Source organism: Microbacterium meiriae (genome assembly GCF_040685015.1).
In the GTDB taxonomy this organism is placed as follows: Bacteria; Actinomycetota; Actinomycetes; order Actinomycetales; family Microbacteriaceae; genus Microbacterium; species Microbacterium meiriae.
The window spans coordinates 388,608-837,049 of the sequence record NZ_JBFBHD010000001.1 but is presented as its reverse complement, the minus strand read 5'-3'; the positions used below and the strand labels follow the sequence as shown (position 1 = coordinate 837,049).

The following is a 448,442-nucleotide window of genomic DNA, read 5'->3' as shown; positions in this document are numbered from 1 at the left end:
GTGCGCGGGTGGCGGAGCGAGTCGCTGTCGGCGCTGACGAACGTGTTCCTCGTCATCCCCGGCATCCCGCTCATCATCATCATCGCCTCCCAGTTCGAGAACCCGCCGCTCATCGTGATCGCCGCGGTGCTCGGGCTGACCGGGTGGGCGTGGGGAGCCCGCGTGCTGCGCGCCCAGACCATGTCGCTGCGCAACCGCGACTTCATCCAGGCGGCGCGCGCCAACGGCGAGCCGCTGCGTCGCATCATCACGGTGGAGATGCTGCCGAACCTCCTCGCGCTCATCGCCTCGAGCTTCGTCGGTACCGTGACCGCCGCGATCCTCGGGCTCACGACCCTGGCGTTCATCGGCGTGATCCCGGTGAGCAACCTGAACTGGGGGACGATCCTGTTCTGGGCCCAGCAGAACGGCGCGTTCCCGCGGCTGTGGTGGTGGTATGTGCCGGCCGGGCTCTGCATCGCGATCATCGGCGTCGCGCTCTCGCTCATCAACTTCGGCATCGACGAGTACGTCAACCCGCGCCTGCGCTCGGCGGGAGAGCGGGCCAGGGCGATGAAGAAGAAGGGGCTCAACGTGAACGACGCCGTCACGGCCGTCCGCAGCGTGCCCCTGCCGGAGAAGAGCCCCGATCCCGTATCGTCGGCGACTTCGCCGGGCGCTTCCGGCACCACCGACTCCTCGAACACCGCGACACCGCACACGAACCAGAACACGAAGTGATGACCTCTCAGACTCTGACCACGCAGCTCCCGTACCAGGACCCCGCTCTCTCCATCCCCGAGCGCGCGGCCGACCTCCTCAGTCGCATGACGCTCGAGGAGAAGGTCGGGCAGATGCTCCAGCTCGACGCTCGCGACGACATCGACGACCACGTGCTCCGGCGGCACGCGGGCTCGATCCTGCACGCCTCGGACGAGCGTCTGCGGCGGGCTGCCGTCCTGGTCGCGCAGACCCGACTCGGCATCCCGCTGCTCGTGGGCGAGGACTGCATCCACGGTCACTCCTTCTTCCCTGGGGGCACGATCTACCCGACGCAGCTCGGCATGGCGGCCTCGTGGGACCCGGCGCTTGTCGAGCGCGTGGCGCGGGCGACGGCCGAGGAGGTCGCCGTCACCGGCATCCACTGGACGTTCTCGCCGGTGCTCTGCATCGCCCGCGACCTGCGCTGGGGGCGGGTGGGGGAGACCTTCGGGGAGGACCCGTTCCTCATCGGGGAGCTGGCTTCGGCCATGGTGCGCGGCTATCAGGGTGACGGGCTCGACGACCCCACCGCGATCCTCGCCACGGCCAAGCACTTCGCCGGCTACTCGGAGACGCAGGGTGGACGCGACGCGAGCGAGGCGGACATCTCCCCGCGCAAGCTGCGCTCCTGGTTCCTGCCGCCGTTCGAGCGGGTCGCCCGCGAGGGCTGCCGGACGTTCATGCTCGGCTACCAGACGACGGACGGGGTGCCCATCACGCTGAACGAGTGGCTGCTCAGCGACGTGCTCCGTGGCGAGTGGGGCTACACCGGCACGCTCATCACCGACTGGGACAACGTGGGCCGGATGGTGTGGGAGCAGCGGGTGCAGCCCGACCTCACGCATGCGGCGGCCGCCGCGGTGCGCGCAGGGAACGACATGGTGATGACCACGCCCGGGTTCTTCGAGGGGGCGCTGGACGCGGTCGCCAGGGGGCTGCTGCCGGAGGACGCGTTCGACGACGCGGTCTCCCGCATCCTCACGCTGAAGTTCGAGCTCGGACTCTTCGAAGACCCCCGGCTGCCCCGCGACGACGTGTCCGCCGTGATCGGCAGCGCCGCGCATGCGGAGCTCAACCTCGAGATCGCGCGCCGCTCGCTCGTGCTCCTCGAGAACGACGGCCTGCTGCCGCTGGACTCCGCGGAGCCGCTGCGGGTGGCGGTGACCGGGCCGCTCGCGGACGACGCGCAGACGCAGCTCGGCGACTGGGCGGGCGGCTCGGGCCAGGCGGGCTGGCTCGACGGACAGCCCCGCGAGATGATCACGACCGTGCTCGACGGCCTCCGCGCGGTGGACGCGTGGACGGTCACGCACACGCGCGGCGCCGACATCCTCACGCTCGCCGACGACCCCCGCGGCACGCACTTCCCGGACAACCAGCCGCGTCCTCCGGTGGTGCAGCCGTGCCCGCCGGATCCCGCGCTGATCGCGGAGGCGGTGGCCGCCGCCGAGGCCGCGGACGTCGTGGTCGCGGTGGTGGGCGATCGCATCGAGCTCGTGGGCGAGGGACGGTCCACGGCCACGCTGGAGCTCATCGGCGGCCAGAACGCCCTGCTCGATGCGCTCATCGAGACCGGGACGCCCGTCGTCGTGGTGCTGCTGGCGTCCAAGCCTCTCGTGCTCCCATCTTCGGTGCAGCGCGCGGCGGCCGTCGTGTGGGCGGCCAACCCGGGCATGCAGGGCGGACGGGCGTTCGCCGACATCGTCACGGGTGCCGTGGAGCCCTCGGGCCGGCTGCCGATCTCGTTCGCGCGGCACGTCGGACAGCAGCCGACCTACTACAACCAGATCCGCGGCCAGCACGGCGACCGCTACGCCGACCTCACCCAGGCGCCCGCGTGGGCCTTCGGCGAGGGCCGGTCGTACACGACCGTGGCGTACGCGGACCTGGAGCTGGAGCAGACGGAGCTGCGCCTCGGCGACACCGTGGTGGGGCACGTGACCGTGACGAACACGGGGGACCGGCCCGTCCGCGAGACCGTGCAGGCCTACGTGCGGGACGAGGTGACGAGCGTGAGCTGGACCGACCGTGAACTGAAGTCCTTCCGGCAGGTCGAGCTCGCGCCGGGGGAGAGCGCCCGCGTGCGGATCGAGGTCCCCGTCGCGGACTGCACGATCGTGACCGCCGCCGGCGTCCGCACCGTGGAGCCCGGTGCCTTCACGCTCCTCGTCGGCCCCAGCTCCCGCGAGGAGCACCTCCTCCCCGCCCCCTTCGAGATCTCCCCGTCCTGATTCCCCGAGACCCCGCTTCCCCGCCGAGACCCCGTCGTATCCGCGCGGCGGCGGCGGGGTCTCGGCGCGAGGCCGGGGTCTCGGCGCCTCGATTTGACCTCAAGTGCACTTGAGGTTTTACGGTGGAGGGCGTGAGTGGGACAGAGAAGAAGTCGCGATGACGTACGTGATCGCGCTGCCGTGCGTCGACCTCAAGGACAAGGCCTGCATCGACGAATGCCCCGTCGACTGCATCTACGAGGGCGAACGGTCGCTCTACATCCACCCGGATGAGTGCGTGGATTGCGGGGCGTGCGAGCCGGTGTGCCCCGTCGAGGCGATCTACTACGAGGACGACCTCCCCGACGAGTGGCAGGACTACTACAAGGCCAACGTCGAGTTCTTCGACGAGATCGGCTCGCCCGGCGGCGCCGCCCGCACCGGACTCATCCGGCACGACCACCCCCTCATCGCCGCGCTCCCACCGCAGGAGGTGCACGAGTGACCCCGCGCATCGCCATCGTCGGCGCGGGCCCCGCGGGCATCTACGCCGCCGACCTCCTCCGGGCGCAGGTGCCGGAGGCGGCCATCGACCTGTACGAGAAGCTTCCCGCCCCGTACGGCCTCGTCCGCTACGGCGTCGCCCCCGACCACCCGCGCATCCGCAAGATCATCGATGCGCTGCACGACGTACTCCTCCAGCCCGGCATCCGGCTGCGCGGCAACGTCGAGGTCGGCGTCGATGTGACGGTCGACGAGCTCTGCCGGGCGTACGACGGCGTCGTCATCGCGACCGGAGCCGACCGCGACGTGGCGTTCGACGTGCCGGGAGCCGACCTTCCCGGATCGTACGGCGCCGCGGAGTTCGTGGCCTGGTACGACGCGCACCCCGACGTCGCCCAGGGCTGGGGTCTGGAGGCGGAGTCCGTGGCCGTGCTCGGCGCAGGCAACGTCGCGCTCGACGTCACGCGCATCCTTGCGAAGCACGCCGCGGCGCTGGAGTCGACCGACACCCCCGACCACATCCTCGACGCGCTCGCCGCGAGTCGGATCCGCGACGTGCACCTCTTCGCCCGCCGTGGCCCGGCCGATGTGCGCTTCTCGGCCCTGGAGCTGCGCGAGCTGGGCGAGCAGCACGACGTGGAGGTGATCGTCGATCCCGCCGATCTCGAGCTCGACGACCACGCCGCCCGCATGCTGGAGCAGTTCTCCCAGCGCCGCATCATCGTGCGCACCCTCACGGAGTGGGCGCAGCGTCCGTCCGCCGGGGCCTCCCGGCGCATCCACCTGCACTTCCGGCATCGACCCGTCCGCGTCCTCGGCACGGACCGCGTGGAGGGCATCGAGTTCGAGCGCACCGCGTCCGATCCGCTCGGACGCATGGTCGGCACCGGCGAGCTCGTGCGCTACGAGGTCGGCGCCGTCTACCGGGCGATCGGCTACCTCTCCTCGCCCGTGCCCGGTGTGCCGTTCGACGCGGCACGGGGCATCGTGCCGAATGCGGAGGGGCGGGTGCTCGATGCCGACGGCACGCCCGTCCCCGGCCTCTACGCCACCGGCTGGATCAAGCGCGGGCCGATCGGACTCATCGGCTCGACCAAGTCCGACGCCGCGCAGACCGTGCAGCATCTCGTCGAGGACCTCGCTGCCACTCCGTCCGCCCGCATCGACCGGGACCCGCCCCTGGACCTCCCCGGCGTGGTGGACTGGGAGGGTTGGTTGCGCATCGACGAGGCCGAGCGCCGCGCCGGAGCCGTCCGCGGCCGGGAGCGCACGAAGCTCGTCGACCGCGCGGCCATGCGCGCCCACGCGACCCCCACCCCCATCCCTCTCGAGGAGAGCACCCGATGACCCGCGACCCGCACACCACCCCGCACCCCGCCGCTCCGGTGCCCACGCCGGTCGGAGAGGGGCTCAAGGCGGCGTTCCGCACCCACCCCGCCGGTGTCGCCATCATCACGGCGCAGGGTCCGGACGGCCCCGTCGGCCTCACGGCGTCGAGCGTGTCGTCGGTCGCGGTCGATCCGGCGGCCATCGTGTTCTCGGTGACCAGGGCGACCGGAAGCGCCGGGGCCATCCTCGGCGCGGAGACCTTCGTCGTGCATCTCATCGACGACGAGCACTCCGCGCTCGCCCAGAGCTTCGCGGTGAGCGGTTCCGAGCGCTTCACGCCCGAGCAGGGCTGGACGACGCTGCCGACCGGGGAGCCGCACCTGGCGGAGGCCAGGGTCGCGTTGCGCTGCCGAGCGATCCAGACCGTGCCCGTCGGCTCGTCGACCGTGGTGATCGCCGAGGTGCTCGAGGTGCTCGCGGGCCGCCCCGCCCGCCCGCTCGTCTACATCGACCGCCGATTCCACGCCCTGTCCCACGACACCGCCCTCTGACCCCGTCACGAAAGGAACAACCATGTCCACTCCGTACACGCTCCCCGAGCTGCCCTACGACTACTCCGCGCTGGAGCCGCACATCTCCGGCAAGATCATGGAGCTGCACCACTCCAAGCACCACCAGGCCTACGTGACCGGCGCGAACACGGCGCTGGAGCAGCTCGCGGCGGCCCGGGACAGCGGCGACCTCGGAGCGGTGAACAAGCTCGAGAAGGACCTCGCGTTCAACCTCGGCGGCCACATCAACCACTCCGTGTTCTGGCAGAACCTCTCGCCGGAGGGCGGCGGGGCTCCGGAGGGCGAGCTCTCGGCGGCCCTGGCGGACTCCTTCGGGTCGATCGACGGCTTCCGCGCGCACTTCACCGCGACGGCCCTCGGCGTGCAGGGCTCCGGGTGGGCCGTGCTCGCCTGGGACTCGGTGGGGGCCCGCCCCGTGATCTTCCAGCTCTTCGACCAGCAGGGCAACGCGCCGCTCGGCGTCATCCCGCTGCTGCAGCTCGACGTGTGGGAGCACGCCTACTACCTCGACTACCTCAACGTGCGGGCGGACTACGTCAAGGCATTCTGGAACCTCGTGAACTGGCCCGACGTGCAGCGCCGCTTCGAGACGGCGCGCACCGCGACCGCGGGTCTCCTCGTCCCCTGACCCCCTCTTCGCCGACCCGGCCCCTTGCGTGCGCCCCGGCCCGTTGCGATCGTCCGCAACGGGCCGGGGTGGCCGCAAGGGGCCGGGTCGCGTTCAGGCGAGGGTGAGGAAGAGCTTCTCCAGGTCGGGGAGCGGGACGGCGTCGTCCTGCGCGGGGTCCTCGAGGCAGGTCTTCATGGCGGAGGCGATGATCTGGAACCCCGCCTTGTCCAGGGCGGAGGTCACGGCGGCGAGCTGCGTGACGACGGCCCGGCAGTCGCCGCCGCTCTCGACCGCGGCGATCACGGCGCCGAGCTGTCCCTGTGCGCGCTTGAGGCGGTTGGCGATCTTGCGCTGCGTGTCGATGTCGACGGTGGTCATGGTCTCTCCCTGAAGGCCGGCTGTGCGCTCCACTATACCCCCGGGGGTATAGTGTCTGCATACCCACCGGGGTATCGAGTGAGGAGAGAACACATGTGTCGAGCAGTCCGTTGCCGTACCTGCGGGAAGACCACCTGGGCGGGGTGCGGTCAGCACGTCGACGCCGTCCGCCGCACCGTGCCGGCGTCGGACTGGTGCACGGGCCATCCGAAGGACGAGGCCAAGGGCGGTCTCCTGGCCCGGCTGTTCGGCCGATGAGCGCGCCACTCCGCGTCGTCATCGTCGGTGGCGTCGCCGGCGGCATGTCGGCGGCGACCCGGCTCCGACGGCTCGACGAGTCCGCGGACATCGTCGTCTTCGAGCGCGGGCCCGAGGTCTCCTACGCCAACTGCGGTCTGCCCTACTATGTGGGCGGCGTGATCGAGGAGCGCGGCGCCCTCCTGCTGCAGACCCCGGAGTCGCTGCACCGCCGCTTCCGGCTGGACGTCCGCGTCCGTCACGACGTCGTCGGCATCGACACCGCGCGCAAGACGGTCGAGGTCGTCGATCTCGACAGCGGCCACCGGAGCACCCACCCGTACGACCGCCTCGTGCTCGCCACCGGTGCCCGGCCCCGCGGCGACGAGCCGACCGGAGCCCTCCCCGCGCGGAGCCTGCGGACCGTGGCCGATGCCGATGCGATCGACGCAGCCCTCCGCCCCGGGCTGCCGGTGGTCGTGGTGGGCGGCGGATACACGGGGCTCGAAGCGGTGGAGAACCTCGTCGCCCGGGGCGCCGCGGTCACCCTGGTGCAACGCGGTGCCCAGCTGCTCGCCCCGCTGGATCCGGAGATGGCCGCCCCCCTCGCGGCCGAGGTCCGGCGCCGCGGGGTTGAGGTGCGACTCGGCGTCGAGGTCGTGGCCACGGCCGCGGATTCCGTGACCCTGAGCGACGGTGCCACCCTCCCTGCGGAGTTCCTCGTCGACGCCTCCGGGGTCGTGCCCGAGGTCGGACTCGCCCGCACCGCCGGGATCCGTCTTGGCGAGACCGGCGGAATCGCCGTCGACGAGGCCTGCCGCACCAGTGCGCCCGACGTCTTCGCGGTCGGCGACGGCGTCGAGAAGGCCGACCTCATCGGCGGTGGTGCGGCACTCGTGACCATGGCCGGTCTCGCCAACCGCCACGGCCGGATGGTCGCTGACGTCATCGCGGGGCGGGAGGAGTCAGCGCGCCCCGCGCTCGGCACCGGCATCGTGCAGGTGTTCGGCCTGGCCGCCGCGAAGACCGGATGGAGCGAGAAGCAGCTCCGTGCGGCGGGCCGCGAGTTCTACGCCGTGCACGTGCATCCGGTGTCGCACGCCGGCTACTACCCGGGCGCGGAGACCCTCTCGATGAAGATGCTCGCCGACCCTGCCACCGACCGCATCCTCGGGGCGCAGATCGTGGGTCGTGACGGTGTGGACAAGCGGATCGACGTCATCGCCACGGCGCTGCAGGCGGGCGTCACGGCCGCCGGTCTCGCGCACCTCGAGCTCGCGTATGCCCCGCAGTTCGGCTCGGCGAAGGACGCCGTGAACATCCTCGGCTACGTCGCCGAGAACACCCGCAGCGGCACCACGCCGACCCTCCAGTGGCACGAGCTCGACGACGCCGTGCAGGCGGGCGCAGCCCTCATCGACGTCCGCTCCGCGGGCGAGCATGCGAACGGCGGCATCCCCGGCGCGCGGAACATCCCGCTCGACGAGCTGCGCGACCGCCTCGACGAGCTGCCGGACGGGCCCCTCGTGGTGCACTGCCAGGTCGGTCTCCGGGGGCACATCGCCACCCGGCTGCTGCGGCAGCACGGGCGCGAGGTGCGCAATCTCGACGGCGGCTACCGCACCTGGCGGGACGCGACCGCAGAGTGCTGAGCTCGACGCGTTCACTACTCAGGAGAACCGGCGCACCTGCGCCCGTCAGGGCCGGAACCGCGGTCTCCGCGTGCCGTACTCCTGAGTTGTGAACGCCGCCCGGCTCAGACGAGCCGGGCGGTCGTGCCGCGGACGTTGAGCTCGTACGGAAGGGCGGCGGGCGGGCGCACGGCTTCCGGGTCGGTGAGCTTCGCGAGGACCGCGTCGGCCGCCCGTTCGCCCTGTCCGAGCGGGAACTGGTCGACCGTGGTGAGGCGGAAGAACTCGCCGAGCTCATGGCCGTCGATGCCCACGATGGACAGGTCCCCCGGCACCGCGAAGCCGAGGTCGCGCGCGGCGAGGAGCGCCCCGATCGCCATCTCGTCCGACGCGGCGAACACCGCGGTGGGACGCGGCCCCGGACGCCCGAGGAGCTGCTTCGCGGCGCGGTAGCCGCCCTCCACCGTGAAGTCCGCGGGCTCCAGGAACGCGGGGTTCAGGGGGATGCCGGCCGTGGCCAGTGCCCGCTCGAACCCGAGTCGTCGGTTCGTGGGGATGTGGAAGTCGATGTCGAACTCGGGGTTCGCGCCGATGTGGGCGATCTCGGTGTGGCCGAGGCCGAGCAGGTGCTCCGTCGCGAGCTGCGCCACGGCGACGTCGTCGACCGTGAGCGTGTCGAGCTTCGGATTGGGGCCGCCGATCGCGATGACGGGCAGACCGAGGTCGAGGAGCTGCTGGGTCTCGTCCTCGTCCAGCTCGATGGACACGGCGATCACGGCGTCGACCCGCTGGCGGCGCAGGAACGTGTCGAACACGTGGCGGCGCACGTCCTTGTCGGCGGTGATGTTGTAGAGCGTGATGTCGTAGCCGGCCCGCATCAGGGCCGCGGAGACCCCGGACAGCACGGTGCTGAAGAACCAGCGGTCGAGGAACGGCACCACGACTCCGATGTTGCGGGTGCGCCCCGACGCGAGGCTCGAGGCGCGGGAGGAGACCACGTATCCGAGCGAGGCGGCGGCGGCCTGCACGCGCTCGCGCGCGGACTCCGACACGTGCCCGCGGCCGCTCAGCGCGCGCGAGACCGTCGCGGTGGAGACGCCGGCGAGCCGGGCGACCTCGTCGATGCTCGCCATCGTCGTTCCTTCGGATCGGAGACGCCCGTGCCGCGCCCCGGGTGGAGCGCGCCACGGGCGCCGCGGTGTCAGGCCGTGGTGTACCAGACGGCGGTGTCGACCGGGACCTGGGCGCCGTCGAAAGGCTGGCTGCGGAGCAGGACGACCGCGCCTTCCGGAAGGTCGAGCGGAGCCGTGCCGAGGTTCGCCAGCACGTGGACCTCACCGCGACGGAAGGCCACGGCGTCGGGGCCGGCGTCCTCCCACACCAGCGACCCGGTGCCGAATCCGAACTCGCGACGACCGGCGAGCAGGCGCTTGTACAGGGCCAGGGTCGACGCCGGGTCGACCTCCTCGACGTCCCGGGCGTAGGCCGCCCAGTCCGCGGGCTGCGGGAGCCACGAGAGTCCGGTGTCGTTGAAGCCGAACGCCGGGGCCTCCGCCTCCCACGGCAGCGGCACACGGCAGCCGTCGCGGCCGTAGCGCTCGCCGTTCGTGCGGAACCAGGTCGGGTCCTGACGGTACTCGTCCGGGATCTCCATGGCCTCGGGCAGTCCGAGCTCTTCACCCTGGTAGAGGTAGGCGGAGCCGGGGAGCGCGAGCATCAGCGTGGTGGCCGCGCGGGCGCGGGCGAGGCCGATGGCCGTGTCCGGCTTGTCCGGGGTGTTCGGGCCGATCCCCTCGCCCTGCGGGTTGTCGATCGTGAGCGCCAGGCGCGTGGCGTGCCGCACGACGTCGTGGTTCGACAGCACCCAGGTGCTCGGTGCACCGACCGCGCCGAAGGCGTCCAGCGACTCCCGGATCACGTCGCCGAGCGCCTTCGCGTCCCACGCCGTCATCAGGTACGGGAAGTTGAAGGTCTGGTGCATCTCGTCCGGACGCACCCAGAGCGCGGTCTCCTTCAGCGTCGGCATCCAGGCCTCGCCGCAGAGCGCGCGGTCGCCGTCGTACTCCGCGAGCACCTTGTGCCAGTCGCGGTAGATCTCGTGCACGCCGTCCTGGCCCCAGTACGGCACGTTCGACTCGCCGCCGCCCATGGAGTCCGCGTCGGTGGGCGGTGTGTAGTCGGGGAGGCCCTCGGTCTTGATCATGCCGTGGGCCACATCGACCCGGAAGCCGTCGACACCGCGGTCGAGCCAGAAGCGCAGGATCGAGCGGAACTCCTCCTGCACCTCCTCGTTGTTCCAGTCGAAGTCGGGCTGCGTGGCGTCGAAGATGTGCAGGTACCACTGACCCGGCGTGCCGTCGGCCTCGGTGACGCGCTGCCACATGCCGCCGCCGAACACCGACTCCCAGTTGTTCGGGGGCAGTTCGCCGTTCTCACCGCGGCCGTCGCGGAAGATGTAGCGTGCGCGCTCCGGGCTGCCCGGCGCGGCCTTGAGCGCCTCCTGGAACCAGGGGTGCTGGTCGGACGAGTGGTTCGGGACGAGATCGACGATCACGCGGATGTCGCGGGCGTGGGCCTCGGCGAGCATGAGGTCGAAGTCGGCGAGCGTGCCGAACAGCGGGTCGACGTCGCGGTAGTCGGCCACGTCGTAGCCGGCGTCGCGCTGCGGGCTCGTCATGAACGGGCTGAGCCAGATCGCGTCGACGCCGAGCTCCTGCAGCGAGTCGAGGCGACTCGTGATGCCGGGGAGATCGCCGATGCCGTCGCCCGACGCGTCCGCGAAGGAGCGGGGGTAGATCTGGTAGATGACGGCGCTGCGCCACCACTCGGAACCGGGGGCTGCGATCTGTTCGAGCTGTGCCATGCGATCAGGCTACTGCAAACGCTTACAGTCCCGCCACCACAGGTATCGAAACGGTTCGGTGATCCCTTTCGCCCTCTCCGCCGACCCACCCCTTTCCGTCCGACCCACCCCCTTGCGGACGGCCGGAAGGGGCCGGGAGGAACGGAAGGGGGTGGGTCGACAGGGGATGAGCGTCAGGGGGTCGGCATGCCGCCGTTGACGTTCAGGGTCTCGCCGAGCACGTAGCTCGACTCCGGGGAGGCGAGGAAGACGTACGCGGGGGCGAGCTCGGCGGGCTGACCCATCCGGCCGAGCGGAGTGTCCTGGCCGAACTGCGCGATCTTCTCCTGCGGCTGCCCGTCACTCGGCTGCAGCGGGGTCCAGATCGGTCCGGGAGCCACGGCGTTCACGCGGATGCCCTTGGGTGCGAGCTGCTGGGCGAGGCCCTTCGTGAACGCGTTGATGGTCGACTTGGTCGACGCGTAGTCGACGAGGATGTCCGACGGCGAGTAGGCCTGGATCGAGGTCGTGTTGATGATCGTCGACCCCGCGGGGAGGTGCGGCAGGGCGGCCTTCGTGATCCAGAACATCGCGTACACGTTGGTCTTGAACGTGTCGTCGAACTGCTCGTCCGTCACGTCGGTGAGGGACTCCTGGAAGACCTGCTTGCCGCCGTTGTTGACGAGGATGTCGAGTCCGCCGAGCGCCGCGACGGCCTCGGCCACCAGGGTCCGGCAGTACTCCGGGTCGCGCAGGTCGCCGGGGATGGTGGCCACGGTGGCACCCGCCTCGCGGAGGATCCCGGCGATGCGGCTGGCGTCCTCCTCCTCTTCGGGGAGGTAGGAGATCGCGACGTCGGCCCCCTCGCGAGCGAACGCGATGGCGGTGGCCGCGCCGATGCCGGAGTCGCCGCCTGTGATGAGCGCCTTGCGTCCGGTCAGTCGTCCGGTGCCGCGGTACGACTCCTCGCCGAGGTCGGCCTTCGGGGTGAGGTCCGCGTCGAGACCGGGCTCGCGCATGTGCTGCTTCTGCGGCTGGATGTCGGCGTAGAGCTCGACCGGGTTGGTGAAGGTGTACTGGTCGCGGGACATGGGGTGTCCTTTCCGGGAGGTCGGGGACGGGAGGACCATCGTGCGCCTCGCGCTCCGGGTCCGGCAAACACCTTGCACGCGTCCGGTCGCTTTGGTACACGCGCATGTGGCCGAAAGACACTTCCCCTCGAGCCTCCTGTCATGACAGGGTGGCGAACATCCCCCCGTGTCGCTCGCGGCATGTCCCCGGGGGTCCTGCCGTCGAGAGGTCGTGATGTCCGCTTCCGCCCGCCGATCCGCGCCCTGGGCGGTCGTCGCCGCCCTCGTCGTCGGCGCCGTGCTCGTCGGTGCCGCCCCCGCCGTGTCCGATGCGTTCGGCACGCGCGTGCAGCCCCCGGCCGACCCGGTGAACGACCCCGCCGCTTCGGTCGCGCTCGCCTACGAGTTCCTCGACGCCCGGGTCGACGAGTTCTGCGATGGCGAGGGCCGGTGCCTGCCGCGCAGCTACGAGGGCGGATTCTTCACCACGCCGTCCTGGGACTTCACGCCCTCTTTCGTCTACGACGACGCCCTTGTCGTCATCGCCTACACCGCCCGCGGTCTGCCGGACGACCTGCGCCGCGCGCAAGCTGTCGCGGACACCCTCCTCTTCGTGCAGGAGAACGACCCGGTCGCCGACGGCCGCGTCCGCACCTCGTACGAGCCGCACGGCATCCGTCAGGGCCGGATGGAGATCACCGGACCCGGCACCTTCACCGGCAACCAGGCCTGGGTGGGTATGGCGCTCGCCCGCCTCTTCCACGCCACCGGCGAGACGCGGTATCTCGACGGCGCGGTGCGCATCGCGGAGTGGATCCAGGACAACACCGCCGACATGACCCGCGCGCCCTACGGCTACACCGGTGGGCAGACCGATGCCGGGGTGCCGCTGGAGTGGAAGTCCACCGAGCACAACAGCGACATCGCCGGGTTCTTCACGCAGCTCGCCCAGCTCACGGGCGACGCGGTGTGGGCGGAGCGGGCGGCGGTGGCCGCAGGCTTCGTCGCGGCGATGCAGAGCGCCGACGGGCACGTGGACACCGGGACACTGCTGGACGGCAGCACGATCAACACCCGCCCGATCCCGCTCGACGCGCAGACGTGGAGCCTCCTCGGCACCGGGGACGCCCGGTACGGAGCGGCCGTCGACTGGACGCTCGCGCACCTCGTGGCCCAGGACGGTCCCTACCGAGGCCCGTCGATCAGTGACGTGGACGTGTCCAAGGTCTGGTTCGAGGGGAGCGGACACCTCGCCCTCGCGCTGCAAGAACGCGGGGCCCCTGGTGACCAGGCGCGCGCGGAGGAGCTGCTGGCCGACATCCGACTGGTGCAGCGCGACGCGGCGAACGGCGACGGCAAGGGCATCGTGGCGACTTCGACCGACGGACTCGACTCCGGCTTCGGCGACCTCTACTACGCGAGCCTGCACACCGGCACGACGGCCTGGTACCTGCTCGCGGCCGTGGGCGACAACCCCTTCCGTCTCCCCTGACCTCGTCCGTCGACCCGGCCCCTTGCGGTCGACCCGGCCTCGTCAGTGCGCCCGCAAAGGGGTGGGACGCACGCAGAGGGGAGGGTCGACGGAGGGGTCAGGCGGCGACGCGGGCGACGGCGGCGATCGCGCTCGTGAAGAAGTCGAGACCGTCCACCCCGCTGCGCATCGCGACGGCGGTGTCCGGACCGAAACCGGGCTCCGTGGCGTGCTCGGGGTGCGGCATCAGTCCCACGACGTTGCCGGCCTCGTTCGTCAGCCCCGCGATGTCGCGCAGGGAGCCGTTCGGGTTCACGCCGGCATAGCGGAACGCCACGAGACCCTCGCCCTCGATGCGGTCGAGCGTCTGCTCGTCGGCGATGTAGCCGCCGTCCGCGTTCTTCAGCGGGATGATGATCTCCTGGCCGGTGCGGAAGGCGTTGGTCCACGCGGTGTCGGCGTTCTCGACCGTGAGCTTCTGGTCGCGGCGGACGAAGTGCTGGTGCCCGTTGCGGATCAGGCCGCCGGGGAGCAGGTGCGCCTCGACGAGCATCTGGAAGCCGTTGCAGATGCCGAGGACGGGCATGCCCTTCGCGGCAGCGTCCTTGACCTCGCTCATGATGGGCGAGAGCGCGGCGATGGCGCCGGCGCGCAGGTAGTCGCCGTAGCTGAAACCGCCGGGGAGGACGAGGGCGTCGACGCCCTCGAGGTCGTGCGAGCCGTGCCACAGGGCGACCGGCTCGGCTCCCGCGATGCGGACGGCGCGCTGCGCGTCGACGTCGTCCAGCGAGCCGGGGAAGGTGACGACGCCGATGCGGACGGTCACTCCGCCACCTCGACGCCCACGACGTCTTCGATCACGGAGTTCGACAGGACCTCGTCGGCGAGGCGACGGGCCTCGGCGAGGACCTCGTCGGTGACCTCGCCCTCGACCGTGAGCTCGAAGCGCTTGCCGATGCGGACGTCGGTGAAGCCCTCGACGCCGAGGCGGGCGAAGGCGCCGGAGACGGCCTTGCCCTGCGGGTCGAGCAGTTCGGGCTTGGGCATGACGTCGACGACGATGGTGGGCATGACGGCTCCAAGAGTCGCGGGCGGACGGGCGGTTTCAGTCTACCGGCTCGCCGATGCTCCGCCGAGACCCCGGGCTCCCGTCCAGACCCCGCCCTGCGCCCGCCGCTACATCGGGGTGTCGGCGGGAAACCGGGGTCTCGGCGTCAGAGGGGGTCAGGAGTGGAAGACGGTGTGGAGGTCGCCGATCGCCTCGCGGCCGCCGAGGCCGTCGATCTCGAAGAGCACCGAGATGCCGGCGACGTGGCTGCCGAGGCGCTCGACGAGCTCGCGACCGGCGGCCAGGGTGCCCCCGGTCGCGAGCACGTCGTCGATGAGGAGGACGCGGGAGCCCGCGGGCAGATCGTCGTGCATCTCGATGGTCGCGGTGCCGTATTCGAGGGCGTAGTCGACGGACGCCGCGGGCCGGGGGAGTTTGCCGGCCTTGCGGATCGGGATCAGTCCGACGCCTGCGGCGATGGCGGCCGCCCCGGCGAGGATGAAGCCGCGAGCCTCGATGCCGGCCACCACGTCGAACCGCCCCGCGAAGGGCTCGATGATCGCCTCGGTCGTCACGCGGAGGGCCTCGGCGTCGGCGAGGAGCGGCGTGATGTCGCGGAAGATGATGCCGGGCTCCGGGTAGTCCGGGATGCTGCGGATCAGGGATTCGGCGCGGGTGAGGGCGGGGGAGAGGGTGGCTTCGGGCACCGGACAAGGGTACGCCGCGTTCACAACTCCGGAGAATCCGTGGGCTCCGGGCCGATAGCGCTCGAACGGCGGCATCGGATCCGGATTCTCCTGAGTTGTGAACGGGGACCGGCGGGCACCCGGCACCCTTGACATCGTGGGAGCGCTCCCATAGAGTTCACGGAAGTTCGTGGGAGCGCTCCCACGACTCACCCACGCACCACCACCCGCACGAACCCACAAAGGAGTGAACCGTGAACTCACGTGCCCGCACCCGGATCCTGGCGACAGCCGCCGTGGCATCCGTCTCCGCTCTCGCCCTGGCCGGCTGCTCCGGCAGCACCGGCGGCGACGGCGACACCGGCGGCAGCGCCGACGAGAAGGTCACACTGACCGTCACCACCTTCGGCACCTTCGGCTACGACGACCTCTACGAGGAGTACGAGAAGGCGCACCCGAACGTGACGATCGAGGCCACCAACATCGACACCGGCGGCAACGCCCGCACCGACGCCTTCACCAAGATCGCCGCCGGCTCCGGCCTCAGCGACATCGTCGCGATCGAGGAGGGCTGGCTCGGCGCCATCATGGACGTCTCCGACACCTTCGTTGACCTGCGCGACTACGGCATCGAGGACCGCAAGGACGACTGGGTCGACTGGAAGTACGGTCAGGCCACCGACGCCGAGGGCCGCGTCATCGGCTACGGCACCGACATCGGCCCGAGCGGCATCTGCTACAACGGCGCCGCCTTCGAGGCCGCCGGCCTGCCCAGCGACCGCGAGTCCGTCGCCGAACTGCTCAACGGCGACTGGGAGAACTACTTCCAGGTCGGTGCCGACTACACCGAGAAGACCGGCAAGGCCTGGTACGACCACTCCGGCTTCGTCTGGAACGCCATGGTCAACCAGCTCGACGAGGGCTACTACACCGCCGACGGTGAGCTGAACGTCGAGGGCAACGACGAGCTCCAGGAGCGCTTCGAGCTCCTCGGCGCCGCGACCGAGGGCGGTCAGTCCGCAGCGCAGACCGCGTGGGACTGGAACGGCGGCAAGTCGTTCGTCGACGGCACCTTCGCCACCTTCGTCTGCCCCGGCTGGATGCTCGGCGTCGTGCAGGGTCAGGTCGAGGCCGGCGGCGGCGACGCGTCGACCGGCTGGGACTTCGCGGACGTGTTCCCCGGCGGCGCGGCCAACTGGGGCGGCGCGTTCCTGTCGATCCCGGAGTCCTCGGAGCACAAGGAGGCCGCGGCCGAGCTCGCCGACTGGCTGACGCAGCCCGAGCAGCAGGTGAAGCAGTCCGCCGCCGCGGGCAACTTCCCCTCGACCATCAAGGCGCAGGAGTCCCTCGCCGACGAAGCCACGCCCAACGCGTTCTTCAACGACGCGCCGACCGGCGCCATCCTCGCCGAGCGTGCCAAGGGCGTCGTCGCGCAGTTCAAGGGCGCCGACGACTCGGTGATCCAGGAGAACGTCTTCGGCCCGGCGCTGAGCGCACTCGACCGCGGTGAGACCGACACGCAGGGCGCCTGGGACCAGGCGATCGGCCTGCTGAACGACCTCGTCGGCTGATCATCTCGCTTCGACAGGCTCAGCGACCCAGAGTGGACGCCCAGCGCCCCGAGTGGACGCCCAGCGCCCCCGAGTGGACGCCCAGCGCCCCGAGTGGACGCCCAGCGCCCCGAGTGGGTGGCTGAGCCTGTCGAAGCCCGGCAAAGGACACGCCCATGACCCTCACCGCCCCGCCGGCGGAGCCGCAGGCCGCCGCCCCCGTGGCGGCGGACGCTCCGCCGCGACGCTCCTGGCGCACCCGCGTCTCCCGTTTCGACCACCGCGCCTCTCCGTACTTCTACATCTCCCCGTTCTTCCTCCTCTTCGGGCTCATCGGCCTCTTCCCGCTGCTGTACACGGTGTGGGTCGCGGTGCACGAGTGGGATCTGTTGAAGGGGGAGGGGCCGTTCGTCGGCTTCGGCAACTTCGCGGCGATCCTCGGCGACGGCATGTTCTGGAACTCCATCCGGAACACGCTGAGCATCTTCCTGCTCTCCGCCATCCCGCAGCTCGCCGTCGCCCTGGTGATCGCGTACCTGCTGGACCGCGGACTGCGGACGCCGACGTTCTGGCGGATGAGCGTCCTCATCCCCTTCGTGGTGACGCCGGTCGCCGTGGCGATCATCTTCTCGAGCATCTTCAACGAGGCGGACGGGCTGGCCAACAACCTCCTCAACCTCGTCGGCATCGCCGATCAGCAGTGGAAGCACGACACATTCCTGTCGCACATCGCGATCGCCGTCATGGTGAACTTCCGCTGGACCGGCTACAACGCCCTCATCCTCCTCGCCGCGATGCAGGCCGTGCCGCGCGACCTCTACGAATCGGCCGCACTGGACGGTGCCGGGGCTGTGCGGCGGTTCTTCGCCATCACGATCCCCACCATCCGTCCGACGCTGATCTTCGTCATCATCACGGCGACCATCGGCGGCCTGCAGATCTTCGCCGAACCGCGTCTGTTCGACGTCTCCACCGCGGGCGGCATCGGCGGCAGCGATCGGCAGTTCCAGACCACGGTGCTGTTCCTCTGGGAGCTGGCGTTCTTCCGCCGGAACCTCGGCGAGGCCTCGGCCGTCGCGATCCTGCTGTTCCTCCTCATCGTCGCGATCGGCCTCATCAACTTCCTGATCTCCCGGCGCATCGCCACCGGAGACGCCCCGAAGAACCGCGCGGCCCGACGCCGCATCCGCCCGACCGGAAAGGAGGAGGCGCGATGACCGCCACCCAGGCCCTCAGCGTGCCGGAGCGGATCCGCCGCCGGCGCGGCGCCGCGAGCGGGAGCGCCGGCCTCGGCAGCCGCCCCGGCTTCCTCACCTACGGGCTCCTCGCGGCCTTCGTCATCGGCGGCGCCTACCCGCTGTGGTGGTCGTTCGTCGTGGCGAGCGGGACCAACGCGACCCGCGGTGAGACCCTGCCCCTCATCCCCGGCGGCAACTTCCTCGCGAACGCGGCGAAGGTGTTCGATGCGATCCCGTTCTGGCTCGCGCTCGGCAACTCGTTCCTCATCTCGACGATCATCACGATCTCCGTCGTCACGTTCTCGACCCTCGCCGGCTATGCGTTCGCGAAGCTGCGCTTCCGCGGGCGGGACGGCCTCATGGTGTTCGTGATCGCGACCATGGCCATCCCCACGCAGCTCGGCATCATCCCGCTGTTCATGCTCATGCGCGAGCTCGGCTGGACGGGGACGATCGGCGCGGTGATTGTCCCGACCCTCGTGACGGCGTTCGGGGTGTTCTTCATGCGGCAGTACCTCGTGGACGTCATCCCGGACGAGCTCATCGAGGCCGCCAGGGTCGACGGCGCGAACCAGTTCCGCACGTTCCTCACCGTCGGGGTGCCCGCGGCGCGGCCGGCCATGGCGATCCTCGGACTGTTCACGTTCATGACCGCCTGGACCGACTACCTCTGGCCCCTGATCGTGCTCTCCCCCCAGAACCCGACGCTGCAGACGGCGCTCAGCCAGCTGCAGTCCGGCTATTACATCGACTACTCGATCGTGCTCACCGGCGCGGTGCTCGCGACCCTTCCGCTCCTCGTGCTCTTCGTGATCGCGGGGCGGCAGCTGGTCAGTGGCATCATGGCGGGCGCGGTGAAAGGATGACCCCTATGACGCGTGCCTTCCCCTCGGACTTCCTCTTCGGCGCGGCGACCGCGGCCTACCAGATCGAGGGCGCCGCCTTCGAGGACGGACGGACGGCATCCATCTGGGACGCCTTCTGCCGGGTGCCCGGGGCCGTGGTCGGCGGCGACGACGGGGATGTGGCGTGCGACCACTACCATCGGTATCCGCAGGACGTCGCGCTGATGAAGCAGCTCGGGCTGCAGACCTACCGCTTCTCCACCTCGTGGTCGCGGGTGCGCCCGGACGGCGGCGCGGTCAACCAGGCGGGGGTCGACTTCTACAGCCGTCTGGTCGATGAGCTCCTCGCGGCCGATATCCTGCCCTGGCTCACGCTCTACCACTGGGACATGCCGCAGGCCCTCCAGGAGGTCGGCGGCTGGACGAACCGTGACGCCGTCGACCGCTTCCTGGAGTACGCGGGCACCATGCACGACGCCCTCGGCGACCGCGTGAACGTGTGGACGACCCTCAACGAGCCGTGGTGCTCGTCCTTCCTCTCCTACACCGGGGGCGAGCACGCCCCGGGGCACACGAGCATCGCCGAGGGACTGCTGGCCTCGCACCACCTGCTCCTCGCGCACGGTGCGACGGTGCGCGAGCTCCGCGGTCGCGATGCCTCCCTCAACCTCGGCATCACGCTGAACCACACGGTCGCCGATCCCGCCGACCCGCAGAACCCCGCGGACGTGGACGCCGCCCGGCGGCTGGACGGCCAGTTCAACCGCTGGTTCCTCGACCCCATCTACCGCGGCGCGTATCCCGTCGACACCGTGGAGGACATCCGCGCGGTGGACCCCGACGCGGTCGCGCGGTTCGAGGCGGCGGTGCACGAGGGCGACCTCGACACGATCGCGCAGCCCATCGACACGCAGGGCGTGAACTACTACCACGGCGACCTCGTGTCCGGCACGGGGCCCGACGACGCCCCGGTCTCCAGCGGCCCGGAGACGGCACACGTGACCCGGAGCCCGTACCCCTCGCACGAGGGCATCCACGCGGTCGAGCGCGGGCTGCCCCGCACCGCCCAGGGCTGGGAGGTCCAGCCGGAGGGACTCACGCGACTGCTGCAGCGGTTGTGGACCGAGTACGCCGAGCCCGCGGGAGTCGTGCTCTCGGTGACGGAGAACGGCGCGGCCTATGACGACACGGTCGTGGTGGCGGACGGGGAGACCCGGGTGCCCGATGCCGACCGCACCGCGTTCCTGCGCGCGCACCTCGACGCCGTGCTGGACGCCAGGGACAGCGGTGTGGACGTGCGCGGCTACTTCTACTGGTCCCTGTTCGACAACTTCGAGTGGGCGTGGGGGTACGACAAGCGCTTCGGGATCGTCCGCGTGGACTACGACACCCAGGAGCGGACGGTCAAGGATTCCGGCCGCGAGTACGCCCGGATCATCGCCGCGCGCTCCCTCTGACCCGTTCGAATCGCCCGATTGGCTCCATCCGCGGCCGAGATGGGACCAATCGGGCGATTCGAAGCGGGGATTTTCACGGGCGAGGGTCCGGGTGGATGAGAATGGGGCGATGGAAGAGAGCAAGCGATGATGTCGCCCCGGGCGACCATCGAGGAGGTCGCGACGGCCGCCGGCGTGTCCCGGTCGACCGTGTCGCGGGTCGTCAACGGGTCGACGGCGGTCAGCCCGGAAGCGCTCGCCGCCGTGCGCGCCGCGATCGACGAGCTCAACTACGTGCCGAACCGGGCCGCGCGCTCCCTCGCCTCCCGGCAGACGCACGCGATCGCCCTCATCGTCCCCGAGGACACGTCGCGCTTCTTCGGCGACCCGTTCTTCGCAGCGATCGTGGCCGGCATCACCGGCGCCCTCCGCAGCTCCGACTACCTCCTGAACCTGCTGATCGCGAGCGACGACCCCGGCGACAAGATGACCAGCTTCGTGCGCAACGGCGGCGTCGACGGTGCTCTCATCGTGTCGCACCACACGAGTGACGCCTTCGTCGACCGGATCGCCGACGCGGTCCCCGTCGTCTACGGCGGCCGCCCGGTGCGCCGCGCCGAGGGGGACTACGTGGTCGACGTCGACAACGTCGCGGGAGCGCGCGAAGCCACGCAGCGCCTCGTCGACATCGGACGCACCCGCATCGCCACGATCTCCGGCCCGCTCACGATGCCCTCGTCGACCGACCGCGTGCAGGGGTTCCGCGCCGCGCTCGCCGCCGCCGGTCTCACCCCCTTCGCGGAGGAGGAGGGCGACTACAGCGAGGCGAGCGGAGCCGACGCCGCCCGCCGGCTGCTCGCGGAAGGGCGGCCGGACGCGATCTTCGTCGCCAGCGACCTCATGGCCCGAGGGGCGCTGACGGCGCTGCGGGGCGCCGGGGTGCGGGTGCCCGAGGACATCGCGCTCGTCGGCTTCGACGACTCGTCGGTGGCGCTGACCACCGATCCGCCGCTGACGACCATGCGCCAGCCCATGTACGCCCAGGGCGAGGCGATGACGCAGGTGCTGCTCTCCCGGCTCGCGGGAGAGGATCCGCCGCGAACCACGATCCTGCCGACGGAGCTCGTCGTCCGCGGTTCCGCCTGAGCCGCGTCGACCCCGGACACGGGTGAGGCCCGATCGCGGACGACCGGGCCTCGGTGGTGCCGGAGCGAGTCCGACGAGAGGGTCAGTTCCCGTAGAGGGAGACGACCCCGGTGCGGTCGGCGGTGGTCATCGAGAGGTCGTCCGAGCTGCCGTTGCACTGCGGGTAGTGCATGATCGACGACGAGTCGTACGGGGTGAGCGGACGCCAGTTGTTGTCCTCGAAGCAGGTGCCGGCCTCCGGACGGGTGTGCTCGTGGCGGAAGCCGAGCACGTGGCCGAGCTCATGGCCGAGCACGTTCGTCGGCGTCCACGCTCCGGCGCTCCAGATCGAGTCGTCGATGAGCACGTTCTGCTGCCGGGCCGGCGTGCTGGGGAAGAACGCACGGGCGATGTACTGCGTCGTGGCCACCGGCTCGACGGAGAACACGACGGCGTTGTTCCGCGTGGTGCAGTTGGCGTCCGCGCTGCTCACGTACCGGAAGTCGATCTTCGAGGACGCGGACTCCCAGAGCGCGGCGCCGCCCTCCATCGCCCGGACGACGTCGGCGTGACGGCTGCCGAACTTCGTGCTCACGCAGTAGGTGAGGTTGGCCACCTGCGACGCCGACCACTTGTCGTCGATGTTGTTGACCGTGTTGACGATGAGGCCGTCGTTGCGGGTCTCGGGGCCGATCAGCCGGTCGTAGAAGGCGCGCAGCTCCTTCTTTCCGGAGATCACCTCGTCGCCGTTGACGACGTAGGCGCCGTCCACGTCCCGATAGGTGGACGACGCGAACTCCTGGTACGAGGGCGCGGAGTCGTCGGGCGACGCGGCCGTGGCGGGGATGACCGCGCTGAGGCTGAGCGCGGCCGCCGCGGTGGCGGCGAGCGCGAGTTTCTTGGTGAATCGCATGGAAGATCCTCTTCGATCTGAGCGGTGCCGCGCGTCCGGTGGGCGAGCGGTCTCCGGTCCGGACGGTGAGCATCGCTGCCACCGAGGGGCCGAAGCCCGCTCACGCTAACCGCGCCGTTTCGACGGGGTCAAGGCGCGACACGGCCCGTCGTGCGCTTTCTGCACTCAGGTCAGGAATCTGCCCGATGGGCCACCGTCGAAGGTCCCGTCGGCGCTCGGCCGGACGTCGGCACCGGTGGTCGACGCCCGGGCCTGGTCCTCGGTCCGTCGTCGTATGCCGGAGGTCGAGGAGGGCCACGGACGCATCTCCGCCTCCCCCTCCATCGGCTGGAGACGCGTCCGTGGCTGCTGCGGCGAACCCCCGCGCCGCGAGTGCTCGCACCCTCCATAGGTTGAACGAGCATTCAGTGATTAATCTATCCCGAGACGGCCCGTGAGGGAATTCCGCCGGACCCGAAAGGTGGATGCCGTATGGCGCGATCGGATGAGCAGAATCGTCTGGCCCGCGAACGCGCCAGGGAGAACATCCTCCAGGCGGCGATCGAGGTCTTCAGCGAGCGTGGCGTCGCCGGGGCGGGCATCGCGGAGATCACCCGTCGCGCCGGAGTGGCGCAGGGGCTGGTGAACTATCACTTCGGCGGCAAGGACCAGCTCGTCGCCGCGGTGATCGACCGCTGGTTCGAGACGGTCCTGGCCTTCGCGCAGGTCGAGGGCACGCCCGACGAGATGCTCGCCGCCATCATCGACGGGGCGATCGGTGCGACGGCCTTCGCGATGCCCTTGCAGCGTGCGGTGCTCGCCATGCAGCAGCAGCCGCTGACGCATCGCCTGTTCGCGGAATCGGAGCAGCGCTATGCCGAAGGCGCGACGGCCGCGGAGGACGCCGTGCGCGCCGTCTTCCGCGCCCGAGGTGCCGAGGACCCGGCCCTGGAGGAGGTCATGCTCCGCAGCACCCTGGAGGGGGTGTTCGTGAAGTACTGCGTCTTCGGCGACACCTATCCGCTCGAGGATGCGCGGCGCTGGCTGCACCGGCGGTACGGGCTCCCGGAGCCGGACGCTGCGCTGCCGGGCGTGCCGGCGTCATACCGGGGCGAGGAGCCCCGCCCCCGCGCGACAGCGGCGCTGCGGACCGACGCGACCTGAGCCGCGGCGCCGCTCAGCCGAGCTGCATCCGCGCGAACGCGCCGAGCACGACCCGCTCCGACTGCACGAGGTACCGCTCCAGCTCCGCCGCTCCGGCCTCGGCACCGCGGGTCAGGAAGGTGTCGAGCACGGCGCGGTTCTTCCGGACGAACGGCTCGTGCAGGGCGCGGGGGTCGTCGATCTTGAGGAACGCGAGGCGCAGCTCCGCCGCGACGTTCCGGTAGGTGCGGGCGAGGCGCGGGCTGTCGGCGAGGTCGACCAGCGCGACGTGGAACGCCATGTTGGCACTGCCGACCGCGCGCCAGGCGGACGTGTCGTCGGGGGAGACCCCGGCCACGGCGGCCTCGGCCGCGGCGACCGCGTCGGTCATGCGCTGGACGGCGGGATGCTCCGGTTCGGACTGCCGGAGAGCCGTGCACTCGATGACCCGGCGAGCCCGGTAGATGTCGATGACGTCGGCGATCGAGGGTGAGGCCACGGAGACGCCGCGGTGCGGGATGTGCTCGACGAGTCCCTGTTCCGCGAGCACCCGGAACGCCTCGCGCAGGGTGTTGCGGGACACGTCGAAGCTCTCCGACAGCGCCGACTCGGACAGCCGGGAGCCCGGGGCGACGTCGCCGTCGATGATGCGCTGACGGAGCACGTCGGCGAGCGGGCCCTGCTGGTTCATGCCTTCATCGTAGGGGCCGTCTCCGAGCGATGATCACACGAAAGCAACCGCGCTGTAGCACGACGGAAACATGATTGTTGAACAATCTGGTTCTGTCCGTTCTACACTGGGGGTCACCCGACACCCACCAACGACGATGGGACCCCCCTATGTCCGAGCAGTCCGCCCCCGCCCTCACCCCCGAGGACGAAGCCCGCGCCGCCCACGCGAAGAAGCGCGCCGGCCGCAGTGCCGTCATCGGCGCCATCTTCCTCATGGCCACGAGCGCCATCGGTCCGGGGTTCATCACCCAGACCGCGACGTTCACCGCCCAGATGGGAGCCGCCTTCGCGTTCGCCATCCTCGTGTCGATCCTCGTCGACATCGCGGTGCAGCTGAACATCTGGCGCATGATCACCTCGTCCGGCAAGCGCGCCGGCGAGCTCGCCAACAGCGCCATCCCCTTCTCCGGCCATGTGATCGCCGTGCTCGTCGTCATCGGCGGGCTCGCGTTCAACATCGGCAACATCGCCGGTGGCGGCCTCGGCCTCAACGCGCTGCTCGGGATCGACCCGAAGATCGGCGGCGCGCTCACCGCGGCCCTCGCCATCATCATCTTCCTCGTGAAGAAGGCCGGGAAGGTGATGGACATCGTGCTCATCGTCCTGGGCATCGCGATGATCGTGATGACGCTCGTCGTCGCGTTCATCGCCCAGCCGCCGGTCGGCGACGCCCTGCGCCAGACCTTCGTGCCCGACCAGCTCAACTTCGCCACCATCACCACGATCGTCGGCGGCACGGTCGGCGGCTACATCACCTACTCCGGTGCGCACCGCTACCTCGACTCCGGCCACGTGGGCCCGCAGTACGCGAAGCCCGTCATGCGGGCCGCCGCCAACGGCATCATCGTGACCGGCATCATGCGCTACGTGCTGTTCCTCGCGATCCTCGGCGTGGTCGCCTCCGGCGTGGCGCTCGACCTCTCCTCGCAGGCCGCCAACCCGGCCGGCCAGGCGTTCGGCGCGGTGCTCGGCGACGCGGGTCTGCGGATCTTCGGCGCGATCTTCTGGGCCGCCGCGATCAGCTCGGTCATCGGTGCCGCCTACACCTCGGCGACCTTCCTCTCGACGTTCACCGCCAAGCTCCGCGGCGGCTGGCCGCTGCAGCTCGCCACGGTCGCGTTCATCGTCGTCTCCCTCGGCGTCTACCTCGCGATCGGCACGGCCCCGGCCGCGATCCTCGTGTTCGTCGGCGGCTTCAACGGCCTGATCCTGCCCATCGGCCTGACGGTGTTCATGTACATCGGCTGGTTCCGCCGCGACCTCCTCGGCGACCGGAAGTACCCGATGTGGCTGCTCATCGCGGGCACCGTCGTGACCGCGCTCACCTGGTACATGGGCGCCGTCTCGATCGGCCCCATCTTCGCCTTCCTCGGAATCGGAGCATGACATGGCGACCATCGACCTGAACTCGGACCTCGGCGAGAACGTCCCCGACCGGATCGTCAGCGACGACGCGAGCATGCTCGAGATCGTCACGAGTGCGAACGTGTCGTGCGGATTCCACGCCGGGAGCCCGGAGGGCATCCGCGAGACCCTCGCGGCGGCGGTCGCCGGCGGCGTCGTGATCGGTGCGCACCCCGGGTACCGCGACTACGAGAACTTCGGGCGCACGAAGGTCGACATCGACTCGGCCACGCTGCAGGCACATGTCGAGTACCAGCTCGGTGCCCTCCTCGGGCTCACCGCGGCGGTCGGCGGGCGGGTCTCCTACGTCAAGCCGCACGGGGCGCTCTACAACACCATCGCCCGCGACGAGCGGCAGTCGAAGGACGTGGTGGCGGCCATCACGGCGATCGACCCCTCGCTCGTGCTGCTCGGTCTCGCCGGCGGCGTCGTGCTCGACGTCGCCGAACGGGCGGGGCTCGCAGTCGCGGCGGAGGCCTTCGCCGATCGCGCCTATCAGCCGGACGGTCAGCTCGTCTCGCGCACCGAGGAGGGGGCCGTGCTGCACGACCCCACCGCGGTGGCGGAGCGGATGGTGCGCCTGGCCGCGGAGGGCGTGATCCGGGCGATCGACGGCACCGACGTCGCCGTGTCCGCGCAGTCGATCTGCGTGCACGGCGACAGCCCGGGATCCGTCGCGATGGCCGCGGAGACGAAGCGGCTGCTGCAGGCGGAGGGCATCACCATCGCCCCGTTCGCCGGAGTCTGACATGGCGGTGCTCGCGACTCCCGCCCAGCTCGCCGACGCCCGGGCCGCCCGTGCGGCGCACCGCGCCGGTCACGCCGCGCCTACCAGCGGCGTCGCCCCGGGGCTGACCCAGGCGAACCTCATCGCCGTGCCCGCGGACTGGGCCTTCGAGACCCTCCTCTATGCGCAGCGCAACCCGAAGCCCTGCCCCGTCCTCGAGGTGATCGAGCAAGGCGAGGTGGAGTCGCGGCTCGCGCCGGGCAGCGACATCCGCACCGACATCGGGCGCTACCGCATCTGGCGGGACGGCGAGCTCGTCGAGGAGGTGTCCGACGCGACGGCGGCGTGGGCCGAGCATCCCGACCTCGTCGCGTTCCTCATCGGCTGCAGCTTCACGTTCGAGACGGGGCTCGTCGAGGCCGGGATCCCGATCCGTCATCAGGAGCTCGGACGCAACGTGCCGATGTACCGCACGGCGGTGGACTGCACGCCGGCCGGGCGCCTCCGCGGCGAGATGGTGGTCTCGATGCGTCCGATCCCCGCGGACCGCGTGGCCGACGCCGTGCAGATCTCCGGGCGCACCCCTGCTGTGCACGGCGCGCCGGTGCACATCGGCGATCCGGCGTCGCTCGGCATCGCCGATGTGATGGAGCCCGACTTCGGCGACGCCCCCGAGATCCGCCCCGGCGAGATCCCCGTGTTCTGGGCGTGCGGTGTGACCCCGCAGGCGGCGATCATGGCGTCGAAGCCGCCGTTCGCCGTCACCCACGCTCCCGGATACATGTTCGTCACCGATGTTCCGGATGCGGAGTACCGGGTCTGATGCGCATCCTCACGGCCTCCGACAGCGCGCTGCTCGTCGAGGCGGACGACCTCGAGCAGGCCATGCGGCTGAATCTGGCGTGGAGCGACATGCCCGGTGTGCTCGAGCGCATCCCCGGCGCCCGCACCGTGCTCGTGCGGTTCGATCCGCACCGCACCTCGGCCGCCGCGCTCGCGGAGGCGCTCGCCGCGACCGAGGTCGACGCGGCGGCCCTGCCCGATGCGGGGGAGGTCAGCATCCCGGTCCGCTACGACGGGGAGGATCTCGACGAGGCCGCCGCGCTCCTCGACGTCTCGGCGGAGGAGCTGGTGGCTCGTCACCTCGCCGCGGACTGGAGAGTGGCCTTCTCGGGTTTCGCTCCCGGCTTCGGCTACGCCGTGAGCGGCGACCCCCTCTTCGACGTGCCGCGGCGGTCGTCGCCGCGCACCCGGGTGCCCGCCGGCTCCGTCGCGCTCGCCGGGGCGTTCAGTGGCGTGTATCCGCGGGAGAGCCCGGGCGGCTGGCAGCTCATCGGCCGGACCGCCCTGGAGATGTGGGACATCGACCGCGACCCGCCGGCCCTGCTCGCGCCGGGTCGACGCGTGCGCTTCGTGCGTGCGGAGCGGGAGACCGTGGCGGCGTCGCCTATGGGGGTGGCCGACGCGACGCGTGTCGACCGCCGTGCGGGCGGTCCGGCGGTCGAGGTCGTGCGATCCTCGCTGCAGCTCCTCGTGCAGGACGCGGGTCGCCCCGGCTTCGCGGCCCTGGGCGTCTCGGCCTCCGGCGTCGCCGATCGTGTCGCGATGCACGCGGCGAACCGGGCGGTGGGCAACACGCCCGCCGCGGCCGTGCTGGAGAGCGTCGGCGGAGCCGTGCTGCGCTTCCACGGTGCGGGAGTGGCCGCGGTCACCGGCGCCACGGGCCCGCTCACGCTCACCGACGCTGATGGCGCCGAGCGCACGCTCCTCCCCGGGGTGCCCTTCGCGACCGTCGACGGCGATGAGCTCACGCTGGGCCACCCCGACCGCGGACTCCGGTCCGTGATCGCGGTCCGCGGAGGGCTCGCTCCGGCCGCGGCGCTCGACAGTCGCGCGACCGACACGCTCGCCGGGCTGGGCCCCGCGCCGCTGTCCGTCGGCGACCTCCTCCCGATCGGAGATGCCGCCGTGGCCGCCGTCGAGCCGGATCCGGTGCCGCGCGCGCTTCCCGCGGCCGGGGAGCTGGTCGCGCTCGAGATCACCCTCGGGCCGCGCGACGACTGGTTCACCGCCGCCGGCGTCGACGCGCTCACCGGGCAGGAGTGGACGGTCACGCCGCGCTCGGACCGCGTGGGCATCCGACTGCAGGGCGACGTGCCCCTGGAACGGGCGGTCGGCGGCGAGCTGCCGAGCGAAGGCGCCGTGACCGGGGCCATCCAGGTGCCGCCGGACGGGCAGCCCGTGCTCTTCCTCCCCGATCATCCGCTCACCGGCGGCTACCCCATCATCGGTGCCCTCACCGATCGCAGCCTCGACCTCGCCGCCCAGCTCCCGCCGGGTGTGCGGGTGCGCTTCACCGTCAAGGAGACCTCATGACCTCTGTGCTGATCGCCAACCGCGGCGAGATCGCGGTCCGCGTGATCCGCGCGTGCGCCGAGGCCGGCTACACGTCGGTCGCCGTCTACGCCGACCAGGACGCCGACGCCCTGCACGTGCGGCTCGCAGACGAGGCGATCGGCCTGGGCGGCGACACCGCGGCGACGACGTACCTGTCGGTCGAGGCGCTGATCGACGCGGCCCGCCGCAGCGGTGCCGATGCCGTGCACCCCGGCTACGGCTTCCTCTCCGAGAGTGCCGCGTTCGCGCGAGCCGTCGAGGACGCCGGACTCGTCTGGATCGGACCCTCGCCGGAGAGCATCGACGCACTCGGTGACAAGATGACCGCGCGTCGGATCGCCCAGCGTGTGGGCGCCCCGCTCGCCGCCGGCACGGATCAGCCGTTGTCCGGACCGCAGGAGGCGGTGGCGTTCGCCGAGGAGCACGGCCTCCCGATCGCGATCAAGGCCGCGTTCGGTGGCGGCGGCCGAGGGCTCAAGGTCGTCCGCGAGCTGTCCGAGGTCGCCGACGCGTTCGACGCGGCCACCCGTGAGGCGACCGCGGCATTCGGCCGCGGGGAGTGCTTCGTGGAGCGCTTCCTGGAGAGCCCGCGACACATCGAGGTGCAGGTGCTCGGCGACGGGCGCGGCGGCGTCGTCGTCGTGGGCGACCGCGACTGCTCCATGCAGCGGCGCAACCAGAAGCTCATCGAAGAGGCTCCCGCGCCCGGCCTGACGGAGGCGCAGCGGGCGGCGTTCCATGACGCGGCGCGGGCGATCTGCGCCGAGGTGCAGTACCGCGGCGCGGGCACGGTCGAGTTCCTCCTCGCCGCGGACGGCACGATCTCGTTCCTCGAGGTGAACACCCGGCTGCAGGTCGAGCACCCCGTGACCGAGGAGGTCACCGGGACCGACCTCGTCCGCGAGCAGTTCCGGATCGCGTTCGGCGAGGGGCCGTCCTTCACCGACACCCCGGCTCCGACCGGGCATGCGTTCGAGTTCCGCATCAACGCCGAAGACCCCGGCCGCGGATTCCTGCCCAGCCCCGGACGGGTGGACGCCCTGCGCATCCCCGGCGGACCCGGCGTGCGGTGGGACGGCGGCATCGAGGTCGGCGACACCGTGCAGCCCGCGTTCGACTCGATGATCGCGAAGCTCATCGTGCACGCGGAGACCCGGGACGCGGCGCTCGTGCGGGCGCGTCGAGCGCTGCGGGAGCTCGCCGTCGAGGGTCCGGCGACCGTGATCCCGTTCGACCTCTGCGCCATCGACGACCCCGCGTTCGCGACCGCGACCTTCGCCGTGCACACCCAGTGGATCGAGACCGTGCTGCTCCCGGCGCTGGAGTCGCAGCCGCGCCCCGCGGTCGCCCCGGTCTCCGGACTGCAGCGCTTCCCGGTGGAGATCGACGGCCGCCGCGTGATGCTCGGTCTGCCCGCGGAGCTGCTGGCCGGCATCGGCCGTCCGGCGGGAGAGGCCGCTGCACCCGTGTCTGCGGCGGACCCCTCCGAGCTCCGGGCTCCCGCGCCGGGCACGCTCGTGCGGTGGCTCGTCGACGACGGGGCCGAGGTGGCCGAGGGAGACCCGGTGGCCGTGCTCGACGCGATGAAGATGGAGACGACGGTCACCGCGCACCGCGCCGGCACCCTCACCCCTCGCGCGGACACCGGCGCGACCCTCTCCGCCGACGGCCTCCTCGCCACGATCGCCTGACCCCGGTACCGTCCCGTCCGGGCATGCGGAGTGCGAATACGTCCCTCCCGCGTCCCTCCGACGCCCGTTTTCGATCCCGCTGGCATGGCCCGTCGGGAGTGCGAAAACGCCCCCTCCTCGCGAGAGGAAGGGGCGTTTTCCGTCCGGGCTCCACCCCGCAAACCGGTGCGAGTGCGAAAACGGGCTTTCGAGGGGTGCGGGAGGAGCGAAACCCGTCCCGCACGCACCCCGGAGCGGGCGGGGCGTTACGCGGGGTCGCCGCCGAGGGGGCCGACGGGCTCGAGGGGCTTCGGGTCGTCGGCGCCGGTCTTGCGCGCCCGGGCGATGAGGTTGCCCAGGTGGTAGATGAGCAGCGCCGCGACCGTACCCAGCACGATCCCGCCGAAGGCGAAGTCACCGAGCTGCATCGTGAACCCGGCGATGCCGATCACGAGGGACACCGCGGCGGTGTACTGGTTGACCGGCCGGGAGAAGTCGACGCGGCTGTCCACCCAGATCTTGATGCCGATGATGCCGATGAGGCCGTAGAGCGCGGTCGTCGCCCCGCCGAGCACGCCCGCGGGGATCGAGTTGAACACCTCGCCGACCTTCGGGGAGAAGGCGAGGAGGATCGCGAACAGACCCGCCACCCAGTACACGGCGGTGGAGTACACGCGGGTCGCGGCCATGACGCCGATGTTCTCGCCATAGGTCGTGGTGCCCGAGCCGCCGAAGCCACCCGCGATGGTCGTGGCGACGCCGTCGGCGATGAGCGCGCGGCCGGTGTGACGGTTGATGGCGGGGTCCTCGGTCATGGTCGCGACACCGCGCACGTGGCCGACGTTCTCCGCGATGAGCACGAGCACGACGGGCAGGAACATCGCGATGGTCGACCAGGTGCCCGGCTCGACGAAGTCCGGGAACTGGAAGTGCGGGAGGCCGATCCAGGGGGCGTCCGCGATGAGCTCGGCGGGGGTCTTGTCGCCGCGGAGCGGGTTGGGCACCTCGAACGAGCCGTTGAACGCGGCCCAGATGAAGCCGACGGCGACGCCGAGGAAGATCGAGATCCGTCCGAGGAAGCCCCGGAAGAGCACGGCGAAGAGGATGATCGCGACGAGGGTGATCGTGGCGGTCACCGGGTCGAGCGCGAAGTTGCTCCAGGCGGTGGGGGCGAGGTTGAAGCCGATGAGCGCGACGATGGCGCCGGCGACGACCGGGGGCATCAGGGCGTCGACCCAGCGCAGGCCGACGAACTGCACGACGAGGCCCACGACCGCGAGGAGCACGCCCACCGCGACCACGCCCGCGAGGGCCGAGCCGGTGCCGCCCGCCGCGACGGCCGCGGTGATGGGGGCGATGAAGGCGAACGAGGAGCCGAGGTAGCTGGGCAGCTGGTTCTTCGTGATGAGGAGGAAGAGCAGCGTGCCGATGCCGCTGAAGAGCAGGGTCGTCGACACCGGGAAGCCGGTGAGCGTCGGCACGAGGAACGTGGCGCCGAACATCGCGACGACGTGCTGCGCGCCGATGGCGATGGTCGCGGGCCAGGACAGACGTTCCTCGGGGGTGACGACGGCGCCGGGCTCGACGGTGCGGCCGTTTCCGTGCAGCTTCCACAAAGCCATGCGGGCTCCTCAGGGTTCGGGATCGGGGGCGGAGTGCTGGAGCAACACTACCGATTCCTGAGTTTTCCCTGTGCGCCTCGCGGTCGCGGGGAGCGCGGTGTCAGGCGCCGAGGCGGTCGATGAGCTCGCGGTACCGGGCGGCCGTCCGGGCGACGACCTCGTCGGGCAGCACGGGGGGCTCGCCCTGCCTGTCCCAGTTCGCCGCGAGCCAGTCGCGCACGATCTGCTTGTCGAAGCTCGCCATCCGCTCGGCAGGCGTCGACCCCGTGCGCCAGGCCTCAGCGTCCCAGTACCGGGAGGAGTCGCTCGTGAGGACCTCGTCCGCGAGGCGGAGGGTGCCGTCGGCGTCGGTCCCGAACTCGAACTTCGTGTCGGCGAGGATGAGGCCCTTCTCCTCGGCGATGGCCGCGGCCCGACGGTAGATCGCGAGCGAGGCGTCGCGGAGCTCGGCCGCCCGGTCCGCCCCGACGAGCTCGACGACGCGGTCGAACGTGATGTTCTCGTCGTGCTCACCCATCGGCGCCTTGTAGGCCGGGGTGAACAGCGGCTCGGGCAGACGGTCGCCGTTCTGCAGCCCTGCCGGCAGGGCGATGCCGCACACGGTGCCGTGCTCCTGGTACTCGGCCCAGCCGGAGCCGGTGATGTACCCGCGCACCACGCACTCGATCGGCAGCATCTCGAGCGACTGGGCGAGCATGGCGCGATCGGCCACCTCCTCCGGCAGGTCGCCGTCCGTGAGGTGATTCGGCACGTCCAGCTGGGCGAACCACCAGCGGCTGAGGCGCGTCAGCAGGGCGCCCTTGTCGGTGATGCCCGGGGAGAGCACGACGTCGAACGCGCTGACGCGGTCGGACGCGACGACGAGGATGCGGGTGTCTCCCGGGTCTTCGGACGCGTAGAGGTCGCGGACCTTCCCGGAGTAGAGGTGTCGCCACCCGGGGATGGCCTGCGCGTTTCCTGCGGACGGTGTGCTCACCCGCCCATTATCCCGGTGATGCGTGCTCTTCCGCGCCGAGACCCCGCGTTCGCGTCGAGACCCCGGGGTGAGCGCGCCGGGACCCCGGGGTCTCGCCGGAAAGACGGGGTCTCGGCGGAGGAGGGGCGGGTGTATAGTCCATGTGGACTATTCGTGCGGGGCAGGGGACAGGGCATGAGGGGGAGTGGCGTGGGGAAGAGCAGGGATGTGGTGGCGGCGCTCACGCCGCTCGGCGTCATGGTGCTGGCACTGCTCCGCGAGAGCGACATGCACCCGTACGAGATGGTGCGCCTGCTCCGCGCGCGACACGACGACCGGCTCATCACCGTCACCAACGGCACGCTCTATCACACCGTCGCCCGACTCCAGCGGGCGGGGCTGCTCGACGAGGTCGGCACGGACCGCGAGGGCAACCGGCCGGAACGCACGACCTACACCCTCACCGACGCCGGACGGGAGGCGGTGGTCGCCTGGGTGCGGCGCTCCCTTCCCCGCATCGACCGCGAGACCGACGCCCGCGTCGCGCTCGCCGAGTCGCACAACCTCGACCGGGACGACGCCGTCGCGCTGCTGCAGGAACGGCGTGAGGCCCTCGTCGCCTCGTACGCTCTCCACCACGACGGCCTCGCCGCCGCCCGCGCCAAGGGCGTCCCGCCGCAGGTCCTCGTCGAGATCGAACGGCAGGAGGCGCTGCTCGACGCCGAGCTCCGCTGGCTCGACTCCCTCCTCACCCGCCTCGACGGCGACGAGCTCCGCTGGGGCCCCGACGCCTTCGACGACACCGACCGCTACCGCGCCCAGCGAAAGGCTGCACAGCAATGACCGATTCCCGTCAGACCTCGGGACCCGAGACCGGGCCCTTCGCCGCCGGTCACGCACCGAAGAGTCCGTGGCCGGCGCTCTGGGCGCTCGTCATCGGGTTCTTCATGATCCTCGTCGACACCACGATCGTCTCCGTCGCGAACCCGGCGATCAAGGCCGCCCTCGACCCCGACACGAACAACCTCGACAACGTCGTGTGGGTCACCAGCGCCTACCTGCTCGCCTACGCCGTCCCGCTGCTGATCACCGGACGACTCGGCGACCGCTTCGGGCCGAAGAACATCTACCTCATCGGGCTCGCGGTCTTCACCCTCGCCTCGCTCTGGTGCGGACTGTCCACCACGCTCGAGGGCCTGATCGCTGCCCGCGCGGTCCAGGGGCTCGGCGCCGCATTCATGACGCCGCAGACCATGGCCGTGATCACCCGCACGTTCCCGCCCAACCGCCGCGGCGCGGCGATGGGCCTCTGGGGCGCCACGGCCGGCGTCGCCACTCTGGTCGGCCCCCTCGCCGGCGGTCTGCTCGTCGACGGCTTCGGGTGGGAGTGGATCTTCTTCGTCAACCTCCCCGTCGGCGTCATCGCCTTCGTGCTCGCCTGGATCCTCGTGCCGAAGCTGAAGACGCACCCGCACCGGTTCGACCTCGTCGGCGTCGTGCTCAGCGCCGTCGCGCTCTTCCTCATCGTCTTCGGGCTGCAGGAGGGCGAGAAGTACGACTGGGGGACCATCGTGGGGCCGATCTCGGTCTGGGGGCTCATCATCGCGGGCGTCGTGGTGCTCGCGCTCTTCATCGTGCAGCAGGCGCGCACCCGCAGCGAACCCCTCGTGCCGCTCGCGCTCTTCCGCGACCGGAACTTCTCCGGCGCGAACGTGGCGATCGCCGCGGTCGGCTTCACCGTCACGAGCATGTCGCTGCCGATGATGTTCTTCCTGCAGACGGCGCGCGGCCTCACCCCGACCGAGGCGGCGATGCTGCTGATCCCGATGGCCGTGCTGTCGGGCGTGCTCGCCCCGGTCGCCGGGAAGATCCTGGACCGTGTCGACCCGCGTATCATCCTCGTCCCCGGCCTGATCTGCGTCGCGGCTGCCCTGGTCTGGTACTCCGCCCTGACCACGATGGACACCCCCATCCTGATGTTCCTGCTGCCGTCCGCCCTGATGGGCATCGGCAACGCGGGCATGTGGGGGCCGCTGGCGACCACGGCCACGCGCAAGCTGCCGCCGCGGCAGGCCGGTGCCGGCGCGGGCATCTACAACACCACGCGCACCATCGGGTCGGTCATCGGCTCCGCGTCGATCGCCGCGTTCATGCAGTCGCGGCTGGAGGCGAACCTCCCCGGTCTGGCCGACGCCCCGGCCGGCACGGGCAGCGGCGCACTGCCGCCGCAGGTCGCCGAGGGCTTCGCTGCGGGCATGTCCCAGACCCTCCTGCTGCCCGCCGGCGTGATCCTCATCGCCCTCGTCGCCTCGCTGTTCCTCCGCGGACACGACCGCAAGGACGAGCCCGTCGCCACAACCCCTCCGGCGTGACCGCGATGACCCCGACACGCCGGTATCCACGCGGCTTCCGGCAGTGTCGGGCGTCTCTCCGAGATTCCGGTGCGCGGGAGGTGCAGGGTTAGGGTGGATGGTCGGCGGCCGCCGGGCCGCCCTTCCGAACCCCCGAGGAGCACTCGACGTGAGCCGCCATCCATCCTCTCCGCCGAGCCGTCTGCGGCGGTTCGGCCGCACCGCCGGCGCGACCGCTCTCGCCGCGCTCGTCGCCGCCGGGGCGCTGCTCGCCGGAGCCGCGCCCGCCACCGCGGCCGACGACGGCGAGACCTACGTCATCGGCACCGACACGACCTTCGCGCCGTTCGAGTTCACGAACGAGTCCGGCGACCTTGTCGGCATCGACATGGATCTCCTGCGCGCGATCGCGGAGGACCAGGGCTTCGACGTGGAGATCCGCCAGCTCGGTTTCGACGCCGCGGTGCAGGCGCTGCAGTCGAACCAGGTCGATGCCGTCATGGCCGGGATGTCGATCACCGAGGAGCGCCAGCAGACCTTCGACTTCAGCGACCCGTACTTCACGAGCGGCGTGCAGCTGGGCGTGCTCGAGTCCAGCGACATCGAGTCCCTCGACGACCTCGACGGCAAGACCGTCGCGGTGAAGACCGGCACCCAGGGGCAGACCTTCGCCGAGGAGAACGCCGACGAGTACGGCTTCCGCATCACGCCCTATCAGGACACGACCGACATGGTCGACGCGGTCAAGGCGGGTCAGGCCGTCGGCTACTTCGAGGACTTCCCCGTGCTCGCCTACGGCATCCAGCAGGGGTCCGGCTTCCGCCTCGTCGGCGAGCCGGCGCTCGGCGGCGAGTACGGCTTCGCGGTGAACAAGGGCGAGAACGCCGAGCTCCTGGAGATGTTCAACGCCGGCCTCGCCAACCTGCAGGACTCCGGCGCGTACGACGAGATCGTGGACACCTACCTCGCGACGGGTGACGACGCGCAGGAGGCGCAGCCCACCGACATCATCTCGGTCGCGGTGAAGTACTGGCCGGCCCTGATGCAGGGTCTGTGGCTCACGATCCTCGCCACGATCGTCGCGGTGATCGCAGCCTTCATCCTCGGGATCATCTTCGGCTTCGGGCGCCTGTCGAAGTTCGCGCCGTTCCGCTGGATCGCGACCGCCTACGTCTACGTCTTCCGCGGGACCCCGATCCTGATCCAGGCGTTCTTCGTGTTCTTCGCCATTCCGCAGCTCATTCCGGACCTCAAGTTCGACCCGTTCGTGGCCGGTGCGATCACCCTGTCGCTGAACACCGGTGCGTACATGACCGAGATCATCCGCGGCGGGATCCAGGCGGTCGACCCCGGTCAGGCGGAGGCGTCGCGCTCGCTCGGTCTCAGCCACTGGAAGACGATGCGGAAGGTCGTGCTGCCGCAGGCGTTCCGGATCATGATCCCGTCGTTCGTGAACCAGGGCATCATCACGCTGAAGGACACCTCGCTCATCAGCGTCATCGGTCTCGCCGAGCTGACCTTCGTCTCGCGTCAGATCATCGCCTCGACGTATCTCTCGGCGCAGGTGCTGACGATCGTCGCCATCATCTACTTCGTCGTGATCACGCTGCTGACGCTGCTCGCGAACCGCCTGGAGAGGAAGGCCAACGCATGAGCAAGATCGAGGTCAGGGACCTGCACAAGTCCTTCGGCGACAACGAGGTGCTCAAAGGCATCGATCTCACGGTCGAGGACGGCGAGGTCATCGCGGTGATCGGCCCGTCCGGCTCGGGCAAGTCGACGCTGCTGCGCTGCCTCAACAAGCTCGAGGAGCCGACGTCGGGGCGCGTGATCATCGACGGTGTCGACCTCACCGACAAGAGCGTGAAGCTGGACGAGGTGCGGCAGCGTATCGGCATGGTGTTCCAGCACTTCAACCTGTTCCCGCACATGACCGTGCTGGAGAACATCACGCTCGCCCCGGTCGAGCTGGGCCGCATGACGAAGGCCGAGGCCCGCGACCGCGCCCGCTCGCTGCTCGAGCGCGTCGGCCTGTCGGAGAAGGCGGACGCGAAGCCCGCGTCGCTCTCCGGCGGTCAGAAGCAGCGCGTGGCCATCGCCCGTGCGCTCGCGATGGACCCGGAGATCATGCTGTTCGACGAGGCCACCAGTGCCCTCGACCCGGAAATGGTCGGCGAGGTGCTGCAGGTCATCCGCGATCTGGCCGAGGGCGGCATGACCATGGTGCTCGTGACCCACGAGATGGGCTTCGCGCGCGAGGTGTCCGACCGCACGGTCTTCATGGACGGCGGCGTCGTGGTCGAGGAGGGCACCCCCGCCGACCTGTTCGGCGCCCCCAAGAACGAACGCCTCCAGGACTTCCTGTCCAAGGTTCTCTGACCCCGGCTTTCGAGTCGCGTGAATGGCTGCATTCCCGGTCGGGATGCAGCCATTCGCTACGTGAAGCGGGTCAGCGGGCGACGCGGGCAGCGATGTCGGTGCGGTGGTGGGAGCCCTCGAGGCGGATGCGGCCGATGGCGTCGTAGGCGCGGGCGCGGGCGGTGCCGAAGTCCGGGGCCACAGCGACGACGTTCAGCACACGGCCGCCCGTCGCGATGAGCGAGCCCCCGGGTGCGTCGGGGCTGGCGGTCGCGGCGTGCACCAGACGGACGCCCTCGACCGCGGCGGCGTCGGTCAGGCCCTCGATCGGACGCCCGGTCTGCGGCGCCTCGGGATATCCCTCGCTCGCCAGGACCACGGTGATCGCGACCTCATCGCGGAACACGGGCTCCGGCTGGTCCTCGAGCGTGCCGGACGCGGCGGCGAAGAGGAGCTGGGACAGCGGGGTCTCCAGCCGCGGCAGCACGACCTGGGTCTCCGGGTCGCCGAAGCGCGCGTTGAACTCGATCACGCGCACGCCCTGCGGGGTGAGGATGAGGCCGGCGTAGAGGAGCCCGATGAACGGGGTCCCCTCGGCATCGAGCTGTCGGACGACCGGGAGCGCGACGTCGCGGGTGACCTCCTCGACGAACGCCTGCTCGCTGCCGAACTGCTCCGCGAGCCAGGGCAGCGGGGAGTACGCTCCCATGCCTCCGGTGTTGGGGCCGGCGTCGCCGTCGAGGGCACGCTTGAAGTCCTGTGCCGGGCTGAGGGCGCGTACCGTGTCGCCGTCGCTGAGGAAGAACAGCGAGACCTCGGGGCCGGACAGGAACTCCTCGACCAGGACGGGGCCGGCCGGGAGGTACTGCTCCGCGTGGGCCAGGGCCTCGGCGCGGTCGGAGGTGACGATGACACCCTTGCCCGCGGCGAGTCCATCGGCCTTGACCACGTGCGGGGCGCCGAGCTCCTCGAACGCGGCTTCGACGTCGGCGACCGTGGCAGCGCGGACCGCGCGGCCGGTCGGCACACCGGCGGCGTCCATGACGCGCTTGGCGAAGGCCTTGGAGCCCTCGAGCTGCGCGGCGGCCTTGCCGGGTCCGAAGACGGGGATGCCGCGGCCGCGGAGCTCGTCCGCGACGCCTGCCACGAGCGGAGCCTCCGGGCCGATGACGACGAGGTCGATCGCGTGCTCGTTCGCGAAGGCCGTGACCGCGGCGCCGTCCAGCGGGTCGAGGGCGACGGGGGTCGCGTCCTGCGCGATGCCGGCGTTGCCGGGGGCGACGAGGATCTCGTGCGCGGTGGACTCGGCGCGCAGCGCCAGGATGATCGCGTGCTCACGGGCACCGGAACCGAGGACGAGGATCTTCACGCGTCCAGCCTATCGAGGCACGTGCGCGGGGTTTCGGCCGGTCCCGCGTTCACAACTCAGGACTATCGGCGCGGCAGCCGGGATCCGACGGCATATCCGGACCGATCCGCCGCGGTTCTCCTGAGCTGTGCACGGAGGTCGGGAGGGTCAGAGCGCGATCGGGCGCTCGTCCGCGGTGTCCCAGGGCACGGTCCAGCCGGTCGCGTCGAACAGCGCGTCGAGAACCATGGCGGTGAAGCCCCACACGATCGTGCCGTCCACGTCGAAGGCGGGTCCGCGGAACGTGCGGCCGGCACGGGACAGGGTCGAGGTGAAACGGGTCGCCGGGTCGAGGAGCTGGGCGACGGGGACGCGGAACACGTCGACGGTCTCCGCGTGGTCGACGGCGACGACGCGGGACGGCGACTGCCACCAGGCGAGCACGGGGGTGACGAGGTGGTTGCTGGCAGCGAGGGGGATGACGGGGAGCGTGGCGAGCACCTCCACGCCGTCGGGGTCGAGGCCGGTCTCCTCCTCGGCCTCCCGCAGCGCCGTGGCGACCGCGTCGGCGTCGGCCGCTTCGGCGCGTCCGCCGGGGAAGGAGACCTGGCCCGGATGCGAGGAGAGCGTCGGAGCGCGACGCTGCAGCAGGACGTCGAGATCGCGTGCGACCGCCGCGTCCACGGTCGGTGCGGGGATGTGGTCGAGGACGCCGAAGAGGATGAGCACGGAGGCGTCGTGGGCGCCGCCCGGGTCCGCGAGCGGAGGGATCGGCACGCTCCAGGAGTGGTCGGCCGCGGCGGCGAGCAGCTCGGCCCGGGCGCCCTGCGGATGCATGCTCATGTCCTCGAGCTTATGACCCGGTCCGGGGCGGCGGATCTAGGGTGGGGGGATGGCCAGGAAGATCGACATCGTCGACGGGCGCGCGGCGCTCGGTGCCGTGCGCGACGCGGAAGCCGCGGGGACGAAGCCGGCGCGTGCGGAACTCGCGACCGCGGTGCGCTACCTGCTGCAGCTGCTCGACGAGAAGGCCCCTGGCAACAGCGTCGAGGTGCGGGTCCCGCCGTTCGGAGCCGTGCAGGTGATCCAGGGGCCGCGGCACACACGCGGCACGCCGCCGAACGTCGTGGAGATGGACGCGGCCACCTGGATCGCGGTCGCCACCGGCGCCGAACCGTGGGCGGACGCCGCGACGGCCGGGCGCATCCACGCCTCGGGCACGCGCGCTGACCTCACCGGCGTGCTCCCATTGCGTCCCTAGCGGCGGGCGACGACGAGCGGCACCCCGGTGCGCGGGTGCGGGAAGACGTCGACGGGCTGCCCGTAGACCTCCTCGATCCGCGCGGCCGTGAGGACCTCGTCCGGCGTGCCGGTGGCGGCGACCCGCCCGTCGGCGAGCAGGGTGACGCGGTCGGCATGCGCGAGCGCGGCGTTCAGATCGTGCAGCACGATCGCGACCGCGACCCCGGCCTCCGCCTGGGTGCGGACCACGCGCATCACGTCTTCGTGATGCTTGAGGTCCAGCGCCGCCGTGGGCTCGTCGAGCAGCAGGATCCCGGTGCTCTGGGCGAGCACGCGGGCGAGCGCCACCCGCGCGCGCTCACCGCCGGAGAGCGAGGGGACGGACCGCTCCCGCAGCGCCGCGACCTCGGTCGTCGCCATCGCCGTGGCCACGGCGCTGTCGTCCTCGGCGGCGGCCGGGGTCCGCGCCCACGGGGTGCGTCCCATCCGCACGACCTGCTCGACCGTGAAGGGGAAGGTGACGGTGTTCTCCTGCAGCAGCACGGCCCGGTGCCGGGCGAGGTCGCGGGGGCGGGTCGCCGCCACCGGACGGCCGTCGAGGAGGACGGTGCCCGAGACCGGAGCGATGTCGCCGGAGAGCACGCCGAACAGGGTGGACTTGCCCGCGCCGTTCGGCCCGACGAGGGCATGCACCTCCCAGGCGTGGATGTCGATGGCCGCGTCGGCGAGGATGGCGCGTCCGTCCCCGACGCGCACCGTGAGCCCGCGGCCCTGCAGCCGGAGGCTCACGCCCACCCTCCCGACCGCCGCCGCGTCCGCACGAGGAGCCAGAGGAAGAACGGGCCGCCCACGAGCGAGGTGATCATGCCGATCGGGAGGTCCGCGAGCGGCACCGCGGTGCGGGCCACGAGGTCGGCGACCGCGATGAGGAGGGCGCCGCCGAGGGCGGAGGCGATCACGAGCGGCAGGTGCGCCGGGCCGATCAGCATGCGCATGAGGTGGGGGACGACGAGTCCGGCGAAGCCGATGATCCCCGCGAAGGCCACCGCCGCGCAGACGAGCAGCGCCACGGTGACGATGACGACCATCCGCAGCAGCTCGACCGGGACGCCGAGATGCCGGGCGGTGCGCTCGCCGAGGGCGAAGAGGTCCAGGCCCGGCGCCACGATCAGGGCGACGACGATCCCGATCGCCACGAGCGGCGCGACGAGCTGGATGTTCGACCAGAGCGCGCCGTTCAGCGAGCCGAGCTGCCAGAACACGATCTGCTCGCGCGTCGAGGTCGTGCCGAGGAAGGTGAGGAAGGCCATGCCGGCGCCGGCGATGGCGTTGATCGCGATGCCGGTGAGCAGCAGGGTGACCACTTCGGTGCGGCCGCCGGAGCGGCTCAGCAGGTACACCGAGAAGACGGCCACGAGGCCGCCGAGGAAGGCGAAGGCGGGCGTGGTCCACATGCCGAAGGTGGCCAGGCCGAACGTGATGCTCGCCGCCGCGCCGAGCGCCGCGCCGGACGAGACGCCGACGACGCCCGCGTCGGCGAGGGGGTTGCCGAAGATGGCCTGCATGAGCACGCCGGAGACCGCGAGCGCGGCGCCGACGAGGAGGCCGAGGACCAGCCGCGGGAGGCGGAGGTTGAAGATCACGCCGTCGTCGGTCGCCGCAGCCGCAGCCCCCGGGGTGTCGATGCCGAGACCGCGCAGGAGGACGCCGACGAGCGCGGTCGGCGACAGGTCGTACTGCCCGCTCGTGATCGACGCGACGCAGGTGACGAGGAGGGCCACGACGAGGGCCACGACGACCGCCGCGAAGCGCAGTCCCCGATGCCGGGTCGGCGTCGGGGTGACGACCTCGCCGGTCACGAGGCGGGTTCCGGCGCGTACAGGGCGCGCGCGAGGGCGCTGATCACGTCGGCCGACCGGGGGCCGAAGCTGAGGATCTCGGCGTCCGCCATGTCGATCACCCGGCGATGTGCGCCCGCCGGGGTCTCGGCGATGGCGGGGATGCGTTCGATGAGTCCGTCGACGCCGCCGACCGATTCCAACCCGTCCGTCATCATCACGAGCACGTCGGGCTGCGCGGCGACGAGCGCTTCCGCCGTCATCGGCTTCATGCCCTCCCAGCCGATCTCCTCGGCGACGTCGACCCCGCCGACCGCGTCGATGAGGGAGTCCGCCCCCGAGTCCTCGCCGAAGATGTAGTACACGTTGGCGCTCCCGCGCACGTACAGGAACAGCATGCGGGCCCTGTCCGCCTCGGCGGGCGGGGTGACGGCGGCGATCTCCGCGATGGCGGCGTCGAGCTCGGCGTCGAGGCGGGCGATGAGCGCCGCACCGCGCGTCGGGACGCCGAGGGCCGTGGCGATCTCCGTCACGAGCGCGTCGGTGGTGTCGATCCGTCGGTCGCTGGAGATGACGACGACCGCGATTCCGGCGTCCCGCAGCTGCTGGCGGACCTCCTTCGGACCGATCGTGGTGTCGGTGAGCACGACGGTCGGGGCCAGTTCGAGGATCGCCTCCGGGTTGAGCGTGTGCCCGGTCTTGGTGACGACCGGAAGGTCCTCGGTGCCGGGGAACTGCGTGGACGCGTCGCGCCCGACGACCTGATCGCCGAGCCCGAGCGCGAACACGGTGGCGGCGATCGTGCCGGAGATGTCGATCGGGAGGATGCGATCGACGTCCGTGATCTCGACCTCGCGGCCTTCGCTGTCGGTCACGGCCACCGGGAGCGCCGGGGCGGTGTCGTCATCGACGGGGACGACCGCGTGACTCGCGAGGCACGCGGTCGAGGGACCCGTGGCCGCGCGCACATCGGCGACCAGGTCGAGATCGGCGAGAGGAGTCGACGCCTGCGGGCACGCCGCGTCGACGGGAGGTGTCGACGCGGGGTCGGAATCCGGTCCGGCACAGGCGGCCAGTCCGAGAGCCAGCGCGGCGGCGAGGAGCAGGGCAGAGGCGCGTCGCATTAGGCAAGGCTATCCTAAAACTTGACGTCCTCGCCGACGCCCCTCTACGCTCGGGATCGGCGGCTTGCTTAGCCAAGCCTAACCAAAGTCCACTTCGCCCGACTGCCGTGCGGTACCGCCGGGAGCGCACGATCGATCGCGCCCCGCGGGCCGCGGAGAACCGTGAACGCCACAGCACATACCCCCTCAGCGAGCACACGCCTGCGTGTCGTGCTCGCCGCCCTCGTCTCCTTCGTCCTCGTCGCCGCCGGGGGGATGGCCAGCCCGCCGGCGCACGCTGCCGCGGCGACCGTCGCCGCGACGGTGTCGTCCGCCGACACCACCGGCCTCACCGTGCAGGTGCGGGCCGAGGGTCTGCCGGACGTGACGGGCGTCTATGCCGCACTGATCGTGTCGGGCACCGAGAGCGGCGTCTCCGCCGGTGGTGGCTACGCCGCGTTCGCGCTGCCCTTCCCGAGAGTGCAGCAGGGGGCCGCCTCCTTCACGCTGCAGGCGCCCGTCGCGTCCCTGGACCGCACGAAGACGTACGAGGTGCTCGTCTGGCAGCAGCACTCCGCGCCGACAGCCGCCACGATCTACGGCCGCGGCGACGTCACGGTGACGCCTGCGCAGTGGGACACGGTCTTCGGAACGACGCCCGTCGAGCCGGGCGAGACGGAGCCGGGGGAGACGACTCCGGGCGAGACGGAGCCCGGGGAGACGGAGCCCGGGGAGACGGAGCCGGGCGAGACGGAGCCGGGGGAGACGGCTCCGGGCGAGACCGAGCCGGTGCCCGCCGAAGCCGCCATCGACGTGTTCCTCGCCGACGGCACCACGCCCGCTGCGGGTGCTCGCCTCCAGGCGGGTGACGAGATCGTCGTCAAGGGCACCGGATACGACCCGACCGCGAACGTCGGCGGGCGCGGCGTCCCGATCCCGTCGAACCTGCCCCAGGGCACCTATGTGGTCTTCGGCAACTTCGCCGCGACGTGGCAGCCCTCGCAGGGGGCGCCGTCCTCGGCGCGTTCGGTCGGTGCACAGGCCTGGGCGCTCGCCGAAGGCGTGCTGACCCAGGTCCCGGCGCAGTACCAGGGCGCGATCCGCGCACAGTGGGTGGACATCACCCCCGAGGGCTCGTTCCAGGTCACGCTCACGCTGAAGGACACTCCGGCGACGCCCGGCTCCTACGGCGTGTACACCTACCCGGCAGGCGGCGTCGTCAACGCCGACCAGGAGCGCCGCGTCGCTCTGGACTACCGCGTCGCCTCGGGGCTCACGACCACCGTGAAGGCGGCGACGGCCGATGACGGCCTCACGGTCACGGCAGCGGCGACGAAGCTCGGCGCCGTCTCGGGCGCCTACGCGGCACTGATCGAGAAGGGCACGGAGGCCGACGTCACGGCCGGAGGCGGCTTCCTCGCGATGCAGTACGTGCGCGGCATCACCGGTGGCGGCTTCAGCGTCGACCTGACCGCTGCGGCGACAGCGCTGGACCGGTCGAAGGCCTATGAAGTGATCGTCTGGCAGCAGCACACCATGCCGAATGCGAACACGATCTACGCGCGCTCCACCGTCACCGTCACCGACGCGCAGTGGAACGCCCTGCTGCCGTCCCCCGGGCCGTCGGTCACCGCCGCCGTCACGGGAGCCTCGGCCGCGGACGGGCTCACGGTGAAGGTCACCGCCGCCGACCTCGGCGCGGTCACCGGCGCCTACGTGGCGCTCATCGAGACGGGGACCGAGGCTGACGTGACGGCCGGCGGCGGCTTCCTCGCCATGCAGTACGTCCGGAACATCGGCTTCGGAGCCTTCGCGGTCGACCTGAACGCGGCGGCGAAGGACCTCGACCGGTCGAAGACGTACGAGGTGATCGTGTGGCGGCAGCACACGATGCCGACCGCCGACACCATCCACGCGCGAGGCGCGATCACGATCACCGATGCGCAGTGGCGCGCACTGCTCGGCGAGAAGCCGACCGAGCCGAAGCCCCCGGTCACGCCGAAACCCCCGGTGACGCCGACGAAGCCGGCTGCGACCGTCCCCGGCGGGTCGCTGCGCTGGGCCATCTCGTCCTCGTTCACGAACTACATCACCGGCCCGATCGCCCAGGGTGCGATCGCCGTATCCGGTGGCGCCACCCGATCCGGCGGTCAGTTCCAGTTCGGGCAGACCGTCGGCGGCGATTTCGACGCGACGTCCGGGCGAGGCAGCGTGGTCTACCGCGGCGCGGTGCGCTTCACCGGCCACCACGGGGTGCTCGACGTCACCGTCGCCGATCCGATGATCCGGATCACCTCGGCGTCCTCCGCCACGCTGTTCGTGACGAGCGGGGGTGCGCAGGTGCCGTTCGCGACTCTCGACCTCTCCCGCGCGGTCCGCACGGCGGCCGGCGGCGCCGTCACCTACACGGCGGCACCCGCCGCCCTCACGGACGCCGGGCGCGACCGCGTCCTCTCGGGATACGGCACCACGCTCAACCCCGTCTCGTTCACGATCGGCTCCGTCGCCGCCGCGCCCTCGGGCACGACGGGAACGGTCGCGGCGGCCGCGGTCGCGCCGAAGGCCACGCTCCCGGCGACCGCGCCGACGTCCACCGGCATCGAGGTCGACGAGGAGAACCTCGCCGCGCTCGCCGCCGGGAAGCCGGCCACGGTCTCCGCCTCCGGGTTCCGTGCGAACGAAAAGGGCATCACGGTGGTCGTGTACTCGACTCCGGTGCTGCTCGGCACCGTGACGGCGGATGCGTCGGGTGTCGCGACGTGGTCGGGTTCCCTCCCGGCGACGCTCGCGGACGGCGACCACACGCTCACCTTCCAGGGCTCCGTCGATCGCGGCCTCTCGTTCACCCTCGCCAGAGCGACCACGGAGCTCGGGGTGTGCACGGTGGAGGGAGCGACCCTGCACTGGGGCTACAAGGAGTCGTTCCGGACCTACATCGAGGGCATCGCGCGGGGTGGCTGGACGCTGACCGACGTGACGTACGTGTATCCCGCCTTCGTGTGGTCGAGCGGCACCGGTTCGCTGGACGACGAGGCGCGCGCGGGGCTGGTCACGTACGGCGGCAGCATCGCCTTCACGGGCCACGACGGGGCGCTGAACACGACGCTGGCGAACGCGCGGGTCGAGCTCGCGGGCGACACCGGGTACCTCATCTTCGATGTCACCGGGACCACCCAGGACGGAGAGGCCGTGGCGCAGCAGGGGGTGCGTCTCGCGGAGTTCGCCCTCACGGACGCCGCCGTCACCGACGGTGCGCTGACCCTCGACGACGTACCCACGACACTGACCGCGGCCGGTGCCTCCGCGTTCGGCACGTATCAGGCGGGCGAGGGGCTCGACCCGGTCTCCGCCGTGATCCCGGTCGACGATGCGTGCGGCGCTCCTGCGGAGGAGGAGTCCGAGCCGGAGGCCGAAGCCGATGCGGCGGTGACCGCGATCAGCGCGCCGGTCGCCTCGGACGAGGCCCCGGTGTGGCCCTGGATCGTGGGCGGTCTGGTCGTCGTCGCGCTCGCCGCGACGGGCGGGGTGCTGATCGTGCGTCGCACCCGGAGGGGGGAGCCGGCCGAGACGACGACCGAGGTCTGAGACCGGCGGCTAGCGGAACCGCCCTCCCCGGTCATCCGGGGAGGGCGGTCTCGCATGCGGCTGCGCACGGCTGCGGAGGGTGGGACAATGGAGGCATGCCCTCCCACGACACCCATCAGACCGTCGAAGCGACCGTGCGCCGCGTGCCGCGGTACGGCGTGCTCATGGGCATCGGGGTCGTGCTGGGCGTCATCGCCGCCGGCATCCTCACGATGGTCGGCAGCTTCGAGCAGTCGCAGGCGCTCGACGTCGTCTATCCGCCCGGTCAGGTCTTCGGCTTCCTCCTGCTCTGGACCGTGCCGATCGGTCTCGCGCTCGGCGGCGTGGCCGGTCTGGTGCTCGAGCGTCTCGCCCGCCGCCACGACCGCGTCGTGACCGTCGACCGGGAGACCGTCGTCGACGACGGCACCACGGACCGCGACTAGGCGAGCTCGGCGATCACGGGGCGGATCGCGGAGTCGAACGCCACGACGTCCCGGCGGAGCCCGTCCGTCACCGCGACCGTGAGGTCGCCGATCCACCAGATCCCGCGCTGCGACAGAGGCAGCACCTGCACGTTGAGCTCGAAGGAGTGCGCACGGCGCCCGATGTCGCGCTCGAACTCGGCGATCGCGCTCGCGTACGCCCGGTAGGCGTCCCCGCCGGTGTGGCTCTTCATCGACCCCACGTACCGGTCGTGTGCGGCGGTGGCATAGCGGAGCGCGGTGCCGGCATGCGGTCGGATCGCCGACGAGAGCGCCTCGGCGCCGGTCGCCGGGAGGGCCACCAGCGTGTCGAAACCGTCGATCAACTCCAGCGGGACGCCCGAGTGATGAGCCCGCGGCTCCACGGTCATGTCCCAGTAGCCCTGCCACTGCGCCTCGACCTCGGGCGGGGCGTCCACCGCGTCGGGTGCGCGGACCGACAGGTCGCGGAGGGACGGCAGATCCAGGGGTGCCCGGATGCCCAGCAGCTGGCGCAGGGCGAGCGCGACGAGCACGGGGACGCTCGCGTCTTCGCGGATGAGCCACTGCGGCTTGTCGGCCATGGCCCCATCGTAGGCGGGTGCAGCAGCCGTGCGGAGCCCCGGCACGGTAATGCCCGCGGAGAGCCGCGTCAACCCTCGCTGTGATCGCCGGATCCAGGGGTAGACCTGCTGACACGTCGGCGGCCGTCGGCGGGAGTCGAGAGGAAGAACGATGTCGCAGAGCAATGCAGAAGGTGCCGCGGGCAGCGGTACGACCGAGTCTCCGGGCACCGTCCGGACCGCCGCGCACGAGGCCGCAGGCGTCGCCGACGAGGCGAAGAGTCAGGCGGCGGGCGTCGTCGAGACCGCGAAGGCCGAGGCCGGTGCCGTCGCCCATGAGGCCAAGGACCAGGTTCGCGACCTGTACCACCAGACGAAGACCGAGCTGTCGGAGCAGGCGGCGGTGCAGCAGCGCCGTGTCGCGGACGGGCTCCGGTCCGTGGGCGGGGAGCTCGGCACGATGGCCGAGCGCTCGGACGGCGGTGTCGCCGCCGACCTCGTGCGCCAGGCGTCCACCCGGATCCAGGGCATCGCGGGCTGGATCGGCGACCGCGACCCCGGTTCGCTGCTCACGGAGGTGAAGTCGTACGCACGGGCGAAGCCCGGCACGTTCATCGCCGTGGCGGCACTCGCCGGTCTCGTCGCCGGGCGGCTGACCAGAGCGCTCTCCGAGGGCGCTGCCGAGTCGGCCTCCTCGGGGTCGGGTCCCGCCGGGTCCGGCTCTTCGTCGGCCGCAGGGGCGACGGCAGCCGCCGTTCCGCCGCGTCCCGTCGTCCCCGCGGCGACCACGCCCGGGGCGGTTCCCGGTGGTGCGGGCGCGGCCGGTGTCGCCGGAGGCGCGGGAGTCGCCGAGAACACCACCCTCGGTCAGCCGCCGTTGCCGACCGATGGCACGGTCCCCGGAGCGCCGGACGGGATGAGCGGTATCGACGCCGGCACCGCGCCGTGGGGCGTCACACCGCACGGCGAGACGGTGGATGACGGGGACACTCCGCTCTACGACCGGACGGATGCCGCCACCCGCGGCTCCGATGAAGAGGGACGACCATGACCGACCCCATCCCCACACCTTCGGAGCAGAAGGCCGAGACCACATCTCTCGGCGATCTGCTCAGCGAGGTCACCACTGATCTGTCGACCCTGATGCGGCAGGAGCTGGAGTTGGCGAAGGCCGAGCTCAAGCAATCGGCCACACGCGCCGGCCGGGGGGCGGGCATGCTCGGCGGGGCCGGATACGGCGCGCTCATGGCCGTGTTCTTCCTGTCGGTGGCCCTCTGGTGGGCCCTCGGCGCCTATGTCACCGGTCTCGGCTGGTCGGCCGTGATCGTCGCCGTCATCTGGGCGGTGATCGCCCTCGTCCTGTTCGTGATGGGACGCAAGCAGTTGAAGAGCATCGAAGGGGCTCCGCGCACCGTGGACACCCTCAAGCGCATCCCTGATGCGGTGAAGAGGAATGAGGAGAACAAATGAGCGATTCACCCGACGCGATCCGCGCAGACATCGAGCGGACCCGAGCGGAGTTCGGCAGGGACGTCGACGCTCTCGCCGACAAGGTCACCCCCTCGAAGGTCGTGCACCGGCAGACGCAGAAGATGAAGGGCGCGGTGCGCTCGGCCGTCGACCGGGTCATGGGCGCCGCCGATGACGCCGGGGACCGGCTGGGGGACGCCTCCTCCTCGGTCGCCGATGCCGGGCGGCACACCGTCGCCAAGGCGCAGGGGAATCCGCTGGCGGTGGGCCTCATGGCCTTCGCCGCCGGCCTCGTCGTGGCCGCCGTCATCCCCGCCTCCTCGAAGGAGAAGGAACTGGCCGAGGACATCAAGGAGAAGGCCCAGCCTCTCGTCGATGAGGCGACCGACGTCGCCAAGACGATCGGACAGGACCTCAAGGAGCCGGCGCAGGAGGCCTTCGCCGCCGTCAAGGATGAGGCCGCCGGCGCCGCAGCCCACGTCCGTGACGACGCGACCCACGCCGTCGACGAGGTGAAGGGCAGCGCTCAGGACGCTCGCGACAACGTCGCAGGCCAGAGCTGACCGCACGGAACCCCGTTGCACGAGGGCCCGGTCCGATCCGTCGGACCGGGCCCTTCGCGTCGCGGGCGAGCGTCAGTTCTCGATGCCGATGCTTCCGGGTGCGGAGTCCGCGTGGCTGGCGGACCGACGGCTGATCAGGATCCCCGCTGCGAGAGCCAGCACCGCCCCGGTGGCGAGTCCGATCAGACCGCCGGGGTCGCCGCCGGTGGCCGCGAGGCCCGTGGTCGGCGGCGAGGGCGGTGCCGGCGGCGTCGAGGGTGACGGCGGTTCCGTCGTGGTCGGCGGCGTGCTCGGGGACGGCGGGGAGAGCGTGGCCGGGTTGGTCAGCTCGACAGCCACGACCGACCCTGCGCCGATCGTGAGCTGTGCTCCTTCGTCCGTCGCGGTCACGCCGTCGCCGCGGAACTGCGGAGTTCCCCACACGACGCCGGGGACGGCATCCGCGGTGTGCTCTGACAGCGTCACGACCGTGCCGACGGGAATCCGCCCGATGCTTCGGTCGGTGCCGTCCACGGGCAGCGTGAGGGTACCGGTGACGGGGCCGTCCGCTCCGGGGTACGAGTAGTCGACGGCGAACGTCGCGCCGGCCGGGACGAGGGGTGCGGCCGCGCCCGTGATCCGCTTCGCGACCGAGAAGCCGCCGAGACCGTCGCCTTCGCCGTCGCCTCCGGCCAGGCTCGCGGTGACGGACGCCGTGGTGGTCGTGAAACTCGACCCGGAGACGGTGTTGCTGAACACCTGTCCGGTGTGCGCGTCTGCGGGCAGGCGCGTCTGGTACGAGACGCGATAGAGGCGGTCAGGCTCCGCCGGCGCGGCGAAGACCACTGTGAACGAGGAGCTGTCGGTGTCCGGGGTGAAGACATAGTCCGACCCGGCTGTGAGGGTGCGGAAGTCTGCGGCATCGAACAGGCCGCCGTTCCAGGCGTCCACGGCGACCGAACCGATCGCCACGGTGCTCGGCAGCAGGCTCAGCCCCGGGGTCGCGATGTCGGTGAGGGTCGGGCGCTCGCCGCTGAGCAGGCGTCCCGGCACCCAGATGTACCACTCGATCGTCCCGTCGGCGGTCTGCACGCCCGACTTGGTCGCGTCCGTCGGGGCCGGCTCGGAGCGCTGCGGACCGACGCCGCCACCGGGGATCTCCACGGTGATCGGGCCTCCGTCCCCGGTGGTGAAGGTCACGGTGTCGTCTTCCGTGGTCTCCTCCGCCTTCATCTGGAAGAACAGGGTGCCGCGGACGTTGTCGTGCGTGAGGACGTAGTCGCTCAGCGTGCACGTGATGGCGGTCGCCGCGACGGTGCACGTGCCGACGGTGGCGCCGTCCGGGGCTCGCAGCGGGAAGGACGAGGTGACACCGACGAAGCGGGGCGTCGTCGGAAAGCTGAGCGAGAAAGTGTCTCCGGGCTGCGCGCTGTCGGGGACGGCCCACGTGGCCTCGAGGCGGAGGGTGTCGTACAGGTGCACCTCACCTGTCGGCTCCACCACCGTCGCCGAGGTGATGGCGTCCCACTCCGCGGCGTGCGCCGCCGGCGGCACGGCGAGCCCGACCAGCGCAAGGAGGGCGATGGCACTGCTCACGCCGACAACGCTCCTCCCCTGTCGTCGCTGCGTTCTCCTCTTCTGCGCGCGCACTGTCCACCTCTCCTGTTCTTTCCGGGAACCCCGGACACCGGACCCGCCTGCTTCGGCGATAGACTCTCACATGCGCAGATGATTACGCCACATATGAGGACTGATATGTGCAGATCGCGGCGGGTGAACCGGGAAGGAGGCGGCGAGCCGAGTGGTCGGCCGCGGGCGGTAGGCTGTTCGAGTGGCTGCCTCCCCCACCAACCCCTATTCCGAAGCCGGCGTCGACACCGCGGCGGGTGACCTCGCCGTCGAACTGATGAAGTCCTCCGTCCGTGCCACGCACGGCCCCGAGGTGCTCGGCGGTGTCGGCGGATTCGCCGGCCTGTTCGACGCCAGCGCGCTGCGGGACTTCCGTCGTCCGCTGCTCGCGACCAGCACCGACGGCGTCGGCACGAAGGTCGCCATCGCGCAGGCCATCGACAAGCACGACACGATCGGCCAGGACCTCGTCGGCATGGTCGTCGACGACATCGTGGTGGTGGGCGCGAAGCCGCTCTTCATGACCGACTACATCGCCTGTGGCAAGGTCGTCCCCGAGCGGATCGCGGACATCGTGCGCGGCATCGCGGAGGCGTGCGCGGCGACGGGCACCGCCCTCGTCGGAGGTGAGACGGCGGAGCATCCCGGCCTCCTCGGTCCGCGCGACTACGACGTCGCCGGGGCGGCGACGGGCGTGGTCGAGGCCGACGCCATCCTCGGCGCCGAGCGCGTGCAGGACGGCGATGCGGTCATCGCGGTCGCCTCCAGCGGCCTGCACTCCAACGGCTACTCTCTCGTGCGTCACATCATCACCCGCGCCGGGATCTCCTACGGTGACAACGCCGCGGACTTCGGCTCGACCTGGGGCGAGGCCCTCCTCGAGCCGACCCGGCTCTACACGCTTCCGCTGCTGCGCCTGATCGAGGCCTCCGGCGGAGTCCACGCCCTGAGCCACGTCACCGGCGGGGGTATCGCCGCCAACCTCGCCCGCGTGCTGCCGCAGGGAAGCTGGGTCGAGGTCGACCGCAGCACGTGGTCGCCGAGCCCGGTCTTCCGTGTGCTGAGCGACATCGCCGGTTCCACGCTCGAGTCCGCCGAGGGCACCTGGAACCTCGGCATCGGATTCCTCGCCGTGGTGGCGGCGGACAAGAAGGACGCTGCAATCGCGGCGCTGAACGCCGAGGGCATGCCCTCCTGGCAGGTCGGCACGGTGGGCTTCGGCCCGCGCCCTGCCGGCGAATTCGAACAGGGCGCCAAGGGCGTCGATGGTGGAGCGGTGCGCCTCGTCGGCGCCTACGCGGACGGAGCGAAGTAAGAGCCCATGTGCGGCATCGTCGGAATGGTGGGCTCTGCCCCGGTCAATCAGGACATCTACGACGCCCTCCTGCTGCTGCAGCATCGCGGGCAGGACGCGACGGGCATCGCGACCGCCGAGGCGAACGGCGTCATGCACAACGCCAAGGCTCAGGGGATGGTGCGCGAGGCGTTCCGCACCCGTGACATGCGCGGGCTGCTGGGCAACGTCGGCCTCGGCCACGTCCGCTACGCCACCAAGGGCACCGCGTCCAGCGAAGAGGAGATGCAGCCGTTCTACGTGAACGCGCCCTACGGCATCATCCTCATCCACAACGGCAACCTCACGAACACGCGCGAACTCGCCGCCGACATGGCACAGCGCGACCGTCGGCACCTGAACTCGTCCAGCGACACCGAGCTGCTGCTCAACGTGCTCGCCGGTGAGCTGCAGGCCACGACCTCCACGGTCGACCTCGACCCCGACCGGATCTTCGAGGCCGTCGCCCGCACGCATGACCGCATCGAGGGCGCGTACGCCGTGATCGCCGTGATCGCCAACTACGGCCTGCTCGCGTTCCGGGATCCGTTCGGCATCCGTCCGCTGATCCTGGGGCGTCGTCCTTCGACCGTCGTCGGCGCGGAGGGCAAGGACGAGTGGGTCGTGGCGAGCGAGTCGCTCGTGCTCGAGAACGGCGACTACGAGGTCGTGCGCGAGGTCGAGCCCGGAGAGGCCGTCTTCATCACGAACGACGGCGAGCTGTTCTCCCAGCAGTGCGCCACCGCCGCGACGCTCGCACCCTGTGCGTTCGAGTACGTCTACCTCGCCCGTCCGGACTCGGTCATGAACGGCATCTCGGTGTACGAGTCGCGCCTGCGGATGGGCGACAAGCTCGCCGACACGATCGCGAAGCACGTGCCGATGGACAAGATCGACGTGGTCATGCCGATCCCCGACTCGTCCCGTCCCGCGGCCATGGAGGTCGCCCGCAAGCTCGGCATCGAGTACCGCGAGGGCTTCTACAAGAACCGCTACGTCGGCCGCACCTTCATCATGCCGGGGCAGGCGGTGCGCAAGAAGAGCGTCCGCCAGAAGCTCAACGCCATGTCGACGGAGTTCCAGGGCAAGAACGTGCTCCTGATCGACGACTCCATCGTGCGCGGCACCACCTCGAAGGAGATCATCCAGATGGCCCGGGATGCCGGAGCCGCCTCGGTGACGTTCGCCTCCGCCGCCCCGCCGGTCCGGCACCCGCACGTGTACGGCATCAACATGCCGTCGCGGCACGAGCTCATCGCCCATGGCCGCACGATCCCGGAGATCGCGGAGGAGCTGGGCTGCGACCACCTCGTGTACCAGGAGGTCGACGACCTGAAGGCCGCGATCACCGAGGGCTCCGCGCTGGAGGACCTCGACATGAGCTGCTTCGACGGCCGCTACGTCACCGGCACCGTCACCGACGAGTACCTCGCCTGGGTGGAGGGGTCGCAGACCTCTTGATGTCCGGGTCCCTGAGCTCGCCGCAGGGCCGACCCCTCTGGCAGGGGCGCGCCCTCGCGTTGATCGGGATCGTGCTGGTCGCGTTCTCGCTGCGGTCGGCCGTCGCCTCGCTCTCTCCGGTCCTGGACCACGTCGCCGAGGACTTCCCGGTGGCCCCCGTGATCGTGGGGTTGATCGGCGCCGCTCCGCCCGTGTGCTTCGCGCTGTTCGGGCTGCTGACCCCGCTGTTCGAGCGCCGGTTCGGGCTGGAGCGGATGGCGGTCGCGGCGATCGTGCTGATGGCGGCGGGCATGCTGCTGCGCGGCCTCGCCCCCGACTCCTGGAGTCTGCTCGCGGCGACCGCGGTCGTGTTCGCCGGCGTGGGGTCGGGCAACGTCCTGCTGCCGCCGCTGGTCAAGAAGTACTTCGCCGACCGGCTCGGCGTCATGATGACGGCGTACTCCACGACGCTCGCGGTCTCGACCTTCCTGCCGCCGCTGGTCGCCGTCCCCGTCGCCGACTCGCTCGGGTGGCGGATCTCGCTGGGTATGTGGGGCGTGGTGGCCGCACTCGCCCTCGTGCCGTGGGTCACGCTGCTGGTGCGCTCCCGCGGTGACGATCGCCCGGTGCCGACGGAGCTCCTGGTCCCTGACCCCACCGACGGCGTGGACGATGTGCGCGACGCGGTCGCCGCCTCGACGGGGCCGATCACGACACAGTCGGCGAGTCCCCGTGTCTTCGGCCGGCTCTGGCGGCTGCCGCTGGCGTGGGCGCTCGCCCTCGTGTTCGGCACGTCGTCGACCATGGCCTACGTCGCCTTCGCCTGGCTGCCGACCATCCTCGTGGACCTCGGCGGCGTGACCCCGGCGACCGCCGGCTTCCTGCTCTCGCTGTTCGCGCTCGTCGGGCTGCCCTGCTCCATGCTCGTGCCGGTGCTCGTCGTGCGGTTCCAGGCGACCCGCCCGCTGTTCTTCGTTGCCGTGGTCGCCGGCCTCGTCGGGCTCGCCGGCCTGCTGCTCTTCCCGACCGTCGCGCTGCCGCTGTGGGTCGCGATCTTCGGGCTCACCGCGATCATGTTCCCGCTGAGCCTCGTGCTCCTGAGCATCCGTGCCCGTACGCCGGAGAGCGCCGTCGCCCTCAGCGGCTTCGTGCAGAGCATCGGCTATGCCATCGCGGCCGTGTTCCCGCTCCTCGTCGGCCTTCTCCACGACACCAGCGGCGGGTGGCAGGTGCCGCTTCTCGTGGTGGCGGGGGTGCTGGTCGTCTCGGTGCCTGCGGGGATCATCGCGGGTCGCCGCCGCACGATCGAGGACGAGTGGGAGCGCCGCCACGGTCGCTGGTGACGATCGCGGTCAGAGCGCTCGTCGGTGCGGCGCGGCTGCGCCAGTACGATCGGATGCGCTGTCCTCCGAAAAGCGGGCAGCCTGGCGTTCCTCTGCGCTGTATGGTGACATGTGAAATGTCAGTCGTTAGTGACGACGGAGGACTCATGACGCAATCGGTTCTCTCAACGCGTGAAGATGTGGGAGTCGCGCCAGCGAGGGTGCGGAGATGGGCGATGCTCGTGCTCGCACTGGCTTACATCGCGTTCGCAACGTACTACTATCTCGGACCGGCAAAACCGACAAACGAGGTCGTCGTCGTCGTGGGTCTCTCTGTCTTGTGGAGTGCATGGCTCGGCGTGCTGTTGGTGACGCTGATCGCTCGGCCGCGGACACGTGCCGACCGACTCGCAGGTACTCTGGCACCGATGCTCATCGTTGCCGCAGGGGCTATGAGCTTTCTCGCGTCGTGACGCGAGGCGGCGCGGTCGAGGAGCGCACGATGAGCTGCGGGTCGGTGGAGGGCATCTCGCCGACCGGGTCGTGGCCCTCGATCTGGGTGATGAGCCGCAGCGCGGCGGCGCGGCCCATGGCCTCGAACGGCTGACGGACGGTGGTCAGGGCGGGGGAGGCGTAGGCGGCGAGGGCGATGTCGTCGACGCTCACGACGGAGATGTCCTCCGGCACGCTGCGCCCGGCCTCGTGCAGGGCGCGGATGAGGCCGAACGCCATCTCGTCGCTGCTGACGAAGACCGCGGTCGCCTCAGGGATCGCGGCGATGGTGCGCCCGGCCCGGTACCCGGACTCCGGGGTCCAGTCCGCCGGGATCACCGGCGGCGGGACGATGCCGCGCTCGCGGAGCGTCTGCTCCCAGGCCTCGCTGCGCTGCTGCGTCTCCGTCCAGTAGTCGTCGCCCGAGACGTGCCACACGGTCTCGTGGCCGAGGTCGAGGAGGTGCTCCACGGCGAGCCGGGCGATCGCGCGCTGGTCGACCGCGAGCGGGGCGTCCTCCTCCAGGGAGGTGCGCTCGCTGCGGGTGGCGGGCGTCCGTTCGGTGCGCGCCCGCATCGCCGGGGTGTCCAGGGCGATGGGCACGCCGAGGATGATGCCCTCCGCACCCTGCCGCTCCAGGCGGTCGAAGGCCTCGAGGAAGGCGTCGTCCGAGGCGTGGTCTGCCACCGCGGCGGTGGTCACGGTGTAGCCGTTCGCCGCCGCGGCCTGTTGGATGCCGACGCCGAGCGCGGCGGAGGAGTAGCGGTCCGTCGAGACGACGATCACGCCGAGCACGCGCGTGCGTCCCGATGCGAGCGACGCGGCTGCGGCGTGCACCCGGTAACCGAGTTCCTCGACGGCGGCCAGCACCCGTCGCGCGGTGTCGGGGCGGACGTTGTCCTGCCCGGACATGACGCGCGAGACGGTCTGCGTGGAGACGCCGGCGAGGCGGGCGACGTCGACCTGGCTGGGCGCGCGGTCGTCTTTCGGGCGGCGAGGGGACATGCCCCAATGGTAGCGATCCATCGGCGGAAAACCAGGGAGCACGGACCTCGGCGATGCGATAATGTGAACGCAAACAATTCAGCTGGGAGTGCAATGTCCGACCTTCTCGCCGCGGCTTCCGACGGCTCGACCACCGCCGTCGCCGCGCCGGCAGACGCCGCTGCCTCCGGCGCTCCCGCCCTGTCCTGGCGCGAGGGGGAGATCCTCCGCGACGGTGTGCCCCACCGCATCCTGTCGGGCTCGATCCACTACTTCCGCGTCCACCCCGACCAGTGGGAGGACCGCCTGCGTCGGCTCGCCGCGATGGGCGCGAACACGGTCGACACCTACGTCGCCTGGAACTTCCACGAGCGGGTCGAGGGGGACATCCGCTTCGACGGCTGGCGCGACGTCGAGCGCTTCGTGCGGCTGGCCGGCGAGGTCGGCCTCGACGTCTTCCTCCGACCGAGCCCCTACATCTGCGCGGAGTGGTCCAACGGTGGGCTGCCCTTCTGGCTCACCGGCAGGGTCTCGGCGCTGCGGACGAGCGATCCCGCGTTCCTCGCCGCCGTCGACGCCTGGTACGACGCGCTGCTCCCGCGGCTCGTGCCCCTGCAGGCGGCCTACGGCGGGCCGATCGTGGCGATCCAGATCGAGAACGAGTATGGATCGTTCGGCAGCGACGCCGCCTACCTCGCCCACCTGCGTGACGGGCTCCGGCGACGGGGCATGGTGGAGATGCTGACGACCGCGGACGGGATCACTCCGGACATGATCGCGCACGGGAGCGTGCCGGGTGCGATGACGACGTTCACGTTCGGCACCGGGGTGCCGGTGGCGGCCTCCCTGCGTCGGCACGGGGAGGCGCTCATGTGCAGCGAGCTCTGGGGCGGCTGGTTCGACCACTGGGGCGAGCGGCACCACGTGCGTTCGGCGGAGAGCATGGGCGGGACGATCCGGGAGCTCCTCGACGAGGGTGGCTCGGTCAGCCTCTACATGGCGCACGGGGGCACCAACTTCGGCCTGTGGAACGGTGCGAACCACGACCTCGTGCTGCAGCCCACGGTGACCAGCTACGACTCCGATGCCCCGATCGGCGAGGACGGCACGCTCGGGGAGAAGTTCCATGCGCTTCGCGCGCTCTTCGCCCCCTTCCACGCCGACGGACTGCCGCCCGTGCCCGACCAGCCGCGGCGGCAGTCCGCGACCTCCGCGCCTCTGGAGCGGCGAGCGAGCCTGCTCGACGTGGTCCGGGCGACCCCTGCCGCGGGCGGGCTCTCGCCGCGCCCGCTGACCTTCGAGCAGCTCGGAGCGGAGGACGGCCTCGTGGCCTACGAGGCCGACGTGTCGTTCCCGGACGAGGCGACACTGACCGTCGACGGCCTGCACGATCGTGCGGTCGTCTTCCTCGACGACCGCCGCCTCGGTGTGCTCGAGCGGGACGGCGAGACGTCCCTCGCTCTCCCGGTGGACGGCGGTTCCGGTCGGCTGGCGCTCGTCGTCGAGAGCCTCGGGCGCATCAACTACGGGCCGTACACCGGCGAGGGCAAGGGCATCATGCGCGGCGTGATGATCGGCCGCCGTCTCGTGAACGGCTGGACGCATCGCCTCCTGCCGCAGACGGCACCGGCGGTGGACGCCGCTGCCGTGGGCGGGGTGGACGGCCTCGCCGTCGCCGCGCTGGACGTCGCCGAACCCCTGGACGCGTGGCTCGCCTTCCCCGGTGGCGGCAAGGGCCTGGTGTGGCTGAACGGATTCCTGCTCGGACGCTACTGGAGCGTGGGCCCGCAGGAGACGCTCTACGCCCCCGCGCCGTTGTGGCGTACCGGGCGCAACGAGATCGTGGTGCTCGACACCGACGGCCTCGGTGCGACGGTGGAGATCCGGGAGGCGTCGTCCTTCGGGGAGACCGAGGAGTTCATCGGCTCCTGAGCCGCACTCGGGCCTCGGGTGGTGACCTTCGGCCAATGTTTGCGCATACTTGACGTTTGACTCTTGTCTTAAGCCACAAGCTCGCTCTACGGTGATAGCGCAAACATCGGTTTCGATCGATGATCCATCTGCGACGCACCGGGGCGTCCCTTCCTCCGGCCGTCGCACCGTTCGAGAGGCAAGACGTGTCGACACCTTCCCGACCGCCGCGCACCGCCGTCGCCGTCAGTTCCCTGCTGGCGACGGCTCTCGCGCTCGGCGGAGCGCTCCTCCCTGCGACCGCGGCGCAGGCCGCCGATCTCGTCCCCGTCCCGCACGCGGACTACCGGCTGCACGCGGTGTCCAGCGAAGCCGATCCGTATCCGGCGCCGCCTTCGCTCGACGGCACGGCTCTCGGCGCCTTCGACGGCGACTACTCGACCCAGTGGACGTCGCGGTACTCGGCCAATGCCCCCTTCCCGCACTGGATCGCCCTCGATCTGCAGCGGCCCCTCTCGGTGAAGGCGCTGGACTATTCGGTCAAGCGCGGGCAGAGCGTCGCGGCGAAGACCGTCGAGGTGTACGTCACGGATGACGCCGACGCCGCGCGCACCTCGCCCGCCGACGGGGGATGGGGCGCCGCCGCCGCGGCCGCGACGCTGCACGCGCCCACCGCGAACGACGAGAAGCAGCGCATCACGCTGGAGACCGCGAAGGACGGCCGGTACGTCGCCCTCCTCATCATCGACGCGCAGGGCACCACAGGCGGCGGCGCCGGCGAGATCCAGGTGCTCTCCGACGAGGAGCTCCCACCGATCGTGACCGAGCCGGAGACGCCGGAGCAGCCGGAGCCCGGGGACACCGTCGAGATCGCCGCGGGCGGCACCACGGCCACCGTCTCCTCCGCGTTCCCGCAGATCCTCGGCTACCGCGTGGGCGATGAGCGCCTCGGCGGCCAGAAGGGCTCCCCGCGCACCTGGGCGGTCAACGGCACCGCCTATGCGTCGACCACCACGTCCACGGCGACGGCGACCGGCGTCGACTACGTCTCGGCCCTGACCGGCATCGACGTCACGGTGCGCAGCAGCATCCGCGTCGCGGCGAATGGCACGGTCGAGTTCGCCGTGACCGGAGTCGACGGCTCCGCTGCGGTGAACACCCTGGCGCTCCCCGACAACGCCTTCCTCTCCGCGACGGCCGCGGACGGCGCCGTCCTCGACCGCACCGTGATCAGCCCGAACAGCACGACGAACGCCGATGAGCACATCGCTGTGGGGCCCGCGACCGCCACCGGGACGAAGGGCGCGGCCTTCGCCTTCCTCGGCGACGGGACCCTCGCCGGCAGCGTGATCACGAACGCGACGACGCAGGCCTCCGGGGGCACCGCCTCGTGGAACACCCGGCTCACGACGCGGGTGACCGCGGCCGACGGCCGGACTGCCGAGATCGGCTCGAACACCTGGCTCATCCATCCGACCACCGCCGTCGACAGCCGGGTGACGACCTATGCCTTGCCGAAGGTCACGGTGCTCCTCACCGCCGACCGCAACGGCGACGAGACCGTGGACTGGCAGGACGCCGCGATCCGCTACCGGGAGGTCGACGCCCCGCGCCTCGGTGCCGACCGGGTCGCCGACCGCGTGATCAGCCGCATCCCGTTCAACTTCGCCTCGAGCGCCACGAACTACTTCGACCTCGTGCTCGACAACACCAAGCGCATCGCGAACCAGACCGACGGCCTCGGACAGTGGGTGCTCAACAAGGGCTTCGGCAGCGAAGGACACGACTCCGCGAACACCGACTACGGCGGGAACTACAACGAGCGCGCGGGCGGCCTCGCCGACCTCAACCGTCTCGTCGACGAGGGGGCGAAGCTCAACGCCGACATGAGCGTGCACGTCAACGCCACCGAGATCTATCCGCAGGCGGACGCGTTCGACGCGGCGATCCTCGACGGCACACCGCCGTACAAGCCCGGCTGGAACTGGCTCGACCAGTCGTACTACATCGATCAGCAGACCGATCTCGGCACCGGACGCGTGCTCGACCGCTTCCAGCAGCTGCGGGACGAGGTGCCGGGGCTCAGCGGCGTCTACATCGACGTGTACTACTCCAACGGCTGGGTGGCCGAGGAGCTCGCGGACGAGCTGAACGCCATGGACCTCGAGGTCGCGACCGAGTGGGGCGACAAGTTCGTCGACAGCACGGTCTGGTCGCACTGGCCGAACGACCTCGCCTACGGCGGCAAGGACAACAAGGGCATCAACTCCACCATGGTGCGGTTCATCCAGAACGCGCAGGCGGACGTCTGGAACGACGACGCCCTGCTGGGCCAGCAGCGTCTCGTCGATGCCGAGGGCTGGGTGGGCAACCGCAACTGGGACGGCTTCATCGGCAACATCTGGTCGCAGAGCCTGCCGACGAAGTTCCTGCAGCACTTCGACCTGCAGACGTACGCGGCGGGGGCCGAGGCGACCTTCACCGACGACGTGACGGTCCGGATCGACGGTGGTACCCGCGTCATCACGATGGACGGCGCGACCGTCCTGCGGGGCGACTCCTACCTGCTGCCGTGGCAGTCACTGGAGTCGAGCGCCGAGTCGGGTTCGCCCGTCGACGCGGACAAGATGTACTTCTTCACGGCCTCCGGCGGTGAGAAGACATTCGGGCTCACGGATGCCTTCCGCGGCAACACGACCTTCGACGTGTTCGCACTCGGCGACCAGGGGCGCGAGAAGGTGGACACCGTCACCGCGGTCGACGGGAAGCTGACGCTCTCCGGCGAGAAGGGGGCGGCTTACGTCGTCGTGCCCCAGGGTGGGGCGCAGCGGGCGGCGATCGAGTACCGCGACGCGGGCCTGGCCGATCCCGGGTTCAACTCGGGGTCGCTGGACGGCTGGAACCCGCGGGGCGACGTGACCATCGAGCGCACGGACCTCGGCGCGGCGAAGAACGCCTCACGGGGCGACAACATCGCGGTGTTCGGCTCATCCGCGTCCGCGATCTCGCAGACCGTCACCGGCCTCACCCCCGGGAAGCGCTACGCGTTCTCCGCGCAGGTGCAGATCGATCCGACGGCCACGCGCGACGTGAGCGTCGCGGTCGACACCGGCGCCGGCGTCGTCAGCCGCACCTGGAACCTCTCGCCGACATACAACTACATGCGCGCCGACTCCAAGGCCGGGCAGTACTACCAGCGCGGATCGGTGTCGTTCCTCGCCCCGGCCTCCGGCGAAGTGATCGTCTCGGTCTCGGCGGTCGCCGGTGACGCGGCGGTGCGAGTCGACAACGCCAGGGTGATGGCGGACACGACGGCGCCGACCGCCGCGGGCACCGTGTACTCGAACGACTTCGAGGGCAACCAGCCCGGGTGGGGCCCGTTCGTGAAGGGTGACGCCAACGGCATCGACGACCCGCGTACGAGCATCTCGCGTCGGCACGACCCGTACACGAGCAGCGACTGGCGCAACACGGCCAAGCCGTTCGACACCGGAGCCACCGCGGGCCTCGCGGTGGACTCCACCCTCACCGGTGAGCACTCGCTGATGTCGCACTCCGAGAACTCCGGCGTCGTCTACCGGACCGACCCCACGCTCGTCCCGCTGCAGGCCGGGCACACCTATCGCATCGGGTTCGACTACCAGGCCGGAGCGAGCGGAGCGTACCGCTGGCTGACCGGTACGGACGCCGTGATCGACGGGGAGATCTCCTCGACGACCCTGCGTCGCACCCCTGTCGTGCAGGCGCTGGAGACCACCGCGTTCCGCGAGGACGTGATCGTGGGCTGCGGCGACTACACCTGGGTCGGTCTGGAGCGCGTCGGCGGGCCCGACGTCGACTTCGTCCTCGACGACTTCACGGTGACGGACCTCGGCCCGACGGACGGAGGCACCCCGTGCGCCACCGTCGCCGGCGAGGCCGTGACCCTGAGCCCCGGGGCGCAGACACCCTTCACCACGACCTTCACCAACAGCGAGGACATCCTGGCGGAGAACGTCGGCGTGCAGCTCGACCTCCCGGAGGGCTACACCGTCGAGGTCGCGGACGGCTCCTCGAACCTGTTCACGAAGGTCGCCCCCGGCGAGAGCGTGACGACGGACTGGCTGCTGACGGCACCGGCGTCGGCCGCGGGCTCGCCGGTGAGCATCGGCATCGCCGCCACCTACCTCGTCGACTGCGACGTGCGGACCGTGCAGACCGCGCAGGAGGCCGCTGTCGCGTCCCGCGCCCGCATCCCGAACGCGCAGATCACCGCGACCGCGAGCTCCGAGGAGACCGCGGGTGAGGACGGCACGGCGGCGAACATGCTCGACGGCAACGCCGGGACGTTCTGGCACAGCCGCTGGAGCACTGACGCCGCCGCGTATCCGCACGTGCTGACGTTCGACCTCGGTTCCGCGGAGACGGTCGACGGCATCTCCTATCTGCGTCGCGGCGCGAACCAGAACGGCCCCATCAAGGGCTTCCAGGTCGCGGTCTCCACCGACGGGCAGACCTTCACCGACGTGGCCGCGGGGGAGTGGAAGAACGTCGCGGAGTGGCAGGACGTCGACTTCGCGGCGACGACCGCGCGATACGTTCGGGTGACGGCGACCTCGTCGATCTCGGGCACGCCGTTCGCGGCCGTGGCGGAGATGGCGGTGTACGGCACCACCGCCCCGCAGGCCGGGCACGCACCGGAGGCGCGACCCGAGGACGACCTCGGGGCCTGCGCTCCGGAGACCGATCCTGCGTTGACGCTCGGCGCGGATTCCGTGCGGGCAGGGGAGACGGTCGAGGCCGTGCTCTCGGGCTTCGCGCCCGACGCCGCCGTCTCGTTCTGGCTGGACGGCGTGCGGCTCGCGGACGCGACGGTCGATGCGCACGGTGCGCTGACCACCCGGGTCCTCATCCCCGCGGATGCGACGGTCGGGAAGCACCGCTTCCTCGTCAAGGACGCCTCCGGCGCGGAGGTGGCCGGTGCGGCGCTCAAGGTCAAGAAGGCGAAGCCGGCGAAGGTGCCGGTCCTCACCCCGTCGGTCGGCACCGCGGCGGCCGGAGACTCCCTCCGCGTGCAGCTCCGCGGCTTCGACCCCGAGTCCGTCGTGCAGCTCTGGCTCCACTCGGAACCGGTCAGGGTGGGCGAGGTGACGATCGCCGCCGACGGCAGTGCGGTCGCGACCGTCACCATCCCGGCGGCCACACCCGCGGGCGCCCATGCGCTCGTGGCGACGGACGCCGAGGGCGCCGAGCTCGCTCGTGCGGATCTCGCGGTCACCGCCGCGGCGACGGCCGGTGGCGGGGCGCTGGCCACGACGGGTGCGGAGGGGATGACGTGGCTGGCGGTCGCCGTCGGTGCGCTCGCCCTGAGCGCCCTCGGCGCGGGGCTCTGGCGACGGCGACGCGGCTGAGTCCCTCTGCTGCACACGAGAGGCCCGGGGTTCGCCCCGGGCCTCTTCTGCACGCGGCGGGGAGTTTGCCGGTTCTCCACGGGTTGCGGTTCCGAGGCCGGAGAGCGTGCCTCCGGTCCCCGATACTCGAGGGGTAGCCACGAAAGGAGCCGCACATGCCGAACGTACTCATCCGCGATCTCGACCCCGGCGTGCATTCCGTGCTCACCGCGCGAGCGCAGGAGCGAGGACAGTCGCTGCAGCAGTACCTCTCGGCGGAGCTCGCCCGCATCGCCGCCCGCCCGACGCTGTCGGAGTTCCTGAGTGGACGAGCGTAGGAGTCGGAGGTGGCCGCGCTCACCCCGAAGAGCATCGTCGCCGCGGTGCACGAGGGGTGCGCCGGGCGGTGATCGTCGTCGACACCGCGATCGTCGTCGACCTGGTCTGCACCGGAATGTCGACCCGAGTCTTGCAGGCGCGGTTGGAGGACGAGTTCCTGCTGCCCCCTCCTCACGCACGACCGGAGGCTCGCGCGGGCGGCCTCCGGTCTGTGCGCGGTCGAGGTGCCTAGCCCTTGACGGCGCCGGCGGCGAGACCGGAGCGCCAGTACTTCTGCAGCGTGAAGAACAGGGCGATGAGCGGGATCACGCCGAGCAGCGCCCCGAGCATGACGGCGCCCTTGTCGGGGGAGAAGTAGCTCATCATGCCGTAGAGGCCGAGCGTGACCGGCTTGAGGTCGGGGCTGGAGATCATCATGAGCGGGAGGAGGAAGTTGTTCCACGTGGCCACGAAGATGAACAGGAAGATCGTCACCATCGCGGGGCCGAGCAGCCGCAGCACGATCGTGAAGAAGATCCGGGCCTCACCGGCGCCGTCGATGCGGGCGGCCTCCAGCAGCTCCGTCGGCACCGACGACTGCGCGTAGACCATGCCGAGGAAGACGCCGAACGGCGAGACCGCCGAGGGGATGATGATCGCCCACACGGTGTTCGTGAGGCCGAGCGCCTGGAACTCGATGTACAGCGGCACCGTGAGCAGGGCGACGGGCAGCAGAAGTCCCGCCATGATGATGCCGACCGCGAGCTTCTTCCCGGGGAAGGCGAACTTGGCGATCGCGTAGCCGGCCATCACGGCGAACAGCGTGCCGATGATCCCGGCGCTGAGCGAGTAGAACAGGGAGTTGCCGACCCAGCGCCAGAACAGCCCCTGGGTCCAGCCCATGAGGCTGTCGTAGTTGGCGGCGAGGTTCGGCTCGGCGAACCAGAATCCGAACGTCGAGGTGAGGTCGGTGTTGTTCTTCGTCGAGGCCACCACGAGCCAGAACACCGGCACGAGGAAGTACAGCGTCGCGACGACGAGGGCGATGATGCCGAACGTGCGGGCCGCGGGTCCCGGGGCGATGGACGGAGGAGGGGCGTCCGCCGCCTGCGGCCTACGAGAGCGCCGCTTCGTCGGCGGGGTCACGGTGACGAGTCGTGTGGTGGTCATGCGTCGCCCTTCCGCCGCTGGAGCAGTGCGTACACGATCGCGAGCACGCCCGCGATCCCGGCCATGAGCAGCGAGTACGCCGACGCCGGACCGCTGCCCGACGGCGACAGCTCGCCCATCATCGTGTTGTAGGTGAGCATCATCGGCGTGAAGTCCTTGCCCATCCAGGAATTCGCGGCCTCCAGGATGACCGGCTCGTTGAACAGCTGGATCGTGCCGATGATCGACAGCAGCACCGCCAGCAGCGCGGCACCGCGCACGAGCGGCACCTTGATGCGGGTCGCGATCTGGAAGCCCGTCGCACCGTCCAGACGGGCGGCCTCATAGAGGTCGCGGGGGATGGCCTGCAGGGCGCTGAGGAAGATGAGCATGTTGTAGCCCGTGTAGGTCCACGTCGTCATGTTCGCCATCGAGAAGAGGATCGTCTGCGGCGACATGAGGTCGGTCCCCTCCGGCAGATACGGCAGGAAGGGCGACACCTCGGGCGTGTAGAGGTAGAGCCACATCATCGCCGCGATGATGCCGGGGACCGCGTACGGGAGGAAGAAGGCGAGGCGGAACAGGGCGGGGCGGCGCACGATGAACGAGTCCAGCAGCAGGGCCAGGGCGAGGGCCGCGATGATCATCACCGGGATCTGGAACGCCGCGTAGAGCACGACCCGTCCCATGCCGGCCCAGAAGGCGCCGTCGGTCGCCGCCGCCGCGAAGTTGTCGAGGCCGACGAAGGTGTCGACGAGCTCGCCCCCGCCGTACAGGCCGCCGCCGGCGGGCACCTGCGCGAAGAACGCCGACCGGACCGACACGATGATGGGGATGAGGAAGACGACGGCGAACAGCAGCGCGAACGGCGCCATGAACAGCCACCCGGTCAGCCCCTCTCTTCGGATCCGCGATCGACGGGTCGACGGGGCGACGGGACGGCGCGCGGGAGGGAGCGGCGCCGCTGCCCTCGTCTCGGTCACTGTGGCCATGATGTGCCTCTCGCTCTCACGACGACGGCGGAGTGCACGATCGCCCGTGCACTCCGCCGTCGTTCATCCGATGATGCCGTCCGGTCCGGTCATTCCGCGACCGGGAGGCCGAGGTCCTTCAGCGACGCCACGGCCGTGTCCTGCGCCGTCGTGAAGATGTCCGCGACCGTGGCGGTGCCGGCGGCAGCCGCGGCGGCCGTCTCGTTCATGTTCGCCAGGGTGGAGAATCCGGGGGCGTACGGGAAGTCGGGGTTGAGGTTCTCGGTGGCCGTGCCGAGTTCGGCCAGCACGTCCTGGCCGCCGAACTGACGCAGCATCTTCTCCGGGGTCTCCACCTCGCCCTTCGCGGCGACGACGAGGCCCTGGGAAGCGAGGTCGTCGACCTGCGTGTTGAACCAGTCATTGAACTCCATGGCGGCCGCGGGGTTCTCGCAGCCCTTCATGACCGAGACGCCGGACCCGCCGTCGGGGCCGCTCATCGCCCCGGCGCCGAAGTCGGGGAGCTGGGCGACGCGCCACTGCCCCTCGGCCGGAGTGCCGTCCAGGGAGTCGAGGAGGAAGCCGGCCTCCCAGGCCGCGCCGACGTGGCCGATGAGGCTGCCGTTGTTCAGCGCCGCCGTGAACCCTTCACTCCAGCGCTCGGTCGCGAGTGTCTGCTTGCCGTCGAGCAGGCCCTGCCAGAAGGCGGCGACCCGCTCGGAGCCCGCACCCTCGGCATCCACCTTCCACTCCTCGCCCTCCGTGGAGAACCAGGTGTCACCGGCGGCGGCAGCCTGTCCGGAGAGCCAGTTCTGCGCCTCGTCCGGTGTGAACGCCGTGACGAACTTGCCGGCGGCGGCGGCCGTGGCGGAGGCGGCGGTCAGGTCGTCGAGCGTCGCCGGGGCGTCGAGGCCGAGCGCCTCGAACTCGGCGGTGTTGTAGAAGTAGACGAGGGGTCCGGTGTCCTGCGGGAGGCCCACGATGGCGTCGCCGACCCGCATGCCGCTGAACGCTCCGGCCGAGTAGTGGTCCTCGTACTTCTCGGCCTCCGCGGCGACGTCCTCCAGCAGACCCTTCACGTAGAGCTGCGGCACCTCGGAGTATCCGGTCTGCGCGAGGCACGGACCGTTCCCGGCCTTGATGTCGGTCTCGAGCTTGAGGATCATGTCGCTGGCCTTGCCGTCGAACTTCGTGGCCTTGACCTGGATGTCGGGGTGCTCCTCGTTCCAACGGTCGACGATCTCGGCGACCGTGGTCATGCCCTCGCCGTCGGGGAGGCGGTGCATGTACTCGATGGTGACGGGCTCTCCGCCGGCGTCCCCGCCCCCGGAGGCGGCCGGGGCGCAGGCCGCGAGTCCGAACGCCGACACCGCGCCGAGGGCGACGACCGCGGCGACGCGGGGGGTGCGTGAGGTGGGTGCCATGCTGTTCTCCTCTTTGAGGTCATGTTCCTGCGGATCGCCCGAAGCCGGGACGCGGCGAGGGTGCGCCGTCGATCACATGCACATCAAATCAGAAAATGTTTGCGCTCACAAGACGCGGATCGGCGGAATTGCGTCGGATTATCCTGCCCTTGAGGGAGCGCTGACATCGCGAGGGCCTCCTCGTTCCGGCGGCAGGCCGCTCGGTCGGGACGAGCGACCGGGGCGTCGCATCGCCGCCCGGGAACGACGAAACACCCGCACGAGCCGTGCGGGTGTTTCGAACCGAGGGGCTAGGCCTTCTCTAGTTCGTCTTCGTCTTCGTCCGCGTACTCGTCGGCCCACTTGTCGACGTAGGCGTCTTCGTCGGAGTCGCTCGAGTGCGCGAGCTCGCGCTCCAGCGCCGAGTAGTTCACCGACGGACTGTACGCCTTGAGTTCGCGGGCGATCTTTGTGTGCTTCGCCTTCTGACGGCCACGGCCCATGCCTGAGACCCCCTCACGAGTTAAGCTGCGGGCAGACAGGCGCCCGAGTCATTCACGACACCGGCTCGAGGCCGGTAAGAGTAGCATTCAGGATAGCACGCGGGGAACAGACCCTGGCCGCGGCCAGGCCGGCGAAGGGAGCGATCTCCATGACCGACAGCACCTCCACTCCGTCCGACGAGGCCACGCAGAACGCCGCTCTGCAGAAGGCTGTCATCGTCGGGATGCAGCTCGACCAGGACCCGCACGTTCTCGATGAGGCCGTGCGGTTCGCCCGGCTGCTGAACGCTCCGCTCGTGGTCGCCCACGTCGACATCACGCGCTTCGTCACCTACGAGGATCCGGACGGCTACGTGCACTCCGCCCCCATCGACATCAACTTCGACGCGGGCGCCGCCGAGTTCGAGGCCGTCGAGGCCGCGGCCGCCACGATCCTCGCCGGGAAGGGGGTCACCTGGACGGCGCGACAGCTCGTCGGCGACCCGGCTCTGGCCATCAAGCAGCTCGCCAACAAGCTCGACGCCCAGCTCATCGTGGTCGGCACCCGCAAGCGCGGCATCGGCGAGTCGATCCGGGAGTTCTTCACCGGCTCCGTGGCCGCCCGGCTGGCTCATCGCCAGCACCGTCCGGTGCTCGTCGTGCCCTTGGGGGAGTCGGTACCGGACGAGCAGAAGGAGATCTGGCCGGAGTGACCCGGACGCGACGAGGCCCCGCCGACGGATGTCGGCGGGGCCTCGTGCTGAGTGATGGAGGCTCAGGAGTCCGGCTGGCTCAGCGCGACCGTCACGGTGCGGGCGGCCTGATCCAGCGCGTTCTCGAGGTCGGTGACCACCGACGCCGGGAGGACGCCGCCCTTCGCGACATGGGTGCGCAGGTCGGTGCGGACCCGTGCGCGGAAGGCGTTCACGACGGCGTCGGCGCGGTGCAGCTCCTCACGGCTGGTCAGCCGCGCATCCTCGCTCGCGGTGCGGGGCCGCGACTTCGCCGCCGCCCGGTCATCCTTGGTGGCCGTCGCCAGATCGGCGCGGAGGCTCTTCATCGCCTCCTGTACGCTCTGGCGCACCTCGTTGGCGATGAGTCGGACGGTGTCGGTGATGCCCGCCTCGATGTCGGCGAGGTCGTTCTCGCGGGAGGCGAGCTCGGCGCGCCCGGCCTCGGTGATCGCGTAGATCGTGGTGCGTCCATCGACCGTCTTGGTGACCAGCCCCTCCTCCTCGAGCTTCGCGAGGCGCGGGTAGATCGTGCCGGCACTCGGGGTGTACGTGCCGCCGGTCCGATCCGTGAGGGACTGGATGATGCCGTAGCCGTGCTGCGGGGACTCCGCGAGCAGCGACAGCAGGTACAGGCGCAGATCGCCGTGGGAGAAGACCGCGGGACTCATGCTTCCCACTCCGGGTCGTTCTCGATCGTCTGCGGAGCGCGGCGGAGGACCGTCACCCCTCCGGAGACGGAGTTGGCGCGGAGGTCCACGAAGCGCCCGGCGAGCTCGCCGGATGTGCCGTTGTAGGTGCTCGGGCCGGAGGTGCTGCGCTCCACGCCGTCGATGAGGAGACGACCGCTGAGCGAGCGGATCACGTAGTTCGCCGCGAGGGACTCGTCGAGCCGGACGGTCGTGCCGCCGGAGACCGAGTTCACGGTGATCGTGTTGACATCGCCTGCGGCGTCCACCAGCGTCGACCCGGAGACGATGTCGACCGTCGCCTTGCGGATCGCTCCGGTGACGGCCACGTCGCCGGAGACGCTGTTGGCGTTGATCGAGCCGGTGAGGTTGCGCACCTGTACGTCGCCGGAGACGGAGTTCACGCTGAGGTCGCCGATGAGGGTGTCGACGATGATGTCGCCGGACACGGTGTTGAGCCGGGTGTCGTTGCGGATCCCCGACACGAGGGCGCCGGCGCTCACGACGCCCAGGGTCAGGGCGATGGAACGCGGGACGGCCACGCTCACCTCGGCGCGCGGGCCGCCGGAGCCGAAGTTCCGGAACACCTCGAGGAAGTTGTCCCAGCCCAGCTGCGGGTGGTCGATCTCGACCTCCCCGTCACGGGATTCGATCCGGAGGTCCTTGGTGGTGACGCCGTGCACCTCGATCCGGATGCCGGGTTCGTCATGGGCGATGACGTCGACCTGGCCGCCGACGAGGCCCACCTTGAGCCGGGTCGCGGAGGCGATGTCGATGACGCGTTCCTCGCCGGGGGCGATGAGCCACTTCTCGGTCATGTCTGCTTCTCCTGTGTCGAGGGATTCACGATATATCGTGTTGCCGTCACGATAACACGATATATCTCGATTCCAACACCCCCTCTCTCCTTCGAATCGCCTGATTGGCCCCATCTCCGCCGGAAATAGAGCCAATCACGCGATTCGGAGGCGGGGTTGACCTTGACGTAGCGGCAACTTCTACGGTGGGAGGAGACCGGACACGGAAGGGGAGGGCGGATGGAATCGCGGGACTGGTCGATCCAGGAGATCGCGCGGCTGGCGGGCACGACGAGCCGGACGCTGCGGCACTACGACGACATCGGGCTGCTGCCGCCGTCGCGCATCGCGGCCAACGGCTACCGGCACTATGACGCGGCGGCGCTCGTGCGACTGCAGCGGATCCTCCTGCTGCGGGAGCTCGGACTCGGGTTGCCGCAGATCGCGGAGGTGCTGGGCCCTTCGACAGGCTCAGGGACCCAGGGCTCAGGGACGCGGGACGCGGGCTCGGGGACGCGGGACAGTGGCTCGGCGGCCGAGGCGTCGGCCCTGGAGACCCACCTCGCGCTGCTGCGCGAGGAGCAGACCCGGCTGGCGCGGCAGATCGCGTCGGTCGAATCCACCATCACGGCATTGAGAGGAGGTGAGAACCTCATGGCAGAGAACATGTTCGACGGCTTCGACCACACGCAGTACAAGCAGGAGGTCGAGGACCGCTGGGGGACGAAGGCCTACGCCGACAGCGACCGGTGGTGGCGCGGGATGAGCGACGCCGAGCGCGCCGACTGGCAGCAGCGCGTGTCCGACCTCGGACGCGACTGGATCGCCGCGGCGGAGAGCGGCATCGATCCCGCGTCCGCCGAGGCACAGGAGCTCGCGCGTCGTCACGTCGCCTGGCTCACGGGCATCCCCGGCGCTCCGGCCGCCGCCCTCCGGAAGGGGCCGGATGCCGCAGCCAAGGCGTACGTCATCGGACTCGGCGAGATGTATGTCGCGGACCCGCGCTTCGGTGCGAACTACGCGACGTCCGCGGGCGGCACGCAGGGTGCGGAGTTCGTCCGCGACGCGCTCCGCATCTACGCGGACGCCGCCCTCTGATCCGTCGAGCGGCCCCTTTGCGTGCGACCCACCCCGGTGCGGTCGTACTCAAGGGGGCCGCTCGTACGCAAGGGGGTGGATCGGGGGAGGAGGGGAGGGCGTAGGGTCGTGCCATGACGGGGCGACGGAAGCGCGAGCGCGACGACCGCCCCGCGTCCGGAGTCTTCGCGGCGGCGGCGACGGCCTATGCGGCGAACTGCGCCCTCGGGGCTGCGGTGGCGGGACGGCTCATCGACACGCGTCGTTTCCGCTGGGTGCACCACGCGCTCTACATCCTGACCTGCGCGACGACCGGACTCGCCGTCGTCGTCGGTCTGGCCACTCGCACGCCGCGCAGCCGCCGCGCCGCCCTGGCCCTCCTCCCCGCTGCCGTCCCGCTGGCCGCGATCCCCTACGCCGGGACGCACACCCGGCGGCACCCGCTCGTCGCCCTCACGGCAGCGCCCTTCGTCCTCGCGGGCCTCGTGGTCTCGCGCCTCCCCTCCGACCGGAAGTGACCGTATGGAACTCCTCGACGCCATCCGCCGCCGCAAGACCACGAACGGAGCGTTCCTCCCCGACCCGGTCTCCGAGGAGCACCAGCGCATCCTCCTGGAAGCCGCAGGTCGCGCACCGTCGCAGCTCAACAGTCAGCCGTGGCGCTTCGTCGTGATCGAGAACCGGGACACGATCGACGAGATCGCGCGCATCTCCGGCGAGAGCATGACCGAGGCGATGTCGAACGGCACGTTCTTCGAGCGGTACAAGCCCTACTTCCGCTTCAGCCAGGAGGAGATGGAGGAGAAGCGCAGCGGCATGCTGTTCGACAAGCTCCCCGCGCCGCTGCGCCCCTTCACGTCGCAGGTGTTCACGAAGCGCGGCCAGACGCTGATGAACACGTTCGGGGTGCCGAAGACGCTGGGCGCGGAGAACCGCAAGCTCGTGGCCGGGTCGCCCCTCCTGCTCGGCGTCATGCTCGACCGCAGCGAGTACCGGCCGGGGCAGCTGTCGTCGTTCTACTCCGTGTTCAGCATGGGCGCGGCCATGGAGAACGTCTGGCTGACCACGGTCGAGCTGGGCATGGGCATCCAATTCATCTCGTTCCCGATGGAGGTGCCGGGGCGCTGGGACGAGATCGTGCGGCTGCTGCGGGTGCCCGACGACCTGGAGCTCATGGCCGTCTACCGGCTGGGCTACCTGCCGCCGGAGCAGCGCCGCCCGGCGATCGACTGGTCCAGCAGCCAGCGCAAGCTCGTGTCGCAGTACGTGTTCCGTGAGGACTGCGACACCCCGCAGCAGGGTTGGGACGCCCCGCCGACCCGGTCCTGAGTCACGAGCCGCCGACCGTCCGCGGCATCTGCTCGAGGTCCTTCAGAGCAGGCCCCTCGATGCGGGTGCCGTCCGCGGCGAACCGCGACGCGTGCAGCGGGCAGTCCCATGTGCACTCGGCGTCGTTCCAGTCGAGGACGCCGCCGAGGTGCGGGCACACCGCGCTGACCGCACGGGTCACGCCGTCGACGGTGGAGATGGCGACCGGGCGGCCGCCACGGTTCGCCACCACGCCCTCGCCCTCCGCTGGTTGCGGCACCGGGACCGGCGTGGTCTCGGCCGCGACCCAGCCCTTCGTGGCCGCGGCGGCCACCTTCGCTCCCTCGACGGCGCCGCGCGCGAGGTCGGCGGGGACGGTCAGACGGGTGCCGAGGCGCAGCATCCAGGACGGACGCTCGCTGCGCTTCGTCCCGATGATCTCCTCGGTGAGCCGCAGGGCCGCGGCGGGCGCGTTCGACAGCCCCCACTTCGCGTACCCGGTGGCGATGCGGATGCGACCGAGGCCGCGCGGCAGAGCGCCGACGAAGGGGATGAGGTTGTGCGACTGGTAGTCCTGCGCGGACCAGCGGTGCGTCTCCTCCGCGTCCGGGAAGTGCAGCCGCGTCCAGGCGACGAGATCGTCGATCGCCGCGGTCTCACCGTCCGAGCGGCCGACCGGATGCCCGTTGCCGCCGACGACGAGCTGTGCCGTGTCCGCCGGACCGTCGGCAGCCGAAACCGGGCGGATCGACCGCGTGGGGCTGTCGGCGGAGATGAACGTCCCCTCCGGCACCCCGCTGGAGACCCGGAACGAGACGCAGTACGACCGCATCCCGGCGACCTTGGAGAAGTACAGGCCCCGGTCGAGGATCGGGGTCCCCGTCGCGAGGACGATGTGCTCGGCGAACATCGGGCCGGCCGTGGTCTCCACCCGAGGCTCCGGGAGGGCGTGGGCGCCCGTCACACGGACGCCGGTGTGCAGGGTGCCGCCGCCCGCGAGGAACTCCTTCGCGAGCGCGTCGGCGACGGCGACCGGGTCGATCGTCACCTGGGAATCCAGCGCGACCGCGCCCGCGACGGGGAACGGCGTCGACAGCTCGCCCGCGGTGAGCAGACGCGTCGGCAGTCCCGCCTCCCGCGCGGCGGCATGCTGGGACCGCACCGATTCGAGCCCCTCAGGACCCTGGGCGTAGGTGTGGTCGGTCCGCTCCGTGTAGCTCAGGCCGGCGCTGTCCGCGAAGCCCGTGAGCCACTCCATGCCGGCGCGGTTGGCGTCGACGTACGCCTGGACGAGCGCGGCCGGATGGTGCGTGCGGATCGTGGCGAGCTGCTGCCCCTGGAGGAGGGAGAGCTTGCCCGTGTTGCCGCCCGTCGACAGCTCCGCCACATCGCCTGCATCGACGACGACGACGTCGAGTCCGGCGCGGGTCAGGAGCACCGCGGTCGAGAGTCCCGTGAGGCCTGCCCCCACGATGAGCACGTCGTGCTGCGCGCCGGGATCGAAGGGAGTGCCGTGGGGTGCGTCCTGGTCGACCTTCCAGAGTGGCTTCATGCCGACAGTCAACGCCTGTCCCCGTCCCCGCCCCAACGCCTTGACATCCGACGGTCGCGCTGTCATGCGCGACTACAGTGGCCAGCGTGAGTCTCCGTCGTGTCCTGCTCGTCGCGCTCGGCGGCACGCTGGGGACGGCGGCGCGCCTGGGCCTCGGGCTCCTCGTCCCCGACCTCGGCGGGTTCCCCCTCGCGGTGCTGCCGGCCAACGTGCTGGGCGCCCTGCTCATCGGCGTCGTGGCGGCGCGGCTCCCGGCCTCGGCGGAGCTGCGGCTGCTGCTGGGCACCGGGGTCCTCGGGGGGTTCACGACCTACAGCGCCTTCATGACCGGGACGCTAGCCCTGTGGGCGTCGGCACCGCTCCTCGCCGCCGCGTATGCCGCGGTCAGCCTCGCCCTCGGCCTCCTCGCGGCGTCCGCGGGGCTCCGGCTGGGGCGCCCGCGCCGGGGAGGGGCGACGTGAGTCCGCTGCTGTTCCTCGCCGCGGCGCTCGCCGGGGGCGTCGGCGCCGTCCTGCGCTATCTCGTCGACCTCGGTGTCGCCCGGCTCGTCGGCCGGCGGTTCCCGTGGGGGATCCTGGCCGTCAACCTCAGCGGCTCCTTCGCGCTGGGGCTGGTGGCGACGGCGCTTCCGGACGCGGCGTTCGTGCTCGGCGCTGGTCTGCTCGGGGGCTACACGACCTTCAGCACCGCGATGCTCGATGCGGTCGCCCTGTGGCGGGACGGCGAACGCGGGGCTGCGGCGTTCGACGCGCTCGGCATGCTCCTGCTCGGTCTCCTCGCCGCGGGGCTGGGGCTGGCGCTGGGATCCGCGCTCTAGATCGGTGCTTGCGAAGAACGGACGCGGCGCGCTACTCTCGCTGCTAATCGTTTAACGCTAAACGGTTAACATCGCGCACCGCCTTCTCGTGCACCCGTCAAAGGAGACCTCGATGCCCCGCACCTCCCGCCGCGCCCTGGGCGCTCTCGCCGCCTCCGCGGCCGCCGTCCTGGCGCTCTCCGCCTGCTCCTCCTCCGCGACCGGGGAGTCCTCGGGCGGCGACATCACCCTCAGCTACGCGATCTGGGACGAGAACCAGAAGCCCGCGATGGAGGACATCGCCGCCGCCTATACCGAGGAGCACCCGAACGTCACGATCGAGATCCAGGTCACGCCCTACAAGGAGTACTTCACCAAGCTCCAGACCGCGGTGACGGGAGGGTCGGCCGCCGACGTGTTCTGGATGAACGGGCCGAACTTCCAGCTCTACGCCTCGAACGGCCAGCTCGCGCCGCTCGACGACGTGGACGCCTCCGACTACCCCCAGGGCCTCGTCGACCTCTACACCTACGACGACGCGCTCTACGGCGCCCCCAAGGACTTCGACACCGTCGCGCTCTGGTACAACAAGACGCTGTTCGACGCCGCCGGAGTGGAGTACCCCAGCGCCGGCTGGACCTGGGACGACTTCACCACCGCGGCCGCGAAGCTGACCGACCCCGCGAACGGCCGGTTCGGCGTCGCCGCGAGCCAGTACGGCCAGGAGAACTTCTACAACTCGATCGCACAGGCCGGCGGCGAGGTCATCTCCGCGGACGGCACTGAGAGCGGCTACGGCTCGCCCGAGGCTCTCGAGGGCGTCGAGCTGTGGACCGACCTCATCGCTGACGGCTCCTCGCCCACGGCGCAGCAGATGACGGACACGAACCCGGAGGACTTCTTCCTGTCGGGCAAGGTCGCCATGTTCCAGAACGGCTCCTGGGCCGCCATCGCCTACGCGGACAACGCCGACATCGGCGACAGCGTCGACGTGGCTCCTCTGCCCGCAGGCCCGGAGGGCAACCAGAGCGTGATCCACGGCGTCGGGAACGTCGCGAACGCCAAGAGCGCGCACGTGGAGGAGGCGAAGGACTTCGCCGCCTTCGCGAGCGGCGAGCAGGCGGCGAAGATCCAGGCCGAGACCGGCACCGTGATCCCGGCGTTCAACGGCACGCAGCAGGCCTGGGTGGATGCGCTCCCGCAGTACGACCTGCAGGTCTACATCGACGCGCTGGAGACGGCCGTCCCGTACCCGGTGTCGAAGAACACCTCCGCGTGGACGAGCATCGAGAGCGAGGTGCTGTCCCAGGTCTGGTCCGGAGCGGTCTCCCCGAAGGAAGGCCTGCAGGATCTCGCCGCGCAGATGCAGACCGCGCTGGACGCCGAGCAGGAGTGACCGGATGACCGTCCTCGCGCCTCGCGCGGTCGCCCCCGCCGCCGGGCGGGCACCGGAGGCCCCGTCCTCCGGTGTCCGCCGGCGGCGCCGGACGCCCGGTGCCTCGCCGTGGTGGGCCCTCGTCTTCCTCGGGCCCACCGCCCTGGGGCTGGCCGTGTTCTACCTGTGGCCCACCGTGCGCACGCTCATCATCTCCTTCACGAAGTCCGGCCCGTTCGGCGGCTCCGAGTGGATCGGGTTCGAGAACTACGTGCGGCTGTTCCAGGACCCGGAGCTCCTCGGCGCTCTGCGCAACACCGCGGTCTACACGGTGATCGCGCTGATCGGCATCCCCCTCGCGGTCGGGATCGCCGCGCTGCTGAACACCACCGGCCTCACGGGCCGCAGCGCCTACCGCACCCTCTACTTCATCCCCGTCGTCACCATGCCCGCGGCGATCGCCCTCGTCTGGCGCATGATCTACAACGGCGATTACGGCGTCCTGAACGCCGCCCTCGGCGCGGTCGGCATCGACGGGCGGAGCTGGCTGACCGACCCGAACACCGCGTTGATCGCGATCGCCGTCGTCGGCATCTGGGCGGGACTCGGGACCAACATCGTCATCTTCCTCGCCGGACTCCAGGGCATCCCGGACACGATCATGGAGGCGGCCGACCTCGACGGGGCGGGCCCCGTGCGTAAGTTCTTCTCCATCACGATCCCGCTGCTGTCGCCGTCGATCTTCTTCGTCAGCGTCATCAGCGTCATCGGGGCTCTGCAGGTGTTCGACCTCATCTACATGATGCTCGGCCGCAGCAACCCCGCGATGCCGAACACCCGCACGGTCGTCTACCTGTTCTACGAAGCGGGTTTCCTCGACAACGACCGCGGGTACGCCGCCGCCGTCGCCTTCCTCCTGCTGCTGATCATCCTCGTGCTGACGATCGTGCAGTTCCGGCTGCAGAAGAAGTGGGTGCACTATGAGTGACGTCTCCCTCGACACCCGCGCGGTCGTCGGCGCCGCCCCCGCACGATCGCGGACGGCCGGCACGCCCCGGAACCGCGGACTGTGGATCGTGCACGTCGTGCTCATCGCCGGCGCCGCACTCATGGTGTTCCCGTTCGTCTGGCAGCTGCTGACCTCGTTCAAGACGCTGTCCGACTCGGTGCAGGTGCCGCCGTCGTTCCTCCCGCGCGAATGGGTGTTCACGAACTTCGCCGAGGTCTTCGACTCGATGCCGTTCGGCCAGATGTTCCTGAACTCCGTGCTCCTCACCGTCGGCCGCACGGTCGGGCAGGTCGCCCTGTGCACCATGGCGGGCTACGCGTTCGCGCGCATCGCCTTCCCCGGCCGGAACGCCCTGTTCGTCGTGTTCCTCTCGGTGCTCATGGTGCCCTCGCAGCTCTACCTGCTGCCGCAGTACGAGATCATCCAGGCGCTCGGCTGGCTGAACACGTTGCAGGCGCTCATCGTGCCCGGCATCTTCAGCGCCTTCGGGACCTTCCTGATGCGCCAGTTCTTCCTCTCGATGCCGGCCGAGCTGGAGGAGGCGGCGCGGATCGACGGGGCGAATCCGTGGCAGACCTTCTGGCGGATCATGGTTCCACTGGCGAAGCCTGGCATCATCGCACTTGTGGTGTTCACCGTGCTGTGGTCCTGGAACGATCTGCTGTGGCCGCTGATCGTGACGACCGACCCGGCGAAGATGCCGCTGTCTGTCGGACTCTCGCAGCTCGTCGGCATCCACGGCACCGATTACCCGGTGCTCATGGCCGGCGCCCTGCTGGCGACCCTGCCCATGCTGGTGACGTTCATGATCCTGCAGCGGCAGTTCATCCAGGGCATCGCGTTCAGCGGGACGAAGGGATGAGACATGGCACAGCGTGAGCACGCCCCCAGCCGCCGACCGACGCTGCGGATGGTGGCCGAACGTGCCGGGGTGTCGACCGCGACCGTGTCGTACGTCTTCTCCGGCCGCGCCGGTGCCAGCGGGGCCGGCGTGGCCGAAGCGACCGCGGCCAGGGTGCTCGCGGCCGCGGACGAGCTCAACTACCGTCCGAACACGGCGGCCAGGGCGATCCGCACCGGTCGCAGCGGCATGGTGCAGCTCTCCCTCCACATGCTGAGCGATCCGTGGTCGCTGGCGGTGGCCGACGCCGTGAACGCCGAGGCGAACAAGCACGGGCTCACGACGCTGATCCTCGCCGACGGCGACTGGCACGCGGCGCTCGACCGCGTCGAGAGCGACGTGGCATACCTCGACGGCGTCGGGCTGGACGAGGAGGACGCCCGACGGCTGGGCGACCTCGTCAAGCGCGGCCAGCGGCTCGTGGTGTTCTCGGAGCATCTGGAGCCGGACGGGTTCGACGTCATCCGCTCGGACGCGATCCCGGGGTGCGAGCTCGCGATGGACCACCTGCTGGAGCGGCACGCGGCCATCGGCTGCATCGCCGCGGAGGGCGCCGTCCGCCTCGCGGCCACGCAGGTCACGCGGTACACGCCGTATGTCGAGAAGCTCGCGGCTGCCGGCATCTCCCCGGACCCGGCATGGACCGTGACCTATGCCGAGACGCAGGCCAGCGCGTTCACCGCCGCGATCGAGCTGCTGTCGCAGGAGAACCGCCCGGACGCCGTGTACGCGACGACCGACTTCGCCGCGATCGCCGCGATCAACGCCGCCCACATGCTCGGGCTCCGCGTGCCTCACGACGTCGCGGTGGTCGGCGTCGGGAACACCCCGGACGCCCGGCTCATCGCCCCCACCCTCACCACCGTCGGCCCGACGGACTTCTACGAGCGGCAGGCGCGGATCATCGTCGAGAAGGCGCTCGAGAGCGACCCCTCACCCGGTGCGCTGCACGAGTTCCCCTGGGCCCTCGTCCCCGGCGGCTCGACCGATCTCGACGCCCCGGCTGCCCGCGGTCGCTGAGCCGCCCCCTCTTCTTCCCCCCCCCCTTTCACGAAGGACTTCTGTTGGACCTCCACATCGGCATCATCGGCTTCGGCGCGCGCTCCACCCTTCAGGAGGAGGTGCATCGGCCGGACCACGGCTCCCGTATCACCGCCGTCTGCGACCTCGCCCCGCGTGCCCGCGAGGACGCCAGGGCGCTCGTCCCCGACGCCCTCATCACCGACTCCCTCGACGAGCTGCTCGCGTCCGGGGTCGACGCGGTCATGGTGCTGACCCCGGACGACACGCACGCCGCGCTGACCATCCGGGCGCTGGAGGCCGGGGTGCCCGTCTTCTGCGAGAAGCCCCTCGCGATCAACCTCGCCGACGCCGACCGCATGCTGGAGACGGCGCGACGGACCGGGACCCGCCTCTACATCGGCCACAACATGCGGCACATGCCCGTGATCACGCTCATGCGCGGGCTCATCCAGGCCGGGCGCATCGGGCAGGTGAAGGCCGTGTGGGTGCGGCACTTCGTGGGGCACGGCGGCGACTTCTACTTCAAAGACTGGCACGCCGACCGGAGCCGCACCACCGGACTCCTCCTGCAGAAGGGAGCACACGACCTCGACATCATCCACTGGCTGGCGGGGGCGTACACCGAGCAGGTGGCGGCGATGGGCGGCCTCAGCGTCTACGGCGACATCACCGACCGGCGGGACCGCACGGGTGAGCGGATGCCCGACTGGTTCAGCATGGACAACTGGCCGCCGACCGCGCTCACCGGACTCCACCCTGTGGTCGACGTCGAGGACATCTCGATGGTGAACCTGCGGCTCGAGGGCGGGATCTTCGCCTCGTACCAGCAGTGCCACTTCACCCCGGACTACTGGCGGAACTACACCGTGATCGGCACCGAGGGGCGCATCGAGAACTTCGGCGACGTGGCCGGCAGCGAGGTGAAGCTGTGGAACCGTCGGCATGCCGGGGCGGCCGACGCGGACGAGGTGTTCGTCGTGCCCGAGGTGCCCGACGCCGGACACGACGGTGCCGACGCGCTGCTCGTGGCCGAGTTCCTCCGGTTCGTGCGGCACGGGGGTCTCACGGCGACCTCTCCCGTCGCGGCGCGCGAGGCCGTGGCCGCCGGCATCCTCGCCACCGCGTCCCTCCGGGGTGACGGCTCCGCGATCGCCGTCCCCCCGCTCGACCCCGATCTCGTCGCCTACTTCGAGCGCGGCCAGACCCCCTCCTCCGCCCCGTCTTCCTCCGCCGCCTGACCCCCTCCTCCGCCCCCCACCCCGGAACGTTTTCGATCACGGGAGGAGATTCCCACCCGTGAGAGCGCGAAAAGGGACCGGGAACGGGGGTGCGGGGTGCGGAAGTGATCCGGCACGGCGGGGAGACAGGAAAGAAGCGGGCGGCCGTTCTCAGGGAGTTCACACCGGAGCGAATGTACAAACGTACATGTACGGGTGTCCAGGGGGTGAGCGATGGTGGAGAGCGCGCGTCGGCGGCGTGACCCCGAAGCGCGTCGTCGGGAGATCGTCACCGCCACGGCCGAGCTGATCGTCGAGGTCGGGGCCGACGCCATCACGCATCGGATGGTGGCCGCCAGAGCCGGAGTGCCGCTCGGGGCGACCACCCAGTACTTCGACACCCTCGACGACCTGCGCACCGCCGCCTTCCGAGCGCTCGCGGACGAGATCGAATGCCGACTCGACGGAGTGCGGCAGACCCTCGCCGAACGGGGAGCCGGGGCCGACGTCATCGCGGCGCTCGTGTACGACAGCATCCACGACGGCCACGCGGTGCAGGCGGATCGAGCCGTGGTCACGGCAGCCGTGCACGATCCGCGTCTGCGCCAGCTCGCGCGCCACCTGTCCGACCGCCTCGTCGACCTCCTGGAGCCGACCTATGGCGCCGACCGGGCCCGAGCGGCGATGATCTTCATCGACGGCGTCATGTGGAGCACGCAGATCCGCGACGTCGAACTCGAACAGTCCTTCCTCGAATCCGCACTGGCGCGGATCCTCGGAGTACCCCTCTCCCTCCCATCCGCAGCGACCGCCACCCCCTGACACCGAGGACCCCGCCTTGTCGAAACTCGCCATCCTCAGCCTGAAGAACCGCGCCCTCATCGCGCTCGTGACGATCGTCGCCGCGGTGTTCGGCGGGCTCGCGCTGACCAACCTCAAGCAGGAGCTCATCCCGTCGCTCGAGCTGCCGGCGCTCGTGGTCATGACCACCTACCCCGGCGCCTCGCCCGAGGTGGTCGAGAACGACGTCTCGACGCCGATCGAGTCCGCCATCCAGGGCGTGCCCGACCTGGAGTCGACGACCGCGACGAGCACGACCAACGCCTCGATCGTGCAGGCGATGTTCTCGTACGGCACCAACCTCGCGACCGCGGAGCAGAAGATCCAGCAGGCGATCAACCGCATCTCCTCGCAGCTCCCGGAGGACGTCACGCCGCAGGTGCTCTCGGTGTCGATCGACGACTTCCCGGTGATCCAGGTCGCGGTCACGGGCTTCGAGGACGCGGACAACGCCCAGGCGCAGCTGGAGAGCGTCGCGATCCCCGATCTGGAGGACGTCGACGGGGTGAACGCGGCGGAGATCGTCGGCGGCGTCGGACAGCGCATCACCATCACCCCCGACCTCGCGAAGCTCGCCGCGGCCGGGCAGAGCAGCGAGGCGATCAGCACCGCGCTGCAGCAGAACGGCACCCTCTTCCCCGGCGGTGAGATCACCGAGGACGGCGAGACCCTCACGGTGCAGACCGGCGCCAAGATCACCTCGGTCGACGAGATCGCCGCCTTGCCTCTCGTCGGTACCGCGGTGACCATCGGCGACGTCGCGACGGTGGCCCAGGTGTCGGACCCGGTGACCTCGATCTCCCGGGTCGACGGCGAGGATGCCCTGTCGATCTCCATCACCAAGCTCCCCGCCGCCAACACGGTCGAGGTGTCGCAGGGGGTGCTGGCCGCGCTCGACGAGATCGGGGAAGCGCTCCCGGACGCCGAGTTCACGGTCGTGTTCGACCAGGCACCGTTCATCGTGCAGTCGATCGACACCCTCGCCACGGAGGGTCTGCTCGGCCTCGTGATGGCCGTGCTCGTGATCCTCGTGTTCCTGATGTCGGTGCGCTCGACGCTCGTCACCGCGATCTCGATCCCGACGTCCGTTCTCATCACCTTCATCGGGCTGCAGGCATTCGGCTACTCGCTGAACGTGCTGACCCTCGGGGCGCTCACGATCGCGATCGGCCGCGTGGTCGACGACTCCATCGTGGTGATCGAGAACATCAAGCGCCACTACGTCGGCGGCGCGGACAAGGGCGATGCGATCCGTCTCGCGGTGCGCGAGGTCGCCGCGGCCATCACCGCGTCGACCATCACGACCGTGGCGGTGTTCCTGCCGATCGTGTTCGTCGGCGACATGGTGGGCGAGCTGTTCCGTCCGTTCGCGATGACGGTCACCATCGCCATGGTCGCCTCGCTCTTCGTGGCTCTGACGATCGTGCCGGTGCTGGCGTACTGGTTCCTCAAGCCCGGCAAGCCGCTCCTCGACGAGAGCGGGAACGCGATCGACCCGGAGGACCCGGCGGCCCCGCCGACGCGGCTGCAGCGCGGCTACCGCCCCATCCTCGGCTGGACGCTGAAGCACTCGGGCATCACGGTGGCACTCGCGGTAGTGGTCCTCGCCGGGACGCTCGCCGCCGCCCCGCTGATGAAGGTGAACTTCCTCAGCGACTCCGGTCAGAACACCATGACCGTGACGCAGGACCTCGGGCCGACCGCGAGCCTGCAGGCGAAGTCCGATGCCGCTGCCCCCGTCGAGGAGGCCCTTCTCGACATAGACGGCATCGAGCACGTGCAGGCCTCCATCGGGTCGAGCGGCTCCGCGCTGCGCGACGCGTTCTCCGGCGGCGCGGGGATCACCTACTCGGTCCTCACCGACGGCGACGCCGACCAGGAGAAGCTGCGTGCCGAGGTGCAGGATGCCATCGACGGCCTCGGCGACGAGGTCGGCGAGGTCAACGTCGCGGCGTCCGCCGGTTTCGGCTCCAGCGACATCGAGATCACCGTGACGGCGGCGAACGGCGACGACCTCGCCACCGCGACCTCCGCCGTGGTGGAGGAGCTCGACGGCCGCGAGGGCATCGGGCAGGTCACGGACAACCTCGCCGAGGCCCTGCCGTACATCGCCGTGGTCGTGGACCGCGAGGCCGCCGCGCGGGTCGGACTGTCCGAGGTCGCCGTCGGGTCGATCGTGTCCAACACGATGCGTCCGCAGCAGATCGGATCGGTCGAGATCGACGACACCGCGCTGACGGTGTACCTCGTCAACCCGGAGCCGCCGACGACCGTCGCCGCGCTCCAGCAGCTCGCGATCCCCACCGCGGCGGGCATCGTGCCGCTGCAGGACATCGCGACCGTCGAGCAGCGCAACGGCCCCACCTCGATCACCACCGAGCAGGGACGCCGCACCGCGACCGTCACCGTGCCGCCCGCATCGGACAACCTCGCGGTCGCCACCCAGTCGGTCACCGAGGCGCTCGCCGCGGCGGACCTCCCCGACGGCGCCTCGGCCGAGGTCGGCGGCGTCGCCTCGCAGCAGGCCGATTCGTTCGCGCAGCTCGGCCTCGCGATGCTCGCCGCGATCCTCATCGTGTACGTCGTGATGGTGGCGACGTTCAAGTCGCTGCGGCAGCCGCTCCTGCTGCTGATCTCGGTGCCGTTCGCGGCGACCGGAGCCATCCTGCTGCAGATCGTCACGGGCGTGCCGCTGGGCGTGGCCTCGCTGATCGGTGTGCTGATGCTCATCGGCATCGTGGTGACGAACGCGATCGTGCTCGTCGACCTCGTGAACCAGTATCGGGAGAAGGGGCTGTCGACCGCGGATGCCGTGATGGCAGGTGGGGAGAAGCGTCTGCGCCCGATCCTCATGACAGCGCTCGCCACGATCCTCGCCCTCACCCCGATGGCGCTGGGGATCACGGGGCACGGCGGGTTCATCTCCCAGCCGCTGGCCATCGTGGTGATCGGCGGACTCGTCTCCTCCACGGTGCTGACGCTCATCGTGCTGCCGACGCTGTACAACCTGGTCGAGGGGGCGCGGGAGCGCCGCCGGGCCCGCAAGGGCGAGCACCACGAGGATGCCGCCCCGGTTCCGGTCCATGCGGACGGCACACCGGTCAGCCGCCGAGAGCTGCGCGAGAACCACGGCGAGTAGCCGAGCGTTCACAACTCAGGAGAAAGGCCCCGATTCCGTCGGTGAGACGAGGATCGGGGCCTTTCCGCGTGGGTTCTCCTGAGTTGTGAACCGCGGTCAAGCGAAGGAGAGGCCCCACTCCAGCGTCCAGGTCTCGCCAGAAGCCAGACGGCGCACCCCGAGGCCGCTGTTGAACGCGTCCGCCGGAGCGGTCATCGGCTCGATCGCGACGGCGAGCGGGGTTCCGGGGTAGTTCGTCGCGGTGTACACCTGCACGAAGTCGAAGCCCTCGCCCTGCCAGAGCGTGACGGTCCGGCCGTCGGGCGCGGTGAGGGTGTGCCGCACGCGGCCGTCGGGGTCGCGCACGAGGTCCGTGAACCCGGTGTCGAGCGAGACGTCGCCGACCCGGACGCCCTCGCGCAGGTCGGGGTCGGCGGGACGGGTGCCGGTCGGGAGCATGCGGTCGTCCGTCTCGAACACGGTGTGGGCCGGGACGCGGAGGACGAGGTCGTGCGGGTCGACGTCGCCGATCGTCGGGAACGGGTGCGTGCCGAGCGCGACCGGAGCCGCCGAGTCGGACCAGTTGGTGAGCGTGTGCGTGACCTCGATGCCGGCCGCGGTGAGGACGTAGGCGACGGACGTCTCGATCAGGTACGGGTAGCCGGTCTGCGGGAAGACGGTCGCGCGCAGGGTCGCGGCTCCCTCCGTCTGCTCGACCGCGTAGGCGGTGTAGCGCAGGAGCCCGTGGCTGGCGGTGGTGGTCTTCGGCTCGCTGATCGCGAGCTGACGGACGGTGCCCTCGTCGTCCCAGCGGCCATCTCGCACCCGATTGGGCCACGGTGTCAGCACGACTCCTGAGCACGACGGCGTCGGGACGTCGAGCGGGTAGGGCGAGACGAGGTCGACCTCGCCGATGCGCAGGCCACGGAGGGAGGCGCCGACCTGGGCGATCTGCGCGGTCACGTCGCCGAGGCGGAGGTGGACCTGGGTGCCGGTGGGAGAGACGGAGTTCACCTCGACATCGTAGTGCCGCAGGCCGCCGGAGTGCGGGGGTCTCCCAGGGTCGCCGGGTAGACTGGGGCGGTCGGCTTCGGACACCCGCGCAGGGCGCGGACGTTTTTCAGTGTGTGAAGTGTGAGTCCAGGGGCCGATGGTGCGCGTCGATCGACGCGAATCAACCATCACAGGAATGGCCCCGGCCGCAGATCGTCCGGACTCCGCTGGATCGGAGTGCTCGCGCGTGCGCGCAGCGCTGTTCTCGTGCGAGAACGCAAGAAGGACACCCGAATGCCCAAGAACAAGAAGCCCCGTGGCGGTCGCGCCGCCGCGAACTTCGAGCCGCGCTACGGCGCTAAGAAGACCTCGTTCCACGACCGCCACCGACCGACCGGTGGTCGGGACACGGCCCGCGACGAGCGTCCCGCTCGCGAGGACCGCGACTCCCGCGTGACCGGCGGGTACGACCGCCGCCCCGGCAGCCGCAGCCCCGGCCACCGCGGCTATCGCCCGGAGGAGACCGAGTCCGGTGCGCCGAAGCGTCGGTGGAGCTCTCAGGAGCGCGCCGGCCGCGACGAGGCCCGCGGCATCCGCAACCGTGCGGAGTCCGGACGCCGCGAGGCCCCGCACCGCCGCGACGACCGCGCAGGCGCCGGCCGGTTCGACGACCGCTCCGAGCGTCCGCGGTACAACGACCGCGCAGGGGCCGGCCGCTTCGACGACCGTCCGCGGCGCGACGACCGCGGCGGCTCGCAGCGACAGGGCTTCCGCGACGGCGACCACCGCGACGGGGGCCGCCCGCGCTTCGACGATCGCCGGAACGAGCGTCCGCGCTTCGACCGCGACGACCGTCCGCGGCGCGATGACCGCGGGGGCGACCGCGCCCGCGGCAACGACCAGGGGGCCGACCGCTCCTACGACGCCGCCCGTGCCCGCCGCGCCTTCGACCGCGACCGCACGCAGCGCTCCTTCGAGGGCGGGCGCGAGCGGCCGTCGACCGGCGGGGCCTATCGTACCGAGCGTCCGCGTCGGGACGAGCGCCCCCGCCGCGACGAGCGTCCGACCCGCAACGACTGGAACGCGAAGCCGAAGGCGGCGTTCGAGCAGGCCGACGACGTCGTCCACGAGCGCCTCGAGGCGCAGGCCGTGCAGGCCGTCGAGGTCGAGGGCATCACGTTCGCCGATCTCGGCCTCGGCTCGAACATCACCGAGACCCTGAACGGCATGGGGGCCGCGACGCCGTTCCCGATCCAGGCGGCGAGCATCCCCGCCGTCCTCGAGGGGCGCGACGTGCTCGCCCGCGGCCGCACGGGCTCCGGCAAGACCATCGCCTTCGGCGCGCCGCTCGTCGAGCGGGTGCTGAAGTCGCAGGCGGGCAAGCGTCGCGAGTTCGGCCGCTCGCCGCGCGCGATCATCCTCGCCCCGACGCGCGAGCTCGCGCTGCAGATCGACCGGACCATCCAGCCGATCGCCCGGAGCGTGGGCCTGTTCACGACGCAGATCTACGGCGGTGTGCCGCAGGGTCGTCAGGTGGGCGCGCTGAAGAAGGGCGTCGACATCGTCATCGGCACCCCCGGCCGCGTCGAGGACCTGATGAACCAGGGCAAGCTCGACCTGTCGGACTGCCGGATCGCGGTGCTCGACGAAGCCGACCACATGTGCGAGCTCGGGTTCGTCGAGCCCGTCCAGCGCATCCTCCGCCGCACGGCCGAGGGCAGCCAGAAGCTCCTGTTCTCCGCGACGCTCGACCGCGAGGTCGCGGCGCTCGTGGACGAGTTCCTCGTCGACCCCGCCGTGTTCGAGGTCGCGGGCGAAGACCAGGGCTCCAGCACGATCGAGCACCGGGTGCTCGTCATCGAGCACCGCGACAAGGCCGACATCCTCACCTCGCTCGTCGACCGCGAGGGCAAGACCCTGGTCTTCGCCCGCACCCGTGCCTACGCCGACATGCTGGCCGACCAGTTCGACGACGCGGGCATCCCCGCGGTCTCGCTGCACGGCGACCTCAACCAGGCCAAGCGCACGCGGAACCTGGAGAAGCTGACCTCGGGCCGGGTGAACGTCCTCGTGGCCACCGATGTGGCCGCGCGCGGCATCCACGTCGACGACATCGACCTCGTGGTCCAGGCCGACGCGCCGGACGAGTACAAGACGTACCTGCACCGCTCGGGTCGCACCGGTCGCGCGGGGCGCTCGGGCCGGGTCGTCACGCTCATCACGCGGCAGCGCCAGCGTCGGATGACCGAGCTGCTCGGTCGCGCCGAGATCGAGGCGCCGTTCGAGCAGGCGCGCGTGGACGACGACGTGATCGAGGAGATCGCGGGGCGCGTGCCGTCCGCCGCGGAACTCACCTCCTGACGCGTTCGGGATCAGAAAGGCCCCGGAGACTTCGGTCTCCGGGGCCTTTTCGCACTCCGCACCGGGAAGGTGCGCGGGCAGCCGGGGTGTCAGGGGAGGGTGTGCTCGTGGAGGGTGGTCGTCAGGGACGTGCCGTTGAGGTCGAGGTAGAGAACGCGCTCGGTGACCGTGAGGGTCAGGGTGTTCCGGCGGGCGAGGTGGGGCGTAGCGCTGTCGATGAAGCCGGGGTCGAAGCTGTACACCCGGATGTCCTCGGAACGATGGATGCGCTTGTCGGCCCACGGCGCCATGACCTTGGCCGGGTCGCGGTGCGTGTAGACCACTGTCCGGTCCGCGAGGCGGGAGGCGTGATGCAGCCGCGCGGCATCCGGAGCGCCCACCTCGATCCAGACCGTGACTCGGCCCGTGAGGTCGCGCACGAGCACCGCGGGCTCCTCCGTGTCGGAGACGCTGCCGCCGAACGCGACGCCCTCCGCGAACTCGAGCCCGTAGGCGAGGACCCGGGTGAGCATGTACGCGTCGGTCTCGGACGGATGCCGGGCGGCCCGGAGCGAGACGTCTTCGTAGACCCCGCGATCGGTGTCGGCGAGCTGCATCTCGAACGTGTGGACTGTCGAACCGATCGCCATGATCCTCGAGCCTACGCGGAGCCGCGCCCTCCGGCCGACCGGGTCAGAACAGCATCGGCTGCGGCGGGGCGGCGGCCGCGCGGCCGCTCGGCGTGAACATGACCGGCCCGGCCGGCGGCGTCTCCGTCTGGACATGCCCTTGGCCCGGGCGGGACCCGCGCCGCGGATAGTCGTCTTCGTGCCGGGCGTCGAGCCCGTGCATCCGGATGAGGGGGCGAGCGCGCTTGGCGAGCCACTGCCGGTACGGCTTCGGTGCCTCGACGGACGCCCCGGGATACAGCCCGCGATACGACGACACGAGATCGGGACGGTTCTCACCAAGCCACTGGAAGAACCACGGCTTGACTCCCGGACGCAGATGCAGGGCCCCGTAGATCACGCTCCGCGCTCCGGCGGCCTTGATACGGCGGAGGGCGTCGTCGATCGCGGGAAGGGAGTCGGTCAGATGCGGCATGATCGGCATGAGGAACACCGTGACGGGGAAGCCGGCGTCGGCGAGCGCGCGCACCGTGTCGAGGCGGGCCTGCGTGGTCGGGGCGCCCGGCTCGATCGCCTTCTGCAGCGCGTCGTCGTACATCGCGATCGACATCTGCACGTCGACCGGCACACGCTGCGCCGCCTTCTTCAGCAGCGGGATGTCCCGACGGATCAGCGTGCCCTTCGTCAGGATCGACATCGGGGTGCCCGACGCCGCCAGCGCCTCGATGATGCCGGGCATGAGGGCATAGCGCCCCTCGGCCCGCTGGTACGGGTCGGTGTTCGTACCGAGGGCGACTGTCTCGTGCTGCCAGCTCCCGCGGCGCAGCTCCCGCTCGAGCACCTCGACGACATTGACCTTGACGACGATCTGGGTGTCGAAGTCCGCGCCGCCGTCGAGGTCGAGGTACTCGTGCGTGCCCCGGGCGAAGCAGTAGGTGCACGCATGGGAGCAGCCGCGATAGGGGTTGATGGTCCAGGCGAAGGGCATGCGCGACGCCCCGGGGACGTGGTTGAGCGCTGACTTCGACAGCACCTCGTGGAACGTCATGCCGGCGAACTCCGGTGTGGTCACCGTGCGGAGGACGCTCGAACGGTTCTCGAGGCCCGGCAATGCCGCCTCGTCGCTGTCCGCGAGTTTCTGTCCCTGCCACCGCATCCTCCCAGTCGAACAAAGAATCGAATCGAAGTCAAGTGAGTGTGGCACTGATGTTCGAATGGAAGAATGGGGGCATGCCCTCCTCGCCGTACGCTCAGCATGCGGCGCCGCGCTCCCCGATCTTCGGACCCGCCCTGCCGGTCGGGCTGGCGGTGACCGCGATCGGCGTGGTGCTCTCGCTCACCGGGGCGGCCGCGACCCCCGTGGCATCCCCACCGCTCCCGCGCCCCGTCGCGGTGATGCAGGTACCGACCGTGCAGAACACGGCGACCCCTGCGGCGGACCCCTGCGCCGACCCCGTGGTGCAGGCTGCGATCGCGGCCGGGGACGACGCCGCCACCGTCGCGGGGTTCGGCGGTGGAGCGCGCTTCCGTGAGGCGGTGATCGCCGGTAATGCACCCTGTGTCTCGCTCAGCGATCCCGCCCGGATCTGGGTCGTGGTCAACAAGGGGCGTCCGCTCGAACCCGCCGCCTACGAACCCGAAGGACTGAGCCAGGTGCCGCTGCAGATGACGACCCCGTCGGGCCGGGTGCGCGCGGAGGTCGCCGACGCCGCCGGGCGCATGGCGGACGCCGCCGGGGCGGCCGGGGTCGGACGCATTGGCGCGAACAACGGCTACCGTTCCTACGGCCTCCAGGTCGCGACATACGGTGCGCACGTGCGGGACCAGGGGCAGGCGGACGCGGATGCCGGCTCGGCGCGACCGGGTCACAGCGAGCATCAGACCGGTCTCGCCCTCGACGTCGTGGCCTGTGATGACGGCTGCGGCGGTCTGGACGGCTTCGGCGCGACGCGTCAGAGCGAGTGGGTGGCGGCGCACGCCTGGGAGTACGGGTTCATCGTGCGCTACGAACAGGTCGGCACGCCCGTCACCGGGTACGCCCCGGAGCCCTGGCACCTGCGCTACGTCGGCAGGGAGCTCGCGGCGGCGTATCACGAAGGCGGCTATCACACGCTGGAGGAGTTCTTCGGGCTCCCGGCGGCGCCCGATTACGACCACTGAGCCGGCGCGGCAGGGGTGTGATCCGCTCGCACTGAGGCATTCCACAAAGGCGATACCCAGTCCCACCCACGATGGGATGCATTCTCACAATCGCCTGTCCTGCCCCGTGTTCCCGCCGTAGACTCGCCGGAGCAACGACGCACGACACGTTCGGGAGGACGGCATGGAACGCGACATCTACGAAGAGGATCACGAGGCATTCCGCGACCTCGTCAAGGATTTCGTCAAGCGCCACGTCACGCACGAGGCGATCGAGAAGTGGGACGCCGCCGGCGAGGTGGACCGCGCCACGATGCGCGCCGCGGGTGAGGCCGGCATCATCGGGCTCTCCGTGCCGGAGGAGTTCGGCGGCGCCGGAATGCTGCAGGACTACCGCTTCCGCGCGATCGTGAACGAAGAGGTCATCGCGGCCGGAGCGGGATCGCTCGCCGGGGCCTTCGGCATCCAGGACGACCTGGCCGTGCCGTACCTCGTGCACATGGGCACGCAGGAGCAGAAGGAGAAGTGGCTGCCCCGCATGGCCACCGGTGAGGTCGTCGGCGCGCTCGCCATGACCGAGCCCGGCGCCGGCTCCGACCTCCGCGGCATCAAGACCACGGCGAAGAAGACGGACGGCGGCTACATCGTCAACGGCGCGAAGACGTTCATCTCATCGGGCGCGACCGCCGACCTCGTCGTCACGTTCGTGAAGACCGGCGAGGGCAACCGTCCCGACGCGTTCAGCCTCGTGCTCATCGAGAAGGGCATGGAGGGATTCGACAACGGCAAGAAGCTGTCCAAGATGGGCTTCCACGGCCATGACACCGCCGAGCTGTCGTTCAGCGACGTGTTCGTGCCGGAGGAGAACCTCATCGGCGGCGTCGAGGGCAAGGGCTTCATCCAGCTCATGATGAACCTGCCGCTCGAGCGCCTCTCGATCGGCGTGGCCGGAGCCGCTGCCGCGCAGGCCGCGTTCGACTGGACCGTCGCGTACACCAAGGACCGCGAGGCCTTCGGGGAGCGCATCATCGACTTCCAGAACAGCCGCTTCACCATCGCCGACATGTCCGCCACGGTCGACGCGCTGTGGGCCTTCATCGACCGCGCGCTGCTGGCCTACAAGGACGGCAGGCTCTCGGCGGAAGAGGCCGCGAAGGTCAAGTTCTGGGCGACCGAGCGTGAGTGGGAGGTGCTCGACGCCGGCGTCCAGCTCCACGGCGGCTACGGCTACATCACCGAGTACCCCATCGCCCGGGCCTTCCTCGACGCCCGTGTGCACCGCATCTACGGCGGCACGAACGAGATCATGCGCGAGATCGTCGGGCGTCAGATCGCCGGCAAGCGCTGACGCAGGGCCCGCGCGGCGGGCCGCAGGAGAAACGCACCCTCGGAACATCCCGAGGGTGCGTTTTCCGTCTGGGGGCGGATGAGTGCGGCCCCACTTGTATCGACGAGTGGCGTCGGCGGGGACGGCCGGCCGTGCGGTGCGCCGGTTCCGGGATCGACGCCCTGTGAAGAAAAGCCTGATGGTGAGCGGATAATCGGGATCCCGGCCAAGGGGCCGACTTTCTTCTGACTTGTCTCTTCAGGGGATACATGTGCTGGTCCATGATCGATACATGTCCGGACAGGCAACGTCCGGCTCGAGGACGCCGATGTCCTCGCACCCGCTCACCGAAGAGGCCGGAATGTCCACGCTCACCCTGCCGCAGCTCGACCGTACGTCGACGGCTCCGATCTGGTTCCAGATCATGCGCGCCGTTGAGGGGCAGATCGCCCAGGGCGCCTGGGCGCCCGGGGACCGCCTGCCGAGCGAGAGCGAACTGCGCGCGCACTTCGCCGCCTCCCGGACCTCGGTCCGCGATGCGCTGTCTCGTCTCGAGAGCGCCGGGATCATCTCCCGGCAGCAGGGCAAGGGCGCGTTCGTCGAGCGTGCCCAGGGGCCGTCCGCCTGGACGCTGCCCTCCGCGCCGAGCCTGCTCGGCGAGTACAGCGAGGACGGACGCAGCGCCCTGAGTTCCGAGATCCTCCGCGGAGGGATCGAACCGCTGCCGTCCTGGGCCGCCGCGGTGGTCGGTCGCGACTCGCCCGACGGCATGGGCTTCGTGCTGGAGCGCGTGCGCGCCGTCGGCGCCCGCACGGCCGTCCACGTGATCAACTACCTGCCCACGCGCTTCGTCGGTGTCCTTCCCGACCTCCGCGACCCCCGGGCCAGCCTTTACGCCGCGATCTCCCGCGTCACCGGCGTGCGGATCGCGCGCATGCACCGCACGATCGAGGCCGTCTCGGCCGACCGGATGCTCGCGGGACTGCTCGAGGTCGAGCCGGGGCATCCGATCGTCGTGGTCGAGGCCGTCGCCTACGACCAGAGCGGGCAGCCCATCGACATCTCCCGCGCCTCCGTGCGGACCGACCGTCTGCGCGTGAGCGTCGACACCGGCTTCGACGCGGCGGGCATCTCGAACGAGACCGCTTCCGGCCGATACCCGGCCGCGCTCCGCTGACCCCTTCCCCGTCCCTCGATCCCCCGGGAGCCCTGCATGACCGACCACCGCATCCTCGTCATCGGCGATAGCTACATGACCGCCGAGGTCTTCACCCGCGCCTTCCGGGAGCGGGGGATCGAGACCGACGCGGTCACGATGGCGATCGCGGAGCCCACCTGGGACACCGCCGCGATCCGCGAGTTCGAGGGCGATCCGGCCGAGGTCGCCCGGCTCGCCGCGGGGTACGACGTCGTCGCCTTCCACGCCGCCCCCGTCACCGCCGAGGTCATCGCGGCCCTGCCCGACCTCCGTCTCCTCGGCTGCGCGCGGGGCGGCCCCGTGAACGTCGACCTCGACGCGGCCCGCGGAGCCGGCGTCCGCGTGACGACCACGCCGGGCAAGAACGCCGACGCCGTCGCGGATCTCACCATCGGCTTTCTCATCTCTCTGGTGCGCAACGTGCCGGCCTCCCTTCAGGACGTGGACGACCGGGTGGCGGACGGGCGTCCGCTCGCCGAATCGACGTTCGAGGGCGCCCGGTGGTTCGGACGCGAGGTCAAGGGGCTGCGCCTCGGGCTCATCGGCTACGGCAACGTCGCCCGGCTGGTCGCGGCGCGAGCTCGCGCCCTCGGGGCCGTCATCACGGCGTACGACCCCTTCGTCGATCCCGAGACGGTGACCGATGCGACGATCGTGGGCGACCTCGACGCGCTGCTCTCCGCCAGCGACGTGGTCAGCGTGCACGCCAGGGCGACCGCCGAGAACCGGCACCTGATCGGCCGGGCGCAGATCGAGCGGATGCCGCGCGGCGCGTTCCTCATCAACACCGCCCGCGAGTCGCTCGTCGACGAGCACGCACTGCTGGACGGGCTGCGCTCCGGACAGCTCGCGGGCGTCGCCCTCGACGTCAACGAGCCCGACGGACCGTGGCGAGAGCTCGTCGCGGAGCCGAACCTGGTCCTCACCCCGCACCTGGCCGGAGCGACACACGAGACGCTCGCCCGCGGTGCGGACATGCTCGCCGCGGAAGTCGAGCGGTTCCTGGCAGGAGGTGATCTGCGATGGGAGCGCTGACCGACGTCTTCCTGGCGATCGACGCCGGGACCGGCTCCGCACGCGCCCTGGCCTTCGACATCGAGGGCCGGCTCGTGACCCACGCCGCCCGGGAGTGGACCCACCGCGCGATCCCGGGCCACCCCGGCGGCACGGCCTTCGACACCGCGAACGGCTGGGCGGCCATCGCCGGCGCAGTCGCCGAGGTCGTCGCGCGGCTGAACGGCCGCCGCGTCGCCGCCGTCGCCGCCTCCAGCATGCGTGAGGGCTTTGTGCTGTTCGACGAGGCCGGCACGGAGATCTGGGCCTGCCCGAACACGGACGGGCGGGCCCGCGCCGAGGCCGACGAGCTCGTGGCGGAGGGCGTCGCGGACGAGATCTACCGCACCGCCGGGGACTGGGTGTCGATCACGGCACCGGCTCGGCTGCGCTGGATCGCGCGCCACCAGCCGGAGGTCCTCTCCCGTGCGCGCCACCTCGGCATGCTGAGCGACTGGGTCACCACCCGGCTCACCGGCGTCTTCGTCACCGAGCCGACCTGCGGGTCGAGTTCCGCCCTCTTCGACCTCCACGCGCGGGGATGGTCCGCCGACCTTGCGGATCTCGTCGGCATCGACCGGCGCATCCTGCCCCCGGTCGTCGCGGCCGGCGAGGTCGTCGGCGCTGTGACGCCCGCGGCGGCGGCCGCGACGGGGCTGCCCGTCGGCACCCCGGTCGTCGCCGGCGGGGCGGACACACAGCTCGCCCTCCACGGCATCGCGGCGCGAGAGGGGACTCCGACGATCGTCGCCGGGACGTTCTGGCAGACGACGGCCGTCGTCGCGGAGCCCCTCGTCGACCCGGATCGCCGTCTGCGCACCCTCTGCCACGTCGACCCCGGCACCTGGATGATCGAGGGCATCGGCTTCCTGTCGGGACTCGCCATGCGCTGGTTCCGGGACGCGATGTGCCCCGACGCGGCGGCGCTCGGACGCGCGGAGGGCCGCTCCGCCTTCCGCATCATGGAGGAGTGGGCCGCCGACGTCCCGGTCGGTGCGAACGGCGTGGTCGCCACGATGGCGAACGTCATGCAGGCCGACGCGTGGCACCACGCCGCGCCCGCGTTCGTCGGGTTCGACATCAACGACGCCGCCGGGTCGTCCCGCGGGGCGTTCATCCGGGCGATCGAGGAATCCGCGGCCATCGTCGCCGGCGCGCACCTCGAGATCCTCTCCGCCCTCACCGCGGGCCGCGCGGTCGCGGACGGCACCGTGACGTTCACCGGTGGGTCGAGTGCGGGAGCGCTGTGGCCGCGGATCATCGCCGGCGTCACCGGCCTGGACACGCGCGTCACCCCCGCCCCCGAGGCCACGTCATACGGTGCCGCCCGCCTGGCCGCTACCGGTGTCGGCGCCACGCTCCCGCCCATGGGCGACGCCGAGCGGGTCGAACGGGTCGATCCCGCCGAGCACGAGCAGTACCGCGCGGTCACCGAGCGCTGGCACCGCGTCTACCGCGACGTCCTGGCGATCTCGAGCCCCGACCTCCCTCCGCTCTTCACCCCGCCGGGGGCGGCCCGCGGCCCCCTCGACCCCTCCACCCCCCGCCTCTCGCCCGTCGGTCACGCCGGCTGACGACAACACGAAGGAGACCTCCATGGCAGACCTCGACGGCAACGCCGACGCCAAGCAGTTCCACGTCGGGACGCCCGGCGTCCGGTTCACGCAGAACATCCGTGGCGCCGCCAACCTCGACTGGGGCATGCAGAACCGCCTGTCACGAATCCTCGATCCGGAGACCGGGCGCACGGTCATGCTCGCCTTCGACCACGGCTACTTCCAGGGGCCGACATCGGGACTCGAGCGCATCGACCTGAACATCGCGCCGCTCGCCGCGCAGGCGGACGCGCTGATGGGCACCAGGGGCGCGCTGCGCACCTCTCTTCCGCCGGCGACGCGTGCCGGGCTCGTGCTCCGTGCCTCCGGGGGGCCGTCGATCCTCAAGGACCTCTCGGACGAGTACACGGCGATGGCGATGGAGGACGCCGTCCGTCTCAACGCCGATGCCGTGGCCGTGCAGGTCTTCGTCGGCGGGGAGCACGAGAGCCGCAGCATCCGCAACCTCACCACCCTCGTCGATCAGGGGTACGCGGCCGGTATCCCCGTGCTCGGCGTCACCGCGGTGGGCAAGGAACTGGTCCGCGACGCTCGCTACCTCGGACTCGCGACCCGCATCATCGCCGAGCTCGGCGCGCAGCTGGTCAAGACCTACTACTGCGAGAAGGGCTTCGAGGACGTGGTGGCCGGATGCCCGGTCCCGGTCATCATGGCGGGCGGCAAGAAGCTCCCGGAGCTCGACGCGCTCACCATGGCCTCCCGTGCCGTGCGGGCCGGGGCGGCCGGCGTCGACATGGGCCGCAACATCTTCCAGAGCGCCGCCCCCGCCGCGATGATGACCGCCGTCCGCGCCGTCGTGCATGACGACCTCGACCCCGCCGACGCCTACGAGCTGTTCCGCGCGGCGACCGAGGCCCCGGTGCCCGCATGAGCGCCGACGTGCTGCGGACCGCCGATGCCGCGCTGCGGTTCGGCGACTGGGGTCCGGGATACCTCGCCCAGGGGGAGGACGCGGCGTTCGGCGTCGTCGTGCTCCGCCCGGGGGACGAGTTCGCGAATCACCTCCACGAGCACCACACGGAGTCCTTCGTCGTGATCGAGGGCCGCGCGGAGATCTGGCTCGACCGCGACACGTGTCGGGTCGTCTCCGCCGGCGACGTGCTGCGGGCCGAGCCCCACGAGGAGCACTTCGTCCGCAACCCCTTCGACGAGACCTTCCGTGCGGTCTTCGTCAAGACCCCCTGGGTGGACGGCGACAAGGTCGACCGCCCCTGGACGCCGGGCCCCCGCTCCGGCGACTGATGTTCCCCCCTCACCCGAGAAGAACCACCGAAAGGACACCACCATGAGCAGGCAACGACGCCCCTCTCCGACCGCGCGCCTCGTGCGCCGTGCCCTTCCCGTCATCGCCCTGGCATCCACGGCGGGCCTCGTGCTCGCCGGCTGCGGCGGGGACGCGGGAGGCGCCTCCGGCGACGGAGGCGACAAGACCCTGAAGGTCCTCATCGCCGCACCCCAGGAGGGCGCGGGGGCCATCCTCGAGAAAGACTTCGAGGCCGCGACCGGCGTCGAGGTCGAGGTCGAGGTCGTCCCCTACGACCAGATCCAGACCAAGGCGATCCTCGACGCGCAGTCCGGCACCAACAACTACGACGTCATCCAGTACTGGTACACGTCGGTCGGCGCCCTTGCCGACGCCGGGGCGCTCGCCGACATCACCGACTGGGTCGAGTCCGACGAGGACATCGACTCCGGCGACTTCATCGAGGCGATCTTCGGACCGTACTCGCAGTACGAGGACGCCACCTACGGTCTGCCCATCGACGGCGACACGCACGTGCTCTTCTACAACAAGGCGATCTTCGAGCGGAACGGCGTCGAGGTCCCCACCACGTGGGATGAGTACGTCGAGGTCTCGAAGAAGATCACCGACGCCGAGAAGGCGAACGGCGTCTACGGCAACGCGCTGCTCGGCTCGAAGAGCGCGTTCAACATCGGGTCGACGTTCTTCAACCGGCTCGCGACGATGTCGCCCGACCCGATCGACCCGCAGATGCCGCAGCTCGACACCGAGTACGCGGTGGCCGCCGCGCAGTCGATGCTCGATGCTTCGCCGTCGGCCCTCCCCAGTCCGCTGGAGATCGGATTCGAGCAGGCGCTGCCACAGTTCCTGTCCGGGTCGGTCGGGATGATCGAGTTCTGGACCGACCTGGGCGTGTTCGCGCAGGACCCGGAGCAGTCGAAGATCGTCGACGGCTGGGGCGTCGCCCCGCTGCCGGTGGGCCCCGAGGGCAAGGTCTCCGGAGCGCTCAACGCGGGATGGGCGATGGGTATCAGCCCCAACGCGAGCGACGAGGACCTCGCGAAGCAGTTCGTCGCGTTCGCCTCGTCGAAGGAGACGAACGAGAAGCTCATCACGACGACCGGCTCCGGTGTCGACCCCACCCGCACCTCCACGCTGGAGAGTCCGGAGTACGTCGAGTTCGCCCCCGAGGTCTCGGCGGTCGCCGCCGAGGTGCTGCCCAACGCGCAGTCCTGGCCGACCTCGCCGCAGGCGCCGGAGATGATCCAGTCGCTCAGCGACAACCTGGCGCTGATGCTGCAGGGCGGTCTCACCGCCGAACAGGCGATGCAGAACACCTGGGACACCTGGCAGTCCCTGGCCGACTGACCCCGTCGTCGAACCCGAAAGGACCGCTCATGTCGCACCCCGTCGCCTCCCGGCGCCGCGCCCGACGCGCGTCGTGGACGGGACGCGCCCTGCTCGCGCCCGCCGTCATCGCGATCGCGATCATCGCGATCTATCCGCTCGGCTACATCATCGCCGCCTCCTTCTCGGAGTCGTCGCTGGGCCGGCCGTTCACCGAATGGGTCGGGTTCGACAACTTCGCGGCGCTGCTGGGGGACGGGGTCACCCTCCCGTCCCTCGGCAGGTCGCTGCTCTTCGCCATCCCCTCCGCCCTGATCGCGCTCGTGGCGGGGCTGGTCGTCGCCCTGTCGCTGGACGCCGCGGTCAAGGGCGGCCGTGTCATCCGGGTGCTGCTCCTGCTGCCGCTGATGACACCGCCGGTGATGGCCGGCGTCATCTGGAAGCTCATGCTGGCTCCCACCGGCGGACTGCTCAACAACATCGGGCAGTCGTTCGCGCCCGGGTCCGAGCCGTTCCTGTTCCTCGGCTCCAGCCCCGCGGCGATGATCTCCGTGATCATGGTGGATGCCTGGCAGTGGACGCCGTTCTGCGTGCTGCTCGTGTTCGCCGCTCTGCAGACCCTGCCGACCGAGGTGTACGAGGCCTCCCAGGTCGACGGTGCCGGGGTGTGGCAGACGTTCTGGCGCATCACGTTCCCGCTCGTGCTCCCGAGCCTCATCACCGTGCTGCTGCTCAAGCTCGTCGTCTCGTTCAAGGTCTTCGACCTCGTGTTCATCATGACCAGCGGCGGACCGGGCTTCGACACCACCGTCAGCAGCTTCCAGATCTATCGGACCGGGCTGCAGACGTTCGACGTCGGCGCCGCCGCCGCGCAGACCATCGCCTTCCTGGTGCTGGTCACCATCGTCATCCTGCCGCTCAACGCCGTGCGGCAGCGGCTGCACAGAGAGGGCTGACCATGTCGCTCACACTCCGCTCCACGGATCGGGTCGACGAGAGCGCGACCGTCACGCTCGTGGTTCCCGACGCCCGCCGTCGCCAGCGGCGCCGTCGGACCGCGAGCATCTCCCGGCCCGGCCGGCCGTCCGCCACCGTCACGGCGGCGAAGGCCGTCGTGATCGTCGTCGCGATCGCCCTCGCGCTGCTGCCCGTGCTGTACATGGTGAGCATGTCGTTCAAGAGTCCGGACGACATCCTGTCCACGCGCATCCTCCCGTCCCGCCTCGCGTTCGAGAACTGGGTGGCCGCATTCGAGAACTGGCCGATCCTCACCTACCTCCGCAATTCGATCGGTGCGGCGGTCGGTGCCGTGATCGTCTCGCTGCTGGTGGCGATCCCGGCGAACTACGCGATGGCCCGGCTGCGGGCCGGCGGGAAGCAGACCCTCGGGCTCATCGTCTCCGCGTACGTCGCCCCGCCGATCGTGGCGATCATCCCGCTCTTCGTCCTGGTGCGCACCGCGGGGCTCATGGACTCGGTGATCGGGCTGGGCATCGTCGAGGGTCTGCTGCTCACGCCGGTGGCGGTGTGGCTGCTCGACGGGTTCTTCCGCTCGATCCCGTTCGAGGTCGACGAGGCGGCGCAGATCGACGGATGCGGTCCGCTGCGCACCCTCTGGGCGGTGATCCTGCCGCTCACGGCCCCTGGCATCGTGGCGGTGTCGATCATCGTCTTCATCCTCGCGTACAACGACTTCCTCATCCCGCTGCTGCTCACGCAGAGCGTGGACTCCCAGACGCTCCCCGTGGGTATCGCGCTCATGCAGGGCGGTCGAGAGGTGATGTTCGGGCAGATGGCCGCCGCGAGCCTCTCCGGGCTGATCCCGATCTACCTGCTGGCGCTGTTCCTACAGAAGTGGCTCGTCGGCGGGCTCACGCAGGGCAGTGTGAAGTGAGCGGGTGCGGGGCGGTGTTCCCGCATCCCGTGTCCGGTCTCCGAGCACGACTTCGGAGATTCCCGACGACGCGCCGGGGCGGCATCGTCCGCCCCGGCGTGTCGTGTCTTAGCTCCGAAGCTGTGCCCCGGGATTACGTGCGGGGCTCCGTGGCGGCCTCGCGGGCGGCCTTCGAGGCGGGGGAGGCGGCACCGATCTTCCAGTAGCCGCAGAAGCTGACGGCGTTCCTGTCGACGCCGCGCTCGCCGACGAGCTGCTTGCGGACGCCGGAGGCCAGCGCCTGCTCTCCCGCCGCGTAGGCATGGAACGGCGCGGCGGGCAGAGTGGTACGAGCGAGGGCGTCCAGAGCGAGGGCCCCGGGCGGAATCTCCTGAGGCCGCACGACCCACACCACCTCGAGCCCCGACGGGTGCGCGAACTCCAGGGCGTCCTCCGCGGACGGGACTTCGATGATCGCCGTGCCCGAGGAGTCGGTCGGCAGGGAGGCGCTGATCGACGCGATCGCGGGGAGGGCGGTCTCGTCACCGACGAGCACCACCCGATCGGTGCCCCGCGCGGGGTTGAATGTCAGGCCCTCGTCGATGATGAGGACGTGCTCGCCGGGGGCGCACGTCTCCGCCCATCGGGACGCCGGACCGGCGGTGCCGTCGGCCGCCGAGCCGTGCAGGACGAAGTCGACGTCGAGCTCGGCGCCGATCTCGGCCGTGGCCGGGCGGTAGGCGCGCACGGTGTAGTTGCGCATCACGGGGCGCTCGCCGTCGGGGATGCGGAGGAACTTCAGGTACCCGAACATCCGGTTCGCCTTCGCGGGCACCCGCTCCAGCCCCGCCTCGCCGCCGATCGGCAGGAACAGCCGGAACCACTGGTCGTAACCCATCGGGCGGAAGCGGTCGATCTCGCCGCCGCCGAGGGTCACCCGCACCCAGTGCGGCGCGAGTCGTTCGGTGCGGAGCACGGTGAGGTGCAGGAGCTCGGCCGTCTCCGGCTTGACCATCTTGCTGAATGCCATGCGGGCACCTTTCAGGGGAGCTGCCAGGGGAAGAAGACGACGAAGATCGCGGCCGACACGGCGAGCATGACCACGGTGAAGACGGTGTCCCTCGTGCGGAACGGCACGAGGTGCCGCTCGGTCCGCGTCGGATGCGCGCCGAACGCCCGGGAGTCCATCGCGAGGGCGACGCGCTCCGCGTGCCGGATGGCGCCCGCGAGCAGCGGGACGATGTACCCCCAGCCGCGGGCGATCCGCGCGAAGGGACCGCGGCCGCCGTGGTAACCGCGCACCCGGTGCGCGGCGCGGATGACGGCGAGCTCGTGCCCGAACCGGGGCACGAAGCGGAAGGCGGCCAGGGCCGTGTACCCGATGCGGTACGGCACGCGCAGCTGCTGCACGCTCGCACGCACGAGATCGGAGCCGCTGGTGGTGAGGCCGCCGACCAGCGCGAGCGCGACGATCGATCCGAGCCGGAGCGCCGTGGCGAAGCCGATGAGGAGGGCGCCTCCGTAGAGGGTCCAGTCGCCGATCGTCACGACGGGGGCTGTGTCGGCGACCAGGGCCGCGTCGACCCACAGCGAGAAGCCGACGCCGATCGCGAGCATGCCCGCGGGCAGACCGAGCAGGAGCAGCGCGAGGAGGCGGCCCGTCACCCGCGCCCCGACGAGGATGAGGACGTACGCGAGCACGAGGAAGGCGGCCGGGGTGGCCAGGTCGCGCACGAAGACGAGGAGCAGCATCGCGGGGGCGAAGCCGGCGACCTTCGCCAACGGATTGAGGCCGTAGAGGAACTGCCGCCGCGAGGTGGCCGCGAGCGGCGCATACGGATCGAGCGTGGACATCGTCACGGTGTCACCTCCCACCCGGCCTCGGCGAGCACCCGCTGCAGGGCGGGGACGCGCAACCCGGCGGAGGGGAGGATCGCGGGATCGGAGAACAGTGCCGCCGTGGGGCCCGCGGCCCGGACCCGCCCGTCGGCGAGGACGACCGTGTCGGTGGCGTGCTCCGCGACGAGCTGCAGATCGTGGGTGACGATGACGACGGTCGTGCCGTCCGCCCGGAGACTCTCCAGCAGGTCCAGGAGCTCGGCGGCCCTGGCGCGGTCCTGCCCGAAGGTGGGCTCGTCGAGGGCGAGGACGGGAGGACGGGTGATGAGGGCCGTGCCCACCGAGAGTCGTCGCTTCTCGCCGCCGGAGAGGAGGAACGGGTGCACGTCAGCCTTGTGCGTGAGCCCGAACCGCTCGAGCATCTCCGTCACGCGAGCGCTGACCTCGTCGTCCGGCACATGGCGCAGCCGGAGCCCGTGGGCGAGCTCGTCGAACACGGTGGCGGCGATGAACTGGTGCTCCGGGTTCTGGAACACGAAGCCGATCCGGGCCGCGAGATCCCGGGGGGAGGCGGTGCCCGGGTCGATGCCGTCGACGGAGACCCGGCCCTTCGGCGGGGGCACGATCCCCGCGAGGGCCTGGATCAGCGTGGTCTTGCCCGCGCCGTTCGCCCCGACGATCGCGGTGAGACTCCCCGCGGCGATGTCGAGGTCGACCCCGTGCAGGATCTCGGTGCGGCGCCGCGAGACGGTGAGGCCGCGCGCCCGGATGATCGGCTCCCGGTCGACGGCGGGAGGAGCGTCGGCGAGGATCGAGGACGCGCGGGCCGGACCGGCAGGCAGGGCCGCGGCCAGTGCCTCGGGCGTCAGCGGCAGCGGGTCGAGGACGATCCCCCGGTCGCGGAGGCGGAGCGCAGCGAGCGTCGCGGCGGGCAGCCAGACCCCCATCGCCACGAGCTCGTCGGCATGCGCCCGGATGGTCTCGGCGGCCGGACCGTCGAAGACCACCCGGCCCTCGCGGTCGAGCACGACGGTGCGCGTGACGAAGCGCATCGCCGCATCGAGGTTGTGCTCGACGAGGAGGATCGCCCGGTCCCCGGCGGCCACGACCTCGGTCAGCGCCGCATACACGTCGTCGATCCCCTGCGGGTCGAGGTTCGCGGTCGGCTCGTCCAGCACGATGAGAGGGGAGTCCATCGCGAGGGCGCAGGCGATGGCGAGACGCTGTCGGCCGCCGCCGGACAGGTGGTCCGGGTTGTCGTCCCGGCGCTCCCACAGGCCCACCCGCCGCAGCGCATCCTCGACGCGGGCCCGCACGGTGCCGAGCGGGAGCAGGAGGTTCTCGGGGCCGAAAGCCACCTCGTCGTACACCGTCCCCGTGACGATCTGGGCGTCAGGGTCCTGGAAGACCATGGCGACGTGCGTGCTGAGCGTCGCGGTGTGCGCGGTGGTCGTGTCGACACCGCCGGCCTCGACGGAGCCGGACATGGTCCCGGGGAGCGCGTGCGGGATGAGGCCGTTGAGGGCGAGCGTGAGCGTCGACTTCCCGGAGCCGGACGGGCCGAGCAGCAGCACGACCTCACCGGGGTCGATGTCGAAGGTCACGTCACGGGGCGACGGATGCGCGGCATCCGCGTGGGTGAGGGTGAGCTCGCGCACGCGGAGGAGAGGCGCGGATGGGCGCACGGCAGGTCCCGGGTTCGACGGAGGGTGTGCCTCTAACTTAGCTGAGCCTTACCTGTGTTGCCAGCAGGGCACGTGCGCGATCAGCGGCGTGCGACGCCGGCGGTGCGCAGCGCCGAACCGATGGCGAGGCCGATCGCCGTCCAGGCCACCGGGCCGAGCACGGAGATCGTCAGGTACAGCAGCTGGGCCCAGAGCGGCAGGACCGCGAGGTTCGCCGCGAAGAACACCGCCACCGCCACGACGACGCCGATCACGACCGCCGAGACGAAGAACCGCCAGGCGCCCCAGGAGCGATAGCGGGTGAGGGCGGCGACACCTTCCTGGATGAGGCCGAACAGCAGCGCCGTGCCGATGAACCGCAACGACCACGCCGGGTTGAAGGCGCTCGCGATGAGCGCGGCGAACACGTGCGTGATGAGTGCCACGAGCGGCAGCCGCAGCACCTCCTGCGCGATGATGCCCGGCAGCACGTGCGAGCCCAGCACGAGGCCGTAGAGGAACAGCAGCGGGCTGGCCAGGAGGAGGGGAGTGACCCATCCGGCGATGCCGCCGAGGATGCCCGTGGCCACACCGATCGCTGCGCAGATCAGCAGCACTCTGGTCGACAGGACGGAGGTACGGGCCACGTCTCCAGCCTACTGGCGACATTCGGAGAGCCGGCCGTCGTCCACCCTGACCGATCGGCGCGATCGGGATTCGACCATCGTTCAGTTCTCGATCCGGCGCCGAGGAGCGGGTCTATCGTGAGCCGCGGTGCGGCAACGAGGCGGCATCGGGATCATCGGATCATCAGGAGCGAGATATGGGTCGAACACCCCTTCGGATCGCAGCAGCCACCACCCTGGCGACGCTGTTCATCGCATCGACGGCAACCGCAGGCTACGCAGCGACCGGGGAGGTGACGCACCCCGTTCCGGTCGCGGGGACCCCCGGGCACTACATCGTGATCATGAAGGCCGATCCCCTCGCCAGCTACGAAGGCGACGTCAAGGGACTCAAGGCGACGAAGCCCGACGAGGGCGAGCAGCTCGAGACGCAGTCGCAGGACGCGCGGCGGTACGTCAAGCACCTCGAGTCCGAGCAGAAGAGCCTCATCAACGACGTCGGCGTCACGCCGGACACGACCTACCAGGTCGTGCTCAACGGGTTCAGCGCCGACCTCTCGGGTGAGCAGGTGGACCAGCTCCGTGCCTCGAAGGACGTCCTGGGGGTGTATCCCGACGAGATCCGTCACCCCGATGCGCAGACCTCCACGGACTACCTCGGCCTCGGCGACGACCGCAAGGGCCGTGGCGGGGTGTGGCAGCAGACCGGAGGCGTGAAGAAGGCGGGCGAGGGTGTCGTGGTCGGCGTGATCGACACCGGCATCGCTCCCGAGCACCCCTCGTTCGAGGGCAAGAAGCTCAAGCAGCAGAAGAAGCAGAACAGCCGCCACAAGGGCACGGATCCCTATACCGACGGCACCTACGTGTACTTCGACAAGTCCGACGGCGGACAGTTCCGCGGCGCGATGGTCGACGGCCAGGACTGGGACGAGCGCGACTACTCCACGAAGCTCATCGGCGGGCAGTACTTCTTCGCGGGAGCGCAGGCCGCCGGGTTCGACTTCCAGTACGACTACCTCTCCCCACGCGACGGCGATGGCCACGGCTCGCACACCGCGAGCACCGCCGCGGGCGACTTCGGAGTGGAGGCCGCGGTCGAGGGCGTCGACTTCGGGACCATCTCGGGCGTCGCGCCCGCAGCGAAGGTCGCCGCGTACAAGGCCTGCTACGTCGGTCCGGACACGACCGTGACCACCGATGACATCTGCGCGCTGAGCGACCTCGTCGCCGCGATCGATCAGGCCGTCGCCGACGGTGTCGACGTGATCAACTACTCGATCGGCGGCGGCGCCGCGAGCACCGTGATGGCCCCGGAGGACCTCGCGTTCCTCAACGCCGCGGCCGCCGGCGTCTTCGTCGCGACCAGCGCCGGCAACGACGGTCCCGATCCGGTCACCGCCGACCACGCCTCGCCGTGGTACACGACGGTCGCCGCCTCCACCATCCCGACGTGGGAAGGCACGGTGCAGTTCGACGGCTTCGAGGAGGCCGGGGCATCGGTGAGCGTGCCGTTCGGGGAGAGCGTCTCCGGGCCCTCCATCGCCGCCGTGGATGCCGCGGCGCCCGGTGCGGTGGATGCGCAGCTGTGCCTGCCGGGCACCCTCGACCCGACGAAGGTCGCGGGGCACATCGTGGTCTGCGACCGCGGCGGCAACGCGCGCGCGGAGAAGTCCCAGGTCGTGAAGGACGCCGGAGGCATCGGCATGGTGCTGGTGAACGTGCCCGGTGGCGCGGACTCGCTGGACAACGACTTCCACGCGGTGCCGACGGTGCACCTGAACGCCGTGCACCGCGCAGCCGTGCTCGCCTACGTGCAGGGCGGTGTCGATCGGCCGATCACCCTCGTCGGTGAGAACACCACCGGGGTGACCACCCCGACCCCGCAGATCGCCGGCTTCTCGAGCCGTGGGCCGGTCCTGGCCGACGGCACGGACGTCCTCAAGCCGGACATCGCCGCTCCCGGCGTCGCGATCCTCGCCGCCACGCACAATGCCCCGGGTGAGGACCCGACCTTCGGCATCCTCTCCGGGACCTCGATGGCCTCCCCGCACATCGCGGGCCTCGGGGCGCTGTACCTCGGGGAGCACCCGAGAGCGACTCCGGCGGAGATCCGTTCGGCCATGATGACCACCGCGTACGACACGGTGCTGCCCGACGGCTCGAAGAACACGGACCCCTTCGAGCAGGGTGCGGGGCAGATCGACGCGAAGCGCTACCTGAACCCGGGCCTGCTGTACCTCAACGGCTTCAAGGACTGGGCGGCCTTCCTCGACGGGAAGGGGCTGTCGGACTTCCCCGGCATCGACCCCATCGACGGCAGCGACCTGAACCAGGCATCGATCTCCATCGGCTCCCTGGCCAGCGCGCAGACTGTCACCCGCTCGGTCACCTCGACCGAGAAGGGCGTGTTCACCGCGAAGGCCTCGGTCCCGGGCGTGAAGGTCACCGTCACTCCCTCTCAGCTCGCCTTCGACAAGCCGGGACAGACGAAGACGTTCACGGTCACGTTCGACAGCACCACCGCTCCGGTCGAGCAGTGGGCCACCGGCTCCCTCACCTGGACGAGCAAGAAGAACACGGTGCGCTCGCCGATCGCGGTGTTCCCGGTCACGGCGGATGCCCCGGCCGAGGTCACCGGCAGCGGCGTCGACGGCACCACGACGGTGGACATCATCCCCGGTCTCGACGGCGACCTGGCGCTGGGCGTCTCGGGTCTCACCCCGTTCCAGCTGCTCAGCGACCCGGACAACCCCGTCGAGGGGCACTCGGGGAACGAGAACTCGGGGGACGCGAACAAGGACGTGTCCTGGATCGTCGACGTGCCGGAGGGCGCCACGCTCTCCCGGTTCGACCTCGACTCGTCCGACGACGAGGGCAGTGACCTGGACCTCACCGTCTACCGGGTGGTGAGCCCCGACGACCTGCGCTACTACGAGCGCTGGCAGTCGGCCACGGGCTCGGCCGACGAGCAGGTCACGATCCCCACGCCGACTGCGGGCACCTACCTGGTCGTGGCGAACGTGTACTCCACCACCGGGCCGATGACGTGGGACATGACCTACGCCAACGCGCTCCCGGACGGGGAGGGCTCGTTCACCGCGACGCCGAACCCGATCGCCGCGGTCCGCGGGCAGGAGACGAGCTACGAGCTGAGCTGGACCGGTCTGACCGCCGGGACCCGCTACCTCGGACTCGTCCAGTACGGGGACTCGGCCGTGCGCACCGTGGTGACGGTCACGACGCCCGCGGAGGTCGCGCCGACGCCGACCCCCGCGCCGAAGCCGTCGCCGACTCCCGAGCCGTCGCCGACCCCGGATCCGACTCCCGCGCCGGAGCCGACCCCGGAGCCGACCCCGCCCCCGGAGACCGACGCCCCCGGGTGATCCGGGATCGTCTGCACGACTCAGGCACGGCCGCACGACGGAATCCGTCGGGCGGCCGTGCCGTCGTCTCCGGGTCGTGCATCCGGTCGGGGCGGGGACTGCCGGGCATCCGTTCGTCGCATGGCCGCCGCCGCTCGTCGCAGCGTGCCCGGATCCGGGTGCGACGGCGGGACGCACTCCCTACCGTGGGGAGACGCAATGATGCGCCCCCAGAGGAGAACCCCATGACCGCACCTTCGTCGCGCCGCCGCGACGGCGCCGGGCTCGTCGACGACGACCCCGTCATCGAGACCGACCCGAACCTCCCACCCGTCGCCCTCTCCGCGGAGCACGAGGCCAGGAGCCGCCGCTGGACCCTGCCGAAGATCCTGCTGTGGACGGCCATCGCCCTCCTCGGCGGCGTCGCCTGGGTGATGCTCGCCATCGTGCGCGGCGAGACCGTGAACGCGATCTGGTTCGTGTTCGCCGCCGTCTGCACCTACCTGATCGGCTACCGCTTCTACTCGAAGGTCATCGAGCGGTACATCACCCGCCCCGACGACCGCCGGGCCACGCCCGCCGAGGTGAAGCAGGACGGCAAGGACTACGTCCCCACCGACCGCCGGGTGCTCTACGGCCACCACTTCGCCGCCATCGCCGGCGCCGGCCCGCTCGTCGGCCCCGTGCTCGCGGCGCAGATGGGCTACCTCCCCGGCACCATCTGGATCATCGTGGGCGTCGTGCTCGCGGGAGCCGTGCAGGACTACACGGTGCTCTTCTTCTCGATGCGTCGCGGCGGCCGGACCATCGGCCAGATGGCGCGGCAGGAGCTCGGCAAGATCGGCGGCACTGCGGCGATCATCGCCTCGCTGCTCATCATGCTCATCATCGTGGCGATCCTCGCGCTCGTCGTCGTCAACGCGCTCGGCGAGAGCCCGTGGGGCGTCTTCTCCGTCGCGATGACCATCCCGATCGCCCTCTTCATGGGCGTGTACCTGCGCTACCTGCGTCCCGGCAAGGTGACCGAAGTCTCGATCATCGGCTTCGTGCTGCTGATGGCCGCGATCATCGGCGGCGGCTGGGTCGCCGGCACCGAGTGGGGCCAGGCGATCTTCCACCTCGACCGCACCACGATCGCGTGGGGCATCATCATCTACGGGTTCATCGCCGCGGTGCTGCCGGTCTGGCTGCTGCTCGCGCCCCGCGATTACCTCTCCACGTTCATGAAGATCGGCGTCATCTTCATGCTCGCCGGCGCGATCATCCTCGTGCGGCCGGAGATCTCGGTCCCCGCGGTCAGCATCTTCGGCGAGAACGGCATGGGACCGGTGTTCGCGGGTCCGCTCTTCCCCTTCCTGTTCGTGACGATCGCGTGCGGCGCGTTGTCCGGATTCCACGCGCTGATCGCGTCGGGCACCACACCGAAGCTCGTGGAGAAGGAGCGGCAGACCCGGTTCATCGGCTACGGCGGCATGCTCATGGAGTCGTTCGTCGCGATCATGGCCCTCGTCGCCGCGATCTCGATCGACCAGGGCATCTACTTCGCGATGAATGCCCCCGCCGCCGCGACCGGGGGCACCGTGGAGGGAGCGGTCGCCTTCGTGAACTCGCTCGGGTTGACCGGGGTGAACCTCACTCCCGACATGCTCACGGGCACGGCTGCGGCGGTCGGCGAGGAATCGATCGTCTCGCGCACCGGTGGCGCTCCGACGCTCGCGCTCGGCCTCGCCCACATCATGCAGCAGGCCCTCGGCGGGCAGGCGCTCATGGCGTTCTGGTACCACTTCGCGATCATGTTCGAGGCGCTGTTCATCCTCACAGCGGTGGACGCCGGAACCCGAGTCGCGCGCTTCATGCTGCAGGACTCGATCGGCGCCTGGTTCCCGAAGTTCCGCGACGTCTCCTGGCGTCCCGGGGTGTGGATCTGCACCGCGATCATGGTCGCCGGCTGGGGAGCGATCCTCATCCTCGGCGTCACCGACCCGCTCGGCGGCATCAACACCTTCTTCCCGCTGTTCGGCATCGCGAACCAGCTGCTCGCGGCGATCGCGCTCGCCGTGGTGCTGGCCATCGTCGCCAAGCGCGGACGCAGCTACTTCCGGTGGCTGTGGATCATCGCGCTGCCGCTCGCTTTCACCGCGGTCGTCACCATCACGGCCTCGCTCTACAAGATCTTCTCGCCGGTGCCGGCGATCGGGTACTGGGCGAACCACTTCCGCTACCTGGAGGCGCTGAACTCCGGTGACACCACGCTCGGCGCACCGGAGGTGCTGCAGGCCGTCATCCGCAACACCGCGGTGCAGGGCACGCTGTCGATCATCTTCGTGGTGCTCGCGATCATCGTCATCGTCATGGCCGTCATCGCGACTGCGAAGGCGATCCGCAACGGCGGCGGCGAGAACACCGAGGACCCGCCCGTGCCGTCGCGCCGCTTCGCCCCGGCCGGGTTCCTCCCCGACGCGGAGGAGCGCGAGCTGGAGAAGCAGTGGGAGCCGATCCTCGCCGAAGAGCGCGCGGCGGCACGGCACTGAGATGACTCACGCGATGGATCGGACGGATGCCGCGACCTCCCCGCTGCGGGCGCTGTGGAGCGCCCTCGGCCGGGTCGGCCGCGGCATCCGCTGGTACATGACGACGCTGATGGGCGACACCGCGTACGCCACGTACGTCGCCCATCACCGTCGGCATCATCCGGGCGAGGAGCCGCTGACGGAGCGGCAGTTCTGGCGTCAGCGCATGGACGACCAGGACCGCAATCCCGGTGCCCGCTGCTGCTGACCCTTCGACAGGCTCAGGGCCCTTCGACAGGCTCAGGGACCCAAGGTGGGTCGCTGAGCCTGTCGAAGCGCGGGTCGCTGAGCCCGCGCGCGCGTCCGTAGGCTGAGCGCATGAACGACGTCGTCCTCGCCGCGGTCCTCGGCGCGCTCGGCGGGATCGCCCTCACGGCGCTGCTGCTGCTCGCCCGCCGGTTCGCGCGCGGGTCCGCCGACCTCGGCAGCGAGGCGGAGCAGGGGGCTTTGCGTGCGCTGCATCAGGCGAGCCTCGCCGCCCCGCACCTCCGCGGCGGACTGACCGGGCCGGATGCGGTCAAGGCCGCCCGGCACCTGCGGGCCCTGCTGGGCAGCGCTGCGGTCGCCATCGTCGGCGACGACGACACGGTCACGCTCGACGGCGCCGCGGACGGGCTCGAATCCGCCGCCGTGCGCATCGCCGCCCAGGTGCGCGCGTCCGGGCGACGGCAGGTGTTCCCCGCCCCGTCGCGGACGGACGACCTGGAGGCGGTCGGCGCGCCCATCCTCGTCGACGGGGTGCCGGTCGGGGTGGTCGTCGCCTTCGCATCCCCGGTGCGCGCTGCGCTCGTGCGGGCGGCGGAGGAGGTCGCCGACTGGTGCGCGGCGCAGGTCGCGCTCGGCGGACTCGAGGCCTCGCGCACCCAGCTCGCCGAGGCGGAGCTCCGGGCTCTGCGCGCGCAGATCTCCCCGCACTTCATCTACAACGCCCTCACTGCGATCGCGTCGTTCATCACGACCGACCCGGACCGGGCCCGCGACCTCGTGCTCGAGTTCGCCGATTTCACCCGATACTCCTTCCGTCGCCAGGGGGAGTTCACCACGCTCGCGGAGGAGCTGGGCAGCATCCACTCGTACCTCGAACTGGAGCGCGCGCGATTCGGCGACCGCCTGCGGGTGACGCTGCAGATCGCACCGGAGACGCTCGCGACGGTCATCCCGTTCCTCTCGGTGCAGCCGCTCGTCGAGAACGCCGTGCGGCATGGCCTGGAGCCGGGGGAGGGCGGCGGCGAGATCCGCATCACCTCCCGCGACGACGGCACGCACACCGAGATCCTCGTCGAGGACGACGGCGTGGGCATGGACCCTGACGGCCTGCGCGCGCTGCTGACCGCGCGGGAGGAGGGCGGTCACGTGGGTCTGCGGAACGTCGACACCCGGCTCCGTCAGGTCTATGGAAGCGGGGGCGGACTGGTCGTCGAGACCAACGCCGGCGCGGGTACCCTGGTGCGCATGCGAGTCCCGAAATCGCAGCCCCTCCACGACCCGGACGACGACTGAGGAGCGGCATGATCGACGTCCTCGTCGCCGACGACGAGCAGCCGGCCCTCGACGAGCTCGTGCACCTGCTGCGTGCCGACCCGCGCATCGGCGAGATCCTCACCGCGGCAAACGGCGCCGACGCGCTGCGTCAGCTCTCCGCGCGTGCGGTGCGGATCGCCTTCCTCGACATCCACATGCCCGGCCTGCTCGGCACCGAGCTCGCCCGCGCGCTCCTCGGTCTCGCGGAACCGCCCGCCGTCGTGTTCGTCACCGCGGACGAGGCCCGCGCGGTCGAGGCGTTCGAGCTGCGCGCCGCGGACTACCTCCTCAAGCCGGTCCGGCGGGAACGGCTGCGGAGCGCCGTGGACAGGGTGGTCGCGCAGGAGGCCACCCCGCGTAGCGAGGACGAGGTGCTGCCGGTGACGGTGGGCGCCGCGGTGCGGTTCGTCCGCCGCAGCGACGTGCGCTGGGTGCAGGCGCAGGGCGACTACGCGCGACTGCACACCGAGGACGACGGCCCCGGCCACCTCGTGCGCGTCCCCCTCTCCGAGCTCGAGACCCGATGGGCGCCCGTGGGGTTCCTCCGCATCCACCGTTCCACGCTCGTCCGGATCGCCGCGGTGACCGAGGCGCGGCTGTCGGGCGGGGAGCCCACGGTCGTCGTCGGCGCGGCCGTGTTGCCGGTGAGCAGGAGGCTCGTCCCCGCGGTGCGGGAGGCCCTCGTGCGGGGCGAGGGGACGGCATGACCGAGGCGCCGAAGCGGGTGCGCGTCACGGCGGACGCCCCGCCCCGTCGCTCCTCCGCCGCCACGCGGGGGATCGCGCTGCCCGGCGCCCCGGTCGCGGAGGCCGATGCCGTCTACGCGCGCGCTCTGATGCGCAGCCAGCTCCGGCTCGCCCTGGGCACCGTCGCCGGCTTCGTGGTGGTCGTCGTCGCTCTGGCGCTCGGGATCGCGCTCATCCCGGAGATCGACGCCGTCGTCCTCGGCGGGCTGCCGCTGTCGTGGCTTCTCCAGGCCTTCGCGTTCTACCCGGTGATCCTCGTCTTCGCGGTGCTGTACGTGCGCACGGCGGTCCGCAACGAGCGGCGGTACCGCGCCCTGCGGGACCGCGAATGAACGCCGTGCTCGACCTCGTCGGCGTCGCCCTGGTCGTCATCGCCACCCTCCTCATCGGCGTGTACGGGCTGCGGGTGTCGCGCACGACGAGCGACTTCTTCGTGGCGTCGCGTACGGTGCGTCCGGTCTGGAACGCCTCGGCCATCAGCGGTGAGTACCTGTCGGCCGGCACCTTCCTCGGCCTCTCCGGGCTGGTGCTGCTGGACGGCGCCCGCGGGTTCTGGTTCCCCATCGGGTACGCCGCGGGGTATCTGCTCGTGCTCGTCTTCGTCGCCGCGCCCCTGCGCCGCAGCGGGGCGTACACGATCCCGGACTTCGTCGAGGCCCGGCTCGACTCGACGGCCGCGCGCCGGGTCACCAGCCTCGCGGTGCTCATCATCGGCTGGCTCTACATCGTGCCGCAGCTGCACGGCGCGGGCATCACGCTCGTCGTGGTCGCCGGGTTGCCGGAGTGGGTCGGAGCCGTGACGATCGCGGTGCTCGTGGCGGCGGCGGTCGCCGCGGGCGGGATGCGCGCGATCACCTTCGTGCAGGCATTCCAATACTGGCTCAAGCTCACGGCGCTCCTCGTGCCGGTGGTGTGCATCGCGTTCGCGCTGAGCGGCGGCCCGCACGATTTCGATCCCGCGCTCGTCTTCCCCGCGGAGGCCGGGCCGTCGGGCTTCGACGCCTACGAGACAGCGTCGCTGCTGCTCGCCCTGCTCCTCGGCACGATGGGTCTGCCGCATGTCCTGGTGCGGTTCTACACGAGCCCGACGGGGGCCTCCGCGCGGCGGACGACCGTGATCGTCATCGCCATGGTGAGCGCGTTCTACGCCGTGTCGAGCGCGATGGGGCTCCTGGCGCGGATCGCCGCCCCGGACCTCGCGCGGCCCGGGATCGCCGACACCGTGGTGCTGCAGCTCCCGTCGCGGGTGTTCCCCGGGCCGGCCGGCGAGCTGCTGACGGCCCTCATCGTCGCCGGGGCCTTCGCCGCGTTCCTGGCGACCTCGGCCGGACTCGTGGTCTCGCTCGCGGGGGTCATCAGCCAGGACGTCTTCTCCGGCTCCGTGCGCTCCTTCCGGCTGTCCGCGGTGGTGTGCGCGCTCGTGCCGCTGGGGGTCGCGCTGCTCACGGTCCCCGCGGGGCTCGTGTCGAGCGTGGGGGTGGTGTTCGTCGTGGCGGCGTCGACGCTCTCGCCCGTGGTGCTGCTGGGCGTGTGGTGGCGGGGCCTCACCGCGCGTGGGGCGGTCGCGGGCATGGTGTGCGGCGGTCTCGCGACCGGGCTCGCCCTGCTCGTGCACGCCGCCGTGGACGGGGTCGGCGTCGCGGCGCCCTACCTCGCGCAGCCCGCCGCCTGGACGATCCCGCTGGCGACCGGGGTCACGGTCGCCGTGTCGCTGCTCGACCCCCGCGGACCCTCACCCCGCACGGACCGCTTCCTCGCGCGCGTGCACACCCCCGACCGCGCCTGAGTCTGCTTCTGCGTCCCGGAACAGGCGATCACGCGGGTTCAGGCAGGTGAAAGCCAATCGAGCCTGAGCCCGCGCGAGTGCCTGAATCAGCGGGAGGGGCTGTGCGGGAGAGGGTCAGAGGGTGCGGCTGCGCGGCATCAGGCGCACCGGAGGGAGCGGCGGCGCGGGGATGCGCTGGTCATGCCCCTCGACGACGCCGAACCGGGGGGACGCGGCCTCCCAGTCCTCGCGGGCGGCGACGATCTCGTCGTGGGAGCGCCCGGCGAAGTTCCACCACATGACGATCTCGTCCTCGAACGGCTCACCCCCGAGGAGGAACAGCAAGCCGCCCTCACTGCTGGTCACCTCGACGCCGTCGCGGGAATCACCGAGATAGAGCATGTCGTTGCGGGTCATCGCGTGCTCCGGGACGGCGGCGTCGCCCTCGACGAGGAGCAGCGCGTGTTCCCACTCGGGCCGCAGCGGCAGGCGCACGGCGGTTCCAGCCGGCACGACGATCTCCGCCCCGACGATCGGTGTGTGCACGGTCGCCGGCGAGTGCACGCCCGCGAACTCGCCGAGCACGACCGTGGCCGTGGCGTCCGATCCGGTCGCGGACGGCAGCGTCGTCGTCGGCAGATCGGTGTGCCGCTCGAAGCCGCCGTCGCCGTGGCGCGCGTACTCCGGGAGAACGACCCAGAACTGCAGCGCGTCGAGCGGGACGGGGCCGTCACCGACGGAGTACTCCGAATGCGAGATGCCGTTGCCGGCGGTCATGAGGTTGAGCTGTCCGCGCCGGAGGTCGGCGTCGCTGCCCAGCGAATCGCGGTGCCGGATCTCGCCGACGAGCGGCCAGGTCACCGTCTGCAGACCGATGTGCGGGTGCGGCTCGACACGCATCCGGGTCTCGGCCGGGCCGAACCGGTCGAGGAAGCACCACGCGCCGATGGTGGGGAGGTTGCGATGCGGCAGCACCCGCAGCACCTCCATGCCGCGCACGCCGCCGAGCGGGACCGCCCGCGGCTCGAGGACGAGGCGGCGCTGCCCGATCATTCCGCCCTGCCCGTGGGGTCCTCGTCCGCGCCGGTCGGCTCCTCCTGCACCGGGGCGTCCGCCGTCGAGCCCGGGCGCTGCGGCCAGCGGATCTCGGCGCCGGGCACCTCGTGCGTCTGGAGGTACTTCGCGATGTACGGGCAGAGCGGCACGATCGCGTCGCCCGTCGACGCCACGTCGGTCAGCGCCGCCGCGGCGAGCTTCCCCGCGAGGCCCTGGCCCTGGAACGCCGGGTCGATCTCGGTGTGCAGGAACCGGATCGCGCCGGGGCGGGTGTCGAACTCGGCGAACCCGGCCAGCACGTCATCGGAACGGATCTCGTAGCGGGAGGCCTCGTCGTTGCGGGTCACGGTGATGTCGGTCATCGGATGCTCCTTCCGGCGTCTGGAACCAACCTACGCCCGGGATCGGGGGTGCGGGCCTGTGGACGTCGCCGTGCCGCTGTCCGTCGGGGTGATTACGCTGGAGGGATGCCGCAGACTCCCCGTGATCCGTACGACGGATGGATCCCCGAGCCGGACGCGGCATCCGACCAGCCCTGGGACGACGGGTGGGAGCCGACCGAGCCGCCGGAGCCGATGGACTGGGAGCCGCAGGGCGCGGGCTTCGAGCCGCCCCTCGACTGGGGTCCGGGCCCGACGACCGCGGTGACCACCGCGCCGGCCGTCCGCCGCGCCACGCCCAGCCGGTATGCGACGGCCCGCGAGGCATTGCACACCGTGTTCGGCTACGACGACTTCCGCGGCGACCAGGCGGCCATCGTCGAGCAGGTCATCGGCGGCGGCGACGCCGTCGTCCTGATGCCCACCGGCGGCGGCAAGAGCATCACGTACCAGGTGCCGGCACTCGTCCGCGAGGGCACCGGACTGGTCATCAGCCCGCTCATCGCGCTCATGCACGACCAGGTCGACGCGCTGCGCGCCAACGGCGTGAAGGCCGCGTACCTCAACTCCACCCAGTCGATCGAGGAGCGCCGCGAGGTCGAGCGCGCCTACGTCGCCGGAGAGCTCGACCTCCTCTACGTCGCCCCGGAGCGGCTGTCGGGCGCGCAGACGACCTCCCTCTTGCAGCGAGGCACGCTCAGTGTCATCGCCATCGACGAGGCCCACTGCGTGTCGCAGTGGGGTCACGACTTCCGGCCCGACTACCTCGCGCTCGGCGACCTGGGCGAGCGGTTCCCCGGCGTGCCCCGCATGGCCCTGACCGCGACCGCGACGCGGGCCACGCACAAGGAGCTCACCGAGCGTCTGCACCTCGACGCGGCGAAGCACTTCGTCGCGAGCTTCGACCGCCCCAACATCCAGTACCGGATCGTCCCGAAGGTCGACCCGCGCAAGCAGCTCGTGCAGTTCATCCGGTCGCAGCCGGAGGGCGCGGCGGGCATCGTCTACGCCCTCAGCCGGAAGTCCGTCGAGCAGACGGCGACCTATCTCGCCGCGCAGGGTCTCGACGCGTTGCCGTACCACGCGGGCCTGCCCGCCGAGGTGCGGGCGGCGAACCAGTCGCGCTTCCTCCGCGAAGACGGCGTGGTGATGGTGGCGACGATCGCGTTCGGCATGGGCATCGACAAGCCCGACGTGCGCTTCGTCGCCCACATCGATCTGCCGAAATCGGTCGAGGGGTACTACCAGGAGACCGGCCGCGCCGGCCGCGACGGCGAGCCGTCCGTGGCGTGGATGGCGTACGGGCTCGGCGACGTCGTTCAGCAGCGCCGTCTGATCGATCAGAGTCCCGGAGACCGCACGTTCAAGATGCGCATGGGGCAGCACCTCGACGCGATGCTGGCCCTGTGCGAGACGGTGGAGTGCCGCCGACAGAACCTCCTCGGGTACTTCGGTCAGGACTCGCAGCCCTGCGGCAACTGCGACACGTGCCTCGACGACACGGCGACCTTCGACGGGCTCGTCCCCGCGCAGAAGCTGCTGTCCACGATCGTGCGCCTCAAGCGCGAGCGGAATCAGGCCTTCGGCGCGGGCCACCTCATCGACATCCTCCGCGGTGCCTCGACCGAGCGCATCCGCCAGCAGCGGCACGACGCCCTCGCGACCTACGGCATCGGCGCCGACCTCTCCGACCAGGACTGGCGGAGCGTGGTGCGCCAGCTCCTCGCCCGGGGCATCCTCGTCGCGCAGGGCGACTACGGCACGCTCGCGCCGGGGGAGGCGGCGGCCGGGGTGCTGCGCGGCGAGACCGCGGTGCCCCTCCGGAAAGACACGATCGGACGCCCGTCCTCACCGTCCCGCGCCCGGAAGGCGAGTGCCGCCGACGCCCTCGACGCCGGAGACCGGGAGCTGTTCGAGGCGCTGCGGGCCTGGCGGGCCGAGACCGCCAGGGAACAGGGCGTCCCGGCGTACATCGTCTTCGGTGATGCCACGCTCCGTGCTCTCGCGGAGCATCGTCCCACGTCGCACGCCGACCTCAACGGCATCACCGGCATCGGTGCGAAGAAGCGCGAGGCCTACGGCGACGGCGTGCTCGCCGTCATCGCCGGCTCCTGACGTCGACCCACCCCCTTCCGTTCGAGCCACCCCTTCGCGGACGCCCGCAGGGGGCCGGGGCGCACGGAAGGGGGTGGGTCGACGAGCCGAACCTGTCGCGAGCCGACAACGACGGGCGCGGACGGGGCGGCGGGGGGTTGGAGGATGCGGACAGGGGACTTCGTGTCGTTTTGTCGCACACCTACCATGAGAGGCATCCACCTTCGTCTCTCCGAGAGGAACGCTCATGGTCGACGCCGCCGTCCGCCCTTCGACGACACCTGACCCGCGCGAGAGCGCGACCGCCCCGCGGATCGATGTCGCCCGCCTGAACGACGCCCTGATGGGCACCTGGGGCGACGTGCGCCGCCAGGCCCGCGAGATGATCAAGGATTCCGCATTCTGGCGGAAGGACGAGCTCGGCAAGGACGACCACCGCGAGCGGGTGCTCAGCCAGCTCCACCTCCTCGTCGACAACAAGGCCGTGCACCGCGCGTTCCCGAAGCGCTTCGGCGGCGAGGAGAACAACGGCGGCAACATCGCCGGATTCGAGGAGCTCGTCGCCGCCGACCCGAGCCTGCAGATCAAGTCGGGCGTGCAGTGGGGCCTCTTCGGCTCCGCGATCCTGCAGCTCGGCACGAAGGAGCACCACGACACCTGGCTCCCCGGCGTCATGGACCTGTCGATCCCCGGTGCGTTCGCGATGACCGAGATCGGGCACGGCTCCGACGTCGCCGCCGTCGGCACGACCGCGACGTACGACCCGGAGACGGAGGAGTTCGTCATCCACACGCCGTTCCGCGGCGCGACGAAGGAGTACCTCGGCAACGCCGCCCTGCACGGCATCGCCGCGACGGTCTTCGCCCAGCTCATCACGAACGGCGTCAACCACGGCGTGCACTGCTTCTACGTGCCGCTGCGCGGCGAGGACGGCGTCGACCTCCCCGGCATCGGCCGCGAGGACGACGGCCTCAAGGGCGGACTCAACGGCATCGACAACGGCCGTCTCTCCTTCGACCAGGTGCGCATCCCGCGCACGAACCTGCTCAACCGCTACGGCGACGTCGCCGCGGACGGCACCTACTCGAGCGCGATCGACAGTCCCGGCCGCCGCTTCTTCACGATGCTCGGCACCCTCGTGCAGGGACGCGTCTCGCTCGACGGCGCCGCCTCCTGGGCCTCCGCGCTCGGTCTGCACATCGCGATCACCTACGCCACGCAGCGTCGCCAGTTCGACGGTGCGGACGGGCAGGAGGTCGTGCTGATGGACTACGGCAAGCACCAGCGCCGTCTGCTCCCGCGCCTGGCCACCACGTACGCGCAGATCTTCGCGCACGACGAGTTCCTGCAGAAGTTCGACGGCGTGTTCTCCGGTCGCACCGACACCCCGGACGACCGGGAGGACCTGGAGACGCTCGCGGCGGCGCTCAAGCCGCTGTCGACCTGGCACGCGCTCGACACCCTGCAGGAGGCCCGCGAGGCGTGCGGCGGCGCCGGCTTCATGTTCGAGAACCGGCTCGTCGGGCTCCGTGCCGACCTCGACATCTACGTCACGTTCGAAGGCGACAACAACGTCCTGCTCCAGCTCGTGGGCAAGCGGCTGCTGACCGACTACGCGAAGCAGTTCCAGGGCAAGGACGCCGCGGCGCTCGCGCGCTACGCCGTGGGGATGACCGCCGGCAAGGTGTTCCACGGCGCCGGCCTCCGTCAGCTCGGTCAGGCGGTGACCGACTTCGGTCAGGTCGCCCGGTCGGTGGAGCGCGGCCTGCGCGAGGAGCAGCAGCACGACCTCCTCGCGGGCCGCGTGCAGCAGATGGTCGCCGACATCGCGACCCGGCTGCGCGCCGCCGGCAAGGACAAGGTGCTCGGGGCGCGGCTGTTCAACGAGAACCAGGCCGAGCTCATCGAGGCGGCCAGGGCGCACGCCGAGCTCCTGCAGTGGGAGGCCTTCACCGACGCCGTCCACGCGATGGACGACGCCGAGACGAAGAAGGTCATGACCTGGCTGCGCGACCTCTTCGGACTGCAGCTCATCGAGAAGCACCTCGCCTGGCACCTCATCCACGGACGGCTGTCCACCCAGCGGGCCGCGGCGGTGTCGAGCTACATCGATCGGCTGTGCGCGCGGCTGCGTCCGTACGCGCTCGACCTCGTCGACGCGTTCGGGTACGAGCCCGAGCATGTGCGGGCTCCCATCGCGAGCGGTGCGGAGAAGCAGCGGCAGGACGAGGCCCGTGCGTACTACGCCGACCTCGAGGCCGCCGGTCAGGCGCCCGTCCTGGAGAAGACCCTCAAGCGGCAGAAGCGCTGAGTGATCGGCCCGGGCCCTCCCCACACGGCCCGGGCCCTCCGGACAGCGGATTCATCGACGGAGGCGGATAGTCTCGGCGAGTACCGACCCGAGGAGCATCATGACGACCGTCACCGCCTACGCCGCCCCCGCCGAAGCCGCCCCGCTGGAGAAGACCGTCATCGAGCGTCGGGAGCTGGGCCCGCACGACATCCTCATCGACATCGCCTTCGCCGGCATCTGCCACTCCGACATCCACACCGTCCGCGGCGACTGGGGTCCGCAGCAGTACCCGCTCGCCCCGGGGCATGAGATCACCGGAACGGTCGCCGCGGTGGGCGCCGAGGTCACGAAGCACGCGCTCGGCGACCGCGTCGGCGTCGGCTGCCTCGTGAACTCGTGCCGGGAGTGCGTGTACTGCCTCCGCGGCGACGAGCAGTTCTGCACGCAGGGCGCCGTCGGCACCTACGGGGCGGTCGACCGCGACGGGACGATCACCCAGGGCGGCTACTCGCAGCAGGTCGTCGTCACCGAGGACTTCGTGCTGCGCATCCCGGATGCCCTGCCCCTGGACGCGGCGGCTCCGCTGCTGTGCGCGGGCATCACCACGTACTCGCCGCTGCGGCATTGGAAGGTCGGCCCCGGCACGCGCGTCGCGGTGGTCGGACTCGGCGGCCTCGGTCACATGGGCGTTCAGATCGCACACGCCCTCGGCGCGGAGGTGACCGTGCTGTCGCAGACGCTCTCGAAGCAGGACGACGGCCTCCGCCTCGGCGCCGACCGCTACTTCGCGACGAGCGACCGGGAGACCTTCCGTGACCTGCGCGGCTCCTTCGACGTGATCCTCAACACCGTGAGCGCCGTCATCGACCTCCGCTCCTACCTCGGGCTGCTCGACGTGGACGGCACCATCGTGTGCGTGGGTGCTCCGGCGGAGGCCCTCGCCCTGAACGCGGGGTCGCTGATCGCCGGACGACGCTCCATCGCCGGCTCGAACATCGGCGGCATCAGGGAGACCCAGGAGATGCTCGACTTCTGCGCGGAGCACGGCATCACCGCGCAGATCGAGGTCATTCCCGCGTCGGCGATCAATGAGGCGTACGAGCGGGTCCTCGCGTCCGACGTCCGCTACCGCTTCGTCATCGACGCCGCCACCTTCGCCGACTGACCCCGCCCGGTCCCGGGTCCGTCCGCTGACGGTCGCCGTCCGCTCCAGTACGGGATCAAAAGCGGGCCTCCGGCCCCTGCCTGAGGAGCGATTTCCGTCCCGGCCCCGGTCCCGGTCCGGTCCGACGCGGGATCAAAAGCACGCCTCCGCGGCCTGCATAAGGAGCGACTTCCGTCCCGCGACCGTCGAGTCCCTGGGCCGGGACGGAAAAGTCTCCGAATGAGGACCGCGCAGGTACAGTTCTGATCCCGCGCTGCTCTCGTGAGGGCCCCGCGCGTCCCCTGCGGAGAACTGCCTACGCGCTCGGTGCGGGATGGGAAAGGGGCCGCGGGGTTGTTCCGGGAGGGCCTTTTCGATCCCGCGTTGGAGGAGGGCGTCGTGGCGGGATGGGGAACGGGCCTGGGGAGGCGAGGGGAGGGGCGGAATTGAACTCGCACGAGGGGACGCGGGGCCGGGAGGGCGTCGGTGGGGGCGGATACGGTGAGGGGATGACCTCCCTCCTCCTGGGGCCGGACTCCCGTGCGCGCTGCGCGTGGGTCGGCGACGACGCAGAATACCGCCGGTACCACGACGAGGAGTGGGGAACGCCGCTGCACGGGGACCGGGCGCTGTTCGAGAAGATGGCGCTGGAGGGTTTCCAGGCGGGACTGTCGTGGATCACGATCCTCCGCAAGCGTCCGCGGTTCCGGGAGGTGTTCGCGGGCTTCGTGCCGGAGGCGGTGGCGGCGTTCGACGACGCCGACGTGGAACGGCTGATGGCCGACACCGGCATCATCCGCAATCGTGCCAAGATCCTCGCGACGATCGGCAACGCCCGGATCGTGCAGTCGATGGCCGACGGCGAGCTCGATGCGCTGATGTGGTCGTTCGCCCCGCCGGCGACCGGAACGCGGCCCCGGTCGTTCTCCGAGGTCCCCGCGGTCACACCGGAGTCGACCGCACTGAGCACGGAGCTGCGCCGGCGCGGGTTCCGCTTCGTCGGCCCGACGACGATGTACGCGCTCATGCAGTCGGCGGGCATGGTGGACGACCACATCGAGGGGTGCTGGAAGGCCTGACGTCCCGTCGGGAAAGAGAGCAGGGCCACGGTCCCTCGCCCGATATACTCGGCACATCGGGGGATCTCCCGGCGCACGACGCCGGGTGGCTGCAGGCGCGCGGTCTCCCATCAGACCGTGAGGAGCAGGAGTGGCAACGCGCATGGCCGCGACACCGCCGACGCTGGCGGGGTACAGCTACGTGCGTCCACTCGGGTCCGGCGGGTTCGCCGACGTGTTCCTCTACGAACAGGACATGCCGCGTCGCGTCGTCGCCGTCAAGGTCCTGCTCGCGGATGCCGTGAACCCCGAGGTGCTGCAGACCTTCAACGTGGAAGCCGACATCTCGGCGCGACTGAGCGCCCACCCGTCGATCGTCACGATCTACCAGGCGTCCATCTCGGCGGACGGGCGGCCGTACTTCGCGATGGAGTACTGCCCCGACACGATGAGCGCGCGGTACAAGAAGGCCCCGCTCCCGCTCGCCGAGGTGCTCGACATCGGCGTCCGCATGGCCGGTGCGCTGGAGACCGTGCACAGGGCCGGGCTGCTGCACCGCGACATCAAGCCGTCGAACGTGCTCATCAACTCACTCGGCGCGCCCGTGCTGGCCGACTTCGGCATCGCGGCCGCCGTCATCGAGGAGGGTGAGGGCGAGACCGTCGCGATGTCCGTGCCCTGGAGCTCCCCCGAGGTCCTCCAGGAGCGCGTGTCCGGGTCCATCCCCAGCGAGGTCTGGAGCCTCGGCGCGACGCTCTACACGCTGCTCGCCGGCCGCAGCCCGTTCGAGCGCGCCGATCGCGGCTCGAACTCCCGCGATCAGCTCACGGACCGCATCATCAAGGCGCGGTACACGGCGGTGCCCGTCGCGGGCATCCCCCCGATCATCGACGAGCTCTTCGCGAGCGCCATGCACCGTGACCCGGCGAAGCGGCCGGCGAGCATGGCCGAGTTCGCGGAGAAGCTGCGCTGGGCGCAGTACGAGCTCGGCATCTCGCCGACCGCCTTCGAGGCGGCGTCGGCGGAGTGGGCCGCGGCCGCGCCGGTGAACTTCTCGGACGCGACCGTCCGCGGTCCCGTCATCACCACGGTCGCGCCCGACTCCCGGAGGGCCGCGCGTGCGGCCCGTCCGCAGGTGGCACCCCGCGAGCGGGACGACGTCCCGGCGAGCACGCGCGGCCGGACCCGGTCGCCCCTGGTCGTCGGCATCGTCGGCGCGGTGATCGGCGCGGCCGCCATCGCGGGGATCGGCACCGCGGCCCTGTTCCTCACGGGGATCCTCTGATGGCGGCAGGCAACCGCACCGGCGCCGATGCCACGACCCCACCCCGGGGCAGGCTGATCGCGCTGATCTCGGGGATCCTCGCGCTCGCGGTCGTCGTGGCACTCGCGGTGACGGCGCAGGGGTATCAGTCCCAGGAGGTGCCGCGCCTCGAGCCGGCCGTCTGGGTCATGCGCGACAGCGGACAGTACGCCCGCGTCAACACCGAGCTCGCCGAGATCGACACGGTCCGCGACGTCGACGACCCCGAGGCGGTGTGGCAGAGCGGCTCCAGTACGGTGCTCTTCGCCCAGGGGAACCGGCAGCGGTGGGACGTCGATGCGGCCAGCCCCTCCGATCTGCTCGCCGACAGCTCGGAGGAGGGCACGCCGCTCACCTCGCAGCCGACGCCCGCCGGGACGCGCGACGTGCTCTCCGCCGGGGTCTACGTGGCCTACCGGACCGACACCGGGCAGGTGTCCGTGTCGACCCTGGCCGCCGGGGCGGGGACAGCCCTCGTCGACCCGTTCGCGGAGGTCGAGGTCGAGGAGGGGGAGGACCCGCCGACCTACACCGCCGACGCGATCGGGCTCTCCCCGGACGGCCTGCTCGTCCTCTACTCCGCGGACGAGGGAGCTGTCCGCCGTTTCGACATCGACGAGCACCGCTTCCTCGGGGATGAGTCTCCGGTGGCCGATGCGCCCGAGGCGGGTGAGGGTCTGGCGATCGCGGTCGTCGGCGAGCGCTGGGCGATGCTGCAGCCGGGGTCGGGGGAGCTGTGGCTCTCCGGACGTGATGAGGTCGTCGCCCTGGACGTCGCCGAGGACGCACGCCTGCAGCGCGGGGCCGCCGAGGGCGATGCGGTGCTCGTCGCCGATTCCGACGGCCTCGTGTCCGTTGACCTCTCGTCCGGCGAGTCCGATCGCGTGGCGGAGGCGTCCGGCGTCCCCGCCGCACCGGTCTCCGTCCGCGGGGAGACCTACGCGGCCTGGCTCGACAGCGGCGGCGGGACGCTCTGGAGCGCGGGGGAGACCACCCCGCTGCAGGTCCCTGACGAGACGCTCGACGCGGCCGCCATCGAGCCGGTCTTCCAGGGGAACGGCGACCGCGCGGTGCTCGTCGAGACCGGGACGGGGCTCATCTGGACCGCTCCGGACGGCGTGCTGATCCCGCTCGAGCAGTGGAAGATCGAGGACGACACGGAGCAGCAGGAGGGCACCATCGTCGTCGAGGACGTGGCGGAGCAGCTGCCGCCGGTCGCGGTCGACGACGCGTTCGGCGTGCGCGCGGGGGAGCAGGTCATCCTGCCCGTCCTGCTGAACGATCACGATCCGAACAAGAAGGACGTCCTGACGATCGACCCCGAGTCGGTCTCGGCAGGACTCAGCGACCCTGCGTTCGGGGACCTCGCGCTCGTGGCGAACGGGCAGTCCCTGGTCGTCGATGTGAAGGCGGGCTCCGGCCAGGCGAGCTTCACCTACGCCGTGACGGACGGCGCGGCCGTCTCGCCGCCGGCGACCGTGACGCTGACGGTCGTCGATCCCGGCGTCAACTCGGCCCCGGTCTGGTGCGGCGTCGAGGCCTGCACGCAGGACTGGCCCGCGCCGCAGATCCTGGCCGGCGGCAGCACGATCGTCTCGGCGCTCTCCGGCTGGGTGGACCCCGAGGGCGATGCGTTCATCCTGAGCGACGCCTACGAGACGGACTCCTCGGCGCCGGTGATGGTGGCGCCGACGGACGACGGCCGGGTCGCGATCCGGCACACCGATCCGAACGCCGCGGACGCCGTGATCCCGATCACGGTCGTGGTGCAGGACGTGCACGGCGCGACCGCGGAGAAGACCCTCGAGGTCCAGGTCAGCGGCAGTCCCGCGCTCCAGGCATCGGCTGTCGCGGTGACCGCGCGCGTCGGCGAGCGGCAGTCCATCCGGATCTCCGATCACCTGTCCGGAGGCTCCGGGTCGTATCGCCTCCTGGACGCCGTCCAGACCGCCGCGACCGCGCAGGGCTTCGAGGTCACCCCGAACGCGGCCGCGGGCACCGTGGAGCTGACCGCGGCGAAGCCGGGCCAGTACGTGGTGACCTACACCGTGCAGGACGTCACGACCCAAGCCGAGCAGTCCGCCGTCATCCGCATCACGGCGGTCGACGGCTCCGCGGCGCTCGCCATGGCACCCCTGACCGCGTTCGTGCGCGAGGGTGAGGACACGACCGTCGATGTGCTCCGCGCCGTGCAGAACACCAGCGGACGCGTGTTGCTGCTGTCCGACGCCGTGAGCTCCACACCGCAGCTCAACGTGCGCGTGGTCGGCAACGAGAGCCTGCGGGTGAACGGCACGACCGAGGACGGAGAGCCCGGTCTGATCGGCACGGCCACCGTCACGGTCGCGGATGGCGCGGGCGGGGCGGTGCAGGGCACGGTGAGCGTGTTCCTCACCCCGCCGTCCACCGTCACCCGCCCGATCGTCTTCCCGGACGCGGTGACGGTGCGCGCCGGTTCGCTCACGCGCATCGAGGTCGCCGCGAACGACGTCGCGCCACGCGGGGAGCCGCTCCTCGTGCTCCCGGAGGTGACGGGATCCGGCGAGCCGGACGAGCTCGTGTTCGCCGACCGCAACGCTCTGCGGTACCTGGCACCGAAGACGCCCGGCACCTATCGGCTGACGTATTCGGTCTCGCTCGAACGGAACCCGTCGCTGTCCGACGACGGCGTCGTGACGGTCACGGTCGTCCCGCCCGGAACCAACCGCGCTCCCACACCGATCACCCTCACCGGTCGCGTCCTCAGCGGCCAGACGGTCACCGTCCCCGTGCCCACGACCGGGATGGACGGCGACGGGGACCGCGTGGTCCTCTCCGGCGTCGATCAGCCGAAGAAGGGCGGCGGCACGGCGACCATCTCGGCGAACGGCGAGGCGATCGTGTACCGGGCGCCGGCCGGCGGAGTGGACGGCGGACAGGTGTCGTTCCGCTACACCGTGCGCGATCCGCAGGGCGAGGAGGGCAGCGGCGCTGTCCGCATCGGCGTCCTCGACGCGGATGTCGACGACGCCGCTCCGGTGACGTTCAGCGATTACGTCCGCGTCGAGGCAGGATCCCGCACACCGGTCGTGCTGGACCCGCGCTCGAACGACCTCGACCCGGCGCAGAGCGAGCTCGAGATCACCGCGCTCGTGCCGAACGCGCCCCCGGTCAAGGGCAATCCGCTGTACGACCGGCTGAATGCGCTGATCGATTCGGACACCTCCCTGAAGGACGGCCGCGTCGTGCTGCGCGCCGGGGAGACGGCGGGGACGAACTCGTACTTCTACACCGTGAGATCGACGCGGACCGGGAGCACGGCGCAGGGCCTCATCGTGTTGACCGTCACCGAGGGCACGGTCGCCGATCAGCCGGTCATCGCGGACACCGTGCTCACGGCGCGCGACCGTGACGATCTCGCGGACGGCGGTGTCGATGTCGTGACGGACCGGGTGCGGTGGCCGTCCGGCGACGTCTCGTCCCTGCGCCTGAGCCTGTGGGGTGAACAGTCCGGATACACGGTGCGGGGCAACCGGATCATCGGGGAGGCGCCGAAGGAGGGCGCGCTGGTCCCCTTCCAGCTCACCGGCACCGCCGCGGGCGGACGGGACGTGGCCGCCTACGGCTTCCTGCGGATCCCGGCGTTCGACGATATGCAGGTCCAGCTCGTCCCCGGCGCGACACCGGTCGTCGTCGACGAGGACGCGTCCGTGTCGTTCGTGGTGCAGGACTACCTCGATCTGCCGTCGTCGGATGCCGTGGAGATCGGCTCCGGCGCCTTCACTGCTCAGCGGGCCGCAGCGTCGTGCGCGGCCGACGGTCCGCGCAAGGCGGAGTACCGCGCCGGTCGCGAGGCGCCATGGTCGGACACCTGCCTGATCCCGGTGCGCCTGGAAGGTCAGAAGCGCTGGTCCTTCGTCGACGTGCCGGTCAGCATCCGTCCCTCGGAGCCCCAGCTGCTGCTCTCCTCGATCTCGCACACGATCGCCCCAGGGGCCACCGAGAGCGTCGACCTCTACGCCAACATGGCCGCCTGGGAAGGCGGACGCGAGGGCAACGCGGGCTCCCTCGAGTACCGGATCGTGTACTCGGGGTCGGCGTTCGTCGTCACGCAGAGCGGGGCGAAGCTGACGATCGAGGCGCGCGCCGATGCACGACCCGGCAACACCGAGAACGTCAGCGTGACGGTGCCGCAGTACGGTCAGCCGTCGGCCTCCGTGCGCCTGGTCGTCGGCGCGGCCCCGCCCGACGCTCCACGGGGGGCCACCTTCACGAAGCAGTGCGTCGTCACCAGCGCCAACTGCTCGATCGACGTCGTCGACGTGGCCGGCGAGTACGACCCCTTCGACGGCAAGCCGGGCTCCGGCTTGCGGCTCATGTCGCTCGGGGCAGGCGCGCGCTGCGACGTCGCCTCCATCTCGACGACCGGCACCAAGACGATCACGGCGAGCTGGCCCCGCGGCGGCCAGGCTCCGGGAGGACAGTGCGTGATCCCGTTCGTCGTGGCCGACGCCCAGGGGCGGACCGGCACGGGAACCCTCACGCTCGACCTGCAGGGCTTCCCGCAGGCGCCGGCGAGCGTGACCACCGTGGGCTTCACCCGCTCGACCGTCGTGCTGGAGGTGTCGCTCGGGGAGGCGCGGCGCGCCCACCCCGGGGTGTCCGGCGTGACCATCCTTCAGGACGGGGCCGCAGCCAACGCCTCCTGCAGTCCGGCCGGTGCCGTGTACCGCTGCACGGTCAGCGGTCTGACCAACGGCGCCCCGCACACCTTCACGGCGGCCGCGGTCAACGCCGTCGGCACATCGGCGTCCACCTCGCCGCACACGAGCTGGGCCTACGCGGCTCCGGTGGTCGCGAACGCGACGGCCACGCCGGAGTATCGGCCTGGCGTCTCGGACCGTGGGCGCGGGGCGGTCAGGGTCTCGATCGACGCCGGCGACGACGCCGTCTCGTTCCGGATCGAGGAGACGGGCGAGGTGATCAACCGCACGGGGGCGACCACCACCGCCGACATCGCGCTCTCGCCGGGAGCGCAGACCCTCACGATCGTCCCGATCAGCCAGTTCCAGCCGCCGACCGGCGGCGGGAACGAGGGCGGCGGGTTCCGCACGTCCGTGACCGTCGCCGGCTCCGTGTACTTCGACCCGGCGGCGACACAGGCGACCGCGGTCTCCAACACGGCGGTGAACGTCTCCGGCATCGCCGCGCAGGCCAACGGCAGCGCCAAGGGCGTCCAGGTCACCTACGTGGCGTGGCGGTCCGGCAACGTCAGCTGCACCGCGAACGGGGACGGCTCGCTGTCGGTCTCCGGCGGAGAGGTGCGCTCCGAGTCCCCCTCTCTGCAGGGGTTGCGGCCGTACCAGCTGTACTACGTCAAGGCGTGCGCGTCGAACGGCTACGGTGTGGCGGAGTCGTCCCCCACGAGCGTCTTCACGTTCACGTTCGTCGACGGCCCCGGTGGCGACACCACCTACACGGTCGCGAAGGACCCGCGGCGCGACGGGAACCGCTACGACTACGGCCTGGCCTCGGCGCCGCGCATCGACGTGGAGAACGGCTTCGTGCCGCAGTACTACCTCTACGGGCAGTGGGTCGGCGACTTCGCGCTCACCCCGGATTCGTCCCCGGGTCAGGTCCGCGCACGCGCCTGCCATGCCACCCAGACCGGCTCCTGCTCCGGAGAGGTGAACATCACCGCGACGACCGCACCGACCGTCGTCAACGCCGTGTTCCAGCCCTGCATGCCCGTCGTCGAGGGTGATGTCGTGACGGTGTCCGGCGCGGCACGCGGCTCGTACATCCTCGAAGTGACGCCCCTGGTCGACACCCCCGGCACCTTCGACGTGAAGCTCACGTGGACCGGCGCCTTCGCCACCCTGACCCCCATCACGCATCGCGTCACGGGCCTGTGCCCCTGATCGCCGAGCGTCCCGACACGAATACTCTTTCCCTATGCCAGCCACCGCAGCCGCCCCCGTCACCCTTGCCCCCGAACAGGCCTCCTGGTTCGCCGAGACGTTCTCGATCCTGACCGGCAACGTCGAGCAGGCGATCCTCGGCAAGCGCCACGTGGTCGAGCTCGTGCTCGCGACCGCCGTCAGCGGAGGCCACGTCCTCCTGGAGGACTATCCAGGGACGGGCAAGACGGCGCTCGCCCGCGCCGTCGCCCAGACGGTCAACGGAACGAGCAGCCGCATCCAGTTCACGCCCGACCTGCTTCCGGGTGACGTGACCGGCATCACGGTCTACGACCAGAAGGAGGGCACGTTCGAGTTCCACGCGGGGCCCGTCTTCGCGAACATCGTGCTCGCCGATGAGATCAACCGGGCGAGCCCGAAGACCCAGTCCGCGCTGCTGGAGGTCATGGAGGAGGGCACGGTCACGGTCGACGGCGTCACCCGTGCGGTCGGCTCCCCGTTCCTCGTGATGGCGACGCAGAACCCCATCGAGCAGGGCGGCACCTACCGGCTCCCCGAGGCGCAGCTCGACCGCTTCATGATCAAGACCTCCATCGGATACCCGGACGAGGCGGCGACCATGCGCATCCTGCAGGGCGCCGGTCGCCCGAAGACGGTGCTCGACGGCATCGTGGACACCGACACGATCCTCACGATGGCGGAGATGTCGCGCGGCGTGTACGTGAACCCGCTGGTGTCGGACTACATCATGCGCATCGTCGATGCCACGCGCCGGGCGTCCGAGGTCCGTCTCGGTGCCAGTGTGCGCGGCGCCCTCGCGCTGTCCCGCCTGGTGATGACGTGGGCGGCCAAGAACGGACGCACGTTCGTCACCCCCGACGACGTGCGCGAACTCGCCGTCGTCGCCCTCGCGCACCGCCTGGTCCTCGAGCCGGAGGCCGAGTTCGACGGGGTGACGGCCGTGGCCGTCGTCGGGCAGATCCTCCTCGACGTCGAACCCCCGCGCGAGAACGGCACTGCGTGACCTTCAGCACCGAATCCCGCCTGACGCGGACGACCGCGGGCACGAGCACGTCGACGCGGACGTCCACCGTCACGCGTTACGACCGCACGCGCCGCGGTCCCGTGCGCGGCGCGGTCTTCGGCGCGCGTCGCGTCGCCCGCTCCGTGGGCCGCGCGACCAGGGCCACCGTCGGCTGGGTCCGCGAGACGGTGACCACGGCGGGCATGCTCGTGGCCGTCGCGGTGGTGCTCGGTGTGCTCGCCGGGCTGCTGTTCGGCTGGGTGGAGGCCTGGGCGGTGGCCACGATCGCGCTCGTGCTGCTGGTGGCCTGCGTCCCGTTCATCCTCGGTGCCCATGACTACCGGATCGATCTCGTGCTCGATCGCGACCGCGTCGTCGCGGGCGCCGAGATCGGCGCGACGCTGGACGTCCGCAACAACGGCGAGCGCCTCTCGCTCCCCGGTGTCGTGGACGTGCCGGTGGGCGAGGGCCTCGTCGAGGCGCACGTCCCGCTGCTGCGGCCGGGGGCGCATCATCGGGAAGAGCTGACCATCGCCGCGCACCGCCGCGGCGTCATCGACGTGGGCCCCATGACCATCACCCGCGGCGACCCGATCGGCATCCTCCGCCGCGAACTCCGGTGGCCGGACGTGCAGCGCATCCACGTGCACCCGGTGACCGTGCGGCTCCCCAGCACCAGCGCGGGACTGATCCGCGACCTCGAGGGCACGCCGAGCACCACTCTGGTGGACGCGGACCTCTCCTTCCACGCGGTGCGCGAGTACGTCGTCGGCGACTCGCCGCGCCACATCCACTGGAAGTCCACGGCGAAGACGGGCACCCTCATGGTGCGGCAGTACGAGGAGTCCCGGCACGCGCGCATCGCCGTCATCCTGGATCTCGACCCGGAGTCGTACGCCGACGACGACGAGTTCGAGAACACCGTCAGCGCGGCCGCCTCGCTGGCGCTGCAGGGTGTGCGGGACGGCAGGGACGTGCTGTTCTCGGTGAGCAACGAGATCCCGGAGCACGGCCGCGCCGAGGTGCTGTCGATCCGTACGCTGCCCACGGTCACCCCCAAGGCTCTCCTCGACGCGACCTCCACGATCGATCAGACGGCGCGGGTGATGAGGCTCGAGGCCGTCACCGCTCTCACGGCGCAGTCGTACCCCGACCTCTCGATCGGGTTCCTGCTCACCGGGTCCGTCCTGCCGATCGAGCGTCTGCGTCACGCGGCGGTGAAGCTCCCGGCAGCCGTGGAGGCCGTCGCGGTGCGCAGTGAGCTCGGCGCGCAGCCGACGATGCGGACGGCCAGGGAGCTCGCGGTGATGACTCTCGGTGCGCTGGGCGACCTCCCCCAGATGCTCGCCCGCGGAGCGCTGCGGTGAGCGCCGGCGGGCCGAAGCGCGGACGCGCGCGATCCGGACGGGGGTTCGTGCCGTCGGCGCTCCTGCTCTGGTCTCTGGGATACGTGCTGGCCGGTGTGCTCCTCGCCACGGCGGCCGCCTGGCCCGTCTACGAGTCGTCCCGAGCCCTCGCCGTCGGGATCATCGGCGGCCTCCTCGGTATCGCCGTCGCCGTCGTCGCGCGCGTCCTGCGCTGGGGAACGCTGCTCGCCGCGGTCACCGCGGCCGGCGTGTACCTGCTCGTCGCGGTGCCCCTCGCGATCCCCTCCGCCCTGACCTCCGTGCCCGCGTTCCTCGGCGGTGTGCGGGATGCGGTGCTCGGGGTCGTGCTGGGCTGGAAGCAGATGCTCACGCTGAATCCGCCGCTGGGGGAGTACCAGGCAGTCCTCATCCCCTTCCTCGTGGTGATGCTGTTCGGCTCATTCGTCGCCACGCTGCTCGTCTGGGGCGGGGGCAAGCGGGCGGCGGCGGCCGTCCCGGTGGTGGTGGCGATGAGCGTCTTCGGCATCGCCTTCGGTGTGAGCGGGACGTCCTCTCCCGTGACGGTGGCGGGAATCGAGCTCCCCGCGCCGCGCGAATGGCTGGTCGGGGTGGCGGTCTTCGTGGCGTCGCTGGTCTGGCTCGTCGGGCGCACGCGCCTGCAGCGCGCCGCCGCGCTGCGCAGCGTGGCGGCGGCGAACATCTCCCGTCGCGCGACCCCCGCCTGGCTCACCGTGCGCCGCCACCTCCTCTCGGCGGGGCTGGCCGTGGTCGCCCTGGCCGCGGGCTTCGCGATCGCCCCCGCCGCGGCCGGCTGGTCCGACCGCTCCGTGCTCCGCGACGAGATCGAACCCATGGTCGTGGTGCAGGAACAGCCGAGTCCGCTCAGCTCCTACCGGTCCTGGTTCTCCGGCGACACGCTGGACACGCCCGTGGTGCAGCTGGAGGGCGACCCCGGCGCCGTGGACCGCCTCCGCCTGGTGACCCTCGACGCGTACGACGGCGAGGACTTCCACATCGACGCCGACGACCGCTTCAGTCGTCTGCCGCGCTCCGCCCTCCCGGGCGCCGGCCGGGTGACGCTGGAGGTGACGATCGGCGACGCCTACCGCGGGATCTGGGTGCCGGCACCCGCCGGACTCGCGGAGGCGCCCGGATTCTCCGGGGAGCGTGCCGATGCGCTCGCCGACGGCTTCCATGTGAACGCCGACGGCGACACCGCGATCACCGTCGCCGATGCGTCCGGTGGCGGGGAGGGCCTCGTGCCCGGTGACCGCTACTCCGTGCTGATCGATGCGCCGGAGAAGCCCGGCGACATCACGGCCCTCCAGGGCGGCCGGTCGACCCTCGACGCCGATCGATACCCCGCGCTCGTCGAGTGGGCGGAGATGCAGGAGCAGCCGCGCACCGGCGCCGGCTACCTCGAGCTGATCGATCGCCTCCGGTCGCGGGGCTACCTGAGCCACGCGCTGCTCGAGGACGCCTCCGCTGCGGGGTGGATCGCGGCGCTCCAGGCGTCTGAGGGGTACGCGTTCGCGCCCAGCTACGCCGGACACTCGGCCGCGCGCATCGAGGAGCTGTTCACCGAGCTGACGGAGCAGGAGCGGCGGGCCGGTCCCGACGCCGACCCCGAGCTGCTCGTGTCGGCGGTCGGTGACGACGAGCAGTTCTCCGTGGCCGCGGCGCTCCTCGCGCAGCACTGGGGTCTCGAATCCCGTGTGGTGCTGGGCGCACGACTCGCGACGGCGGAGGAGGTCCCGGGGATCCCGGCCTGCACCGAGGTCTGCACCGGCGCGAACATGAGCGCCTGGGTCGAGGTGCGTGCGTCGGGCGACGAGTGGATCCCGGTCGATGCGACGCCGCAGTACGCGATGCTGCCGAGCGCCATCACCGAGGGAGAGCAGCTGCCGGAGCACCCGACCGTTCCGGAGCAGCCGCGGTCCGAGGCACTGGACCCGCCGCAGGCGCAGAGCGACGCGAACAACGACGCGCCCCCGCTGGAGGAGCCGGGCTCGGAGGTCCTCGCCTTCCTGCTGCCGATCCTCACCGGGGCCGGACTGGGTCTGCTCGCCCTGCTCCTGCTGGCCCTGCCGTTCCTCGTGCTCCTGGTCGCGAAGAGCCGACGTGCCCACGCGCGCCGCACGGCCCCGGACCCCGAGGTCCGGCTCGCCGGCGCCTGGGAGGAGCTCGCCGACGTGTACGCCGACCACGACGTCCCCATGGTCGCGCAGGGCACCCGGACGCAGCGCGCACAGTCGAGCGGTCGTGCGGCCGCGCAGCGGCTGGCCGCTCTCGTGGACCGCGCCGTCTTCGCCGAGCACCCGCCGACTCCCGACGACGCGACGGCCGCGTGGGCGATCGTGGATGCGGAGCGAGCGGAGCTGGCGAAGACGGGGACGCGGTGGCAGCGTCTGCGCACGCGTGTGCGGCCGACGTCTTTCGTCGCGAGGACGCGCTCCCTGCGTCTCCCCGGCTTCGGCGCGCGACCCACGCTCGGTACGCTCGGAGGGACCGGTTCACTGGATGACCGGAAGAAGGGGGACTCATGACCGCGCCCGCGGACTCCGGTCCGGCCACGATGCTCGCCATCATCGTCGGACTCGGCCTGCTCGTCGGCCTGGCCGTCTACGTCTGGTACGCCCTGGCGCTCTCGCGCCTGTTCCCCCGCATCGACGGGGAAGGGTGGAAGGGATGGGTGCCCGTCCTCAACGAGGCCGAGATCCTCGCCCGCGGGGGAGTGCCCGCCTGGTCGGTGGTCTTCTACTTCATCCCGCTCGTGCAGCTCTACGGCATCTACCTCAAGGTCGTCGCCACGCATCGCATCAACCGGCGGTTCGGACGGGGCGCGGGGATGACGGTCCTCGCCATCCTCCTGCCGCCCGTGTGGGCGACCATCCTCGCGTGGGGCCCGGCGCCCTATCCGGAGGGGGACCGACTCGCGGCGCTCCAGCCGGGTCCGCGCCGCAGCGCTCCGCCTTCTGCGGCTCCGGCGCGTGATGCGTCGGGCTACACGATCCCCTCCCTCGCTCCGGCGGGGAACGGATCGCCGGAGGCGCCCTCGCTGATCTTCCCGGACTACGCCGCGCCGCCCGCGGTAGCTCCGACCCCACCCCCGGGTGCCCCGCCGACCGCGGGTGCGCCGCAGGGCGAGCCCGCGGCACCGAGGTCGTTCGCGCCGCCGGTGTTCGCTCCGCCTGCCGCGCCGCCGGCTCCGTCGTCCTCGACGCCGTCTCCGTCGTTCGCACCACCGGCGCCGCCCGCGCCGTCGCCCGCGGCTGCTCCCGTTCCGCCGGCTGCGCCCGTTCCGCCGACTGCCTCGATTCCGCCTGCTGCCCCGGTTCCGCCGGCGGCGCCCGTGCTTCCGCCCGCGGTGGCTCCGACACCACCCTCCCCGGCCGCACAGCCGACGCCCTCCGCTCCCGCGCAGCCGACGACCGGCATCATGGCCGCGATGGGCGACGTACCGCCGGCCGCCCCGCAGCCCGCGCCGGCCCCTGCTCCCTCCGTGGACTCGTCGCCGAGCGAGGAGCCCGCTGCCCCCGCGCCGGCTCCGGAGGCGAACCGTGTCGTCCGACCCGTGCCGCCCTCGTTCCGCGACGGCGGTCAGCCCGAGGCCCCGCAGATGCCCACGATCCGCCCTGTTCCGTCGATGACGGCTGTGGCACCCGCGGCGGAGCAGAGCGCGCCGGCGCCTGCCCCCGCGACAGAGGCGCTCGCGGTCCCGGGCGGTCTGGTCCCCGACGTCGACAAGACCGTGGTGACACCGCGCCCGACCGACGACGACCTCGATGCCACGGTGGTGGTCGCCCGCAAGCGCGGCGTGCGGCGGGTCCTTGTGCTGGACGACGGTCGCCGGTTCTCGCTGTCCGGTGCGAGCGTCGTGATCGGCCGAAACCCCACAGGCGAGCCGGGCGAGCAGCGGCTGGCCATCCCGGACACCACGCGCACGCTGTCGAAGACTCACGCCCGCCTGGTGGTGCAGGAGGACGAGTGGCGACTGACCGACCTGCACGCCACCAACGGCGTCGTGGTGGTCGCGGACGACGGGTCGGAGACCCTCCTGGACGCCGGGGAGAGCGTGGTCGGCACCGGCCGGTTCATCCTGGGCGAAGTGGGCATGCACGTCGTCGCGGAGCGCGATTCGTGACCGTGGAATCCGTCGTCCTCCGGGTCGCAGCGCTGACCGACACCGGGCTCACGCGGACGGCCAACGAGGATGCGGTGCTCGACGCACGCCCGGTCTTCCTGGTCGCCGACGGCATGGGCGGTCACGACGCCGGTGACCGCGCCAGTGCAGCCGTCGTCGCCGCCTTCGAGCCGTTGCGGGGGCGAGCGGTCGACGTCGGCGACATCAGCGACGCTCTGAGCCGTGCCACGGCCGTGGTCGAGGCGATCGCCGCCGCGCACAAGCGCGGCGCAGGCAGCACCGTGACGGGTGTGGCCCTCGTGGAGCACGAGGGCGCGCCGCACTGGCTCGTCTTCAACGTCGGGGACTCCCGGGTCTACCGGCACCACGGCACCGAGCTGGCGCAGCTCACGATCGACCACTCCCTCGGGCAGGAGCTCGTCGATGCCGGGGAGCTCCGCCCCGAAGACCTCGCCTCGTTCTCGCGCCGCAACGTCATCACGCGGGCGGTCGGCGCTCCGGACAGCACCGCGGACAGCTGGCTCCTCCCCGTCGTCGACGGTGAGCGGCTCCTGCTGTGCTCCGACGGGCTCACCGGCGAGGTCAGCGACGAAGCCATCCGTGCGACGCTGACCATGAACGGCCGTCCCGAGACAGCGGCGGCGGCTCTGGTGCGCCGCGCGCTGCAGGGCGGCGGACGCGACAACGTCTCGGTCCTCGTGATCGACGTCGTCTCCGGCGGCGCGCGGACCCGTGCCGACGACGCGACGGGCGGACGGGCCGCGGTGTCCGCGCTCACCGACTCGATGCTCGACGGCACGACCGTCCCGGTACGGGCGCGATGAGCGACGATGAGGTCGAGGAGACCGTCATACTGACGCGGCGGGACCGCCGGCGGGCCGAAGCGGCCGCCGACCCGGTGCCCCCGGCGGCCGATGACACATCGTCCGCCGTCGACGAGGCGACCATCGTGGTGGATCGCGCGAAGACGGCTCCGGCTCCCGACCGGACCGACGATGCCGCAGTGGACGCGCCAGAAGGCACCGTCGCCGATGAGCCGGACGATGCCGGGCCCGAGGACGCCGCGGGTGAGGCCATCGACGACGCGACCGTGGTCGTCGATCGGTCCGCACCTCCGGCGGCCGACGCCCCCGAGGACGCCACCGTGGCGGTCGCGCGTCCGGCTCGACGCCTGCGGCGGAAGAAGGGTGCCGCCGCAGCGGGCGACGGCATCGCACCCGAGACCGCCGGGCCGCGGTTCACGGTCGATTCCTTCGCCGCCCCGGACGGTGCACCGGCCCCCGCGATCTACAAGCCCCGACCGGCACCCCGCACCCCCGTCGCCCCGCCCGTCGTCGTCGGGGCGGCCGCACCCACGCGGGTGGTGGAGCCCGGGCTGCCCTCCGTCGCCAAGCAGGCGCAGCGGTGGAGCGTCTTCACCCTCGCTGCGACCGTCGGCGCGAGCGTCGTGTCGGTGGCCGGTCTCGTGGTGCTGGGCTTCGTCGTCTTCGGCTGAGGAAGCAGGCGCCGTGCGGTCCTCGCTAGGGTGGGACGTCGGTGGAGGGGACGGACGGATGGATCAGGGTGTGAAGCGGTCGGCGACGACGAGCAGCACGTCGCGCAGGCCACGTGTCGCCGGCGTGTTCGCCCTTGTGTTCGGTGCTCTGACGACGATCGTCGCGATTCCCTCGCTCGTCGCGGCGGGGACCGACCCGGGATTCCTCTTCGCGGGTCTGGTGGCTCTGGTCGTCGCAGCGGTGTCGTTCCTCTTCGCCGGCTTAGCCTTCCGGTTCGTCCGGGAGCCGTCGACGACGCTCACCGCGATGACCCCACTGCTCTGGCTCGTCGCGGCGGCGCTCTTCGTCGGTGTGCTGGGCAGCATGGGGGCCTTCGTCTACGGTCAGGTCGTTCAGAACCAGCAGAGCGCGGCCGTCGGGCTGCTCCTGCTCCCGTTGGCGGGAGGTGTCATGATCACCGGTGCGGTGCTCGTGGGGGCGGTCGTCAGGGCGCGACGGGCGGCAGCCGCCGGCCGGTGAGTCGGCCTCTGACTCTCAGACCTCGGGCTCGGGGCGGTCGAGGAGGCCGCCCTGTCGTTCGACGTCGCCCGCCGCGTCGGGCGGGGACTCCCGGCGTCGCCGGAGCACGATGAGGATGCCGAGGACCCCGAGCAGGGTCGCTCCGGCGATCGCGGCGATCAGCGCCACCTCGCGGGTGAGGATGAAGGGCGGCACGCCGTGGTCGGGGTCGACGCTCACGACCGGGGGTCGCACCGCGCTCTCCGCGGTGTCGAAGAAGGGGCTGACGGGCCCGCGCGTGGTGGGGTCGGGGAGGAGCTGGATGGCGGCCGACGGCCGGATGAAGCCCCAGCCGTTCACGTCGTCGCGGTTGTCGGCATCGGCGCGGAGTGCCGTGGCCGTCAGTCGATACGCCCACCCCGCCGGAGGATCGTCCGGGTGTGCCTGGGCGACCAGCGCGGCCGCCGCGCTCACGTAGCCGGTGGCGAAGCTCGATGCCGGGGCGTCGGAGGCGAACAGGCAGTCGCCGCCGCCCGTCGCCGCGGTGAGGACATTCGCGCCGGGGGCCGTGACGCCGACCTGCGGCCCGTGGATCGAGCTGTCGGTCGCGAGGCCGTTGGCGTCGGCCGCGCTGACGCCGAGGGCCTGTTCGTAGGCCGCGGGATACCGGGCTCCGTCTTCCGCCTCGGGGTCGGAGGCCCTGTTGCCGCCGCTGGCGACGACGAGCGCTCCGACCGCAGCAGCGTGCTCTACCGCCCCGCGCAGCGCAGGCGAGTCCGTCTCCTGTGACGACGAGACGTTGATGATGTCCGCGCCGTTGTCGGCCGCCCAGTTGATGCCGTCGGCGAGGCGCTGGGCGCTCGGGCCCCACCCCTTGTCGACGTCCTGCGGCGAATCGCTGCGGAACGCGCGCACGGACAGCAGGCGCGCGTCGGGGGCGAGGCCCACGACACCGGAGCCGGAGACGGGCTGCGCCGCGATCTGCCCGGCGATGGCGGTGCCGTGCCCGGTCAGATCGCTCAAGCCGTCAGCGCGTTCCCCGTCGCCGACGAGGTTCACACCGCCGACGACGACACCGGCGAGGTGCGGGTTGCCGGCGTCGATTCCGGAGTCGACGACCGCCACCACGATGCCCTTCCCGGTGGCGAGACGGTTCGCATCCTCCGCCCCGAGGGCCGTGAGTGCCGACGGCGCCTCCGCAGCGAACACCACGGTGCCGGGCTCGCAGGCACCGGTCGCCATCGACACGATCGTCGTGGGGGCAGCCGGCGCGGCCACCGCGGCGGCCGGCGTCCCCAGCACGGCAGCACCCACCACGAGGGTGGCGAGAGCGGCACGGCGGCGCATCACTCGTCCCCGGAGCCGGGCGACTCTCTCGCGGCCTCGGTGGTCAGCGCCGGCCCGGCGGCGAAGAAGTCGATCCACGCGCTCGGCACCCGTCCGACGTCGCCCGGGGTGTAGCCGAGCTGGGCGAGCGGGCCGCTCGCCGCGTCTTCGGCCGACTCGTCCAGGACGGCGCCCGGAATGGCGTAGGCGGTGCCGGACTCGTCGACGAGAACGGCCATGCCCACCGCTTCATCGGACGGGCCGCTCGTCTGCACGAGGGCTCCGCCGCCGACGGTGACGCCGACGCGGTCGCGACCTTCCGGCAGCTCGGTGCTGGTGGACCCGAGGACGGTGCGGGCGTCGTCACCCAGGACCGCGCACGGCGTCTCGTCGGATGCGAGCGGCGTCAGCGGAAGCGTGGGCCAGTCGTCGCCACCGGCGTTCGGCACGGTGGGCACGTCGGCCACTTCCGCCGGCGACACCTCTTCCTCGTCCGTGCCGGCCTCCTGCGCACTGCCGAGCAGGTAGAGCTGGTACGCGAGCGGGCTGAGGCGCGCGAGCTCTCCGGTCGCGAGCGCGACGTAGCGCTCGTCCGCGGGGCTGCCCTGCACGTGCACGATCGTGCCCGCCGTCAGGTCGGTCCCCGGCACCTGGGCGCCGACGGCGTTCAGCCGGATCGGCTCCAGATCGGCGCCGCTCTCGAAGAGGTTGAGCCAGCGCCCGTCGACCTCGATGACGTCGCTGGTGCCGAGGCCGACCGCGCGCAACACCGCGTTGGCGTCGTCGGCGGGGACGGCGTATCGCAGGCCGCCGGCGATCACGAAGAGCTCGTCGCCACGCTGCACCACAGCGCCCGTGCCCGTCGACGGTGCCGCGATCGGCGTCCCCGACAGCGAGACGGCGGTGCCGGCGGCGTCGTCGACGCACGCCGTCCATGCCGTGTTGATCAGGGCACGCGGGGTGGGCAGGTCGTCGGGCGCGCCGAGGATGCCGATCGAGCCGCCGACCGGGATGCCGTCGAGGGCGGCCTGATCCGTGCGCACGACCTTGAACTCGCCGGCGGGGATGAGCAGGCGGGCGCTGGCGGTGTTGATGACGGGGTACAGCGTCCCCTCGACCGAGACGTAGCGGGCGCCCGTGTCGGTGGCGACGATGAGGCGGTTGTTCTGCCAGTCGCCCGGGAGGCCCGGCTGCATGATGCCCCAGAACACGCCGACGAGGATCACGCCGACGGTGAGGGCGATGCCCGCGATCACGGCGCGCAGCGGCTTGGCGGGTTCGAGCTCCTTGCCGCCGGGGGCGCCGCCGGTGAAAGCGGAGAGGAGTCGTCGTCGGCTGAAGCCCTGGGCCTCGATCAGGTCCTTCTTGGTCGCCATCGGTCAGACGAGCCCCGCCGTGATGACCCCCAGCGGGAGCAGGAGGGCGAGCGCGACGACCTCGACCGTGTCGCCGAGCCGCGTGAGGCGGAGGCGGGCCTTGGGTGTGAGCAGCGTGAGGCCGATGAGGACCACGGTCGCGACCACGAGGATGAGCAGCATCCAGGTGCGCACGTCGGGGAGGGCGAGAGCGACGGTCACACCGGTCGCGGCGAGGCCGATGGCCCCGATCGCCATCAGCACGAGCACCCCGAGACGGGCGTGCATCTGCCGCGACTGGAACATCATGCCGACGAAGGCGAGCACGCACAGCACGGCGCCCGTGACACCGCTGGCGGCGACGAGCGGGGTCGCGATCAGGGCGGCGAGGCCGAGCGCGGCACGGAGCGCGATCAGCGTGCGGGTACCGGCCGCGGCGCGACGCTTCACCTCCTCGGCATCGATGGGCTGCGGTGCGGAGAACATGTCGGCATCACTCTGCGGCGATATCACCCGGATGCGGGTGGAGCTCAGGGCCAGCCACGGGATGCCGTTCGCGAGCAGCGCCGTGGTCGCGAGCATCAGGGCGTACGAGGCGAGCGGATCGCCGAAGACCGCGGCCGCCGTGGCCGTGATCCCGACCGAGGCGCCGAGGGCGATGGGCACGAGGTGGATCTCGGGCTTGTCCTGGGTGACGGCCAGGCTGAGGCCTCCGACGACGACGAGTCCGAGCCCGAGAGCGGCGAGCGGCCAGCCCCAGATGCTCTGCGCGGGGACCGCGAGGTAGCCCGCGAGCCCGCCGTACGCCGCGGCGGTGAGGCCGAGCGCATGACCGGCCTCGGGCTGCCGCAGCCGCATCAGCACCGCGGCCGCGACGCTGAGCACGACCGCGCCCGATCCCGCGATGATCGCCGGGAGCAGAGACGTCGGCGGCGTCGCGACGAGGAGCACGGCGCAGAGGGCGAGGAAGGTGAGGCTGACGAAGAGGGCGGTGCGGGAGCTGTCCGCGGGCGTCCAGGAGTTGTGCTGCTCCGCCGTCGCGTCGATCACGGCTTCCACGACGTCGTCGTAGATGCGCGGCTCGCGCATGAGCCCGCCGCGCACCAGGGTCAGCAGCTCGCCGTCGTGCACGCCCTGGGCCGCGGCGCCGCGAGCGGGGTCGAGGGGCGTGCCGTCCGCCCGCTGCAGCGCGTATCCGCCGTGCGTGAGGGTCGGATCCAGCACGCCCAGACTCCGAGCGAAGCCGGGGATGATCTCGACCAGGGGGACCTGCGATGGCACCCCCACGTCGAGCCTGCGGTCGTCGCTGACCACGGAGATCCGCAGCACGGTTCCTGCCACGGTGCCGCTCTGGCTCATATCGGTGGTGTCCCCCCACGTGTGCGATGCTCTCCCGCCGCAGGCGTTGCGGGGGTCCGGCCCGGACTCACTCTAGTTGACAGGCCAGATACTATCTGTTGCGAACGCGTGGACGAGCGATGGCGGCGTCGCGCGACCGGAGGAAGGCGGGGGAGATGTCGGAAGAGATGAAGATCGGCGGCTCGCAGATCGAGGCGCTGGTCGGTGAGCTCCGTGGGGCGCGCGACGAGATCGCGCGACTGCTCGGCGACCTGCAGGCGAGCCTGGACCGGCTCGCAGGTGAGTGGAGCGGCGAGGCCCATCGCGCATATGCGCACGCCCAGGGGCGCTGGAATGCACTGATGCAGGAGATGCAGGACGAGCTCGACCGCGTGCAGCGACGGACCGGGGACTCGAACGACGTCTTCGCGAACGCACAGCGGTCCACCAAGAGCTTGTGGAGTGAGGCATGACGAATCACGATTCGACGCATGAGCGTCTGGGAGCCCTGCGCGCGGCGGACCCCGAGATCTGGACAGTGTCCGACGATGATGGGCTCGTACAGGTGTCGGTCGGGGCCGACGGTGCGTTCGACCTGCTGCGCCTGTCGCCGCAGTGGTGGCGATCGGTGCGCGCGGAGGATGTCGGTCCGCTGATCCTGCGGCTGTTCCGTGCGAGCGCGGCGTCCAGGAATCAGACGAAGGTGGAACTGGAAGAGGAGCTGGGGCACCGCGCCTCAGCGGGCGAGACCGCCCCCACCGTGGAGACGCCGAGAACGCAGGGCCGCGCCGCCCTCAGCGCTCGGCTCGGCAACCTTCTCGCCGCGTTCTCCGAACTCGATGACTATCGGCGATCCGTCGAAGCAGCGACGCGCGAGTCGATTCAGCTGCGCAGCCCGTCGGGAAACGTGACGCTCGAGCTGGTCGGCGGGACTCCTCGCGCCCTGGACGTCGACCCCTACAACGTCCAGTTCACGCCCGAACAGACTCTCACGTCCGAGATCGTCGGACTGTTCCAGGAAGCGGACCATTGGCTGCGTGATCAGCGTGACCGCGTGCTCGGTGACCTGCCGGAGCTCAAGGCGGTCGTGTCATCCGTCCGCGCCCGCACCCACCCCTCGCACTGACCACCCCTGCACCCGCATAGCGACGACGGAGGACCATGAGTTACGAAGACTATGAGGCGGCGCTCGAAGATCTCGAGGCGGACTCGAAGGTGTGGAGCGACCTGTCCACGACGTACGGCGAAGTGGCCGGGATCGTCGAGGAGTGCGCACTGGCCCGATTCGAGATGGACGGAATCGGACACATGATCGGTGCCGAAGAGAACTACAACACGGCGCAGGACACGATCTCGACGCTCGTCGACGATGCCAAGATCGCGCTCCAGGCCGTGTCGGACAAGCTTGTCCAGACGAAGCGGAACTACGAGGCGGCCGACGGCTACTCGCAGTGGTTGCTGGATCAGGGCTGAGCCGGAGCCTCGGAGAGGAACAACATGGAGTTCATCACACCCACCGACCAGGGTTCGTTCGACGACCTGGTGCGCAACGTCACCGACGGCATCGCCGAGACCGGCCAGAAGCTCACGGAATGCAACGAGGCGTACGACGCCAAGAAGGGCGACATCAGCCTCTGGGATAAGTTCCTCGACTGGTTCAAGAACACCATGAACGAGGTCAGGGAACGTCTCAACGACGCCATCGAGAAGTACAACGAGTTCGTCGCCACGATCGCCGACTATCTGAGTCCCGGCAATCCGTTCGCGATGTACGCGAAGCACGACAAATGGATCACGGTCAAACAGAAGATCACCGGCTCCAAGACGACGATCGAAGGTTCCTACCTGCGCGCGGACAGCACGTGGAAGGGCGACCCCGGCGATGGCTACGGTGACCTCGCGGAACGGCAGAAGGCCGCGATGGACACCCTGGCGGGGTACACGGACTCGATGATGGACTTTCTCAACGAGTACGCGGAGAAGATCCTCAACGCGTGGATCGACTTCGGTGAGCGGATGATCACCTACATGCTCGACCAGGTCGATGCGGCGTCCGAGTTCATCTCGGCAGACCCGCTGAAGTGGCTCGACATCGTGCCGAAGATCGTGAATGTCTGCACGAACCTTGCGCAACTCGCGGTGGACATGACGGCGCAGCTGGCCCGGAACTTCACCGCATCGAAGAGCACCGCCGACTCGCTCAAGCAGGGGATGGCCAATCTCTACGGCTTCCCGAACGGCACCTGGCCGGCTGCCGTCATCTACTGAGGTGATCATGCACGAAACCCGCATCCGCCGTGCGCGGAAACTGCTCGCGTGGACGGGGGCCCTCTGCCTGGCCGCCTCCATGAGCGCGTGTGCTCCGGCGTCGCCGGTGCAGCCGATCGCGACAAGCATCGACGACCTGCAGGCAGAAGCCACGGTCGAGAACTTCTTCGAACTCCTCGAGGACGGAGATGCGCGATCGGCGGCGTTGATGACCGACCTCGACGTCGACATCGACGCCGACGAGGCGCTGCTGCTCGCCGACGAGGTGTACTCGTCTGTCGATTCGAGGCCTGAACTCGTCGAGGTCACCCGGGCGGAGACGGTCGCGGACGGCGCGCAGGTACAGGTGCGGTACCAGGTCGGAGACGACACCAGGGACGAGACCATGCACCTCGTCCGCATCCCGAAGGAGGGCACGGTCCCGGAGCATCGCCTCGTCCATCTGTCGTCCGAGACGGTCGGGGTGGACATGTCGGGTGCGGAACGGCTGCCCGACGGCACGGAGTACCGCATCAACGGCGTGGACGTGACCGCGGCGATCGTCGCGGCAGTGCAGAATGCGTCCGCCACGGGAGGGACACCGCGCGTGCTGGCGTTCGGTGGCAGCTACCCGATCGACGTCGTGGTTCCGGGTGGCGACGGATTCACCGACACGTTCCTGCTCGAGGTCCCGACCTTCGTCGGTGGCGATTCAGCCGGCGAAGGATTCGCGGACTTCGTCCGTCAGCACGGGTTCTGAGTGGTGAGGGCACTCATTCATCGATCCAACATAGAAATTTCGATACGGATCTGTCCAGGCCGTTGGAAATGGGCACCGACCTGCCTTAGCCTATGTGCGGAAACAGATTGGTCGGGGGTTGTTCCGAAGTCGTCCCGTATCGGGAAGGCGCTCCCCCGCGTGTGTCCTCATGGGGACCGGAGGGAGTGAGTAATGGCTGATGTCATCTCCGCAGAAGAGGGGGCTCTGCGTCGCGGAGCCCAGGCCGTGCGGGAGACGAAGTCCGGGATCGATCAGCAGACCAAGAAGGTCCGCGGTGAGATCGAGCAGCTGCGCGGGTTCTGGACGGGTGCGGCTGCCGCATCGTTCACCACGCTGATGTCGCGGTGGGACGAGCAGGCTCGTCAGCTCAACGAGGTCCTCGTGACGCTCGAGGATGCCCTCGCCGGCACCGAGCGCGACCAGGCCGCGACCGAAGAAGCTCACCAGCAGACCATCTCGGGCCTCGGCTCGATGATGGGCGCCTGAGCGCAGACCGCAGAGATTTCAAGGAGAACATGATGCAGTCGATGTCCGTTCGCCCGGAGCAGGTCAACGCTCTCGCGGCGCAGATCCGCAGCGGGTCGCAGGGTATTCGTTCCGAGCTGGACCGCCTCGAGTCCGAGGTCGGCAAGCTGCGTGCGGCGTGGGATGGTGCCGCGCAGCAGGCCTACGACCAGGCGCAGGCCAAGTGGAACCGCTCGCTGAGCGAGATGCAGCAGCTGCTCACGCAGATCGCCGGGAAGACCGAGGAGATCTCGGGTCAGTACGTGCAGACCGACAAGTCGGCTGCGGGGCGCTTCGGCGCGTGAACCCGAGGCGCGGGTCTGGCGCAGAGATGCGTCGGGCCCGCGCCGTCTGCTGTGCTTTTCGGTGACCCACCGGACGGTACAGCAGGCGTGACGGGATCGCCGGAGGAAAGAAGAGGGGGCGTCGATGAGCATCGCAGTCGACTTCGATGGAGTGTTCGCCGAGCTGAAGCGGCTTCTGCGCGAACTGCAGGAGTTTCCGAGTCCTGCAGAGGTGGCTGTCGTCGAAGGCGAGGCGTCGAGCACGACTCGCGAGTTCCATCAGGCTGTCGCCAATGCCGCGCGCGAAATGGGCGATGCGACAGAGCGTGCCATCGAGAAGCTGCAGAATACGCACGACACCATCCGTGCGGCGGTCCTCCAGCTCGCGGAGCAGGACGCCGCCCTGGCAGATGAGACGAAACTGATCGTTTCTCTGCTGGACTCGGCTGTCGAGCAGACCGAGTCGATGACTCCGGTCGGGGGTGGTCTGAGCGATGGCGTGAAGGCGGATGCCGCCGACAAGTCCACCGAGCCCGAGGACGCCGACTTCTGATGCAGCGTGCGTTTCGTGGGGTTGCCGCGATCGTCGGTCTCACCGGCCTGGCGTTCGCGGCCCTCGTGCCGGCGGCTGCGGTTGCGGACACCGCAGAGTCCGGTCTGTGGTGGTTCGATCGTGGCCGGATCCAGGAAGCTCACGATGCGGGCTTCGATGGTTCCGGTGTCAAGGTGGCCGTGATCGACAGTCAGATCAATCCGGATGCGGTCGGTCTCCGCGGGGCGGACGTGACGGTCCGGGAGCCGTCGTACTGTCTGGATGCGTCTGGGACGCCGTATCCGTCGGTCGCGACAGATTATGTGGCCTCCCGTCATGCGACGAACGTCGCATCGATGATCGTGGGAACGGGGGAGGCACCCACTGGCGGCGCCCCGGTGAAGGGCGTCGCGCCCGGGGTGGAGATGCTGTTCTACACTGCGCCGGTGGTCGACGGTGTCCTCGACGACGAGGGCGAGGATGCTGAGTGTCTGCAGGAGGGTGGCAGCAAGTTGGCGGCGGACAACCGGACAGGGCTGGACCATGCCGTCTCGGACGCAGTGGCTGACGGGGCGGACATCATCTCCATCTCCTCCGGTGGCATGGACGCATCGAAGGGCATCGCGGAGGCTTACGCCAACGACGTGGTGGTGGTCGCCAGTATGCCGAACGAGGATGGGATCGCCTCCCCGCCGGCCAGTCTGAACGGTGTCGTGGCCGTGCAGGCGTTCGGTGAGGACGGCAAGATCCAGAACGGGCAGTACGGGAAGCCGAACGTGAGTGACGACGTCATCGCCGCCGCCCCGGGAATCGGTCTGTTGCTGCAGGGCGCGTCGGACTCGTGGGAGGCGCAGTCGCTCGGATCGGGGACGTCGTACGCGACGCCGATCGTGGCGGGGATGCTGGCGGTCGTGAAGCAGAAGTATCCGGAAGCTACAGCGGGGCAGCTGATTCAGAGTCTCATCCACAACACGGGCACGAAGGGCGAGCACGAGCCGAAATGGAACTCCGGCACGGGATACGGCGCGGCGTCTCTTGCCGGGATGCTGGCGGTGGATCCAACGAAGTACCCGGATGAGAATCCGATCTTCGATGCCGATGATCCGAACGCCTCCCCGTCACTTGCGATGGTGAACGAGGTCAAGGCGGCACAGGATCGGGAAAATGGGACAGCGAGTCCACGACCCTCTTCCGCGCCCGGCGGGGCTGAGCAACCATCGGATGTGTCGGCGATGCCGTGGGTGATCGGCGGTGTCATCGTTGCTGTGCTGGTCGTGGGCGGCATCACTCTCGCGATCGTCTTGACACGATCATCACGTCGACAGACAACGGAACAAGGGGGCAACCATGGCCGGTAAGCAGAGCGGCGGGTACGAGGCGGAACTGAATCGCATTCGAGCCCTGTCGGATTCAATCATCCCGAAGACGTCGGCGCTGATCCACGCGCTGGAGTCGCTGGACGGTGCGCTCGCGAACGCCCGAAAGTCGGAGTACTGGACGGGGAGCTCGGCGGAAGCTGCTACGGCCGCTGTCGACGAGATCCGAGACAAGTTCACCCGAATCCGGAACATCGTGACCGTGATCGATTCGGCCGTCGGCGAGGGCAACGAAGCACGGCGCACGGCGGCCTCAGCGGAACTTCCCTCGGCCGCAGTCGATCCGTTCTGGGCCAACGCAGCGAAGGGTGCTTCCTTCGTGGTCCACCCCGTGCTGGGACCGCTCGCCGCCGACAAGGCCTTGGACGTGATCGGGGACTTCCTCGGGAACCAGCGCGAGGAGGCGGCACGGGCCATCGTCGAGAAGGTCGAGAAGGCGCTGCTGGAGCCGACGAGGAAACTGAGCGCGGCATCCGCGGAACTCAATCAGGTCCGGATCGACTCCTCGAACAGCGAGAAGATCGACGACGGACCCACGGGTGGCCCTGAGATCGATGCCCCGAGGATCGGATCCCCGGGAATCGGCGGCGTGCCCTCCGGCTCTGCTCCCGGTGTCGGCGGTACCCCGGCGCCCAGCGGCGGGGTCGGCACGTATCAGCCGCCCGTTCCGACCTCTCCTGCGCACCCCGGCTTCCCCACGCCCCCGACGAATCCGGGGGGACCCGGGATCGGGTGGGACCCGGTGGTACCGGGGGGCGAAGGTCCCGGGCTTCCCGGCGGAAAGGACCCGTCGATCGACTCTCCCGGCGGAGGCGTGCTTCCCGGTGGCCCTGGCGGCGCGGGCAGCGGCGGAACGGGTGGCGGATACCCGACCGGCCCCGGGGGATATGTCCCGGGCGGTGGTGCGGGTGGTGGCGGCCTCGGCGGCATCGTGGGCGGTGGCGCCGGTGCGGCGGCGATTGCGGCGAGCTCGAAGATCGCCGGCTTCGGCAGCATGGGCGGACTCGGCGGTGCCGGCTTGGGGCCGGGCGCAGGCGCTGGGCTCAAGGCCGGTGGCGGTCTGCTCGGTAACTCCGCCGTCGGTGGTCTCGGCGGCGTCGGTGGAGCAGGAGGCCCCGGCGGTATGGCCGGTGCCGGCGGCGTCGGCGGGGCGGGTGCCTCGGGCACCGGGTCCTCCGGCGCGGCAGGAGCCGGTGGCCGTCCGGGCATGGGCATGATGGGCGGCGCCGGTGGCGCCGACGAGGAGGAGAAGGCGAAGCGTTCGGGCCTCGGTGGTCCTATCGCGCCGAAGCTGGAGGACGAAGAGGAAGCCGGCCCCCGCGCCAAGGGTGCTCGCGCCGGATCCCGCGACGAGCCTGCCAACTGAATGACGCCGCTGTGGTTCGGACTGGCGAGTATGGGGATGAGTGGACGCAGTGAGCTGACCCGTCGGCGCGCCGTGTCCGGGATGCGGCGGGCGGCGGCAGCGTCCCTTGCTACGGCGTTGACCGCGCTTTCGCTTGCGGGCTGCGCGTCGAGCGGCGCGACGGTGCTCACGGTGACCTCCGTGACCGGCGGCGGAGAGCAGACTCTGACGTTGCAGCCGGACCAGATCACCTGCGACTCGACCAGTGCGCACGGGCTTGCGATCTCGAAACCCGGTGACGATGTGAGTGTCACGGCCGATGATGCCCAGCGGTACCCCGCGAAGCTGACCGGATCGATCGCCTGCGACGGCCCTGTCCCCCAGCCGCATACCGAGCCTCGGGCCTCCGGTGAGGCGGCGGCATCGGATGAGTCCGAGGGCGGGCTGTGGTACTTCAACCGGGGCGAGGTGCAGGCCGCACAGGACGCCGGCCTCGACGGTTCCGGAGTGACGATCGCCGTGATCGACACCCAGGTGAATCCGGATGCTCCCGGTCTGCGGGGCGCTGACCTCCAGGTGCGGGAGGAGTCGTTCTGTTTCGACGAGTCGGGAAAGCGGTATGACGCGATCTCCTCGGACTATGTCGCGGCGAATCACGGCACGAACGTCGCCTCGATGATCCTGGGCACGGGAGAGGCGGTCGGCGGCACCCCCATCAAGGGTGTGGCGCCGGGCGCGACGGTGCTCTATTACAACTCGATGATCACCACCAGCGCGCCGGAGGGGAACGACGTCGAGTCCACCTGCCTGCAGGAGAACGGCGAGCTGATCAATGACGATCTGAGCGATGAAGGAATGCGCCGCCCCTCCGGCCTGGCAAAGGCGATCTCGGCGGCGGTGGACGACGGTGCGGATATCATCTCGGTTTCGCTGGGCGGGCTGGTCGACGCCGCGGATTCGGTGGCGAAGGCTCATGCGGCCGGAGTCGTGGTGTTGGGTTCGCTGCCGAATGTGGGCGGGGTCGGTGACTGGCCTTCGAGCTACAACGGTGTCGTCGCCGTGCAGGCGTTCGGCCCCGATGGCAAGATCCAGTACTCGACGTACGATCCGGTGCTCGCCGAGCCCTCGCCGAATCTGAGTGAGGACGTGAAGGTGGCGTCTCCGGGGCTGGAGATCATCGCGCAGGGCACCGCGGACTCGTGGGACGCGCAGCAACTGCGTTCGGGGACCTCATTGGCGACGCCGATCGCGGCCGGCTTCCTGGCGGTCGTGAAGCAGAAGTACCCGGAGGCGACGTCCAATCAGCTCATCCAGAGCATGATCCACAACACCGGGACGAAGGGCGAGCACGAACCGAAGTGGAACAACAGCGGCGGGTACGGGGCGATATCGCTCTCCGGCATGCTGGCTGTCGATCCGACGAAGTACCCGGATGTGAACCCGCTCTGGGACGCCGACGATGAGAACGCTGTTCCCCAGCAGGCCAACGTGGACGAGGAAGCCGCACTGCTCGCCGCGAGCGCTTCTCCGCAGCCGACGAGTGAGGCGGGATCCGGCTCGGGTACCGCCGGGACAGATCTCGCGCCGCTGCTGATCGGCGGTGGGGCGGTGCTCGCCATGCTCGTCATCGGCGGGGTGGTCCTCGCCGTGGTGCTGACCAGCTCGTCACGACGACAGACCGCCGCGCAAGGGGGAAAGCATGAGCAGTGAGCGCAATCGGTCACTCGACTCGTTGTGACCGAACGGAGGGGGAAGAAGATGCCGGAGGGAAATGACGTTCTCGCGTCTATGGAGGCGTTGAACGCGAAGATCGATGCGCAGATCGCGCGTTCGCGTGTGCTCGCGGAAGAAGCGGCGCGGGTGTCTGCCGAGGCGACGCAGACCACGGCGACGGTCACGTCGTCGGACGGTCGGGTCACGGTGGTGGCGCAGCCGACCGGGGCGATCGCCGAGGTACGGCTGTCGAGCGCCGTCGACGATGCGATCGCGCTCGGCGCGACGATCACCGACACGATCGCTGCGGCTCAGCGCGCGGCGGCCGACGCCGTGGTCGAGTCCCTGGCGCAGACGCTCGGTGCGGATTCCGGGCTGGTCGACGCTGTCCGGCGGGACGTCCAGGTCGCGTTTCCGGCTCCGGGCGACGACACCCTCGGGTACCGCTGATGGCGACGATCGAGGTCAACCCGTCCCGCCTGGCCGCGGCTGCGCGCTCCATCGGCGATGCGTCCGCGAACATCGACGCGGCCCTGGAGCAGCTCGTCGGGATCGCCGGCGTGCTGCGGGATTCGTGGTCGGGGGAGGCCCAGTCCGCGTTCGACTCCGCGCACGGGCGCTTCGACCTGTCGATGCGGGAGCGCAGCGCCCTCGTCGAGGCCATCGCGACCACCCTGGACGATCTCGCGACGTCGTACTCCGAGACGGACCTGGCCGGCCAGCGCGCACTCGGGGGGTAACTGAACATGACGATGTCGGGAGGATGGAAATGACCACGGGAGCGGCGAACCAGCAGATCGTCGTCGACGCGGATCTGCTGCAGGCTCATGTGCGGGCGCTCTCGGATGCCGCGGACATCCTGCGCGGCGCCGCGGCGAACGCGGCCGGCGGCGTGGGCGGAGAGGCGTTCGGGGCCCTGTGCACCCCCCTGCTCGGCCCGGCGGTGTCGGCACTCGCAGAGGCATCCCGGTCGACGCTCGCGACGGCGAGCGCGCTCTCGGCACTGACGTCTGCGGCTCTCGCAGCCACTGTCGGACAGTTCCGCGAGGTGGAGGAGACCGCCGTGACGACGTTCCGCGCGATCGAAGGACAGGCCCTGTGACCGCGGTCGCCGCGATCAGCGGCCAGGTGCGATCCGGGTCCTGGGCAGCGGGCGCTGCGGGCTACACGTCGGCGCAGGCCGATTGTGCGAGCATCCCCGGCATCGCCGGTCTGCTGATCCAGTACATCCAGCCCCTCCGCGAGTGGTTCGACGATCTGCTCGGCGACCCGGGCACCGTCGGCGCCTTCGCGGCGCGCTGGGAGGACGCGGAGCGCGCGCTCGGGAGGACGCACGCGATGCTCAGCGACGCTGATCGTCGGCTGGTCGACCTGGACGGCCGCACGGTCAGGGCGTTGCGCGAGCGCTTCTCCGATGTGCTCTCCGTGAGCGAGGACGGCGTGCAGTGGACGGGCGCGACTGCGAGCGCCGTGCGTGCGGTCTCGCACATCATCGAGTCCACCCGCGTGCTGATCTGCGACTTCCTCGGCCGTCTCAGCCGATTCGCCGAGGACCTCTTCGGATGGTCGGTGAACCCGCTGTCGAAGCTCAAGGACCTCGAGCGGTTCGCGAACTCCGCCGCGGAGTTCGTCACGGTCGGTGGCGCGCTCGTGAAGAACCTCATCAGCGCCGTCGTCTCACTCGCGGAGCTGCTGTACAAGCTCGTCCCGCTGGTCGGCGACGCGCTGCAGCGGCTCCGCGGAGTGATCGCCGACATGATGCCCGTGCTCGGGGGGCTGTTCGGCGGCCCGCTCGGAGTGCTCGGCGGCAATGTGCTGGACGACTTCCTCGACACGGATGTGAACGTGCGGGAGATCGACCCGGATGACCTGAGCGGGAGGGCGCTCCTCGCGTGGATCGAGGCGCACGAAGTCACCAACCTGCGCTCCCTCTCGGATCTCGTCGCGGTGAACACGACGACGGACGCCATGGGCGGTCAGGACGCGACGGTCATCGACATCAAGCAGGTGCGGGCGGCGGACGGTTCGACCCACTGGGTGGTGTCGCTGCCCTCGACGCAGCCGTGGGAGTTCGACGGGCCGCACGGTGCGATGAACGACCGCGACAGCAACCTGGCTCTCATGATGGACAACCCGGTCTTCCGTGGACAGTATGAGCGCGCGGTCCTGCAGGCGATGAAGGAAGCGGGGATTCCCGCCGGCGCTGATGTCGTCCTGACCGGTTTCAGCCAGGGAGGCATCATGGCGGCCAACCTCGCTGCCGACCCGACCTTCCCTTACAAGCCGCTCGCGGTGGTGACGAACGGTTCACCCGTCGACAACTTCGCGGTGCCGCCGCACGTCCCCGTCTATGCGTTCCAACACGCATCGGACGTCGTGCCGATGACCGATGGAAGCGCGGTGGCGGTGCCCGGACTACCCGGGCTGGCCCCCATCGACGTCCCGCACACGCCGATCACGGTTCTGCCGCCTAACATGCATCAGATCACGCTCCCCGACCCGCCAGGAAAGCACCTTTTCGGCGCGCACGACAATGATGCGTACGCGGAATCCGTCGCCGCGTGGGAACGACACTATCGGTCTGAGAACGATCGCGAAGACCCCTGGGATCTCGCCGGACTCGGGGGGCAGGTCATCGACCACCAGGTGTATTCGGGGGTGGAGCATTGAGGCGTCATCGCGCTCTTGCTGCCGCCGCGCTTCTCGCAGGGGCGGTCTCTTCCCTTACCGGTTGCTCGCTCGTAGCTGGCGATCTGGCGGACGACGAGGTCGAGGAGATCCCCGCGGCGCTGTTGGCCTCCGATGTCGGAGTCACCGAGGCGTTTGCAGAGAAGGCGACGAGCGGTCTCTCCTTCGAGCTGTCGGTCGGCGTCTATCTCGATGATGCGGAGTTCACCGAGTCGGACCTCGCGTCGGTTCTTCAGATCATCATCGATGAGAACGATCTGCCGACCGATGACATCGAGCTTGCGGTCCGTGACGTCGACGGTGCGGCCATCGACCTCGAATCGATGATGGAGCGGCTGGTCCCGGGAGTCGTCGACACGTCTGTGTATGGGCACGTCACGCTCACGACCGACGGCGCACGCGAGATCATCGACGCCGTCGGAGCGGGGGCATCGTGATCCCCCGAAGTGCCTGCGGCGGCGCCGCGCGGCGAGAGCCTCGCGCAGTGGATAGGGTGCAGGTGTGTCAGTCGAGATCGTAGAGCGGCGTCGGATCGTCCTCCAGAGCGAAGATCGTCGCATCGACCTCTCCCTGCCGCTCGACGAGACGCTGGAGGACGCCCTCATCCTGAGCGGGATCCCCGACGCGGACCGGTTCGTCACGATCGGCCCCGGGGGATACGAGATCCCCGGCGACACCGAGTGCGAAGACCTCGTCGACGGTGGCCTCTATGCGTTGATCGACCGCACGGCTCTGGCTCCGCAGGCGCGCCCGGCGGAGAAGGCGACGGGCCAGACGCGCGCCGACCACGGCGCACGGTGGTGGCTGCTGGCCGTGAGCGGGATGCTGCTCGTCGCGGTCTTCGCCCAGGGCGCCGTCGATCCGCTGATCCGGCTTCTCGTCGCCCTCCTCGTCGCGGCCGGTGCGATCGGTGGCGCTGTCGCGTGGGCGCGACGAGACTCCGCGGCGGGAGTGCGCGGCATCCTCGGGGTGCTCGCGCCGGTGCTGCTGTCGTTCGCGGCCGGCGTTCTCCTCATCCCGGCCGGGCTGGAGGACGCGTCGCACCTGTCGACCGCCACCGGGTTCCTCGCGGCGGGTGTCACCACCGCGATCATCGCCGTCACGGCTAGGGCTCGCCCGATGCGCGCCGCGGTCGGGACGGCGACGGTGCTGCTCGTGGGCCTCGCCGCCGTCTGGGGCCTGGCACTGCTCCTGCGGTGGGGGGAGGCGGAGGCCGCCGCCGTCTCGCTCGGCCTCGTTCCGCTGGGCCTGCGTGCCCTCCCGAGCAGCCTCGTCAACCTGCCCGAAGGCTACTTCATCGACTACAAGCACTTCATGACCAGCCGGTGGACCGTGCGCGGAGCCATCCCCGAGTCGGTCGGGCTGCTGCGTCCGGAGCGCATCACCGCCGTGGTCGACGATTCCTCCGCGCGCCTCATCGCGGGCACCGCCGTGCTGAGCATCGTGGCCGCAGCGATGGCTCCGGTCGCGTTCCTGCGGCCCTGGCCCGATGACGCGTTCGTGGTATCCGGCGGGATCGCTCTCCTCTGCTGCCTCGCGCTCGCCCTGCTGCTCACGCCGCGGCACACCACCTCGCGCCTCCTCCGGTGGTTCCCCCGTGCCGCGGCCGCCGTGGTCTGCCTCGTCGCCGGCATCCAGGTCGCGGCGGCCCTCGGGAGCGGCTTCCACCTGCTCGGAGCGGCCCTGCTGTTCCTCGTCGGGTTGGCGGCGGTGGCCGTCGTCATCCCGGTGTCCAAGGGCGCGAAGTCGCTGGTGTGGTCGCGGGTCGGAGACGCGTTCGAGTGGCTCGCCGTCGCGCTCGCCCTACCGTCAGCCCTGCTCTACGCGAATGCGCTCTCCCTGGTTCGTGGAATGATGGCCGGATGAGCGGGAACGGCCCATCACAGTCCTGGCCGAGCGGGGGTCCGATCCCGCCGATGGCGCCCGGCGGAGACCGTCCAGGGGAGATCCCCGCGCTGCCGCCCGCCCTGATCGCGGCGCCGCCGGGCGTCGACGGCACGCCGCTCCGCCAGACGCCCGCGCCGCCCACGCCGATCGCCTCGTCGCGACGCACCGTCCCTCGGCCGGCCGAGGGACTCGGCCCCGCCTTCCGTGGAGCGCCCGCGGGCACCATCCAGCGGATCGCGGCCTTCACGCTCGACGCGGCCGCCGTGTTCCTCGCGTCCGCCGTCGTCCTCGTGCTGACCCAGAGCGTGCTGCTCGCGGGCCTCACCGTCTTCGAGCTCGCCCTGTTCCTCTGGGTGCTGGAGGCGCGGACCGGCCTCACCCTCGGCAACGCCGTGCTGCGCCTGCGCAGCGCCCGCGCCGACCGGCCGTGGTCCCCGGGGATCGGGCGCCAGTTCGTCCGCGGCATCATCACCGGTGCCGGCTTCCTCGTGGCTGTCGGCAGCTGGGTGGTCGTCGCCTCCAGCACGTGGGATCGCGGCGGCAGACGGCAGTCCTGGGCCGACCGCGTCGCCGGCACCGTCGTGGTCGCCGTGCCCCCCAAGGCCGTCGAGGCTCCGCCGGCTCCCGCCGCGGTGGAGGCCGCTCCGCTCGCTCCGCCGCAGGTCGTGCCGCTGGTGGCGTCGCCGTCTGTCGTGGACGAGGACTCCCAGCCCACCGACGCCCGCGCGGCCTCCCGCCGCACCGAGACCCCGGAACCGGCGGCACCCGGATCGGATCGGCCGCTCTTCACCGTCGCCCCGGCGCCCGGGTCGCAGGCGGGTGCCGAGGCCCCGGCCCCTGCCCCCGAGACCGGGGCGCTGCTGCTCATCTTCGACACGGGTCAGCGCGTGCAGCTCGCCCTCCCCGTGGCCGCGAACCTCGGGCGCGGCCCCGTCGCCAGCGCCCACGACGACCGCCTCATCGTCGTCACCGACCCCGACGCGTCGGTCTCGAAGACCCATCTGCGCATCGAGCACTCCCGCGGCCGCACCTGGGTCACCGACTTCGGTTCCACGAACGGCTCCGACGTCCGCAGCGACGACGGCCAGACGACCGAGCTGGTCGCGGGCGAGCGCGTGCTCCTCGACGACGCCGACCGTGTCCGCATGGGCAACCGCAGCTTCACCATCAGCCTTCTGCTGGGCACCGACAGCAGCGCCGGAGAGAGAGCATGACAGGACCCCGTCTCGCCCCGCCCCGTGTCCCCTCCGGGAGGCTCCCGGTCCAGGCCCCGCCGGAGCTGCAGCCGAACGACGGCGGCATCGGGATCCTCGGGTCGCTGCTGCCCATGCTCGGCAGCGTCGGCGCGATCGTCATGGTCACCATGTCGAACCAGTCCGTCACGGGTCTGCTCACCGGCGGCATGTTCCTGCTGTCCTCGCTCGGCTTCGTCGCCGTCAACGGCTGGCGGCAGCGCTCCCAACGGCAGGCGGCCACGCTCGGTGCCCGCCGCGAGTATCTGGCGTACCTGACCGAGTTGCGGCAGACCGTCCGCGTCGCCGCCCGACAGCAGCGCCGCTCCGCGAACTGGCACCTGCCCGCCCCGTCGACCCTGCCGTACCTCGCGGAGGAGCGCACCCGCGTCTGGGAGCGCGGCGTCAACGACCCCGACTTCCTGTCGGTCCGCGTGGGCGTCACCGATCAGCCGCTGTGCGTCACGCTCGAAGCCCCGGAGCTCCCGCCACTGGCGCAGCTCGACCCCGTCGCCGCCTCGGCCGCGCACCGCTTCATGCTGACGCACGAGGTCCAGAAGAACCTCCCGCTCGGCGTCACCCTCCGCGACTACGCCCGCATCGAGATCACCGGCGACGAGGACGAGACCCGCGCGCTGGCGAGAGCCATGCTGCTGCATGCGGCCACCATGCACGACCCCGACGTGCTGCAGATCGTCATCGCCGCGGATACCGGCGTGCTCCCGCAGTGGGAGTGGGCGAAGTGGCTGCCGCACACGCATTCGCGCACCGTGCGGGACGGCCTCGGCGCCGCCCGCATGATCGGCTCGCAGCTGTCCGAGCTCGAGGACATGCTGCCGCCCGAGGTGCGGGAGCGCTCGCGCTTCGCCCGCGACGGCTCCGGACCGAAGACGCCGCACATCGTCATCGTCACGGACGGCGCCACGACATCGTTCAACGACGCCCTCGTCACCGGCGACGGCGTGCAGGGCGTGACCGTGATCGACCTCCCCGCCCGCTGGGGCGACCTCGACGACCCCAACGCCCTGCGCATCGCTTTCGAGACCGGCGGTGCCAGCACACGCGCCGAGCTCGTCAGCCTGCAGGTGCCCGCACGGCCGTTCGAGGCCGATGCGATCACCATCGTCGAGGCGGAGGCGACCGCCCGTCGGCTCATCGCCCTGTACTCGGGCGGCACCGCGATCGCCAGCAAGAAGAGCGCGACCGGCCAGGCCGAGCTCGTCGAGCTCCTCGGCCTGCCCGACGTGCGCGACCTCGACCTCGACGCCGCGTGGGCACCGCGCCTGGAGCGCGACCGCCTCCGCGTGCCGATCGGCCAGACCGAGGACGGCAGCCCGCTCATCCTCGACATCAAGGAATCGGCGCAGCAGGGTATGGGCCCGCACGGCCTCATCATCGGCGCCACCGGCTCCGGGAAGTCGGAGGTGCTCCGCACGCTGGTGCTGGCCCTCGCGATGACCCATTCGCCGGAGCAGCTCAACTTCGTGCTCGTCGACTTCAAGGGTGGGGCGACGTTCGCCGGCATGGCCGACATGCCGCACGTCTCGGCGATCATCACGAACCTCGGTGAGGAGATCTCCCTCGTCGACCGCATGCAGGACGCGCTCCAGGGCGAGATGGTGCGCCGACAGGAGCTGCTGCGCGCCACCGGCCCGTTCGCCAACGTGGCCGACTACGAGAAGGCGCGTCGCGGCGGACGCACCGATCTGGCGCCGCTGCCTGCCCTGCTCATCGTCGCCGACGAGTTCTCCGAGCTCCTGTCGGCGAAGCCGGAGTTCGTCGACACGTTCGTCAACATCGGCCGCCTCGGCCGCTCGCTGCAGGTCCACCTGCTGCTGTCCTCCCAGCGGCTCGAGGAGGGAAAGCTGCGCGGCCTCGACACGCACCTCTCGTACCGCATCGGTCTTCGGACGTTCTCGGCGGCCGAGTCCCGCACGGTCCTCGGCGTGCCGGACGCCTATCACCTGCCCACCCAGCCGGGCGCCGGCATCCTGAAGTCCGACACCGAGACGATGACGCAGTTCCGTGCCGCGTACGTATCGGGCCCGCCGCCGCGTCGTCGCCGGAGGGCGTCGTCCGGCGGCTCCGGCCAGAGCACCGGCTCGACGGCGGTCGAGCTGTTCACCGCCGCGCCGGTGTGGCGGGCGGAGGCACCCGTGGACGAGCCGGAGGTCATGGTCGACGCCGAACCGGAGGAGAAGCGCAACACTTTCGAGATCGCGGTCGAGTCCATGAAGGGACGCGGCCCCGCGGCCCACCAGGTGTGGCTGCCGCCGCTGGTGACGCCGGCCACCCTCGACCAGCTCTTCGGCGACCTCGTCGAGGACCCGTCGCTCGGGCTCGTCTCCCCGCGCTGGCGGGGTGCGGGGGCGCTCACGGTCCCGCTCGGCATCGTCGACGTGCCGCTGGAGCAGCGCCGCGAGAACCTCGCGGTCTCCCTCGGCGGCGCGGCCGGCCACATGGCGATCGTCGGCGCGCCGCTGAGCGGCAAGAGCACGCTCGCGCGGACGACGGTCGCCGCGCTGGCGCTCACCCACACGCCCCAGGAGGTGCAGTTCTTCGTCATCGACTTCGGCGGCGGCAGCTTCACCGGCCTGCAGGACTTCACGCACATCAGCGGCGTCGCGACCCGCTCCGAGCCGGACGTGGTCCGCCGTACGGTCGCCGAGGTCACCAGCCTGCTGAACGCCCGCGAGGTGTACTTCCGGCAGAACGGCATCGACTCGATCGACGCGTACCGCCAGCGCCGTGCGCAGGGTCTCACCGACGACGGCTATGGCGACATCTTCCTCATCGTCGACGGCTGGGGCACGCTGCGCGCCGAGTTCGAGATGCTGGAGCCGCAGATCCAGGCGATCGCCGCGCGGGGTCTCACCTACGGCGTCCACGTCGTGATCACGGCGGCGCGTTGGATGGAGATCCGGGCGAACATCAAGGACCTCATCGGCACCCGCATCGAGCTGCGCCTGGGCGACCCGACCGACTCCGAGGTCAACCGCAAGGCGGCGGAGAACGTCACGGCCATCCCCGGCCGCGGCCTCAACGACCGCGGCCTGCAGATGCTCACGGCGCTGCCCCGCGTCGACGGGGTGGACGACGCGTCGAGCCTCGCCGACGGGATCGACGACCTCGTGGCACGGGTCGCGGCGGCGTGGCACGGACCGGCAGGGCCCAAGCTGCGGCTGCTGCCCTCGCGCATCAGCCATGCCGATCTGCGCGCCGTGGCGGCCGCGCAGTCGCCGGACGGCACGGAGCCCCGCGAACTCCTGCTGGGCATCGATGAGGCGAACCTCGCCCCGTTCTCGATCGATCCGGTCGCCGAGCCGCTGCTGTACCTGTACGGCGACGCGGACTCCGGCAAGTCGTCGATGCTCCGCGGCGTCGTGCACGAGATCACGCGCCTGTACGGGCCGACCGAGGCGAAGATCTTCGTCGTCGACTACCGTCGTGCCCTCCTGGGCGAGATCCCGCAGGAGTACCTCGGCGCCTACCTCACGTCGCACGAGATGACGGAGGGCGGGATGAACGAGCTCGCCCAGTTCTTCCGCAGCCGCATCCCGGGACCCGACGTCACGCCCGACCAGCTCCGCAGCCGATCGTGGTGGAAGGGCGCGGAAGGGTTCGTCCTCATCGACGACTACGACCTCGTGGCGACCTCGCAGGGCAACCCGGTCGCGGTGCTCGCACCGCTGCTCGCGCAGGCGGCCGATCTCGGCCTTCACGTGATCCTCACCCGCCGCACCGGCGGGGCGAGCCGCGCCGCGTACGATCCCATCATCCAGCGCATGACCGACCTGGGTGCGACCGGCATCCTGCTCTCCGGCAGCCCCGAGGAGGGCCAGCTCATCGGCAAGGTGAAGGCGGTTCCCGCGATTCCCGGCCGTGCGCAGATCGTCAGCCGCGATCGGGGCCTCGTCTCCGCGCAGCTGCTGTGGGTGCCGCCGAGCTACGAGTGACAACCGAGGAGAGACCGAGATGACCTTCGAACCGACGCCGGCCGCAGCGCCGATGGTCCCACCCGTGCTGTACCTGCCCCTGAGCGTGACGTCGACGCCGGAGGAGCAGCTCGTCGAGATCCGGGAGCTGAAGGACGGGCGGCGTGCGCTGCTCGCCTACACCGCCCTGGACCGGCTGCTGGAGCTCGCCGGCGAGCGGCAGCCCTGGGTCCTGGTGCGCACCGAGGACCTCGGTCAGATCAAGGAGGCGCAGCCCTACGACGTCGTCATCTTCGACCTCGACGTGCCCGCGTCCTACCGCCGGAACGGAGCCATCGCATGAGCCGCATCGCGATGGACCCGGAGGTGATGGCCGTCCATGCGGACATGCACGAGGAGGCGGTCGAGCTCATCGAGACGAAGCTCTCCGGCATTCCGACGGCCGTCGACGGCGGACTCGCCTCCGACACGGTCGCCGCCATCATGCAGCGGGTGGGGGAGGGCGTCGACGCCCTGTACCGGATCAACGGCACCCTGGGAGAGATCGTCCGCGCCATCGCCGACGACGCGGAGACGAACGAACAGGACGTGATCGACCAGCTCGACCCGGTCGCGGCCATCGTCGAGGACCTCTGATGACGATCGACACGACCACATACGGCGACGCCGACCAGGTACAGGCGGCCGCGGACTGGCTCGACCCCGACCTGAAGGACGCCGCAGACGTGTCCTCCAACGTCACGACCTTCATCCCGACCGGCGTGCGCGGGCACTGGTTCGGCGAGTCGGCGGACGACTACGTCACGATCCTCTCGCGCACGACGGACGCCGCGAAGGAGATCAAGGACCTCGCCCGTGACGCCGCCGAGAAGCTCCGGTCGTACGCCGGGCAGCTGCGGCGCATGAAGGAGGACTTCGCGACGCACCGCGACAATGCGCGGGCGGCGGGGCTTCCGGTGAACGGCATGATCATCGGCCGGCCGGTGTCCCTGATCCCGGTGTGCCCCACGTCGAGGGACGACCCCTACTGGGACGAGTGGCAGGAGCACCTCGACCGCATCGAGCTGTACAACGAGATCGCGGCCGACGTCGGCTCCTGGTGGGGCGAGCTCGAGGTCTGGATCAGCGAGAACCTCGACGGCTTCCTCGGGACCATGCCGAGCCAGTCCACGGCGGACAGGATCCTGTCCGGTCTGCGAGAGGCGAGCGGCGAGGTCCCGAAGATCTACCTCGAGGGCCAGGGCCTGGCGTGGGCGGAGACGGCGGCCGAGCTCACCTCCCACGCGGAGGATCTGCGTCTCGGAGCATCGGACTTCGTTCGCGAGCTGCGCTCCGGCAATCCCGCCGTCAAGGCCGCTGCCGAGGCCGCCAACCCCACCGGCATGCGGTGGGCTGCGGATGAGGCCGAGGATCTGGCCCGCGGACTCTCTCGCGCGAGTCGGGCGGTGCCGTTCATCGGCTGGGGCGTCGACGCCTGGAATCTGGGCTCGGCGATGTCGTCGGGCGACGACCCCTCGTCCACCGCGGTGGAGATCATCGGCGGTGCGGCGGGAGGCGCGGCTGCGGCTGCCGGTGTCGCCGCGCTCGCGGCGGCCGGTGTCGTCACGCTCCCGGTCTGGGGCACGGCGGTGGTTGTCGGCGGGGCCGCGGTGGCGGTCGGCGCCGGTGCGGTGTGGGCTTACGAGAACTGGGTCCCGCAGGACGTCCGGGAGTCGATCGACGCCGGCATGGCGGATGCGTGGGACGCCACGACGGACTTCGCGGAGGACGCCTGGGAGAACACGACCGACTTCGTGGGCGACGCCGGGCACAACATCGGCAAGGCGTGGAAGGGACTGTTCGGGTGACAGGTCAGCAGCAGTCGACCTCTCCGGAGACGATCTGGGTACCCGGTCATCCGGGGTGGGACGGGCAGCAACGCGCGACCACGGCGCTCACGGTGTTCGGCGTCGTGTTCGCCATCGTGGTCCTGCTGTTCAGCCTGATCCTGTTCGCCGATCCGGCTCCGGCGATGAAGGCACTGGGGATCGGTGTGCTCGCGGCCGTCGCCGTCGGCGTCTGGCTGATGGTGGCCCACGCCCGCGTCTCACGGGTCCGAGTCGTCCGGCCGGTCGTCGACGGTCCGGCGATCGCGTTCGGCGGGGCCGCGGGGATCGTCTGGCCGCTGCGCGCCCTCGCGCCGGTGGGGGCCCTGCTCCTCGCGGCGTGGGCATGGAGCATCTTCACGGTGCCCGCGGACCGACTGCCGCTCCTCACCCTGCTCCTCCTCCCGGTGGTCGCGCTGATCATGACGATCGCCGGCATCCGGTCGTGGTTCCGGGCTCCCTCCGCCCATCGCCTGACGCTGCGCCCCGACGGGCTGCAGCTCCGGATCCCGCGCAACAACGTGGCCGTGGCATGGGAGGAGGTCGTCAGCGCCGGCGTGGAAGGCAACCGCGTGGTACTGCGGACGTCGACCGCTCAGCAGTCCTCGTGGGCGGCGGCCGATCTCGCCAGCGACCCGGTGCTCCTGGCCGAACTCGTCACCTTCTACGCGAACCGTCCCGACGTCCGTGCCGAGATCGGCGCGGGCACGCTCGCCCGTCTGCGGTCCGGGGACTTCTAGCGGCGCCTCTCAGCGCGCGCCGGCGGCGTCGGCGAGATGACGCGCCTCGTGGCCGAGGACCTTCACGATGATCCCGTGTCGCCGGAGCTCGGCGACCGTGCGGGCGCCCTCCTCGGCGTCGAGCCCCAGGGCCCGGATGTTCGCCACCACGACCACGTCTCCGGTCCGGAGCGTCGAGATGAGCCGCGCGAGGCGGTCGTTCCAGCTCTCCAGGATGTCCGGCGCCGGGTGACGGAAGCCCTCGATGGGCACGCCGAAACGGGTGAGGTCGGCGCGCTGCTCGACGACCGACGGCATGCCCTCACGAGCGACGACGAGGCCGACCAGGCGGGAGCCCGCGGGACGCGCGGTCCAGAAGTTGCGGTTCTGCTGCAGCTCCGTGAAGCACTTCGGGCACTTTGCTGCGTCGTGCGGGAGGTGGAGCGGGCTCGTCAGCGCATCGTCGAGAGACGGCGTCGTGCCCGCCGGGTCCATCGTGTCGCTCATCCCGCACCTCCGCCCTCTATTCTGCCCTGCCGGGGCGTCCCGCGGCGACCGGATCAGAGCAGTCCGAGGGCACGGACCGCCTCCCGCTCCTCCACGAGCTCCGCGACCGAGGCGTCGATGCGCGTGCGGGCCCAGTCGTCAATCTCCAGGCCCTCCACGATGCGCCACTCGCCGTCGACGGACTGCACGGGGAACGAGGAGACGAGACCCTCCGGAACGCCGTACTCTCCGCGCGAGACGACGGCGGCGGAGGTCCAGTCCTCGGTCCCGCGGACCCAGTCGCGCACATGGTCGATCGTCGCGCTCGCGGCGGAGGCGACGGAGGACGACCCGCGGACCTCGATGATCTCGGCGCCGCGCTTGGCGACCCGGGGGATGAACGTCTGCTCCAGCCACGCCGGGACGTCGCCGACGATCCGCTCCAGGGCGTCCTGCACGGGCTTCCCGCCGACGGTCGCGTGCGACACGTCGGGGAACTGCGTGGCCGAGTGGTTGCCCCAGATCGGTACCCGCCGCACCGTGTGCACGGGGGCGCCGAGCGTCTGGGCGAGCTGGGCCCGTGCCCGGTTCTCGTCCAGCCGCGTGAGTGCGGTGAATCGGTCGGCGGGCACGCCGTCGGCCGCCGCCGAGGCGATCAGGGCGTTCGTGTTCGCGGGGTTGCCCACCACGGTCACGCGGACCCCGGGATCGGCGTTCGCGGCGATGGCGGCGCCCTGGGGCCCGAAGATGCCGCCGTTCGCGGCCAGCAGGTCACCGCGTTCCATGCCCGGACCGCGGGGGCGCGCGCCCACGAGCAGCGCGAGGTCGCAGCCGTCGAAGCCGACCGCGGGGTCGTCGGTCACCTCCACGTGCTCGAGCAGATCGAAAGCGCCGTCCTGCAGCTCCAGAGCGGCGCCCTCCGCAGCGCCGAGTCCCTGCGGGATCTCCAGCAGCCGCAGCCGCACCTTCTCATCCGGACCGAGCATGTCGCCGGCGGCGATGCGGAAGAGGAGCGCGTAGCCGATCTGTCCGCCCGCGCCGGTGATGGTGATCGTGGTGGCCATGCCACGAGCCTACGTCCGTCAGGGTGTCGGCGCGCGGAGTACCCTCGACGCATGACGTTCAATCCCGACGCCGACCTCTCCCGCAACACCACGCGCCGCCGCGGACGCACGGCGGCGATCGCGGGCGGCACCGGCATCGGCGTGCTCGGTCTCCTCGCCCTCATCGCCGGCCCCCTGCTGGGTATCGACCTCAGCGGACTGGTCGGTGGCGCGCCCGGGGGCGGGAGCGAGCCCGCCGGCGGTTCGGCCATCGAGAACTGCGACACCGGTGCCGACGCGAACGCGAACGCCGAGTGCCGGCTCGCAGGCGCTCAGCTCGCACTGGACGCGTTCTGGGGGGACAACGTCGAGGGCTACCGGGCTCCGCAGAACATCGTCGTCGACGGCGCGACATCCACGCAGTGCGGAACGGCCTCCAATGCCGTGGGGCCCTTCTACTGCCCGCCGGAGGAGACCGTCTACATCGATCCCACCTTCTTCCAGCTCATGCAGGAGCAGTTCGGGGCCTCGGCCGGAAACCTCGCGCAGCTCTACATCATCGGGCACGAGTGGGGGCACCACATCCAGAACATCACCGGGACGATGGACCAGTACCCGAACAACGGCACCGGTCCCGGCAGCAACGGCGTGCGCATGGAGCTGCAGGCCGACTGCTACGCCGGCGGCTGGCTCGGCCGCATGACCGAGCAGACCGACGCCGACGGCGATCCCTACCTGGAGAAGCCGACGGAGACGCAGATCGAGGACGCCCTGAACGCGGCGGCCGCAGTCGGAGACGACCACATCCAGGAGCAGTCCGGGCAGGTGAACCCGGAGACCTGGACCCACGGCTCCAGCGAGCAGCGTCAGCGCTGGTTCGCGGAGGGATACCAGAACGGGCTCGATGCGTGCGGGCAGGTGTTCACCCTCCCCGCCGATCAGCTCGACCCGTAGGCCCGGTGATCCCGCCGTTGTCAGATAACGTGGACTCGGCAGGACCGCACGACCGGTTGGGGGACCGAACATGACGAACACCGAAGGGCTCTATCCGCCCATCGAGCCGTACGAGACCGGAGTGCTGCTCGTCGGCGACGGGCACCGCGTGGCCTGGGAGATCAGCGGCAACCCCGAGGGCAAGCCCGTCGTGTTCCTCCACGGAGGTCCGGGCAGCGGGACGTCGCCGTGGCAGCGGCAGTTCTTCGACCCCGAGGCCTACCGGATCGTCCTGCTCGATCAGCGCGGATGCGGTCGGAGCACGCCGTCCGCCGCGGAGCCTGATGCCGATCTCCGGCACATCACCACCGCGCACCTCATCGCCGACCTCGAGCTCCTGCGCAAGAACCTCGGCATCGAGAGCTGGCAGGTGTTCGGCGGGTCCTGGGGGAGCGCCCTCGCGCTGGCCTACGCTCAGGCCCACCCGGATGTCGTTTCCGAGCTGATCCTGCGCGGCATCTTCACCCTGCGCCGCGCCGAGCTCGAGTGGTTCTACGAGGGCGGGGCGGCGGCGCTCTTCCCCGACCTGTGGGAGGACTTCATCGCGCCGATCCCGGTCCTGGAGCGCTCGCGGATGATCGAGGCGTACCACCGGCGGCTGTTCGACCCGGACCCGGCGGTCCATGAACCGGCGGCCCTCGCGTGGGCGGCGTGGGAGGCGGCGACCGTCACCCTGCGCCCCGACCCGGAGCAGATCGCGGCGATGGCCGATCCCCGCCGGGCCGTCGCCTTCGCGCGCATCGAGAACCACTTCTTCGTGCACCGCGGCTGGTGGGCCGAGGGACAGCTGCTCGCCGGGATCGACGCCATCCGGCACATCCCGACCGTGATCGTGCAGGGCCGCCACGACGTGGTCACGCCGATGATGACGGCGTGGGACCTGCACCGGGCTTGGCCGGAAGCCGACTTCCAGGTGGTCGACGACGCGGGCCATTCCGCCGCCGAACCCGGCATCCGCGCGGCTCTCCGCGCCGCGACCGATCGGTTCCGGCCCGAGGCCTGACGCGTCCCCTCAGGCGCGGAGCGCGCGCATCAGGGTCTTCACGAGGCCGACGGCGCCGCCGTCCGCGCGATGGCGGGTGAGACCCTCGCTCACGGCCGCGCCGGTGCGGGAGGAGACGAACCACGGCGGCTTCGGGAGGATGGTCAGGCGTCCGCCGCCGTTGGCCACGGGCAGCGAGCGCGGGAACGGTCGGAAGGGGCCGCGCAGCACGGAGCGCTCCACCCGATCCAGCAGCAGGGCATTGTGGACGACGCCGATGCCGCTGCCGACGTCGTCGATCGTGCCGCCGGGGAAAGCGCCCCAGGTGAGGGTCGGGGTGATGAACCCGAAGGCGGTCCACCCGTTGATCGCGATCGAGCCGTAGTGCAGGGCGGTGAGCGCCCGCTCGAACCCGCTGCCGAGCGCCTTCTCGGTGGCCGGGTCGATGAGCAGGTTCGCGCCGAGCGTGCCCTGCAGCTTCTCGTTCGCGTGGGCGACCGCGGCGTCGAGGAACTCCTGGCCGGTGCCCGGCAGGCTCACCACGCCGAGAACCGGGGCGAAGTACTCCGTGCTCTCCAGGGCGGCGGGGTCCTCATCGCCGTCGATCTCGACGAGGAGCCGGTCCCCGAGCACGAGCGCGTCCGGGTAGTCGTCCGTGGCGGCCTGCATGCGGGAGGGGGCGCCGGGGTACCAGATCGGGCGCTCCGGAGCGGTGGCGTAGGCGTGGCGCAGCGCGGCGCGGAAGTCGTCGGCCTGGTCCCAGTCGGCGGAGAGGATGACGACCTGCCCCGCGATGCAGTTGTGGCCGCTGTTCTGCAGCCGCATGGTCGCGATGTGCTCGGCCTGATACGCGAGGTCGGCGGCCGTCCACTTCCCGGGCACGACGATGATGGGGGAGACCCCGCCGAGCTCGGCGGTGATGGGCTTCTTCAGCAGCGGGCGGTTCTCGCGGCGGCGGCGCTTCGTCGCCGCCGCGCCCTCACCGGAGGACGGCCCCCAGACGATGGTGTCGAACGTTGCCGCCGAGCCGGTGATGTGCACGTGCGCGAGGCCCGGGTGCTGGGTGAGATACGCGCCGGCCGCCGGGCCCCCGCGCACGATCCGCAGCAGTCCGGGCTCGATGAGCGGGGCGAGCGCGCGCTTGTAGACGGGGACCAGGGCGTCCTGCGTGGGGTTCACCTTCAGCAGGGCGGTGCGGTTGTGGGCGAGCAGTTCGTACAGCACGTCCAGCACGGGGATGGAGGTCACGTTCCCGGCGCCGAGCACGAGGCCCACGCCGCCGGACACCGTCGGCGTGCGCTGGGCCAGACCCGCACCCGCCCTGGCGGCGTTCGGCGTGGTCCCCGGCTCGAGCCAGACCTCGCCGGTGAATCCGGACAGCAGGAACCGGTCGATGCCGGTGAGAGGGAAGGCATGCACGCGTGCCCGGCCACCGGGCGCCCGGTCGACCCGGATGCCGTCCAGTGGATTGGCCCCGTTCGCGATCCGGGTCAGCGTGGCGATCGAGGCGTCGAGCGCCCCGAGGACGCTGTACGGACCGCTCAGCCACTCCTCGCCGCGGAGCGGATGCCGCGCGTCCAGGCCCTTGGAGGCGGCGGCGGTCGTCGCCCAGTCGTCGGCCGTCGCGGCGACGCTCGTGCGGACCTGCCGGAGCAGCGTCGCGCGCTGCGCCACGGTGAGCGCGGTCCACACCGACGTCCCGGTCTGCAGGTCGGCGACGGCGGCGTCGAGCCGCTCCGCCTCGCCTTCCCCGAGAGCGGGAACGGCAGGCGCTGTCGTGGGCGCAGAAGTCATCGGCGTCTCCTTCGAACGGGCTTTCAGCTTAGGCGTCCGCGCGGAGATCCGCCGAGTGGCGAGACGATCAGATGAGCGAGAGCTCGCGCAGCTTCGACTCCACGTCGGCGTTCGACGGCTCGACGTGGTGCGAGGCGTCGGGGTAGACGACGACGGGGATGTTCGTGCGGCCGGAGATGTCCTTCGCGATGTCGGCGGCGTCGGGGTCGGCGACCAGGTCGACGTAGGTGTACGCGACGCCGAGCTCGTCGAGCTGCTTCTTCGTGCGGATGCAGTCGCGGCACCAGTCGGCGCCGAACATCGTGATGGTGTCGGAGGCGGGGTTGGTCATGCCTCCAGCCTACGTCCGTGGGGGAGGGGCGGCTCCGAAGAAGCCCGCCAGTGCGGCGGCGAGAGGTTCTGGCGCCTCCTCCGCCATGTGGTGCCCGCTGTCGATGCCGTGGCCGCGGACATCGTCGGCCCAGTCCCGCCAGATGCGGAGAGGGTCGCCGTAGAGCTCTTCGAGATCGTCGCGTTCCGACCAGAGCACGAGCGCGGGCATCGCGAGTCGGCGCCCGGCGGCGCGATCCGCCTCCTCGTGTGCGCGGTCGATCGTGAGACCGGCGCGGTAGTCCTCGAGCATCGCCCGGATGACCGACGGCTGCCGCACCGCGTGCAGGAACTCTGCATGGTTCGCCGCGCCCATCGTCGCCGGGTCGGCCTTGGGGGCGTACCAGGCCTCCGGGTCCGCGCCGATGACGCGCTCCGGGATGTCCGGCTGGGCGAAGAAGAACCAGTGCCACCAATGCACGGCGAAGGTCGCGTCGCAGCGGCGAAGGTGCTCCGAGATCGGTAGGCAGTCCAGCAGCGCGACCTGTTCCACGGTCTCCGGGTGATCGAGGGCGAGCCGGAGCGCGACGTAGCTGCCTCGGTCGTGCCCGACAAGGCGGAAGCGCTCGTGACCGAGTCTCTCGGCGACGGCGCGGATGTCTCGGGCGACGGCACGCTTGGAATGGGCCGAGTGATCGGAGGTGGGCGCCGGGCCGCGGGAGCGTCCATAGCCGCGCAGGTCGGGGCAGATCACGGTGAAGCCGCGCTCGACGAGCAGGGGAGCCACCCGATGCCACGTCGCCGAGGTGCGGGGGTGACCGTGCAGGAGCACCACGGGCGGTCCCGAGCCACCGTGACGGACGAGGATGTCCGCCTCGGAGGTCGGGATCCGAGTGGTCGTGAAGCCGGGGAACAGCGCCTCGTCGGCGGCGCTCATCGCCCGGGGTCCGCTTCGGCCGGCAGCTCCTCGACCGGGATGATCACGACGTCCTGCACCTTCCAGTCCAAGTCGGCGATGCCCTCGGACGCGGCGGTCAGGTCGGCCGTGCGGACGGTCCGGTGATGCGGCACCACGAACGCCTCGATGTGGAACACCTGGCCCTGATCCCGCATGCGCACGGCAGCCTGATCCACCCAGGGGCGGCTGCGCAGGTAGGAGACGACATCGCGGGCCAGCGGATGCGGCTCCGCGCTGTCGAACGTGCGGGCCCGCTGATCCATGAGATCGACGATCGCCGTCTTCGTGTTGCGGAAGCCGTCCCAGATGATGCCGAGCGAGATGAAGAGCGCCGCGGCGCCGTCGAGCCACCAGATTCCCGCGCCCACACCGAGCACGCCGACGATCGAGGCGACCGTCGTCTGCCAGTCCGCCTTCGCCATGTCGGCGTCGGCGTAGAGCAGCTTGTTGTGCAGGACGGGAGCGAGCTTGGCCTTGGCCGGACCGTAGAAGAACACCGGTCCGACGATCACGACGGCCATGACGGCGACCATGAGCCAACCGAGCCAGATCGTCTGCCCGAACAGCTGCACCGTGCCGATGGTCGGGTGCTCCCCCCGGAGGAGTCCGGCGACGGCCTCGACGGCGAGGTTGAGGCCGACCGCGAGGAGCGCGACACCGGCGACGAGGTGCCCGACGCCCATCACGCGGTGCAGGCCGTAGGGGTGCTTCCGGGTGGGGCGGCGCCGCACGAACACCAGGGCGAGAAGGAACGCGAACTGCGGGATCAGGGACAGCATGTCCTCGATCCACGCGGTGCGCATCGCCTGGGACTCGCCCACGACGAGCGCGATCACGGTGATCGTGATCGAGGTGTAGACGATCGTGAAGATCTCCCAGCGCACGGCTTTCCGGGTCGCCTGCTGCTGTTCGTCGGGGAGCTCGGTACGCCCGAACCGCTTCGTCTCGGTCATCGGTCGACCTCACCGTCGAGGTACGTCTCGAGGGCCGAGAGGAATGCGTTCTCGCCCAGGGGGACGAGCATCACGAGCTCCCGACCGCCCGCGCCCTCGATCCCGGGATAGCCGCGGGTCACGCCCGCCTTGTCGATCCACGGGGTGTCCGGGGTCAGGCCGCCGGCGACGAGATCGAGGTCGCCGGTCTCCAGCATGCCCACCAGGCTCTCCTCGGTCGCGACCGTCCAGGTGACGTGGGCGTCCAGGCTCGCGGCGAAGCCGTCGACGAGGGCGACGACCGGCCCGTGGGGCCGGCCGCCGTCTGTCTCGACCAGGCCGGGGTCGGGCGAGGTGCCGACCCGCAGCTCTCCGCCCGTGACTCGGTCCAGGGTGCCGTCCGGGTCTGCGGGGACCGTCGCTCCGCACCCGCTCAGGGCTGCGGCCACGATCAGGCCGACCAGGGCGCCGACCAGGCGGCGTCCGGCGGGCGTGCGTCGAATCCTCTCACTGCTCACGGACTCAGGATGACGCGTGGCGCCGTCCGGGTAAAGGTGTTGACGAGCGCCGTCGCGGAGGACTAACGGCTCTTGATGGTAAGGGTAGCCTTACCTATAGTGGAGGCATGAGCATCGCGTGCGAGCACCTCGAGGATCCGGACTGGGAAGCGATGGAGGGAGCCGTCCTCATCGCCGGGGACGCCGCCGATGTCGGAGCCATCGCCCGCGTCGCGTCCCGGCTCCCGTGGGATGCGCACGGCGTCATCCTCATCGAGGCGGCGGCCCGTATCCAGTTCCGGCACATCGACGTCCCCCAGGGGGTCTCGGTCCGCTGGCTCCTGCGCGCCGAGGGGCCGCGCGCCCATGCCCGCGGCGAGCGTCTCGCGAACGCCGTCTACGCGTGGTGCCTGGAGTGGACGTGCAGTGAGCCCCCGGAGCACTGGACGGTGTGGCTCGGCCCGCACACCCCGCCGCACGTGGCGCGGATGGCGCGCAGCCTCCTCGGCGTCGCGAACTGACCGACGCCGGCTTCAGCGGGTCGCGCCGACCACCGACGCCGTGGCGTTCGCGGTGATCGCGTCGAGCGCGCGGCGGAGCGCCGAGCTCGACGTGTGCGCGGTGTACGGGAAGTAGACGACCTCGACGCCCACCTCCGCGAACTCGCTCTCCAGCCGCAGGCCCTTCTCGGTGCCGCGCCAGTCGTCGCCCTTGAAGAAGTGCGTGAAGCGCACGTCGCGCCAGGAGTCCATCTTCGACGGCGTCGTCTCGACGTAGACGTCGTCGACGAAGGAGATGTGCCGCACGATCTCGGCACGCTCGGCGGTCGGGATGACCGGCTCGATCCCCTTGACCTGACGCAGCATCTCGTCGCTCACCACCCCGGCGATCAGGATGTCGCAGTGCTGTTTGGCGTGCCGCAGCAGATTGAGGTGCCCGACGTGAAACAGGTCGAAAGCTCCGACGGCATAGCCGATACGCGTCCCCATGATCTCCCCAGATCGATCATTCCCCAGTCGAACGGATCCCCACCCGTTCGTCGCGACTCCCACAGCCGCAGACGACACTTTAGCAGGAACATGTCCTGCGGCCCATAGGAACCCATGGAACGATGGATGCCGGAGCCGATGGGGCTGCGGAACGAAGGGGACCACGTTGGGGGCAGGGGTCACGGTCATCGTGCCGACGTACAACGAGCGCGACAACGTCGCCGAACTCGTGGAGCGGACGGCGGCGGCATTGGCGGGACGGGACGCCGAGATCCTCTTCATCGACGACAGCACCGATGACACAGCGGCCGAGGTGGAGCGCCTCGCGGCCGACGCCCCGATCGCGGTCCGGGTGCTCCATCGCGCGGACAACGTCGGGGGCCTCGGCGGGGCGGTCGTCGTCGGCCTGGGGGCCGCGAACGGCGACGTCTGCATCGTGATGGACGGCGACCTCCAGCATCCGCCGGAGCTCCTGCCGACCCTGCTGGACCGGTACGCGGACGGCGACGCGGACGTCGTCGCCGCCTCCCGCTACATCGGCGGCGGAGACACCAGCGGCCTCGGGACGGCCGTGCGCTTCGGCGTCTCCCGCGCCGCCACCTGGCTGACCCGCGCGATGTTCCCGCGGCGGCTCGCCCGGAGCACCGATCCGATGACCGGGTTCTTCCTCGTCGACCGGCGGCGACTCGATCTCGCTGCCCTGCGGCCGCAGGGCTTCAAGATCCTCCTGGAGATCCTCGCCCGCACCGATCTGCGGATCGCGGAGGTCCCGATGGAGTTCGGCGAACGCCGCCACGGCACCTCGAAGGCGAGCCTCCGGCAGGGGGCCACGTTCATCGCCCACCTGGCACGGCTGCGCTTCGGAAAGATGTCCCTGTTCGCCGCGATCGGCGTCCTCGGCGCCATCGCGAACCTCGCGATCATGTGGGCGCTGACCGCCGCGGGCGTGCCCTACGTGTGGGCGGCGATCATCGGCGCCGAGGTCACGATCGTGGGCAACTTCCTGCTGCAGGAGCGGTTCGTCTTCGCGGACATGCGCACCGACGCCCGCAGCGCCGCGGCACGCTTCGCGGCCTCGTTCACGTTCAACAACGTCGAGGCGGCCCTGCGCATCCCGGTGATGGCGCTCATGGTCGAGACGTGGCACATCTCCAGCGTGCTCGCCACGGCGCTCTCGCTCGTCGTGGCGTTCTTCGCCCGCTTCCTCTTCCACTCGCTCGTCGTGTACGCGCCCCGTCGGCGACGGGAGGAGCGGGAGGCGGCGGGTGAGCCGGAGCCGGACACCGCGACCCTGCGCATCATCCGCGCCATCGACGCGGAGGCGATGAAGCCGGGCGAGCTCTAGGCGTCGTCGGCGGACAGGTAGTCCGCGAGGGACGCATCCGCATCCCTCGGCGTCCAGCCGGTGGCCGTGATCCGGGCGAGGTCCAGGACGCTGTTGCGCGGACGCGGCGCGATCGGTCCGGCCTGGTCGGCGAAGTACTCCTCCGTCGTCACCGGGGTGACCGCGGCCGGGTCGTGCCCGGTCAGCCGGTAGACCGCGCGCGCGATGTCGGCCCAGGAGCGCGGTTCGCCGCCCCCGGTCACGTTGTAGAGCCCGAACGGCGCCGAGACGTCGAGCAGGTGCCGGATGGCCGCGGCGAGGTCCGCCGTGAAGGTGAGCCGCCCGATCTGGTCGCCGACGACCCGCGGCGCGATGCCCCGCTCCGCCAGCGAGGCCATCGTCCGCACGAAGTTGCGGCCGTCGCCGATCACCCAGGAGGTCCGCAGGATGTAGTGACGGGGCACGGTCGCGACGATCGCGTCCCCCGCCGCTTTCGTCTGCCCGTAGACACCGAGCGGCCGGACCTCGTCCGTCTCGGTGTAGGGGCCGTCCTTCGTGCCGTCGAACACGTAGTCGCTGGACACGTGCACGAGCGTGAGGCCGTTCTCGGTCGCGATGCGGGCGAGCGCGGACACGCCCGTGACGTTCGCCGCCCAGGCCTCGGCCCGCCCCTCCGCGGTCTCGGCGTGGTCGACGGCCGTGTAGGCGGCCGCGTTGATGATCGTCCCGTAGTCGCGCCAGCGCCGTGCGACGGCCAGCTCGGGGTCGCGGAGGTCGAGCGTCTCCCTGGTCGTGTACTCGACGTGCTCCGCGTCCCCGAGAGCCGCCCGCAACGCCAGGCCGAGCTGACCGGACGCCCCGACGACGAGGGTCTTCCGCGGGCCGATCGGGGTCACGTCGGCCAGTCGAGGATGCGCCCGGTCCTTCGGGGAGATCTCGACCTGGTCGAGCGGGATCGGCCACGCGATGGCCGCCGTCTCGTCGGCGAGATTGAGGAAGGAGTACGCCGCGTCCGGCGACCAGTGGTCGTTCACCAGGTAGGTGTAGGCGGTGTCCGCTTCGAGCGTCTGGTACGAATTGCCGACGCCGCGAGGCACGAGGATGGCGCGCGACGGGTCGATCTCCGCCGTGAAGACGCGCCCGAAGGTCTCGCCCGCCCGCAGATCGACCCAGGCGCCGAAGATCCGGCCGGTGGCGACGGAGACCCACTTGTCCCACGGTTCGGCATGGATGCCGCGGGTGGTGCCGATCGCGTCGTTGAACGAGATGTTGTTCTGCACGGGACCGAAGTCCGGAAGGCCGGCGGCGACCATCTTCTCGCGCTGCCAGTTCTCCTTGAACCAGCCGCGGGCATCACCGTGCACCGGGAGGTCGACGAGGAGCAGGCCGGGGATCGGCGTCTCGGTGATCGTGAGCGCCTTGCCGAACGCGGTCATCACTGCCCCCGGGCGGCGTAGAACGACTCCGTGGCGTCCTTGGCCGGCGCCCACCAGTCCTCGTTCGCGCGGTACCAGTCGATGGTGGAGGCGAGGCCCGACTCGAAGTCGGAGAACCGCGGCGCCCAGCCGAGCTCGGTGCGCAGCTTCGTGGAGTCGATGGCATAGCGCAGATCGTGACCGGCGCGGTCCGTGACGTGGTCGTAGGCGTCGGCGGGCTGGCCCATCTGCGTGAGGATCAGCTCGACGACGGACTTGTTGTCCTTCTCGCCGTCGGCGCCGATCAGGTACGTCTGGCCGATCTCGCCCTTCTCCAGGATCGTGAGGACGGCCGAGGAGTGGTCGTCGGCATGGATCCAGTCGCGCACGTTCTGTCCGGCGCCGTACAGCTTGGGTCGGATCCCGCGCAGCACGTTCGTGATCTGGCGCGGAATGAACTTCTCCACGTGCTGGTACGGGCCGTAGTTGTTCGAGCAGTTGGAGATCGTCGCCTGCACGCCGAACGAGCGCACCCAGGCGCGCACGAGCAGGTCGCTGCCGGCCTTCGTGGACGAGTACGGCGACGAGGGGTTGTACGGCGTCTGCTCCGTGAACCGTGCCGGGTCGTCGAGCTCGAGGTCTCCGTACACCTCGTCGGTGGAGATGTGGTGGAACCGGCGATCATGCCGACGGGCGGCCTCCAGCAGCGTGTACGTGCCGATGATGTTGGTGTCGAGGAACGGCCGCGGGTCGTGCAGCGAGTTGTCGTTGTGGGACTCGGCGGCATAGTGGACGACCGCGTCGGTCCGGGCGAACAGGCTGTCGACGAGCGCGGCGTCGGCGATGTCCCCCTCGACGAGTTCGACCCGGTCGGCGGGGAGACCAGCGAGCGAGGCGCGGTTGCCGGCGTAGGTGAGCTTGTCCAGCACGGTCACGTGCGCGTCCGTGTGCGCGACCACGTGGTGCACGAAGTTCGATCCGATGAAGCCGGCGCCGCCGGTCACGAGCAGGCGGGTCATCGAGCGCCCCTTTCGAGCAGTCCGAGCAGGTAGGTTCCGTAGCCCGACTTCACGAGGGCTTCCGCGCGCGTCCGAAGCGCCTCGTCGTCGAGGAAGCCCTGACGCCAGGCGACCTCCTCCGGCACGCCGATCTTCATCCCCGTGCGGCGCTCCATCGTGCGCACGTAGTCGGCGGCGTCGGTCATCTGGTCGAAGGTCCCGGTGTCCAGCCACGCTGTCCCGCGGGGGAGGACCTCGACCTGCAGCTTGCCCCGTTCGAGGTAGGCCCGGTTCACGTCCGTGATCTCGTACTCCCCGCGAGCGCTGGGCGCCAGGTTGCGAGCGATCTCGATGACGTCGTTGTCGTAGAAGTACAGGCCGGGCACCGCGTAATTGCTCTGCGGGGCGGCGGGCTTCTCCTCCAGGGAGACGGCCTGGCCGTCGGCGTCGAACGCCACGACTCCGTAGGCTTCCGGCTCCGCCACCCAGTACGCGAAGACCGCGCCACCGTCGATGTCCGCGAAGCGCTTGAGCTGCGTGCCGAGGCCCGGCCCGTAGAGCAGATTGTCGCCGAGGACCAGCGCGACGCTGTCGTCGCCGATGAAGTCCGCGCCGATGGTGAACGCCTGGGCGAGGCCGTCCGGCGACTCCTGCTGCGCGAAGGACAGGGAGACGCCGAACTGGGAGCCGTCTCCCAGCAGCCGCTCGAAGTGCGCGGCGTCGTGCGGCGTCGTGATGATGAGGATCTCCCGGATCCCGGCGAGCATCAGGGTCGACAGCGGGTAGTACACCATCGGCTTGTCGTAGACCGGGATCAGCTGCTTCGAGACCCCCAGCGTGATGGGGTGCAGCCGCGTGCCCGAGCCGCCCGCCAGAATGATGCCCTTCATATATGTCCCCCTCGTGAAACATCGATGCTCGTGGCGGCGTCACTGAGAGGACGGCCATCCCCTGCCGTCCGACGACCCCCACAGTCGTACGCTCGACTCTAGCGGAGAACTCCCCCTTTACACCGCCCGGGCCGAGGTCCATAGTGGGCCTCGTGGGATCCGAGGACAGCCCGGCGCTGTCCGTCACCTGGGCGCACCGTGCCGAGCAGTCGGCATCCGCCTGGGCGCGCGCACACGCCAGGGGAGAGGTTCCGAGCGTCTGGCCCTACGGGCTGGACGCTCTTCGCGACCACGCCGTCGTGGAGGTCGATGAGCTCCCCGACCCCGGCCGGATCGCACGGCTCCGCGCACGCGCCGGCGTCGGCCCGCGGCCCCGTGCCGGGTTCGCCATCGCGTGGGACGAGAACACCGCCTATCGTCTGCAGATCCTGCGGCCGCGGACGCGGTACGCCGCCGGCGTCATCTGGCTCACCGACATGGCGGCGGCCGGCGCTGCACCCGGTCGACTGGTGGCGATGCTGCGGGCGGCCACGGCGCTCTGGGTGCTGAGCGAGGCACAGGTCGTGCCCCTGCAACGGCTCCTCGGGGCCGACGCGCCCCGCATCTTCGTCGTGCCGTTCGGGATCGACCACGAGTTCTTCGGCGCGCGGCCACCCGCCGCCCGACCCCGGATCGTCAGCGCCGGCAACGATCGCGACCGGGATCCCGCGACGCTGTACGCCGCGCTCGCCCTGGTCCTCGCTGCGCGCCCGGGAGTCGACGTCGTCGTGCAGTCGCCCTCCGCGCTGCCGCCTCCGGAGGGCGTCCGGCTCGTGCGTCGGCTGCCGCACACGGAGCTCCGCGATCTGTACGCGACCGCGAGCGTCGTGGTGACCGCGACCCGCCCCAACCTCCACGCGTCAGGGATGACCGTGGCGCTGGAGGCTCTGGCCACGGCCCGCCCCGTGGTGGTCTCGGACACCCCTGGCATGCGCGATTACGTCAGCGCCCGCACCGGTGTCCTCGTCCCGCCGGAGGAGCCGGAGGTGCTGGCGGAAGCATTGCTCGGAATGCTGGACGATCCCGACCGCGCCGCCGAGCTGGGTCGGCAGGGCCGGATCGAGGTCGAGCGCCGCTTCACGACCGCGACGATGGTCGACGCCCTCGTCCGCGGTCTCCGAGCGGACGGCTGACGTCGACGCTCAGACCGAAGGGGGCACGTCGCTGATGATGTACTTCGTCTTGCCGCCCGTGTAGGGCAGGGAGTCGACGAAGTCGGTGCGCACCGGCACCTCGTTCGCGATCCGCTCCTGCAGTGCGGCGACCGCGCTCTCGATCTGACTCCGCGCCTCCGCGCCGTCACCCTCCACGACGCGGATGGTGATCGAGTGATCGGCGAGCTGGTGGATCTGGAAGAGACGCACGGCTTCCGGGTGTGCGGCGAACATCCCCATGAGGCGGTGCGCGAGCACGGTACCGCTGGGGAGACGGATCATGTCCGTCGTCCGCCCCTGAGGCTGCTCCATGAGCGGGAGGGCACTGCCGCAGCGGCAGGGTTCCGATCGCAGGATGCCCTTGTCGCCGGTGCGATACCGGATCAGCGGGAAGACCCTGTTGCGCAGATCCGTGATGACGAGGTCACCCAGCTGGCCGGGGGCTGCGGGGGCCCCGTCCTCGTCCACCACCTCCACCCGGCGGACGTCGGCGAAGACGTGGAGACCGTCGCGATGAGCGCATTCCCCGGCGATCCATCCGAATTCGGAACCGCGATACTCGTCGTGGACGGGAGCGCCGAAGACCGACTCGAGCCGTGCGCGGGCGGAGGCCGTGAGCGGCGCCGCCGTCGTCGCGATCGCCTTCGGGATGGGGACGCTCAGCTTCCGGCGCTCCAGGAAATCGGCGAACTCCAGCATCGCTCCGACGTACCCCTCGATCAGGCGCGGTCGCGTCGCGGTGAGTCGTCGATGGAACGCTTCCATCGTCTGCTCCGAGATCAGACCGGCGTCGAGGTAAACCTGAGTGGTGGGCCACCAGGCGAGGTCGTTCTTGATGGTCGCCAGCCGCCCGAAGTTCCAGCGACCGACCCGGGCGAGGTCGTCGTACGGCTCGATCCCCCACCAGGAGTACATCCTCCAGCTCAGGGCCAGAGCCGGCACCCTGGCGTCGTGGAGGGTGGCGAGGGGCTCTCCCGTGCTGCCGCCCGTCAGAGCAGGTCGCGCACTGGCTTCCGTCGCCTCGGGCGTGCGCATCTCCGCCGCGTGCTGCTTGACGGTCGCCCGGTCGAGGATCGGCAACGACGCCCAGGCTTCCGGATCGGTCAGGGAATCCGGGCGGACGCCGAGCTCCCGGTAGCGGGCGCCGTAGAACGCGGAGGAGTCCATGGCGAACGCCGCGATGTCCCGAGCGAGCCTGTTCTGCATACCGGCGAACTCGGCCGGGGCCAAGCGCTCGTTCGAGAGGAGTTCACGGTGGAAGGCTCCCGCTCTCGCCCGTACGGTCGCGGCCTTGGCGCGGAAGAACGCGCCCTTCAGTGATGCGGACATGGATGGAGCCTCTCGTCATTGAGCGGGCGGGTGGGAGGGTGGGTCAGACGCGGTGGCGGCGCCGACGCTTGTGTGCGACGCCCTCGCGGAAGGCGTCCCGGTGGGCACGGCCGGCGTCCGCCCATTCGCGGCGGGAGAGGTCGGGTGCCCCGGTCAGCGTCGATGCCGCCCGCCAGGCCTCGACCACCGCTGCGGCGTCGAGGTCGCCGTCGTACAGGAGCACCCACTCGGCGCCCACTTCGCGCGCCAGCGCCTCATTCGCCTCGTTCCGCGGCACCAGTACGGGCCGTGCCATGGACAGGGCGGCGAGGACGCTGCCCGAGTTGTGCATGAAGCGGTAGGCCAGAACGATCAGCTCGGAGGAGGTGGCGAGCTGGACGAGCTCGGCATCGCTCAGGAAGTCGAGGTGCAGTTCGACGGCGGGGAGACCGGACGTCCGTTCACGGAGGTCGTCGCCGAGCTCGGGGGTGGAGGGGCGACCGCCGATCTTCAGGCTCAACGTCGGCTCGATCGTCACCGCCTCCGCATAGGCGTCGATGAACCCTTCGAGCCCTTTGTAACGACGCACCCCGCCGAACGATCCCAGCCGACCGGGCACACGCTCGGCGGAGGGGAACGCGGCGTACCAGTCGCGGTAGTGACCGTGCAGGATGAGGCTGTGCGGCGTGCCCGGAGGGAGCGGCGTCGTCTCGTTGATGACGATCCGATAGTCGGTGTGCCGATCGATGGACCGCAGCAGCCACAAGCGTGGCGCGTTGTCATCGGGAAGCTCGATGTTGTGGACCGTCCGCACCACGGCGATACGTCGAGACAGGCGGTGCCTGGCGACGAGGGCCGCCGTGAGGAGGAACTTGCCGGTGGACTTCCACCAGGTCGATCCGTGGAGCTTGGCCTCGGGCCAGTGCCAGTGGAAGGCGTCGTAGCGGCCGAAGAGGGCGGTCTTCCACGAGAACCGGAGATGCTCCAGGCCCTCCGTCGTCCCCAGGGCCTCGTCGAGCATCTTGTTGTACGGATTCGTCGTGGGGCGCGGGGCGCCGAGGGACTGCATCACGCGGATGCTCGACGCGGATTCGGTCATCGTGTTGTCCTCCGAGGGGCGACGGTATTCGTCGTAGCGGCGGCCGAGAGCGGCGGCGATGGTGCCGCGGCCGCGGTGGATCAGGCGGGTGCCGCGGGCGTGATGGGCGATGTTCGAGGTCGCGGCGCCGAAGGCTCGACGTGCTGCACCGACGACGATCCGGGCGATCCCACCGATCAGGGAGCGCACCCGGAGCAGACCGCGGCGCAGCCTCCCGCGGGTGAGCTGCAGGTCGATGCGGGTACCGGCATTGGCCGAGCTGAACGCCCGCTGCGCCGCCCACGCGCGGCTGAGGCGCGCGGCGACGACGAGGTCCTCGGTCTCGGACTCGTTGCACCAGACGATGCGGCCGCCTCGGCCGACGAGTTCGCGGGTGAAGAGCGTGTCCTCGCCGCCGCCGAGCCCGAGGGACGGGTCGAAGCGCACGCCGAAGCGGCGCACCGCTCGGAGGTCGAGCAGCAGGTTCCCCGCCGCGGCGACCGAGAGTACGGTCCCGGTCGGGCGGGGCGGACGACGGAACGTGCCGGAGGCGAGCAGCCAGGGATCGACGTCGTCATCGAACACGGAGATGACGCGGCCCATGACGGCATCCGCGTCGAACGCGCGCCAGGTGGTGATCAGCGCCGAGAGCCAGCCGGCACGGGGGACCTCGTCGTCGTCGATGAAGGCGAGCAGGTCGCGGTCGGCGCACTCGTCCAGCAGCCGGTTCCGCGCGGCCACGATGCCCGGCGTCGGCTCGACGACGTACCGGACGGGCAGGGCGGCGTTCGCGGCCACCTCGCGCGCGGAGCCCGCGGCGTCGTTGTCGACGACCAGCACCTCCACGTCCACGCCGAGGTCTGCACACTCCGCGATCCGGTCAGGGAGTGCGCGCAGCAGCGCCGCCAGCAGCTCCGGCCGTCGGTAGGTGGGTACGCCGATCGTCACGGCGATCGCGTCGCCCGTCCCCGGTCCCCTCGTCATCCGCCTCATCCCCATGGCAGTCGTGCGCCTGTCTCCCCGCGCCGGCTCATCGTACCGTGAACGACGGGTGCGCCGAGCCGCCTCTGGCGTATAGTCGGTGTCCTGGGAGTCGACGCCGGTCGCGACTCTGGGGAATTCGACCGGCGACCCGAGCGGACCGTGTGGGCGGATCCGGGGGGAGGATCGCGTGTCAATCGTGCACGGACGGCTGGCCGTCGTCGTCGTGAACTACGCCTCGGCGCGGCTGCTCGAGCGCAACCTGGTGCTCGTGGAGCGCGAGGCTCGTGCCGTCGATGAGGAGGCCCTGGTGGTCGTCGTCGACAACTGGGCCGGTGCCGCGGAGCGCGAGGCCGCCGTCGCGGTCGCGGAGGCGCACGGATGGACCCTCATCACCCCCGAGACGAACAGCGGATTCGGCGGCGGCGTCAACATCGGGGTCACGCGGGCGCTCGCCGACGGCGCGACCGACGTCCTCGTGATCAACCCGGACGCGCACATCGACCGTGCGTCTCTGGCGCGCCTGGCCGCGGTCACCGCGGCCTCGCGCACGACCCTCGCCTCGCCGGTGATCACCGACTCCGAGGGACGCACCTGGTTCGCCGGCATCGACCTCCTGCTCGACGACGGCACGATGCGCGCGCGTCGCAAACGCCGGGCGGACGACGCGCGCCCCTACGAGCCGTGGCTGAGCGGTGCCTGCCTGTGGATCACCCGCGAGGTGTGGGCGCTCTCGGGCGGCTTCGACGACGAATACTTCCTCTACTGGGAGGACGTCGACTTCTCGCGCCGGGTGGTCTCGGCCGGCGGGACGCTCGTGCTCGTCGAGGAGGCGACGGCCGTGCACGACGAGGGCGGCACGCAGCGCGCCGAACCCCAGCTCGCGAGGGCGAAGTCGGAGGGCTACTACTTCTACAACATCCGCAACCGGATGCTGTACGCGGTCCGGCACCTCGACGACGAGGCCGTGCACCGCTGGCGCCGGTCGATACCCCGTACCGCCCGCGAGGTGATCCTCCGCGGCGGCCGCCGACAGCTGCTGCATTCCGCTGCTCCGCTGCGCGCCTACGTCCGCGGGGTGCGCGAGGCCAGACGGATCGCGCGCCTGTCCGGCACGGAATCGAAGGGAACGTCATGGTCGTAGACGCCTACCGTCAGCTCGCCAGGGCGCAGAAGGGCCATGCCCGCGGCGCCCCCGCCTACTCGGTCTACGTGAACCGCAGGCTCGGACGCGTGCTCGCCGCGCTGGCGTTCCGGCTCGGCCTCACGCCGAACCAGGTGTCGATCATCAGCGCCGTCCATTCGTTCGCCGCCATCGGCCTCATCGCCTTCGCCCCGGTCACGGTGCCGTTCGGGCTGCTCATCGCGCTCTTCCTCGTCCTCGGCTACGCGTGGGACTCCGCGGACGGTCAGGTCGCGCGGCTCCGCGGCGGCGGGAGCCCGCAGGGCGAGTGGCTGGACCACTTCATCGACACGCTCAAGATCGCGTCGCTGCACCTCGCGGTGCTGATCGGCCTGTACCGGGTCCTTCCGGAGTCGCCGGCGCTGCTGCTGATCCCGATCGTGTTCAGCATCGTCGCCTCGACCACGTTCTCGGGCATGCTCCTGAACGACCTCCTCAAGGGCAAGCACGCCGTCGCGTCCACCCATGAACGCGGCGGAGGCACCCTGCGACGCTCGCTCATGCTGCTGCCGACCGACTTCGGGCTGGTCTGCCTCGTCTTCGTCCTCTGGGGCTGGACGCCGGGATTCCTCGTCGCGTACAGCGCGCTCTGCGCCGCCGCGGTCCTGTTCCTCGCGCTCGCCGCGGTGAAGTGGTTCCGCGAGATCGGAAGGCTCGGTGACCCGGCATGACCGGCGGCTCGATCCTCATCGTGTGCGCGGCCAACGTCTGCCGGTCGCCGCTGGCCGAGCTGGAGCTGCGGCGCCGGCTCGGGGAGGGCTCCTCGCTCTCGGTGCGCAGCGCCGGCGTGCGCGCCAACGACGGAGACCCGATCTGCGCCGACGTCGCGTCGCGGCATGCCGACGAGGACTGGCGGGCACGGGCGCAGGCGCATCGAGCCCGCGAGGTCACCCCGGAGATGCTGGCCGCAGCCGACCTCGTGCTGACCGCCTCGCGCGATCTCCGGGGGGAGCTGGTGCGGGCGGCGCCGGAGCACCGCGAGCGGATGTTCACGCTGCGTGAGGCCGCGCACCTCGGCGTCGGGTTCGCGCCCGGCGGCTCCGATGTCATCGCCGACTACGTCGCTCACCTCGACCGGGCACGGACGCGTGCGGTGCCCCTCAGCGGCTCGCCGGGTCGCGGCGGCGGGCTCCGGCGTCTCCTCGGTCGTCCCTCCGTCGAGGACCCTGCCTCCATCGCGGATCGGCACGGGAGTCGGGGTCATGCCGGCACCCTCTCCGAGGTCGAGCAGGCCGTCGACGCGATCGGCGGGCAGCTCGGGAGACAGCGCCGACACTCCTCCTGACCGGAGGGTTGTGGTTTTCCACGGTCCGCACTACCATTAGCCGACGCCGTGTTCTGCATGGCTGGGGGGAAACCGGAGCCGAGGGGGCTCCGGCTGGGGATCTGGGTTCTGGGGAGCTGCAGTGTTCACTGTTTCAGCATGCCGTTGTGGGGACGGCTCATCACGCGCACGCCGTGCGCTTTTCATCGCGCCCGTCGTGGCGCTCGCGCTCGTGTTCGCCGGATGCACGGCGGCACCGGACACCGCGGCGTCGCCGGAGCCCGAGGGCACCAGCACGACCGACTGGACGCCGCCGGCCGATCCCGACGCCCAGGGGCCCACCGAGGCCCCCGCGCTGACCGAGGAGAGCGGTGCGCTGGACGCGGAGATCGCGCTGTCCACCGACATGGTCGTGACCGTCGACGACATCTCGACCACCGAGGTCACCCCCGAGACGCCGGGCGAGTATGCCGGCTCCGCCGTCGTGGTGACCGTGAAGGTCGCCAACGACTCGAAGCGGGCGCAGAGCATCGACTCCGCCGTCGTCAGCCTCGTCACGGACGACGGCGACGTCGGGGTGGCCACCACCGCGGGTCCGAACGAACCTCTCCATGGAGAGCTGGCCGCCGGCGACGAGGCCACGGGAACCTACGTCTTCATGCTCGACCCCACGAAGGGTCGCGCCGTGAAGATCAGCGTGAACTACGCCGCCGGCGAGCCGGTGGCGACCTTCGCGGGCGAGCTCTCCTGAGCCGTGGGCGCGACGACTTTCACCGCGTCTCGTACGTGACATTTTCGAAGAAGAAATCTGGGGCTGGGGAGCAACATGGGTAAGACATCCACTTCGAGGCGGGCGCTGAGCGCACTCGCGTCGGTCGTGACGGCGGCGCTGCTGATCACGGGCATGACCACGCTGGGGGCGACCGGGGCCGCGGCGGCGGATTCGCCGTCGACGCCGCCGCCGCTGCTGCAGCGGAACGACGACGTCGTGACGTCGGACCCGATTCCGACCGTGCAGATCGACAACGGCTACGTGTGGTCGCAGACCACGATCGGGTCGACCGTCTACGCGGTGGGCAAGTTCGACAACGCCAGGGCGCCGCTCGCCGTACCGGGGACCAGCCTCACCGCCCGGTCCAACGTCCTCGCATACGACATCAACACCGGTCAGCTGCTCTCGTTCGCACCGCAGGTGAACGGCGTGATCAAGGCCGTCGCCGCCTCGCCGGACGGCAGCCGCATCTACATCGGCGGCTCCTTCAACTCGGTCAACGGCCAGACGCGCTGGAACTTCGCCGCGCTGGACGCCGTGACCGGGCAGCTGGTGCCCGGGTTCTCGCCCTCGATCGGCGGCAGCGGCGTGTACGCCCTCGCCACCTCGGGCTCGAGCGTCTACGTCGGCGGTCTCTTCACGCAGGGCAACGCGACCCCGCGGAAGAACCTCGCGGCCTTCTCGGCGACGAACGGCGCGCTGCTCAGCTGGGCGCCGCAGACCGACCTCCAGGTCGACGCCATGGTGATGGACCCGGCGGGTCAGAACGTCATCGCGGCCGGCCGCTTCTCCCAGGTCAACGGCGACCTGACGATGCGCGGCACCGTCGCGCTCGACAAGACGACCGGCGCGGTGGACAGCGGATGGGCGCTGCCGCAGACGGTGAAGAACGGCTCGAACACGGGCGCGAACTCGGGCAAGGCGGGGATCTTCGGCCTCGCGGCCGACGCCAACGCCGTGTACGGCACCGGCTGGGTCTACGCGGATGCGGCCACCGGCAACCTCGAGGGCACCTTCGCGGCCGAGGCCGGAAGCGGTCAGGTCCGCTGGATCGCGGACTGCCTGGGCGACCACTACGGCGTCTACTCGACCGGCAAGACGGTCTACACCACCAGCCACACCCATGCCTGCAGCACCATGGGCATGCACCCCGAGCAGAATCCGCGCACGCACCGTTACTCGGAGGCGTACACCGCCGACGCCCGCGGTCTGCTGGGCAACCAGCCCGCCGCCGGAGGCACGTACAAGAACTGGGCCGGGACACCGGCGCCCTCGGCCTACGCCTGGACGCCGGACTGGGCCGTGGGCGTGACCACGGGCATGGGTCAGGCCGGACTCTCGATCACCGGTGCGGGGAACATGATCTCGATCGGCGGCGAGTTCCGCTCCGTGAACAACGGCCGCTTCGAGGGACTCGTGCGGTTCTCCACCAACCCGCCAGGCGGCGCGAAGGACGGCCCTCGGCTGTCGGGGGCGAACTGGACCGGCACGGCGCAGTCGTTCATCCCTGGACGCGCGCGGATCTCGATCCCCGCGAACTGGGACCGTGACGACCTCACGCTGACCTACGAACTGCGTCGGACCGGCACCACCGCCCCGGTGGCCACCGCCACCGCCCGCGGCACCTGGTGGGACCGCCCCTCGGTGAACCTCGAGGACAAGACCGCAGCTCCCGGATCGACGCAGGAGTACACCGTCGTCGCGAAGGACAGCGCGGGCAACTCCGTCTCCAGCCAGGCGATGAGCGTGACCATCGCGGCCGGTGCCGTGTCGAACTACGTCAACGCCGTCACGGCGGACGGCCCGCAGCTCTACTACCCGCTCGGCACCGCCGCGCAGGACTGGGCCGGGTCCAACACCCCCGTGTTCGGCACGGGCGTCACCGCCTCGACCTCCGGGGTGGAGAACACGGCGACGGGCGCCTCGACCTTCACCGGGACGAGCGCGGGACGCGTGGCCTCCGGGAGCAAGATCGCCGCGCCGTCCGAGTTCTCGACCGAGCTCTGGTTCAAGACCAACACCACCAGCGGCGGCAAGCTGATGGGCTACGGCGCCGCGGCGTCGGGTGAGTCGACCAGCTACGACCGTCATCTCTATATGACGAACAACGGGCGTCTCGTCTTCGGCACGTACAACGGCAGCACGCAGACCGTCCAGAACGACGCCGCGCTCAACGACAACGAGTGGCACCACGCCGTCGCGTCGCAGAGCGCGGAGGGGATGAAGCTCTACGTCGACGGCAAGCTCGTGTCGTCGCTCGCGGGGGCCACCACGGCGGAGAACTACACGGGATATTGGCGTATCGGCGGAGACAACCTCGCCGGATGGCCGTCCGAGCCGAGCTCCAAGTACTTCAAGGGGGCGCTGGATGAGGTCGCGGTCTACCCGTTCGCCCTCACGGCGACCCAGGTGAAGACGCACTACGGAATCGGCAAGGGCTTCCAGGCCCCGACCGCTGCCTTCACCGCCACGCCGACCGACCTCGCCGTCGCGTTCGACGCGGAGGCTTCGGCGTCCGCGGGCTCGGCGACGATCGCCGGCTATCGGTGGGACTTCGGCGATGACTCGGCGACGGCCACCGGCAAGACGACGAGCCACACGTACGAGGCGTCCGGCACCTACACGGTGGCGCTGACCGTCACGGACAGCAACGGACTCGCCACCACGGCGGAGAAGCAGGTCGTGGTGAAGGCACCGAACGTCCTGCCGACGGCGGCCTTCGAGACGACGGCGAACGGGCTGTCGGTCTCGGCCGATGCGTCCGCCTCGACGGACTCCGACGGCTCCCTCGCCTCCTACGCATGGAACTGGGGGGACGGCACCACTTCGACCGGTCAGGTCGCGACGCACGTCTACGCCACGCCGGGCACCCGCACGGTGACCCTGACGGTGACCGACGACCGCGGCGGGAGCGCGTCGACCACACGACAGGTCGAGGCGACGCATGCCGACCCGGTCGCCGCCTTCACCGCGACCGCGTCGGGGCTGAGCGTCAACGTCTCGGCAGCCGGATCGAGTGCGTCCGACGGCGCGACGCTGTCCTACTCGTGGAACTGGGGCGACGGGTCTCCCGCCGGTTCCGGGGCCACGGCAGGCCACACGTACGCCGCGGCCGGCGCGCATGACATCACCCTCACCGTGACCGACAGCCTCGGCGCGTCCAAGGCCGTCACGAAGACCGTGACCGTGACCGCGCAGGTCTTCGCCGCGTCCGACGCGTTCGGTCGTGTCGTGTCCAGCGGCTGGGGCGCCGCCGACAAGGGCGGCACCTGGGCGCCGATGAGCGGCTCCGCCGCGGCGCTCTCCGTCGGCGACGGCGTGGGCAAGGTCAACCTGGCACCCGGTGACACCAGGGAGATGCTGCTGCAGGGCACGTCCCTTCTCGACACGTCCGCGCGGATCACCTACACGCTCGCCTCCGGGCCCTCCTCCGGGGCGGCGTACGAAGGTCTGGGCGCACGGCGTTCCGGGTCCTCGGGCTACCGGGCTCTCGCCTGGCACCGTCCTGACGGCACCACCTGGCTCGTGATCCACCGCAACGGCACGGCGATCGCCAGCACCGCCGTCTCCGGTCTCTCCTGGAGCGCGGGCAGCTCGTTCTCGCTCCTGATGGAGACGACCGGGTCGTCCACCACGACCATCCGCGCCAAGCTGTGGGCGGCGGGGTCGGCGGAGCCCGCCAACTGGCAGCTCACCACGACGGACGCGACGCCGGCTCTGCAGGTCGCCGGTGCCCCGACGGTGTTCTCCTACCGGTCGGGCAGTGGCACCGGCACCAACCTCGCCAGCTTCGACGACTTCACGCTGAAGAACCTCGGCACGCCGGCGCCGGAGCCCGAGCCGCAGCCCGAACCGGAGCCCGCGAACGTCGCTCCCACCGCCGCGTTCACCGCGACCGCGACGAACCTCACGGTCGCCGTGGACGGCAGCGCCTCGACCGACTCCGACGGCACGATCGCCTCGTACGCGTGGGACTTCGGCGACGGGACGACCGGCACCGGTGCGACCACCAGCCGCACCTACACCGCGGCGGGGACCTACACCGTCACCCTCACGGTGAAGGACGACAAGGGCGCCACGCACACCACCAGCAAGCCGGTGACCGTGACGGCGCCTCCCGTCGACCCGCAGCCCGAACCCGAACCCGAACCCGAGCCGCAGCCGGCTCCGGTGGCGGACGACGGCTTCGACCGCACCGCGGGGCCCGGCTGGGGCACCGCCACGGTCGGCGGGGCGTGGACGATCGCCGGCGGCTCGCAGGCGGCGGCGACCGTCGCCGACGGCCAGGCGAAGCTGAACCTCATCGCCGGCGACACCCGGCATGCGACGCTCAACACCACGTCCGTCGCCGATGCGGTGCTCGAGACGCAGTTCCGGGTCGATCAGGCCCCGGCCGCGGGTGGCGCCTACGTCGGCGTGATCGCGCGGCAGTCGGCGGCCGGGAAGTACTTCGTCCGCGCCTGGCTGCGTCCTGACGGCACGGTCTGGCTCGTCGTGCACCGCGAAGGGACCGTCCTGCGCACGCAGGCCGTGCCCGGACTGGTGTGGGCCGCGAACACCTCGTACAACCTCGAGGTGTCCGTGACGGGGACGACGTCGGCGACCCTCTCCGCCAAGTTCTGGCCGACGGAGACGACGAAGCCGGCAGCCTGGCAGATCACCACGACCGACGCGGCACCCCTGGGTGCGGGTGCGGTGGGACTGAGCGGCAACCGCTCCGGCAGCGCGACCGCGCCGCTCGGCGTGTCGTTCGATTCGTTCCGCGTCACCGCACCGCAGTAAGATCCTGACGCATGGCCACTGCTGTCCCGATCGCGCTCCTCGCCTTCGGTGGAATCGCGGCAGTGGCCATCGTCGTGTTCGCACTCCGGCTGCTCCCGCGTACCGCCTTCGTCGTGTGGGCGGTCGTGCTGTTCTTCGTGCCTCTCTGGGTAGGGGTGAACATCAGCTTCTACTGGGCGGCGATCACCCTGCTCACCGTCCTGCTGATCATCGTGAACTGGTCGGTGGTGCCGTTGCGGGCGGCCGATGCCTGGGTCGCCGCGTTCGTCCTCGTCGTCGTCGGGTTGTACGGGTTCGGCGCGGTCGACCTGGCCTCCCTCGTGGCATCGCTTCTCGAGTGGGTGATCCCCTACATCTGGGGGCGCGTGGTGCTCGCTCGCGTGACGACCGAGTGGATCACCTCGACGATCGCGGTCGTGGCGATCGTGGCCGCCGCTCTCGCGGTCGTCGAGTTCCTCACCTCCTTCAACCCCTTCGTCCTCATTCCCGGGTCCGGCGTGGTGTACGACACATGGAGCCCGCTGCAGGAGCGCGGCGGGGTGCTGCGTGCGGAGGGGGCGTGGGGGCACTCGATCGCGCTCGGCGCCGCGCTGGCGATGTCCTCCGCGTTCGTCGTGGCGACACGATGGCGACTGTTCCCGAAGATCGCCGGCATCGTGCTCATCGCCACCGCCACGGTCTTCACATTCAGTCGGGCGGGCCTGCTCACACTGGTGTTGACACTCGTCCTGTCCACCTTCCTCATCGTCGGGGTCTCGACGCGATTCCGGGTGACGGTGGCCGTCGCCGGGGTGATCGGCACCGCGATCGTCATCCCCGTCATCGATTCCGTCTTCGGTGCCGCGGGGGACGAGGCCGGAGGCAGCGCCGACTACCGCACGGACCTGCTGGTCCTCCTGGAACAGGTGCAGCTGTTCGGGAACCCCGGCGACTGGCATTCCCTCGTCTCCGGCGACTACTACCTCGGATACTTCGCCCGGTCGGTGGACAACGCCCTCGTGCTCACGCTCCTCCGGTACGGGTACGTGCCGACCCTGCTCATCATGGCGGCCGTCGTCTGCGCGGCGCTGATGGCCGTGCGGCGCTCGACGCGGAGTCCCGCCGCCCTCGCCGTCGTCGGACAGCTCCCGAGTCTGGTCGTCGTCGCCCTCATCACGCAGTACAGCATGTTCCTGTGGTTCTGCGTCGGGCTCGCGGTGACCTGGGCGCGCGACGCCGGAACGCGATCCACCACCGCGGAAGAGGCCTTCCTGCGGGATCTCGGGACGGCGTCACCGCCGGCGACGACCGGACCCGCTCCACAGGTGCGGCAGACGTGAACGGGCCGTGCAGATGGCTCCTCTAGAATCGAGACCTCAGGGGGAATGGGGAGTCATGGCCGAGAGCCGGGTCAGCCTGCGTGTCATCGCGGGCTCGCTGCGCAAGTTCTGGTGGTTGATCGTGCTGTGCGGCGTCGTGGGCGCCGCGGGGTCGTACGGATACGCGTCGCTGCAGACGCCGTTGTTCCAGGCGACGACCTCGCTGTACTTCGCGCTGAACCAGGGCACGAGCGCCTCGGACCTCAACCAGGGCTCGGTGTACACCCAGAGCCAGATGCTGTCGTTCGCCCAGCTGGCGACGAGCTCGCGCGTGCTCGATCCGGTGATCGAGGAGCTCGAGCTCGACACGACGCCCCGCGCGCTCGCGAGGGACATCGAGGTGACCATCCCGCAGAGCACCGTCACCCTGCGGATCACCGGCATCACGGACGACCCGGAAGCTGCGGCCGAGCTCGCGAACGCCGTCGCCGAGCAGCTCATCACGGTCGTCAAGGACGTCGCTCCGAAGGATCCGCAGGGCGAGTCCACCATCACCGCCGAGGTCATCGACGACGCCGTCGTCCCCGAGTTCCAGTTCACTCCGAGCAAGCCCAGGGACGCGGCCCTCGGCGGTTTCCTCGGAGGCGTGCTCGGCCTTGCGGCCGCCGTGCTCATCGGTGTGCTGGACACCCGTGTCCGCAACGAGGAGGCGCTGACGCAGGCCGGCGGGGATCCCGTGCTCGGCGTCGTCTCCAAGTCGCCGCTGCTGGAGGCGCGGGGAATCGCCGTCGCCCAGGAGCCGCTCGGCCACACCTCGGAGGAGTTCCGCCGTATCCGGTCGGCGCTCGCGTACGCGAACGTGTCGTCCCGGGTGAAGGTGCTGCTGGTGACCTCCGGTATGCCCGCCGAGGGCAAGTCGACCGTGTCGGTGAATCTCGCGATGACCCTCGCCGCGCTCCGTAATTCCGTCCTGCTCATCGACGCCGACATGCGCCGCCCGCGTGCCCACGAGCACGCCGGCATCGACGGTTCGGTCGGACTCACGAGCGTCCTGCTCGACGAGGTGGAGTTCGAGGTGGCCAAGCACCGCGTCGCGGACACCACGCTGGACATCCTCCCTGCCGGGACGATCCCGCCGAACCCCGCCGAGCTGCTCACGTCGGCGCGCATGGCACAGCTTCTCGACTTCGCCGCCGCGGACTACGACTACGTCGTGATCGACTCGCCCCCGACGCTGAGCGTCGCGGACGCCAACCTCCTGGCCACCCAGACGGACGGTGTCATCCTCGTCGTCGACGCCACCAAGACGCGGCGGGCGGCACTGGCGAAGAGCATCAAATCGCTGGAATCGGGCGGCGCCCGCATCCTCGGCACGGTCCTCAACCGTGCGCGTCCGGACCGGCATCGCAGCGAGTACTACAGCGAGTGAGCGACCCGCCGTCCTCCCGGGGGAGGCGTGCAGCATATCGGCGGAAGGGCTCGAATCGTTTGCCATCGTCCAGACGGGCGGTTATTCTTCATGGGTTGCGAGGGGGGCTCGCACTTTGTCGCCGGGGTTGAAACTGCGGCGAAGCGTGGGTGATCGTGTATTCCACCCCAGAAACGGTGACATCGTGTCCTTTCCGTTCCCTGTTCGTCTCTCATCGCCAGCGGCGCCACGGCGTCGCCATCGCCTGCTCGCGGGTGCCCTGGGCGTCGCCGTCGCGCTCTCCGGAGTGCTGATCGCCGCACCGGCCTCCGCGGCGGTCGCCGCCGCCTCGCCGTCGGCCCGACCGGCGGCAGCGTCTGCGGGTCCCCTCCTCTCCGACCCGATGAACCGCACCGTCGCCTCCGGCTGGGGCGCCTCTCCCGTCGGGGCCTGGCGTGTCATCGAGGGTGCGTCGAGCGTCGGGAACGGGCAGGCGATGCTCGCCAGCCGGAAGCCCGGGATCACGGCGCGGGCGACCGTGGCCGGGGTGACCGCGGCGGATGTGTCGAGCCGCTACACGGTGACGGTCCCTGCCCTCCCCGTCGGCGGTCCGCTCTACCTGGCCCAGGCCGTCCGCATCGTCGGCAAGGACTCCTACGGTGTGCGCCTCCGCGTGCACCCCGACGGCTCCGCCTACGTGTCCGTGGTCCGGATGACCGACCTCACCACTGTGCAGAACCTGAGCGAGCGACGACTCCCCTTCCCGGTGACGACGGGCATGTCGCTGCGCGTCGCCCTCGACGTGACCGGGACCAGCCCGGTGACGCTCGCGGCCAAGGCCTGGGCGGCAGATGGGGACGAGCCGTCCGCGTGGCAGGTGACGCACGCCGATTCCTCGGCCACGCGGATCACGGCCGCGGGTGGTTACGGCTTCGCGCTGTACACGTCCTCCGGAGCGAAGGCCGCCGTCCCGCTCGCGATCGACGACGTGCTCGCAGCCGCGCCCGCGCCGGTGGCGACTCCCACTCCGACGCCGACGCCGACGCCCGCCCCCGCGCCGAACCCGGCTCCTGCGCCGAACCCGGTTCCGGTTCCCCCGGTGACGCCGACCACCCCGGTGACACCCGCTCCACCTGCCACCCCGGCCGGTGTCCGCGGGAAGCCGGGCGCCGCCGCCCCGGGGTCGCTGTCGTACCCGGCACCCGCCACCGCGATCTACGCGGCGCCGGGCGGATCGGACGGCGCTGCCGGTACGAAGAACTCGCCGGTGCGCACGATCGCGGCCGCGCTGCGGCTGGTGCCGAACGGCGGCACCATCGTGCTCCGCGGTGGCACCTACCACGAGGAGATCGTCGTGCCGCCGCAGAAGCGCGTCACGATCCAGCCCGCTCCGAACGAGGCGGTCTGGATGGACGGCGCGAAGACCGTCACCGGCTGGAAGCCCGCAGGCAAGACCTGGACGGTCGACGGCTGGGGGACCGCGCTCGACTCGAGCCCCACATACACGAAGGGAGCGCCCGACAACACCCAGCCGGAGTGGCGCTTCGTCGATCCCGCGCACCCGATGGCCGCGCATCCGGACCAGGTGTGGGTCGCGGGCGTGCAGCTGCGGGAGGTCGCCTCCGCCGCGCAGGTCGTCGCCGGGACCTTCTTCGTCGACGATCGGGCGAAGCGGCTCGTGATCGGCACCGACCCGACGGGCAAGCCCGTGGAGGCGAGCGTGCTCACCCAGGCGCTCTCGATCCGGTCCGCCGGATCCGAGGTGCGCGGCATCGGCATCCGCCGGTACGCCACCAGCGTGCCCCAGATGGGGACCGTCATCGCCGCAGCGAGCGACATCACGCTCGCCGACGTGACGATCCGCGACAACTCGACGACCGGCTTCTACTCCTGGGCGCCGAGGACGACGTTGACGCGCGTCTCGTTGATCGGCAACGGTCTCCTCGGTGGCGGCGCCTCCCAGGCCGACGGCTTGAAGGTGAAGCAGATGCTCTCCGTCGGGAACAACGCCGAGCGCTTCAACCACTCCCCGGTGTCCGGCGCGTTCAAGGTCACCCGGACGCGCGGAGTGACCGTCACCGACAGCGCGTTCACGGGTAACGCCGGTCGTGGTCCGTGGTTCGACGAATCGGTCATCGACATCGTCTTCACGGGTAACGACGTGATCGGCAACACCGGTCACGGTGTCATGGTCGAGCTCTCGGAGCGGGCGGTCGTCGCCGACAACATCATCGCCCGCAACGGCGACTTCGGGCTGTTCGTCCTGAACTCCGGCAACGTGAAGATCTGGAACAACACCTTCGTCGGCAACGCCAACCGGAACGTCAGCATCGGTCAGGACGGTCGCCGAGCCTCCGACCCGAACGCGGCGGGCCACGATCCGCGCACGCGCTTCGCACCGCTGGCGCCGTGGATCGTGCGCAACACCGTGATGTCCAACAACGTCATGGCGGAGAGCGCGGGCAACTGCCTGGTCTGCGTACAGGACTACTCGACCACCTTCACCGGTGCGCAGATGATGTCGAGCGTGAACGGCAACCTCTACCACCGCACCGCCCCCGGCACGCCCCGATGGTTCTCGGCCTGGTCGAAGGGATCCGTCTCGCGGGATCCGGCGGTGGCAGACACCCTCGCGGCGTTCACCGCGGCGACGGGTCAGGACCGCCGCTCGCAGTTCGTGCAGGGAGCCTCCGTGGTGTCCGCCACGTACGTGCTGGCGCCCGCGCAGGCGCAGCGTCAGGCCGCAGTGGCGGTCCCGGTGCCGGCGGATATCGCCTCGGTATCGCGACTCCCCGGCAACAGCGCGACGCTGGGAGCCCTGCCGCGGTGACGATCTAGGTATGGGTTCTCTTCTCGCTGTCGGCGCCCGCGCGCTGACGATGGTCATCGCGCTGGTCTGCGGCGTTCTCACGACGCGGATGATCATCGGAGACGCGGGCGTCGGCAGCTTCGCCCTCTACACGCTGCTCACGACGATCCCGTCGCTGCTGACCTTCACCGATCTCGGCAGCGGCGCCGTGCTCGTGAACGCCGTGGCCACGAGCGACGACGTGAGGACGGACGAGAAGCTCCGCTATCAGCTCACGTCGGTCGGCCGGGTGCTGCTGATGTTCGCGGCCTCCGCCATGGCGATCAACACCGTGCTCCTGGCCACCGGTGCCTGGGAGATCGTGTTCGGCGATGCCGGAGGAGAGCCGGGGGCGTCGCTGGCCGCCTTCTTCTGCGTGACGATCTTCTGTCTCGGTATCCCGCTGGGCATCTGGGCGCGGATCATGCTCGGGCAGCGCAAGAACCACATCGTGATCCTGCTGCAGGGCCTCATCTCGCCGCTCACGCTGGCCGGGGTGTGGCTGCTGCTGACGTTCGGTGGCGAGAATCTGCATTCCTACGCGGCGATCGCGTCGTTCGCGGCCTCGCTGATCGTCTCGATCCTCGGCGTCCTCATCACCGCTCGGACCACGTCTCCGTTGATCCCCGAGGCTGCGCGCATGGTCCTGCGCCCGCGACGGTTCCCTGGCGTACGGGTGATGGACGTGGGATGGCCGATGCTGGCTCAGATGGTGACGTATCCGATCGCGGTGGGGTCGCAGCGGTACGTGATCGCCCAGCTCGGCGGTCCGACCGACGTCGCCGAGTACGGTGTGGCCGGGCAGGTCTTCTTCGCGCTCAACGGTCTGGTGATGGCCGGTGGGCTCGCGCTCTGGCCGCATTTCGCTCGCATGCGACACCAGGGCGATCTCCGCCGCGGACCATTCCTGCTCTCCGGACTGTTCGCCGTGGCCGTCGCCCTCGCGACGGTGGTGGTGTGGCTCGTCGGGCCGTGGCTGTTCGGGTTCATCACGCAGGGAGAGCTGGAGGTCCGGCCGACCACGATCTTCGCGTTCGGCCTCATGATCATGCTCACGGCGGCTGTCTACCCGCTCGGGATGTTCATCATGGACAAGCCCGGGATCCGATTCCAGGTGATCCCCACCCTCAGCATGGCCGCGGTCGGGGTCACCCTGGCGTTCGTCCTCACACCGATCCTCGGTATCGCCGGTCCGCTCCTCGGTGTCGCCTTCGCGCTCCTGGTCTGTCAGCTGATCCCGTTCTCGATCTACATCGTTCGTCATCGGGCGCGGCTCACGGCCGAGGCCGCCGTCTCGGCGTGAGCCCAGGTCGCGCGCGCCCGGCGCCGTGCGGATACCCGCGGGTCGTCAGTCGAGGACGCCGGCGGTGACGCCGGCGCGGTAGACCGCAGGTGCGTGCCGACGCAGGGCTTCGTCGCGGCTCTCGGCCACACTGCCCACGAGGTCGTCCCACCGTGCGCACACGTCGTCGAGTGCGGCGGCGATCGCCGGAGCATCGTCCGGTGCGACCAGCTGCGCCGTGGCGTAGCCGCCCGCGGCCTCGCGCAGACCGCTGCTGTCGCTCGCGATGACGGGGCGGAGCCCCAGAACGCCCTCGACGGCGGTGTTCCCGAACGGCTCGTCCACCCGGGAGGGCACGACCAGCACGTCGGCTTCCGCGAGGAACGGCCAGATGTCGGCGTGGAATCCCGCGAAGGTGACGGGGACCCCGGTCTCTGCGGCACGGGCGCGCAGTTCGCGCTCGTACCATTCGTATCCCTCGAAGACCGCCCCGAGGAGCGTGACCTCGACGGGCCGCCCCTCCGCCTGCACTGCCGCCGCGGCGTCGATGACGAGGTCGGGACCCTTCCGAGGCGAGAGCCGCCCGACGTACAGCACGCGGAGGGCGCCGTCGATCCGGGGCCGCGGCGGCGCGGGGTGCGGGGGCGACGCGACGCCGTTGGCGACGATCCGGGTGCGGTCGGCGAGAGCGGGCAGCGCGCGCCGGATGGTGTCGAGGCTGAAGCGGCTGTTCACGAGGGTGCGGACGGAGGCGAGGTGCGGCATGTAGAGCAGGCGGTTCACCAGCGTGCTCCCGGAGGCCTCCGCCTCGTGCACGTGACTGACCGCGCGAGTGCCGCGGAGTCGGGCCACGAGGGGCCATTGCGGAATGATGATGGTCGACACGTAGACGGCGTCGGGGCGCACGCGTCCGATCAGACGCCATGCGGCGCCGAGGCCCCGGAACATGTCGCGGAACAGGCGGGGCAGACCGCGCGGGGTGAGCAGCACCTTGCGCAGGACGAGCATCGGCAGGATGACGACCTCTGCTCCGGCGGCGCGCAGCGGCGGGACGAGCAGACCCGAGCTCGGAAGGGCGACCACCACACGGGCGCCCGCCTCCACGAGACCGGTCGCGCTCTCGAGGAGCATGCGGTCCGACCCGAACATCTCGGCACCGGGATGCACGAGAAGGGCGGTCTTCCGCTTCACGCCGGTGGTCATCGTGTCGCGTCCGCGGGGGCGGGGGCCCAGTCGGCGCTCCGTCGGCGCGCACGCCGGGCGGACGCGTGGACGCTGGAGCCTTCGGACAGACGGCGGGCGAGGTCTTCGTACTCGTCCGCGACGTCGTCCCAGCGGAAGCGCGTGCGGGCGATCTCCTGCACCGCGGCTGCATGCGCGTCGCGGGTCGTGGGGTCGGCTTCGGCGGCCGCGACGTGGGTCGCGACGTCATCCGCGTCGGCGAAGAACCAGCCGTTGCCGCCGAGGACCTCCCGGTTGAAGGGCACCTCGTAGCCGATCACCGCGGTGCCCGCACCCATGGCGCGCAGGAGCGACGGGTTGGTGCCACCGACGGAGTGGCCGTGCAGGTAGGTGGCGGCGTGGGCGTAGAGCCCGTCGAGGAGCTCCTGGTCGTAGACGCCGCCCACGAGGCGGATCCGCTCGTCGCCCTCGGCGGCGTTCCGGATCTCCTGGATGTATCCGGCGGCGTACGGCGCGGAGCCGACGACCACGAGCGGCAGTCGCGCGGCGCTGGCGCGGTATCCGCGGACGATCTCGAGCACGTGGTTCTCCGGCTCGAACCGAGCGACGACGAGGTGGTAGCCGTTCGGAGTGAGGTCCATCTCGGCCAGGCGGTGCGTCGGCGGCTGATCGAGGATCGGCGCGCCGTATCGGATGAGCTCCGTGGGCACGTCGAACTGGTGGCGGTAGTAGTCGGAGATGCCGGGGGCGTCGGCGATGAGCGCGTCCGCGGTGCGGACGCCGAACTGCTCGGCCCAGCGATAGTACGCCTTGCCGCGGGGACCCCACTTCGACCGGCGCCACTCCAGACCGTCCATGTGCAGGGCGACGGGCGCCCGGCGCAGCCGGAGCAGCGGGAGGAACGGCGAGTTCGCGGCGTTGAAGACGAAGGTCGCGTCGGGGCGGCGGTGGAAGAGCAGATGCAGGGCCGACAGCCCGGTGTGGCTGAGGGTCTCGATCTGCTTCACCGGGACCGCGGGGAGGTGCACCACGCGCATGCCGAGGTACTCCTTCTCGCGGTGCTCGGAGCCGCGGGTGTACACGACGACGTCGTGGCCACGGTCGGCGAGCCGTCGCCCCACCTCTTCGATGGCCGTCTCGAATCCGCCGTAGGCCGCAGGCACGCCGCGGGTCCCCACCATCGCGATCGTGAGGGGTGTCGTAGTGCTCATCCGCTCAGTATGCCCCGCTCGGCTGCGCCATGACCTTCGCGGTGCGCCACATGATCTGCAGATCGTTCATGACGGACCAGTTCTCCACGTAGCGCAGGTCGAGCCGCACGCTCTCGTCCCACGACAGGTCGCTGCGTCCGGAGACCTGCCACAGACCCGTGATCCCGGGCTTGATGTACAGGCGGCGGAACACGGTGCCGTCGTAAGCGGTGACCTCGCTGGGCAGCGGCGGCCGCGGACCGACGACGCTCATGTCGCCGACCAGCACGTTCCAGAACTGCGGGAGCTCATCCAGCGACAGCTTGCGCAGCACCTTCCCGACGCGGGTCACGCGGGGGTCGTCCTTCATCTTGAAGAGGAGGCCGGCGCCCTCGTTGTGGTCCTTCAGCGCCGCGAGCTGCTTCTCGGCGTCGGTGCGCATGGAACGGAACTTGACCATCTTGAACGTACGGCCGTCCCGGCCGACACGCTCCTGGAAGAAGAACACGGGCCCCGGAGAGTCGAGCTTGATGAGAGCGCTGAGCACAGGTGTGAGCAGCGCGATCGGAATCAGCGCGATGGCGGCCACCAGTACGTCGAGGGCGCGCTTCAGCAGGTGGACGCCGCCCTCGTAGGTCGGGATCTTCACCTGGATCAGCGGCAGGCCGTCGACCTGGCGGAGCGAGATGCGAGGACCCGCGACGTCCGTCAGGCGGCTCGAGAGGACGAGCTCGGCGGCCGTGCCTTCGAGCTGCCAGCTGAGCTGCTTGACGAAGTCGGGGGACCCCTCGGGGCGGCTCGCCACGATGATGGTGTCCGCCCCGAGCTGTGCCGCCGCGGGGGCGACGGTGTCCAGATCGCCCACGACCGGGTAGATGCTCTCCCCGATCCTGAGCGCGCCGGCATTGCGATCCAGCAACGTCGTCCCCACGACGTGGTAGCCGTTCTCCCCGCCCTTCTGCAGGGAGTCGATCACATACTCGACGTCCTCGGTGGCGCCGACCACCAGTGTCCTCGACGCGAACCGTCCGGACAGGCGCTGCCGCTGCAGCCAGCGACGCCAGGCCCAGCGGGCGAAGAGGAGACCGAGCATGCCGACCGGGAGCGCGATGAAGAACAGCGGCTGCAGCCCTTCCCACTCCAGGAGCACGCCCGCAATGGCGGTGATGCCGAAGGCGAGACCCGCCGCGTGCGCGACGCGACGGTACTCCGTGGCCCCAGACCCGAAGATGGCGGCGGCTCGGCTGTTGAGCGCCGACAGCATCAGGTACCAGGCGAGACCCAGCAATGCGGCGTTGCGCACGGCCTCGATCACCGTGACGCCGGTGAGCAGCTGGACCGCCGCCGTCAGTGCGACGGCGATCAGGATGACAGCCGCATCCGTGATCCGCAGCCGCATCCGATAGCGACGCTCCCACTGCAGGCGTCGTTCGAGCGTCGCCGAGACACGCGGCGTGCTCGCCGCATGCGTCACCGACGCGGTCGCCCGCGGAGCCGTGATCGGCGTGAAACCCGTACGAGCGATGCTCAGAGCATCCTCGACGGAAGTCATGCCGAGGCCCCTTGAGCCGTGAATGTACGCAGATAACCCCAGTGCGCCATCGTTTCCCCAGTTTTCCCCAGACCATGAACCCCACGTTCACGGACACGTCTGCGTCCCGACCCCTCGGGTCCTGCTGAAGCTTCGCGATCCCACATCGAGAAGGTGTCCTCGTCGTCCCAAACCGACGAGGCGTGCAGCAGGCACTGCAGACGGTCATCACTGTAGCGGATTCGGCCGCCCGACGGAAGCGCTTCCCGGGGGTGAGCGAAAACCCGTTCCGGAATACCGCATGCGAGGGTGCACCCGGAGCTAGTCTGTCGCGGTGACCGCGCACCCGACATCGAGTCCTCGCTTCCGTCTGCAGCCCATGCGGCCGCGCGACCCCGGTCAGCCGCATCGGGCCGCGAGTCCGCTGGAGCTCTTCTTCGACCTCGTCTTCGTGGTGGCGGTGAGCATCGCCTCGGCGCAGCTGCATCACGCGCTGAGCCACGGCGACTTCCTCCACGGGATCACCTCCTACGCGATGCTCTTCTTCGCGATCTGGTGGGCGTGGATGAACTTCACCTGGTTCGCGACCTCGTTCGACACGGACGACTGGCCGTACCGGATCGCCACGTTCGTCCAGATGGCGGGCGTCCTCATCCTCGCCGCCGGGATCCCCGGGGCCTTCGAGGAGGGCGACTTCACGCTCCCCGTGGTGGGCTACGTCGTCATGCGGATCGCGATGGTGGCGCAGTGGCTGCGCGCCTCGCGGAACGAGGGCCCGCTCCGGCGCGTCGCTCTGCGGTACGCCCTCGGCGTCGCCGTCGTGCAGGTGCTGTGGCTTCTGTTCCTGCTGATCCCATCCGGCCCCGTGCAACTCGCAGCCTTCGTCGTCTTCGCGCTCATCGAGATCGCGGTCCCGGTGTTCGCCGAGCGCCGGCACCAGACACCCTGGCATCCGCACCACATCACGGAGCGCTACGGTCTGTTCACTCTCATCGTGCTCGGCGAGAGCCTCCTCGCCTCCGCCAACGCGATCATCGACGCGCTGGACGAGGTGGAGGCCCTGGGTCCGCTCCTGGCCATCTCGGCCCTCGCCTTCGTCGTGACGGCGGCGTTGTGGTGGATCTACTTCTGGCCGCCCCACCACCGGGCCATCACCACTCTCGGCCGTTCGCTGCGCTACGGCTACACGCACTACTTCGTCTTCGCGGCGGCCGCGGCCTTCTCCGCCGGCATCGAGGTGGAGCTGGACGTGATGACGGGGGAGAGCCATCTCGCTCCCGTGGCGGCCACCTTCACGGTGTCCATCCCGATCGCGGTGTTCCTCATCGGGATCTGGTGGGTCGCCATCCGCGACAATGCCGACCGCGTCGTCAACACGGTCATCCCCGTGGGGGCGCTGCTCGTCCTGCTCGACCCGTTCGTGCCCGTGCCGGTGGCGCTGACGGCAGCGGTCATGGTGTGGATCGTGGCGGTGCTGGTGATGCGGCCGCCGATTCCCCGCGGCGCCGCGGCGACGGACGCCTGAGCGCCGCGGTCAGACGCTGGCGGCGAACAGGTCCAGGCATTCGACGCGCAGGCGCGCGATCGCCTCGGTGTCACCGCGGAGGTGACGGATGAGGGCGTGCTGCATCATGCCGTCCGTCAGCGCATACGCGAAGAGCGGCGTGAAGCGGCAGGGCCGACCGCGCAGCTCGGAGTAGCGCTCGACCACGCGCCAGATGGCCTCCTGCAGGTCCGCCTCGACCTCCGCGATCGTGTCGCCGAAGCCGGACTCGAACAGCGATTGATTGCGGAGGTCGTACCAGAGCCGGTGCAGGCGGGCGTCGTCGTGCACGCTCCTGGCGAGCTCCTCCGCGGCGCCGGCCGCCAGGTCCTCCGCGGTCTCCGCCTCCTCCATGACGGCGAGGTAGCGGTCACCGAGCCCGCCCTTGGAGATCCGCACGGCCTCCGCGATGAGGTCGTTCTTGTCGGTGAAGTAGTAGTGCAGGGCTCCGTGCGAGAGCTCCGAATGCTGGGCGATCTCGCGGAGTCCCGTCCTGGCGAACCCGCGCTCGGCGATCGCCTCCAGCGCCGCTTCGGCCAGCGCTCGCCGGCGGATCGCGAACTTGTCCACCCCTGCGCGTTCCGCCCGCTTGGTCGCCGTCGTCATGCTGTGCCCCCGGTCTCGTCCCCTTCGGGATCGGTGCGGGCAATGCTATGGCATTCTCGCGGATCTGGACAGACGTCCAGGAAAAACTTGACAGGTGCCAAGCTGCGTGTTGCACTGGATGCGCCACGGCCGCGCATGTCCCCTGCATGCCGGCCGTCTTCGTGGCCGCGCGAGCGATTCCCCCATCGCCCCGGCCCTGCGTTGTCCGCCGAGTTCTTCGAGCGCCAGCGCTGCAGAGCGGAGCGATGTCCCCGCATCCTCCGCTCTGCTCCCGCTTCTAGGCTCCTCATCGGTCGCGCATAGCTCCCTGATTGTTCACTCGTCGAGCATCGGGGGCAACGCCGCCCACGCTCGAGAGGAGCACATCATGAGCCGGATCCCCGAACCGACGTCGACGCCGCAGGGGCCCATGTACGAAGGACGACCGCTGGATCGCGCGGACGAAGAGGTGGTCGACCAGGGCGTCGCCTTCGATCTCCGGACGCTGATGAGCCGCCGCGGGCTCCTGATCGGCGGCGGCCTCGGCCTCGGCGCCGTCGTCCTCGCCGCCTGCGCTCCGACAGCCACCGGCTCGTCGTCGACGACCGCCACGCCCACGCCCAGCGCCGGCGCCACCGCATCGGACTCCGCGATCACGGAGATCCCGGATGAGACCGCCGGCCCCTACCCGGGCGACGGCTCGAACGGTCCCGACGTCCTCGACGAGGCGGGGATCATCCGCCAGGACATCCGCTCGTCCATCGACGGCGGTGCCACCGCGGACGGGGTCCCGCTCTCGTTCGAGTTGCAGATCCTCGACCTCGCGAACGGAGGGGTGCCGTTCGCGGGCGTCGCCGTGTACGCCTGGCACTGCAACGCCCAGGGGGAGTACTCGCTCTACTCGTCGGGGCTCGAGGACGTCTCCTATCTCCGAGGGGTGCAGGTCGCTGACGGCGACGGCAGGGTCTCCTTCACGTCCGTGTTCCCCGGGTGCTATTCGGGGCGGTGGCCCCACATCCACTTCGAGGTCTACCCGGACGCGGCATCGATCACCGAAGCATCGAACGCGATCGCGACATCCCAGCTCGCGCTGCCCGAAGACGCCTGCGGAGCGGTCTACGCGGAGACGGCATACGCCGGATCGGCGGACAACCTGGCACGGATCACGCTGACCTCCGACAACGTCTTCAGCGACGACGGCGGGGCATCGCAACTCGCGACGACGACGGGGAGCGTCGCCGGCGGCTACACGGCGACGCTCGTGATCGGCGTCGACACCACGACCGCCCCGAGCGCCGGTTCCGCACCGGGCGGGAGCGGGAGCGGACGCCCGCCGGGAAGTTGAGGTCGTCGGAGCGTGGTTCCGTGGATCTGCTAGACTGATCGTGCAACGTGTGCGTTTCGCCCCCTCTCGGCCGCCTCGTCGCCACTGATCAGGGCCATCCACGGACCACGCACATCGACGCGCGCGGAATCCGCCCTCGGTCTCTTCACGTGCGGAGCGCGACAGCGCGCCCGCCCCACAGCAATGAGCATGAGCATGAGCACCACCACCATCCCTCCGTCCACCCCTCTCACCTGGAAGCAGGCCGACGTCGACGTGCACGTCGCCACCCGGAACGGCGAATTCGCCGGATTCGTCGAGTTCGACGGATCCGCGCACCGACTGCGCGACGAGCGTGGCACCGATCTCGGATCCTTCCCCTCCCTCGACGACGCCTTCCGTGCGCTCGCCGAGGCGAACGAGCCGAAGCGCGCCGCGGCGTCGCCGACTCGCCCGCGCCCCCGCCGTCGGCGCATGCGGCGGGCGCGAGCCTGACTCGTATGCCGGCTCGCGTATGCGGGCGCGGTTAGTGTGGCCACAGCGATCGGCATCCGCCCTTGGCTACCTCAGCTCAAGGGCTCCCGATCGGCAGGAGAGCATCATCTCCCTTTCACCCTCCCCGTCCGTCACCGCCACTCTGGGGCCCGTCCGTCAGACCTATGCCGGCAACGCGGACTTCCCGCCGCTCGCCCGGGCCTACCGGGACGTGCAGCAGGTCGTGAAGGAGACCGGGCTCCTGCAGCGGACGCCCGTGTTCTACTCGCTCGTCGGCGCCGCGCTGGTCGTCGCCTTCGCCGGTTGCGTCGCCGGATTCCTGCTCCTCGGTGACAGCTGGTTCCAGCTGCTCATCGCCGCCGCCCTGGGCATCGTCTTCACGCAGGTCGCGTTCCTCGCCCATGAGGCCGCGCACCGCCAGATCCTCTCCACAGGACCGGCGAACTTCCGCCTGGCCCGCGTGCTCGCCGGCATCATCGGCATGAGCTACCACTGGTGGGATTCCAAGCACACCCGCCACCACGGCAACCCGAACCAGGTCGGCAAGGACCCTGACATCCAGGTCGACACCATCTCCTTCCTGGAGGAGGATGCGGCACAGTCGCGTGGCATCGTCCGGCTCATCACGCGGAAGCAGGGCTGGCTCTTCTTCCCCCTTCTGACGCTGGAGGGGCTCAACCTGCACTTCCTGGGTCTGAAGCACCTGATGACGCGCAAGAACGTGAAGGGTCGCTGGATCGAGCTCGGACTCATCGTGCTGCGGTTCGCCGTCCTCCTCGTGCCGCTGTTCCTCCTGCTGCCCGTCGGCATGGCCTTCGCGTTCCTGGGTGTGCAGCTCGGGGTCTTCGGCGTCTACATGGGCGCATCCTTCGCCCCCAACCACAAGGGCATGCCGGTCATCGCGCCCGACGCCAAGCTCGACTTTTTCTCGAAGCAGGTGCGCACGTCGCGCAACATCCGCGGCGGGTGGTGGGTCACCGGGCTCATGGGAGGCCTCAATCACCAGGTGGAGCACCACCTCTTCCCGAACATGTCGCGGCTGCACCTGTCGAAGGCGCGCGGCATCGTGCGCGACTACTGCGCCGCCAACGGCATCCCGTACACGGAGACGAGTCTCGGGCGCTCGTACGCGATCGTCATCGCCTACCTGAACCGGGTGGGCCTGGCGGCGCGCGACCCGTTCGACTGCCCCGCGGCGGCACAGCTCCGTCGCGCCTGACGCACACGGAGACGACGAAGGGGCGAGCAGACAGCTGCTCGCCCCTTCGTCGTATCCGCGCGGATCAGCGCTTCGAGTCGTCCGTCTCGACGACGTCGATCGTGATCTTCTCCAGCGGACGGTCGTCGTCGAGCTCGTCGTCGAGGACCTCGTCTCCGCGGAAGCTCTCGACGGACGCCTCGACGACGTCGTCCTCGTTCTCGTCGTCGTCCTCGTCGATCGTGGCCTCGGTCACCGCGATCTCCGTGGGGAGGCTGTCGTCGCTGAAGATGCCGTCGGGCCGGATGAGCTCGCGCACCTCGGCCATGAAGCTGGTGAGCTGCTGCTGCTGCCACCGCAGCTGACGGGCTCGGTCCTCGGCGTCGCGGAGGACGGTGGAGGTGTGGCCGGTCACCGCATCGACGATCTTCTGCGACTTCACGCGGGCACGCTCGAGGATGTCCCGCGCACGGACCTGTGCGTCGGCCTCGATCGCCTGCGCCTGCGAGCGCATGAGCTTCTCGTAGCCGTCGGCCTTCGCGGAGATGCGCTGGGCGTGCTCCAGCGAGGCCGTCACCTGCTCGTTGGCGTCGGTCGTGATGCGCTCGGCGTGGGCGACGGCCTGGTTGTGGAGGACCAGGAACTCCTGCTGCGCGTCGTCCTGCCGGCGGGTGAGGGTCTCCTCGAACTCCAGCACGCGGGCGTTCATCTCGCGTACCTCGCGCTCGGCGTCGGCCCGCAGCTGGGTGGTCTCGCGCGTGACGAGGGAACGCAGCGCGGCGGCCCCCTTCTCGGCCTCGGTGCGGATCGCCGTGGCCTCCTGCGACGCCTGGCTGACCTTCTCCGCGGCGTGTGCGGCCTCGCGCTCGATGCGCGCCTCATGGGCCGTGTACTCGGTCTCCATCTTCAGTCGCACCTGGTCGGCGTCGCGCTGAGCCTGGGAGATGATGCGCTCGGCATCCGCCTCGGCCTCGGCGCGCTGCGCGGCGACTTCTTCGCGGGCAGAGGTCATCAGGCGGTCGGCCTGCACGGCGGCGTTCTGGATGAGGACGTTCGCCTGCTCCTCGGCCACCCGCAGGATCGCCTCGAACTGCTGGCGAGACGGCGCTTCCTCACCGTCGGCCTGCGGCATGTCGACGAGCTCGGAGGTGAGCGTCGCCACCTGCTGCTCCGCGTCCGAGGCCTTGGCGTTCGCCGCGGCGAGCTCGGCCTCGAGGGCCTCCCGTGCCTCTCGCTCCTCCGCCTTGACCGCGTCGACGGACTCGGCCTCGCGGGCCTTCGCCTCGGCCACCTCGTCGGCCGCCTGCTGGAGCTGGGCCCGCATCGATGCGAGCGCGGCGTCGACCTCGCCCTTGTCGTAGCCGCGGAATCCGATGGTGAATGCGGCCGAGGATGAGGGCGACGTGTCGCGGGGATTCGTCTCGATCAGCTGATCGAAGAAGTCCGGCGACCGCTCGTCGTCGCGGGGAGTGCCCGAGGATTCGCTCATGGGTTCAAGCCTTTCTGGCGTGTCCGCGACACGAAGCGGACTTCGTTTCCGTGGACGGGATCGCAAGCACGGAGGAGGAGGCCTCCGGCATGCGCCACGACCGGGTCGTCATCCGAGTCCCCGCGGGGCGCGGCGCGCGTCTAGCCTAATTGCGTCGCCTGAGAATCGTGACCCCCATCTGCGGGGGCCGGTGAACGCTGATCAGGCCTGGCGGAACCAGCGCGCGTTGCGGTCGTCGAGCACCGAGCCCCGCTCGAACACGGAGACGGGTCCGTCGGCCACCTTGATCTGACGGGTAGCGGCCTCCGCGGCCACCAGGGCCCGCAGCTCCCGCCACAGCGGCGCGGTCTGCGGGAAGCCGAGGTACTCGCGGAAGGTCTCGACGCGCAACAGCGTTCCCTCGGGACTCGGAACCAGTCGCGCGACCGTGTCGTCCGGTTCCACGAAGCGGATGCCCAATACGTCGTCGGGGAGCAGAGAGAAGGTCGTGCCGCGGTCCGCGATGACCGTGCGCACGATCTCGGCCGCGGCTGCGGGGGAGTCGCGGACGACCAGCGTGGCGCCGAGATCGGCGAGGATCTCCTCCGTGCGGGCGGCGGTGTACCGATCGCCCGCACGCTGTCCCGCGGACGACGCGCTGCGCCGCACCCACCCCCGCAGGAACGCCGCTCCGACGATGAGGCCGAGGATGATCACGAAGAGAGCCGGGATCACTGCGGTGTCCACGGGCAGCGCCCCTTCCGTACCGGACGTCGGAGCGCGTCAGCGCGGGTCGGTGAGGTGGTCCAGGTGAAGATCGCCGGAGGCGTTGAGAGCCTGCACGATCTGCTGGATGCGGTGCGGGTCCACCGTCGGCGGCTCCGCGTCGTCGAAGCCGAACTGCAGGGGGATGGCGGGGTGGATCCACACGCTCGCCCGCCGGTCGATGCCGCCCTCGAGAGGCCGCCACGTCATCATGAAGCTCTCCTGTCGGCGCAGCTTCGTGGCGATGACGATCTTCAGATGCGCGAGCGTCTCATCGTCGATGAGGATCGGATCCGAGTGCCCGTCGTACCGGAGTCTTCCCATGATGCTGACGGTACACCCCTCCGGGGTCTCACCCCGTCCGGGGCGCGAGAGCAGCGGAACGGGAGCGAAGGGGGTGGCGTTCGCGTCGCCGGACGCCCGCCCTTGGTACGGTGACCGCGGAGGACACCACGTCCCCTGGGGCCGCCGAGCAAGAGAGAACTTCGAGATGAAGCGCACGTCCCGCTTGCGTCTTGGTCGCATCGGGATCGTCGCCGTGCTCGCGATCGTGCTGGGATCCCTGGTGCCGGCCCTCACCACGACCGGCTCCGCGGTCGCCGCTTCCGACGGCTACATGGTCTATCCGGCCTCGGGCAACATCCAGTCGAAGGTCGGAGACGGCTGCCTCGGCAACTATCGCGCGCACGACGGCATCGACATCTCCCGGAACGGCGGGACACCGATCCTGGCGGCGTACGACGGTGTGATCAAGAGCCGCACGTCGAACGGCGGCTACGGCAACTACGTCGATGTGCAGCACCCGGGCGGCTACGTCACCCGGTACGCCCACATGGCGGCATCCGGCTGGTACGCACCGGGCACGAAGGTCCTGCGCGGGCAGCAGATCGGCGTCGTCGGGAACACCGGCAACTCCGCCGCCTACCACCTGCACTTCGAGGTGTGGCTGAACGGCAAGGTCTACTCCCAGATCAACCAGGGTTTCACCTGCCTGTCGAACGTCACGCGAGGTGGGACGATCCCGCTGTTCTTCCCCGGTCTCGGAGCCAGCGATTCGGCGGGGATCGACACCGCTGACTTCACCGGTAACGGAAAGGCCGATCTTCTCGTCGTCGCAGGCAACGGGGACCTCCGGCTGCGGACGGGGAACGGGCGCAGCGGCCTCGCCGGCCCGACCACGCTGTTCGGAGGCGGGTGGGGGAACTCCCGACGGCACATCACCCACTCGGACTTCAACGGAGACGGCCATGCGGACATCCTCGTGGCGCGCTCCGACGGCGCCCTGGAGTTCTACGCCGGGAACGGTGCCGGCGGCTTCCGCGCAGCGACCACCCCGGGAGCCGGGTGGTACGGAATGCGTCACGTCACATCCGGTGCGGATTTCACCGGGGATGGACGGCAGGACGTCATCGGGGTGTCCCCGACCGGGACCCTCGTGATCTTCCCCGGCAACGGGACGGGCGGCTTCCGCACTCCGAACGTCACCGTGGGCAACGGCTGGGAGGGTTTCCACTACCTCGTCGCCGGAGACTTCGACGGCGACGGACGGGGTGACCTCATCGGGGTCGCCGGTGATGGCGTGCTGAGGCTCTACACCGGCGCGTCCGGCCTGCGTACCTGGCGTCAGGCCGGGACTGGGTGGCAGGAGATCACCGAGGTCACCGGCGGCGCGGACTACAACGGGGACGGCCGTGCAGACCTCGTCGCGCGCACGGCCGCAGGACAGCTCTATCTCTATCCGGGAAACGGCGCCGGAGGGTTCGGTACCAGGATCCTCATGGCCTCGGATGCGGCGGACTACCTCGCGATCGAATAGCCCCGTCGCGTGAACGTCCCCCGCCGACGCGTATCGTGGGCGCATGGCCGCTCCGACCCTCGATGACATCGCGGCGGCGCTCTACGCCGGGCCGCCCGAGGAGTTCACCGCCGCCCGGAATGCGCGGGCGAAAGACCTCGACGATCGTGCGCTCGCCGCGGAGGTGAAGGCGCTGCGCAAGCCGGCAGTGGCTGCTTGGGTCGTCAACGTCTTCGCGCAGGAGCGTGCCGCGCAGCTCGGGGAGGCCCTGGCGCTGGCGGCGGAGCTGCGCGAGGCGCAGGCGGATCTGGACGCTGCGGCGTTGGCGAAGCTCGGCCGGGAGCGGCGCGCGCTGACCCGGCGGCTCGCCGAGACCGCCGCGGACCTCGCGGGCTCCCGCGGAGAACGAGTGACGGCGGCGACGCGGGATGCGGTCGAGCAGACGATCTCCGCGGCGTTCTTCGCCCCGGACGCGGCGGCCGCCGTGGCGTCCGGACGTCTCGTGCGGACGTTGGAACCTTCGGGCACGGCGGACGACATCCGCGACGCGGTGGCCGGAACGCTCCCCGCACTGCAGCCCCAACCCCCGCGTCCACCGGACGAACTGCAGGAGCGCCGGAAACGTAGGGACGCGGAACGTCGGGTGGCTGCTGCGGAGAAGGACCTCGCGGCGGCGGAGCGCGCCCTCGCGAAGGAGGACGAGGCGGTGCAGGCGCTGCACGACCGCGCCGAGGAGCTGGCCGACGGAATCGCCGAGCTGGAAGCGCAGCTGGAGCAGCTGCGTCAGGAGGCCGACCGCGTCGACCGCGACCGTCCCGCCGCGGAGAAGAGGCGCACCGTGGCCGTGGAGAAGAAGGACACCGCTGCCAAGGCCGTGCAGGCAGCGCGCGAGGCCCTCGACGGCCTCTGAGCGTCAGCTTCGGGCGGCGGTCTTCTCCTCGTCGGAGTTCGGCGTCCATCCGAACCAGCCGTCGTCGGACGGGATGACGCTCCAGTCGCCGCAGACGAAGACGGTGCTCGCCTCGTACGCGGAGGGGGCATCGTCCAGAGTCCAGGTCGGGGCAGAGGTGCGCTCCGTCTCCACGCAGTCCTCCGGCAGTTTGGCCGTGCTCGCCAACAGGAGGACGGCGTCGTCGGCGTCCTCGATCGTCGACGTCCGGAGCGTGAGCGTGGTCGCGTCTTCCGGAACCCAGTCCGCATCGACCGGCGCGTCCGCGCGGAAGGCGTCGACGTCATCGAACGTCCTGGTCGACTGCTTGTGCACGAGACCCTCCACGGCGGCGCATCCGCCGAGCAGCAGGGTGCCACCGAGGAGCAGGGCGGCAGCGGGGAGGAGGGTGCGTCGTGTCATGATTCCACTCTGCTCACGGGCGCGGCGAACGGCGTCCGTCGGGGGAGGTATCCCTCGTCATCATCGGGAGTGATCTCGCCCGGAGGCGCCTCCAGTACCCTCGGAGGATGCGGGAGGAAGTCCTCGAGGGCGGCAACGCGAGCGGACCCGTCGTGCGGGCGGGGAACACCGTCCGGAAGGCGTGGACGGCCGCGACCCCGCACGTGATCGCCTACGTGCAGGCGATGCGGGACCGCGGAGTGGATGCGCCCGAGCCGCTCGGTCGAGACGCGCAGGGGCGGCAGATCATCGAGTTCGTCCCCGGCACGCTCGCGATGGACTCCGCACCGCTCTCCGCCGCCGAGCTGGGCCGCGTGGGCGGGATGGTCCGGCGGATCCATGACGTGTCGGCGCGCCATGTCCCCGCCACCGATGCGGTCTGGGAACCTCCCCTGTCAGCGCCGGCGCAGGATCTCATCTGCCACAACGACCTGGCGCCGTGGAACCTGATGCTCGGCGACCGCTGGGTCTTCATCGACTGGGACGGCGCCGCCCCGAGCACCCGGTCCTGGGACCTCGCCTTCTCCGCGCAGACGTTCGCGCTTCCGGATCCGGCCCGCGACCCGCAGCGCTCCGCCGACGACCTGGCGGCCTTCGTCAACGGATACGGTGCCGACGAGGAGCTGCGCGCGGAGCTTCCGGACATGATGCGCCAGCGCACGCAGGCGATGCTCGATCTGCTGCGCTCGTCCGCGGAGGCGGGACGCGAGCCGTGGGGGACGATGTACCGCACGGGTCACGGGGCGCACTGGAAGGCGGTGCTCGACTACGTCACCGCGCATCGGGATGTGTGGCAGCGCGCGCTCGGGTGACGTTCCGCCGGTGTGATTCTCCTATGGTGATCGACATGAGTGACGACCTCGGCCGCGCAGTGATCGCGGATCTCTGCCGGATCCCGAACCCGGAGTCGATCGACAGGACGGCGTACGTCGACCTCGGCGGTGTCTCCCAGTTCGTCTCGATCCGCGGCCGCAGCATACGGAACCCCGTGCTCATCGTCTGTCACGGCGGTCCGGCCCTCCCGTCGCTGCCTTCGTCGTGGGTCTGGCAACGAAGCGTGGAGGAGTACTTCACGGTCGTCAACTACGACCAGCGCGCGAGCGGCAAGTCCGCGAGCGCAGTATCCGAAGGCATGGACCTCAGCGTCGACCGGTACGTCGACGATCTCGCGGAGCTGATCGCGTGGGTTCAGAGGGAGCTCGGCGTGCAGAAGGTCGGAGTCCTCGGGCACAGCTGGGGGACGGTCCTCGGTCTCACCCTCGCCCGGCGGCGTCCCGACCTGCTCTGGGCGTACGTCGGCGTCGGCCAGGTCATCTCCGGTCCCGAGAACGAGGAAGAGAGCTTCCGCCACGCGATGCGGAGTGCCGTCGCGGATCGGAACGAGCAGGCGGTCTCCGAGCTGCGGGCACTCGGGGAGTACCCCGGTGACGAGCCGTTGACCGTCGAACGCATCGTGACCTGCCGGAGATGGGCGCAGTACTACGGCGGCCTCTCGGCGTATCGCTCCGACTTCGCGTACTTCACCGAGTCGCAGGAGCTGTCCCCGTATTACACGGACGCCGACCTGGGCCTCATCGGCGTCGGGCAGCGGGCGACCATGCCCGAGGTGCTGCCCGCCCTGCTCGGCTTCGACGCCCGCGATCAGACGGCGTTCGAGGTGCCGATGCTCCAGTTCCTCGGACGACACGACTGGACGACCCCCACCGGACCGGTGGCCCGCTGGCTGGAGACCGTGACGGCGCCCGCGACGCACGTCGTCTGGTTCGAGAACTCCGCACACCTGTGCATGTTCGAGGAGCCGGGGAAGTTCCTCGTGAGCCTCGTGACCCACGCGCTGCCGCACGCGGTCGCCGCGGGGAACGCGAGGGGGGACGGCTCGACGGACTCACCCGTGCCGACGTAGGTCTGCGGGCCACCCGTCCCGTTCTCCCCTCTCTCCGAACCCAGATTCTGCATCGTCGATGCAACACTTCGGCCAGGACCGGACATGAGTGGTAGTGAACGGATCATCGGAGGAACCATGGACGACACACAGCTCAACCGGCTGCTCACTCCGCACGACAAGTGGGCGGAGTCGCAGGGACTCCTTGACGCGACGTTGGAACGAGTCGTGAGGAACGTGGCAGAGCAGCATGCGCGTCCGCCGCGTCGTCGCCGCGGTGTACGCATCGCCGTCGTGGTCGGCGCCCTCCTGGGCGTGGGGATTCTCGCGACAGCAGCCGCCGTCTACGTTGCCCCGAACTTCACTCCGGACGCCGTCATCCCGATCACGTACGTCACCGACGAGGGCAACGCCGTCGAATGCACGTACTCGCTCGCCGTCACCTCCTGGGACGGCACGAACGTCACCGAGGCCAAACAGTGGATCGCATCCCACGACTGGACGGGCGTCGGCCAGCGGGGATACGACCTCGGCGAGGAGCACCCCCTCTCCGTGGGCGACCCCGACGTGGATCCGACACTCAGCCGAGAGGACCTGGACCAGGCGACTGTTTCCACCGGCATCGTGACCGCGGTTATCGAGGAGATCCCGGCGGAGCTGCTCGACGGCGTCGGGGTCGGTACAGCAGGAACGTCGACGTGCACCTGGGTGCGGCACTGATGTCGGGCCGTCCCGACGAGTCCGTCGAAGCTCTGGCCTCGATGCTCAGCGACGAGACGCTGGACCTGCCGCGTCTGATCGAGGAGAGCAAGCGAGCGCTCTTCGCGTACTTCGCACGAAGGGTCGTCTTCACTGACGACGCTGCCGATCTCACCGGTGAGGTGCTGCTCACGATGTGGCGCAAGGTCGACGCGATGCCACGAGCGCCCGTCGAAGCGCGGATGTGGGCGTTCGGGATAGCCCGCAACGTGCTCGCCAACCACCGACGTGCCGTATCTCGCCGGATGAAACTCAGCGACAGGCTCAGAGGCGAAGCGCTCGTCAGCGGCGATACTCGTCCCGTGCGCGACGACGTGTGGGACGCGCTCCAAGCACTTCCAGCGGGGGACCGGGAGATCATCCAACTCGTCCACTGGGACGGTTTCTCCCTGAGGGAAGCCGCGACGATCCTCGGGAAGAAGTCGGCGACGGTCCGCAGCAGATACGCGCGTGCGCGAGCAAGGCTTCGGGCCGACCTCACCGTGGAGTCCGACCTCTAGAGGATGCGCCGTACCCCACGACGTGCGGCGATGGGGACCGCAGGGGCGATCCTCCTCAGGGGTCAGAGATGGATGGGGCCGGGGGAGGGGACGGCTGTCGGCAGGCCGCCATCGAGGATCCGCTCGACCATGCCGATAGCGCGATCGCTGAGACCGTCGCCCGGGTAGAAGTCCTCGTAGTGAGCCTCCGCCGCCTCCAACGTGGTGATGCCGCAGAGGGTGAGCAACTGACGAATGTCGTCCACGTCGCGTCCTGGTCGGTTGGCGCGGAGCTTCATGGCGAGAAGCGCGCCCTTCGAGGCGACCTGGATGATGACGCCATCTCGGTCGTAGATCGTCTCCCACTCGACAGTTCGACGCCCGAACGTCGGCACGGAATCCGCGTGCTCCACAGCGAAGTTGAACCAGCCGTCGCTCCACCCTCGTCGGTCTCCGACGCGCGAGGCCGCGGCGAGAACGGCTTCGTCACTTCCAGGGTTGATGTGAAGGGAATCGAGGTCTCCGGTGGCACGGCGGTCGAAGTACCTGATAACGAGCGCAGCGCCACCGACAAGTCGGATGCCTGCGACTTCGCCAGCGGCATGAAGCTCGCCGACCAGGTCGCGGAGGCCGGCGATGATGTCGTCGCGGTTCAGGGCGTCAGCCATCAGACGCTCGTCAGCGTGTCTCGCCAGACAAGGACACCACGCTCGAAGAACTCCGCGGGCACGTCGTCGGGTGCCGGGATCGGATCCGCCGGATCGACGTCCAGGGTACGGGGCACGTGGACCCGCCTGTTCGGGGCGTCGACCCACGCCGGAGTGGGGAGCCCCTCCTCGCGGAGGCGAAAATCCACGAGCGCTGCCAGGGCGGCGTCCCAGACGCGGTCGCCGGTCGGCTCGGGCTCCGCGAGACCGAGGACCCCGCGTACGAGGCCGTGCTCGGCGTTGAGGTTGTCGCTCAGCTGGATGAACTCGCGAAGCGCGCTGTGCTTGTCACCCGCTCGCAGGTACCCGCGGATCGCCGCCGCGATGGTCGCCGCGTCGTCCCGTCGCGTTGGTGCGGAGTACAGGCGATAGCCGGCGCCACGGAGGAAGCGTTCGACTGTGCTGAACTCAGCCTCGCGGCCACCTTCCACTCGAGATACTCGGCCTTGGTCGACGTTGGTTCGCTCGGCGAGGTCCTTCTGCGTGAGCCCGCTGCTCTTCCGCGCAGCGCGCACGAGCACTGATGCGTTGGTCACGTCGCCTCCCCGTAAAAATGTCCTCTGAGCCATATTCTACGTCGGCTGGGATTAGGATGCGACGCCTCAGATCCGGTAAGCCACGCCCTGTTCGTTCCAGGGCAAAGCAAAACCCCCGCCATGTAGAAGCTAGGCGAGGGTTTCTGGGCTGATTGTAATGATCAGCCGTGTGGCTCCGACCGGCATCGATCCGGTGACCTTTCGATTTTCAGTCGAACGCTCTACCAACTGAGCTACAGAGCCGCGCGGCGATTATGCTGCCGCGTCCTAGACGAAGAGCCCTCTCCGAAGAAAGAGCTCGTCGCACGGAGCGACCCTGACGGGACTTGAACCCGCGACCTCCGCCGTGACAGGGCGGCACGCTAACCAACTGCGCTACAGGGCCATACTGGTGTTTTCAATTGTATCGGATGGAGTGACCCCAACGGGATTCGAACCCGTGCTACCGCCGTGAAAGGGCGGCGTCCTAGGCCGCTAAACGATGGGGCCGAGTCAGTCCCGGGGGACTTCCTTGCCGACGCTCAAGCATAAGGGATCATCCGGGCAAATCGCGAATCGAGGCCCGAACCCGCTTCCCCCGGGCGTGTTCGAGCGGGACGATGGAGGGGCCGGGGATGCCGTTCGCGCCGTTCCAGGAGTCTGGTGCTGGTGTGAAAGTTGTTGTTACTGTGGCATCTGTGAAACCGGCGGAAGGGGCCGTGTGAACGAGAAGACCACGCAGGATGCGGCACTCGCGGCATCCGCGGACTGCGGGTGTGCGCCCACCCCGGCGGAGCGCCGTACCCTCTTCCGCGACGGGATCAGCCGCCGCGGCGCTCTCGGACTCGGCGCGCTCAGCGTCGTCGCCCTCAGCGCGTTCGGCATCTCGTCCGGTGTCACGGCCGCGCACGCCGCGTCGTATCCGAGCTGGGACGACGTGCAGAAGGCCAAGCAGAACGAGGCCTCCAAAGCCGCAGAGGTGAAGCGCATCGAGGGGCTGATCCAGTCGCTCACGCAGAAGGTCTCCGAGACGCAGGCCGCCGCCGAGGTCGCCTCGACCCAGTTCTACAACGCGCAGCAGGCCTACTTCGCCGCGATCGCCGAGGCCGACTCCCTGCAGGAGAAGGCGGACGCGCAGGCCGCCGTCGCCGACGAGTCCGCGCGCAAGGCCGGCCAGGTCGCCGCCCAGCTCTACCGCAACGGCGGTGACGACACCTCGCTGGAGCTGTTCTTCGCGGATTCCGCCGCCAACGCTGACGAACTCCTCGCCCGCCTCGGCTCCATGGACAAGCTCCTCGAATACAACAAGACCGTCTACAACGACGCGGTCGCCGCGCGGAACTCCGCGCAATCCCTCAGCGATCAGGCCGTCGTCGCGCGTGACGAGCGCGACCGCCTGCAGAAGATCGCCGAAGAGAAGATGGTCGCGGCGCAGCAGGCCGCCGACGCCGCGCAGGCCGCGCTCGACGAGCAGTCCTCGAACCTCGCCACCATGCAGGCGCAGCTCGCCGCGCTGAAGGACACCACCGCGACCACCGTCGCCGGGTACCAGAAAGGCGTCGAGGAGCGCGAGAAGGAGCGCAAGCGCCGAGAAGCCGCCGAGGCCGCCGCGAACGCCGGCGGCAACAGCGGCGGCGGCGGGACGCCGGGGAGCGGCGGCTGGGTGCGTCCGCACGGCGGCTACCGCAGCTCCGGCTACGGCCCCCGCTCGCAGCAGTGCAACGCCAACGGCTGCTCGTCGAGCTGGCACTACGGCGTCGACCTCGCCAACGGCTGCGGCGCGGCGATCTACGCGGCGCACTCCGGGACCGTCGACGCGGCCTTCTACAACGGCGGGTACGGCAACTACGTCCGCATCCAGCATGGCGGCGGCATCGCGACGGGCTACGCGCACATCAAGCCCGGCGGGTTCGCCGTCCGGAACGGCCAGTGGGTGCGGGCCGGCCAGGTCATCGCCTATGCGGGCAACACCGGCGGTTCCTTCGGCTGCCACCTGCACTTCGAGGTCTACATCAACGGCCGCTACACGAACCCCATCGACTTCATGGCGAGCAAGGGCATCTCCGTCTGACGGACGGCTGGACAGCGGAAGACCCCCGGATGCATGGCGTCCGGGGGTCTTCGCTTCGACAGGCTCAGCGACCCATATGAGGTCAGCGACCCAGTGAAGGTCAGTGACCCATGAGGTCAGGGACCCAGGTGAGGTCGGCGATCTGGGGTCAGTGACCCTGCTCGCCGAAGCGGACGATGGCCTCGTCGAGGATGCGCTGCGCCTCGGCGGCGTTGCCCCACTCGTCGACCTTGACCCACTTGTTGGGCTCGAGGTCCTTGTAGTGCTCGAAGAAGTGTGCGATCTCCTTCTTCGTGTACTCGGCGATGTCGTCGATGTCCTGGATGTGGGCCCAGCGCGGGTCCTTGGAGAGCACGGCGACGAGCTTGTCGTCTCCGCCGGCCTCGTCGCTCATCTTCAGCACCGCGACGGGGCGGACCTCGACGACGACGCCCGGGTAGATGGCGTGGTCGAGGAGCACCAGCACGTCGAGCGGGTCGCCGTCCTCGCCGAGCGTGTTGTCGAAGTAGCCGTAGTCGGCCGGGTAGCCGAAGGTCGTGTAGAGCACGCGGTCGAGGTGCACTCGCCCGGTCTCGTGGTCGACCTCATACTTCACGCGGCTGCCGCGCGGGATCTCGATGACGGCGTCGTGTGCGCCCATGCGTGTGCTCCTCAGGAAGATCGGTTGGATGCCGCCGACCAGCCTACTCGGGGGCCGCGGATCCGACCGTGACGGCCGAGGCCGTGCCCTAGCGTGGAGGGATGCCCTCCCTCGCTCCTGCCGTCGCCGAGATCCGCCTCGCCGTGCGCACCGCGCTCGCCGATCTGCCCGAGGGCTCGACCGTCGTCGTCGCGCTGTCCGGCGGTGCCGACTCGCTCGCACTGGCGGCGGCCACCGCGTTCGAGGCTGCGAAGCGGGGGGTGCGTGCGACCACGGTGACAGTCGACCACGGTCTGCAGGAAGGGTCTGCCGAGGTCGCCGCCGAGACGGGACGCATCGCCGGACGACTCGGGCTCGAGGCGCTCGTCGTCCGTGTCGAGGTCGACGGCGACGGCGGTCCGGAGGCGGCCGCGCGGGACGCGCGGTACCGCGTGCTCCGGGACGCGGCGGGTGACATCGGCGCCAGGGCGGTCCTGCTCGGCCACACCCTCGACGATCAGGCGGAGACCGTCCTCCTCGGGCTCGCCCGCGGCTCCGGGGCGACGAGCCTGCAGGGCATGGCACCGGATCGGGAGGACGACGACGGCCTCCGCTGGCTGCGTCCTCTGCTCGGGGTGCGACGCGAGACCACCCGCGCCTTCTGTGCCGCGACGGAGCTGCAGCCGTGGGAAGACCCCCACAACACCGACGACCGCTATACGCGGGTGCGGGTGCGTCACCACGTGCTGCCGGTGCTGGAGACGCAGCTCGGCCCGGGCATCGCCGAGGCGCTGGCTCGCACCGCCGAGCAGCTCCGGGAGGACGCGGAGGCGTTCGACGAGATGATCCACGAGACGATCGAGGACATCGTCGAGCATGCCGAGGCCGGGATCTCCGTGAGCGTCGCCGCGCTCGCCGCCAACCCCGCCGCGTTGCGCAACCGCATCATCCGTCTCGTGGTCGACAGCGAGTTCGGGGCGAGCCTGAGCCGTGCGCAGACGATCGAGGTCGCCCGACTCGTGACCGACTGGTCGGGTCAAGGGCCGATCGACCTGCCGGGGTGCGCCGCCGTGCGCCAGGGCGGCCGAATCGTGTTCACCGCCGCGACCCGCTGAATCCCTGGCCGCGGCGGCGTCACGTCCTACTTCTTGCCGCCGAAGAGGCCGCCGAGGATCCCGCCGAGGTCGATGCCGCCGCCGGAGCCGCTCTTGCCGCCGCCGAGGAGGCCACCCAGCACGTCACCCAACCCGCCGCCGGAGCCCGAGTCGCCGCCGCCGAGGATGCCGCCGATGACGTCGCCGATCCCGCCGGAGCCCTCCGTGCCCGCATCCGCCTTCGCCGTCTTGTCCTTGGTCGCGTTGGCGATGAGACCCATCACGATCGGCGCGAGGATGGGGAGGAGCTTCCCGAAGTCGATGCCCGGGGTCGCCTTCGACTCCGTCAGCTCCTTCGTGACCTCCTTCTCCTTCCCGCCGAGGATGTGGGAGACGATCTTCTCGCCGTCCTCCTGGTCGATGTCGTCGACCGTCGCCGGGCTCGACGCGCCGCGGTGCTTGCCGAGGGCCTTCTCGATGGCCGCCGATCCTTCCGAGCTCTCCGCGTTCTTCGCGAGTCCGCCGAGGAGCACGGCGCCCCCCTGCTCGACCGCGACCTTGGCCTCGTCACGCGACACTCCGAGCTTCTGCGCGATGTCGTCGAGGGGCACCTGGCTGAGGATGTCGTGAGTCGCCATGGGGATCTCCTTCCGTCGGGGCGTGCGCCCGCGTCACCGTCAGAGTAGTGCGGTGTCGTCGCGCAGGGGAGGGTACGCGCCTGCGACCGGAGCACACCGCCGCGTCGCCTAAAATCGATCCATGCGCGCCGCGGAGATCCAGGACGACCTTGCACAGATCCTCGTCACCGAGGAGGAGATCAACGCCAAGCTCGAAGAGCTCGCGGCGCAGGTCGCGAAGGACTACGAGGGCAAGGACCTCCTCCTCGTCGGCGTGCTGAAGGGCGCGGTCATGGTCATGGCCGACTTCGCACGCGCACTGCCGTTCCACGCGCCGATGGACTGGATGGCGGTGTCGAGCTACGGCGCCAGTACGAAGTCGAGCGGTGTCGTGCAGATCCGGAAGGACCTCGACACCGACCTGCACGGCAAGCACGTGCTCATCGTCGAGGACATCATCGACTCCGGCCTCACGCTGAGCTGGCTGCTGGAGAACTTCGGGTCCCGCGGTGCGGAGTCGATCGAGGTGCTCGCGCTGCTGCGCAAACCGGAGGCCGCGAAGGTCGAGATCGACTGCAAGTACGTCGGCTTCGACATCCCCGTGGAATTCGTCGTCGGCTACGGGCTCGACTACGCCGAGCGCTACCGCAACCTCCGCGACGTCGCGGTGCTGGCGCCCCACGTGTACAGCTGACGCTTCGACAGGCTCAGCGACCCACGCTTCGACAGGCTCAGCGACCCACGTTTCGGCAAGCTCAGCGACCCACGTTTCGGCAAGCTCAGCGACCCAGAGGCGGGAGCGTTGCGCCGTGGGTGAACGCACAGCGGCCCCCTAGCACGGAGGCGATACGCTGATCCGACCATGGATGTGAAGAAGCTCACCCGCAATCCGCTGATCTACGTCGCTCTGATCGGCGTGCTGCTCTTCGGCGGATTCCTGCTGATCTCCAACCTCGGCGCGCCGAAGCAGATCACGACGCAGGAGGGGCTCGAGCTGCTCTCCGGCAAGACCGTGACCGAGGTCGTCACCACCGATGGCGATCAGCGCGTGGACATGACGCTGTCGAAGCCGTTCGAGGGCTCCGAGAACGTCCAGTTCTACTACGTCGAGGCCCGCGCCGACGAGGTGGTCTCCGCGATCGACGCGGCCGCTCCGAAGGACGGCTTCAACGACGCCGTGCCGCGCGCGACCTGGTTCGACGGCTTCCTCTCGCTGCTGCTTCCCCTCGTGCTGCTCGGCCTGCTGTTCTGGTGGCTCCTGTCGTCCATGCAGGGCGGCGGCGGCAAGGTCATGCAGTTCGGCAAGTCCAAGGCCAAGCTCGTCAACAAGGAGACCCCGACGGTCACCTTCGCGGACGTCGCCGGAGCAGACGAGGCGATCGAGGAACTCCACGAGATCAAGGAGTTCCTGCAGGACCCGGCGAAGTTCCAGGCCATCGGCGCCCGCATTCCGAAGGGCGTGCTGCTGTACGGCCCTCCCGGAACCGGAAAGACCCTCCTCGCCCGCGCCGTCGCCGGTGAGGCCGGCGCCCCGTTCTACTCGATCTCCGGTTCCGACTTCGTCGAGATGTTCGTCGGCGTCGGTGCCTCCCGCGTGCGCGACCTCTTCAGCCAGGCCAAGGAGAACGCTCCGGCCATCATCTTCATCGACGAGATCGACGCCGTCGGTCGCCACCGCGGCGCCGGCATGGGCGGCGGAAACGACGAGCGCGAGCAGACGCTGAACCAGATGCTCGTCGAGATGGACGGCTTCGACCCGAACGCGAACGTCATCGTGATCGCGGCCACCAACCGTCCCGACATCCTCGACCCCGCGCTCCTGCGCCCCGGACGTTTCGACCGCCAGATCGGCGTCGACGCCCCCGACCTCAAGGGTCGCCAGAAGATCCTCGAGGTGCACAGCAAGGGCAAGCCGCTGTCGAAGAACGTCGACCTCGAGGTCGTCGCCCGCAAGACCCCCGGCTTCACCGGCGCCGACCTGGCGAACGTGCTGAACGAGGCCGCGCTGCTCACGGCCCGCTCGAACGCGCAGCTCATCGACAACCGCGCCCTCGACGAGGCCATCGACCGTGTGATCGCGGGTCCGCAGCGCCGCACGCGCGTGATGAAGGACAAGGAGAAGCTCATCACGGCGTACCACGAGGGCGGACACGCACTCGCGGCGGCGGCGATGAACTACACGGATCCCGTGACGAAGATCACGATCCTGCCCCGCGGCAAGGCGCTCGGCTACACGATGGTGTTGCCGCTGGACGACAAGTACTCCGTGACCCGGAACGAGCTGCAGGATCAGCTCACCTACGCCATGGGCGGCCGCGTCGCCGAGGAGATCGTCTTCCACGACCCCACCACCGGTGCCTCGAACGACATCGAGAAGGCGACCTCGATCGCCCGCAAGATGGTCATCGAGTACGGCATGACGACGCAGGTCGGTCCGGTCAAGCTCGGCACCGAGGGCGGCGACATGTTCGTCGCACGCGACATGGGCCGCGGCCGCGAGTACTCGGAGAAGGTCGCCGAGCGCGTCGACGCCGAGGTGCGGGCGCTCATCGAGCAGGCGCACAACGAGGCGTACGCGGTGCTCAGCGAGAACCGCGACATCCTCGACCGTCTCGCTCTGGCCCTCCTCGAGGAGGAGACCCTGGACCACAACCGCATCGCCGAGATCTTCACCGAGGTGAAGAAGCTCCCGGAGCGTCCGCTGTGGCTGTCGAGTGAGGACCGCCCGGTCTCGGAGCGGCCGCCGATCGAGGTCCCGAAGAAGGACGTCTCGCTCGCCGCCTCCGTCGAGGCGCCGACGACCCCGCCGCGCCCGCAGCAGGGCTCCGCCGGAGCGGGCAGCCCTCGTCCCGCGACGGCGTGACGTGACCGTCGACAAGGGACGCGTCGAACGGCTCACCAGGGAACTCCTGGAGGCGATCGGCGAGGACCCCGATCGCCCGGGGATCAAGCAGACTCCCTCCCGGATGGCCGAGCTGTACGCGGAGTTCTTCGCCGGGGTGGGGGAGGATCCCGCCGAGCCGCTCGCGCACACGATCAGCGTGACCCGCGGGCCGGCGCCGGACACCCTGCCCTCCGGCGCGGTGCTCCTGCGCGACATCCGCTTCCGCTCGGTGTGCGAACACCACCTGCTGCCCTTCGCGGGGCATGCGCACATCGCCTACCTTCCGGGCGAGCAGGTCGTCGGTCTCGGTGCGCTCGTGCGCGTCGTCGAGATCCTCGCCGCGCGGCCGCAGGTGCAGGAGCGGCTGGGCGAGCAGATCGCCGACACGATCGCCGAGAACCTCGATGCCCGTGGCGTGCTCGTCGTGCTCGATGCCAGCCACGGCTGCGTGACGATGCGAGGTGGACGGCAGACCGAGGCCTCGACGCTGACCATCGCGGCGCGCGGGGTCTACACGGACCCCGTGGCACGTGCGGAACTGGTGACCCTGATCGGCATGACCGTGCCGGGGGGCGGGACGTCGCGCGCATGACCGGGATCTGGGGCATCGTCAACGTCACGCCCGACTCGTTCAGCGACGGCGGGCGCTACCTCGACGAGGACCGGGCGGTCGCCCACGGCCTTCGCCTGCGAGCCGAAGGGGCGTCCGTCCTCGATGTCGGGGGCGAGTCGACCCGGCCGGGGGCGGAGCGCGTCGGGGTGGAGGAGGAGCAGCGCCGCGTCCTTCCCGTCGTCGAGCAGCTCGCGGCGGCCGGCGTCGTCGTCAGCATCGACACCCTCAACGCGTCGACCGCGGCGGCGGCCGTCCGTGCGGGGGCGCGCATCGTCAACGACGTCTCCGGCGGGCTCGCCGACCCCGACATGCGCGCCGCGGTGGCGGAGTCGGGGGCCGACTTCGCGATCGGGCACTGGCGGGGCTTCTCCGCCGACATGTACGCGAACGCCGACTATCGCCGTGTCGCCCGGGAGGTGGCCGGCGAGCTGCGCGAGCGAATCGGGGAGGCGGCGGCCGCCGGCATCGCGCCGTCCCGCGTGATCGTCGACCCGGGTATTGGGTTCGCCAAGGCGGGCGGCCAGAACTGGGATGTGCTGCGGGGCCTCGACGAGATCGTGGGCCTCGGCTTCCGCGTGCTGGTCGGGACGTCGCGCAAGCGCTTCCTCGCCGACGTGCTGCAGTCGGCGGCGCCGGGCAGTGACGGCGTCTCCGAGGAGCGCCGGGACCTCGCCACCGCGGTGACGAGTGCGCTCGCGATGCGCGCCGGCGCCTGGGCGGTGCGCGTGCACGACGTCGCGGCGACCCGCGACGCCCTTGCGATCACCCGCGCCTGGGAAGGCTGAGTGCGGAGTCGGAGCGTCACCGTACCCTAGAGGCATGGACTTCCTCGACGAGATCGTGCTGACAGGGCTGACCGTGTTCGGCCACCACGGCGTCTACCCGCACGAGCGGGAGAACGGGCAGGAGTTCACGGTCGACCTCCGGCTGCGGCTCTCCCTCGAACAGGCCGCCGCCTCCGACGACGTGGCCGACACGGTCCACTACGGCGAGCTCGCGGAGCGCGTGGCCGCGGTCGTGTCGGGTGAGCCGGTGAACCTCATCGAGACCCTGGCCGAGCGGATCGCGGACGTCGCCCTCGGCGACCGCCGCGTGCAGCAGGTGACCGTGACGGTGCACAAGCCGCAGGCGCCGATCGCGCTGACCTTCGGTGATGTGGCCGTGACGGTGCACCGGACGCGGGCGCCGGAGTCGCTGGAGGACATCACCACATGAGCCGCAACCTCACGCGCCCGCCGGAGGTGCCGGGCCCCCGGCCGCCACGCCCGGAGACGGTGGCGGTCGTGGCGCTCGGCGCCAACCTCGGCGACCGCGAGGACACGATCCGCGCTGCGGCGGCACGAATCGGGCGTCTTCCGCTCGTCTCCGACGTGCGCCTGTCGCGCCTGTTCGAGACGGTGGCGCTCCGCGTGGACGGCCCCGATCCCGACGCCCCCGGCTATGTGAACGCAGTGGCTCTGGTGACCACGCGCCTCGCTCCGGAGATCCTCCTCGGCATGCTGCACGCCATCGAGGACGAGAACGGTCGCGTCCGCGGCGAGCGGTGGGGTGACCGCACTCTGGACCTCGACCTCATCGCCTACGGCGACGTCGTCTCGGACGACCCCCGGATCCAGTTGCCCCATCCGCGGGCGGTGGAGCGGCTGTTCGTCCTGGAGCCCTGGCTCGACGTCGCCCCCGACGCCGAGCTCGCGGGGCGCCGCGTCGCTGATCTGGCGGCGGACCTCCGCGCGCGAGGCGAGGGATGAAGCGCACCTCTGCCGGGCTGCTCGCCGTCCTCGCGCTCGTCGGCGCCGGTCCGGGGTTCATCCTCGACCAGATGCTCACGGCGACCGGTCGAGCCACGTTCACGCCGTCCCTGTTCCTCCCGGTGCTGCTCGTCCTCATCGCCGGCGCATCGCTCGGGGTGGCCTGGCCGGTGCGGCGCAGCGTCCGGTCCGGGGTGCGCATCGACCCGTTCCGCGCCCTGCGTGCCGCGACCCTCGCGAGGGCGTCCAGCCTGCTGGGCGCGATCCTGGCCGGCTTCGGCGCGGGGCTGCTGGCCTTCCTCCTCACGCGCCCCATCGATCCCCCGATAGGGTCGACTGTGGCCATGGTGGCGCTGATCGCGAGTGCGGTCGTGCTCGTCGTCGCCGCTCTCGTCGCCGAACAGTTCTGCACCCTGCCGAAGGATCCTGATGACTCAGAACCCAGAGACCGCGCCCCTGAACCCGGCGGAGGGCACTGACCTCGACGCCCTCGACCAGGGCACGTACACGCGGCTGCGCACGGCACGCAACGAGGCCCGCCTCGAGCTCGACGGCACCTGGCACCAGATCTCGCCGCGCTACGTCGTGTCGCAGATCGTGCAGAACGTCATCTTCCTGGCCATCGTCGTGGCCGCCGCGATCGTGCTGAACATCGTGCTCGAGCAGGACTGGGTGTGGATCCCGGCCGGGGTCATCATCCTCATCACGCTCGTGACGCTGATCATCCTCCCGCGACAGGCGCGGGCGATCGGCTATATGCTGCGGGCGGACGACATCGTGTTCCGCAAGGGCATCCTGTGGCAGCGCATGATCGCGGTGCCGTACGGGCGCATGCAGCTCGTCGACATCACCCAGGGGCCGCTCGACCGGGCGTTCGGCATCTCCCAGCTCAAGATGGTCACCGCGGCGGCGACCACCGGTGTGCAGATCCCCGGCCTCACCCAGGCGGCGGCCGAGGCGCTGCGCGACACGCTGATCCAGGTCGCCGAGACCCGCCGGACCGGCCTGTGAGCGAGTCGCAGCTTCCCACCGCCGCGCCGGGGCAGACCTCCGCGGGCACGCCGTCGACGCACCTCGCGGACGGCGAATGGCATCGGATGCATCCGCTGACGCCGCTGTTCAAGGGCGGCCTGGCGCTCATCATCGTGGGCGGCATCGTGATCGCGAACATGCGCGACCGGGTCATCGCCTGGCTCGTCGGGCAGTTCGCGCCGGAGGAGGCGCACTACGACGACTACACCGGGGGCGACCCGGTGGACTGGGTGCTCGCGAACAACTTCGCGCTGATCGCGCTGCTGGGTGTCCTGGCGCTCGTCGTGGTGCTCGTGGCGGTCTTCTGGTTCGTCTGGCGCTTCCAGCAGTTCCGCATCACCGGCGACCACGTCGAGGTGCGCAAGGGCATCATCTTCCGCTCCCATCGCCGCGCGCCCCTCGACCGCGTGCAGGGCGTGAACCTCACGCGGCCGTTCCCCGCACGCATCATCGGCCTCGCGAAGCTCGAGGTCGTGGGCGCGGGCACGGATGCGAACGTCGCGCTGGAGTACCTGGCGACGCCGCGGGCCGAGGGGGTGCGCGCCGAGATCCTCCGACTCGCCTCGGGCGCGCGCGCCGCACGGCACGCCGCCCTCGACCCTCAGGGCGCAGCGACGCCCGACGGGTCCGCTCCGACCTCCGCGCGCGCACAACTCGTCGGCTCGATGAACGAGGGCGTCAACGGCTTGCTCGCCGGAGTGGACCTGCAGGACGTCGTGCCCGAGAGCGTCCTCAAGATCCCCGCCGGCCGACTGATCGGCTCGCAGCTCATCTCCGGGCTGCTGTGGCTGGTGTTCTTCGGCGTGATCTTCGCCATCGCGATCGGCAGCACCCTGATCGGCGTCCTCATCGACGGGGATCCCGACGGCGGGATCGTCCTCCTCGGCATCGGTCTCGGCATGGGCGTCCCGATGCTCATCGCGGTCGTCGGTATCACCTGGGCGCAGATCTCGAAGTCGCTGCGGTACTCCATCGCGCCCACCCCCGACGGCGTGCGCATCACCTACGGACTGCTCACCACCGTCACCGAGACCCTCCCGCCCGGCCGTATCTTCGCGGTCGAGGTGTCGCAGTCCCTGCTCTGGCGGCCGTTCGGCTGGTGGACCATCAAGATCAACCGGATGAGCGGCAAGAGCGCCGCCCAGCAGTCGTCGAGCAGCGGTCAGCAGTTCAACGTCGTGCTGCCCGTCGGCAAGCGCGCGGACGTCGAGCGCGTGCTGTCGCTCGTGCTGCCCGACGTCCCGGCGGAGAGCATCCCCGCGCTGTGGGATCAGGGCGTCGTCGGTCCGGCCGAGAACGACCCCTACCGGACGATGCCGCGCCGGGCGTGGTGGCGGCGGCCGGTCTCCTGGAAGCGCCACGGATACGCGCTGACGACGGACGGACTGCTGCTGCGCCGCGGCATCGTGTGGCGCAAGCTCGCGGTCTTCCCGCTGGCGCGTCTCCAGGGTGTGTCGCTCAGTCAGGGGCCGATCGACCGGGCTCAGGCGGTCTCCGGAGCCCAGGTGCACACCGTGCCCGGACCGATCACCGGCCTCCTGTCGGGTCTCGAGCGGGCAGATGCCCTCGCACTGCTCGACGAGGTCAGCATCGCCGCCGCCGAAGCGGCATCCCGCGACCACACCCACCGGTGGAGCGAGCACGCCGCGGCTCCCGTCGCGCCGCCCGCTCCGCCGCAGTTCGGCGGTCCTGCCGCTCCGATGCCTCCCGCGCCTCCCGTGTTCGGCGGCCCGGCATCAGTCCCGTCCGTGGCACCCGCGCCCCCGGTCGCGCCGCCCTCCGCATCCCCGGGCTCGGCGGCCCCACCTGCTCCGCCGGTGCGGACTCCTGCGGTGACGCCGCCGCCGGCGCCTCCGGTGACCGCGCCCCCGGTCGCACCGCCTCCGGCCCCTCCCGTCACGGCGCCCCCGGTCGCACCCCCACCTGCTCCGCCGGCGCCGCAGACGACCGCGCCTTCGGCCCCGCCGGCGCCGACCGCGCCGCCCGCGCCGCCGGCGCGAACCGACGCGCCGCGCGAGGAGTGAGCGTGGTGCGCGACGGCCGTCTCGGCGTCGGCATCATCGGCGCGGGGCGGGTCGGACCGGTCATCGGCGCGGCGCTGGCCGGGGCCGGGCACGCGATCGTCGGGATCACCAGCGGGTCGGACGACGAGCGTGCGTCGGCGGTGCTCCCCGGCGTCCCGGTGCTGGAGACGCAGGAGGTGGTGCGGCGGTCCGAACTGGTGATCCTCGCGGTCCCTTCCGCTGAGCTGTCGGCCCTGGTCTCGGGCATCGCCGAGCTCGGCGGGTGGCAGATCGGCCAGCTCGTCCTCCACACCGATCCGGCACAGGGCATCGAGGTCCTGCGCCCGGCGGCGGAGCGCGGCGCCATCCCGTTGGCGGTGCATCCGGCGATCACGTTCACCGGGACCTCGATCGATCTCCGGCAGTTGCAGGCAGGATTCGCGGCGGTCACCGCTCCCGCCGCCGTGCTTCCGATCGCCCAGGCGCTGGCCGTCGAGATGGGGTGCGAACCGGTCGTCATCGCGGAGGCCGACCGTGCCGCCTATGCCGACGCGATCGCCACGGCCACGGAGTTCTCCCGTTCGATCATCGGACAGTCCACCTCGCGGCTCCGGGAGATCGGGGTCGAGAATCCGGGCGGCTTCCTGTCGGCCTTGGTGCAGTCGACCGTCGAGCGGGCGTTGCGCGACGCCTCGGACCCGCCACCTCTCGTCTGATCACGCGCCCGCGCCGTGACCCCGGCTCAGCGTCCGCCGGAGAAGCCGCCGCCACCGCCGCCCCCGGAGAAGCCTCCGCCGAACGAGCCGCCGGTGCTGGACGACGTACCGGTGGACGGGGCCGAGTAGGTCGCGGCCGCCGTGGAGGAGCTCATGAACGCCACGAGCGACGTGCGGAGAGCGAAGGACGTGGGGTCGCCGATCCACGTCGGGCCGTACGCCTCCCGGCTGTACGCCGTCTCGAGCACCCGGCCCCACTCGTCCTCCATGCCGAACAGCATCGCGTAGGGGAGGAGGCGCTCGTACACATGGATGACGTCCGCGCCCTCCTCCGTGCGCCGTTCCGCGCCGGTGTAGGACTGCAGCATCCGCAACCGATCCTCCTCCGCGACGCGGATGAACTCGCGCACCCCCTGCAGGTGCTCGTACGCCTGCGCTCCCTCCGGAGTCAGGACCGTGTGCCGAGAGAATGTGAAGAAGCTCGAAGCCGCGACGAGCAGCGTCCCGACGGAGGTGGCCAGAAGCGCGGGTCCCGCCGACAGGCGACCGGATGCCACGGCGACGATGGCGACGACGAGACCCACCACGGCGACGGCGATGGCCACGGACTGCAGGATGACGGCAGCGCGGCTCCGCGCCCTGGTCGTCAAGCCCCGGCGGGAGGCCTCCTCCTGGCCCTTCGTCGTCAGCGCGGTCATCCGCGTCGCGAAGGCCTCGCTCTCGGCCGGCAGGTCCACGACGCCGTCCGCATCCGCGTGGAGGAAGAGCGCGTCGAGCGCAGCCTGATCGAGGGGACTCGGCGCGCTGCCCTGGGGCTGTCGTCGCAGCCGGGGCTCTTCGTCCGACGCCCCTTCCTCGATGCGCAGCGTGCCGCGGACGGCGAGGTGGACGATCTCCGCCGGGACGACGTTCTTCGCGCCGGGGATGAGCGCCGCGGCGAGCAGGGGCGGCTGGTCATCGGGGACGTCGTACTGCGCGACGATGATCCCGGTGGCGCGGCGTCGACGTCGGTCGGCGGCCACGGTCGCCACCCAGCCGGTCGCCGCGAGACCGACGGCGCCGACGGCGGCGACCACCGGCCCGACATCGGCGACGGGGTCGGGGGTCCGCGCGGATGGCTGGACCACCGTGCCGGGGTCGAAGCCGACGGCCACCGTCACCCCGTCCGCCGCCGGCAGCGGTCGGGCCTCGACGCGGAAAGTCGTGGCCTCTCCGTCTGCGACCGGTCCCTCGAGGTCGCAGGGCTCCGTGGAACCGGAAGGACCGATGTAGCACTTCGTCGCCCCGGTGAGATGGGTGCTCAGGGCGGCATCGAATCGGATGTCGGCCCGGAACGCCTCGATCGGCTGCGTGCTGTCGAGGGGGAGGAGGTCCCAGTAGAACTCGTCCGCGGCGCGGGAACCGGACGCGTCGGGTGCGCTCCCGACGATGACGTCGCGCATCTCGTATTCGATGACATAGGTGGTGAGGCCATGGACGAAGTCGTCGTCCCCGGTGAGGACGAAGAGGGTCCCGTCGTCCTCCTCGGTCTCGTACGGGACCGCGGTCCCGTCCTCGTCGGTGACCGCGATGACCCGGGTGTCGATGCCGGCGCCCTTGTACGTCGTCGCCAGGCCCCGCACGATGCCGCGGTTCTGGTCGGCGTCGGGGAAGCGGGCGACCACCGTCTCCGTCACCTGCATGCGCGCCCGGCCATCGTCGTCGAGTCCGACGTCGTAGACCGCATCCCAGGATGCGTACGAGAAGTCGTCGACATCGGCGGCCGCAGCGACCGTCGTCGCCGGGCGTTCCACGGCCATGGCGACCGAGGGGGCGAGGACCGGGATGACGGCGAGGGCGAGGACGGCGCTGGCGCGGAGGATCCGGGTGGGGGCCATGGTTCGAGGCTACCGAGCCCCGCGCCGCGGGAAGAACGCCCGCCGTCGGTCTCCGCCCGACCGGCCGGAGTCCGCCGCGCCATCTCGGTAAACTGGGTACGACTTCCAAGGAGCCCCGCACATGACTGACGCGCCCGCCGCGCCCGAAACGGCCTCGGCCGCCTCTTCCGCCGAAGAGGACATCCACGAGCAGAAGGCCGTCCGCCTCGCCAAGCGCGAGCGCCTGATCGAGAAGCGCGCGGACGCGGGCGGCGGGGCGTTCCCGGTCGCCGTGCCGGTGACGCACAGCATCCCCGCCCTGCGGGCGGAGTACGGCGACCTCGAGCCCGGAGCCGAGACCGGTGTGATCGTCGGCGTCGCCGGCCGCGTGGTCTTCAGCCGCAACACCGGCAAGCTCTGCTTCGCCACCCTCCAGGCCGGGGACGGCACCCGGATCCAGGCGATGGTCTCGCTGGCCAACGTCGGCGAGGAGTCGCTCGCCGAGTGGAAGGAGTTCGTCGACCTCGGGGACCACGTCTTCGTGCACGGCGAGGTCATCTCCAGCCGCCGCGGTGAGCTGTCGATCATGGCGGATGATTGGGCCATCGCCTCGAAGGCGATCCTGCCGCTCCCCAACGCCTACGCCGAGCTCAGCGAAGAGGGCCGGGTGCGGAGCCGCTACCTCGACCTCATCGTGCGGGAACAGGCGCGGACGACCGTGCGCGCACGCGCCGCGGTGAACGCCAGCCTGCGGTCCACGTTCGCCGCGCACGGCTACCTCGAGGTGGAGACTCCCATGTTGCAGGTGCAGCATGGCGGCGCATCCGCCCGACCCTTCATCACCCACTCCAACGCCTTCGACACCGAGCTCTACCTCCGCATCGCGCCGGAGCTGTACCTGAAGCGCGCGGTCGTGGGCGGTATCGAGCGCGTGTTCGAGATCAACCGGAACTTCCGCAACGAGGGCGCCGACTCGACCCACAGCCCGGAATTCGCGATGCTCGAGGCCTACCAGGCCTACGGCGACTACAACCAGATGGCCGCGCTCACCCAGGAGCTCGTCCAGCAGGCGGCGGTCGCCGTCGCCGGGTCGACCACGGTGACCTGGGCGGACGGCACCGAGTACGACCTGGGCGGTGAGTGGGACCGCATCTCGATGTACGAGTCGCTGTCGGCCGCCTCCGGCCGCACCGTCACGCCGACGGACGCCGTCGAAGACCTGATCGCCTTCGCCGAGGCCAACGGCGTCGACGTGCCGCCCCAGGCCACGCACGGGAAGCTCGTCGAGGAGCTCTGGGAGCACTTCGTGAAGGGTGACCTCGTGCGGCCGACCTTCGTCATGGACTTCCCCGTCGACACGTCGCCTCTCGTGCGCGAGCACCGGTCCATCGAGGGCGTCGTGGAGAAGTGGGACCTCTACATCCGTGGCTTCGAGCTGGCGACCGGCTACTCCGAGCTCGTGGACCCGGTCATCCAGCGGGAACGGTTCGAGGAGCAGGCGAAGCTCGCCGCGCGCGGCGATGTCGAGGCCATGCCGATCGACCAGGAGTTCCTGCGGGCGCTGGAGCACGGCATGCCGCCGTCCGGGGGTATGGGCATGGGTATCGATCGCCTGCTGATGGCGATCACCGGCCTCGGCATCCGCGAGACGATCCTCTTCCCGCTGGTCAAGTAGCCGCGAGCCGCTCACTCTCCACGCCGCCCGCGGAAGGCCCACTCGGGCAGCACGGCACCGCACATCATGGTGTCCAGGAGCAGGGCGAGGCTGTAGTCCGGATCGATCTCCCTGGCCATGTCGAGGTAGCGTCCCGCGTGCGTGGCGCGGCCGAGCGCCCACGAGAGCCAGGCGGCGACCGTGAGCGGTCCGGGACGCGCTTCTCGTGGCGCCAGGGCGGTGGCGTGTCGGACGGCGTGCAGCGCGGTGCGAAGGCGCTCGCCGTCCGGCGCCGGGCCGCGACCGAGGAACACCCGTCCGATGTCGTCGGGTACCGGAGCGCCGGAGGCTGCGAAAGCCAGCTGCGCCTCCATGGTGCGGATCCCGCGGCGGTGATCGGTGGCCCACTGGGCGATGGCCGCGTCGCGCACCGGCGGGCGCCCGAGGCACCACACGAGCGCTGCGGCGGCCAGAGGCTGCAGGGGTTCACGGGCGAGGGCGACGGCTTCGAGGAAGGCGGGGATGTCGTCGAGGAGGGCGTACGCCGCGATCACCTCCGCGTCCGCCGGATCGGGGGCCTCGGCAGGCCCGGACGAAAGCGCGCCGTCGAGTCCGCGCAGCACGCGCACGACCTGCTGCTCCTCTGCGGCGGGAACCGGCGGGAGTCCCGCGCCGGAGAACTGGTCGCCGGAGACGTCGCCGAGCGCGGAGGCGTCCGGCGGGGGAACGATGTCCGACAGCGGATGGAGCGCCGGCTCGGCGTCGTCGTAGCGGGCCCATCCCTCGGGCGTGACGCACAGGGCCTCGACGGCGCGCAGGCCCGCTCCCTCGGCGCAGCCCAGCAGTGTGTCGACCATCACGGCGTGCGGCAGGACCAGGCCGTCAGGCGTGCGCTGCGGGGGCTCGTCGGTGTACACCACGACGGCCACCGCGTCGGTGCCAGGGACACGGACGACGAGCTCGACCGCCGCTGCGGCGTAGTGCAGGACCGGGACGGCGGCGTCAGGGAGGTCGAGGCGCATCGCCCCGTCGCTGCGGGTGCCGTGGAACGGGAGGAGGGCGATGCTCTCGCGCGGCGTGAAGCCGGCGAGTGCGGGCACGATACTGAGGAACTGGGCGGAGTCGGAGGCGCGGAGCACGGTTGTCATGAGGAGAGGTTCGCGTGCCTTCGCGCCCGTCGGACCGGTGATGGACCCATGTGGATGAGAATCCTGAGAAGCGCCGCCTGTGCACGATCAGTCGCTCGCGTACGATGGAGGCATGGACAACTTCTGGCTCGCCGCGGCATGGTCGCTCCTGCCGACGGTCGGCGTCAGCATCGTCTTCTTCGTCGTGCTCCGCGGCATCCTGCGGTTCGACCGCACGGAACGGAAGGTCCATGCGCAGATCGAGGCCGAGGAACGCGCCGCGCGCGGGCTGCCTCCGCGGGCCTGAGTCCGACCCATCCGCTACTGTGAAGCGAGCGCGCCGGGTCCGGTGCGCCCCGGGGTGACGATCCCCGGTGTGGGTGAGGGAGCGTGATGACCGCGGAGTCCTGGGGCTGGTGGGTCGCCGCCGTGGTCCTGGTGCTCGACATCATCATCCGCGTCACCGCCGTCATCGTCATCCCGCGCAACCGCCGCCCCACCGCGGCGATGGCCTGGCTCCTCGCCGTGTTCTTCATCCCGGTGGTCGGCGTCTTCCTGTTCCTGCTGATCGGGAACCCCCGCCTGCCGCGCGCGCGGCGCCGGAAGCAGGAGCAGATCAACGAGTACATCGCCGAGACGAGCGAGCACCTGCACTTCGGGACGCTGCGGCCCAACGCCCCCGCATGGTTCGGTCCCATCGTGCAGATGAACCAGCGCCTCGGTGCCCTGCCGCTCTCCGGGGACAACGGCGCGCACCTCATCTCGGACTACCAGGAGTCGCTCGACGAGATGGCCGAGGCCATCCGCACCGCGCAGGATTACGTGCACGTGGAGTTCTACATCCTGCAGTCCGACGACTCGACGGACAACTTCTTCCGCGCCCTCGAGGAGGTCGCCGCGCGGGGCGTGGCGGTGCGCGTGCTCCTGGACCACTGGGCGAACCGCGGCAAGCCCCGCTACCGCCAGACCATCGCGCGTCTGAACGAGATGGGCGCCGAGTGGCACCTGATGCTGCCCGTGCAGCCGCTCAAGGGCAAGATGCAGCGGCCGGACCTGCGCAACCACCGCAAGCTCCTCGTCGTGGACGGCAACATCGCCTTCCTGGGCTCGCAGAACATCACGGACTCCACCTACAACCTGCCGAAGAACATCCGGCGCGGTCTGCACTGGGTCGACCTGATGGTCAGGCTCGACGGACCCGTCGTGCTGAGCGTCAACGCGATCTTCCTCAGCGACTGGTACAGCGAGACCGATGTCGTGCTCGAAGAGATCGACATCTCCCACGCCAACATCGGCTCCGGGGACCTGGACTGCCAGGTCGTGCCGTCCGGTCCCGGCTTCGAGGTCGAGAACAACCTGCGGCTGTTCCTCGCGCTCCTCTACGCGGCGAAGAAACAGATCATGATCGTCAGCCCGTACTTCGTGCCCGACGAGGCCCTGCTGCTGGCGGTCACCGCGGCCGTGGACCGCGGGGTCGAGGTGCAGCTGTTCGTCTCGGAGGAGGGCGATCAAGCGATGGTCTACCACGCGCAGCGCAGCTACTACGAAGCGCTGCTGCGCGCCGGCGTGCGGATCTGGATGTACCGGAAGCCGTACATCCTCCACACGAAGAGCCTCACCATCGACGACGAGGTCGCCGTCATCGGCTCGAGCAACATGGACATGCGCTCCTTCGGCCTGAACCTCGAGGTCTCGATGCTCGTGCGCGGCGAGGAGTTCGTCGCCGAGATGCGCGAGGTGGAGGACAAGTACCGGTCGCTGAGCAGGGAGCTGACCCTCGAGGAATGGATGCAGCAGCCCCTGCGCTCCACCGTGCTCGACAACCTCGCGCGGCTCACCTCCGCACTGCAGTGAGCGGGCATTCCGTCAACCCCCGTTTCGGGTGGAGGAACCCGCCGCTACCCTGAGGGCATGACTCCCCGCAGGCTCGTGATCGCCGTGTCCTCCGCGCTCGCCGCGGCCCTCGTCCTCGCCGGCTGCACGGTCGGCCCGGGCGGCACCGCACCGCACACCACGTCGGATCCCTCCAGCGGCCCCGGGAACGCCGGGAGCAGCGACGAGCAGGACGACATGGACGCGACGCTCCTCGACGACGGGCGGATGTTCGCCGTCGTGAGCTGGGGATCCTCGACGTGCCTGCCTCAGGTCGACGAGATCACCGCCGAGGGGCAGCGGGTCTCGGTCACCCTCGTCGAACCGGAAGGCGATGGCGCGACGGAGCAGGCGTGCACGGCGGACCTCGCGCCGCGGGCGAGCGTCGGCGCTCTGCCCGAGGGCGTGGACCCGACGAAGGACATCACCCTCGTGGTGACCTACGGCGACCTGCTCGACGAGATCGATGTCGATGCCGACCCCGAGGCCACCGCGACGCCGGGCTCGGCGACCGAGTACCAGCCGTCGGCCGGCTGGTTCGACGACGGCGGGCTCGTCCTGTTGACCTGGGGGTCCTCCAGCTGTGCTCCGGTCGTCGAATCCGCCGAGGCCGACGGATCCACGGGGACCGTGACCTTCGTCACCGACGAGAACCAGGTCTGCACCATGGACATGGCGCCCCGGGCCACGGTGGTCGAATTCCCCGAGGATGACGTCGACGACGACGGTCCGTTCCAGCTGACGCTCGTCGGCGGCGGCCTCGACGGCACGGTCGAGGTGCGCTGAGTCCGCAGCCCCTGGTCAGAGGATGTGCACCGGGTGCCCGGTGGGCAGCGCCAGCAGGAGCGCACCGGGGTCCGCCCGGCAGGTGACGTGCACGGCCTCCCCGAACTCGTCGCCGTCGAGCTCGATCGGCGTGGGGCCGGGTGCGGCGGCCTCGGCGCGGGCGCCGCGGAAGTAGTGGACGGACGCGTCCGTGCCGCGGCGATCGAGCACGAAGCGTCCGGCGCGGAAGCGGCGCAGCACGGAGTTGTCCCACCAGATCTTCCGCCAGACGCCCAGCCAGCCGAGCACGCCGGTGGGCTGGATGACCGCGACGTCGAGGGTGGCATCCGTGATGGAGGCGTCCGGGATGAGGGAGATGCCCGCGGGGAGGGTGCCGCAGTTCGCGAACAGGATGCTGTGCACCTTCGTGGAGTGCAGGCGTCCCGTGCCGATCTGGTACACGGCGCGGAAGGGCTTCGCGCGCGGAAGGGACCGGGCCGCGCCGTCGACGTACGCGATCCAGCCGACGGACTTCTTCAGGTCGGCTCGGGTGTTGGCGATCATGTCGGCGTCGAGACCGATGCCGGCGAGCACGACGAAGGCGTGCTCCTCCTCGCTGCCGTCCTCCCTGGTCATCCGTGCCCACCCGATGTCGATCGGATGGTGGAAGTCGCCCAGCGCGGCGCGGATCATCTCCGCAGGGTCGGTCAGCGGGAGGCCGAGGTTCCGCGCGAGGAGATTCCCGGTGCCGCTCGGGAGGATCGCGAGTGGGACACCCGTGCGGGCGATGGCTTCGGCGACCGCCCGCACCGTGCCGTCGCCGCCGGCCACGAGCACGACGTCCACCCCGCGTGCGAGCGCTTCCGCCGTCGCCCCCTGCCCCGCGTCCTCGATGGTCGTCGGATAGAAAGCGGGGTGATCCCACCCCGCTTCGCGGGAGAGGTCGCGGACCTGAGCGCGCAGGCGCTTCCCGTCCACTTTCACCGGGTTGTACACGAGCGCCGCCTGCTTCAGGACGGGGGGACTCGTGGTCATGGCGCTACTCTAGACCGCCCGCCCGGGCCCTCCCCTCGCACCTCGTAGACTTGCGGGATGATCGACCTCGCACTCCTCCGCGACAACCCGGAGATCGTCCGCCGTTCGCAGGCTGCCCGTGGCAACGACCAGAGCACCGTCGACGTCGCACTCGAGGCCGACCGATCGCGCCGCGCCGCGCTCGCCGCATTCGAGGAGCTGCGCGCCGAGCAGAACGCGTTCGGCAAGCAGGTCGCGAAGGCACCCAAGGAGGAGAAGGCCGCCCTGGTCGCGCAGGCCAAGGACCTCGCCGACCGGGTCAAGCAGGCGCAGCACGCGGCGAACGAGGCGGCCGAGGCCGCGGCCACGGCACTGGCGCGGATCGAGAACGTCGTCATCGACGGTGTCCCCGCCGGCGGTGAGGAGGACTTCGTCGAATTGCGCCGCGTGGGCGAGGTCCCCGCGTTCGACTTCGAGCCGCGCGACCACCTCGAGCTCGGTGAGATGCTCGGCGCCATCGACATGGAGCGCGGGGCCAAGGTCTCCGGAGCGCGCTTCTACTTCCTCCGCGGGATCGGCGCCCGGCTCGAGATCGCGCTCATGAACCTCGCTCTCGACAAGGCGCTGCAGAACGGCTTCGTCCCGCTCATCACGCCCACCCTCGTGCGCCCCGAGATCATGCAGGGCACCGGCTTCCTCGGCGAGCACGCCGATGAGGTCTACCACCTCGACAAGGACGACGACCTCTACCTGGTCGGCACGAGCGAGGTCGCCCTCGCCGGCTACCACAAGGACGAGATCGTCGATCTGGCACCTGGTGCGCTCCGTTACGCCGGATGGTCGACCTGCTACCGCCGTGAGGCCGGCTCGCACGGCAAGGACACCCGCGGAATCATCCGCGTGCACCAGTTCAACAAGCTGGAGATGTTCGTCTACACCACGGCCGAGGACGCGGAGGCCGAGCACCTGCGCCTCGTCGCTCTCCAGGAGGAGATGCTGACCTCGCTCGGTCTCGCGTACCGGGTGATCGATGTGGCGGCAGGTGACCTCGGGTCCAGTGCAGCCCGCAAGTACGACATCGAGGCATGGGTCCCCACCCAGGGAGCGTTCCGCGAGCTGACCTCCACGTCGAACTGCACGACCTTCCAGGCGCGTCGTCTCGACGTGCGATACCGCCCGGCGGCGGAGGAGGGCGGCACGGCGCCGAAGACCCAGCATGTCGCGACCCTCAACGGCACGCTCGCGACCACGCGCTGGATCGTCGCCCTGCTCGAGACGCATCAGCAGGCGGACGGCTCGGTACGGGTCCCCGAGGTCCTGCGCCCCTACCTCGGCGGACTCGAGGTGATCCGCCCGCTCGCCGACGAGCAGGGCACCCGGTGACGGCGCCCTGGCTGGTCGGCCTCGACGTCGACGGGACCATCCTCCTCCAGGACGAGACGATGAGCCCCGGGGTGCCCGAGGCCATCACCCGAGTCCGCGAAGCGGGGCACGTGGTCACCATCGCCACCGGCCGCAGCTGGATGGCGACCCGCCGCTATGTGGAGGAGCTCGGCCTCACCGCCGACTACGTGGTGTGTTCCAACGGTGCCGTGACGATGCGCCGAGACGGGGATGACTGGGAGCGCTGGCACGTCGAGACCTTCGACCCGACACCCGTGCTGACCCTGTTGCGGGATCGGCTTCCGGACGCCCGGTACATGGTCGAGCTCGGCTCCGGCCAGCGCCTGTTCACCGAGCAGCTCGACGACTGGACTCTCGACGGCGGACGCCAGGTCGACTTCGAGGAGCTCGGAGCCCTTCCCGTCTCCCGGATCGTCGTCGTCTCGCCCGGACACGACGAGGACGACTTCCATCGGCTCGTCGCCGACGCCGGCCTCAACGAGGTCTCCTATGCGATCGGGTGGACGGCCTGGCTGGACATCGCTCCGCAGGGCGTCGACAAGGGCACGGCCCTGGAGCGTGTGCGGGACGAACTCGGTCTCGACGCTGCGCGGGTGCTCGTCGCCGGGGACGGACGCAACGACATCGGCATGTTCGGCTGGGCCCGCAGCGGCGGCGGACGCGCGGTGGCCATGGGACAGGCGCCGGTCGAGGTGAAGGACGCCGCGGGGGAGATCACCGCCGACGTCGAGCGGGGAGGGCTCGCCGCCGCCCTGAACACGCTTCCAGCGCCCGCCCAGGTCGACGCCGGAGAATAGAACTCGGCTAGACTCGCGCCTGGTCGACAGAAGTTTCTGTCGGGAGGGTTGTCCGAGCGGCCGATGGAGCTGGTCTTGAAAACCAGTGGGCAGAGATGTCTCGTGGGTTCGAATCCCACACCCTCCGCTTCCTGAGCGCGGTACCCCCGCCGTCGCTGAATCCGAAAGGGCCCGAGTGAGCGAGAACACCCGACGCCGCCGCACCGTCGCGCGACATGGTCAGCTGCGCTCGCCCGGTCCCGTCAGCCAGCTCCTCCGGCTTCTCGCGATCAGCATGGCGGTGGTGCTCGTCAGCGGCATCGGCGTCGCGGCCTACTTCTACCTCGACTTCTCCAGCACCGTCTCCGCGAACGCCGTCGATCTCGACGGGCAGGAAGACCTGCCGCCGGACATCGGGGCCTACAAGGGTGGGTTCAACCTCGTCCTCGCCGGAGTCGACACCTGCGAGGACGACTACAAGCAGTACTTCGGCGACCGGTGCACCGGCGGCGACGCCGAGGGCACGCTCAACGACGTGAACCTGCTCGTGCACGTGTCCGAGGAGCCGCGGCGGATCACCGTCGTCAGCTTCCCGCGTGACCTCATGATCCCGATCCCGTCGTGCGAGGACGAGGACGGCAACGCCACGGCCGCGATGAGCAAGCAGCCGCTCAACGTCGCGTACACCGACGGCGGGCTGAACTGCGTCGTCCGTACGATCTCGGCGCTCACGGACCAGGAGGTGCAGTTCGCCGCCTCCGTGACGTTCGGTGGTGTCATCGAGATCACCAACGCGATCGGCGGGGTCGACGTCTGCCTCGCGAACCCGATCCGGGACCGCTACACAGGTCTGGACATGGCGGCCGGCACGCACACCGTGCAGGGCCTCGAGGCTCTGCAGTTCCTCCGCACCCGGCACGGCGTCGGCGACGGCAGCGACCTGGGCCGCATCGGCAACCAGCAGCAGTACATGTCCAGTCTCGCCCGCAAGCTCATCAGCGGCGAGGTGCTGGGCAACGTGCCGGTCATGCTGAAGCTCGCCAACACCGGCATCCAGAACCTGGAGACGAGCACGTCGCTCGCCGACCCGATGATGATCGTGCAGATCGCGCTGGCCGTGAAGTCGGTGCCGTTCGAGGACATCGTGTTCGTGCAGTATCCGACCCTGGAGGACTGGGACGACCCGAACAAGGTCGTGCCGAACGAGGAGGCCGCCGCCGCCCTCTGGGACGCGATCGAGGCCAACGCCCAGTTGCAGATCACGCACGAGAACACCAGCAACGATGGCGTCGTCGTGGAGGAACCGACGACTCCGACCGAGCCCGCGGAGCCCACCACGCCGACACAGGGGGCGACGCCGACCCCCACGACGGCTCCGGACGTCGTGGCGCTTCCCGATTCCATCAAGGGCAACTCCGCCGCGCAGCAGACGTGCTCGAACGGCAACGTGCGCTGAGCGGGGCTCAGGAGCTCCGCGGGCGATAGGCCGCCGGCGGATGCGTCGCGGCGACGAGGGCGCGAAGCTCCGAGAGCTCGGCCGGCGCCGCGCCCAGAGCCCGCGCCTGGACGAGGACGTTGCCGAGGGCGGTCGCCTCGACAGGCCCTGCCAGGACGGGAAGCCCGGTGCGGTCCGCCGTCGCCTGACACAGCAGCCGGTTGAGAGACCCGCCGCCGACGAGGTGGACGACGTCGAGAGGCTGTCCGGAGAGCCGGCCCGCCGTGCGGACCGCGTCGGCGAACGCGGCGGCGATGCTCTCCACGACGAGCCGCACGAACGCCGGACGATCGGTGGGCGCGACGGCACCGTGTGCGTGCAGGAGGCCAGCGATACGCGTCGGCATGTCCCGGGGGGCCGACAGCGAGGGGTCGTTCGCGTCGAACACGGCGGAGGGCGGTGCCGTGGCGGCCGCCTGGTCGAGAAGCCCGGACAGGTCGATGGCCTTGCCGTCTTCGCTCTCCCACGCGCGCACGGTCTCGCTGAGGAGCCAGAGACCGGTCACGTTGTGGAGGACGCGGAACCGATCGTCCACACCGCGTTCGTTGGTGAAGTTCGCTTCCCTGGCCGCGTCCGTGAGGATCGGCTGAGCCTGTTCCACACCGACCAGCCCCCAGGTGCCGCAGGAGATGTACGCGGCGCGGGGCGACGTCATCGGAACGGCGGCCACCGCCGACGCGGTGTCGTGCGAACCGACCGCGATCACCGGCAGATCGGCGCCGATGCGCTCCGCCACCTCCGGGCGCAGCCGGCCGATGACCGTGCCGGGATCGACGAGGTCCGCGAGGAGGGAGGCGTCGATCCCGAGACGGGTCGCGAGGGCCACATCCCAGGTGCCGGACTCCACGTCCAGCAGGCCTGTCGTCGAGGCGTTGGTCCGTTCGGCGACGCGGGCACCGGTGAGGAGGAAGGCGAGGAGGTCCGGGATGAGGAGCGCGGTGTCGGCGTCGTGCCGGAGCTCGTCCGCCCGGAGCTGGTAGAGCGTGTTGAACGGGAGGAACTGCAGGCCGTTGCGGGCGTGGAGCTCCTCGAACGGGACCAGGGCGTGGACCTCGTCCACGCCGCCGGCGGTGCGGTCGTCGCGGTAGTGGAACGGCTCGGCGAGCAGCTCACCGGCACGCAGGAGGCCGTAGTCGACCGCCCACGAGTCGATCCCGATGGACTCGATGTTCGGTTCTCGGCGCACCGCTTCCGCGAGGCCGTCGAGGACATGGGCGACGAGGGCGTCGAAGTCCCAGTGCAGACCGTCGGCGCGGGTCACCGGTCCGTTCGGGAACCGCGACACGGGCTCGAGCTCCAGGACACCCGGTCCCACTCGGCCGATCATCACCCGACCGCTCGTGGCGCCGAGATCCACCGCCGCGACCGCACGGACGTGCCGTACGGTCGCGGGCGAGCGGTCGTCGGTCATCGCAGGAACGCCGCGGCGACGCCGGAGTCGACGGGGATGTGCAGACCGGTGGTGCGGCTCAGCTCCGGGCCGGTCAGCACATAGACGGCGTCCGCGACGTTCTCCGGCACGACTTCGCGCTTGAGGATCGTGCGGTCGGCGTAGAACTGGCCGAGGTCCTCTTCCTTGACGCCGTACGTGGCCGCCCGGTTCGCTCCCCAGCCGGAGGCGAAGATCCCGGACCCGCGGACCACGCCGTCGGGGTTGATGCCGTTGACCCGGATGCCGTGCGCGCCGAGCTCCACGGCGAGCAGCCGCACCTGGTGCGCCTGGTCGGCCTTCGTCGCCGAGTACGCGATGTTGTTCGGGCCGGCGAAGACGGAGTTCTTGGAGGAGATGTAGATGATGTCGCCGCCGAGTCCCTGGTCGATGAGCACGCGCGCGGCGGTCTTCGAGACGAGGAACGAGCCCTTCGCCATCACGTCGTGCTGGAGATCCCAGTCCTTCTCGGTCGTCTCCAGCAGAGGCTTCGACAGCGACAGGCCGGCGTTGTTCACCACGAGGTCGATGCCGCCGAACGCGAGCACCGCCTGGTCGATCGCGGCCTGCACCGCATCGGCGTCGGCGACGTTCGCGGCCACGCCGATCGCCACGTCGTCGTTCCCGAGCTCGGCGGCCGCGGCCCTGGCCTTGTCCAGGTCCAGGTCGGCGACGACCACGCAGGCGCCCTCCGCGGCGAGGCGGGTCGCGATGGCCTTGCCGATCCCGCTCGCGGCACCGGTGACGAGGGCGATGCGGCCCTGGTGGGACTTCGGCTTCGGCATGCGCTGCAGCTTCGCCTCCTCCAGTGCCCAGTACTCGATGCGGAACTTCTCGGCGTCGGAGATGGGGGAGTACGTGGACAGCGCCTCGGCACCGCGCATCACGTTGATGGCGTTCACGTAGAACTCGCCGGCGACCCGCGCGGTCTGCTTGTTCGCTCCGTACGAGAACATACCGACGCCGGGCACGAGGACGATCAGCGGATCCGCGCCGCGGATCGCCGGCGACTCGGCCGTGGCGTGGGCGTCGTAGTAGGCCTGGTAGTCGGCGCGGTAGGCGGCGTGGAGCTCCCGTAGCCGTGCGGTCTGCTCCTCCACGGTCGCCGTGACAGGGAGGTCGAGGAGGAGCGGCTTGACCTTGGTGCGCAGGAAGTGATCGGGGCAGCTCGTGCCGAGGGCGGCGAGGGCCGGGGCCTTCTCGGAGGCGAGGAAGTCGAGGACCACGTCGCTGTCGGTGAAGTGACCGACCATCGGCTTGTCCGTCGACGCGAGCCCGCGGATGGTTCCGGCGAGGGCGGCCGCCCGCGCGCGGCGCTCCGGCTCCGGCAGGGCCCCGAAGCCCGAGCGCGTGCCGCCGAACGGTTCGGGGGACCCGTGCTCCGCGATGTAGGCGGCGGCGGTGTCGATGATCCAGAGGGAGTTCGCCTCCGCCTCCTCGGAGGAATCGCCCCAGGCGGTGATGCCGTGTCCGCCGAGGATCGTGCCGATGGCCTGCGGGTTCGCCGCCTTGATCTCCGCGATGTCCAGCCCCAGCTGGAAGCCCGGGCGGCGCCACGGCACCCAGACGACCCGGTCGCCGAAGATCGCTCTCGTGAGCTCCTCGCCGTCGGCGGCGGTGGCGATCGCGATGCCCGAGTCGGGATGGAGGTGGTCCACGTGCGGGGCGTCGACCAGGCCGTGCATCGCGGTGTCGATCGAGGGGGCGGCGCCGCCCTTGCCGTGGAGGCAGTAGTCGAAGGCGGCGACCATCTCGTCCTCCCGCTCGACGCCCGGATAGACGTCGACGAGCGCGCGCATGCGATCGAGGCGGAGGACGGCCAGGCCGTTCTCGGTCAGCGTGCCGAGGTCCCCGCCCGACCCCTTGACCCAGAGGAGCTCGACCGGCTGCCCGGTCACGGGGTCGATCTCGGTGCCCTTGGCGGACGTGTTGCCGCCGGCGTAGTTCGTGTTCTTGGGGTCGGCGCCCAGGCGGTTGCTCCGCGCGAGTAGTTCGGCGGCGGTGGGGTTCGTCATTGATTCTCCTGGGCGAGCCATGTCGAGCGCGGGCTGCGCTGTTCGATCATGTGAAAGATAACATGATGTGAACGTCGCGCCAAGGGGTCACCGGAGCTCGACCTCGTTGCGGAAGGGGCGGAGACGCTCATCCGCCGGGTCGAGTTCGGTGATCAGCACGCTGATGTCCTCTCGGGTCAGGGCGCGGGCCACCGAGCGGCGATCGAGCTTGCTCGAGTCGATGCACAGCACCGTCGTCGTCGCGTTCGCGGCGAGGACCCGCTTCACTTCCGCTTCCTCCAGCGACACCTCGGACGAGCCGTCCTCGGGGTCCAGGGCGTCGGCGGAAGCGAAGAACGTGTCGTAGTACACCGACCCCAGACTGCGGACGGCGATCGGGCCGGTGAGGCTCCCCGTCGTCGGCTCGGCCGTGCCGCCGGACAGCACGGCGGTCACCCCCTCGAGCGGCTGCAGGATCTGGAACGTCTCGACCGCATTCGTGTGGACGGTGAGGTCGTTCCGCGGACCGATGAGTGAGGCGAGGGTGCTGATCGTGGTCGAGGCATCCAGCGCGAGGGTCCCCGACGGCGGGATCAGCGGAAGGGCCTTGTCGGCGATGATGCGCTTGGCGCGCGCCCGCTGCGCTCGACGGGCATCGAACGGTCGGGCCCGCGACGCCGCCGTCGCGCCGCCGCGCACCCGGCGCACGCGCCCTTCGGTCTCCAGCTCCAGCAGGTCCCGCCGGATCGTCATGGACGAGACCTCGAACAGGGTGGCCGCTGCGTCGATCGACACCCCTCCCGGCTCGTTGGCGAGCGCGACGAGGCTGTCGCGACGTCGTTGGGCGTCGAGGTTTCCGGAAAGGGTCATGGGAGGAATCTATCCGGTGACCGGTATGACCCCGGCGCTACCGGGGCGGGAGGATGCGGGATGTGAAACGGGCGATCGTCGCGGCGAAAGTGGCCTCTGCGGGCCGGTTGAGGTGGCCGTGGGTGGTGCCCGGTTCGGTGTGCACGGCGACCTCTATGCCCACCGTGGCCAGCGTCCGACCGAACGCCTCGCCGGACATCCGCAGCTCGTCGGTCTCGCTGTTCACGATGATCGTGGCGGGGAAGTCCCTCAGATCGTCGGCTGTCGCGGCGCCGGGGATCGCATGAACGTCCGCCGCGCTCACCGGGCCACCGATGTAGTTCTCGTACATGTCGAGGACGAAATCCGGACGGAACACGTCTGCCGCCGGATCGGCGTCCAGCAGCGCGCGCAGCTCGGGGCCGGGGGCATCCTGAACGGCATGCAGTGTCGGGTACGCCAGCACGGCGAGGGTTGGCCGAGGGCCAGTCCCGCGACTGAGGCGCAGGGCGGCGCCGGCGGCGAGGTTCGCTCCGGCACTGGCGCCGCCGATCGCCCACCCGCCGGTGGCGAGGCCCGACGCGACGGCCCACCGGAACGCGGCCGTCACCTCATCGTGGGGCACCGGGAAGTGGACACCGCGTCGTGGCGCCGCATCGAGTCGCACGGCCCAGGCCTCCGTCATCGGGGCGAGGCGGTAGTCGACGCTCACCACCGCGATGCCGGCTGCGGCGAGAGCGGAGGCGACGGCGTGCGCCTCCGGCATGTCCAGGTCGCCACCGGCGAAGCCGCCCCCGTGCGCCCACACCAGCCCTGGTCCGCGCGGCTCGGCGGGACGGTAGCCGCGCACGCGGAGGGGACCGTGCGGGCCGGTGAGGACATGGTCGGTCACGGTCGGCGCTGCGCGGAGGGTCATGAGGGGAATCTATCGATCCGGCACGCCCTGCCGACGCAGGACGAGCCCCGCCGCGGAGGCGCCGTAGGCATTAGACGCTCATCTGAGCGGGCAGTGTTCCGAAGTGAGCGGGCCGGGATATGCTCTGCTCCATGTCTGCATTCACCCCCGAACCCCTGCTCGCCCGGACCGCCGTCGTCACCGGGGGAGCCCGGGGCCTCGGATACGCGATGGCCGAGGCCTTGGCGGACGCCGGCGCCCGCGTCGCCCTGTTCGATCGCCTCGACACCGTGCAGGAGGCTGCCCACGACCTCGCGGCCCGCGCAGGGCGCCCGTGCCTCGGCGTCGAGGTCGACGTGACGTCGGAGGACTCCGTGAGAAGCGGACTGGACACCGTGGCTCGGGAGATCGGGGTGCCGGACATCCTCGTCAACAGCGCCGGGATCACGCTCGGGACGCCGCTGCTGGAGACCTCGACGGAGGACTGGCGGCGGCTCTTCGACGTGAACGTAACGGGCATGTTCGTCGTCAGCCGGGAGTTCGCCCGACGGCACGTCGATGCCGGGCGGGGAAACCCGGCGAGCATCGTCAACGTCTCGTCCATGTCGGCCTTCGCCGTGAACATCCCGCAGACCCAGGCCGCCTACAACGCCTCCAAGGCGGCGGTCTCGATGCTCACCAAGAGCGCGGCCATCGAATGGCATCCCCACGGGATCCGTGTCAATGCCATCGCCCCCGGCTACTTCGCGAGCGACATGACGCGGGACTTCGTCGCGGAGTATCCGGAGATGGCCGAGGACTGGGTGCGCCGCATCCCCGCGGGCCGCATGGGGGAGCCGGAGGAACTCGGCGATCTCCTCGTCTACCTCGCCAGCGAGCGCTCCCGCTACGTTCTGGGCCAGAGCATCCTCATCGACGGCGGATACACCAGCGTGTGACGACGAGGGAACCCTAGGCTGAGGGGCATGCCCGTCCCGCCCCCCGGCTCGGAGACCTTCCGTGCTGCCGCCATCGACCTCGGTGGCTCCAGCGGCCGTGTGGTCGGTGCGGTGCTCGACCGGGGTCGTCTGCACATCGAGGGGGTGCACCGCTTCCGGAACCGGGCGTTCAGTGATGAGCTGGGCCTACGGTGGGACGCCGAGAAGCTGTACCGCGATGCGGTCTCCGGCCTGAGGATCCTCCGCCGTCGAGGCGAGGCGTTCTCCAGCGTCGCGGTCGACACCTGGTCCGGCGATTACGGGCTGGTCGCCTACGGGGGCCTCGTCGAAGCACCGTTCCACCAGCGGGACTCCCGGACCGACCGCACCTTCCCGCTCGTCGACGCCGTCCTTCCCGCCGCCGACGCGTTCCGGGCGACGGGAGTCACGGCGCTCCCGATCATGACCGTCTACCAGCTCATGGCCGACAGGGAGGCCGGCCGCCTCGACGGCGTCGACCGCCTGCTGCTGATGCCCGATCTGCTGTCGCACTGGCTCGGTGGTGCGCAGGTGGCGGAGGCGACCAACGTCTCCACGACCGGACTCGCGCGTCCTCGGGGGCAGGGCTGGGACCACGATCGGATCGCGGCCCTCGGGGTGCCGACGCGGATCTTCCCGGAGGTGGTCTCTCCCGGCACGATCATCGGTCGGGTCGAGCGGGGGATCCTCGGCGACGGCGACCGCACGGCCGTCACCGCTGTCGCCTCCCACGACACGGCGAGCGCGGTGGTCGCCGTTCCCGCCGTCGACGAGCACTTCGCCTTCGTCTCCTGCGGCACCTGGATCCTGACCGGCGTCGAGGTGGATCACCTCATCACCTCGGAGCGCGCGCGGCTCGCCGGTTTCACCAATGAGCTCGGCGTCGACGGCACCGTTCGGTTCCTCCGCATCGCCGCCGGCTTCTGGATCGTGAACGAGTGCATGCGCGAATGGGGTCTGGACGACTGGGGTCCTCGCAGCACGACGGTGCGCGACGAGCTCTTCGATCGGGCGGCCGCACGGGACGAGCCCTCCGTGGTCATCGACACCGGTGATCCGCGCCTGCTCCGGCCGGGGCAGATGACCGCGCGCATCGCCGAGCTCGTCGCGGAGGCCGGAGGCGCCATGCCGTCCGATCGCGCCGACGTGGTCCGCCTCGTGCTCGAGAGTCTCGGAGCCTTCGTCGCCCGGCAGGTCGACGAGGCGGCTGCCCTCTCCGGGGTCGACGTGCGGGTGGTCCACCTGGTCGGGGGTGGTTCGGCGTCGGCGATCCTCGCACAGGCGGTGGCGAACAGGTCGGGCCGCGCCGTGGAGACGGGGCCGTCGGAGGCGACCTCCATGGGCAGCATCCTCGTCCAGGCGCGCGCTCACGGCGCCGTCCGCGGGAGTCTCGGTGACCTGCGACGGATCGTCAGGGCATCGACGGCGGTGCGGCGCTACGAACCTGTCGTGAGCTGAGCGCCAGGGTGTCGTCCGTCACGCGGGCGCGTCGAGCAGGCGCCGGGCGAGCGCCGCATCCGTGACCAGCGAATCGACGATCCCGGAACGCAGTGCCGCCGCGACCGCGCCGGTCTTCGACGGGCCACCCGCCACGGCGATGACCTCCGGGATCCGGCGCAGCTGCTCGGTCGACACGGCGAGCGCGCGCTCGGCCACGGATCCCACCGGCGCCCCGTCCTCGTCGATCAGCGTCGCGCAGATCTCGGCCTTCACCCCCAGGGCGAGCAGCTCGTCGAGGACCCCGGCGCGACCGGCGTTGTCGTAGAGCTGGGAGTCCGGCGGATTCCAGGAGCCGATCGCCACGACGGCCTTGGTGACGGAGTCGAACCGCCGGAAGGTCTCCAGGATCCCGGGCTCGCGCCGGAGTGCGGACGCGGTGGCGGCCGACTCCACGAGCAGCGGGGCGAAGATCGCGCGGGAACGGCCCCCGGAGACCCTGCTGACCTGGCGGATCACCTCCACGCCGTTCTCGGGAGTGGGGGCGGCGACACCGGCGAGCTGCACCACCTCGCACGTCGCCAGCGTGCGGAGATGGCCGGCCATCGCGGTCAGCGTACGACCCGCCGTGAGCCCGAGGACGTCGCCATCCGTCACGATCTCGCTCAGCAGCTCGGCCGCGGCGCGACCGAGCCGGTCCTGGATGAGGTCGGGAGTCGCGCCGGGGGTGATCACGGCGAGGGCTCGGGTCAGGCCGAAGCGGGCCCGCAGCTGCATCGACAGGTCCAGGTCGAGGGACGCCGGAGCTTCGATGGTGATCTTCACCAGCCCCTGCGCGAGGGCGTCTTCGAGCATCCGGGCGATCTTGAAGCGCGAGACCCCGAGCTCGTCGGCGATCTCGATCTTGGTCTTGCCGTCCAGGTAGTGCCTGCGTGCGACGTGCGAGATCCGCACCAACTCGTCGGGACCCATCGCGCCTCTTCGTCTCGTGTCGGACCGTGTGCTCCCCACCCTAGCGCGCCGTCTTTCCGAACGCTCATATGAGCGCCTGGTTGTCTCATCCGTCACGGGTGGCTAATGTCGGTCGGGCACGAACGACAGCCCCTCGGAGGAGCCCGATGAAGCGCACTGCCCTGCCGTCCACCATGCGCGCGAACGTCCTGGTGCGCGCCGGCGAACTCGCGAACGAGACCCGGCCCGTTCCCGCCGCGGCACCCGACGAGGTGATCGTCCAGGTACACGCGGTCGGGGTGTGCGGTTCCGACGTGCATTACTTCCACGAAGGTCGGATCGGCGACTTCGTGGTCGACGCGCCTCTGGTCCTGGGCCATGAGGCCGGCGGCGTCATCGTCGCCGTCGGTGCGGACGTCGATCCGGCTCGGGTGGGGGAGCGCGTGTCGGTCGAGCCGCAGCGGCCGTGTCGCCGATGCGAGTACTGCCGCAGCGGGCGCTACAACCTCTGCCCGGACATCGCGTTCTTCGCCACGCCCCCGATCGACGGGGCCTTCGCCGAGTTCGTCGCGGTCCCCCAGGACTTCGCCTACGCCGTTCCCGACGCCATCAGCGACGAAGCGGCCGCCCTCATGGAGCCGCTGTCCGTCGCCATCGCGGCCGTGCAGAAGGCCGGCGTGCGTCCAGGGAGTCGGCTGCTCATCACGGGAGCAGGGCCGATCGGCATCGTCACGGCGCAGGCCGCCCGTGCCTTCGGGGCCACGACGATCGTGGTGAGCGACCTGATGCCGGAGCGTCGCGACGTGGCCCTGCGATTCGGCGCGACGCAGGCGGTGGACCCGGCGGTCGGCCCCTTGGGGTCCGGCTTCGACGCGTTCGTCGACGCCTCGGGCTCGCCCGTGGCGGTGAAGCAGGGCATCGCCGCCCTGAAGCCCGGGGGCGTGGCCGTTCTCGTCGGGATGGGCGCGGACGAGATCGCGCTCCCCGTCTCCGTGATCCAGAACCGTGAACTCGTCGTCACGGGCGTCTTCCGCTACGCCAACACCTGGCCGCTCGCGATCGAGCTGGTCGCCTCCGGGGCGGTCGATCTCGACGCCCTGGTCACGGGCTCCTTCGGCCTCGACGAGGTGCGGGAGGCGCTGGAGTCCGCCGCGCGTCCGTCCACCTTGAAGAGCATCGTCCGCCCGGACCACGCGATCGCGAGGGAGTCATGACGTCGCTCTCCCCGGCCGTGGACTCCGCGCTGCCGGAAGAGCCGGAGATGCTGGCGTGCGTCGACATCCGCAAGGCGTTCGGCGGTGTGCCGGTGCTGAAGGGCGTGGGCCTGCGCCTCGTGCCCGGCACGATCACCGCGCTCGCCGGCGAGAACGGCGCGGGCAAGTCGACGCTGATGAAGATCGCGTCCGGCCAGATGAAGGCCGACTCCGGAGAGGTGCTGGTGCGGGGCGAGGTGCTCGCCTCCGGGTCGGCGCGGGACGCTCACCAGCGGGGAGTGGCGATCGTCCCGCAGGAGCTCGCATCGATCCTCGACACGACCGTGTACGAGAACATCTTCGTCGGACGGGAGCGGCGTCATCGTTCCGGCTTCCTGGACCGCCGGCGCATGGCGCGGGAAGCCAAGGAGATGCTCGCCGAGTTCGGCGTGGACATCGACCCCACCGTGCGTATGGGATCGCTTCCGGTCGGTCTGCGGCAGATCGTCGAGATCGTGAAGGCGACCAGCACCGGAGCGCGGGTGCTGCTCCTGGACGAGCCGACGAGCGCGATCGCCGAGCGTGAGGTCGCCCGCCTCCTCGAGAACATGCGGATGCTCCGGGATCGCGGGGTCGCGATCCTCTTCACGACCCACAAGATGGAGGAGATCCGGGCGATCGCCGATCGGGTGGTCGTGCTCCGCGACGGCGGCCTCGTCGCGGACGAGCCGCTGAGCGCGCTGAGCGACGACGACATCGTGACCGCGATGATCGGCCGCGAGCTGGAGGACCTCTTCCCTGATCCTGCACCGGCGGCGGACGATGTGGCGCTGTCCGTCCGCGGCCTCTCGTATGCTCCTGCGCCGCGACCCGTCGACCTGCAGGTCCGTCGGGGCGAGATCGTCGGGCTCGCCGGTCTCGTCGGGGCCGGGCGCACCGAGCTCATCGAGGCCCTCTTCGGTGTGCGGCCGTCCACGGGCGGCGAGGCCGCGGTCGGTGGGCGTCCCGTGCGCCGCGGGCGGCCGGCCGACGCGATCACGGCGGGCATGGCCCTCGTCCCCGAGGACCGCAAGGGGGCAGGAGCCGTCCTCAGCATGGACATCCTCGCCAATGCGACGCTGCCGCGGTTGAGCATGTTCTCCGTCGCGGGGTGGGATCCGCACCCGAGGCGGGGGCCGTTCGATCATGAGAAGAGTCCGATTCGGCGTTCTGGGCGTGCTGCTGGCCGCCGTGGTCGGTTTCGGCGGCGCACTCCCCGCCGTCGCGGCCGAGCCCACTGCCCGGCTCTCGCTCTTCAAGGCGATCGAGAACCTCGACACGGGGGCCAGTCTGGGGGATCGGACCCTGTGGACGATGCACGCCGTCAACGTGGCCACGGGGGAGACCTTCACCGGCGACGGCCTCAACGGCATGCAGTCGCGCCTCGTCCCGCCGGGCACCTACCGCATCTTCGAGACCGGCGGCGTGGCCGGTTACGCCTTCTTCGCCTGGAACTGCGACGGCGACATGACGACGGAGCCGGAACGCACGATCACGATCACCGCGAACCAGTCGATGACGTGCACGGTGCAGAACAACGCCATCCAGGGCAGACTCACGCTCGTCAAGAACGTGCAGGGCGGCGGCGCGGCCCCGTCGGAGTGGACGCTGCGGGCCCAGGGACCGTCGACCATCGAGGGGGTGGGAGGCTCGGCCGAAGTGCAGAACCAGCCCGCCCGGATCGGCGTCTACACGTTGAGCGAGTTCGGCGGACCGGGGAGCTACGTGCCGGGGCCGTGGACGTGCGAGCGGCGGGATCTGACGACCGGAGAGGTCGCCGAGGTCCCCGTGACCGGAGACCAGTTCGAGATGACGCTCGGCGGTGCGGTGACCTGTCAGATCACGAACACCGGGGATCTGCCCCACCTGACGCTCGTCAAGGAGGTCGTCGACCCGGCGGCCACCGGATACCCGTTGGCCGCCCCGTCGGACTTCGTGCTGAGCGCGAGCGGACCCGAGCGGATCTCCGGTCCCTCCGGCTCGGACGCCGTCGACCACGCCTCCATCGACCCCGGCGCCTACACGCTCGCCGAGAGCGGCCCTGCCGGATACAGCGGAGGCGCGTGGACCTGCGTCGACGCCACGAGCGACGGCGGCATCGACGGCGGCCTCCTCTTCGTGCGCGAAAGCTCCGACATCACCTGCCGCATCACCAACACCTTCGCGGGCGGCTGGCTCACCCTCGTCAAGAACGTGGTGGGCAGCGACCAACCGCCGTCCGACTGGACCCTGACGGCTGCAGGACCGGAAACGGTCACCGGTGCCTCCGGATCCGCTGCCGTCTCCCGCGTCCCGGTGCCGGTCGGCGACTACGCGCTCGCCGAGGCGGATGGCCCCGCCGGGTATGCGGCCGGCCCGTGGTCGTGCACGGGCGGCGCCCTGGCGACCGACACCGTGACCGTCGGCGCCGGAGCGGACGTGACATGCACGGTCACGAACACCCTCGAGGTCGGCCAGCTCACCCTGGTGAAGAACGTCGTGAACGCGGGCGGCGGCCCGCTCACCGCGCAGGGCTGGGAGCTCACCGCGAGATCGGCCGACACCGTCATCAGCGGCGCCTCCGGCTCGGGCAAGGTCAGCTTCGCGGCGGTGGCACCGGGGACCTTCACCCTGTCGGAGGCCAGTACCGCTCCGGAGGCGGGCTCCTATACGAGCGAGGGCTGGTCGTGCGTCGATGACGAGGGCACTCCGGTCGGCACGGGCGACACCGTGGAGGTCGTGCCGTTGGAGAGTGTGATCTGCACCGTCACGAATCGATGGACCGAGTCGACCCTGACGCTGCGCAAGCAGGTCGCCTCCGCCTTCGGCACTCCGGCCCTGCCCTCGGCCTGGACGCTGACCGCGACCGACGGCGCCGCCACGGTGTCGGGACCCGCCAACTCCCCGGCTGTCACGCAGGCGGCGGTCGCCCCCGGCGCGTGGACCCTCGGCGAGACGGGAGGCCCATCCGGCTACGACCCTCTCGGGTGGAACTGCTCGGGCGGGTCCGTGTCCGGGGACGTCGTCCAGGTTCCTCCGTCCAAGGACGTGGTGTGCATCCTCACCAACGCATCGATCACGCCCAGCCTCACGCTGGTCAAGCAGGTGGTGAACGGCGAGCGCGGCCGAGCCGTGCCTGCGGACTTCGAGCTGAAGGCCCGCGGTCCGGGCAATGCGGCTCTCTCCGGTCCCAGCGGCTCGGAGTTCGTCACCGACATGCGGCTTCCGCCGGGCGACTACATCTTCTCCGAGGACGGCCCGAGCGGCTACGAGGCCGAGTGGTCCTGCACGGGCACCGCCTGGGACGGGACCACGGCGAGGCTGGGGTTCGGGGAGGACGCGATCTGCACCGCGACCAACACGTTCGTCGGCGGAACCCTGACGCTTCGGAAGGCCATCGTCGGGGTCGGCCCCGGGGCGCCGACCGGGCCCGCCGACGCCACGGACTGGACCCTGCGCGCCATCGGCGGCGGGCAGTTCCCGCGTCCGCGCATCGAGGGGGCGTCCGGAGAGACCGCGGTGACCCTCGCTCCGCTCGGCGCCGGTGCGTTCCGGCTCTCGGAGCGGGCGGTCGCGGGGGCGCCCACAGCGGACTACCGCAGCGACGGCTGGGCGTGCACCGGGGGAGCGCTGGAGGGCGATGTCGTCGAGGTCACGGCCGGGGTGGACACCGTGTGCACGGTCACGAACGTCTACGACCCGGGGCCCGAGCCCGAACCGGAACCGGAGAACCCGGATCCCGGAACGGACGGAGGCCCCGGCCCGGCGACCGGGTCGGAAGGCGGGGCGGCCTCCGACCTGGCCACGACAGGGCTCGCGCCGGCGACGGCCGTGACGGCAGGCGCCGGTGGTCTGCTCGTGCTCCTCGGGGCCGTGCTGATCGCGACCCGCCGTCGCCGACGGCGAGGAACGGATCAGGGAACCGGTGTCCGCACGTCCGCGCGTCCGTAGTCGCCGAGCTTCTCCACCGCGAAGTCGAGGAGGGCATCGGCACGCGACGTCAGGGTCATGTCCGCCGGCCAGATCCCCACGACGTGGGAGACCGTCACCGGGGGGTCCAGGGGGCGGATCACGACCGGGCGTCCCTCGCTGCTCACGGGCAGGGTGTTGGGGCGGGACATGAGGAGGCCGTAGCCCAGGCCTCGGCCCACGAGGGCTTCGACGAGGGCGAGCTGGCTGACGCGGGCCTCGATCCGGGGCTCGAGTCCGCGCGCGGTGAAGGCATCGATGACGTTGCGCGTCCCCGGGCTGGCGTCGTACTGGATGTAGGGCTCGTCGGCGAGGTCCGGCAGGTCCAGGGTCGCCGCATCGGCCAGCGGGTGCGCGGGCGGCAGGTGGACCTCGAGCTCGGTGGCATAGATCCGCCGACGACGGTATCCGGCGGGCAGGGACACGTTGTACACGAGCGCCACATCGAGGTCTCCCGCGTCGAGTGCCGCGAGGAGTTCCTCGTTCGTGCCGATCATGATCTCGAGCTGCACGCCCGGATGGCGCTTCGGGAAGCCTTCGAGCAGCTCCGGAACCACGCTGGTCGCGAAGCTGGCGTAGCACCCGAGCGTGACCGGGCCTCGTAGCTCGGTGCCGCGGCGCGCGTCGAGGACGAGCTCCTGAGCATCCGCGACGATCCGACGGGCCTGCTTGGCGAACTGCTGACCGGTCGGCGTCAGAGTGAGGCCGCGTGCCTTCCGTCGCACGCAGAGCTGGGCGCCGACCGCCCGCTCCAGGCTCGTCACCGCCTGGGACAGCGCCGATTCCGAGATGTGCAGATGAGCTGCCGCGGCGCTGAGGGTCGGGAAGTTGGGCAGGGCGGCGAACAGCTCGAGCTGCCTCATGCTCACGTCGGACATGACGGCCCCCCTCGATTCTTCTTCCGCTCACCTGAACTATAACCACGAAGAAGTGCGATTTACGTACAGAGTCCCCCGCCCTCACGATGAGAGCGACACATCCCGGTCCCCTCGCTCGCGAGGGGGACAACGACGTTAGGGACGACCATGACCTCCTCTTCCGCATCAGGCAACGCCAGCTCGCAGCGCCGCATCGCCTTCGCGACGATCATCGGCACGACCATCGAGTGGTACGACTTCTTCATCTACGCGACGAGCGCCGGGCTCGTCTTCGCACAGCTCTTCTTCCAACCCGCCGGCAAGGAGATCGGCCTGCTGCTCTCCTTCGCCACGGTCGGCATCTCCTTCCTCTTCCGTCCGCTCGGCGCCTTCCTGGCCGGGCACTTCGGCGACGTCCTGGGGCGGCGCACGATGCTCGTCCTCACCCTCGTGCTGATGGGAGCGGCCACCACCCTCATCGGTCTGTTGCCGACGTACGCCCAGATCGGGATCGCCGCGCCGATCCTCCTCCTGCTGCTCCGGATCCTCCAGGGTCTCTCGGCCGGCGGTGAGTGGGGAGGCGCGGTGCTGATGGCCGTCGAGCATGCCCCGGCCGACCGTCGAGGGCGCGCGGGGTCGTGGCCCCAGCTCGGGGTGCCCCTCGGCTTCCTCCTCGCCTCCGGAGTGACGGCCCTCATGACCGGCGTCATCACCCCGGGTGCCGCGTACCTGGAGTGGGGCTGGCGCGTGCCGTTCCTGGTGAGCGTCGTGCTCATCGCCGTCGGGTTCGTCATCCGGCGCTCCGTGTCGGAGAGCCCCGTCTTCGCGGAGATCGCACGCCGCGGACGGCAGTCCCAGGCGCCGATCGTGACCCTGTTCCGGCGCCACTGGTATCTGGTGCTCCTGGCCGCCCTCGTGTTCGCGGGCAACGGCACGCTCGGGTACATGACGACGGGTGGCTTCCTCAACAGCTATGCGATCAACGTGCAGAGCCTCGACACCACGGCGGTGCTCGTCGCCGCGTCGGTGGCCGCCGTCGTCTGGTTCTTCTCGACGCTCCTCGCCGGGTACCTCTCCGACGTGATCGGGCGGCGGAGCACCTTCCTGATCGGTTTCGCCCTGCAGGCTCTCGTCGTCTTCCCCGTGTTCTGGCTCGTCGACCACGGAGGTCTCCCGGGGCTGTACACCGCGCTCGTCCTCATCTCGACCGGACTGGGCCTCACCTACGGACCGCTGGCCGCCTGGTACTCCGAGATCTTCCCCGCCTCGATCCGCTTCTCGGGCGTCTCGATCACCTACGCGATCGGCGCGGTGCTGGGTGGTGCGTTCGCACCGATGATCGCCCAGTTGCTGCTCGACAGGACCGGTACGACCGTGGCCGTGTCGGCCTACCTCCTGGTGGCCTCGCTCCTCGGCGGCATCGCGACGCTGTGTCTGCGGGATCGATCGGGGATTCCGCTGGGACCGGACCACGAGGCCGAGCAGGCCACGGGAGCCACGATGTTCCGGTCGCGCCCGGCTGCGCCCGCGCTGGCCGCGAAGTGAGAGGACGCCTGTTCGTGCGTCATTCGATGAAGGAGAGGCAATGGTAGACAGCAGGACGAGGATCGCCGTGATCGGCGGGGGGATGGGCGGGCTCACGGCCGCGATCGCCCTCACCCGGATCGCCGGTGTCCAGGTCACCGTGTTCGAGCAGGCGACGGCGCTCGGCGAGGTGGGAGCAGGCGTGACCGTCGCCCCGAACGCGCAGCGCGTGCTGGACGCCCTCGGTGTGCTCGACCAGGTGCGACGGGCCGGGGCGACCCCCGACGGGCACGGCGTCTACCTGGATGCGAGTGGGGCGCTCGTCACCGACGCGGCGTGGGAGGACTCCGCGAAGCAGTACCGGAACATCGGGATGTACCGCCCGGATCTCATCGAGGTCCTGGCGCGCGAGGTCGACGGGGAGAGCATCCGCCTCGGGCACCGCCTGGCCTCCCTGCGCACGGAGGAGTCCGGCGTCCGCGTCACCTTCGAGAACGGGGTGACCGACCTCTTCGACGCGGTCATCGGGGCGGACGGCATCCACTCCGTGGTGCGCCGCAGCATCGTGCCCGATCCGGAGCCCGTGTACTCCGGCTACATCGTCTACCGGGGCGTCGTCGACGCCTCCCACCTGCCCGCGGACTGGCCGCGGATCAGCCAGGTGTGGATGGGGGATCAGCGGCACTTCATGTGCTACCCGCTGCAACAGCGCACCCTGTTCAACTTCGTCGCCGGGGTGCCCAGCGACCGCCCGCTCCACGGCCCCTGGTCGGGCCCCGCCGACGTGAGCGAGCTCCGCGCCGAGTTCGCCGGCGAGATGTGGGACACCCGGCTCCAGCGCTTCCTGGGAGCGATCGAGAAGACGTTCTGGTGGGGTCTCTTCGACCACGAGCCGCTCCGCAACTGGTCCCACGGAGCGGTGACCCTGCTCGGCGACGCCGCACACACGATGCTGCCGCACCAGGGCCAGGGCGTGAACCAGGCGATCGAGGACAGCATGGCGCTCGCCGTGTTCCTGAAGGCCGCCGACACGGTCGCCGACATCCCGGAGGCGTTCCGGCGCTACACCTCGGTCCGCATGCAGCGGACCGCGATCCTGCAGCACGGCTCACGGCGGGCGGGGTGGATGTTCGACGCGCAGCACGAGTTCGCGGACCGGCGGAAGCGCGACACCGACCTGCGCGTCGGGCGCGACTTTCGCCGGAGCGCGGTCTTCGACTACGACGCGAGGAAGGTCGCCGAGAGGGCGCTGGCCCGCTTCCGGAAGGAGCAGTACGCATGACCTCGATCAGCATCATCGGCAGCGGGAGGATGAGCGCTGCGATCGCGGACGTCGCCGCGCGCGCCGGCGCGGGTATCCAGATCGTCCGTCGGAGCACCGCCAGTTCCTCCGGCGACCGCCCCGACGTCACGTATGCCGCGCTCGGCGACGACCTCACGGGCGACCTGGTGGTGCTCGCAGTCCCCTCTGCGGCGTACCCGAGCATCCTCGACCACTATCGCGAGCGCCTGCGCGACAAGGTCGTGATCGATATCAGCAACCCCATCGACTTCACGACCTACGACGAACTGACCGTCCCGTCCGATTCGTCGAGCGCCGCGGAACTCGCGCGGATGCTCCCCGAGGGGGCAGCGGTCGTCAAGGCGTTCAACGTCAACCTCGGCGACACCCTGGTCACCGGCACCAACGGCACCACGCGGACGACGGTCCTCTTCGCCGGTGACTACGCGGAGGCGAAGATCGCCGTCGCGTCGCTGATCGAGGATGCGGGGCTCCGCGCCGTCGACGTCGGTCCGTTGTCCCGTGCTCGGGAGCTCGAGGCGATGGGGTTCCTCCAGATCGTCCTCGCCGCGCTCGGCGCCACGAGCTACGAGTCGGGATTCACCCTGCTGCCCTGAGGGTTCCGCGTCTGGTCGTGCCGGGAACGTGCACGGGACACGATGCTGCGGGTCCGCCCCGGAACGGGACGGACCCGCAGCGCCGAGGCTCAGCCGGCCGCCGGCGCGATCTCGTTCGGGGTGACCTCCAGCTCGGTGCTCGCGAGCACCTCGCCCGTGGTGAGGTTCACCGCGTGCACGCTGTCCGCGGCGGGCTCGGTCACGTAGGCGATGTCACCGGCGACGACGATGGCGGGGTGCGGGTCCTGCCACTCGGCCGGCCCTTCCCACGCCTCGATGACGGGGTAGGAGTCGGTGATCTCCCCGGTCTCGGGGTCGAGCACATGGATGGCACCGTCGGCGCCGAGGATGTAGGCCAGGTCGTCCGGCCCCCGCACGACGTCGCGGAAGGTGTACTCCGCTCCCTCCGGCAGGGACACGACCTCGGACGTCATCGCCGCGGTGTCGATGAGCGTGACGGCGTCGAGCAGGTACCCCTCGGCGTCAGGATCGTTCTTGTAGTCGCCCACCACGATCGGGCTCGTCTCGCTCACGTAGGCGTTGCCCATGCGGCCGTACGGCTGGTCCGGGGCGGCGAGCTTGGTGATCTCGCCGTCCTTGTAGACGAGCGCGCCGTCCTCGCAGCCGAAGACGACGACCTCGTCGGACGCCGTGCCTTCGCCGTGGACGCCGGGGCACTGATCGGACGCCGCGATCTCCGTGCCCTCCGCATCGCGCACCACGATGCCGCTGCGACCGTCCGCATCGCCCACCGTGGTGAGGAACGTGCCGTCCTCCAGCAGCACCGAGACGCCGTGGTGCGCCTCGACGCCGTCGATGGTCTCCACTTCCGGGAGGCCGTCGTCGCCGAGGGCGGCGGGGTCGAAGATCGTGGTGTCGCTCGTGCCGTCGGCGTAGAGGATGGTCTTGCCACCGTGACGGACCACGTGGCCGGGGGTGTCGGCCGCGAACACCGTGTCGGTCAGCGCCGCGTCATCGGTCGACCCGGCTCCGGTGTCGAGTACCTGGAAGCCCTCGCTCATCGTCACCATGACGTGGCGACCGTCGCCCGCCGGGTTCAGGCGGGTGAACGGCTCCGAATCGAAGTCGGCGACGGTGTCGAGGGTCTCCCCGTCGAGGACGAGGATGCCGCCCTCGTACGAGATGGCCACCCGGGGGCCGGGGTCCGACTCCGGGGCATCGCTTCCGGCGGAGCCGGACCCGGGGCTGGTCGAGCAGGCGGCGAGCGTCACGGCGGCGCCGAGGGCGACCGCCCCGGCCAGCGCCCGGCGCAGGGGGAGTGTCTTCATGCGGTGCTTCTTTCTTGTGAGGGTGGTCTCAACGGGTGAGACCGGAGGCGATGCGCTCGGTGTTGACGCGCATCATGGTCAGGTAGTCCGGGGCGCCGCCGTCTTCCGCGGTGAGCGACTCGGTGAACAGCTCGATCACCTCGACGTGGACGTCGGCCTCCTCGGCGAGCGCCTGGACGAGGCGGTCGGGGGAGGAGGACTCCGCGAAGACGGCGGGCACGCCCGTGTCCTCCACGGCGCCCACGAGGTCGGCGAGGTCGGAGGCCGAGGGTGCCGCGAGCGTGGTTCCGCCCGGGATCACGGCGCCGACGACCTCGAAATCGAAGCGGTCGGCGAGGTAGCCGAAGACGTGATGGTTGGTCACGAGCGCCCGGCGTTCGTCCGGGATCCGGGCGAATGCGACGGTCATCTCGGCGTCGAGCGTCGTGAGCTCCTCGCGGTAGTCGGCGACGTCCGCGGCGAGGGTGTCGGCGTCGATCCCGTCGAGCGCGGCCAGGGCGGGCTCCAGGGCATCGACGACGTCGATCATGCGCGCGGGGTCGGTCCAGAAGTGCGCATCGGGCATTCCCGCGGCGTCGCCGTCGCGGTAGTCCAGCACCTCGATCGCGTCGCCGGCGACGAAGGACGGCACCTCCGCGGCGACGGCCGCGTCGAGATGCTGCTGCAGGCCCTCCTCGAGCCCGAGCCCGTTGGAGACGAGGAGGTCGGCGTCCCGGAGCGTGGCGGCCTCCTGCGCCGAGATCTCGAACGAGTGCGGGTCCGCGTTCGGCTTCATGAGGGTGACGACGCGAGCCTGACCCCCGACGAGCTCGCCGACCACGTCGCCCAGGATGTTCGTCGAGACGACGACCACCGGTCGCGTGTCGGCAGGGGTGGCGCAGGAGGTCAGGTTGGCAGCGGCGCACGCGGCGAGCGCCGTGGCGGTGAGAACGCGGAGGAAGCGCATGTCAGCGCCCCGTCTCGGCGACGAAGGCCGGGGCGTCGGTCGTGTCGAAGGTCCTCGCGACGCGGGCGCCGTCGGCGTAGTCGATCTCGAACAGCCGGTGCTCCGCCGGGCCGCTGAGGTAGGCACGGTGCTGGTCGGCGATGAGGACCGGGGTGGCTCCCCCCGCCACCGACTCCGCCACCAGCGGCGCCGTCTCCGCTCGCACCGCCCCGTCGAGCGCGCTGAGCACGAGCACACGGCCGTCCTCCGCGAGGGCGAGCAGGGTGTCGTCCTCATCGCCGACGGCTGTCACCTGCACGAGTGGGGCCGGAGCGGTGAGGAGGGTCCAGGCCCGGGCCCGGGTGTCGAGGATGCGGATGTCGGTGGGCCCGGCGAGGCCGGCGACCGTGGGGCGCCCCTCACGGTTGTGGAAGGACGTCACGGCTCCGGCCGGCGCGTCCTCCGGGTACGGGATGCGGTCGACGACGACGGCGCCGTCCTCGACCTGAGCCAGCAGGGCGCCGTCGGCGCAGCCGATCACCGCTCCGACCCTGGTCGTGATCGTGCCGCTCGGCGCGACGCAGCTCTCCCGGAGCCCGGTGCGCTCGCCGTGTGCCGTGTGGCCGACGACGGATCCGCCCGCCTCACCATCGTCCTCGGTCACGAGGGCGAACGACCCGACCGGTACCACCAGACCCTCGTGGGGAGTGCGCTCGATGCGGAACAGCTCACGGATCTCCCCCTTCGACAGGGCCTCCGTATCGAGGAGGACCGCGTCACCGGATCCGGAGAAGGAGACCCCCGTGCCGCCGGTGGTCGAGCTGTTCGTCGTCGCGACCGTTGCCGTGCCGTCGCCCTCGACCGTGCCGAGCAGCGCGGGCTCCGCCCGGTAGTAGTGGAAATGGTCGACGTGGTCCCACGTCCAGACGCCGCTGTCGACGACCTCGACGCCGTCGCCGGTGTCCGCGAAGAGGTACCGGCCATCGGTGGCCATGCCCTCGGGGGCGGCGACCGCACCGATGTCGGTGACGCTCTCATCCAGGAGGTCGAGGTGGGTCACCCGACCCGCGTCGTCGACGGTCGTGAGGCCGAGCTGCGGTTCGGCGACCTCTTCCGCTCCGGCGATCGCGCCGTGCCCGTCCGCGGGAGTCGAGGGCGCGGCCGGGCTCTGCGTCGCGGGACCGGCGCAGGAGGTGAGGGCGAGGGAGAGGGCGGCGAGAGTGATGAGGGGCAGGAGGCGGGAGCGCACGAGAACCTTTCGGAGACGGGTCAGGAGGCGGGAGCAGGGTCGGGATGGGCGGCCCGGTCGGCGAACGGATGCCGTGTGCGCACGGCGGCCCGCACCGCCCAGGAGAGGCCGGCGAGCCCGATCGCGGCGGCGGCGACGGACGCTCCGGCCGCGGTGGCCGCGTACCAGGACGCGAGGAGCCCGACGAGGACCGCGGCGACCCCGAACGCGGAGGCCAGGACCATGCGCGTGGGCAGCCGCGACGTCCACTGTGCGGCGGCGACCGCCGGAGCGAGGAGCAGACCGACGACGAGCAGCGAGCCGACCGCCTGGTACGACGCCACGACCGCGAGGGTCACCAGCCCGACCAGGGCCGCCTGGGCCCACCGCGGACGGAGCCCGAGCACCGTCGCGATCCGGGTGTCGAGGGCCAGCGCGACGAACGGTCGGTGGCAGAGGGTGGCGGCGATCACTCCCAGTGCCGCGGCTGCGGCGAGCAGGAGGAGATCGGCGCGGGTGATGGCGAGGATGTCGCCGAACAGGATGGCCGTCGCGTCCGTGGCGAAGCTCCCCGAGTGGGAGATGATGATGACGCCCAGAGCCAGCATCGCGACGAACAGCAGACCGATGCTCGTGTCGTAGGAGAGCCGGGCGCGTCGTTGCAGGGCGCCGATGCCGATGCTCATCGCGACGGCGCTGAGCGCTCCGCCCACGATGACCGGAGCCCCGAGCACTGTCGCCAGCGCGACACCGGGCAGCATCCCGTGGGCCAGTGCCTCACCGAGGAACGCCATCCCTCGGACGACGACCCAGGTGCCGACGACCCCGCAGAGGACCGCGACGAGCGCGCCGCCGAGGAGCCCGCGCTGGAAGAACTCGAGCGTGAACGGGGTGAGGAGGGCGGAGAACGAGGAGGTCACGGAACGCGAGCCTATGCGTAGTTGAGAATGATTATCAAATTCATAAACTGGAGATATGACGACGCTCTCATCGACCACCGACCCCTCCGTGTGCCTGGACGGTGTCTCCGTGCGGTTCGGGGAGCGCGATGCGCTGCGCGACCTCACCCTGTCGATCGGAGTCGGAGAGGTCGTCGCCGTCTCCGGCCCGAACGGCGCCGGGAAGTCGACCCTTCTCGAGGTCGTCGCCGGCGTGCGTTCACCGACGCGAGGGCAGCGGAGCGTGACGGGCCGGATCGCCTTCGTGCCGCAGCGCGCCGTGGTGCCTCCCGGCCTGCCGCTCACGGCGCGAGATGTCGTGGAGGTGGGTACGTGGGGGCGCCTCGGCGCCTTCCGGCGGCGGGATCAGCGTGCGCGCCACGCGGTCGAGGCGGCGATGGAACGCACGGCCGTGCAGGCTCTCAGGCGTCGTCCGTTCGCGGAGCTCTCCGGTGGCCAGCAGCAGCGGGTGCTGCTGGCTCAGGGGCTGGCGGCAGGCGGGGCGGTCCTCCTGCTGGACGAGCCGACGACCGCTCTGGATGCGGAATCGGTCCAGCGGATCCGGGCCGTGCTGCGCGAGGAGGCCGAGTGCGGAACGACCGTGATCTGCGTCACGCACGACGCCGGGCTGATCGCGGCGGCCGACCACGGGATCGCCCTCCTCGACGGGGTGCGGCAGGCAGATCCGCGTCGCCGGGACGCGCGCACGGCGGTGCGGTCAGAGACCGTGCCCCATGTCGAAGTCGGAGAGTGCGGGGATGTCGATGTCTCCGCGCGATGACGAATCGCCCGTGGTCTTCGGGAAGTGGCGATGCGCGCGCAGCTCGTCGACCTCCGTCGCGAAGTCGGGTTCGGGGTCCGCGGTGTGGTGGGGGCTCACGAGCACATCGTTGCCGACACCCACGAGCAGATCGGCCCAGTCCTTCTCCCCGTCCAGGAGGATCGGGATCTCCACCGCTTCGGACTCGCCCTCGCTGGCGATCGCGGCCGCGAGGGTGAGGAGCGTCTCGGCGACGTCGTCAGAGGTGAGGAGCTGCTGGCCGGCGTAGGAGACGAGTTTCATGAGGACATCTTGTCGTCGTCGGCACCCTCCGGCACGGGGGTTGCGTCGATCCTCGAGCAGGGGATAAGCGGTTCAGCGCAGATAGGCGTCGACCATCAGGGCGCCGCGGATGTCGCGGAGCCGGTCGATGAGCCGGGTGATCCCGGCTGTGCCCACGGAGGCGAGGGGAAGGTCGAACGGGCCCAGGGGCTCCAGCTTCCCCATGCGCAGCCGGACGACCTCCCATCCGGCGCTGCGGACCGCGCGGTCCTTCCGGCGGTCCGTCTCCTCCCGCTTGCCGACGTGCTCCAGCCCGTGCCGGCCGACCGTGTCGTACTCGACCGCGATGCGCAGCTCGGGGAGCAGGATGTCGGGCCACACCTCCGTATGCCGGAAGAAGGGCCGCCCGACCTTGATCGCGTTGAGCTCGTCGGGGAACACCAGCCGTTCGGCCAGTGCCTGCCGGAGCTTCCCCTCCGCCGCCGAGGCCGGCTTCGGAGCGCATGCGCTCAGGAACGCGGTTCCCGTCGGCAGCGCAGGAGTCTTGGTGCAGAGCGCCGGTGCCGGCTTCTTCGGACGGGCGGGGAGCGCACGTGCCTCTCCGAGGATCACCGGCTGCGGCCGCGCCAGCGCCGCGCACTCCGGACACCAGGACGAGCGCCGTCGGACCCGCCCCGGACGCTCGCGCTGCTCGGTCGGCGTCGCCGCGAACAGGTGCCCGACGGCGCACTCCCAGCAGAGCAGGACATCGGCGGCCAGCGGGATCTGCGAGAGCACGATGCCGTGGTTGAGCTCCGGGTGGTACTGCCGGATGAGCTCGGGGTAAGCCGCCCACGCCGCCCGGTACGTCCCGACCGCGTAAGGCACGTCGAGTCCGCGCGAGAACTGCCGTCTCGCCCACCACTGCTGCACGGACTCGGGCACGACAGCGACCGTAGGCCAGGCCACGGACATCGCCGCGCGGAGTCACCAGGGTGAACCTCGCTCGCCGCTCTGTCGTGTCCCCAGGGGCGCGCCTAGGGTCGGTGGCGAAGACCGGTGCCTCTGCGCGCGTGGAGAGCATCTCCGACCGCAACCGAAAGCAGGAAACCATGGCTGAACTGATCGTCATCTCCTATGACACCGAGAGCGACGCGGAGGGCGCCTACAACCGCGTCCAGGCCCTGCAGGACGACCTCGTCGTCGAGCTCGCGGGCCTCGCGCTCGTGAAGGTCGACGGGGAAGGCAAGACGAAGGTGGAGTACCCGGGCGCCGGGAGCAGGATCGGCCTGGGCGTCGCGTCTGGTGCCCTGTTCGGCGCGCTGATCGGCATCCTGTTCTTCATCCCGGTCGCCGGCCTGGTGTTCGGCGGCCTGCTCGGGGCCCTGTTCTCCGGTCTCGACAAGACCGGCATCGACGCCGAGTTCCGCGACCGGGTCAAGGCCACCGTGACGGCCGGCAAGTCGGCCGTCGTCATCTACGCCCTCAAGCTCACGGAGGACAAGTTCGCCGAGGCGCTCGCCCCGTACAACGGCACCGTCGTGCAGACCTCGCTGTCCAAGGAGGACGAGGCCGAGCTGGTCAGGGACCTCGGCGGCCACTGACCGCCCACTGATGCGCCCGCCGTGGATCCGCCCGCGGCGGGCGCATCGTCGTCTCCGGTGTCGGTGGGGCGTGCAAGGCTGCGCGCGTGGACACACTGAGCCTCCGGCCCTGGTCGGCCGACGATCTCCCTCTCCTGCGGGCGGCGAACACCCCGGAGATGACGGTGCACCTCAACGGGCCGGAGAGCGCGGCGGAGGTGCAGGCGCGTCACGAGAGGTACCTGCGTCTCGTCGCAGACGGCGAGGCCCTGATGTTCGCGATCATCGACGACGAGGGGCAGCCTCTCGGCTCGATCGGCGCGTGGCGGATCACATGGCAGGACGAGCCCGCGTGGGAGACCGGCTGGTTCGTGCTGCCTGCCGCGCAGGGCCGGCGGGTGGCCGCCCGCGCTCTCGCTCTGCTCGTCGACGTGCTCCGTGGTCGAGTGGGGGACGGGCGGCTCCTGCTCGCGTTCCCCGCGGTCGACAACCCCGCGTCGAACGCCGTGTGTCGTCGCGGCGGGTTCACTCGCCGGGGAACGATCACGGAGGACTTCCGCGGGGCCGAGCTCACGGTCAACGAGTGGGTGCTCGACCTCGCCGCCGACTCCTCGACGGGATGACGCCGTCGGGTCAGCGGCGCACGCGCGCCCTGGTCTTCGCCACCCCGGCGAGAGTCGCCCGCACCGGCGTTCCGAGGTAGAGCCCGAGGGAGGCGCCGGAGGCGAGGGCGATGCCGATCACGGCGGCGTCGATGAGCGATCCGCCCACGGTCAGCATCCCGGTGGAGGTGCCCGCCGCGTGCACGACCTCGAGCAGGCCCTGGAAGACCGCGACGCCGGGGACGAGCGGGACGATCGCCGCCGTCGTCACCGCGACCGAGGGCACGTGCAGGTTGTGTGCGATGAGCATGCCGATGAAGCTCGCCAGCAATGCTCCGACCGCGCTCGCCGCGGCCGGGTGCAGCTGGAGCGCGACGGTGCCCGCGTACCCGGCGAGGGTGACGGCGCTGAGCAGGGCGCTGACGAGGATGATGCGGATCCCGGCGCCGTTGAACACGGCCACCGCGACCGCGATGATGATGGCCCCCGCGAACTGGTTGAGCAGGGGTCCGAACGGCGCCGGGTCGTCCGGGAGCTCCATCGTGAAGCCCAGCACGCCACCGAGCTCCAGCCCGACGAGGATGCCGATCACCACGCCGAGCGTCTGCATCGTCAGGTCGAGGATGCGCCCGCCGGCGGTGAGTGCGAAGCCGTCGATGGCGTCCTGCGCCGCGCCCACCACGGTGAGCCCGGCGAGCATGAGCACGATGCCCGAGGCGACGATGATCGACGGACGGATGCCGACGAACGGTTCGATCCCCGCGCTGCCGAGCGCCGAGACCGCCACCGCGACGACCGTGGTGACGAGGCCCCCGGCGATCTGGCTGAAGAACAGCGGCACCCGCAGTCGGGCGAGGCCCGCCTGGGTGAGCGCCGCCCCCAGGGCCGCGACGAACGTGAGACCCACGATGAGCGGAGAGGCCCCGAGCATGATGCTCACCCCGACCGCGAGGAGCGTCCGTGCGACGATCACCACGGGCTGCTGATAGCGGAAGGGCACGCGGCGGATGACGCGGAAGGCGGTGCGCGCGGATTCCAGGTCCAGGCCGCCGTCGATGTCGGCCACGAGCGCCTGCACGCGCTGCAGCTTGGCGTGGTCCGGGGCGGCGACGCGGACCACGCGGACGAGGGTCTCCGGCCACACCTCCCCGCTGAGGTGGAAGGAGACCGTGATCGAGTTGTAGGTCACGTCGACCTGCACGCCCTTGAGTCCATAGGCCTCGCACACGCGGGTGATCGCGAGCGTGACCTCGTGGGCGGAGGCGCCGACCGCGAACATCGACTCCCCGATGCGCGTCGCGAGATCGAGGACCCGCGGGACGGTGTGCTCGTCGATCACGGGCATCGCCTCGGTGTGGGCGACGGTGGACGGATCGGTGTGCAGCAGCCGGCGGACGGAGTGGAGCAGTCGCTGAGGGGAACGCGCGGGCATATGTCCCATTCTCCCGCGGGCGAGGACCTCCCGATCGACCGCCCCGCTGTCAAGGCCCGAGACGACCTCCGGCCACGCTCTTAGAGTGGCCTCGCCGTGGCGCTCCCGACGCCGTGGCAGGAGGACTCGACGATGACGGATGACTCGCTTCCCACGGAGGCGCTGCTCGATGGTCGCTACCACCTCCGGGAGTGCGTCGGGCAGGGCGGGATGGCGCGGGTGTACCGCGCCGAGGACTCGCTGCTCGGGCGCACAGTGGCCATCAAGATGCTGCGTGCGGAGACGGAGGAGGGGGCCGCGTCCGAGCGCGCTCGTGGCGAGATGACCGTCCTCGCCTCACTCAACCATCCCGCGCTGGTCACGCTGTACGACGCGCAGCTGCATCCCGGGCGGGCCGAGTACCTGGTCATGGAGTTCATCGACGGGCCGACCCTCGCGGCGCGGATCGCCCAGGGGCCGCTTCCTTCGGACGAGGTGGCGGCGCTGGCTGCCGACCTGGCGGAGGCTCTGCACGTCGTGCACGGCGCGGGCATCGTGCACCGCGACATCAAGCCCTCCAACGTCCTGCTCACGGGTCGCTCTCTCGCCGGGAGCCGATCGGGCGCGAAGCTCGCCGACTTCGGGATCTCGGTGCTCGTGGACGCGGCGCGGCTGACGTCTCCGGGGACGGTGATCGGGACCGCGGCGTACCTGGCGCCGGAGCAGTTGAACGGCGCGGCGCCGGCGCCCGCCGCCGACATCTACGCACTGGGGCTGGTCCTGCGCGAAGCGCTCACCGGAGAGCGCGCGTTCGCCGAGGCGGAGGGGATCGGGGCCACCCTGGCCCGCCTGATCGAGCCGCCCACGATCCCGGAATCCGTGGGTCCGGCGTGGTCCGCGCTGCTCCAGCGGATGACCGCCACGGATCCCGAGGACCGGCCGAGCGCCGCCGGCGTCTTCGCGGCGGTGTCCGCGCTCGCACAGGATCCTTCGCTGCCGCCCCGCCCGCCGGTGCCGGCCCCCATCGCCGCCGCAGCATTCGCGGATCGGACACCGACCGGCCCCTCCGCGCCCCCGACGCAGACCCGCGTGCTTCCCGTTCGTCCGTCTGCCGAGGGGGCGATGCTCCGCGCCCGGGCCCCTCGCACGCAGCGCGTCCGGCGGCGCCGCGGGCTCCTGACCGGCGCGGTCGCGGTCGCGGTGGCGCTCACCGTCGCCGGAACGCTCTGGGCGGCGGGGGCACTCAACCCGAATCCCGCGGTGACGCCTGTCGACACCGAGCCGAGCCCTCGTTCATCGCCCACGCCGGCAGTCGTGGTGCCCGTGACCGTCCCGGAAGACGGGGAAGAGCCGTCGACACCGGCCGAGGCTCCGCCCGCGGCACCGGAACCCGCGCCCGGCGTGCCGGCCGACAAGAAGGCGGAGAAGGCTCAGGAGGCCGCGGAGAAGGCCACGCAGAAGGCCGCCGAGGAGCAGCGGAAGGCCGAGGAGGACGCGCAGAAGAAGGCCGAGAAGGCTCAGGAGCGCGCAGAGAAGGAGGCGGAGAAGGCCCAGGAGGAGGCGGAGGAAGCGGAAGCGGAGGACGCCGACCTCGAGGACTGAGTCCTCGGGCCTGCGACCTCCGCGTCGGCGGAGCCGGTGTCAGACGGTGAGGTCCGCGAGCTGCCGGGAGGCACTGCTCGTCTCGATCGGCTCCGGCACCAGGTACAGGCCGTTCGTCGTGTTCGCGGTGTACGCCAGAGCGTCCACCCACCGCCGGTTGATGGCCGGGGGCCTGCTGCCGAAGAACTTGAACACGATGTTCGCGTTCGCGTGCACCCAGACTGTCGTCCGGCCGCCGCCGACGGAGGCGTCTTCCTTCCACGAGAACGGCATCGGCTCTCCGCGCCGGAGCTTCGTCATCATGACGAGCTGGATATGTGTGAGAGCGCGGTCCTCGATCTCGACCTTCGGACCGCCCTCGTAGATGAACTTGCCCATTGGATGGATCCTTCGTTCCATCACCACAGGAACCCGTTGCCAAGAGGCGCAACCACGCTGATCGCTGGTGGGGATATCTCTACGGTCTCACCTATCCCGGATTCGCAACACCCCACCTTCGTCCAGCGGTCGCGGCGGAGGTCCCCGGTCTCAGATGCGGCGAGGGCCGGGACCGTTCTCGCCCAAGGCGTCCTCGGGGTTCAGCAGGCGGCAGGCCTTGAGGGACAGGCAGCCGCAACCGATGCAGCCCGCGAGCTCGCGCTGCAGATGCTCGAGCTGCGTCCGCCGCTCCTCGAGCTCGGCGCGCCAGCGTTTGGCCACGCGGCGCCAGTCGCCGTGCGAGGGCGGCGCGTCCACGGGCAGGGTCTGGAAGAGCTCCTGCACCTCGCTGAGCGGGATGCCGATGCGCTTGGCCACGACGATGATGGAGATCCGGCGCAGCATGTGTCGGCGATATCGCCGCTGGTTGCCGGGCGTGCGCGTCGAGGCGATGAGACCGAGCTGCTCGTAGAAGTGCAGCGCGGAGGGGGCGACGCCCGTGCGTCGGGTGACCTCTCCGATCGGGAGGAGATCGTCGGGTTCCATCCGCCGCCCTTCCGTAGACCTCAACAATAGTTGAGGAACGGGCGGAACGGGTCAGCGCGACGTGGGCGGAAGCTTGTCCACGCCGTGGCGGTTCGGCTTGTCCGGCTCTGCCGCCGTCTCCGGCGTCACGTCCGGGCTGTCGGCGGGTGCGCCGGACGTCGGATAGTGCGGCTCGTCGATCTCGACGGCCTTGTCCCGCTCATCCGCCGGGGGGAGGTGGTCCAGGGGCTGCTTGATGTCATCGGGGTGGTGGCTCATGGACCCAGGGTGCGCTGTTCCGCCTGCAGCGCCCAGGGGGTTGTCATCCGGTCGGCGGTGTGGTCGGTGGGTGGCGCTACGGTGAACGGACACGACCACGGAGGGTTTCCCACATGGCATCCGTCCTCACCGGACTCGACCACATCCAGCTGCCCGTCGCCGATCTGGCCGCGTCCATCGCGTGGTACCAGCGCCTGCTCGGCTTCCGCGTCCTCACCGACTACGGCACGAGCGCCATGCTCCGGGCCGAGGGTGGCCCGGACCTCATGCTCTGGGAAGCGCCGGGGCACGCGCCGATGAAGCTGACGGTGGCGGGGGAGGAGCGGCCGATCTTCTTCCTGCGCACGACCGAGATCCACGCCCTCGCGGAGCGGTTCGCGGCAGAGGGCGTCGATGTCGTGAGCTTCGACGACGGCGGCTTCGCTCTCTTCCTGAAGTTCTTCGACCCTGACGGGACCCTGCTCGGGGTCATCCAGCACGCCGCCTGACGCAGAGGCCCCGCCACCCTGTCGATGCCCGCCCGCCTGGGCTATCGTCGGGGCACGGCTCCGTGCGGCGGGGCTGCGAGGAGGGGCGCATGGAGCAGGTCGACACGGTGATCGTGGGCGCGGGCATGGCGGGCTTGACCGCTGCGCGGCTGCTGCAGGGCGAGGGGCGGACGGTCGTGGTGCTCGAAGCGCGCGACCGGGTCGGCGGCCGGGTGCATACGGACCGGACCGACGGCATCGTCGATCTCGGCGCCTCGTGGATCCACGGTGTCGACGGCAGTCCGGTGGCTGCCGCCGCCGAGGCCTTCGGCATGCGGACCGTGGAGTTCACCGTCGGCGGGTTCCAGGTGGACAGCCGGCCGATCGCGTATCACGGTCCCGACGGTCGCCCGCTCTCGGCGGAGGAGGCGCGCGCCTTCGCCGCGGATGTCCACGCGGTGGACGAGGCGCTGCCGGCTGTCATCGCCGCCTCCGGCCCCGAGGCCTCCTACCGCGACGTCACGGACCAGGTGCTCTCACGCCGGCAGTGGAGCGCGGACCGCGCACAGCGAGTGCGTGAATACCTGGAGCATCGCGCCGAGGAGCAGTACGGGGCGTGGATCGAGGACCTCGCCGCGCATGGCCTCGACGACGACGCGATCGAGGGCGACGAGGTCGTGTTCCCGGACGGGTACGGGGTGCTCCCGGAGCGCCTCGCCGAAGGGCTGGACGTCCGGCTGGAGCACATCGTCACCCGCGTCGACTGGAGCGAGGACGGCGTCTGGGCGCGGACCTCGCGCGGGGACTTCTCCGGCGATACGACGGTCGTCACGGTCCCGGTCGGCGTGCTGCAGTCCGGGACCATGGAGATCGTCCCTCCGCTGCCGCCCGTCAACGCCGAGGCATTGGGACGGCTGCGCATGAACGCCTTCGAGAAGGTCTTCCTGCGGTTCCCCACCCGGTTCTGGGAAGACGGGGTCTACGCGTTCCGGCAGCAGGGGCCCGAGGCACGGTGGTGGCACTCCTGGTACGACCTCACGGCGCTGCACGACGAGCCGCTCCTGCTCACCTTCGCCGCAGGGCCCGCGGCCGTCGCGACGAGGGACTGGAGCGACGACCAGGTGCAGGCCTCGATCATGGTCCAGCTCCGCCGGCTGTACGGGGACGGGATCCCGGATCCGATCGGCCTGCATCGTACGGCCTGGCAGGACGATCCGTTCGCGCACGGGTCGTACGCGTACATGACGGTCGGGTCGACCACCGCGGATCACGACGACCTCGCCACCCCGGTCGGCGGCGTGCTGCACCTGGCGGGCGAAGCCACCTGGACCGACGACCCGGCGACCGTGCCGGCGGCCGTGTTCTCCGGGCATCGCGCGGCCGAGCGCATTCTCGGACGGACGGTACCGATCGAACGGCTCTGGACGCAGGGATGACGCCCCGGCGCATCGGCAGTGTGGCCGTCGCCGTGTCCCCGGTCAACCCCCTGCGTCACCGGGGCCGGCGCGCATACGGTCGTCGGAACGAACAGAGGAGGAGAGCATGAGCGACCCCCAGAACACGCAGGGCACTCCCGGCGCCGACGAGGAAGCCGACACGGCCTCCGGCGGCGCTCCCGACGACAGCGGCGAGAGCACCGACGACGTGCTCGAGCGCGAGACGACGGACGACGAGGGCAAGCCCCTCGAGAACCCGTCCGGCGGCTGACCGCCGCACCGCCCGAGGGTCAGCCGCGCCCCAGGCGGCGCGGCTACCCTCGGGTCATGCGCCGAATCGCCATCGTCCCCCTGCTGCTCGCCGCCGGTCTTCTGGCCGGGTGCGCCCAGGTCACTCAGGCTGCCGGAGACGCGTTCGGAGTCCCGGTCGCGGAGACTTGCGCGACGATCGATGACGCATACGCCCAGTACCAGGCGCTGCTCGCGCAGGGCGACGTGTCCGCGGAGCAGCTCGACGCCGCCCGCGACGACCTCGTCGCCACGCTCGACCGCGTCGCCGACGGCATGGACGGACAGCTCGGCGACCTCATCCGCTCCGGCGCCGATCAGCTCGGCGGCATGACCGACCTTCAGGCTCCGGAGACCGTCGAGGCGATCGAACGCCTCCACGACGGGCTCTCCTCGTTCTGCGGCTGAGCCGAATCCCGCGGTCGGGTCGCCACGAACCACTGTCGGAGCAGCAGCACGATGAGCAGCACGTCCACCGCGTCACCGGCGTAGAACATCAGCTCCGCGCCGATCCGAGCGTCCCCGACGTCGACGCCAGCGGGCGGGTGGGCCCACAGCCACTTGGCGAGGATCGAGTGCGCGGCGACGAAGACGATGAGGACCCCGGCCCGCACGGTTACCGACGCGCGGTGCGGATCCGGATCGAGCCCCACGATGCTCGCCGTGAACAGGTATCCGGTCAGCAGCACGTGAAGATGCACGGCGGCATGCAGCCATGGTGAGGCGTGCATCAGGGGGAACAGCGGTGTGGCGTAGAGGAGCCAGAGACCGCCGACATTGAGGGCGCCGGCGACCACCGGATGCGTGAGCACCCGGATCGGGCCGCTGCGCAGCACTCGGGACAGAGTGCGCGCCCGCGGCACGGGGAGGGCGCGCAGGGCCAGCGTGACCGGCCGCCCGAGCACGAGGAGGAGTGGCGCCAGCATCCCCACGAGCACGTGCCCGGCCATGTGCACCGGGAAGCTGCTGTGGGCCAGGGCGGCGAACGGTCCGACCATGCCGACTCCGGCGCAGAGCAGACCCGCCATCCAGGCCGCCGTCCGCGGCCGAGGCCAGGGGCTGCGGTCCCGGGTCCGCCGCAACCCGACGAGATAGAGAACGGCTGCGGCGAGGAGGGCGACGAGCGCGACCGGCGCGAGCAGATCGATCCCGCCTCCGACGGCGTCGGTGTCGATGCCCGGCGTCTCGGGCGGTCCGTGGTGTCCGTCGTGACCCTCGCGCATGGCCGTCACCGCGCCGGGTCCGGGCGGGTCCGCCACACCACGAGGATCCCTGCAGCGAGCAACAGGACGGCCGACACGATCCAGACGGTGTCGTAGAGCACGAGGTCGACGCCGTAGCGGATCTGGTGGATCCCGAGGAGCTTGTGATCGACCACGCCGTCGAAGAGCTGGAAGAACCCGACCCCGGTGATCACCGCGCCCGTCCAGCGCGTCCATCGCACGGGGCCACGACGGCGGACGTCGGCGAGGAGGAAGGCGCCGAGGATCGTGATGAACCAGCCGAACGCATGGAAGAACCCGTCCGAGACGAGGGCCACGTCAGAGGTCGACAGATCGTAGAAGTGGTGCCAGTGCAGCACCAGGTGGAAGACGAAGAGGTCGATCATCGAGGCGGCGATCCCGCAGCCGAACAGGAAGCCCGACAGCAGCAGGCGCCGGTCGGGGCGGGGCATGGCTCCGGAGGTCATGCGGTCAGGGTCGTCCGTCCTGCCCACCCCGGCGACGTCCTTGACCCCGGCCTCCGAGTGCGGTAGCCGCCGATAGTTGCGAAACCGCAACTATCGGCGTATGGTTGATCTCGATCAACTTTCTATGCAGGAGCATTCCCCCGTGACACACACCTCATCCTCTTCCGAGACCACGCGCTCGGCCCGCGAGGTCTTCACCGCGATCTCCGGCCTCATCGTCGGCATGTTCGTCGCCGTGCTCTCCGGCACGGTCGTCTCGACCTCGATGCCGGTCATCATCGCCGACCTCGGCGGCACGCAGTCGCAGTACACCTGGGTCATCACCGCGAGCCTTCTCGCCACCGCCGTCTCCACCCCGATCTGGGGCAAGCTCGCCGACCTGGTCGACCGCAAGGTGCTCGTCCAGATCTCGCTCATCCTCTTCACGGTCGGCACCGTGATCGCCGGATTCTCGACCGATACGAACATGCTCATCGCTGTCCGCGTCGTGCAGGGCATCGGCGTCGGCGGTCTCATGTCGCTCGTCATGATCGCGGTGGCCCTCATCATCTCGCCGCGTGAGCGCGGCAAGTACATGGGCGTCGTCGGCGGCATCATGGCCCTCGGCACGATCGGCGGGCCGCTGCTGGGCGGACTCCTCACCGACGTGTGGGGCTGGCGCTCGAACTTCTTCGTCGGCGTCCCGTTCGCCATCCTCGCCCTCGTGCTGCTGCAGTTCACGCTGCACCTGCCCAAGCCGCAGCGCGGCACGAAGGTCTCGATCGACTACTTCGGCATCGTCCTGCTCGCCGTCGGCGTCTCGACGCTCCTCATCTGGGTGTCCATGGGTGGCAACCAGTTCGACTGGGACTCCGGGACGAGCATCGCGCTCATCGTGACCGCGGTCGTCGCGATCGCCGCCTTCATCGTGGTCGAGTTCTTCGTCAAGGAGCCGATCGTTCCGATGACGCTGTTCCGCAACCGCACCTTCACGCTGTCGGTCATCGCCTCGATCGCGATCGGCGTCTCGATGTTCGCGACCTCGGTCTTCCTCGCGCAGTACTTCCAGCTGGCCCGGGGCGCGACGCCCACCGAGTCGGGCCTGATGACCATCCCGATGATCATCGGTCAGATGGGCGCGTCGATCATCATCGGCCAGCTCGTCAGCCGCTTCGGCAAGTGGAAGAGCTGGATGGTCACCGGCTCGATCCTCGCCACGATCGGCGTGAGCCTGATGGCGACGCTGCGCTACGACACCCCGTTCCCGCTGGTCGCTGTCTACATGTTCGTCCTCGGTGCCGGGCTCGGCATGGTCATGCAGAACCTGACCCTGATCGTGCAGAACGACACGGCTCCGCAGCAGCTGGGCGCGGCCTCGTCGAACGTCAACTTCTTCCGTACGATCGCCGGCACCATCGGTGTGACCGTCATGGGGTCGCTGCTCTCCACGAGCGTCGCGGACTTCATGAAGGACGGTCTGAAGGGCTTCGTCCCGACCACGCCCGACGAGATCAGCGCCCTGGAGCGCCTGGGTTCCGGCGACGTGCCGAAGGTGGGCGAGCTGCCCGACACGATCCGCACGATCGTCGAGAGCGCCTACGGGCACGGCATCGCGGACGCGTTCATACTCGCCATCCCGCTGGCCGTGATCGCGATCATCGCGATCGCGTTCATCAAGAACAAGCCGCTGTCCACCAAGAACGCCGCGGAGCAGCTGCGCGAGCAGGCTGAGGAGTCCGTCATCGAGGTCTCCGAGGCCGAGGTCGGCGCGAACCTCTCGACCGGGACCATTCGCACCGGGCAGGCCGAACCGGCGACCACCACGGGGTCCGTGAGCGTGCTCGAGCGCGACGATCGGAAGCAGGAGCGCTGACATGAGCGCGTCCGAGGCGGTCGGCACCCCCGACGTCGATACCGCCCTCAGCGACCTCCAGGCGCATCTCAACCTCATCTTCGCGCGGACCCGGTCGCTGTGGAAGGAATCGGCGTCCCGGGTCCACCCGGAGCTGCAGGTGGCGGGGTACAAGCTGCTCACCTTCATCGACCGGGCGGGCTCGGCCAGCGCGCATGAGCTCGCCGAGCGCTTCGAGATGGACAAGTCCGTCGTCAGCCGCCAGGTGCGGATGCTGGAGGAGCTCGGGCTGATCGCCTCGGTGCCGGATGAGCGCGACGGCCGGCTCCGGGTGCTCACCGCGACACCGGCCGCGTGCACCGCGCTCACCGATGTCCGCCGGGAGTACGGCAGCCGACTCCGCGCTGTCATCGATGAGCTCACGCCCGCGGAGATCGACGCCGCATCCAAGGTGTTCCGGCTCCTCGCCGAGGTCTGAGCACAGCCCCGCGACCGCATCCGGTCGCGGGGCTTCGCCGTACACTGGCGATATGAGCGCCCCGTCCGACGAACCCGCCGACGGCGCTCCGATCGACGACCTCGACCAGGCGGTCGCCCGCGTCGAGCACGAGCTCGGCCGGCTGTTCGCCCGCATCCGCGTCGGGTGGCGCGAGGCCGCGGTCACCGTGCATCCGGATCTCCAGCCGCTGGGCTACCAGGTGCTGACCTCGATCCTCGCCGGACGGGCGACCTCGGCGGGAGCACTCATCGAGCGCCTGCAGACGGACAAGTCCGCGGTGAGCCGGCAGGTGCGTCAGCTCGAGCAGCTCGGGCTCGTCGAGAGCATCCCCGATCCCGAGGACGGTCGCGCCCGGGTGCTGGTGGCGACCCCGCTGGCCGAGGAGCGCGTGGCTCTCGCCCGCTCCCGGTATGAGGGGCGCATCGGCGAGCGCCTGCGCGGCTGGACCGCCGCCGACCTCGACCACTTCGCGAACCTCGTCGCCGATCTGGGCGGTTGATACACCGGAATACGTCATCGATTCACGGGAATACAGTGGCGGTCGGACGCCTTGGCCCCACTGTGACTCTCTACGACTCCGCCGACTTCGGCTCGCTGCACCTGTCCAACCGCGTCGTCATGGCGCCGCTCACCCGCACCCGTGCGGACGCGGAGGGCGTGCCGACCGCGATCATCGAGGAGTACTACCGCCAGCGGGCCGGGCAGGGACTCATCATCTCGGAGGGGGTCTGGCCGGTCCTCGAAGGCAAGTCGTACCCTGGGCAGCCGGGCATCGTGACCCCCGCGCAGATCGAGGGATGGCGCCGCGTGGCCGACGCCGTGCACGCCGAGGGCGGCACCATCGTCATGCAGCTCATGCACGGCGGCCGTGTAGGCCACCCGGACATCTCCGGCGAGCCCCGCGTCGTCGCGCCGAGTGCTCTGGCGGCCCCCGGGCAGACGCGGACCCTCAAGGGCAAGGCCGATCTGCCCGTCGCGCATGCCCTCACCCTGGACGAGATCCCCGTGGTCGTCGAGCAGTTCGTCCAGGCCGCGCGTAACGCGATCGCGGCCGGCTTCGACGGCGTCGAGGTGCACGGTGCCAACGGCTACCTCGTCCACGAGTTCCTGTCCCCGGTGTCCAACGTCCGCGACGACCGGTACGGCGGCTCGCCGGAGAACCGTGCGCGCTTCGCGGTCGAGGTGACCACGGCGGTCGCAGCAGCCGTGGGTGCCGACCGCACCGGAATCCGCCTCTCACCGGCCCACGGCATCCAGGGCGTCATCGAGGACGACCCCGCCGACGTGCTCGCGACCTACACCGCGCTCGCCGAAGGACTCGCACCTCTGGGGCTGGCCTTCGTCGATGTGCTGCACCCCGAGCCGGCCGGAGAACTCGTCCAGGCCATCCGCCGGGCGGCGGGCGCTCCGTTCATCGTCAACACCGGCTTCGGCGTCGAGACCACCCGGGCCGCGGCCGAGGAACTGGTCGCGGAGGACTGGGCCGACGCGGTCGCGGCCGGGCGTCCCGTCATCGCCAACCCCGACCTCGTGGAGCGGTGGCGGACCGGAGCCGAGTTGAACGAGCCCCGCCCCGCGCTGTTCTACGGCTCGACTGCCGAGGGGTACATCGACTACCCGTCACTCGAGGGCGTGCGCGCCGGCGAGTGACGCGGGGTGCCCGCTGTCACAGGACGATGTCGTCGGCGGTGTGCAGCGGGCGCCATGCCGTCTCGCGGAGTCCGCGCCGGGGGAGCACATCGGCGTCGGGAAGGGGGCCGAGGTCGACTCTGGTGAGGGCGGACACCTCGGCGACCGGTACCTGGAACGTGCGGAATGCGCCGAGGCTCGCGACGGCGAAGGCACCCTCCCGCGTGTCCACGAGCTCGGTCTGGTCGAGGATGAATGCGGCGGCCGCGAGTCGGTCCTCGGAGCGCCACGCCACGATCTTCCAGTACCGCAGGGGCACGCGGATGCCGCGGTACGGCGGGTCGGCGTCCGCGAGCACCGGGGCCGTGAACACCGATAGGCGCTGCGCCGTCGCCTCCGCATACGCCAGCACGTGGTCCTCCAGCCCGAGCCAGAGGTCCTTCGACTGGTTGAAGGCGGCCGCCTGCGGGGCCGCGTTGGGGTAGGTGAAGGTGGCTTCCGCGGCGGCGCGGGCCTCGTCGAGCTCCCCCCAGCCCGGGTCGCGGCGACGGACGAGGTGTCCGCGGTCGAGGTCGTTCCGGGCGTAGACGGCGGACCCCGCCTGTTCCTCCGCGGGCACCCGGGGGTCGAGGCGCCACTCACCCGTGCGCGGGAGATCCCGCAGGCGGGCGCCATCGATGGTCACGCCCGTCACCGCGGCGAGGCGCCGTTCCGGATCGAGCAGCACCGTGAACCGGGGCGCAGGGAGCGCGCGCACCGGCATCGGGGGCACGGGCAGCGGCAGCGGGATGCCGAGGAACGCGGGGTCGTAGCCGTCCGTCATGCCACCATCGTGCCCCGCCCCGCCGACATCGCACCTCTTCCGCGTGCTCGTCCGCCCCACTACTGTCGGGGTTCAGGCGGAGCCGATTCCGCGGTGCGGGAGCGCGCGCTGACAGAGGGGGACGGATATGACCGGAGCGAGCGGAATCGACGGGGTACGGAAGGACGGCGAGCTGCCGGCGCGGGAGTCGATCCCTGCGATCTTCGACGAGCTGGACTTCCAGTTCGCCTGCCAGGTCTACCTCTGGGCTCTTCCGCTCGTCTCCTACGCGCAGTGGAAGTCTCAGCACGAGGAGGTCTTCGGTGCGACGAGCAGTGACCTCGTCCGATACCTGACGTATCGCGACCGCCTCGGCCTCATCACGGCGAACGCCACGACGCCGTACATCCTGAACTTCTTCGACCTCGCCGAGACCGGACCGCTGGTCATCGACCTGCCCCCGGGGCACACGGCCGGCGGCGTCTCCGACTTCTGGCAGCGGGAGGTCGGGGCGATGGGGGAGATGGGGCCGGACCAGGGCCGCGGCGGCAAGTACGTGATCGTCGCGCCCGGGGCGACCGTCCCCGCAGACATCACGGCCGAGTACCGGATCCTGCAGTCCTCCGGGGTCAACATCATGTTCGGCTTCCGCACGCTCGACCCTGATCCGGAGCGCGCCGATGCCCTCGTGCGCGCCGTACGGATCTACCCGTACCGCGATCGGGAGGACCCCGCACCGACGCGCATCATCTCTCCGGACGGTCGGCCGTGGAGCGGCGATCAGCCGCGGGGCATGGACTACTGGCGTCTTCTGCACCGCATCTACCAGTCGGAGGTCGTCGACGAACGCGATCGCTTCTATCTCGCGATGCTGCGGCAGCTCGGCATCCGCGTCGGGGAGCCCTTCGCGCCGGACGACCGTCTCACCCGCATCCTGGAGCGCGGCGCCGAAGCGGGTGAGCTGATGGCGCAGGCGAACACGTTCGCGAAGCGCTTCGCGCAGGGGAGCTACTGGCCCGACCGTGTGTGGGAGCAGGCGATCGTCCTGGACAACTCCGCGCAGCGGGGCGACGGCTATGACGAGCTCCTCGAGAGGGCCTCATGGTTCTACGAGGCCGTCAGCTTCTCGGAGGCGATGAAGAGCACCACTCCCGGTGTCGGGCAGGCCTACCTCGGTGCCTACACCGATGCCGACGGAGAGTGGCTCGACGGTGCCCGCACCTATCGCCTGCACGTGCCGGCGGACGTGCCGGCGAAGCTGTTCTGGTCTGCGACGGTGTACGACGCCGACACCCGGTGCCTCATCGACAACGAGCAGCAGCGCGGCGACCGCGGGTCGCGCGATGAGGACCTCCGATACAACGAGGACGGCTCCGTCGATCTGTGGTTCGGCCCGGAGCCGCCGACGGAGGGGCGCTCGAACTGGGTGCAGACGATTCCGGGGCGGCACTGGTTCAGCTACTTCCGTTTCTACGGGCCGCTGCAGCCGTACTTCGATCGGTCCTGGAAGCTCGGCGACATCGTCGCGGCCGACGCCGCCGGCTGACACCTCGTGACACGAAGCCGCGCGGGGGAGGGGCCTCAGGCCTGCCCGTTGTCCTCTGCCCGCCGTGCCGCGGCCTCGCGCATGCGGCGGCGGATGCGCAGCGCGATGAACACCAGAAGCAGCAGGATGAGCACGCCGACGACCACATCGGAGATCACGCCGCTCCACTGCTCGAGGATCGGCCGGATGGCGGGGCCGAAGGCGAAGCCCAGGCCGATCCAGATGCCGTTCCAGACCGCCGAGCCGACCAGCGTGTACAGCGTGAACTTCCACAGCGCCATGCGCTCGATGCCGGCCGGGATCGAGATGAACGAGCGCACGAGGGGCACGCAGCGACCGAACAGCACGGCGCCGCCGCCCCAGCGCGCGAAGAACGCCTCGGCCTTGTCGAAGTCGTCGTGGTCGAGAAGGGGGATGCGTCCGACGATGCGCCGCGTGCGGTCCCGGCCCACGGCGGCGCCGAGCGCATACCAGATCCATGCGCCGACGAGTCCGCCGATGGTGGCCGCGGCCCAGGCGCCCCAGGCGTTCATCCGCCCGTCATAGGCGAGGAATCCCGCCGCCGGGAGGATCGCCTCCGAGGGGATCGGCGGGACGAACGTCTCGATGAGAACGGCGAGGCCGACGCCGACCTCGCCCAGGGTCTCGATCAGGCTGAGCACCCAGCCGATGAATCCGTCGTAGCCGGGGGCGGAAGCGGCGAGGGGGAGAGTGCCGGGGGTCATCGTGTCCTCTGTCGGGGGATCGCGGTGATCGTGCGGGATGCGGGAGGAGATCCGTGGGGACCGACCGCTCCTGAACGGTAACCGGTGTACCTGGGCTCCGCCTGCGTGCATCGGGAGCCGGGCCACCGGAGGCGGCGTTGTCAAGGTGCTCGCTCCGGCAGCGCGGCGGACCGATCATGGAGTCCCATCAACCGAGGAGGCATCATGACCGATCCGCGACAGGACGAGACGACCGGATTCCACGGCGAGCCCCCGACCGCGAACAACGGGGAGGGCGACGCGCCCGAGGTCGACGTGACCGACCTGGAGCCGGAGGAGATCGAGGACGGCGTGGAGGTCGACGACCGCCCCTGATCGCCGGGGAGATTTTGACATAGGTCAAAATCTCCCCTACCGTCGAGTCATGGCAGCGGCGGAGAGCAGAGACGACGAGACCGACGGGATCAGCGGCGTCACCGCCGCGGAGATCTCGGAGAGCGTGCGCGACCTCGTCGAACGGGGGACGCTCGTCGCCGGAGACCGCTTGCCACCGGTCCGCACACTGGCCGAGCGGCTCGGCGTCAATCGCAACACCGTGCTCGCCGCCTACCGCGCACTCGTCACCGCCCGCATCGCGACCACCGGTGGGCGCACAGGGACGACCGTGCTCGGACCCGTCGCCACGCCGGATGAGGGCTTCACGCCCGGAACTGCGCTCCGCGACATCGCCAACGGCAACCCTCAGGCGGCCCTCCTTCCCGACCTCGCCGCCGCTCTCGCAGCCGTGCACCCGAGCCCCGTCCTCTACGGCGAGTCGGTGATCGATGCCGGTCTCGCCGAGTGGGCGACCCGATGGATCGCGGAGGACCAGCCTCGCCCCTTCCGCCTTTCGGTCACCGCCGGGGCGGTCGACGCGGTGGAGCGCCTGCTCGCTCAGACGCTCGTGCACGGCGACCGGGTGGGTCTCGAGGATCCGTGCTTCCTCTCGAGCATCCAGACCGCGCGTCTGGCGGGGTACACGCCCGTCGCGATACCCGTCGACGACGAGGGCATGACCGTGGAGGGCGTGCGTGACGCTCTGGAGAGCGGTGTGCGCGCGATCGTCTGCACGCCCCGCGCGCACAACCCCACCGGGGTCAGCATCAGTCCCGCGCGTGCCGCGGCGCTGCGCGAGGTGCTCGCTCCGCACCCCCACGTCCTGGTGATCGAGGACGACCACTTCTCGCTGCTCGCCCCGACTCCGTACGCCACCGTCATCGGACCGGGCCACGAACGGTGGGCTCTCGTGCGGTCGGTGTCCAAGTTCCTCGGACCCGACATGCGGCTGGCCCTCACCGCGTCCGACCCCGTCACCGCCGAGCGCCTCGCCCTCCGGCTCAGCCCCGGCACGATGTGGGTGAGCCACGTCATGCAGCAGCTCGCCGCGACCATGCTCCGTGACGAAGACGTGCACCGGCTCATCGCGAAGGCGGGTGCCCGATACGCCGCGCGCAACAGGTCCTTCGCCGCGCTCGTCTCCGCCCGTGGATCGGACGTCACCGCGGAGAGCGGTCTGAATGCGTGGGTCGATGTCCGCGAGGAGGCCGCGGTCGTCGCCGAGCGGCTCGCGCACCGCGGATGGCTCGTTCGACCGGGGTCCGAGTTCGCGCTGGAGGACGGCTCGCCCGGCGGCCACCATCTGCGTCTGACGGTGCACGACCTCGACGACGCCGACCTGCGACGACTGGCCGACGACATCGCCGCCGCTTCCGGTCCGGCCGAGGCCGAGGGGGACGAATGACGGCCAGGGCCCCGTTCCGGATCGGCCGATCATCGCGCCTGGACGGCGTGCTCTACGACCTGCGGGGTCCGGTGGCCGAGCGTGCGGCCGAGTTGGAAGCCCGCGGCGAGCAGATCCTCCGCCTGAACATCGGCAACCCGGCCCCGTTCGGTTTCGAGGCGCCGCCGGTCATCGTGGAGGCCCTGCGCGAGGCTCTTCCGCACGCCCATGGGTACTCGGAATCACCGGGCCTTCCGGAGACGAGGGAGGCGATCCGCGTGCACTACTCGCGCCGGGCCGGGTTCCCGTCCCTCGGGATCGAGGCGGTGACCGTCGGCAACGGCGTGTCCGAGCTGGTGGGTCTCACGTTGCAGGCGCTGCTGGAGCCGGGCGACGAGGTCCTCATCCCGAGTCCCGACTATCCGCTGTGGACCGCATCGACGGTCCTCGCCGGGGGTGAGCCCGTGCACTACCGCTGCGCGGAGGAGGCCGGGTGGCTCCCGGATCTCGAGGCCATGGCGGCGGCGATCGGCCCACGGACCGTGGCCATCGTCATCATCAACCCGAACAACCCCACCGGCGCGGTCTACCCGCGGGAGACCTTGGAGGGCGTGGCGGAGCTCGCCCGTCGCCATGGTCTGCTGCTGCTGTCGGACGAGATCTACGACCGCGTCGTCTACCCCGGATTCACGCACGTCTCCACGGCGCAGGTCGCCCCCGACGTGCCCTGCGTCACCTTCGCCGGCCTGTCGAAGACCCACCGCGTCGCCGGCTACAGGGCGGCCTGGGCGTTGACGACCGGGTTCGCTGCGGACGATCCCTTCCTCTCCGGTCTGCGGCTGCTCGCCTCGATGCGGATGTGCGCGTCCGTGCCGGCACAGCACGCGATCACGGCGGCCCTGGGTCGCGACGCATCGCTCGACGCGCTCGTCGCGGCCGAGGGGCGGCTGACAATGCAGCGCGACGCCGCCACGGCTGCGCTCCGAGCGATCCCCGGCGTCGACGTGCAGGAGGCGGGTGGCGGGCTCTACCTCTTCCCGCGCCTCGACCCTGAGGTGTTCGGCATCCGTGACGACGAGCGTCTGGTGCTCGACTTCCTCGACGCGGAGCACATCCTGCTGGTGCACGGCCGCGCCTTCAACGGCGCCGACACCGATCACGTGCGCCTCGCCTTCCTGCCCGAGACCGACACGCTGATCGATGCGGTGCAGCGCTTCGGCCGCTTCCTGCAGGGGTACTCGCCGCCGGGCGCGTGAGGACATCTGACCCGGTGGAGTGACCGAGTGGCCAGGTCGCGGTCCGCAAGACCGTGCACGCAGGTTCGATTCCTGCCTCCACCTCCGATCCGGCTCGCGCCGAGCCGTTCCCGACGAAGGACATACCCATGCAGAAGGACTTCATCCCGGCCGCCGCGCCGCTCATCGGCGACGACGAGGTGGCAGCCGTCGAACGCGTGCTCCGCAGCGGCATGCTCGCCCAGGGCCCCGAGGTGGCGGCGTTCGAGCGCGAGTTCGCGATGCACTTCGTGGGAGGCCGCACCACCGTCGCGGTGAACTCCGGGACGAGCGGTCAGCTCCTGGGCCTGCTCGCCTCCGGTGTCGGCCCGGGCGACGAGGTGATCGTGCCGTCCTTTACCTTCGCGGCGGTCGCGAACTCCGTGGTCCTGGCCGGCGCGACGCCGGTGTTCGTCGACATCGAGCCGAGGCACTTCACGCTGGATCCGGCGCGGGTCCGTGCCGCCGTCACCGCCCGCACGAAAGGCATCATGCCGGTGCACCTGTACGGGCATCCGTTCCTCGTGGACGACATCGAGGAGGTCGCCAGGGACCATGGCCTGGACATCTACGAGGACGCCGCGCAGGCCCACGGTGCCGCCTGGCGAGGCCGGCCGGCCGGGACCATCGGCAGGTTCGGCATGTTCAGCCTCTACCCGACGAAGAACATGACAGCGATCGAGGGCGGCATGGTCTCGTGCGTCGATGAGCAGGTCGCGCGCCGGGTCCGACTGCTGCGCAACCAGGGTATGGAGACCCAGTACGCGAACGAGCTCGTCGGCTACAACAACCGGATGAGCGAGGTGCACGCCGCGGTCGGTCGGGTGCAGCTCGGGCGGGTCGCCGCCTGGACCCGCCAGCGCCAGGAGAACGCCGCATTCCTCGACGCCGCGCTCGCCGGCATCGACGGGCTCACCGTGCCTGCGGTCGCGGAGGGCGCCGAGCACGTCTACCACCAGTACACGGTGCGGGTCGCCGCGGGGGAGCGCGACCGGGTGCGCGACGCACTCCGCGACGAACACGGGGTGGGCTCCGGCGTCTACTACCCGATCCCGAACCACCGGCTGCCCTCGCTGGCGCGCTTCGCGCCGGCCGACGAGCTTCCGGAGACCGAACGGGCGGCGCAGGAGGTGCTCTCCCTCCCCGTGCACCCTTCGCTCACGGCCGGCGACCTCGACCGGATCGTGACCGGGGTCGCTGCCGTGATGTCAGCCGGCGGCTGAGCTCAGGCGGCGAGGCCGAGCCAGGCCCGCGGAGAGCGACCGAGCCGCTGGGCGAACGCGCGGGAGAAGGCGGAGGCGCTCGCATAGCCGAGGTCGGCGGCCACAGCGCTCACGGACATCCCCGCACGGAGCTGTTCCTGGGCGATCGTGAGACGCCACTCGGTGAGGTAGTCGCCCGGCGCTCGGCCCACGACCTCCTTGAAGCGCGCCGCGAAGGCGCTGCGCGACATCGCGGCGGTCCGCGCGAGAGTGTCGAGCGTCCACGGCTCGCCGGGGGCCTCATGCATCGCCACGAGGGCGGGTGCGAGGCGTTCGTCCGCAAGGCCGGGCAGCAGCCCCGGCGGGAGGGTGAGATCGCCGGAGTGGTCGAGCATCCAGCGCAGGAGCTGGATGAGCACGACCTCGAACATCCGGTCTGCCAGCAGTGGACGACCGCAGCGCACGTTGTCGACCTCGGCGAACAGGAGGTCCAGCGCGGGGGCGAGGGTGGACACCTCGTCGAGCGGCAGGACGATCACCGGGGGGAGGGTGCGGACGAGCGGGTGCGTGGCTCCGCCGTCGAAGTCGATCGTCGCGCAGGCGAAGTCGGATTCATCGGTCGGGGCGTTGAGGAAGGTGTGGTCGACGGGGCGGGGGAAGAACAGCAGGCTCGGGCGGGTGATCGTCTCGCGCTCGATGCCGCCGTCCGGGCGCTGGTGCGTCACCTCCATCTCGCCGCGACGCAGCACGTGGAGGAAGCCGTGGCCCGCACTCGCGGCGAAGACCGTGGTCCCGCACAGGGGTCCGGTGTGGAACAGGCGGCTGCGCACCCGGAAGCGGTCGAGCAGCGGGGTGAGGCGGTCGAGCGGTGGCATGCTTCCATTCTTCTGGACGATATGTCACGAACGCAAGATCAAATGATGCGTATCGTACTGCGCGGCGAGCAAGACTGAAGGGGAAGCCGAATCCGGCCCGTCCCGAAACACAAAGGAGCACCCCATGCCCAACGTCCCTCTCGTCGACCGTGAGACCGCCACCGGCCCCGTCAAGGAGCAGCTCGAGCAGATCGGCTCCGCCTTCGGCGCCGTCCCCGCCATGTTCCGCGCGGTCGCGAACTCGCCCGCCGCGCTCACCAGCATGTGGAGCGCTTTCGGCGCCTACGGTGGGGGCACGCTCGGCGCGGCCCTCGGTGAGCAGATCGCGGTCGCGGTCGCGAACCGCAACTCCTGCGGCTACTGCCTCGCGGCGCACACCGCGCTCGGCAAGAAGGCGGGCCTCACGACCGAAGCGCTCGCCGAGGCCCAGGCCGGCAACTCCGACGACCCTCGTACGGCCGCTCTGCTGGCCTTCGCGCTCAAGCTCGTCGAGGAGCGGGGTCAGGTGACCTCGGCCGACGTCGACGCTCTCCGCGCGCACGGCTGGAGCGACGAGCAGATCGTCGAGACCATCGGCCAGGTCGCGCTGAACCTCTTCACGAACTACGTGAACATCGCGCTCGACGTGCCGATCGACTTCCCGACGGTGCCGCTGCGTCGCGCCGCCTGAGGTCGAGGAGAGCAGAGGCCGGATTCGCTGGGGGTCCGGCCTCTTCCCCTGCCCGCCTGCTACGCCTCTACCTCGTCGAGCCAGTCGCTCAGCACACGGATGGCGAGGGCCTCGAGCCGCGGGCCGTGCCGCTGCGCCTGCTCCCGGATCGTCCGCGGGTCGATGCCGTGGTGATGGAGCTCGTGCGCGTGACCGACGAGCCAGCGCTCGATGACGCGGTGGTCGGCTTCCAGGTGGAACTGGAGTCCGAGCGCGCGCGCGACGGCGAAGGCCTGATGGGGGAAGCCGGGCGTGTGCGCCAGGGAGTGCGCCCCGGCGGGGATCGCGAACTCGTCGCCGTGCCAGTGCAGCACGGGCTCGCCGTCGAGAGGGGCGAGGACGGACTCCCGGCCCTCGGGGGTGAGTGCGAGCGGGCCGTAGCCGATCTCGACGGCCCCGGTCGGGCGTACCTCTGCGCCCAGAGCCTCGGCCAGGAGCTGGGCGCCGAGACAGACGCCGAGCGTGGCGCCGCCCGTGGCGAGCCGGGTCGCGAGAGCCGCCTTCGAGGAGTGCAGGAAGGGATACCGATCCTCGTCGTACACGCCGATCGGTCCGCCGAGGACGAGGAGCAGGTCCGTGCCAGCGACGGCGTCCGGGTCGATCGCGTCGATGCCGGCGTCGAGCAGTGTGGTCTCGTAGCCGCGCGCCGCCAGCAGCGGGGCGAGGATCCCGAGGTCTTCGAAGGGGACGTGGCGGACGGCGATCGCCGTCCGGGGCGTGCGGGACGCGGACATGCACTCTCCTCGGATAGATTTGACCTATGCCAAAAATAGCACACGAGGTTCGCGGTGCCGAGGTGATCGTGCGCGCCGCGGGGGTCCTGTTCGACTGCGACGGCGTGCTGGTGGATTCCGTCCCCTCGGCGGCGATCGCGTGGGACGCCTGGGCGCACCGGCACGCCCCGGGATTCGACTTCCTGCGGGACGCGCCTCATGGCATGCGGCCGAGTGAGGTGGTCGCGGCGATCGTGGGGCCGGAACGCGCGGCCGAGGCGGCGGCCGACCTCCTCGCTCGGGAGCTCGCCGTCGCCCCGGTGACGACCGGGATCCCCGGGGCCGCTGCCCTGCTCGCTGCGCTGCCCCCGAAGCTGTGGGCGGTCGCGACGAGCAGCAACCGAGCGGTCGCGACCGCACGGATGGGCGGAGCGGGTATCCCGACGCCGGCGGTGCTGGTCGCCGCCGAAGACGTGGACAGAGGCAAGCCCGCGCCCGACCCGTACGTCCGTGCCGCACGGCTCCTCGGGCGGGACCCGGGGGCTTGCGTCGTCTTCGAGGACTCGGCGCCGGGGATCAGCGCGGCGCGAGCGGCCGGTGCCGGCCTCGTGGTCGGGGTGGGCGCAGACTCCGGGGCGGCTGACCCCGACCTGGTCGTGCACGACCTCGCCCACGTGCGGTGGAGCGGGGAGGCGCTGTGCCTCCGCGTGCTCAGCGGAGCGCGCTGAGGGCCTCGTCGATCACGTCCACGGCGACGTCGAGCTGCTCGTCGGTCGTGGTCAGAGTGGGGAGGAAGCGGATCACGTTGCCGTCGCTGCCGGCGGTGAGCAGCAGGATGCCGCGCTGGGCGGCGAACTCCGCGATCATGGAGGCGGCCCCGGCCAGCGGTCGCGTCGTCCCGGGGGTGCTCAGCTCGAAGGCCTGCATGGCGCCGATCCCGCGGACGTCGCCGATGACCGCATGGCGAGTGCGCAGACCCTCGAGTCGGGCGGACAGGTGGGCGCCTATCCGACGGGCGTCGGCGAAGAAGGTCCCGTGCTCGAGCTCGTCGAACACTGCGAGGGCGGCGGCGATCGAGACCGGGTTGCCGCCGAATGTGCCGCCGAGGCCGCCAGGGTCGGGCGCGTCCATGATCTCGGCGCGGCCGGTCACCCCGGCCAGGGGCAGCCCGCCGGCGATGCCCTTCGCCGTGAGCACGAGGTCCGGCACGAGGTCGAAGTGTGTGCTCGCGAACCACGTCCCGGTGCGCCCGAGGCCCGTCTGGATCTCATCGGCGATGAACACCACGCCGTTCTCCGTGCACCACTCCTGCAGGGCGGGGAGGTAGCCCTCGGCCGGGACGACGAAGCCGCCCTCGCCCTGGATGGGCTCGGCGATGACGGCCGCGAGGTCGTGGACGCCGATCCGCTGTTCGAGATGGGCGATCGTGCGCGCGGCGGCTTCCTCGCCGTCGAGGCCGTCGCGGTAGGGGTACGAGTTGGGGACGCGGTGGACATCGGGCGCGAACGGACCGAACCCGGTGCCGTACGGCGCCGCCTTGTGGTTCATCGCGAGTGCGAGGTTGGTGCGCCCGTGGAAGGCGTGGTCCAGGGCGGCGACGGCGCGCCGTCCCGTGTGCCTCCGGGCGATCTTGACCGCGTTCTCGACGGCTTCGGCGCCGGAGTTCGCGAAGGCCGTGCGGGTCTCGTGGGTGCCGGGGACCTTTTCCGCGAGCAGTTCGGCGAGGCGCACGTAGCCCTCGTAGGGGGTGACGGTGAAGAGCGTGTGCGTGACCCGGTCGAGCTGCTCCGCCGCGGCGGTGACGGCTGCGAGGTTGGTGTGGCCGATGGTCGTCACGCCGATCCCGCTGCCGAGGTCGAGGAAGCGGTTGCCGTCGACGTCGGTGACCCAGGGGCCGTCGGCGTGCTCGATGTAGACGGGGAGCACGCTGCCGACGCCGCGCGGGACGACCCGTTGCCGGCGCTCGTGCAGCGCCCGGCTCTGCGGCCCTGGCACCTCGGTGCGCAGGCGCGGGGTCGACAGGGCGGTGTCCGAGAACAGGCCGGGTGCGGACATGGGCGGGCTCCTTCGTGAAGGGGGTGTCGGCGGGTACGCGACGTGGTGTCGAAGCTATGTTAGATTTTGACCTATGTCAAAGATCGAGCGTGTGGGGGAGAGCGCCGAGCGCTACCCGACGGCCTTCACCGCCGCGGACTTCCGCGCCAACGTCGTCGACGTCCGCGCCCGCATCGACGCCGCCGCGGAGCGCGCAGGACGCGACCCCGGTGAGGTGCACCTGCTCCCGGTGAGCAAGACGGTGCCGACCGATCGGGTGCGGGTGGCCATCGACGCCGGGCTGCGCCGACTCGGCGAGAACAAGGTGCAGGAAGCCGTGCGCAAGCACCGGGAGACGGCCGACCTCGATGTGGACTGGGTGGTCATCGGCCACCTGCAGACGAACAAGGCCAGGGATGTCGCCTCCTTCGCCGCCGAGTTCCAGGCGCTCGACCGGCTGCGGGTCGCCGAGGCTCTCGACCGGCGCCTGCAGGCCGCGGGGCGCAGCCTCGACGTGTACGTGCAGGTGAACACCTCGGCCGAGGACTCGAAGTTCGGGATGCCGCCGGAGGAGCTTCTCGACTTCCTGAAGGCGTTGCCCTCGTACGGTGCTCTCCGTGTGCGCGGCCTGATGACGCTGGCGCTGCTCACACCGGACGATGCCCGGGTGCGGGAATGCTTCGCGCTGCTGCGGACCCTCCGTGACAGAGCGCGTGAGGAGAACCCCGAACTCATCGGCGACGGCGCCCTGTCGATGGGTATGTCCGGGGATTACGAGATCGCCGTCGAGGAGGGCGCGACGTGCGTGCGGGTCGGGCAGGCGATCTTCGGTGCGCGCGCCGTCCCGGACAGTCACTACTGGCCGGAGGGCTGACGCCCGCTCAGTCCTCGGTGCGGAAACCGGCCGCCTTGTGTGTGCCGTCGCAGAACGGCTTCAGCGCGGAGAGCCCGCAGCGGCACAGGGCCACCGTGCGTCGACGCGGGTCGATCACCGCGCCGTCGCTCGCGTGCAACTCGATCTCTCCGCGCACCAGGAGGGGGCCGTCCGGGTACGCCGTGACGGTGACCGGCTCGTCCCGGGCGGTCATGCCGTCGTCCTCTCCCGCAGCGCCGAGCGGCCCTCGGTCCACGCGTCGAGGGTGTGCGCACCCGCCCAGCCGTCGACCGTGAGGCACGCGGCCGCGCCGAACAGGATGTCTGCGAGCAGCTCCGGACGGTCCTCGGCGAGGCTGCCCGCGAGGTCACGGGCGGCGATCTGCTCGTGCACCGCGTCGGCCTCCACGTGCTCCTCGAAGTATGCGGCGACATCGTCGGCGAACCCCAGCCGGTGCAGGCCGTCGGCGTAGAAGCGGCACGGGATCGACGAGGTCATCTCGTAGGCGGCGAGGTGACCCACGATTGCGCCCACGAGGCGGCGGTTGAGGCCGAACAGGCTCATCATGTTGTGCGAGGCGAGCGTGATCGCGGGGGCGTCGTCGACGTAGGCGCCGTATGTGTCGTCGAGTCCGGCGGCGCGAAGGGCGCGGGCGTAGAGCTCCGCGTGCACCCGCTGCGGTCGGCCGCCGCCGTACTCGTCCGACTGGATCTCCACCAGCGCCGCCTTGGGGCGGCCGGTCAGCCGTGGGATCGCCCAGGAGTGCGGATCGGCCTCCCGCAGCGTGTACACGGAACGGAGGATCAGCGACTCCTCGGCCTGCTCGCGGGTGGCCTTCCTGGCGATGTGCCGCGACAGGCTGGGGCCCGTGTCCGCAGCGGCGAGGGCGAACAGGGCGCGCCCCACGGCGTCGACTGTCGGCTCCGGAAGCTCGGGCACGGGCACGGTCTCGCGCAGTGCGGCCTCGAAGGCGTCCTCGAGGATCCGGCGCGCGGTGACCACCCCGGCCTCCCACTCCAGCGCCGCATCGAGCTGCGGCAGCGAGCCGTACGAGGACGCATAGAGGACGAAGAGGGCGAGCTGGATGTCGTCGTCCCGGACCACATCGCTGCTCTCAGCGACGGCTGTGGTGGCGAGGTCGGGCAGGGCGGCGGCGTCCTCGCCGCGACCGGTGAGGACGTCGAGGACGGCGCCCGACAGAGGACCGCGCGGCGAGAAGGCGACGGCGGTATCGGGGTCGAGGGTGGAAACGGTCATGAGGAGGGGCTCCCATCGAGTCGATCACCGATATCCTCGTCCGCGCGAACGGGGGCCACCAGGGACTTGACGCCGAGGCGCTCGGCAGGCAAGCGCCTCCGTCGATCGTCAGGGGCACCCGGCGAAGACGTACTCCTCGTCGTCCGGCGTGACGAGGTCGCGATCGCGGAGCACGAGGGATGCCGGGGCGTCCGGGTCGGCGCACAGCTCCGCGAACGACCGCGGGAGCTGGTCGGTGTACTCGATGTCGATCACGTGCGGCCCGTAGACCGCGGTGTATGCGCCGCACTCGGCGTACGCGGCGCACTCCTCCGTCACGGCGAAGTCGAAGCCCGCGCGCTCCTTCAGGGCCTCCGCATGCTCGGCCGCGTTCTTCTGTCCGGCGGCGAGCCCGACGCCGTGCGCCGCGTCGACGAGGAGCTCTGCGAGCGCGAGGTTGTGGTCCAGAGTCAGGAGGCCGAGCGAGCGTGAGAAGGAGTCGAGGTTGTCGAACTCGACCGCCTGGAAGCCGGAGTCCGCGCAGCCCTCGATCCAGGGGATCACGATCTCCGCGATGCGGGACCGCTGCGCTGCGCTGCCGGTATCCAGAAGGGCCTCGTCGGGCCACTCCGGGTCGAAGACCACATCGTCACCGTCATGCAGGAGAAGGTCGTCGGGCCACTCGGCGAGCTCGCCCGGCTGGGTCTGGAATCCGTTGACGTAGCAGACGGAGTAGAGTCCCGCGACCGGCTCCGCGCTGCGGTCTCGCCCGACGATGCCCACGCCCTCGGCCGGATCGTACGCGCCGCCGAGCTGGTAGTCCGGAAGGGCTCCGGCCGGAGGAAGCACGACGCCGGCCGATGACCCCGTTCCCTCCGCAGGGAGGGCGGTCGGGGCGGCGCAGCCGGCGAGAGCGAGGATCCCCATCGCGACGCACGCCGCCAGCGCCAGGGACACGCGTGCCGTTCTTCGACCGCGTCGAGAGCGCGGCGCGGTCATCGCGGCTGAGGCGTCGGCTGCGCGGGGGCGTCGACCGGCGGCGCCGCCGCCTCCGAGGGGTTCCGGCGGATCCCGATCCAGGACACGACGCCGCCGAGCACGAGGAGCGCCGCGGTGACCCAGGCGGCGTTGTGGAACCCGTCGAGGTCGAGGGAGCCGCCGACGATGGTCGACAGCATCGCGACGACCAGCAGCCCCGCGACGCGGGAGACGGCGTTGTTCACGGCGGAGGCGATGCCGGAGTGGTTCTCGTCGATGGCCCCGAGGATCGCGGCCGTCAGTGGGGCGACGGTGAGCGACAGGCCCAGCCCCATCACGATCATGGCCGGGAGCACCTGCGCCCAGTAGTCGAAGGCGGTGTTCACGGTCAGCAGCATCAGCGCTCCGACGGCCATGATCAGCGGCCCGACGGTCATGAAGATGCGCGGGCCCCAGCGCCCCGCCCACCCGCCGGCGCGGGAGCTCAGCAGGATCATCAGGATCGTCATCGGCAGGCTCGCGAGTCCCGCCGCCGTCGCGCTGAGTCCCGCCCCCTGCTGGAGGTAGACGCCGACGACGAAGCCGTTGAGCGAGAGCGCGGCGTAGACGAAGAGCGTGGCGAGGTTGCCCCACCCGAAGTCGCGCACCCGGAACAGCCAGAGCGGCATGAGCGGCGTGGCCGAGCGGCCCTGCCGCCACAGGAAGACGGCGAAGAGCGCGGCCCCGACCACGGCGGGGATCCAGATCGCGGGGGAGGCCCACCCGAGGTTCGGCTGCTCGATGAGGGAGAACACGATGGCGCCCAGGCCCAGCGCGCACAGTGCTCCGCTCCACCAGTCCACCCGGACGCTCCGAGGGTGCTCCGGCAGGTGCAGGCGGGCGAGCAGCAGCAGCGTCACTCCGATGGGGAGGACGTTGATGAGGAACACGAAGCGCCAGGAGAGGAAGTCGACGAAGAGCCCGCCGAGGAGGGGGCCGACCAGTTGGGCCGCCGTGGTGAAGGCGGTCCAGACGCCGATGGCCCTCGCCTGCAGATCGCCGCGCATGGTCGCGGTGATGAGGGCGAGGGAGCTCGGGACGAGGAGGGCGCCGGCCGCTCCCTGCGCTCCGCGGGCCACGATGAGCATGAGCGGATCGATCGCTGCGGCGACCGCGACCGACGCGATGCCGAAGGCGATGAGCCCGATCCGCATCACCAGGACCCGGCCGTAGGCGTCGGACAGGGACCCGGCGAGCAGGATCAGCGCGCTGAGGGTGATGAGGTACGCGTCGACCACCCACTGCTGCGTGGTGATCCCGCCGCCCAGCTCTTCACTGATGGCGGGAAGCGCGACGTTCACCACCGTTCCGTCGAGGAACGTGACGAACGAGGCCAGCACGGCGATCGCGATGACGAGCCGCTGGAGCGGGGCGAAGGATGACACAGGCCGACCCTACTCCCGGGGTCGGACGCGAGGGGCCGGTCAGTCAGCCGATGTCCCGGTACCTTCCGCCAGCAGCCGTCGGAGTGCGGGGAGGCCGTCCCGTCCGTGCGCCGCGCGCTGCCGCGCCGCGCCGGTGCCGTCCGCCCGCATCCGGGCGAGTCCCGCTCGCACGGTGTCCGCATCGCCCTGCTCGTCCAGCACCGGGCCGATGTCGTCGAGCAGGTGCTCGGCCACGGTCCAGGCCGGGGCGACCTCGCCCGTGAGCGGATCCAGGATGCGGGCCGTCATCCCCGCTCTCGACGCCATCCAGATCGACGCGTCGATCGTCTCCGTCTCGTCGGCGACGATCCGCTGCGCGGACGACAGGGCGATCCCGCGGGTCAACAGCGCGGAGAGAACGGCGTCCTCCGCGGTGAGCTGCGTGTCCGCGACGCGCGCCTCGACCGTCGGGTAGCGCTCGGACAGGCGCACCGCCCAGGAGAGGGAGGTCGCCTCCCCGATGGTCCCGAGATCGAGGAGCTGGTCCACGCGCGTGCGGTAGTCGTCGACATCGGCGAACCGGGGCGGGCACCACGACGACGGGAGCCGGCGGATGAGCATGCTCCGCCAGCTCGCGAAGCCGGTGTCGATGCCGTTGCCGAACGGACTGTTCGTGCTGAGGGCGAGCAGCAGGGGCAGCCACGCGCGGAGTCGATTCAGCGCACGGACCCGCTCCTCCTCGTCCGGGACCTCGACGTGCACGTGCAGCCCGTTCACCTCGTGTTCGCGGGTGAGGTGCGCCAGGCGCCGGGCGACGTCGTCGTAGTGCGCCGACGGCGAGAGCCGGGGAGAGCGGAGAGTGGTGAACGGCGAGCCGGTCGGCGCCGCGATCGCGCGCCGCGCGCGGGCCTCCGCGCCGATGGCAGCCCGCAGCGTCGTCAGTTGCTGCAGGGCCTCGGCTCCGGTCCGCACCGGATCGGTGAGGGCCTCGAGCTGCGAGGCCAGGTACTCGGTGGTCACGCGTCCGGCGGCGACCTCGCCGCCGATGCGCTCCAGGATGTCACCGCTGAGGGCGACGGGGACGAGCGAATCCTCATCGAGCAGGAGGAACTCCTCCTCGATCCCGAAGCGCGTCATCCGGGTCAGTGGTTTCGCAGTTCGGAGATGAGCTCGGCCTTGCGCTTGCCGCTGTAGCCCGTGAGGCCCAGTTCCTTCGCGCGCTTCCGCAGCTCGGGGACGGTCCAGTCCTCGTAGTCCCCGTGCTCCCCGCCGCGCCGGCCGACCGAGCTGCGGCCGTCTCGTGCGGCGGCGTTCGAGATGCGGGCGGCCTTCTCCTTCGAGGCGCCGTCGTCGCGGAGCTCCTCGTACAGTTCCGGATCCTTCAGGGAATTGTTGCGTCGTCCTGGCATTGCTCTGCTCCTTCGCGCATCGGGAGGGTCGAAGTCAACCCCCTCCAGGGAGGGTGTGGTTCGGGTCTAGCGTGGTGTCACCGCAGTCGGGCGCCCGCGCCCCCAGAGAAGGGAAAGACCGATGAACATCCTCCTGATCATCGTCATCGTCATCGCCGTGATCCTCGCGATCACCGGAGGACTGGTGCAGTCGCTCCAGTTCCTGCTGTGGGTCGGTCTGGTGCTCCTGGCCATCGCCGTGATCGCCTGGCTGATCCGAGCGATCACCGGCAGCCGCAAGGTCTGACCCGAGTGCGGAGGGGGAGGCTCGCCATCGGCGAGCCTCCCCCTCTTCATGGGTTCAGCGGGTGGGGGATCAGCGGTTGAACGCGTCCTTGACGCTGTCGCCGGCCTTGCCCGCGGCGTCCTTGACGTTCTCGCCGGCCTGCTTCGCGTCGGCCTTCACCTGATCCGCCTGGCCTTCGGCCTCGAGCTTCTCGTTGTCGGTCAGCTTGCCGAAGCCTTCCTTGGCCTTGCCACCCAGCTTCTCGGCGGAGTTCTTCATGTCATCTGCGCCACTCATAAGAGGCTCCTCTCCTTGACGGATCGATTGCTCTTCGAGCCTCCCACCAGCCCTCCGCACCGTCCACGGGATTGACATTCGCGCAGCGGCGTGTCAGCGTCCCGCGACCATCGACTCCCGTCCGCGCAGGGGTTAGCCTGGCGCCAGGCGGGTGTCCTGCCCGTCGTCCTCGACGAAGGGAGCGGTGTGCGATGGACGCGATGATGATGGGTGCCATGTCCAAGAACATGGAGTCGATGCCGGACATGGCGATGATGGACATGTCGGTGCTGCAGGCCTGCATGGATGCCTGCGCCGCCTGCGAGCAGGCCTGCACCGTGTGCGCGACCCAGGAGATGGACTGCGCTCCGGCCTGCATGAACTGCGCGGACATGTGTCACACGATGATGCGGTCGATGCTCCGCATGCAGGGGATGACTCCGGCCACGATGATGGCGATGCTGGACGCCTGCATCGCGATGTGCCAGATGTGCATGGACGAGTGCATGCAGCATGCCGATCACAGCGACGTCTGCCGGCTCTGCGCTCAGGCGTGTCAGGCCTGCATGAACGCCTGCATGGCGGTCCGCGACATGATGATGGCGAGTGCCTGACCCGAGGGGATCAGGGCATCATCACACGACGGCGACGTTGAAGCGGGTGCGCCCGACGGCGAGGACGGCGTAGTCGAGGTGGAGGGCGACCGGGCTGCCGATCGCGGCCTCCAGCGCGGCGCCGGAGCCGTTCCACAGCGTGTGCGTGGTGCCGTCGAGCGTGCGGACGACGAGGTCTCCGGCGACCGGATCCGCCGCGGTCACGAACGCGTCCGCCCATCGCGCCGGGGTCGCCGCCGCGAGGCGCTCCTGGATCAGGTGCAGGGCGTGGCCGGGGGCCGACGACGAGCAGCGGCCGCCGTTCCCGCACATGCACGTCCCACGCTCACGCACCTCGAGGGGCGGACGGCGGTGCAGCGGCGTGGACACGGGGACTCCTTCGGATCGGCGTCCGGCCAGAGTACGTCGACCGGGTCGGGATCCCGCAGCGCCCCCGACACGCGACGAAACAAACGGGTGTAGGCTCGCCGGGTGCTGTCGTCGATGAGCGCCCTCGGGGCGCGGAGCGGAGCTGCAGGCGCGTTCAGCGCCGCAGGCAGAGGCTGAGGACCGGCCGGAGGCGGAACCCCGTCCCCGGTGCTGCGTCGTACCCCGGCACCGTCCGGGTGATCCTCCGATCCGTCTCGCCGTTCCGGCGATCACACCGAAAGCTCTTCCCCCATGCGTCCCATCGACGAGCGCGCTCTGCGCGCCTCCTTCCGCAACGCCTCCCGCAAGGAGATCTCCGACATCACCCTGCCACCCGGCTTCGCAGAGACGGACTTCGACCGGCTCGACTACCTCGGCTGGGTCGACCCGAAGCTGCCTCGTCGCTCCTATGTCGTCACGTGGATCGACGACGAGCCGGTCGGCGTCGTGCTGCAGCGCGCCGAGCAGCGCGTGCTCGCCCGCGCGCAGTGCTCCTGGTGCGAGGACGTGACGCTCCGCAACGACGTGCAGCTGTACGTCGCCCGCCGCGCCGGGGCCGCCGGTCGCAAGGGCGACACCGTCGGCGTGCTGGCGTGTGCGGAGTTCGGGTGCAATGTCGCGGTGCGCAGGCTCCCGCCGCTGGCCTATCCGGGGTACGACCGCGAGCTCGCGCGCGAGATGCGGATCCTGCGGCTGCAGGAGCACGTGACCGGGTTCGTCCGCGAGGTCGCCGGTCTGACCCTCTAGGCCGTCACGGCGCGCACGTGGGCGAGGGCGGGTGCCTCCCACGCCGCCGACAGCCGGGCGAACGTCTCGAAGCTGCGTCCGCCCGGCCAGTCGGCCGGCAGCATCGCCGGGGGCAACCCGGGATCCGTGTAGGGCAGCACCCGCCACCGGTCGATGAGGTGCACGTAGGCCGGGAACGGCGCGTCGGGCAGGGCCGCGAGCGATGTCTGGAAGGCCTCGTGCTCGGCGCGCAGCCCGTCCAGGTCCCACCACGCCGCGGCGGCCTCGGCCAGGGTCCCTGCCGGGGCCGGGGCCGATGCGTCGAACAGGGTCGCCCAGCGCCGGGCATCCAGCTCGTCGAGGATCTGCTCCGCTTCCTCCCGGAGATGTCCGGGGCAGATCCACAGGGCGGGGGAGATGACGCCGGCGCCGATCCAGTGCAGTCGGCGCCGCAGCTGATGGCGCACGCTGCGTGCGCTCTCCGGGATCGAGAACGACACGAGACACCACGGATCGTCGTCGGTCATCTCCCGCATCCGGAAGATCCGGCGGTCGCCCCGCTCCAGCATCGGCACCGCCGCAGGGCTGAGGCGGTAGCCGATCGCGTCGCGGCGCTCGGGGAGGAGCAGACCCTTCTGCTTGAGACGGGCGATGCCCGTCCGGGCGGGAGCCGCCGGGATTCCGAGGTCGCCGGCCAGCGCCACGAGGTCGGCAGCCGAGATCCAGCCGCCGAGCGGGCGCAGATACAGGCCGATCAGGGTGCGCAGGAGCGAGGCGGTGCTGCCGGGGCGGGCGTCGATGTCGTCGAGGACGATCGGCGCCGTGGGCTCAGGAGACACCGGACTCCAGCGCGTCCCTCACCGCGAGCACTCCCGCGACCGTCTCGGCGTGCGAGGTGCTCAGCGGCGACAGCCCGAGCCGGATCCCGTCCGGGAAGCGGAAGTCGGGGATGACGCCGTCGGCCCAGAGCTTCCGGGTGACCTCCCGGAAGTCGGGGTGGCCGATCGTGATGTGTCCGCCGCGTCGCGCCGGGTCGCGAGGGCTGAGCAGGCGGACGTCCAGGGGCGCGAGCAGCTCGTCGTACGCCCGGACCGCGAGCGCGGTGAGCGACTCCGACTTCGCGCGCACGCCGTCGATCCCCGACTGTTCGATGAGGTCGATCATGCCCTGCATCGCGAGCATCGAGGTCACCGGCGGCGTGCCGCTGAGGAGCTGACGGATGCCGTCCGCAGGCACGTACTCGGGGCCCATGGCGAAGATGTCGGCGGCGCTCCACCAGCCCTGGATCGGCTGCCGCAGCACGCCCTGCAGGTCGTGGCGGAGGTAGGCGAACGCGGGCGACCCCGGGCCGCCGTTGAGGTACTTGTACGTGCAGCCGACCGCCATGTCGACGCCCCAGTCGTCGAGCTGCATCGGCACGACACCCGCCGAGTGGCAGAGGTCCCACATCATCAGTGCCCCGGCCTCGTGGACGACGGCGGTGATGCCCGGCATGTCGGCGAGGGCGCCAGAGCGGTAGTCGACGTGGCTGAGCGAGACGAGCGCCGTCCGCTCCGAGACCACGGCCGCGACGTCGTCGATCGTGACGCCGTGCACCGGATCGGGCGTGATCCAGCGCAGCGTGGCCCCCATCTCCGCCGCGACGCCTTCAGCGAGGAACCGGTCGGTGGGGAAGTTCCCCTCCTCGATCACGAGCTCCGTCCGCCTCGTGGGTCCCTGAGCCGCACCCGTGGGTCCCTGAGCCGCGCCCGTGGGTCCCTGAGCCGCGCCCGTGGGTCCCTGAGCCGCGCCCGTGGGTCCCTGAGCCTGTCGAAGGGCGCCCCGCATGAGCTTGTAGATGAGGACGCTCGTGGAGTCGGAGACGACCGTCTGTCCCGGACCCGCCCCGAGGGCGACGGCGCCGATGCGGTCGCCGAGCTCCATCGGCAGCGCCATCCACTGCTCGTCCCAGGAGCGGATGAGGCGGGTGCCCCAGTCCTCGCGCACGAACGCGGCGAGCTTCTCCGGCACGTCGCGCAGCGGGCGGCCGAGCGAGTTGCCGTCGAGATAGGCCGTGACGCCCGGGGCCTCGACGAAGGCGTCGAGGTGGGCCGCGAGGGGGTCGGACGCGTCCAGGGCGCGGGCGGCATCGAGGAGGGCGGTGTCGGCGGAGCGGTCGGTCATGTCACACCTTCAGGTCGGCGGGGGTGAGGGGGCGGGCGGCCAGAGGATCGGCGGATCCGGGTGGCAGCAGGAGGAGGAGAGAGCGGGGATCGAGCGGGTCGACGGGCGCGAGGGCGCGGAGGAGGGCGTCGTCGTCGAGGCCGGCGGTGCGGAGGGCGGCGACCTCAGCCGGGTTCAGGTCGACGGGGGTCGGGCCGTTGCCCATGTCGGTGCCGTAGCGGACGATGCCGCCGGCGGCGTGGAAGCGGGCGACGTTGTCGATCGCGATGGCCCGCGCGTGGGAGTCGTGGATGGCGAGGGTGCTGATCCAGGAAATGCGGGCGGCCTGCTCCGCGATCTCCTCGTCGTCCAGGCGCTCGGAGAACGGGGCGTGGGCCAGCTGCGTCGCTCCGAGGCGGACGACGCGCTGCGCTTCGCCGGAGCCCTCCGCATGGGCGATCACCGGGAGGCCTCGGGCTGCGGCGAGGTCGGCGATCGCGCGGAAGAGGGCGTCGGAGAAGACCGGGCCGGCGGTGCTGTTGCTCGCGACCTTGACGCAGGAGACACCGGCCGCTGCCATCTCCTCGACCGCGGTCGCCGCTGCCGCGGGGTCGGCGATCTCCCGCACCGAACCCGCCGGCGCCCAGGCGCGGTCCGAGGGGTATCCACCGGGAGGCGTGAGGAACGCGCCGGCGAAGTCGACGGTTCGCAACTCAGGAGAATCCGGCCCAGGAGCACCCGGAACCGCCTCGGAAGCGCCTCCGCCGGTCGAAACTCCTGAGTTGTGAACGGCGATCCGCGCCACCGTGGACGGATCGCCGCCGAGGTCGACCACTCGTCCGAGGCGGGACGAGGCCAGGAGGGCGTGGTCGACGAGCTGCAGGTGCACGTGGTGGTCCGTGAAGCCCCCGACGATGCGGCCGGAGAGGACCGGGCCCCCCGGCGCGGGTGTCTCCTCACCGAGCCGGGGGCGCCCGTCCTCGCCGAGTCCGACGACGCCGTCCCGCCAGCGCTCGCCGTCGAAGAACGTCGCCGTGAGCATCAGGAACCGATCTCGGTGCGGACGGTGTAGAGCTCGGGGAAGAAGGTCAGGTCGAGGGCGCGCTGCAGGAAGCCGACGCCGCTCGACCCGCCGGTGCCGACCTTCATCCCGATGGTGCGGGACACGGTCTTGAGGTGACGGAAGCGCCAGAACTGGAAGTTGTCCTCGAGATCGACGAGGTCCTCGCAGGCCTCGTAGAGGTCCCAGTGGGTGCGCGGGTCCTGGTAGATCGCACGGATGGCAGGTACGAGGTCCGGGGTCTCGCGGTAGGGCTCCCGCACGTCGCGGTCCAGGATCTCGCGGGGGATCGGGAGGCCGCGGCGAGAGGCGTAGCGGAGGAACTCGTCGTACAGCGTGGGCTTCTCCCACTCGGCCGTGAGGAGCGCGAGATTCGCCGGGTGGTCGCGGAAGACGCTCAGCATCTTCTCGTTCTTGTTGCCCAGCGCGAACTCGACGGCCCGGTACTGCACCGACTGGAAGCCGGACGAGTTGCCGAGGGCGCCGCGGAACTGGGCGTACTCCGTCGGGGTCAGCGTCGCGAGCACCGACCACTGCTGCGTCATCACGTCCTGGATCCGCTTGACCCTGGCGATGCGCTTGAGGGCTTCGCGCAGGTCGTCCGCCGCGAGCAGCTCCCGCGCCGAGCTGAGCTCATGCAGCAGCTGCTTCAGCCAGAGCTCCGTCGTCTGGTGCTGGATGATGAACAGCATCTCGTCGTGGTGCTGCGGGTCGCTCACCGGATGCTGTGCCGTGAGGAGCTGGTCGAGCGCGAGGTACGAGCCGTAGGTCATACGCCCGGAGAGATCCGTGACGATCCCCGACTCGAGTGCGCGTTCGTTCTCGGTGTGCATCCCGCGAACATATCACTTCCGTGCCGATCGTCACAGACATGTTATGTCCAGATCCCGCCCCGCCTGCACGACCCGGCGCCAGTGGCACGGGTTTCTCCCGGATTCGGCCGTGCACCCGTGCCCGGGTCGTGCACCTGTGCCCGGGTCGTGCACCCGTGCCCGGGTCCGTTTCCGCCCGTGCCGAGGTCCGCCTGCACGACCGGGGAACGGATGAACAGACGTCCGGCCGAACGAGTCGTGCCGTCGTGTCGGGATCGTGCGACCGTGGCAGCCCCGCCGGACGACAGGGGCCGGGTCAGCGGGTGTGCGCGTCGAGGAAGGCGATGGTGTCCGCCAGGGCCTTCCGAGCCTCGGGCAGATCGAGGTGGAACTGGTACTCGTGCGGGAGGGCGGGCTCGTGCGGCGCGGGCCAGAACACCGGCGTCACATCGACGCCGAGCTCTTGCAGCCGCTTCGCCATCGGGATCGACTGGAGCCAGGTGAGCCCGTCGCCATTGCCGCCCGAGATGTACGTCGCGGGGAAGTCGGAGGTGACCCAGTCCACGGTCGACATCGTGGCGCCGGTCGAGTCCTCCGCCCAGGTCTTCGTCCCGGAGTACGCCCACATCGCCGACTTGAAGCCCCACCCCGGGACTCCGTCGAGCTCGGCCAGTGCGGCGAGGTCGTAGACGCCGCAGTTCAGCACGGTCGCGACGAGCTGGTCGGCGCGGATCGACGGGCGGATGCCGAGGATCTCGGCGTAGTCCGGATTCGTGATGAGCGTGGCCATCTGGCTGGCGAGCTGAGCGCCCGCGGAGTCCCCCGCCAGCACGATGCGACGCGGGTCGACGCCGAGTTCCGCCGCGTGCGCGTCGATGTAGGCGAGGGCCTCGTCGAGCTGGTGGACGGCGAGCGGGTACACGCCCTCGGGTCCGCGGGTGTAGTTCACGCCGATGGTCGTGTAGCCCTCCGCGGCGAGGATGCGGAGGTAGGGATCGACGTCCTCCTTCGAGCCCGAGATCCAGGCACCTCCGTGGATCCACACGACAGTCGGCAACGCGCTGTCGGCGGAGGCGGGGCGGAAGACGTCCATCGTCGTGTCCGCGCCGGCATCCCCGTAGGCGATGTCCTTCCGTTCGTCGAGAGGCGTGTCCGGGACGTGCTTCGTCATCTCCGCCGCGGTCTCGTCGCCGCCCTTCGTGAACACCGAGCGGATGATCATCGCGGATGGCCACGGCGTGAGCGCCCCGATGATCGCGACGACGGCGGCGACCGCGGCGAGGACGCCCACGGCGATCTTCGTGCGACGCCAGGGCGACCGGCCGGTCTTCGCGGCCACGGTACCGGCGGTGCTGCGGGAGTCTTCCACGGCCTCAGTGTGCCAGTATCCGCCGTCGTGGGATCGAAAGCGTTCCGGAATCCCCGAACGAGGGCGCGCTTTCGATCCCGCGGCCGGACTGCACCTCGTGCCGGGATCGAAAACGGGCCGGATGGGGCGCGCGAAGGTGCGATTTCCGTCCCGCACGGGCGCGGGGCAGGGGCACGGGCACGGATGGGGCCGGGTCAGGGGGAGAGGAGGGTGGCGGTGTCGGTCACGGTGATCTGCGGGGGATACAGCCTCATGACCTGGACGGCGGCGGCGTGGTTCCCGGCCGTGGAGCCGGCGCAGGCGTCGGCGGCGAGCGTCACCCGTGCTCCGGCATCGGCGGCGGCGAGAGCGGTGGACACGACGCAGCAGTCCGTCGACACCCCCGCCAGCACGATACGGCCACCGTGCCCGACGATCGCCTCGAGCTCCGGGCCCCACTTGCCGAACGTGGGCAGGTCGACGGTCGGATGAGGAGACAGGCCTTCCGCCTCGGGGACCAGTGCATAGAGCGGGTCGTCGGCGGGCCGGTCGGCGAACGGCCACGCCGCGAAGTACTCGCCCCAGGAGGTGGAGCGGTCGGCCGTCGGAAGCCACCGGGTCACGAGCACGCGCTCGCCGAAGGCCTGCGCGAGCCGACGGATTTTCGCCATCGCCTCGGAGAAGAACGGCGAGCCCCAGGCGGAGTCGGGCGACGCGAAGATCACCTGCGGATCGACCACCACGAGCCAGCTCTCGGTCCCTGAGTCTGCCGCCTCCTGGGTCCCTGAGCCTGTCGGCTCCTGGGTTCCTGAGCCTGTCGAAGGGCTCACGACTCCTGCCGCCGGATCTTCCCCGCCCGGGCGAACCAGGTCACGAGGAACGACAGCACCAGCGCCACGAACACCCCGAGGTTCGCGTACGCCCAGTCCCCGTCCGTCCCGCCGACGAGGAACAGGAGGTACCCCTGCCAGTTGTTCCACGGCGCGGCGTCCGCGAAGCCGTTGAGGACGAGACCCCAGCCGATCACGCTCGCGACGACCATGGTGCCGATCGACGTCCAGTCCCAGGCGCCGTAGCGTCCGCGGCTGTCGAAGAGGGCCTCGTCGTCATAGTCCTTGCGACGGCGCAGGATGTCGGCGATGAGGATGCCGGCCCAGGAGGCCAGCGGCACGCCGAGGGTGATGAGGAAGCTCTGGAACGGGCCGAGGAAGTCGGTCGCGAAGAACACCACGAAGATGGTGCCTGCCGTGAGGATCGCGCCGTCGATCGCCGCCGCCGACGGCCGCGGGATGCGGATGCCGAGGCTGAGCAGGGTCAGGCCGGAGGAGTAGATGCCGAGCACCGCGCCGGAGACGAGCGCGAGCACGGCCGTGAACAGGAACGGCACGAGGACCCACACCGGCAGGATGCTCGCCAGCGCGCCGATCGGGTCCGCGGCGATCGCGTCCATGAGCTTGGCGTCCGATCCCGCGAGGAGCAGACCGAAGACGACGAGGATGACCGGTGCCACCGAGCCGCCGATCGTGTTCCAGGCGACGATCGCCCCGTCGGACGCGGTGCGCTTCTGGTAGCGCGACCAGTCCGCGGCGATGTTGATCCACCCCAAGCCGAATCCGGTCATCACCATCACGAGCGCGCCGACGACCTGGCCGATGCCGCCGTCGGGACGGGCCATCACCGCAGCGAGGTCGATGCTCGGCGCCGCCAGGATGATGTACACCACCGTCACGACGCCCGTGATCCAGGTCAGCACCGACTGGAGCCGCATGATCGTGTGGTAGCCGAGCACCGAGGCGGCGACGATGAGTGCCGCGACGATCACGGTCGCGAGGATCTTCAGCCAGAGGCTGTCCCCGTCGCCGCCGAGCTGCGTGATGACCGTCGCCGTCGCCAGTACCGCCATGATCGCGAGGAAGGTCTCCCAGCCGATCGACGTGAGCCAGGACACGATCCCGGGGACCTTCTGCCCCTGGACGCCGAACGCGGCCCGGGAGAGCACCATCGTCGGCGCCGACCCCCGCTTGCCAGCGATCGCGATGAGTCCGCACAGCAGGAATGACACGACGATGCCGACGACTGAGACCAGAGTCGCCTGCCAGAAGGAGATGCCGAAGTCGAGCACGAACGAGCCGTAGGACATCCCGAACACCGAGACGTTCGCCGCGAACCACGGCCAGAACAGGTCGCGGGGCGTGGCGGTCCGCTCGGACTCGGGGATGATCTCGATGCCTGCGCGCTCGATGAGAGCCGGCCTGATGTCGGTCATCCTCACATCCTGGCACTCCGCGAGCGCACTCGTGACGTGGATCAGGGCACCGCGCCGGGCGCGCGGCTCAGCCGGCGAAGAAAGCCCCGGCCACGCGCGTCAGGTCGTGCAGGTCCGAGACCCCGGCGAGCTCGCGCGCGGAGTGCATCGAGAGGATGGGGATCCCCACGTCGACCGTGCGGATGCCGAGCCGTGTCGCGGTGATCGGTCCGATGGTCGAGCCGCACGGCACGCTGTTGTTCGAGACGAACTCCTGCGTCACCACCCCGGCCCGATCGCACCAGTTCCGCCAGGACGCGGCGCCGACCGCATCGGTCGCGTAGCGCTGGTTGGCGTTGAGCTTGAGGATGGGCCCGGAGCCGAGCACGGGCTGAACGACGGGGTCGTGTCGGCCGACGTAGTTCGGGTGCACGGAGTGCCCGACGTCGCTGGACAGGCACCACGACGACGCGTACGCCTGGCGGCGGGCGGAGCCGTCGGCCCCGAGCCCTGCGTAGAGCCGCTCCAGCACATCCTCGAGGAAGGGGCCCGCGGCGCCGGAGCGCGACTCGGAGCCGAGCTCTTCGTGGTCGAACGCGGCGAGGATCGCGACGGGGGCTCCCGCCTCGGGTTCATGGGCCGCGAGGGCCACCACGCCCGCGTGCACGGAGGCGAGGTCGTCGAGCCGGCCGGAGGCGAAGAACGCGTCGTCCTTGCCGAACACCGCGCCCCGCGCGGCATCGGCGACGACGACGTCGTAGCCGCGGATCTCTGCGGGGTCCACGGCGGCGGATGCCGCGAGCTCGGCCAGCACGTCGGCCTCGGTCGGGTCGCCGAGACCCCACACCGGCTGCGTCTCGGTCTGCTTGTCGAGCGCGAGGCCGTTGTTGACCCCCCGATCGAGGTGGATGGCGAGCTGGGGGAGGCGCAGCAGGGCTCCGGTGTCGGCGAGGACGACCCGACCGTCGGCGAGGGCGAGCCGGCCGGCGAGGCGCAGCTCCCGGTCGAGCCAGGAGTTCAGCAGCGGACCGCCGTACACCTCGACGGCGGCCTGCAGCCAGCCGCGGGCTCCGGTGGTCGGCTGTGGCTTGAGCTTGAAGCCGGGGGAGTCGGTGTGCGCCCCGAACACCTGCACGGGCGTCGTGGCGGTCGCCCCCTCCGGCACCACCCACGCGATCGTCGCGCCGTCGCGGACCACGAGGTACCGGCCTCCGGGCTGCGCGGGCCAGGCGTCCTCCTCCTGCAACCGTGTGAATCCGGCCTCCTCCAGACGGCGGGCCGTCTCGGCGGCTGCGTGATAGCTCGACGGGGAGGCGGCGACGAAGTCGGCGAGGTCCTCGGCGTGGGCGAGGGCGTCCGGGGTGACGGGCATGGCGTGACCTTCCTGCGCGGGGTGTCCTTCGAGCGTAGTCGCGCCCCGTCACGAACCCCGTCTCGCGGCCTTCCCGGTCGGGGATAGGGTGGTGGCGATAGCGCCTAGGGTTCCGGGGTCTGCACCCGTCTGGTCCGAGCGGCGCCACGGTCCTCCTCCGCAGGAGGGTCGTCATCTGACAGGACAAAAGCCCGGAGGACCCGATTCGTCGCGCCCGCGGCGGAGGGAAGGGTCTGCCGTGTCCGCCGTCGCTCTCGTCCTCGTCCTCGCCGCCGCGATCGCCCACGCGTCCTGGAACGTCATCGCGCACGGCATCAGCCGCGCCGGCTCGCCGTTCCTGTGGTGGGGTGCCGTCGCCAGCACGGTCGTCTGGATCGGGGCCGTGCCGTTCACGGGCGGACTCGGTGCGGCCGGCCTCTCCTCGTTCGCACTCGGGGTCTCCGTCTCCGCGGTCCTGCACGTCGCCTACATGGCCGTGCTGCAGCGCGGCTACCGGGAGGGCAGTCTGTCGACGGTCTACGCGACGGCGCGGGGCACCGGGCCTTTCCTCTCGGTCATCGTCGCCGTGCTCCTGCTCGGGGAACGCCCCTCGGCCCTGGCGCTCGTCGGCGTCGCCGCGGTGATCGTCGGGGTCGTCGCGATCGGGTTCGTCGACCGCCGGCCGGCAGGGAGCGGGCGCCGCATCGACCCCGGTCTGCTGTTCGGCGCCCTCACCGGCGTGGCGATCGCGGTCTACACGATCTGGGACGCCCACGCGGTGCGCGAGTGGGAGCTGTCACCCGTGGCGTTCATGGTCGGCACCACGCTGCTGCAGGTGCCGTTCTACTCCGTGGCGGTTCGTGGACGATGGGGTGCGGTCGTGGCGCTGGGGCGCACGCAGTGGCGCCGCATCCTGGCCTTCGGCATCCTGTCGCCGCTGTCCTACATCCTCGTGCTGACCGCCATCCAGATCGCTCCCGTGGCCCTCGTCGCACCGCTGCGGGAGGTCAGCGTCGTGCTCGTGAGCCTGTTCGGCGCCTTCGTCCTGCGCGAGTCCCGGCCGGGATGGCGGATCGGCGCCTCGCTGATCGTCCTCGTCGGGATCGTGCTGCTCGCGCTCTGAGGCCGCGGCTCAGCGGAAGGTGACGAGTCCGGCGTGGGCGGCCGTGACGAGGATCTGCACGCGGTCGCGCAGGTGCCACTTCGACATCATGCGGCCGAGGTGGGCCTTCACCGTCCCCTCGGAGACGATGAGCGCCTTCGCGATCTCGGCATTGGACATGCCCTTCGCGAGGCACTGGAGCACCTCCTCCTCGCGCTCGGTGAGCGGTTCGAGGGTCTCCGCGGCTGCGGTGGGAGTGGAGTCGCGCACGTGGCGGATCAACATCGACGCGATGCGGGGCGACAGCGAGCTCGCTCCGGCGAACACCTCGCGAACACCCGTGACGATCTCCTCCGCGCTGGAATCCTTCAGCAGGTAGCCGGAGGCGCCCGCGCTCAGCATGGGCAGCACGGTGTCGCTGCCGTCGAGCGTGGTGACGGCGAGGATGCGGACGTCCGGCCATCGTTCGGCGATCGCCGCGGTCGCCTCGATGCCGTTCATCTCCGGCATCTGGACGTCCATCATCACGACGTCCGGCTTCTCGCGCTCGACCGTCGTGAGGGCCTCCAGGCCGTCCTCCGCCTGCGCCACGACCGTGATCTCGGGCGCGCGCGACACGAAGTGCGACAGCGCGGAGCGGACCAGAGGATCGTCATCGACGATCACGACGCGGATTTCCTGCATGGAGGAAGCCTAACGGCGTGAAGCGGGCGCTCTGAGGATGTAGACCTTTGGCTATCGAGGTCTGGACGAAGGCCAGATGTGCGCTCCGCGCGCCGCCGAGAAGATGAATACAGACATCGACAAAGGACCACATCAAGGAGGTGAACAGTATGTCTTTCTGGCAGCAGGTTGGCAAGCTCTTCGGTCTCTACCGCTAGAATAGCTGGCAAATAGGAGATAGTGCACCATGGCCTTCGACCAGACGAAAAGGGCGACGCCCGAAATCTTCCGCCTCGGTCGAGGGGAGCGGCTCAGCCGTGTGGAGCGCTATGTGATCCTCGCGATCATCTGCATCATGATCGCCGTTGACGTCAGCGGACTCATCACCGATCCGAACGTCAATCCCCTCACATCCGCGGTGAGCATCGCTTCGACCGCGGTCTTCGCCCTCTTTCTCTGGTCCCCCCTCGTCGCGACCTGCGCGATGGGAGTGGCCCTCGGACTCTCCTTCCTCACCGGAACCGAGACCCAAGTGCTCATCACCGCCGCTTTCGCGGCGGCCCTGGTGATGCGGCTGGGATGGACGTCACTCGTCCTCTCGTACACGGCTGGATTCCTGGTCGCGACAGGCGTGATCGCCTACGGTGACTCGGAAGTGCCGGTGAACGTTGGCATCTACCTGATCTTCGCAACCGCGGCCGGTGCCGTCGGGCTCGCGCTTCGTCTCGCATTCGCGCGCGGACGTCGCCTCGAGCACGAGCTGGAGGCTGCGGCTGAGCAGGAACGGGAAGCCGTCCTCGCCGAGCGACGATGGATCGCCGGCGAGCTGCACGACAGCATCGCGCACCACCTCACCGTGGTGTCTCTGCACGTACAGATGCTCGAAGACCCCGACGCCAGCGATGGCTCCCGTGAGGCGATCCGCGTCGCCGCCCGCAAGGCCATGACAGACCTCCGTTTCGTGATCGACCTCGCCGACGACGGCCCGCGCGCTGCGGGCATGCCGACCGGTGACCTCGTCGCCGCGGTCGAGGAAGCGCGGACCGAATTCGAAGCGGCCGGGCACGACGTCATCCTCGACGGCGACCCCGGCGACGAGCGCATTCCCCGCGCGGTCGAGATCGTGCTCGCGCGCATCGTGCGCGAGTCGGCCACGAACGTCCTGAAGTATGCCGGCCCCGGAACCGTCGAGATCCGTCTCGCGGTGGACGACGACAAGGCGCACCTCTCACTGCGCAGCCCGCTCCCCACGACGCCGCGTCGGGAGCTCTCCTCCAGTCGGACCGGCCTGGGGCGGATGGCCGAACGCGTGATGGGTGCCAGCGGCGAGTTCAGCGCCGGGGAGGTGGACGGACACTGGCTCGTGTCCGCCGTGTTGCCGGTGGTCTGAGCCCCGCGTATCCTGAGACGACGCCCGTGATTCCGCCCCCGAGGCCGTAGACGAAAGTCTACGAGTGTCTCGACATTCGGCACTTCAGAGGCTTCGCGGCGCCGACATATCCTGAAGGCTCCCCAGATAAAGCGTCCCCAGCGCTGCGATCGCGGGCGCGATCTTTCTGGCTTCTTACACTCCCGCGCCCGCGGTCGCGAATCTGTCTCCGGCCTCAGCCGCCCACTGCTCTCATGTAGTGTCCGTCCGTCGATATCCCGGACGCCGCCACGGTGAAGCGCACCACCTCGCTGAGGTAGCGATCCTCCGATGCCTCGAAGATGCGCCCCTCGGCGTCCCGCGACGTGCGCGTCAGCCGCAGGATGGGCGTTCCTCGCGGCACGCGGAGAAGCGCGGCGTCCTGATCGTCGGCGGCGACGGCGTCGATGACGTGCTGCAGTGCGACGATCGGATGCCCGACCGACGCGAGGTACTCGGTGATCGACACCGCGTCGAGGTCGATCTCGAACAGCCGACGGCCGACGTCCTCGGTGTACGCGAGGCGCTCCAGCATCGTGGGACGGCCGTCGAGGAGCCGCAGGCGCACCACGCTCACGATGGTGTCGTCGCGTCCGACACCCAGCGCCGGGCCGAGATCGCCCGCGCGCCGCAGACTCAGCTCCTGTGTCTGCGCGCCAGGGGTGACGCCGAGGTCGCGCGCCCATCGGGTGAACGGGACGGAGACGTCCACGGCCTGATTCGCTTTGCGCGCCACCACGCGCGCCGGCCGGCCGCGGGTCGTCTCGATGAGGCCTTCCGCGCGAAGGGCCGCCAGCGCGTTGCGGATCGGACCGCGCGACGTGCGCCAGTGCTCCGCGAGCTCGGCTTCCGTGGGCACGTCATCGCCGGGGCGGAGCGTGCCGTCCGCGATCCGCGAACGGAGGTCGTCGGCGATCTGGGTGTACACAGCTTCGGCCACATAGGTACATTACTTCGTTCGGTGCCACGAAGGGCGGTGTGTTGCGAGGGTGTTCACCCAGGCGAATGGCGGGTGAACGCCGACTGAACTCTTCTGAGATAGGTATACATCTCAGCGAGGCTGCTGGGAGAGTCGTCCGTGGATCACTCCTCCCACCCTGAAAGGTCCTCATGAAGCTCCGCGCTCTCCCCGCCCTCGCCGGCGCTGCGATCCTCGCGTTCGGCCTCGCCGCCTGCTCCGGATCGGCCGATGCCACCGACGCCCCCGGCGACGCACAGTCGGCCGGTGGATTCGCCGTCGACGAGAACACCCTCGTCTTCGGCGTCGTCCCCGACTCGGTGGACACCGAGACGAACTACCAGCCGCTCATGGACTACATCGCCGAGGTCACCGGCAAGACCGTCGAGTACCACGAGTCCACCGACTACGCCGCGCTCATCGAGGCCGCCGTCGCCGGGAAGGTCGACGTCGCCTCGTTCTCCGGATTCACCTACGTCACCGCGACCAACAACGGCGCGAAGCTCACCCCGATCTCGTCCATCGTCACCGAGGAGGGCCAGGAGCCCGGCTACTACTCGCAGGCGATCGTCCCGGCGGACAGCGACATCTCCAGCCTCGAGGACTTCGCGGGCAAGAAGGTGTGCTTCGTGGACCCCTCGTCCACCTCCGGCTACCTCTTCCCGTCGTACAACCTCATCGAGGCGGGCGTGGACCCGAAGTCCGACATCACGCCCGTGTTCGCGGGCAAGCACGATGTGAGCGTGCAGAAGGTCGGCGAGGGCGTCGAGTGCGAGGCCGGTTTCGCCGAGGACTCCGAGGTCGAGAAGTCCGACAAGGTGAAGGTCATCGCCGAGACCATGGTTCCGGGTGCTCCGCTCGTCTACTCCTCGTCCCTGCCGGATGACGTGGCGAAGCAGCTCGTCGACGCCCTCGGCGAGGTCACGATCGACGACATCATCGCGGCGGGCATCGACAGCGCGGACTCCGACGCATTCCGCAGCGTGTTCTTCGCCACCAAGCCGGTGGACGACGGGTACTACGACCTCATCCGCGACATCTGCGCCGAGACCGAAGCCGAGCAGTGCCAGGGCTGACGCCCCGCGCCTGACGACAGGAGAAGCCATGACCGCGGCATCCGACACCCTCATCCGCCTCGCCGGCGTCACCAAGACCTTCGGCAGCACCACCGCCCTGACGGACGTCACGCTCGAGGTGGCGCGGGGAGAGATCGTCGTGCTGCTCGGGCTCTCCGGTTCCGGCAAGTCCACGCTGCTGCGCCATCTCGACGGCCTGGAGCTCCCCAGCTCCGGGTCGGTCGAGGTGCTCGGCGCATCCGTTCCCTCGACGAAAGGTCGGGCGCTGCGGGAACTCCGCAGCAGCGTGGGCTTCATCTTCCAGCAGTTCGAGCTCGTGCCCTCGCTGACGGTTCTGGAGAACGTGCTGACCGGATCGCTGTCGCGGATGCGCGGCCCGCGGCTCGGGCTGTGGAGCTACCCCCGCGCCGCGAAGCTGACCGCGCTGGAGCATCTCGACCGCGTCGGCCTCCTCGACCGTGCCTATCAGCGCAGCGACACCCTGTCCGGGGGTCAGCAGCAGCGGGTGGCGATCGCCCGGGCGCTCATGCAGAAGCCGGCGATCCTCCTCGCCGACGAGCCCGTCGCCTCGCTCGATCCGGAGTCGAGCGAGCAGGTGATGGCCCTCATCCGCGAGATCGCCGCCGACGAAGGACTCACTGTCGTGTGCAGCCTCCACCAGGTCGACCTCGCGATCAGCTGGGCCGACCGGATCGTGGGTCTCCGACACGGCGAGGTCGTCCTGGACACCCCGACGGACGGACTCTCCAAAGCCGAGGTGATGGAGATCTACGGCCGCGTCGCGACGACGACGGCGGAGATCCGTGCCGTGCAGGTGGAGCTCGTCGACGCCGTGACCGCGGTGGGGGCGTCATGACGGCGGTGGGGGCGTCGACACGGGGCGCTTCGACAGGCTCAGCGACCCAGGGCGGCGGCTCAGCGACCCAGGGCGGCGGCTCAGCGACCCAGGGCGGCGGCTCAGCGACCCAGGGCGGCGGCTCAGCGACCCGGGGTGGCGGGAGCGTCGCGGAGCGGGTGCCGAAGCGGCCGCTGTCCGCGGAGCGCATCGCAGCGGGACTCACTCTCCTCGTCCTCGTCGTGCTCGGCATCCTCGCGGTGCGCGACGTGGGGATCTCGATCCCGGCGATGGTTCAGAGCTGGGGCAACGCCGAGAACTTCCTCGGCCGCGTCGGCGGGCTCTCCTTCCCCGCGCCGGCCGACCTCGCCTGGCTCATCGCGCTGACCGTCGGCCTCGTGCTCGTCGGCACGCTGCTCGCGGCCGTGCTCTCCGTGCCCATCGCCTACCTCGCCGCCGCCAACACCACCCCGGGCGCGGGCTGGCGCGCGGCCGCCCGATTCATCGGCGTCCTCACCCGCGCGCTGCCGGACGTGGTGCTGGCCATGGCGTTCGTGCTCATGTTCTCGCTCGGCACGCTGCCCGGCATCCTCGCCATCGGCATCCACTCGATCGGCATGATCTCCAAGATGTTCGCGGACGCCATCGAGCAGATCGACGAAGGGCCGCGCCTCGCGATCCGCGCTGCCGGGGGCTCGAAGCTGCAGGAGTTCACGGCGGGCATCCTCCCGCAGGTGCTGCCGAGCTGGGTGGCCACAGTGCTGCACCGCAACGACATCAATCTGCGCGGGAGCGTCGTGCTCGGCTACGTGGGCGTCGCCGGCCTCGGGCTCGAGATGTCCTACGCCTTCAAGTCGCTGAACTACGGCAAGGGCCTCGGGATCGCGCTCGTGATCTTCGTGCTCTGCATCGTGATGGAGATCGTCTCGAGCACGGTGCGCGGCGCGATGCTCGGCGAGCAGAAGCAGACGCGGTCCTGGATGGACCGGATCGTGCATCCGCGCATGCGCCGGCGGTCGTCCGCCTCCGCCGCCGATCGCCCCGCGTGGGCGGAGAGCCCGCAGACCGCGGTGCGCCGTCCGTGGACCGCCCAGCGGGTGCGTCACACGGCCGCCGGGATCGTCGCGGTCCTCGTCGTGGTCGGCAGCGTCGTCGTGAGCCAGATCACCTGGTCGGATCTCTTCACCTTCTGGGCGAAGCTGCCCGACGTCGCCGCCCGGTTCTGGCCGCCGTCGTTCGGCAGCTACGACACGGTCGCGATGCTGGAGGCCATGCGGGAGACCGTCGCGATCGCGCTCGCGGCCACCGTCCTCACCCTCCTGCCGTCGCTGCTGCTCGGCTCGTTCGCCGCGCGCAACGTGGCCCCGCATGCCGCAGGGCGCGGCACCGCCCGTCTGCTCCTCGTGGGCATCCGCGGCATCCCGGAGCTGATCCTCGCCATCGTCCTCGTCGTCATCACGGGTCTCGGCGCGCAGGCCGGCGTCATCGCTCTCGCGATCGGCGGGATCGGACTGCTCGGCAAGCTCATCGCCGACTCCTTCGAGGAGGTCGACCGCGGGCCCGAGCGCGCTCTGCGGGCGGTGGGCGCCACCCGGATGCAGACGTACACGTCGGCCACGCTGACGCAGGGCACCCGCGCGCTCATCGGGCACAGCTTCTACATGCTCGACACCAACATCCGCGCAGCCACGATCCTCGGCATCGTCGGCGGCGGCGGGGTCGGCTACTACCTGCTGAACGCCAGCCAGGGCTCGCGCTACGAGACGGTGACCGCGATCGTGCTGATGATCCTCGTGACCGTGCTCGCCGTAGAGGGGCTCGCGATGTGGATGAGGAAGGTGTTCCGATGAACGGGGCGAAGCAGAACCCTGACGTCGTCGTCGTCGGTGCAGGCATCGTCGGCCTCGGGGCCGCGTACGCGGCCGTGCGCCGGGGGCTCCGCGTCGTCGTGGTCGACCGCAGCGCGGCCCCGACCGGCGCCACGATCCGGAACTTCGGCCACCTCTGCATCGGCGCGCAGGGCGGGGAGGCACGGCGATACGCGGATGCCTCGCGCGATCTCTGGCTGCAACTCGCCAGGGACGCGGGCTTCTGGATCCGCGAGTCGGGCACGCTCGTCGCGGCCCGGCATGAGGACGAGCTCGCCGTGATGACCGCGGCGGCGCAGGACGGCGGCATCCGGATGCTGGAGGCCGATGAGCTCCTCCGCCGCGCCCCGCTGCGTCGGGACGGCCTCGTCGGCGGCGCCCTCATCGAGGCCGACCTGCAGACGGACCCGCGGACCGCGGCGACGGCCATCGTGCGGCACCTGACGGCCCGGGGCGTCGAGTTCCGCTTCCGCACCGCGGTGACGGCGCTCGGCGCAGGGCGGGTGGAGACCACGCGCGGTGCGATCGACGCCGGGGCCGTCGTGGTGGCGGTCAACCACGACATCGATCAGCTCCTGCCCGAGGTCGCCGAACGTCACGGCGTGATGCGCTGTGCGCTCGACATGATGCGGGCGGCGGTCTCGTTCCCGCGACCGCTGACCGCGCCCCTGCTGACCGGCTGGTCCCTCATCCGGTACGGGCGGTTCGCCGATGGACCGGAGGCCCGAGTCCTGCGCGAGCGTCTGCACGCCGAGCGCCCCGACCTCGCGGCCCTCGACCTCAACCAGATGTACACGCAGCTTCCCGACGGCACGCTCATCTTGGGCGACTCGCATGCCACCGCCGCCGCCCCCTCGCCGTTCCAGCCCGAGGCCGCGTTCACCGCGTTCCTCAGCGAGGCCGAGGCCCTGTTCGAGTGGGGTGCACCGCGGGTCATCGAGCGGTGGCAGGGCGTGTACGCGAAAGCCCACGGCGAGTTCCTCGTCGACCGCGGAGACGACGGTGCGCTCGTGCTCGCCGCCACCACCGGCATCGGCATGACCTGCGGCCTCGGGCTCGCCGACCTGCACCTCACCGCCGCCCTCGGCGGCACCCCTGCTCTGGAAGGAACCCCATGACCACTCCCATCGAACTCGTCGTCCTCGACATGGCCGGCACCACCGTCGTGGACGACGGCGTGGTGGAGCAGGCGTTCCAGCGCGCCGCCGAACGCACCGGCGTCGCCGCACGGCTGCCCTGGGACGATGCCCTCGGCTATGTCAGGAAGACCATGGGACAGTCCAAGCTCGATGTCTTCCTGCACCTGGCCGACGGCGATGCGGTCGCGGCACGGCAGGCCACCGCGGCGTTCGAGGCCGCGTACGCCGAGATCGTCGCCGAAGACGGCGTCGCGGAGATCCCCGGGGCGGCGGACGCGATCCAGGGCTTGAAGGACGCCGGGCTCACCGTCGCACTGACCACCGGGTTCGCGCCGGTCACGCGACAGGCGATCCTCGACGGCCTCGGGTGGGGAGGGCTCATCGACCTCGCGCTCTCCCCGGTCGACGCCGGCCGCGGACGCCCCGCGCCCGACCTCGTCCTCACCGCCCTTCTGCGCACGGGAGCGTCCGCGGTGCAGGCTGTGGCCGTCGCCGGCGACACCGTGAGCGACGTCGAGTCGGGCCGCCGCGCGGGTGCCGGATTCGTCGCGGGAGTGCTCACCGGCGCCCACGATCGCGCGGCTCTGAGCGGAGCGGGCGCCCACGCCGTGCTCTCCGACGTCACGGCGCTGCGGGGGGCTCTGGCCCAGCGAGAGCTCCTTCCCGCTGCCGTCGCCTCCGTCTGAGAGTCGAGTCATGGGAACGCTGCTGATCCGCCCGCCCGGACACCGGAGGGACGTCGCGCTGCGCCCCGCGGCCACCGCGATGGTCTGGGTCGGCGAAGGGCACCCGCACGAGACGATCGCGGTCCCGGGGGTCGCGCTCGGCGATCAGGACGTGCTCGTCGCCGTGGAGATGTCCACGATCTGCGGGTCGGACGTGCACACCGTGCAGGGGCGCCGGTCCGCGCCGGCGCCGCTCGTCCTCGGGCACGAGAGCGTCGGTCGCGTCATCGCGATGGGCGATGACGGTGCGGAGGCGGTGGACGGCACTCCGCTGCGGATCGGCGACCGTGTGGTCTGGTCGGTGACGGTGTCATGCGGCACCTGCGACCGTTGTCGGCGCGGCCTCACGCAGAAGTGCCGTGACCTGGGCAAGTACGGCCATGACCGCGTCGGCGCCCACGGCGACCTGACAGGGGCGTTCGCCAGCCACGTGCAGCTGCGGGCGGGCACCGCGATCGTGCGCGTGCCGGAGGCGCTGCCCGCTGCGGTGCTGGCGCCTGCCGCCTGCGCGACAGCGACCGCGTGGGCCGCAGTGGCGCGTGCCGCCCGTGACATCGACCTCGACGGCGCCGCGGTGCGCATCCACGGCGCGGGTCTCGTGGGGATCAGTGCCGCCGCGATCGCTGCCGAGCACGGTGCCGTCGTCGAGGTGCGCGATCCGGACGACGACCGGCGCGCCTTCGCCTCCCGGTTCGGGGCCACCGCGCTCGACCGCGACCCCGACGTCGTCATCGAGGCCTCAGGGCATGCCGTCGGGGAGGCCCTCGCGGGCGTCGCCGTCGGCGGGACGGTGGTCCTCGTCGGCAGCGTGTTCCCCGCAGCCCCGGTTCCGCTGGACGCGGAGGATCTCGTCCGCCGACTCATCACGGTCGCGGGGGTGCACAACTACGGTGCCGACGATCTCGCGGCAGCGGCGTCGTTCCTCGCGGGGCGCGGGCGCGCGTATCCGTTCGGCGAGGCCGTGGGGGCGGTGCGATCGCTCCTCGACATCGACGCCGCCCTCACCGAGGCGACAGCGCCGGGAGCCCCGCTGCGGGTCGGCCTCGTGCCGGGGCGCTGAGCTCTCAGTCCGAGCCGGAGCGCCGCGGTCCTGCGGGGTGCAGCCCCTCGGCGTGGAAGGCGAGCAGTCGCACCGCGGCGTCGACGCTCGCCGACAGGATCTCGTCCGGATCGCCGGTCAGCGCCAGCCTCCGGTGCCCCGCGTCGTCGGCGGTCGCCCAGCCCAGGTAGACCGTGCCCGCGGGGTGACCGCCCTCCGGACCCGGCCCGCCCACGCCGGTGGTGGAGACGCAGATGTCGGCGTCGAAGAGCTCCCGCGCTCCCGTGGCGAGCTGCTCGGCGCAGGCCGCGGAGGTGGGGTCGGTCCCCGGGGTCAGCCCCAGCACCCGCTCCTTCACCTCCGTGAAGTACGCGACGATGCCGCCGGCGAACCAGCCGGAGGCCCCCTCGCCGGCGCCGATCGTGTTCGCGAGGCGTCCGGACGTGAGCGACTCGGCCACGCTCACGCGCAGGCCTCGGCTGCGGGCGAGCTCGCCGAGGCGTTCGAGGTCGGGGGTCTCGTTCGGTGCGGTCATCGGGCGCTCCTCTCATCGGTTCCGCCAGGCTACGGGTGCCGCGGAGCCCTGATGGAGGGGATTGACAACCGTGTCCGCGTCAAGCCCCTGGAGGGCACTCATCCTGCGCGCCATCGTCGGACCGTGGTCACACCGACGAAGGAGGCGGACATGGCGGAGGATGCGCGTGACACCGCGGGAATGCGGGCGGTCTTCTGGATCTGGGCGGGGATCATCGGCGTCGGGCTCGCCGTGATGATCGGCCTGCCGCTGGGAGGGCGATGACGATGCGCTCGCGGATCAAGGACCACGCCCTCAGCCTCTTCTTCCTCGCGCTGTTCGCGCTCGCGCTCGGGGGCCAGGCGCTCGCGGGCTACCTCCGCAACAACGAGGAGCTCCTCGACCACGGGCAGGGGGCGATCGGCTTCGGGGACTTCCTCTGGTCGTCCGACTTCGCCGTCGACGTCGCCGAGAACTGGCAGTCGGAGTTCCTGCAGTTCTTCCTCTTCATCGCTGCGACGATCTGGTTCGTGCAGAAGGGGTCGCCGGAGTCGAAGAAGCCCGGTGATGAGGGGCCGGGCAGCGATGCGGATCAGCTCGTCGGCCCGCACGCCCGCCCGGATTCGCCGCGGTGGGCCCGGGCGGGCGGATGGCGAGCAGCCGTGTTCGGCAACTCGCTGCTGATCGTGATGGGGGCGGTGTTCGTGCTGTCCTGGTTCGCGCAGTCGCTCGCCGGCACGGTCGTCATGAACGAGGAGAACGCGATGCACGGCGTCGCCGCGATCACCTGGGCCGACTACGTGACCAGCTCGGACTTCTGGGACCGCACGCTGCAGAACTGGCAGTCCGAGTTCCTCGCGGTCGGGACGATGGTCGCGTTCGCGATCTACCTCCGGCAGCGGGGGTCAGCGGAGTCCAAGCCCGTCGGCACCCCGCACCATCAGTCGGCCTTGGAGTCCGATTGAGAGAGCTCGTCGTTGACGTCGGCCTGCGAGAGCCGCTCGTCGTCGGCGTCGTAGCCCGGACGCGCCTCCTGCAGCGGCTGGTCGGAGAACTCGCCACCGAGGCGTCCGCCGAAGGGCCGGCCGTGGTCGGCGAACTCCTCGCGGGCGAACACCAGCTCCCACGGGCCCACCGTGAAGCGGGATCCGGTGCGCAGCGTCTCGGTGCGCTCGCCGGGGTGGGTGGCGTCCGCGTCGGGGTTGGAGTTCATCTCGCCGTCGGCGTGCAGGGTCACCACGTACTCGTCACGGTCGTCGTGCACGACCGTCGCGTGCACGGGCTCGGTGTCGGCGAGGCGCAGCTCGTTCCCTGCGGCGGAACCGATGCGCACCTCCTCCATGTCGAGCGCGAACTCCGTGCGCTCGTCGTCGCGCCGCACGCGCAGTCGCGGGTTGCCCGCGCCGCGCTCGGCGTGGGTGGTGCCGGGCGTGTAGCCCTCCTCGGGACGGTCGTCGATGTGGCGTTCAGTCATGGCGGTGCCCTCCTCGGGTGTCGATGATTCGAGGCTAACCCCCGCGCGGATCGTGCGCAGGGCCTTGACTTCGACGCCCACGTCGCCCTTCGAGGCCGATTTGCCGCGCGCCCCGTCCGAGGGCTTACCCTCTACCCATAGGCCGATCCCGGCAGTGTCCGCCGGGCTGAGGACCACCCGACCGAGGAGCATCACCCGATGGGCAAGTTCATCTACGAAGGCAGCGTGAAGACCGAGATCGAGGATCGGGCGCTCACGCACCTGCAGCTCGTGATCACGGCCAAGCTGCGCCGCGGCGAGCCGTTCCCGTTCAGCTGGCGTGAGGACGCCAGCGTGGGCGGCGGCCGGACCACCGTCTGGATCCAGCCGGGCAGCTCGCTCGTCTTCAAGTACTTCGGCAGCCGGCAGCCCGCCGTCAACCGGGCCTGGATCGAGGCGCTCGCCTTCACCGCCAACGCTCCCACCGGGCTCTACCTGGTTCCCGAGCCCGCCGAGAACGCCGAGCCCCCGCACGGCGACGCCCCCTCCGCCGGCTGAGGCCGGTTTCCCGGAGACCGCCCGGGGCTGTCAACCCCCTGCCGTCCGCCCTCCGAAGCCGCGAGGCTCGATCACGACCTGATCGTCAGCCCCATGACAGGAGGAGCGGAAATGACCGACACCACCCGCGACGGCGGCCTCACCGACCCCCGACACGCGCACCACGAGGACGGGTTCCCGGCGCAGAGCCAGGACCAGCCGGGCCTCACCGAGAAGACCACCCCGGAGCCCGACCACGGCGAGCAGTCCTACGTCGGCCACGGGCGGCTCGAGGGGCGGCGTGCCCTCATCACCGGCGGCGACTCGGGGATCGGGCGTGCCGTCGCGATCGCCTTCGCCCGCGAGGGTGCAGACGTGGCCATCGTCCACATGCCCGAGGAGCAGGAGGATGCGGAGGAGACGCTCGCGCTCGTCCGCGAGGCCGGTCGCACCGGCGTCAGCATCCCCGGCGACGTCCGCGAGGAGGCCTTCGCGACCGACGCCGTGCACCGCGCGCGCCGCGAACTCGGCGGACTCGACGTGCTCGTCCTCAACGCGGCCTACCAGCACGACATCGACGGCTTCGAGAACCTCGACACCGAGAAGATGCGTCGAGTGTTCGACACGAACCTCGCCGGTCTCGTCTTCTCGGCACGTGCCGCCTTCCCTGACCTCGAGCCCGGATCCAGCATCATCGTGACCTCGTCGGTGCAGTCGGCGCAGCCGTCACCGGGTCTCATCGACTACGCCATGACGAAGGCAGCACAGGTCGCGTTCGTCAAGGCGCTCGCAGAGGAGGCAGGGCCGCGCGGCGTGCGCGTCAACGCCGTCGCGCCCGGTCCGATCTGGACGCCGCTGATCCCCGCGACCGGATGGGGGCCGGAGCGCCTGGAGACGTTCGGGCAGGACACGCCGCTGGGGCGCGCCGGCCAGCCCGCGGAACTCGCCGGAGCCTACGTGTACCTCGCCTCGGCGGAGTCGTCGTACGTGTCCGGAGCAGTCCTCGCGGTGACGGGCGGCAAGCCGCTCTGATCCGCGTGAGGAGGGCGCAGGCGGCGGGGAGGCAGGACCCCGCCGCCTAAGCTTGTCTGGTGCAGAGACCCGCGACATCCGGACCCCTCGTGGGCGTCGCCCTCGTCATCGGATCCTGCCTCTCCCTGCCGTTCGGCGCCGCCGTCGCCGCGCAGCTCTTCCCCGTCCTCGGGCCGTGGGGCGTGACATCGCTCCGCGTCGCGATCGCCGCGCTGCTGCTGGTCGTCATCGTGCGACCGCGGCCCCGCGCCTGGACCCGGTCGCAGTGGCTCGCCGCGGTGCTGTTCGGGGTGTCGCTCGCGGCGATGAACGGCTTCTTCTACGCGGCCATCGACCGCATCCCCCTGGGGCCGGCCGTGGCGATCGAGTTCCTCGGGCCGCTCGTGCTCGCCGCCGTGCTGACCCGTCGTCTCCGGGATGCGGTGTGGGTGGGTGTGGCCCTGCTCGGCATGGCGCTGCTCGGCGTGGACGGCCTCGTCGGCGCCGAGCCCCTCGACCCGCTCGGCGTGGTCTTCATCCTCATCGCGGCCGGATTCTGGGTCATGTACATCCGGATGAGCGCGCGCGTCGGCGCCCTCATCCCCGGCAGCAGTGGGCTCGCGATGGGACTCGTCGTCGCGGCCGTGCTCCTCATCCCCGTGGGTGTGCCCGCGGCGGCGACCGTGGCACTGGACCCGCAGCTCCTCCTGCTCGCGGCGGTCACCGCGGTGCTCTCGTCCGTCATCCCGTACAGCTTCGAGCTCGCGGCGCTCCGTCGGCTCCCGCAGCGGGTGTTCGGCGTGCTGCTGAGCCTGGAGCCCGCATTCGCGACCCTCGCCGGGTGGCTCATCCTCGGACAGGACGCCACACCGCTGCGGCTGCTCGCGGTGGCGCTCGTGATCGCGGCGAGCGTCGGGACCACTCTCGGCGTGCGCCGCGACCGGAGGGGCGACGGTGCCGCGGGACCGTTCACCGCTCCGATCCCGCTTCCGGACTGACCCCTCCGGCCGAGCGGCTCTCACGCCCGGACGACGGCAGGCTGCGGCAGCGGGTAGCGGCGGCGCAGGATCACCCGCTGCACGAGGGTCCACACCACCGTGACCGTGAGATAGAGCGCGGCGGCCAGGGGGACGAAGGCCGCGAACACCGCGGTGAGATAGTGCAGCGCCGACATCATCCGCAGCATGCCGGGGGAGCTGAGCGGGGAGTCGTCGCCTTCGACGGGGACCGGCCGGAACACCCGCCGGGTGACCTCGGCGACGGCGATCATCACGGCCAGCAGCACGCCGAAGACCGCGAACGTCGCCGGGGTCGCGGTGCCGCCGAAGAGGGCCGACACCAGGCTCGTGCCGAGCGGGGCACCGAAGAGGTCGTGGGTGAGCAACTCGTTCGGGTGTCCGGCGATCTCCGGTCGCAGGAACAGGGTGTACAACAGCCCGACGACGGGTGCCTGCGCCAGCACGGGCAGCATCCCTGCGAAGGGCGAGGTGTTCTCGGCCCGGTAGAGCGCCATCATCTCCTGCTGCAGGCGCTCCGGGTTCTTCCGGTGGCGCTGCTGCAGCGCGCGCAGCTTCGGGGCGAGGCGGGCTCTGGTCTGCTCGGCTCGGGCCTGGGAGATGCCGACAGGGATGAGGAGGGCGCGCACGAGGAGGGTCACCAGGACCACGGCGAGGGCGGCGGCGGAGGGGCCGGCGAGGGGTTCGAGAAGGGTGGAGGGGCCGTTCAAGGCACCGTAGGCGGCGTCCAGGAGCGCGGCGAGGGGAGGGAAGGCGAAGATGTCCACGGGAAGGTCCGTTCGATGAGGTCGGGAAGGGTCGGCGAAGGCCGCGCGGTCCCGGTCGGACGGACTACGCGGCGGTCGCGACTCCCGGCGCTCGCGGACGAGGGTGCCCGGCGGCATCCGGATCGCTCTGCGGGAGGAGCGTTCCGACATCGATCGCCCGCAGCGGGTGCGGGGCATCGGCGGAGGTCTGGTGGCGCACGCTCAGTGCGAGTGCGAGCGTGAGGACGGTGACGGCGAGCAGCGCGATCGCGAGGCCGAGCGCGGCGGCATCCGGCATCGTCACAAGGCCGATCGCGGCCGCGACGAAGCCGAGCATCTGCCCGAACCACTCGCTCATGCCGCGAGCTTACCCCGTTCGAATCGCCTGAATCGCTGTATCCGGGCCGCCGATGGAGCCATTCAGGCGATTCGAAGGCGTACCGTCGGGGTATGGCGACAGAAGAACTTCTGGGAGTGGAGAATCCGATCGTGCTGGGGGCGTTCGGGGGGACCTCGTCGGTGGAGCTGACGGCGGCGGTGAGCGCGGCCGGCGGGCTCGGATCCTACGGTCTCTACGGCTACGACGGGGACCGGATCCGGGAGGTCGGGGCCGAGCTGCACCGCGCCACCGACCGCCCCTTCGCGCTGAACATCTGGCTGCCCCTGGGTGACGAGGCCGTGCCGAACCCGCAGCACACGGTCTTCGCGCAGGCGCTGGAGCCGTTCTACGAGGCCGTCGGGGTTCCGGTGCCGGCACGCCCCGAGCGCTACATGCCCGACCTCGACGAGCAGCTCGACGCGGTCTGGGAGGTCGCCCCCGCCGTGCTGAGCGTGGTGTTCGGGGTGCCGTCGCCCGCCGTCGTCGCCGAGGCCCGCGACCGCGGCATCCGGGTCGTCGGCACCGCCACCACGGTCGCCGAAGCGGTCGCGCTCGCCGAAGCCGGTGTCGATGCCGTCGTCGCGTCCGGAGCCGAGGCGGCCGGGCACCGCGTGTCGTTCTTGCGCCCCGCGACCGAGTCGCTCGTCGGCACCATCGCGCTCGTGCCCCAGGTCGTGGACGCCGTCGACGTGCCGGTCATCGCCGCCGGCGGGATCGCCGACCGCCGTGGGGTCGCGGCGGCCTTCGCCCTCGGTGCCTCCGGCGTGCAGGTGGGGACGGCGTTCCTCGCGACCGCCGAGTCCGCCGCGACCGCAGCGCACCGCGACGCCATCCGGACCACTGCCGCCGACGAGACCGTGCTGACGAAGGCGATGAGCGGACGCCTCGCCCGCGGAGCCCGCAACCGCGCAGTCCGCGCGATCGAGGCCAGCGGCACGATCGCTCCGTTCCCGATGCAGAACTGGCTCACCGGACGCTTCCGCGCGGCGGCAGGAGAGCAGAATCTCGGCGAGCTGCAGTCGCTGTGGATGGGGCAGGCCGCCCCGCTCGCGCGCGGGACGACCGCCGCCGAGGTCTTCGCAGAGCTCGCCGCCGGAGTCCCCGGCCGTTGAGAACGCCGACCGCTGAGCGGCGGAGCGCTACAGGATGACGGTCGAGCGGCCGTGCACGATCACGCGGTCCTCGGCATGCCACTGCACGGCACGGGCGAGCACCAGACGCTCGACGTCGGCGCCCCGGCTCTGCAGCTCGGCCGCGGACTCGGAGTGCGTGACCCGCGTGACGTCCTGCTCGATGATCGGCCCCTCGTCGAGGTCGGCTGTGGCGTAGTGCGCCGTGGCACCGATCAGCTTCACGCCGCGCTCCTTCGCCCTGGCGTAGGGGTTCGCGCCGATGAAGGCGGGCAGGAACGAGTGATGGATGTTGATGACCGGGGCCTCGAGGCGCGTGATGAAGTCGTCGCTGAGGATCTGCATGTACCGGGCGAGCACGACGAGATCGACGTTGCCGCGGAGGAGGTCGAGCTGACGCTCCTCCATCGCCTGCTTGTCCGTCGAGGGGATGTGCACGAACGGCACTCCGAAGGAGCGGACCGCCTCGGCGAGGTCGGGGTGGTTCGAGACGACCATGGTGATGTCGATGTCGAGCTGCCCCCGCTGCGTGCGCCAGAGCAGCTCCATGAGGCAGTGGTCGTACTTCGAGACGAAGATCGCCACGCGCTTGCGCCGGGCGACGTCGTGCAGCGACCACTCCATGCCGAAGCGCTCCGCGACCGCCGCGATGTCGGCCTCCAGGGCGGGGCGCGCGGCGGACAGGCCGTCGAGGTGGATGACCGTCCGCTGGAAGAATCGGCCACCCTCGGAGTCGGTCGAGTGCTGGTCGAGCGAGATGATGTTCGCCCCGTGCCGGGCGAGCACGCCGGCGACCGCGGCGACGATGCCGGGCTGGTCGTCGCAGGCGATCAGCAGTCGGGCGGTATCGGGCTGGGTCATGGCTGCTCCTCGGGGTGTGCATCGATTCTGCCGTGTCGCGCGGGCGGGGAGCGAATCGCCCGCGGCGTCGCTACCCTGAGACCGTGGATGCGAGCGACGTCGGACTGGTGCTGATCCCGCTGCTGGCGGTGGCCGCACCGCTTCTCGCACGCGGCGTCCGTCCGCTCGTCCGGGTGCCGATCGTCGTGTTCGAGCTCGTCCTCGGCATCCTCGTCGGTCCTGCCGTGCTCGGCTGGGTGGAGCCAGGGCCCCTCCTGGAGAAGCTCAGCGACTTCGGCCTGGCCGTGCTGTTCTTCGTCGCGGGCTCCGAGATCGACTTCCGCCAGGTGGCGGGCAAGCCGCTCGCGCGGGCGTCGCTGGGCTGGCTGCTCAGCGTGGTGCTGGGCATCGGACTCGGCTTCTTCTTCGCCCCGGGGGAGGGCATGGTCGTCATCGGGATCGCGTTGAGCTCGACCGCCCTCGGCACGCTGATGCCGATCCTGCGCGATGCGAAGGAGCTGGACACCCCGTTCGGCCGTGCCATCAGCACGATCGGCGCCGTGGGGGAGTTCCTGCCGCTGATCGCGATCTCGATCTTCCTGAGCACCCGGACGACACCCCTGGCCACGGCGGTGCTGCTGACTTTCGTCGTGCTGGCGGGGCTCGCCGTCCTCGTCGCGCACCGGGTGCCGCACGGGCGCCTGCACGGCATCGTGCGCGCGACCCTCCACACCTCCGACCAGTTCGGGGTGCGCTTCGTGATCCTCCTCATCGCGGCCCTCGTCGGCCTCAGCGTGATGCTCGACCTGGACATGCTCCTCGGCGCCTTCGTCGCGGGGGCCATCTGGCGCATCATCATGGCGCGGGCGCCCGAGAAGGATGCGGCGGAGGTCGAGAGCAAGATCGAGGGTCTGGCGTTCGGCTTCCTCGTCCCGGTGTTCTTCCTCTACACGGGGGTGACCTTCGACCTGCAGGCGCTGCTGACGTCTCCCTCGGCGATGTCCCTGGTGCCGGTGTTCCTGCTGGCGCTCCTGGTGATCCGCGGATCGGCCGCCCAGCTGTCCGCCCCGGCGGGCGCGAGCGGACGCGACCGCGCCGCGCTCGGCCTGCTCGCAGCCACCGGGCTGCCGATCATCGTCGCGGTCACAGCGATCGGCGTGGATCAGGACATGCTCGACTCCGGGACCGCGGCCGCGCTGGTCGGGGCGGGCATGCTGTCGGTGCTTCTGTACCCGCTGATCGGGATGACGCTGCGGGGCGATCGTGCGCAGGTCGCCGGCCCGCGCCTCGCCGACCAGACCACGCTGGGGGAGCTGTGACCACCGCCTCCGCCCTGCTGACCCAGGCCGTGCAGGAGCTCGCCGGCGCACCCCGCGAGGGCCTCGGCGAGGAGAAGGACTCGCGCTGGCGCGGGCGGCGGATCGTCCGCGTGGGCGAGGCATGGCACCTGGGCGTGATCCTGCTCACCGACACGCATGCCCTGGCGACGGCGGAGGTACTGCGAGCCGCCGACCCCGGACGGCGGGGATACACCGCCGAGTCGGCGCGCGCACGGGCCGAGCGCCGGGCCCTCGCCCTCCGGGGCGGCTTCCACGAGGGGGATGTCGTGCACGTCGGCTGGAGCGTGATCGACGTCGACGCGGTGGATGCCGGAGGCTCCTCCGGTCCGCTCGCGCTCATCGACGGCGTGCCGTCGGTGCGCTGGAGTCAGGCGGGCGGTTTCATGCCGCTGGACGCCTACCTGCGCGAGCGCATCCCGCTGCTCCGCGGTGATGCCCCGACCTGAGACGCCCAACAAAGAATGAGAAAAGCACCGCGGGCCGGGCCAGCGGTGCCTTTCCCATCTAGTTGATCGGCGGAGCGTTACGACGCACCCAGTTCGAACGGTTCTTCTTGTACGCCCGCATCATGTACGACCGTTTGGATCCAGGGATCTTTCATCGGTAGGGCCCTCCAGAGACGCGAAGAGCGCTGAGGCACATTCGGGCTGCGGCCTCGAACCAGATCGCGCAACAATCGACTCACCCATCGATAGCTACCTTTCCTTCCACCCGCCTCACTAGGGCACCATCACCGTACAAGGGCACACATCGGCCTGTGTATCCGCTCTTCGGAGGTGTCAGATCTCTATGCGAGTGGCCCTGTCCGTCAGGCGCCATGGCACCGGAAAATCCGCAATCTTCATACCATTCGAGGACATGTGACTGACCTCATCGGCATAGGCATCCGCGTCTTCGCGGTTGTCGAAGACGCCGTAGATGCCAGCGTCATCCTCGTCGTCGAACACGATCCATACAGACTTCATCCCTGCATTCTGCCGTCGACGCCACCTCTACGCGCCGGGTATCGCTCAGCCGAACAGCTCGGCGAAGCGGCGGAGCAGGGCGGCACCCTCGGTGACCGAGGCCGCGAGGACCTCCTGCTGCACCGCGTCGAACTGGGCCGGATCGAAGTACCCCGTCGTGCGGTAGAACGTCATGCGGTCGGCGAAGTCGCGCGGCGTCGGCTCGGGATGGAACTGCGCGGCGTACAGGTGCGTCCCCACCCGGTAGGCCTGCACGGGGCAGACCGCGTTGGTGGCGAGCAGCACCGCCCCCGGCGGAGTCGTGGCGGCGCTCTCCTTGTGCGCGGTGAAGACGGTGAGTGCCGGACCGGACGGGCCGAACACGGGATCGACGGCGCCCTCCGGCGTCGTGTCGATGACGGTCGCGCTCGCCGCCTCCGGCATGGTCGTCACGACCTCGCCGCCGAGGAGGCGGGTGAGCACCCCGATGCTGAAGCACGTGAAGAAGGCGGCGATCCGCTGTTCCCGTGCGGCGCGGGCGAGCGTCTCCAGATCGGCCTCCACGCGCCGCTGCACCGGGGTCTTCTCGACGTCCGTGACGTTGAACGGCGAACCGCCGATGACGACGCCGCGGTATCGATCCAGGTGGGCCGCGGTCAGCGGCTCGTGGAGCAGGTCGAGACGATCGACCACGTCGACCCCGAGGGCCCGCCGGAACGAGGCGTGCTCGGCATCCGCCGCCCCGGTCTCGGGGCGCACGCAGACGTAGAGAAGCGAGGCCATCAGGCGATTCTAACGAGGGGGAGCGTCCCGGCCCGACGGCTTAGCGGGACGAGTTCGCGGTGCGTCCTCGGACGATCCCGACGAACGTCTCGACGTCGGGTGTGGTCCGGTCGCGCGGCCAGGCGAGGGCCACGGTCGAGACCGGGCCGTCGGCGAGGACCCGATAGTCGGCGTCCTTCCGGTGGTGCAGTCGGGCCAGTGACATCGGGACGAGGACGATGCCGACACCCGTCGCCGCCGTGGCGATCGCGTCGGCGGTCGACAGGGGTCCGACGCGTGCAGGGATGGTGCCCGGCACCTCGACCGGCCCGAGCACGTCGTCGGACAGGGAGTGCAGCACCTCGCCGTCGAGGTCGGCGGTCGTCAGCTCGTCCGCCGCGAGCAGGTGCGAATCGGTCGAGGCCACGACGACGGGGACCTCGTCGTACAGCGGGATGACGTGCAGGGCGTCGTCGTCCAGCGGGAGGCGCACGAGGGCGGCGTCGAGATCGTCGAGCGCCTCTCGCTGTCCGGGGACCTCGATCGCGACGAGCTCGAGGGCCACGTGGGGCAGGCGCCGCTTCCACGTGTCGATCCACTTGCCCGGCGTCGCTCCGGGCACGGCGCCGAGGCGGAACGTCCGCGGCTCCTCGGGTGTGGCGGTCGGAGCGTCGAACACGACCTTCTCGGCGCGGGGTGAGCGGCGCGGAGCCGGCTTCCCCTGGCGTGAGCCGCCGCCCGCGGCACGGCCCCGGTGGGCGGGTGAGCCCTTGCCGGAGCCTTTCGCGGGTCGTCGTCCCTGGTGCGCCATGGGATCCAGGCTACTCGGGGTCCTCCGAGTCCTCGGCGGGGGAGTTCCGCTGAGTCCGGCGGACCAGCCCGGCGACACCGCCCACGAGGAACAGTGCTCCCGCGGTGAGGAGCACGATCGTGAGCAGGGTGGCGGGAGTCATCGTCCCCACGCCGTCGGCCAGCGCGGCGCGGCGATCCGCGTCGGCGAGGAACCACAGCGCCCCCGCGGCGATCGCGGCGAAGGTCGTGCCCCAGATGATGGATGCCCAGCGCACCCGTGGTGCGGTGATGGTCTCGGTGCTCATTCCTGGCCCTCCTCGGGCTCCTGCAGGGTCACGACGATGACGCCGCTCGACTGGTCGATGGTCACGGGCTGGATCGTGGAGGGGCTGCCCTCCTCGGCGGAGATGTTCGCGGTGAGGACGTTCTCCTCGCCCCGTGGCCGGGTCGAGATGACGCCGGTGTCCATGACCATCGGATCGTCCGGATCGACGCGGAGCCAGCTCACCTCCACGGCGTCGCCGACAGTGCCGCGGAGCTGCAGCTGCACGCCGGCGTCGACGAAGATCTCGGTCCGCCCCGATCCCTTCTCGATCTCGATGGGGCGGGGGCCGCCGTCGTGCGGGTGGAGCTGCAGGTACAGATCGCCGAACGGCTGACGGACGTGCGCCTCCTGGTTGTTCGTGAGCGAGGCGTACCCGAGCGTGAGACCGGGCATCGTGGACAGGAAGCCGGTGAGGAGACCCGCGGCCAGCGTCAGCACGGTGAGGAAGGCCAGGGCGCCGCTGCGGCGACGGAGGGCTCCGGCCGTGATCATCGCCAGGGCCAGGACCAGTGCGCCGGACAACAGCCCCAGCGCCCCACCGACGGGTTCTCCGACGGCGAGTCCCACCCCGGCGCCGACGACGATGGCGAGGCCGAGGGCGGTCATGACGAACGGGAAGCCGGCTCGCGGGTTCGATGCGCGGCGAAGGCGTCGGCGCTCCGCGGCCTCGGCGGCGAACACGGCGGCTTCGGCCTGACGCTCCCGGCGGAGCTGGTCGCGTGCGGCGCGCTCCGCATCCTGCTGCTGACGGCGCCACGCCTGATCCTGCTCCTTCCAGGCGGCGTGCTGGGCGCGCCAGGCTTCCAGCGCGGCGGGGTCCTGCGTGCCGGGTGGCAGGGGGGCCGGAGGCGCGGGGATGGCGAGGACGTCGTGCCCGACGGCGTCGGCGAGCGGAAGCGGGGGAGGCGCGTCCGTCGCCGCGGGAGGAGTGGCGTCCGCCCCCGTGGCGGGACCCGAACCCGCGAGGGGGGCGGACGCGGCCGGGGCCGCCGGATCTGCGGAAGCCCCCGGCAGATCCGGCGCGGAAGCGCCCGGGGTGCGGCGCGCGGCACGCACGATGAGGAAGAGCAAGGCGGCGGCGAGCACGAGCCCGACCACCCAGGTGAAGGTCGACAGTGCCGACCAGCCGTCGTAGCCGAGTCCGAACAGGCGCCCGGTGAGCGGGGCCGTCGGGAAGAGGCCGATCACGGCGAGGGCGAGGATGCCGAGTTGCACGGGGTCGTACCGGCGCTGCAGCAGATCACGCAGATGCACGCGGCCGTCGACGTCGGGCAGCACGGCCCAGGCGAGGGCGTACAGGAACAGGGCCGGAAGACCGAAGAGGGCGGCGACGACGAGGATTCCGCGCACGATCAGCGGATCGATGCGCAGCCGGATCGCGATGCCCGCGGCCACGCCCCCGAGCCACCCGTCGGTGCGGACGACGCCGAGGCCGGCGACCCACAGCAGGAAGCGGTCGGCGCCGCGCGGTGCGCGAGGGGTGTCCGGCGTCGACGGGGCGGGCTCGGCGGGCGGCGGCGGAGCGGTCGGAATCGTCATGAGTCGATCCTCGCGGTCGCCGGCGCCGTGAGGCCATGGGGGGATCCCCTGAGCGCACCCTGATTCCGCGCCGGGGAGGACCCCGAGCGGGGGACAGGATGATTGGATGACGGTATGCCCTCCGCCGTCTCCACGCTCCCCGGCCCCGCGCCGGCGACCGTGCGTCCGGCGCTGACCCGCGACCGCGACGCTCTCGTGGCCGGAGTGAGCGCCGGGCTCGCGCGGCACCTCGGAGTGCACGTGGGCCTGGTGCGGGCGCTGTTCGTCGCCCTGACGCTCTGCGGGGGTGCGGGCGTGCTCCTGTACGCCTGGTGCTGGACCTTCATGCCGTGGACGGAGGGGACGACGGCGCCGACGCGTCGCCTCCCGGTCGCCTGGCTCCTGCTGGTCCCCGCGGCCGTCGGCGCCCTCGTCATCGTGGTGTGGCGCGGGGGCAGCGACTGGCTGAACGGCTCGATCCCTCCGGGGACGGCGGCCGTGGTGGTCGGCGGGACCACGCTGTGCGCGACCGCCTCCGGGCTGTGGGCGACGCTCATCGATCGCACAGACACGGCGCGCGGCCCCCGGCACACCACCACCGTCCGCATCCTCGCGGTGCTCATCCTCGGCCTCGTGGTCCTCCTGCTCCTCTCGTGGCCGATCGCCCGCTCGGGCGTCGTGCTCGTGCTGCTCCCGCTGACCGGGCTGGTCGCGGTGGTGGCTTCGGCCCTCATTCCGCGCTGGCGGGAGCTGGCCGGAGAGCGCGTGCGCCGCATCCGGGAGGAGCAGCGCAGCGTGATGGCCGCCCACCTGCACGACTCGGTGCTGCAGACGCTCGCCCTCATCCAGAACCGGGCCGGGGCATCGAGCGAGGCGGCACGGCTGGCCCGGGCGCAGGAGCGGGAGCTGCGCGCGTGGCTCTACGACGGGGACGCCCCGGCGGACAGCGACCTGCCGACCGACCTGCGCGACTACGCAGCGGCGCTGGAGATCGACCACCCGGTCCGGATCGATGTGGTCTCGGCCGGGCTGTCGGCGGAGCGGGCGAGCGGCGAGCTGGCCGCCGCGGCGCGCGAGGCGATGCTGAACGCCGCGCGGCACGCCGGCGGCGAGATCTCCGTCTACATCGAGGGTCGGGTCGACGGCGTCGACGTGTTCGTCCGCGACCGCGGTCCCGGATTCCGGCTCGACGAGGTGCCGGGCGACCGTCTGGGCGTGCGGGAGTCGATCATCGGGCGCCTGCGTCGCGCGGGTGGCACGGGTTCGGTGCGCAGCGACGACGCCGGTACCGAGGTGCATCTGCGCCTGCCCACCGTCTCGTCCCCGGAACGGGGCGCCGGCCGACAGGAGCCCCGTGGCTGACCGCCTCCGCGTCGTGATCGTCGACGACCACTCCATCTTCCGCTCAGGCCTGCGGGCCGACCTCGATGCGAGCGTGGAGGTCGTGGGGGAGGCCGCAGACGTGCCCACGGCGATCGCCGTGATCGCGGAGACGGCGCCCGACGTGGTGCTCCTCGATGTGCACCTTCCGGGCGGGGAGGGCGACGACGCGACCGGCGGGGAAGCCGTGATCCGAGGGACGGGACCGACGACCACGCGCTTCCTGGCCCTCAGCGTCTCCGATGCCGCGGCCGATGTCGTGCGGGTCATCCGGGCCGGGGCGCGTGGCTACATCACGAAGGGCTCGTCAGGCGGCGAGGTGAGCGCCGCCGTGCACGCCGTCGCCGAGGGGGACGCGGTGTTCTCGCCGCGGCTCGCGGGATTCGTGCTCGACGCGTTCGGCGCCGTGGCCGGCGAGACCGCCACCGCGACCGACGAACTCGACCGCCTCTCCTCGCGCGAGCAGGAGGTGATGCGGTTGATCGCCCGCGGCTACGCGTACAAGGAGGTCGCCACCGCCCTCTTCATCTCGATCAAGACCGTCGAGACGCACGTGTCGTCGGTGCTGCGCAAGCTGCAGCTCTCCTCCCGCCACGAGCTCACGGCGTGGGCGTCGGAGCGGCGCCTGCTCTGAGAGCGGTCAGGCCGCCAGCCAGAGACCCTTCTGATCGGTGGCGACGGTGAGCCCCGCCGCGACCGTTTCGTCGTCGCCGATGCGGGCGCCCCGCACGATGCGGGCCCCGGCCCCGATGTCGGTGCGGACCCCGACGTGCGCGTGGTCGCCGACCGCCGCGCCCTGGCCGACGTGCGCGTGGGCGTCGATGTACGCGCCCTCGCCGATCACGGCGTCCTCGTCCACCCACGCACCGCGGGCGACGATGGCCCCCGCTCCGACGCGTGCTCCCGGTTCGATGTAGGCCCCCGCCTCGATGTGCGCCTTCGGATGCACCTTGGCGCCATGCGCGACGAGACCGCGACCGTTGGCGTGCTTGCGGTACCGCAGCGTCGCTCCGTGGTCGTTCTCGATGTCGACGTAGTTCTTGCCCACGATTCCTCCCGTGCTCCGGAGTTCTCCGGATATATCAACAACCACGAGAGGGGGAGATTCATTCCCGCGGATGGATACCGCTCAGCGCTGGCACCGAGGGCACCAGAACGTGATCCGCTCACGGGTCGGATCCGCCCCCAGCTCCCCGCGACGGATGAGCGTTCCGCAGCGTCGGCAGGGGCGTCCGGCGCGTCCGTAGACCCACGTGGACTGTCCCGGGCGGTCGATGCCGGTGAAGGTGCGGTTGCGGCGGTCGCGGTTCGCGCGGATGGTCCGCACGCCCAGGTCGAGGAGGGCGGCCACGTCGACCTCGGGAGTCGGCGTGGTCGGCAGGATTCCCCGGAGGAACAGGAGTTCTGCCGCGTACTCGTTGCCGAACCCCGCGACGTTGCGCTGATCGAGCAGGGCGACGTGGATGGCCCGGGTGTCGGTGCCGAGCCGCCGTGCGGCCTCGATCGGGTCCCAGTCGGCCGCGAGCGGGTCGGGGCCGAGGTAGCCGACGAGGTCGTCCTCGTCGCGGGTGGGGACGACCTCGACTTCGGCGATGTCCACGCCCACGGCCTCGCGTTCGGCCGTGCCGACGATCGCCCGCACCTTGAACGCGGGATGCCGCCACTTCTCACCGGGCCGGTACACGAACCACGCACCGTCCATGCGCAGATGCGAATGGAGCGTGCTCTCGCCGATCCGCAGCAGCAGGTGCTTCCCGCGGGGGACGGCGCCCTGCACCCGCTGGCCGGTCAGATCGAGGGTCGCGAAGCGCGGAACGCGGAGGTCGAAGCGCGTGACCTGCCCGCCGGCGAGGGCCTCGTCCAGGCGGCGTGCGGTGCGGAAGACGGTATCGCCCTCGGGCATCAGGCGATCCCGGGTGTGCGGTCGTGCGGCACGGCCGCACTCGCCGTCGGCTGGACGGCGGCGAGTGGGGTGCGGGCCTGCATGTCTCGCGCCAGCATCGTGCTCCCCGCGACCGCGGCCGGCATCACGGCGACGGCACCCCCGGGGATCAGGAAGCACAGCTGGGTCGCGACGCCGAAGCCCAGCACGCGGGCGCGACTGCCGGAGAACAGCGCGGCCCGGGCGGCGGGGCTGAGGTCACGGGCGTCGAAGGCGCGACCGGTCAGCTCCCGCGCCAGCAGGCGGCCCGTGAGGACGACACCGGAGACCGCTCCGAGGACACCGCCGACGCCGGGCACCAGACCGATGAGGAGCACGAGGAGCGCGATCAGGATGCCGAGCACGACGAGCCGGAGGCCCTCGCCGACGGTCGTCCAGAAGCTGCCGCCATCCGCAGGAGGCGGGTCGCCGAGGTCCTTCTCGACGGCGTGCCAGATGCGCTGGTAGAACGGGTCGCCGATCGTGAGGGTGAGAGCGCTGAACACGGAGCTGGCCAGAGCGAGTGCGGCGGCGACCACGACGAGGCCGACCGCGGTCCGCAGGACGCCGCGCCACGGCTCCACCCAGCCGTCGGCGAACGGGGTGAGCCAGGCTGCCAGCGAGGGCATCGACAGGATCAGCGGCACGAGGACGGCGGCGAGGAGGACGAGCGCGATGATCGCGGGGACGAGCCCGAGCGCCATCAGCCCCGGACGGGTGCGCCACACGCCGAACCCGCGGAACAGGGTGCGGACGCCGGCGGCGAACTCTCGGATCATGGCTCCAGGGTAGGGGTGGGTCGATGGTGGTCGTGGTCAGGCCGGGTCAGACGGCCTTGCGGAGGGTGAAGCCGCGCGGTGTCTGCACGAAGCCCGCCTCCTGCAGAGCCCGCCCGAGGATCGTGCCGTACACCCCCTCGCCGTTCACCTTCTCGACGGTCAGGGTGTCGAGGCGGCGGTCCCTGGCTGTCGTCGCGAGGTCGGCGGCGGCGGCCTGCAGCACCTCCTCGTCGTCCGTGAAGCACAGCACGGTCCGTCCGCCGCGCTCGAGCGACAGAACGAGCGCGCCGTCGACGAGCACCACGAGCCCGCCGGCCTTGCGCCCCGGGCGATGCGAGACGCCCTCGAGCTTCGGCCACCCGAGCGCCGCGCCGTAGGGGTTCGCGGGGTCGGTGGCCGCCAGGGTGACGGCCTTCCGCGGCGGCGGATCGGCGAGACCGGCGTAGGTCCGCAGACGGTCGACCGTGGCCGATGCCGCGAACTGTGCGGCGCCGAGCTTCTCGATCACGTAGCCGCGGCGGCAGTGCCCCGCCTCCTCGAACCCGGCCAGCACACGGTATGCCTGCGCGAACCCGCCTGGCACGCCCTCCGACTGCACGGCCCCGCGGGTGACGACGCCATACCGGTCGAGGAGCAGGCCGGCGGTGACGGTCGCGCGGCGCGCCGGGTCGGTCTCGACCTCGGGGAGCAACGACCAGCGTCCGCCGATCGAGGTCGGTCGAGGAGCCGTGCGCGTGAGGGACATGCCGCGATAGGTGCGCGCACGCGGAGCACGGCGCTTGACCTTATGGGCCTGGGAGCCGCCGGTCAGCAGCGAGCGGATCGGCGCGAACGTGTCGTTCGTCACATGCCCCGACCAGGTCAGAGACCACAGCGCCTCCAGCACGGACTGCTCGTTCTCGGCGCCGGTCATCTCCTTGAGCTGCGCCGCGAAGTAGGCGCCGCCCGCCGCGAGGGCCGCGAGGAGGCGCGCTTCGAGCGACTCCGCGGCGATCTCCGCGTCCGGATCGGGCAGCGTGAACGGGGCGAGATCGGCGGGGTGCAGCGAGACCCACCCGTCACGCCCGGGAAGCGTGCCGTGTCCGGACCAGATCACCTCGCCCGCGGCCGTGAGCTCGTCGAGCATCGCCGGGGAGTAGTCGCGCACCCGCGATGGCAGGACGAGCGACTCCCAGGCGCTGGCCGGGATCGGGACGCCGGCGAACTGCTCGATCACCGTGAGCACGCCGTCGATGCCCTCCAGGGGGCGACCGAGATGCTGCCAGTCCGGAAGGAATCGCGCGTACGCCTCGGGCGAGACGGGTTCGACGGATCCGCGGATCGCCGCGAGCGACCGCATCCGCAGCCGCCGCAGGACCTCGGTGTCGCACCACTCGAGGTCGTCGCCGCTGCCGGCCGCGGTGGGGAGGAAGTACCCGCTCGTGAGGCGGCCGTTCGTCTCCAGGCGCTGCAGGGTGTGCCGGGCGACGGCGGCGCCGAGGCCGAACCGCTCGGCGACGGCCGTGGTCGTGAAGGGGCCGTGGGTGCGGGCATGACGGGCCACGAGGTCGCCGAGGGGATCCGCCAGGGGCTCGAGGAACGCGACGGGGATGCCGGTCGGCAGGGCGGCCCCGAGCGCATCTCGCAGGCGCCCTGCGTCTTCGATCGCGGCGACCCTGGACACCCCGGCGATCGTGACCGGGATGGCCCGCCGCGCGGTCACGAGGTCGTCGAGCAGTGCCGCCGCGGTCGCCCCGGCGGTGGAGTCGGGATCGAGGCGCGCGGCGACCTCGTCGGCATCGAGCGGGCCGAGCAGCCGGAGCAGGTCGGCGACGCCCTCCAGGCCGCGCGCCCGGCGTTCCGGATCGAGCCGCTGGGCCTCGCGCTCGAACTGGGCGATGACGTCGGGGTCGAGGAGCTCGCGCAGCTCGACCGTGCCCAGCAGCTCGCCCAGCAGCGCCGGGTCGACGGAGAGAGCGGCGGCGCGGCGTTCCGCGAGCGGTGAGTCGCCCTCGTACATGAACGCCCCGACGTAGCCGAAGAGGAGGTCGCGCGCGAAGGGCGACGGCTGCCCCGGCTGCGTCTCGACGAGGCGGATGCGGCGGTCGGCGATGCTCGTCGCGAGCTTGCGCAGCGACGGCAGATCGTAGACGTCCTGCAGCACCTCGCGCAGGGTCTCCAGGATGACGGGGAAGGTGGGATGCCGGCGTGCGACCTCCAGGAGTTGCGCCGAGCGCTGGCGCTGCTGCCACAGCGGCGTCCGGCGGTTGGGGTTCGTGCGCGGCATGAGCAGGGCCCGCGCGGCGCACTCGCGGAACCGGGAGGCGAAGAGCGCCGAGCCGCCGACCTCCTGCGTGACGAGCTGTTCGAGCTCATCCGGATCGAAGACGAACAGCTCCGCGCCGGGCGGTTCCGACTCGGCGTCGGGGATGCGGACGATGATGCCGTCGTCGCTCGCCACCGCGGAGCCCTCGACGCCGAGGCGCTCTCGCACCCGTGCGTTGATCGCCAGCGCCCACGGCGCATGCACCTTCATGCCGTACGGGGAATGGAGGATGACGCGCCAGTCGCCGACCTCGTCGTGTCCGCGCTCGACGGTCAGCGTGCGGTCTGTCGGCAGGGTGCCCGTGGCCTCCCGCTGCTCGGAGAGGTGGGCGAGGAGGTTCGCGCGCGCCTGCTCATCGAGTCCGGCGGCGATGAGGCGCTGCTCCGCCTTCTCCGGCTTCGCCGCGGACACCTCGCGGGAGAACGCACCCAGTGCCTCGCCCAGCTCGAACGGACGCCCGATGCCGTCGCCGTGCCAGAACGGGACCTTTCCCGGCTGGCCGTAGGCGGGGATGACGTTGACCCGGTCGTGGGTGATCTCGGCGATGCGCCAGCTCGTGGTCCCCAGGGTGAACACGTCGCCGACGCGGGACTCGTAGACCATCTCCTCGTCGAGCTCGCCCACTCGGGCGCCCGTGGACTCGCCGGCCACGAAGACGCCGAACAGGCCGCGGTCGGGGATGGTGCCGCCGCTGGTGACCGCGATCCGCTGTGCGCCCGGGCGGCCGGTGAGCGTGCCGGCATCGCGATCCCAGACGAGTCGCGGCCGCAGCTCGGCGAACTCGTCGGAGGGGAAACGGCCGGCCAGCAGGTCGAGGGTGGCCTCGTACGCGGAGCGGGGGAGCGACTGGAACGGGGCGGACCGGCGGACGGTCTCGAACCACTCCTCGACGCTGATGGCGCCGAGGGCGCTGGCCGCGACGGTCTGCTGGGCGAGGATGTCGAGCGGATTCCGCGGCACCTGGATCGCCTCGATCTTCCCCGCCAGCATCCGCTCCGTCACGATCGCGGTGTGCAGCACGTCGCCGCGGTGCTTGGGGAACAGGGCCGCGCGGCTGATCTCGCCGACCTGATGCCCGGCGCGACCCACGCGCTGGAGTCCGGAGGCCGCGGACGGCGGCGCCTCCACCTGGATCACGAGGTCGACGGCGCCCATGTCGATGCCGAGCTCCAGGCTGCTCGTGGCGACGACGCACCGGAGCACGCCCGACTTCAGCTCCTCCTCGACCTGCGCACGCTGCTCTTTCGACACCGAGCCGTGGTGGGCCTTGGCGAGCACGGGATCGGCGCCCGCGGTGGACCCGGCCTGCGCCATCATCGCGGCGGGCACGGTCGGCTCCGGAAGCGCGACGCCGATCCGTTCCGCGTAGATCTCGTTCAACCGTCCGGTCAGCCGTTCGGCGAGGCGGCGGGAGTTCGCGAAGACGATGGTCGAGTTGTTCTGGAGGATGCGGTCGACGATCGCCTCCTCGACGTGCGGCCACACCGACCCGGTGACCTCGGTGTACCCCGCGTCGATGCCCGGCGCCTCCGGCGGGGTCCCGGGGGGCGGCGGCGGGTTGGTCATGTCGTCCATCGGCACGACGACGCCGAGTTCGAAGGTCTTCGAGGCCGGCGGGGCGACGATCTCGACCGGATCCCCGCCGCCGAGGAAGCGCGCCACCTCGTCGATGGGGCGCACGGTGGCGGACAGGCCGATCCGCTGCGCTGCGGTCTCCGCGCCGTGGGAGCGACGGAGGGCGTCGAGGCGCTCCAGGCTCACCGCGAGGTGCGCGCCGCGCTTGGTGGCGGCGACGGCGTGCACCTCGTCGATGATGACGGTGTGCACGTCGCGCAGCGTCTCGCCCGCCCTGCTCGTGAGCATCAGGTACAGCGACTCGGGCGTGGTGATGAGGATGTCGGGCGGATCGGACACGAGCTTGCGCCGATCGCTCGATGTCGTGTCGCCCGAGCGGACGCCCACCGTGATGCCGGGGGCGGTGAGGCCGAGCCGCCGGGCGGACTGCCCGATGCCGATGAGCGGCGAACGCAGGTTGCGCTCCACGTCCACGCCGAGGGCCTTGAGCGGGGAGATGTAGAGGATCCGCGTCCGGGACCCGTCCTTCTTCGGCTCCTCCGGCGCGTCGGCGCGCTCGCGGAACACGCTGTCGATGGCCCAGAGGAACGCCGACAGCGTCTTGCCGGATCCTGTCGGCGCCACGACGAGGGCATGCTTGCCGGCGGAGACCGCCTCCCACGCGCCCGCCTGGGCCGGTGTGGGTGCGGTGAAGGCACCCCGGAACCAGTCCTGTGTGGCCGGGGTGAAGCGGTCGAGCACGTCGCTCATGCCTCCATCATTCCCGACCCCACAGACATCCGGCTCGGACCTTGACACCCGGCTCTCCCGCCCGCACGACCCGGTCCCGCCCGCACGACCGAACCGTGGTTCCGGTCGTGCGGGCGGTCAAGGGTCGTGCAGACGGAACGGGTGACGAGGTCACACGACCTCCTGCAGCACGCCGTCCGCGTCGATCTCGAGCGTGAGGTCGAGGTCGAGTCGGGCGAGGAAGGCGTCGTCGTGACTCACCACGAGCACCGCGCCGCGGTAGGCCCGCAGCGCCTCGACGAGCTGGTCGACGGTGTCGAGGTCGAGGTTGTTCGTCGGCTCGTCGAGGACGACGAGGTGCGGAGCCGGATCCGTGAGGAGCAGCCTGGCCAGAGCGACCCGGAACCTCTCCCCGCCGGACAGCGCGGACACCGGGCGGTCGGCCGTCCCGCCCCGGATGAGGAACCGCGCGAGCCGGTTGCGGAGCTCCTTCTCCGGGACCTGCGGTGCCGCGGCGGCGACGTTCGCGAAGACGGAGAGGCTCTCGTCGAGACCGTCGACGCGCTGCGGGAGGTAGCCGATCCGGTCAGTGAGCGCCTCCGCCCGGAGCTCCGGCCGTTCACAACTCAGGAGATCGCGCCCGATCTCCGCCTCCGGCGTCGGATTCGGACGTTCCGGCGCCTCTTCTCCTGAGTTGTGCACGGCCCCGTCGACCAGCCGCTCCAGCAGGGTCGTCTTGCCGGCGCCGTTGCGTCCGACGAGGGCCACGCGCTCCGGCCCCTGGATCACCCACGACCGCTCGGGCCCGCTCAGCTCGGCGATCCGCCGGCTCCGCGACACGTCGGGATCCGGAAGCTCGATCTTCATCGATGCGTCGGACCGCACCCGCCGTCCCGCCGCATCGTGTGCCGCACGTGCCGCGTCCTCCTTCGCGCCGACCTCGGTGCGCAGCTTCCCTGCGGACACCTCGGCGGCCATCTTCCGACCGTGCGCGATGATCTTCGGAACGCGCTTCTCGACCTCGGCTTTCTTGGCGGTGCGGGCCCGGTGAGCGAGCTTGACCTCGGCCTCGATCCGCTGCCGCTTCTCCTTGCGGAGCACCTGGGCGGCGGCGACCTCGGCCTGCTTCGCCGCGTCCTGTTCCGCATCCAGCCACGCGCGCCATTCGGAGTACGGCCCGCCGAACACTGAGAGGTTCCGTCCGTAGAGCTCGGCGGTGTCGTCCATGAGCTCGAGCAGTGCGAGGTCGTGGCTCACGACGATGAGCGTGCCCTTCCACGACTGCACCATCGCGGCGAGGGTGGCCCTGGCGTCGCGATCGAGGTTGTTCGTCGGTTCGTCGAGGAGCGTGATGGGTGCCCGCCGCAGCCGGATCCCGGCGATCGCGACGAGCACGGCCTCCCCGCCGGACAACTCGCCGACCGTGCGGTCGAGGAACGCGGGGACGAGCCCGGCCTCCGCGAGGGAGGCCTCCGCCCGTGCCTCGATGTCCCAGTCGTCGCCGACCGCGTCGAAGTGCGCCGGGTCGACGTCGCCCGCCGTGATGGCGCGCACGGCGTCGAGGGCCGCCGTCACTCCGAGGAGGTCGGACACCCGGCGGTCCACGTCGAGCGTGAGCTGCTGGGGGAGGAAGGCGACCTCGCCCGAGGTGTTGAGGGATCCGGAAGTGGGGTCGAGTTCCCCGGCGATCAGTCGGAGCAGGGTGGACTTGCCGGCGCCGTTGCGGCCGACGAGGCCCGTGCGCCCGGCACCGAAGGCTCCGGAGACGCCGTCGAGCGCGACCGTGCCGTCCGGCCAGGTGAAGGAGAGCCGGTCGAGGACGACCGAGGCGTGCGAGGAAGAGGGGTGTGACATGGGGTGTCTCCTGTCGAGTGCGAGGGTGCACTGACACCGAGCCCCTGCCGGGCCGTGGAGTCACGGAAGCGGAGGAGGGCGTCTGCCGGGGAGTCGGCGATCGTCGGGTCAGCGCGCGAGAAGAGGGGCGCGGAGGCGACGATTCAGATCAAAGGACTTCCAGACACGGCGGACAGGACGCCACGACGATACCCGGGCGTGTCGCGTCGTGCAACTCCCGGGCGTGTCGCGGGTCCGTCGCGCGGGGGATGCGGGGGCGCTCGCGGGCTTCTACCGTGGAGGCATGGCAGACGATCGGAACCCCAGCCCGGAGGAGATGCGCGCCAGGACCGGCCTCGGCATCGGTCTCGCGGTCGGCACGGCCATCGGTGTCTCCATGGGCGTCGCGTTGCAGAACTGGGCCCTCGGCCTCGTCTTCGGCGTCGCCATCGGCATCGCGCTGTCCGTGGCCTTCCGCGGATCGGGAGGCAGCACTGAGAAAGGGTCGGACGGCGCCGACGCCGTCGACGACCCGGACTCCGGCGACGACACTCAGGACGGCCGAGGCCCCTCCGCCTGATCCGCGTCGATCCCCGCGACCCAGGTCGTGAGGAAGCGGTGCACGTCGCCGAGCTCCTCCTCGGAGATGCTGTGGGTGAGACCGCTGTAGACGCGACCGGAGAGGGTCGTGTGCGCGGGGAGCCATTGCGCCGTGTGGGCGATCAGCGGTGCGGGGATGACGTCGTCGTGCGTGCCGCGGCCCCAGAACACCGGAGGGCTGACCTCCGCCAGATGCTCGTCCTGGGGAAGGGCGTCCGGGGCGGCGTACCCGCTCAGTGCGACGACCGCACCGAACCGCTCGGGCGCGAGCCGCAGGGCTTGGAGGGATACCGCGGCACCCTGGGAGAACCCGAGCAGCGCCACCGACGGCGCGTCCGCCGCGGCCTCGTCGAGCCAGCGCAGGAACGCCTCGGCCGCGAGGGTGACGGCGGCGGAGCTGCGTCCGTCGAGCCCCTCGATCGGGTACCAGGAGCGACCGGGGGTCGGCCACGGCGGGGCGAGCGGAGCAGCGACTGAGGCCACGGCGATGCCGGAGGGCAGATACGGGACGAGGCCGAAGAGGTCGTGCTCGTCGGCGCCGTACCCGTGCAGCAGGACGAGCAGCGGGAGCCCGGCGGGGTCAGGGGGCGACCAGCGCGTCGCGGCAGCGTCGATCGTCAGGTTCTCGGTCACACCGTCATCCTGCCAGGGCTCGCGCCGGTGCTCCCCATCGACGAGGACGGCTGGTAGAAAGGAGGCATGGCGGTGCGCACACCCGATCCGGAGCCGGAGCCCGAAGACGAGGGCCTCGGTTCGTTCCGCGACGCGAACCCGCCGAGCCCGGACGCGAACCCCGGCTGGCTGAGCGACGTCGAGCTGGAGGAGGCGCGGCGCCACCTTCCGATGCTCTACGTCGAGGCGATCCCCGTGCGCACGGACGGCTCCGGCCAGGTCACCGAGATCGGTGTGCTGCTGCGTTCCACCCCGCTCGGCGAGATCACGCGCACGATCGTGTCGGGCCGCGTGCGCTTCGGCGAGACGATCCGCGACGCGCTGTTCCGTCATGTCGAGAACGACCTGGGTCCCATGGCCTTCCCGCTGCTGCCGCCGCAGCCGCTGCCGTTCACGGTGGCCGAGTACTTCCCGATCCCGGGGGTGAGCGCGTACCACGACGACCGTCAGCACGCCGTCTCCCTCGCCTTCGTGGTGCCTGTGACCGGCACGTGCGAGCCGCGTCAGGACGCGCTGGAGGTGACGTGGTTCTCCCCGGAGGCCGCCGCCTCCGATGCCGTCGCCGCCGAGATGGAGGGCGGCCGCGGCACCCTCATCCGGCACGCGCTCGCCAGCCTCGGCCTCCTCCGCTGACCCTCTTCGCGCCCTCCCCGCCGAGACCCCGGCTTCGCGTCGAGACCCCGGGCTTGACCCGTGCGGAACGCGGGGTTTCGACGGCGGCGCGGGGTCTCGGCGAAAGGGGCAGGAATCCGAGCTTGTCCTCGGAGCGCGGGAGCGGTATTCATGACGAAGGTGATCTGTTCAGAACGCCCTGATCCGCGCGGTCGTCGACCGCGTCCGTCCCGAAGGATGCTCATGGCGTTCGCCGCTCCTCTCCGCACCCTCCGCGCGCTGGCCGTCACGGTCGCCGCCGCGCTCCTCGCCTCCGGGCTCGTCTTCGTCGCGGCCCCCGCCGGCGCGGCGGTTGCGCCCGACCCGGCCTTCCCCGGGGTCGCCGAAGCGCTTCCCACGGCAGTGGAATCGGCCGCGGGGATCGCCGCCGCTCCCGGTGAGACGGATCCGGACGGCACCGCCGTCGTCTCCGGACAGGTCACGTTCCCTGACGGCACCGATCTGAGCGCGGGACGGACCTTCGTCGCGGCCTATGCACCCGGGGCGGATGCCGGTTCCCCGCTCGCGGCCGTCGGCGTGACAGACGGGTCGTACTCCCTGCGCGTCCCGCAGGGCGACGTCGTCCTCGGTGTGGTGTCGGAGGGACGCGCCGTCTTCGATCAGGGGGGCCCGCAGGTCGGCGAGGTCGTGTCTGTGGGGCCCGACGGGTTCGTGCGCGACGTGGTGCTCGAGCGCTCCGCCCTCGTCTCCGGGCGCGTCACCGCGCCGACCGGCGTGGACATCACCGGGCAGCGGGTCATCGTCGCCGTCTACCCGGTGGCCGGCGCCGGAGCCGCGGTCGCCGCCGCCAACGTCGTGACGGACGCCGGTACGTTCGCCGTCGGAGGGCTGCCGGCGGGCGAGTATCGCGTCGCCTTCGTATCGTCGGTCGCGGGCGCGGTCTCGGAGTGGTGGCAGGACGCACCTCGATTCGAGAAGGCGCGGCCGCTCGTGCTGGCTGCAGGGGAGGCGCGGCCGGGGATCGATGCCGCTCTCGAGGCGCTGCACCGCATGGAGCCCTCGGTGCCCACGATCAGCGGTACGCCCGTCGTCGGACAGACCCTTCGAGCGCTCCCCGGAGCCTGGACCGCGGGTGCCGTGCTCAGCTACCAGTGGTACGCGAACGGAAAGGCGATCGCCAAGGCGACGGCCTCCTCCCTCACGCTGACGACGGCGCACGCGGGGACGCGCATCACCGTTCAGGTGACCGGGAAGAAGGCCGCCTTCGCGTCGGCGACGGTCGGCTCGGTTGCGACGGCCGCGGTGCTCCGCCCGCTCGTCGCCCCGACACCGTCGATCACCGGAACTCCGACCGTCGGGCAGACCCTCAAGGTCAGGACCGGAACCTGGACGGCGGGAACACGGCTGACGTATCAGTGGTACATCAACGGTGCCGCTGTCGCACGAGCCACCGCGGCCTCGTTCACGCTTGCGTCGTCGGCGGCCGTGAAGACGGTGACCGTCGTCGTCTCCGGGACCAAAGCCGGGTACGCCGCCGCATCGCGGCGCTCGAAGCCGACGGCCGCGGTGAAGGGGATCCTGTCCGCACCGACGCCTCGGATCACCGGATCCGCGATCGTGGGCTCCCGCCTCACGGCCGTCCCGTACACCTGGACGAGCGGCACCCGGCTGAGCTACCAGTGGTACATGAACGGGCGGGCGATCTCCCGTGCGACCGGCTCGACGCTCGTCGTCACCCCGGCGATGGTGAAGGCGAGGATCACGGTCCGGGTCACCGGCACGAAGAGCGGCTACATCTCCGCCGCGCGCACATCGGCTCGTACGGCCGCCGTCGTCTATCCGGGGCGCACCACGCCGATCTCGACCTGGAACTGCCCCGCGTGGGCTCCCATCAAGGGCAACGCGCAGTCGATGATCTATCACGTGCGGAGCGGGGCGTACTACGCGAAGACGAAGCCGGAGGCGTGCTTCTCCACGGAGAGCGCCGCCGTCAAGGCCGGCTACCGCAAGTCGAAGCGCTAGGCGACCTTCTCCCGCCGAGACCCCGGTTTCGCGCCCACACCCCGGCGTAGACGTGCGAGCGCCCCGGGGTCTCGACGCGAACCCGGGGTGTCAGGGGCGCGTGAGGCGGGCGAGGGCGTCGACGAAGGCGTCCACGTCGGACTCCTCGGTGTCGAAGCCGCACATCCAGCGCACCTCGCGGCGCGCCGCGTCCCAGTCGTAGAAGCGGAACACGTCGCGGAGCTGATCGGCGACGCCCTCCGGCAGAGTCGCGAACACGCCGTTCGCCTGCGTCGGCTGCGTGAACTCCACTCCGACGATCGACCCGTCGGCGAGACCGTCCTCGATCCGCCCGCGGAGCCGGGCCGCCATGGCGTTGGCGTGCCGGGCGTTGCGCAGCCACAGGTCGCCGTCGAGCAGGGCGATGAGCTGCGCCGAGACGAACCGCATCTTCGACGAGAGCTGCATGTTGAACTTGCGCGCGTAGTTGAGGCCGACGGCGGCCTCCGGGTTCAGCACGACGATGGCCTCGCCGAGCATCGCGCCGTTCTTCGTGCCGCCGAAGGTCAGCACGTCCACCCCGACGTCGGTCGTGAACGCCCGCAGCGGGAGGTCGAGGGCGGCGGCCGCGTTCGACAGGCGCGCGCCGTCGACGTGGAGCTTCATGCCGCGCGCGTGGACGTGATCGGCGATCGTGCGGATCTCCTCCGCCGTGTACAGCGTGCCGAGCTCGGTGGACTGCGTGATCGAGACCACCAGCGGCTGCGCGCGGTGCTCGTCGCCCCAGCCCCAGGCCTCGCGGTCGATGAGGTCGGGGGTGAGCTTGCCGTCGTCGGTGGGGACTGTGAGGAGCTTGAAGCCGCCGATCTTCTCGGGCGCTCCGCCTTCGTCGACGTTGATGTGGGCGGTCGAGGCCGCGATCACGGCACCCCAGCGCGGCAGCATCGACTGCAGGCCGGTGACGTTCGCCCCGGTGCCGTTGAACACGGGGTACGCCGCGGCGGTGTCGCCGAAGTGCGCCTGGAACACCTCCTGTAGGCGGGCGGTGTAGGCGTCCTCGCCGTAGGCCACCTGGTGGCCACCGTTCGCGGCCGCGAGGGCCGCCAGGACCTCGGGGTGGATGCCGGAGTAGTTGTCACTGGCGAAGCCCCGGATGGCGGGGTCGTGCGGGATGCTCACCGGACAAGCCTAATCGCCTTCCCCTACCGGATGTCGGAAGCCCGCTCTACCCTCGAACTCATGGAGCGCAGCGCGGCGAAGACCGCTTTCGCGAACGTCCTCGTCAACACGTTGATCGCCAACGTCACGACGAGCTTCCTGTGGTTCGCCCTCACGTTCTGGGTCTACATCGAGACCCGGTCCGTGCTGGCCACGGGCATCATCGGTGGTGCGTACATGCTGTTCGTCGCGTTCTTCGCGATGATGTTCGGCACCATCGTCGACCGGCACCGCAAGCACCGCGTCATGCTGCTGTCGAGCGTCATCTCCGCGGCGGCATTCCTCGTCGCAGGCGTGCTCTACCTCTGGCAGCCCGAGGCCTCCCTGCTCGACCTCGGCGGACCGTGGTTCTGGCTCTTCTCCGGCGTCATCCTGTTCGGCGGGGTGATCGAGCAGCTCCGCAACATCGCGCTGTCCACGACGGTGACGCTGCTGGTGCCGGAGGAGAAACGGGCCAACGCCAACGGTCTCGTCGGCACCGTGCAGGGGATCGCGTTCCTCGTCACGAGCGTCTTCTCCGGCCTGTCGATCGGCTTCCTCGGCATGGGGTGGACGCTGGGAATCGCGATCGCGGCGATGGCCCTCACCTTCGCGCACCTGCTGTTCATCCGGATCCCGGAGGCGGAGCCCGAGGTCGATCCGGAGGCGAAGAGCGCCGTGGACTTCCGCGGCAGCGTCCAGGCGATTCGCCAGGCGCCCGGACTGTTCGCGCTCATCGTCTTCTCGACCTTCAACAACCTCATCGGCGGCGTCTACATGGCGCTCATGGATCCGTACGGACTCACGCTGTTCGACGCGCAGATGTGGGGGTTCGCCCTGGCCTTCGCCTCGACAGGTTTCCTCATCGGCGGGGGACTGGTGGCCAAGTTCGGCCTCGGGAGGAAGCCCGTCCGCACGATGCTCCTCGTCGTGATCGCGATGGGGCTCCTCGGCGCGATCTTCATGCTGCGCGAGTGGTGGCCGCTGTACGTCCTCGGCATGTGGGTGTACATGGCGCTCGTGCCTCCCGTCGAGGCCGCGGAGCAGACCGTGATCCAGAAGGTCGTGCCGTTCGCGCGCCAGGGACGGGTGTTCGGTACTGCGGCCGCGATGGAAGCGGCGGCGGCTCCGATCACCGCCTTCCTCATCGCCCCGATCGCCGAGTTCCTCGTGATCCCGTACATGGACAGCGCGCAGGGGCAGCGGCAGTGGGGGTGGCTCCTCGGCGAAGGCGAGGCGCGGGGCATCGCACTGATCTGCCTCTTCGCGGGGCTGATCATGGTGGTCGCCGCGAGCCTGGCCTTCTTCACCCGGTCGTACCGCACCCTCACCGAGCTGTACGCCACCGCCCCGGATCCGGCACCGGAGGAGGCGCAGGCTCAGGATTCCGCCGTCGACGACGCGGAAGGGGCGAAGGACAGGCCGGACACGCATCGCGACGCCCCGCCGATCGTCCCCGGGATACCGCCCGAGTCCCGGTGACGGCGCGGACCGGGACTCAGCCCAGGTCGAGCACGCGGTCGTTGAGGTCGGCGGCGCTGGTGTCCCAGAGCCCGACGAGACGCGCGGCGAGGGCATCGGGATCGAGCGCCTTGGCGCGGAACACGACGGCAGCGGCGCGCAGCGGTTCGTCGGCTTCGCGGGCGATCTTGGCGTACCCCTGGGCGACGGCACGGGTCCAGGCTTCGCTCGCCGCCTTGACCGCTGCGTAGTTCGCTCCGCCGGCGAGGGGCCGTGCGACGGCGGTGGACGACACGATCGCGAACCGTCCGGCGGCCGAGGCGCGGAGACGGCCGTCGAAGGCCCGGCTCGTCGCCCGCACCGCTTCCAGCGCCGGGAGCAGCGCCGCGAAGTCCTCGTCGGTCTGCCCGGCGAGTCCGCCTCCACCTCGCCAGCCGCCCACGAGGGGCACGACCGCATCGACCGTCTCGAGCCGCCCGGCGAGCGCCGTCATGTCGGCGAGGGAGGTCGCGTCGGCGACCGCCGTCTCGGCGCCCGCCTCGGCCAGGGCGCGTAGTCGCTCGGACGTACGGCCGGTGGCGACCACCCGGGCGCCGGCATCGCGCAAGGCCCTCGTCGCGGCCAGTCCCGCTGCGCTCGTGGCCCCCGCCAGCACGACCACGCGGCCCTGCGCTTCCCGGCTCGTCGGCGTCGTCATGCGGTGTCCTCTCGGTCGGAGATGCCTCTGCGGCCGGACCCGGGATCCGGGTCTCCGGCCGCAGAGGTGGTGCGCCCCAGCGTCACAACGGAGCGGTGCGGATCAGTCGTCCGTGCCGCGGATGCCGACCGTCGACTCGATGACCGGCTTCATCTTCTTGTCGAGCGTCTCGAAGAACATCGACAGCGGGAACTCGTCGTCCAGGACCGCGTCCGTGTAGCCCTTCGGTGCCCCGGCGAGGATCTCGTCCGACAGTCCGCGGGCCCACTGCGACGCGGGGTGCGGCGTCAGCGTGCTGCGGACCAGCTCGTAGGCGGCGAGCCAGTGCGCGACCTTGGGGCGGTCGATCGAGTGCCAGTACAGGTCGTCGATCGCGTCACCGAGCGCCACGACGGCGTCCGGCACGTTCTCCCAGTCGAAGGCGAGCGCCGTGTCGGTCCAGTGCAGCACGCCGCGCTGGTGCAGCCACGCGAACAGGAGCTGGCCGCCCACCGCGTCGTAGTTGCGCACGCGCGTGCCGGTGATGGCGAAGCGGAAGATGCGGTCGAAGATCACGGCGTACTGCACGAGGTGCGCGTACTCGTGCATCTCCCGCTCGGTCTCCGTGAGCTCTTCGCCCGCGGCGACCCGGGCATCCAGCGCCCGCTCGATCTTCACCGACTCACGGAACGCCGTCATGTCGCAGCGCATCTCTTCCAGCGAGTAGAGGAAGAACGGCATCCGCTGCTTGATCATGAACGGGTCGAAGGGCAGGTCTCCGCGCATGTGGGTGCGGTCGTGGATGATGTCCCACATCACGAAGGTCTTCTCGGCGACCTCCTGGTCCTCCAGCATCGCCGCCGCGCGCTCGGGGAGGTCGAGGTTGGTGATCTCCGAGGCCGCACGGACCACGCGGCGGTAGCGGGCGGCCTCGCGGTCCTGGAAGATCGCGCCCCAGGTGAACGTCGGGATCTCGCGCATGGCGACGGTCTCCGGGAAGAGCACGGCGGAGTTCGTGTCGTAGCCGGGCGTGAAGTCCACGAGCCGAAGCGAGACGAAGAGCTTGTTGCCGTAGTCGCCGGCCTCGAGCGCGGCGATGAACTCCGGCCAGATGGTCTCGACGATGAGCGCCTCGACCAGGCGGTCGCTCGAGCCGTTCTGGGTGTACATCGGGAAGACCACGAGGTGGCGGATGCCGTCGACGCGATGCTGCTGCGGCTGGAAGGCCACGAGCGAGTCGAGGAAGTCCGGCACGCCGAAGCCCTCGGCCGCCCAGCGCTCGAAGTCGGCGATGGAGGCGGAGAGGTACTCCGCGTCGTGGGGGAAGGCGGGGGCGAGGGCCCGGATCGCGGCGGTGATCTCCCCGACGAGCGCGGTCGCCTGGTCCAGGGTCGCCGAGCTCGTCGAAGCGCCAGGGATCGAGCCGTCCTTGATCTGCAGCTCGCGGATGGCGATCGCCGCCTGCTTGAGCTGCGCCCAGGCGGCGGAGTTCTCGACGATCGACGCATCCTCGACGACCTCGGGTTCGCCGACGATGGCCTGAACAGCGGAACTGTTGGCGGAAACGAGGGACATCGGAACCTCCGATCGCAGTGAAAAACGGAAAGATTCCGGTGATAACGGAATCCTGACGATAATCTTACAGCTATGGATGATTCTGTCGACCGTGCGATCCTGGCGACCATCTCCCGTGACGGGAGGGCGACGCTGTCCCAGCTCTCCGAGGCCGTCGGGCTGTCCGTGTCGGCGGTGCAGTCCCGGTTGCGGCGACTCGAGACCCGCGGCGTCATCACCGGCTACCGGGCGATCCTGGACCCGGAGCAGGCGGGGACTCCGCTGTCCGCCTTCATCGAGATCACGCCGCTCGATCCGGCCCAGCCCGACAACGCCCCCGAGCTCCTGGAGCACCTCGACGCGATCGAGGCGTGTCACTCCATCGCCGGGGACGCGAGCTACATGCTGTTCGTCCGCGTGCCGACGCCGCGCGACCTGGAACAGCTCGTCCGCGATGTCCGGCTCGCGGCGAACGTGAGCACCCGCACGACCGTGGTCCTGCAGACCTACTACGAGCACCGGCCCATCATCCCGGTCGCGTCCGCCGAGTAGACCGGCGACGTGGGATCATCATCCAGACGTTCCTCGACGGGGACGGAGAGCGGAGAGAACCATGTCCTTCCAGGCATACCTCGACAAGGTCGAGACCCAGACCGGCCTCACGCCGCGGCAGTTCATCGACCTCGCCCACGAGCAGGGGTTCGACGAGAGCACGAAGTCCACGGTCGTCCTCAACTGGCTCAAGCAGGAGTACGGCCTCGGTCACGGCCACGCGCAGGCCATGGTCCACGTCATCCTCAAGGGGTCGAAGATCAGCGACAAACACGTCGGCACGACCGGGGCGCACGCCGACAAGACCGACGAGCTCTGGCTCGACGGCAAGGACAGCAACCCGCACCGCTGAGCTCGCCGCCTCGCCGCGACGACTAGGATTCCGTGGGTGGCAGCATCCTCCCAGCGCAAGAAGAAGTCCGGTCGGCGCACCCCGCCGCGCACCAGCGGAAACCCGGCCAAGCGGCCGGTCGTCGAAGCGGGTCCGGTGACGATCGGCGACTGGATCGGTGCGGCGCGTCTGCGCACGCTGCCCCTCGCGATCGCCCCCGTCGTCATCGGTACGGGAGCCGCACGCAGCACGGGTCCGGAGTTCCACTGGGTGATCGCGCTCGCGTGCCTCGCTGTGGCGGTCCTGCTGCAGATCGGCGTGAACTTCACCAATGACTACAGCGACGGCATCCGCGGCACCGACGCCCATCGGGTCGGCCCGGCGCGGCTCACGGCCTCCGGCCGCGTGAAGCCGCGCACGGTGCTCGTCATCGGCCTCGTCTTCTTCGCGCTCGCCGCAGCGGTCGGGATCGCGATCGTCGTCCGCACCGGACAGTGGTGGATGCTCGCGGTCGGTGCGGCCTGCATCGTCGCGGCCTGGTTCTACACCGGCGGCAAGAGGCCCTACGGGTACTACGGCCTCGGCGAGGTCTTCGTCTTCGTGTTCTTCGGGCTCGTGGCCACCCTGGGCACCACGTGGGTGCAGGTCTTCATGCTCCCGCAGCAGGCCTGGCTCGGAGCGATCGCCGCCGGCCTGTTCGCCTGCGCGGTGCTGCTGGCCAACAACCTCCGCGACATCGATCAGGACCGCGAGGTCGGCAAGCGCACCCTGACGGTCCTCATCGGCCGCCGCGCCACGCAGGTCCTCTTCACGCTCTTCGTGCTCGTGCCGTTCGGCATCGCCGTGTTCCTCGCGCTGCTGTTCCCGATCGCCTGGATCTCCCTGCTCGCGCTGCTGGCCGGGCTTCCCGCGATCGTGATCGTCTGGACCTACCGTCAACCGCGGGAACTGGTCATCGCCCTCGCGCTGACGTCGCTCACCTCGCTGCTCTACGCCGGCGCCCTGTTCTGGGCCTTCGCCGGCTGACTCCGCTCCCCGTCTCCCGTCGGGCACAACTTCGGAGCTCGCGACCGACACGCCGTCGTCCTGGCCCTCTCCCCGGCGCGTTTTGCGGTCGCTCCGAAGTCGTGCGCGGTGAGACCTGCACAGGGGGCCGAGATGTCGGTCGAACCTATGGCTTAGCCGAGAGTTTTGAGACCGAGTCCAACAATGGAGACGCGGACAGGGCCGGTCACGACTTCGGAGACGGTGGACGACACGCCGCGTTGATGACCGCGCGGGCGGCGTGCCGCGGCGGATCTCCGAAGTTGTGCGCGGGTGCGCGACGGAAGAGGGCGTCAGGGGCGCTCGTCGGGGGAGCGGTCGACGAGCTCGTCTTCGGCGTCGGCGTCGGCCTGCTGTCCGGAGACCTTGCCCTGCCGGCGCTCGTGCAAGCGGGCGGAGGCGTCCGAGAGCGGGGTGCGCAGGAAGAGCATCGAGATGCTCGCGCCGATGAGGGCGGCGAAGATCGCGGCGAGCCACCAGAACTCGCGGAAGATCGGGAAGAAGAACCACAGGATGGCCAGCGGGACGAGGAACGCCAGCAGGCGCAGCACGGTGTAGACGAGGAGGGGGGCGGGCTTCTTCACCCCCTCAGTCTACGTTCGCGGTCCCGTGGCCCCGCCGGGAACCCGGAGCCCGAGGCTGACGAAGGGGATGCCCCGCACCACGCGCCGCCACGGATGCTCACCCAGCGTCCACAGCAGCTCGTCGTCGGGGTCGAGGGCCAGATCCTCGCAGCCGACGGGCAGAGCCATCGGGTGCCGGGTGAGTGCATCGTGGCGGCCGGACCACAGCACCCCGGGCCGGAGGTGATCGGACTGTGAGACGAGGTAGCGGTCACCCCACCGCACGGCTCCCTGCATGTGCCGGATGCCCGGAGTGAAGTGCTCGAGTTCGAGGAAGCCCTCGTGGGGGCCATGGGGAATGGTGAACTCGCCGACCGCTCCCGTCTCCTGGCCGCGGTATTCGCCGATGAGCACGCGGGGGAGCGGGGTCCCGTCCGCGTCGAACACCCGACCGAGGAAGGAGCATCGGAGGGCGACGGGGTGGCGGCGGGTCCTGACCGCGACCACGGCCGTCCGCCGGTCGCGGCGCCGTCGACCGCCGCGCACCCGCTGGGCATCGGTGCCGTGCACCCGCCGGAGCGCACCGAGGTCGAACTCCCAGATGCCCTGCCCGGTGGCGGCCGCGAACAGGCGGTCGCCGAACCAGGCGAGTCCTCCCGCATGGATCGGTGCGGGCTGCAGGACGCCGTCGTCGTCGGCGACGGCCAGCACGATGTCGAGGCGGCGGGTGCGTTCGCGATCCACGAGGGTCACGCGCGAGGCGAGGTGGCGCCCCGACGGGTCCTGGCGGAACCAGCTCACCGCGAGAGCGCGTCGTCCGCGGCGCTCGCCGACGTCGATGCCCTGGGGGTACCAGCGCTGGGTCCACGACCGTGCCGTGAGCCAGCGCAGCTCGATGCCTCCGACGCGCTGGCGCCGCCACATCGGGCGCCATATCGTGCTCCAGGGCCACCGCATCCGTCCATCGTCGCCGATCCGGAGGCTCGGCGCGAATTTTCACGGATTGACCTAGGCCGATTCGCGCGATCGAACAGACGGTTGTATCGTGTTACGTGTTGAGTGCTGATCTTCATGGAGTCGCTCTCGACGACGCCTCGCGGTTCGCTGGTGGGGGCCAGTACCGCCGCGAGGTGGCCGTCGCCTCACGGTGACGGTTCACCGGGTGTTCGCATCCGGCAGTGCAACGCACTGGGGGTGTGGCTCGTTCGGGTGCGGGCCACACCTCAGCGTTCACCTCGCGCGTCACCGGACGTTCACCGCACGGTCGCTCTCCGGCCACCGTCGCCTGCCACGATGACGAGCCCATCGCCCACTCCGGGAGCTCCGTGCGCACGCCCCTCGTCACCGTCATCCTGCCTGCGAAGGACGCCGGCCCGTACATCGGCACCACCCTCGAGACGCTCACCCGGCAGTTCGACGATCCCGCCGCTCTGAAGCTCGTGGCCATCGACGACGGCTCCCGCGACGAGACCGGCGCGCTCATGGCGCACTATGCGGAGCGGTTCCCGCACGCCCAGGTGCTGCGGAACGCCGAGCCGCGCGGGCTGGCGTCGGCACGCAATCAGGGGCTCGCGCACGTCGAGGGCGAGGCGTTCTGCTTCGTCGACGGGGACGACTGGATGCAGCCGCAGCGCCTCGCGGTCCTCGCCGCGCGCCTGCGAGAGCTCCGGTGCGACTTCCTCCGGACGGATCATGTCACCGTCACCGGGACGCGGCGTGCGCTCGTCCGTGCTCCGTATCCGTGGAGGGAGCGGGTCGTGCCACCCCGGGAGGCGATCCTTCCGGTCGATGAGCCGAGCATGGTGGACTACCCCTTCGCCTGGGCGGGACTCCTGCACCGCCGTCTGCTCGACCGGGGGCTCGCCGCGTTCCCCTCCGGCCTCTTCACGGCCGAGGACCGCCCGTGGATCTGGCGCCTGCATCTGGAAGCGGCCTCGTTCGCCGTGGTGGACGCCCCGGCGCTGCTCTACCGCCGAGGCGTCGAGACGTCGCTCACGCAGGTGCACGACCGCCGCCAGCTCGACTTCGCCCCCGCGCTGGCGGAGGTGATCGAGCTCGTCCGGAAAGACCGCGATGCCGACCGCTTCCTCCCGAAGGCCGTCTGGACCGCGCTCGCCCTCAGCGCGCATCACCTGGTGCGCTCGCGGCGCATGGCGCCACCCGTGCGTCGCGAGATGCGGAGGCGGATCCGTGCGCTGCTGCACGACCTCCCGGCGGCGGAGGTCGCCACGGTGCTCGCCCGGCTCGATGGTCCGCGACGTCGGGTGCTCGCGCGCAGCCTGCGCGGCGGAGGCCACGCGACATGACCCGCCTCTTCGCCCTGCACAGCGCTTACGGACTCGCGACCGCGGCCGCCGCGATCGATGCGGGCCTGCTCGACGCGGGCTCCGGCGCGGGCGCTCGCGCCCCGGAGCGGGTGCTCGTGCCGTTCACCTCGTCGCGGGTCCCGGAGACGGTCGTCGGCATCGACACGGATCCCGCGCTGCACTCCCTCCGCGGCCGGTTCCATCGTGTCGAGCCGTTGGCCGACGTGCTGGGACCCCTGCATCCGAGCGCCTGGGAACCCGCGGACGCCGACCTCCCCGTGCTGGGGCGACTCCTCGCGCGAGCGTGGCGGCTCGACCCGCGGGAGATCGAGCTGTTCGTGCAGAGCCCCCAGGTCGCACCGGCCCGTACTCTCCTCTCCGTGTTCCCCGAGGCGCGGGTGACCATCGTCGGCGACGGCCTCATGACCTACGCGCCGATGCGGGTACGGCTGCCGCACGCGGTCACGGCGCGGATCGAACGGGTCGTGTACGCCGACGTGGTGCCCGGCGTCCGTCCGTTGGTGGCCTGTCCGCACGCGGTGGCGGTCCCGGTGCCTCCGGAGTCCTTCGCGGCAGCGCTGCAGGAGACGGGAGAGTCGTCGCAAGGGTCGACCGCCGCAGGACCGGCGACGGTGCTCGTGCTGGGACAGTACCTCGCGGCCCTCGGTCTGATGACCGCGACGGAGGAGGTAGCGCTCCAGCAGCGTCTGGTCGACCGGGCGGCGGAAGAGCTCCCGGAGCGGATCGTCTTCAAGCCCCATCCCGCAGCACCGCCGCAGCTCGCCCACGCCGTGCGCGCTCATGCGGAGAGTCGCGGTCTGGCGTTCGTGGAGGACCGCGGTCGTCTGGCTGCCGAACTCCTGGCGGAGCGCCTCGACGCGCGCGCCGTCGTGGCGACCTTCTCGACGGCTCTGCCCACGGTCCGCACCCTGTTCGGGAGGAGGATCGGCGCCGCGGGCGCGACGGAGCTGCTCCGCACCCTGACCCCGGTGGAGAACAGCAACCGCATCCCCCTGACGATCGTCGATGCGCTCACACGGACGCTCTCCCCCTACGCCGATCCGGATCGGTTGCAGCTCCTCGTGGACGCGGTGGGCTACACGATGCAGCCGGAGATCGCGGGGCACCTTCGAGCCAGGGCGGAGGAGCTGCTGGACGGCTTCGACCACGAGGAGCGTCGGCGGTACTTCGCACCGGAGCGGCTGACCGCGCTCGCCCTCCCCGGGGGGTCGGCGCCGCGGGGCGTGCACCGCCTGCTGGCTCCGCGCGGCGGCGTGGGACGGATAGAGGAATGGCGGCTGTCCGCTGTCGGCGCCCGACGCCGCGCCGGCCGTGCCTGGCGGGAGATCCGCGGACGATGAGGAGACACGACATGGACGAGCGCCTGCAGACGACGGTGGCGATCATCCCCGCGCGGGGCGGATCGAAGCAGATCCCGCGGAAGAACCTCGAGCGTGTGGGAGGTGTCCCCCTCGTCGCCAGAGCCGTGCACGCCGCGCGGGCGGCGGCGTGCTTCGACCTCGTGATCGTCTCGACCGACGACGACGAGATCGCCGTGGCGGCCGAGGAGGCGGGCGCGCGGGTGATCCGGCGGCCGGTCGAGCTCTCCGGAGACACCGCGACCTCGGAGGCGGCGATCCTCCATGCGCTCGATGAGCTGGAGCGCGAGGGTGAGCGGTTCGAGGTCGTCGCGTTCCTGCAGGCCACCTCGCCCTTCCTCCCGAGCGCCGCGTTGGCCGATGCCGTCGCCGAGGTGCAGCAGGGAGAGTCCGACAGCGTCTTCTCCGCCGTCGAGACCTACGGTTTCCTCTGGCGCCGGGGGGTCGACGGCACGGCCGAGGCGATCAACCACGAGGCCGGCCACCGCCCTCGCCGCCAGGACCGAGAGCCGCACTATCTGGAGACCGGAGCCTTCTACGTGTTCCGGGTCGACGGATTCCGCGCCCACCGCCACCGCTTCTTCGGGCGGATCGGGATCGCCCCCGTGTCCGAGGAGACCGCGATCGAGATCGACGATGCCGCGCAGCTTCAGGCCGCACGGGCCCTTGCCGTTCTGCATGAGAGCCCGGTGCGGATCCCCGTCCGCGCCGTGGTCACCGACTTCGACGGGGTGCATACCGACGACACGGCGATCATCGACGCGGATGGCGGAGAGCGGGTGCGGGTCAGCCGGGAGGACGGGATGGGCGTCTCGCTCCTGCGGCGGGCGGGGGTGCCGATGCTGATCCTTTCTACCGAGGTGAACCCCGTGGTGCGAGCCCGAGCCGACAAGCTCCGCGTCCCCGTCCTGCACGGGATCGCCGACAAGGAGGCCGCGCTGCGGCAGTGGGCGCAGGAGCAGGATGTGGCGCTCGCCGACGTCGCCTACCTCGGTAACGACGTCAACGACCTTCCCGCCATGCGGATCGTGGGCTGGCCGGTCGCCGTCGCGAACGCCCACCCGCTCGTCCGTGCGGAGGCGCGCGTCGTGCTGGGGAGGCGAGGCGGCGACGGGGCCGTGCGGGAGCTCGTCGAACGGGTGTTGTCGAGCTGACCGCCCCCGGTAACCGTCCGGTCGATCGGTGTTCACCCGCGGCCCGTACTCAGGAAGGACGGGGCGGTTGACCGTTCGACGACCGGAGGAATCATGACTGTCAGCATCGGATCGCACGTGATCGGCGGCGGCCGTCCCGCCTACGTCATCGCGGAGATCGGCCTCAACCACAACGGCGACGTCGACATCGCCAAGCGCCTCATCGACGTCGCGGCCCGAGCCGGCGCGGACGCGGTGAAGTTCCAGAAGCGCACGCCCGAGATCTCCACCCCGGAGCACATGCGCGACGTGCCGCGAGAGACGCCGTGGGGCACCATGAGCTACCTCGACTACCGGCGCCGAGTGGAGTTCGGCCGCGACGAGTACGTCGAGATCGGCGACCACGCGACGATGCAGGGCCTGGACTGGTTCGCCTCGCCGTGGGACGTGCCGAGCGTCGCCTTCCTCGAAGACCTCAACGTCGTGGCGCACAAGGTCGCGTCGGCGAGTCTGACCGACACCGAGCTGCTCGTCGCGCTGCGCGAGACCGGGAAGCCGGTCATCCTCTCGACGGGCATGTCCACCATGGAGCAGATCGACCGCGCGCTGGACACGCTCGGCACCGACCGTGTCGTCCTCATGCACGCGACCTCGACCTATCCGCTCGAGCCCGAGGAGGCGAACCTGCGGGTGATCGCGACCCTGCGGGACCGCTATCCGGGGATCCCGGTCGGCTATTCGGGACACGAGCGCGGCCTGCAGATCTCCCTCGCCGCGGTCGCGATGGGAGCCGTCGCCGTGGAGCGCCACATCACCCTGGACCGGACGATGTGGGGTTCTGATCACGCCGCATCCCTGGAGCCCGGGGGCCTGGAACACCTGGTCCGCGACATCCGTGTCATCGAGAGCGCGGTGGGCGACGGCGTCAAGCGCGTCTTCGACAGCGAGCGGGCGCCGATGGCGAAGCTCCGCCGCGTGCCCGCATGACCGCCGGCGCCGGGATGCGCGTCGTCGCCATCGCGGACGCCGACTCGTTCGTGAAGTGGGCGGCATCGTTGCTGGGGGCCGTGCCCGACCTGCGATCGCAGCTCCTGCTGGTGCGCACGCCGTTGACGGTGAGCGCCGCGCAGCAGGATGCGGCGCTGGCGGGCACCGGCTTCGGCGCCGCCGACGTCACGCGGCTCGACTTCGAGCGCGTGGCCGGATGGCTCGAAGTCCAGCGCCCGGACGTGGTGCTGCTCGCCGGGCGGGGACCGTTCGTCCGCCTCCTGGGCCGAGTCGTCGATGCATTGCGGCATCGTCCGGTGACCGTCTCGGGGCTCCCCGGCATGGCGATCCCCGCCCAACGCGGGGCGCTCGACTACCGGCGACACACCGACCTGCTGATCGTGCACTCGCACCGCGAGCGCCGTGCCTTCGCCGAGCTCGGCGAGCGCATCGGGGTGCGGACGCCGCTCGCTCTGGCGACCCTGCCCTTCGCGCGGGGTCGCGAGCGGTGGAGTGGCAGCCGTCTCCGGGAGTCCGCGGCGGCCGGAGTGCTCTCCGGGGGTGCGGGCGCCATCGCTCTGGCGGAACGTCCTGTCGACGGAACACCCGCGGCGGTCCGTCGGCCCGGGGCGACGGACGTCGTCTTCGCCGCGCAGGCCCTCGTGCCCCGACGGCCGGAGGAGCGCGCAGCGATCGCCGCCATCCTCGTGCGCGTCGCGGAGGCCGATCCGTCGCGCCGGGTGGTCGTCAAGGTGCGGTCCCGGCCGGGGGAGGCCGAGACCCACCTCGACCGTGATCCGTACACCCGTCTCTTCACGGCGGGCCGCCCGGCGAACCTCGTGTTCTCGCACGCGCCGATGGCGACCGCGCTCGAGTCCGCCGCCGGTCTGGTCACGGTGAGCTCGACGGCGGCGGTCGAGGCGCTGGCCCACGGGGTCCCCGTGATCGCGCTCGACCGCTTCGGGGTGCACAAGAGTCTCCTCAACACGGTCTTCATCGGCAGCGGTCTGCTGGGCGGCGCGGGCGAGGTCGTCGCCGGCCGGTTCCGCCACCCGCACCCGTCCTGGCTCCGCGACAACTACTTCCACCCGGAGGTGGAGGCGGACTGGTGGGATCGGGTGCAGGAGCTCGTGGCGCTGCGTCGGGCCGGGGCCCTGCCGCATCGACGGGTGCCCGCGGCCCGCGGCGGGGCGCTGCACGAGGCCTGGCATCGCGCGAGCGTGCTCGGCCGCGCGGACCGCTCCCTCACCGGCCGCCTCGCGCTCGCCGCAGGCGTGCCTGCGACGCATGCGCTCTCCGCCCTGCGTTCGGGCCGCCACCGGTCCGCCCAGGACACCTGGGCGGACCCGACCACGGACTACACGCTGGAACCGAACCCGTTCCGGGACTCGATCCGCCGCTGACCTGCGCTCAGACCGTGCGCCAGTCGTGGCTCTCGATCGCCCCGCCCGCCTGCGGTCCCATCTGCAGCATGCCGCCGTCGATCACGACCGAGGCCCCCGAGATGTAGGCGGCCTCCGGCGAGGCGAGGAAGGCGATCAGCGCAGCGACCTCGCGGGCATCGCCAGGGCGTCCGAGCGGGATACCGGGGCGATCCTCGGCGTGCGGGTCGGTGTCCGTCTGCCCGGTCATCGGGGTCGCGATCTCACCCGGGGCGACGCTGACGGCGCTGATCCCGTACCGGCCGAGCTCGAGCGCGAGGTTCTTCATGAGCCCGCCGAGGCCGTGCTTGGCCGTGTCATACGCGCTCGCCCCCACCATCGGCTGGTGCTCGTGCACGCTGGTGACGGAGATGAGTCGTCCGCCCCGACCTGCGGCGACCATCGACCGGGCCGCCCGCTGCAGGCAGACGAAGGCTCCGGTGAGGTCGGTGTCGAGCACCCGGTTCCACTCGTCGAGCGTCACGTCGAGGAACGGGGTCTGGAGCCCGGCGCCGGCGTTGTTGACGAACACGTCGACGCCGCCGAGCTCCGCGATCAGCCCGTCGATCACGTCGCCGCAGGCGGGGATGTCGGAGACGTCGAGCTGGGTCACCACCGCCCGGGCGCCGTGGCTGCGCACCTCGTCCGCGGTCTCCTGGGCCCCGGCCTCGTCGCTGTGCCACGTGATGCCGACGTCGATGCCCGCCGCGGCGAGGGCCACGGCGGTCGCGCGGCCGATGCCGGAGTCGGCCCCGGTCACGATCGCGCGGCGGGCCTCGGCCTCCAGCCGCGCCTGCGGATCCCCGGCCTCCGCCATCGGCGTCGGGGTCTTGTCGTTGTGCTGAGATTCGGACATGTCGGCCTCCTGCTCGGACGTCATCGGTGCGAGCGACGGTACGGGGAGGGTCGGGAGTGGTCGAACCGGTTGACGACGAGCGGCGGCGACGCTAGCCGTCCGCGTCATCCGGCGACTCATGGCGTTATCCCAGGGAACGGTCCTGGTGGGAAGGATCACGGCCGGGTAACGTCATCCCCATCGCGGCGATCCGGGCGGTCCCGGGCCCCGGCTCATATCCGGAGGCGTTGCGGGTTCGACTCCCGCCGTCGCGTCCACTCGGCGCTCGCGGCCGTTCATCCTCGATGATGGAGGCATGCCTTCCGCCCCTCGCCCCGGACTCCGCGTCTCCGCGGGTCTGACGATCCCGGAGGCCGAACTGTCGTGGCGTTTTTCGCGATCGTCGGGGCCGGGCGGTCAGGGCGTGAACACCACGGACTCCCGGGTGGAGCTGGTCTGGGATGCGGCGAACTCCGCGGCCCTGTCGCCGACGCAGCGCGACCGGCTCCGGGAGCGGCTCCACGGGCGCCTGGTCGACGGTGTGCTGACGATCGCCGCGTCCGAGCACCGCGCGCAGCTGCGCAATCGGGAAGCGGCCAGAGAACGGCTCGCTGCGCTCGTCGCGGAGGCCGTGCGTCCGCCGGCGCCGACGCGGCGGGCGACGAAGCCGAGTCGAGGGTCGAAGGAGCGTCGGCTGACGGCGAAGCATCGCCGCACCGACGTCAAGAGCCTGCGGCGGCGCCCCCGCGAGGACTGAGGTCCGGACCCGTTCGTGCGCTCCGCGAGCCGGCGAGCTGCTCCTCGATAGGGGCCCAGCCGTGTTCGAGGAGTGTCGAGCCGGCGTCGAGCACGCTCTGCTGATCGTCGCTCTCGGTGACGAGGATCTGCATCTGCAGGACGAACCGCGCGTACACGCGGACCTCGGGGGTGGGGGCCGGGATGTCGAGTTCGTCGGCGATGGCCTCGGCGAGCGCGTCCTCGTGGCGCAGCCACATCTTCGACGCGTAGTCCCGGAGCGCCGGCGTCTCGTTGAGGAAGCGCAGGAAGATACGGGCCACGTCGTCGCCGTGCTCATCGAGGTTGGCGGCGATCTCGGCCGCATAGAAGTCGTGGATGGCCTTGTTGATCGTCACACCGGTCGACCGGCCGCGCACGGCCGAGACGAGGCGGTCGCGCTGCTCGTCGTCCTCGTCGAAGACGAGCGCCTCCTTCTGCGGGAAGTGGGCGAACACGGTGGTGGGGGAGACATCGGCGGCGTCCGCGACCTCGCGGATGCTGACGTTGTCGAACCCGCGCTCCAGGAACATCCGGGTGGCCACGTCGGAGATGTTCTTGCGGGTCGCGGCCTTCTTGCGCTCGCGGCGACCCAGGGGCGGGGGCGTCGTCATGCGGCCACCCTATCGCGCACTCGACCAGAAAGTGTATTGACACCAAAACTGGTATCACTACACTTTCGGTATGACTTCACCTCGTTTTCCCGTTCGCGACGCCGGCCGCGCGTGGGTCATGCTCGTCGTCCTGACGATGCTCACGGTCATCGGCATGACCGTCGTCCTGCCCGTGCTGCCGTTCGTCGTGCTGCAGTACGTCGCGCACGAGCACGACCTCGCCCTCTGGGTAGGGGTGCTGGAAGCGGTCAACGGGCTGTGCGCCTTCCTCGCCGCACCGCTCCTCGGGCGGCTCTCCGACCGGTTCGGACGACGACCCGTCATTATCGTCGCGGCGTTCGGCGCGGCCTTCTCGATGGCGCTGTTCGGCGTGGGCGGGGCGATCTGGGTGCTCGTGCTCGCCCGTGTCATCCAGGGGCTGACGGCCGGAGACCTCCCTGCCCTGTTCGCCTACCTGGCCGACATCACGCCGCCCGAGAAGCGCGCGCAGCGCTTCGGTTTCCTCGGCGCACTGACCGGCATCGGCACCATGATCGGTCCCGCCATCGGCGGTCTGCTCGCCGCGATCGATCTCCGTCTGCCTGTCTTCCTCACTGCGGCGGTCGGCCTCACGATAGCGATCCTCAGCATCTTCCTGCTACCGGAGAGCCTGCGACCGGAGAACCGCATCGCGCGGATCGCCCTCCGCGACGTCCAGCCGTTCGGGGTGTTCCGCACAGCCTTCGGCCGCCCCGAGCTCCGCGGGCTGATGATCGCGTTCGCGCTGCTCGCGCTACCGTTCGGGTTCTTCGTGAACAACTTCAGCGTCCTCGCCCTCGACGCCATCCAGTGGGGGCCGACGCAGATCGGCCTGCTCACGGCGGGGGTCGGCATCATCGACATCCTCATCCAGGGGGTGCTGCTGGGCTTCCTTCTCCCGCGGATGGGGGAGCGCGGCGTGATCGTCAGCGCCATCGTCGCGCAGGCGATCGGTCTCGCCGGGCTCGCAGTCGTGGCCTCGCTGCTTGCTCAGCCGTGGCTCTTCATCGTCGGTGCGCTGATGCTCGCCGCCGGTCAGGGCGCTGCCCAGGCCGCGATGGACGGCGCGATGTCCAACGCCGTGGGCGACGACGAACAGGGCTGGCTCGGAGGTGCCACCCAGTCCCTCAACGCCGCGATGAGCACCGTCGCCCCGTTGATCGCGGCCGCCCTCTACACCGCCGTCAGCCATGCCGCGCCGTACGGGCTCGGCGTCGGGATCATGGTCGTCGCCGCGCTCGTCGTCGCGCGGGCGCACATCGCGAACACGGCGAAGCGTCCGGCTGCGGAGACTCGGGATGGCGTCGCCGGGGAGGTCGCCGAGGCGCGGGCCTGAGTCCGGCGACGCGCGGGCCCGGCGCGAGCCGTTCGACTGCTGACGTCCGCGGGCGACCGTCAGTGCACGAGGATCTTCAGCAGGACCGCGAGCACCCCGAGAGCAGCGGTGGCCAGGCTTCCCACGACGCGCTGCGGCCAGGGCATCCCGCGTCCCCCGAAGGCGATCCAGCCCACGACGGCGAGGACGGCGACCTGCACCCAGAGTGCGATCCAGTACGCCCCTCTCCCGTCGTAGGGACCGAGGAGGCCGACTAGCAGGAACGCCACCGGGACGACGGCCGCGAGGAGATAGCCGTGTGACTCCCGAAGCGCCGTCGCCAGGGAGGTCCGCAGGTCGACCGGCTCGTCATCCGCCCGTCGTCGCTGCGCGGCGACCGTGTGCGCGAAGACGTCGCTGACCCAGAACACCAGGACGCTGAGGACGGTCACCGCGAACACGTCGAGGATGCCGCCGGCCTCGTCCGCGATGGCGATGACGACGCTGACCAGGACGATGCCGGAGACCAGTTCAGGGCTGACGAACCGGCGGCGGACCCTCGCCCCGTTCCAGGCCGCGGCGGCCGGTCCCCGCGCGGGCGCCGGATCGCTCACGATGCGTAGACGACGTGAACGTCGTCGATGGTGCCCGAGTACGGGAATGGGGCCCGATCCAGGTAGTCCGACGAGACGCAGCCCCCGAGCGAGACGCCGATATCGAGGCAGTCGTTCGCGGTGAACAGGACCGGGACGCTGACGGGTACGGTGCCTGTGGCCCACTCCTCGCCGTCGACCTCGATCGTGACGGACAGAGGACCACCCGGTCGGGGGTCGATGTAGCTCGTGACCACGGAGATCGTGACCCCGTGGGCGGGCAGAGTCCTATCCGAGCGCATCTTCGTACGCTGGATGAGGAACAGGTTGTACTCGTAACAGAGATGCCCGTCGTCGACGTAGAGCGTCAGCCCTCCGCCCGCACCGCCCAGCTTGTAGAGAACCCCTGTGGGAGCGGCGCCGGGAGTCGTGGTGATCGTCACGCGGTTGGCGCGGGTGCCCAGTGCGGGAGCGATGAACTCGGGTACGCGGGTGATGTCGCCCGCGAAGTTCCACTCGTGGTACGGCGTGGAGATCCGCAGTTCTGGATGGAACACCGGCACCCAGAGCCCACCGCCGACCGGATACACGCTGTTCCGCGCGGCTTCGGAAGCGAAGAGCCGTTTCATCTCGTCGAGCTTGTCCGGCCTCTCCTCGGCGAGGTCTCTCGCCTGCGACCAGTCGTGCTCCAGGTCGTACAGCTCCCAGGTGTCGTGGTCGGGGGACCACTCGAAGATGCCCTCCGGCAGACCGGGGATCCAAGGGGCCCGCGGCCCGAAGGCGGACGCCATCCAGCCGTCGTGGTAGATCGCGCGGCTTCCCATGATCTCGAAGTATTGCGTGCGATGGGTTTCCGGTGCCGTGGGGTCGGTGAGGGCCGCGGCGAAGCTCGAGCCGTCGATCGGATCCTGCGGGATGCCGTTCACCACGTCCGGCGGTGCGATGCCGATCAGGTCGTAGAGGGTCGGCACGACGTCGGTGCAGTGCACGAACTGCGTCCGAGGCGTCGGGTCGGCGGTGATGCGCGCCGGCCAGCGCACGGCCATCGGGTTGCGGGTGCCGCCGAGATGCGACGCGAGCAGCTTCATCCCCTTGTAAGGCGTGCTGCCTGCCCATGCCCAGCCCGCGTGGTACATGTTGTCGACCTTCGCCGTGCCCAGGACATCGAGTCCGCCCATCTCCTCCATCGCCTGGATGTGCTGCGGGATGGTGGACGGGATGCCGTTCTGCGCGAGCAGTTCGCTGATCGTGCCGTTCTGTCCCTCTCCGGAGGAGCCGTTGTCGCCCCAGATGTAGAGGATGAGCGTGTTCTCGTCGTACCCCAACCGCTCCAGCTCATCGACGAGGCGGCCTGCCTGCACATCGGCGTGCTCGGCGAATCCCGCCGCGACCTCCATCAGCCGCCGCTGGAAGGGCTTCTCGTCCTCGGGAATGTCGTCCCATGCGGGCAGACGCGGGTCACGTGGGGTCAGCTCGGCGTCCTGCGGGATCCAGCCCTTCTCCTTGGCGCGGGCGTACACGCGCTCGCGGTAGGCGTCCCAGCCGTCATCGAACGCGCCGGCGTACTTGTCCGCCCACTCCGTCATGATGTGGTGCGGACCATGCAGGCATCCGGTCGCCCAGTACAGGAAGAACGGCTTGTCCGGCTGCAGAGCCTTGTGCGTGCGCAGCCAATGGATCGCGTCGTCCGCGAGGTCCTCACTGAGGTGGTACCCGTCCTCGGGGGTCTTCCCCGGGCGGACGCTCGTCGTGTTGCGGACGAGATTCGGCTCGTACTGGGAAGCCTCGCCCGCGAGGAAGCCGTAGAAGTACTCGAAGCCGATGCTGGTCGGCCAGTTGTGGAACGGCCCTGAGGCGCCGGTCTCGACCGCCGGTGTGTTGTGCCACTTGCCGAACGCCGCGGTGGCGTACCCGTAGTCCTTCAACACCTCTGCACCCAGTGCACTGCTCTTCGGGATCTCGCCCGCGTACCCGTCCCAGTCGTTGGCGAGCTCCGCGATCTGTCCGTTGCCGATCCGATGGTGATTGCGGCCGGAGAGCAGCGATGCGCGTGTCGGCGAGCACATCGCGGTGGTGTGGAATCGGTTGAAACCTACCCCCTCGCCCTGGACCCGGGAGAGGGTGTCGGTCCGCACCTCGCCGCCATACGTGTCAGGGAGGCCGGGACCGGCATCGTCGATCAGGATGATCAGCACATTCGGGGCATCCGGGGGCAGTCGATCGGGTTTCACGCGTGGCGTGTAGGTGGATTCTGCGATGGTCGGGCCCGCGGTGCTCGCCGAGGGGGTCGGGGGGAAGGGCAACACGTTCTGAGGGTCCATCACCACTCCACTCGCGTTCGCGACAGCATGACCAGATGTCCTGCCTGGAATGTACTCCCATCGGCGGTTTTTCGATAGGGCGCGGATCAAGGAGGGATCAGTGCTCGCCGCGGACGAGCTCCAGCCCGGCCCCGGCGAACTGCCGCAGCGTGGCGTCGGGGAGGAAGGCCCGGGTGAGCGCTCCGCCGATGCGGGTGAGGTCGCTCTCGTCGCGGAAGAGGAGGTACATGGTCTCGTAGCGGGGGTGGAACTTCTCCTTGAACCGGTGCAGCGAGCGGAAGCCGTACACCGGCTCGAGCGCATCGGCGAGCCGGTCGCTCAACGCGGCGATCACACCGGCGTCCGGCGGGTAGTCGTGCGCGAGGGGAGCGCCGGAGAGCGACATGAACTCGGCTCCCTCCTCCGAGAACTGCTGCGCGGAGGCGCCGATCAGATACTCCATCACCGGTCCGAAACCGCCCTCGCGACGCCGCATGAGGTCGAGGGTCCAGCCGCGGACCACCCCGCCCTCCCCGTACACGGGCAACCACGAGAGGAACCCGTCGACGTCGCCGTTCGGAGCGATCGCGAGGGCGAGCCGCACCTCGGGGTCCTCCGCCTCCTCCAGGGTTCCCAGGGTGAACCGCATCTCCGGAAGGTCCTTGTCGCCGACCCACGCCTCGGAGATCCCACGGAGCTGCTGACGGAGGCCCCAGGTCTCCGCCGCGAGATGGGTGAGCCGGAAGGTCATCTGCTCCCGCCCGGCCCGGTTGAGCGATGTGCGCACCGGCTGCCAGCGTTTGCCGGTGAAGGTGAGGCCGGGAAGGTCGACGATCGTGTCGTCCGCCACCACGAGGCTGCGCCACGTCTCCGGGATTGCCGCCCTCGTCGCCTCGTCCGCGCTGAAGAAGCAGGGGACGAGGCCCGCGTCCTCTGCCGTGCGGATGAAGTCACGGACCGCGGCGAACCGGGACTCCGCCGGGCCGATCGGATCGGCGAGGGCCAGGGCGACGCCGTTGCGGCGCTGGTACGCGACGATCCCGCCGTCCACGCGGGCATAGCCGTTGCCTTCCCATGTCGTCATCCAGGAGAGCGTGCCCCCGCCATGTGCCCGCAGTTCGCGCCGGAGTTCGTCTCCCGTCGGGGCAGGCTGCCGGCCGAGCGCCGTCGAGCGGCGCGCACGGAAAGCCCGGCGTACCGCGATCAGATAGGTGAGCACCAGCGCCCAGAGGATCCCGGTGGCGAGCGTGAGTTCGGTCTCCGCATCGATCACCGTCTCGAGCTGTGCCTCGCTCGTGAGGATGATGAGGACCAGCACGAGCGTGGCGGCGAGCACGTTGAGCGGGCCGAGGATGACGGCGACGACCCACGCCCAGCGGCGACCGCGCCGCAGGCCGTTCGCGATGAAGAGGATCACCGCGACGTCGATCGCCGTATCGATGAAACCGCCCGAAGCGGGATCGGTGGGACCGAACGGGCCGTCGGTCGGCACGAGGACCGTGATGATCTCGATGGCCACGAGCGTGAGCACCGCCATCACGGCGATCAGTCGCTGCTCCCGGACCGTGGTGCGCCGCACGCGGAGACTCCGGTCCACGAAGAGGATCAGCAGGACCGCGAACAGGTGCTCGAGGTCGGCCAGCTCTCCCCAGAACATCATCGCGACGAACACGAATCCGAGGAGCACCAGCCACGCGCGCACCCGCCAGGGCGGACGGAACAGGCCGACGGCGGCGGCGATGCAGGCCATGGTGCCGCCGGATGCGCCGACGTCGAGGGCCTGCGCCTGAGTCTGCGCCCACGCCCACGGAAGCTGCGATACGAGGAGGAGGAACAGAGCCGTCGCGAAGATCGCGAAGAGCTGCCCGACCGTGAAGTAGGCGAGGGCGACCCGGGTGCCGCGGCGGTGCTCCAGGTAGCCCATGCCCCAGAACCCGGCGATGGTGAAGAGGTACACCCAGGGTTCGTTGACGAAGAACGTCCCCGTGACCGGCGTCCACCACTTGCCCTCGGCCAGGCTCGGCAGCCCGTAGGCGACGGCGGGGAAGAGCGCCGAGTCCTCGAACGGCCGCCACAGTCCCTGCCAGATCACGCCCGTGAGCAGGACCAGGCCGATCATCGTCAGCGTCGCCGGCGTGGTCCGCAGGGCCCCGAACAGGAGACGGGCCGACGAGGGGCGCTCCGAGGTCATGCGCTCAGCGTAGAGGTGGGGCCGCCGCACGGCGACCCCACCGCCCGACTCACTCGTCGATGGCCGCCGCGATCGCCTCCTCCAGGTCGTTCCACTCGACGAGCTCGACCTTCTCGCCGTCGACGAAGAACGTCGGGGTGCTGCTCACCCCCAGCCGCTCGCCGTCGCGCTTGTCCTGCTGCACGCGGGCGAGGGTGGCGGGGTCCGCGACCGCGGCGTCGTACGCGGCCAGGTCGAGCCCGAGCTCCTCGGCGAACGCGCGGAACACCTCCGGCGTCTCCGTCGACTGCTCGCCCCACTGGGCCTGCGTCTCGAACAGACGGTGGAACATCTCCTCGTAGCGGTCCTGCTGTGCGGCGGCCTCGGCGGCCAGCGCGGCCTGCGTCGAGTTCACATGCCCCGGCAGCGGGAAGTACCGGGTGACGTACCGGATGTCGCCGTCGTAGGTCGCGCGCAGCTCCTCCACGATCGGGTAGAACGCGCCGCAGGCCTCGCACTCGAAGTCGAGGAACTCGACGACCGTGACGGCGTCGGGGCCCCCATCATCGAGGACGTGGGAGTCGGTGCGGACGGTGGGCAGCTTCTCGCCGGCTTCGGGATCGGGCTTCGCGGGCTGCTGGCTGAGGGCGTAGACGATGCCGGCGACGAGCAGCACGACGGCGACGGCGACGGCGATCAGGGTCGCCTTGACGGGGGTCTTCATGGGGTCTCCAAACACGGGGGATACGACGAGGGGTGCCGCGGAAGCGGCGGGAGCCGGTGTCGGATCAGGTGCGGGAGATGGAGAGCTGGACGAGCGAGACCGCGGGGAGGAGCGGGCGAGGGCCGGCGCGGAGGCGTGCGGTCGCCCGGGGCAGGAGACCGCGGAGACGGACGCCGCCGCGGGTGCGCAGGTGCCGGAGGAGCAGGACGAGGGCGACGCAGCAGAGGGCCGCCACCGCGCACGCCGCCGCATCGGAAGCCAGATCGGCCGAGGGGCCATCGACGATCGGGACTCCGGCTGCCGTGGCGTCGGCGGGCTGCGAGACGCCGGGGGCGAGGCACAGGGTCGCATGCGGATCCACCGACCCGTGGGAGGCCGACCAGGCACCGACGACGAGGAGGAGCGCGAGGCCGACGGCGATCATGATCCGGCTCGGCAGGATCCGCTCGGCGCGCGCTCGCGGCGTCGGGACGGGGGCGAGGGGCGGCATGTCCCGCGCAGTCTAGCAACGGGGCCTTTGCCGTCTCCGGGCCCGACCGGCCCCGACGTGCCTAGACTGGAGGGGTGGCGAGACTACTGATCATCGGCGGCTTCCTCGCCGCCGTGTTCTGGGTGTACAGCATCGTCGACTGCGCCGTGCAGCCGGCGACGCGGCACCGCGGCGTGCCCAAGGCCGCCTGGGTCGCCATCGTCGTCCTCATCCCCGTCATCGGCGGGATCCTCTGGTTCGTCATCGGCCGTCGCCGGGCGAACGACCAGGGTGTGCCGCGCACCGTCGCCCCGGACGACGACCCCGCGTTCCTCCGCAGCATCAGCAAAGCGGAGCAGGACGCCCGGATCCGTCGCCTCGAGGAGGAGCTCGCGCGGCTCGACGAGGAGACCGACGAGCCGCCCGCCACGGATCCGCGCCCGTGACCTCGTCGCCGGCGATGGAGGCCGCGGCCTCCCTGTTCGCCGACCTCGTGTCCCACGGCGTGCGTGACGTCGTCCTCTCCCCGGGGTCGCGTTCGCAGGCTCTTGCGCTCGCCGCGGCGGCCTTCGCCGACGAGGGCCCGCTCCGCGTGCACGTGCGGATCGACGAGCGGGTCGCCGGATTCACCGCCCTGGGCATCGCCAGGGAGACCCGCGTCCCGGTCGCGGTCGTGTGCACCAGCGGCACGGCCGTCGCGAACCTCCTCCCGGCCACGATGGAGGCCTTCCACTCCGGAGTGCCGCTGCTGCTGCTCACCGCGGATCGGCCTCCCGAGCTGCGGGGGGTCGGTGCGAATCAGGCCACCGTCCAGGAGGGGCTCTTCCACCCCTGGGTGCGGGCGCAGGTCGACGCCGCCGTCCCCGGGGATGGCGACTGGGACGGCCTCGCCGCACGCGTGGTCGCCCTCGCGCTCGGAGCGGCGGATGCCGAGTCCGGGCTTCCCGGCGTGGCCGGCCCCGTGCACCTGAACCTGCCCTCCCGCGAGCCGCTGTCGGGCGCGATGCCCTCACGCACCCTGACACCGGGGGAGCCGCCGCGGCTTCCGGAGCCGGAGGCGTTCCCGCTGGAGCGCGGTCCCCGGACGGTCGTCCTGGCGGGCGCCGATGCGGGCGCTGAGGCGGAGGAGGTCGCCCACGTCGGCGGCTGGCCGCTCATCGCGGAGATCGTCAGCGGCGCGCGATTCGGGCGCCAGGTGGTCCACGGGTACCGGCGGCTGCTGTCCCGCGACGACCTCGGCGGGCGCATCGAGCGGGTGGTCGTGCTGGGCCACCCGACGCTCAGCCGCGAGGCCGCGCGCCTGCTCTCCCGCGCGGACGTGGAGGTGGTCGCGGTCCGCAAGGGCGGCGAGGAGCTGAACCTCAACCACCGCACGCGCGCCGTCGCGGCCGTCGCGGTCGCCCCGGGGGAGACCGACAGGGAGTGGCTCGGAGCGTGGATGCGGGCCGCCGCCGCCGAGGCCGTGGATCTCAGTGAGAACGCGCCCGACACCGAAGGGCTCTCCTCCACCGACGTCGCCGCCCGCCGCGTCGCCGTGCGCGCGGAACTCGACGCCGTGCGCCGCCCGCTCGACCGCGAGCGCCTCGTGGATGCGGTGTGGCGGGCCACCTGGCCGCATGACCGCCTCGTGTTCGGATCGTCGCGCCTGGTCCGCGTCGCCGACGAGGTGCTCGGCGGCAAGAAGGTCCCCGTGCACGCCAACCGCGGACTCGCCGGGATCGACGGCACGATCGCCACCGCCACGGGCGTCGCGGTCGCGAGCCAGGCCGCCGGGGCGCCCGGTGTGACCCGGGTGCTGCTCGGCGACCTCGCGTTCCTCCACGACGTCGGTGCGCTGCTGTTCCCGAGCGACGAGACGGAGCCGCGCCTCCAGGTCATCGTGGGCAACGACGGAGGCGGCACGATCTTCGACGGCCTGGAGGTGGCGGGCACCGCCCCCTCCGCGCACCTGGATCGTGTGTTCTACACCCCGCACGGTGTCCGCCTGGAGCACCTCGCGCTCGCCTACGGCTGGGAGTATCAGCGGGTCACCACGCGCACCGCTCTCGACCAGGCGCTGACGACGCCGCGCGGCGGTCGCCAGATCATCGAGGTACCGCTGCCGCGGTGACTGGCATCATGTGCGTATGAACGCGCACACCTGGACGCAGAACCTGCGGGTGCGGCCCGGCTTCCGCCTCGCCGACGTCGACCCCGAGAGCAAGCCCGGCTACGACCACGGCAAGTCCCGCGGCACGGCCGACCTCGAAGCGGGTCTCGAGCAGCTGAACGACCTGCAGGAGCGGCTGTTCGCCGAGAGCCGGGTGGGCACGGCGCAGGATGCGGTGCTGCTCGTGCTGCAGGCGATGGACTCCGCGGGCAAGGGCGGCATCGTGCGGCACGTGGTCGGCGGTGTCGATCCGCAGGGCGTGGCGCTGGCGGCGTTCAAGGCGCCGACGGAGGAGGAGCGCCGGCACGACTTCCTGTGGCGCGTCGAGAAGCGGCTCCCCGAGCCCGGGTTCATCGGGGTGTTCGACCGCTCGCACTACGAGGACGTGCTCATCGGACGGGTGCGGCAGCTGGCCGATCCCGCGGAGATCGAACGCCGCTACGATGCGATCAACGCGTTCGAGGAGCGCGTCGCGGCCTCCGGCGTCCGCATCGTCAAGGTCATGCTGCACATCTCGCCGGAGGAGCAGAAGGCGCGGCTCATGGAGCGTCTGGAACGCCCGGACAAGCACTGGAAGTACAACCCGGGCGACGTCGACGAGCGGATGCTCTGGCCGCAGTACATGGAGGCGTACCAGACCGTCTTCGACCGCACGTCGACGGAGGCCGCTCCCTGGTACGTCGTGCCGGCGAACGCGAAATGGTACGCCCGGCTGGCCGTGCAGGAGCTGCTGCTCGCCGCCCTCGAGGACATGGATCCCCAGTGGCCGGTCGCCGACTTCGATGTCGAGGCCGAGAAGAAGCGCCTCGCCGCGAGCTGACCGCGGCGGACGTCAGGCCAGCGCGTCGACGAGGGGACGGAACTTCACCCGCGTCTCGAGGAGTTCGCTCTCCGGATCCGATCCGGCGACGATCCCGGCCCCGGCGTAGGCGGTGACCGTGATCGCGTCCTCGGCCGTCGTGAACTGTGCGCACCGCAGGGCGATGGCCCACTCGCCGTTGCCGTCCGCGTCGACCCAGCCGACCGGCCCGGCGTAGCGGCCGCGGTCGAACGGCTCGAGCTCCCGGATGGCGGCGATGGCCGTCGGTGTCGGAGTGCCCGCGACGGCCGCGGTCGGGTGCAGGGCGCGCACGAGGTCGAGGGCCGAGCGGCCGTTCTCCAGCTCGCCTTCCACGTCGGTCGCGAGATGGAAGAGGTTGGGCAGCTTGAGGAGGAAGGGCTGCTCGCTCGCCGCCAGCGCCCTCGTGTACGGGCGGAGCGACGCGAGCACGCTCTGCACGGCGTACTGGTGCTCGTCGAGGTCCTTGGTGCTGGAGGCGAGGTGCGCGGACGCGGCGGTGTCCGCGTCGGCATCCGCTCCGCGTCCGATCGTGCCGGCGAGCACGCGGGCGGTCACCGTCCGGTCCTGCACGGTGACGAGGGTCTCCGGGCTCGCGCCGATGAGCCCGTCGACCGCGAAGACCCAGGTGTCCGGGTACCCGGTGGCCAGTGCCCGGACGAGTCGCCGCAGGTCGGAGCCCGCGGGGATGGTGCCCTGGAGGTCGCGGGCGAGGACCACCTTGCTGAGCTCGCCGTCCGCGATGCGGGCGAGCGCTCCCCGCACGGCGTCCTGGTAGCCCTGGGGGCTCTGCGCTCCCGGGCCCACGGTGCCGGCCCAGTGCGGTCCGTACTCCGCGGGCTCGACGGCGCCCGGCGCACGGTCGTCGCTGCGACGGATGCGGGTCTCCCAGAAGCGGTCCCCGTGGCGGCCGAGGATCCGCGACGGGATCACGAGCACGCTGTCGGCGTGCGAGTCCTCGTCGAAGGTGAAGGCCCCGAACGCGACGAGCCCGGTCCCGGGGAGTCGCAGCGGATCGGAGACCGCGGCCTCCGCCGAGAGCCCCTGCCAGAGCGCCGCGAGGGATTCGGCGCGGGTGCGTCCCTCCTCGGCCGGCGGGCGGAGCTCGGCGAGCGGCTCGCCCACCGCCACGATCCCGTCGCCGCGGCGGAACCAGGCGAGCGGGCGGGCGGGGTCCGCGAAGGAGAGGAGGTCTTCGACCGGGTCGATCTCTCGGGTCTCCACGACCAGGGGGGTGTGCTGCACGACTCCAGCCTATTCCGCGGGGCGTCGGCGGAGCCCGCGGACGTAGGGTGGGCGGATGAGCGATGCGCGTCCCGCAGCCGGTGCCGAGATGATCTTCCAGTGGCGCAAGTGGGACGGGTCGCCGCACTGGCGTCACGAGTGCGTGTACCTCGGCGCCGACCGGTGGGGCGACTGGGTGGGGCAGCCCGCCGGCTGGCACAGCGCCCGTCCGGGGGCGGAGTTCCATGCGGCCACGCCCAACGTCACCCTCGTCCCGCCGAGCGCCGACTTCGCGCTCACCGTCAATCGCCGCCACCCCCGGGGCATGCGTGTCTACATCGATCTCGGGTGGGACGTCCGGTGGTCGGACGATCCCCTGCTCGCGATCGGCATCGACATGGATCTCGACGTCGTCCGCGTGGAGGGCGAGCGCGGCACCTGGGTCGATGACCGGGACGAATGGGCGGAGCACAGCGCCCGCTACGGGTACCCGGCCACCGTCATGCGGCATCTGGAGGAGCTGGCGCTCGACCTCGAGACGCGGGTCAGGGAGCGCACGGCGCCGTTCGACGACGCCACGGCCGATCCGTGGCTGGACCGGCTGGAAGCGCTGGAGCTCGCGCCTAGACTGGACGCGTGACCGCGAACGACAAGAACCGCGCCGATCTCGGCAAGGACCCCGCCCGCGTCAGCGGCATGTTCGACCAGGTCGCCGCCGGGTACGACCGCACGAACACGGCGATGACGTTCGGCAACGACGCGCTGTGGCGGGCCGCGACCACCCGCGCCGTCGCCCCGAAGCCGGGGGAGCGCATCCTCGACCTCGGCGCGGGGACCGCGTCTTCCTCCGCCTCCCTCGCCCGCAGCGGCGCGCAGGTCGTCGCGGCGGACTTCTCGCCCGGCATGCTCGCCGAGGGTCAGCGCCGCCACGGAGCGATGCGGAACCTCTCCTTCGTGCAGGCGGACGCCACGGCCCTGCCGTTCGCGGACGAAGAGTTCGACGCGGTGACGATGTCCTACGCGCTGCGGAACGTCAACGACCCGAAGAAGGCACTGCGCGAGCTCTACCGGGTGACCAAGCCGGGCGGCCGCCTCGTCATCAACGAGTTCTCCACGCCGCCCGGGAAGCTCTTCCGCGGGGCCTACCGGTTCTACAACGCGCAGGTGCTCCCGCGCGTGGCCCGCGTCGCCGGCACGAACGGCGACGCCTACGACTATCTGAACGAGTCGATCCGCGACTGGCCCGACCAGAAGCGGCTGTCCGAATGGATCAGGGAGGCGGGCTGGCGCGACGTCGCGTACCGCAACCTCACCTTCGGCATCGTGGCCCTGCACCGGGCTCGCAAGCCCGCGTGACCACGGCGCGAACGGCGGCACCCGACGCAGGTAGGCTGGGACCGTGACTTCGAGCCCCAGCGCCCCGGGTTCGCGACTCGCGAGCCGTCTCGGCTTCAGCGATCGCGTCTTCGTCGGTCCCGCCGCGCGTCGCATCGCCCGCACCATCGAGGACGGACTGGAGCTGGTGGAGACCGGGCTCGCGGACGACGTCCGCGTCGCCGACCCGCTCGCCGACGCCGCCAGCCGCTACCTCTACGAGGCCGGTGGCAAGCGCATCCGTCCCGTGCTCACGCTGCTCGCGGCCCAACTCGGCGACGGGAACACCCGAGAGGTGATCGACGTCGCGAAGGCGCTGGAGATCACGCACCTCGGGTCGCTCTACCACGATGACGTCATGGACGGCGCCGACCGCCGACGGGGGGTTCCCGCCGCGCAGACGGTGTGGGGCAACAACATCGCCATCCTCACCGGCGACATCCTCTTCTCGCGGGCCAGCCAGCTCATGTCCCGCCTGGGTGAGCGGGCCATCCGACTTCAGGCCGATACGTTCGAGCGCCTGGTCCTCGGGCAGATGCACGAGACCCTCGGCCCGCAGCCGGACGACGACCCGATCGCGTTCTACATCCAGGTCCTCGCCGACAAGACCGGTTCGCTGATCGCGGCGGCCACCCAGGGCGGCGTGATCTTCTCGAACGCCCCCGCGGAGTACGAGGAGCCGCTGCGCGCCTACGGCGAGAAGATCGGTGTCGCCTTCCAGCTGCTCGACGACGTGATCGACCTGTCGGCCAAGCCCGAGGAGACCGGCAAGGTCCCGGGGACCGACCTCCGCGCCGGCGTCCCGACCATGCCGTACCTCCTGCTCAAGGCGGAGGACGACGCCGCCGCGGCGGATCTCGCCGCCCGCATCGACGACGGCGTGGCCCTCATCGCCGACGGCGCCGACCCCGCCATCCTCGACGGACCGCTGGACGAGCTCCGCGACCACGCCGTCACCCAGAAGACACTCGAGCTCGCCCACGCCTGGACGCAGGAGGCGATCGACGCCCTCACCGCCCTTCCGCGCGGCACCGTGCGCGAAGCGCTCACCCGATTCGCCGAGACCCTCGCCGAGCGCTCCAGCTGACATCGCGCGGGCCGAAGGCCCGGGTGTCTGCCGCGACGGCACACGAAAGGACCTCCATGACCAAGCTGAGACTGGCCATCGTCGGTGCAGGCCCCGCGGGCATCTACGCCGCGGACATCCTGCTGAAAGCCGAGCGCAAGTTCGACGTGTCCATCGACCTGTTCGAGCAGCTCCCCGCCCCGTACGGACTCGTCCGGTACGGCGTCGCCCCCGACCATCCCCGCATCAAGGGCATCATCACCGCCCTGCGCGACGTGCTCGACCGCGGCGACATCCGCCTCTTCGGCAACGTCCGCTTCGGTGAGGACATCACGCTCGACGACCTCAAGAAGCACTACAACGCGGTCATCTTCGCTACCGGAGCGATCCGCGACACGTCGCTGGACATCCCCGGCATCGACGCGGTGGGCTCCTACGGCGCCGCCGACTACGTGAGCTGGTTCGACGGGCACCCCGACGTGCCGCGCGAGTGGCCGCTGGACGCCGCGTCGGTGGCGGTCCTCGGCAACGGCAACGTCGCCCTCGACGTCTCCCGCATGCTCGCGAAGCACGCCGAAGACCTCCTCGTCACCGAGGTCCCCGAGAACGTGTACGAGGGCCTCAAGGCGAGCGCCGTCACGGACGTGCACGTGTTCGGCCGCCGAGGCCCGGCTCAGGTGAAGTTCACGCCGCTGGAGCTCCGCGAACTGGGGGAGCTGCGCGACGTCGACATGGTCGTCTACGACGAGGACTTCGACTACGACGAGGCCTCGAAGGACGCGGTCGCGAGCAACAAGCAGGTCATGGTCATCGACCGCATCCTGCAGTCGTGGCGCACGCGCGACTCCGTCAACAATGCCGGCGGCACGGCATCGCGCCGCCTGCACCTGCATTTCTGGGCCCGCCCGGTCGAGGTCCGCACCGACGAGAACGGCCGTGTCGCGGCCCTCGTGTACGAGCGCACCCAGCCGGACGGCCAGGGTGGTGCGGTCGGCACCGGGGAGCTGCGCGAGGTGCCCGTGCAGGCGCTGTACCGCGCGATCGGCTACTTCGGCTCGCCGCTGCCCGGTGTCCCCTTCGACAAGAAGCACGGCGTCATCCCGAACCACGAGGGCCAGGTGCTCGCGAAGGACTCCAACGATCGCGTGCCCGGCGTGTACGCGACCGGCTGGATCAAGCGCGGCCCGGTCGGCCTCATCGGCCACACGAAGTCCGACGCCATGGAGACCGTCCGTCACCTCATCAACGACCAGGGGTCGTGGTGGCACCCGGAGGACCCGTCCGAGGAGGCCATCCCGGCACTGCTCGCCGAGCGCGGCGTCGCCTGGACCGATCTGGACGGCTGGCACCGCCTCGACGAGCACGAGATCGGCCTCGGCGCGCCCCAGGAGCGGGCGCGTGTGAAGGTCGTCCCGCGCGACGAGATGGTGCGCGTCTCCCGCGGCGAGTGAGTCGTCTCGGCGCCGGGGCGTGCTCCCGGCGCCGGGTCCCCGCAGCCCTAGGCTGAGGCCATGCGACCTCGTGCACTCCTGGCCCTCGGCGCCGTGGCCGTGCTCCTGCTGTCCGGCTGTGCGCCCGAACCCGAGGTGAAGCCGACCGGGACGCCGTCGGCCGCGATCACGCCCGCCCCGACGGACGCGGCGGCGCAGGCGCCCACCCCGGCTTTCGACGTGGACTGCGCCGATGTCGAGGCGGCGATGTCGACCGCCGGCGGCGATGTCGGCGGTGAGGTGGCCGAGGTGCTCGGCGTGTGGTCGTCGCCGAGCTGGTACCCCGGTCCGGCGCAGCACATGTTCCAGCGGGCGGGCGGTATCGCCTGCTCGGCGGGAACGGCGGAGCACAATTGGGAGGTCACGATCCTCCCCGGGGCCGAGGAAACGGTCGCGGGCGCGGAGTCGCGCGGCGGCTACTACGGTGAGGAATCCCGCTGCGAGACCGGCGGGTACTGCTTCTTCCAGCTCCTCGACGGCGAGGTGCTCGTGTCGGCGACCGTCGTGGACCCGGAGAAGGGGCCGGACGACACCGCGGCGTTCGAGGAGGCCCTGCGCGCGCTCGGCGCCGCGGCCGTGGCGTCGCTGCGGGAGGTGGATGTGACGGAGAGCCCGGTGGAGGGTGTGGACTGCACGCGGTTCCTCACCGCGACGGAGCTCGCGGAGCAGGTCGACGCCGAGGTGTACGTGGTCGACGCGTTCGGCGGGTGGTCCATCCCGGCCGAGGTCTACCAGGAGCGCAACGGTGCGCGGATCTGTTACTACGCCTCCGGGGACGACGAATACGCCGCGCAGGGGTACATCATGCTCACCACGCTGCCCGGTGGCGCGTGGGCGTTCGACGAGCTCGAGGGCGAGGAGGAGATCGAGGTCGAGGGAGCGGATGCCGCCCGTACCGGCGTCGACGAACTCCGCCGTCCGGTGCTGGATCTCCGCGTGGGCGCGGACTGGCTGCGTCTCACGACGTTCGACGGGTCCGGAATCGACGACCTCGCGCCGATCGCGGCCACCATCGCGGACGACTTCGCCGTGGCCCGTCCCGGCGGACAATGACCGCCGTGGGCTAGCCTGGGCGCGAGGGGGAGGACGCATGGCCGAGTGGGTTCCGGATGTTCTCGGCGATGAGTTCGCCCAGCTCACCCTCGACCTCGGCAGCGACGAGCAGGGTCCTGTGGTCGCCACTCTCGTGCGGGCTCTGCCGACTCCCGTCCCGTGGTGGGAGCGTGCCCGGCGCCGTCGCCCGCTGCTGGAGGGCGTGGACGTGCTGTACGTCCACGGATGGTCGGACTACTTCTTCCAGAAGCGGTTGGCGCGGTTCTGGACGGCTCGCGGCGCCCGCTTCTTCGCCCTCGATCTGCGCAAGTACGGGCGCAGTCTTCGGGAAGGACAGACCCCGGGCTACATCACCGATCTGTCCACCTATGATGAGGACATCGCCGCGGCCCTGGACGCCATGGGACGCGGCGACGGCGGCGAGGAGAGCGGTCGTCGTCTGATCCTGTTCGGACACTCGACCGGTGGCCTGACGCTGAGCCTGTGGGCGTCGCGGCATCCCGGTGCGGCCGATGCCCTCGTCCTCAACAGTCCCTGGCTCGAGTTCCAGTTCGCCCCCGTGCGGGCCGCCATCGCTCCGATGGTGGAGTTCCAGGCGCGGATCCGGCCGCTCGACGTCGCGCCGCAGATCGACCTCGGCTACTACACGCGGGCGCAGCAGGAGGTGGCCGACCCGGACGACCCGATGGAGGTCAACACCGCGTGGCGCCCGGTGCAGACGATGGCCGTCTACGCCGGCTGGCTCAACGCGATCCTCTCCGGGCACAAGACCGTCGCGGCAGGTCTGAACATCGCGGCACCGGTCTGCGTGCTGCTGTCGGCGCGGTTCGTTCCGCCGACCCGCTGGTCGGAGGAGCTCACCTCGGCCGACTCCGTTCTCGTCGTCGACGACATCGCCCGCGCGGCCCTGCGGCTGGGTTCCACGGTGACGGTCGAACGGATCGACGGCGCCCTGCACGACGTCTTCCTGTCCCGGCACGACGCCCGGGAGGACGCCTACCGTCGCCTGCACCGCTGGGTCGTCGGCTGGCGCGCCGCTCACACGTAGTACATCGCGCGGGCGAGACGCTCCGCCTCGTCGCCGTCACCGCTGCGCACCGCCTCGGCGAAATCGGCATACACCTCGCGCATGCGTTCGCGATCGCCGGGACGCACGACCCATCCGCGCAGGTTCCGGGTCACGGCCACGGCGACATCGTCGATGAGCATCCGGTGCTGGCGGTTGCCGCTGTGGTCGGCGAGGTAGGCGAAGACCGCCCACCGCGCCCGCGCCGTCGACGCCCCGTCGGTGAGCGATTCCTGCATCCGTGCGATGAGATCCTGCACGCGCTCGCGGTGGACGGCGCTCAGTCTCGGCACCGCCATCCGCGCCGTGATGCCGCCCTGGTAGCCGGCGAACTCCAGCGATTCGGCCACCACCTGCGGCGTGACCATCGTCACCTCCGTGTACCGGCTCGGGTACATCGTCACCAGTCCCAGTCGCTCCAGGCGCTGGAGTGCTTCGCGCACCGGCGTCCGCGAGACGTGGAGTTCGTCCGCCACGTCGACGTCCCGGATCCGGTCACCCTCGGCGAACTCTCCCTCCGTGATCAGCCGCCCGATGTGGTGGAACACCTCATCCGCCAGCAGCTGCTTGTTCTCTCCGATGCTCTTCGACTCGATCTGCCCCATGGCCCAGCCCCCGGTCGTTCTTGGTCTGCCACCGGCGTCCACTCCCGGGCGGTGAGGGGAGCGACGGTCGCAGGATTGCCGTCATGCCTCCACGGGGGGCCGATCCGCGTGGGGGCGCGCAGCGGGCGGGGAGGCTTGTCATGAACCCGGGACCGGTCGACGTGCGACGCCGGCAGACCCCAGGCCGACGCGAGCTTCGGGGGCCCGCGCCGCTCCCTCCCCTGAGCCGGCATGGCATCCTCGAAGCGCATCCACCGCGGCGATCGGGTGTCGGACGGGGATGGCGTCGGAGTCGTGACGAGTCACGACCGCTTCCAGTCTCGACGAAGAACACCGATATCCCGATATGCGTTGACCGGAGAAAAGAAGGGGCTCGGGATGACTCCCGAGCCCCGATCGCCGACGCGAGTGTTGTCAGCGGTAGTTGATGAACTGCAGATCGATGTCGAGGTCGCTGCCCTTGAGGAGCGCGATCACGGACTGAAGGTCGTCGCGGCTCTTGGACTGCACGCGCAGCTCGTCGCCCTGGATCTGGCTCTTCACGCCCTTGGGGCCCTCATCGCGGATGATCTTGCCGATCTTCTTCGCGTTCTCGGACGAGATGCCGTCCTTCAGGCTCGACAGGATGCGGAACTCCTTGCCGCTGGCGAAGGGCTCGCCCGAGTCGAGGCTCTTCAGCGAGATGCCGCGCTTGATGAGCTTGGACTGGAAAACGTCGAGGACGGCGTTCGCGCGCTCCTCCGTGTTCGCGGTGATGAGGATCTGCTCGCCGCTCCAGGCGATCGAAGCGCCGGTCCCCTTGAAGTCGTAGCGCTGCTCCACCTCTTTGCGCGCCTGGTTCAGGGCGTTCTCGGCCTCCTGGCGATCCACTTTCGAGACGATGTCAAAGGAACTGTCAGCCATGACTCAACTGTATCCGCGGGTGTGCGGAAAGTCCCGTGGGTGAGGCACGACTCCTCCTTCTGCCCGGCGTCACCGCCGTCATCCGCGACGGCGAGCAGTTCCTGCTGGCCCGGCACGCGCACTCCGGCGCGTGGAGTCTGTTCGGGGCCGGCGCGCGCTGGCCCTCTGGCTCCCGCCCGGGGCGGGGCCCGCTAGCTTCCGGTCGCCGTGTAGACGTTGTCGGACACCCGAGTCATCCCGTCTGGAGCAGGCGCATCGTCGGGGACCACGGTGAACGTGCCCGTGACGCCTCCGATCGAGAAAGGGGCCCCGTTCCCACCGCACCCGATCACCCACGTGTCAGCGTCGACGTAGGCGAGGAGACACGCTGCGGCATCGTCACGAGCGCGAGCGAGCCACAGGGACGTCCCGTCGCCTTCTCCGACGAACCGGGCTGTCGCCTGGTCCACGTCGTCCCACGCGTAGCCGGGCAGATCGGCAGGAACCTCGTCCCGCGCCTCGGCTTCGCGATCGAGCACGGAGTATGCGCCTCCCGCAGCCGTGCACCCGCTGAGTGCGACCGCGGACAGGATGACGGCGAGGGCGGCAGCAGACGGTCGAACGTGGAATCCCATCCGGCGATGCTCTCGCAGATGAGCCCCATGCGGAACCCCGCAGACTCTGCCGCGGAGCCTCGAGAGGTCTGACCTCCGGCCGATATGGAAGCGTTTTCATAACACGTGCCTCGCGTCGGGCCGATCACGGGTTGATATCAACGCCTTCGCGGATTGTAATCGCCTCTCGAAACGATGCATACTGTAAGCGCTTGCAGTCTTGCAGGCGCTCAGCACTGAGAGAGGCACACACCAATGAAGGTGAACAAGAGGGGCATGGTCGCCGCGGGCGCCATCGCCATCGTTTCGGCTCTGACGCTCGCCGGCTGCTCGACCGGCTCCGGCGGCGACGACTCTTCCTCCGGTGGAGACAGCGGCGGCACGCTGACCGTCTGGGTCGACGCCGAGCGGGTCGACGCGCTGCAGGGCGCGGCGGACGCGTACCAGGAGAAGACCGGTGTCACGGTCAAGCTGGTGGGGAAGTCCGTCGACGACATGAAGGACGACTTCATCCAGCAGGTCCCGACCGGCAAGGGCCCCGACGTGGTCATGGGCGCTCACGACTGGCTCGGCGAGCTCTCGACCAACGGTGTCGTTGCGCCGATCGAGCTCGGCGACAGCTCGGAGGACTACCTCCCCGTCGCCCTCCAGGCGGCGACCTACGAGGGCACCGTCTACATGCTTCCGTACGCCGTCGAGAACATCGCCGTGCTGCGCAACGCCGACCTCGTCCCCGAGCCCGCGACGAGCTTCGACGACATGGTCTCGAAGGGCACGTTCGTCGTGGAGCAGGGCGCCGAGGGCAACCCGTACCACCTGTACCCGTTCCAGACCGCCTTCGATGCACCGGTCTTCGGCACCGACGACAGCGGCAGCTACGACCCCACCGACCTGCAGCTCGGCAGCGAGGGCGGCTTCGCCTTCGCCGACTGGCTGGGTGCGCAGGGCGCCGCAGGCACGCTGAACACCGACATCGACGGCGAGATCGCCAAGCAGCAGTTCCTCGACGGCACCGCCGCCTTCTGGCTGACCGGTCCGTGGAACGTGGGCGCGGCCACCGATGCGGGCATCAACGTCGAGATCGACCCGATCCCGAGCCCGACGGGCGAGACGGCCTCGCCGTTCGCCGGCGTCAAGGGCTTCTTCGTGAGCGCCGAGTCGAAGAACAAGGTCGCCGCGAACGACTTCCTCGTCAACTACCTCGGCACGGAGGACGTGCAGCTGGAGCTGTTCACGGCCGGCAACGTCCTCCCGGCCCTGACAGCGGCCGCGGACACCGCGGCGTCCGACCCGATCATCGCCGGCTTCCAGGCCGTCGGTGCCGACGCGGTCCCCATGCCGGCGATCCCCGCCATGGGTGCGGTCTGGCAGTTCTGGGGTGTGGCCGAGGCCGCCATCATCAACGGCGAGGACCCGCAGGCGACGTGGCAGAAGCTCGTCGACGACGTGACCGCCGCGATCGAGTAACGGCCGACCAGATGACGACCCTGCCGGGGCGGGCCGCCCAGCCCGCCCCGGCAGGACCATGACGAGGACGACATGACAGACACCGAAGAGCGCACCGCGCCCCCCACGCCTCGGCAGCGCCAGGCGGCGAAGATCGCCGAGGCGGCCTCCCGACCGATCGGGTGGATGCTGCTCAAGATCCTGTTGCTGGCCATCGTGGACGCGATCGCCGTCTACGCCGTGTTCGTGCTGCTCGTGCAGCGGGAGTGGCTCGTGCTCGGCCTCGTCGTCGCGGTGACGGTCGTCGTCAACTACATCTACTTCTCCCGCAAGCGCATCGCGGCGAAGTACCTCACCCCCGGCATCATCTTCCTGGTCCTGTTCCAGGTCTTCACGCTCCTCTACACGGGCTACATCGGCTTCACGAACTACGGCACCGGCCACAACGGGAGCAAGGAGCAGGCGATCTCGTCGCTGCTCGCCTCCGCGCAGGAGCGCGTCGAGGACTCTCCGACGTACCCCGTGACGGTGGTCGAGCAGTTCGGCACCTACGGCCTCCTCGTCACGGATCCCGAGGACGGCGATGCGCTCCTCGGCACGGCGGAGCAGCCTCTCGCCGAGGTCGATGCGGAGTTCGAAGGCGGCAAGGCCGTCGCCGTGGACGGATGGACGACTCTTCCGCTCGCCACCGTCTTCACCCTGTCGGAGGAGCTGGAGCAGCTCTCCGTCCCCTTCAGCGACGACCCCAACGACGGCAGCCTCCGTGCGCCCGACGGGCAGAACGGTTATCTCTACGTCTCGACGCTGACCTACGACGCCGATGCCGACACGATCACGGACACCGCGACCGGCACGGTCTACAGCGACACCGGCGACGGTGCGTTCACCGCGGAGGACGGCGAGCAGCTGCTGCCCGGCTGGCAGACCACGGTCGGCTTCGACAACTTCGTCCGCGCGGTGACCGACGAGTCCATCCGCGGCCCGCTCATCTCCGTCACCGTCTGGACCTTCGTGTTCGCGCTGGTGTCCGTCGCGACGACCTTCTTCCTCGGCCTGCTGCTCGCACTCGTCTTCAACAACACGCGGATGCGCTTCCGCAACGGCTACCGGATCATCCTCATCCTCCCGTACGCCTTCCCCGCATTCCTCTCCGCGCTCGTCTGGGCCGGGATGATGAACGAGAGCTTCGGGTTCATCAACCAGGTGCTGTTCGGCGGCGCGGCCATCCCGTGGCTCACCGACCCGGTGCTGGCGAAGGTGTCCGTGCTGCTGGTGAACCTCTGGCTCGGCTTCCCGTACATGTTCCTCGTCTGCATGGGGGCGCTGCAGGGCATCCCGGAGGACGTCAACGAGGCCGCCGTGATGGACGGCGCGAACCCCTGGCAGGTCTTCCGCCGGATCAAGCTGCCGCTGCTGCTGGTGACCGTGGCGCCGCTGCTGATCTCGTCGTTCGCGTTCAACTTCAACAACTTCAACCTGATCTACATGCTGACCAAGGGCGGCCCGCGCTTCAGCGACGTGTCGATCCCCGTCGGCCACACCGACATCCTCATCTCGATGGTCTACAAGGTGGCCTTCACCGGGCAGACCCGCGACTACGGACTCGCCTCCGCCTTCACGATCCTGATCTTCGTCGTGGTCGCGACGATCTCGATCATCAGCTTCCGCAAGACCAAGGCCCTCGAGGAGCTGAACTGACATGAGCACCGTCCCCAGCACCGCCACCGCCCCGCGCACCGCTCCGCCGCGTCGTTCGTTCGGCGCCTGGTTCGCCGACACCGGATGGCGTCACCTCGTCGCCATCGTGGTGAGCGCCTTCGCCCTCTTCCCGCTCCTGTACGTCGTGTCGGCCTCGCTCAACCCGAAGGGCACGCTCACCGGGTCGAACCAGCTCTTCTCGGCCATCGGGATCGACAGCTACGTGCGCATCCTCAGCGACCCGCAGAACCCGTACGGGACGTGGTTCCTGAACACGCTGCTCATCGCGGTCGTGACGGGCGCGGTCACCGTCTTCATCGGCGCCTGTGCGGCATATGCCTTCTCCCGCATGCGCTTCGCGGGCCGCCGCGTGGGGCTCGTCACCATCGTCGTGGTGCAGATGTTCCCGCAGCTCCTCGCGGTCGTCGCGATCTTCCTGCTGATGTCGACGCTGGGGGACTGGTTCCCGGCGATCGGCCTCAACACGCACACCGGCCTGATCCTCGTCTATCTCGGCGGCGCGCTCGGCGTGAACACCTACCTGATGTACGGCTTCTTCAACACGATCCCGAAGGAGATCGACGAGGCCGCCCGCATCGACGGCGCCGGGCACGCGCGGATCTTCTTCACGATCATCCTGCGTCTGGTCGCCCCGATCCTCGCGGTCGTCGGTCTGCTCTCCTTCATCGGCACGGTGAACGAATACGTGATCGCCAGCGTCATGCTCGTCGACGTGGATCAGCAGACCCTCGTCGTCGGTCTGACCAAGCTCGTGGCGAACCCTCGCTACGCCGACTGGTCGGCCTTCTCGGCCGGCGCGGTCATGGCGGCGATCCCGGTGATGGTGCTCTTCCTCTTCCTGCAGAAGTACATCGTCGGTGGTCTGACCGCGGGGGCGACCAAGGGCTGATCGACGCATCGGCGGGTGCTAGCGTGCGTCACATGCTACCTTGTGAGGCATGACAGCGGACGTCGGGGCGCAGATGCGCAAGGGAGTGGTCGAGTACTGCGTGCTCGGCTTGCTCTCGCGCGAGCCCATGTACGGCTGGCAGCTGTCGGAGGCACTCACCGGCGCCGGGCTGATCGCCAGCATCGGCACGCTCTACCCGCTGCTCGGGCGCTTGCGGGACAACGGCTGGGTGACGACGTTCGACCGGCCGTCCGAGAGCGGTCCGGCGCGCAAGTACTACCGGCTCACGGATGCCGGTATCGATCAGCTCCCGCGCTTCCGGGCGCAGTGGGCGCCGTTCGCCCGTGCCGTCACGGGCATGGTGGGGGAAGGATGACCATGACCGAGAAGACCGCAGCCGAGTTGCGTGACGACTACCTGGCACGGCTCGACGAGGCGATGCGCGGACTTCCGCACGGTGTCGCATCCGACATCCGTGGCGGGATCGCGGAGGAGCTCGACGGGCTCGACGCGGCAGCGACCGCGGAACGGATCGCTCGGCTGGGCGATCCGCGAGGGATCGCGCGCGAGGCGGAGGACGAGGTACCGACGGCGCCGCCCGTCGTGCTCCCCGCACCCACGCCGGCGCCGGCGGCACCACGCACGCCGACGACGGCGACGAGGGGATTCGCGATCGCGGCCGCGCTCACCCTGAGCTTCGGTGGGATCGTGGTGCCGGTCGTCGGCTGGTTCGTGGGCGCGGTGCTCGTGAGCCTCAGTGCGATGTGGCGGACCTGGGAGAAGGCCGTCGCGATCCTCGTGCCCTTCGTGGTCACCGGGCTGTCCTTCCTGATCGCCTCGACCATGACCGGCTTCTCGACGGGCTCGGCCTCCGGGAGCGCGACCGACGGCGACGCGGTGTCGGAGGTGGTGAACCCGCTCGTCCCCTCCTTCGGGGAGTGGCACCTGCTCCTGTTGCTGGGCTTCCTGCTGGTCCCGGCCTCCGGGCTCTGGCTGCTCTGGCGGATGCGCGGCCGCGGCCTCCGCTGACGGAGGCCGCCGCGTCGCGGCGTTGCTCACGACCCGCGCGACGGCTCGGGCCTACGGTGAGACCATGGCACGGGTGGGTGGACGCAACCTCGGGATGAGCTGGTTCGCCGGCATCGTGTGCGCCGGGATCGTCGGCGCCCTCGTCTGGCTCTCGCTGCCGATGCTCCCGATCCTCGCGCAGTTCGCCGGTGACGCGCTCCGCAGCACTTTCCCCTGAGCGGCGGAGACCGCGGGACCACGCGTATGGCGACACGACGGCACGCCTCCGGAAGCGCCGGGACGGGCGGCGGTAATCTCGCACTGCACATCCCCGATGAGAGGCGCATCCCATGAGTGATCCCGAGGCTCGTCAGCCCGAGAAGTCGAACGACGTCGACGACGTCGTCGGCAGCGCGAACGCCGGTCTCGACGCCGCCGCGGCGGCCCGCGGAGATGCTCCCGCCGGCGCGGACGACGGCGACCGCTCGCGCGCCGACGACGTGACCCCGGCGTCCGCAGAGACGCCCGCCGACCAGGCCGCCCCGCGACAGGAGCCTGCCGTCGATCCCGATCTCGCCGCGTTCGAGGCCGCTGAGCGGGAGCACCCCGGCACCTTCGCCGCCTCCGCGCCTGCTCCGACTCGTGCCGAGGATGACCGTCCCGTCGCCGACCGCTTCGGCGACGAGCGCCGCGACGCGACCCCCGAGACCTCGCTGTACGCGACGCCGGAGACCTCGCTGTACGACACCTCGGCCCCTCGCGGACACGAGGAGTCGGCCATGGCGGGCGCCGCCTACGCGTCCCACGCCGACGACACCGACACCCGCATCGTGCCGTCCGAGCCGCTCACGAACGGCGCCGCCGCTCCGCAGCAGCCGCAGCAGCCGCAGCCGATCTTCGTGCAGGCGCCGGAGCCGCCGCGCGAGCGGGGCAACCGGGGTACCGCCGGCGCCATCGGTCTGCTCGCCACCGTCGCCTTCGCGCTGCTCTACCTCGCGACCATCCTGGGCCTCGGCGCCCTCGCCGGCGACGTGAACGGGGAGAACATCGGCGAGGCGCTCGTCGCCCCGCTGCTCACCTGGGGCTTCTGGACGCCGGTGGTCGTGTTCTTCCTCGGCTTCTGGCTCCTCGGAGCGATCATCAACCGCGGACGCTGGGGCCTGTGGGTCGTGTTCGGCATCGTGGTCGGGCTGATCGCCTACGCCGGACACATCCTGGGGCAGCTCTTCGAGGCGCCCTTCTGGAAGCTCACGGCGTCGCAGGGTCTCGAACTCGCGGGGGAGCAGCTGCTGGCACCGCTGGCCATCGCGGCCTTCGTCTTCGCCCGCGAGCTCACGATCTGGTTCGGCGCCTGGGTGGCCCGTAGCGGCGCCCGCAAGACCGAGCTGAACGAGGAGGCGCAGCGCGAGTACGAGCGCACCCTCGAGGCCGGTCCGACCCTGTCGAGGTAATCACGAACACCACCACGCCGAACCCCCGCGGGCCCGAGTCCGCGGGGGTTTCGGCTGTCCTCGCGGCGGTGATGGCCACCATCGCCTTCTTCGCTCTTGCCGTCTTCGGTCTCGGTGCCCTCAGCGTCGCCACCGACCGCGACATCATCGACGTTCCGGGCCTGGGTCAGATCCCCGGGGTGACCGGCATGGTCGCGGCCGTCGTCGTGTTCGCCCTCACGCTGTGGGCGACGGTGCGGCGGGGACACGCCTCCTTCGGCTCTGCTCCCGTGATCGCGCTGCTCACGGCACTCGTGCACCTGGCCGCCGTCTGGTTCGCCGTGGTCGTCGCGACGAGCGATGTGGTCGTGGCCACCGCCGTCGCCGGAGATCTCGTCCGCGGCGGCGCGAGTCTCGTGCTCCTCGCCGCCGCGGCGGTGGCCGCCTGGGGCGGGATCGCCCTGCGCCGCACGAGGTCGGCGAGGCCGCAGTGGCCGTGGGAGCGCGACGAGGGGGAATGACACCCCGTAAATCCGCGCCGTGAGCGGCGACGCGCCGTACGCTGGTGGGGTGGAGCGCTCATTGGAGACGCAGGTCGACCAGGCCGTCGAGGCCTGGTTGCGCTGGGTGCCGCGCTGGGAGCCGGCGACGCACCGCGGCCGGACCGCGCCCTGCCGACGCTGTCTCGGCTCGCCCATCCTCGCCGCCGCGGGCATCGCCGGCACCACCCCGCACGGCGTCCAGCACGGCCTGTCGACGCGCATCAAGACGATCGTCGACCACGCGGTCGCCGAGTACACCGCGCGCAACCTGCCGACCCTGCAGCGTGAACTCGATCAGCAGGCCGCGCGCAACCGGGCTCGCAGCTACCGGCCGACGGAGGACCTCGATCCCGAGTTCGAGGGCATGCCGCTGGATCCGGAGCCGGTGCCGGGCGCCCCCTTCCTCTTCACGATCGCCGGTCTCGCCGACGATTCGGCCGCCGAGTTGCCGCCCCTGCCCCCGCTGTCGGACGAGGCGAAGACCGCTCTGCGACAGGAAGTCGCCTTGGCGGACGAATACGCGAACCTCGTCGGGCGCGAGATCTGCGGGATCCTGCTCCGACACCGGATCACGATCCAGGCGGCGGTGTCGCGGCACGTCGAGCCGCAGATCGAAGCGCTCCTGGCCGAGCTCACGGAGTCGCTGGACTCGCCGTTCGACCCCGACATCCCCTGACTTCGGGCGGCGCCGCGGAGCGCGACCGTCATTTGACCGTCAGGTTACGCGGCATTACACTTGATCAGGTGTGTGCACGTCCTGACGTGCGCGCTGGGCGTCGGCACCTCGCCGGTCCGCCCCCACGGCATACCCACCACACCAAAAGCTCGTCGGTTCCGGCGTGCCGGTGGGTCATGATGTGAAACCCATCACGCTGTCACCGTGCAGCACTATGAGGAGAGAACGTGCCAACCATTCAGCAGTTGGTTCGCAAGGGTCGCTCGCCCAAGGTCACGAAGACCAAGGCACCCGCGCTCAAGGCGAACCCGCAGCAGGCCGGGGTCTGCACCCGCGTCTACACCACCACCCCGAAGAAGCCGAACTCGGCGATGCGCAAGGTCGCTCGTGTGAAGCTCCGCAACGGGACCGAGGTCACCGCGTACATCCCCGGTGAGGGCCACAACCTGCAGGAGCACTCCCTGGTGCTCGTCCGCGGCGGTCGTGTGAAGGACCTCCCCGGTGTGCGTTACAAGATCGTCCGTGGTGCCCTGGACACCCAGGCCGTCAAGAACCGTAAGCAGGCTCGTTCCCGCTACGGCGCGAAGAAGGGTTGAGTTAGATGCCTCGTAAGGGTCCCGCCCCCAAGCGCCCCGTCGTCAACGACCCGGTCTACGGCGCACCGATCGTCACCTCGCTGGTGAACAAGATCCTCGTCGACGGCAAGAAGTCGCTGGCCGAGTCGATCGTCTACGGCGCCCTCCGCGGCGTCGAGGCGAAGAACGGCCAGGACGCCGTCGCCACCCTGAAGAAGGCGCTCGACAACGTGCGCCCCACGCTCGAGGTCCGCAGCCGCCGTGTCGGTGGCTCGACCTACCAGGTTCCGGTCGAGGTCAAGCCGCACCGTGCGAACACCCTCGCGCTGCGCTGGCTCGTGAGCTACGCCAAGGGTCGTCGTGAGAAGACGATGACCGAGCGTCTCCAGAACGAGATCCTGGACGCGTCGAACGGCCTGGGTGCCGCGGTCAAGCGCCGTGAGGACACCCACAAGATGGCCGAGTCGAACCGCGCGTTCGCTCACTACCGCTGGTAACCCCTTCGACGGGCTCAGGGACCCTTCCGCGTTCCTGGGCCCGTCGCACCCCCTCTTCGCAGTACACCTGCTGCTCCAATAGATAAGGACACTCCTGTGGCACAAGACGTGCTCACGGACCTGAGCAAGGTCCGCAACATCGGCATCATGGCGCACATCGATGCCGGCAAGACCACGACGACCGAGCGCATCCTGTTCTACACGGGCGTCAACCACAAGCTCGGCGAGACGCACGACGGCGCGTCGACCACCGACTGGATGGAGCAGGAGAAGGAGCGCGGCATCACGATCACGTCTGCCGCCGTGACCTGCTTCTGGAACAAGAACCAGATCAACATCATCGACACCCCCGGTCACGTGGACTTCACGGTCGAGGTGGAGCGCTCGCTCCGCGTCCTCGACGGCGCGGTCGCCGTGTTCGACGGCAAGGAGGGCGTCGAGCCCCAGTCCGAGACCGTGTGGCGTCAGGCCGACAAGTACAACGTCCCCCGCATCTGCTTCGTCAACAAGATGGACAAGCTCGGCGCGGACTTCTACTTCACGGTCGACACGATCATCAACCGCCTCGGCGCGAAGCCGCTGGTGCTGCAGCTCCCGATCGGTGCCGAGAACGACTTCGTCGGCGTCATCGACCTCGTCGAGATGCGTGCTCTGGTCTGGCCCGGCGACGCCAAGGGTGACGTGACCATGGGCGCCTCCTACGAGGTGCAGGAGATCCCGGCCGACCTCAAGGACAAGGCCGAGGACTACCGCCAGCAGCTGCTGGAGACGGTCGCCGAGACCGACGAGGAGCTTCTCGAGAAGTTCTTCGGCGGCGAGGAGCTCACCGTCGCGGAGATCAAGGGCGCCATCCGCAAGATGGTCGTCGCCAGCGAGATCTACCCGGTCCTCTGCGGCTCCGCCTTCAAGAACCGCGGTGTGCAGCCGATGCTGGACGCCGTCGTCGACTACCTCCCGTCCCCGCTGGACGTGCCCGCCATCGAGGCGCACGACCCGAAGGACGAGGAGAAGATCATCGAGCGTCACCCCGACGCGAAGGACCCGTTCGCGGCACTGGCCTTCAAGGTCGCCGTGCACCCGTTCTTCGGCCGTCTGACGTACGTGCGCGTCTACTCGGGCGAGCTCGAGTCGGGTGCCCAGGTCATCAACTCGACCAAGGGCAAGAAGGAGCGCATCGGGAAGATCTTCCAGATGCACGCCAACAAGGAGAACCCGGTCGACAAGCTGACCGCCGGCAACATCTACGCCGTCATCGGCCTGAAGGACACCACCACCGGTGACACCCTCGCCGACATCGCGCAGCCGGTCGTCCTCGAGTCGATGACGTTCCCGGAGCCGGTGATCGAGGTCGCCATCGAGCCGAAGACCAAGGCCGACCAGGAGAAGCTGGGTCTCGCGATCCAGAAGCTCGCTGAGGAGGACCCGACCTTCCGCACGGAGCTCAACCCCGAGACCGGTCAGACGACCATCAAGGGCATGGGCGAGCTGCACCTCGACATCCTCGTGGACCGCATGAAGCGCGAGTTCCGCGTCGAGGCGAACGTCGGCAAGCCGCAGGTCGCGTATCGCGAGACGATCCGCAAGGCCGTCGAGAAGCACGACTACACGCACAAGAAGCAGACCGGTGGATCGGGCCAGTTCGCGAAGATCCAGTTCAACATCGAGCCGCTCGAGCTCGACGGCGAGAAGACGTACGAGTTCGTGAACGCGGTCACCGGTGGCCGTATCCCGCGCGAGTACATCGGCTCGATCGACGCCGGTTTCCAGGACGCCATGAACGTCGGTGTCCTCGCGGGCTACCCGATGGTGGGCGTCAAGGCGACCATCGTCGACGGTGCGGCGCACGACGTCGACTCCTCGGAGATGGCGTTCAAGATCGCGGGCTCCATGGGCTTCAAGGAGGCCGCTCGCCGTGCCAACCCCGTGCTGCTCGAGCCGCTGATGGCCGTCGAGGTCCGTACTCCGGAGGAGTACATGGGCGACGTCATCGGCGACCTGAACTCGCGTCGTGGCCAGATCCAGTCGATGGAGGACGCCGCCGGCGTCAAGGTCGTGCGCGCCGCGGTGCCGCTGTCCGAGATGTTCGGCTACATCGGCGACCTGCGCTCGAAGACCTCGGGCCGTGCCGTCTACTCCATGGAGTTCGACAGCTACGCCGAGGTCCCGCGCGCGGTGGCCGACGAGATCGTCCAGAAGGCCAAGGGCGAGTAATTCTTCTGGGAGCCCTGGGTCGCTGAGCCTGTCGACGCACCCGGGGTTCCCAGGTCACCTACAACTTCACATTCCCTCTCTACTAAACTGAGAACCTAACCCGTAGAGAACCGGTCGCAAACCAGTGCCCGGCACCTCTACAACGACGTCCTGAGGAGGACCCAGTGGCTAAGGCCAAGTTCGAGCGGACCAAGCCGCACGTCAACATCGGAACGATCGGTCACGTCGACCACGGCAAGACCACGCTCTCCGCAGCGATCTCGAAGGTGCTTGCCGACAAGTACCCGTCCGACACGAACGTGCAGCGCGACTTCGCTTCCATCGACTCGGCGCCGGAAGAGCGCCAGCGCGGTATCACGATCAACATCTCGCACATCGAGTACGAGACCCCGAAGCGCCACTACGCACACGTTGACGCCCCCGGCCACGCCGACTACGTCAAGAACATGATCACGGGTGCGGCGCAGATGGACGGCGCGATCCTCGTCGTCGCGGCCACCGACGGCCCGATGGCGCAGACGCGCGAGCACGTTCTGCTCGCCAAGCAGGTCGGCGTCCCCTACCTGCTCGTCGCGCTGAACAAGTCCGACGCGGTCGACGACGAGGAGATCCTGGAGCTCGTCGAGCTCGAGGTCCGCGAGCTGCTCTCGAGCCAGGGCTTCGACGGCGACAACGCTCCCGTCGTCCGTGTCTCCGCTCTCAAGGCCCTCGAGGGCGACGAGAAGTGGGTCGACGCGATCCTCGAGCTCATGCAGGCTGTCGACGACAGCGTTCCGGACCCGGAGCGTGACCGCGACAAGCCGTTCCTCATGCCCGTCGAGGACGTCTTCACGATCACCGGTCGTGGCACCGTCGTCACGGGTCGCGCCGAGCGTGGCACCCTGGCCATCAACTCCGAGGTCGAGATCGTGGGTCTGCGCCCGACGCAGAAGACGACCGTCACCGGTATCGAGATGTTCCACAAGCAGCTCGACGAGGCATGGGCCGGCGAGAACTGTGGTCTGCTCCTCCGCGGCACCAAGCGCGAGGACGTGGAGCGCGGTCAGGTCATCGTGAAGCCGGGTTCGGTCACGCCGCACACCAACTTCGAGGGCACGGCCTACATCCTGTCCAAGGACGAGGGTGGCCGCCACAACCCCTTCTACACGAACTACCGTCCGCAGTTCTACTTCCGCACCACGGACGTCACCGGCGTCATCTCGCTGCCCGAGGGCACCGAGATGGTCATGCCCGGCGACACCACCGACATGACGGTCGAGCTGATCCAGCCGATCGCCATGGAGGAGGGCCTCGGCTTCGCCATCCGTGAGGGTGGTCGTACGGTCGGCGCCGGTACGGTGACGAAGATCATCAAGTAAGCATCCGCTTCCTCGCAGAGGGGTCGAGCCTTCGGGCTCGGCCCCTCTGTCGTTTTCCGCATCGAGGGTTCCGTCGCTCGGCTCCGCCCTGCACAATGAGGTGGTCCGGCGGGATCGCCGGACGCACACACCTCCGAAGGGGATTCACATGGGTATCGAGGACGCCGTCAACAAGGGCAAGGACCTGTACGAGCAGAACAAGGACAAGCTCGCCGAAGCGGTCAAGAGCGAGCAGGCCGAGGACATCAGCGACAAGGTCCTCGACGGCGTCGCCGACTTCGCGAAGAAGATCGCACCCGGCGCCGCCGACAAGATCGACGAGATCCGCGAGAGCGCTGACAAGAGCATCGGCAACGAGTAGAGCCGGACGTCTCCGCGAAGAGCGGCGGTCCCCGCACCCGGGACCGCCGCTCTTCCGCGTCGGGGATAAGCGCGGCGCCCTCGGATGTGGCGGATTCTCCGAGGGATCGAGTAGGATCGTCTCGACCGCCTGGGGATCTTGCGGTCGGGGCGCCGAAGGGGTTCGGCTCCCGAATCACGCGGCTCATCCGCGTTCACACTGGGGAAAGCGATCTTGGGGATCATCGTGCGACGCGCGCACTCCGTGCGCCTGAGCGTCTCCCCGCCTGCGCGGCGGGTCTTCCGCCGTGCCCTCGGTCGAGGCGTCCGGCGTCCCTTCACGCCGGATTCCTCGCGTTCGGTGTGCCCCCTCGCACCGGACGCCCTCCCCAAGCGGGGCGAGGCATGGGGATGCCTCGCCCCGCGCTCCTCTGCGCGCTGAGCTCCCGCGGCGACGAGGTTCGCTGGGAGTCCGGTGAGCGCGACACGCCCGGGTTTGCAGAAGTGAAATCCGCCGTGGCAGAATAGACAGGTTCGATATTCCGTCGCCGCTGTGCGTGCGCCGGATCACTGCCAGGGCAGTGCATAGACGGCGCCTCCTCCGGGAGGCTGCAGGGTTCTAGGCCGCGGGTAGCAGAACACAATCCCGACACCTTCATCATCGAGGGCACTGCCGTGCGCGGCGGGGGTCGGGCATCCGTTCACCTTCGGGTGGGCGGCTGACAGCAGAACAGTGGTGCAGCCTCTTCGACAGGCTCCCGGGCCGCGAGGTCGAGGAGTCCGAGAAGACGAGTGCCGAGGCGCGAACAGCGCCGACGTGCGTCCAATGCCCCAGGGCCACCCGGTCCAGGACGGTAAGACGCTGAAAGAGAGAGAGCAGACAATGGCGGGACAGAAGATCCGCATTCGCCTGAAGTCGTATGACCACGAGGTCATCGACACGTCCGCACGCAAGATCGTCGACACCGTGACCCGTGCGGGCGCGACCGTCGTCGGCCCCGTGCCCCTTCCGACCGAGAAGAACGTCGTGTGCGTCATCCGGTCGCCCCACAAGTACAAGGACAGCCGCGAGCACTTCGAGATGCGCACCCACAAGCGTCTGATCGACATCGTCGACCCGACGCCCAAGGCCGTCGACTCGCTGATGCGTCTCGACCTGCCGGCTGACGTCAACATCGAGATCAAGCTCTGAGGTCCGCCATGGTTGACATCAACTCCAAGGTTTCCAAGGGCATGCTCGGCACCAAGCTCGGCATGACCCAGGTCTGGAACGAGAACGGCAAGCTCGTTCCCGTCACCGTCATCGAGCTCGCCCCGAACGTGGTCACCCAGATCCGTACCCCCGAGAAGGACGGCTACAACGCCGTGCAGATCGCGTACGGCCAGATCGACCCCCGCAAGGTCAACAAGCCCCTCTCGGCTCACTTCGAGGCTGCCGGCGTCACGCCGCGTCGCCACGTGACCGAGGTCCGCACGGCCGACGCCGCCGACTACACCCTGGGCCAGGAGCTCACGGTGGACGGCACGTTCGAGGCCGGCCAGCTCGTCGACGTCGTCGGCACGAGCAAGGGCAAGGGCACCGCCGGTGTCATGAAGCGCCACAACTTCAAGGGCGTCTCCGCATCGCACGGTGCACACCGCAACCACCGCAAGCCCGGCTCCATCGGCGCATCGTCGACCCCGAGCCGCGTCTTCAAGGGCATGCGCATGGCCGGCCGTATGGGTGGCGAGCGCGTGACCGTCCTCAACCTCACGGTGCACGCCATCGACATCGAGAAGGGACTCATGCTCGTCAAGGGCGCCGTCCCCGGTGCTCGCGGCCGCATCGTCTACGTCCGCAACGCAGTGAAGGGTGCCTGATCATGGCTGACTCCACTCTCGCGCTCGACGTCCTCAAGGCAGACGGCAAGAAGGCAGGCTCTGTCGAGCTTCCCGCCGCTCTGTTCGACGTCAAGACGAACATCCCGCTCATCCACCAGGTCGTCGTCGCGCAGCTCGCGGCGGCTCGCCAGGGCACGCACTCGACCAAGCGTCGTGGTGAGGTCTCCGGTGCCGGCCGCAAGCCCTTCAAGCAGAAGGGCACGGGTAATGCCCGTCAGGGCTCGATCCGCGCGCCGCACATGACCGGCGGTGGCATCGTGCACGGCCCGAAGCCGCGCGACTACTCGCAGCGCACCCCCAAGAAGATGATCGCGGCCGCCCTGCTGGGCGCGCTCAGCGACCGCTTCCGCGGCGACCGCCTGCACGCGATCGACACGTTCGGCACCGACGGCGCGCCGTCGACCAAGGCTGCTGCGGGCTTCCTCGCCCAGGTCGCCACGTCGAAGAACGTCCTCGTGGTCATCGAGCGCGGCGACGAGCTCGCGCTCAAGAGCCTGCGCAACCTCGGCAACGTGCACCTGCTGTCGTACGACCAGCTCAACGCCTACGACGTGCTCGTCTCCGACGACATCGTCTTCACCCAGGCCGCGCTCGAGGGCTTCATCGCCTCCAAGTCCGGCGCCAACCAGGAGGTCTCCGCATGAGCGAGCAGGCATCTGTTCTCCAGACGGCCCTGAACAAGGACCCGCGCGACATCATCCTGAAGCCGGTCGTGTCCGAGAAGAGCTACGGCCTGATCGACGAGGGCAAGTACACCTTCCTCGTCGACCCGCGCGCTTCGAAGACCGAGATCAAGCTCGCCATCGAGAAGATCTTCGGCGTCAAGGTCGCGTCCGTCAACACGATCAACCGCGTCGGCAAGGCCCGTCGCACCCGCTTCGGCACCGGTAAGCGCAAGGACACCAAGCGCGCCATCGTGAGCCTGAAGTCGGGCACCATCGACATCTTCACGGCAATCGGCTGATCCGGGGGATAAAGGACAATCATGGCTATTCGCAAGTACAAGCCCACGACCCCGGGCCGTCGCGGCTCGTCGGTGGCTGACTTCGCCGAGATCACCCGATCGACGCCGGAGAAGTCGCTGCTGCGCCCGATCTCGAAGACCGGTGGTCGCAACAACCAGGGCCGCATCACGACCCGTCACATCGGTGGTGGCCACAAGCGCCAGTACCGCGTCATCGACTTCCGTCGCAATGACAAGGACGGCGTGAACGCCAAGGTCGCTCACATCGAGTACGACCCCAACCGCACCGCGCGCATCGCGCTGCTGCACTACTTCGACGGCGAGAAGCGCTACATCCTCGCGCCGGCGAAGCTGAAGCAGGGCGACATCGTCGAGTCGGGCCCCGCGGCGGACATCAAGCCGGGAAACAACCTCCCGCTGAAGAACATCCCCACGGGTACCGTCATCCACGCCATCGAGCTCCGCCCCGGCGGCGGCGCGAAGATGGCGCGCTCGGCCGGTGCATCGGTCCGCCTCGTCGCCAAGGACGGCCCCTACGCCCAGCTGCGTCTGCCCTCCGGTGAGATCCGCAACGTCGATGCGCGCTGCCGCGCGACCATCGGCGAGGTCGGCAACGCCGAGCAGTCGAACATCAACTGGGGCAAGGCCGGCCGCATGCGCTGGAAGGGCGTCCGCCCGACCGTCCGCGGTGTCGCGATGAACCCGGTCGACCACCCGCACGGTGGTGGTGAGGGCAAGACGTCCGGTGGACGTCACCCCGTCTCCCCGTGGGGTCAGGCCGAGGGCCGCACCCGCCACGCCAACAAGGAAAGCGACAAGTACATCGTGCGTCGTCGCAACGCCGGCAAGAAGCGCAAGTAGGAGTAAGAGAAGATGCCTCGCAGTCTCAAGAAGGGCCCCTTCGTCGACGAGCACCTGCTTCGCAAGGTGATCGTGCAGAACGAAGCCGGCACGAAGAACGTCATCAAGACCTGGTCCCGCCGGTCCATGATCATCCCGGCCATGCTGGGTCACACGATCGCGGTCCACGACGGTCGCAAGCACATCCCCGTGTTTGTCTCCGAGACCATGGTCGGTCACAAGCTGGGCGAGTTCGCGCCCACCCGCACCTTCCGCGGCCACGAGAAGGACGACAAGAAGGGCCGCCGCCGCTGACGCGGTGGCGATAGAGGAGAGAGAAATGGTGGAGTCCATCGCACGCGTGCGACACATCCGCGTGACCCCTCAGAAGGCTCGTCGTGTCGTCGCGCTCATCAAGGGCAAGCAGGCCCAGGAGGCTCTGGCGATCCTGAAGTTCGCTCAGCAGTCCGCCAGTGAGCCGATCTACAAGCTTGTCGCGTCGGCCATGGCCAACGCGCAGGTCAAGGCGGATCGTGACGGCGAGTACCTCGACGAGCAGGACCTGTACGTGGCTAACGCCTACGTCGACGAGGGCACGACGCTCAAGCGTTTCCAGCCCCGTGCACAGGGTCGCGCTTTCCAGATCAAGAAGCGCACGAGCCACATCACGGTCGTGCTCTCGACGCCGGAGGCGGCTCCTGCCGCGGCCGGCGACAGCAACAAGAAGGCGAGCAAGTAATGGGACAGAAGGTCAACCCGTACGGCTTCCGCCTCGGCATCACCACGGACCACGTGTCGCGCTGGTTCTCCGACTCGACGAAGCCGGGTCAGCGTTACGCCGACTACGTGGCCGAGGACATCAAGATCCGTCGCCTGCTGCAGACGCAGCTCGACCGTGCCGGCGTCTCGAACATCGAGATCGAGCGCACCCGTGACCGCGTCCGCGTCGACATCCACACCGCCCGTCCGGGCATCGTGATCGGTCGTCGTGGTGCCGAGGCCGAGCGCATCCGCGGCGACCTCGAGAAGCTCACGGGCAAGCAGATCCAGCTGAACATCCTCGAGGTCAAGAACCCCGAGGCCGACGCTCAGCTGGTCGCCCAGGGCATCGCCGAGCAGCTCTCGGCTCGTGTGGCGTTCCGCCGCGCGATGCGCAAGGGTCTGCAGGGCGCGCAGCGCGCCGGCGCCAAGGGCATCCGCATCCAGGTCTCGGGCCGTCTCGGCGGCGCGGAGATGAGCCGGTCGGAGTTCTACCGCGAGGGTCGTGTGCCGCTGCACACGCTGCGCGCGAACATCGACTACGGCTTCTACGAGGCCAAGACCACCTTCGGCCGCATCGGCGTGAAGGTGTGGATCTACAAGGGCGACCTCACCGCCAAGGAACTCGCGCGCGAGCAGGCCAACGCGCCGAAGTCGCGCCGTGACGACCGTGGTGACCGCCGCCGTGCCCCGCGCAACGAGGCACCTGTTGCAGAAGGAGCGTCGGCATAATGCTCATCCCCCGTAAGGTCAAGTACCGCAAGCAGCACCACCCGGGGCGCTCGGGTCAGGCCACCGGCGGCACGAAGGTCTCCTTCGGCGAGTACGGTATCCAGGCCCTCACCCCCGCGTACGTGACGAACCGTCAGATCGAGTCCGCTCGTATCGCGATGACCCGTCACATCAAGCGTGGCGGCAAGGTGTGGATCAACATCTACCCGGACCGTCCGCTCACGAAGAAGCCGGCCGAGACCCGCATGGGTTCCGGTAAGGGCTCCCCCGAGTGGTGGGTCGCCAACGTCAAGCCGGGCCGCGTCCTCTTCGAGGTCGCGGGTGTCGACGAGCAGCTCGCTCGCGAGGCACTGACCCGTGCAATCCACAAGCTGCCGCTCAAGGCACGCATCATCAAGCGCGAGGAGGGCGACGCGTAATGGCGATCGGCACCAAGGAGCTCGCTCCGGCAGAGCTCGACACGTTCGAAGACCAGCGCCTCGTTGAGGAGCTGCGCAAGGCCAAGGAGGAGCTGTTCAACCTCCGTTTCCAGTCGGCCACCGGCCAGCTGGAGAGCCACGGCCGCATCCGCGCCGTCAAGCGCGACATCGCGCGCCTCTACACGGTGATCCGCGAGCGCGAGCTGGGCATCCGTGCGACGCCCGCTCCGGTCGAGGCTCCCGCGAAGAAGGCGACCAAGTCGAAGGCGAAGAAGGCGGACGCCGCCGAGGACGCCCCGAAGGAAGAGGCTGAGTGATGGCCACCAAGAAGGAAGCGACTGTGGAGACGCAGGCCGCAGGACACGAGTCGTCCGAGCACGACGTCCGCGACTCCGCTGCCCGCGGCTACCGCAAGGCCCGCCGTGGCTATGTCGTCAGCGACAAGATGGACAAGACGATCGTCGTCGAGGTCGAGGACCGCGTGAAGCACCCGCTTTACGGCAAGGTCATCCGCCGGACGTCGAAGGTCAAGGCGCACGATGAGGCGAACTCCGCCGGCATCGGCGACCTGGTCCTGATCAACGAGACCCGCCCGCTGAGCGCCACCAAGCGCTGGCGTCTGGTGGAGATTCTGGAGAAGGCCAAGTGATTCAGCAGGAGTCCCGCCTCAAGGTCGCCGACAACACCGGCGCCAAGGAGCTGCTCACGATCCGCGTCCTCGGAGGCTCGCGCCGCCGCTACGCCGGTCTGGGCGACACCATCGTCGCGACCGTCAAGGACGCGATCCCCGGTGGCAACGTCAAGAAGGGCGACGTCGTCAAGGCGGTCATCGTCCGCACCAAGAAGGAGACCCGTCGTCCCGACGGCTCCTACATCAAGTTCGACGAGAACGCCGCCGTCATCCTGAAGAACGACGGGGAGCCCCGCGGCACCCGTATCTTCGGGCCGGTCGGCCGTGAGCTTCGCGACAAGAAGTTCATGAAGATCGTCTCGCTGGCACCGGAGGTCATCTGATCATGGCGAAGATCAAGAAGGGCGACCTGGTTCAGGTCATCTCGGGCGCCAAGCCCGAGCGTGGTGGCGACCGCGGCAAGCAGGGCAAGGTCCTCGACGTCCTCGTCGGGCAGAACCGCGTCGTCGTCGAAGGCGTCAACTACGTCACCAAGCACACGCGCGTCGGTCAGACGCAGCGTGGCACCAAGACGGGTGGCCTCGAGACCGTCGAGGCGCCCATCCACATCTCGAACGTCGCACTCGTCGACCCCTCGACCAAGAAGCCGACCAAGGTCGGCCACCGGGTCGAGGAGCAGACCAAGGACGGCGTGAAGCGCACCGTCCGCGTGCGCTTCGCGAAGAAGAGCGGTAAGGACCTCTGATGGCAACGACCGACGCTGCGGTGGCTGGCAAGATCCAGCCCCGCCTGAAGGCGAAGTACAACGCCGAGATCAAGAAGGCTCTGCAGGACGAGTTCGGCTACGAGAACGTCATGCAGATCCCCGGCCTGGTCAAGGTCGTCGTGAACACCGGTGTCGGCGAGGCTGCTCGCGACAGCAAGGTGATCGATGGGGCGGTCGACGACCTCACCAAGATCACCGGCCAGAAGCCGATCGTCACCAAGGCCCGCAAGTCCATCGCGCAGTTCAAGCTGCGTGAGGGCCAGGCCATCGGCGCGCACGTCACCCTCCGTGGCGACCGTGCGTGGGAGTTCGTGGACCGCCTGGTGTCGCTCGCGCTGCCCCGCATCCGCGACTTCCGCGGTCTGTCGGGCAAGCAGTTCGACGGCAACGGCAACTACACCTTCGGTCTCCAGGAGCAGAGCGTGTTCCACGAGATCGATCAGGACAAGATCGACCGCGTCCGTGGTTTCGACATCACCGTCGTGACCTCGGCGAAGACGGACGACGAGGGACGCGCGCTGCTGCGTCACCTCGGCTTCCCGTTCCGCGCGGACGACGCCCAGGCGTGACCCTTCGACGGGCTCAGTGGTCTCCGTGTCACTGAGCCCGTCGATGTGCACGTACAATTGAAGATTGCGTGCTCATCGCAGGCCGTCTGTCGTGTAACGGCAGCCGGAACCTCATGATCGAAAGTAGACAACAATGACAATGACAGACCCTGTCGCAGACATGCTGACCCGTCTGCGCAACGCGAACTCGGCGCACCACGACACCGTGACGCTGCCGTCGAGCAAGCTCAAGACGCACATCGCAGAGATCCTCCAGCAGGAGGGCTACATCGCCGGTTGGGAGACCTCCGACGCTCGCGTGGGCAAGAACCTCACGCTGACGCTGAAGTACGGTCCGAACCGCGAGCGCTCGATCGCGGGCATCAAGCGCGTGTCGAAGCCCGGCCTGCGCGTGTACGCGAAGTCGACCGAGATCCCCACGGTCCTCGGCGGCCTCGGCGTGGCCATCCTGTCCACCTCCTCCGGTCTCCTCACGGACCGCCAGGCTGAGCAGAAGGGCGTGGGCGGAGAAGTTCTCGCCTACGTGTGGTAATCCGAAATGTCGCGTATTGGACGACTTCCCATCGACGTTCCCGCGGGCGTGACCGTTTCGGTCGACGGCCGTGAGGTCGCGGTGAAGGGCCCCAAGGGTGAGCTCACCCTCACGGTGGCCAGCCCCATCGAGGTGTCGGTCGAGGAGAACCAGGTTCTCGTCACCCGCCCCGACGACGAGCGCGAGTCCCGGTCTCTCCACGGCCTGACCCGCACGCTCATCAACAACAACATCATCGGCGTGACCCAGGGCTACACCAAGGGTCTCGAGGTCGTCGGCACCGGTTACCGCGTGCAGCAGAAGGGGAACTCGGTAGAGTTCGCCCTCGGCTTCTCGCACCCGGTCCTGATCGACCCGCCCGCCGGCATCACGCTCACGGTCGAGGGCACGAACAAGCTCACCGTCAGCGGGATCGACAAGCAGGCCGTCGGTGAGGCGGCTGCGAACATCCGCAAGATCCGCAAGCCCGAACCGTACAAGGGCAAGGGTGTGCGCTACGCCGGCGAGAACGTGCGTCGCAAGGCCGGAAAGAGTGGTAAGTAACCATGGCTCTCAAGTCAAAGTCTGACGCCCGCGCGCGTCGTCACGCCCGTCTTCGCAAGAAGATCGTGGGCACCGAGGTGCGTCCGCGCCTCGTCGTCAACCGTTCGGCGCGTCACGTCTTCGTGCAGCTCGTCGACGACAGCAAGGGCCACACGGTCGCCTCGGCCTCGACGCTCGAGACCGACCTGCGTTCGCTGGATGGCGACAAGACCGCCAAGGCTCGCAAGGTCGGCGAGCTCCTCGCCGAGCGCGCGAAGGCCGCAGGCGTTTCCGAGGCAGTGTTCGACCGTGGCGGCAACCGCTACGCGGGTCGTGTCGCCGCCATCGCCGACGGCGCCCGTGAAGGGGGTCTGGCACTGTGAGTGACAACAAGGAGAACGAAGTGACCGAAGCGGCTGCTGCCACTTCCGAGACGGCCGCCGGCACCACGCAGGCTGAGCCCTCTCGCGACCAGCGGGACGGCCGCCGCGGCGGACGTGACCGTAACCAGGGCGGCCGCGACCGCAACTCGCGCGACCGCGGCGACAACCAGTTCCTGGAGCGCGTCGTCACCATCAACCGCGTCTCGAAGGTCGTGAAGGGTGGTCGTCGCTTCAGCTTCACCGCTCTCGTGGTCGTCGGTGACGGCAACGGTCTGGTGGGCGTCGGCTACGGCAAGGCCCGTGAGGTCCCCCTGGCGATCTCGAAGGGTGTCGAAGAGGCCAAGCGCAACTTCTTCCGCGTCCCGCGCGTCGGCAGCACCATCCCGCACCCCGTGCAGGGTGAGTCGGCCGCCGGTGTGGTGCTCCTGCGCCCCGCCGCTGCCGGTACCGGTGTCATCGCCGGTGGTCCGGTCCGCGCCGTGCTCGAGTGCGCCGGCATCCACGACGTGCTGTCCAAGTCGCTCGGCTCGTCGAACACGATCAACATCGTGCACGCGACGGTCACCGCCCTGAAGGAGCTCGAGGAGCCCCGCGCCGTCGCCGCACGCCGTGGTCTCGAGTTCGACCAGGTCGCCCCGGCCCGGCTCGTCCGCGCCGAGGCCGAGGCCATCGCCGCACAGAAGGTAGGTGCCTGATGGCCGCGCGACTCAAGGTCACGCAGATCAAGTCCAAGGTGAGCGAGAAGCAGAACCAGCGCGACACGCTGCGCAGCCTCGGTCTCAAGCGGATCGGTGACACCACCGTCCGCCCCGACGACGCGCAGACGCGCGGCTACGTCAAGACCGTCGCCCACCTCGTCAAGGTTGAGGAGATCGACTAATGGCTGAGAAGAACGAGGCCGTCGAGGCCGAGAAGGCCACCAAGAAGGCGGCGGCTCCCAAGGCCGACGCTGCCAAGAAGCCCGCCGCGAAGAAGGCACCGGCCAAGACCAGTGCCGCCGACGCCAAGGCTGACGGCTCCGCGAAGGCTGCGCCGAAGAAGGACGCCGCGGCGTCCCGCCCCGGTGTGCTGAAGGTCCACCACCTGCGTCCCGTCCCCGGGTCCAACACCGCGAAGACCCGTGTCGGTCGCGGTGAGGGCTCGAAGGGCAAGACGGCCGGTCGCGGCACGAAGGGCACCAAGGCCCGCAACACCGTGCGCGTCGGCTTCGAGGGTGGCCAGATGCCGCTGCACATGCGCACGCCGAAGCTGCGCGGCTTCAAGAACCCGTTCCGCGTCGAGTACCAGGTCGTGAACCTGGAGAAGCTCGCGGAGCTCTACCCCCAGGGTGGCGACGTCACCGTCAGCGACCTGGTCGCCAAGGGTGCGGTTCGCAAGAACGAGAAGGTCAAGGTTCTCGGCAACGGCGACATCGCCGTGAAGCTCACCGTCGCGGTCGACAAGGTCTCGGGTTCTGCCGAGCAGAAGATCGTGGCTGCGGGCGGATCCGTCAAGTAACCACTGCGGAAGAGGGGTCGGAGATTCTCCGGCCCCTCTTCTGGTTCGGCGGGGGAGAAGCCGACCGCACGCATTCCCCCGGCCTCGGAGTGGGTTACCCTGGTGTTTCAGCCGCCCCTCGGGGGTTCGGCCACCTTTTCAGGAGGAACGTTCTTGTTTAGCGCCATCGCGCGGATCTTCCGCACGCCCGACCTGCGTCGGAAGATCGGTTTCACTCTCGCGATCATCGCGATCTACCGCCTCGGCTCGAACGTCCCCGCGCCGTTCGTCAACTTCCCGAACGTCGAGCAGTGTCTCGCGGCCAACGCCGGCACCGAGGGTCTGCTCGGACTCGTCAACCTCTTCTCCGGAGGCGCGCTGCTGCAGCTGTCGATCTTCGCGCTCGGCGTCATGCCGTACATCACCGCGACGATCATCACCCAGCTCCTGCGCGTCGTCATCCCGCACTTCGAGGCGCTGCACAAGGAAGGCCAGGCCGGGCAGGCCAAGCTGACCCAGTACACGCGGTACCTCACGATCGCCCTCGCGCTCCTGCAGTCCACGACGCTCGTCACCGTGGCCCGCACCGGCCAGCTCTTCGGTACGACCGACATCGGCGCGTGCACCCAGCTCCTCACGAACGACGTCTGGTGGGCGCAGGTGCTCATCATCATGGCGATGACGGCCGGTACCGGTCTGATCATGTGGTTCGCCGAACTCGTCACCGAGCGCGGCATCGGCAACGGCATGTCGCTGCTGATCTTCACCTCGATCGCCGCGACGTTCCCCGGCGCGATGTCGATCATCTGGCAGACCCGGGGCTTCGAGGTCTTCCTCCTCGTGCTGCTCGTCGGCATCATCGTGATGGGACTCGTGGTGTTCGTCGAGCAGTCGCAGCGGCGCATCCCCGTGCAGTACGCGAAGCGCATGGTGGGCCGTCGCACCTACGGCGGCACGAACACGTACATCCCGATCAAGGTGAACATGGCCGGTGTGATCCCCGTCATCTTCGCCTCGTCGCTGCTGTACATCCCCGCGCTCATCGCCCAGTTCAACACCCCGCAGGACGGCTCCACCCCGCCCGCGTGGGTCAGCTGGGTCAGCGCGAACTTCACCACCGGCAACAGCCCGATCTACATGGCGGCATACTTCCTGCTGATCATCGGGTTCACCTACTTCTACGTCGCGATCACGTTCAACCCGGTCGAGGTCGCCGACAACATGAAGAAGTACGGCGGCTTCATCCCCGGGATCCGGGCCGGCCGTCCGACCGCGGAGTACCTGGATTACGTGCTCACCCGCACCACGCTCCCCGGTTCCCTCTACCTGGGCCTGATCGCCCTGATCCCGCTCATCGCGCTCGCGACGGTCGGTGCCAACCAGAACTTCCCGTTCGGTGGCGCGTCGATCCTCATCATCGTCGGCGTGGGTCTCGAGACGGTCAAGCAGATCGACGCCCAGCTGCAGCAGCGACACTACGAAGGACTTCTCCGATGACAGTGCCCCACCTGGTCCCTGAGCCCGTCGAAGGGCACCGACCCACTGCCCGTTTGCTCATCGTCGGCCCCCAGGGTTCCGGCAAGGGCACCCAGGGTGTGCGCATCGCCGAGTCCTACGGCATCCCCGTCGTCTCGACCGGCGACATCTTCCGCGCGAACATCAAGGAGGGGACGCCGCTCGGCCAGCAGGTCACCGCGATCCTCGACAAGGGCGACCTGGTGCCGGACGAGCTGACCAGCGAGATCGTGCGCGACCGGCTGAGCCAGGAGGACGCGGAGAACGGCTTCCTCCTCGACGGCTACCCCCGCAACACCGCGCAGGTGGCGCACCTCGATGCGTTCCTCGAAGGACGCGGCGAGGCGCTGGACGCGGTGATCCTCCTCGACGTCCCGCGGGAGGAGAGCATCGCCCGCCTCGCCCTTCGCGCCGCGGAGCAGGGGCGTTCCGACGACACCGACGAGGCCATCGCGCACCGACTCGACATCTACGAGAAGGAGACGGCGCCGATCATCGAGGTCTACAGCAGCCGGGGCATCGTCGACCGCATCGACGGTGTGGGCTCGCTCGAGGAGATCACGGAGCGCATCGCCGCCGCTCTGGCCGCTCGCGGGCTGCGTTCCCCCGCCTCCGCCGCCTGAGATGTTCCGCCGCTCGATCTACAAGACCCCGGCTCAGCTACGAGCCATGGTCGAACCCGGCCTCATCACCGCCGAGGCCCTGGACGCCGTCCGCGCCCTCATCAAGCCGGGGGTGAAGACGATCGAGCTCGACGCCGCCGCGAACCGCGCCATCCTGCAGCGGGGTGCGGAGTCGAACTTCCAGCTCGTCAAGGGCTATCACCACACGATCTGCGTCTCGGTCAACGAGCAGGTCGTGCACGGCATCCCGGGGGAGCGGGTCCTCCAGCCCGGCGACATCGTCTCGGTCGACTGCGGAGCCCAGTTCGAGGGCTGGAACGGTGACAGCGCGATCACCGTCGTCGTCCCGGACCCCGAACACCCTGAGCTCGTGGCCCGCCGTGAGGAGCTCTCGCGTGTGACGGAGGGGTCGATGTGGGCGGGGATCGCCGCGATGGCCTCGGCGTCCTCGATCGACGAGATCGGCGCCGCGATCCAGGACTACATCGAGGCGCAGGGGCCGTCCGCCGTGAGCGGCGAGCCCTACGGCATCCTCCGCGAGTACGTCGGTCACGGCATCGGTCGGAAGATGCACGAGGCCCCCAGCGTCTTCAACTACCGGACACCGGACCGCGGCGCGGACGTGAAGCCCGGACTCGTGCTCGCCATCGAGCCGATGGTCACCGCCGGGGGTGAGGCGACGTTCGTGGAGGACGACGACTGGACGGTCACCACGGTCGACGGCACCGACGGCTCACATTGGGAACATAGCGTCGCCCTGCATGATGGGGGCATCTGGGTGCTCACTGCGCCCGATGGTGGAAGAGCCGGACTCGCCCCGTTCGGGGTCGAGCCTCGAGAGATCGGAAAGTAATGGCAGCGGCGAAGAGCAACACCAACTGGTTCGCGATCGGCGTCTCCATCGCCGTCGTCGTGGTCCTGGTGGCCCTCGGCGGACTCGTGGTGTTCCTCAACAACCAGGCGACGTCTCCCGGCGCCACCCCGTCCGCCAGCGACAACTTCGACGCCGAGGCCGGCTCCGTCTCCATGGGCGACGGCGACACGACCGTGTCGGTGTTCCTCGACTTCCAGTGCCCGGTCTGCAAGTCCTTCGAGGACCAGTTCGGTGCGGCGCTCGAGGCGAAGGCCCAGAGCGGGGAGATCACGCTCGAGCAGCACCCCATCGCGATCCTCGACCGCTTCTCGCAGGGCACCGAGTTCTCCTCCCGTTCGGCCGGCGCGGCGTTCTGCGTCGCCGAGTCGGACTCCGACCTGTACTTCGACTACGCCAAGGTCCTGTTCGAGAACCAGCCGGCGGAGAACACCCCCGGCCTGACGAACGAACAGCTCGCCGAGTTCGCCACCCAGGTCGGCGCGGGCGACGACGTCGTGTCCTGCATCACGGACGAGACGTACCGCAAGTTCGGCGCCGCACAGGCCAAGAGCAACGACATCCAGGGCACGCCGACCGTCGAGATCGACGGAGAGCGCCTCGACCTGCAGAACCAGGAAGACATGAAGCGGTTCACCGACCTGCTCGGCTGACACCCGCCCATCCGCTCGACGCCCCGTCCGGCCAAGTTGCCGGATGGGGCGTCGTCGGATAACATAGATCTTTGGTGCCTTGTGCCATGCGTTCGGCGTGTCCGATCCGGCCCGGTACCGCACACCACCCACCCACCGCAGATCGACCGATCTGCAGAAGCGTCAGCGAGGCTATGGCTAAGAAAGACGGTGTCATCGAGATCGAGGGCGTGATCTCCGAGGCTCTCCCCAACGCGATGTTCCGCGTTGAGCTCAGCAACGGACACAAGGTCCTGGCAACGATCTCCGGAAAGATGCGGCAGAACTACATCCGCATCATCCCCGAGGACCGTGTGGTCGTGGAGCTCAGCCCCTACGACCTGACCCGCGGCCGCATCGTCTACCGCTACCGCTGATCGGTCGAGAAGTAACACCCCAGGCTTCGCGCCTGCCCGGTGAAGACAGCGAACAGGAAACATCATGAAGGTCAACCCCAGCGTCAAGCCGATCTGCGACCACTGCAAGGTGATCCGCCGCCACGGCCGCGTCATGGTGATCTGCAAGAGCAACCCGCGTCACAAGCAGCGCCAGGGCTGAGCGCCCCCGCTGCGTGAGCGCCGCTCTCGCAATCTCATAACTCAATACGAAACGGCAGGATCAGACGCTTCGATCCTTCGACAGGCTCAGGAACCCAGGTTCCCGCCTGTCGGACGACGCGGAGCTGACACCTCGGGGCGGAGGCCCGGGCACCGATCCTGCTCCACACCTCCACAACACCCAGGAGAACCGCATGGCACGTCTTGCCGGCGTTGACATCCCGCGCGACAAGCGCGTGGTGATCGCCCTTACCTACATCTACGGCGTCGGCCGTACCCGCTCGGTTGAGATCCTCAAGGCGACCGACATCGACGAGAGCATCCGCGTGAAGGACCTCAGCGACGACCAGCTCGTCGCCCTCCGCGACTACATCGAAGGCAACTACAAGGTGGAGGGTGACCTGCGCCGCGAGGTCGCCGCAGACATCCGCCGCAAGGTCGAGATCGGCTCCTACGAGGGCATCCGCCACCGTCGTGGTCTCCCGGTCCGCGGTCAGCGCACCAAGACCAACGCCCGTACCCGCAAGGGCCCGAAGCGCACCGTCGCCGGCAAGAAGAAGGCCCGCTAAGCAGCGGCCAGGGACTAGGAGAACACTTTCATGGCTGCACCCAAGGCCGCCGCGCGCAAGCCGCGCCGCAAGGAAAAGAAGAACATCGCGCTGGGCCAGGCCCACATCAAGTCGACGTTCAACAACACCATCGTTTCGATCACCGACCCGTCCGGCGCCGTCATCGCCTGGGCCTCGTCGGGTGGCGTGGGCTTCAAGGGCTCCCGCAAGTCGACCCCGTACGCCGCCGGCATGGCAGCGGAGTCCGCTGCCCGCCAGGCTGCGGAGCACGGCGTGAAGAAGGTCGACGTCCTCGTGAAGGGTCCGGGCTCCGGCCGCGAGACCGCGATCCGCTCGCTGCAGGCCGCCGGCCTCGAGGTGGGTTCGATCCAGGACGTCACCCCGCAGGCGCACAACGGCTGCCGCCCGCCGAAGCGCCGCCGCGTCTGATGCGTGTGCCGAGCCGCTCGTCCTTCGGGTCGAGCGGCTCGGCGCCCCGCGTGGGGCATCGACTTCCACAACTCAAGACCTCACCCCACCACATGTCATATAGCGGGCATGTGATCGAAAGGAACACAGAGTGCTTATTGCACAGCGTCCCACACTGACCGAGGAAAAGATCGTCGAGAACCGGAGCCGGTTCATCATCGAGCCTCTGGAGCCCGGCTTCGGCTACACGATCGGCAACGCGCTGCGCCGCAGCCTGCTGTCGTCGATCCCCGGTGCCGCTGTCACCAGCGTCCGCATCGACGGTGTGCTGCACGAGTTCAGCACGATCCCCGGCGTGAAGGAGGATGTCACCGAGATCATCCTCAACATCAAGCAGCTGGTCGTCTCCAGCGAGCGCGACGAGCCCATCACCGCGTACCTCCGCAAGACCGGTGCCGGTGAAGTGACCGCCGCCGACATCTCGGCTCCGGCCGGTGTCGAGGTGCACAACCCCGAGCTCGTCATCGCGACGCTCAACGACACCGCCAAGTTCGAGCTCGAGCTCACCATCGAGCGCGGCCGTGGCTACGTCTCCGCGACGCAGAACCGCAACGAGTACGCCGAGGCCGGTCAGATCCCGATCGACTCGATCTACTCGCCCGTGCTCAAGGTCAGCTACCGCGTCGACGCCACCCGTGCCGGTGAGCGCACCGACTTCGACAAGCTCATCCTCGACGTCGAGACCAAGTCGGCGATCAGCCCGCGCGACGCCGTCGCCTCGGCTGCCAAGACGCTCACCGAGCTGTTCGGTCTCGCCCGCGAGCTGAACGTCGAAGCCGAGGGCATCGAGATCGGCCCGGCGCCGGTGGAGGCTGTGAACTCCAGCGAGCTGTCGATGCCGATCGAGGACCTCGACCTGTCGGTCCGCTCGTACAACTGCCTGAAGCGTGAGGGCATCAACACCGTTTCTGAGCTCGTCGCCCTGTCGGAGACGCAGCTCATGAACATCCGCAATTTCGGCCAGAAGTCGGTCGACGAGGTGCGCGACAAGCTCATCTCGCTCGGTCTGTCGCTCAAGGATTCGGTGCCCGGTTTCGACGGCGCCCACTTCTACGGCGGCAGCGAAGACGAGTCCTTCTGATACCCGACCCTTTCTGACCAGGAGTTAGACGATTATGCCCAAGCCCACCAAGGGTCCCCGCCTCGGAGGCGGCCCCGCCCACGAGCGCCTGCTGCTTGCCAACCTCGCCGCTGCGCTGTACACCCACAAGTCGATCAAGACGACCGAGACGAAGGCCAAGCGCCTGCGTCCGCTCGCCGAGCGCCTCATCACCTTCGCCAAGCGCGGCGACCTGCACGCCCGCCGTCGCGTGCTGTCGGTCATCGGTGACAAGGAAGTCGTGCACGTCCTGTTCAACGAGATCGCTCCGCTCGTCGCGGACCGCGAGGGTGGCTACACGCGCATCACCAAGGTCGGCAACCGCAAGGGCGACAACGCTCCCATGGCCGTGATCGAGCTCGTCCTCGAGCCCGTCACCCCGAAGGCGAAGTCGACCAAGAAGGCCGCCGCGGCTCCGAAGGACGAGAAGCCCGCCGCCGAGGAGGCTCCCGCCGAGGAGACCGTCGAGGCTCCCGCGGACGAGACCCCTGCCGACGACACGGCTGCCGAGGCCGGCGCCGAGTCGCAGGCCGAGGGCGAGGCCGCTGAGGCCGCCGCCGAGGACGCTGTCGAGAAGAAGTCCGAGTAAGGACCTCTCTCCCCACGAAGCCCGCCGCCCCTTCCGGGGTGGCGGGCTTCGTCGTTCATCGAGGGGCGGTGATCCGGTAGCGTGCCCCCGGCCGTCCCTTCGTGGAGTAGTCCAGCGAGCGCACCGCCTGTCCGGTCGCCGCGAGGTGCTCCAGGTAGCGGCGGGCACTGACGCGGGAGATGGCCAGGTCGTCGCCGATCTCGGTCGCCGAGGCGTCGGGCCGGGCCGCGAGGGCCGCAGAGACCCGCTCCAGCGTCTCCGCGCTCAGACCCTTCGGGAGGCCGTAGCGCTCCCGGAAGGCGATGATGGCGTCGGCCGCCTCGACCCGGCGAACGACGTCGTGCAGCTCGGTGTGGTCGCGGAGCAGGAGCGTCGCCCCCACATCGGCGGAGCCGTTCCCGGACGCCGTGCTCCGGGCGACGAGCACATGCGAGCCGACGATCACAGGGCGTCCCGCGGCCTCGCCCTCGCGGAGCACCGTGGCGAGCTCGGTGCCGAGGACCTCGTCCGCGGGAGCGCCGTCGAGGTCGGCGGCATCGCGACCGAGGAATCGTGCGGCCGCGTCGTTGACCAGGGTGATCCGCCCGGCCCCGTCCACCGTCACGACGCCTTCGCTCAGCCCGTGCAGGGTCGTCTCCTGGTTCTTGACGAGCGCCGCGATCTGGTGCGGCTCGAGACGGTAGATGCGGCGACGGATGAACGACGTCACCCACGCGGCGCCGAAGACCCCGAGCACCGCCGCAGCGAGCATGGCGGAGATGAGTCCCACGAGGTTGCTGGTGAACTCCTCGTTCAGCTCCGACTCCAGGATGCCGACCGAGGCCGTGCCGATCACCGCGCCGTCCTCGTCGCGGATTGGCACCTTCACCCGCCACGACGTCCCGAGCGTGCCGGTCTGCGTGCCCACGAAGATCTCCCCGCCCAGCGGGATCGACGGGTCGGTGGACACCCGCTCCCCGATGCGGTCGGTGTTCGGATGCGAGTATCGGATGCCCTCGTCGTTGGCGACCACCACATAGGCGAGGTCGGAGGCCTCGCGGATGACCTCGGCGACCGGCTGGATGGCGGCGGCCGGATCCTCGTCGTCGAACGCATCGAGGACGACGGGGAGTGCGGCGACGGACTGGGCGACCGCCTGCATGCGGTCCTTGTAGGCCTCGCGGAGCGCGTTCTCCTGGAACGCTCCGGCGGCGATGCCGGTGCCGAGGGTCACCAGGAACACGATCAGCGCCTGCAGCGCGAGCAGCTGCACGCGGAGCGTCATCTTCGAGGCCACGGGTCCATTCTCCCGGCTGGGTTCCCGGGCCGCGAGCCGCCGGCAGAGGTGTTCGCGACCAATAGTTACGGAACGCGACCAATGGTTTCCGAAGGTTGAGCGTGCGCATCTGCGCCTCGACAGTGGACGGATTGCATCCGAACGCTCAAGGAGGAGCGCCATGAATCATGCCCGCATCGGGACTCTCGCCGCGGCCGTCGCCGCGACCGCCCTCGTCCTCACCTCGTGCTCGACGACCGACGGCGGAGCCGCCGGCTCGGACGGCGGCGATGAGGCGGTCGCCATCACCGACGTGAACATCGTCGTCCCCGCCGACCCGGGCGGAGGGTGGGACCAGACGGGCCGGGCCCTGTCGCAGCTGCTCACGCAGGAGGACATCGTCGGCTCGGCGCCCGTCACCAACGTCGGCGGCGCGGGCGGCACGGTCGGCCTCGCACAGCTCGCCAACGAGAAGGACCCGGCCACGCTCATGGTCATGGGCCTCGTGATGGTGGGAGCGGTGGAGACCAACGCCTCCGCCGTGCGCATCGAGGACATGACACCGATCGCCCGGCTCACGGATGAACCGCTCGTCGTGGTCGTGCCCGCCGACTCGGAGTACGACACTCTGGAAGACCTCGTCGAGGATGTCGTGGACAAGGGCCAGGAGGTCACGATCACCGGCGGTTCCGCGGGAGGAGCCGATCACATCCTCGCCGGGCTGCTGCTCGAGGAGGCAGGGCTCGACGGCGCGGAGATCGCCGAGAAGCTGAACTACACGCCCAACTCGGGCGGCGGCGAGGCGACGTCGCTGATCCTCGGCGGCAAGGTCTCGGCGGGCATCTCCGGTGTCGGCGAGTTCCTGCAGCACATCGAGGCCGGGACCATGAAGGCCCTCGCCGTCTCGTCGGAGGAGCCGGTCACACAGCTGCCGGACGTCGACACGATCACCGACTCCGGATACGACGTCGTGCTCACCAACTGGCGCGGTGTGATCGCCCCGGGCGGGATCAGCGACGCCGAGCGCGCGGAGCTCGAGCGCCTCGTCACCGAGCTGGAGGCGTCCGACGCGTGGAAGGACGAGCTGGAGACGCGGGGGTGGGCGGACGCGTTCCTCACGGGCGCGGAGTTCGACGAGTTCCTGGACGGCGACATCGCCGAGGTCACCACGACGCTGCAGAACATCGGGCTGGTCGGCTGAGATGACGACCGGGTCTTCCGGACCCGGCGAGGAGGTGCGGACCGACGCCCGTCGGTCCGCACGCCTCGTCGCGTCCCTCCCGCGGGGGGAGCTCGTCTTCGCCCTGCTCATGGTGGCCCTCGGCGTGTTCGCGTTCGCCGGGGTCTTCACCATCCATGTGCCCGCAGGCGGCCAGGTGGGGCCCACGGTCTTCCCGCTGTTCGTCTCCGTGCTGCTGCTCGGTTCGTCGCTCGCCGTCGTCGTGAGCATCTTCCGCGGACACCGCGGTGTGCCGGAGGACGGAGAGGACGTCGATCAGAGCCTCCCGACCGACTGGCTGACGCTCGTGAAGATCGTGGCGCTGGTGGTCGCGCACCTGCTCCTCATCGAACCGCTCGGCTGGGCACCCGCTGCGGCCCTGCTGTTCGGCGGCGTCGCCTGGGCGCTCGGCGCGCGGCGCTGGTGGATGGCGCTCCTCATCGGCGCGATCATCGCGCTGGTCGTGCAGGTCGTGTTCGGCGGTCTGCTCGGGCTGTCGCTCCCGTGGGGACCGGCGCTCGGCTGGCTGGGAAGGATGTTCTGATGGACAGCTGGAGTCTGCTCCTCGAGGGGTTCGCGACCGCGCTGCAGCCCCAATACCTCGTCTTCGCCTTCTTCGGCGTGCTGATCGGCACCGCCGTGGGCGTCCTCCCGGGCATCGGGCCGGCGATGACCGTCGCCCTGCTCCTGCCGCTCACCTACACGCTGGAACCGGCCGCCGCCCTGATCACCTTCGCCGGGATCTACTACGGCGGAATGTACGGCGGGTCGACCACGAGCATCCTCCTGAACACGCCGGGGGAGTCGTCGTCGATCGTGACGGCGATCGAGGGCAACAAGATGGCCAAGCTCGGTCGCGGTGCGGCAGCCCTCGCCACCGCCGCGCTCGGGTCGTTCGTCGCGGGCACCCTGGCGACCGTCGGCCTGACGCTGCTCGCCCCGGTACTCGCGCAGTTCGCCGTGAACCTCGGGCCGGCCGACTACGTCGCCCTCATCGTCGTGGCCTTCGTCACGGTCGGTGCGCTCATGGGGTCCTCCGTGTCGCGTGGCCTGCTGTCGCTCGGCGTCGGTCTGTTCCTCGGCCTGGTCGGCACCGACTGGCTCTCGGGGCAGCAGCGCTACACGCTCGGCCTGCTCCCGTTGGCGGACGGCATCGACGTGGTGCTCGTGGCGGTCGGGCTCTTCGCCGTCGGCGAGACGCTCTACGTCGCGGCCCGGCTGCGTCACGGCGCGATCGACGTGATCCCCGTCTCCCGTGGGTGGCGCAGCTGGATGACGAAGGACGACTGGCGTCGGTCGTGGAAGCCCTGGCTCCGCGGCACCGCCATCGGCTTCCCGATCGGCACGATCCCGGCCGGCGGGGCCGACGTGGCGACCTTCCTGTCCTACGCCGCCGAGCGCAAGCTCTCGCGCCGCAAGGACGAGTTCGGCCGCGGGGCCATCGAGGGTGTCGCGGGCCCGGAGTCGGCGAACAACGCGGCTGCCGCGGGCGTGCTCGTGCCGCTGCTGACGCTGGGCCTGCCGACGACGGCGACGGCGGCGATCATCCTCACCGCGTTCCAGACCTACGGCCTGCAGCCCGGGCCGCAGCTGTTCACCGGACAGGCGGACCTCGTCTGGGCGCTGGTGGCGAGCCTCTACATCGGCAACGTGATCCTGCTCGTGCTGAATCTGCCCCTGGTGGGCATGTGGGTGAAGCTCCTGCAGATCCCGCGGCCGTACCTGTACGCCGGCATCCTCCTGTTCGCCGCCTTCGGGGCGTACGCGCTGAACTTCGCGGTCGTGGACATCCTCATCCTGCTCATCATCGGCGTCCTGGGCTACTTCCTGCGGCGGTACGGATTCCCGGTGGCGCCGCTGGTGGTGGGCATGATCCTGGGGCCGATGGGGGAGGAGCAGCTCCGTCGTGCGCTGCAGCTCAGCCAGGGCGACCTGACGACGCTCATCGCGCAGCCGTTCTCCGCGGTCGCCTACGTCATCCTCGCGCTGCTCATCGCCGGCGGGCTGTGGCTGCGGCGCCGGCAGCGACGCTACGAGCAGGCGCTCACGGAGTCCATCGCGGTGCCCGTCACAGCGGACTCGGAGGTCTGACCCGGCACGATTCGAGCGGGGGAGAGGCCGGGAGTAGGCTGATCCGGTGAACGATGCGACGGTCCTGAAACGCGGGCCTCGCGCCTACGCGGCATTCATCGGCATCGGCCTCCTCGCGGGCCTCCTCTCCGGTCTCTTCGGCGTCGGCGGCGGCACGGTCATCGTCCCGCTGCTGGTGCTCCTGCTCGCGTTCGACCAGCGGCTGGCAGCCGGAACCTCGCTGGCGGCGATCGTCCCGACGGCGACCGTCGGCGTCATCTCCTACGCCGCATCGGGCTCCGTCGCCTGGATCCCGGCGCTGATCCTCGCCGCCGGGGCCGTGGTCGGCGCGCAGATCGGCACCCGCCTGCTCCCGCGGATCTCGCAGACCGCCCTCCGCTGGGGCTTCGTCGGCTTCCTCGTCGTCGTGATCGTGAGCCTCTTCCTCGTGATCCCGTCGCGCGACGCCGTCTTCGAGCTCACCTGGCTGACCGGGATCGCCCTGGTGGTCGTCGGAATCGGCACCGGCGTCCTGGCCGGCCTCATCGGCGTCGGCGGCGGCGTCATCGTCGTCCCGGTGCTCATGCTCGCGTTCGGGACGAGCGACCTCGTCGCGAAGGGCACCTCGCTGCTCATGATGATCCCGACGGCTCTCTCCGGCACAGTCGGCAACCTCCGCAACCGCAACGTCGACCTCCTGGCCGCACTTCTCATCGGCGTCTCGGCGTGCACCACCACGGCCCTCGGCGCGTGGCTGGCGACCATCGTCGACCCGACCGTCGGGAACCTCCTCTTCGCCGCGTATCTCATGGTGATCGCCGTGCAGATGGCCCTCAAGGCCGTCCGCGGCCGCCGGCGCGGCTGATCCCGCGGCCGCCGGACACCCGGTGTGCGCCGCCGGAAGAAGCGCGCGAGGCCCGCTCTTTCGGTGACTCCGGCGAACGATTTTCGCCGTACCTCTTTACAGGCGTCTTCGTGCTCGCTATCGTCAGTCATCACATGACGTTATATAACGAGTCATGATGTTTGATCGAAGGTCATCAGAAGGGACCATCTTGTCTGCCACCGCTCTGTTCGTCGACTCCGCCGCTATCGAGAACCAGCTCGCTGCGGCCCGCCAGGCGATCGCGACCCGGGACACCATCTCGCGCGTCGTGCTCACCGCCTGCGGCGGCTCCTTTGCCGTCATGCAGCCCATCGAGTACCTGTTCGGCACCAAGGCGGTGTCGCTCGAGGCGACCGCGCTCAATGCGGCCGAGTTCACCAGCCGCGCCTCGTCGCGCGTCGACGCCGACACCCTCGTCCTGCTCTGCTCGCACTCCGGAACCACGCCGGAGACGGTGGCCGCGGCGAAGCACGCACGCGAGCGCGGTGCGCTCACGGTCGCCTTCACGTTCGACCCGACGTCGCCGCTCGCCGAGGCATCGGAGCACGTGGTGGCGTATCAGCACGGCGAGGGGAAGAGCGAGGCCCACGTCGGTCCCGCGCTGCTGCTGCGCCTGGCGGCCGGCATCCTGGACGACCGCGAACAGGCCGGCATCGCCGGCGCAGTCGACGAGGCCGTCGCCCAGCTGCCGGCCCTCGTGCCGGCAGCGCGCGAAGCGCACTCCGCTGCCGCCGATGCCTGGGGGTACCGCCACCGTCGCGCGCCCCTGATCTACACGATGGCGGCAGGCTCCAACTACGGCTCCGCCTACTCGTTCGCCATCTGCCTGCTGCAGGAGATGCAGTGGGTGCACTCCGCCGCCATCCATGCCGGCGAGTACTTCCACGGCCCCTTCGAGATCACCGAGGAGGACGTGCCGTTCATCGCCCTCCTCGGACTCGACGAGACGCGGGCCGTCGAGCAGCGAGCGGTGGACTTCGTCACGAAGCACTCGGATCGGGTGCTCGTCCTCGACGCCCAGGAGTTCGGCCTGGACGTCGTCGCTCCGGAGGTGCGCGGCGTCTTCGCCCACCTCCTCTTCAACGTCGTGCTCCGCGCGTACGCGGATGCACTCGCCGACCACCGAGGACACCCCCTCAGCGTGCGCCGCTACATGTGGCGCATGGAGTACTAGGAACGAAAGGATCGCAACGATGCGAACATCAGCCCGGATCGGCCTGGCGGCTGCGGCCGCCGCAGCCCTCGTCCTACCCCTGGCCTCGTGCGCCGGAGGCGAGAGCGAGGCGTCGGACGGCCAGGTGGAGATCAGCTTCTTCCACCGCTGGCCCAACGAGCCGAAGAACTCGTACTACAACGACATGGTGGCGGAGTTCGAGAAGGAGAACCCCGACATCAAGGTCTCCGTCGAGAGCGTGCTCAACGACGCCTACAAGGACAAGGTGAAGGTCGTCGCGGGCTCCGCCAATGCTCCTGACGTCCTGTTCACCTGGAGCGGTTCGTTCGTGGACGAGCTCGTCTCCAATGACGCTCTGCTCGACCTCGGGCCGTGGCTCGAGGAGGACGCGGACTTCCGGGACAGCTTCTACCCGAGTCAGCTGGAGGCCTTCGAGGTCGACGGCACCTCCTACGGCCTGCCGGTGGGGATGCAGTCGAAGCTGTTCTTCTACAACAGGGACGTCTTCGAGGAGCTGGGACTCGAGGCGCCGGCGACGTGGGACGAGTTCATCGACGTCCTGGAGACGATCCAGGACGCCGGTATGACCCCGATCGAGTACGGTGCGCAGGAGCACTGGACGATCGCGCACTACGTCGGCACGCTGAATCAGCGTGTCGTCGATCCGGAGGTGTTCGCAGCGGATCAGGATCCGGCGACCGGCGAGTTCACGGACGAGGGATATGTCCGGGCACTGGAGCGCTTCCAGGAACTCGCCGAGTACATGAACGACGACCTCACGGCCGTCGGGCATGAGATCGCGCGCAACGCCTGGATCGCGGGGGAGGCGCCGATCATGTACATGCAGAGCGCCGAGGTGGGGTACTTCGGCGACGCGCAGTTCGAGTACGGCACGTTCAACTTCCCCGCCGTCACGGGTGGCAAGGGTGATCCGGCGGAACTGACCGGAGCGCCGGAGGGCTTCGCGATCTCGAAGACCACGGAGCATCCCGAGGAGGCCCAGCGGTTCCTCGAGTTCCTGCTCAGCAAGCAGAGCGGTATCGCCTACGCGGAACGAGCGGGCGAGCTGAGCCCGGTCAAGGGGGCCGTGGAAGAGGCGGATGTGCCCGAGATCTCACGGGAGCTCGCCCAGGGGATCGTCGGCGCCTCGGCGATGACGACCTGGCTCGACAACGCCTACGATCCGCAGATCGTGCAGGCGTATCTGTCCGAGACCCAGCTGATGCTCAGCGGCCAGCAGACCCCCGAGGGGGTCATGGCCGCCGTGCAGGAAGCGGCGAAGCGCGTGCGCGACGCCTCCTGATCCGCACCGGGGCTGCCGGCACCCGTGGCCGGCAGCCCCTCCCACCTTCGGAAGAGACACCGTGATGAGAACACGCTCCCGAGCCTGGTCGAACCTGCTCTACGTGCTTCCCGCGATCATCCTGATCGGGGTGTTCGTGTACTACCCGCTGGTCGCCAATGCGGCCTTCGGCTTCTTCTCCTTCAGCGCCGGCAGCGGGGAGATGCGCTTCGTCGGCCTCGACAACTTCGCGCGGCTCTTCGGCGATCCGATCATCGCGACGGCCCTGGGCAACAACATCCTGTACGCGGTCGTCTCGATCGTCTGCCAGGTGGGTGGCTCCCTCGTGATCGCCGCCTGGCTGACCCGGCTGCTCGGACCGCGCATGGGCGCGTTCCTGCGCAGCGTGTACTTCCTTCCCGCCGTGATCTCGATGACCGTGATCGCGCTGCTGTTCACGTTCGTGTACAACGCCCGCGGCGGACTCCTCAACGCTCTGCTGGAGGCGATCGGACTCGGCAGCCTGCAGACGGCGTGGCTGGCTGATGTCGACACGGCGATGGGAGCGGTCATCGGCGTCTCCCAGTGGCAGAGCATCGGCTACGTCTGCATGCTCTACGTCGTCGCACTGCAGCAGATCCCGGAGGAATACTACGAAGCCGCGTCGCTGGACGGCGCCGGACGGGTTCGCCAGTTCTTCAGCATCACCGTCCCGCAGGCCAAGGAGATGATCTTCGTCGCGATGATCCTCACCGTCTCCGGCGCTTTCACGGTGTTCAACGAGCCTTACATCCTGACCAAGGGCGGTCCGGGAAACACCACCCAGGTCCTCGCGACCTATATGTACAACCAGGGTTTCTTCCAGAACGAGATGGGCTACGCCTCAGCCATCGCGAGCCTGATCTTCGTGATCACCCTCGTGCTGTCCGTCGTGCAGATGGTCTCGTTCCGAAGCGGGAGGCAATGACATGAGCAGTACCCGGCTTCGTCCGGCGGAACGTGTCCGCCGTGCCCCGGTCCAGGTGATCCTGGCCGTCTACGCCGTCGTGATCGCCTACCCCCTGCTCTGGATGGTGATCTCCTCTTTCAAATCCTCGTCCGAGATCTTCGCCGATCCGTGGGGCCTGCCGTCGGTCTGGCTCGTCCAGAACTACGCCGCCGCCTGGGACCGCGGGATCTCCGACTACTTCGTCAACTCCGTCATCGTCACGATCATCTCCACCGTCGCGACCGTCGCGATCGCGGCCCTGTGCGCCTACGGCATGGTGAGGCTGTCGAGCCGGGTCGCGAACATCGTGCTGATCGTGGCGATGGGCGGGCTGGTGGTGGCGCCCCAGGTGAGCCTCATCCCGCTCTACCGGCTTCTCGACACGATGGGGCTGCTGAACACGTACTGGGCGATGATCCTCCCTTACGTGGCCTTCCGTCTGCCCATGGCGATCCTGCTGATCCGTTCGGTGTTCCTCGGCATCCCCCGTGAGCTCGAGGACGCGGCGACCATCGACGGCTGCCGCTCGTTCGGAGTCTTCCGGCACGTCTACCTGCCGTTGAGCGCGTCCGTGCTGACGACCGCTGCCGTCCTCACCGGTTACTTCGCCTGGAACGAGTTCCTGTTCGCGATCGTCTACATCGACGCCGATGCGCTGCGCACCATCCCCGCGGGACTGATGTCGTTCCGCGACTCGCTCTCCACCGAGTGGGGTGTGCTCCTGGCAGGATTGACCATCGCGGCCCTGCCCATCGTGGTCGTGTTCCTCGCGCTGCAGCGGTACTTCGTCGCCGGAGTCGCGGCGGGGAGTGTGAAGGGATGACGATGGATACGGGTCAGCTCAGGGACGCACTCGCCGCGGTGCCGCCCCCCTCTCTCGTCGGCGTCGGGGACAACGTGCTCGACTGCTATCTGCATGAGGACCTGGCCTATCCCGGGGGTAACGCACTGAACGTCGCCGCGTACAGCAGGCTCTTCTTCGGCGGCACCGCCGGATTCGTCGGGATCATGGGGGACGACCGCTTCGCAGAACACGTGCGGGGCGTCCTCGACGAGATCGGAGTGGACGGCGCCCGCGTCAGACGCGTGCGCGGCGCGAACGGCATGGCTTTCGTCGCGCTGGACGAGGACGGCGACCGGCGCTTCGTCGCCTCGAATCGCGGGGGAGTCCAGGCCGAGCTGAGGCTGCGGCTGAGCGAGGCCGATCATGAATACCTCTCCGGCTTCGACCGGGTGCACACCTCGGTCTATTCGTCGTTGGAGCCGGAGCTCCCGGCCATCGCGGAACGGGGGAGCCGCGTGTCGTACGACTATTCCGACGACGCGTCGCCGGACGTGATCCGGGCGACCGCTCCGCACGTCGACGTGGGGTTCTTCTCGGGAGGGGACCGCAGCGATTCCGAGATCGACGACCTCGGCCGCTTCGCAGTGGCCTGCGGCATGGGATCGGCCGTGGTGACGCGGGGTGCCCGCGGCTCCGTGGGCTTCGACGCCACTTCCGTGCGGCGCACCGGTATCCGGGAGGTCGACGCCGTCGATGCGCTCGGGGCCGGGGACGCCTTCCTCACCGGGTTCCTCGCGGCACGGGCGGGTGGGGCCGATCTCGCCGGATGCCTCGAAGTGGCCGCCGTCAGCGGAGCGCTCGCCTGCACGTTGCGCGGGGCGTTCGGATACCCTGTGCATGCGGGGGACGACGCACGCGCGCAGATGCTGCGGCGATACCCGGCGACGTAGAGGAGGGCTCCGACGTGACTCAGCTGTCGTCCGCCGTCGGCTCGACCCCGCTGCACGAGCAGGTGCGAAGCCTGCTGATGCGGGAGATCGACGCCGGGACCTATGCCGAAGGCGAACGGCTTCCGTCCGAACCCGAGTTGTGTGAGCGCTTCGGCGTCAGCCGCATCACCGTGCGGCGGGCGGTGGCCGATCTGGAAGGACTCGGCATCGTGCGCCGACAGCAGGGCCGCGGGACCTTCGTCGCTCCGCGACGCGAGGTGATCGGTGCCATGACCCTGGGTGGCTTCGCAGACACCGTGGTGGCGGACGGGGTCAAATCCCGACGGATCATGCGCGCCGAGACGACCCCCGCCGACGAGAAGCGCGCCCGGCGCCTCGGCGTCCCGGTCGGCGACCCGGTCTTCCGGTTGGTACGCGTCTTCGCTCTCGACGGCATCCCCCTCTCCATCGACGACAGCCGGTATTCACTGACGCGCTTCCCTGATTTCGACCGGCACATCGACCACGACACCTCCACATATCAGGTGCTTCGCGACGTGTACGGCGTGGAGTTCTCGGAGATGTACCGGGAGATCGACGTCGGCTTCACCACCGCCCAGACCGCGGAGTGGCTGGCCCGCCCGGAGCACGATCCGCTCATCGTCGTCCGCAAGCGCGCGCTGGACCGGGCCGGCGAGGTCGTTCACACCTCACGGGTGAAGGTCGTTCCGAGTCGGATGACGTTGAACATGGTGGTCCGCTCCCAGGGGTGAGGCCCGCCGGTCCCCGCGATGTGGCATATCATCCGGGTTTCGGACGGCCCGCGCACGGCGGGCCGTCGGCGGGCCTCGGTAGGATCGACGGGTGGCAGTGAACCAAGAACTCGTCGGCCGGGAGTTCCCGCCGACCGCCCCCTACCTCGTCGGGCGGGAGAAGGTGCGCGAGTTCGCGCGCGCCGTCTTCGCCGACGCCCCCCAGCACACCGACGTCGAGGCCGCCCGTACAGCCGGCTTCGCCGACGTCGTCGCGCCGCCGACCTTCGCGATGGTCCTGCAGGACCTCACGCTCCAGCAGCTGCTGGCCGAGCCGGACTCCGGCATCGTGCTGGCGCGCACGATCCACGCGGAGCAGCGATTCCGCTACACCAGGCCGATCGTCGCGGGAGACGAGCTGACGGCGCAGCTGCGTGTCACCGGCATCCGCATGATGGGCGGGAACGCCATGATCACGAGCGAGGCCGAGATCACCGACGAAGCGGGCGCGCACGTGGTGACCGCCACCAGCGTCCTGCTCGTCGGCGCCGAGGAGGAGACCGCATGAGCGCGTTCACCGTGGGAGACGTGCTCGCCGAGCGCACCGTGCACCTGACGAGGGAGTCGCTCGTCCGCTACGCCGGAGCCTCCGGCGACTTCAACCCGATCCACTACCGCGACGACGTCGCCGCCGCGGTGGGCCTTCCCGGCGTGTTCGCGCACGGCATGCTGACCATGGGCATCGCCTCGTCGGTGGTCGTGGCCGCGCTCGACCCGCAGACCCGGATCCTCGATTACGGCGTGCGCTTCACGAAGCCGGTGGTGGTCGACCCCGAGACCGGCGCCGATGTGCACGTCGTCGCGACGGTCGGCGCCGTGGACGAGGAGTCCGCGCGCATCGACCTCAAGGTCACGACCGGCGACACCACCGTGCTCGTCAAGGCGCAGCTGCGCGTCGCCGTCCGATGAGCGAGGTCGAGCCGATCCGCCTGGCCGAGCTCACCACGCTCCGCACCGGCGCTGCGCCTGCGCACATGCGCGAGGCGACGACGACGGCGGAGCTCGTCTCGGTCCTCCGCGAGACCTGGGCGGAGGGCGACCCCTGGCTGGTGCTCGGAGGGGGCTCGAACCTCTTCGTCGGCGACGAGCCGTTCGAGGGCACCGTCATCCGCATCCGGACCCGGGGCGTCGAGGAGCTTCCGTCGCCGCATCCCGGTCGCGTCCGTCTGCGTGTGCAGGCCGGACACAGCTGGGACGACCTGGTGTCGTACGCGGTCGAGCGCGGGTACGCCGGGCTGGAGGCGATGAGCGGCATCCCCGGCACGGTCGGCGCGTCACCCGTGCAGAACATCGGCGCCTACGGCCAGGAGATCCAGGAGACCCTCGTCGAGGTCGAGCTGATCGATGAGGGCTCCGACGAGATCTCCACCGTGCCGGCGACGGAGCTCGGGCTCGGATTCCGCACCTCGGTGCTCAAGCATCACCACGGCAGCGAGCCGCAGCGTCGTGCCGTGATCCTGTCCGTCACGGTCGATCTGCTGGTCGCCCGCGAGCGCGTGGTGCGCGGGGAGCAGCTGCGTCGCGCCCTCGGCCTGACCGACGACACCCCGGTGCCGCTGACCTGGGTGCGCGAGCGCATCCTCGCCACCCGCGCATCGAAGGGCATGCTGCTCGATGCGGACGACCCGGACACGCATGGCGTCGGCTCCTTCTTCCAGAACGCGATCGTCACGGCCGCTCAGGCCCGGTCCCTCCCGCCGGAGTGCCCGCGGTGGCCGGTGGCCCCCGACCTCGACGCGGTCACCGTCATCCCCCTCGCCTCGTACGACGGGCACGTGCCGCCGACGAAGACCGAGGCCCCCGACGTGAAGGTGAGCGCCGCGTGGCTCATCGAGCAGGCGGGCATCCGCAAGGGGTTCAAGCTGCCCCGCTCGCGGGCGTCCGTCTCGACCAAGCACGCCCTGGCGCTCACCAACCGGGGTGGTGCCACGGCGGCCGAGGTCGCCGAGCTCGCCCGTTTCATCCAGAACCGCGTGCACGCCGAGTTCGGCCTCGTGCTGCAGCCGGAGCCCGTGCTGGTGGGCGTCGACCTGTGACGAAGGTCGAGCGGGTGTCGCGGACGCAGGCGGTCGTGGACGGACTGCTCGACGCCATCATCGCGGGCCGGCTCGAGGCCGGGCAGCCGCTGCCTCCCGAGGGGGAGCTGGCGGAGCAGTTCGGGGTCTCCCGTCTCACGATGCGCGAGGGTGTCCGTCTCCTGCAGGCGCAGGGCGTGATCGTCGCCGTTCCGGGCACCCGGCACCGCATCGCGCCGACCGACGAGTGGACGGGCCTCGACGCGGTCGTCCGGCACGCCCAGAGCGCGGGCGCTCGTGAGCGCTCGTCGCTGGAGATGCTCGAGATGCGCATGATGTTCGAGACCGGAGCAGCGGAGTTCGCGGCGGGTCGGCGCACCGAGGAGCACCTCGCCGAGATGGCCGCACTCCTCGAGGAGATGCAGGCGGCCCACGAGCGGGCCGACGTGGATGCGTTCGTCGCGGCGGACCTCGCCTTCCACGACGTGATCATCCGCGCGGCGGAGAACCGCATCCTCGTCGCCTCGATGCGTCCGCTCACGACGATGCTCCAGGCGACCCGCAGTGAGACGAGCGCCATCCCGGAGATCCGCGAGCACGCGCTGGCCGAGCATGCGGCGGTGCTGGAGGCGATGCGGACCGGCTCCGGCGCGGCCGCTCGTCAGGCCATGCGCAGTCACATGCGCCAGACCCGCGACGACCTGCTGCACTTCGTCCACGGTCGCTGATCCGCGCGCTCCCCGTCGGTTTGGAGCCGCGATGATCGTGAGGTACGCTCGTCGTTATCTGATATCGGATAACGATGCAGATCCCCCTGGTCCGTGGCCCCCACCACGGACCATCTCCCGGAACGAAGGAGTTCGTGTGCACATCGACGCCCTGCTGGCCCCCGTGCCCGCACCTGTCGCCGTCACGGCCGCCGACGTCCGTGCAGAGGTCGATCCCACAGATGTGCTGGTCGTCCTGGACGACGACCCCACCGGCACGCAGTCGGTCGCGAACCTCCCCGTCCTCACCCGGTGGGAGCGTGCCGACCTGGACGAGGCGCTCGCCACCGGCGCCGCCGCGGTATACGTGCTCACGAACACCCGGTCGCTCGACGAAGACGCCGCGGCCATCCGCAACCGCGAGATCGTCGACGTGGCTCTCGCCGCCGCCGAGGCCCAGGGGCGGCGCGTCACGTTCGTCTCGCGCGGCGACTCGACGCTGCGCGGGCACTTCCCGCTCGAGACCGACGTCCTCTCCGCGGAGATCGGCTCCCGCACCGGTCGCGCCCCCGCGCTGACCCTGCTCGTCCCCGCCTTCCCCGACGCCGGCCGGATCACGGTCGACTCCGTGCACTACTGGGTGACCGACGGCGAGGCGACCCCGGTGGGCGAGACCCCCTTCGCGGCCGACGCGACCTTCGGCTACGCGTCCTCAGACCTGCGCGAATGGGTCGCCGAGAAGACGGGCGGCCGCATCCCGGCGTCCGCGGTCGCGGGCCTCGACATCCGCACCATCCGCGCGGGCGTGGACGCCGTGGCCGGCTTCCTCGCAACCCTGACCGACGGCGCGGTCGTCGCGGTCGACGTGGTCGAGGAATCCGATATGCGCGTCGTCGCTCTGGCGCTGCACCGCCTGCGGGACCGCGACGTGCTCCTCCGGGTCGGCCCGCCCTACGTGCGCGCGCACATCGGGCAGGAGATCGCCGATCCGGTACGCGCGGAGGACATCCCCTTCGCGCACGACCGCGGCGGCCTCGTGGTCGTCGGCAGCCACGTGCCGCTCACCACCGCCCAGCTCGAGGCCCTCACGGCGGCTCGACCGAACACCCGCACGATCGAGCTCGACGTGCGCGCCCTCATCGGCCCCGAGCGCGAGACCCACCTCGAGACGCAGGCGCACGCGGTCGCCGACGCCCTCGCCACGGGTACCGTGATCGTGCACACCACCCGCGAACTCGTCACCGGCGCCGACGGCGACGAGAGCCTCGCGATCGCCCGCCGCATCTCCAGCGGAGTGGTCGACCTCGTGCGTCGAGTGCTCGCCATCGCGCCGCCCCGCTTCGTCATCGCGAAGGGCGGCATCACGTCGAGCGACGTCGCCAGTGAAGCGCTCGAGATCCGCCGGGCCACCGTGCTCGGCCCCATGCTGCCCGGCCTCGTGTCGCTGTGGCAGCCGGAGACCGGCCCCGCGGTCGGCATCCCGTACGTCGTGTTCGCCGGCAACGTCGGCGACGCGGACTCCCTCGTCACCGTCGTCGCCACTCTCGCAGGCGACGATGGACACAACCCGGAAGGACACTCATGACATCCACCGTCGCTGTCATCGGACTCGGCGCCATGGGGCTGCCGATGGCCACCCGCCTCGCCGAGCGCTTCGACGTGCGCGGCTTCGACATCGCCGCCGAACGCATCGCTCTCGCGGCGGAGGCGGGCGTGACGCCGGCATCGTCCGCAGCCGACGCCGTGGACGGTGCCGACGCGGTGCTCGTCGCCGTCCGGACCGGCGCGCAGCTCGAGGCGCTGCTCTTCGGTGAGGACGGGCTCGCCCCGCACCTCGCCGAGGGTGCGGTCGTGATCCTCACCAGCACGGTGGGGACGGACGGCATCGACGCGATCGCCACCCAGCTCGCCGCGCACGGTGCGCAGCTCGTGGACGGCCCGCTCTCCGGCGGTCCGGTCCGGGCGGGGGAGGGCGACCTCCTCATCGTCGTCGGCGCCACCCCGAGCGCTCTGGAGACGGCGCGCCCAGTGCTCGACCAGCTCGCCTCCACGCTGTCCATCGTCGGCGACAAGCCCGGCGACGGCCAGGCGCTGAAGACCGTCAACCAGCTCCTCTGCGGCGTGCACATCGCCGCGGCCGCGGAAGCGCTCGCCCTCGCGGACGCCCTCGGGCTGGACCGCGCCCGCACACTCGACGCGCTGACCGCCGGGGCTGCCAACTCCTTCATGCTCGGCAACCGCGGCCCGCGCGCCCTGCAGGCGTACGACGAGGACGGCGCGGAGGTGCTCAGCCGCCTCGACATCTTCGTCAAGGACCTCGGCATCGTCGGCGACGCCGCGCGCCGTGCGCACCTGTCCACGCCGGTCGCCGCCGCGGCCGAGCAGCTGTTCCTCCTCGGCGAAGCGCAGGGCCTCGGCGCCCTGGACGACTCCGCCGTCATCCGCGTCGTCGCACCCGAACGACTGTCCTGAGCGCGACGTCGCGCCCTCACTGAAAGAAGAGATCCAGAGATGCTTCCTCTTCCGATCCTCATCCTGATCGGCCTGGCGGGCCTCGGCCTGCTGCTCCTGCTCATCATCCGGTTCAAGATGCAGGCGTTCTACGCCCTCATCCTCGTATCGATCATCGTCGGCATCGCGGCAGGCCTGCCGCTGACCACGATCCCCGCCGACGGCGACACCCCCGAGCAGCTCGGCGTCATCCAGGCGATCATCGCCGGTGTCGGCGGCACCCTCGGCTCGGTCGCGGTACTCGTCGCCCTCGGGTCGATGCTCGGCAAGATCATCGAGCTGTCCGGCGGTGCCGAGTCGCTCGCGGGGCGCTTCACCGGCTGGCTGGGCCCGAAGCGCGTCGGCATCGCGCTCGTCATCGCCGCCGGCATCCTGGCGATCCCGGTGTTCTTCGACGCCGGCTTCATCATCCTCATCCCCATCGTGTTCGCCTTCTCGAAGGTGGCCGGTCTCAACCCGATCAAGTTCGGTCTCCCGGTCGCCGGCATCATGCTCGCCGTGCACGTCGCGGTGCCCCCGCACCCGGGCATCGTCGGCGGGTCCGCGATCCTCGGCGCCGACATCGGCTGGGTGACGATCTTCGCGCTCGCGATCTCCGTGCCGCTCGCGGTCCTGTCCTACCTCGTGGCGAAGTGGATCAACACCCGTGAGTTCGCGATGCTCGCCGCCACCAAGGAGATGTACGACAACTTCGGCACGGAGAAGTCGACGCTCACCGGCGGACTCGGCGAGGGCGAGAAGGCGCCGGGCGCCGGCACGGTCCTCGGCCTCATCCTCCTGCCGCTCGTGCTCATCATGCTCGGCACCGCCGTGGCGCCGCTGTTCGAGGCGGGCACGTTCTGGAACGGATTCCTCAGCATGGTCGGCCAGCCGATCTTCGCGCTCATGGTCGCGATCGCCGCCGCGATGTACCTGCTCGGCGTGCGCCGCGGCTGGTCGGCTGCGCACCTCGGCGAGGTCATGGAGTCGGCGCTGCCGGCCGCTGCGGTCATCATCCTCGTCACCGGTGCCGGTGGCGCCTTCGGCCGCGTCCTCACCGAGACCGGGATCGGCAGCGCGGTCGCCGAGGTGCTCGCCTCCAGCGGGATGCCGCTGCTGCTCGCGGCCTTCCTCATCTCGCTCATCATGCGTGCGGCTCAGGGGTCGGCCACCGTCGCGATCGCGACGACCGCGGGCCTCCTCCTGCCCTCGGTCTCCGCGATGGGACTCGACACCGTGCACACCGCACTGCTCGCGGTCGCCATCGGCTACGGTGGCCTCGGCCTCAGCCACGTGAACGACTCCGGCTTCTGGGTGGTCACGCGGTACCTCGGTCTCTCGGTCAAGGACGGCCTGCGCACGTGGACGCCTCTGACGACGGTGCTCGGGGTCTCCGGATTCGTGCTGACCTGGGTGCTGTACGCGGTGATCCCGGTCTCCTGACCGCGCTCGCACGAACGGCCGCCACCTCCGGGTGGCGGCCGTCCGTCGTTCTCGGCAGGTGGTGACCGGAGCCGCCGCGGACTACGCTCGCGGGATGAGCGGACTGATCCCGTACCTGCTGTTCCCCGGCAACGCCGCCGAAGCACTCGGCCATTACCGCGATGTGTTCGGCGGTGAGCTCCAGTTGATGGACTACGCGAGCGCCGGCCGTCACGACGGCCCGGGCGACGCGGTCGCACACGGGCAGCTCGGCGGTCCGGTCGAACTCGCCGGAGCGGACGCGGGAGCCGATGACGACGCCGTCCAGATGAGCGGGATGTTCCTCTCGCTCCTCGGCACAGCCGATCCCGGAACGCTGACCCGCTGGTATGACGAGCTTTCCGGCGGCGGCCGCGTCATCGATCCGCTGCAGCAGCGCCCGTGGGGAGATGTCGACGGTACGCTCGTCGACCGCTACGGCATCCGCTGGCTGATCGGCTTCCACCCCGAAGACTGACCCGAGACCCCGGGGTCACGCCGAGACCCCCTCCTACCTGCGCAGGTACGAGGGGGTCTCGGCGGTAAAGCGGGGTCTCGGGGTCAGGAGGAAGAGGAGGAGAACAGGCGCTGGAGGCGCTGCACGCCCTCGAGGAGCTGGTCGTCGCCGAGCGCGTACGACATGCGGATGTAGCCGGACGGACCGAACGCCTCTCCGGGGACGACGGCGACCTCGGCCTGGTCGAGGATGAGGTCGGCGAGCTCGAGGGACGTCGTCGGGGTCACGCCGCCCCAGGTGCGACCAAGCAGGCCCTGCACATCGGGGTAGACGTAGAACGCGCCGAGCGGGTTCGGCACCACCAGTCCGTCGATCTTCGACAGCTCCGACACGATGAGCTGACGGCGGCGGTCGAAGGCCTCGCGCATCTTCTCGGCCTCGTCCTGCGGACCGTTGAGCGCCGCGATCGCCGCCTTCTGTGCGACGTTGTTGACGTTGCTCGTGAGGTGCGACTGCAGGTTGCCGGCGATCTTGATGGCGTCGGCCGGGCCCACCATCCAGCCCACGCGCCAGCCGGTCATGGCATAGGTCTTGGCCACGCCGTTGACGAGGATCGTCTGGTTCGCGGCCTCCGGCACGGCATCCACGATCGAGGTCGCCGTCACCGCGGTCCCTGAGCCCGTCGAAGGGTAGGTGAGGTTCTGGTAGATCTCGTCGCTGATGATCCAGATGCCGTGCTCCACGGCCCACTCGCCGATGGCCTTCGTCTCCTCGGCCGTGTACACGGAACCGGTGGGGTTCGACGGCGACACGAAGACGAGGACGGTGGTGCGGTCGGTCCGGGCGGCCTCGAGCTGCTCGACGGTGACCTTGTACTCCTGGTCGGCGCCCGCGAAGACCTCGACCGGGGTGCCGTCGGCGAGACGGATCGCCTCCGGGTAGGTCGTCCAGTACGGGGCCGGGAGCAGCACCTCGTCGCCCGGGTTCACGACCGCCTGGAACGCCTGGTACACCGACTGCTTGCCGCCGTTGGTGACGATGACCTGACCGGGGGAGACCTCGAGTCCGGAGTCGCGGAGCGTCTTTGCGGCGATCGCCTCGCGCAGCGCCGGGAGGCCGGGAGCAGGGGTGTAGCGATAGCTCGCCGGGTCGGCCAGTGCCTCAGCCGCCGCGTCCACGATGAACTGGGGGGTGGCGAAGTCGGGCTCGCCCGCGGCATACGAGATGACGGGCTTGCCCTCGGCCTTGAGGGCCTTGGCCTTGGCGTCGACCTTGAGGGTCGCGGACTCGGCGATGGCGGACAGCTTGCGGGAGAGAGGAGCGCGTTCGGTCACGGTTACGAGCGTACTCGGGTCGATGCGGCGCGTGAGGTGTGGGATGCCGCCAAGATCCGAGGTTCTTTCGGGTTCGACAGGTCAGTCGGTGGAGAGGCCGTGGGCCTGCGCGACGGCGTCCAGCGTGATGCGCCCGCCCTGCACGTTGAGCCCCTTCGCGAGGGCAGCGTCGTCGGAGGCCGCCCGCTCCCAGCCCTTGGCGGCGATGGCCGAGACGTAGGGGAGAGTGGCGTTCGTCAGCGCCCTGGTCGCGGTCGTCGGCACGGCTCCCGGCATGTTCGCGACGCAGTAGTAGATCGAGTCGTGCACCGCGAAGGTCGGGTCGTCGTGCGTGGTCGGACGGGAGCCCTCGAAGCAGCCGCCCTGGTCGATCGCGATGTCGACGAGCACGGACCCCGGCTTCATGGCGGCGACCATGTCGTCGGTCACCAGCTTGGGGGCCGCGGCGCCGGGGATGAGGACCGAGCCGATGACGAGATCCGCCGACGTCAGCTCCTTGGCGATGTCGTAGCGGCTCGATGCCCGGGTCTCCAGAGCGCCGCCGTAGCGGTGTTCGAGCTCGCGCAGCCGGGGGAGCGCCACGTCGACGACGGTGACCTTCGATCCGAGTCCGAGCGCGTTCGCGGCCGCGTGCTCTCCGGCGACGCCACCGCCGATGACCACGGTCTTGGCCCGGGGAGTGCCGGCGATGCCGCCCAGCAGCATGCCGCGGCCGCCCTGCGAGCGCAGCAGCGAGTGGGAGCCCATGATGACGGACAGGCGACCGGCGATCTCGCTCATCGGCACGAGCAGGGGCAGCGTACGGTCGGGCAGCTGCACGGTCTCGTAGGCGACGGCCGTCGTCCCTGCTGCGACGAGGGCCTCGGTCAGCGGACGGTCCGCCGCGAGGTGGAGGTAGGTGAAGAGCGTGAGGTCGGGTCGGAGGAAGCCGTATTCCTCGGCGACGGGTTCCTTGACCTTGATGAGCAGGTCGGCCTCTCCCCAGGCGTCGGCGGCGGTGTCCACGATCTCCGCACCAGCCGCGCGGTACGCGTCGTCGTCGATGCTCGATCCGATGCCGGCACCCGACTGCACGAGCACGCGGTGTCCCTCCCGCACGAGCCGATCGGCGCCGGCCGGGGTGAGGGCGACGCGGTTCTCGTTGTTCTTGACTTCGGTCGGGACGCCGATCTTCATCGATCCTCCAGGTGTCGGGGCGCAGGGTGCAGACAAGGATCGCAGAAACGTCGCGAGATGGACAGAATCAGTGAAGAGTCTTCGGCGACGGGTCGAATCCTGAATAATGCTTCGTATGACCACCGCCTCCGCGTCGTCCGAGCCGAACAGCGTTCGGGCGCCCGCCCTCGACCCCATCGACGCGCGGATCGTGCAGCTCCTCACCGCCGACGGGAGGATGACGAACGCGGAGCTCGCCGGGCGACTGGGAGTCGCGCCGTCGACGGCGCACGCACGGCTGCGCGGGCTGATCGAGCGCGGGGTCATCACCGGCTTCCATGCGAGCGTCGACGAACGCGAGCTCGGCGCCGGACTCCAGGCGATCATCGGCGTCAGCCTGCGTCCGGCCGCCCGACGGGAGAGCATCGTCGAGTTCGCCGATCGGGTGCGCGCGCTGCCGCAGGTGATCCAGGTGTTCTTCCTCGGCGGTGACGACGACTTCCTCCTGCACATCGCCGTCGCCGACTCCTCGGAGATGCGCGAGTTCGTGCTCGAGCACCTGTCCGCGCAGAGCAGCGTGGCGTCGACCCGCACGAGCATCGTGTTCGACTACCACCGCAACTCGGTCGCCGCGTCGTTCCACTGAGTCGGCGGGCGTGACTCAGGTCTCGAACGAGGAGGGGACTGCGCAGTAGTCGGCGAAACGCCGGGTGGGATGGGCCGGATCGGTCACGTCGACCAGGGCGTTCGCCGCGGTGTGCGGGGGCTCGTCTCCCGCGAGCTGCCAGAGGACGTAGTTCCACATCCCGCGCGTACTCGGAGCCACGATCGGGCCCGGGCCGGACACGAGGAGCACAGCTCCGCTGTCCGTGGCCCGGAAGGGGCCCACCACGTCGGCGCGGAGGGCGGCTTCGTCCCCGTCAACGGTGTGCGCACGCTCGACGGTCTGGCCCGCCGTGGTCAAGGCTGTCGCGAGGTCGTCCGCGGCTGCGCGGGAGCGCTCGGCATCCGCGCCGGCGACCGCGAGCAGTCGTCGTCCGCGCGGATAGAGGTGCAGGAACTCCTCGGCGATGCTGCTCCATACGTCGCTCATGGCTCCAGGCTACGCCCGGCAGGGAGGGAGCGGGCCGGGCACGACGCGGGGATGCCGCAGACCCCACGGCCTGCGGCATCCTCGCGTCGTCAGTCCTCGTCGACCAGGAACCGGCTGTAGGCGCCCAGGGTGAGGAAGGTGGGGAACTCCTCGCGGAGCGCGACCTCGCGGAAGATCTCGGCGGCGTCGTCGAAGCGGTCACCCTCGCGCCTGTCGACCTCGCTGAGCACGTCCGCGATCAGCCCCTCGACGTACTCGACCGTGATGGCCGTGCCGTCCTGCGTGGTGCGGTCCTGATGGATCCACTGCCACACCTGCGAGCGGCTGATCTCCGCGGTCGCGGCGTCCTCCATGAGGTTGTCGATGGCCACGGCGCCGAGTCCGCGCAGCCACGCCTCCAGGTAGCGGATGGCGACGGACACGTTGTCCCGCACGCCCTGCGCGGTGATCGGACGACCGATGTGCAGGTCGAGCAGGTCGCGCGCCTCCACGTGCACGTCGTCGCGCTGACGGTCGACCTGGTTCGGGCGGTCGCCGAGCACGGCGTCGAACTCGGCCTGCGCCGTCGGGATCAGGTCGGGGTGGGCGACCCAGGTGCCGTCGAAGCCGTCGCCGGCCTCGCGCTTCTTGTCAGCCGACACCTTCTCGACCGCGCGCGCCGTCACCTCGGGGTCGCGGCGGTTCGGGATGAACGCGCTCATGCCGCCGATCGCGAAGGCTCCGCGCTTGTGGCAGGTCTGCACGAGGAGCTCGGTGTACGCCCGCATGAAGGGCACCGTCATCGTGACCTCGCTGCGGTCGGGGAGCACGAAGCGGGCGCCGCGGCCGCGGTAGTTCTTGATGATGGAGAAGATGTAATCCCAGCGTCCGGCGTTGAGGCCCGCGCAGTGGTCGCGCAGCTCGTACAGGATCTCATCCATCTCGAACGCGGCCGGCAGGGTCTCGATCAGCACGGTCGCGCGGATGGTGCCGTGCGGGATGCCGATGTACTCCTCGCTGAAGGAGAAGACGTCGTCCCACAGCTTCGCCTCTTCGCTGGACTCGAGCTTGGCGATGTAGAAGTACGGTCCGCGGCCGGCCTCGATCAGCGCCTGCGCGTTGTGCAGGAAGTAGAGACCGAAGTCGACCAGGGAGCCGGATGCCGACGTGGGCCGGCCGGCGCGGTCGATGAAGGTGAGGTGCTTCTCCGGCAGATGCCAGCCACGGGGGCGCATCACGATCGTGGGGGTGCGCTCGGCGGTGACCCGGTACTCCTTGCCCTCGGGGGAGGTGAAGGAGAGCTCGTCGCGGATCGCGTCGCGGAGGGACAGCTGCCCCTCGATGACGTTCTTCCAGGTGGGGCTCGTGGCGTCCTCCTGATCGGCGAGCCACACCCGCGCCCCGGAGTTCAGGGCGTTGACGGTCATCTTCGGATCGGTGGGCCCGGTGATCTCGACGCGGCGGTCCTCGAGCCCCGGTCCGGCGCCGGCGACCCGCCAGGTGGTGTCCTGGCGGATGTGCGCGGTGTCCTCTCGGAACTGCGGGTCGTGTCCGTTGCCGATCTCGAAGCGGCGACGCATCCGGTCGGCCAGCCGGTCGTGGCGGCGGGAGGCGAACCGGTGGTGGAGTTCGGTGAGGAAGGCGATCGCCTCCGGGGTCAGGATCTCGTCGTAGCGGTCGCGCATGGGCCCGGCGATCTCGATCGCGGGGCCCTGTCGGGTCGTCTGCATCGGTGCGGTGGTCATGATGGTGTCCTTTGCCTTATGCCGAGCCCCCGGGTTGTCGTCGAGACCCCGGGCTCCCGGCGTGTGCGGGGCGGGGTCTCGACGAGAACCTGGGGTCTCGGGGGAAGTGGGGGGAGAAAACGGGGGTCAGTGGAACTGGGCGGTCTCGGTGGAGCCGGCGAGGGCGAGGGTGGCGCTGTCGGGGTTGAGCGCGGTGGAGATGACGTCGAAGTAGCCGGTGCCCGCCTCGCGCTGGTGCTTGGTGGCGGTGTACCCGTCGGCTTCGGCGGCGAACTCGGCCTCCTGCAGCTCGACGTAGGCGCTCATGGCGCGCTCGGCGTAACCGCGGGCGAGGTCGAACATGGAGTGGTTCAGGGCGTGGAACCCGGCCAGGGTGATGAACTGGAACTTGTAGCCCAGGTCTGCCAGATCCTGCTGGAACGTCGCGATCTCGGCGTCCGACAGGTGGCGCTTCCAGTTGAAGCTCGGGGAGCAGTTGTAGGCCAGGAGCTTACCGGGGAACCGCGCGTGGATGGCCGCGGCGAACTCCCGCGCCAGCTCGATGTCCGGCTGCCCGGTCTCGACCCAGAGCAGGTCGGCGTACGGGGCGAAGGCGAGGCCGCGGCTGATGACCGACTCGATGCCGGGGCGGATCCGGTAGAAGCCCTCGGACGTGCGCTCGCCGGTGGTGAACTCCCGGTCGCGTTCGTCGACGTCGCTCGTGAGCAGATCGGCGGCGAGGGCGTCGGTGCGGGCGATGATGACGGTCGGAACACCGGCGACGTCCGCCGCGAGACGGGCCGCGTTGAGAGTGCGGATGTGCTGCTGCGTGGGCACGAGCACCTTGCCGCCGAGGTGGCCGCACTTCTTCTCGCTCGCGAGCTGGTCCTCCCAGTGGATGCCGGCGGCACCGGACTGGATGAGCGACTGCGCGAGTTCGTACGCGTTCAGCGGTCCGCCGAAGCCGGCCTCGGCGTCGGCGACGATCGGCGCGAGCCAGTCCTGCGTGATCTCACCCTCGGCGTGCTCGAGCTGGTCCTGCCGGAGCAGGGCGTTGTTGATGCGACGCACGACCGCCGGGACCGAGTTCGCCGGATAGAGCGACTGGTCGGGGTAGGTCTGTCCGGCGAGGTTGCCGTCGGCGGCGACCTGCCATCCGGAGAGGTAGATGGCCTTCAGGCCGGCGCGCACCTGCTGCACGGCTTGGCCGCCGGTGTAGGCGCCGAGCGCCCGGATGTAGTCCTCCGTGTGCAGGAGGTTCCAGAGGTTCTCCGCACCGCGGTGGGCGAGGGTGGCGTCCTCGCGGACCGAGCCGCGGATGCGGACGACGTCTTCGGCGGAGTACGTGCGCTCGACACCGTCCCAGCGCGGGTCGGTGTCCCAGATCTCCTGGAGCTCCGCCGCCGTCTGGACCTGATCGCCGGCGCGCAGGCCGGCGGGGCGCGGGGTGGGGGTCGCTGCGGTGTTCGTCATGGTGTCTCCTCGGATGGGAATCGGCGTCGGTGCCGATGGCGTGCCTCCACTCTGTGTGAAGTTCTGCGCATCTCCGGTGCCGAATCGAGGAGAAGTTTGCGTGAATTTCTGTTTTCGTGACAGACTCGGCCCGCACGCACCGCTCACGCGGCCTCGCGGGATCAGGAAAGACCCCGACCCGGCCTCGCGAGGAGCGTTCCCGATCCCGCACCGACGCGGACGGCGGTGGGCTGAGAGGAGCCGACATGGACGACACCACGGAAGAGACCGACGCCCTCACTGTCGGGCGGCGCATCCGCCAGCTGCGCACCGCGCGGGGCCTGACGCTTGAAGAGCTCGCGGCCGCGGTCGAGCGGGCGCCGAGCCAGATGTCGATGATCGAGACGGGCAAGCGCGAGCCCAAGCTCACGCAGCTCCAGGCGATCGCCCGCGCGCTCGGGGTGACCATCGATGCGCTGCTCACGGGGGAGCCGCTCGACGAGCGCAGCGCGATCGAGATCGCCCTGGAGCGCGCGATGAAGGGGCAGACGTTCCAGGCGCTGGGCATCGCGCCGTTCCGCATCGCCAAGAGTGTGCCGACGGAGGCGCTGAAGGCCCTGCTGGCGCTGCAGGGGGAGATCGACCGACTCAAGGACGAGCGCGCCGCGACCCCGGAGGAGGCCCGGCGCGCCAACGTCGAACTGCGGCATCTGATGCGCCGGCAGGACAACCACTTCGCCGAGCTGGAGGCGAAGGCGGCCGAGATCCTCGCGGCCGTCGGCCATCCCGGGGGACCGCTGACCCAGCGCACCGCCTCCGAGATCGCGGCCCATCTCGGCTTCTCCCTCCACTACGCTCCCGACCTGCCGCAGACGACCCGCAGCGTCGCCGACCTCGCCAACGGCCGGCTGTACCTGTCGAGCAGCGTCCCGGCGAAGGGAGACGCACGCACCGCGGTGCTGCAGGCGCTGTCGAGCCGCATCCTGGGGCACTCCGAGCCGCGCAGCTACGCCGAGTTCCTCCGGCAGCGGGTGGAGACGAACTACCTCACCGGTGCCCTGCTCATCCCGGAGGCGCACGTCGTCCCCGCGTTGCAGGACGCCAAGCAGCGGAGGGCGATCTCCATCGAAGACCTCCGTGACGCATACTCGGTGTCGTATGAGACGGCGGCGCACCGGTTCACGAACCTCGCGACGCGGCACCTCGACATCCCCGTGCACTTCCTCAAGGTGCATGAGTCGGGCACCATCACCAAGGCGTACGAGAACGACGACGTGAACTTCCCGACCGACCGGCTCGGCGCCATCGAGGGGCAGATGTGCTGCCGCCGGTGGACCTCCCGGGTGGTGTTCGACGAGGACGACCGCTTCAACCCCTACTACCAGTACACCGACACCGGGAACGGCACCTACTGGTGCACCGCCCGTGTGGAGGCATCGAGCGAGGGTCTGCACTCGGTGAGCGTCGGGGTGCGGTTCGATGACACGAAGTGGTTCGTCGGCAGGGACACCCCGCACCGCGGTGTGTCGAAGCACTCGGGCGAGGTGTGCTGCCGTCGGGCTCCCGCCGAGCTGGAGGAGCGGTGGCGCGAGAACTCCTGGCCCAACGTGAAGACCCCGCGCACGCTGCTGGCGACGCTGCCCACCGGTGCCTTCCCCGGCGTGGACACCACCGATGTGTACGAGTTCCTGGAGTCCCACGCGCCCCGGTGATCCCGCTCGGTACGCTCGGTCGATGAGCAGTGCCGTCTTCCCCGGCCCCTTCGGCCCGATGCCCGAGGCGGGTGCCGCCGCGATCCTGTGGATGCCATCGCCGGCGGAGGCCCCGCGGCCGGTCCGCTTCGTCGACGGTTTCGAGCCGTTCGCCGACTTCCTGCGGGGCCTCGGGATCGACCCCGCGCTGCTGGCCGACGACCTCGCGGCGACGTGGGATGTGGTGGCAGCGCGTCCGGAGATCCTCGACCGCCCGGACCTCGCGGCGGCCGCCGCGCGCTTCGTCGGCAACGTCATCGCGGTCGTGCACCCGGCCGCGACCTGGCGGATGACGAGCGAGCCGGAGATCGGGACGAACACCCTCTCCATCCCGGTCGCGGGTCTCGTGCAGGGGATGGTGCAGCAGCCCGACCAGCGGGATGCGTTCCTGCAGATGCTCGCGTCGTGGGAGCAGGACGACATCGATGACGAGGAGATGAGAGCGCTGTCCGCGGAGGATTCCGCTCCCGCGGTCGTCGTCGTCTCGGCGCGCGCGTATGTCCGGCCCGCTCTCCCGCCCCTGACCTTCCACGACGACCGCGGCGAGGTCATCCGTTACGGACGCCGCTGGCCCGATGGCATCGCGCCGGAGGAGTCGTACTCTCGGGAGAGCCACCCGGAGCGCTTCGCACCGCTGCTTCTCGTGGTCGACGCGCTCGTCGAGCACCTCTCCCGCGAGTACGAGGTCGAGGCGCGGCGAGAGTCGGGGGAGGACGGGACGGAGCGCGTCGTGCTCGAACCGGCGCGCGGTGCGCGAGTCGTCATCACGCCGACCGTTCCCTCCGTCAGCGTCGAGGCGGGCGCCCACTTCCACGCGATCGTGCCGTCGTGCATCTGCGATGCCTGCGACGAGACCGCCGAGACGGCGGCGGACGAGCTGGAGCGGATCCTGCTGTCGGTCGCCGCCGGTGGCTTCCGGGAGAAGTATCCCGTCGGCCGCCGCGCGTGGCTGTACACCGAGATCCGGTCGCCGGACGGCGACCGGCGGGAGAGCAGCTCAGGCCCCGCTCCGGAGATGCCCGCGGAGGCGCGAGAGCGCACGGGCGCCCTGCTGCGCGGGCTCGACGACGGCTGGTGGCCCGCCTGGCCGCTCCGCTCGACCCCGGTCTGAATCCGCCCGTCCCGTCCCGTCCTGGACACTGTTCCTTCTCGTTCTCTCCCCGGGCCACGGATGCACGACCGTGTTGCGCGCGCACGAGCCGAGGCCCGGGGGAGTCGTGCATCCGTCACCGGATCGTGCGGATGGAGTTAGTTTGATCTTGCTTAGTCAAGATTGACTATGTTACTTTCATCGAGCCATCAATGACGAACGGCCGAGAAGGGACCCTCATGGCTACTTCCTCTGCGGAAACCCGATTCCGCACCACTGCCACCCTGACGTGCGTTCTCGCCGCCACGCTGACGCTCGGAGCATGCTCCTCGCCGGCGCCCGGCGGCGATACCGCCCCCACGAGCGCGGGCGGCAGCGACGCCTGCCAGCGCAACCAGGATGCCGGCACCATCACCTACATCTCCGGCTACGGCTACTCCGCCAGCGCCGGGCAGCTCGACGTGTTCCTGGCGAAGGAGCTGGGCTACTTCGACGACCTCTGCCTCGACGTGGAGATCAACGCGTCCGGTGCGAACGGGCAGCAGCTCGTCGCCTCCGGGCAGGCGCAGTTCACCGCTCTCGGCTCCGCCTCCGATGTGATGCTCGCCGCGGCGAACAGCAAGAACCTCACCGCGGTAGCGACCTACGGCACGACCCCGCCGTTCTCGATCTTCGGCAACGAGAAGCTCACCGATCTCACCGACCTCGAAGGCGGCTCGCTGGGGTACTTCATCAACCTCACGCCCATCGCCTCGGCCATGCTCGATGAGGCCGGGGTCGACGTCTCGAAGGTCGAGATGGTGAAGATGACCAACTACGACCCGACCGTCGTGGTGCGCGAGCAGGTCGACGCGATCGTCGGCTACGCCTCCAACCAGCCGCAGACCCTCACGGCACAGGACCTCCCGTTCAGCGAGTTCCTGCCCTCCGACCTCGGCGTCGAGGGCACGTACAACGTCATGGAGGTGAACTCGCGCTTCCTCGACGAGCACCGTGAGGTCGCCGCCGACTTCATGCGCGCGAGCCTCAAGGCCCTGCAGTTCTGCCTCGACGAGGCGGACGAATGCATCGACATGCTGGCGGCCCTCGCGGAGGAGAACGGCCAGGGTGCGGCGTTCCCGCGCGATCAGCTCGCCCGTACGTGGGAGGTCGAGTCGGCCTGGGTGCGCGAGAGCGCGGGCGGCAACCCCGGCGTGCAGACCGAGGACATGTGGCAGCCCGAGTACGAGATCGTGCAGGAGTACGGCGACGTCAAGGACCTCCCCGCCATCGCCGACATGATGGACCCGGATCTCGTGGCCGACCTGTACGACGGCGACACCCTCGTCTGGGCGGAGAAGTGATGACCGCGGCACACGGCGCGGGCGTCGAGGTCAGGAACGTCTCGAAGTCCTTCGGCGTCGACGGAGCCCAGGTGACGGTGCTCGACGATGTGAGCCTCACGATCGGCATGGGCGAGTTCGTGTCGGTCATCGGTCCCAGCGGATGCGGCAAGTCCACGCTGCTCAAGGTGGTCGCCGGACTCCTCGACGCCGACTCCGGCACCGTCACGATCGACGGCGAGAGCGTCACGGCGGCCTCCCGCGACAAGAAGATCGGTCTCGTCCCGCAGTCCCCGGCGCTCCTGCCGTGGAAGACGGTGCGCGAGAACGTCGAGCTCCCCGTGCGGATCAACCGCGGGGCCAACGGCGACCGCGCCCTCCGCGACCCCGCCGAGCTGCTGTCGACGTTCGGCCTCGGGCATGCGCTGAAGAAGTACCCGGGGCAGCTCTCCGGCGGTATGCAGCAGCGCGCCGCGATCGCCAGGGCCTTCGTGTTCGACCCGGCGATCATGCTGATGGACGAGCCGTTCTCGGCCCTCGACGAGATGAACCGCGACCTGCAGCGCATCGCCCTGCTGGACTTCTGGCAGTCGAACCGCAAGGCCGTGATGTTCGTGACGCACTCGGTGCCGGAGGCGATCATGCTCTCCGACCGGATCGTGGTGATGGCGGCCCACCCCGGCCGCATCGCCGAGGTGATCGATGTGAACCTTCCGCGGCCCCGGACCGAGGAGGCGTATGCGACGGACGAGTTCCGCGACCTGGAGGCAGTCGTGCGCGGTGCGCTGCGCGCGCAGACGGAGAAGGCCCATGTCTGAGCTGACGATGAGAGACACCACCGCCACCCTCGCCACGGCGCGGCTGAAGGCGCAGCCCCGCCGCGGCATCCCCGGCTGGCTCCGCTGGGGCTCGTGGGGACCGACCCTGATCACGTTCGTGATCGCGGCTCTGCTCTGGCAGATCGTGGCGTGGACCAACCCGTACGTCCTGCCGACGCTGGAGGCCATCGGCGCCAGCCTCGTCGAGGACGCGGGCATGTACTGGTCGAACTTCCTCGTGACGCTGCTGGAGGTCGTCGTCGGGGCCTCCGCCGGCATACTGGCGGGCTTCCTGCTGGCCGTCGTGATGGCCGAGTTCCAGATCATCGAGCGGGCCGTCATGCCGCTGGTCATCATCGTGATGGTGACGCCGATCGTCGCGATCGCCCCGGCGCTGGTCGTCGCCTTCGGGTTCGGCATGGTGCCGAAGTTCATCGTCACCGGCCTCGTGGTGTTCTTCCCGATGCTCGTGAACTCGCTCGCCGGCCTCCGCGACGTGGACCAGAAGGCGCTCGACGTGTTCACGACGCTGCACGCCTCGCGGTGGGAGATCTTCCGCGAGCTGCGGTTCCCCGGCAGCATGCCGTACGTGTTCGCCGGTCTGCGGATCGCACTGCCCCTCGCCGTCGTCGGCGCCGCCGTGGCCGAGTTCGTCGCGGCCGGTCAGCAGGCCGGTCTCGGCTCCCTCGTCACCACCTCGGCGGCACAGGCGAACCTGCCCGTGACCTGGGCGAGCATCGCTCTGCTCTGCCTGCTCGGGGTGCTCCTCATCGTGCTCCTCGCGGTCGTGCGCCGGCGCGTCCTGTGGTGGAGCGACGGCGAGGTCACCGCGAAGGGCTGACCGCACGACCCCCGGTCCCGGGGGCGCGACCCCGCGCCCCCGGGTTCCCCCGGCGTGCCCGGAAACTCCGAACGACTCCATCCCCCACTCCCAGGAAGGCATCCGCCATGACCGCTCAGCACCCCGTGAAGACCCTGCGGCTCGGACTCTTCGAGAACGCCCAGGCGAACGACTCCGGCACCGCGACCTGGCGCCACCCCGACAATCGGCGCTACCTCTTCGACAAGCTCGACTACTGGCGCGACACCGCGCGCCTGGTCGAGAACGCGGGCTTCGACTTCCTCTTCCTCGCCGACGCGTGGGGCTGGGCCGACGTCGCCGGTGAGCGGCCGGAGATCTGCTCCGTCGAGGGCCTGGATCTGCCGCGGCTCGACCCGGCGATCATCCTCGCCGCCCTCATCCCGGAGACCACCCGCCTGGGCCTGGTCGCCACCGGATCGACCCTGCTCGAGCCGCCGTACTCCTTCGCCCGACGCCTGGCCACTCTCGACATCCTGTCCGGGGGCCGGATCGGCTGGAACGTCGTCACCACCGGCACGGCCGACACCGCGGTGCAGGGCTTCGGCGTGCCGATGGTGGGACACGACGAGCGCTATCTGATGGCGGACGACTTCATGCAGGTCGTCTACAAGCTGTGGGAGGAGGCCTGGGAGGAAGGGGCGCTGGAGCGCGACAAGTCCGGTCGCTTCGCCGACCCGGCCAAGGTCCACCGCATCGCGCACGACGGGCCCTACTTCCGCTCGCACGGCTACGGCAACACGCAGCGCTCGCCGCAGGGCACGCCGGTGCTGTTCCAGGCCGGGGCGTCGCCCGCCGGTCGCGAGTTCGGCGGCAAGCACGGCGAGGCGATCTTCGTCGGGAGCGGCTCGGTCGAGCAGCTCCGCACGCATTCCTCGGCGATCCGCGAGGAGGCGGTGAAGAACGGCCGTGCGGCGCACGAGGTGAAGATCATGTCGGCGTTCGCCGCGGTCGTCGGCAGCACCGAGGAGGAGGCCCGCCGCACCTACGCGGAGGTCGCCGATGCGCAGAATCCCGAGGTCACCGTCGCCTCCTACGCCTGGTTCACCGGTCTCGACCTGTCGTCGTACGACCCGCGCACGCCGATGTCCGAGCTCCGCACCGAACTCTCGCAGACGCAGGTCGCGCGCTTCGCCGACAAGACGGTGGGCGATGTCCTGGGCGACTGGCACGCGCACGGCGTGGGCGCCCGCCCGATCGTGGGCACGCCGGAGCAGGTGGCGGACCGGATGATGGAGCTCGCCGACGGCGCCGACCTCGACGGCTTCCTCTTCGCTCCGGTGATCCCGCCGGCCTCGACCGCCGACTTCATCGAGCACGTCTTGCCGATCCTCAAGGAGCGCGGGGCGATCGCCGACCCCGCAGCCGAGCCGGAGTCGCTGCGGGAACGGCTGATGGGCACCCCGACGCCCGCGCTCGCCGACTCCCACATCGGGTCGTCGTTCCGGCGGACGATGGCCCGTGTCTGACAGCCTCGCCGGCGTCGCCGTCGTGGGGAGCGCGAACCTCGACCTCGTGGTCGAGGTGTCGCGTCCTCCCCGCGTCGGTGAGACGCTGCTCGGCCGGGCCGGAGGCCGCTTCCCCGGTGGCAAGGGTCTGAACCAGGCTGTCGCCGCGGCCCGCGCGGGAGCCGTGACCACGTTCTGCGGCGTCGTCGGAGCGGACGAGGCCGGCGCCGTTCTGGAGGCGGCGCTGACGGAGGCGGGAGTGGACGCCGCGCTCCGCCGCTCCGCGTCCGCGCCGACCGGGGTCGCGCACGTGCTGGCCTTCGACGACGGCGACAACAGCATCCTCGTGGCGGCGGGGGCGAACGGCGAGCTCACTCCGGAAGACGCCGTGGCCGGGACCGTCGGGGCTGCCGTGATGCTCACTCAGCTCGAGGTGCCCTTCGCCGCGGTCGCCGCCGCCCTGGCCGCCGCACATGCCTCCGGGACCCTCACGATCCTCAACGCCGCCCCCGCGCACCCCGCCGCCGTCGACCTGCTGCCGGAGGTGGACGTGCTGGTCGTGAACGAGACGGAGTGCGCGGAACTCGGCGGCGTCGAGCGGCTCCTCGGCGCCGGCGCCGGGGCGGTCGTGCTCACGGAGGGGGCCGCCGGTGTGACGCTGCATCGGCCAGGGCGCCCCGGCGTGCACGTGCCGGCCTTCCGCATCGACGCCGTCGACACGACGGGAGCCGGGGATGCCTTCTGCGGCGCCCTCGCTGCGGGGCTCGCCCAGGGTCACGACATCGAGCACGCTCTCGTCCGTGCCTGTGCCGCGGGGGCGATCGTCGCCCGTCACCGTGGGGCGACCACTCCGGCGCTGTCCGTCACCGCTCTGGAGGCTCTGGTAGCGCGGCGCTGAGTCCGCGCTGGGCGCGGCGGTATCAGCGCGTAGGGGTGGTCTCCGCCGTCTCGCCGGCGAATGTGTATGCTCCGGCACGCAGCCGCTCCAGCAGCGTCAGGAGCCACTCCTTCTCGGCGGTGAGTCGGGCGGTGGAGAGGTCGAAGATCTCGCGCACGTACTCCGGGGTCGTCTCCGAGCGCAGGGTGTCCTGCACGTCGAAGCCGTTCTGCGTGATGATCGCGTCGCTCTTGATGAGCCGGTGCTCGAGGCCCGCGATGACCTCCTGCCGGCTGAGGACGAACATGAACGAGGCCACGGTCATGATCGCCTGGGTGTCGAAGGCCGCGACGTTCCAGAGGTTCTCGCGCAGCATGCGCTGCAGCTCCACCTCGCCGGCCGGGGTGATGCGGTAGGTGGTGCGCGCGGGGCGCTTGCCCTCCGTCTCGGTGCCGCTCTCCGCCACGTAGCCGTCGACTTCGAGCGCGCGGAGGGCGTTGTAGATCGAACCGGGCTGGATGTGCGCCCACTCGTCGACGTGCCAGGTCATGAGCTCGCGGCGTAGGAAGTAGCCGTGCACCGGTTGGAACTGCTTGACGGCACCGAGGACGACGAGGCGGGTGGTCGACATGCGCTTCATGCTAACGGCTCGGTGCGGTGGAACCTGTTGTTTGCATGGTCAAAAATGCATATAATTCAGACTAGTCAAAGTTGACTATCGAAAGGACTTCGTGATGACCACTGCCGTGACCGACGCCCTGCCGCGGGACCGCGCTCTCCGTCGCGCCTTCTCCGTCTACCCGACCGGTGTGGTCGCGCTGGCCGCGCACGTCGAGGACCGCGCCGTCGGTATGGCGGTCAACTCCTTCACCTCGATCTCGCTGGAGCCCGCCCTCGTCGCCGTCAGCGCCGCGCGCACCTCGAAGACGTGGCCCGTGCTGCGCGCCGTCCCCGAACTGGGGATGAGTGTCCTCGCGGCGCACCATGAGCCGCTCAGCCGCTCGCTGTCCGCGCGCGAAGGCGACCGGTTCGGCGGCCATGCGTGGCATCGCTCGGAGGGTGGGGCCGTGCTGATCGACGACGCCGCGCTCTGGCTCACGTGCCGGCTGCACAGCACGTTCGACGGTGGTGACCACGAGATCGCGCTCTACGAGATCCAGGATGTGACGCTCTTCGACGGCGTCGAGCCGCTCGTGTTCCACCAGAGCCGTTACCGTGCCATCTCGCCCGCCGGAGACGTGTGAGCGGACCGGCGCCCCGGGTGCTCTCCGGCCTGGTCGTCCCCGGCGACGGTCGCGGTCGGCTGCTCGGCTTCCCGACCGCGAATCTCGCCCTGTCCGAGCGGTCGCTGCCCGACGATGGGATCTATGCGGCGTGGGCGCTGTTGCCCGGCGACGACCGGCGGTGGGAGGCGACGGCGAGCATCGGCGTCAATCCGACGTTCTGCGGCGACCGGGCGCGGCGTCTCGAGGTGCACCTCCACGACATCGACCGCGACCTCTACGGGCAGCTGCTGTCGGTCGAGCTCGTCGCGCTGCTCCGGCCGACGCTCCGTTTCGATGGGGTCGCGGAGCTCGTCGCCCGGACCGCCGCGGATGTCGCGGCCTCGCGGCGGCTTCTCGCCGCGGAGCGGCGCACGTTCGCGAGGCGCTGACTACGCCGCGTTCCAGCGGAGTCGCGGCAGCGTGGGGAATTCGGTGAGGATCGCCGCCGCGTCGGTCACGGGGAAGAGCGTGACCGGGAGCGGGGGGAGCCCCGGCGATGGTGCGACCGCGTAGGCCAGGGCCGCCGGCCCCTCCGACGCGCTCAGAAAGACCCGACTCTCGCGGCCGGCGACGGCGACCGTGGATCCGTGCAGGCCTGCGGACAGGGCGGCGGCCGCGGCGGTCGCTCGGGCCAGGAGCGTCGGACCGGGGAGCCAGGGGAGGAAGGCGTCCTCGGGGAGTCCGCAGGCGACAGCCAGCGCCGGGGTCAGCCAGCGGTCGCTCTTGAGGCCGTAGGGGGTGGGCTCCCGCGAGAGCAGGTAGCCGTAGCAGTGCAGGAGCCCGGCGTTACCGACCGGCCAGGTCGCCGGCAGGCCCGCGCGCCGGTGGAGTTCGTCGAACAGGGCGGGCGCGATGACGCCCGCGCC

General features: G+C 70.6%; 437 protein-coding genes, 6 tRNA genes and 1 pseudogene (2 of these 444 cut by a window edge). 294 read left to right on the top strand and 150 right to left on the bottom strand.

From position 1 onward, the window contains the following. From AB0N68_RS04160 to AB0N68_RS04135, 6 genes are all read left to right on the top strand, one after another. Positions 1-720: the 3' portion of an ABC transporter permease gene (locus tag AB0N68_RS04160; RefSeq protein ID WP_292796196.1), read on the top strand. It extends 429 nt beyond the left edge of the window; 720 of the gene's 1,149 nt are visible here — the last part of the coding sequence; the start codon falls outside the window, past its left edge; it ends in the stop codon at positions 718-720. Beyond that, the gene (locus tag AB0N68_RS04155) at positions 720-2,972 is read left to right on the top strand and encodes an exo-beta-d-1,3/1,6-glucosidase (RefSeq protein ID WP_292796199.1); all 2,253 of its coding nucleotides are present in this window, start codon (positions 720-722) and stop codon (positions 2,970-2,972) included. The genes AB0N68_RS04160 and AB0N68_RS04155 overlap by 1 nt, the downstream gene beginning before the upstream one ends. Before the next feature lie 157 nt (positions 2,973-3,129). Then, entirely contained in the window at positions 3,130-3,456 is a 327-nt protein-coding gene (gene fdxA / locus AB0N68_RS04150) for a ferredoxin (RefSeq protein WP_025103996.1), read from the top strand. Beyond that, positions 3,453-4,802: an FAD-dependent oxidoreductase gene (locus AB0N68_RS04145; RefSeq protein ID WP_292793232.1), complete on the top strand. Its 1,350-nt coding sequence runs from the start codon at positions 3,453-3,455 to the stop codon at positions 4,800-4,802. The genes fdxA and AB0N68_RS04145 overlap by 4 nt, the downstream gene beginning before the upstream one ends. Then, complete coding sequence (locus tag AB0N68_RS04140) at positions 4,799-5,335, top strand: flavin reductase family protein (protein WP_187663063.1); 537 nt, start codon at positions 4,799-4,801, stop codon at positions 5,333-5,335. The genes AB0N68_RS04145 and AB0N68_RS04140 overlap by 4 nt, the downstream gene beginning before the upstream one ends. A 22-nt stretch (positions 5,336-5,357) precedes the next feature. Beyond that, positions 5,358-5,984: a superoxide dismutase gene (locus AB0N68_RS04135; protein ID WP_025103993.1), complete on the top strand. Its 627-nt coding sequence runs from the start codon at positions 5,358-5,360 to the stop codon at positions 5,982-5,984. Positions 5,985-6,077: 93 nt separating this feature from the next. On the opposite strand, the gene AB0N68_RS04130 is transcribed toward AB0N68_RS04135, so the two are convergent. Further along, positions 6,078-6,344, bottom strand: coding sequence for a metal-sensitive transcriptional regulator (locus AB0N68_RS04130; protein WP_187663064.1), 267 nt, complete (start codon positions 6,342-6,344; stop codon positions 6,078-6,080). A 93-nt stretch (positions 6,345-6,437) separates the two neighbouring features. Here AB0N68_RS04130 and AB0N68_RS04125 point away from each other — a divergent pair, with 93 nt between their 5' ends. Together AB0N68_RS04125 and AB0N68_RS04120 are read left to right on the top strand one after the other, a co-directional pair. Further along, entirely contained in the window at positions 6,438-6,602 is a 165-nt protein-coding gene (locus tag AB0N68_RS04125) for a DUF8730 family Cys-rich protein (RefSeq protein WP_280565228.1), read from the top strand. Continuing rightward, the gene (locus tag AB0N68_RS04120; protein ID WP_292793242.1) at positions 6,599-8,233 is read left to right on the top strand and encodes an FAD-dependent oxidoreductase; all 1,635 of its coding nucleotides are present in this window, start codon (positions 6,599-6,601) and stop codon (positions 8,231-8,233) included. Before AB0N68_RS04125 ends, AB0N68_RS04120 begins: the two co-directional genes overlap by 4 nt. A gap of 104 nt (positions 8,234-8,337) precedes the next feature. Here AB0N68_RS04120 and AB0N68_RS04115 read toward each other — a convergent pair whose 3' ends face one another. The 3 genes from AB0N68_RS04115 to AB0N68_RS04105 form a co-directional block, all read right to left on the bottom strand. Then, entirely contained in the window at positions 8,338-9,345 is a 1,008-nt protein-coding gene (locus AB0N68_RS04115) for a LacI family DNA-binding transcriptional regulator (protein ID WP_187663066.1), read from the bottom strand. Positions 9,346-9,413: 68 nt separating this feature from the next. Then, positions 9,414-11,075 carry a glycoside hydrolase family 13 protein gene (locus AB0N68_RS04110; RefSeq protein ID WP_187663067.1) on the bottom strand — a complete coding sequence of 554 codons (1,662 nt, stop codon included), beginning with the start codon at positions 11,073-11,075 and terminating at the stop codon, positions 9,414-9,416. A gap of 173 nt (positions 11,076-11,248) precedes the next feature. Next, positions 11,249-12,145 (bottom strand): SDR family oxidoreductase, encoded by an 897-nt coding sequence (locus AB0N68_RS04105; protein WP_060923499.1) that lies wholly within the window; start codon positions 12,143-12,145, stop codon positions 11,249-11,251. A 214-nt stretch (positions 12,146-12,359) separates the two neighbouring features. On the opposite strand from AB0N68_RS04105, the gene AB0N68_RS04100 reads away from it, so the two are divergent. Further along, a complete protein-coding gene (locus AB0N68_RS04100) occupies positions 12,360-13,616 on the top strand; it encodes a YyaL domain-containing protein (RefSeq protein WP_259955275.1) in 1,257 nt (418 codons plus the stop codon). A gap of 97 nt (positions 13,617-13,713) precedes the next feature. On the opposite strand, the gene purQ is transcribed toward AB0N68_RS04100, so the two are convergent. From purQ to AB0N68_RS04085, 3 genes are all read right to left on the bottom strand, one after another. Then, the gene (gene purQ / locus AB0N68_RS04095) at positions 13,714-14,421 is read right to left on the bottom strand and encodes a phosphoribosylformylglycinamidine synthase subunit PurQ (RefSeq protein ID WP_187663069.1); all 708 of its coding nucleotides are present in this window, start codon (positions 14,419-14,421) and stop codon (positions 13,714-13,716) included. Beyond that, the gene (gene purS / locus AB0N68_RS04090) at positions 14,418-14,666 is read right to left on the bottom strand and encodes a phosphoribosylformylglycinamidine synthase subunit PurS (protein ID WP_050304938.1); all 249 of its coding nucleotides are present in this window, start codon (positions 14,664-14,666) and stop codon (positions 14,418-14,420) included. Before purS ends, purQ begins: the two co-directional genes overlap by 4 nt. Before the next feature lie 153 nt (positions 14,667-14,819). Further along, a complete protein-coding gene (locus AB0N68_RS04085) occupies positions 14,820-15,350 on the bottom strand; it encodes an adenine phosphoribosyltransferase (protein WP_292793256.1) in 531 nt (176 codons plus the stop codon). 233 nt (positions 15,351-15,583) lie between these two features. On the opposite strand from AB0N68_RS04085, the gene AB0N68_RS04080 reads away from it, so the two are divergent. The 5 genes from AB0N68_RS04080 to AB0N68_RS04060 all read left to right on the top strand — a co-directional run bounded on the left by AB0N68_RS04080 (position 15,584) and on the right by AB0N68_RS04060 (position 21,544). Next, positions 15,584-16,900: an ABC transporter substrate-binding protein gene (locus AB0N68_RS04080; protein ID WP_259952930.1), complete on the top strand. Its 1,317-nt coding sequence runs from the start codon at positions 15,584-15,586 to the stop codon at positions 16,898-16,900. Positions 16,901-17,055: 155 nt separating this feature from the next. Beyond that, positions 17,056-18,096 (top strand): carbohydrate ABC transporter permease, encoded by a 1,041-nt coding sequence (locus AB0N68_RS04075; RefSeq protein WP_187663072.1) that lies wholly within the window; start codon positions 17,056-17,058, stop codon positions 18,094-18,096. After that, entirely contained in the window at positions 18,093-18,983 is an 891-nt protein-coding gene (locus AB0N68_RS04070) for a carbohydrate ABC transporter permease (RefSeq protein WP_259952927.1), read from the top strand. The genes AB0N68_RS04075 and AB0N68_RS04070 overlap by 4 nt, the downstream gene beginning before the upstream one ends. A gap of 5 nt (positions 18,984-18,988) precedes the next feature. Further along, entirely contained in the window at positions 18,989-20,419 is a 1,431-nt protein-coding gene (locus AB0N68_RS04065) for a GH1 family beta-glucosidase (protein ID WP_268777721.1), read from the top strand. Positions 20,420-20,548: 129 nt separating this feature from the next. Continuing rightward, positions 20,549-21,544, top strand: a complete 996-nt coding sequence (locus AB0N68_RS04060) for a LacI family DNA-binding transcriptional regulator (protein WP_187664081.1) — start codon at positions 20,549-20,551, stop codon at positions 21,542-21,544. Between the two features lie 82 nt (positions 21,545-21,626). Here the strand turns inward: AB0N68_RS04060 and AB0N68_RS04055 are convergent, their stop codons facing one another. Further along, complete coding sequence (locus AB0N68_RS04055) at positions 21,627-22,436, bottom strand: M57 family metalloprotease (RefSeq protein WP_187663075.1); 810 nt, start codon at positions 22,434-22,436, stop codon at positions 21,627-21,629. 471 nt (positions 22,437-22,907) lie between these two features. Here AB0N68_RS04055 and AB0N68_RS04050 point away from each other — a divergent pair, with 471 nt between their 5' ends. Then, positions 22,908-23,579 carry a TetR/AcrR family transcriptional regulator gene (locus AB0N68_RS04050; RefSeq protein WP_187663076.1) on the top strand — a complete coding sequence of 224 codons (672 nt, stop codon included), beginning with the start codon at positions 22,908-22,910 and terminating at the stop codon, positions 23,577-23,579. Between the two features lie 13 nt (positions 23,580-23,592). Here the strand turns inward: AB0N68_RS04050 and AB0N68_RS04045 are convergent, their stop codons facing one another. After that, entirely contained in the window at positions 23,593-24,249 is a 657-nt protein-coding gene (locus tag AB0N68_RS04045) for a GntR family transcriptional regulator (protein WP_187663077.1), read from the bottom strand. Positions 24,250-24,398: 149 nt separating this feature from the next. On the opposite strand from AB0N68_RS04045, the gene AB0N68_RS04040 reads away from it, so the two are divergent. The 5 genes from AB0N68_RS04040 to AB0N68_RS04020 are packed head-to-tail and all read left to right on the top strand — an operon-like array spanning position 24,399 to position 30,509. Next, entirely contained in the window at positions 24,399-25,676 is a 1,278-nt protein-coding gene (locus AB0N68_RS04040) for an NRAMP family divalent metal transporter (protein WP_259952916.1), read from the top strand. A 1-nt stretch (position 25,677) separates the two neighbouring features. Further along, positions 25,678-26,442: a LamB/YcsF family protein gene (locus AB0N68_RS04035; protein WP_187663079.1), complete on the top strand. Its 765-nt coding sequence runs from the start codon at positions 25,678-25,680 to the stop codon at positions 26,440-26,442. A gap of 1 nt (position 26,443) precedes the next feature. Beyond that, positions 26,444-27,244 carry a putative hydro-lyase gene (locus tag AB0N68_RS04030; protein WP_280565194.1) on the top strand — a complete coding sequence of 267 codons (801 nt, stop codon included), beginning with the start codon at positions 26,444-26,446 and terminating at the stop codon, positions 27,242-27,244. Beyond that, on the top strand, positions 27,244-28,797 hold the full coding sequence (locus tag AB0N68_RS04025) for a 5-oxoprolinase subunit B/C family protein (RefSeq protein WP_280565191.1): 1,554 nt from the start codon (positions 27,244-27,246) through the stop codon (positions 28,795-28,797). Before AB0N68_RS04030 ends, AB0N68_RS04025 begins: the two co-directional genes overlap by 1 nt. Beyond that, positions 28,794-30,509, top strand: coding sequence for an acetyl/propionyl/methylcrotonyl-CoA carboxylase subunit alpha (locus AB0N68_RS04020; protein WP_292793283.1), 1,716 nt, complete (start codon positions 28,794-28,796; stop codon positions 30,507-30,509). The genes AB0N68_RS04025 and AB0N68_RS04020 overlap by 4 nt, the downstream gene beginning before the upstream one ends. Before the next feature lie 245 nt (positions 30,510-30,754). Here the strand turns inward: AB0N68_RS04020 and AB0N68_RS04015 are convergent, their stop codons facing one another. Both AB0N68_RS04015 and AB0N68_RS04010 read right to left on the bottom strand, forming a co-directional pair. Then, entirely contained in the window at positions 30,755-32,110 is a 1,356-nt protein-coding gene (locus tag AB0N68_RS04015; RefSeq protein WP_062766125.1) for a uracil-xanthine permease family protein, read from the bottom strand. Positions 32,111-32,210: 100 nt separating this feature from the next. Continuing rightward, positions 32,211-33,086 (bottom strand): phosphoribosylaminoimidazolesuccinocarboxamide synthase, encoded by an 876-nt coding sequence (locus AB0N68_RS04010; protein ID WP_292793286.1) that lies wholly within the window; start codon positions 33,084-33,086, stop codon positions 32,211-32,213. Positions 33,087-33,275: 189 nt separating this feature from the next. Here AB0N68_RS04010 and AB0N68_RS04005 point away from each other — a divergent pair, with 189 nt between their 5' ends. The 4 genes from AB0N68_RS04005 to AB0N68_RS03990 all read left to right on the top strand — a co-directional run bounded on the left by AB0N68_RS04005 (position 33,276) and on the right by AB0N68_RS03990 (position 37,795). Beyond that, on the top strand, positions 33,276-33,908 hold the full coding sequence (locus AB0N68_RS04005; RefSeq protein WP_313366664.1) for a PadR family transcriptional regulator: 633 nt from the start codon (positions 33,276-33,278) through the stop codon (positions 33,906-33,908). Further along, positions 33,905-35,437, top strand: coding sequence for a DHA2 family efflux MFS transporter permease subunit (locus AB0N68_RS04000; RefSeq protein ID WP_292793288.1), 1,533 nt, complete (start codon positions 33,905-33,907; stop codon positions 35,435-35,437). The genes AB0N68_RS04005 and AB0N68_RS04000 overlap by 4 nt, the downstream gene beginning before the upstream one ends. Before the next feature lie 148 nt (positions 35,438-35,585). Next, on the top strand, positions 35,586-37,070 hold the full coding sequence (locus tag AB0N68_RS03995) for an amino acid ABC transporter substrate-binding protein/permease (protein ID WP_144881453.1): 1,485 nt from the start codon (positions 35,586-35,588) through the stop codon (positions 37,068-37,070). Further along, complete coding sequence (locus AB0N68_RS03990; RefSeq protein WP_292793296.1) at positions 37,067-37,795, top strand: amino acid ABC transporter ATP-binding protein; 729 nt, start codon at positions 37,067-37,069, stop codon at positions 37,793-37,795. The genes AB0N68_RS03995 and AB0N68_RS03990 overlap by 4 nt, the downstream gene beginning before the upstream one ends. A gap of 70 nt (positions 37,796-37,865) precedes the next feature. Here the strand turns inward: AB0N68_RS03990 and purD are convergent, their stop codons facing one another. Both purD and AB0N68_RS03980 read right to left on the bottom strand, forming a co-directional pair. Continuing rightward, entirely contained in the window at positions 37,866-39,143 is a 1,278-nt protein-coding gene (gene purD / locus AB0N68_RS03985; protein WP_187663087.1) for a phosphoribosylamine--glycine ligase, read from the bottom strand. A gap of 147 nt (positions 39,144-39,290) precedes the next feature. Beyond that, entirely contained in the window at positions 39,291-39,965 is a 675-nt protein-coding gene (locus tag AB0N68_RS03980; protein WP_313366663.1) for an NUDIX hydrolase, read from the bottom strand. A gap of 49 nt (positions 39,966-40,014) precedes the next feature. On the opposite strand from AB0N68_RS03980, the gene AB0N68_RS03975 reads away from it, so the two are divergent. Next, positions 40,015-40,383, top strand: coding sequence for a sterol carrier family protein (locus AB0N68_RS03975; protein WP_187663089.1), 369 nt, complete (start codon positions 40,015-40,017; stop codon positions 40,381-40,383). On the opposite strand, the gene AB0N68_RS03970 is transcribed toward AB0N68_RS03975, so the two are convergent. From AB0N68_RS03970 to AB0N68_RS03960, 3 genes are read right to left on the bottom strand one after another with little or no spacing between them, the layout of a single operon-like run. Continuing rightward, positions 40,380-41,153, bottom strand: coding sequence for a heme ABC transporter ATP-binding protein (locus AB0N68_RS03970; protein ID WP_292793304.1), 774 nt, complete (start codon positions 41,151-41,153; stop codon positions 40,380-40,382). The genes AB0N68_RS03975 and AB0N68_RS03970 overlap by 4 nt on opposite strands. Further along, on the bottom strand, positions 41,150-42,223 hold the full coding sequence (locus AB0N68_RS03965; protein ID WP_187663091.1) for a FecCD family ABC transporter permease: 1,074 nt from the start codon (positions 42,221-42,223) through the stop codon (positions 41,150-41,152). The genes AB0N68_RS03970 and AB0N68_RS03965 overlap by 4 nt, the downstream gene beginning before the upstream one ends. Next, positions 42,220-43,326: a heme/hemin ABC transporter substrate-binding protein gene (locus tag AB0N68_RS03960; protein WP_292793309.1), complete on the bottom strand. Its 1,107-nt coding sequence runs from the start codon at positions 43,324-43,326 to the stop codon at positions 42,220-42,222. Before AB0N68_RS03960 ends, AB0N68_RS03965 begins: the two co-directional genes overlap by 4 nt. Positions 43,327-43,488: 162 nt before the next feature. On the opposite strand from AB0N68_RS03960, the gene AB0N68_RS03955 reads away from it, so the two are divergent. Together AB0N68_RS03955 and AB0N68_RS03950 are read left to right on the top strand one after the other, a co-directional pair. Then, positions 43,489-46,890, top strand: a complete 3,402-nt coding sequence (locus AB0N68_RS03955; protein WP_292793312.1) for an HtaA domain-containing protein — start codon at positions 43,489-43,491, stop codon at positions 46,888-46,890. A 95-nt stretch (positions 46,891-46,985) separates the two neighbouring features. After that, positions 46,986-47,315: a potassium transporter Trk gene (locus AB0N68_RS03950; RefSeq protein ID WP_187663094.1), complete on the top strand. Its 330-nt coding sequence runs from the start codon at positions 46,986-46,988 to the stop codon at positions 47,313-47,315. On the opposite strand, the gene AB0N68_RS03945 is transcribed toward AB0N68_RS03950, so the two are convergent. Beyond that, complete coding sequence (locus AB0N68_RS03945; protein ID WP_187663095.1) at positions 47,312-47,917, bottom strand: zinc-binding alcohol dehydrogenase; 606 nt, start codon at positions 47,915-47,917, stop codon at positions 47,312-47,314. The two genes, AB0N68_RS03950 and AB0N68_RS03945, sit on opposite strands and share 4 nt — an antisense overlap. A gap of 151 nt (positions 47,918-48,068) precedes the next feature. Between AB0N68_RS03945 and AB0N68_RS03940 the strand changes: the two genes are divergently transcribed. From AB0N68_RS03940 to AB0N68_RS03930, 3 genes are read left to right on the top strand one after another with little or no spacing between them, the layout of a single operon-like run. Then, a complete protein-coding gene (locus AB0N68_RS03940) occupies positions 48,069-48,947 on the top strand; it encodes a hypothetical protein (RefSeq protein ID WP_187663096.1) in 879 nt (292 codons plus the stop codon). Next, positions 48,944-49,366, top strand: coding sequence for a phage holin family protein (locus AB0N68_RS03935; protein WP_187663097.1), 423 nt, complete (start codon positions 48,944-48,946; stop codon positions 49,364-49,366). Before AB0N68_RS03940 ends, AB0N68_RS03935 begins: the two co-directional genes overlap by 4 nt. Next, on the top strand, positions 49,363-49,929 hold the full coding sequence (locus AB0N68_RS03930) for a DUF3618 domain-containing protein (RefSeq protein ID WP_187663098.1): 567 nt from the start codon (positions 49,363-49,365) through the stop codon (positions 49,927-49,929). The genes AB0N68_RS03935 and AB0N68_RS03930 overlap by 4 nt, the downstream gene beginning before the upstream one ends. Positions 49,930-50,001: 72 nt before the next feature. Here the strand turns inward: AB0N68_RS03930 and AB0N68_RS03925 are convergent, their stop codons facing one another. After that, positions 50,002-51,504: a DUF5979 domain-containing protein gene (locus AB0N68_RS03925; RefSeq protein ID WP_292796946.1), complete on the bottom strand. Its 1,503-nt coding sequence runs from the start codon at positions 51,502-51,504 to the stop codon at positions 50,002-50,004. Between the two features lie 235 nt (positions 51,505-51,739). Here AB0N68_RS03925 and purM point away from each other — a divergent pair, with 235 nt between their 5' ends. The 4 genes from purM (at position 51,740) to AB0N68_RS03905 (ending at position 56,105) form a co-directional block, all read left to right on the top strand. Next, on the top strand, positions 51,740-52,852 hold the full coding sequence (gene purM / locus AB0N68_RS03920; RefSeq protein WP_187663100.1) for a phosphoribosylformylglycinamidine cyclo-ligase: 1,113 nt from the start codon (positions 51,740-51,742) through the stop codon (positions 52,850-52,852). A 6-nt stretch (positions 52,853-52,858) separates the two neighbouring features. Then, complete coding sequence (purF, locus tag AB0N68_RS03915) at positions 52,859-54,331, top strand: amidophosphoribosyltransferase (protein WP_259952892.1); 1,473 nt, start codon at positions 52,859-52,861, stop codon at positions 54,329-54,331. After that, positions 54,331-55,653, top strand: coding sequence for an MFS transporter (locus AB0N68_RS03910; protein ID WP_187663102.1), 1,323 nt, complete (start codon positions 54,331-54,333; stop codon positions 55,651-55,653). Before purF ends, AB0N68_RS03910 begins: the two co-directional genes overlap by 1 nt. 146 nt (positions 55,654-55,799) lie before the next feature. Then, positions 55,800-56,105, top strand: coding sequence for a hypothetical protein (locus AB0N68_RS03905; protein WP_363332151.1), 306 nt, complete (start codon positions 55,800-55,802; stop codon positions 56,103-56,105). Here the strand turns inward: AB0N68_RS03905 and AB0N68_RS03900 are convergent. Further along, complete coding sequence (locus tag AB0N68_RS03900; RefSeq protein ID WP_280565139.1) at positions 56,083-57,129, bottom strand: LacI family DNA-binding transcriptional regulator; 1,047 nt, start codon at positions 57,127-57,129, stop codon at positions 56,083-56,085. The genes AB0N68_RS03905 and AB0N68_RS03900 overlap by 23 nt on opposite strands. Positions 57,130-57,222: 93 nt before the next feature. On the opposite strand from AB0N68_RS03900, the gene AB0N68_RS03895 reads away from it, so the two are divergent. The 3 genes from AB0N68_RS03895 (at position 57,223) to AB0N68_RS03885 (ending at position 64,726) form a co-directional block, all read left to right on the top strand. Continuing rightward, positions 57,223-59,040 carry a glycoside hydrolase family 35 protein gene (locus tag AB0N68_RS03895; protein ID WP_292796950.1) on the top strand — a complete coding sequence of 606 codons (1,818 nt, stop codon included), beginning with the start codon at positions 57,223-57,225 and terminating at the stop codon, positions 59,038-59,040. A 185-nt stretch (positions 59,041-59,225) separates the two neighbouring features. Next, positions 59,226-64,409, top strand: a complete 5,184-nt coding sequence (locus AB0N68_RS03890; protein WP_313366662.1) for an endo-alpha-N-acetylgalactosaminidase family protein — start codon at positions 59,226-59,228, stop codon at positions 64,407-64,409. A 155-nt stretch (positions 64,410-64,564) separates the two neighbouring features. Beyond that, positions 64,565-64,726, top strand: coding sequence for a FitA-like ribbon-helix-helix domain-containing protein (locus AB0N68_RS03885; protein ID WP_280565130.1), 162 nt, complete (start codon positions 64,565-64,567; stop codon positions 64,724-64,726). A 229-nt stretch (positions 64,727-64,955) separates the two neighbouring features. On the opposite strand, the gene AB0N68_RS03880 is transcribed toward AB0N68_RS03885, so the two are convergent. The 4 genes from AB0N68_RS03880 to AB0N68_RS03865 form a co-directional block, all read right to left on the bottom strand. Next, on the bottom strand, positions 64,956-65,876 hold the full coding sequence (locus AB0N68_RS03880) for a carbohydrate ABC transporter permease (protein WP_187663106.1): 921 nt from the start codon (positions 65,874-65,876) through the stop codon (positions 64,956-64,958). Continuing rightward, positions 65,873-66,847, bottom strand: coding sequence for a carbohydrate ABC transporter permease (locus AB0N68_RS03875; RefSeq protein ID WP_259952879.1), 975 nt, complete (start codon positions 66,845-66,847; stop codon positions 65,873-65,875). Before AB0N68_RS03875 ends, AB0N68_RS03880 begins: the two co-directional genes overlap by 4 nt. 89 nt (positions 66,848-66,936) lie before the next feature. Further along, positions 66,937-68,250 carry an ABC transporter substrate-binding protein gene (locus AB0N68_RS03870; RefSeq protein WP_292798121.1) on the bottom strand — a complete coding sequence of 438 codons (1,314 nt, stop codon included), beginning with the start codon at positions 68,248-68,250 and terminating at the stop codon, positions 66,937-66,939. A gap of 290 nt (positions 68,251-68,540) precedes the next feature. Next, positions 68,541-68,732 carry a DUF3073 domain-containing protein gene (locus tag AB0N68_RS03865; RefSeq protein WP_025104705.1) on the bottom strand — a complete coding sequence of 64 codons (192 nt, stop codon included), beginning with the start codon at positions 68,730-68,732 and terminating at the stop codon, positions 68,541-68,543. Positions 68,733-68,881: 149 nt separating this feature from the next. Here AB0N68_RS03865 and AB0N68_RS03860 point away from each other — a divergent pair, with 149 nt between their 5' ends. Beyond that, positions 68,882-69,424, top strand: a complete 543-nt coding sequence (locus tag AB0N68_RS03860) for a universal stress protein (protein ID WP_187663109.1) — start codon at positions 68,882-68,884, stop codon at positions 69,422-69,424. A gap of 62 nt (positions 69,425-69,486) precedes the next feature. On the opposite strand, the gene AB0N68_RS03855 is transcribed toward AB0N68_RS03860, so the two are convergent. Next, positions 69,487-70,113, bottom strand: coding sequence for a PadR family transcriptional regulator (locus AB0N68_RS03855; RefSeq protein ID WP_187663110.1), 627 nt, complete (start codon positions 70,111-70,113; stop codon positions 69,487-69,489). After that, positions 70,110-70,949 carry a DUF4097 family beta strand repeat-containing protein gene (locus AB0N68_RS03850; protein ID WP_187663111.1) on the bottom strand — a complete coding sequence of 280 codons (840 nt, stop codon included), beginning with the start codon at positions 70,947-70,949 and terminating at the stop codon, positions 70,110-70,112. Before AB0N68_RS03850 ends, AB0N68_RS03855 begins: the two co-directional genes overlap by 4 nt. A gap of 219 nt (positions 70,950-71,168) precedes the next feature. Between AB0N68_RS03850 and AB0N68_RS03845 the strand changes: the two genes are divergently transcribed. From AB0N68_RS03845 to AB0N68_RS03835, 3 genes are all read left to right on the top strand, one after another. Next, positions 71,169-72,026, top strand: coding sequence for a MerR family transcriptional regulator (locus AB0N68_RS03845; protein WP_280565105.1), 858 nt, complete (start codon positions 71,169-71,171; stop codon positions 72,024-72,026). Positions 72,027-72,139: 113 nt separating this feature from the next. Beyond that, positions 72,140-72,523, top strand: a complete 384-nt coding sequence (locus AB0N68_RS03840) for a hypothetical protein (protein WP_187663113.1) — start codon at positions 72,140-72,142, stop codon at positions 72,521-72,523. A 4-nt stretch (positions 72,524-72,527) separates the two neighbouring features. Next, on the top strand, positions 72,528-73,334 hold the full coding sequence (locus tag AB0N68_RS03835) for a nitroreductase family protein (RefSeq protein WP_259952866.1): 807 nt from the start codon (positions 72,528-72,530) through the stop codon (positions 73,332-73,334). 1 nt (position 73,335) lies between these two features. On the opposite strand, the gene AB0N68_RS03830 is transcribed toward AB0N68_RS03835, so the two are convergent. Then, positions 73,336-74,865, bottom strand: a complete 1,530-nt coding sequence (locus AB0N68_RS03830) for an FAD-dependent oxidoreductase (protein ID WP_280565097.1) — start codon at positions 74,863-74,865, stop codon at positions 73,336-73,338. A gap of 86 nt (positions 74,866-74,951) precedes the next feature. Here AB0N68_RS03830 and AB0N68_RS03825 point away from each other — a divergent pair, with 86 nt between their 5' ends. The 9 genes from AB0N68_RS03825 to AB0N68_RS03785 all read left to right on the top strand — a co-directional run bounded on the left by AB0N68_RS03825 (position 74,952) and on the right by AB0N68_RS03785 (position 85,165). Then, positions 74,952-75,326, top strand: coding sequence for a FluC/FEX family fluoride channel (locus tag AB0N68_RS03825; protein WP_280565095.1), 375 nt, complete (start codon positions 74,952-74,954; stop codon positions 75,324-75,326). Next, positions 75,323-75,682 carry a fluoride efflux transporter FluC gene (locus tag AB0N68_RS03820; protein ID WP_280565093.1) on the top strand — a complete coding sequence of 120 codons (360 nt, stop codon included), beginning with the start codon at positions 75,323-75,325 and terminating at the stop codon, positions 75,680-75,682. Before AB0N68_RS03825 ends, AB0N68_RS03820 begins: the two co-directional genes overlap by 4 nt. 112 nt (positions 75,683-75,794) lie before the next feature. Beyond that, positions 75,795-77,057: an ABC transporter substrate-binding protein gene (locus tag AB0N68_RS03815; RefSeq protein WP_280565090.1), complete on the top strand. Its 1,263-nt coding sequence runs from the start codon at positions 75,795-75,797 to the stop codon at positions 77,055-77,057. A gap of 4 nt (positions 77,058-77,061) precedes the next feature. Further along, positions 77,062-78,024 carry a carbohydrate ABC transporter permease gene (locus AB0N68_RS03810; RefSeq protein WP_268777693.1) on the top strand — a complete coding sequence of 321 codons (963 nt, stop codon included), beginning with the start codon at positions 77,062-77,064 and terminating at the stop codon, positions 78,022-78,024. Beyond that, on the top strand, positions 78,017-78,907 hold the full coding sequence (locus tag AB0N68_RS03805; protein WP_259952855.1) for a carbohydrate ABC transporter permease: 891 nt from the start codon (positions 78,017-78,019) through the stop codon (positions 78,905-78,907). Before AB0N68_RS03810 ends, AB0N68_RS03805 begins: the two co-directional genes overlap by 8 nt. 3 nt (positions 78,908-78,910) lie before the next feature. Then, on the top strand, positions 78,911-79,966 hold the full coding sequence (locus AB0N68_RS03800; protein WP_187663121.1) for a LacI family DNA-binding transcriptional regulator: 1,056 nt from the start codon (positions 78,911-78,913) through the stop codon (positions 79,964-79,966). A 44-nt stretch (positions 79,967-80,010) separates the two neighbouring features. After that, positions 80,011-81,207 (top strand): Gfo/Idh/MocA family protein, encoded by a 1,197-nt coding sequence (locus AB0N68_RS03795; protein ID WP_259952852.1) that lies wholly within the window; start codon positions 80,011-80,013, stop codon positions 81,205-81,207. 213 nt (positions 81,208-81,420) lie between these two features. Beyond that, positions 81,421-82,008, top strand: coding sequence for a TetR/AcrR family transcriptional regulator (locus tag AB0N68_RS03790; RefSeq protein WP_187663122.1), 588 nt, complete (start codon positions 81,421-81,423; stop codon positions 82,006-82,008). Positions 82,009-82,024: 16 nt separating this feature from the next. Then, on the top strand, positions 82,025-85,165 hold the full coding sequence (locus AB0N68_RS03785; protein WP_259952849.1) for an efflux RND transporter permease subunit: 3,141 nt from the start codon (positions 82,025-82,027) through the stop codon (positions 85,163-85,165). A gap of 96 nt (positions 85,166-85,261) precedes the next feature. Here the strand turns inward: AB0N68_RS03785 and AB0N68_RS03780 are convergent, their stop codons facing one another. Further along, positions 85,262-86,158, bottom strand: a complete 897-nt coding sequence (locus AB0N68_RS03780) for an aldose 1-epimerase family protein (protein ID WP_280565072.1) — start codon at positions 86,156-86,158, stop codon at positions 85,262-85,264. 273 nt (positions 86,159-86,431) lie between these two features. Between AB0N68_RS03780 and AB0N68_RS03775 the strand changes: the two genes are divergently transcribed. Next, entirely contained in the window at positions 86,432-88,498 is a 2,067-nt protein-coding gene (locus AB0N68_RS03775; protein ID WP_313366661.1) for a DEAD/DEAH box helicase, read from the top strand. A gap of 89 nt (positions 88,499-88,587) precedes the next feature. Here the strand turns inward: AB0N68_RS03775 and AB0N68_RS03770 are convergent, their stop codons facing one another. Continuing rightward, positions 88,588-89,127: a YaeQ family protein gene (locus AB0N68_RS03770; RefSeq protein ID WP_280569113.1), complete on the bottom strand. Its 540-nt coding sequence runs from the start codon at positions 89,125-89,127 to the stop codon at positions 88,588-88,590. Positions 89,128-89,170: 43 nt separating this feature from the next. Further along, entirely contained in the window at positions 89,171-90,262 is a 1,092-nt protein-coding gene (locus AB0N68_RS03765; RefSeq protein ID WP_280569111.1) for an Rv2578c family radical SAM protein, read from the bottom strand. Positions 90,263-90,336: 74 nt separating this feature from the next. On the opposite strand from AB0N68_RS03765, the gene AB0N68_RS03760 reads away from it, so the two are divergent. The 10 genes from AB0N68_RS03760 (at position 90,337) to AB0N68_RS03715 (ending at position 100,923) form a co-directional block, all read left to right on the top strand. After that, a complete protein-coding gene (locus AB0N68_RS03760) occupies positions 90,337-91,266 on the top strand; it encodes a M15 family metallopeptidase (RefSeq protein WP_259952830.1) in 930 nt (309 codons plus the stop codon). 163 nt (positions 91,267-91,429) lie between these two features. Next, entirely contained in the window at positions 91,430-92,593 is a 1,164-nt protein-coding gene (locus AB0N68_RS03755) for an acyl-CoA dehydrogenase family protein (protein ID WP_187663129.1), read from the top strand. Positions 92,594-92,933: 340 nt separating this feature from the next. Then, positions 92,934-93,749: a GntR family transcriptional regulator gene (locus tag AB0N68_RS03750; RefSeq protein ID WP_161973074.1), complete on the top strand. Its 816-nt coding sequence runs from the start codon at positions 92,934-92,936 to the stop codon at positions 93,747-93,749. Positions 93,750-93,785: 36 nt separating this feature from the next. Next, positions 93,786-94,805 carry an NAD(P)-dependent oxidoreductase gene (locus AB0N68_RS03745; protein WP_259952825.1) on the top strand — a complete coding sequence of 340 codons (1,020 nt, stop codon included), beginning with the start codon at positions 93,786-93,788 and terminating at the stop codon, positions 94,803-94,805. Continuing rightward, a complete protein-coding gene (locus tag AB0N68_RS03740; RefSeq protein ID WP_280569099.1) occupies positions 94,793-96,397 on the top strand; it encodes an FGGY family carbohydrate kinase in 1,605 nt (534 codons plus the stop codon). The genes AB0N68_RS03745 and AB0N68_RS03740 overlap by 13 nt, the downstream gene beginning before the upstream one ends. A gap of 22 nt (positions 96,398-96,419) precedes the next feature. Continuing rightward, complete coding sequence (gene lsrF / locus AB0N68_RS03735; protein WP_280569097.1) at positions 96,420-97,310, top strand: 3-hydroxy-5-phosphonooxypentane-2,4-dione thiolase; 891 nt, start codon at positions 96,420-96,422, stop codon at positions 97,308-97,310. Next, the gene (locus tag AB0N68_RS03730) at positions 97,307-97,681 is read left to right on the top strand and encodes a cupin domain-containing protein (RefSeq protein ID WP_259952815.1); all 375 of its coding nucleotides are present in this window, start codon (positions 97,307-97,309) and stop codon (positions 97,679-97,681) included. Before lsrF ends, AB0N68_RS03730 begins: the two co-directional genes overlap by 4 nt. A 43-nt stretch (positions 97,682-97,724) precedes the next feature. After that, complete coding sequence (locus tag AB0N68_RS03725; RefSeq protein ID WP_280569093.1) at positions 97,725-99,050, top strand: ABC transporter substrate-binding protein; 1,326 nt, start codon at positions 97,725-97,727, stop codon at positions 99,048-99,050. A 29-nt stretch (positions 99,051-99,079) separates the two neighbouring features. Then, positions 99,080-99,985, top strand: a complete 906-nt coding sequence (locus tag AB0N68_RS03720; RefSeq protein ID WP_280569090.1) for a carbohydrate ABC transporter permease — start codon at positions 99,080-99,082, stop codon at positions 99,983-99,985. Between the two features lie 2 nt (positions 99,986-99,987). Beyond that, a complete protein-coding gene (locus AB0N68_RS03715; protein WP_280569088.1) occupies positions 99,988-100,923 on the top strand; it encodes a carbohydrate ABC transporter permease in 936 nt (311 codons plus the stop codon). A gap of 133 nt (positions 100,924-101,056) precedes the next feature. Here AB0N68_RS03715 and AB0N68_RS03710 read toward each other — a convergent pair whose 3' ends face one another. The 4 genes from AB0N68_RS03710 to AB0N68_RS03695 form a co-directional block, all read right to left on the bottom strand. Then, positions 101,057-101,932 (bottom strand): siderophore-interacting protein, encoded by an 876-nt coding sequence (locus AB0N68_RS03710; protein ID WP_280569085.1) that lies wholly within the window; start codon positions 101,930-101,932, stop codon positions 101,057-101,059. An 11-nt stretch (positions 101,933-101,943) separates the two neighbouring features. Continuing rightward, the gene (locus AB0N68_RS03705) at positions 101,944-102,756 is read right to left on the bottom strand and encodes an energy-coupling factor transporter transmembrane component T (protein WP_280569119.1); all 813 of its coding nucleotides are present in this window, start codon (positions 102,754-102,756) and stop codon (positions 101,944-101,946) included. 2 nt (positions 102,757-102,758) lie between these two features. After that, positions 102,759-104,426, bottom strand: coding sequence for an ABC transporter ATP-binding protein (locus AB0N68_RS03700; RefSeq protein ID WP_280569082.1), 1,668 nt, complete (start codon positions 104,424-104,426; stop codon positions 102,759-102,761). An 80-nt stretch (positions 104,427-104,506) separates the two neighbouring features. Beyond that, the gene (locus AB0N68_RS03695) at positions 104,507-105,052 is read right to left on the bottom strand and encodes an ECF transporter S component (RefSeq protein WP_187663132.1); all 546 of its coding nucleotides are present in this window, start codon (positions 105,050-105,052) and stop codon (positions 104,507-104,509) included. Positions 105,053-105,228: 176 nt separating this feature from the next. On the opposite strand from AB0N68_RS03695, the gene AB0N68_RS03690 reads away from it, so the two are divergent. From AB0N68_RS03690 to AB0N68_RS03660, 7 genes are all read left to right on the top strand, one after another. Continuing rightward, complete coding sequence (locus tag AB0N68_RS03690; protein WP_280569079.1) at positions 105,229-108,414, top strand: S8 family peptidase; 3,186 nt, start codon at positions 105,229-105,231, stop codon at positions 108,412-108,414. Positions 108,415-108,638: 224 nt separating this feature from the next. Continuing rightward, a complete protein-coding gene (locus AB0N68_RS03685; protein WP_292795845.1) occupies positions 108,639-110,924 on the top strand; it encodes a carbon starvation CstA family protein in 2,286 nt (761 codons plus the stop codon). Positions 110,925-110,937: 13 nt separating this feature from the next. Continuing rightward, positions 110,938-111,171 (top strand): YbdD/YjiX family protein, encoded by a 234-nt coding sequence (locus AB0N68_RS03680; protein ID WP_232089162.1) that lies wholly within the window; start codon positions 110,938-110,940, stop codon positions 111,169-111,171. A 110-nt stretch (positions 111,172-111,281) separates the two neighbouring features. Beyond that, positions 111,282-112,463: a sensor histidine kinase gene (locus AB0N68_RS03675; RefSeq protein ID WP_259952797.1), complete on the top strand. Its 1,182-nt coding sequence runs from the start codon at positions 111,282-111,284 to the stop codon at positions 112,461-112,463. 8 nt (positions 112,464-112,471) lie between these two features. Beyond that, complete coding sequence (locus AB0N68_RS03670; protein WP_259952791.1) at positions 112,472-113,191, top strand: LytR/AlgR family response regulator transcription factor; 720 nt, start codon at positions 112,472-112,474, stop codon at positions 113,189-113,191. Next, positions 113,188-113,562 (top strand): heavy metal transporter, encoded by a 375-nt coding sequence (locus AB0N68_RS03665; RefSeq protein ID WP_280569199.1) that lies wholly within the window; start codon positions 113,188-113,190, stop codon positions 113,560-113,562. The genes AB0N68_RS03670 and AB0N68_RS03665 overlap by 4 nt, the downstream gene beginning before the upstream one ends. Further along, positions 113,559-115,016 (top strand): sodium/solute symporter, encoded by a 1,458-nt coding sequence (locus AB0N68_RS03660; RefSeq protein WP_280569197.1) that lies wholly within the window; start codon positions 113,559-113,561, stop codon positions 115,014-115,016. The genes AB0N68_RS03665 and AB0N68_RS03660 overlap by 4 nt, the downstream gene beginning before the upstream one ends. 114 nt (positions 115,017-115,130) lie before the next feature. Here AB0N68_RS03660 and AB0N68_RS03655 read toward each other — a convergent pair whose 3' ends face one another. Together AB0N68_RS03655 and AB0N68_RS03650 are read right to left on the bottom strand one after the other, a co-directional pair. After that, positions 115,131-116,048: a pirin family protein gene (locus AB0N68_RS03655; protein ID WP_280569195.1), complete on the bottom strand. Its 918-nt coding sequence runs from the start codon at positions 116,046-116,048 to the stop codon at positions 115,131-115,133. After that, entirely contained in the window at positions 116,045-116,413 is a 369-nt protein-coding gene (locus AB0N68_RS03650; RefSeq protein ID WP_259952781.1) for a GNAT family N-acetyltransferase, read from the bottom strand. The genes AB0N68_RS03655 and AB0N68_RS03650 overlap by 4 nt, the downstream gene beginning before the upstream one ends. A gap of 105 nt (positions 116,414-116,518) precedes the next feature. Between AB0N68_RS03650 and recQ the strand changes: the two genes are divergently transcribed. From recQ to AB0N68_RS03585, 13 genes are all read left to right on the top strand, one after another. After that, on the top strand, positions 116,519-118,546 hold the full coding sequence (recQ, locus tag AB0N68_RS03645; protein WP_280569190.1) for a DNA helicase RecQ: 2,028 nt from the start codon (positions 116,519-116,521) through the stop codon (positions 118,544-118,546). A 226-nt stretch (positions 118,547-118,772) separates the two neighbouring features. Then, on the top strand, positions 118,773-120,836 hold the full coding sequence (locus AB0N68_RS03640; RefSeq protein WP_280569187.1) for an acyl-CoA dehydrogenase family protein: 2,064 nt from the start codon (positions 118,773-118,775) through the stop codon (positions 120,834-120,836). Positions 120,837-120,936: 100 nt separating this feature from the next. Then, complete coding sequence (locus AB0N68_RS03635; RefSeq protein WP_280569184.1) at positions 120,937-121,983, top strand: NAD(P)-dependent alcohol dehydrogenase; 1,047 nt, start codon at positions 120,937-120,939, stop codon at positions 121,981-121,983. A 488-nt stretch (positions 121,984-122,471) separates the two neighbouring features. Beyond that, positions 122,472-123,041: a DNA-3-methyladenine glycosylase I gene (locus AB0N68_RS03630; protein WP_259952775.1), complete on the top strand. Its 570-nt coding sequence runs from the start codon at positions 122,472-122,474 to the stop codon at positions 123,039-123,041. 130 nt (positions 123,042-123,171) lie between these two features. Then, positions 123,172-124,305 carry a serine/threonine-protein kinase gene (locus tag AB0N68_RS03625; RefSeq protein ID WP_280569180.1) on the top strand — a complete coding sequence of 378 codons (1,134 nt, stop codon included), beginning with the start codon at positions 123,172-123,174 and terminating at the stop codon, positions 124,303-124,305. Beyond that, positions 124,305-130,223 carry an Ig-like domain-containing protein gene (locus AB0N68_RS03620; protein WP_280569177.1) on the top strand — a complete coding sequence of 1,973 codons (5,919 nt, stop codon included), beginning with the start codon at positions 124,305-124,307 and terminating at the stop codon, positions 130,221-130,223. Before AB0N68_RS03625 ends, AB0N68_RS03620 begins: the two co-directional genes overlap by 1 nt. A gap of 34 nt (positions 130,224-130,257) precedes the next feature. Beyond that, entirely contained in the window at positions 130,258-131,247 is a 990-nt protein-coding gene (locus AB0N68_RS03615) for an AAA family ATPase (protein WP_187663146.1), read from the top strand. After that, complete coding sequence (locus AB0N68_RS03610; protein WP_268777671.1) at positions 131,244-132,614, top strand: DUF58 domain-containing protein; 1,371 nt, start codon at positions 131,244-131,246, stop codon at positions 132,612-132,614. The genes AB0N68_RS03615 and AB0N68_RS03610 overlap by 4 nt, the downstream gene beginning before the upstream one ends. A gap of 47 nt (positions 132,615-132,661) precedes the next feature. Continuing rightward, a complete protein-coding gene (locus AB0N68_RS03605) occupies positions 132,662-135,160 on the top strand; it encodes a transglutaminase domain-containing protein (protein ID WP_363332130.1) in 2,499 nt (832 codons plus the stop codon). After that, entirely contained in the window at positions 135,157-136,758 is a 1,602-nt protein-coding gene (locus AB0N68_RS03600) for a DUF5684 domain-containing protein (RefSeq protein ID WP_268777669.1), read from the top strand. Before AB0N68_RS03605 ends, AB0N68_RS03600 begins: the two co-directional genes overlap by 4 nt. After that, the gene (locus AB0N68_RS03595; protein ID WP_280568940.1) at positions 136,755-137,582 is read left to right on the top strand and encodes a PP2C family protein-serine/threonine phosphatase; all 828 of its coding nucleotides are present in this window, start codon (positions 136,755-136,757) and stop codon (positions 137,580-137,582) included. The genes AB0N68_RS03600 and AB0N68_RS03595 overlap by 4 nt, the downstream gene beginning before the upstream one ends. Beyond that, positions 137,579-138,253: a hypothetical protein gene (locus tag AB0N68_RS03590; protein ID WP_280568938.1), complete on the top strand. Its 675-nt coding sequence runs from the start codon at positions 137,579-137,581 to the stop codon at positions 138,251-138,253. Before AB0N68_RS03595 ends, AB0N68_RS03590 begins: the two co-directional genes overlap by 4 nt. A 58-nt stretch (positions 138,254-138,311) precedes the next feature. Continuing rightward, on the top strand, positions 138,312-138,773 hold the full coding sequence (locus AB0N68_RS03585; RefSeq protein ID WP_259952766.1) for a hypothetical protein: 462 nt from the start codon (positions 138,312-138,314) through the stop codon (positions 138,771-138,773). Positions 138,774-138,788: 15 nt separating this feature from the next. Here AB0N68_RS03585 and AB0N68_RS03580 read toward each other — a convergent pair whose 3' ends face one another. From AB0N68_RS03580 to eccD, 3 genes are read right to left on the bottom strand one after another with little or no spacing between them, the layout of a single operon-like run. Then, positions 138,789-140,099 (bottom strand): S8 family serine peptidase, encoded by a 1,311-nt coding sequence (locus AB0N68_RS03580; RefSeq protein ID WP_280568935.1) that lies wholly within the window; start codon positions 140,097-140,099, stop codon positions 138,789-138,791. Beyond that, complete coding sequence (gene eccB, locus AB0N68_RS03575) at positions 140,099-141,454, bottom strand: type VII secretion protein EccB (protein ID WP_280568932.1); 1,356 nt, start codon at positions 141,452-141,454, stop codon at positions 140,099-140,101. Before eccB ends, AB0N68_RS03580 begins: the two co-directional genes overlap by 1 nt. A 3-nt stretch (positions 141,455-141,457) precedes the next feature. Then, a complete protein-coding gene (gene eccD, locus AB0N68_RS03570) occupies positions 141,458-142,792 on the bottom strand; it encodes a type VII secretion integral membrane protein EccD (protein WP_187663155.1) in 1,335 nt (444 codons plus the stop codon). Positions 142,793-142,947: 155 nt separating this feature from the next. On the opposite strand from eccD, the gene AB0N68_RS03565 reads away from it, so the two are divergent. The 23 genes from AB0N68_RS03565 (at position 142,948) to AB0N68_RS03455 (ending at position 163,900) form a co-directional block, all read left to right on the top strand. Continuing rightward, a complete protein-coding gene (locus AB0N68_RS03565) occupies positions 142,948-143,244 on the top strand; it encodes a WXG100 family type VII secretion target (protein WP_259952759.1) in 297 nt (98 codons plus the stop codon). Then, complete coding sequence (locus tag AB0N68_RS03560) at positions 143,241-143,897, top strand: hypothetical protein (protein ID WP_280568926.1); 657 nt, start codon at positions 143,241-143,243, stop codon at positions 143,895-143,897. Before AB0N68_RS03565 ends, AB0N68_RS03560 begins: the two co-directional genes overlap by 4 nt. A gap of 35 nt (positions 143,898-143,932) precedes the next feature. Next, positions 143,933-144,244, top strand: coding sequence for a hypothetical protein (locus AB0N68_RS03555; RefSeq protein ID WP_280568923.1), 312 nt, complete (start codon positions 143,933-143,935; stop codon positions 144,242-144,244). Between the two features lie 24 nt (positions 144,245-144,268). Further along, positions 144,269-145,039, top strand: a complete 771-nt coding sequence (locus tag AB0N68_RS03550; RefSeq protein ID WP_187663159.1) for a hypothetical protein — start codon at positions 144,269-144,271, stop codon at positions 145,037-145,039. A 7-nt stretch (positions 145,040-145,046) separates the two neighbouring features. Further along, on the top strand, positions 145,047-145,778 hold the full coding sequence (locus AB0N68_RS03545) for a hypothetical protein (protein WP_259952754.1): 732 nt from the start codon (positions 145,047-145,049) through the stop codon (positions 145,776-145,778). A 192-nt stretch (positions 145,779-145,970) separates the two neighbouring features. Then, entirely contained in the window at positions 145,971-146,285 is a 315-nt protein-coding gene (locus tag AB0N68_RS03540) for a WXG100 family type VII secretion target (RefSeq protein WP_187663161.1), read from the top strand. A gap of 41 nt (positions 146,286-146,326) precedes the next feature. Next, on the top strand, positions 146,327-146,608 hold the full coding sequence (locus AB0N68_RS03535; RefSeq protein WP_136052373.1) for a WXG100 family type VII secretion target: 282 nt from the start codon (positions 146,327-146,329) through the stop codon (positions 146,606-146,608). 124 nt (positions 146,609-146,732) lie between these two features. Continuing rightward, positions 146,733-147,140, top strand: a complete 408-nt coding sequence (locus tag AB0N68_RS03530) for a hypothetical protein (RefSeq protein ID WP_280568913.1) — start codon at positions 146,733-146,735, stop codon at positions 147,138-147,140. Beyond that, positions 147,140-148,477 carry a S8 family peptidase gene (locus AB0N68_RS03525; RefSeq protein WP_280568910.1) on the top strand — a complete coding sequence of 446 codons (1,338 nt, stop codon included), beginning with the start codon at positions 147,140-147,142 and terminating at the stop codon, positions 148,475-148,477. Before AB0N68_RS03530 ends, AB0N68_RS03525 begins: the two co-directional genes overlap by 1 nt. Continuing rightward, positions 148,467-149,861 (top strand): hypothetical protein, encoded by a 1,395-nt coding sequence (locus tag AB0N68_RS03520; RefSeq protein WP_280568908.1) that lies wholly within the window; start codon positions 148,467-148,469, stop codon positions 149,859-149,861. Before AB0N68_RS03525 ends, AB0N68_RS03520 begins: the two co-directional genes overlap by 11 nt. 36 nt (positions 149,862-149,897) lie before the next feature. After that, positions 149,898-151,550, top strand: a complete 1,653-nt coding sequence (locus AB0N68_RS03515; RefSeq protein ID WP_313366658.1) for a S8 family peptidase — start codon at positions 149,898-149,900, stop codon at positions 151,548-151,550. Between the two features lie 87 nt (positions 151,551-151,637). Further along, entirely contained in the window at positions 151,638-152,003 is a 366-nt protein-coding gene (locus AB0N68_RS03510) for a YbaB/EbfC family nucleoid-associated protein (RefSeq protein ID WP_187663166.1), read from the top strand. Then, complete coding sequence (locus AB0N68_RS03505; RefSeq protein WP_187663167.1) at positions 152,003-152,293, top strand: WXG100 family type VII secretion target; 291 nt, start codon at positions 152,003-152,005, stop codon at positions 152,291-152,293. Before AB0N68_RS03510 ends, AB0N68_RS03505 begins: the two co-directional genes overlap by 1 nt. Positions 152,294-152,316: 23 nt before the next feature. Further along, positions 152,317-152,655 carry a hypothetical protein gene (locus tag AB0N68_RS03500; protein ID WP_363332122.1) on the top strand — a complete coding sequence of 113 codons (339 nt, stop codon included), beginning with the start codon at positions 152,317-152,319 and terminating at the stop codon, positions 152,653-152,655. After that, positions 152,652-154,223: an alpha/beta hydrolase gene (locus AB0N68_RS03495; RefSeq protein ID WP_280568898.1), complete on the top strand. Its 1,572-nt coding sequence runs from the start codon at positions 152,652-152,654 to the stop codon at positions 154,221-154,223. The genes AB0N68_RS03500 and AB0N68_RS03495 overlap by 4 nt, the downstream gene beginning before the upstream one ends. After that, on the top strand, positions 154,220-154,678 hold the full coding sequence (locus AB0N68_RS03490) for a hypothetical protein (RefSeq protein WP_232089166.1): 459 nt from the start codon (positions 154,220-154,222) through the stop codon (positions 154,676-154,678). The genes AB0N68_RS03495 and AB0N68_RS03490 overlap by 4 nt, the downstream gene beginning before the upstream one ends. 64 nt (positions 154,679-154,742) lie before the next feature. Then, on the top strand, positions 154,743-156,107 hold the full coding sequence (locus AB0N68_RS03485) for a hypothetical protein (protein ID WP_292795868.1): 1,365 nt from the start codon (positions 154,743-154,745) through the stop codon (positions 156,105-156,107). Further along, a complete protein-coding gene (locus tag AB0N68_RS03480; RefSeq protein ID WP_280571588.1) occupies positions 156,104-157,342 on the top strand; it encodes an FHA domain-containing protein in 1,239 nt (412 codons plus the stop codon). Before AB0N68_RS03485 ends, AB0N68_RS03480 begins: the two co-directional genes overlap by 4 nt. Then, positions 157,339-161,316 (top strand): type VII secretion protein EccCa, encoded by a 3,978-nt coding sequence (eccCa, locus tag AB0N68_RS03475; protein WP_187663172.1) that lies wholly within the window; start codon positions 157,339-157,341, stop codon positions 161,314-161,316. Before AB0N68_RS03480 ends, eccCa begins: the two co-directional genes overlap by 4 nt. A gap of 19 nt (positions 161,317-161,335) precedes the next feature. Further along, positions 161,336-161,638 carry an SAV_915 family protein gene (locus tag AB0N68_RS03470; protein WP_187663173.1) on the top strand — a complete coding sequence of 101 codons (303 nt, stop codon included), beginning with the start codon at positions 161,336-161,338 and terminating at the stop codon, positions 161,636-161,638. Next, positions 161,635-161,931 carry a hypothetical protein gene (locus AB0N68_RS03465; protein ID WP_062635420.1) on the top strand — a complete coding sequence of 99 codons (297 nt, stop codon included), beginning with the start codon at positions 161,635-161,637 and terminating at the stop codon, positions 161,929-161,931. The genes AB0N68_RS03470 and AB0N68_RS03465 overlap by 4 nt, the downstream gene beginning before the upstream one ends. Further along, on the top strand, positions 161,931-163,142 hold the full coding sequence (locus AB0N68_RS03460) for a hypothetical protein (RefSeq protein WP_187663174.1): 1,212 nt from the start codon (positions 161,931-161,933) through the stop codon (positions 163,140-163,142). The genes AB0N68_RS03465 and AB0N68_RS03460 overlap by 1 nt, the downstream gene beginning before the upstream one ends. Beyond that, entirely contained in the window at positions 163,139-163,900 is a 762-nt protein-coding gene (locus AB0N68_RS03455) for a hypothetical protein (protein ID WP_259952731.1), read from the top strand. The genes AB0N68_RS03460 and AB0N68_RS03455 overlap by 4 nt, the downstream gene beginning before the upstream one ends. A 9-nt stretch (positions 163,901-163,909) precedes the next feature. Here the strand turns inward: AB0N68_RS03455 and AB0N68_RS03450 are convergent, their stop codons facing one another. Beyond that, positions 163,910-164,386, bottom strand: coding sequence for a recombinase family protein (locus AB0N68_RS03450; protein WP_101847531.1), 477 nt, complete (start codon positions 164,384-164,386; stop codon positions 163,910-163,912). Between the two features lie 53 nt (positions 164,387-164,439). Beyond that, positions 164,440-165,429: a malate dehydrogenase gene (locus AB0N68_RS03445; RefSeq protein ID WP_292796904.1), complete on the bottom strand. Its 990-nt coding sequence runs from the start codon at positions 165,427-165,429 to the stop codon at positions 164,440-164,442. 51 nt (positions 165,430-165,480) lie between these two features. Here AB0N68_RS03445 and ypfJ point away from each other — a divergent pair, with 51 nt between their 5' ends. Beyond that, entirely contained in the window at positions 165,481-166,362 is an 882-nt protein-coding gene (gene ypfJ, locus AB0N68_RS03440) for a KPN_02809 family neutral zinc metallopeptidase (RefSeq protein ID WP_280569671.1), read from the top strand. Between the two features lie 70 nt (positions 166,363-166,432). Continuing rightward, positions 166,433-167,404 (top strand): prolyl aminopeptidase, encoded by a 972-nt coding sequence (pip, locus tag AB0N68_RS03435; RefSeq protein ID WP_280569669.1) that lies wholly within the window; start codon positions 166,433-166,435, stop codon positions 167,402-167,404. A 9-nt stretch (positions 167,405-167,413) separates the two neighbouring features. Here pip and AB0N68_RS03430 read toward each other — a convergent pair whose 3' ends face one another. The 5 genes from AB0N68_RS03430 to AB0N68_RS03410 form a co-directional block, all read right to left on the bottom strand. Beyond that, entirely contained in the window at positions 167,414-169,177 is a 1,764-nt protein-coding gene (locus AB0N68_RS03430; protein ID WP_268777665.1) for an aldehyde dehydrogenase family protein, read from the bottom strand. A gap of 67 nt (positions 169,178-169,244) precedes the next feature. Next, on the bottom strand, positions 169,245-169,508 hold the full coding sequence (locus tag AB0N68_RS03425) for a glutaredoxin family protein (protein WP_071327714.1): 264 nt from the start codon (positions 169,506-169,508) through the stop codon (positions 169,245-169,247). 9 nt (positions 169,509-169,517) lie between these two features. Further along, entirely contained in the window at positions 169,518-170,423 is a 906-nt protein-coding gene (locus AB0N68_RS03420) for an alpha/beta fold hydrolase (protein ID WP_187663180.1), read from the bottom strand. Next, positions 170,420-171,397 carry a cation efflux transmembrane domain-containing protein gene (locus AB0N68_RS03415; protein ID WP_280569663.1) on the bottom strand — a complete coding sequence of 326 codons (978 nt, stop codon included), beginning with the start codon at positions 171,395-171,397 and terminating at the stop codon, positions 170,420-170,422. Before AB0N68_RS03415 ends, AB0N68_RS03420 begins: the two co-directional genes overlap by 4 nt. Next, the gene (locus tag AB0N68_RS03410) at positions 171,394-171,894 is read right to left on the bottom strand and encodes a type 2 periplasmic-binding domain-containing protein (protein WP_232089167.1); all 501 of its coding nucleotides are present in this window, start codon (positions 171,892-171,894) and stop codon (positions 171,394-171,396) included. The genes AB0N68_RS03415 and AB0N68_RS03410 overlap by 4 nt, the downstream gene beginning before the upstream one ends. A gap of 107 nt (positions 171,895-172,001) precedes the next feature. On the opposite strand from AB0N68_RS03410, the gene AB0N68_RS03405 reads away from it, so the two are divergent. Beyond that, positions 172,002-172,394: an SIP domain-containing protein gene (locus AB0N68_RS03405; protein WP_187663182.1), complete on the top strand. Its 393-nt coding sequence runs from the start codon at positions 172,002-172,004 to the stop codon at positions 172,392-172,394. 12 nt (positions 172,395-172,406) lie between these two features. Here the strand turns inward: AB0N68_RS03405 and AB0N68_RS03400 are convergent, their stop codons facing one another. Beyond that, a complete protein-coding gene (locus AB0N68_RS03400) occupies positions 172,407-172,862 on the bottom strand; it encodes an FAD synthase family protein (RefSeq protein WP_187663183.1) in 456 nt (151 codons plus the stop codon). A gap of 166 nt (positions 172,863-173,028) precedes the next feature. Here AB0N68_RS03400 and AB0N68_RS03395 point away from each other — a divergent pair, with 166 nt between their 5' ends. Beyond that, the gene (locus AB0N68_RS03395; RefSeq protein ID WP_232089168.1) at positions 173,029-174,207 is read left to right on the top strand and encodes a glycosyltransferase; all 1,179 of its coding nucleotides are present in this window, start codon (positions 173,029-173,031) and stop codon (positions 174,205-174,207) included. On the opposite strand, the gene AB0N68_RS03390 is transcribed toward AB0N68_RS03395, so the two are convergent. Genes AB0N68_RS03390 through rfbA form a run of 3 tightly spaced genes read right to left on the bottom strand, consistent with a single transcriptional unit; the run spans position 174,204 to position 177,489 of the window. Beyond that, entirely contained in the window at positions 174,204-175,622 is a 1,419-nt protein-coding gene (locus tag AB0N68_RS03390; RefSeq protein ID WP_259953547.1) for a sugar nucleotide-binding protein, read from the bottom strand. The two genes, AB0N68_RS03395 and AB0N68_RS03390, sit on opposite strands and share 4 nt — an antisense overlap. Continuing rightward, on the bottom strand, positions 175,622-176,620 hold the full coding sequence (gene rfbB, locus AB0N68_RS03385; RefSeq protein WP_280569660.1) for a dTDP-glucose 4,6-dehydratase: 999 nt from the start codon (positions 176,618-176,620) through the stop codon (positions 175,622-175,624). The genes AB0N68_RS03390 and rfbB overlap by 1 nt, the downstream gene beginning before the upstream one ends. Continuing rightward, positions 176,617-177,489 carry a glucose-1-phosphate thymidylyltransferase RfbA gene (gene rfbA, locus AB0N68_RS03380; protein ID WP_187663186.1) on the bottom strand — a complete coding sequence of 291 codons (873 nt, stop codon included), beginning with the start codon at positions 177,487-177,489 and terminating at the stop codon, positions 176,617-176,619. The genes rfbB and rfbA overlap by 4 nt, the downstream gene beginning before the upstream one ends. A 152-nt stretch (positions 177,490-177,641) precedes the next feature. On the opposite strand from rfbA, the gene AB0N68_RS03375 reads away from it, so the two are divergent. Continuing rightward, a complete protein-coding gene (locus tag AB0N68_RS03375) occupies positions 177,642-178,661 on the top strand; it encodes a glycosyltransferase family 4 protein (RefSeq protein WP_187663187.1) in 1,020 nt (339 codons plus the stop codon). Between the two features lie 9 nt (positions 178,662-178,670). Here the strand turns inward: AB0N68_RS03375 and AB0N68_RS03370 are convergent, their stop codons facing one another. Together AB0N68_RS03370 and AB0N68_RS03365 are read right to left on the bottom strand one after the other, a co-directional pair. Continuing rightward, entirely contained in the window at positions 178,671-180,011 is a 1,341-nt protein-coding gene (locus AB0N68_RS03370) for a phenylacetate--CoA ligase family protein (protein WP_187663188.1), read from the bottom strand. Between the two features lie 43 nt (positions 180,012-180,054). Next, positions 180,055-182,052 carry a glycosyltransferase gene (locus AB0N68_RS03365; RefSeq protein WP_232089169.1) on the bottom strand — a complete coding sequence of 666 codons (1,998 nt, stop codon included), beginning with the start codon at positions 182,050-182,052 and terminating at the stop codon, positions 180,055-180,057. A gap of 187 nt (positions 182,053-182,239) precedes the next feature. On the opposite strand from AB0N68_RS03365, the gene AB0N68_RS03360 reads away from it, so the two are divergent. From AB0N68_RS03360 to AB0N68_RS03320, 9 genes are all read left to right on the top strand, one after another. Next, the gene (locus AB0N68_RS03360) at positions 182,240-183,193 is read left to right on the top strand and encodes a glycosyltransferase family 2 protein (RefSeq protein ID WP_280570061.1); all 954 of its coding nucleotides are present in this window, start codon (positions 182,240-182,242) and stop codon (positions 183,191-183,193) included. Next, positions 183,184-183,903, top strand: a complete 720-nt coding sequence (locus AB0N68_RS03355) for a CDP-alcohol phosphatidyltransferase family protein (RefSeq protein WP_280570063.1) — start codon at positions 183,184-183,186, stop codon at positions 183,901-183,903. The genes AB0N68_RS03360 and AB0N68_RS03355 overlap by 10 nt, the downstream gene beginning before the upstream one ends. Continuing rightward, entirely contained in the window at positions 183,900-184,517 is a 618-nt protein-coding gene (locus AB0N68_RS03350) for an arsenate reductase/protein-tyrosine-phosphatase family protein (RefSeq protein ID WP_280570066.1), read from the top strand. The genes AB0N68_RS03355 and AB0N68_RS03350 overlap by 4 nt, the downstream gene beginning before the upstream one ends. Positions 184,518-184,713: 196 nt before the next feature. Then, positions 184,714-185,247: a DUF4352 domain-containing protein gene (locus AB0N68_RS03345; RefSeq protein ID WP_187663191.1), complete on the top strand. Its 534-nt coding sequence runs from the start codon at positions 184,714-184,716 to the stop codon at positions 185,245-185,247. A 75-nt stretch (positions 185,248-185,322) separates the two neighbouring features. Then, positions 185,323-190,050 carry a PKD domain-containing protein gene (locus AB0N68_RS03340; protein ID WP_280571584.1) on the top strand — a complete coding sequence of 1,576 codons (4,728 nt, stop codon included), beginning with the start codon at positions 185,323-185,325 and terminating at the stop codon, positions 190,048-190,050. Positions 190,051-190,061: 11 nt separating this feature from the next. Continuing rightward, the gene (locus AB0N68_RS03335) at positions 190,062-191,369 is read left to right on the top strand and encodes a hypothetical protein (RefSeq protein ID WP_280564731.1); all 1,308 of its coding nucleotides are present in this window, start codon (positions 190,062-190,064) and stop codon (positions 191,367-191,369) included. 55 nt (positions 191,370-191,424) lie between these two features. Continuing rightward, positions 191,425-192,777: a tyrosine-protein kinase domain-containing protein gene (locus tag AB0N68_RS03330; protein ID WP_187663193.1), complete on the top strand. Its 1,353-nt coding sequence runs from the start codon at positions 191,425-191,427 to the stop codon at positions 192,775-192,777. A gap of 184 nt (positions 192,778-192,961) precedes the next feature. Next, positions 192,962-195,586 (top strand): right-handed parallel beta-helix repeat-containing protein, encoded by a 2,625-nt coding sequence (locus AB0N68_RS03325; RefSeq protein ID WP_280564735.1) that lies wholly within the window; start codon positions 192,962-192,964, stop codon positions 195,584-195,586. Between the two features lie 10 nt (positions 195,587-195,596). Beyond that, positions 195,597-196,907: an MATE family efflux transporter gene (locus AB0N68_RS03320; protein ID WP_187663194.1), complete on the top strand. Its 1,311-nt coding sequence runs from the start codon at positions 195,597-195,599 to the stop codon at positions 196,905-196,907. A gap of 45 nt (positions 196,908-196,952) precedes the next feature. Here AB0N68_RS03320 and AB0N68_RS03315 read toward each other — a convergent pair whose 3' ends face one another. Genes AB0N68_RS03315 through AB0N68_RS03305 form a run of 3 tightly spaced genes read right to left on the bottom strand, consistent with a single transcriptional unit; the run spans position 196,953 to position 200,810 of the window. Next, on the bottom strand, positions 196,953-198,089 hold the full coding sequence (locus tag AB0N68_RS03315; protein WP_280564737.1) for a glycosyltransferase: 1,137 nt from the start codon (positions 198,087-198,089) through the stop codon (positions 196,953-196,955). Then, a complete protein-coding gene (locus AB0N68_RS03310) occupies positions 198,086-199,279 on the bottom strand; it encodes a DUF1972 domain-containing protein (protein WP_280564739.1) in 1,194 nt (397 codons plus the stop codon). Before AB0N68_RS03310 ends, AB0N68_RS03315 begins: the two co-directional genes overlap by 4 nt. A gap of 4 nt (positions 199,280-199,283) precedes the next feature. Next, complete coding sequence (locus tag AB0N68_RS03305) at positions 199,284-200,810, bottom strand: sugar transferase (protein WP_268777657.1); 1,527 nt, start codon at positions 200,808-200,810, stop codon at positions 199,284-199,286. A 313-nt stretch (positions 200,811-201,123) separates the two neighbouring features. Between AB0N68_RS03305 and AB0N68_RS03300 the strand changes: the two genes are divergently transcribed. Further along, positions 201,124-202,314, top strand: a complete 1,191-nt coding sequence (locus AB0N68_RS03300) for a low temperature requirement protein A (RefSeq protein WP_396654843.1) — start codon at positions 201,124-201,126, stop codon at positions 202,312-202,314. A 9-nt stretch (positions 202,315-202,323) separates the two neighbouring features. On the opposite strand, the gene AB0N68_RS03295 is transcribed toward AB0N68_RS03300, so the two are convergent. Beyond that, positions 202,324-202,938 (bottom strand): TetR/AcrR family transcriptional regulator, encoded by a 615-nt coding sequence (locus AB0N68_RS03295; protein ID WP_187663198.1) that lies wholly within the window; start codon positions 202,936-202,938, stop codon positions 202,324-202,326. 367 nt (positions 202,939-203,305) lie between these two features. On the opposite strand from AB0N68_RS03295, the gene AB0N68_RS03290 reads away from it, so the two are divergent. From AB0N68_RS03290 to AB0N68_RS03280, 3 genes are all read left to right on the top strand, one after another. After that, entirely contained in the window at positions 203,306-204,262 is a 957-nt protein-coding gene (locus tag AB0N68_RS03290; RefSeq protein WP_280564743.1) for an intradiol ring-cleavage dioxygenase, read from the top strand. A 195-nt stretch (positions 204,263-204,457) separates the two neighbouring features. After that, positions 204,458-204,736 carry a hypothetical protein gene (locus AB0N68_RS03285; protein WP_187663200.1) on the top strand — a complete coding sequence of 93 codons (279 nt, stop codon included), beginning with the start codon at positions 204,458-204,460 and terminating at the stop codon, positions 204,734-204,736. Positions 204,737-204,842: 106 nt separating this feature from the next. Beyond that, entirely contained in the window at positions 204,843-205,955 is a 1,113-nt protein-coding gene (locus AB0N68_RS03280; protein ID WP_396654844.1) for a fatty acid desaturase family protein, read from the top strand. Positions 205,956-206,019: 64 nt separating this feature from the next. Here AB0N68_RS03280 and AB0N68_RS03275 read toward each other — a convergent pair whose 3' ends face one another. The 3 genes from AB0N68_RS03275 to AB0N68_RS03265 form a co-directional block, all read right to left on the bottom strand. Continuing rightward, the gene (locus tag AB0N68_RS03275; protein WP_280564746.1) at positions 206,020-207,423 is read right to left on the bottom strand and encodes a coiled-coil domain-containing protein; all 1,404 of its coding nucleotides are present in this window, start codon (positions 207,421-207,423) and stop codon (positions 206,020-206,022) included. A 201-nt stretch (positions 207,424-207,624) separates the two neighbouring features. After that, positions 207,625-208,149 (bottom strand): hypothetical protein, encoded by a 525-nt coding sequence (locus tag AB0N68_RS03270; RefSeq protein WP_280564748.1) that lies wholly within the window; start codon positions 208,147-208,149, stop codon positions 207,625-207,627. A gap of 36 nt (positions 208,150-208,185) precedes the next feature. After that, positions 208,186-208,491, bottom strand: a complete 306-nt coding sequence (locus tag AB0N68_RS03265; RefSeq protein WP_280564750.1) for a DUF7882 family protein — start codon at positions 208,489-208,491, stop codon at positions 208,186-208,188. A 166-nt stretch (positions 208,492-208,657) separates the two neighbouring features. Between AB0N68_RS03265 and AB0N68_RS03260 the strand changes: the two genes are divergently transcribed. Both AB0N68_RS03260 and AB0N68_RS03255 read left to right on the top strand, forming a co-directional pair. Next, the gene (locus AB0N68_RS03260; protein WP_280564752.1) at positions 208,658-209,983 is read left to right on the top strand and encodes an FG-GAP-like repeat-containing protein; all 1,326 of its coding nucleotides are present in this window, start codon (positions 208,658-208,660) and stop codon (positions 209,981-209,983) included. Between the two features lie 43 nt (positions 209,984-210,026). Continuing rightward, positions 210,027-210,872, top strand: a complete 846-nt coding sequence (locus AB0N68_RS03255; protein ID WP_280564753.1) for a transposase — start codon at positions 210,027-210,029, stop codon at positions 210,870-210,872. Between the two features lie 3 nt (positions 210,873-210,875). On the opposite strand, the gene AB0N68_RS03250 is transcribed toward AB0N68_RS03255, so the two are convergent. Beyond that, positions 210,876-211,313 carry a hypothetical protein gene (locus AB0N68_RS03250; protein WP_268777651.1) on the bottom strand — a complete coding sequence of 146 codons (438 nt, stop codon included), beginning with the start codon at positions 211,311-211,313 and terminating at the stop codon, positions 210,876-210,878. A gap of 107 nt (positions 211,314-211,420) precedes the next feature. On the opposite strand from AB0N68_RS03250, the gene AB0N68_RS03245 reads away from it, so the two are divergent. From AB0N68_RS03245 to AB0N68_RS03230, 4 genes are all read left to right on the top strand, one after another. Then, positions 211,421-212,164: a phosphotransferase gene (locus AB0N68_RS03245; protein ID WP_280564757.1), complete on the top strand. Its 744-nt coding sequence runs from the start codon at positions 211,421-211,423 to the stop codon at positions 212,162-212,164. Positions 212,165-212,199: 35 nt separating this feature from the next. After that, a complete protein-coding gene (locus AB0N68_RS03240; protein ID WP_280564759.1) occupies positions 212,200-213,255 on the top strand; it encodes an alpha/beta hydrolase in 1,056 nt (351 codons plus the stop codon). 117 nt (positions 213,256-213,372) lie between these two features. Further along, a complete protein-coding gene (locus AB0N68_RS03235; protein ID WP_280564761.1) occupies positions 213,373-213,954 on the top strand; it encodes a hypothetical protein in 582 nt (193 codons plus the stop codon). After that, positions 213,954-214,493 (top strand): RNA polymerase sigma factor, encoded by a 540-nt coding sequence (locus tag AB0N68_RS03230; protein WP_280564763.1) that lies wholly within the window; start codon positions 213,954-213,956, stop codon positions 214,491-214,493. Before AB0N68_RS03235 ends, AB0N68_RS03230 begins: the two co-directional genes overlap by 1 nt. A gap of 62 nt (positions 214,494-214,555) precedes the next feature. Here the strand turns inward: AB0N68_RS03230 and AB0N68_RS03225 are convergent, their stop codons facing one another. The 5 genes from AB0N68_RS03225 to AB0N68_RS03205 form a co-directional block, all read right to left on the bottom strand. Next, positions 214,556-215,140 (bottom strand): hypothetical protein, encoded by a 585-nt coding sequence (locus AB0N68_RS03225; protein WP_259953593.1) that lies wholly within the window; start codon positions 215,138-215,140, stop codon positions 214,556-214,558. After that, the gene (gene relB, locus AB0N68_RS03220) at positions 215,140-215,715 is read right to left on the bottom strand and encodes a type II toxin-antitoxin system RelB family anti-toxin (RefSeq protein WP_280564767.1); all 576 of its coding nucleotides are present in this window, start codon (positions 215,713-215,715) and stop codon (positions 215,140-215,142) included. The genes AB0N68_RS03225 and relB overlap by 1 nt, the downstream gene beginning before the upstream one ends. A gap of 170 nt (positions 215,716-215,885) precedes the next feature. Beyond that, positions 215,886-215,958, bottom strand: a tRNA-Phe gene (locus tag AB0N68_RS03215). A gap of 68 nt (positions 215,959-216,026) precedes the next feature. Next, a tRNA-Asp gene (locus AB0N68_RS03210) sits at positions 216,027-216,100 on the bottom strand. Positions 216,101-216,131: 31 nt separating this feature from the next. After that, positions 216,132-216,204, bottom strand: a tRNA-Glu gene (locus AB0N68_RS03205). A gap of 211 nt (positions 216,205-216,415) precedes the next feature. Between AB0N68_RS03205 and AB0N68_RS03200 the strand changes: the two genes are divergently transcribed. Next, a complete protein-coding gene (locus AB0N68_RS03200; RefSeq protein WP_280564874.1) occupies positions 216,416-217,765 on the top strand; it encodes a M23 family metallopeptidase in 1,350 nt (449 codons plus the stop codon). A gap of 148 nt (positions 217,766-217,913) precedes the next feature. Here AB0N68_RS03200 and AB0N68_RS03195 read toward each other — a convergent pair whose 3' ends face one another. Then, positions 217,914-218,405 (bottom strand): inorganic diphosphatase, encoded by a 492-nt coding sequence (locus AB0N68_RS03195; protein ID WP_017204665.1) that lies wholly within the window; start codon positions 218,403-218,405, stop codon positions 217,914-217,916. 101 nt (positions 218,406-218,506) lie between these two features. Here AB0N68_RS03195 and tilS point away from each other — a divergent pair, with 101 nt between their 5' ends. Further along, on the top strand, positions 218,507-219,499 hold the full coding sequence (tilS, locus tag AB0N68_RS03190; protein ID WP_259953596.1) for a tRNA lysidine(34) synthetase TilS: 993 nt from the start codon (positions 218,507-218,509) through the stop codon (positions 219,497-219,499). Positions 219,500-219,525: 26 nt separating this feature from the next. Here tilS and AB0N68_RS03185 read toward each other — a convergent pair whose 3' ends face one another. Continuing rightward, positions 219,526-220,116, bottom strand: coding sequence for a DUF937 domain-containing protein (locus AB0N68_RS03185; protein WP_259953597.1), 591 nt, complete (start codon positions 220,114-220,116; stop codon positions 219,526-219,528). A gap of 121 nt (positions 220,117-220,237) precedes the next feature. On the opposite strand from AB0N68_RS03185, the gene hpt reads away from it, so the two are divergent. The 10 genes from hpt to AB0N68_RS03135 all read left to right on the top strand — a co-directional run bounded on the left by hpt (position 220,238) and on the right by AB0N68_RS03135 (position 229,091). Continuing rightward, positions 220,238-220,789 (top strand): hypoxanthine phosphoribosyltransferase, encoded by a 552-nt coding sequence (gene hpt / locus AB0N68_RS03180; protein WP_187663213.1) that lies wholly within the window; start codon positions 220,238-220,240, stop codon positions 220,787-220,789. Positions 220,790-220,957: 168 nt separating this feature from the next. Beyond that, a complete protein-coding gene (gene ftsH / locus AB0N68_RS03175) occupies positions 220,958-222,958 on the top strand; it encodes an ATP-dependent zinc metalloprotease FtsH (RefSeq protein ID WP_187663214.1) in 2,001 nt (666 codons plus the stop codon). A gap of 1 nt (position 222,959) precedes the next feature. Then, positions 222,960-223,571, top strand: coding sequence for a GTP cyclohydrolase I (gene folE / locus AB0N68_RS03170; RefSeq protein ID WP_187663215.1), 612 nt, complete (start codon positions 222,960-222,962; stop codon positions 223,569-223,571). After that, positions 223,568-224,377: a dihydropteroate synthase gene (gene folP / locus AB0N68_RS03165; protein WP_280564883.1), complete on the top strand. Its 810-nt coding sequence runs from the start codon at positions 223,568-223,570 to the stop codon at positions 224,375-224,377. The genes folE and folP overlap by 4 nt, the downstream gene beginning before the upstream one ends. Positions 224,378-224,411: 34 nt before the next feature. Beyond that, a complete protein-coding gene (gene folB, locus AB0N68_RS03160) occupies positions 224,412-224,807 on the top strand; it encodes a dihydroneopterin aldolase (protein ID WP_187663217.1) in 396 nt (131 codons plus the stop codon). After that, complete coding sequence (folK, locus tag AB0N68_RS03155) at positions 224,804-225,340, top strand: 2-amino-4-hydroxy-6-hydroxymethyldihydropteridine diphosphokinase (RefSeq protein ID WP_280564887.1); 537 nt, start codon at positions 224,804-224,806, stop codon at positions 225,338-225,340. The genes folB and folK overlap by 4 nt, the downstream gene beginning before the upstream one ends. Further along, positions 225,337-225,819 carry a DUF3180 family protein gene (locus AB0N68_RS03150; RefSeq protein ID WP_280564889.1) on the top strand — a complete coding sequence of 161 codons (483 nt, stop codon included), beginning with the start codon at positions 225,337-225,339 and terminating at the stop codon, positions 225,817-225,819. Before folK ends, AB0N68_RS03150 begins: the two co-directional genes overlap by 4 nt. Then, positions 225,770-226,351, top strand: coding sequence for a PH domain-containing protein (locus AB0N68_RS03145; protein WP_187663220.1), 582 nt, complete (start codon positions 225,770-225,772; stop codon positions 226,349-226,351). The genes AB0N68_RS03150 and AB0N68_RS03145 overlap by 50 nt, the downstream gene beginning before the upstream one ends. Next, complete coding sequence (locus AB0N68_RS03140) at positions 226,348-228,396, top strand: PH domain-containing protein (RefSeq protein ID WP_313366376.1); 2,049 nt, start codon at positions 226,348-226,350, stop codon at positions 228,394-228,396. The genes AB0N68_RS03145 and AB0N68_RS03140 overlap by 4 nt, the downstream gene beginning before the upstream one ends. A gap of 2 nt (positions 228,397-228,398) precedes the next feature. Continuing rightward, the gene (locus tag AB0N68_RS03135; protein ID WP_259953614.1) at positions 228,399-229,091 is read left to right on the top strand and encodes a DUF2520 domain-containing protein; all 693 of its coding nucleotides are present in this window, start codon (positions 228,399-228,401) and stop codon (positions 229,089-229,091) included. Positions 229,092-229,117: 26 nt separating this feature from the next. Here the strand turns inward: AB0N68_RS03135 and AB0N68_RS03130 are convergent, their stop codons facing one another. Continuing rightward, positions 229,118-230,968, bottom strand: coding sequence for a DUF2207 family protein (locus AB0N68_RS03130; protein ID WP_280568882.1), 1,851 nt, complete (start codon positions 230,966-230,968; stop codon positions 229,118-229,120). Positions 230,969-231,089: 121 nt separating this feature from the next. Here AB0N68_RS03130 and lysS point away from each other — a divergent pair, with 121 nt between their 5' ends. Then, positions 231,090-232,622: a lysine--tRNA ligase gene (lysS, locus tag AB0N68_RS03125; protein ID WP_280568879.1), complete on the top strand. Its 1,533-nt coding sequence runs from the start codon at positions 231,090-231,092 to the stop codon at positions 232,620-232,622. An 11-nt stretch (positions 232,623-232,633) separates the two neighbouring features. Here lysS and AB0N68_RS03120 read toward each other — a convergent pair whose 3' ends face one another. Continuing rightward, positions 232,634-233,749 carry a DUF4192 family protein gene (locus tag AB0N68_RS03120; RefSeq protein WP_280568876.1) on the bottom strand — a complete coding sequence of 372 codons (1,116 nt, stop codon included), beginning with the start codon at positions 233,747-233,749 and terminating at the stop codon, positions 232,634-232,636. 112 nt (positions 233,750-233,861) lie between these two features. Here AB0N68_RS03120 and AB0N68_RS03115 point away from each other — a divergent pair, with 112 nt between their 5' ends. From AB0N68_RS03115 to AB0N68_RS03105, 3 genes are all read left to right on the top strand, one after another. Next, positions 233,862-234,035 carry a hypothetical protein gene (locus AB0N68_RS03115; protein ID WP_167627854.1) on the top strand — a complete coding sequence of 58 codons (174 nt, stop codon included), beginning with the start codon at positions 233,862-233,864 and terminating at the stop codon, positions 234,033-234,035. An 86-nt stretch (positions 234,036-234,121) separates the two neighbouring features. Continuing rightward, positions 234,122-235,582, top strand: coding sequence for a cardiolipin synthase (gene cls, locus AB0N68_RS03110; protein ID WP_268777640.1), 1,461 nt, complete (start codon positions 234,122-234,124; stop codon positions 235,580-235,582). Between the two features lie 57 nt (positions 235,583-235,639). After that, positions 235,640-236,386 (top strand): hypothetical protein, encoded by a 747-nt coding sequence (locus AB0N68_RS03105; protein ID WP_259953627.1) that lies wholly within the window; start codon positions 235,640-235,642, stop codon positions 236,384-236,386. Positions 236,387-236,401: 15 nt separating this feature from the next. Here AB0N68_RS03105 and AB0N68_RS03100 read toward each other — a convergent pair whose 3' ends face one another. Further along, a complete protein-coding gene (locus tag AB0N68_RS03100; RefSeq protein ID WP_187663227.1) occupies positions 236,402-237,400 on the bottom strand; it encodes a diacylglycerol/lipid kinase family protein in 999 nt (332 codons plus the stop codon). 57 nt (positions 237,401-237,457) lie between these two features. Here AB0N68_RS03100 and serS point away from each other — a divergent pair, with 57 nt between their 5' ends. From serS to AB0N68_RS03080, 4 genes are all read left to right on the top strand, one after another. Then, on the top strand, positions 237,458-238,762 hold the full coding sequence (gene serS, locus AB0N68_RS03095; RefSeq protein WP_280568867.1) for a serine--tRNA ligase: 1,305 nt from the start codon (positions 237,458-237,460) through the stop codon (positions 238,760-238,762). Then, entirely contained in the window at positions 238,759-239,580 is an 822-nt protein-coding gene (locus AB0N68_RS03090; protein WP_280568865.1) for an HAD family hydrolase, read from the top strand. The genes serS and AB0N68_RS03090 overlap by 4 nt, the downstream gene beginning before the upstream one ends. A gap of 42 nt (positions 239,581-239,622) precedes the next feature. Further along, positions 239,623-239,707: transfer RNA gene (locus tag AB0N68_RS03085), tRNA-Ser, on the top strand. 48 nt (positions 239,708-239,755) lie between these two features. Beyond that, a complete protein-coding gene (locus AB0N68_RS03080) occupies positions 239,756-241,015 on the top strand; it encodes an LCP family protein (RefSeq protein WP_280568863.1) in 1,260 nt (419 codons plus the stop codon). Positions 241,016-241,022: 7 nt separating this feature from the next. On the opposite strand, the gene AB0N68_RS03075 is transcribed toward AB0N68_RS03080, so the two are convergent. The 4 genes from AB0N68_RS03075 to AB0N68_RS03060 all read right to left on the bottom strand — a co-directional run bounded on the left by AB0N68_RS03075 (position 241,023) and on the right by AB0N68_RS03060 (position 246,242). Next, positions 241,023-242,465, bottom strand: a complete 1,443-nt coding sequence (locus AB0N68_RS03075; protein WP_280568860.1) for a rhamnulokinase — start codon at positions 242,463-242,465, stop codon at positions 241,023-241,025. Then, on the bottom strand, positions 242,462-244,498 hold the full coding sequence (locus tag AB0N68_RS03070; RefSeq protein ID WP_280568858.1) for a bifunctional aldolase/short-chain dehydrogenase: 2,037 nt from the start codon (positions 244,496-244,498) through the stop codon (positions 242,462-242,464). Before AB0N68_RS03070 ends, AB0N68_RS03075 begins: the two co-directional genes overlap by 4 nt. Positions 244,499-244,585: 87 nt before the next feature. Beyond that, the gene (locus AB0N68_RS03065; RefSeq protein ID WP_268777637.1) at positions 244,586-245,347 is read right to left on the bottom strand and encodes a DeoR/GlpR family DNA-binding transcription regulator; all 762 of its coding nucleotides are present in this window, start codon (positions 245,345-245,347) and stop codon (positions 244,586-244,588) included. Between the two features lie 37 nt (positions 245,348-245,384). Further along, positions 245,385-246,242 carry an alpha/beta hydrolase fold domain-containing protein gene (locus AB0N68_RS03060; protein ID WP_280568855.1) on the bottom strand — a complete coding sequence of 286 codons (858 nt, stop codon included), beginning with the start codon at positions 246,240-246,242 and terminating at the stop codon, positions 245,385-245,387. Positions 246,243-246,373: 131 nt separating this feature from the next. Here AB0N68_RS03060 and AB0N68_RS03055 point away from each other — a divergent pair, with 131 nt between their 5' ends. Both AB0N68_RS03055 and AB0N68_RS03050 read left to right on the top strand, forming a co-directional pair. Then, positions 246,374-247,159, top strand: a complete 786-nt coding sequence (locus tag AB0N68_RS03055) for an SDR family NAD(P)-dependent oxidoreductase (protein WP_363332093.1) — start codon at positions 246,374-246,376, stop codon at positions 247,157-247,159. Positions 247,160-247,186: 27 nt separating this feature from the next. Further along, positions 247,187-248,635 (top strand): rhamnulokinase, encoded by a 1,449-nt coding sequence (locus AB0N68_RS03050; protein WP_280568848.1) that lies wholly within the window; start codon positions 247,187-247,189, stop codon positions 248,633-248,635. 18 nt (positions 248,636-248,653) lie between these two features. Here AB0N68_RS03050 and AB0N68_RS03045 read toward each other — a convergent pair whose 3' ends face one another. Then, positions 248,654-249,586 (bottom strand): sugar-binding transcriptional regulator, encoded by a 933-nt coding sequence (locus tag AB0N68_RS03045; RefSeq protein WP_280568845.1) that lies wholly within the window; start codon positions 249,584-249,586, stop codon positions 248,654-248,656. 146 nt (positions 249,587-249,732) lie between these two features. Here AB0N68_RS03045 and AB0N68_RS03040 point away from each other — a divergent pair, with 146 nt between their 5' ends. The 3 genes and pseudogenes from AB0N68_RS03040 (at position 249,733) to AB0N68_RS03030 (ending at position 254,727) form a co-directional block, all read left to right on the top strand. Beyond that, positions 249,733-250,779 (top strand): NAD(P)-dependent alcohol dehydrogenase, encoded by a 1,047-nt coding sequence (locus AB0N68_RS03040; RefSeq protein WP_280568842.1) that lies wholly within the window; start codon positions 249,733-249,735, stop codon positions 250,777-250,779. Then, positions 250,776-251,315: pseudogene (locus AB0N68_RS16810) on the top strand (ATP-binding cassette domain-containing protein); the annotation flags it as partial. The gene AB0N68_RS03040 and the pseudogene AB0N68_RS16810, both read left to right, overlap by 4 nt. Before the next feature lie 628 nt (positions 251,316-251,943). Then, complete coding sequence (locus AB0N68_RS03030; protein WP_292796136.1) at positions 251,944-254,727, top strand: hypothetical protein; 2,784 nt, start codon at positions 251,944-251,946, stop codon at positions 254,725-254,727. On the opposite strand, the gene AB0N68_RS03025 is transcribed toward AB0N68_RS03030, so the two are convergent. Next, a complete protein-coding gene (locus AB0N68_RS03025) occupies positions 254,691-255,623 on the bottom strand; it encodes a LysR family transcriptional regulator (RefSeq protein ID WP_259954035.1) in 933 nt (310 codons plus the stop codon). The two genes, AB0N68_RS03030 and AB0N68_RS03025, sit on opposite strands and share 37 nt — an antisense overlap. Before the next feature lie 147 nt (positions 255,624-255,770). On the opposite strand from AB0N68_RS03025, the gene AB0N68_RS03020 reads away from it, so the two are divergent. The 3 genes from AB0N68_RS03020 to AB0N68_RS03010 are packed head-to-tail and all read left to right on the top strand — an operon-like array spanning position 255,771 to position 259,025. Continuing rightward, entirely contained in the window at positions 255,771-257,147 is a 1,377-nt protein-coding gene (locus AB0N68_RS03020; protein ID WP_187662392.1) for an MFS transporter, read from the top strand. A 40-nt stretch (positions 257,148-257,187) separates the two neighbouring features. Then, on the top strand, positions 257,188-258,408 hold the full coding sequence (locus tag AB0N68_RS03015) for an FAD-dependent monooxygenase (RefSeq protein WP_187662391.1): 1,221 nt from the start codon (positions 257,188-257,190) through the stop codon (positions 258,406-258,408). After that, a complete protein-coding gene (locus tag AB0N68_RS03010; protein WP_187662390.1) occupies positions 258,405-259,025 on the top strand; it encodes an NADPH-dependent F420 reductase in 621 nt (206 codons plus the stop codon). The genes AB0N68_RS03015 and AB0N68_RS03010 overlap by 4 nt, the downstream gene beginning before the upstream one ends. Before the next feature lie 89 nt (positions 259,026-259,114). Here AB0N68_RS03010 and aztD read toward each other — a convergent pair whose 3' ends face one another. The 4 genes from aztD to aztB are packed head-to-tail and all read right to left on the bottom strand — an operon-like array spanning position 259,115 to position 263,387. After that, a complete protein-coding gene (gene aztD, locus AB0N68_RS03005) occupies positions 259,115-260,314 on the bottom strand; it encodes a zinc metallochaperone AztD (protein WP_292796141.1) in 1,200 nt (399 codons plus the stop codon). Between the two features lie 28 nt (positions 260,315-260,342). Next, positions 260,343-261,260: a zinc ABC transporter substrate-binding protein AztC gene (aztC, locus tag AB0N68_RS03000; RefSeq protein ID WP_292796144.1), complete on the bottom strand. Its 918-nt coding sequence runs from the start codon at positions 261,258-261,260 to the stop codon at positions 260,343-260,345. Position 261,261: 1 nt separating this feature from the next. After that, positions 261,262-262,488 carry an ABC transporter gene (locus AB0N68_RS02995; RefSeq protein WP_292796148.1) on the bottom strand — a complete coding sequence of 409 codons (1,227 nt, stop codon included), beginning with the start codon at positions 262,486-262,488 and terminating at the stop codon, positions 261,262-261,264. Between the two features lie 20 nt (positions 262,489-262,508). Beyond that, positions 262,509-263,387 (bottom strand): zinc ABC transporter permease AztB, encoded by an 879-nt coding sequence (aztB, locus tag AB0N68_RS02990; RefSeq protein WP_292796151.1) that lies wholly within the window; start codon positions 263,385-263,387, stop codon positions 262,509-262,511. Between the two features lie 55 nt (positions 263,388-263,442). On the opposite strand from aztB, the gene AB0N68_RS02985 reads away from it, so the two are divergent. Then, positions 263,443-264,186 carry a metal ABC transporter ATP-binding protein gene (locus AB0N68_RS02985; protein ID WP_259954030.1) on the top strand — a complete coding sequence of 248 codons (744 nt, stop codon included), beginning with the start codon at positions 263,443-263,445 and terminating at the stop codon, positions 264,184-264,186. Here AB0N68_RS02985 and AB0N68_RS02980 read toward each other — a convergent pair. Beyond that, positions 264,124-264,468: a hypothetical protein gene (locus AB0N68_RS02980; protein ID WP_187662384.1), complete on the bottom strand. Its 345-nt coding sequence runs from the start codon at positions 264,466-264,468 to the stop codon at positions 264,124-264,126. The genes AB0N68_RS02985 and AB0N68_RS02980 overlap by 63 nt on opposite strands. 72 nt (positions 264,469-264,540) lie before the next feature. Further along, positions 264,541-265,371 carry a putative endonuclease domain-containing protein gene (locus AB0N68_RS02975; protein WP_232089099.1) on the bottom strand — a complete coding sequence of 277 codons (831 nt, stop codon included), beginning with the start codon at positions 265,369-265,371 and terminating at the stop codon, positions 264,541-264,543. A gap of 167 nt (positions 265,372-265,538) precedes the next feature. Between AB0N68_RS02975 and AB0N68_RS02970 the strand changes: the two genes are divergently transcribed. Both AB0N68_RS02970 and AB0N68_RS02965 read left to right on the top strand, forming a co-directional pair. Continuing rightward, positions 265,539-266,030: a DUF1269 domain-containing protein gene (locus tag AB0N68_RS02970; RefSeq protein ID WP_187662382.1), complete on the top strand. Its 492-nt coding sequence runs from the start codon at positions 265,539-265,541 to the stop codon at positions 266,028-266,030. Between the two features lie 86 nt (positions 266,031-266,116). Continuing rightward, positions 266,117-266,632 (top strand): GNAT family N-acetyltransferase, encoded by a 516-nt coding sequence (locus tag AB0N68_RS02965; RefSeq protein WP_187662381.1) that lies wholly within the window; start codon positions 266,117-266,119, stop codon positions 266,630-266,632. A 10-nt stretch (positions 266,633-266,642) separates the two neighbouring features. Here the strand turns inward: AB0N68_RS02965 and AB0N68_RS02960 are convergent, their stop codons facing one another. Beyond that, positions 266,643-268,043 (bottom strand): threonine/serine exporter family protein, encoded by a 1,401-nt coding sequence (locus AB0N68_RS02960; RefSeq protein ID WP_292796158.1) that lies wholly within the window; start codon positions 268,041-268,043, stop codon positions 266,643-266,645. Positions 268,044-268,139: 96 nt separating this feature from the next. Here AB0N68_RS02960 and AB0N68_RS02955 point away from each other — a divergent pair, with 96 nt between their 5' ends. Further along, positions 268,140-269,624: a serine/threonine-protein kinase gene (locus AB0N68_RS02955; protein WP_313366720.1), complete on the top strand. Its 1,485-nt coding sequence runs from the start codon at positions 268,140-268,142 to the stop codon at positions 269,622-269,624. Positions 269,625-269,663: 39 nt separating this feature from the next. Here AB0N68_RS02955 and AB0N68_RS02950 read toward each other — a convergent pair whose 3' ends face one another. The 3 genes from AB0N68_RS02950 to AB0N68_RS02940 all read right to left on the bottom strand — a co-directional run bounded on the left by AB0N68_RS02950 (position 269,664) and on the right by AB0N68_RS02940 (position 270,845). After that, a complete protein-coding gene (locus tag AB0N68_RS02950) occupies positions 269,664-270,002 on the bottom strand; it encodes a DUF7882 family protein (protein WP_292797276.1) in 339 nt (112 codons plus the stop codon). A gap of 150 nt (positions 270,003-270,152) precedes the next feature. Beyond that, positions 270,153-270,587, bottom strand: coding sequence for a redox-sensitive transcriptional activator SoxR (soxR, locus tag AB0N68_RS02945; protein ID WP_060922707.1), 435 nt, complete (start codon positions 270,585-270,587; stop codon positions 270,153-270,155). Between the two features lie 51 nt (positions 270,588-270,638). Further along, positions 270,639-270,845 carry a hypothetical protein gene (locus tag AB0N68_RS02940; RefSeq protein WP_025102541.1) on the bottom strand — a complete coding sequence of 69 codons (207 nt, stop codon included), beginning with the start codon at positions 270,843-270,845 and terminating at the stop codon, positions 270,639-270,641. Positions 270,846-270,958: 113 nt separating this feature from the next. Between AB0N68_RS02940 and AB0N68_RS02935 the strand changes: the two genes are divergently transcribed. From AB0N68_RS02935 to AB0N68_RS02920, 4 genes are all read left to right on the top strand, one after another. Further along, positions 270,959-271,333, top strand: coding sequence for a VOC family protein (locus AB0N68_RS02935; RefSeq protein WP_292797281.1), 375 nt, complete (start codon positions 270,959-270,961; stop codon positions 271,331-271,333). Between the two features lie 89 nt (positions 271,334-271,422). Beyond that, complete coding sequence (locus AB0N68_RS02930; protein ID WP_292797283.1) at positions 271,423-272,748, top strand: flavin monoamine oxidase family protein; 1,326 nt, start codon at positions 271,423-271,425, stop codon at positions 272,746-272,748. Positions 272,749-272,854: 106 nt separating this feature from the next. Continuing rightward, the gene (locus AB0N68_RS02925) at positions 272,855-273,019 is read left to right on the top strand and encodes a hypothetical protein (protein WP_164498166.1); all 165 of its coding nucleotides are present in this window, start codon (positions 272,855-272,857) and stop codon (positions 273,017-273,019) included. 56 nt (positions 273,020-273,075) lie between these two features. Next, on the top strand, positions 273,076-273,444 hold the full coding sequence (locus tag AB0N68_RS02920) for a hypothetical protein (protein ID WP_292797286.1): 369 nt from the start codon (positions 273,076-273,078) through the stop codon (positions 273,442-273,444). On the opposite strand, the gene AB0N68_RS02915 is transcribed toward AB0N68_RS02920, so the two are convergent. Together AB0N68_RS02915 and AB0N68_RS02910 are read right to left on the bottom strand one after the other, a co-directional pair. Next, on the bottom strand, positions 273,378-274,295 hold the full coding sequence (locus AB0N68_RS02915; protein WP_292797288.1) for a cytochrome c oxidase assembly protein: 918 nt from the start codon (positions 274,293-274,295) through the stop codon (positions 273,378-273,380). The two genes, AB0N68_RS02920 and AB0N68_RS02915, sit on opposite strands and share 67 nt — an antisense overlap. Next, positions 274,265-274,726: a DUF2243 domain-containing protein gene (locus tag AB0N68_RS02910; RefSeq protein ID WP_280565047.1), complete on the bottom strand. Its 462-nt coding sequence runs from the start codon at positions 274,724-274,726 to the stop codon at positions 274,265-274,267. The genes AB0N68_RS02915 and AB0N68_RS02910 overlap by 31 nt, the downstream gene beginning before the upstream one ends. A gap of 124 nt (positions 274,727-274,850) precedes the next feature. Here AB0N68_RS02910 and AB0N68_RS02905 point away from each other — a divergent pair, with 124 nt between their 5' ends. The 4 genes from AB0N68_RS02905 to AB0N68_RS02890 all read left to right on the top strand — a co-directional run bounded on the left by AB0N68_RS02905 (position 274,851) and on the right by AB0N68_RS02890 (position 278,706). After that, positions 274,851-276,578 carry an MDR family MFS transporter gene (locus AB0N68_RS02905; protein WP_187662373.1) on the top strand — a complete coding sequence of 576 codons (1,728 nt, stop codon included), beginning with the start codon at positions 274,851-274,853 and terminating at the stop codon, positions 276,576-276,578. 1 nt (position 276,579) lies between these two features. Next, a complete protein-coding gene (locus tag AB0N68_RS02900) occupies positions 276,580-277,035 on the top strand; it encodes a MarR family winged helix-turn-helix transcriptional regulator (RefSeq protein WP_187662372.1) in 456 nt (151 codons plus the stop codon). Positions 277,036-277,087: 52 nt separating this feature from the next. Beyond that, a complete protein-coding gene (locus AB0N68_RS02895; RefSeq protein WP_187662371.1) occupies positions 277,088-277,555 on the top strand; it encodes a MarR family winged helix-turn-helix transcriptional regulator in 468 nt (155 codons plus the stop codon). A gap of 62 nt (positions 277,556-277,617) precedes the next feature. Then, a complete protein-coding gene (locus AB0N68_RS02890; RefSeq protein ID WP_292797295.1) occupies positions 277,618-278,706 on the top strand; it encodes an alkene reductase in 1,089 nt (362 codons plus the stop codon). A gap of 16 nt (positions 278,707-278,722) precedes the next feature. On the opposite strand, the gene AB0N68_RS02885 is transcribed toward AB0N68_RS02890, so the two are convergent. Then, positions 278,723-279,508, bottom strand: a complete 786-nt coding sequence (locus AB0N68_RS02885; RefSeq protein ID WP_292797298.1) for a DNA/RNA non-specific endonuclease — start codon at positions 279,506-279,508, stop codon at positions 278,723-278,725. A gap of 127 nt (positions 279,509-279,635) precedes the next feature. On the opposite strand from AB0N68_RS02885, the gene AB0N68_RS02880 reads away from it, so the two are divergent. After that, a complete protein-coding gene (locus tag AB0N68_RS02880) occupies positions 279,636-281,033 on the top strand; it encodes a DUF1254 domain-containing protein (protein ID WP_292797301.1) in 1,398 nt (465 codons plus the stop codon). Positions 281,034-281,068: 35 nt separating this feature from the next. Here the strand turns inward: AB0N68_RS02880 and AB0N68_RS02875 are convergent, their stop codons facing one another. Next, on the bottom strand, positions 281,069-281,758 hold the full coding sequence (locus AB0N68_RS02875; protein ID WP_187662367.1) for a DedA family protein: 690 nt from the start codon (positions 281,756-281,758) through the stop codon (positions 281,069-281,071). Between the two features lie 204 nt (positions 281,759-281,962). On the opposite strand from AB0N68_RS02875, the gene AB0N68_RS02870 reads away from it, so the two are divergent. The 5 genes from AB0N68_RS02870 to AB0N68_RS02850 all read left to right on the top strand — a co-directional run bounded on the left by AB0N68_RS02870 (position 281,963) and on the right by AB0N68_RS02850 (position 285,993). Next, positions 281,963-282,112, top strand: a complete 150-nt coding sequence (locus AB0N68_RS02870; protein ID WP_187662366.1) for a hypothetical protein — start codon at positions 281,963-281,965, stop codon at positions 282,110-282,112. Positions 282,113-282,161: 49 nt separating this feature from the next. Then, positions 282,162-283,517, top strand: a complete 1,356-nt coding sequence (locus AB0N68_RS02865) for an aminotransferase class I/II-fold pyridoxal phosphate-dependent enzyme (protein WP_187662365.1) — start codon at positions 282,162-282,164, stop codon at positions 283,515-283,517. Further along, a complete protein-coding gene (locus AB0N68_RS02860) occupies positions 283,514-284,752 on the top strand; it encodes a pyridoxal phosphate-dependent aminotransferase (protein ID WP_292797307.1) in 1,239 nt (412 codons plus the stop codon). The genes AB0N68_RS02865 and AB0N68_RS02860 overlap by 4 nt, the downstream gene beginning before the upstream one ends. 13 nt (positions 284,753-284,765) lie before the next feature. Beyond that, positions 284,766-284,836 (top strand) — tRNA-Cys (locus tag AB0N68_RS02855). A gap of 44 nt (positions 284,837-284,880) precedes the next feature. Next, positions 284,881-285,993 carry a DegT/DnrJ/EryC1/StrS family aminotransferase gene (locus AB0N68_RS02850; RefSeq protein WP_292797309.1) on the top strand — a complete coding sequence of 371 codons (1,113 nt, stop codon included), beginning with the start codon at positions 284,881-284,883 and terminating at the stop codon, positions 285,991-285,993. A 2-nt stretch (positions 285,994-285,995) separates the two neighbouring features. Here the strand turns inward: AB0N68_RS02850 and AB0N68_RS02845 are convergent, their stop codons facing one another. After that, the gene (locus AB0N68_RS02845) at positions 285,996-286,847 is read right to left on the bottom strand and encodes an AraC family transcriptional regulator (protein ID WP_292797311.1); all 852 of its coding nucleotides are present in this window, start codon (positions 286,845-286,847) and stop codon (positions 285,996-285,998) included. 124 nt (positions 286,848-286,971) lie between these two features. Between AB0N68_RS02845 and AB0N68_RS02840 the strand changes: the two genes are divergently transcribed. Beyond that, a complete protein-coding gene (locus AB0N68_RS02840; RefSeq protein WP_268776613.1) occupies positions 286,972-287,517 on the top strand; it encodes a carboxymuconolactone decarboxylase family protein in 546 nt (181 codons plus the stop codon). 59 nt (positions 287,518-287,576) lie between these two features. Here the strand turns inward: AB0N68_RS02840 and AB0N68_RS02835 are convergent, their stop codons facing one another. Continuing rightward, positions 287,577-288,290, bottom strand: a complete 714-nt coding sequence (locus AB0N68_RS02835) for a glutamine amidotransferase (RefSeq protein ID WP_292797314.1) — start codon at positions 288,288-288,290, stop codon at positions 287,577-287,579. Positions 288,291-288,316: 26 nt separating this feature from the next. Here AB0N68_RS02835 and AB0N68_RS02830 point away from each other — a divergent pair, with 26 nt between their 5' ends. Then, a complete protein-coding gene (locus tag AB0N68_RS02830; protein ID WP_187662359.1) occupies positions 288,317-288,997 on the top strand; it encodes an HAD-IA family hydrolase in 681 nt (226 codons plus the stop codon). On the opposite strand, the gene gabT is transcribed toward AB0N68_RS02830, so the two are convergent. Continuing rightward, entirely contained in the window at positions 288,981-290,324 is a 1,344-nt protein-coding gene (gene gabT / locus AB0N68_RS02825; RefSeq protein WP_292797317.1) for a 4-aminobutyrate--2-oxoglutarate transaminase, read from the bottom strand. The genes AB0N68_RS02830 and gabT overlap by 17 nt on opposite strands. Before the next feature lie 73 nt (positions 290,325-290,397). On the opposite strand from gabT, the gene AB0N68_RS02820 reads away from it, so the two are divergent. Then, positions 290,398-291,177 carry a YggS family pyridoxal phosphate-dependent enzyme gene (locus AB0N68_RS02820; protein ID WP_280565015.1) on the top strand — a complete coding sequence of 260 codons (780 nt, stop codon included), beginning with the start codon at positions 290,398-290,400 and terminating at the stop codon, positions 291,175-291,177. 7 nt (positions 291,178-291,184) lie between these two features. Here the strand turns inward: AB0N68_RS02820 and AB0N68_RS02815 are convergent, their stop codons facing one another. The 6 genes from AB0N68_RS02815 to AB0N68_RS02790 all read right to left on the bottom strand — a co-directional run bounded on the left by AB0N68_RS02815 (position 291,185) and on the right by AB0N68_RS02790 (position 296,203). Beyond that, positions 291,185-291,391 carry a CDGSH iron-sulfur domain-containing protein gene (locus AB0N68_RS02815; RefSeq protein WP_280565013.1) on the bottom strand — a complete coding sequence of 69 codons (207 nt, stop codon included), beginning with the start codon at positions 291,389-291,391 and terminating at the stop codon, positions 291,185-291,187. Next, entirely contained in the window at positions 291,388-292,434 is a 1,047-nt protein-coding gene (locus AB0N68_RS02810; protein WP_268776619.1) for an iron-containing redox enzyme family protein, read from the bottom strand. The genes AB0N68_RS02815 and AB0N68_RS02810 overlap by 4 nt, the downstream gene beginning before the upstream one ends. A 108-nt stretch (positions 292,435-292,542) precedes the next feature. After that, on the bottom strand, positions 292,543-293,412 hold the full coding sequence (locus AB0N68_RS02805; protein WP_396654775.1) for an endo alpha-1,4 polygalactosaminidase: 870 nt from the start codon (positions 293,410-293,412) through the stop codon (positions 292,543-292,545). After that, positions 293,409-294,815 (bottom strand): MFS transporter, encoded by a 1,407-nt coding sequence (locus tag AB0N68_RS02800; protein ID WP_280565008.1) that lies wholly within the window; start codon positions 294,813-294,815, stop codon positions 293,409-293,411. Before AB0N68_RS02800 ends, AB0N68_RS02805 begins: the two co-directional genes overlap by 4 nt. 39 nt (positions 294,816-294,854) lie before the next feature. Continuing rightward, on the bottom strand, positions 294,855-295,931 hold the full coding sequence (locus AB0N68_RS02795; protein WP_187662352.1) for a carboxylate-amine ligase: 1,077 nt from the start codon (positions 295,929-295,931) through the stop codon (positions 294,855-294,857). 5 nt (positions 295,932-295,936) lie between these two features. After that, positions 295,937-296,203, bottom strand: a complete 267-nt coding sequence (locus AB0N68_RS02790; protein ID WP_187662351.1) for a DUF7218 family protein — start codon at positions 296,201-296,203, stop codon at positions 295,937-295,939. Positions 296,204-296,324: 121 nt separating this feature from the next. On the opposite strand from AB0N68_RS02790, the gene AB0N68_RS02785 reads away from it, so the two are divergent. After that, complete coding sequence (locus tag AB0N68_RS02785) at positions 296,325-296,489, top strand: hypothetical protein (protein WP_164498167.1); 165 nt, start codon at positions 296,325-296,327, stop codon at positions 296,487-296,489. 69 nt (positions 296,490-296,558) lie between these two features. On the opposite strand, the gene AB0N68_RS02780 is transcribed toward AB0N68_RS02785, so the two are convergent. Continuing rightward, the gene (locus tag AB0N68_RS02780) at positions 296,559-296,765 is read right to left on the bottom strand and encodes a CsbD family protein (RefSeq protein WP_101848342.1); all 207 of its coding nucleotides are present in this window, start codon (positions 296,763-296,765) and stop codon (positions 296,559-296,561) included. 191 nt (positions 296,766-296,956) lie between these two features. On the opposite strand from AB0N68_RS02780, the gene AB0N68_RS02775 reads away from it, so the two are divergent. Then, the gene (locus tag AB0N68_RS02775) at positions 296,957-297,358 is read left to right on the top strand and encodes a four-helix bundle copper-binding protein (protein ID WP_025102514.1); all 402 of its coding nucleotides are present in this window, start codon (positions 296,957-296,959) and stop codon (positions 297,356-297,358) included. Between the two features lie 21 nt (positions 297,359-297,379). Here AB0N68_RS02775 and AB0N68_RS02770 read toward each other — a convergent pair whose 3' ends face one another. Beyond that, positions 297,380-297,727, bottom strand: coding sequence for a hypothetical protein (locus AB0N68_RS02770; protein WP_280565001.1), 348 nt, complete (start codon positions 297,725-297,727; stop codon positions 297,380-297,382). Positions 297,728-298,018: 291 nt separating this feature from the next. Here AB0N68_RS02770 and AB0N68_RS02765 point away from each other — a divergent pair, with 291 nt between their 5' ends. Beyond that, positions 298,019-298,513, top strand: coding sequence for an FBP domain-containing protein (locus tag AB0N68_RS02765; protein ID WP_187662349.1), 495 nt, complete (start codon positions 298,019-298,021; stop codon positions 298,511-298,513). On the opposite strand, the gene AB0N68_RS02760 is transcribed toward AB0N68_RS02765, so the two are convergent. The 8 genes from AB0N68_RS02760 to AB0N68_RS02725 form a co-directional block, all read right to left on the bottom strand. Then, positions 298,510-299,331 carry a PaaX family transcriptional regulator gene (locus tag AB0N68_RS02760; RefSeq protein WP_292797321.1) on the bottom strand — a complete coding sequence of 274 codons (822 nt, stop codon included), beginning with the start codon at positions 299,329-299,331 and terminating at the stop codon, positions 298,510-298,512. The two genes, AB0N68_RS02765 and AB0N68_RS02760, sit on opposite strands and share 4 nt — an antisense overlap. After that, on the bottom strand, positions 299,321-300,655 hold the full coding sequence (locus AB0N68_RS02755; RefSeq protein WP_280564997.1) for a kynureninase: 1,335 nt from the start codon (positions 300,653-300,655) through the stop codon (positions 299,321-299,323). Before AB0N68_RS02755 ends, AB0N68_RS02760 begins: the two co-directional genes overlap by 11 nt. Position 300,656: 1 nt before the next feature. Continuing rightward, entirely contained in the window at positions 300,657-301,676 is a 1,020-nt protein-coding gene (locus AB0N68_RS02750) for an amidohydrolase family protein (RefSeq protein WP_280564995.1), read from the bottom strand. Further along, positions 301,676-302,527 carry a tryptophan 2,3-dioxygenase gene (locus AB0N68_RS02745; RefSeq protein ID WP_187662345.1) on the bottom strand — a complete coding sequence of 284 codons (852 nt, stop codon included), beginning with the start codon at positions 302,525-302,527 and terminating at the stop codon, positions 301,676-301,678. Before AB0N68_RS02745 ends, AB0N68_RS02750 begins: the two co-directional genes overlap by 1 nt. Positions 302,528-302,822: 295 nt before the next feature. Further along, positions 302,823-303,875: an alpha/beta hydrolase gene (locus AB0N68_RS02740; protein WP_280564992.1), complete on the bottom strand. Its 1,053-nt coding sequence runs from the start codon at positions 303,873-303,875 to the stop codon at positions 302,823-302,825. Between the two features lie 194 nt (positions 303,876-304,069). Further along, the gene (locus AB0N68_RS02735) at positions 304,070-304,597 is read right to left on the bottom strand and encodes a cysteine hydrolase family protein (RefSeq protein ID WP_280565068.1); all 528 of its coding nucleotides are present in this window, start codon (positions 304,595-304,597) and stop codon (positions 304,070-304,072) included. Between the two features lie 83 nt (positions 304,598-304,680). Beyond that, complete coding sequence (locus tag AB0N68_RS02730) at positions 304,681-306,120, bottom strand: purine-cytosine permease family protein (RefSeq protein ID WP_280564990.1); 1,440 nt, start codon at positions 306,118-306,120, stop codon at positions 304,681-304,683. Between the two features lie 67 nt (positions 306,121-306,187). Continuing rightward, the gene (locus AB0N68_RS02725) at positions 306,188-307,471 is read right to left on the bottom strand and encodes a M18 family aminopeptidase (protein ID WP_187662340.1); all 1,284 of its coding nucleotides are present in this window, start codon (positions 307,469-307,471) and stop codon (positions 306,188-306,190) included. A gap of 238 nt (positions 307,472-307,709) precedes the next feature. On the opposite strand from AB0N68_RS02725, the gene AB0N68_RS02720 reads away from it, so the two are divergent. Further along, a complete protein-coding gene (locus tag AB0N68_RS02720; RefSeq protein ID WP_280564987.1) occupies positions 307,710-308,573 on the top strand; it encodes an EamA family transporter in 864 nt (287 codons plus the stop codon). Positions 308,574-308,582: 9 nt separating this feature from the next. Here the strand turns inward: AB0N68_RS02720 and AB0N68_RS02715 are convergent, their stop codons facing one another. Next, complete coding sequence (locus tag AB0N68_RS02715) at positions 308,583-309,236, bottom strand: response regulator (protein WP_232089094.1); 654 nt, start codon at positions 309,234-309,236, stop codon at positions 308,583-308,585. Positions 309,237-309,462: 226 nt separating this feature from the next. Here AB0N68_RS02715 and AB0N68_RS02710 point away from each other — a divergent pair, with 226 nt between their 5' ends. Further along, on the top strand, positions 309,463-310,605 hold the full coding sequence (locus AB0N68_RS02710; RefSeq protein ID WP_268776632.1) for a sensor histidine kinase: 1,143 nt from the start codon (positions 309,463-309,465) through the stop codon (positions 310,603-310,605). Positions 310,606-310,819: 214 nt separating this feature from the next. Here AB0N68_RS02710 and AB0N68_RS02705 read toward each other — a convergent pair whose 3' ends face one another. Continuing rightward, complete coding sequence (locus tag AB0N68_RS02705) at positions 310,820-311,563, bottom strand: GntR family transcriptional regulator (protein ID WP_232089093.1); 744 nt, start codon at positions 311,561-311,563, stop codon at positions 310,820-310,822. A gap of 170 nt (positions 311,564-311,733) precedes the next feature. Between AB0N68_RS02705 and AB0N68_RS02700 the strand changes: the two genes are divergently transcribed. The 6 genes from AB0N68_RS02700 to AB0N68_RS02675 are packed head-to-tail and all read left to right on the top strand — an operon-like array spanning position 311,734 to position 318,284. Beyond that, positions 311,734-312,657: a phosphate/phosphite/phosphonate ABC transporter substrate-binding protein gene (locus tag AB0N68_RS02700; RefSeq protein ID WP_280564979.1), complete on the top strand. Its 924-nt coding sequence runs from the start codon at positions 311,734-311,736 to the stop codon at positions 312,655-312,657. A gap of 28 nt (positions 312,658-312,685) precedes the next feature. Then, on the top strand, positions 312,686-313,513 hold the full coding sequence (gene phnC / locus AB0N68_RS02695) for a phosphonate ABC transporter ATP-binding protein (protein ID WP_280564977.1): 828 nt from the start codon (positions 312,686-312,688) through the stop codon (positions 313,511-313,513). Then, complete coding sequence (phnE, locus tag AB0N68_RS02690; protein WP_280564975.1) at positions 313,510-315,342, top strand: phosphonate ABC transporter, permease protein PhnE; 1,833 nt, start codon at positions 313,510-313,512, stop codon at positions 315,340-315,342. Before phnC ends, phnE begins: the two co-directional genes overlap by 4 nt. Then, positions 315,339-316,478 carry a TIGR03364 family FAD-dependent oxidoreductase gene (locus AB0N68_RS02685; RefSeq protein ID WP_280564973.1) on the top strand — a complete coding sequence of 380 codons (1,140 nt, stop codon included), beginning with the start codon at positions 315,339-315,341 and terminating at the stop codon, positions 316,476-316,478. Before phnE ends, AB0N68_RS02685 begins: the two co-directional genes overlap by 4 nt. After that, entirely contained in the window at positions 316,475-317,185 is a 711-nt protein-coding gene (locus AB0N68_RS02680) for an HAD family hydrolase (RefSeq protein ID WP_280564971.1), read from the top strand. Before AB0N68_RS02685 ends, AB0N68_RS02680 begins: the two co-directional genes overlap by 4 nt. A gap of 10 nt (positions 317,186-317,195) precedes the next feature. Beyond that, a complete protein-coding gene (locus AB0N68_RS02675; protein WP_187662333.1) occupies positions 317,196-318,284 on the top strand; it encodes an alcohol dehydrogenase catalytic domain-containing protein in 1,089 nt (362 codons plus the stop codon). A gap of 4 nt (positions 318,285-318,288) precedes the next feature. Here the strand turns inward: AB0N68_RS02675 and AB0N68_RS02670 are convergent, their stop codons facing one another. Beyond that, complete coding sequence (locus AB0N68_RS02670) at positions 318,289-318,798, bottom strand: CinA family protein (protein WP_187662332.1); 510 nt, start codon at positions 318,796-318,798, stop codon at positions 318,289-318,291. A gap of 123 nt (positions 318,799-318,921) precedes the next feature. On the opposite strand from AB0N68_RS02670, the gene AB0N68_RS02665 reads away from it, so the two are divergent. Then, positions 318,922-319,062 (top strand): hypothetical protein, encoded by a 141-nt coding sequence (locus AB0N68_RS02665; RefSeq protein WP_336502544.1) that lies wholly within the window; start codon positions 318,922-318,924, stop codon positions 319,060-319,062. Between the two features lie 2 nt (positions 319,063-319,064). Continuing rightward, the gene (locus AB0N68_RS02660) at positions 319,065-319,742 is read left to right on the top strand and encodes a DUF6766 family protein (protein ID WP_268776882.1); all 678 of its coding nucleotides are present in this window, start codon (positions 319,065-319,067) and stop codon (positions 319,740-319,742) included. Here the strand turns inward: AB0N68_RS02660 and AB0N68_RS02655 are convergent. Further along, positions 319,718-320,251, bottom strand: a complete 534-nt coding sequence (locus AB0N68_RS02655; protein WP_259954304.1) for an FHA domain-containing protein — start codon at positions 320,249-320,251, stop codon at positions 319,718-319,720. The genes AB0N68_RS02660 and AB0N68_RS02655 overlap by 25 nt on opposite strands. A 198-nt stretch (positions 320,252-320,449) precedes the next feature. Here AB0N68_RS02655 and AB0N68_RS02650 point away from each other — a divergent pair, with 198 nt between their 5' ends. From AB0N68_RS02650 to AB0N68_RS02640, 3 genes are all read left to right on the top strand, one after another. Then, positions 320,450-320,788: a DUF7882 family protein gene (locus AB0N68_RS02650; RefSeq protein WP_187662330.1), complete on the top strand. Its 339-nt coding sequence runs from the start codon at positions 320,450-320,452 to the stop codon at positions 320,786-320,788. Between the two features lie 111 nt (positions 320,789-320,899). Beyond that, positions 320,900-321,799: an SDR family oxidoreductase gene (locus AB0N68_RS02645; RefSeq protein WP_259954306.1), complete on the top strand. Its 900-nt coding sequence runs from the start codon at positions 320,900-320,902 to the stop codon at positions 321,797-321,799. Positions 321,800-321,858: 59 nt separating this feature from the next. After that, positions 321,859-322,776, top strand: coding sequence for an EamA family transporter (locus AB0N68_RS02640; RefSeq protein WP_187662328.1), 918 nt, complete (start codon positions 321,859-321,861; stop codon positions 322,774-322,776). A 20-nt stretch (positions 322,777-322,796) separates the two neighbouring features. Here AB0N68_RS02640 and AB0N68_RS02635 read toward each other — a convergent pair whose 3' ends face one another. Both AB0N68_RS02635 and AB0N68_RS02630 read right to left on the bottom strand, forming a co-directional pair. After that, on the bottom strand, positions 322,797-323,561 hold the full coding sequence (locus AB0N68_RS02635; protein ID WP_280564962.1) for a YidC/Oxa1 family membrane protein insertase: 765 nt from the start codon (positions 323,559-323,561) through the stop codon (positions 322,797-322,799). Between the two features lie 64 nt (positions 323,562-323,625). Continuing rightward, complete coding sequence (locus AB0N68_RS02630) at positions 323,626-323,898, bottom strand: DUF6412 domain-containing protein (RefSeq protein WP_280564960.1); 273 nt, start codon at positions 323,896-323,898, stop codon at positions 323,626-323,628. Between the two features lie 92 nt (positions 323,899-323,990). On the opposite strand from AB0N68_RS02630, the gene AB0N68_RS02625 reads away from it, so the two are divergent. Further along, positions 323,991-325,031 (top strand): NAD(P)H-dependent flavin oxidoreductase, encoded by a 1,041-nt coding sequence (locus tag AB0N68_RS02625; protein ID WP_187662326.1) that lies wholly within the window; start codon positions 323,991-323,993, stop codon positions 325,029-325,031. A gap of 27 nt (positions 325,032-325,058) precedes the next feature. Here AB0N68_RS02625 and purU read toward each other — a convergent pair whose 3' ends face one another. Next, entirely contained in the window at positions 325,059-325,910 is an 852-nt protein-coding gene (purU, locus tag AB0N68_RS02620) for a formyltetrahydrofolate deformylase (protein ID WP_187662325.1), read from the bottom strand. A gap of 83 nt (positions 325,911-325,993) precedes the next feature. On the opposite strand from purU, the gene AB0N68_RS02615 reads away from it, so the two are divergent. Together AB0N68_RS02615 and AB0N68_RS02610 are read left to right on the top strand one after the other, a co-directional pair. Then, positions 325,994-327,208: a cation:proton antiporter gene (locus AB0N68_RS02615; protein WP_259954315.1), complete on the top strand. Its 1,215-nt coding sequence runs from the start codon at positions 325,994-325,996 to the stop codon at positions 327,206-327,208. Then, positions 327,205-327,675, top strand: a complete 471-nt coding sequence (locus tag AB0N68_RS02610) for a glutaminase (protein WP_280564953.1) — start codon at positions 327,205-327,207, stop codon at positions 327,673-327,675. The genes AB0N68_RS02615 and AB0N68_RS02610 overlap by 4 nt, the downstream gene beginning before the upstream one ends. 333 nt (positions 327,676-328,008) lie before the next feature. Here the strand turns inward: AB0N68_RS02610 and AB0N68_RS02605 are convergent, their stop codons facing one another. Genes AB0N68_RS02605 through AB0N68_RS02585 form a run of 5 tightly spaced genes read right to left on the bottom strand, consistent with a single transcriptional unit; the run spans position 328,009 to position 331,591 of the window. Further along, positions 328,009-328,194: a hypothetical protein gene (locus AB0N68_RS02605; RefSeq protein WP_280564951.1), complete on the bottom strand. Its 186-nt coding sequence runs from the start codon at positions 328,192-328,194 to the stop codon at positions 328,009-328,011. Positions 328,195-328,239: 45 nt separating this feature from the next. Continuing rightward, positions 328,240-328,956 carry a glutamine amidotransferase-related protein gene (locus tag AB0N68_RS02600; protein ID WP_280564949.1) on the bottom strand — a complete coding sequence of 239 codons (717 nt, stop codon included), beginning with the start codon at positions 328,954-328,956 and terminating at the stop codon, positions 328,240-328,242. A 40-nt stretch (positions 328,957-328,996) separates the two neighbouring features. Beyond that, complete coding sequence (locus AB0N68_RS02595; RefSeq protein ID WP_280564947.1) at positions 328,997-329,746, bottom strand: substrate-binding domain-containing protein; 750 nt, start codon at positions 329,744-329,746, stop codon at positions 328,997-328,999. A gap of 10 nt (positions 329,747-329,756) precedes the next feature. After that, positions 329,757-330,032 carry a hypothetical protein gene (locus tag AB0N68_RS02590; protein ID WP_280564945.1) on the bottom strand — a complete coding sequence of 92 codons (276 nt, stop codon included), beginning with the start codon at positions 330,030-330,032 and terminating at the stop codon, positions 329,757-329,759. Next, entirely contained in the window at positions 330,029-331,591 is a 1,563-nt protein-coding gene (locus AB0N68_RS02585) for a PspC domain-containing protein (protein ID WP_280564943.1), read from the bottom strand. Before AB0N68_RS02585 ends, AB0N68_RS02590 begins: the two co-directional genes overlap by 4 nt. A gap of 114 nt (positions 331,592-331,705) precedes the next feature. Here AB0N68_RS02585 and AB0N68_RS02580 point away from each other — a divergent pair, with 114 nt between their 5' ends. Continuing rightward, positions 331,706-332,932 carry an ATP-binding protein gene (locus tag AB0N68_RS02580; RefSeq protein WP_292794688.1) on the top strand — a complete coding sequence of 409 codons (1,227 nt, stop codon included), beginning with the start codon at positions 331,706-331,708 and terminating at the stop codon, positions 332,930-332,932. Next, the gene (locus tag AB0N68_RS02575; protein WP_187662318.1) at positions 332,925-333,584 is read left to right on the top strand and encodes a LuxR C-terminal-related transcriptional regulator; all 660 of its coding nucleotides are present in this window, start codon (positions 332,925-332,927) and stop codon (positions 333,582-333,584) included. The genes AB0N68_RS02580 and AB0N68_RS02575 overlap by 8 nt, the downstream gene beginning before the upstream one ends. Positions 333,585-333,590: 6 nt before the next feature. On the opposite strand, the gene AB0N68_RS02570 is transcribed toward AB0N68_RS02575, so the two are convergent. The 5 genes from AB0N68_RS02570 to AB0N68_RS02550 form a co-directional block, all read right to left on the bottom strand. Further along, complete coding sequence (locus AB0N68_RS02570) at positions 333,591-333,998, bottom strand: DapH/DapD/GlmU-related protein (RefSeq protein WP_025102471.1); 408 nt, start codon at positions 333,996-333,998, stop codon at positions 333,591-333,593. Positions 333,999-334,079: 81 nt separating this feature from the next. Further along, positions 334,080-334,853 (bottom strand): DNA-formamidopyrimidine glycosylase family protein, encoded by a 774-nt coding sequence (locus AB0N68_RS02565; RefSeq protein WP_187662317.1) that lies wholly within the window; start codon positions 334,851-334,853, stop codon positions 334,080-334,082. Further along, a complete protein-coding gene (locus AB0N68_RS02560; RefSeq protein ID WP_187662316.1) occupies positions 334,853-335,650 on the bottom strand; it encodes an EI24 domain-containing protein in 798 nt (265 codons plus the stop codon). The genes AB0N68_RS02565 and AB0N68_RS02560 overlap by 1 nt, the downstream gene beginning before the upstream one ends. Before the next feature lie 46 nt (positions 335,651-335,696). Then, the gene (locus tag AB0N68_RS02555; protein WP_280564934.1) at positions 335,697-340,280 is read right to left on the bottom strand and encodes an ATP-dependent helicase; all 4,584 of its coding nucleotides are present in this window, start codon (positions 340,278-340,280) and stop codon (positions 335,697-335,699) included. Between the two features lie 150 nt (positions 340,281-340,430). After that, positions 340,431-342,113, bottom strand: coding sequence for an ABC-F family ATP-binding cassette domain-containing protein (locus AB0N68_RS02550; RefSeq protein WP_280564932.1), 1,683 nt, complete (start codon positions 342,111-342,113; stop codon positions 340,431-340,433). A gap of 283 nt (positions 342,114-342,396) precedes the next feature. On the opposite strand from AB0N68_RS02550, the gene AB0N68_RS02545 reads away from it, so the two are divergent. Then, positions 342,397-342,672: a hypothetical protein gene (locus AB0N68_RS02545; RefSeq protein ID WP_280564930.1), complete on the top strand. Its 276-nt coding sequence runs from the start codon at positions 342,397-342,399 to the stop codon at positions 342,670-342,672. On the opposite strand, the gene AB0N68_RS02540 is transcribed toward AB0N68_RS02545, so the two are convergent. Next, on the bottom strand, positions 342,645-343,325 hold the full coding sequence (locus AB0N68_RS02540) for an alpha/beta hydrolase (RefSeq protein ID WP_187662312.1): 681 nt from the start codon (positions 343,323-343,325) through the stop codon (positions 342,645-342,647). The genes AB0N68_RS02545 and AB0N68_RS02540 overlap by 28 nt on opposite strands. Positions 343,326-343,391: 66 nt before the next feature. On the opposite strand from AB0N68_RS02540, the gene AB0N68_RS02535 reads away from it, so the two are divergent. Further along, on the top strand, positions 343,392-343,997 hold the full coding sequence (locus tag AB0N68_RS02535) for a DUF4916 domain-containing protein (RefSeq protein WP_259954327.1): 606 nt from the start codon (positions 343,392-343,394) through the stop codon (positions 343,995-343,997). A 222-nt stretch (positions 343,998-344,219) separates the two neighbouring features. Continuing rightward, on the top strand, positions 344,220-345,998 hold the full coding sequence (locus AB0N68_RS02530) for a sunset domain-containing protein (RefSeq protein ID WP_280564926.1): 1,779 nt from the start codon (positions 344,220-344,222) through the stop codon (positions 345,996-345,998). Between the two features lie 90 nt (positions 345,999-346,088). On the opposite strand, the gene AB0N68_RS02525 is transcribed toward AB0N68_RS02530, so the two are convergent. Further along, complete coding sequence (locus AB0N68_RS02525; protein WP_268776646.1) at positions 346,089-347,156, bottom strand: threonine aldolase family protein; 1,068 nt, start codon at positions 347,154-347,156, stop codon at positions 346,089-346,091. 60 nt (positions 347,157-347,216) lie between these two features. Between AB0N68_RS02525 and AB0N68_RS02520 the strand changes: the two genes are divergently transcribed. Beyond that, positions 347,217-348,656: an MFS transporter gene (locus AB0N68_RS02520; protein WP_259954328.1), complete on the top strand. Its 1,440-nt coding sequence runs from the start codon at positions 347,217-347,219 to the stop codon at positions 348,654-348,656. A gap of 16 nt (positions 348,657-348,672) precedes the next feature. Here AB0N68_RS02520 and AB0N68_RS02515 read toward each other — a convergent pair whose 3' ends face one another. Both AB0N68_RS02515 and AB0N68_RS02510 read right to left on the bottom strand, forming a co-directional pair. Next, positions 348,673-349,332: an SDR family NAD(P)-dependent oxidoreductase gene (locus AB0N68_RS02515; protein ID WP_187662307.1), complete on the bottom strand. Its 660-nt coding sequence runs from the start codon at positions 349,330-349,332 to the stop codon at positions 348,673-348,675. 102 nt (positions 349,333-349,434) lie between these two features. Beyond that, on the bottom strand, positions 349,435-350,886 hold the full coding sequence (locus AB0N68_RS02510) for a DUF6421 family protein (protein ID WP_187662306.1): 1,452 nt from the start codon (positions 350,884-350,886) through the stop codon (positions 349,435-349,437). Positions 350,887-350,958: 72 nt separating this feature from the next. On the opposite strand from AB0N68_RS02510, the gene AB0N68_RS02505 reads away from it, so the two are divergent. The 3 genes from AB0N68_RS02505 (at position 350,959) to AB0N68_RS02495 (ending at position 352,774) form a co-directional block, all read left to right on the top strand. Further along, positions 350,959-351,417, top strand: a complete 459-nt coding sequence (locus tag AB0N68_RS02505) for an Lrp/AsnC family transcriptional regulator (RefSeq protein ID WP_187662305.1) — start codon at positions 350,959-350,961, stop codon at positions 351,415-351,417. A 61-nt stretch (positions 351,418-351,478) separates the two neighbouring features. Then, positions 351,479-351,769, top strand: coding sequence for a DUF4287 domain-containing protein (locus AB0N68_RS02500; protein ID WP_292794676.1), 291 nt, complete (start codon positions 351,479-351,481; stop codon positions 351,767-351,769). 36 nt (positions 351,770-351,805) lie between these two features. After that, a complete protein-coding gene (locus AB0N68_RS02495) occupies positions 351,806-352,774 on the top strand; it encodes a 1,4-dihydroxy-2-naphthoate polyprenyltransferase (RefSeq protein WP_259954332.1) in 969 nt (322 codons plus the stop codon). A gap of 311 nt (positions 352,775-353,085) precedes the next feature. On the opposite strand, the gene AB0N68_RS02490 is transcribed toward AB0N68_RS02495, so the two are convergent. Together AB0N68_RS02490 and AB0N68_RS02485 are read right to left on the bottom strand one after the other, a co-directional pair. After that, positions 353,086-353,376, bottom strand: a complete 291-nt coding sequence (locus AB0N68_RS02490; protein ID WP_259954334.1) for a DUF4229 domain-containing protein — start codon at positions 353,374-353,376, stop codon at positions 353,086-353,088. A 9-nt stretch (positions 353,377-353,385) separates the two neighbouring features. After that, positions 353,386-354,312, bottom strand: coding sequence for a hypothetical protein (locus tag AB0N68_RS02485; RefSeq protein WP_259954335.1), 927 nt, complete (start codon positions 354,310-354,312; stop codon positions 353,386-353,388). A 368-nt stretch (positions 354,313-354,680) separates the two neighbouring features. On the opposite strand from AB0N68_RS02485, the gene AB0N68_RS02480 reads away from it, so the two are divergent. The 5 genes from AB0N68_RS02480 (at position 354,681) to AB0N68_RS02460 (ending at position 360,563) form a co-directional block, all read left to right on the top strand. Next, on the top strand, positions 354,681-355,661 hold the full coding sequence (locus AB0N68_RS02480; RefSeq protein ID WP_292794673.1) for a glycosyltransferase family 2 protein: 981 nt from the start codon (positions 354,681-354,683) through the stop codon (positions 355,659-355,661). After that, complete coding sequence (locus AB0N68_RS02475; protein WP_292794671.1) at positions 355,658-357,022, top strand: polysialyltransferase family glycosyltransferase; 1,365 nt, start codon at positions 355,658-355,660, stop codon at positions 357,020-357,022. Before AB0N68_RS02480 ends, AB0N68_RS02475 begins: the two co-directional genes overlap by 4 nt. 11 nt (positions 357,023-357,033) lie before the next feature. Further along, the gene (locus tag AB0N68_RS02470; protein ID WP_232089090.1) at positions 357,034-358,194 is read left to right on the top strand and encodes an acylneuraminate cytidylyltransferase; all 1,161 of its coding nucleotides are present in this window, start codon (positions 357,034-357,036) and stop codon (positions 358,192-358,194) included. Between the two features lie 93 nt (positions 358,195-358,287). Beyond that, positions 358,288-359,160, top strand: a complete 873-nt coding sequence (locus AB0N68_RS02465; RefSeq protein ID WP_197971849.1) for an N-acetylneuraminate synthase family protein — start codon at positions 358,288-358,290, stop codon at positions 359,158-359,160. Then, the gene (locus AB0N68_RS02460; RefSeq protein WP_313366716.1) at positions 359,157-360,563 is read left to right on the top strand and encodes a DUF6716 putative glycosyltransferase; all 1,407 of its coding nucleotides are present in this window, start codon (positions 359,157-359,159) and stop codon (positions 360,561-360,563) included. The genes AB0N68_RS02465 and AB0N68_RS02460 overlap by 4 nt, the downstream gene beginning before the upstream one ends. Before the next feature lie 7 nt (positions 360,564-360,570). Here the strand turns inward: AB0N68_RS02460 and AB0N68_RS02455 are convergent, their stop codons facing one another. Then, a complete protein-coding gene (locus tag AB0N68_RS02455; RefSeq protein WP_292794204.1) occupies positions 360,571-361,398 on the bottom strand; it encodes an SDR family oxidoreductase in 828 nt (275 codons plus the stop codon). 220 nt (positions 361,399-361,618) lie between these two features. Between AB0N68_RS02455 and AB0N68_RS02450 the strand changes: the two genes are divergently transcribed. Then, a tRNA-Met gene (locus tag AB0N68_RS02450) sits at positions 361,619-361,694 on the top strand. 38 nt (positions 361,695-361,732) lie between these two features. Beyond that, positions 361,733-362,173 carry an alternative ribosome rescue aminoacyl-tRNA hydrolase ArfB gene (gene arfB / locus AB0N68_RS02445; RefSeq protein ID WP_292794145.1) on the top strand — a complete coding sequence of 147 codons (441 nt, stop codon included), beginning with the start codon at positions 361,733-361,735 and terminating at the stop codon, positions 362,171-362,173. On the opposite strand, the gene AB0N68_RS02440 is transcribed toward arfB, so the two are convergent. After that, positions 362,139-362,804: a TetR/AcrR family transcriptional regulator gene (locus AB0N68_RS02440; RefSeq protein WP_292794148.1), complete on the bottom strand. Its 666-nt coding sequence runs from the start codon at positions 362,802-362,804 to the stop codon at positions 362,139-362,141. The genes arfB and AB0N68_RS02440 overlap by 35 nt on opposite strands. Before the next feature lie 70 nt (positions 362,805-362,874). Between AB0N68_RS02440 and AB0N68_RS02435 the strand changes: the two genes are divergently transcribed. Continuing rightward, positions 362,875-364,158 (top strand): MFS transporter, encoded by a 1,284-nt coding sequence (locus AB0N68_RS02435; protein WP_259955216.1) that lies wholly within the window; start codon positions 362,875-362,877, stop codon positions 364,156-364,158. Between the two features lie 59 nt (positions 364,159-364,217). Here the strand turns inward: AB0N68_RS02435 and AB0N68_RS02430 are convergent, their stop codons facing one another. The 5 genes from AB0N68_RS02430 to AB0N68_RS02410 all read right to left on the bottom strand — a co-directional run bounded on the left by AB0N68_RS02430 (position 364,218) and on the right by AB0N68_RS02410 (position 370,414). Further along, a complete protein-coding gene (locus AB0N68_RS02430; protein ID WP_292794154.1) occupies positions 364,218-364,751 on the bottom strand; it encodes a hypothetical protein in 534 nt (177 codons plus the stop codon). Then, positions 364,748-366,961 carry an arylsulfatase gene (locus AB0N68_RS02425; protein WP_313366715.1) on the bottom strand — a complete coding sequence of 738 codons (2,214 nt, stop codon included), beginning with the start codon at positions 366,959-366,961 and terminating at the stop codon, positions 364,748-364,750. Before AB0N68_RS02425 ends, AB0N68_RS02430 begins: the two co-directional genes overlap by 4 nt. 187 nt (positions 366,962-367,148) lie before the next feature. Continuing rightward, a complete protein-coding gene (locus tag AB0N68_RS02420; RefSeq protein WP_292794160.1) occupies positions 367,149-369,221 on the bottom strand; it encodes an MprF family protein in 2,073 nt (690 codons plus the stop codon). A gap of 49 nt (positions 369,222-369,270) precedes the next feature. Further along, complete coding sequence (locus AB0N68_RS02415; RefSeq protein ID WP_292794163.1) at positions 369,271-369,924, bottom strand: DsbA family protein; 654 nt, start codon at positions 369,922-369,924, stop codon at positions 369,271-369,273. A gap of 64 nt (positions 369,925-369,988) precedes the next feature. After that, positions 369,989-370,414, bottom strand: a complete 426-nt coding sequence (locus AB0N68_RS02410) for a hypothetical protein (RefSeq protein ID WP_292794166.1) — start codon at positions 370,412-370,414, stop codon at positions 369,989-369,991. A gap of 74 nt (positions 370,415-370,488) precedes the next feature. Here AB0N68_RS02410 and AB0N68_RS02405 point away from each other — a divergent pair, with 74 nt between their 5' ends. The 3 genes from AB0N68_RS02405 to AB0N68_RS02395 are packed head-to-tail and all read left to right on the top strand — an operon-like array spanning position 370,489 to position 373,362. Continuing rightward, positions 370,489-370,839: a PLD nuclease N-terminal domain-containing protein gene (locus tag AB0N68_RS02405; RefSeq protein ID WP_280564563.1), complete on the top strand. Its 351-nt coding sequence runs from the start codon at positions 370,489-370,491 to the stop codon at positions 370,837-370,839. A gap of 14 nt (positions 370,840-370,853) precedes the next feature. Further along, positions 370,854-372,503, top strand: coding sequence for a 2-succinyl-5-enolpyruvyl-6-hydroxy-3-cyclohexene-1-carboxylic-acid synthase (menD, locus tag AB0N68_RS02400; protein WP_292794207.1), 1,650 nt, complete (start codon positions 370,854-370,856; stop codon positions 372,501-372,503). 16 nt (positions 372,504-372,519) lie between these two features. Continuing rightward, positions 372,520-373,362 (top strand): polyphosphate kinase 2 family protein, encoded by an 843-nt coding sequence (locus AB0N68_RS02395; protein ID WP_292794171.1) that lies wholly within the window; start codon positions 372,520-372,522, stop codon positions 373,360-373,362. A 12-nt stretch (positions 373,363-373,374) separates the two neighbouring features. Here the strand turns inward: AB0N68_RS02395 and AB0N68_RS02390 are convergent, their stop codons facing one another. Then, complete coding sequence (locus AB0N68_RS02390; RefSeq protein WP_292794174.1) at positions 373,375-374,625, bottom strand: isochorismate synthase; 1,251 nt, start codon at positions 374,623-374,625, stop codon at positions 373,375-373,377. Positions 374,626-374,680: 55 nt separating this feature from the next. Here AB0N68_RS02390 and AB0N68_RS02385 point away from each other — a divergent pair, with 55 nt between their 5' ends. From AB0N68_RS02385 to AB0N68_RS02360, 6 genes are read left to right on the top strand one after another with little or no spacing between them, the layout of a single operon-like run. Further along, on the top strand, positions 374,681-375,244 hold the full coding sequence (locus tag AB0N68_RS02385) for a DUF402 domain-containing protein (protein WP_187662290.1): 564 nt from the start codon (positions 374,681-374,683) through the stop codon (positions 375,242-375,244). Continuing rightward, positions 375,241-375,960 (top strand): class I SAM-dependent methyltransferase, encoded by a 720-nt coding sequence (locus tag AB0N68_RS02380; protein ID WP_187662289.1) that lies wholly within the window; start codon positions 375,241-375,243, stop codon positions 375,958-375,960. The genes AB0N68_RS02385 and AB0N68_RS02380 overlap by 4 nt, the downstream gene beginning before the upstream one ends. Before the next feature lie 43 nt (positions 375,961-376,003). Next, positions 376,004-377,065 (top strand): polyprenyl synthetase family protein, encoded by a 1,062-nt coding sequence (locus tag AB0N68_RS02375; protein ID WP_259955224.1) that lies wholly within the window; start codon positions 376,004-376,006, stop codon positions 377,063-377,065. Positions 377,066-377,121: 56 nt separating this feature from the next. Then, a complete protein-coding gene (locus tag AB0N68_RS02370; RefSeq protein WP_187662287.1) occupies positions 377,122-378,495 on the top strand; it encodes an FAD-dependent oxidoreductase in 1,374 nt (457 codons plus the stop codon). 60 nt (positions 378,496-378,555) lie between these two features. Further along, positions 378,556-379,587, top strand: coding sequence for a hypothetical protein (locus AB0N68_RS02365; RefSeq protein WP_187662286.1), 1,032 nt, complete (start codon positions 378,556-378,558; stop codon positions 379,585-379,587). Positions 379,588-379,624: 37 nt separating this feature from the next. Continuing rightward, positions 379,625-380,635: an alpha/beta hydrolase gene (locus AB0N68_RS02360; protein ID WP_292794183.1), complete on the top strand. Its 1,011-nt coding sequence runs from the start codon at positions 379,625-379,627 to the stop codon at positions 380,633-380,635. Here the strand turns inward: AB0N68_RS02360 and AB0N68_RS02355 are convergent. The 3 genes from AB0N68_RS02355 to AB0N68_RS02345 form a co-directional block, all read right to left on the bottom strand. Beyond that, positions 380,626-381,258: a GntR family transcriptional regulator gene (locus AB0N68_RS02355; protein ID WP_292794186.1), complete on the bottom strand. Its 633-nt coding sequence runs from the start codon at positions 381,256-381,258 to the stop codon at positions 380,626-380,628. The genes AB0N68_RS02360 and AB0N68_RS02355 overlap by 10 nt on opposite strands. 414 nt (positions 381,259-381,672) lie before the next feature. Then, positions 381,673-382,161, bottom strand: a complete 489-nt coding sequence (locus tag AB0N68_RS02350) for a YajQ family cyclic di-GMP-binding protein (protein WP_187662263.1) — start codon at positions 382,159-382,161, stop codon at positions 381,673-381,675. Positions 382,162-382,352: 191 nt separating this feature from the next. Next, entirely contained in the window at positions 382,353-382,775 is a 423-nt protein-coding gene (locus AB0N68_RS02345; protein ID WP_292794189.1) for a hypothetical protein, read from the bottom strand. 234 nt (positions 382,776-383,009) lie between these two features. Here AB0N68_RS02345 and AB0N68_RS02340 point away from each other — a divergent pair, with 234 nt between their 5' ends. The 44 genes from AB0N68_RS02340 to rplQ all read left to right on the top strand — a co-directional run bounded on the left by AB0N68_RS02340 (position 383,010) and on the right by rplQ (position 412,880). Beyond that, entirely contained in the window at positions 383,010-384,221 is a 1,212-nt protein-coding gene (locus tag AB0N68_RS02340; RefSeq protein ID WP_187662260.1) for a sugar ABC transporter substrate-binding protein, read from the top strand. A gap of 72 nt (positions 384,222-384,293) precedes the next feature. Then, the gene (gene malF, locus AB0N68_RS02335; protein ID WP_292794192.1) at positions 384,294-385,898 is read left to right on the top strand and encodes a maltose ABC transporter permease MalF; all 1,605 of its coding nucleotides are present in this window, start codon (positions 384,294-384,296) and stop codon (positions 385,896-385,898) included. A 1-nt stretch (position 385,899) separates the two neighbouring features. Beyond that, complete coding sequence (locus AB0N68_RS02330) at positions 385,900-386,808, top strand: sugar ABC transporter permease (RefSeq protein WP_062765238.1); 909 nt, start codon at positions 385,900-385,902, stop codon at positions 386,806-386,808. Positions 386,809-386,857: 49 nt separating this feature from the next. Beyond that, on the top strand, positions 386,858-387,184 hold the full coding sequence (locus tag AB0N68_RS02325) for a PadR family transcriptional regulator (protein WP_292794197.1): 327 nt from the start codon (positions 386,858-386,860) through the stop codon (positions 387,182-387,184). Positions 387,185-387,186: 2 nt separating this feature from the next. Continuing rightward, the gene (locus AB0N68_RS02320; RefSeq protein ID WP_292794200.1) at positions 387,187-387,837 is read left to right on the top strand and encodes an HAAS signaling domain-containing protein; all 651 of its coding nucleotides are present in this window, start codon (positions 387,187-387,189) and stop codon (positions 387,835-387,837) included. Positions 387,838-387,901: 64 nt separating this feature from the next. Beyond that, positions 387,902-388,054 (top strand): hypothetical protein, encoded by a 153-nt coding sequence (locus AB0N68_RS02315; RefSeq protein ID WP_164498161.1) that lies wholly within the window; start codon positions 387,902-387,904, stop codon positions 388,052-388,054. A gap of 112 nt (positions 388,055-388,166) precedes the next feature. Next, a complete protein-coding gene (locus AB0N68_RS02310) occupies positions 388,167-389,267 on the top strand; it encodes an acyltransferase family protein (RefSeq protein ID WP_313366714.1) in 1,101 nt (366 codons plus the stop codon). Next, positions 389,267-389,767 carry a DUF6121 family protein gene (locus AB0N68_RS02305; RefSeq protein ID WP_522706305.1) on the top strand — a complete coding sequence of 167 codons (501 nt, stop codon included), beginning with the start codon at positions 389,267-389,269 and terminating at the stop codon, positions 389,765-389,767. Before AB0N68_RS02310 ends, AB0N68_RS02305 begins: the two co-directional genes overlap by 1 nt. Before the next feature lie 49 nt (positions 389,768-389,816). Beyond that, the gene (locus tag AB0N68_RS02300; protein ID WP_062765222.1) at positions 389,817-390,464 is read left to right on the top strand and encodes a hypothetical protein; all 648 of its coding nucleotides are present in this window, start codon (positions 389,817-389,819) and stop codon (positions 390,462-390,464) included. A 227-nt stretch (positions 390,465-390,691) separates the two neighbouring features. Further along, positions 390,692-391,060, top strand: coding sequence for a 30S ribosomal protein S12 (rpsL, locus tag AB0N68_RS02295; RefSeq protein ID WP_018187369.1), 369 nt, complete (start codon positions 390,692-390,694; stop codon positions 391,058-391,060). A gap of 5 nt (positions 391,061-391,065) precedes the next feature. Then, entirely contained in the window at positions 391,066-391,536 is a 471-nt protein-coding gene (gene rpsG, locus AB0N68_RS02290) for a 30S ribosomal protein S7 (protein ID WP_017201608.1), read from the top strand. Between the two features lie 96 nt (positions 391,537-391,632). Beyond that, positions 391,633-393,747 (top strand): elongation factor G, encoded by a 2,115-nt coding sequence (gene fusA, locus AB0N68_RS02285; protein WP_025102411.1) that lies wholly within the window; start codon positions 391,633-391,635, stop codon positions 393,745-393,747. Positions 393,748-393,911: 164 nt separating this feature from the next. Further along, positions 393,912-395,105: an elongation factor Tu gene (gene tuf / locus AB0N68_RS02280; RefSeq protein WP_025102410.1), complete on the top strand. Its 1,194-nt coding sequence runs from the start codon at positions 393,912-393,914 to the stop codon at positions 395,103-395,105. 148 nt (positions 395,106-395,253) lie between these two features. After that, a complete protein-coding gene (locus tag AB0N68_RS02275) occupies positions 395,254-395,466 on the top strand; it encodes a hypothetical protein (protein ID WP_062632875.1) in 213 nt (70 codons plus the stop codon). 861 nt (positions 395,467-396,327) lie between these two features. After that, positions 396,328-396,636: a 30S ribosomal protein S10 gene (gene rpsJ, locus AB0N68_RS02270; protein ID WP_017201594.1), complete on the top strand. Its 309-nt coding sequence runs from the start codon at positions 396,328-396,330 to the stop codon at positions 396,634-396,636. Positions 396,637-396,644: 8 nt separating this feature from the next. Then, positions 396,645-397,304: a 50S ribosomal protein L3 gene (gene rplC, locus AB0N68_RS02265; RefSeq protein WP_025102408.1), complete on the top strand. Its 660-nt coding sequence runs from the start codon at positions 396,645-396,647 to the stop codon at positions 397,302-397,304. A 2-nt stretch (positions 397,305-397,306) separates the two neighbouring features. Then, a complete protein-coding gene (rplD, locus tag AB0N68_RS02260; protein ID WP_187662253.1) occupies positions 397,307-397,969 on the top strand; it encodes a 50S ribosomal protein L4 in 663 nt (220 codons plus the stop codon). Then, positions 397,966-398,289 carry a 50S ribosomal protein L23 gene (rplW, locus tag AB0N68_RS02255; RefSeq protein WP_025102406.1) on the top strand — a complete coding sequence of 108 codons (324 nt, stop codon included), beginning with the start codon at positions 397,966-397,968 and terminating at the stop codon, positions 398,287-398,289. The genes rplD and rplW overlap by 4 nt, the downstream gene beginning before the upstream one ends. 21 nt (positions 398,290-398,310) lie before the next feature. Further along, positions 398,311-399,150, top strand: coding sequence for a 50S ribosomal protein L2 (gene rplB, locus AB0N68_RS02250; RefSeq protein ID WP_025102405.1), 840 nt, complete (start codon positions 398,311-398,313; stop codon positions 399,148-399,150). Between the two features lie 12 nt (positions 399,151-399,162). Continuing rightward, positions 399,163-399,444, top strand: a complete 282-nt coding sequence (rpsS, locus tag AB0N68_RS02245; protein ID WP_292797468.1) for a 30S ribosomal protein S19 — start codon at positions 399,163-399,165, stop codon at positions 399,442-399,444. 25 nt (positions 399,445-399,469) lie between these two features. Next, positions 399,470-399,868, top strand: coding sequence for a 50S ribosomal protein L22 (gene rplV / locus AB0N68_RS02240; RefSeq protein WP_060927232.1), 399 nt, complete (start codon positions 399,470-399,472; stop codon positions 399,866-399,868). Then, positions 399,868-400,620, top strand: coding sequence for a 30S ribosomal protein S3 (gene rpsC, locus AB0N68_RS02235; protein ID WP_025102403.1), 753 nt, complete (start codon positions 399,868-399,870; stop codon positions 400,618-400,620). Before rplV ends, rpsC begins: the two co-directional genes overlap by 1 nt. Further along, positions 400,620-401,039: a 50S ribosomal protein L16 gene (gene rplP, locus AB0N68_RS02230; protein WP_187662252.1), complete on the top strand. Its 420-nt coding sequence runs from the start codon at positions 400,620-400,622 to the stop codon at positions 401,037-401,039. The genes rpsC and rplP overlap by 1 nt, the downstream gene beginning before the upstream one ends. Further along, positions 401,039-401,356, top strand: a complete 318-nt coding sequence (gene rpmC / locus AB0N68_RS02225; RefSeq protein ID WP_025102401.1) for a 50S ribosomal protein L29 — start codon at positions 401,039-401,041, stop codon at positions 401,354-401,356. Before rplP ends, rpmC begins: the two co-directional genes overlap by 1 nt. Beyond that, positions 401,356-401,688: a 30S ribosomal protein S17 gene (gene rpsQ / locus AB0N68_RS02220; RefSeq protein WP_021201120.1), complete on the top strand. Its 333-nt coding sequence runs from the start codon at positions 401,356-401,358 to the stop codon at positions 401,686-401,688. Before rpmC ends, rpsQ begins: the two co-directional genes overlap by 1 nt. Continuing rightward, positions 401,685-402,053, top strand: coding sequence for a 50S ribosomal protein L14 (gene rplN / locus AB0N68_RS02215; RefSeq protein ID WP_025102399.1), 369 nt, complete (start codon positions 401,685-401,687; stop codon positions 402,051-402,053). The genes rpsQ and rplN overlap by 4 nt, the downstream gene beginning before the upstream one ends. A 2-nt stretch (positions 402,054-402,055) precedes the next feature. Beyond that, positions 402,056-402,415: a 50S ribosomal protein L24 gene (rplX, locus tag AB0N68_RS02210; RefSeq protein WP_187662251.1), complete on the top strand. Its 360-nt coding sequence runs from the start codon at positions 402,056-402,058 to the stop codon at positions 402,413-402,415. Continuing rightward, positions 402,415-403,005 (top strand): 50S ribosomal protein L5, encoded by a 591-nt coding sequence (rplE, locus tag AB0N68_RS02205; protein ID WP_187662250.1) that lies wholly within the window; start codon positions 402,415-402,417, stop codon positions 403,003-403,005. Before rplX ends, rplE begins: the two co-directional genes overlap by 1 nt. 133 nt (positions 403,006-403,138) lie before the next feature. Beyond that, on the top strand, positions 403,139-403,537 hold the full coding sequence (rpsH, locus tag AB0N68_RS02200; RefSeq protein WP_025102396.1) for a 30S ribosomal protein S8: 399 nt from the start codon (positions 403,139-403,141) through the stop codon (positions 403,535-403,537). A gap of 6 nt (positions 403,538-403,543) precedes the next feature. Then, positions 403,544-404,080 (top strand): 50S ribosomal protein L6, encoded by a 537-nt coding sequence (gene rplF, locus AB0N68_RS02195; RefSeq protein ID WP_187662249.1) that lies wholly within the window; start codon positions 403,544-403,546, stop codon positions 404,078-404,080. A 2-nt stretch (positions 404,081-404,082) separates the two neighbouring features. After that, complete coding sequence (gene rplR / locus AB0N68_RS02190; protein ID WP_187662248.1) at positions 404,083-404,442, top strand: 50S ribosomal protein L18; 360 nt, start codon at positions 404,083-404,085, stop codon at positions 404,440-404,442. Between the two features lie 20 nt (positions 404,443-404,462). After that, a complete protein-coding gene (gene rpsE / locus AB0N68_RS02185; protein ID WP_269474805.1) occupies positions 404,463-405,137 on the top strand; it encodes a 30S ribosomal protein S5 in 675 nt (224 codons plus the stop codon). Beyond that, on the top strand, positions 405,137-405,322 hold the full coding sequence (gene rpmD / locus AB0N68_RS02180) for a 50S ribosomal protein L30 (protein WP_017201575.1): 186 nt from the start codon (positions 405,137-405,139) through the stop codon (positions 405,320-405,322). Before rpsE ends, rpmD begins: the two co-directional genes overlap by 1 nt. Further along, the gene (rplO, locus tag AB0N68_RS02175) at positions 405,322-405,939 is read left to right on the top strand and encodes a 50S ribosomal protein L15 (protein WP_232089087.1); all 618 of its coding nucleotides are present in this window, start codon (positions 405,322-405,324) and stop codon (positions 405,937-405,939) included. Before rpmD ends, rplO begins: the two co-directional genes overlap by 1 nt. A gap of 153 nt (positions 405,940-406,092) precedes the next feature. After that, on the top strand, positions 406,093-407,415 hold the full coding sequence (gene secY / locus AB0N68_RS02170) for a preprotein translocase subunit SecY (protein ID WP_363332037.1): 1,323 nt from the start codon (positions 406,093-406,095) through the stop codon (positions 407,413-407,415). Next, on the top strand, positions 407,412-408,056 hold the full coding sequence (locus AB0N68_RS02165; protein WP_187662245.1) for an adenylate kinase: 645 nt from the start codon (positions 407,412-407,414) through the stop codon (positions 408,054-408,056). The genes secY and AB0N68_RS02165 overlap by 4 nt, the downstream gene beginning before the upstream one ends. Position 408,057: 1 nt before the next feature. Further along, positions 408,058-408,909: a type I methionyl aminopeptidase gene (gene map, locus AB0N68_RS02160; protein WP_187662244.1), complete on the top strand. Its 852-nt coding sequence runs from the start codon at positions 408,058-408,060 to the stop codon at positions 408,907-408,909. Further along, a complete protein-coding gene (locus tag AB0N68_RS02155; protein ID WP_187662243.1) occupies positions 408,909-409,580 on the top strand; it encodes a DsbA family protein in 672 nt (223 codons plus the stop codon). The genes map and AB0N68_RS02155 overlap by 1 nt, the downstream gene beginning before the upstream one ends. A gap of 173 nt (positions 409,581-409,753) precedes the next feature. Continuing rightward, positions 409,754-409,975 (top strand): translation initiation factor IF-1, encoded by a 222-nt coding sequence (gene infA / locus AB0N68_RS02150; protein WP_017201569.1) that lies wholly within the window; start codon positions 409,754-409,756, stop codon positions 409,973-409,975. A gap of 64 nt (positions 409,976-410,039) precedes the next feature. Next, positions 410,040-410,156, top strand: coding sequence for a 50S ribosomal protein L36 (rpmJ, locus tag AB0N68_RS02145; RefSeq protein ID WP_005050492.1), 117 nt, complete (start codon positions 410,040-410,042; stop codon positions 410,154-410,156). Between the two features lie 193 nt (positions 410,157-410,349). Further along, complete coding sequence (rpsM, locus tag AB0N68_RS02140) at positions 410,350-410,724, top strand: 30S ribosomal protein S13 (RefSeq protein WP_187662242.1); 375 nt, start codon at positions 410,350-410,352, stop codon at positions 410,722-410,724. A 30-nt stretch (positions 410,725-410,754) separates the two neighbouring features. Then, on the top strand, positions 410,755-411,153 hold the full coding sequence (gene rpsK, locus AB0N68_RS02135; protein ID WP_017829189.1) for a 30S ribosomal protein S11: 399 nt from the start codon (positions 410,755-410,757) through the stop codon (positions 411,151-411,153). A 130-nt stretch (positions 411,154-411,283) separates the two neighbouring features. Further along, entirely contained in the window at positions 411,284-412,273 is a 990-nt protein-coding gene (locus AB0N68_RS02130; RefSeq protein WP_025102386.1) for a DNA-directed RNA polymerase subunit alpha, read from the top strand. 34 nt (positions 412,274-412,307) lie between these two features. Further along, positions 412,308-412,880: a 50S ribosomal protein L17 gene (gene rplQ / locus AB0N68_RS02125; protein WP_187662241.1), complete on the top strand. Its 573-nt coding sequence runs from the start codon at positions 412,308-412,310 to the stop codon at positions 412,878-412,880. A gap of 55 nt (positions 412,881-412,935) precedes the next feature. Here the strand turns inward: rplQ and AB0N68_RS02120 are convergent, their stop codons facing one another. Beyond that, the gene (locus AB0N68_RS02120) at positions 412,936-414,156 is read right to left on the bottom strand and encodes a PAS domain-containing protein (RefSeq protein WP_259954437.1); all 1,221 of its coding nucleotides are present in this window, start codon (positions 414,154-414,156) and stop codon (positions 412,936-412,938) included. A 160-nt stretch (positions 414,157-414,316) separates the two neighbouring features. Between AB0N68_RS02120 and AB0N68_RS02115 the strand changes: the two genes are divergently transcribed. The 18 genes from AB0N68_RS02115 (at position 414,317) to AB0N68_RS02030 (ending at position 431,430) form a co-directional block, all read left to right on the top strand. Then, complete coding sequence (locus tag AB0N68_RS02115; protein ID WP_292797488.1) at positions 414,317-415,336, top strand: Bug family tripartite tricarboxylate transporter substrate binding protein; 1,020 nt, start codon at positions 414,317-414,319, stop codon at positions 415,334-415,336. A 1-nt stretch (position 415,337) separates the two neighbouring features. After that, on the top strand, positions 415,338-415,898 hold the full coding sequence (locus tag AB0N68_RS02110) for a tripartite tricarboxylate transporter TctB family protein (RefSeq protein WP_280564622.1): 561 nt from the start codon (positions 415,338-415,340) through the stop codon (positions 415,896-415,898). Next, a complete protein-coding gene (locus AB0N68_RS02105; RefSeq protein WP_259954434.1) occupies positions 415,898-417,445 on the top strand; it encodes a tripartite tricarboxylate transporter permease in 1,548 nt (515 codons plus the stop codon). The genes AB0N68_RS02110 and AB0N68_RS02105 overlap by 1 nt, the downstream gene beginning before the upstream one ends. Positions 417,446-417,491: 46 nt before the next feature. After that, on the top strand, positions 417,492-418,289 hold the full coding sequence (locus AB0N68_RS02100; protein WP_259954433.1) for a sulfite exporter TauE/SafE family protein: 798 nt from the start codon (positions 417,492-417,494) through the stop codon (positions 418,287-418,289). A gap of 190 nt (positions 418,290-418,479) precedes the next feature. Beyond that, positions 418,480-419,484 (top strand): SIS domain-containing protein, encoded by a 1,005-nt coding sequence (locus AB0N68_RS02095; protein ID WP_280564626.1) that lies wholly within the window; start codon positions 418,480-418,482, stop codon positions 419,482-419,484. A 19-nt stretch (positions 419,485-419,503) separates the two neighbouring features. Next, positions 419,504-420,787 carry an ABC transporter substrate-binding protein gene (locus tag AB0N68_RS02090; protein WP_292797497.1) on the top strand — a complete coding sequence of 428 codons (1,284 nt, stop codon included), beginning with the start codon at positions 419,504-419,506 and terminating at the stop codon, positions 420,785-420,787. 64 nt (positions 420,788-420,851) lie between these two features. Then, positions 420,852-421,733, top strand: a complete 882-nt coding sequence (locus tag AB0N68_RS02085) for a carbohydrate ABC transporter permease (protein ID WP_187662233.1) — start codon at positions 420,852-420,854, stop codon at positions 421,731-421,733. A gap of 1 nt (position 421,734) precedes the next feature. Then, on the top strand, positions 421,735-422,577 hold the full coding sequence (locus tag AB0N68_RS02080; protein WP_187662232.1) for a carbohydrate ABC transporter permease: 843 nt from the start codon (positions 421,735-421,737) through the stop codon (positions 422,575-422,577). Continuing rightward, entirely contained in the window at positions 422,574-423,488 is a 915-nt protein-coding gene (locus tag AB0N68_RS02075; protein ID WP_292797502.1) for a PfkB family carbohydrate kinase, read from the top strand. The genes AB0N68_RS02080 and AB0N68_RS02075 overlap by 4 nt, the downstream gene beginning before the upstream one ends. 14 nt (positions 423,489-423,502) lie before the next feature. Further along, on the top strand, positions 423,503-424,240 hold the full coding sequence (locus AB0N68_RS02070; RefSeq protein ID WP_025102374.1) for a GntR family transcriptional regulator: 738 nt from the start codon (positions 423,503-423,505) through the stop codon (positions 424,238-424,240). A gap of 91 nt (positions 424,241-424,331) precedes the next feature. Next, a complete protein-coding gene (locus AB0N68_RS02065) occupies positions 424,332-424,787 on the top strand; it encodes an FAS1-like dehydratase domain-containing protein (RefSeq protein ID WP_259954427.1) in 456 nt (151 codons plus the stop codon). Continuing rightward, entirely contained in the window at positions 424,784-425,188 is a 405-nt protein-coding gene (locus tag AB0N68_RS02060; RefSeq protein ID WP_292797507.1) for a MaoC/PaaZ C-terminal domain-containing protein, read from the top strand. The genes AB0N68_RS02065 and AB0N68_RS02060 overlap by 4 nt, the downstream gene beginning before the upstream one ends. Next, positions 425,185-426,315: a UDP-N-acetylmuramate dehydrogenase gene (locus tag AB0N68_RS02055; protein WP_187662229.1), complete on the top strand. Its 1,131-nt coding sequence runs from the start codon at positions 425,185-425,187 to the stop codon at positions 426,313-426,315. Before AB0N68_RS02060 ends, AB0N68_RS02055 begins: the two co-directional genes overlap by 4 nt. After that, on the top strand, positions 426,312-427,022 hold the full coding sequence (locus tag AB0N68_RS02050; protein WP_187662228.1) for a FadR/GntR family transcriptional regulator: 711 nt from the start codon (positions 426,312-426,314) through the stop codon (positions 427,020-427,022). Before AB0N68_RS02055 ends, AB0N68_RS02050 begins: the two co-directional genes overlap by 4 nt. 136 nt (positions 427,023-427,158) lie before the next feature. After that, on the top strand, positions 427,159-428,586 hold the full coding sequence (locus AB0N68_RS02045) for a four-carbon acid sugar kinase family protein (protein ID WP_292797512.1): 1,428 nt from the start codon (positions 427,159-427,161) through the stop codon (positions 428,584-428,586). Continuing rightward, positions 428,583-429,473, top strand: coding sequence for an NAD(P)-dependent oxidoreductase (locus tag AB0N68_RS02040; RefSeq protein ID WP_363332027.1), 891 nt, complete (start codon positions 428,583-428,585; stop codon positions 429,471-429,473). The genes AB0N68_RS02045 and AB0N68_RS02040 overlap by 4 nt, the downstream gene beginning before the upstream one ends. Before the next feature lie 39 nt (positions 429,474-429,512). Then, complete coding sequence (locus AB0N68_RS02035) at positions 429,513-430,934, top strand: GntP family transporter (protein WP_187662225.1); 1,422 nt, start codon at positions 429,513-429,515, stop codon at positions 430,932-430,934. Between the two features lie 94 nt (positions 430,935-431,028). Further along, complete coding sequence (locus tag AB0N68_RS02030) at positions 431,029-431,430, top strand: VOC family protein (protein ID WP_187662224.1); 402 nt, start codon at positions 431,029-431,031, stop codon at positions 431,428-431,430. Positions 431,431-431,513: 83 nt separating this feature from the next. Here AB0N68_RS02030 and AB0N68_RS02025 read toward each other — a convergent pair whose 3' ends face one another. Next, the gene (locus tag AB0N68_RS02025) at positions 431,514-432,743 is read right to left on the bottom strand and encodes a pyridoxal phosphate-dependent aminotransferase (RefSeq protein ID WP_187662223.1); all 1,230 of its coding nucleotides are present in this window, start codon (positions 432,741-432,743) and stop codon (positions 431,514-431,516) included. 81 nt (positions 432,744-432,824) lie between these two features. Next, positions 432,825-433,919 (bottom strand): alanine dehydrogenase, encoded by a 1,095-nt coding sequence (ald, locus tag AB0N68_RS02020; RefSeq protein WP_292797517.1) that lies wholly within the window; start codon positions 433,917-433,919, stop codon positions 432,825-432,827. 106 nt (positions 433,920-434,025) lie between these two features. Here ald and AB0N68_RS02015 point away from each other — a divergent pair, with 106 nt between their 5' ends. Further along, positions 434,026-434,544 (top strand): Lrp/AsnC family transcriptional regulator, encoded by a 519-nt coding sequence (locus tag AB0N68_RS02015; protein ID WP_187662221.1) that lies wholly within the window; start codon positions 434,026-434,028, stop codon positions 434,542-434,544. Between the two features lie 15 nt (positions 434,545-434,559). On the opposite strand, the gene AB0N68_RS02010 is transcribed toward AB0N68_RS02015, so the two are convergent. The 3 genes from AB0N68_RS02010 to aceA form a co-directional block, all read right to left on the bottom strand. Then, complete coding sequence (locus AB0N68_RS02010) at positions 434,560-434,991, bottom strand: hypothetical protein (protein WP_259954419.1); 432 nt, start codon at positions 434,989-434,991, stop codon at positions 434,560-434,562. Positions 434,992-435,080: 89 nt separating this feature from the next. Beyond that, positions 435,081-436,715 carry a malate synthase A gene (gene aceB, locus AB0N68_RS02005; protein ID WP_280564643.1) on the bottom strand — a complete coding sequence of 545 codons (1,635 nt, stop codon included), beginning with the start codon at positions 436,713-436,715 and terminating at the stop codon, positions 435,081-435,083. A gap of 126 nt (positions 436,716-436,841) precedes the next feature. Next, positions 436,842-438,167, bottom strand: a complete 1,326-nt coding sequence (gene aceA, locus AB0N68_RS02000; protein ID WP_292797522.1) for an isocitrate lyase — start codon at positions 438,165-438,167, stop codon at positions 436,842-436,844. A gap of 245 nt (positions 438,168-438,412) precedes the next feature. Here aceA and AB0N68_RS01995 point away from each other — a divergent pair, with 245 nt between their 5' ends. The 7 genes from AB0N68_RS01995 (at position 438,413) to AB0N68_RS01965 (ending at position 446,332) form a co-directional block, all read left to right on the top strand. Next, positions 438,413-439,858 carry a helix-turn-helix transcriptional regulator gene (locus tag AB0N68_RS01995; RefSeq protein WP_292797524.1) on the top strand — a complete coding sequence of 482 codons (1,446 nt, stop codon included), beginning with the start codon at positions 438,413-438,415 and terminating at the stop codon, positions 439,856-439,858. A gap of 22 nt (positions 439,859-439,880) precedes the next feature. After that, positions 439,881-441,008: a DUF6226 family protein gene (locus AB0N68_RS01990; RefSeq protein ID WP_292797527.1), complete on the top strand. Its 1,128-nt coding sequence runs from the start codon at positions 439,881-439,883 to the stop codon at positions 441,006-441,008. A 218-nt stretch (positions 441,009-441,226) separates the two neighbouring features. Next, the gene (locus AB0N68_RS01985; protein ID WP_292797530.1) at positions 441,227-442,330 is read left to right on the top strand and encodes an ABC transporter substrate-binding protein; all 1,104 of its coding nucleotides are present in this window, start codon (positions 441,227-441,229) and stop codon (positions 442,328-442,330) included. After that, positions 442,330-443,127 (top strand): ABC transporter ATP-binding protein, encoded by a 798-nt coding sequence (locus AB0N68_RS01980; RefSeq protein ID WP_187662214.1) that lies wholly within the window; start codon positions 442,330-442,332, stop codon positions 443,125-443,127. The genes AB0N68_RS01985 and AB0N68_RS01980 overlap by 1 nt, the downstream gene beginning before the upstream one ends. Continuing rightward, the gene (locus AB0N68_RS01975) at positions 443,120-443,968 is read left to right on the top strand and encodes an ABC transporter permease (protein ID WP_280564651.1); all 849 of its coding nucleotides are present in this window, start codon (positions 443,120-443,122) and stop codon (positions 443,966-443,968) included. Before AB0N68_RS01980 ends, AB0N68_RS01975 begins: the two co-directional genes overlap by 8 nt. Before the next feature lie 107 nt (positions 443,969-444,075). Next, positions 444,076-445,455 (top strand): NtaA/DmoA family FMN-dependent monooxygenase, encoded by a 1,380-nt coding sequence (locus AB0N68_RS01970; RefSeq protein ID WP_280564653.1) that lies wholly within the window; start codon positions 444,076-444,078, stop codon positions 445,453-445,455. Beyond that, positions 445,448-446,332 carry a ribokinase gene (locus AB0N68_RS01965; protein ID WP_187662211.1) on the top strand — a complete coding sequence of 295 codons (885 nt, stop codon included), beginning with the start codon at positions 445,448-445,450 and terminating at the stop codon, positions 446,330-446,332. The genes AB0N68_RS01970 and AB0N68_RS01965 overlap by 8 nt, the downstream gene beginning before the upstream one ends. A gap of 22 nt (positions 446,333-446,354) precedes the next feature. Here AB0N68_RS01965 and AB0N68_RS01960 read toward each other — a convergent pair whose 3' ends face one another. Beyond that, entirely contained in the window at positions 446,355-446,942 is a 588-nt protein-coding gene (locus tag AB0N68_RS01960) for a PadR family transcriptional regulator (RefSeq protein WP_187662210.1), read from the bottom strand. Positions 446,943-447,045: 103 nt separating this feature from the next. Between AB0N68_RS01960 and AB0N68_RS01955 the strand changes: the two genes are divergently transcribed. Further along, complete coding sequence (locus tag AB0N68_RS01955; protein ID WP_187662209.1) at positions 447,046-447,555, top strand: flavin reductase family protein; 510 nt, start codon at positions 447,046-447,048, stop codon at positions 447,553-447,555. Continuing rightward, positions 447,552-447,965: a riboflavin kinase gene (locus tag AB0N68_RS01950; protein ID WP_280564656.1), complete on the top strand. Its 414-nt coding sequence runs from the start codon at positions 447,552-447,554 to the stop codon at positions 447,963-447,965. The genes AB0N68_RS01955 and AB0N68_RS01950 overlap by 4 nt, the downstream gene beginning before the upstream one ends. Here the strand turns inward: AB0N68_RS01950 and AB0N68_RS01945 are convergent, their stop codons facing one another. Then, a protein-coding gene (locus tag AB0N68_RS01945) for an amino acid deaminase (protein ID WP_292797539.1) crosses the window boundary here: on the bottom strand, positions 447,966-448,442 show its 3' portion. 174 nt of this gene lie beyond the right edge of the window; 477 of the gene's 651 nt are visible here — the last part of the coding sequence; its start codon lies beyond the right edge, outside the window; the stop codon is at positions 447,966-447,968.

Excerpts from the sequence above, each read along its gene's own strand:
- AB0N68_RS04155 (WP_292796199.1), top strand. The coding sequence starts at position 720 with ATGACCTCTCAGACTCTGACCACGCAGCTCCCGTACCAGGACCCCGCT.
- fdxA (WP_025103996.1), top strand. The coding sequence starts at position 3,130 with ATGACGTACGTGATCGCGCTGCCGTGCGTCGACCTCAAGGACAAGGCC.
- AB0N68_RS04140 (WP_187663063.1), top strand. The coding sequence starts at position 4,799 with ATGACCCGCGACCCGCACACCACCCCGCACCCCGCCGCTCCGGTGCCC.
- AB0N68_RS04135 (WP_025103993.1), top strand. The coding sequence starts at position 5,358 with ATGTCCACTCCGTACACGCTCCCCGAGCTGCCCTACGACTACTCCGCG.
- AB0N68_RS04130 (WP_187663064.1), bottom strand. The coding sequence starts at position 6,344 with ATGACCACCGTCGACATCGACACGCAGCGCAAGATCGCCAACCGCCTC.
- AB0N68_RS04125 (WP_280565228.1), top strand. The coding sequence starts at position 6,438 with ATGTGTCGAGCAGTCCGTTGCCGTACCTGCGGGAAGACCACCTGGGCG.
- AB0N68_RS04120 (WP_292793242.1), top strand. The coding sequence starts at position 6,599 with ATGAGCGCGCCACTCCGCGTCGTCATCGTCGGTGGCGTCGCCGGCGGC.
- AB0N68_RS04115 (WP_187663066.1), bottom strand. The coding sequence starts at position 9,345 with ATGGCGAGCATCGACGAGGTCGCCCGGCTCGCCGGCGTCTCCACCGCG.
- AB0N68_RS04110 (WP_187663067.1), bottom strand. The coding sequence starts at position 11,075 with ATGGCACAGCTCGAACAGATCGCAGCCCCCGGTTCCGAGTGGTGGCGC.
- AB0N68_RS04105 (WP_060923499.1), bottom strand. The coding sequence starts at position 12,145 with ATGTCCCGCGACCAGTACACCTTCACCAACCCGGTCGAGCTCTACGCC.
- AB0N68_RS04100 (WP_259955275.1), top strand. The coding sequence starts at position 12,360 with ATGTCCGCTTCCGCCCGCCGATCCGCGCCCTGGGCGGTCGTCGCCGCC.
- purS (WP_050304938.1), bottom strand. The coding sequence starts at position 14,666 with ATGCCCACCATCGTCGTCGACGTCATGCCCAAGCCCGAACTGCTCGAC.
- AB0N68_RS04075 (WP_187663072.1), top strand. The coding sequence starts at position 17,056 with ATGACCCTCACCGCCCCGCCGGCGGAGCCGCAGGCCGCCGCCCCCGTG.
- AB0N68_RS04070 (WP_259952927.1), top strand. The coding sequence starts at position 18,093 with ATGACCGCCACCCAGGCCCTCAGCGTGCCGGAGCGGATCCGCCGCCGG.
- AB0N68_RS04065 (WP_268777721.1), top strand. The coding sequence starts at position 18,989 with ATGACGCGTGCCTTCCCCTCGGACTTCCTCTTCGGCGCGGCGACCGCG.
- AB0N68_RS04060 (WP_187664081.1), top strand. The coding sequence starts at position 20,549 with ATGTCGCCCCGGGCGACCATCGAGGAGGTCGCGACGGCCGCCGGCGTG.
- AB0N68_RS04055 (WP_187663075.1), bottom strand. The coding sequence starts at position 22,436 with ATGCGATTCACCAAGAAACTCGCGCTCGCCGCCACCGCGGCGGCCGCG.
- AB0N68_RS04050 (WP_187663076.1), top strand. The coding sequence starts at position 22,908 with ATGGCGCGATCGGATGAGCAGAATCGTCTGGCCCGCGAACGCGCCAGG.
- AB0N68_RS04045 (WP_187663077.1), bottom strand. The coding sequence starts at position 24,249 with ATGAACCAGCAGGGCCCGCTCGCCGACGTGCTCCGTCAGCGCATCATC.
- AB0N68_RS04040 (WP_259952916.1), top strand. The coding sequence starts at position 24,399 with ATGTCCGAGCAGTCCGCCCCCGCCCTCACCCCCGAGGACGAAGCCCGC.
- AB0N68_RS04035 (WP_187663079.1), top strand. The coding sequence starts at position 25,678 with ATGGCGACCATCGACCTGAACTCGGACCTCGGCGAGAACGTCCCCGAC.
- AB0N68_RS04030 (WP_280565194.1), top strand. The coding sequence starts at position 26,444 with ATGGCGGTGCTCGCGACTCCCGCCCAGCTCGCCGACGCCCGGGCCGCC.
- AB0N68_RS04025 (WP_280565191.1), top strand. The coding sequence starts at position 27,244 with ATGCGCATCCTCACGGCCTCCGACAGCGCGCTGCTCGTCGAGGCGGAC.
- AB0N68_RS04020 (WP_292793283.1), top strand. The coding sequence starts at position 28,794 with ATGACCTCTGTGCTGATCGCCAACCGCGGCGAGATCGCGGTCCGCGTG.
- AB0N68_RS04015 (WP_062766125.1), bottom strand. The coding sequence starts at position 32,110 with ATGGCTTTGTGGAAGCTGCACGGAAACGGCCGCACCGTCGAGCCCGGC.
- AB0N68_RS04000 (WP_292793288.1), top strand. The coding sequence starts at position 33,905 with ATGACCGATTCCCGTCAGACCTCGGGACCCGAGACCGGGCCCTTCGCC.
- AB0N68_RS03990 (WP_292793296.1), top strand. The coding sequence starts at position 37,067 with ATGAGCAAGATCGAGGTCAGGGACCTGCACAAGTCCTTCGGCGACAAC.
- AB0N68_RS03980 (WP_313366663.1), bottom strand. The coding sequence starts at position 39,965 with ATGAGCATGCATCCGCAGGGCGCCCGGGCCGAGCTGCTCGCCGCCGCG.
- AB0N68_RS03975 (WP_187663089.1), top strand. The coding sequence starts at position 40,015 with ATGGCCAGGAAGATCGACATCGTCGACGGGCGCGCGGCGCTCGGTGCC.
- AB0N68_RS03960 (WP_292793309.1), bottom strand. The coding sequence starts at position 43,326 with ATGCGACGCGCCTCTGCCCTGCTCCTCGCCGCCGCGCTGGCTCTCGGA.
- AB0N68_RS03950 (WP_187663094.1), top strand. The coding sequence starts at position 46,986 with ATGCCCTCCCACGACACCCATCAGACCGTCGAAGCGACCGTGCGCCGC.
- AB0N68_RS03945 (WP_187663095.1), bottom strand. The coding sequence starts at position 47,917 with ATGGCCGACAAGCCGCAGTGGCTCATCCGCGAAGACGCGAGCGTCCCC.
- AB0N68_RS03940 (WP_187663096.1), top strand. The coding sequence starts at position 48,069 with ATGTCGCAGAGCAATGCAGAAGGTGCCGCGGGCAGCGGTACGACCGAG.
- AB0N68_RS03935 (WP_187663097.1), top strand. The coding sequence starts at position 48,944 with ATGACCGACCCCATCCCCACACCTTCGGAGCAGAAGGCCGAGACCACA.
- AB0N68_RS03930 (WP_187663098.1), top strand. The coding sequence starts at position 49,363 with ATGAGCGATTCACCCGACGCGATCCGCGCAGACATCGAGCGGACCCGA.
- purF (WP_259952892.1), top strand. The coding sequence starts at position 52,859 with ATGTGCGGCATCGTCGGAATGGTGGGCTCTGCCCCGGTCAATCAGGAC.
- AB0N68_RS03910 (WP_187663102.1), top strand. The coding sequence starts at position 54,331 with ATGTCCGGGTCCCTGAGCTCGCCGCAGGGCCGACCCCTCTGGCAGGGG.
- AB0N68_RS03905 (WP_363332151.1), top strand. The coding sequence starts at position 55,800 with ATGACGCAATCGGTTCTCTCAACGCGTGAAGATGTGGGAGTCGCGCCA.
- AB0N68_RS03900 (WP_280565139.1), bottom strand. The coding sequence starts at position 57,129 with ATGTCCCCTCGCCGCCCGAAAGACGACCGCGCGCCCAGCCAGGTCGAC.
- AB0N68_RS03895 (WP_292796950.1), top strand. The coding sequence starts at position 57,223 with ATGTCCGACCTTCTCGCCGCGGCTTCCGACGGCTCGACCACCGCCGTC.
- AB0N68_RS03885 (WP_280565130.1), top strand. The coding sequence starts at position 64,565 with ATGCCGAACGTACTCATCCGCGATCTCGACCCCGGCGTGCATTCCGTG.
- AB0N68_RS03880 (WP_187663106.1), bottom strand. The coding sequence starts at position 65,876 with ATGACCACCACACGACTCGTCACCGTGACCCCGCCGACGAAGCGGCGC.
- AB0N68_RS03875 (WP_259952879.1), bottom strand. The coding sequence starts at position 66,847 with ATGGCCACAGTGACCGAGACGAGGGCAGCGGCGCCGCTCCCTCCCGCG.
- AB0N68_RS03870 (WP_292798121.1), bottom strand. The coding sequence starts at position 68,250 with ATGGCACCCACCTCACGCACCCCCCGCGTCGCCGCGGTCGTCGCCCTC.
- AB0N68_RS03865 (WP_025104705.1), bottom strand. The coding sequence starts at position 68,732 with ATGGGCCGTGGCCGTCAGAAGGCGAAGCACACAAAGATCGCCCGCGAA.
- AB0N68_RS03860 (WP_187663109.1), top strand. The coding sequence starts at position 68,882 with ATGACCGACAGCACCTCCACTCCGTCCGACGAGGCCACGCAGAACGCC.
- AB0N68_RS03855 (WP_187663110.1), bottom strand. The coding sequence starts at position 70,113 with ATGAGTCCCGCGGTCTTCTCCCACGGCGATCTGCGCCTGTACCTGCTG.
- AB0N68_RS03850 (WP_187663111.1), bottom strand. The coding sequence starts at position 70,949 with ATGACCGAGAAGTGGCTCATCGCCCCCGGCGAGGAACGCGTCATCGAC.
- AB0N68_RS03845 (WP_280565105.1), top strand. The coding sequence starts at position 71,169 with ATGGAATCGCGGGACTGGTCGATCCAGGAGATCGCGCGGCTGGCGGGC.
- AB0N68_RS03840 (WP_187663113.1), top strand. The coding sequence starts at position 72,140 with ATGACGGGGCGACGGAAGCGCGAGCGCGACGACCGCCCCGCGTCCGGA.
- AB0N68_RS03835 (WP_259952866.1), top strand. The coding sequence starts at position 72,528 with ATGGAACTCCTCGACGCCATCCGCCGCCGCAAGACCACGAACGGAGCG.
- AB0N68_RS03830 (WP_280565097.1), bottom strand. The coding sequence starts at position 74,865 with ATGAAGCCACTCTGGAAGGTCGACCAGGACGCACCCCACGGCACTCCC.
- AB0N68_RS03815 (WP_280565090.1), top strand. The coding sequence starts at position 75,795 with ATGCCCCGCACCTCCCGCCGCGCCCTGGGCGCTCTCGCCGCCTCCGCG.
- AB0N68_RS03810 (WP_268777693.1), top strand. The coding sequence starts at position 77,062 with ATGACCGTCCTCGCGCCTCGCGCGGTCGCCCCCGCCGCCGGGCGGGCA.
- AB0N68_RS03805 (WP_259952855.1), top strand. The coding sequence starts at position 78,017 with ATGAGTGACGTCTCCCTCGACACCCGCGCGGTCGTCGGCGCCGCCCCC.
- AB0N68_RS03800 (WP_187663121.1), top strand. The coding sequence starts at position 78,911 with ATGGCACAGCGTGAGCACGCCCCCAGCCGCCGACCGACGCTGCGGATG.
- AB0N68_RS03790 (WP_187663122.1), top strand. The coding sequence starts at position 81,421 with ATGGTGGAGAGCGCGCGTCGGCGGCGTGACCCCGAAGCGCGTCGTCGG.
- AB0N68_RS03775 (WP_313366661.1), top strand. The coding sequence starts at position 86,432 with ATGCCCAAGAACAAGAAGCCCCGTGGCGGTCGCGCCGCCGCGAACTTC.
- AB0N68_RS03770 (WP_280569113.1), bottom strand. The coding sequence starts at position 89,127 with ATGGCGATCGGTTCGACAGTCCACACGTTCGAGATGCAGCTCGCCGAC.
- AB0N68_RS03765 (WP_280569111.1), bottom strand. The coding sequence starts at position 90,262 with ATGCGGTGGCAGGGACAGAAACTCGCGGACAGCGACGAGGCGGCATTG.
- AB0N68_RS03760 (WP_259952830.1), top strand. The coding sequence starts at position 90,337 with ATGCCCTCCTCGCCGTACGCTCAGCATGCGGCGCCGCGCTCCCCGATC.
- AB0N68_RS03755 (WP_187663129.1), top strand. The coding sequence starts at position 91,430 with ATGGAACGCGACATCTACGAAGAGGATCACGAGGCATTCCGCGACCTC.
- AB0N68_RS03750 (WP_161973074.1), top strand. The coding sequence starts at position 92,934 with ATGTCCACGCTCACCCTGCCGCAGCTCGACCGTACGTCGACGGCTCCG.
- AB0N68_RS03745 (WP_259952825.1), top strand. The coding sequence starts at position 93,786 with ATGACCGACCACCGCATCCTCGTCATCGGCGATAGCTACATGACCGCC.
- AB0N68_RS03740 (WP_280569099.1), top strand. The coding sequence starts at position 94,793 with ATGGGAGCGCTGACCGACGTCTTCCTGGCGATCGACGCCGGGACCGGC.
- lsrF (WP_280569097.1), top strand. The coding sequence starts at position 96,420 with ATGGCAGACCTCGACGGCAACGCCGACGCCAAGCAGTTCCACGTCGGG.
- AB0N68_RS03730 (WP_259952815.1), top strand. The coding sequence starts at position 97,307 with ATGAGCGCCGACGTGCTGCGGACCGCCGATGCCGCGCTGCGGTTCGGC.
- AB0N68_RS03725 (WP_280569093.1), top strand. The coding sequence starts at position 97,725 with ATGAGCAGGCAACGACGCCCCTCTCCGACCGCGCGCCTCGTGCGCCGT.
- AB0N68_RS03720 (WP_280569090.1), top strand. The coding sequence starts at position 99,080 with ATGTCGCACCCCGTCGCCTCCCGGCGCCGCGCCCGACGCGCGTCGTGG.
- AB0N68_RS03715 (WP_280569088.1), top strand. The coding sequence starts at position 99,988 with ATGTCGCTCACACTCCGCTCCACGGATCGGGTCGACGAGAGCGCGACC.
- AB0N68_RS03710 (WP_280569085.1), bottom strand. The coding sequence starts at position 101,932 with ATGGCATTCAGCAAGATGGTCAAGCCGGAGACGGCCGAGCTCCTGCAC.
- AB0N68_RS03705 (WP_280569119.1), bottom strand. The coding sequence starts at position 102,756 with ATGTCCACGCTCGATCCGTATGCGCCGCTCGCGGCCACCTCGCGGCGG.
- AB0N68_RS03690 (WP_280569079.1), top strand. The coding sequence starts at position 105,229 with ATGGGTCGAACACCCCTTCGGATCGCAGCAGCCACCACCCTGGCGACG.
- AB0N68_RS03685 (WP_292795845.1), top strand. The coding sequence starts at position 108,639 with ATGACCGCACCTTCGTCGCGCCGCCGCGACGGCGCCGGGCTCGTCGAC.
- AB0N68_RS03680 (WP_232089162.1), top strand. The coding sequence starts at position 110,938 with ATGGATCGGACGGATGCCGCGACCTCCCCGCTGCGGGCGCTGTGGAGC.
- AB0N68_RS03675 (WP_259952797.1), top strand. The coding sequence starts at position 111,282 with ATGAACGACGTCGTCCTCGCCGCGGTCCTCGGCGCGCTCGGCGGGATC.
- AB0N68_RS03670 (WP_259952791.1), top strand. The coding sequence starts at position 112,472 with ATGATCGACGTCCTCGTCGCCGACGACGAGCAGCCGGCCCTCGACGAG.
- AB0N68_RS03665 (WP_280569199.1), top strand. The coding sequence starts at position 113,188 with ATGACCGAGGCGCCGAAGCGGGTGCGCGTCACGGCGGACGCCCCGCCC.
- AB0N68_RS03660 (WP_280569197.1), top strand. The coding sequence starts at position 113,559 with ATGAACGCCGTGCTCGACCTCGTCGGCGTCGCCCTGGTCGTCATCGCC.
- AB0N68_RS03655 (WP_280569195.1), bottom strand. The coding sequence starts at position 116,048 with ATGATCGGGCAGCGCCGCCTCGTCCTCGAGCCGCGGGCGGTCCCGCTC.
- AB0N68_RS03650 (WP_259952781.1), bottom strand. The coding sequence starts at position 116,413 with ATGACCGACATCACCGTGACCCGCAACGACGAGGCCTCCCGCTACGAG.
- recQ (WP_280569190.1), top strand. The coding sequence starts at position 116,519 with ATGCCGCAGACTCCCCGTGATCCGTACGACGGATGGATCCCCGAGCCG.
- AB0N68_RS03640 (WP_280569187.1), top strand. The coding sequence starts at position 118,773 with ATGGTCGACGCCGCCGTCCGCCCTTCGACGACACCTGACCCGCGCGAG.
- AB0N68_RS03635 (WP_280569184.1), top strand. The coding sequence starts at position 120,937 with ATGACGACCGTCACCGCCTACGCCGCCCCCGCCGAAGCCGCCCCGCTG.
- AB0N68_RS03630 (WP_259952775.1), top strand. The coding sequence starts at position 122,472 with ATGACCTCCCTCCTCCTGGGGCCGGACTCCCGTGCGCGCTGCGCGTGG.
- AB0N68_RS03620 (WP_280569177.1), top strand. The coding sequence starts at position 124,305 with ATGGCGGCAGGCAACCGCACCGGCGCCGATGCCACGACCCCACCCCGG.
- AB0N68_RS03615 (WP_187663146.1), top strand. The coding sequence starts at position 130,258 with ATGCCAGCCACCGCAGCCGCCCCCGTCACCCTTGCCCCCGAACAGGCC.
- AB0N68_RS03600 (WP_268777669.1), top strand. The coding sequence starts at position 135,157 with ATGACCGCGCCCGCGGACTCCGGTCCGGCCACGATGCTCGCCATCATC.
- AB0N68_RS03590 (WP_280568938.1), top strand. The coding sequence starts at position 137,579 with ATGAGCGACGATGAGGTCGAGGAGACCGTCATACTGACGCGGCGGGAC.
- AB0N68_RS03585 (WP_259952766.1), top strand. The coding sequence starts at position 138,312 with ATGGATCAGGGTGTGAAGCGGTCGGCGACGACGAGCAGCACGTCGCGC.
- AB0N68_RS03580 (WP_280568935.1), bottom strand. The coding sequence starts at position 140,099 with ATGCGCCGCCGTGCCGCTCTCGCCACCCTCGTGGTGGGTGCTGCCGTG.
- eccB (WP_280568932.1), bottom strand. The coding sequence starts at position 141,454 with ATGGCGACCAAGAAGGACCTGATCGAGGCCCAGGGCTTCAGCCGACGA.
- eccD (WP_187663155.1), bottom strand. The coding sequence starts at position 142,792 with ATGAGCCAGAGCGGCACCGTGGCAGGAACCGTGCTGCGGATCTCCGTG.
- AB0N68_RS03565 (WP_259952759.1), top strand. The coding sequence starts at position 142,948 with ATGTCGGAAGAGATGAAGATCGGCGGCTCGCAGATCGAGGCGCTGGTC.
- AB0N68_RS03560 (WP_280568926.1), top strand. The coding sequence starts at position 143,241 with ATGACGAATCACGATTCGACGCATGAGCGTCTGGGAGCCCTGCGCGCG.
- AB0N68_RS03555 (WP_280568923.1), top strand. The coding sequence starts at position 143,933 with ATGAGTTACGAAGACTATGAGGCGGCGCTCGAAGATCTCGAGGCGGAC.
- AB0N68_RS03550 (WP_187663159.1), top strand. The coding sequence starts at position 144,269 with ATGGAGTTCATCACACCCACCGACCAGGGTTCGTTCGACGACCTGGTG.
- AB0N68_RS03545 (WP_259952754.1), top strand. The coding sequence starts at position 145,047 with ATGCACGAAACCCGCATCCGCCGTGCGCGGAAACTGCTCGCGTGGACG.
- AB0N68_RS03540 (WP_187663161.1), top strand. The coding sequence starts at position 145,971 with ATGGCTGATGTCATCTCCGCAGAAGAGGGGGCTCTGCGTCGCGGAGCC.
- AB0N68_RS03535 (WP_136052373.1), top strand. The coding sequence starts at position 146,327 with ATGTCCGTTCGCCCGGAGCAGGTCAACGCTCTCGCGGCGCAGATCCGC.
- AB0N68_RS03530 (WP_280568913.1), top strand. The coding sequence starts at position 146,733 with ATGAGCATCGCAGTCGACTTCGATGGAGTGTTCGCCGAGCTGAAGCGG.
- AB0N68_RS03525 (WP_280568910.1), top strand. The coding sequence starts at position 147,140 with ATGCAGCGTGCGTTTCGTGGGGTTGCCGCGATCGTCGGTCTCACCGGC.
- AB0N68_RS03520 (WP_280568908.1), top strand. The coding sequence starts at position 148,467 with ATGGCCGGTAAGCAGAGCGGCGGGTACGAGGCGGAACTGAATCGCATT.
- AB0N68_RS03515 (WP_313366658.1), top strand. The coding sequence starts at position 149,898 with ATGAGTGGACGCAGTGAGCTGACCCGTCGGCGCGCCGTGTCCGGGATG.
- AB0N68_RS03505 (WP_187663167.1), top strand. The coding sequence starts at position 152,003 with ATGGCGACGATCGAGGTCAACCCGTCCCGCCTGGCCGCGGCTGCGCGC.
- AB0N68_RS03500 (WP_363332122.1), top strand. The coding sequence starts at position 152,317 with ATGGAAATGACCACGGGAGCGGCGAACCAGCAGATCGTCGTCGACGCG.
- AB0N68_RS03480 (WP_280571588.1), top strand. The coding sequence starts at position 156,104 with ATGAGCGGGAACGGCCCATCACAGTCCTGGCCGAGCGGGGGTCCGATC.
- eccCa (WP_187663172.1), top strand. The coding sequence starts at position 157,339 with ATGACAGGACCCCGTCTCGCCCCGCCCCGTGTCCCCTCCGGGAGGCTC.
- AB0N68_RS03470 (WP_187663173.1), top strand. The coding sequence starts at position 161,336 with ATGACCTTCGAACCGACGCCGGCCGCAGCGCCGATGGTCCCACCCGTG.
- AB0N68_RS03465 (WP_062635420.1), top strand. The coding sequence starts at position 161,635 with ATGAGCCGCATCGCGATGGACCCGGAGGTGATGGCCGTCCATGCGGAC.
- AB0N68_RS03460 (WP_187663174.1), top strand. The coding sequence starts at position 161,931 with ATGACGATCGACACGACCACATACGGCGACGCCGACCAGGTACAGGCG.
- AB0N68_RS03450 (WP_101847531.1), bottom strand. The coding sequence starts at position 164,386 with ATGAGCGACACGATGGACCCGGCGGGCACGACGCCGTCTCTCGACGAT.
- AB0N68_RS03445 (WP_292796904.1), bottom strand. The coding sequence starts at position 165,429 with ATGGCCACCACGATCACCATCACCGGCGCGGGCGGACAGATCGGCTAC.
- ypfJ (WP_280569671.1), top strand. The coding sequence starts at position 165,481 with ATGACGTTCAATCCCGACGCCGACCTCTCCCGCAACACCACGCGCCGC.
- pip (WP_280569669.1), top strand. The coding sequence starts at position 166,433 with ATGACGAACACCGAAGGGCTCTATCCGCCCATCGAGCCGTACGAGACC.
- AB0N68_RS03430 (WP_268777665.1), bottom strand. The coding sequence starts at position 169,177 with ATGACTTCTGCGCCCACGACAGCGCCTGCCGTTCCCGCTCTCGGGGAA.
- AB0N68_RS03425 (WP_071327714.1), bottom strand. The coding sequence starts at position 169,508 with ATGACCAACCCCGCCTCCGACACCATCACGATGTTCGGCGCCGACTGG.
- AB0N68_RS03420 (WP_187663180.1), bottom strand. The coding sequence starts at position 170,423 with ATGAGCGCCGCCGACGAGGCGCTGTTCCCCGGCTTCACGACCACTCGG.
- AB0N68_RS03415 (WP_280569663.1), bottom strand. The coding sequence starts at position 171,397 with ATGACCGAGACGAAGCGGTTCGGGCGTACCGAGCTCCCCGACGAACAG.
- AB0N68_RS03405 (WP_187663182.1), top strand. The coding sequence starts at position 172,002 with ATGAGCATCGCGTGCGAGCACCTCGAGGATCCGGACTGGGAAGCGATG.
- AB0N68_RS03400 (WP_187663183.1), bottom strand. The coding sequence starts at position 172,862 with ATGGGGACGCGTATCGGCTATGCCGTCGGAGCTTTCGACCTGTTTCAC.
- AB0N68_RS03390 (WP_259953547.1), bottom strand. The coding sequence starts at position 175,622 with ATGACCGCGTTCGGCAAGGCGCTCACGATCACCGAGACGCCGATCCCC.
- rfbB (WP_280569660.1), bottom strand. The coding sequence starts at position 176,620 with ATGACCCGCCTGCTCGTGACCGGCGGCGCCGGCTTCATCGGATCGAAC.
- rfbA (WP_187663186.1), bottom strand. The coding sequence starts at position 177,489 with ATGAAGGGCATCATTCTGGCGGGCGGCTCGGGCACGCGGCTGCACCCC.
- AB0N68_RS03370 (WP_187663188.1), bottom strand. The coding sequence starts at position 180,011 with ATGTCCGCATCACTGAAGGGCGCGTTCTTCCGCGCCAAGGCCGCGACC.
- AB0N68_RS03365 (WP_232089169.1), bottom strand. The coding sequence starts at position 182,052 with ATGACGAGGGGACCGGGGACGGGCGACGCGATCGCCGTGACGATCGGC.
- AB0N68_RS03355 (WP_280570063.1), top strand. The coding sequence starts at position 183,184 with ATGGTCGTAGACGCCTACCGTCAGCTCGCCAGGGCGCAGAAGGGCCAT.
- AB0N68_RS03350 (WP_280570066.1), top strand. The coding sequence starts at position 183,900 with ATGACCGGCGGCTCGATCCTCATCGTGTGCGCGGCCAACGTCTGCCGG.
- AB0N68_RS03340 (WP_280571584.1), top strand. The coding sequence starts at position 185,323 with ATGGGTAAGACATCCACTTCGAGGCGGGCGCTGAGCGCACTCGCGTCG.
- AB0N68_RS03335 (WP_280564731.1), top strand. The coding sequence starts at position 190,062 with ATGGCCACTGCTGTCCCGATCGCGCTCCTCGCCTTCGGTGGAATCGCG.
- AB0N68_RS03330 (WP_187663193.1), top strand. The coding sequence starts at position 191,425 with ATGGCCGAGAGCCGGGTCAGCCTGCGTGTCATCGCGGGCTCGCTGCGC.
- AB0N68_RS03320 (WP_187663194.1), top strand. The coding sequence starts at position 195,597 with ATGGGTTCTCTTCTCGCTGTCGGCGCCCGCGCGCTGACGATGGTCATC.
- AB0N68_RS03315 (WP_280564737.1), bottom strand. The coding sequence starts at position 198,089 with ATGACCACCGGCGTGAAGCGGAAGACCGCCCTTCTCGTGCATCCCGGT.
- AB0N68_RS03310 (WP_280564739.1), bottom strand. The coding sequence starts at position 199,279 with ATGAGCACTACGACACCCCTCACGATCGCGATGGTGGGGACCCGCGGC.
- AB0N68_RS03305 (WP_268777657.1), bottom strand. The coding sequence starts at position 200,810 with ATGACTTCCGTCGAGGATGCTCTGAGCATCGCTCGTACGGGTTTCACG.
- AB0N68_RS03295 (WP_187663198.1), bottom strand. The coding sequence starts at position 202,938 with ATGACGACGGCGACCAAGCGGGCGGAACGCGCAGGGGTGGACAAGTTC.
- AB0N68_RS03290 (WP_280564743.1), top strand. The coding sequence starts at position 203,306 with ATGAGCCGGATCCCCGAACCGACGTCGACGCCGCAGGGGCCCATGTAC.
- AB0N68_RS03285 (WP_187663200.1), top strand. The coding sequence starts at position 204,458 with ATGAGCACCACCACCATCCCTCCGTCCACCCCTCTCACCTGGAAGCAG.
- AB0N68_RS03275 (WP_280564746.1), bottom strand. The coding sequence starts at position 207,423 with ATGAGCGAATCCTCGGGCACTCCCCGCGACGACGAGCGGTCGCCGGAC.
- AB0N68_RS03265 (WP_280564750.1), bottom strand. The coding sequence starts at position 208,491 with ATGGGAAGACTCCGGTACGACGGGCACTCGGATCCGATCCTCATCGAC.
- AB0N68_RS03260 (WP_280564752.1), top strand. The coding sequence starts at position 208,658 with ATGAAGCGCACGTCCCGCTTGCGTCTTGGTCGCATCGGGATCGTCGCC.
- AB0N68_RS03255 (WP_280564753.1), top strand. The coding sequence starts at position 210,027 with ATGGCCGCTCCGACCCTCGATGACATCGCGGCGGCGCTCTACGCCGGG.
- AB0N68_RS03250 (WP_268777651.1), bottom strand. The coding sequence starts at position 211,313 with ATGACACGACGCACCCTCCTCCCCGCTGCCGCCCTGCTCCTCGGTGGC.
- AB0N68_RS03245 (WP_280564757.1), top strand. The coding sequence starts at position 211,421 with ATGCGGGAGGAAGTCCTCGAGGGCGGCAACGCGAGCGGACCCGTCGTG.
- AB0N68_RS03240 (WP_280564759.1), top strand. The coding sequence starts at position 212,200 with ATGAGTGACGACCTCGGCCGCGCAGTGATCGCGGATCTCTGCCGGATC.
- AB0N68_RS03235 (WP_280564761.1), top strand. The coding sequence starts at position 213,373 with ATGGACGACACACAGCTCAACCGGCTGCTCACTCCGCACGACAAGTGG.
- AB0N68_RS03230 (WP_280564763.1), top strand. The coding sequence starts at position 213,954 with ATGTCGGGCCGTCCCGACGAGTCCGTCGAAGCTCTGGCCTCGATGCTC.
- AB0N68_RS03225 (WP_259953593.1), bottom strand. The coding sequence starts at position 215,140 with ATGGCTGACGCCCTGAACCGCGACGACATCATCGCCGGCCTCCGCGAC.
- AB0N68_RS03195 (WP_017204665.1), bottom strand. The coding sequence starts at position 218,405 with ATGGGCGCACACGACGCCGTCATCGAGATCCCGCGCGGCAGCCGCGTG.
- tilS (WP_259953596.1), top strand. The coding sequence starts at position 218,507 with ATGCCCTCCCTCGCTCCTGCCGTCGCCGAGATCCGCCTCGCCGTGCGC.
- AB0N68_RS03185 (WP_259953597.1), bottom strand. The coding sequence starts at position 220,116 with ATGGCGACTCACGACATCCTCAGCCAGGTGCCCCTCGACGACATCGCG.
- hpt (WP_187663213.1), top strand. The coding sequence starts at position 220,238 with ATGCGCGCCGCGGAGATCCAGGACGACCTTGCACAGATCCTCGTCACC.
- ftsH (WP_187663214.1), top strand. The coding sequence starts at position 220,958 with ATGGATGTGAAGAAGCTCACCCGCAATCCGCTGATCTACGTCGCTCTG.
- folP (WP_280564883.1), top strand. The coding sequence starts at position 223,568 with ATGACCGGGATCTGGGGCATCGTCAACGTCACGCCCGACTCGTTCAGC.
- folB (WP_187663217.1), top strand. The coding sequence starts at position 224,412 with ATGGACTTCCTCGACGAGATCGTGCTGACAGGGCTGACCGTGTTCGGC.
- folK (WP_280564887.1), top strand. The coding sequence starts at position 224,804 with ATGAGCCGCAACCTCACGCGCCCGCCGGAGGTGCCGGGCCCCCGGCCG.
- AB0N68_RS03150 (WP_280564889.1), top strand. The coding sequence starts at position 225,337 with ATGAAGCGCACCTCTGCCGGGCTGCTCGCCGTCCTCGCGCTCGTCGGC.
- AB0N68_RS03145 (WP_187663220.1), top strand. The coding sequence starts at position 225,770 with ATGACTCAGAACCCAGAGACCGCGCCCCTGAACCCGGCGGAGGGCACT.
- AB0N68_RS03130 (WP_280568882.1), bottom strand. The coding sequence starts at position 230,968 with ATGGCCCCCACCCGGATCCTCCGCGCCAGCGCCGTCCTCGCCCTCGCC.
- lysS (WP_280568879.1), top strand. The coding sequence starts at position 231,090 with ATGACTGACGCGCCCGCCGCGCCCGAAACGGCCTCGGCCGCCTCTTCC.
- AB0N68_RS03120 (WP_280568876.1), bottom strand. The coding sequence starts at position 233,749 with ATGACAACCGTGCTCCGCGCCTCCGACTCCGCCCAGTTCCTCAGTATC.
- AB0N68_RS03115 (WP_167627854.1), top strand. The coding sequence starts at position 233,862 with ATGGACAACTTCTGGCTCGCCGCGGCATGGTCGCTCCTGCCGACGGTC.
- cls (WP_268777640.1), top strand. The coding sequence starts at position 234,122 with ATGACCGCGGAGTCCTGGGGCTGGTGGGTCGCCGCCGTGGTCCTGGTG.
- AB0N68_RS03105 (WP_259953627.1), top strand. The coding sequence starts at position 235,640 with ATGACTCCCCGCAGGCTCGTGATCGCCGTGTCCTCCGCGCTCGCCGCG.
- AB0N68_RS03100 (WP_187663227.1), bottom strand. The coding sequence starts at position 237,400 with ATGACCACGAGTCCCCCCGTCCTGAAGCAGGCGGCGCTCGTGTACAAC.
- serS (WP_280568867.1), top strand. The coding sequence starts at position 237,458 with ATGATCGACCTCGCACTCCTCCGCGACAACCCGGAGATCGTCCGCCGT.
- AB0N68_RS03075 (WP_280568860.1), bottom strand. The coding sequence starts at position 242,465 with ATGACCGACGACCGCTCGCCCGCGACCGTACGGCACGTCCGTGCGGTC.
- AB0N68_RS03070 (WP_280568858.1), bottom strand. The coding sequence starts at position 244,498 with ATGACGAACCCCACCGCCGCCGAACTACTCGCGCGGAGCAACCGCCTG.
- AB0N68_RS03065 (WP_268777637.1), bottom strand. The coding sequence starts at position 245,347 with ATGACCCTTTCCGGAAACCTCGACGCCCAACGACGTCGCGACAGCCTC.
- AB0N68_RS03060 (WP_280568855.1), bottom strand. The coding sequence starts at position 246,242 with ATGACCCTCCGCGCAGCGCCGACCGTGACCGACCATGTCCTCACCGGC.
- AB0N68_RS03055 (WP_363332093.1), top strand. The coding sequence starts at position 246,374 with ATGTCTGCATTCACCCCCGAACCCCTGCTCGCCCGGACCGCCGTCGTC.
- AB0N68_RS03050 (WP_280568848.1), top strand. The coding sequence starts at position 247,187 with ATGCCCGTCCCGCCCCCCGGCTCGGAGACCTTCCGTGCTGCCGCCATC.
- AB0N68_RS03045 (WP_280568845.1), bottom strand. The coding sequence starts at position 249,586 with ATGGGTCCCGACGAGTTGGTGCGGATCTCGCACGTCGCACGCAGGCAC.
- AB0N68_RS03040 (WP_280568842.1), top strand. The coding sequence starts at position 249,733 with ATGAAGCGCACTGCCCTGCCGTCCACCATGCGCGCGAACGTCCTGGTG.
- AB0N68_RS03030 (WP_292796136.1), top strand. The coding sequence starts at position 251,944 with ATGAGAAGAGTCCGATTCGGCGTTCTGGGCGTGCTGCTGGCCGCCGTG.
- AB0N68_RS03025 (WP_259954035.1), bottom strand. The coding sequence starts at position 255,623 with ATGTCCGACGTGAGCATGAGGCAGCTCGAGCTGTTCGCCGCCCTGCCC.
- AB0N68_RS03020 (WP_187662392.1), top strand. The coding sequence starts at position 255,771 with ATGACCTCCTCTTCCGCATCAGGCAACGCCAGCTCGCAGCGCCGCATC.
- AB0N68_RS03015 (WP_187662391.1), top strand. The coding sequence starts at position 257,188 with ATGGTAGACAGCAGGACGAGGATCGCCGTGATCGGCGGGGGGATGGGC.
- AB0N68_RS03010 (WP_187662390.1), top strand. The coding sequence starts at position 258,405 with ATGACCTCGATCAGCATCATCGGCAGCGGGAGGATGAGCGCTGCGATC.
- aztD (WP_292796141.1), bottom strand. The coding sequence starts at position 260,314 with ATGAAGACACTCCCCCTGCGCCGGGCGCTGGCCGGGGCGGTCGCCCTC.
- aztC (WP_292796144.1), bottom strand. The coding sequence starts at position 261,260 with ATGCGCTTCCTCCGCGTTCTCACCGCCACGGCGCTCGCCGCGTGCGCC.
- AB0N68_RS02985 (WP_259954030.1), top strand. The coding sequence starts at position 263,443 with ATGACGACGCTCTCATCGACCACCGACCCCTCCGTGTGCCTGGACGGT.
- AB0N68_RS02980 (WP_187662384.1), bottom strand. The coding sequence starts at position 264,468 with ATGAAACTCGTCTCCTACGCCGGCCAGCAGCTCCTCACCTCTGACGAC.
- AB0N68_RS02970 (WP_187662382.1), top strand. The coding sequence starts at position 265,539 with ATGGCTGAACTGATCGTCATCTCCTATGACACCGAGAGCGACGCGGAG.
- AB0N68_RS02960 (WP_292796158.1), bottom strand. The coding sequence starts at position 268,043 with ATGCCCGCGCGTTCCCCTCAGCGACTGCTCCACTCCGTCCGCCGGCTG.
- AB0N68_RS02950 (WP_292797276.1), bottom strand. The coding sequence starts at position 270,002 with ATGGGCAAGTTCATCTACGAGGGCGGTCCGAAGGTCGAGATCGAGGAC.
- soxR (WP_060922707.1), bottom strand. The coding sequence starts at position 270,587 with ATGGAACCCGACGATCTCCTCCCGATCGGAGAGGTCACCCGACGCACG.
- AB0N68_RS02940 (WP_025102541.1), bottom strand. The coding sequence starts at position 270,845 with ATGAGCCACCACCCCGATGACATCAAGCAGCCCCTGGACCACCTCCCC.
- AB0N68_RS02935 (WP_292797281.1), top strand. The coding sequence starts at position 270,959 with ATGGCATCCGTCCTCACCGGACTCGACCACATCCAGCTGCCCGTCGCC.
- AB0N68_RS02930 (WP_292797283.1), top strand. The coding sequence starts at position 271,423 with ATGGAGCAGGTCGACACGGTGATCGTGGGCGCGGGCATGGCGGGCTTG.
- AB0N68_RS02925 (WP_164498166.1), top strand. The coding sequence starts at position 272,855 with ATGAGCGACCCCCAGAACACGCAGGGCACTCCCGGCGCCGACGAGGAA.
- AB0N68_RS02920 (WP_292797286.1), top strand. The coding sequence starts at position 273,076 with ATGCGCCGAATCGCCATCGTCCCCCTGCTGCTCGCCGCCGGTCTTCTG.
- AB0N68_RS02910 (WP_280565047.1), bottom strand. The coding sequence starts at position 274,726 with ATGACCTCCGGAGCCATGCCCCGCCCCGACCGGCGCCTGCTGCTGTCG.
- AB0N68_RS02905 (WP_187662373.1), top strand. The coding sequence starts at position 274,851 with ATGCAGGAGCATTCCCCCGTGACACACACCTCATCCTCTTCCGAGACC.
- AB0N68_RS02900 (WP_187662372.1), top strand. The coding sequence starts at position 276,580 with ATGAGCGCGTCCGAGGCGGTCGGCACCCCCGACGTCGATACCGCCCTC.
- AB0N68_RS02895 (WP_187662371.1), top strand. The coding sequence starts at position 277,088 with ATGAGCGCCCCGTCCGACGAACCCGCCGACGGCGCTCCGATCGACGAC.
- AB0N68_RS02885 (WP_292797298.1), bottom strand. The coding sequence starts at position 279,508 with ATGACGGACGGCTACGACCCCGCGTTCCTCGGCATCCCGCTGCCGCTG.
- AB0N68_RS02880 (WP_292797301.1), top strand. The coding sequence starts at position 279,636 with ATGACCGGAGCGAGCGGAATCGACGGGGTACGGAAGGACGGCGAGCTG.
- AB0N68_RS02875 (WP_187662367.1), bottom strand. The coding sequence starts at position 281,758 with ATGACCCCCGGCACTCTCCCCCTCGCCGCTTCCGCCCCCGGCTACGAC.
- AB0N68_RS02870 (WP_187662366.1), top strand. The coding sequence starts at position 281,963 with ATGACCGATCCGCGACAGGACGAGACGACCGGATTCCACGGCGAGCCC.
- AB0N68_RS02865 (WP_187662365.1), top strand. The coding sequence starts at position 282,162 with ATGGCAGCGGCGGAGAGCAGAGACGACGAGACCGACGGGATCAGCGGC.
- AB0N68_RS02860 (WP_292797307.1), top strand. The coding sequence starts at position 283,514 with ATGACGGCCAGGGCCCCGTTCCGGATCGGCCGATCATCGCGCCTGGAC.
- AB0N68_RS02850 (WP_292797309.1), top strand. The coding sequence starts at position 284,881 with ATGCAGAAGGACTTCATCCCGGCCGCCGCGCCGCTCATCGGCGACGAC.
- AB0N68_RS02845 (WP_292797311.1), bottom strand. The coding sequence starts at position 286,847 with ATGCCACCGCTCGACCGCCTCACCCCGCTGCTCGACCGCTTCCGGGTG.
- AB0N68_RS02840 (WP_268776613.1), top strand. The coding sequence starts at position 286,972 with ATGCCCAACGTCCCTCTCGTCGACCGTGAGACCGCCACCGGCCCCGTC.
- AB0N68_RS02835 (WP_292797314.1), bottom strand. The coding sequence starts at position 288,290 with ATGTCCGCGTCCCGCACGCCCCGGACGGCGATCGCCGTCCGCCACGTC.
- AB0N68_RS02830 (WP_187662359.1), top strand. The coding sequence starts at position 288,317 with ATGCCAAAAATAGCACACGAGGTTCGCGGTGCCGAGGTGATCGTGCGC.
- gabT (WP_292797317.1), bottom strand. The coding sequence starts at position 290,324 with ATGTCCGCACCCGGCCTGTTCTCGGACACCGCCCTGTCGACCCCGCGC.
- AB0N68_RS02820 (WP_280565015.1), top strand. The coding sequence starts at position 290,398 with ATGTCAAAGATCGAGCGTGTGGGGGAGAGCGCCGAGCGCTACCCGACG.
- AB0N68_RS02815 (WP_280565013.1), bottom strand. The coding sequence starts at position 291,391 with ATGACCGCCCGGGACGAGCCGGTCACCGTCACGGCGTACCCGGACGGC.
- AB0N68_RS02810 (WP_268776619.1), bottom strand. The coding sequence starts at position 292,434 with ATGACCGTTTCCACCCTCGACCCCGATACCGCCGTCGCCTTCTCGCCG.
- AB0N68_RS02805 (WP_396654775.1), bottom strand. The coding sequence starts at position 293,412 with ATGACCGCGCCGCGCTCTCGACGCGGTCGAAGAACGGCACGCGTGTCC.
- AB0N68_RS02795 (WP_187662352.1), bottom strand. The coding sequence starts at position 295,931 with ATGACGCGCTTCGGGATCGAGGAGGAGTTCCTCCTGCTCGATGAGGAT.
- AB0N68_RS02790 (WP_187662351.1), bottom strand. The coding sequence starts at position 296,203 with ATGCCAGGACGACGCAACAATTCCCTGAAGGATCCGGAACTGTACGAG.
- AB0N68_RS02785 (WP_164498167.1), top strand. The coding sequence starts at position 296,325 with ATGAACATCCTCCTGATCATCGTCATCGTCATCGCCGTGATCCTCGCG.
- AB0N68_RS02780 (WP_101848342.1), bottom strand. The coding sequence starts at position 296,765 with ATGAGTGGCGCAGATGACATGAAGAACTCCGCCGAGAAGCTGGGTGGC.
- AB0N68_RS02775 (WP_025102514.1), top strand. The coding sequence starts at position 296,957 with ATGGACGCGATGATGATGGGTGCCATGTCCAAGAACATGGAGTCGATG.
- AB0N68_RS02765 (WP_187662349.1), top strand. The coding sequence starts at position 298,019 with ATGCGTCCCATCGACGAGCGCGCTCTGCGCGCCTCCTTCCGCAACGCC.
- AB0N68_RS02755 (WP_280564997.1), bottom strand. The coding sequence starts at position 300,655 with ATGACCGACCGCTCCGCCGACACCGCCCTCCTCGATGCCGCCCGCGCC.
- AB0N68_RS02750 (WP_280564995.1), bottom strand. The coding sequence starts at position 301,676 with ATGCTCACGGCGACGTTCTTCGACGGCGAGCGCTGGCGGGACGGCGTC.
- AB0N68_RS02745 (WP_187662345.1), bottom strand. The coding sequence starts at position 302,527 with ATGCACACCGAGAACGAACGCGCACTCGAGTCGGGGATCGTCACGGAT.
- AB0N68_RS02730 (WP_280564990.1), bottom strand. The coding sequence starts at position 306,120 with ATGACCGACATCAGGCCGGCTCTCATCGAGCGCGCAGGCATCGAGATC.
- AB0N68_RS02725 (WP_187662340.1), bottom strand. The coding sequence starts at position 307,471 with ATGCCCGTCACCCCGGACGCCCTCGCCCACGCCGAGGACCTCGCCGAC.
- AB0N68_RS02715 (WP_232089094.1), bottom strand. The coding sequence starts at position 309,236 with ATGCAGGAAATCCGCGTCGTGATCGTCGATGACGATCCTCTGGTCCGC.
- AB0N68_RS02710 (WP_268776632.1), top strand. The coding sequence starts at position 309,463 with ATGGCCTTCGACCAGACGAAAAGGGCGACGCCCGAAATCTTCCGCCTC.
- AB0N68_RS02700 (WP_280564979.1), top strand. The coding sequence starts at position 311,734 with ATGAAGCTCCGCGCTCTCCCCGCCCTCGCCGGCGCTGCGATCCTCGCG.
- phnC (WP_280564977.1), top strand. The coding sequence starts at position 312,686 with ATGACCGCGGCATCCGACACCCTCATCCGCCTCGCCGGCGTCACCAAG.
- phnE (WP_280564975.1), top strand. The coding sequence starts at position 313,510 with ATGACGGCGGTGGGGGCGTCGACACGGGGCGCTTCGACAGGCTCAGCG.
- AB0N68_RS02685 (WP_280564973.1), top strand. The coding sequence starts at position 315,339 with ATGAACGGGGCGAAGCAGAACCCTGACGTCGTCGTCGTCGGTGCAGGC.
- AB0N68_RS02680 (WP_280564971.1), top strand. The coding sequence starts at position 316,475 with ATGACCACTCCCATCGAACTCGTCGTCCTCGACATGGCCGGCACCACC.
- AB0N68_RS02675 (WP_187662333.1), top strand. The coding sequence starts at position 317,196 with ATGGGAACGCTGCTGATCCGCCCGCCCGGACACCGGAGGGACGTCGCG.
- AB0N68_RS02670 (WP_187662332.1), bottom strand. The coding sequence starts at position 318,798 with ATGACCGCACCGAACGAGACCCCCGACCTCGAACGCCTCGGCGAGCTC.
- AB0N68_RS02660 (WP_268776882.1), top strand. The coding sequence starts at position 319,065 with ATGCGCTCGCGGATCAAGGACCACGCCCTCAGCCTCTTCTTCCTCGCG.
- AB0N68_RS02655 (WP_259954304.1), bottom strand. The coding sequence starts at position 320,251 with ATGACTGAACGCCACATCGACGACCGTCCCGAGGAGGGCTACACGCCC.
- AB0N68_RS02650 (WP_187662330.1), top strand. The coding sequence starts at position 320,450 with ATGGGCAAGTTCATCTACGAAGGCAGCGTGAAGACCGAGATCGAGGAT.
- AB0N68_RS02645 (WP_259954306.1), top strand. The coding sequence starts at position 320,900 with ATGACCGACACCACCCGCGACGGCGGCCTCACCGACCCCCGACACGCG.
- AB0N68_RS02630 (WP_280564960.1), bottom strand. The coding sequence starts at position 323,898 with ATGAGCGAGTGGTTCGGGCAGATGCTCGGCTTCGTCGCGGCCGCGATC.
- AB0N68_RS02625 (WP_187662326.1), top strand. The coding sequence starts at position 323,991 with ATGGCGACAGAAGAACTTCTGGGAGTGGAGAATCCGATCGTGCTGGGG.
- purU (WP_187662325.1), bottom strand. The coding sequence starts at position 325,910 with ATGACCCAGCCCGATACCGCCCGACTGCTGATCGCCTGCGACGACCAG.
- AB0N68_RS02605 (WP_280564951.1), bottom strand. The coding sequence starts at position 328,194 with ATGAAGTCTGTATGGATCGTGTTCGACGACGAGGATGACGCTGGCATC.
- AB0N68_RS02600 (WP_280564949.1), bottom strand. The coding sequence starts at position 328,956 with ATGGCCTCGCTTCTCTACGTCTGCGTGCGCCCCGAGACCGGGGCGGCG.
- AB0N68_RS02595 (WP_280564947.1), bottom strand. The coding sequence starts at position 329,746 with ATGGCGCACCAGGGACGACGACCCGCGAAAGGCTCCGGCAAGGGCTCA.
- AB0N68_RS02590 (WP_280564945.1), bottom strand. The coding sequence starts at position 330,032 with ATGAGCACCGAGACCATCACCGCACCACGGGTGCGCTGGGCATCCATC.
- AB0N68_RS02585 (WP_280564943.1), bottom strand. The coding sequence starts at position 331,591 with ATGACGATTCCGACCGCTCCGCCGCCGCCCGCCGAGCCCGCCCCGTCG.
- AB0N68_RS02580 (WP_292794688.1), top strand. The coding sequence starts at position 331,706 with ATGCCCTCCGCCGTCTCCACGCTCCCCGGCCCCGCGCCGGCGACCGTG.
- AB0N68_RS02565 (WP_187662317.1), bottom strand. The coding sequence starts at position 334,853 with ATGCCCGAGGGCGATACCGTCTTCCGCACCGCACGCCGCCTGGACGAG.
- AB0N68_RS02560 (WP_187662316.1), bottom strand. The coding sequence starts at position 335,650 with ATGATCCGAGAGTTCGCCGCCGGCGTCCGCACCCTGTTCCGCGGGTTC.
- AB0N68_RS02555 (WP_280564934.1), bottom strand. The coding sequence starts at position 340,280 with ATGAGCGACGTGCTCGACCGCTTCACCCCGGCCACACAGGACTGGTTC.
- AB0N68_RS02550 (WP_280564932.1), bottom strand. The coding sequence starts at position 342,113 with ATGTCACACCCCTCTTCCTCGCACGCCTCGGTCGTCCTCGACCGGCTC.
- AB0N68_RS02545 (WP_280564930.1), top strand. The coding sequence starts at position 342,397 with ATGGCAGACGATCGGAACCCCAGCCCGGAGGAGATGCGCGCCAGGACC.
- AB0N68_RS02535 (WP_259954327.1), top strand. The coding sequence starts at position 343,392 with ATGGCGGTGCGCACACCCGATCCGGAGCCGGAGCCCGAAGACGAGGGC.
- AB0N68_RS02530 (WP_280564926.1), top strand. The coding sequence starts at position 344,220 with ATGGCGTTCGCCGCTCCTCTCCGCACCCTCCGCGCGCTGGCCGTCACG.
- AB0N68_RS02520 (WP_259954328.1), top strand. The coding sequence starts at position 347,217 with ATGGAGCGCAGCGCGGCGAAGACCGCTTTCGCGAACGTCCTCGTCAAC.
- AB0N68_RS02515 (WP_187662307.1), bottom strand. The coding sequence starts at position 349,332 with ATGACGACGCCGACGAGCCGGGAAGCGCAGGGCCGCGTGGTCGTGCTG.
- AB0N68_RS02510 (WP_187662306.1), bottom strand. The coding sequence starts at position 350,886 with ATGTCCCTCGTTTCCGCCAACAGTTCCGCTGTTCAGGCCATCGTCGGC.
- AB0N68_RS02505 (WP_187662305.1), top strand. The coding sequence starts at position 350,959 with ATGGATGATTCTGTCGACCGTGCGATCCTGGCGACCATCTCCCGTGAC.
- AB0N68_RS02500 (WP_292794676.1), top strand. The coding sequence starts at position 351,479 with ATGTCCTTCCAGGCATACCTCGACAAGGTCGAGACCCAGACCGGCCTC.
- AB0N68_RS02485 (WP_259954335.1), bottom strand. The coding sequence starts at position 354,312 with ATGCGGTGGCCCTGGAGCACGATATGGCGCCCGATGTGGCGGCGCCAG.
- AB0N68_RS02475 (WP_292794671.1), top strand. The coding sequence starts at position 355,658 with ATGACCCGCCTCTTCGCCCTGCACAGCGCTTACGGACTCGCGACCGCG.
- AB0N68_RS02470 (WP_232089090.1), top strand. The coding sequence starts at position 357,034 with ATGGACGAGCGCCTGCAGACGACGGTGGCGATCATCCCCGCGCGGGGC.
- AB0N68_RS02465 (WP_197971849.1), top strand. The coding sequence starts at position 358,288 with ATGACTGTCAGCATCGGATCGCACGTGATCGGCGGCGGCCGTCCCGCC.
- AB0N68_RS02460 (WP_313366716.1), top strand. The coding sequence starts at position 359,157 with ATGACCGCCGGCGCCGGGATGCGCGTCGTCGCCATCGCGGACGCCGAC.
- AB0N68_RS02455 (WP_292794204.1), bottom strand. The coding sequence starts at position 361,398 with ATGGCGGAGGCCGGGGATCCGCAGGCGCGGCTGGAGGCCGAGGCCCGC.
- arfB (WP_292794145.1), top strand. The coding sequence starts at position 361,733 with ATGCCTTCCGCCCCTCGCCCCGGACTCCGCGTCTCCGCGGGTCTGACG.
- AB0N68_RS02440 (WP_292794148.1), bottom strand. The coding sequence starts at position 362,804 with ATGACGACGCCCCCGCCCCTGGGTCGCCGCGAGCGCAAGAAGGCCGCG.
- AB0N68_RS02435 (WP_259955216.1), top strand. The coding sequence starts at position 362,875 with ATGACTTCACCTCGTTTTCCCGTTCGCGACGCCGGCCGCGCGTGGGTC.
- AB0N68_RS02420 (WP_292794160.1), bottom strand. The coding sequence starts at position 369,221 with ATGACCTCGGAGCGCCCCTCGTCGGCCCGTCTCCTGTTCGGGGCCCTG.
- AB0N68_RS02415 (WP_292794163.1), bottom strand. The coding sequence starts at position 369,924 with ATGAAGACCCCCGTCAAGGCGACCCTGATCGCCGTCGCCGTCGCCGTC.
- AB0N68_RS02410 (WP_292794166.1), bottom strand. The coding sequence starts at position 370,414 with ATGCCGCCCCTCGCCCCCGTCCCGACGCCGCGAGCGCGCGCCGAGCGG.
- menD (WP_292794207.1), top strand. The coding sequence starts at position 370,854 with ATGGAGGCCGCGGCCTCCCTGTTCGCCGACCTCGTGTCCCACGGCGTG.
- AB0N68_RS02395 (WP_292794171.1), top strand. The coding sequence starts at position 372,520 with ATGAACGCGCACACCTGGACGCAGAACCTGCGGGTGCGGCCCGGCTTC.
- AB0N68_RS02385 (WP_187662290.1), top strand. The coding sequence starts at position 374,681 with ATGAGCGATGCGCGTCCCGCAGCCGGTGCCGAGATGATCTTCCAGTGG.
- AB0N68_RS02370 (WP_187662287.1), top strand. The coding sequence starts at position 377,122 with ATGACCAAGCTGAGACTGGCCATCGTCGGTGCAGGCCCCGCGGGCATC.
- AB0N68_RS02365 (WP_187662286.1), top strand. The coding sequence starts at position 378,556 with ATGCGACCTCGTGCACTCCTGGCCCTCGGCGCCGTGGCCGTGCTCCTG.
- AB0N68_RS02360 (WP_292794183.1), top strand. The coding sequence starts at position 379,625 with ATGGCCGAGTGGGTTCCGGATGTTCTCGGCGATGAGTTCGCCCAGCTC.
- AB0N68_RS02355 (WP_292794186.1), bottom strand. The coding sequence starts at position 381,258 with ATGGGGCAGATCGAGTCGAAGAGCATCGGAGAGAACAAGCAGCTGCTG.
- AB0N68_RS02350 (WP_187662263.1), bottom strand. The coding sequence starts at position 382,161 with ATGGCTGACAGTTCCTTTGACATCGTCTCGAAAGTGGATCGCCAGGAG.
- AB0N68_RS02345 (WP_292794189.1), bottom strand. The coding sequence starts at position 382,775 with ATGGGATTCCACGTTCGACCGTCTGCTGCCGCCCTCGCCGTCATCCTG.
- AB0N68_RS02340 (WP_187662260.1), top strand. The coding sequence starts at position 383,010 with ATGAAGGTGAACAAGAGGGGCATGGTCGCCGCGGGCGCCATCGCCATC.
- malF (WP_292794192.1), top strand. The coding sequence starts at position 384,294 with ATGACAGACACCGAAGAGCGCACCGCGCCCCCCACGCCTCGGCAGCGC.
- AB0N68_RS02330 (WP_062765238.1), top strand. The coding sequence starts at position 385,900 with ATGAGCACCGTCCCCAGCACCGCCACCGCCCCGCGCACCGCTCCGCCG.
- AB0N68_RS02325 (WP_292794197.1), top strand. The coding sequence starts at position 386,858 with ATGACAGCGGACGTCGGGGCGCAGATGCGCAAGGGAGTGGTCGAGTAC.
- AB0N68_RS02320 (WP_292794200.1), top strand. The coding sequence starts at position 387,187 with ATGACCGAGAAGACCGCAGCCGAGTTGCGTGACGACTACCTGGCACGG.
- AB0N68_RS02315 (WP_164498161.1), top strand. The coding sequence starts at position 387,902 with ATGGCACGGGTGGGTGGACGCAACCTCGGGATGAGCTGGTTCGCCGGC.
- AB0N68_RS02310 (WP_313366714.1), top strand. The coding sequence starts at position 388,167 with ATGAGTGATCCCGAGGCTCGTCAGCCCGAGAAGTCGAACGACGTCGAC.
- rpsG (WP_017201608.1), top strand. The coding sequence starts at position 391,066 with ATGCCTCGTAAGGGTCCCGCCCCCAAGCGCCCCGTCGTCAACGACCCG.
- AB0N68_RS02275 (WP_062632875.1), top strand. The coding sequence starts at position 395,254 with ATGGGTATCGAGGACGCCGTCAACAAGGGCAAGGACCTGTACGAGCAG.
- rpsJ (WP_017201594.1), top strand. The coding sequence starts at position 396,328 with ATGGCGGGACAGAAGATCCGCATTCGCCTGAAGTCGTATGACCACGAG.
- rplC (WP_025102408.1), top strand. The coding sequence starts at position 396,645 with ATGGTTGACATCAACTCCAAGGTTTCCAAGGGCATGCTCGGCACCAAG.
- rplD (WP_187662253.1), top strand. The coding sequence starts at position 397,307 with ATGGCTGACTCCACTCTCGCGCTCGACGTCCTCAAGGCAGACGGCAAG.
- rplW (WP_025102406.1), top strand. The coding sequence starts at position 397,966 with ATGAGCGAGCAGGCATCTGTTCTCCAGACGGCCCTGAACAAGGACCCG.
- rplB (WP_025102405.1), top strand. The coding sequence starts at position 398,311 with ATGGCTATTCGCAAGTACAAGCCCACGACCCCGGGCCGTCGCGGCTCG.
- rpsS (WP_292797468.1), top strand. The coding sequence starts at position 399,163 with ATGCCTCGCAGTCTCAAGAAGGGCCCCTTCGTCGACGAGCACCTGCTT.
- rplV (WP_060927232.1), top strand. The coding sequence starts at position 399,470 with ATGGTGGAGTCCATCGCACGCGTGCGACACATCCGCGTGACCCCTCAG.
- rpsC (WP_025102403.1), top strand. The coding sequence starts at position 399,868 with ATGGGACAGAAGGTCAACCCGTACGGCTTCCGCCTCGGCATCACCACG.
- rplP (WP_187662252.1), top strand. The coding sequence starts at position 400,620 with ATGCTCATCCCCCGTAAGGTCAAGTACCGCAAGCAGCACCACCCGGGG.
- rpmC (WP_025102401.1), top strand. The coding sequence starts at position 401,039 with ATGGCGATCGGCACCAAGGAGCTCGCTCCGGCAGAGCTCGACACGTTC.
- rpsQ (WP_021201120.1), top strand. The coding sequence starts at position 401,356 with ATGGCCACCAAGAAGGAAGCGACTGTGGAGACGCAGGCCGCAGGACAC.
- rplX (WP_187662251.1), top strand. The coding sequence starts at position 402,056 with ATGGCGAAGATCAAGAAGGGCGACCTGGTTCAGGTCATCTCGGGCGCC.
- rplE (WP_187662250.1), top strand. The coding sequence starts at position 402,415 with ATGGCAACGACCGACGCTGCGGTGGCTGGCAAGATCCAGCCCCGCCTG.
- rpsH (WP_025102396.1), top strand. The coding sequence starts at position 403,139 with ATGACAATGACAGACCCTGTCGCAGACATGCTGACCCGTCTGCGCAAC.
- rplF (WP_187662249.1), top strand. The coding sequence starts at position 403,544 with ATGTCGCGTATTGGACGACTTCCCATCGACGTTCCCGCGGGCGTGACC.
- rplR (WP_187662248.1), top strand. The coding sequence starts at position 404,083 with ATGGCTCTCAAGTCAAAGTCTGACGCCCGCGCGCGTCGTCACGCCCGT.
- rpmD (WP_017201575.1), top strand. The coding sequence starts at position 405,137 with ATGGCCGCGCGACTCAAGGTCACGCAGATCAAGTCCAAGGTGAGCGAG.
- rplO (WP_232089087.1), top strand. The coding sequence starts at position 405,322 with ATGGCTGAGAAGAACGAGGCCGTCGAGGCCGAGAAGGCCACCAAGAAG.
- AB0N68_RS02165 (WP_187662245.1), top strand. The coding sequence starts at position 407,412 with ATGACAGTGCCCCACCTGGTCCCTGAGCCCGTCGAAGGGCACCGACCC.
- map (WP_187662244.1), top strand. The coding sequence starts at position 408,058 with ATGTTCCGCCGCTCGATCTACAAGACCCCGGCTCAGCTACGAGCCATG.
- AB0N68_RS02155 (WP_187662243.1), top strand. The coding sequence starts at position 408,909 with ATGGCAGCGGCGAAGAGCAACACCAACTGGTTCGCGATCGGCGTCTCC.
- infA (WP_017201569.1), top strand. The coding sequence starts at position 409,754 with ATGGCTAAGAAAGACGGTGTCATCGAGATCGAGGGCGTGATCTCCGAG.
- rpmJ (WP_005050492.1), top strand. The coding sequence starts at position 410,040 with ATGAAGGTCAACCCCAGCGTCAAGCCGATCTGCGACCACTGCAAGGTG.
- rpsM (WP_187662242.1), top strand. The coding sequence starts at position 410,350 with ATGGCACGTCTTGCCGGCGTTGACATCCCGCGCGACAAGCGCGTGGTG.
- rpsK (WP_017829189.1), top strand. The coding sequence starts at position 410,755 with ATGGCTGCACCCAAGGCCGCCGCGCGCAAGCCGCGCCGCAAGGAAAAG.
- rplQ (WP_187662241.1), top strand. The coding sequence starts at position 412,308 with ATGCCCAAGCCCACCAAGGGTCCCCGCCTCGGAGGCGGCCCCGCCCAC.
- AB0N68_RS02115 (WP_292797488.1), top strand. The coding sequence starts at position 414,317 with ATGAATCATGCCCGCATCGGGACTCTCGCCGCGGCCGTCGCCGCGACC.
- AB0N68_RS02110 (WP_280564622.1), top strand. The coding sequence starts at position 415,338 with ATGACGACCGGGTCTTCCGGACCCGGCGAGGAGGTGCGGACCGACGCC.
- AB0N68_RS02105 (WP_259954434.1), top strand. The coding sequence starts at position 415,898 with ATGGACAGCTGGAGTCTGCTCCTCGAGGGGTTCGCGACCGCGCTGCAG.
- AB0N68_RS02090 (WP_292797497.1), top strand. The coding sequence starts at position 419,504 with ATGCGAACATCAGCCCGGATCGGCCTGGCGGCTGCGGCCGCCGCAGCC.
- AB0N68_RS02085 (WP_187662233.1), top strand. The coding sequence starts at position 420,852 with ATGAGAACACGCTCCCGAGCCTGGTCGAACCTGCTCTACGTGCTTCCC.
- AB0N68_RS02080 (WP_187662232.1), top strand. The coding sequence starts at position 421,735 with ATGAGCAGTACCCGGCTTCGTCCGGCGGAACGTGTCCGCCGTGCCCCG.
- AB0N68_RS02075 (WP_292797502.1), top strand. The coding sequence starts at position 422,574 with ATGACGATGGATACGGGTCAGCTCAGGGACGCACTCGCCGCGGTGCCG.
- AB0N68_RS02060 (WP_292797507.1), top strand. The coding sequence starts at position 424,784 with ATGAGCGCGTTCACCGTGGGAGACGTGCTCGCCGAGCGCACCGTGCAC.
- AB0N68_RS02055 (WP_187662229.1), top strand. The coding sequence starts at position 425,185 with ATGAGCGAGGTCGAGCCGATCCGCCTGGCCGAGCTCACCACGCTCCGC.
- AB0N68_RS02040 (WP_363332027.1), top strand. The coding sequence starts at position 428,583 with ATGACATCCACCGTCGCTGTCATCGGACTCGGCGCCATGGGGCTGCCG.
- AB0N68_RS02035 (WP_187662225.1), top strand. The coding sequence starts at position 429,513 with ATGCTTCCTCTTCCGATCCTCATCCTGATCGGCCTGGCGGGCCTCGGC.
- AB0N68_RS02030 (WP_187662224.1), top strand. The coding sequence starts at position 431,029 with ATGAGCGGACTGATCCCGTACCTGCTGTTCCCCGGCAACGCCGCCGAA.
- ald (WP_292797517.1), bottom strand. The coding sequence starts at position 433,919 with ATGAAGATCGGCGTCCCGACCGAAGTCAAGAACAACGAGAACCGCGTC.
- AB0N68_RS02015 (WP_187662221.1), top strand. The coding sequence starts at position 434,026 with ATGCTTCGTATGACCACCGCCTCCGCGTCGTCCGAGCCGAACAGCGTT.
- AB0N68_RS02010 (WP_259954419.1), bottom strand. The coding sequence starts at position 434,991 with ATGAGCGACGTATGGAGCAGCATCGCCGAGGAGTTCCTGCACCTCTAT.
- aceB (WP_280564643.1), bottom strand. The coding sequence starts at position 436,715 with ATGACCACCGCACCGATGCAGACGACCCGACAGGGCCCCGCGATCGAG.
- aceA (WP_292797522.1), bottom strand. The coding sequence starts at position 438,167 with ATGACGAACACCGCAGCGACCCCCACCCCGCGCCCCGCCGGCCTGCGC.
- AB0N68_RS01995 (WP_292797524.1), top strand. The coding sequence starts at position 438,413 with ATGGACGACACCACGGAAGAGACCGACGCCCTCACTGTCGGGCGGCGC.
- AB0N68_RS01990 (WP_292797527.1), top strand. The coding sequence starts at position 439,881 with ATGAGCAGTGCCGTCTTCCCCGGCCCCTTCGGCCCGATGCCCGAGGCG.
- AB0N68_RS01985 (WP_292797530.1), top strand. The coding sequence starts at position 441,227 with ATGGCTACTTCCTCTGCGGAAACCCGATTCCGCACCACTGCCACCCTG.
- AB0N68_RS01980 (WP_187662214.1), top strand. The coding sequence starts at position 442,330 with ATGACCGCGGCACACGGCGCGGGCGTCGAGGTCAGGAACGTCTCGAAG.
- AB0N68_RS01975 (WP_280564651.1), top strand. The coding sequence starts at position 443,120 with ATGTCTGAGCTGACGATGAGAGACACCACCGCCACCCTCGCCACGGCG.
- AB0N68_RS01970 (WP_280564653.1), top strand. The coding sequence starts at position 444,076 with ATGACCGCTCAGCACCCCGTGAAGACCCTGCGGCTCGGACTCTTCGAG.
- AB0N68_RS01960 (WP_187662210.1), bottom strand. The coding sequence starts at position 446,942 with ATGTCGACCACCCGCCTCGTCGTCCTCGGTGCCGTCAAGCAGTTCCAA.
- AB0N68_RS01955 (WP_187662209.1), top strand. The coding sequence starts at position 447,046 with ATGACCACTGCCGTGACCGACGCCCTGCCGCGGGACCGCGCTCTCCGT.